320 protein-coding genes and 8 pseudogenes (1 of these 328 only partly in view) are annotated in these 358,317 nt (G+C 73.5%); 181 read left to right on the top strand and 147 right to left on the bottom strand.

What is annotated here, in order from left to right; genetic code table 11:
* On the bottom strand, positions 1 to 2,483 hold a 2,483-nt coding region (locus AB0F82_RS05880), incomplete at its 3' end, for a DEAD/DEAH box helicase (protein WP_362624369.1).
* Positions 2,484 to 2,610: 127 nt separating this feature from the next.
* Here AB0F82_RS05880 and AB0F82_RS05875 point away from each other — a divergent pair.
* Positions 2,611 to 2,793 carry a hypothetical protein gene (locus AB0F82_RS05875; protein ID WP_356815777.1) on the top strand — a complete coding sequence of 61 codons (183 nt, stop codon included), beginning with the start codon at positions 2,611 to 2,613 and terminating at the stop codon, positions 2,791 to 2,793.
* Between the two features lie 128 nt (positions 2,794 to 2,921).
* Here AB0F82_RS05875 and AB0F82_RS05870 read toward each other — a convergent pair whose 3' ends face one another.
* The 3 genes from AB0F82_RS05870 to AB0F82_RS05860 all read right to left on the bottom strand — a co-directional run bounded on the left by AB0F82_RS05870 (position 2,922) and on the right by AB0F82_RS05860 (position 5,463).
* Positions 2,922 to 3,920, bottom strand: a complete 999-nt coding sequence (locus AB0F82_RS05870; RefSeq protein ID WP_362624436.1) for a polyprenyl synthetase family protein — start codon at positions 3,918 to 3,920, stop codon at positions 2,922 to 2,924.
* Positions 3,921 to 4,111: 191 nt separating this feature from the next.
* On the bottom strand, positions 4,112 to 4,567 hold the full coding sequence (locus tag AB0F82_RS05865) for an SAM-dependent methyltransferase (RefSeq protein ID WP_362624434.1): 456 nt from the start codon (positions 4,565 to 4,567) through the stop codon (positions 4,112 to 4,114).
* Positions 4,568 to 4,680: 113 nt separating this feature from the next.
* On the bottom strand, positions 4,681 to 5,463 hold the full coding sequence (locus AB0F82_RS05860) for a hypothetical protein (RefSeq protein ID WP_362624367.1): 783 nt from the start codon (positions 5,461 to 5,463) through the stop codon (positions 4,681 to 4,683).
* Between the two features lie 135 nt (positions 5,464 to 5,598).
* Here AB0F82_RS05860 and AB0F82_RS05855 point away from each other — a divergent pair, with 135 nt between their 5' ends.
* Positions 5,599 to 6,513, top strand: a complete 915-nt coding sequence (locus AB0F82_RS05855; protein WP_362624365.1) for an oxygenase MpaB family protein — start codon at positions 5,599 to 5,601, stop codon at positions 6,511 to 6,513.
* A gap of 65 nt (positions 6,514 to 6,578) precedes the next feature.
* On the opposite strand, the gene AB0F82_RS05850 is transcribed toward AB0F82_RS05855, so the two are convergent.
* Entirely contained in the window at positions 6,579 to 7,178 is a 600-nt protein-coding gene (locus AB0F82_RS05850) for a class I SAM-dependent methyltransferase (RefSeq protein WP_362624363.1), read from the bottom strand.
* Positions 7,179 to 7,355: 177 nt separating this feature from the next.
* Here AB0F82_RS05850 and AB0F82_RS05845 point away from each other — a divergent pair, with 177 nt between their 5' ends.
* The 5 genes from AB0F82_RS05845 to AB0F82_RS05825 all read left to right on the top strand — a co-directional run bounded on the left by AB0F82_RS05845 (position 7,356) and on the right by AB0F82_RS05825 (position 12,489).
* On the top strand, positions 7,356 to 8,135 hold the full coding sequence (locus tag AB0F82_RS05845; protein WP_362624432.1) for an MHYT domain-containing protein: 780 nt from the start codon (positions 7,356 to 7,358) through the stop codon (positions 8,133 to 8,135).
* 109 nt (positions 8,136 to 8,244) lie between these two features.
* The gene (locus tag AB0F82_RS05840) at positions 8,245 to 10,908 is read left to right on the top strand and encodes a sensor histidine kinase (protein WP_362624361.1); all 2,664 of its coding nucleotides are present in this window, start codon (positions 8,245 to 8,247) and stop codon (positions 10,906 to 10,908) included.
* Complete coding sequence (locus AB0F82_RS05835; RefSeq protein ID WP_356815935.1) at positions 10,908 to 11,351, top strand: roadblock/LC7 domain-containing protein; 444 nt, start codon at positions 10,908 to 10,910, stop codon at positions 11,349 to 11,351. The genes AB0F82_RS05840 and AB0F82_RS05835 overlap by 1 nt, the downstream gene beginning before the upstream one ends.
* 17 nt (positions 11,352 to 11,368) lie before the next feature.
* Positions 11,369 to 11,752, top strand: a complete 384-nt coding sequence (locus AB0F82_RS05830) for a DUF742 domain-containing protein (RefSeq protein ID WP_362624359.1) — start codon at positions 11,369 to 11,371, stop codon at positions 11,750 to 11,752.
* Positions 11,752 to 12,489, top strand: coding sequence for a GTP-binding protein (locus AB0F82_RS05825; RefSeq protein WP_362624357.1), 738 nt, complete (start codon positions 11,752 to 11,754; stop codon positions 12,487 to 12,489). Before AB0F82_RS05830 ends, AB0F82_RS05825 begins: the two co-directional genes overlap by 1 nt.
* Before the next feature lie 23 nt (positions 12,490 to 12,512).
* On the opposite strand, the gene AB0F82_RS05820 is transcribed toward AB0F82_RS05825, so the two are convergent.
* Complete coding sequence (locus tag AB0F82_RS05820; RefSeq protein ID WP_362624355.1) at positions 12,513 to 12,950, bottom strand: PPOX class F420-dependent oxidoreductase; 438 nt, start codon at positions 12,948 to 12,950, stop codon at positions 12,513 to 12,515.
* Between the two features lie 106 nt (positions 12,951 to 13,056).
* Here AB0F82_RS05820 and AB0F82_RS05815 point away from each other — a divergent pair, with 106 nt between their 5' ends.
* Positions 13,057 to 13,455 carry a roadblock/LC7 domain-containing protein gene (locus AB0F82_RS05815; RefSeq protein WP_030657457.1) on the top strand — a complete coding sequence of 133 codons (399 nt, stop codon included), beginning with the start codon at positions 13,057 to 13,059 and terminating at the stop codon, positions 13,453 to 13,455.
* Positions 13,456 to 13,573: 118 nt separating this feature from the next.
* Positions 13,574 to 14,431 (top strand): DUF6397 family protein, encoded by an 858-nt coding sequence (locus AB0F82_RS05810; RefSeq protein WP_362624352.1) that lies wholly within the window; start codon positions 13,574 to 13,576, stop codon positions 14,429 to 14,431.
* Here the strand turns inward: AB0F82_RS05810 and AB0F82_RS05805 are convergent.
* From AB0F82_RS05805 to AB0F82_RS05795, 3 genes are read right to left on the bottom strand one after another with little or no spacing between them, the layout of a single operon-like run.
* Positions 14,395 to 14,796 carry a YchJ family protein gene (locus AB0F82_RS05805; RefSeq protein WP_356815930.1) on the bottom strand — a complete coding sequence of 134 codons (402 nt, stop codon included), beginning with the start codon at positions 14,794 to 14,796 and terminating at the stop codon, positions 14,395 to 14,397. The two genes, AB0F82_RS05810 and AB0F82_RS05805, sit on opposite strands and share 37 nt — an antisense overlap.
* A gap of 8 nt (positions 14,797 to 14,804) precedes the next feature.
* Complete coding sequence (locus AB0F82_RS05800; RefSeq protein WP_356815929.1) at positions 14,805 to 15,728, bottom strand: acyl-CoA thioesterase; 924 nt, start codon at positions 15,726 to 15,728, stop codon at positions 14,805 to 14,807.
* A 52-nt stretch (positions 15,729 to 15,780) separates the two neighbouring features.
* Positions 15,781 to 18,303 carry a DEAD/DEAH box helicase gene (locus tag AB0F82_RS05795; RefSeq protein WP_362624350.1) on the bottom strand — a complete coding sequence of 841 codons (2,523 nt, stop codon included), beginning with the start codon at positions 18,301 to 18,303 and terminating at the stop codon, positions 15,781 to 15,783.
* A gap of 142 nt (positions 18,304 to 18,445) precedes the next feature.
* Between AB0F82_RS05795 and AB0F82_RS05790 the strand changes: the two genes are divergently transcribed.
* Complete coding sequence (locus AB0F82_RS05790; RefSeq protein WP_356811401.1) at positions 18,446 to 19,237, top strand: metal-dependent hydrolase; 792 nt, start codon at positions 18,446 to 18,448, stop codon at positions 19,235 to 19,237.
* 63 nt (positions 19,238 to 19,300) lie between these two features.
* Positions 19,301 to 20,086 (top strand): hypothetical protein, encoded by a 786-nt coding sequence (locus AB0F82_RS05785; RefSeq protein ID WP_362624348.1) that lies wholly within the window; start codon positions 19,301 to 19,303, stop codon positions 20,084 to 20,086.
* 19 nt (positions 20,087 to 20,105) lie between these two features.
* Here the strand turns inward: AB0F82_RS05785 and AB0F82_RS05780 are convergent, their stop codons facing one another.
* From AB0F82_RS05780 to AB0F82_RS05765, 4 genes are all read right to left on the bottom strand, one after another.
* Positions 20,106 to 21,887, bottom strand: a complete 1,782-nt coding sequence (locus AB0F82_RS05780; protein ID WP_362624346.1) for an ABC transporter ATP-binding protein — start codon at positions 21,885 to 21,887, stop codon at positions 20,106 to 20,108.
* The gene (locus AB0F82_RS05775; protein WP_362624344.1) at positions 21,884 to 23,788 is read right to left on the bottom strand and encodes an ABC transporter ATP-binding protein; all 1,905 of its coding nucleotides are present in this window, start codon (positions 23,786 to 23,788) and stop codon (positions 21,884 to 21,886) included. Before AB0F82_RS05775 ends, AB0F82_RS05780 begins: the two co-directional genes overlap by 4 nt.
* 160 nt (positions 23,789 to 23,948) lie before the next feature.
* Positions 23,949 to 26,885 (bottom strand): FAD-binding and (Fe-S)-binding domain-containing protein, encoded by a 2,937-nt coding sequence (locus AB0F82_RS05770; protein WP_362624342.1) that lies wholly within the window; start codon positions 26,883 to 26,885, stop codon positions 23,949 to 23,951.
* Positions 26,886 to 26,925: 40 nt separating this feature from the next.
* Positions 26,926 to 27,378, bottom strand: coding sequence for a MarR family winged helix-turn-helix transcriptional regulator (locus AB0F82_RS05765; protein WP_362624340.1), 453 nt, complete (start codon positions 27,376 to 27,378; stop codon positions 26,926 to 26,928).
* A 131-nt stretch (positions 27,379 to 27,509) separates the two neighbouring features.
* Here AB0F82_RS05765 and AB0F82_RS05760 point away from each other — a divergent pair, with 131 nt between their 5' ends.
* Together AB0F82_RS05760 and mltG are read left to right on the top strand one after the other, a co-directional pair.
* A complete protein-coding gene (locus tag AB0F82_RS05760; protein WP_356811395.1) occupies positions 27,510 to 29,372 on the top strand; it encodes an ABC transporter ATP-binding protein in 1,863 nt (620 codons plus the stop codon).
* A gap of 63 nt (positions 29,373 to 29,435) precedes the next feature.
* Positions 29,436 to 30,278, top strand: a complete 843-nt coding sequence (mltG, locus tag AB0F82_RS05755; protein WP_362624338.1) for an endolytic transglycosylase MltG — start codon at positions 29,436 to 29,438, stop codon at positions 30,276 to 30,278.
* Positions 30,279 to 30,304: 26 nt separating this feature from the next.
* Here mltG and AB0F82_RS05750 read toward each other — a convergent pair whose 3' ends face one another.
* The 5 genes from AB0F82_RS05750 to AB0F82_RS05730 form a co-directional block, all read right to left on the bottom strand.
* Positions 30,305 to 31,405 carry an FAD-dependent oxidoreductase gene (locus AB0F82_RS05750; RefSeq protein ID WP_362624430.1) on the bottom strand — a complete coding sequence of 367 codons (1,101 nt, stop codon included), beginning with the start codon at positions 31,403 to 31,405 and terminating at the stop codon, positions 30,305 to 30,307.
* 65 nt (positions 31,406 to 31,470) lie between these two features.
* Positions 31,471 to 32,835 carry a cytochrome P450 gene (locus AB0F82_RS05745; protein ID WP_362624336.1) on the bottom strand — a complete coding sequence of 455 codons (1,365 nt, stop codon included), beginning with the start codon at positions 32,833 to 32,835 and terminating at the stop codon, positions 31,471 to 31,473.
* A gap of 82 nt (positions 32,836 to 32,917) precedes the next feature.
* Positions 32,918 to 33,613: an HAD family hydrolase gene (locus tag AB0F82_RS05740; protein WP_362624334.1), complete on the bottom strand. Its 696-nt coding sequence runs from the start codon at positions 33,611 to 33,613 to the stop codon at positions 32,918 to 32,920.
* Positions 33,614 to 33,658: 45 nt separating this feature from the next.
* On the bottom strand, positions 33,659 to 34,138 hold the full coding sequence (locus tag AB0F82_RS05735; protein ID WP_030657485.1) for an Lrp/AsnC family transcriptional regulator: 480 nt from the start codon (positions 34,136 to 34,138) through the stop codon (positions 33,659 to 33,661).
* A gap of 10 nt (positions 34,139 to 34,148) precedes the next feature.
* Entirely contained in the window at positions 34,149 to 34,451 is a 303-nt protein-coding gene (locus tag AB0F82_RS05730) for a hypothetical protein (RefSeq protein WP_362624332.1), read from the bottom strand.
* A 217-nt stretch (positions 34,452 to 34,668) separates the two neighbouring features.
* On the opposite strand from AB0F82_RS05730, the gene AB0F82_RS05725 reads away from it, so the two are divergent.
* Genes AB0F82_RS05725 through AB0F82_RS05710 form a run of 4 tightly spaced genes read left to right on the top strand, consistent with a single transcriptional unit; the run spans position 34,669 to position 37,821 of the window.
* Positions 34,669 to 35,262, top strand: coding sequence for a histidine phosphatase family protein (locus tag AB0F82_RS05725; protein ID WP_362624330.1), 594 nt, complete (start codon positions 34,669 to 34,671; stop codon positions 35,260 to 35,262).
* Positions 35,263 to 35,314: 52 nt separating this feature from the next.
* Positions 35,315 to 36,823 (top strand): APC family permease, encoded by a 1,509-nt coding sequence (locus AB0F82_RS05720; protein WP_362624328.1) that lies wholly within the window; start codon positions 35,315 to 35,317, stop codon positions 36,821 to 36,823.
* Between the two features lie 16 nt (positions 36,824 to 36,839).
* Entirely contained in the window at positions 36,840 to 37,268 is a 429-nt protein-coding gene (locus AB0F82_RS05715) for a universal stress protein (RefSeq protein ID WP_356811388.1), read from the top strand.
* Between the two features lie 43 nt (positions 37,269 to 37,311).
* Complete coding sequence (locus AB0F82_RS05710; protein WP_356811387.1) at positions 37,312 to 37,821, top strand: GNAT family N-acetyltransferase; 510 nt, start codon at positions 37,312 to 37,314, stop codon at positions 37,819 to 37,821.
* Between the two features lie 35 nt (positions 37,822 to 37,856).
* Here the strand turns inward: AB0F82_RS05710 and AB0F82_RS05705 are convergent, their stop codons facing one another.
* The 3 genes from AB0F82_RS05705 to AB0F82_RS05695 form a co-directional block, all read right to left on the bottom strand.
* Positions 37,857 to 39,152 (bottom strand): cation:proton antiporter domain-containing protein, encoded by a 1,296-nt coding sequence (locus AB0F82_RS05705; RefSeq protein ID WP_356811386.1) that lies wholly within the window; start codon positions 39,150 to 39,152, stop codon positions 37,857 to 37,859.
* A complete protein-coding gene (locus AB0F82_RS05700; protein ID WP_362624325.1) occupies positions 39,139 to 39,759 on the bottom strand; it encodes a flavin reductase family protein in 621 nt (206 codons plus the stop codon). Before AB0F82_RS05700 ends, AB0F82_RS05705 begins: the two co-directional genes overlap by 14 nt.
* Before the next feature lie 84 nt (positions 39,760 to 39,843).
* Positions 39,844 to 41,445 carry a tryptophan halogenase family protein gene (locus AB0F82_RS05695; protein ID WP_356811384.1) on the bottom strand — a complete coding sequence of 534 codons (1,602 nt, stop codon included), beginning with the start codon at positions 41,443 to 41,445 and terminating at the stop codon, positions 39,844 to 39,846.
* Between the two features lie 176 nt (positions 41,446 to 41,621).
* Here AB0F82_RS05695 and AB0F82_RS05690 point away from each other — a divergent pair, with 176 nt between their 5' ends.
* From AB0F82_RS05690 to AB0F82_RS05620, 15 genes are all read left to right on the top strand, one after another.
* Positions 41,622 to 42,620: an AfsR/SARP family transcriptional regulator gene (locus AB0F82_RS05690; protein ID WP_362624323.1), complete on the top strand. Its 999-nt coding sequence runs from the start codon at positions 41,622 to 41,624 to the stop codon at positions 42,618 to 42,620.
* Between the two features lie 127 nt (positions 42,621 to 42,747).
* Positions 42,748 to 44,259: an aldehyde dehydrogenase family protein gene (locus tag AB0F82_RS05685; protein ID WP_362624428.1), complete on the top strand. Its 1,512-nt coding sequence runs from the start codon at positions 42,748 to 42,750 to the stop codon at positions 44,257 to 44,259.
* Complete coding sequence (locus AB0F82_RS05680; protein ID WP_362624321.1) at positions 44,256 to 46,085, top strand: non-ribosomal peptide synthetase; 1,830 nt, start codon at positions 44,256 to 44,258, stop codon at positions 46,083 to 46,085. The genes AB0F82_RS05685 and AB0F82_RS05680 overlap by 4 nt, the downstream gene beginning before the upstream one ends.
* A 3-nt stretch (positions 46,086 to 46,088) precedes the next feature.
* Positions 46,089 to 46,835: a thioesterase II family protein gene (locus AB0F82_RS05675; protein WP_356811381.1), complete on the top strand. Its 747-nt coding sequence runs from the start codon at positions 46,089 to 46,091 to the stop codon at positions 46,833 to 46,835.
* Positions 46,836 to 46,851: 16 nt separating this feature from the next.
* Positions 46,852 to 47,055 (top strand): MbtH family protein, encoded by a 204-nt coding sequence (locus AB0F82_RS05670; RefSeq protein WP_390076834.1) that lies wholly within the window; start codon positions 46,852 to 46,854, stop codon positions 47,053 to 47,055.
* Position 47,056: 1 nt separating this feature from the next.
* Positions 47,057 to 48,271: a cytochrome P450 gene (locus AB0F82_RS05665; RefSeq protein ID WP_362624319.1), complete on the top strand. Its 1,215-nt coding sequence runs from the start codon at positions 47,057 to 47,059 to the stop codon at positions 48,269 to 48,271.
* Positions 48,272 to 48,286: 15 nt separating this feature from the next.
* On the top strand, positions 48,287 to 52,225 hold the full coding sequence (locus AB0F82_RS05660; RefSeq protein WP_362624317.1) for an amino acid adenylation domain-containing protein: 3,939 nt from the start codon (positions 48,287 to 48,289) through the stop codon (positions 52,223 to 52,225).
* Positions 52,225 to 52,869, top strand: a complete 645-nt coding sequence (locus AB0F82_RS05655; protein ID WP_362624315.1) for a 4'-phosphopantetheinyl transferase family protein — start codon at positions 52,225 to 52,227, stop codon at positions 52,867 to 52,869. Before AB0F82_RS05660 ends, AB0F82_RS05655 begins: the two co-directional genes overlap by 1 nt.
* 13 nt (positions 52,870 to 52,882) lie before the next feature.
* Positions 52,883 to 53,914, top strand: a complete 1,032-nt coding sequence (locus tag AB0F82_RS05650; RefSeq protein WP_362624313.1) for a winged helix DNA-binding domain-containing protein — start codon at positions 52,883 to 52,885, stop codon at positions 53,912 to 53,914.
* Between the two features lie 119 nt (positions 53,915 to 54,033).
* On the top strand, positions 54,034 to 55,311 hold the full coding sequence (locus AB0F82_RS05645) for an MFS transporter (protein ID WP_356811375.1): 1,278 nt from the start codon (positions 54,034 to 54,036) through the stop codon (positions 55,309 to 55,311).
* A gap of 165 nt (positions 55,312 to 55,476) precedes the next feature.
* Complete coding sequence (locus tag AB0F82_RS05640) at positions 55,477 to 59,562, top strand: non-ribosomal peptide synthetase (RefSeq protein ID WP_362624310.1); 4,086 nt, start codon at positions 55,477 to 55,479, stop codon at positions 59,560 to 59,562.
* Complete coding sequence (locus AB0F82_RS05635; protein ID WP_362624308.1) at positions 59,555 to 62,911, top strand: non-ribosomal peptide synthetase; 3,357 nt, start codon at positions 59,555 to 59,557, stop codon at positions 62,909 to 62,911. The genes AB0F82_RS05640 and AB0F82_RS05635 overlap by 8 nt, the downstream gene beginning before the upstream one ends.
* Positions 62,911 to 64,317 (top strand): condensation domain-containing protein, encoded by a 1,407-nt coding sequence (locus tag AB0F82_RS05630; RefSeq protein WP_362624306.1) that lies wholly within the window; start codon positions 62,911 to 62,913, stop codon positions 64,315 to 64,317. The genes AB0F82_RS05635 and AB0F82_RS05630 overlap by 1 nt, the downstream gene beginning before the upstream one ends.
* A 79-nt stretch (positions 64,318 to 64,396) precedes the next feature.
* Positions 64,397 to 65,587, top strand: coding sequence for an acyl-CoA dehydrogenase family protein (locus tag AB0F82_RS05625; RefSeq protein ID WP_356811371.1), 1,191 nt, complete (start codon positions 64,397 to 64,399; stop codon positions 65,585 to 65,587).
* Entirely contained in the window at positions 65,584 to 66,729 is a 1,146-nt protein-coding gene (locus AB0F82_RS05620; protein ID WP_362624303.1) for an acyl-CoA dehydrogenase family protein, read from the top strand. The genes AB0F82_RS05625 and AB0F82_RS05620 overlap by 4 nt, the downstream gene beginning before the upstream one ends.
* A gap of 75 nt (positions 66,730 to 66,804) precedes the next feature.
* Here AB0F82_RS05620 and AB0F82_RS05615 read toward each other — a convergent pair whose 3' ends face one another.
* The 6 genes from AB0F82_RS05615 to AB0F82_RS05590 all read right to left on the bottom strand — a co-directional run bounded on the left by AB0F82_RS05615 (position 66,805) and on the right by AB0F82_RS05590 (position 75,874).
* Positions 66,805 to 67,386, bottom strand: a complete 582-nt coding sequence (locus AB0F82_RS05615; protein WP_356811369.1) for a GNAT family N-acetyltransferase — start codon at positions 67,384 to 67,386, stop codon at positions 66,805 to 66,807.
* Positions 67,383 to 68,483, bottom strand: a complete 1,101-nt coding sequence (locus AB0F82_RS05610; RefSeq protein ID WP_362624301.1) for a threonine aldolase family protein — start codon at positions 68,481 to 68,483, stop codon at positions 67,383 to 67,385. The genes AB0F82_RS05615 and AB0F82_RS05610 overlap by 4 nt, the downstream gene beginning before the upstream one ends.
* A complete protein-coding gene (locus AB0F82_RS05605) occupies positions 68,480 to 69,169 on the bottom strand; it encodes a DUF2461 domain-containing protein (RefSeq protein ID WP_362624299.1) in 690 nt (229 codons plus the stop codon). Before AB0F82_RS05605 ends, AB0F82_RS05610 begins: the two co-directional genes overlap by 4 nt.
* Positions 69,166 to 70,566: a serine hydroxymethyltransferase gene (glyA, locus tag AB0F82_RS05600; RefSeq protein WP_362624298.1), complete on the bottom strand. Its 1,401-nt coding sequence runs from the start codon at positions 70,564 to 70,566 to the stop codon at positions 69,166 to 69,168. Before glyA ends, AB0F82_RS05605 begins: the two co-directional genes overlap by 4 nt.
* A gap of 54 nt (positions 70,567 to 70,620) precedes the next feature.
* Entirely contained in the window at positions 70,621 to 73,908 is a 3,288-nt protein-coding gene (locus AB0F82_RS05595; protein ID WP_362624296.1) for a non-ribosomal peptide synthetase, read from the bottom strand.
* 91 nt (positions 73,909 to 73,999) lie between these two features.
* The gene (locus AB0F82_RS05590; RefSeq protein WP_356811364.1) at positions 74,000 to 75,874 is read right to left on the bottom strand and encodes an AfsR/SARP family transcriptional regulator; all 1,875 of its coding nucleotides are present in this window, start codon (positions 75,872 to 75,874) and stop codon (positions 74,000 to 74,002) included.
* A 201-nt stretch (positions 75,875 to 76,075) separates the two neighbouring features.
* On the opposite strand from AB0F82_RS05590, the gene AB0F82_RS05585 reads away from it, so the two are divergent.
* The gene (locus tag AB0F82_RS05585; RefSeq protein WP_356811363.1) at positions 76,076 to 76,282 is read left to right on the top strand and encodes a hypothetical protein; all 207 of its coding nucleotides are present in this window, start codon (positions 76,076 to 76,078) and stop codon (positions 76,280 to 76,282) included.
* A gap of 172 nt (positions 76,283 to 76,454) precedes the next feature.
* Here AB0F82_RS05585 and AB0F82_RS05580 read toward each other — a convergent pair whose 3' ends face one another.
* Together AB0F82_RS05580 and AB0F82_RS05575 are read right to left on the bottom strand one after the other, a co-directional pair.
* Positions 76,455 to 79,505: an AfsR/SARP family transcriptional regulator gene (locus tag AB0F82_RS05580; RefSeq protein WP_362624293.1), complete on the bottom strand. Its 3,051-nt coding sequence runs from the start codon at positions 79,503 to 79,505 to the stop codon at positions 76,455 to 76,457.
* A gap of 143 nt (positions 79,506 to 79,648) precedes the next feature.
* Positions 79,649 to 80,119: a MarR family winged helix-turn-helix transcriptional regulator gene (locus tag AB0F82_RS05575; protein WP_356811361.1), complete on the bottom strand. Its 471-nt coding sequence runs from the start codon at positions 80,117 to 80,119 to the stop codon at positions 79,649 to 79,651.
* Between the two features lie 369 nt (positions 80,120 to 80,488).
* Here AB0F82_RS05575 and AB0F82_RS05570 point away from each other — a divergent pair, with 369 nt between their 5' ends.
* Positions 80,489 to 81,991, top strand: coding sequence for an FUSC family protein (locus tag AB0F82_RS05570; protein ID WP_362624291.1), 1,503 nt, complete (start codon positions 80,489 to 80,491; stop codon positions 81,989 to 81,991).
* Here AB0F82_RS05570 and AB0F82_RS05565 read toward each other — a convergent pair.
* Positions 81,981 to 84,273: pseudogene (locus AB0F82_RS05565) on the bottom strand (HelD family protein). The gene AB0F82_RS05570 and the pseudogene AB0F82_RS05565 overlap by 11 nt on opposite strands.
* 139 nt (positions 84,274 to 84,412) lie before the next feature.
* Here AB0F82_RS05565 and AB0F82_RS05560 point away from each other — a divergent pair.
* From AB0F82_RS05560 to AB0F82_RS05550, 3 genes are all read left to right on the top strand, one after another.
* Entirely contained in the window at positions 84,413 to 85,000 is a 588-nt protein-coding gene (locus tag AB0F82_RS05560) for a GNAT family N-acetyltransferase (RefSeq protein ID WP_356811358.1), read from the top strand.
* 259 nt (positions 85,001 to 85,259) lie between these two features.
* Positions 85,260 to 86,396: a nitric oxide synthase oxygenase gene (locus AB0F82_RS05555; RefSeq protein ID WP_362624289.1), complete on the top strand. Its 1,137-nt coding sequence runs from the start codon at positions 85,260 to 85,262 to the stop codon at positions 86,394 to 86,396.
* A gap of 54 nt (positions 86,397 to 86,450) precedes the next feature.
* The gene (locus AB0F82_RS05550; protein ID WP_362624287.1) at positions 86,451 to 87,515 is read left to right on the top strand and encodes a lactonase family protein; all 1,065 of its coding nucleotides are present in this window, start codon (positions 86,451 to 86,453) and stop codon (positions 87,513 to 87,515) included.
* A gap of 135 nt (positions 87,516 to 87,650) precedes the next feature.
* Here the strand turns inward: AB0F82_RS05550 and AB0F82_RS05545 are convergent, their stop codons facing one another.
* From AB0F82_RS05545 to AB0F82_RS05535, 3 genes are all read right to left on the bottom strand, one after another.
* Complete coding sequence (locus AB0F82_RS05545; RefSeq protein WP_362624285.1) at positions 87,651 to 88,565, bottom strand: sirohydrochlorin chelatase; 915 nt, start codon at positions 88,563 to 88,565, stop codon at positions 87,651 to 87,653.
* Positions 88,566 to 88,661: 96 nt separating this feature from the next.
* Positions 88,662 to 89,348: a uracil-DNA glycosylase gene (locus tag AB0F82_RS05540; protein ID WP_356811354.1), complete on the bottom strand. Its 687-nt coding sequence runs from the start codon at positions 89,346 to 89,348 to the stop codon at positions 88,662 to 88,664.
* An 11-nt stretch (positions 89,349 to 89,359) separates the two neighbouring features.
* On the bottom strand, positions 89,360 to 90,451 hold the full coding sequence (locus tag AB0F82_RS05535; RefSeq protein WP_362624283.1) for a WD40/YVTN/BNR-like repeat-containing protein: 1,092 nt from the start codon (positions 90,449 to 90,451) through the stop codon (positions 89,360 to 89,362).
* Positions 90,452 to 90,664: 213 nt separating this feature from the next.
* Here AB0F82_RS05535 and AB0F82_RS05530 point away from each other — a divergent pair, with 213 nt between their 5' ends.
* The 3 genes from AB0F82_RS05530 (at position 90,665) to AB0F82_RS05520 (ending at position 93,689) form a co-directional block, all read left to right on the top strand.
* Positions 90,665 to 92,005, top strand: coding sequence for a wax ester/triacylglycerol synthase family O-acyltransferase (locus AB0F82_RS05530; protein WP_362624281.1), 1,341 nt, complete (start codon positions 90,665 to 90,667; stop codon positions 92,003 to 92,005).
* 79 nt (positions 92,006 to 92,084) lie between these two features.
* Positions 92,085 to 93,194, top strand: coding sequence for an NADH:flavin oxidoreductase/NADH oxidase (locus tag AB0F82_RS05525; RefSeq protein WP_362624279.1), 1,110 nt, complete (start codon positions 92,085 to 92,087; stop codon positions 93,192 to 93,194).
* A 132-nt stretch (positions 93,195 to 93,326) separates the two neighbouring features.
* Positions 93,327 to 93,689, top strand: coding sequence for an ArsR/SmtB family transcription factor (locus AB0F82_RS05520; RefSeq protein ID WP_356811350.1), 363 nt, complete (start codon positions 93,327 to 93,329; stop codon positions 93,687 to 93,689).
* Positions 93,690 to 94,114: 425 nt separating this feature from the next.
* Here the strand turns inward: AB0F82_RS05520 and AB0F82_RS05515 are convergent, their stop codons facing one another.
* Both AB0F82_RS05515 and AB0F82_RS05510 read right to left on the bottom strand, forming a co-directional pair.
* Positions 94,115 to 95,500, bottom strand: coding sequence for an FAD-dependent oxidoreductase (locus AB0F82_RS05515; protein WP_362624276.1), 1,386 nt, complete (start codon positions 95,498 to 95,500; stop codon positions 94,115 to 94,117).
* Between the two features lie 52 nt (positions 95,501 to 95,552).
* Positions 95,553 to 96,260: a DUF305 domain-containing protein gene (locus tag AB0F82_RS05510; protein ID WP_436842040.1), complete on the bottom strand. Its 708-nt coding sequence runs from the start codon at positions 96,258 to 96,260 to the stop codon at positions 95,553 to 95,555.
* 63 nt (positions 96,261 to 96,323) lie between these two features.
* On the opposite strand from AB0F82_RS05510, the gene AB0F82_RS05505 reads away from it, so the two are divergent.
* Entirely contained in the window at positions 96,324 to 97,820 is a 1,497-nt protein-coding gene (locus AB0F82_RS05505) for an LVIVD repeat-containing protein (protein WP_356811348.1), read from the top strand.
* Positions 97,821 to 97,831: 11 nt separating this feature from the next.
* Here the strand turns inward: AB0F82_RS05505 and AB0F82_RS05500 are convergent, their stop codons facing one another.
* The 4 genes from AB0F82_RS05500 to AB0F82_RS05485 form a co-directional block, all read right to left on the bottom strand.
* Positions 97,832 to 98,461: a TetR/AcrR family transcriptional regulator gene (locus AB0F82_RS05500; protein ID WP_362624274.1), complete on the bottom strand. Its 630-nt coding sequence runs from the start codon at positions 98,459 to 98,461 to the stop codon at positions 97,832 to 97,834.
* A gap of 102 nt (positions 98,462 to 98,563) precedes the next feature.
* Complete coding sequence (locus AB0F82_RS05495) at positions 98,564 to 99,211, bottom strand: phosphatase PAP2 family protein (protein WP_362624272.1); 648 nt, start codon at positions 99,209 to 99,211, stop codon at positions 98,564 to 98,566.
* A 62-nt stretch (positions 99,212 to 99,273) separates the two neighbouring features.
* Positions 99,274 to 100,212, bottom strand: a complete 939-nt coding sequence (locus AB0F82_RS05490; RefSeq protein ID WP_362624270.1) for a M56 family metallopeptidase — start codon at positions 100,210 to 100,212, stop codon at positions 99,274 to 99,276.
* Positions 100,213 to 100,293: 81 nt separating this feature from the next.
* The gene (locus AB0F82_RS05485) at positions 100,294 to 100,848 is read right to left on the bottom strand and encodes a DUF5134 domain-containing protein (protein WP_362624268.1); all 555 of its coding nucleotides are present in this window, start codon (positions 100,846 to 100,848) and stop codon (positions 100,294 to 100,296) included.
* Positions 100,849 to 100,978: 130 nt separating this feature from the next.
* Between AB0F82_RS05485 and AB0F82_RS05480 the strand changes: the two genes are divergently transcribed.
* Positions 100,979 to 101,518, top strand: a complete 540-nt coding sequence (locus tag AB0F82_RS05480; RefSeq protein WP_362624266.1) for a GNAT family N-acetyltransferase — start codon at positions 100,979 to 100,981, stop codon at positions 101,516 to 101,518.
* Between the two features lie 33 nt (positions 101,519 to 101,551).
* Here the strand turns inward: AB0F82_RS05480 and AB0F82_RS05475 are convergent, their stop codons facing one another.
* Both AB0F82_RS05475 and AB0F82_RS05470 read right to left on the bottom strand, forming a co-directional pair.
* Positions 101,552 to 102,244 (bottom strand): glycerophosphodiester phosphodiesterase, encoded by a 693-nt coding sequence (locus tag AB0F82_RS05475; protein ID WP_356811342.1) that lies wholly within the window; start codon positions 102,242 to 102,244, stop codon positions 101,552 to 101,554.
* A 191-nt stretch (positions 102,245 to 102,435) separates the two neighbouring features.
* Positions 102,436 to 103,065, bottom strand: a complete 630-nt coding sequence (locus AB0F82_RS05470; RefSeq protein ID WP_362624264.1) for a PadR family transcriptional regulator — start codon at positions 103,063 to 103,065, stop codon at positions 102,436 to 102,438.
* 64 nt (positions 103,066 to 103,129) lie between these two features.
* On the opposite strand from AB0F82_RS05470, the gene AB0F82_RS05465 reads away from it, so the two are divergent.
* The 7 genes from AB0F82_RS05465 to AB0F82_RS05435 all read left to right on the top strand — a co-directional run bounded on the left by AB0F82_RS05465 (position 103,130) and on the right by AB0F82_RS05435 (position 109,941).
* Entirely contained in the window at positions 103,130 to 104,251 is a 1,122-nt protein-coding gene (locus AB0F82_RS05465) for an LLM class flavin-dependent oxidoreductase (protein ID WP_356811340.1), read from the top strand.
* Entirely contained in the window at positions 104,251 to 105,333 is a 1,083-nt protein-coding gene (locus AB0F82_RS05460) for an alpha/beta hydrolase (RefSeq protein WP_362624262.1), read from the top strand. The genes AB0F82_RS05465 and AB0F82_RS05460 overlap by 1 nt, the downstream gene beginning before the upstream one ends.
* A gap of 81 nt (positions 105,334 to 105,414) precedes the next feature.
* Positions 105,415 to 106,821: a DUF6421 family protein gene (locus AB0F82_RS05455; RefSeq protein ID WP_362624260.1), complete on the top strand. Its 1,407-nt coding sequence runs from the start codon at positions 105,415 to 105,417 to the stop codon at positions 106,819 to 106,821.
* A 26-nt stretch (positions 106,822 to 106,847) separates the two neighbouring features.
* Positions 106,848 to 107,609, top strand: a complete 762-nt coding sequence (locus tag AB0F82_RS05450; RefSeq protein WP_356811337.1) for an SDR family NAD(P)-dependent oxidoreductase — start codon at positions 106,848 to 106,850, stop codon at positions 107,607 to 107,609.
* On the top strand, positions 107,606 to 108,667 hold the full coding sequence (locus tag AB0F82_RS05445) for a threonine aldolase family protein (RefSeq protein WP_356811336.1): 1,062 nt from the start codon (positions 107,606 to 107,608) through the stop codon (positions 108,665 to 108,667). Before AB0F82_RS05450 ends, AB0F82_RS05445 begins: the two co-directional genes overlap by 4 nt.
* Before the next feature lie 95 nt (positions 108,668 to 108,762).
* Entirely contained in the window at positions 108,763 to 109,395 is a 633-nt protein-coding gene (locus tag AB0F82_RS05440) for a transglutaminase-like domain-containing protein (protein WP_362624257.1), read from the top strand.
* A 126-nt stretch (positions 109,396 to 109,521) separates the two neighbouring features.
* Positions 109,522 to 109,941: a hypothetical protein gene (locus tag AB0F82_RS05435; RefSeq protein ID WP_362624255.1), complete on the top strand. Its 420-nt coding sequence runs from the start codon at positions 109,522 to 109,524 to the stop codon at positions 109,939 to 109,941.
* A gap of 52 nt (positions 109,942 to 109,993) precedes the next feature.
* On the opposite strand, the gene AB0F82_RS05430 is transcribed toward AB0F82_RS05435, so the two are convergent.
* Entirely contained in the window at positions 109,994 to 110,716 is a 723-nt protein-coding gene (locus AB0F82_RS05430) for a lysophospholipid acyltransferase family protein (protein ID WP_356811333.1), read from the bottom strand.
* A 220-nt stretch (positions 110,717 to 110,936) separates the two neighbouring features.
* Here AB0F82_RS05430 and AB0F82_RS05425 point away from each other — a divergent pair, with 220 nt between their 5' ends.
* The 5 genes from AB0F82_RS05425 to AB0F82_RS05405 all read left to right on the top strand — a co-directional run bounded on the left by AB0F82_RS05425 (position 110,937) and on the right by AB0F82_RS05405 (position 115,655).
* On the top strand, positions 110,937 to 111,329 hold the full coding sequence (locus AB0F82_RS05425; protein ID WP_436842039.1) for a TlpA family protein disulfide reductase: 393 nt from the start codon (positions 110,937 to 110,939) through the stop codon (positions 111,327 to 111,329).
* Positions 111,330 to 111,613: 284 nt separating this feature from the next.
* Positions 111,614 to 112,153, top strand: a complete 540-nt coding sequence (locus AB0F82_RS05420; RefSeq protein WP_362624253.1) for a flavin reductase family protein — start codon at positions 111,614 to 111,616, stop codon at positions 112,151 to 112,153.
* A 200-nt stretch (positions 112,154 to 112,353) separates the two neighbouring features.
* Positions 112,354 to 113,139, top strand: coding sequence for an electron transfer flavoprotein subunit beta/FixA family protein (locus AB0F82_RS05415; RefSeq protein ID WP_030030595.1), 786 nt, complete (start codon positions 112,354 to 112,356; stop codon positions 113,137 to 113,139).
* A gap of 60 nt (positions 113,140 to 113,199) precedes the next feature.
* Positions 113,200 to 114,174 (top strand): electron transfer flavoprotein subunit alpha/FixB family protein, encoded by a 975-nt coding sequence (locus AB0F82_RS05410; protein WP_362624251.1) that lies wholly within the window; start codon positions 113,200 to 113,202, stop codon positions 114,172 to 114,174.
* 182 nt (positions 114,175 to 114,356) lie between these two features.
* Positions 114,357 to 115,655 (top strand): DUF6986 family protein, encoded by a 1,299-nt coding sequence (locus AB0F82_RS05405; protein WP_362624249.1) that lies wholly within the window; start codon positions 114,357 to 114,359, stop codon positions 115,653 to 115,655.
* 60 nt (positions 115,656 to 115,715) lie between these two features.
* Here AB0F82_RS05405 and AB0F82_RS05400 read toward each other — a convergent pair whose 3' ends face one another.
* Positions 115,716 to 116,702, bottom strand: coding sequence for a LacI family DNA-binding transcriptional regulator (locus AB0F82_RS05400; protein ID WP_362624423.1), 987 nt, complete (start codon positions 116,700 to 116,702; stop codon positions 115,716 to 115,718).
* Between the two features lie 197 nt (positions 116,703 to 116,899).
* On the opposite strand from AB0F82_RS05400, the gene AB0F82_RS05395 reads away from it, so the two are divergent.
* Entirely contained in the window at positions 116,900 to 117,937 is a 1,038-nt protein-coding gene (locus tag AB0F82_RS05395; RefSeq protein ID WP_356815866.1) for an NUDIX hydrolase, read from the top strand.
* Positions 117,938 to 118,042: 105 nt separating this feature from the next.
* Here the strand turns inward: AB0F82_RS05395 and AB0F82_RS38655 are convergent, their stop codons facing one another.
* The 3 genes and pseudogenes from AB0F82_RS38655 to AB0F82_RS05385 all read right to left on the bottom strand — a co-directional run bounded on the left by AB0F82_RS38655 (position 118,043) and on the right by AB0F82_RS05385 (position 120,231).
* Entirely contained in the window at positions 118,043 to 118,459 is a 417-nt protein-coding gene (locus AB0F82_RS38655) for an MBL fold metallo-hydrolase (protein WP_436842038.1), read from the bottom strand.
* 121 nt (positions 118,460 to 118,580) lie between these two features.
* Positions 118,581 to 118,700 (bottom strand): annotated as a pseudogene (locus AB0F82_RS38650) (MBL fold metallo-hydrolase); the annotation flags it as partial.
* 166 nt (positions 118,701 to 118,866) lie between these two features.
* Complete coding sequence (locus AB0F82_RS05385) at positions 118,867 to 120,231, bottom strand: dipeptidase (protein WP_362624247.1); 1,365 nt, start codon at positions 120,229 to 120,231, stop codon at positions 118,867 to 118,869.
* A gap of 335 nt (positions 120,232 to 120,566) precedes the next feature.
* Here AB0F82_RS05385 and AB0F82_RS05380 point away from each other — a divergent pair, with 335 nt between their 5' ends.
* Entirely contained in the window at positions 120,567 to 121,769 is a 1,203-nt protein-coding gene (locus AB0F82_RS05380; RefSeq protein ID WP_362624421.1) for a geranylgeranyl reductase family protein, read from the top strand.
* A gap of 626 nt (positions 121,770 to 122,395) precedes the next feature.
* Here the strand turns inward: AB0F82_RS05380 and AB0F82_RS05375 are convergent.
* A complete protein-coding gene (locus AB0F82_RS05375; protein ID WP_436842037.1) occupies positions 122,396 to 122,857 on the bottom strand; it encodes a nitroreductase/quinone reductase family protein in 462 nt (153 codons plus the stop codon).
* Between the two features lie 157 nt (positions 122,858 to 123,014).
* Here AB0F82_RS05375 and AB0F82_RS05370 point away from each other — a divergent pair, with 157 nt between their 5' ends.
* Together AB0F82_RS05370 and AB0F82_RS05365 are read left to right on the top strand one after the other, a co-directional pair.
* Positions 123,015 to 123,713 carry a TetR/AcrR family transcriptional regulator gene (locus AB0F82_RS05370; RefSeq protein ID WP_362624243.1) on the top strand — a complete coding sequence of 233 codons (699 nt, stop codon included), beginning with the start codon at positions 123,015 to 123,017 and terminating at the stop codon, positions 123,711 to 123,713.
* A gap of 166 nt (positions 123,714 to 123,879) precedes the next feature.
* The gene (locus tag AB0F82_RS05365) at positions 123,880 to 124,848 is read left to right on the top strand and encodes a spherulation-specific family 4 protein (RefSeq protein WP_362624241.1); all 969 of its coding nucleotides are present in this window, start codon (positions 123,880 to 123,882) and stop codon (positions 124,846 to 124,848) included.
* Here AB0F82_RS05365 and AB0F82_RS05360 read toward each other — a convergent pair.
* Positions 124,815 to 125,069: a hypothetical protein gene (locus AB0F82_RS05360; RefSeq protein WP_362624239.1), complete on the bottom strand. Its 255-nt coding sequence runs from the start codon at positions 125,067 to 125,069 to the stop codon at positions 124,815 to 124,817. The genes AB0F82_RS05365 and AB0F82_RS05360 overlap by 34 nt on opposite strands.
* A gap of 195 nt (positions 125,070 to 125,264) precedes the next feature.
* Here AB0F82_RS05360 and AB0F82_RS05355 point away from each other — a divergent pair, with 195 nt between their 5' ends.
* Positions 125,265 to 125,729: a hypothetical protein gene (locus AB0F82_RS05355; protein WP_362624237.1), complete on the top strand. Its 465-nt coding sequence runs from the start codon at positions 125,265 to 125,267 to the stop codon at positions 125,727 to 125,729.
* 97 nt (positions 125,730 to 125,826) lie between these two features.
* On the opposite strand, the gene AB0F82_RS05350 is transcribed toward AB0F82_RS05355, so the two are convergent.
* Together AB0F82_RS05350 and AB0F82_RS05345 are read right to left on the bottom strand one after the other, a co-directional pair.
* Positions 125,827 to 126,378, bottom strand: a complete 552-nt coding sequence (locus tag AB0F82_RS05350) for a hypothetical protein (RefSeq protein ID WP_362624235.1) — start codon at positions 126,376 to 126,378, stop codon at positions 125,827 to 125,829.
* 131 nt (positions 126,379 to 126,509) lie between these two features.
* On the bottom strand, positions 126,510 to 127,253 hold the full coding sequence (locus tag AB0F82_RS05345) for a maleylpyruvate isomerase family mycothiol-dependent enzyme (protein WP_362624233.1): 744 nt from the start codon (positions 127,251 to 127,253) through the stop codon (positions 126,510 to 126,512).
* 38 nt (positions 127,254 to 127,291) lie between these two features.
* On the opposite strand from AB0F82_RS05345, the gene AB0F82_RS05340 reads away from it, so the two are divergent.
* Both AB0F82_RS05340 and AB0F82_RS05335 read left to right on the top strand, forming a co-directional pair.
* On the top strand, positions 127,292 to 128,008 hold the full coding sequence (locus tag AB0F82_RS05340) for an alpha-ketoglutarate-dependent dioxygenase AlkB family protein (RefSeq protein ID WP_362624231.1): 717 nt from the start codon (positions 127,292 to 127,294) through the stop codon (positions 128,006 to 128,008).
* Positions 128,009 to 128,136: 128 nt separating this feature from the next.
* Positions 128,137 to 129,414 (top strand): ROK family protein, encoded by a 1,278-nt coding sequence (locus AB0F82_RS05335; protein WP_390076790.1) that lies wholly within the window; start codon positions 128,137 to 128,139, stop codon positions 129,412 to 129,414.
* Positions 129,415 to 129,537: 123 nt separating this feature from the next.
* Here AB0F82_RS05335 and AB0F82_RS05330 read toward each other — a convergent pair whose 3' ends face one another.
* Positions 129,538 to 130,086 carry an ATP-binding protein gene (locus AB0F82_RS05330; protein WP_356812307.1) on the bottom strand — a complete coding sequence of 183 codons (549 nt, stop codon included), beginning with the start codon at positions 130,084 to 130,086 and terminating at the stop codon, positions 129,538 to 129,540.
* Between the two features lie 198 nt (positions 130,087 to 130,284).
* Between AB0F82_RS05330 and AB0F82_RS05325 the strand changes: the two genes are divergently transcribed.
* The gene (locus AB0F82_RS05325; protein WP_362624229.1) at positions 130,285 to 131,460 is read left to right on the top strand and encodes a PLP-dependent cysteine synthase family protein; all 1,176 of its coding nucleotides are present in this window, start codon (positions 130,285 to 130,287) and stop codon (positions 131,458 to 131,460) included.
* Between the two features lie 16 nt (positions 131,461 to 131,476).
* On the opposite strand, the gene AB0F82_RS05320 is transcribed toward AB0F82_RS05325, so the two are convergent.
* Positions 131,477 to 131,863: a winged helix-turn-helix transcriptional regulator gene (locus AB0F82_RS05320; RefSeq protein ID WP_362624227.1), complete on the bottom strand. Its 387-nt coding sequence runs from the start codon at positions 131,861 to 131,863 to the stop codon at positions 131,477 to 131,479.
* Between the two features lie 59 nt (positions 131,864 to 131,922).
* Here AB0F82_RS05320 and AB0F82_RS05315 point away from each other — a divergent pair, with 59 nt between their 5' ends.
* Positions 131,923 to 132,822, top strand: coding sequence for an MBL fold metallo-hydrolase (locus AB0F82_RS05315; protein ID WP_362624225.1), 900 nt, complete (start codon positions 131,923 to 131,925; stop codon positions 132,820 to 132,822).
* Here the strand turns inward: AB0F82_RS05315 and AB0F82_RS05310 are convergent.
* Entirely contained in the window at positions 132,794 to 133,282 is a 489-nt protein-coding gene (locus tag AB0F82_RS05310) for an SRPBCC family protein (RefSeq protein WP_362624223.1), read from the bottom strand. The two genes, AB0F82_RS05315 and AB0F82_RS05310, sit on opposite strands and share 29 nt — an antisense overlap.
* 284 nt (positions 133,283 to 133,566) lie before the next feature.
* Between AB0F82_RS05310 and AB0F82_RS05305 the strand changes: the two genes are divergently transcribed.
* A complete protein-coding gene (locus AB0F82_RS05305; RefSeq protein WP_362624419.1) occupies positions 133,567 to 135,894 on the top strand; it encodes a hypothetical protein in 2,328 nt (775 codons plus the stop codon).
* Here AB0F82_RS05305 and AB0F82_RS05300 read toward each other — a convergent pair.
* The 5 genes from AB0F82_RS05300 to AB0F82_RS05280 all read right to left on the bottom strand — a co-directional run bounded on the left by AB0F82_RS05300 (position 135,845) and on the right by AB0F82_RS05280 (position 142,357).
* Positions 135,845 to 138,322 carry a right-handed parallel beta-helix repeat-containing protein gene (locus AB0F82_RS05300; RefSeq protein ID WP_362624221.1) on the bottom strand — a complete coding sequence of 826 codons (2,478 nt, stop codon included), beginning with the start codon at positions 138,320 to 138,322 and terminating at the stop codon, positions 135,845 to 135,847. The two genes, AB0F82_RS05305 and AB0F82_RS05300, sit on opposite strands and share 50 nt — an antisense overlap.
* A 146-nt stretch (positions 138,323 to 138,468) precedes the next feature.
* Entirely contained in the window at positions 138,469 to 139,080 is a 612-nt protein-coding gene (locus tag AB0F82_RS05295; protein ID WP_362624219.1) for an Rv1733c family protein, read from the bottom strand.
* Positions 139,081 to 139,535: 455 nt separating this feature from the next.
* Entirely contained in the window at positions 139,536 to 140,360 is an 825-nt protein-coding gene (locus AB0F82_RS05290; protein ID WP_362624217.1) for an MOSC domain-containing protein, read from the bottom strand.
* A gap of 52 nt (positions 140,361 to 140,412) precedes the next feature.
* A complete protein-coding gene (locus tag AB0F82_RS05285) occupies positions 140,413 to 140,919 on the bottom strand; it encodes a DUF6643 family protein (RefSeq protein WP_356812299.1) in 507 nt (168 codons plus the stop codon).
* A 247-nt stretch (positions 140,920 to 141,166) separates the two neighbouring features.
* The gene (locus tag AB0F82_RS05280; protein ID WP_362624215.1) at positions 141,167 to 142,357 is read right to left on the bottom strand and encodes a glycosyltransferase; all 1,191 of its coding nucleotides are present in this window, start codon (positions 142,355 to 142,357) and stop codon (positions 141,167 to 141,169) included.
* Between the two features lie 297 nt (positions 142,358 to 142,654).
* Between AB0F82_RS05280 and AB0F82_RS05275 the strand changes: the two genes are divergently transcribed.
* Entirely contained in the window at positions 142,655 to 143,446 is a 792-nt protein-coding gene (locus tag AB0F82_RS05275) for a glutamate racemase (protein ID WP_362624213.1), read from the top strand.
* A gap of 149 nt (positions 143,447 to 143,595) precedes the next feature.
* Here the strand turns inward: AB0F82_RS05275 and AB0F82_RS05270 are convergent, their stop codons facing one another.
* Both AB0F82_RS05270 and AB0F82_RS05265 read right to left on the bottom strand, forming a co-directional pair.
* Complete coding sequence (locus tag AB0F82_RS05270; protein ID WP_362624211.1) at positions 143,596 to 144,528, bottom strand: ADP-ribosylglycohydrolase family protein; 933 nt, start codon at positions 144,526 to 144,528, stop codon at positions 143,596 to 143,598.
* Entirely contained in the window at positions 144,525 to 145,115 is a 591-nt protein-coding gene (locus AB0F82_RS05265; protein WP_362624209.1) for a TetR/AcrR family transcriptional regulator, read from the bottom strand. The genes AB0F82_RS05270 and AB0F82_RS05265 overlap by 4 nt, the downstream gene beginning before the upstream one ends.
* Before the next feature lie 148 nt (positions 145,116 to 145,263).
* Here AB0F82_RS05265 and AB0F82_RS05260 point away from each other — a divergent pair, with 148 nt between their 5' ends.
* The 6 genes from AB0F82_RS05260 to AB0F82_RS05235 all read left to right on the top strand — a co-directional run bounded on the left by AB0F82_RS05260 (position 145,264) and on the right by AB0F82_RS05235 (position 151,101).
* The gene (locus AB0F82_RS05260; RefSeq protein WP_362624417.1) at positions 145,264 to 146,283 is read left to right on the top strand and encodes an FAD-dependent oxidoreductase; all 1,020 of its coding nucleotides are present in this window, start codon (positions 145,264 to 145,266) and stop codon (positions 146,281 to 146,283) included.
* Between the two features lie 87 nt (positions 146,284 to 146,370).
* Positions 146,371 to 146,934 (top strand): dihydrofolate reductase family protein, encoded by a 564-nt coding sequence (locus AB0F82_RS05255; RefSeq protein WP_362624207.1) that lies wholly within the window; start codon positions 146,371 to 146,373, stop codon positions 146,932 to 146,934.
* Between the two features lie 78 nt (positions 146,935 to 147,012).
* The gene (locus AB0F82_RS05250) at positions 147,013 to 147,528 is read left to right on the top strand and encodes a hypothetical protein (RefSeq protein WP_362624205.1); all 516 of its coding nucleotides are present in this window, start codon (positions 147,013 to 147,015) and stop codon (positions 147,526 to 147,528) included.
* A gap of 86 nt (positions 147,529 to 147,614) precedes the next feature.
* Positions 147,615 to 149,255 carry an apolipoprotein N-acyltransferase gene (gene lnt, locus AB0F82_RS05245; protein ID WP_362624203.1) on the top strand — a complete coding sequence of 547 codons (1,641 nt, stop codon included), beginning with the start codon at positions 147,615 to 147,617 and terminating at the stop codon, positions 149,253 to 149,255.
* 33 nt (positions 149,256 to 149,288) lie between these two features.
* The gene (locus tag AB0F82_RS05240) at positions 149,289 to 149,783 is read left to right on the top strand and encodes an NUDIX hydrolase (protein ID WP_362624201.1); all 495 of its coding nucleotides are present in this window, start codon (positions 149,289 to 149,291) and stop codon (positions 149,781 to 149,783) included.
* Between the two features lie 112 nt (positions 149,784 to 149,895).
* Positions 149,896 to 151,101 carry an acyltransferase family protein gene (locus AB0F82_RS05235; protein WP_362624199.1) on the top strand — a complete coding sequence of 402 codons (1,206 nt, stop codon included), beginning with the start codon at positions 149,896 to 149,898 and terminating at the stop codon, positions 151,099 to 151,101.
* A 104-nt stretch (positions 151,102 to 151,205) separates the two neighbouring features.
* Here AB0F82_RS05235 and AB0F82_RS05230 read toward each other — a convergent pair whose 3' ends face one another.
* Together AB0F82_RS05230 and AB0F82_RS05225 are read right to left on the bottom strand one after the other, a co-directional pair.
* Complete coding sequence (locus tag AB0F82_RS05230) at positions 151,206 to 151,982, bottom strand: trypsin-like serine peptidase (protein WP_356812286.1); 777 nt, start codon at positions 151,980 to 151,982, stop codon at positions 151,206 to 151,208.
* 162 nt (positions 151,983 to 152,144) lie between these two features.
* Positions 152,145 to 153,599: a hypothetical protein gene (locus tag AB0F82_RS05225; RefSeq protein ID WP_362624197.1), complete on the bottom strand. Its 1,455-nt coding sequence runs from the start codon at positions 153,597 to 153,599 to the stop codon at positions 152,145 to 152,147.
* A 162-nt stretch (positions 153,600 to 153,761) separates the two neighbouring features.
* On the opposite strand from AB0F82_RS05225, the gene AB0F82_RS05220 reads away from it, so the two are divergent.
* Together AB0F82_RS05220 and AB0F82_RS05215 are read left to right on the top strand one after the other, a co-directional pair.
* On the top strand, positions 153,762 to 155,045 hold the full coding sequence (locus tag AB0F82_RS05220) for an ATP-binding protein (protein WP_362624195.1): 1,284 nt from the start codon (positions 153,762 to 153,764) through the stop codon (positions 155,043 to 155,045).
* Between the two features lie 50 nt (positions 155,046 to 155,095).
* The gene (locus tag AB0F82_RS05215; protein ID WP_362624193.1) at positions 155,096 to 155,422 is read left to right on the top strand and encodes a DUF6191 domain-containing protein; all 327 of its coding nucleotides are present in this window, start codon (positions 155,096 to 155,098) and stop codon (positions 155,420 to 155,422) included.
* Here the strand turns inward: AB0F82_RS05215 and AB0F82_RS05210 are convergent.
* The 5 genes from AB0F82_RS05210 to AB0F82_RS05190 form a co-directional block, all read right to left on the bottom strand.
* Complete coding sequence (locus tag AB0F82_RS05210; protein ID WP_362624191.1) at positions 155,400 to 156,011, bottom strand: hypothetical protein; 612 nt, start codon at positions 156,009 to 156,011, stop codon at positions 155,400 to 155,402. The genes AB0F82_RS05215 and AB0F82_RS05210 overlap by 23 nt on opposite strands.
* Positions 156,008 to 157,624: a serine/threonine-protein kinase gene (locus tag AB0F82_RS05205; RefSeq protein WP_362624189.1), complete on the bottom strand. Its 1,617-nt coding sequence runs from the start codon at positions 157,622 to 157,624 to the stop codon at positions 156,008 to 156,010. Before AB0F82_RS05205 ends, AB0F82_RS05210 begins: the two co-directional genes overlap by 4 nt.
* Before the next feature lie 153 nt (positions 157,625 to 157,777).
* A complete protein-coding gene (locus AB0F82_RS05200; protein ID WP_362624187.1) occupies positions 157,778 to 159,028 on the bottom strand; it encodes a Tm-1-like ATP-binding domain-containing protein in 1,251 nt (416 codons plus the stop codon).
* 48 nt (positions 159,029 to 159,076) lie between these two features.
* On the bottom strand, positions 159,077 to 159,622 hold the full coding sequence (locus tag AB0F82_RS05195) for an NUDIX domain-containing protein (protein ID WP_362624185.1): 546 nt from the start codon (positions 159,620 to 159,622) through the stop codon (positions 159,077 to 159,079).
* Between the two features lie 30 nt (positions 159,623 to 159,652).
* Positions 159,653 to 160,666 carry a cation diffusion facilitator family transporter gene (locus AB0F82_RS05190; RefSeq protein WP_362624183.1) on the bottom strand — a complete coding sequence of 338 codons (1,014 nt, stop codon included), beginning with the start codon at positions 160,664 to 160,666 and terminating at the stop codon, positions 159,653 to 159,655.
* A gap of 179 nt (positions 160,667 to 160,845) precedes the next feature.
* Between AB0F82_RS05190 and AB0F82_RS05185 the strand changes: the two genes are divergently transcribed.
* A complete protein-coding gene (locus tag AB0F82_RS05185) occupies positions 160,846 to 163,224 on the top strand; it encodes an FHA domain-containing protein (RefSeq protein WP_362624181.1) in 2,379 nt (792 codons plus the stop codon).
* 5 nt (positions 163,225 to 163,229) lie between these two features.
* Positions 163,230 to 163,898, top strand: coding sequence for a hypothetical protein (locus AB0F82_RS05180; protein WP_362624179.1), 669 nt, complete (start codon positions 163,230 to 163,232; stop codon positions 163,896 to 163,898).
* A 50-nt stretch (positions 163,899 to 163,948) separates the two neighbouring features.
* Here the strand turns inward: AB0F82_RS05180 and AB0F82_RS05175 are convergent, their stop codons facing one another.
* Positions 163,949 to 165,241 (bottom strand): streptophobe family protein, encoded by a 1,293-nt coding sequence (locus AB0F82_RS05175; RefSeq protein ID WP_362624177.1) that lies wholly within the window; start codon positions 165,239 to 165,241, stop codon positions 163,949 to 163,951.
* 57 nt (positions 165,242 to 165,298) lie between these two features.
* On the opposite strand from AB0F82_RS05175, the pseudogene AB0F82_RS05170 reads away from it, so the two are divergent.
* The 3 genes and pseudogenes from AB0F82_RS05170 to AB0F82_RS05155 form a co-directional block, all read left to right on the top strand.
* Positions 165,299 to 166,609: pseudogene (locus AB0F82_RS05170) on the top strand (DUF6777 domain-containing protein); the annotation flags it as partial.
* Between the two features lie 727 nt (positions 166,610 to 167,336).
* Positions 167,337 to 167,528, top strand: coding sequence for a hypothetical protein (locus AB0F82_RS05160; protein WP_362624175.1), 192 nt, complete (start codon positions 167,337 to 167,339; stop codon positions 167,526 to 167,528).
* 86 nt (positions 167,529 to 167,614) lie between these two features.
* Positions 167,615 to 168,305 (top strand): annotated as a pseudogene (locus AB0F82_RS05155) (LuxR C-terminal-related transcriptional regulator).
* Between the two features lie 40 nt (positions 168,306 to 168,345).
* Here the strand turns inward: AB0F82_RS05155 and AB0F82_RS05150 are convergent.
* Entirely contained in the window at positions 168,346 to 169,065 is a 720-nt protein-coding gene (locus AB0F82_RS05150) for a DNA alkylation repair protein (protein WP_362624173.1), read from the bottom strand.
* Positions 169,066 to 169,490: 425 nt separating this feature from the next.
* Between AB0F82_RS05150 and AB0F82_RS05145 the strand changes: the two genes are divergently transcribed.
* Together AB0F82_RS05145 and AB0F82_RS05140 are read left to right on the top strand one after the other, a co-directional pair.
* Positions 169,491 to 169,766, top strand: coding sequence for a hypothetical protein (locus AB0F82_RS05145; RefSeq protein WP_362624171.1), 276 nt, complete (start codon positions 169,491 to 169,493; stop codon positions 169,764 to 169,766).
* A 119-nt stretch (positions 169,767 to 169,885) separates the two neighbouring features.
* The gene (locus AB0F82_RS05140; RefSeq protein ID WP_362624169.1) at positions 169,886 to 171,970 is read left to right on the top strand and encodes a SpoIIE family protein phosphatase; all 2,085 of its coding nucleotides are present in this window, start codon (positions 169,886 to 169,888) and stop codon (positions 171,968 to 171,970) included.
* Positions 171,971 to 172,163: 193 nt separating this feature from the next.
* On the opposite strand, the gene AB0F82_RS05135 is transcribed toward AB0F82_RS05140, so the two are convergent.
* The 3 genes from AB0F82_RS05135 to AB0F82_RS05125 all read right to left on the bottom strand — a co-directional run bounded on the left by AB0F82_RS05135 (position 172,164) and on the right by AB0F82_RS05125 (position 175,731).
* The gene (locus tag AB0F82_RS05135; RefSeq protein WP_362624415.1) at positions 172,164 to 174,044 is read right to left on the bottom strand and encodes an ABC transporter permease; all 1,881 of its coding nucleotides are present in this window, start codon (positions 174,042 to 174,044) and stop codon (positions 172,164 to 172,166) included.
* Positions 174,045 to 174,376: 332 nt separating this feature from the next.
* A complete protein-coding gene (gene modA, locus AB0F82_RS05130) occupies positions 174,377 to 175,174 on the bottom strand; it encodes a molybdate ABC transporter substrate-binding protein (RefSeq protein WP_356812272.1) in 798 nt (265 codons plus the stop codon).
* A gap of 164 nt (positions 175,175 to 175,338) precedes the next feature.
* Positions 175,339 to 175,731 (bottom strand): TOBE domain-containing protein, encoded by a 393-nt coding sequence (locus AB0F82_RS05125; RefSeq protein WP_362624167.1) that lies wholly within the window; start codon positions 175,729 to 175,731, stop codon positions 175,339 to 175,341.
* A 146-nt stretch (positions 175,732 to 175,877) separates the two neighbouring features.
* Between AB0F82_RS05125 and AB0F82_RS05120 the strand changes: the two genes are divergently transcribed.
* Entirely contained in the window at positions 175,878 to 176,267 is a 390-nt protein-coding gene (locus tag AB0F82_RS05120; RefSeq protein WP_356812270.1) for an RNA-binding S4 domain-containing protein, read from the top strand.
* Positions 176,268 to 176,325: 58 nt separating this feature from the next.
* On the opposite strand, the gene AB0F82_RS05115 is transcribed toward AB0F82_RS05120, so the two are convergent.
* Entirely contained in the window at positions 176,326 to 176,763 is a 438-nt protein-coding gene (locus tag AB0F82_RS05115) for a PTS-dependent dihydroxyacetone kinase phosphotransferase subunit DhaM (protein ID WP_362624165.1), read from the bottom strand.
* Positions 176,760 to 177,374, bottom strand: a complete 615-nt coding sequence (gene dhaL, locus AB0F82_RS05110) for a dihydroxyacetone kinase subunit DhaL (protein ID WP_356812268.1) — start codon at positions 177,372 to 177,374, stop codon at positions 176,760 to 176,762. The genes AB0F82_RS05115 and dhaL overlap by 4 nt, the downstream gene beginning before the upstream one ends.
* Positions 177,375 to 177,754: 380 nt before the next feature.
* Between dhaL and AB0F82_RS05105 the strand changes: the two genes are divergently transcribed.
* Entirely contained in the window at positions 177,755 to 179,680 is a 1,926-nt protein-coding gene (locus AB0F82_RS05105; protein ID WP_362624163.1) for a PAS domain S-box protein, read from the top strand.
* A 165-nt stretch (positions 179,681 to 179,845) separates the two neighbouring features.
* On the top strand, positions 179,846 to 180,811 hold the full coding sequence (locus AB0F82_RS05100; protein WP_362624161.1) for a CPBP family intramembrane glutamic endopeptidase: 966 nt from the start codon (positions 179,846 to 179,848) through the stop codon (positions 180,809 to 180,811).
* A gap of 264 nt (positions 180,812 to 181,075) precedes the next feature.
* Here the strand turns inward: AB0F82_RS05100 and AB0F82_RS05095 are convergent, their stop codons facing one another.
* Together AB0F82_RS05095 and AB0F82_RS05090 are read right to left on the bottom strand one after the other, a co-directional pair.
* Complete coding sequence (locus tag AB0F82_RS05095) at positions 181,076 to 181,906, bottom strand: CbtA family protein (RefSeq protein ID WP_356812265.1); 831 nt, start codon at positions 181,904 to 181,906, stop codon at positions 181,076 to 181,078.
* Between the two features lie 12 nt (positions 181,907 to 181,918).
* On the bottom strand, positions 181,919 to 182,146 hold the full coding sequence (locus AB0F82_RS05090; protein ID WP_356812264.1) for a CbtB domain-containing protein: 228 nt from the start codon (positions 182,144 to 182,146) through the stop codon (positions 181,919 to 181,921).
* Positions 182,147 to 182,588: 442 nt separating this feature from the next.
* Between AB0F82_RS05090 and AB0F82_RS05085 the strand changes: the two genes are divergently transcribed.
* Positions 182,589 to 183,782, top strand: a complete 1,194-nt coding sequence (locus AB0F82_RS05085) for an MFS transporter (RefSeq protein WP_362624159.1) — start codon at positions 182,589 to 182,591, stop codon at positions 183,780 to 183,782.
* Positions 183,783 to 183,858: 76 nt separating this feature from the next.
* Positions 183,859 to 184,494: an alpha-ketoglutarate-dependent dioxygenase AlkB gene (locus tag AB0F82_RS05080; protein ID WP_356812262.1), complete on the top strand. Its 636-nt coding sequence runs from the start codon at positions 183,859 to 183,861 to the stop codon at positions 184,492 to 184,494.
* Positions 184,495 to 184,757: 263 nt separating this feature from the next.
* Here AB0F82_RS05080 and AB0F82_RS05075 read toward each other — a convergent pair whose 3' ends face one another.
* Together AB0F82_RS05075 and AB0F82_RS05070 are read right to left on the bottom strand one after the other, a co-directional pair.
* Positions 184,758 to 185,066 carry a YkvA family protein gene (locus tag AB0F82_RS05075; RefSeq protein WP_356812261.1) on the bottom strand — a complete coding sequence of 103 codons (309 nt, stop codon included), beginning with the start codon at positions 185,064 to 185,066 and terminating at the stop codon, positions 184,758 to 184,760.
* A gap of 55 nt (positions 185,067 to 185,121) precedes the next feature.
* A complete protein-coding gene (locus AB0F82_RS05070) occupies positions 185,122 to 185,586 on the bottom strand; it encodes a MarR family winged helix-turn-helix transcriptional regulator (protein WP_356812260.1) in 465 nt (154 codons plus the stop codon).
* A 118-nt stretch (positions 185,587 to 185,704) separates the two neighbouring features.
* Here AB0F82_RS05070 and AB0F82_RS05065 point away from each other — a divergent pair, with 118 nt between their 5' ends.
* The 3 genes and pseudogenes from AB0F82_RS05065 to AB0F82_RS05055 form a co-directional block, all read left to right on the top strand.
* On the top strand, positions 185,705 to 186,268 hold the full coding sequence (locus AB0F82_RS05065; protein ID WP_362624156.1) for a DoxX family protein: 564 nt from the start codon (positions 185,705 to 185,707) through the stop codon (positions 186,266 to 186,268).
* 175 nt (positions 186,269 to 186,443) lie between these two features.
* Positions 186,444 to 188,246 (top strand): glycoside hydrolase family 15 protein, encoded by a 1,803-nt coding sequence (locus AB0F82_RS05060; RefSeq protein WP_362624154.1) that lies wholly within the window; start codon positions 186,444 to 186,446, stop codon positions 188,244 to 188,246.
* A 5-nt stretch (positions 188,247 to 188,251) separates the two neighbouring features.
* A pseudogene (locus AB0F82_RS05055) lies at positions 188,252 to 189,093 on the top strand (hypothetical protein); the annotation flags it as partial.
* 86 nt (positions 189,094 to 189,179) lie between these two features.
* On the opposite strand, the gene AB0F82_RS05050 reads toward AB0F82_RS05055, so the two are convergent.
* Together AB0F82_RS05050 and AB0F82_RS05045 are read right to left on the bottom strand one after the other, a co-directional pair.
* Complete coding sequence (locus AB0F82_RS05050; protein WP_436842046.1) at positions 189,180 to 191,294, bottom strand: SpoIIE family protein phosphatase; 2,115 nt, start codon at positions 191,292 to 191,294, stop codon at positions 189,180 to 189,182.
* Between the two features lie 46 nt (positions 191,295 to 191,340).
* Positions 191,341 to 192,906, bottom strand: coding sequence for an MFS transporter (locus AB0F82_RS05045; RefSeq protein ID WP_436842036.1), 1,566 nt, complete (start codon positions 192,904 to 192,906; stop codon positions 191,341 to 191,343).
* Between the two features lie 63 nt (positions 192,907 to 192,969).
* Here AB0F82_RS05045 and AB0F82_RS05040 point away from each other — a divergent pair, with 63 nt between their 5' ends.
* On the top strand, positions 192,970 to 193,890 hold the full coding sequence (locus AB0F82_RS05040) for a LysR family transcriptional regulator (RefSeq protein ID WP_362624150.1): 921 nt from the start codon (positions 192,970 to 192,972) through the stop codon (positions 193,888 to 193,890).
* A 248-nt stretch (positions 193,891 to 194,138) separates the two neighbouring features.
* Complete coding sequence (locus AB0F82_RS05035) at positions 194,139 to 194,876, top strand: class I SAM-dependent methyltransferase (protein WP_356813403.1); 738 nt, start codon at positions 194,139 to 194,141, stop codon at positions 194,874 to 194,876.
* A 225-nt stretch (positions 194,877 to 195,101) separates the two neighbouring features.
* On the opposite strand, the gene AB0F82_RS05030 is transcribed toward AB0F82_RS05035, so the two are convergent.
* The gene (locus AB0F82_RS05030) at positions 195,102 to 196,010 is read right to left on the bottom strand and encodes an alpha/beta hydrolase (protein ID WP_362624148.1); all 909 of its coding nucleotides are present in this window, start codon (positions 196,008 to 196,010) and stop codon (positions 195,102 to 195,104) included.
* A gap of 201 nt (positions 196,011 to 196,211) precedes the next feature.
* On the opposite strand from AB0F82_RS05030, the gene tdh reads away from it, so the two are divergent.
* The 3 genes from tdh (at position 196,212) to AB0F82_RS05015 (ending at position 199,494) form a co-directional block, all read left to right on the top strand.
* Complete coding sequence (tdh, locus tag AB0F82_RS05025) at positions 196,212 to 197,240, top strand: L-threonine 3-dehydrogenase (RefSeq protein WP_356813401.1); 1,029 nt, start codon at positions 196,212 to 196,214, stop codon at positions 197,238 to 197,240.
* A gap of 109 nt (positions 197,241 to 197,349) precedes the next feature.
* The gene (locus AB0F82_RS05020) at positions 197,350 to 198,567 is read left to right on the top strand and encodes a glycine C-acetyltransferase (protein WP_356813400.1); all 1,218 of its coding nucleotides are present in this window, start codon (positions 197,350 to 197,352) and stop codon (positions 198,565 to 198,567) included.
* A gap of 12 nt (positions 198,568 to 198,579) precedes the next feature.
* Positions 198,580 to 199,494 carry a LysR family transcriptional regulator gene (locus AB0F82_RS05015; RefSeq protein WP_356813399.1) on the top strand — a complete coding sequence of 305 codons (915 nt, stop codon included), beginning with the start codon at positions 198,580 to 198,582 and terminating at the stop codon, positions 199,492 to 199,494.
* A 21-nt stretch (positions 199,495 to 199,515) separates the two neighbouring features.
* Here the strand turns inward: AB0F82_RS05015 and AB0F82_RS05010 are convergent, their stop codons facing one another.
* On the bottom strand, positions 199,516 to 200,295 hold the full coding sequence (locus tag AB0F82_RS05010; protein ID WP_362624145.1) for a DeoR/GlpR family DNA-binding transcription regulator: 780 nt from the start codon (positions 200,293 to 200,295) through the stop codon (positions 199,516 to 199,518).
* A gap of 178 nt (positions 200,296 to 200,473) precedes the next feature.
* Between AB0F82_RS05010 and AB0F82_RS05005 the strand changes: the two genes are divergently transcribed.
* From AB0F82_RS05005 to AB0F82_RS04995, 3 genes are read left to right on the top strand one after another with little or no spacing between them, the layout of a single operon-like run.
* On the top strand, positions 200,474 to 201,376 hold the full coding sequence (locus AB0F82_RS05005; RefSeq protein WP_362624144.1) for an SIS domain-containing protein: 903 nt from the start codon (positions 200,474 to 200,476) through the stop codon (positions 201,374 to 201,376).
* The gene (locus tag AB0F82_RS05000; RefSeq protein ID WP_356813395.1) at positions 201,373 to 202,209 is read left to right on the top strand and encodes a class II fructose-bisphosphate aldolase; all 837 of its coding nucleotides are present in this window, start codon (positions 201,373 to 201,375) and stop codon (positions 202,207 to 202,209) included. Before AB0F82_RS05005 ends, AB0F82_RS05000 begins: the two co-directional genes overlap by 4 nt.
* A gap of 19 nt (positions 202,210 to 202,228) precedes the next feature.
* Entirely contained in the window at positions 202,229 to 202,762 is a 534-nt protein-coding gene (locus AB0F82_RS04995; protein WP_362624142.1) for a twin-arginine translocation signal domain-containing protein, read from the top strand.
* 38 nt (positions 202,763 to 202,800) lie between these two features.
* Here AB0F82_RS04995 and AB0F82_RS04990 read toward each other — a convergent pair whose 3' ends face one another.
* Positions 202,801 to 203,355, bottom strand: coding sequence for a DinB family protein (locus AB0F82_RS04990; protein ID WP_356813393.1), 555 nt, complete (start codon positions 203,353 to 203,355; stop codon positions 202,801 to 202,803).
* Between the two features lie 127 nt (positions 203,356 to 203,482).
* Here AB0F82_RS04990 and AB0F82_RS04985 point away from each other — a divergent pair, with 127 nt between their 5' ends.
* Together AB0F82_RS04985 and AB0F82_RS04980 are read left to right on the top strand one after the other, a co-directional pair.
* Positions 203,483 to 204,673 carry an acyl-CoA dehydrogenase family protein gene (locus AB0F82_RS04985; RefSeq protein WP_356813392.1) on the top strand — a complete coding sequence of 397 codons (1,191 nt, stop codon included), beginning with the start codon at positions 203,483 to 203,485 and terminating at the stop codon, positions 204,671 to 204,673.
* 170 nt (positions 204,674 to 204,843) lie between these two features.
* Entirely contained in the window at positions 204,844 to 205,581 is a 738-nt protein-coding gene (locus AB0F82_RS04980; RefSeq protein ID WP_362624139.1) for a VOC family protein, read from the top strand.
* Between the two features lie 37 nt (positions 205,582 to 205,618).
* On the opposite strand, the gene AB0F82_RS04975 is transcribed toward AB0F82_RS04980, so the two are convergent.
* The 3 genes from AB0F82_RS04975 to AB0F82_RS04965 form a co-directional block, all read right to left on the bottom strand.
* On the bottom strand, positions 205,619 to 206,524 hold the full coding sequence (locus tag AB0F82_RS04975; RefSeq protein ID WP_362624137.1) for an ADP-ribosylglycohydrolase family protein: 906 nt from the start codon (positions 206,522 to 206,524) through the stop codon (positions 205,619 to 205,621).
* Positions 206,525 to 206,600: 76 nt separating this feature from the next.
* Positions 206,601 to 207,305, bottom strand: a complete 705-nt coding sequence (locus AB0F82_RS04970) for a scabin-related ADP-ribosyltransferase (protein WP_362624134.1) — start codon at positions 207,303 to 207,305, stop codon at positions 206,601 to 206,603.
* 397 nt (positions 207,306 to 207,702) lie between these two features.
* Positions 207,703 to 208,422 (bottom strand): ABC transporter ATP-binding protein, encoded by a 720-nt coding sequence (locus AB0F82_RS04965; protein ID WP_356813410.1) that lies wholly within the window; start codon positions 208,420 to 208,422, stop codon positions 207,703 to 207,705.
* A 238-nt stretch (positions 208,423 to 208,660) separates the two neighbouring features.
* Here AB0F82_RS04965 and AB0F82_RS04960 point away from each other — a divergent pair, with 238 nt between their 5' ends.
* From AB0F82_RS04960 to AB0F82_RS04945, 4 genes are all read left to right on the top strand, one after another.
* Positions 208,661 to 211,951: an ABC transporter permease gene (locus AB0F82_RS04960; protein WP_362624131.1), complete on the top strand. Its 3,291-nt coding sequence runs from the start codon at positions 208,661 to 208,663 to the stop codon at positions 211,949 to 211,951.
* Positions 211,948 to 214,881, top strand: a complete 2,934-nt coding sequence (locus AB0F82_RS04955) for a hypothetical protein (RefSeq protein ID WP_362624128.1) — start codon at positions 211,948 to 211,950, stop codon at positions 214,879 to 214,881. The genes AB0F82_RS04960 and AB0F82_RS04955 overlap by 4 nt, the downstream gene beginning before the upstream one ends.
* Positions 214,878 to 215,834 carry an ABC transporter ATP-binding protein gene (locus AB0F82_RS04950; RefSeq protein ID WP_436842035.1) on the top strand — a complete coding sequence of 319 codons (957 nt, stop codon included), beginning with the start codon at positions 214,878 to 214,880 and terminating at the stop codon, positions 215,832 to 215,834. The genes AB0F82_RS04955 and AB0F82_RS04950 overlap by 4 nt, the downstream gene beginning before the upstream one ends.
* A 389-nt stretch (positions 215,835 to 216,223) precedes the next feature.
* On the top strand, positions 216,224 to 217,645 hold the full coding sequence (locus tag AB0F82_RS04945) for a virginiamycin B lyase family protein (protein WP_362624125.1): 1,422 nt from the start codon (positions 216,224 to 216,226) through the stop codon (positions 217,643 to 217,645).
* A gap of 58 nt (positions 217,646 to 217,703) precedes the next feature.
* On the opposite strand, the gene AB0F82_RS04940 is transcribed toward AB0F82_RS04945, so the two are convergent.
* Entirely contained in the window at positions 217,704 to 218,096 is a 393-nt protein-coding gene (locus AB0F82_RS04940) for a TOBE domain-containing protein (RefSeq protein WP_362624122.1), read from the bottom strand.
* Positions 218,097 to 218,214: 118 nt separating this feature from the next.
* On the opposite strand from AB0F82_RS04940, the gene AB0F82_RS04935 reads away from it, so the two are divergent.
* Both AB0F82_RS04935 and AB0F82_RS04930 read left to right on the top strand, forming a co-directional pair.
* Entirely contained in the window at positions 218,215 to 218,385 is a 171-nt protein-coding gene (locus AB0F82_RS04935; protein WP_362624120.1) for a hypothetical protein, read from the top strand.
* Positions 218,386 to 218,421: 36 nt separating this feature from the next.
* Positions 218,422 to 218,685 (top strand): GlsB/YeaQ/YmgE family stress response membrane protein, encoded by a 264-nt coding sequence (locus AB0F82_RS04930; protein ID WP_362624118.1) that lies wholly within the window; start codon positions 218,422 to 218,424, stop codon positions 218,683 to 218,685.
* Between the two features lie 67 nt (positions 218,686 to 218,752).
* On the opposite strand, the gene AB0F82_RS04925 is transcribed toward AB0F82_RS04930, so the two are convergent.
* The 8 genes from AB0F82_RS04925 to AB0F82_RS04890 are packed head-to-tail and all read right to left on the bottom strand — an operon-like array spanning position 218,753 to position 222,580.
* A complete protein-coding gene (locus AB0F82_RS04925; RefSeq protein WP_356813382.1) occupies positions 218,753 to 219,151 on the bottom strand; it encodes a gas vesicle protein K in 399 nt (132 codons plus the stop codon).
* Positions 219,148 to 219,363, bottom strand: coding sequence for a gas vesicle protein (locus AB0F82_RS04920; RefSeq protein WP_356813381.1), 216 nt, complete (start codon positions 219,361 to 219,363; stop codon positions 219,148 to 219,150). Before AB0F82_RS04920 ends, AB0F82_RS04925 begins: the two co-directional genes overlap by 4 nt.
* Positions 219,360 to 220,247 (bottom strand): GvpL/GvpF family gas vesicle protein, encoded by an 888-nt coding sequence (locus tag AB0F82_RS04915; RefSeq protein ID WP_362624115.1) that lies wholly within the window; start codon positions 220,245 to 220,247, stop codon positions 219,360 to 219,362. The genes AB0F82_RS04920 and AB0F82_RS04915 overlap by 4 nt, the downstream gene beginning before the upstream one ends.
* Positions 220,244 to 220,687 (bottom strand): gas vesicle protein, encoded by a 444-nt coding sequence (gene gvpJ, locus AB0F82_RS04910; RefSeq protein WP_362624112.1) that lies wholly within the window; start codon positions 220,685 to 220,687, stop codon positions 220,244 to 220,246. Before gvpJ ends, AB0F82_RS04915 begins: the two co-directional genes overlap by 4 nt.
* An 18-nt stretch (positions 220,688 to 220,705) precedes the next feature.
* The gene (locus AB0F82_RS04905; RefSeq protein WP_362624109.1) at positions 220,706 to 220,957 is read right to left on the bottom strand and encodes a gas vesicle protein GvpG; all 252 of its coding nucleotides are present in this window, start codon (positions 220,955 to 220,957) and stop codon (positions 220,706 to 220,708) included.
* Between the two features lie 17 nt (positions 220,958 to 220,974).
* Complete coding sequence (locus AB0F82_RS04900) at positions 220,975 to 221,685, bottom strand: GvpL/GvpF family gas vesicle protein (protein WP_362624107.1); 711 nt, start codon at positions 221,683 to 221,685, stop codon at positions 220,975 to 220,977.
* Positions 221,686 to 221,696: 11 nt separating this feature from the next.
* The gene (locus AB0F82_RS04895; RefSeq protein ID WP_362624104.1) at positions 221,697 to 222,167 is read right to left on the bottom strand and encodes a gas vesicle structural protein GvpA; all 471 of its coding nucleotides are present in this window, start codon (positions 222,165 to 222,167) and stop codon (positions 221,697 to 221,699) included.
* A 32-nt stretch (positions 222,168 to 222,199) separates the two neighbouring features.
* Entirely contained in the window at positions 222,200 to 222,580 is a 381-nt protein-coding gene (locus AB0F82_RS04890) for a gas vesicle protein (RefSeq protein WP_362624101.1), read from the bottom strand.
* A gap of 241 nt (positions 222,581 to 222,821) precedes the next feature.
* Between AB0F82_RS04890 and AB0F82_RS04885 the strand changes: the two genes are divergently transcribed.
* Both AB0F82_RS04885 and AB0F82_RS04880 read left to right on the top strand, forming a co-directional pair.
* Positions 222,822 to 224,156 carry a histone protein gene (locus AB0F82_RS04885; protein ID WP_362624098.1) on the top strand — a complete coding sequence of 445 codons (1,335 nt, stop codon included), beginning with the start codon at positions 222,822 to 222,824 and terminating at the stop codon, positions 224,154 to 224,156.
* Between the two features lie 3 nt (positions 224,157 to 224,159).
* Positions 224,160 to 225,260, top strand: coding sequence for an SRPBCC family protein (locus AB0F82_RS04880; protein ID WP_362624096.1), 1,101 nt, complete (start codon positions 224,160 to 224,162; stop codon positions 225,258 to 225,260).
* A gap of 77 nt (positions 225,261 to 225,337) precedes the next feature.
* Here AB0F82_RS04880 and AB0F82_RS04875 read toward each other — a convergent pair whose 3' ends face one another.
* From AB0F82_RS04875 to AB0F82_RS04865, 3 genes are all read right to left on the bottom strand, one after another.
* Positions 225,338 to 225,511, bottom strand: coding sequence for a CsbD family protein (locus AB0F82_RS04875; RefSeq protein WP_356813372.1), 174 nt, complete (start codon positions 225,509 to 225,511; stop codon positions 225,338 to 225,340).
* Between the two features lie 138 nt (positions 225,512 to 225,649).
* Complete coding sequence (locus tag AB0F82_RS04870; protein ID WP_436842034.1) at positions 225,650 to 226,987, bottom strand: geranylgeranyl reductase family protein; 1,338 nt, start codon at positions 226,985 to 226,987, stop codon at positions 225,650 to 225,652.
* A 92-nt stretch (positions 226,988 to 227,079) separates the two neighbouring features.
* Positions 227,080 to 227,934 carry a universal stress protein gene (locus AB0F82_RS04865; protein WP_362624093.1) on the bottom strand — a complete coding sequence of 285 codons (855 nt, stop codon included), beginning with the start codon at positions 227,932 to 227,934 and terminating at the stop codon, positions 227,080 to 227,082.
* Between the two features lie 348 nt (positions 227,935 to 228,282).
* Between AB0F82_RS04865 and AB0F82_RS04860 the strand changes: the two genes are divergently transcribed.
* The 4 genes from AB0F82_RS04860 (at position 228,283) to AB0F82_RS04845 (ending at position 234,026) form a co-directional block, all read left to right on the top strand.
* Entirely contained in the window at positions 228,283 to 229,242 is a 960-nt protein-coding gene (locus AB0F82_RS04860; RefSeq protein ID WP_362624091.1) for an oxygenase MpaB family protein, read from the top strand.
* A 26-nt stretch (positions 229,243 to 229,268) separates the two neighbouring features.
* Positions 229,269 to 231,377, top strand: coding sequence for a serine/threonine-protein kinase (locus AB0F82_RS04855; protein WP_362624088.1), 2,109 nt, complete (start codon positions 229,269 to 229,271; stop codon positions 231,375 to 231,377).
* A complete protein-coding gene (locus tag AB0F82_RS04850) occupies positions 231,374 to 232,945 on the top strand; it encodes a phytoene desaturase family protein (RefSeq protein WP_362624085.1) in 1,572 nt (523 codons plus the stop codon). Before AB0F82_RS04855 ends, AB0F82_RS04850 begins: the two co-directional genes overlap by 4 nt.
* A gap of 76 nt (positions 232,946 to 233,021) precedes the next feature.
* Entirely contained in the window at positions 233,022 to 234,026 is a 1,005-nt protein-coding gene (locus tag AB0F82_RS04845; RefSeq protein WP_362624082.1) for an alpha/beta fold hydrolase, read from the top strand.
* 32 nt (positions 234,027 to 234,058) lie between these two features.
* Here AB0F82_RS04845 and AB0F82_RS04840 read toward each other — a convergent pair whose 3' ends face one another.
* Positions 234,059 to 234,508: a nitroreductase family deazaflavin-dependent oxidoreductase gene (locus AB0F82_RS04840; protein WP_362624079.1), complete on the bottom strand. Its 450-nt coding sequence runs from the start codon at positions 234,506 to 234,508 to the stop codon at positions 234,059 to 234,061.
* Between the two features lie 38 nt (positions 234,509 to 234,546).
* Complete coding sequence (locus tag AB0F82_RS04835) at positions 234,547 to 235,758, bottom strand: FAD-dependent monooxygenase (protein ID WP_362624076.1); 1,212 nt, start codon at positions 235,756 to 235,758, stop codon at positions 234,547 to 234,549.
* 77 nt (positions 235,759 to 235,835) lie between these two features.
* On the opposite strand from AB0F82_RS04835, the gene AB0F82_RS04830 reads away from it, so the two are divergent.
* The gene (locus AB0F82_RS04830; RefSeq protein ID WP_362624073.1) at positions 235,836 to 236,468 is read left to right on the top strand and encodes a TetR/AcrR family transcriptional regulator; all 633 of its coding nucleotides are present in this window, start codon (positions 235,836 to 235,838) and stop codon (positions 236,466 to 236,468) included.
* A gap of 310 nt (positions 236,469 to 236,778) precedes the next feature.
* Positions 236,779 to 237,153, top strand: coding sequence for a VOC family protein (locus AB0F82_RS04825; RefSeq protein ID WP_362624070.1), 375 nt, complete (start codon positions 236,779 to 236,781; stop codon positions 237,151 to 237,153).
* 14 nt (positions 237,154 to 237,167) lie between these two features.
* On the opposite strand, the gene AB0F82_RS04820 is transcribed toward AB0F82_RS04825, so the two are convergent.
* The gene (locus AB0F82_RS04820) at positions 237,168 to 239,081 is read right to left on the bottom strand and encodes a serine hydrolase (protein WP_362624068.1); all 1,914 of its coding nucleotides are present in this window, start codon (positions 239,079 to 239,081) and stop codon (positions 237,168 to 237,170) included.
* A 362-nt stretch (positions 239,082 to 239,443) separates the two neighbouring features.
* Between AB0F82_RS04820 and AB0F82_RS04815 the strand changes: the two genes are divergently transcribed.
* The 3 genes from AB0F82_RS04815 to AB0F82_RS04805 all read left to right on the top strand — a co-directional run bounded on the left by AB0F82_RS04815 (position 239,444) and on the right by AB0F82_RS04805 (position 243,423).
* Positions 239,444 to 240,559 (top strand): NAD(P)H-dependent flavin oxidoreductase, encoded by a 1,116-nt coding sequence (locus tag AB0F82_RS04815; protein ID WP_362624065.1) that lies wholly within the window; start codon positions 239,444 to 239,446, stop codon positions 240,557 to 240,559.
* A 5-nt stretch (positions 240,560 to 240,564) separates the two neighbouring features.
* Positions 240,565 to 242,148: an acyl-CoA synthetase gene (locus AB0F82_RS04810; protein ID WP_362624062.1), complete on the top strand. Its 1,584-nt coding sequence runs from the start codon at positions 240,565 to 240,567 to the stop codon at positions 242,146 to 242,148.
* Between the two features lie 117 nt (positions 242,149 to 242,265).
* Entirely contained in the window at positions 242,266 to 243,423 is a 1,158-nt protein-coding gene (locus tag AB0F82_RS04805; protein ID WP_362624059.1) for a calcium:proton antiporter, read from the top strand.
* A 38-nt stretch (positions 243,424 to 243,461) separates the two neighbouring features.
* Here AB0F82_RS04805 and AB0F82_RS04800 read toward each other — a convergent pair whose 3' ends face one another.
* On the bottom strand, positions 243,462 to 245,951 hold the full coding sequence (locus AB0F82_RS04800; protein ID WP_362624056.1) for a penicillin acylase family protein: 2,490 nt from the start codon (positions 245,949 to 245,951) through the stop codon (positions 243,462 to 243,464).
* A gap of 157 nt (positions 245,952 to 246,108) precedes the next feature.
* Here AB0F82_RS04800 and AB0F82_RS38645 point away from each other — a divergent pair.
* A pseudogene (locus AB0F82_RS38645) lies at positions 246,109 to 247,446 on the top strand (AMP-binding protein).
* Between the two features lie 44 nt (positions 247,447 to 247,490).
* Here AB0F82_RS38645 and AB0F82_RS04780 read toward each other — a convergent pair.
* From AB0F82_RS04780 to paaK, 3 genes and pseudogenes are all read right to left on the bottom strand, one after another.
* Positions 247,491 to 248,345: a YhjD/YihY/BrkB family envelope integrity protein gene (locus AB0F82_RS04780; RefSeq protein WP_436842033.1), complete on the bottom strand. Its 855-nt coding sequence runs from the start codon at positions 248,343 to 248,345 to the stop codon at positions 247,491 to 247,493.
* Positions 248,346 to 248,470: 125 nt separating this feature from the next.
* Positions 248,471 to 248,590 (bottom strand): annotated as a pseudogene (locus tag AB0F82_RS04775) (cytidine deaminase); the annotation flags it as partial.
* On the bottom strand, positions 248,587 to 249,882 hold the full coding sequence (gene paaK / locus AB0F82_RS04770) for a phenylacetate--CoA ligase PaaK (protein ID WP_362624403.1): 1,296 nt from the start codon (positions 249,880 to 249,882) through the stop codon (positions 248,587 to 248,589). The gene paaK and the pseudogene AB0F82_RS04775, both read right to left, overlap by 4 nt.
* 115 nt (positions 249,883 to 249,997) lie before the next feature.
* Here paaK and AB0F82_RS04765 point away from each other — a divergent pair, with 115 nt between their 5' ends.
* Complete coding sequence (locus AB0F82_RS04765; RefSeq protein ID WP_362624053.1) at positions 249,998 to 250,846, top strand: alpha/beta fold hydrolase; 849 nt, start codon at positions 249,998 to 250,000, stop codon at positions 250,844 to 250,846.
* A gap of 81 nt (positions 250,847 to 250,927) precedes the next feature.
* Here the strand turns inward: AB0F82_RS04765 and AB0F82_RS04760 are convergent, their stop codons facing one another.
* The gene (locus tag AB0F82_RS04760) at positions 250,928 to 252,571 is read right to left on the bottom strand and encodes an acyl-CoA synthetase (protein WP_362624050.1); all 1,644 of its coding nucleotides are present in this window, start codon (positions 252,569 to 252,571) and stop codon (positions 250,928 to 250,930) included.
* Between the two features lie 187 nt (positions 252,572 to 252,758).
* Here AB0F82_RS04760 and AB0F82_RS04755 point away from each other — a divergent pair, with 187 nt between their 5' ends.
* The 10 genes from AB0F82_RS04755 (at position 252,759) to AB0F82_RS04710 (ending at position 261,998) form a co-directional block, all read left to right on the top strand.
* Positions 252,759 to 253,559, top strand: coding sequence for a crotonase/enoyl-CoA hydratase family protein (locus AB0F82_RS04755; RefSeq protein ID WP_362624047.1), 801 nt, complete (start codon positions 252,759 to 252,761; stop codon positions 253,557 to 253,559).
* 175 nt (positions 253,560 to 253,734) lie between these two features.
* Positions 253,735 to 254,697 (top strand): Zn-ribbon domain-containing OB-fold protein, encoded by a 963-nt coding sequence (locus AB0F82_RS04750; RefSeq protein WP_362624044.1) that lies wholly within the window; start codon positions 253,735 to 253,737, stop codon positions 254,695 to 254,697.
* Positions 254,697 to 255,770, top strand: a complete 1,074-nt coding sequence (locus AB0F82_RS04745; protein WP_356812811.1) for a thiolase domain-containing protein — start codon at positions 254,697 to 254,699, stop codon at positions 255,768 to 255,770. Before AB0F82_RS04750 ends, AB0F82_RS04745 begins: the two co-directional genes overlap by 1 nt.
* The gene (locus AB0F82_RS04740; RefSeq protein ID WP_362624040.1) at positions 255,767 to 256,933 is read left to right on the top strand and encodes a thiolase domain-containing protein; all 1,167 of its coding nucleotides are present in this window, start codon (positions 255,767 to 255,769) and stop codon (positions 256,931 to 256,933) included. The genes AB0F82_RS04745 and AB0F82_RS04740 overlap by 4 nt, the downstream gene beginning before the upstream one ends.
* Positions 256,934 to 257,064: 131 nt before the next feature.
* Positions 257,065 to 257,292 carry a DUF397 domain-containing protein gene (locus AB0F82_RS04735; RefSeq protein ID WP_390079354.1) on the top strand — a complete coding sequence of 76 codons (228 nt, stop codon included), beginning with the start codon at positions 257,065 to 257,067 and terminating at the stop codon, positions 257,290 to 257,292.
* 65 nt (positions 257,293 to 257,357) lie between these two features.
* Positions 257,358 to 257,789, top strand: a complete 432-nt coding sequence (locus tag AB0F82_RS04730; protein WP_362624036.1) for an ACT domain-containing protein — start codon at positions 257,358 to 257,360, stop codon at positions 257,787 to 257,789.
* Between the two features lie 123 nt (positions 257,790 to 257,912).
* Positions 257,913 to 260,768 (top strand): ATP-binding protein, encoded by a 2,856-nt coding sequence (locus AB0F82_RS04725; RefSeq protein WP_362624033.1) that lies wholly within the window; start codon positions 257,913 to 257,915, stop codon positions 260,766 to 260,768.
* A complete protein-coding gene (locus AB0F82_RS04720; RefSeq protein WP_362624030.1) occupies positions 260,765 to 261,241 on the top strand; it encodes a maleylpyruvate isomerase N-terminal domain-containing protein in 477 nt (158 codons plus the stop codon). Before AB0F82_RS04725 ends, AB0F82_RS04720 begins: the two co-directional genes overlap by 4 nt.
* A 13-nt stretch (positions 261,242 to 261,254) precedes the next feature.
* Positions 261,255 to 261,410 (top strand): hypothetical protein, encoded by a 156-nt coding sequence (locus tag AB0F82_RS04715; RefSeq protein WP_362624027.1) that lies wholly within the window; start codon positions 261,255 to 261,257, stop codon positions 261,408 to 261,410.
* A gap of 87 nt (positions 261,411 to 261,497) precedes the next feature.
* Complete coding sequence (locus tag AB0F82_RS04710; RefSeq protein ID WP_362624024.1) at positions 261,498 to 261,998, top strand: hypothetical protein; 501 nt, start codon at positions 261,498 to 261,500, stop codon at positions 261,996 to 261,998.
* A gap of 84 nt (positions 261,999 to 262,082) precedes the next feature.
* Here AB0F82_RS04710 and kstD read toward each other — a convergent pair whose 3' ends face one another.
* From kstD to AB0F82_RS04695, 3 genes are all read right to left on the bottom strand, one after another.
* Entirely contained in the window at positions 262,083 to 263,876 is a 1,794-nt protein-coding gene (gene kstD, locus AB0F82_RS04705) for a 3-oxosteroid 1-dehydrogenase (RefSeq protein ID WP_362624021.1), read from the bottom strand.
* 135 nt (positions 263,877 to 264,011) lie between these two features.
* Positions 264,012 to 264,404 carry an MmcQ/YjbR family DNA-binding protein gene (locus tag AB0F82_RS04700; RefSeq protein ID WP_362624019.1) on the bottom strand — a complete coding sequence of 131 codons (393 nt, stop codon included), beginning with the start codon at positions 264,402 to 264,404 and terminating at the stop codon, positions 264,012 to 264,014.
* A gap of 259 nt (positions 264,405 to 264,663) precedes the next feature.
* A complete protein-coding gene (locus AB0F82_RS04695; protein WP_362624016.1) occupies positions 264,664 to 265,134 on the bottom strand; it encodes a hypothetical protein in 471 nt (156 codons plus the stop codon).
* 315 nt (positions 265,135 to 265,449) lie between these two features.
* Here AB0F82_RS04695 and AB0F82_RS04690 point away from each other — a divergent pair, with 315 nt between their 5' ends.
* Positions 265,450 to 266,343, top strand: a complete 894-nt coding sequence (locus tag AB0F82_RS04690; RefSeq protein ID WP_362624013.1) for an IS982 family transposase — start codon at positions 265,450 to 265,452, stop codon at positions 266,341 to 266,343.
* Positions 266,344 to 266,461: 118 nt separating this feature from the next.
* Here AB0F82_RS04690 and AB0F82_RS04685 read toward each other — a convergent pair whose 3' ends face one another.
* Complete coding sequence (locus tag AB0F82_RS04685; protein WP_362624011.1) at positions 266,462 to 267,586, bottom strand: aminoglycoside phosphotransferase family protein; 1,125 nt, start codon at positions 267,584 to 267,586, stop codon at positions 266,462 to 266,464.
* 229 nt (positions 267,587 to 267,815) lie between these two features.
* On the opposite strand from AB0F82_RS04685, the gene AB0F82_RS04680 reads away from it, so the two are divergent.
* The gene (locus AB0F82_RS04680; protein ID WP_362624008.1) at positions 267,816 to 269,315 is read left to right on the top strand and encodes a DNA-binding protein NsdB; all 1,500 of its coding nucleotides are present in this window, start codon (positions 267,816 to 267,818) and stop codon (positions 269,313 to 269,315) included.
* Between the two features lie 234 nt (positions 269,316 to 269,549).
* Here the strand turns inward: AB0F82_RS04680 and AB0F82_RS04675 are convergent, their stop codons facing one another.
* Positions 269,550 to 270,971 carry a PP2C family protein-serine/threonine phosphatase gene (locus tag AB0F82_RS04675; protein ID WP_356812801.1) on the bottom strand — a complete coding sequence of 474 codons (1,422 nt, stop codon included), beginning with the start codon at positions 270,969 to 270,971 and terminating at the stop codon, positions 269,550 to 269,552.
* Positions 270,972 to 271,461: 490 nt separating this feature from the next.
* Between AB0F82_RS04675 and AB0F82_RS04670 the strand changes: the two genes are divergently transcribed.
* The 12 genes from AB0F82_RS04670 to AB0F82_RS04615 all read left to right on the top strand — a co-directional run bounded on the left by AB0F82_RS04670 (position 271,462) and on the right by AB0F82_RS04615 (position 284,651).
* Complete coding sequence (locus tag AB0F82_RS04670) at positions 271,462 to 273,690, top strand: xanthine dehydrogenase family protein molybdopterin-binding subunit (protein ID WP_362624006.1); 2,229 nt, start codon at positions 271,462 to 271,464, stop codon at positions 273,688 to 273,690.
* Between the two features lie 21 nt (positions 273,691 to 273,711).
* Positions 273,712 to 274,167: a (2Fe-2S)-binding protein gene (locus AB0F82_RS04665; RefSeq protein WP_362624003.1), complete on the top strand. Its 456-nt coding sequence runs from the start codon at positions 273,712 to 273,714 to the stop codon at positions 274,165 to 274,167.
* A 170-nt stretch (positions 274,168 to 274,337) separates the two neighbouring features.
* Positions 274,338 to 275,792, top strand: a complete 1,455-nt coding sequence (locus AB0F82_RS04660) for a helix-turn-helix domain-containing protein (RefSeq protein WP_362624001.1) — start codon at positions 274,338 to 274,340, stop codon at positions 275,790 to 275,792.
* 178 nt (positions 275,793 to 275,970) lie between these two features.
* Complete coding sequence (locus tag AB0F82_RS04655; RefSeq protein WP_362623998.1) at positions 275,971 to 276,144, top strand: hypothetical protein; 174 nt, start codon at positions 275,971 to 275,973, stop codon at positions 276,142 to 276,144.
* 110 nt (positions 276,145 to 276,254) lie between these two features.
* On the top strand, positions 276,255 to 276,818 hold the full coding sequence (locus AB0F82_RS04650; protein WP_362623995.1) for a TetR/AcrR family transcriptional regulator: 564 nt from the start codon (positions 276,255 to 276,257) through the stop codon (positions 276,816 to 276,818).
* A gap of 884 nt (positions 276,819 to 277,702) precedes the next feature.
* On the top strand, positions 277,703 to 277,945 hold the full coding sequence (locus AB0F82_RS04645) for a helix-turn-helix domain-containing protein (RefSeq protein ID WP_356812795.1): 243 nt from the start codon (positions 277,703 to 277,705) through the stop codon (positions 277,943 to 277,945).
* A 160-nt stretch (positions 277,946 to 278,105) separates the two neighbouring features.
* Positions 278,106 to 278,513, top strand: a complete 408-nt coding sequence (locus AB0F82_RS04640; protein WP_362623992.1) for a hypothetical protein — start codon at positions 278,106 to 278,108, stop codon at positions 278,511 to 278,513.
* The gene (locus AB0F82_RS04635; protein WP_362623989.1) at positions 278,510 to 279,301 is read left to right on the top strand and encodes a transcriptional regulator; all 792 of its coding nucleotides are present in this window, start codon (positions 278,510 to 278,512) and stop codon (positions 279,299 to 279,301) included. The genes AB0F82_RS04640 and AB0F82_RS04635 overlap by 4 nt, the downstream gene beginning before the upstream one ends.
* 71 nt (positions 279,302 to 279,372) lie before the next feature.
* Positions 279,373 to 279,792 carry a roadblock/LC7 domain-containing protein gene (locus tag AB0F82_RS04630; RefSeq protein ID WP_356812791.1) on the top strand — a complete coding sequence of 140 codons (420 nt, stop codon included), beginning with the start codon at positions 279,373 to 279,375 and terminating at the stop codon, positions 279,790 to 279,792.
* 107 nt (positions 279,793 to 279,899) lie between these two features.
* Complete coding sequence (locus AB0F82_RS04625; RefSeq protein ID WP_362623986.1) at positions 279,900 to 280,274, top strand: hypothetical protein; 375 nt, start codon at positions 279,900 to 279,902, stop codon at positions 280,272 to 280,274.
* Between the two features lie 192 nt (positions 280,275 to 280,466).
* A complete protein-coding gene (locus AB0F82_RS04620) occupies positions 280,467 to 284,042 on the top strand; it encodes a bifunctional glycosyltransferase/CDP-glycerol:glycerophosphate glycerophosphotransferase (RefSeq protein ID WP_362623984.1) in 3,576 nt (1,191 codons plus the stop codon).
* 126 nt (positions 284,043 to 284,168) lie between these two features.
* On the top strand, positions 284,169 to 284,651 hold the full coding sequence (locus tag AB0F82_RS04615; protein WP_362623981.1) for a VOC family protein: 483 nt from the start codon (positions 284,169 to 284,171) through the stop codon (positions 284,649 to 284,651).
* A 162-nt stretch (positions 284,652 to 284,813) separates the two neighbouring features.
* Here AB0F82_RS04615 and AB0F82_RS04610 read toward each other — a convergent pair whose 3' ends face one another.
* The gene (locus AB0F82_RS04610; protein WP_362623978.1) at positions 284,814 to 285,551 is read right to left on the bottom strand and encodes an SIR2 family NAD-dependent protein deacylase; all 738 of its coding nucleotides are present in this window, start codon (positions 285,549 to 285,551) and stop codon (positions 284,814 to 284,816) included.
* A 162-nt stretch (positions 285,552 to 285,713) separates the two neighbouring features.
* On the opposite strand from AB0F82_RS04610, the gene AB0F82_RS04605 reads away from it, so the two are divergent.
* The 3 genes from AB0F82_RS04605 to AB0F82_RS04595 are packed head-to-tail and all read left to right on the top strand — an operon-like array spanning position 285,714 to position 288,012.
* Entirely contained in the window at positions 285,714 to 286,157 is a 444-nt protein-coding gene (locus tag AB0F82_RS04605; RefSeq protein WP_362623975.1) for a hypothetical protein, read from the top strand.
* A gap of 44 nt (positions 286,158 to 286,201) precedes the next feature.
* Positions 286,202 to 287,161 carry an ATP-grasp domain-containing protein gene (locus AB0F82_RS04600; protein WP_362623972.1) on the top strand — a complete coding sequence of 320 codons (960 nt, stop codon included), beginning with the start codon at positions 286,202 to 286,204 and terminating at the stop codon, positions 287,159 to 287,161.
* Positions 287,158 to 288,012, top strand: a complete 855-nt coding sequence (locus tag AB0F82_RS04595) for a GNAT family N-acetyltransferase (RefSeq protein WP_362623969.1) — start codon at positions 287,158 to 287,160, stop codon at positions 288,010 to 288,012. The genes AB0F82_RS04600 and AB0F82_RS04595 overlap by 4 nt, the downstream gene beginning before the upstream one ends.
* 83 nt (positions 288,013 to 288,095) lie before the next feature.
* Here AB0F82_RS04595 and AB0F82_RS04590 read toward each other — a convergent pair whose 3' ends face one another.
* The 3 genes from AB0F82_RS04590 to AB0F82_RS04580 all read right to left on the bottom strand — a co-directional run bounded on the left by AB0F82_RS04590 (position 288,096) and on the right by AB0F82_RS04580 (position 289,861).
* Positions 288,096 to 288,539: a subtilase-type protease inhibitor gene (locus AB0F82_RS04590; protein WP_362623966.1), complete on the bottom strand. Its 444-nt coding sequence runs from the start codon at positions 288,537 to 288,539 to the stop codon at positions 288,096 to 288,098.
* Between the two features lie 423 nt (positions 288,540 to 288,962).
* The gene (locus AB0F82_RS04585) at positions 288,963 to 289,400 is read right to left on the bottom strand and encodes a Crp/Fnr family transcriptional regulator (RefSeq protein WP_362623963.1); all 438 of its coding nucleotides are present in this window, start codon (positions 289,398 to 289,400) and stop codon (positions 288,963 to 288,965) included.
* Positions 289,401 to 289,558: 158 nt separating this feature from the next.
* The gene (locus tag AB0F82_RS04580) at positions 289,559 to 289,861 is read right to left on the bottom strand and encodes a hypothetical protein (RefSeq protein WP_356812782.1); all 303 of its coding nucleotides are present in this window, start codon (positions 289,859 to 289,861) and stop codon (positions 289,559 to 289,561) included.
* Between the two features lie 310 nt (positions 289,862 to 290,171).
* Here AB0F82_RS04580 and AB0F82_RS04575 point away from each other — a divergent pair.
* Both AB0F82_RS04575 and AB0F82_RS04570 read left to right on the top strand, forming a co-directional pair.
* Positions 290,172 to 290,417, top strand: a pseudogene (locus AB0F82_RS04575) (cupin domain-containing protein); the annotation flags it as partial.
* A gap of 127 nt (positions 290,418 to 290,544) precedes the next feature.
* Positions 290,545 to 293,277, top strand: coding sequence for a LamG-like jellyroll fold domain-containing protein (locus tag AB0F82_RS04570; RefSeq protein WP_362623961.1), 2,733 nt, complete (start codon positions 290,545 to 290,547; stop codon positions 293,275 to 293,277).
* 96 nt (positions 293,278 to 293,373) lie between these two features.
* Here the strand turns inward: AB0F82_RS04570 and AB0F82_RS04565 are convergent, their stop codons facing one another.
* Entirely contained in the window at positions 293,374 to 293,784 is a 411-nt protein-coding gene (locus AB0F82_RS04565; RefSeq protein WP_356812780.1) for a DUF3224 domain-containing protein, read from the bottom strand.
* Positions 293,785 to 293,889: 105 nt separating this feature from the next.
* On the opposite strand from AB0F82_RS04565, the gene AB0F82_RS04560 reads away from it, so the two are divergent.
* Positions 293,890 to 294,855 carry a helix-turn-helix transcriptional regulator gene (locus AB0F82_RS04560; protein WP_362623957.1) on the top strand — a complete coding sequence of 322 codons (966 nt, stop codon included), beginning with the start codon at positions 293,890 to 293,892 and terminating at the stop codon, positions 294,853 to 294,855.
* A gap of 113 nt (positions 294,856 to 294,968) precedes the next feature.
* Here the strand turns inward: AB0F82_RS04560 and AB0F82_RS04555 are convergent, their stop codons facing one another.
* Positions 294,969 to 295,436 (bottom strand): hypothetical protein, encoded by a 468-nt coding sequence (locus AB0F82_RS04555; RefSeq protein WP_362623954.1) that lies wholly within the window; start codon positions 295,434 to 295,436, stop codon positions 294,969 to 294,971.
* Between the two features lie 104 nt (positions 295,437 to 295,540).
* Between AB0F82_RS04555 and AB0F82_RS04550 the strand changes: the two genes are divergently transcribed.
* The gene (locus tag AB0F82_RS04550; RefSeq protein WP_436842032.1) at positions 295,541 to 295,786 is read left to right on the top strand and encodes a hypothetical protein; all 246 of its coding nucleotides are present in this window, start codon (positions 295,541 to 295,543) and stop codon (positions 295,784 to 295,786) included.
* Between the two features lie 2 nt (positions 295,787 to 295,788).
* Here AB0F82_RS04550 and AB0F82_RS04545 read toward each other — a convergent pair whose 3' ends face one another.
* Complete coding sequence (locus AB0F82_RS04545) at positions 295,789 to 296,235, bottom strand: hypothetical protein (protein ID WP_362623951.1); 447 nt, start codon at positions 296,233 to 296,235, stop codon at positions 295,789 to 295,791.
* Positions 296,236 to 296,429: 194 nt separating this feature from the next.
* Between AB0F82_RS04545 and AB0F82_RS04540 the strand changes: the two genes are divergently transcribed.
* Entirely contained in the window at positions 296,430 to 298,097 is a 1,668-nt protein-coding gene (locus AB0F82_RS04540) for an MFS transporter (RefSeq protein WP_362623949.1), read from the top strand.
* The gene (locus AB0F82_RS04535; RefSeq protein WP_362623946.1) at positions 298,081 to 298,896 is read left to right on the top strand and encodes a peptidoglycan-binding domain-containing protein; all 816 of its coding nucleotides are present in this window, start codon (positions 298,081 to 298,083) and stop codon (positions 298,894 to 298,896) included. Before AB0F82_RS04540 ends, AB0F82_RS04535 begins: the two co-directional genes overlap by 17 nt.
* Before the next feature lie 225 nt (positions 298,897 to 299,121).
* On the opposite strand, the gene AB0F82_RS04530 is transcribed toward AB0F82_RS04535, so the two are convergent.
* A complete protein-coding gene (locus AB0F82_RS04530) occupies positions 299,122 to 299,865 on the bottom strand; it encodes an SDR family NAD(P)-dependent oxidoreductase (RefSeq protein WP_362623943.1) in 744 nt (247 codons plus the stop codon).
* 203 nt (positions 299,866 to 300,068) lie between these two features.
* Here AB0F82_RS04530 and AB0F82_RS04525 point away from each other — a divergent pair, with 203 nt between their 5' ends.
* Both AB0F82_RS04525 and AB0F82_RS04520 read left to right on the top strand, forming a co-directional pair.
* Entirely contained in the window at positions 300,069 to 301,145 is a 1,077-nt protein-coding gene (locus AB0F82_RS04525) for an RNA ligase (ATP) (protein WP_362623942.1), read from the top strand.
* 172 nt (positions 301,146 to 301,317) lie between these two features.
* Positions 301,318 to 302,235 (top strand): NADP-dependent oxidoreductase, encoded by a 918-nt coding sequence (locus tag AB0F82_RS04520; RefSeq protein WP_362624400.1) that lies wholly within the window; start codon positions 301,318 to 301,320, stop codon positions 302,233 to 302,235.
* A 134-nt stretch (positions 302,236 to 302,369) separates the two neighbouring features.
* Here the strand turns inward: AB0F82_RS04520 and AB0F82_RS04515 are convergent, their stop codons facing one another.
* Both AB0F82_RS04515 and AB0F82_RS04510 read right to left on the bottom strand, forming a co-directional pair.
* Complete coding sequence (locus AB0F82_RS04515) at positions 302,370 to 305,216, bottom strand: poly(A) polymerase (RefSeq protein WP_362623939.1); 2,847 nt, start codon at positions 305,214 to 305,216, stop codon at positions 302,370 to 302,372.
* Positions 305,203 to 307,005 (bottom strand): RNA ligase family protein, encoded by a 1,803-nt coding sequence (locus tag AB0F82_RS04510; RefSeq protein WP_362624398.1) that lies wholly within the window; start codon positions 307,003 to 307,005, stop codon positions 305,203 to 305,205. Before AB0F82_RS04510 ends, AB0F82_RS04515 begins: the two co-directional genes overlap by 14 nt.
* A gap of 797 nt (positions 307,006 to 307,802) precedes the next feature.
* Between AB0F82_RS04510 and AB0F82_RS04505 the strand changes: the two genes are divergently transcribed.
* Genes AB0F82_RS04505 through AB0F82_RS04495 form a run of 3 tightly spaced genes read left to right on the top strand, consistent with a single transcriptional unit; the run spans position 307,803 to position 311,364 of the window.
* On the top strand, positions 307,803 to 309,479 hold the full coding sequence (locus AB0F82_RS04505; protein ID WP_362623936.1) for an FAD-dependent oxidoreductase: 1,677 nt from the start codon (positions 307,803 to 307,805) through the stop codon (positions 309,477 to 309,479).
* Positions 309,476 to 311,014, top strand: a complete 1,539-nt coding sequence (locus AB0F82_RS04500; RefSeq protein WP_362623933.1) for an ATP-binding protein — start codon at positions 309,476 to 309,478, stop codon at positions 311,012 to 311,014. Before AB0F82_RS04505 ends, AB0F82_RS04500 begins: the two co-directional genes overlap by 4 nt.
* On the top strand, positions 311,011 to 311,364 hold the full coding sequence (locus AB0F82_RS04495) for a UBP-type zinc finger domain-containing protein (RefSeq protein WP_356814371.1): 354 nt from the start codon (positions 311,011 to 311,013) through the stop codon (positions 311,362 to 311,364). Before AB0F82_RS04500 ends, AB0F82_RS04495 begins: the two co-directional genes overlap by 4 nt.
* A gap of 221 nt (positions 311,365 to 311,585) precedes the next feature.
* Here the strand turns inward: AB0F82_RS04495 and AB0F82_RS04490 are convergent, their stop codons facing one another.
* Positions 311,586 to 312,614: a helix-turn-helix domain-containing protein gene (locus tag AB0F82_RS04490; RefSeq protein ID WP_362623930.1), complete on the bottom strand. Its 1,029-nt coding sequence runs from the start codon at positions 312,612 to 312,614 to the stop codon at positions 311,586 to 311,588.
* Between the two features lie 358 nt (positions 312,615 to 312,972).
* On the opposite strand from AB0F82_RS04490, the gene AB0F82_RS04485 reads away from it, so the two are divergent.
* Positions 312,973 to 314,052, top strand: coding sequence for a MerR family transcriptional regulator (locus tag AB0F82_RS04485; protein WP_362623928.1), 1,080 nt, complete (start codon positions 312,973 to 312,975; stop codon positions 314,050 to 314,052).
* A gap of 43 nt (positions 314,053 to 314,095) precedes the next feature.
* Here AB0F82_RS04485 and AB0F82_RS04480 read toward each other — a convergent pair whose 3' ends face one another.
* A complete protein-coding gene (locus AB0F82_RS04480) occupies positions 314,096 to 315,247 on the bottom strand; it encodes a DUF418 domain-containing protein (protein ID WP_362623925.1) in 1,152 nt (383 codons plus the stop codon).
* Positions 315,248 to 315,592: 345 nt separating this feature from the next.
* Between AB0F82_RS04480 and AB0F82_RS04475 the strand changes: the two genes are divergently transcribed.
* The 8 genes from AB0F82_RS04475 (at position 315,593) to AB0F82_RS04440 (ending at position 320,760) form a co-directional block, all read left to right on the top strand.
* Positions 315,593 to 316,633 (top strand): NUDIX domain-containing protein, encoded by a 1,041-nt coding sequence (locus AB0F82_RS04475; protein ID WP_362623923.1) that lies wholly within the window; start codon positions 315,593 to 315,595, stop codon positions 316,631 to 316,633.
* 78 nt (positions 316,634 to 316,711) lie between these two features.
* A complete protein-coding gene (locus tag AB0F82_RS04470; protein ID WP_356814376.1) occupies positions 316,712 to 317,251 on the top strand; it encodes an SRPBCC domain-containing protein in 540 nt (179 codons plus the stop codon).
* A 135-nt stretch (positions 317,252 to 317,386) separates the two neighbouring features.
* Entirely contained in the window at positions 317,387 to 317,896 is a 510-nt protein-coding gene (locus AB0F82_RS04465) for a hypothetical protein (RefSeq protein ID WP_362623920.1), read from the top strand.
* A gap of 4 nt (positions 317,897 to 317,900) precedes the next feature.
* Positions 317,901 to 318,545: a GNAT family N-acetyltransferase gene (locus tag AB0F82_RS04460; RefSeq protein WP_362623917.1), complete on the top strand. Its 645-nt coding sequence runs from the start codon at positions 317,901 to 317,903 to the stop codon at positions 318,543 to 318,545.
* A 145-nt stretch (positions 318,546 to 318,690) separates the two neighbouring features.
* Positions 318,691 to 318,927: a hypothetical protein gene (locus tag AB0F82_RS04455; RefSeq protein ID WP_362623916.1), complete on the top strand. Its 237-nt coding sequence runs from the start codon at positions 318,691 to 318,693 to the stop codon at positions 318,925 to 318,927.
* Positions 318,924 to 319,427 (top strand): hypothetical protein, encoded by a 504-nt coding sequence (locus AB0F82_RS04450; protein ID WP_362623914.1) that lies wholly within the window; start codon positions 318,924 to 318,926, stop codon positions 319,425 to 319,427. The genes AB0F82_RS04455 and AB0F82_RS04450 overlap by 4 nt, the downstream gene beginning before the upstream one ends.
* 155 nt (positions 319,428 to 319,582) lie before the next feature.
* The gene (locus AB0F82_RS04445) at positions 319,583 to 319,873 is read left to right on the top strand and encodes a hypothetical protein (RefSeq protein WP_362623911.1); all 291 of its coding nucleotides are present in this window, start codon (positions 319,583 to 319,585) and stop codon (positions 319,871 to 319,873) included.
* 125 nt (positions 319,874 to 319,998) lie between these two features.
* Positions 319,999 to 320,760, top strand: a complete 762-nt coding sequence (locus AB0F82_RS04440) for a GNAT family N-acetyltransferase (RefSeq protein ID WP_356814382.1) — start codon at positions 319,999 to 320,001, stop codon at positions 320,758 to 320,760.
* A gap of 56 nt (positions 320,761 to 320,816) precedes the next feature.
* Here the strand turns inward: AB0F82_RS04440 and AB0F82_RS04435 are convergent, their stop codons facing one another.
* Both AB0F82_RS04435 and AB0F82_RS04430 read right to left on the bottom strand, forming a co-directional pair.
* On the bottom strand, positions 320,817 to 322,304 hold the full coding sequence (locus tag AB0F82_RS04435; protein WP_390078723.1) for a DEAD/DEAH box helicase: 1,488 nt from the start codon (positions 322,302 to 322,304) through the stop codon (positions 320,817 to 320,819).
* Positions 322,305 to 322,347: 43 nt separating this feature from the next.
* Positions 322,348 to 322,869 carry a MarR family transcriptional regulator gene (locus AB0F82_RS04430; RefSeq protein ID WP_362623908.1) on the bottom strand — a complete coding sequence of 174 codons (522 nt, stop codon included), beginning with the start codon at positions 322,867 to 322,869 and terminating at the stop codon, positions 322,348 to 322,350.
* Positions 322,870 to 322,976: 107 nt separating this feature from the next.
* On the opposite strand from AB0F82_RS04430, the gene AB0F82_RS04425 reads away from it, so the two are divergent.
* Both AB0F82_RS04425 and AB0F82_RS04420 read left to right on the top strand, forming a co-directional pair.
* Entirely contained in the window at positions 322,977 to 323,354 is a 378-nt protein-coding gene (locus tag AB0F82_RS04425; protein ID WP_362623905.1) for an HGxxPAAW family protein, read from the top strand.
* A 162-nt stretch (positions 323,355 to 323,516) separates the two neighbouring features.
* On the top strand, positions 323,517 to 323,723 hold the full coding sequence (locus tag AB0F82_RS04420) for a cold-shock protein (RefSeq protein ID WP_356814385.1): 207 nt from the start codon (positions 323,517 to 323,519) through the stop codon (positions 323,721 to 323,723).
* Between the two features lie 105 nt (positions 323,724 to 323,828).
* On the opposite strand, the gene AB0F82_RS04415 is transcribed toward AB0F82_RS04420, so the two are convergent.
* The 3 genes from AB0F82_RS04415 to AB0F82_RS04405 form a co-directional block, all read right to left on the bottom strand.
* Positions 323,829 to 324,413 (bottom strand): TetR/AcrR family transcriptional regulator, encoded by a 585-nt coding sequence (locus AB0F82_RS04415; protein ID WP_362623902.1) that lies wholly within the window; start codon positions 324,411 to 324,413, stop codon positions 323,829 to 323,831.
* Positions 324,410 to 324,763: a DUF1304 domain-containing protein gene (locus tag AB0F82_RS04410; protein ID WP_356814387.1), complete on the bottom strand. Its 354-nt coding sequence runs from the start codon at positions 324,761 to 324,763 to the stop codon at positions 324,410 to 324,412. Before AB0F82_RS04410 ends, AB0F82_RS04415 begins: the two co-directional genes overlap by 4 nt.
* Before the next feature lie 145 nt (positions 324,764 to 324,908).
* A complete protein-coding gene (locus tag AB0F82_RS04405; protein ID WP_356814388.1) occupies positions 324,909 to 325,247 on the bottom strand; it encodes a thioredoxin family protein in 339 nt (112 codons plus the stop codon).
* Positions 325,248 to 325,362: 115 nt separating this feature from the next.
* On the opposite strand from AB0F82_RS04405, the gene AB0F82_RS04400 reads away from it, so the two are divergent.
* The 3 genes from AB0F82_RS04400 (at position 325,363) to AB0F82_RS04390 (ending at position 327,532) form a co-directional block, all read left to right on the top strand.
* Positions 325,363 to 325,632, top strand: coding sequence for a hypothetical protein (locus AB0F82_RS04400; RefSeq protein ID WP_356814389.1), 270 nt, complete (start codon positions 325,363 to 325,365; stop codon positions 325,630 to 325,632).
* A gap of 241 nt (positions 325,633 to 325,873) precedes the next feature.
* Complete coding sequence (locus AB0F82_RS04395; RefSeq protein WP_030654218.1) at positions 325,874 to 326,230, top strand: YciI family protein; 357 nt, start codon at positions 325,874 to 325,876, stop codon at positions 326,228 to 326,230.
* A gap of 81 nt (positions 326,231 to 326,311) precedes the next feature.
* A complete protein-coding gene (locus AB0F82_RS04390) occupies positions 326,312 to 327,532 on the top strand; it encodes an RNA polymerase sigma factor (protein ID WP_362624396.1) in 1,221 nt (406 codons plus the stop codon).
* Between the two features lie 21 nt (positions 327,533 to 327,553).
* Here AB0F82_RS04390 and AB0F82_RS04385 read toward each other — a convergent pair whose 3' ends face one another.
* The 4 genes from AB0F82_RS04385 to AB0F82_RS04370 all read right to left on the bottom strand — a co-directional run bounded on the left by AB0F82_RS04385 (position 327,554) and on the right by AB0F82_RS04370 (position 332,152).
* The gene (locus tag AB0F82_RS04385) at positions 327,554 to 329,035 is read right to left on the bottom strand and encodes a condensation domain-containing protein (RefSeq protein WP_362623897.1); all 1,482 of its coding nucleotides are present in this window, start codon (positions 329,033 to 329,035) and stop codon (positions 327,554 to 327,556) included.
* Between the two features lie 24 nt (positions 329,036 to 329,059).
* Positions 329,060 to 329,518: a hypothetical protein gene (locus tag AB0F82_RS04380; RefSeq protein ID WP_362623894.1), complete on the bottom strand. Its 459-nt coding sequence runs from the start codon at positions 329,516 to 329,518 to the stop codon at positions 329,060 to 329,062.
* 115 nt (positions 329,519 to 329,633) lie between these two features.
* Positions 329,634 to 331,142, bottom strand: coding sequence for a hypothetical protein (locus tag AB0F82_RS04375; protein ID WP_362623891.1), 1,509 nt, complete (start codon positions 331,140 to 331,142; stop codon positions 329,634 to 329,636).
* Positions 331,143 to 331,216: 74 nt separating this feature from the next.
* Entirely contained in the window at positions 331,217 to 332,152 is a 936-nt protein-coding gene (locus AB0F82_RS04370; protein WP_362623889.1) for a LysR family transcriptional regulator, read from the bottom strand.
* 71 nt (positions 332,153 to 332,223) lie between these two features.
* Between AB0F82_RS04370 and AB0F82_RS04365 the strand changes: the two genes are divergently transcribed.
* On the top strand, positions 332,224 to 333,165 hold the full coding sequence (locus AB0F82_RS04365) for an NAD-dependent epimerase/dehydratase family protein (protein WP_362623886.1): 942 nt from the start codon (positions 332,224 to 332,226) through the stop codon (positions 333,163 to 333,165).
* A gap of 36 nt (positions 333,166 to 333,201) precedes the next feature.
* Here AB0F82_RS04365 and AB0F82_RS04360 read toward each other — a convergent pair whose 3' ends face one another.
* Positions 333,202 to 333,651, bottom strand: coding sequence for a hypothetical protein (locus tag AB0F82_RS04360; RefSeq protein ID WP_362623883.1), 450 nt, complete (start codon positions 333,649 to 333,651; stop codon positions 333,202 to 333,204).
* A gap of 147 nt (positions 333,652 to 333,798) precedes the next feature.
* Between AB0F82_RS04360 and AB0F82_RS04355 the strand changes: the two genes are divergently transcribed.
* Complete coding sequence (locus AB0F82_RS04355) at positions 333,799 to 334,890, top strand: DUF2330 domain-containing protein (RefSeq protein ID WP_362623880.1); 1,092 nt, start codon at positions 333,799 to 333,801, stop codon at positions 334,888 to 334,890.
* Here AB0F82_RS04355 and AB0F82_RS04350 read toward each other — a convergent pair.
* Together AB0F82_RS04350 and AB0F82_RS04345 are read right to left on the bottom strand one after the other, a co-directional pair.
* Positions 334,887 to 335,627: a class I SAM-dependent methyltransferase gene (locus tag AB0F82_RS04350; RefSeq protein ID WP_362623877.1), complete on the bottom strand. Its 741-nt coding sequence runs from the start codon at positions 335,625 to 335,627 to the stop codon at positions 334,887 to 334,889. The two genes, AB0F82_RS04355 and AB0F82_RS04350, sit on opposite strands and share 4 nt — an antisense overlap.
* Positions 335,628 to 335,884: 257 nt before the next feature.
* On the bottom strand, positions 335,885 to 336,037 hold the full coding sequence (locus tag AB0F82_RS04345; protein ID WP_362623874.1) for a hypothetical protein: 153 nt from the start codon (positions 336,035 to 336,037) through the stop codon (positions 335,885 to 335,887).
* Positions 336,038 to 336,237: 200 nt separating this feature from the next.
* Here AB0F82_RS04345 and AB0F82_RS04340 point away from each other — a divergent pair, with 200 nt between their 5' ends.
* Entirely contained in the window at positions 336,238 to 336,594 is a 357-nt protein-coding gene (locus AB0F82_RS04340; protein WP_362623871.1) for a hypothetical protein, read from the top strand.
* Between the two features lie 927 nt (positions 336,595 to 337,521).
* On the opposite strand, the gene AB0F82_RS04335 is transcribed toward AB0F82_RS04340, so the two are convergent.
* The 3 genes from AB0F82_RS04335 to AB0F82_RS04325 all read right to left on the bottom strand — a co-directional run bounded on the left by AB0F82_RS04335 (position 337,522) and on the right by AB0F82_RS04325 (position 340,208).
* Entirely contained in the window at positions 337,522 to 338,376 is an 855-nt protein-coding gene (locus tag AB0F82_RS04335) for a DMT family transporter (protein WP_362623868.1), read from the bottom strand.
* A gap of 102 nt (positions 338,377 to 338,478) precedes the next feature.
* Positions 338,479 to 339,282, bottom strand: a complete 804-nt coding sequence (locus AB0F82_RS04330; protein ID WP_362623865.1) for an ATP-grasp domain-containing protein — start codon at positions 339,280 to 339,282, stop codon at positions 338,479 to 338,481.
* On the bottom strand, positions 339,279 to 340,208 hold the full coding sequence (locus tag AB0F82_RS04325) for an ATP-grasp domain-containing protein (RefSeq protein ID WP_362623862.1): 930 nt from the start codon (positions 340,206 to 340,208) through the stop codon (positions 339,279 to 339,281). The genes AB0F82_RS04330 and AB0F82_RS04325 overlap by 4 nt, the downstream gene beginning before the upstream one ends.
* Positions 340,209 to 340,454: 246 nt before the next feature.
* Here AB0F82_RS04325 and AB0F82_RS04320 point away from each other — a divergent pair, with 246 nt between their 5' ends.
* Complete coding sequence (locus AB0F82_RS04320; RefSeq protein WP_362623859.1) at positions 340,455 to 340,598, top strand: hypothetical protein; 144 nt, start codon at positions 340,455 to 340,457, stop codon at positions 340,596 to 340,598.
* On the opposite strand, the gene AB0F82_RS04315 is transcribed toward AB0F82_RS04320, so the two are convergent.
* The gene (locus tag AB0F82_RS04315) at positions 340,595 to 340,735 is read right to left on the bottom strand and encodes a hypothetical protein (RefSeq protein ID WP_362623856.1); all 141 of its coding nucleotides are present in this window, start codon (positions 340,733 to 340,735) and stop codon (positions 340,595 to 340,597) included. The two genes, AB0F82_RS04320 and AB0F82_RS04315, sit on opposite strands and share 4 nt — an antisense overlap.
* Positions 340,736 to 341,055: 320 nt before the next feature.
* Here AB0F82_RS04315 and AB0F82_RS04310 point away from each other — a divergent pair, with 320 nt between their 5' ends.
* The gene (locus AB0F82_RS04310) at positions 341,056 to 341,787 is read left to right on the top strand and encodes a DUF7873 family protein (protein WP_362623853.1); all 732 of its coding nucleotides are present in this window, start codon (positions 341,056 to 341,058) and stop codon (positions 341,785 to 341,787) included.
* Positions 341,788 to 342,242: 455 nt separating this feature from the next.
* On the opposite strand, the gene AB0F82_RS04305 is transcribed toward AB0F82_RS04310, so the two are convergent.
* The 3 genes from AB0F82_RS04305 to AB0F82_RS04295 all read right to left on the bottom strand — a co-directional run bounded on the left by AB0F82_RS04305 (position 342,243) and on the right by AB0F82_RS04295 (position 344,683).
* Positions 342,243 to 342,968 (bottom strand): zf-HC2 domain-containing protein, encoded by a 726-nt coding sequence (locus tag AB0F82_RS04305; protein ID WP_356815921.1) that lies wholly within the window; start codon positions 342,966 to 342,968, stop codon positions 342,243 to 342,245.
* Positions 342,965 to 343,576 (bottom strand): sigma-70 family RNA polymerase sigma factor, encoded by a 612-nt coding sequence (locus tag AB0F82_RS04300; protein ID WP_030654329.1) that lies wholly within the window; start codon positions 343,574 to 343,576, stop codon positions 342,965 to 342,967. The genes AB0F82_RS04305 and AB0F82_RS04300 overlap by 4 nt, the downstream gene beginning before the upstream one ends.
* 99 nt (positions 343,577 to 343,675) lie before the next feature.
* Complete coding sequence (locus AB0F82_RS04295; RefSeq protein WP_362623849.1) at positions 343,676 to 344,683, bottom strand: DUF1996 domain-containing protein; 1,008 nt, start codon at positions 344,681 to 344,683, stop codon at positions 343,676 to 343,678.
* A 202-nt stretch (positions 344,684 to 344,885) separates the two neighbouring features.
* Here AB0F82_RS04295 and AB0F82_RS04290 point away from each other — a divergent pair, with 202 nt between their 5' ends.
* The 3 genes from AB0F82_RS04290 (at position 344,886) to AB0F82_RS04280 (ending at position 350,940) form a co-directional block, all read left to right on the top strand.
* Positions 344,886 to 345,635: a DUF1838 family protein gene (locus AB0F82_RS04290; protein WP_356815964.1), complete on the top strand. Its 750-nt coding sequence runs from the start codon at positions 344,886 to 344,888 to the stop codon at positions 345,633 to 345,635.
* Positions 345,636 to 346,168: 533 nt separating this feature from the next.
* Complete coding sequence (locus tag AB0F82_RS04285; RefSeq protein WP_362624395.1) at positions 346,169 to 347,938, top strand: S8 family peptidase; 1,770 nt, start codon at positions 346,169 to 346,171, stop codon at positions 347,936 to 347,938.
* 233 nt (positions 347,939 to 348,171) lie between these two features.
* Positions 348,172 to 350,940: a helix-turn-helix transcriptional regulator gene (locus tag AB0F82_RS04280; protein WP_362623846.1), complete on the top strand. Its 2,769-nt coding sequence runs from the start codon at positions 348,172 to 348,174 to the stop codon at positions 350,938 to 350,940.
* An 18-nt stretch (positions 350,941 to 350,958) separates the two neighbouring features.
* On the opposite strand, the gene AB0F82_RS04275 is transcribed toward AB0F82_RS04280, so the two are convergent.
* The 3 genes from AB0F82_RS04275 to AB0F82_RS04265 form a co-directional block, all read right to left on the bottom strand.
* On the bottom strand, positions 350,959 to 351,876 hold the full coding sequence (locus AB0F82_RS04275; RefSeq protein ID WP_362623843.1) for a glycoside hydrolase family 19 protein: 918 nt from the start codon (positions 351,874 to 351,876) through the stop codon (positions 350,959 to 350,961).
* 141 nt (positions 351,877 to 352,017) lie between these two features.
* The gene (locus AB0F82_RS04270; RefSeq protein WP_356815899.1) at positions 352,018 to 352,431 is read right to left on the bottom strand and encodes a rodlin; all 414 of its coding nucleotides are present in this window, start codon (positions 352,429 to 352,431) and stop codon (positions 352,018 to 352,020) included.
* Positions 352,432 to 352,608: 177 nt separating this feature from the next.
* Positions 352,609 to 352,800: a DUF5302 domain-containing protein gene (locus AB0F82_RS04265; RefSeq protein ID WP_356815900.1), complete on the bottom strand. Its 192-nt coding sequence runs from the start codon at positions 352,798 to 352,800 to the stop codon at positions 352,609 to 352,611.
* Positions 352,801 to 353,017: 217 nt separating this feature from the next.
* On the opposite strand from AB0F82_RS04265, the gene AB0F82_RS04260 reads away from it, so the two are divergent.
* The 3 genes from AB0F82_RS04260 (at position 353,018) to AB0F82_RS04250 (ending at position 355,764) form a co-directional block, all read left to right on the top strand.
* Complete coding sequence (locus tag AB0F82_RS04260) at positions 353,018 to 354,379, top strand: FAD-dependent oxidoreductase (protein WP_362623837.1); 1,362 nt, start codon at positions 353,018 to 353,020, stop codon at positions 354,377 to 354,379.
* 124 nt (positions 354,380 to 354,503) lie between these two features.
* On the top strand, positions 354,504 to 355,166 hold the full coding sequence (locus AB0F82_RS04255; protein ID WP_362623832.1) for an NADPH-dependent F420 reductase: 663 nt from the start codon (positions 354,504 to 354,506) through the stop codon (positions 355,164 to 355,166).
* Positions 355,167 to 355,431: 265 nt separating this feature from the next.
* Positions 355,432 to 355,764 carry a hypothetical protein gene (locus AB0F82_RS04250; RefSeq protein ID WP_362623827.1) on the top strand — a complete coding sequence of 111 codons (333 nt, stop codon included), beginning with the start codon at positions 355,432 to 355,434 and terminating at the stop codon, positions 355,762 to 355,764.
* Here AB0F82_RS04250 and AB0F82_RS04245 read toward each other — a convergent pair.
* Positions 355,725 to 356,243: a mycothiol transferase gene (locus tag AB0F82_RS04245; RefSeq protein ID WP_362623823.1), complete on the bottom strand. Its 519-nt coding sequence runs from the start codon at positions 356,241 to 356,243 to the stop codon at positions 355,725 to 355,727. The two genes, AB0F82_RS04250 and AB0F82_RS04245, sit on opposite strands and share 40 nt — an antisense overlap.
* Positions 356,244 to 356,323: 80 nt before the next feature.
* Entirely contained in the window at positions 356,324 to 357,823 is a 1,500-nt protein-coding gene (locus AB0F82_RS04240; RefSeq protein ID WP_362623817.1) for an MFS transporter, read from the bottom strand.
* Between the two features lie 151 nt (positions 357,824 to 357,974).
* Between AB0F82_RS04240 and AB0F82_RS04235 the strand changes: the two genes are divergently transcribed.
* Positions 357,975 to 358,317 carry the 5' portion of a MarR family winged helix-turn-helix transcriptional regulator gene (locus tag AB0F82_RS04235; protein ID WP_356815832.1) on the top strand. It continues 95 nt past the right edge of the window, so the window shows 343 of its 438 coding nt (coding positions 1–343); it begins with the start codon at positions 357,975 to 357,977; its stop codon lies beyond the right edge, outside the window.

Here is a 358,317-nt window from a genome sequence, read left to right as displayed (position 1 = left end):
AGGTGCCGCTCGATGAGCCGGGCCATCGTCACGTACTGCGTGAACACGAGCACCGAACCGCCCTCGGCGACGATGGTGTCCAGCAGCTCGTCGAGGAGCTCCAGCTTGCCGGAGCGCGCGCCTCCGGTCGCGCCGCCGTCCCCCAGGTAGTGGGCCGGGTGGTTGCAGATCTGCTTGAGCGAGGTCAGCAGCTTGACCACCAGTCCGCGCCGCTCCATCCCGTGGGCCTGCGAGATCGCCGCGAGGGTCTCGCGTACGACGGCTTCGTAGAGCGCGCTCTGTTCGCGGGTGAGGGACACCGGGTGGTCGGTCTCGGTCTTCGGCGGCAGCTCGGGCGCGATGCCCGGGTCGGACTTCCTGCGCCGCAGCAGGAAGGGCCGTACGAGCGCCGCGAGCCGGGCCGCCGCCTGCGGGTCGCGGCCGCTCTCCACCGGCTCGGCGTAGCGGGCGCGGAAGGTTCCGAGGCGGCCCAGGATTCCCGGTGTCGTCCAGTCGAGGACGGCCCACAGCTCGGAGAGGTCGTTCTCCACGGGGGTGCCGGTCAGGGCCACGCGGGCCCGCGCCGGGAGGGTCCTCAGGGCCTTCGCGGTGGATGAGTGCGGGTTCTTGACGTGCTGCGCCTCGTCGGCGACGACCATGCCCCAGTCGGTGGCGGCGAGTGCGGCCGCGTCCAGGCGCATCGTGCCGTACGTGGTGAGCACGAACTCCCCGGCGCCGGGCGTGAGTCCGGCCAGGCTGCGGACCGGTCCGTGGAAGCGGCGTACCGGGGTGCCGGGCGCGAACCTCTCGATCTCCCGCTCCCAATTGCCCAGCAGCGAGGCGGGGCAGACCACCAGGGTGGGGCCGGCGGCTGGCGCACCTTGGCCGTTGCGGTGCAGGTGGAGCGCGATGAGGGTGACGGTCTTGCCCAGGCCCATGTCGTCGGCGAGGCAGGCACCGAGGCCGAGCGAGGTCATCCGGGCCAGCCAGCGCAGGCCGTGCAGTTGATAGTCGCGCAAGGTGGCCGACAGGCCGGGCGGGGCGTCGACCTCGTCGACCTCGTCGGCCTCCTGCGGGTCGCCGGTGAGGCGCGCGCGCAGGCGTTCCAGCGCACCGGCGGCCTCGACGTCGACCCGCTCGCCGTCGATCTCCGCGGACCCGGTGAGTACGGCGGCCAGCGCGTCCGCGGCGCCGACCGTACAGTCCTGGAGCGCGCGGGCCCGGCGGGCCTCGGCGGGGTCGATCAGTACCCACTGGTCGCGCAGCCGCACCAGGGGGCGGTTCGCCTCGGCGAGGCGGTCCAGCTCGACGGGGGTCAGATCGCCGTGCCCGCCGAGGGCGTGGCGCCAGCTGAAGGAAAGCAGGGCGCCGGGGGAGAGCAGACCGGAGGGCGGGGCGCTGCCTGCGGTGTCGCGGGAGCCGACGACGGCGCGGGCGGTCAGTCCGCGGACGAGCCCGCGCGGCCAGTGCACCTGCAGCCCGTCGGCGGCGAGCGCGGCGGCGGCTTCGCCGAGCAGCTCCGTGACCTCCTCGTCGGCGAGTTCGACGGCGTCCGGGACGGCCGCGCCCAGCAGCGGGGCGAGCGGGGGCCACAGCCGGGCGGCCCGGCGCAGCGCACGCAGGGCGTCCAACCGGGCGCCGGGAGGGAAGGCGCCCGCGGCGGCTCCGGAACCGGCCCAGACGTCGGCGGCGTCGGCCACCAGCGCGGCGTCGGCCGGGCTGTGCATCTGCAGGACGGCCCGGAAACCCCCGGCGGCCGTCGTGGCTTCGGCCGCCTCCGGGGCCGCGGGTGCCCGGCCGGGTTCGCGGATCAACTCGATCCGGAGGGAGAGGCGCACTCCGGCGTCGTGACCGGCGGCCACCTCGGCGGACCAGTCGCGCAGGCGGGGGCGGCGCTCGGCCGGGCGGGCGGCGAAGGCGGGCCCACCGGCGGCCGCGGGCGCGGCGGGGGAGCGCGGCAGGGTGTCGGCGACGGCGTCGAGGAAGGCGCGCAGCAGCGGCTCGGCGGCGGGCAGGCGGGGCGGCCCCTGCGGATTCAGCGGCAGGCAGCGGGCACCGGGCGGCATGGCGGCGGCCAGGGCGCGCACCTCGTCGAGGTCGGCCGGTTCCAGCGGCCCGATCCGCCAGGCGTCGTGGCCGGCGGGGTTCAGGCCCGGCAGCAGTTTCCCGTGGGCGGCGAACCGCAGCGCCAGCAGCGCGGCCGCGCCCCAGAAGGCGGTGCTACCGCTGTCGGCCGCGGCTTCGGCCCGGGCGCGGGCGCGGGTGAGCACGGGCAGGGCCTCGTCCATGGCCAGCACCAGCGCCCGCACGGTGGTGCGCCGCAGGTCGGGGGTGACGACGGTCAGCTCCTCGAAGCTGCCCGCGCCGACGCTGAGGCCGACGCCGCAGCCGACGCCCGCGTCCGGTCCGTCCGTCTGCCAGAGGGCGAGCCGGCCGCTGCGGGCCGGGTCGCCGGGAAGGAAGACAGCGGAGCGGTGGATGAGCTCGGAGATCTGGGGGAGCACGCATTCCTCAAATTTGACTACCGGAGCCGGGGTGGCCGAGGGTACCTCAACTCAGGACCCGGGAACGCGCGGTCGCGGCGGCGCGTTGAGGGGGTAGTGGTCGAGGTCACAAGGAAGGTGTCCGCAGATGTCCAACAGCGGAAAGGTCGCGGTTGCCGGAGTCGTGGCAGCCATCGTGTTGTTCTGGGCGGTGGGCTTCTGGGCGGGCCTGCTGGTTCTCATCGGGGTGCCGGCGGCGGCCTACCTCCTGCTGGACTCCTCCCAGCGGCGCCGGCTGCGGGGGGTGTCCCGGAAGCAGCTGGGCCGCTGACGGCGGCGGTAGTGCGCGGCCCGGGCTGAGGCCGCTCCGGGAGGCGGCCGGGCTCCGGCTCGGTGTGCGGAGCCCGGCGGGCACGGCCACGGGGCGGGCGTCGGGTGCGGATGCACCCAGTGGCCGGATCAGGCCGCCCCGCTCACGACGACCGGAGGGAGCTCGGCTTCGAGCAGCATCTGGGACGCGTGGTCCACGAGGTTGCGGAGCACCGGCTGGTAGGTCTCGTCGCCGCCCAGTTCGTCCAGGATCCGGTAGGCCTCGGTGCGGAACCCGTCGATGTCCGCGCGGTAGCGGTCGAGGGCGAGGGGCGTCCGCATGATGCCCGCGAGTTCCGTTCTGGCCTGATGTGACCGGCTCGCGGCGGCGCACAGGCCCAGGATGTGTTCCCGGGAAAGGGGCGACGCGTCCTCCAGGACGGAGGCGAGCAGATAGGTCACCGTGCCGTTGAGCAGGTCCTCGTCCCGGCCGGAAAGGATGTCCTCCTGGTCGTTGAAGATCTGCCACAGGATTCCGAAGACGTAGCCGAATTCACGCCACAGCTCGACCTTTTCGTCCGTGGTGCCCGAGAATATGGCGGCCATTGCCGTGATCATGCCGAAGGGGGCGCCGGATTTCCCGCGGTACGTCTCGACCACCGATTTCCGGGAAGCGCTGCGGATGTCCCCGCGCATGTCGTCTATCTGGCCGTCGACGCCGATGATCCAGCCGTTCAGGATCTCGGTTATCAGGGCGCCGTGCGCCGCCTCCGGGAGATCTTGCGCCAGGATGATCTGAATGGGCAGCGCATTTCCGGTGACGACGGAGGCGAGCAGTGCTTCGTCCTCGGTGAGATCGCCGCAGATCGACGCGCCATTGGCGTCGGCCAGGTCGTCGAGGTAGCAGGCCGAGGTCCACCACAGCAGGTGCACCGCCGAGAGCGGCACGGCCGGCCCGGGATTCCCCGTCTCTATGGCGTGCGCGAGCAAGGGAAGTACCGACAGGGGATGTCTCAGTTTGCGCTGCTCCAAGAGCTTGGCCACGGAGTTCCTGGTGGTCGCTGCGATCGGGCCGAGCCGGTCCAGCGCGGTTTCGATCTCCGCATCGATGTCCTGTGCGACCTTGCGGTGCAGGTCCAGGTACGACATGGAATTCAAGAGTGGCCTCCATCGTGGAATGAGCGTGGGGTGAGGTGCGCACCCTTCGAGCCGCGTGACTGGCCGATTCGATCATTCCGGAGGAGGGGGATCCAGAGCGATTTTCGGTCGCTGTGGCCGAATCCCTTTAGTTGACGCGTTAAACTACCGACGGTAATAAGCATTTTCAGCCATCGGGACGATCAGTAATAGCCATCCATCAAAGTCGTGGCCCACTCCGGCTGCCGGAGCTCGCCCCGTGGCCCGAATTCGGCCATGTAGGGCTTCAGGTCGAGGACCGGTGTTCCGTCGACGGCGTCGAGCCCTTCCACGTGGACCTCCAGTCCGTCCACCTTCACCACCCGGCACCGTGAGACCCCCAGCCGGTTGGGCCGGTTCTTGCCGCGCTGCGCGAAGATGCCGACCAGCGGCCAGTCCGCGTTGTTCCGCGGGTGCCGAGCACCCGTCTCGACCTTCTCCACCGGGACCCGGTCGAAGTGGTAGACGACCTCGACGTGCGAGAAGTCCTCCAGGCCGTAGAGCGCCTCCGGACCGAACCGGTCGCCGTCCAGGCGGATCACCGCCGTCTCGCGCCCCCAGTCGTCGTCCACCACGTCGGCGCGGCCACCCACGACCACGCCCACCGGCTCGACGACCACACCCACCGGCTCCGACTCCACCACCGTGTCCCCCCCCGTACCGTTGCGCGTGCGCACGCCCTTCGTCCGCACGTCGCTGTTCGTACCGACCCCCGGCCCGCTCCGGCCGGGGATCACGCCGGGCGGACCGCGACGCTGTCGAGCGCCGCCAGCAGCTCCGGCAGGTCGGGATCCCCCTCCCGGGGAACCGTGAGCACCTCGCCCGGCTCCTCGTCCAGCAGGACGAAGGCCGCCTCCCCGGTACGGGCCACCAGCGACCAGCCGGGGCCGTCCACGCGCAGGGTCCGGGCCCCTTCGCCGGCGAAGGAGGATCGCACTCGGCCGGGCGGCGGCGCGGTCCGCGTGTACTCCAGCGCCTCTTCCAGCGCACGGGCGAGCCCAGGATGCGCCGCGGCCGCGGCCCCGCCGTCCGTCGCCACGCGCTCGCTCCAGTCGGCCCATTCCCGCGCGATCTGGTCCGCGCCCAGCCGCCGCTGCACCGGGCCCCACGCCTCCGCCGAGGGCGGCGCCAGCGGCACCCGCCCCGTACCGTCCGCGCCCTGCTCCGGATCGTGCGGCTCCGGGATCCCCGGTGCGGCCACCGACAGGTCCACCGGCCAGCCCGCCAGCGAGGCCACGATGGTCCGCTCGTCGGGCGACAGGTCGTATTCCATACCGCAGTCCCACGAGGCGATGGCGGCGGCCACGAGCGAGACGTCGTCGACGACCACCGTCCAGCGGGCGCCCTCCTCGTCCTGGCCGAGTACCAGCCCGTACCCCTCCCTGCTGGGGGCCACGCCCAGCAGGGCGCAGGCCTCCGGGAAGTCGTCACCCAGGAAGCTGGGGAACTGTGCGGGGGTCAGGAGTACGGCGGTCAGCACGTACAGCGAACCGCCACCCTCGTCGTCGTCGGACACCTGGCCTCCAGCTTGCTCTCTCGTCGGCGCACCTTAACTACTCGGTAACCCGCGCGTCGAGAGCCTGCGGGCCACGATTTCCAAGGCCGCCACCTGCACGTAGAGTTGGGGACCCGCCACAGAAAGGGACACCCGGTGCAGCGTTACGACCGGCTGAAGGAGATCCTCCGGCTCGACCCGGACAAGGACTTCCTCGCCATCTACCGGCTCACCGCCACCTACGAGTTCCCCTGGGACTTCGCCCGTGCCCTGGAACTCGCGCTGTTCCGTACGTACGCCGTCCCCAGCATCGGCGGCCTGCTGGCCGACACCGCCGAGTTCACCGAGCGCACCCAGAAGCGCTACGACGACACCGCGCTGCTCCTCGACGCGGTCGTCGAGCACGGCTTCGACAGCGACACCGCGCGCACGGCGATCCGCCGCGTCAACCAGATGCACCGCAGTTACGACATCTCCAACGAGGACATGCGCTACGTGCTGTGCACGTTCGTGGTGATCCCGCCACGCTGGCTGGACGCCTACGGCTGGCGCCCGATGACCCACCACGAGCGCCGGGCGAGCGCGAACTACTACACCGCACTCGGTCGACACCTGGGCATCACGGACATCCCGGGCTCCTACGAGGAGTTCGAGGCCACCCTCGATGCCTACGAGGCGGCCCACTTCGGCTGGGACGAAGGCGCCCGCAAGGTCGCCGACGCCACCCTCGACCTGATGGCCTCCTGGTACCCGGCGCCGCTCGCGCCCGCCGTGCGCCGCGGGGGCCTCGCCCTCCTCGACGACCCGCTGATCGACGCCTTCCGCTACGAGGCCCCCAATGCCGGCCTTCGGAAGCTGGTGCAGGGCGCCCTGCGGCTGCGGGGCCGAGCGGTCCGTCTGCTGCCCCCGCGCCGGTCCCCGCACTACGCCCGCCAGAACCCGGAGATCAAGGGCTACCCCGGAGGCTACGACGTGGGCGAGCTCGGCACCTTCCCCGTGCCCGGCTCGGGCGGCTGCCCCGTGCCGCATCCACGCCGGCCCGCCGGAGCCGAGGCCCAGCCTCCGGCCTGACCCCGGGCACCTTCGCGGTCACCGGGTGCGGGGCCGACGTACGAACCAGGTGTCGTACGCGGGGGTCAGGGCCGGCGCGCGGCCAGCACCAGGAACCGGTGGTCCTCGTCGGCGTAGGAGGTCATCTCCCAGCCCGAGGCGGACAGGAGCGGGCCGAGGTTGTGCTCCGCCCGCATGTCCTGCGGGGTCAGCTCGCGGCCGTGGCGCGCGGCGAGCGCCGCTCGCCCGATCGGGTGGAAGAGCGCGAGCCGGCCGCCCGGGCGGACGACCCGCGACAGTTCGCGCAGGTTCGCCGCCGGATCGGGCAGGTGGGCGATGAGCCCGGCGGCGAACACCGCGTCCAGCGCCTCGTCGCGCAGCGGCAGCCGGGCCACGTCGGCGAGCATCAGGAAGCCCTCGGCGGCCCGCCCGGCCCGCTGCGCGGCGGCCAGCATCTGCGGGGTGAGGTCCACGCCGAGCACGGTGCCCGCGGGTCCGACGGCGGCCCGCAGTGCCCCCAGGGCCCGCCCGGTGCCGCAGCCCGCGTCGAGCACACGGTCCCCCGGCCGCAGCCCGAACTCCGCCACGGCGGTGGCGAAGGCGGGCCCGTCCTCGGGGAACTTGAGGTCCCAGCCGTCGGCCCGCGCCCCGAAGAACTCCTGCACGTGCGTGTGGTCTTCGCTCATGGGCCCATGATCCCCCACCGCCGCACAGCCGGGTGTCCGCGGACCGTGCGCAAGGTGGCGCTTGGGGTGATCGAAGGTGAACGTAGCTCTGTCATATTCCAGCACTTACAGCTGCTTTCGAAATGCGCCCCCTGTTCGCGCACTCACCCGGACTAGCGTCCGTTGGCCATGGGACACCTGGGACATCTGGACCACGCCGCCTACGGCTGGCTGACACCCGTGCTGTCATACGTGATGGCATCGATCGGCGCCGCCCTCGGGCTGCGCTGCACCGTCCGCGCGCTCGCCGCGACCGGAGCCGTCCGCCGCAACTGGCTGCTCACCGCGGCCTCCGCCATCGGAACCGGCATCTGGACCATGCACTTCGTCGCGATGCTCGGCTTCGAGGTCACCGGTACGGAGATCCACTACAACGTGCCGCTCACCATCCTGAGCCTGCTCGTCGCCATGCTGGTCGTCGGCGCCGGAGTCTTCGCGGTCGGCTACGGCAAGGCGCGCGGCCGTGCCCTCGTGCTCGGCGGCCTCACCACCGGAATCGGCGTCGCCAGCATGCACTACCTGGGCATGGCCGCCCTGCGCCTGCACGGTGACGTCTCCTACGACCCGCTCGTCGTCGGCCTCTCCGTCGTCATCGCCGTGGTCGCCGCCACGGCCGCCCTCTGGGCCGCGCTCAACATCAGGTCGCCCCTGGCCGTGGCCGCCGCCTCCCTCGTCATGGGCGCCGCCGTCAGCAGCATGCACTACACGGGGATGACGGCCGTCGCCGTCAGCGTCAGCCCCTCGGACGCGGCCCTGCCCGGGGCCACCGCGATGCAGTTCATCTTCCCGCTCGCCGTCGGGCTGGGTTCCTACCTGTTCATCACCGCCGCCTTCGTCGCGCTCTCCCCGACGGCCGACGAGCGCGCGGCCTCCGCCTCCGCCCGGCACCTGGGGGAGCGCACCGCAGCCGCGCACTGACCGCCGCCCGCCATCGCGCCCGTACGACCGCACTGCCCATCGACCGACGACCGCACCGACCGCCGACCGCACCGACCGCACCCACAGGCACCGCCCGGAACGAGGAGCCATGCGAACACCCCGCAGAAGACCGGAAGCAGCGGCGCCGCGGCTGCCCGCGCCGCCGGCACGCGGCCGCCGGGCCCATGCCGGGCCCCCGGCCGAGGAACCGGCGGGAGACCGGGCACGGCAGCAGCCGCTGCAGGCGGACGACGCCCGCCCGCGCCGCTCCGCCGAACCCGGCGAGCGCGGTCCCCGGCTGCGGCTGCGGCTGCGCCCCGCCACCGTCCGCGCGAAGATCGTCTCGCTGCTGATGGTCCCGGTCGTCTCGCTCCTCGGGCTCTGGGCCTTCGCCACCGTCAACACCGCCCAGGACATAGCCCGGCTGGCCCGGGTCCAGCAGGTCGACTCCGAGATACGAGCCCCCGTCGCCGCCGCCGTCACCGAGCTGCAGGCCGAACGGCGTGCGGCCGTCCGCCTCCTGGCCGACCCCGCCGCCGACCCGGCCGCCCTGGGCCAGCAGGCCCGCCGCACCGACAGCGCCGTCCGCGGCCTGCGGCTCGGCGACCGCCACACCGTCGCCGACTCCGGCGACTACCGCTCGGACACCGTGGTCCGCCTGGACGCGTTCGTCGCCGCCGCCGAGGCGCTGGGCTCGGCCCGCAAGGACATCACCGACCGCCGCGCCACCCCCGAGGCCGCCTTCGCGATCTACACCCGGGTCGTCGACGCCGCGTTCGCCGTGAGCGGCTCCCTGTCCGGGGCCGAGCACGCCGAACTGGGCCCCGACGCACGCGTCCTGCTCGACTTCGCCCGCGCCGCGGAACTCCTGTCCCGCGAGGACGCCCTGCTCGCCCTGCCGGGCCAGCGCAGCGCCGAAACGCTTCGGCTCCTGACCGGCGCCATCGAGTCCCGCCGCGCACTCACCGAGACCGCGGCCCGCGACCTGCCCGCCGCCCAGCGCGACGCCTGGCAGTCCCTCGCCAAGAGCGCCGCCTACGCCGACCTCACCGGCGCCGAGGACCGGGCCCTGGCCACCGGCACCTCCCGTGACGGCCGTGGGGCGCCCGGGGGATGGGAGGCCGCCCACAGCGGCATCAGCGCCTCGATGCGGGAGATCGAGGAGGCGGCGCACACCGCGGCCGCGCACCGGGCCGACCCCGTCGCCGAAGGGGCGTTCAGCCCGGCCGGAGCCGCCGTGCTCCTGGGCCTGGCGGCCGTCGCCGCCTCCCTCGTCATCTCGGTCCGGATCGGCCGCGTCCTCGTCGTCGAACTGGTCTCGCTGCGCAACACCGCGCTGGAGATCGCCCACCGAAAACTCCCCGACGCGATGGAGCGGCTGCGCGCGGGCGAGGAGATCGACGTCGCCGCCGAGACCCCGGCCGGCCCGCCCGCCGACGACGAGATCACCCAGGTCGGCGAGGCGCTGGGCACGGTCCACCGGGCCGCGCTCAGCGCCGCCGTCGAGCGGGCGGAGCTCGCCAGCGGAGTATCCGGCGTCTTCGTCAACCTCGCCCGCCGCAGCCAGGTCCTCGTGCACAAGCAGCTCACCCTGCTCGACTCGATGGAGCGGCGCGCGGACGACCCGAACGAGCTCGGCGACCTCTTCCGCCTCGACCATCTCACCACCCGGATGCGCCGGCACGCGGAGAGCCTGATCATCCTCTCGGGCGCGGCCCCCGGCCGGGCCTGGCGGATGCCGGTCCCGCTCACCAACGTCGTCCGGGCCGCCGTCTCGGAGATCGAGGACTATCCGCGCGTCGAGGTCCGCCAGCTCGCCGAGGCGGCGGTGGTCGGCGGAGCCGTCGCCGACCTCACCCACCTCCTCGCCGAACTCATCGAGAACGCGGCCCAGTTCTCCCCTCCCCACACCAAGGTCCGGGTCAGCGGAGAACCGGTGGGCACCGGCTACGTCCTGGAGGTCGAGGACCGTGGACTGGGCATGGGCCGCGAATCCCTCAACGACGCCAACCGGCGCATCGAGCAGTCCGAGGACCTCGACCTCTTCGACAGCGACCGGCTCGGCCTCTTCGTGGTCAGCCGCCTCTCGGCCCGCCACGGCGTGAAGGTGCACCTGCGTACCTCGCCCTACGGCGGCACCACCGCCGTGGTGCTGCTGCCCCATTCCATGCTCCAGGGCGCCATCACCGTCGGGGCCCCGGCCCCGGACCCGATGCCGGAGCGGGACCCGGCCGCGGCCGCGGACCACGCCGGTGCGGACCGGGGCTCCGGGCGCCGGGAGTCGCGGCCGGCCGCCGCCGGCCCCGCCCCGGCCCGGGCTGCCGTGCCGGCACGGGAGCCGGCCGCGGCAGCGCAGCAGCCGCCCGCCGTGGCCGCCGTACGGGACGAGGCGCGCGGCCCGGCCGCCGTACGGAACGACGCGCGCGCCACCCCGGCCAGGGGCGCGGACCCCAGTGCGGCCGAGGAGCCGCGCCCGGCACCGGTGGCCCCGCTCCGGCCGCGCGCCGCCGGCGGTGCGGGCACCCGTACGGAGGCGGCCGCACCCTCCTCGGCCTCCGTGACGGAACTGCCGCGCCGGGTGCGCCAGGCGAGCCTGGTCCCGCAGCTGCGGGAGGCCCCCACGCCCCAGGGGCCCACAGGCGTCCGGCTGCCCGAAGAACCGCCGGGGCGCAGCCCGGAGCAGGCCCGCGACCGGATGGCGGCCTACCGGGCCGGATGGACCCGCGGCGCCGAGGAGAACTCCCCCCACGCAGGCAGCGAAGGAGAAGTGTGATGATCGAGCACCAGAGGATCGGCCACGACGGCATCCGCAGGTCGGGCGAACTCGACTGGCTCCTGGACGACCTGGTCCACCGGGTCGTCGAGGTCCGGCACGCCGTGGTCCTCTCCAACGACGGCCTGGCGGTCGGCGCCTCCAACGCGCTCAGCCGGGAGGACGCCGAGCATCTGGCGGCGGTGGCCTCCGGCTTCCACAGCCTGGCCAAGGGGGCGGGCCGGCACTTCCACGCCGGGGGCGTGCGCCAGACGATGGTCGAGATGGACGAGGGCTTCCTCTTCGTGGCGGCGGCCGGGGACGGCTCCTGCCTGGCCGTGCTCAGCGCGGCGAGCGCCGACATCGGGCTGATCGCCTACGAGATGGCCCGGCTGGTCAAGCGGGTCGGCGAGCACCTCTACACCCCGCCGCGGTTCGCGGCGCGGCCGCCGGCCGCCGGCTGAGGGCGGCGGTCCGGCACATGAACGGCCAGTGGTACGACGCCGAAGCGGGCCCGCTCGTCCGCCCGTACGCCATGACCGGGGGGCGTACCAAGCCGGGACCGCACGGGGTCCGCTTCGACCTGATCGCCCTGGTCGCGGTGGACCCGGAGGGCGGTGCGGACGACGCGGCCGAGTTGCTGCTCGGCCCCGAACACCGGGCACTGCTGGGGCTCTGCCGGTCCGAGACCCAGTCGGTGGCGGAACTCGCCGCCGACGCCGACCTGCCCGTGGGAGTCGTACGGGTGCTCCTCGGGGACCTGCTGGAGGGCGGGCACGTCAAGGTCAGCCGCCCGGTACCGCCCGCCCAACTGCCGGACGAGCGGATTCTGCGTGAAGTCATCGAGGGATTGCGAGCGCTTTGATGGGACACCACGACAACCGACCCTCCGGGACGTCCGGCCCGGCCGGATCCGCCCAGGAACGGGACCTGGATCCGGACCTGTGTCCGGACGCGGACCCGGACCCGGACCCGGACCCGGACGCGGATCCGGGGGTGGAGGAGGACGGCGAACTGGCCGCGCTCGCCCTGAAGATCCTTGTGGCGGGCGGCTTCGGAGTGGGCAAGACCACGCTGGTCGGTGCGGTGAGCGAGATCCGGCCGCTGCGCACCGAGGAGCAGCTGAGCGAGGCGGGCGAACTGGTCGACGACACGGGGGGCGTGGCCCAGAAGACGACCACGACCGTGGCCATGGACTTCGGGCGGATCACCATCCGCTCCGGGCTGTCCCTCTACCTGTTCGGCACCCCGGGGCAGGACCGGTTCTGGTTCCTCTGGGACGAGCTGTCGCAGGGAGCGCTCGGCGCGGTGGTTCTCGCCGACACACGGCGGCTGGAGGACTGCTTCCCGGCGGTCGACTACTTCGAGCACCGGCGCATCCCCTTCGTGGTCGCCGTCAACTGCTTCAGCGAAGCCCGGCGTTACGGAGCACACGACGTCTCGCGCGCCCTGGACCTGGAGCAGGGGACTCCGGTGGTGCTGTGCGACGCACGGGACAAGGACTCGGGCAAGGAAGTGCTGATCAGGCTGGTCGAGTACGCCGGGCGGGTGCACACCGCCCGGCTGCTGGACTCGGTGGGGCCGCAGGCCGGTTCCGTGTGAGCCGGCCCGGCGGCGGGGGCGGGTCAGTCGGACACCCCGGCGACGGAGATCACCTTGTCGATCGGGACGCGGACGAGGAGCTCGCTCGGGACGGCGTTGCGGCGGCCGAAGGCCTCGGCCGCCTCCTCGCCCATGTAGCGGGCGGCGATGCGGGTTGCCCAGGTGAGCATCTCGTCCGGGTCGTCGGCGTATCCGCTGATCTCGGCGCGGCCCTGGAGGACGACGTAGGAGAACGGCGGCCGGTCGTCGTCCACGCAGAGCGCGACGCGGCCGTCCCTGGCCAGATTGCGCCCCTTGACCGTGTCCTTACCGGTGTTGAAGACGAAGGAGTCCCCGTCGAGCACGAACCAGATGGGAGCGACGTGCGGACTTCCGTCCTCGCGGACGGTGGAGAGCTTTCCGGTGCGGGTGGAACGGGAGACGAATGCCCGCCATTCCTCTTGAGTCATCTTCTTCGCCATGGGCACATCCTCCTTGCCGGAAAGGCACTGGTGGGGAAGGCTTGCGGCACGAGTACGAGGGGTGGGGCGCGGCCGAGCGGGCCGCGTCAACGGGGAGGGGCTTGGAATGGCACTGGACAAGCAACTGGACTGGCTGCTGGACGACCTGACACGCAGGGTCCCGCAGGTGCGGCACGCGGTGGTGCTGTCCAATGACGGCCTGGTGACGGGGGCGAGCGCGGGGCTGCCGAGGGAGGACGCCGAACACCTGGCGGCCGTGGCGGCCGGGCTGCAGAGTCTGGCGAAGGGGTCCGGGCGCCACTTCAGGGCCGGCGAGGTCCGCCAGACGATGGTCGAATACGACGACGGCGCCCTCTTCGTCATGGCGGCGGGGGCGGGCAGCTCCCTGTGCGTGCTGAGCGCGGCCGAGGCGGACATCGGCCAGGTCGCGTACGAGATGACGCTGCTGGTCAACCGGGTCGGCGAGCATCTGGGCGTCGCGGAACGGCGTATCACCGGCGGCTGAACGCCCGGTGGGCGGCTGCGTGGCGAGGGGGCGGAGTTGTCCACAGGCCTCGCGGGTCTTCGTAGCAACGAGTTACGGTCTTCACACAGAGTAATCGCTGCTCGTGGGGGAGACCGTGATGACGCAGATGGTGACCGCGCCGCCGAAGGACATGGCCGTGCGCGAGGGGGAGGCGGCAGCCGACCGGGCCGACCGGGCTGACGGCGCCGCCGCGGCGCTGGTCGGAAGCGCACTGGCCGCAGAAGAACTGGGCTTGACCCGCGGCGAGTTGGCCAGGGCCGTCCAGCTGGGGATCGTGCGGACCGGCCCGCCGGCGGCCGGCGGGGCCGCGCGCTTCGCGCGGGCGGAGCTGGCGAGGGTGCGGGACGCGGCCGCCGGCCCGCCCGACGCGCTGCGCCGACAGGTCGAGACGGTGGCAGGGGCCCAGGCGGCGGCCGAGGTGCTGGGAGTCGGCCCGAGCCGGTTCACGCGGCTCGCGCGCTGCGGGCACATCACCCCGGTCGGCTACCGGATCAACCGCTACCGCACCGTCGTATGGCTCTATCTGGCCGCGGAGCTGCGGGAGTTCGCCGATCGGGAGCCTCGGATGCTGCGCGGGACGGCGTCCGCCGAGGACCGGGAACTGCTGGCGGCCACGGGGGACCTGCGGCCACGCACATGGCGCGGGCGGCACGTGGGGCTCCTGCTGAGACGGACCGCCGATCCATGGGCCCGCGCGGCCGTACTGGCCTGCGTACTCCCCGAGGACGAGCTGCGCGCGGCCGTGCCCGATCCGGCGGAACGGATCGTTCTGGCCGCCCTCGCCCCGCCCCCGCCGTACGGGCATCCGCAGGTTCCCGCCGCCGCGGCGGTGGCGGAGGGGCTGCTGCGGGCCGGGCCGCCGGACGAGGTCCACTGGTACCGCACCAGCCTGGAGTTCGCCCTGGCCGGGGCCCGGGCTCAGTCGAAGTCGACGGGGGAGAGGGGACCGACGTAGACCCAGGCCCCGGCCTCACGGGAGAAGGCGCTGTGCTCGTGCAGCGATCCGGTGTGCCGGCCCTCGCGGTAGTGCGCGCGGAACTCCACCGAGCCCTCCGTCTCGAACATCCCGCCGCGGTCCGTGGCGAGGATCTCCAGCCGCTCCCAGCGCTGCCCGGGATCCAGGTCCAGGCGGGCAGGGCGCGTCGAGGGGTGCCAGGAGCGCAACAGGTAGGCGGTGTCACCGACGGCGAAGGCACTGAAGCGGGAGCGCATCAGCAGCTCGGCGGTCGGCGCCTGGCCGTCACCGGAGTGGAAGCGGCCGCAGCACTCCGGGTAGGCGGCGGGCAGCCCGCAGGGGCACGGCAGGGCGGGGGTCGGCACGGGTCTGCTCAGTTCTTCGGTGCGGAGTCGGACGGCCGGCTCGGCTGGTACGGGCGGCTCGGCTCGGCGGGGTACGGGCGGAAGAGGCCCTCCTGGACCACGGAGACCAGCAACCTGCCCTCCAGGTCGTAGATCCGGCCCCGGGCCAGACCCCGGCCGCCGTGCGCGATGGGCGACTCCTGGTCGTAGAGGAACCACTCGTCCGCCCGGAACGGCCGGTGGAACCACATGGCGTGGTCGAGCGAGGCCATGTCGAAACCGCGCATGCCCCACAGGGGTTCCACGGGGATGCGCACGGCGTCGAGGAGGGTCATGTCACTGGCGTAGGTGAGGGCGCAGGTGTGGACGAGCGGGTCGTCGCCCAGCGGGCCGACGGCGCGCATCCACACCGCGCTGCGCGGATCGGCACCCTTGAGTTCTTCCGGGGTCCAGCGGAGCCGGTTCACGTAGCGGATGTCGAAGGGCTGGCGGCGGGCCATCCGCTCCAGCGCCTCCGGCAGCGCCCCGAGGTGCTCGCGGATCTCGTCCGCGACCTTGGGGAGCGTGTCGGGATGGGGGACGTGGTGAGGAGGCAGCTGGTGCTCGATGCTGCCGTCCTCCGGATGATGGAAGGAGGCGGTGAGATTGAAGATCGTCTTGCCCTGCTGGACCGCGGTGACCCGGCGCGTGGTGAAGGACCGCCCGTCGCGCACCCGTTCCACCTGGTACACGATCGGCACCCCGGGGATGCCGGGGCGCAGGAAATACGCGTGCAACGAGTGGACGGGGCGGTCGGTCTCGACGGTGCGGCCCGCCGCCACCAGCGCCTGGCCGGCGACCTGGCCGCCGAAAACGCGCTGGAGGGACTCTTGCGGGCTGGCGCCGCGGAAGATGTTGACCTCGATCTGCTCCAGGTCGAGCAGATCGACCAGTCTCTCGGCGGGGTTCGTCATCAGAGGATCTCCACTGTCGGGTCCGGGCGGTCCGGCGGCGTGCCGGATCAGGTCACAGGGCGCCGAGCTCGCCGACCGAGGTGACCCGGACGACGGCCCGGCCCTCCTCGTCGGAGGCCGCCAGGTCGACCTCGGCGCTGATGCCCCAGCCATGGTCGCCGCTCGGGTCGGCGAAGGTCTGGCGGACGCGCCACAGACCGTGCGCCGGGTCCTCCTCGATCTGCAGCAGCTTAGGGCCGCGGGCGTCCGGGCCGGTGCCCAGGTCGTCGTACTCGTCCCAGTACGCGTCCATGGCCTCGCCCCAGGCGTCGGCGTCCCAGCCCGACTCGGCGTCCAGCTCGCCCAGCACGTTCACGTGGTCCAGGGCGGCCAGCTCCACCCGGCGGAACATCGCGTTGCGGACCAGGACGCGGAAGGCGCGCGCGTTCGCGGTGACCGGCTTGACCTGGTCGGCCTTCTCCTGGGCCTGCTCCGCCGTCTCCACCTCCGGGTTCGCCAGCTGCTCCCACTCGTCCAGCAGGCTGGAGTCGACCTGGCGGACCAGCTCGCCGAGCCACTCGATCAGGTCCTGGAGGTCCTCGGACTTGAGGTCGTCGGGAATGGTGTGGTCCAGCGCCTTGAACGCGCTCGCCAGATAGCGCAGCACGATGCCCTCGGTGCGGGCCAGCTCGTAGAAGGAGGTGAACTCGGTGAAGGTCATCGCACGTTCGTACATGTCGCGGATGATCGACTTCGGGGAGACGGGGTGGTCCCGCACCCACGGGTGGCTCTTGGCGTACACGTCGTAGGCGTGGAGGAGCAGCTCTTCGAGGGGCTTGGGATAGGTGACGTCCTGGAGACGCTCCATCCGCTCCTCGTACTCGATCCCGTCGGCCTTCATCTGGCCGACCGCCATGCCGCGTTCCTTGTTCTGCTGGGCGGCCAGGATCTGGCGCGGGTCGTCCAGCGTGGACTCCACGACGGACACCATGTCCAGCGCGTAGGAGGGGGACTCCGGGTCCAGCAGGTCGAAGGAGGCCAGCGCGAAGGTGGACAGCGGCTGGTTGAGCGCGAAGTCCTGCTGGAGGTCGACGGTGAGCCGGATCGTGCGGCCCTCCGCGTCCGGGGTGTCGAGCTTCTCGACCACACCGCCGTCCAGCAGCGAGCGGTAGATCGCGATGGCCCGCCGGATGTGCCGCAGCTGGGCCTTGCGCGGCTCGTGGTTGTCCTCCAGCAGGTGGCGCATCGCCTGGAAGGCGTCGCCCGGCCGGGCGATCACCGACAGCAGCATGATGTTGGTGACCTTGAAGCGCGAGGTCAGCGGCTCCGGGTCGGCGGCGATGAGCTTCTCGAAGGTGGTGTCCGACCAGGCGACGAAGCCCTCGGGAGCCTTCTTGCGGACCACCTTGCGGCGCTTCTTCGGGTCGTCGCCCGCCTTCGCGAGGGCCTTCTCGTTCTCGATGACGTGCTCGGGCGCCTGGGCGACCACATAACCCGCCGTGTCGAAACCGGCCCGGCCGGCGCGGCCGGCGATCTGGTGGAACTCGCGGGCACGCAGCGTGCGGACCCGGTTGCCGTCGTACTTGGTGAGCGCCGTGAACAGCACGGTGCGGATCGGGACGTTGACGCCGACCCCGAGCGTGTCCGTACCGCAGATGACCTTCAGCAGGCCGGCCTGCGCGAGCTTCTCCACCAGACGCCGGTACTTGGGCAGCATGCCGGCGTGGTGGACGCCGATGCCGTGACGGACGTAGCGGGACAGGTTCTGGCCGAACTTGGTGGTGAAGCGGAAGTTTCCGATCAGTTCCTGGATCTTGTCCTTCTCCTCGCGCGTGCACATGTTGATGCTCATGAGCGACTGCGCCCGCTCGACCGCCTGGGCCTGCGTGAAGTGCACGATGTAGACGGGGGCCTGCCGGGTCTCCAGCAGCTCGGTGATCGTGTCGGTGATCGGCGTGGTCACGTACTCGTACGACAGCGGTACGGGCCGGGTCGCGGAGCGGACCACCGAGGTGGGCCGGCCGGTGCGCCGGGTCAGGTCGTCCTCGAACCGCTTCATGTCGCCGAGGGTCGCGGACATCAGGACGAACTGTGCCTGCGGCAGCTCCAGCAGCGGAATCTGCCAGGCCCAGCCGCGGTCCGGCTCGGCATAGAAGTGGAACTCGTCCATCACGACCTGGCCGATGTCGGCGTGCTTGCCGTCGCGCAGTGCGATGGAGGCCAGCACCTCGGCGGTGCAGCAGATCACCGGCGCGTCCGCGTTCACCGAGGCGTCGCCGGTCAGCATGCCGACGTTCTCGGTGCCGAAGAGCTTGCAGAGGTCGAAGAACTTCTCCGAGACCAGCGCCTTGATCGGGGCGGTGTAGAAGGTCACCTTGTCCTGGGCCAGGGCCGTGAAGTGCGCACCGGCCGCGACCAGGCTCTTGCCGGAGCCGGTCGGGGTGGACAGGACCACGTTCGCCCCGGAGACGACCTCGATCAGCGCCTCCTCCTGAGCCGGGTACAGGGTGATGCCCTGGTCCTCCGCCCACGAGGAGAAAGCCTCGAAGAGGGCGTCGGGGTCGGCGGTCGGCGGGAGCTGATCAATGAGGGTCACGCCCCCATCTTGCCTGGCTTCCCCCCGGATCAGGGAACCGGAGGAGGCAGCGAAGATCACCGACTGTACGCTGTGCCGTCGATGCGGCCCGAACGAAGCGGTCAACAGGGCCCGATACACACCAGCGGGGCGGGGAACGACCATGATGGGTCCGGCGCACTCACTGTCCGGGGCGGCGGCCTGGCTGGGGGTGGGAGCGGCCACTGCGGCCGCCGGCCATCCCATGCCCTGGCCGGTCCTCGTCGTCGGCGCGCTGATCTGCGCCGGCGCCGCCCTCGCCCCGGACCTCGACCACAAGTCGGCGACGATCTCCCGCGCCTTCGGTCCGCTGTCCAAGGGCCTGTGCGAGGTGGTCGACAAGATCTCCTATGCCGTCTACAAGGCCACCCGCTCCACGAAGGACGCCCGCCGCTCCGGCGGCCACCGCACCCTGACGCACACCTGGCTCTGGGCGGTCCTGATCGGCGGCGGCGCCTCGGCGCTCGCCGTCACCGCCGACCGCTGGGGTGTGCTCGCGCTGCTCTTCGTGCACCTGGTGCTCGCGGTCGAGGGCCTCCTGTGGCGGGCCGCCCGCATGTCCAGCGACGTCCTGGTCTGGCTGCTCGGCGCGACCAGTGCGTGGATCATGGCCGGGGTGCTCGACCAGCCCGGAAACGGTGCGAACTGGCTGTTCACCGAGCCGGGGCAGGAATACCTCTGGCTCGGCCTGCCCATCGTGCTCGGAGCCCTGGTCCACGACATCGGCGACGCGCTGACGGTCTCCGGCTGCCCGGTCCTGTGGCCCCTGCCGATCGCCGGAAAGCGCTGGTACCCGATCGGCCCGCCGAAGCCGATGCGCTTCCGGGCCGGCAGCTGGGTGGAGCTGAAGGTCCTGATGCCGGTCTTCGTCCTGCTCGGCGGCTTCGGAGGCGCATCAGCCCTCGGCTTCATCTAGCGGCCTTGCCGATCATGCCGGCCCGGTCTCTCGACCCGAAGGGACCGCCCGTAACCTGGGCCGATGTCTGAGACGCACCGCCTCTGGCCGCAGGCTTCGTCCTCCGAGGCCGACTGGCTGGTTGAACTCTGCGGTGACGGAACGACCGGCTTCGAGCCGCCCCGGCGTCCCGATGCGGTCTGGGTGCTGAACGCCATGTACGAGCACGAGAGCGGACCCGGGGGCCACTCCCACCACGAACGGCGCCAGGCGGCCCTCGCCGCGGGCGTCATCGAGCCCGCCCGCCTGGGGAACATCGACCTCGAGTTCGGCACCGCCACCGGCGGCGGTCTCGGACGCGCCGAGCATCCGGGACCGTCCTATCGCCGGCTGCGCTGGGCCGAACTCTCCGCCCGGTGCGGGGACCCGATGGTCCCTGAAGGGAAGTACCCGTCCCTGCGGTGCTTCCCCTCCGCGCGGCTGGACGACAGCTGGCCCGTCGGCATCGAGCCGCCCACGGAGGGCAGCCTCGACCGCCCGACATGGGACCGGCTCGTCGACGTGCTCGTGGCACACAGCACGCAGGGCCCGGACACCAGGGTCTTCGCCTACTACAACCCGCTGATGCTGCCAGTGGTCGATTTCGACGACCTCCACGTCCGCACCGGCCGGCTGGGTGACGCCCATGCCCTCTACGACAACCCTGACGCCGACTTCAGCCCGTCCAACCTGTGGCCGGAGGACCGCTCGTGGATCCTGTGCACCGACTACGACCTGTGGGCCACCAAGGTCGTCGGCCCCGAGCGCCTGGCCGAAACACTGCTCCGTGACCCGGTGATCGAGGCCGTACGACTTCCCTGGACCAGCTGACGGGCCCTCCGCCGCGGGATCAGCCGTGCCAGGACCGCCACAGCGCCGCGTACGCCCCGTCCGCCGCGACCAGCTCGTCGTGCGAGCCGAGTTCGCTGATCCGACCGCCCTCGACCACCGCGATCACATCCGCGTCGTGGGCCGTGTGGAGCCGGTGGGCGATCGCGATGACCGTACGGCCGTCCAGCACCCGGGCCAGCGAGCGCTCCAGATGCCGTGCGGCCCGCGGGTCCAGCAGCGAGGTGGCCTCGTCCAGCACCAGCGTGTGCGGATCCGCCAGCACCAGCCGGGCCAGCGCCACCTGCTGGGCCTGCGCCGGGGTGAGCGGCGTACCGCCGGAGCCGACCTCGGTGTCCAGGCCGCCCTCCAGCGCCCGTGCCCAGCCGTCCGCGTCCACCGCGCCCAGCGCCGCCCACAGCTCGCCGTCCTCGGCACCCGTCCGCGCCAGACGGAGGTTGTCGCGCAGGGAACCCACGAACACGTGGTGCTCCTGGTTGACCAGGGCCACGTGCTCACGCACCCGCTCCGCCGGCATACGCGACAGCCGGGCCCCGCCGAGGGTGACCTCGCCGGTGCGGGGCTCGTAGATCCCCGCCAGCAGCCGCCCCAGGGTGGACTTGCCCGCGCCCGAGGGGCCGACGAGCGCCATCCGGGTGCCCGGCGGCACGGACATCGACACCTGGTGCAGGACGTCCACACCCTCCCGGTAGCCGAAGCGGACCTCCTGGGCCCGGACGTCCCGGCCGTCTGGCGCCACCTTCGCGTCGCCCGCGTCCGGTTCGATCTCCCGCACGCCCACCAGGCGGCCCAGCGACACCTGGGCGACCTGCAGCTCGTCGTACCAGCGCAGGATCAGGCCGATCGGATCGACCAGCATCTGCGCCAGCAGCGCGCCCGTGGTCAGCTGCCCCACCGACATCCAGCCCTGCAGCACGCAGTAGCCGCCGATCAGCAGCACCGAGCCGAGGATCGTCACGAAGGTGACGTTGATGACGGGGAAGAGGACGGTCCGCAGGAACAGCGTGTACCGCTCCCAGGCCGTCCACTCCTTGATCCGCCGCTCCGACCGGGCGATCCGCTCCGGACCCAGGCGGTGCGCCTCGACCGTGCGGCCCGCGTCCACCGTCTCGGTGAGCACGGCCGAGACCGCGGCGTAGCCCGCCGCCTCCGACCGGTAGGCCGAAGGCGCCCGCCGGAAGTACCAGCGGCAGCCGATCACCAGGACCGGCAGCGCGACGAGCGCGGCCAGCGCCAGCGGCGGCGCCGTCACCGCGAGGGCCCCGAACAGCAGCCCCGCCCACACCACGCCGATGGCCAGCTGCGGCACGGCCTCACGCATCGCGTTGGCCAGCCGGTCGATGTCAGTGGTGATCCGCGACAGCAGGTCACCGGTGCCGGCCCGTTCCAACACGCCCGGCGGCAGCCCCACCGACCGCACCAGGAAATCCTCACGCAGATCGGCGAGCATCTCCTCGCCCAGCATCGCCCCGCGCAGCCGTACCAGCCGCACGAAGAACGTCTGCACGGCGAGCGCCAGCGCGAACAGCAGCGCCATCCGCTCCAGATGCAGCTCGCGCGCCCCCGCCGCGAGATCGTCCACGACCCGGCCCAGCAGGTACGGGCCGACCATGGAGGCGATCACCGCGACCGCGTTGACGCCCACCAGCACCAGGAAGGGCCGCCGGTGGCGCCGGAACAGGTCGCGCACATAGCCCCGTACGGTCGCCGGCGTGCCCACGGGCAGGGTCGCGGCCGTTTCGGGGGCCGCCGGATCGTATTCCGGTGGCGCCACGCCGATCATGCGGATTCCTCGATCTCTGTGAGTACTTCTTCCAGCTCTGTCAGTCCGAGTCCGGCGAGCCGCTGCTCCTCGTCCGTTTCGCGGGTGACGACCGCCCGGTAGAGCGGCTCGCGGTGCAGCAGCTCGCGGTGTGTCCCCACCGCCGCCACGGTGCCGCCGTCGATGAGCACGACCCGGTCCGCGCGGTCCAGCAGCAGCGGCGAGGACGCCAGGACGACCGTGGTCCGTCCGCCGCGCAGAGCCGCGATGCCGTCCGCGATCCGTGCCTCGGTGTGCGAGTCGACCGCCGAGGTCGGCTCGTCGAGCACGAGCACCTCCGGGTCGGTGACCAGGGACCGGGCCAGCGCGAGACGCTGGCGCTGGCCGCCGGACAGGGACCGGCCGCGCTCGGTGATCCGGGCGTCCATCGGGTCGTCGACCCCGTCCGGCGCCGACTGCAGCAGCGCGTCCAGTACGTCCGCGCACTGGGCGGCCGCCAGAGCGGCGCCCGGCTCGACCGCCCCGGAGGCCGGTACGTCGAGCAGTTCCCGCAGTGTCCCGGAGAGCAGCACCGGATCCTTGTCCTGTACGAGGACCAGCCTGCGGGCGGTGTCGAGTTCGAGGTCGTCCAGGGCGACCCCGCCGAGGAGCACCGAAGGACCGTCCTCGCCGTCCCGGTCCCGGCCGCCGTCCCGGTCCCGGTCGCCGTCCCGGTTCCCCTCGCCGTTCCGGTCCCGGTCCTGTTCCTCCACGGCATGGCCGCCGAGGCGTTCGGCCAGCCGGCCCGCCAGGTCCGGGTCCCCGCAGACGACGGCGGTGAACCGGCCGGCGGGCGCCAGCAGTCCGGTCCGCGGGTCGTACATGTCCCCGCCCGCGGCCGGTTCCCCGACCGGCGGCCCGGCCTGCGCGGGGCGCTGCGCCGGGTCCGTCCGCGTCAGCGACAGCACCCGCGCCGCCCGCTTCGCGGAGGGCCGCGAGAAGGAGTACGCCATGGCGATCTCCTCGAAGTGCCGCAGCGGGTAGAGCAGTGTCGCCACCGCGCTGAACGCCGCGACGAGTTCACCCACCGCGATGCGCCCGTCCAGGGCCAGCGAGGCGCCGTACCAGACGACCGTGATCAGCAGCAGGCCCGGGAGCACCACCTGGATCGCCGAGATCAGCGCCCACATCCGGGCGCTGCGCACGGCGGCCCTGCGGACCTCCTGCGAGGCCTCGCGGTACCGGCCGAGGAACAGCTCCTCGCCGCCGATGCCGCGCAGCACGCGCAGGCCGGCGACGGTGTCGGAGGCCAGCTCGGTCGCCTTGCCCGCCTTCTCCCGCTGGACGTCGGCGCGTCGGGTGGCCCGCGGCAGCAGCGGCAGCGAGGCCAGGGCGATCAGCGGCACGCCGACGGCGACGACCACGCCGAGCTCGGGGGCGTAGAACACCAGGCCGACACAGACCAGGACGATGGCGAAGACGGCTGCGAGGAAGCGGGAGACCGCCTCGACGAACCATCCGATCTTCTCGACGTCGCCGGTGGACACCGCGACCACCTCACCCGCTGCGACCCGGCGGGTCAGGGCGGAGCCCAGCTCGGCGGTCTTGCGGGCGAGGAGTTGCTGCACCCGTGCGGCGGCGGTGATCCAGTTGGTGACGGCGGTGCGGTGGAGCATGGCATCGCCCACGGAGATGGCGACGCCGATCAGGACGAGCAGGGCGCCGACGAGCAGCAGCCGGTTCGGCTCGCGGTCGACGACGGCGTCGACGCCCAGGCCCACGGCGTACGGCAGTCCGGCCACCCCGCCGAAGTGCAGCATCCCCCAGGCCAGGCTCTTGAGCTGTCCGCCGAGCTGACCACGTCCCAGCCACAGCAGGAAACGGGGGCCGGAACGAGCGTCGGGCATCCCCGGATCCGGATACGGAAGATCGCTGATCTGCATGACGCCCCATGACTGGTCGAGTGGTCCAAACCGTGCAAGGTTCGCCTTCCGGACCGGCGTCGGGCAATCGATTTTCCGTCCGCCGGAAGCCGAGGGAAAGAGGTTTGCGCACGCCGGCTCCGGCTCGATGCCTGGTCGCGGGGGTCGCACGCACCGGCGCTCACGGGCGGGTGGCGCGCTCCAGTTCGAGCAGGGCCGAGTAGTAGCGGCGTCCGGTGGCCCGGTCCATGCCCACCTCGCACATCCGGTTCGCCGACAGGTGGGCGTCGAAGGGCCGCGCGGTCACCTCCGCGGCCTCCCGCGCCGTCGCCGCGGCCGTCAACTCCGGGTGCAGCATGCCCCGGTCGCCCGCGAAGGCACAGCAGCCCGCGTCGTCCGGGACCACCACCTCGTCGGCGCAGGCCTCGGCGACCGCCCGCAGCTGCGGCTCGTCGCCCAGGTGCCGCATCGAGCAGGTGGGGTGGAGGACGGCCGAGCCCACCCTGCGCCGGACCTCCAGGTGAGGCAGCAGCTCCTGCGCCGCCCACACGACGGAGTCGACGATCCGCAACTCCTCGTGCAGCGCCCGGTTGTCCGGCGTCAGGTACGGGACCACCTCCCGCGCGATGCCCAGGGCGCAGGAGGAGGCGTCGACGACCAGGGGCAGCCGCCCGCCGGCCGTCCAGCCCCAGGCCGCCTCGACGATCCGGTCGGCCATCAGCCGGTTCCCCTCCCCGTAGCCCTTGGAGTGCCAGATCGTCGCGCAGCAGGTGCCGGTGACGTCGCGGGGGATCCACACCGGTTTGCCCGCCCGCTCCGACACGGCCACCAGGGCCTGCGGCAGCGACGGCCCGGGCCGGCCCGCCGGGCCGCCGAAGATCCGGTTGACGCAGGCCGGGTAGTAGACGGCCGCGGCGCCCGACCGCCGTGTCACGGGCAGTTCCCTGGCGGCGGCTCCGGGGATCTGCGGCAGCCACCGCGGCACCAGGTCCGGTCGTACGGCCCTGCGCACGGCCCCGGTGACCGCTTCCAGCAGCCGGTCCCCGACCCGGTCGGGGATCCGGCCGGCGGTGGCGACGGCCATCCGGGCGGCGGCCTCGACGGTGCGGAAGTGCCGGGCGGCCAGCGCGGCGGCCGCCTCCTCGCGCGGACCGTGCCGGCGGTGGCGGAAGTCCCTCATCAGCGCCCCGGTGTCGATCCCGACCGGGCAGGCGAGCCGGCAGGTGGAATCGCCCGCGCAGGTGTCGACCGCGTCGTGGCCGTAGGCGCCGAGCAGTCCCTCCAGCAGGGGCGAGCCCGGCTGTTGCCGGACCATCTCCCGGCGCAGCACGATGCGCTGGCGCGGTGTGGTCGTCAGGTCCCCGCTGGGGCAGGTCGGTTCGCAGAACCCGCACTCGATGCAGGGGTCCGCCTCCGCCTCCACCCGCGGGATGGTCTTCAGGCCGCGCAGATGGGCCCGCGGGTCGCGGTCGAGGAGGACCCGCGGGGCGAGCACCCCGGCCGGGTCGACGAGCCGTTTGGTGCGCCACATCAGGGCGGTGGCCTCGGGGCCCCATTCCAGTTCCAGGAAGGGGGCCATGTTGCGGCCGGTGGAGTGCTCGGCCTTCAGGGAGCCGTCGAAGCGCTCCACGGTGAGCCGGCAGAAGGCCTCCATGAAGGCGCCGTACCGCTCGACGTCGGCGGGGTCCGCGGCGTCGAAGGCGAGCAGGAAGTGCAGGTTCCCGTGCGCGGCGTGACCGGCGACGGCCGCGTCGAAGCCGTGCCCCGCCTGCAGTTCGAGGAGCGCCGCGCACGCCTCGGCCAGCCGCGACGGCGGCACCGCGAAGTCCTCGGTGATCAGCGTGGTGCCGCGGGCGCGGGCGCCGCCGACGGCGGTGACGAACGCCTTGCGGGCCTTCCAGTAGCCGCTGATGGTCCGCGGGTCGCTGGTGAAGCGGTTGGTGATCGAAGGCACCGGGGCGACCAGGTCGAGGCCGTCGAGGGCCGCCGCCGCGCGGCGTGCGCAGTCGTCCCGGCCGGCCGCGTCCGGAGCCCGGAACTCCACGAGCAGGGCCGTCGTCGTCCCGGGCAGGGCGGCCCAGTCGGCGGGCACCCCCTCGACGCTGACCGAGGCCCGCAGGGTGTTCGCGTCCATCAGCTCCACGGCCAGGGCGCCCACTTCGGTGAAGCGGGGTACGGCCGCGGCCGCGGCGGGCAGCGAGGGGAAGAAGAGCAGGGCGGTGCACAGTTCGCGGTCCAGGGGGAGGGTGTCGAAGACTACCTCCGAGATGAAGCCGAGGGTGCCCTCCGATCCGACCATGAGGCCCCGCAGGATCTCGACGGGGGTGTTGCCGTCCAGGTAGGCGTCGAGCCGGTAGCCGGTGGTGTTCTTGATCTCGTACTTGGCGCGGATCCGGGCCGCCAGGGCGGCATCGGCCTCGATCTCCCGCTTGATCTCCATCAGTCCGCGGCACAGGGCCGGCTCGGCGCGCGCCAGTTCCCCGTCGGCCAGCGGATCGGCGGTGTCCACCACGGTGCCGCCGGGCAGCACGAAGGTGAGGGAGGACAGCGTGCGGTAGGAGTTGCGCGTGGTGCCCGCCGTCATCCCGGAGGCGTTGTTGGCGACGACCCCGCCGACGGTGCAGGCGATGGCGCTGGCCGGGTCGGGGCCGAGGACGCGGCCGTGGCGGGCCAGCGCGGCGTTGGCCCGCAGCACGGTGGTGCCGGGCCGGACGCGGGCCCGCCGGCCCTCCTCCAGCACCTCGACGCCGGCCCAGTGCCGGCGTACGTCGACCAGGATGTCCTCGCCCTGGGCCTGGCCGTTCAGCGAGGTCCCGGCGGCGCGAAAGACGACCTCGCGTTGCCGGCCGCGGGCGTAGGAGAGGACCGCGGAGACGTCGTCGATGTCCTCGGCGATCACCACGACCTGGGGCACGAAGCGGTAGGGGGAGGCGTCGGAGGCGTAGCGCACCAGGTCGGAGACCTTCCACAGCACCTTGTCGGCGCCCAGCAGCTCGGTCAGCTCGGTGCGCAGGGGTTCCGGTGTGCCGGCGGCGCGGTGCGCAGGGACCCGGTCGGGGGAGGGGCCGCCGGCGCCGCGCGGGCGCAGGGCCCCCGGCTCCGGTTCCAGCAGCGGCATGTGGGACCCCTCGCCTCGTCGCGGCCCGCGGGTGGCCTGTTCAGCAGGTGCGCTCCGCCGGGGCGTCCGACAGGGCGTTCAGCAGACCGCCGAGCACCTCGCGCTGGTCGGCGGTCAACGGAGCCAGGATCTCCTCCGCCGCGTCGGTCCGCGCGTCGCGCAGACGGCGCAGCGTGGCGCGTCCGCTGTCGGTGAGCTCGATCCTGATGACGCGGCGGTTCGCCGGGTCGGGCACGCGCCGCACGCACTCGGCCGCCTCCAGGCCGTCGACGAGGGTGGTCACCGCACGGGGGACGACCTCCAGGCGGGCGGCGAGGTCCGCCATCCGGGGCGGCTGCTCGCCCTCGTAATGCGAGACGAGGCGCAGCAGCCGACTCTGGGCGGGAGTGATCCCGAGCGGCACCATGTGGCGCTTCTGGATCCGGTGGAGCCTGCGCGTCAGGCGCAGGAGCTGTTCGGCGAGGAGGCGATCGGTGTCGGAGGCGGAGCTCATGCGGGAACGATATCAGGACCCCATTCATTGTGAGCATAGGTAACAATGACCTATGCTCCAATGGCGCCGGCCTCCGCGGAGCCGGCTCCGCGAAGACCCGACCCCCGTCCCCCGACCCCGAGAGGGTGCCCATGCCTCACGACGAACCGAAGTGGACCCCATCGAAAGACCCCCTGGATCCGAGCCGCCCCGCCCCGGCGGAGCAGCCGCGGGAGCTGCGCCGGATCGTCGCGCTCTTCCGGCCCTACCGCGGCCGGCTCGCCGTCGTCGGCCTGCTCGTCTGCGCCTCCTCGCTGGTCGGCGTCGCCTCGCCGTTCCTGCTCAGGGAGATCCTCGACGTCGCGATCCCGCAGGGCCGTACGGGACTGCTCAGCCTGCTCGCGCTCGGCATGATCCTCACCGCCGTCGTCACCAGTGTCTTCGGCGTGCTCCAGACGCTGATATCCACCACCGTGGGCCAGCGTGTCATGCACGACCTGCGCACCGCCGTCTACGCCCAGCTCCAGCGGATGCCGCTCGCCTTCTTCACCCGGACCCGCACCGGCGAGGTGCAGTCCCGCATCGCCAACGACATCGGCGGCATGCAGGCCACCGTCACCTCCACCGCGACCTCGCTCGTCTCGAACCTGACGGCCGTCATCGCCACCGTGGTCGCCATGCTCGCGCTCGACTGGCGGCTCACCCTGGTCTCGCTGCTCCTGCTGCCCGTGTTCGTGTGGATCAGCCGGCGGGTCGGCCACGAGCGCAAGAGGATCACGACGCAGCGGCAGAAGCAGATGGCCGCCATGGCCGCGACGGTCACCGAGTCGCTCTCGGTCAGCGGCATCCTGCTCGGCCGCACCATGGGCCGTTCGGAGTCGCTCACCGCCGCCTTCTCCGCGGAGTCCGAGAAGCTCGTCGACCTCGAGGTGCGCTCCAGCATGGCCGGGCGCTGGCGGATGTCCACCATCGGCATCGTCATGGCCGCCATGCCCGCGCTGATCTACTGGGCCGCCGGCGTCGCCCTGCAGACCGGCGCCCCCTCGCTGTCCGTCGGAACCCTCGTCGCCTTCGTCACCCTCCAGCAGGGGCTCTTCCGGCCCGCCGTGAGCCTGTTGTCGACAGGCGTTCAGATACAGACCTCGCTCGCGCTGTTCGCTCGCATCTTCGAGTACCTCGACCTGCCGGTGGACATCACCGAACGCGCCGAACCGGTCCGGCTGGAGCGGGCCAAGGGCGAGGTCGCCCTGGAGGACGTGCACTTCACCTACGACTCCGAGAACGGCCCGACCCTCTCGGGGATCGACATCACCGTCCCCGCCGGGGGTTCCCTCGCCGTGGTCGGCCCGACGGGCTCCGGCAAGAGCACCCTCAGCTACCTCGTGCCGCGGCTCTACGACGTGAGCGGCGGACGGGTCGCCATCGACGGGGTGGACGTGCGCGACCTCGACTTCGACTCGCTGGCCCGCTCCATCGGGGTGGTCTCCCAGGAGACCTACCTCTTCCACGCCTCGGTCGCGGACAACCTGCGCTTCGCCAAGCCTGACGCCACCGACGAGGAGATCGCCGAGGCGGCCCGCGCCGCCCAGATCCACGACCACATCGCGTCCCTGCCCGACGGATACGACACCCTGGTCGGCGAGCGCGGTTACCGCTTCTCCGGGGGCGAGAAGCAGCGTCTGGCCATCGCCCGCACCATCTTGAGGGACCCGCCGGTGCTCATCCTCGACGAGGCCACCAGTGCCCTCGACACGCGTACCGAGCACGCTGTCCAGCAGGCCATCGACCACCTGTCCGCGGGCCGCACCACCATCACCATCGCGCACCGCCTGTCCACCGTCCGCGACGCCGACCAGATCGTGGTCCTCGACGGCGGCCGCATAGTCGAGCGCGGCACCCACGAGGAGCTCCTGAAGGCGGACGGCCGCTACGCGGCCCTGGTCCGCCGGGACCGGAACGCCGCGCTCACACCCGAGCCGCCCGAGGATGCGCAGCTGGCTCCGGTGAACGTGTGACCATATGACCGGCGCTCGGGCTGGATATCGGAAATGTGGCGGTCTGCGGGTTAGCGTTCCGGCATGAGTCATGAGTACCGGCCGCCCCAGGCCCGATCCCGGCTCACCCGCCGGGGCCGCCTGGCGCTCTTCCTCGGCGTACTGCTCGCGATCGGAGCGGCAGTCCTGATCCCGGGCCTGCGGGGTGGGCGAGAGCCGGAGGAGCCACGCCGGCTGGTGATCCCCGAGGGCTGGCGCGCGACGCAGGTGTACTCCGCGGTCGACCGCGCACTGAACCTCCCGCCGGGATCTGCGAAGTCGGCGGTGGCCACCGCCGGACTGGCCCTGCCCGCCGAGGCCAAGGGCAACCCGGAGGGGTACCTCTTCCCCGCGACGTACCCGGTGACCTCGAAGACCACCCCGGCCGCGCTCCTCGCCCACATGGTGCGCACGGCCAACGAGAAGCTCGCCACCAAGGCGGTGGCCGACGGCGGCAAGGCCCACGGGATGACCCCGTACCAGACGGCCACGATGGCCAGCATCATCGAGGCGGAGGCCGAGACCCCGGCCGACAGGGGCAAGGTCGCCCGGGTGGTGTACAACCGGCTCGCGAAGTCGATGCCGCTCCAGATGGACTCCACCATCAACTACGCACTCAACCGCAGCACCGTCGAGACCACGCTGAGCGACACCCGGATCGACAGCCCCTTCAACACGTACGAACGCCAGGGCCTGCCTCCGACGCCGATCGACAGCCCGGGCCTGGAGGCCATGGCGGCGGCGGTCGCGCCGACGCCCGGCGACTGGCTGTACTTCGTCACCGTCAAGCCGGGGGACACCCGCTTCTCGGCGACGTACGAGGAGCACAAGAAGCACGTGGCGGAGTTCAACAAGCACCGCGCCCACGCGGGCCCGCGCGCCGGGTGAACCGGTGCGGCCCCCGCCCGGCCGGATCACGGCACGGGCGTGGCGGTTCGCTCGCGGGTCAGCAGGCGGCGGACCTGGCGGGCCGCCGCCCCGCCGGCGCGGTTGGCGCCGATGGTCGACGCCGACGGTCCGTAGCCGACCAGGTGGATCCGCTCGTCGCGCACGGCCCGGGTCCCCTCGACCCGGATACCGCCGCCCGGCTCGCGCAGTCGCAGCGGGGCCAGGTGGTCGACCGCCGCACGGAAGCCGGTGGCCCACAGGATGACGTCCGCGTCCACACGGCTGCCGTCGGCCCAGGCGGCGCCCGTGGCGGTGATCCGGTCGAAGACGGGCCGGCGGGCCAGGACGCCCGAGGCCAGGCCCGCCCGGACGGCCTCGTTCAGCGGGAGGCCCGTCACGCTGACCACGCTCTGCGGCGGCAGCCCCCGGCGCACCCGGTCGTCCACCAGGGCCACCGCGGCCCGCCCCTCGGCCTCGCCGAAGCCGCCGTCGCGGAAGACCGGCGGCCGCCGCGTCACCCAGGTGGTCTCCGCCGCCACCTCGGCGATCTCCAGCAGGTGCTGGACCGCCGACGTGCCGCCGCCGACCACGATCACCCGCGCACCCGCGAACTCCCGCGGCCCCGGGTAGTCCGCGGTGTGCAGCTGGCGGTCGCGGAACGCCTCCTGCCCGGGGTAGCGCGGCCAGAACGGCCGGTCCCAGGTCCCGGTGGCGTTGATCAGGGCCCGCGCCGACCAGACGCCGGCGGAGGTCTCCACGCGCAGCCGGCCGCCGTCACCCTCGCGGACCGCCGAGACGTCCACGGGGCGCCGTACGCGCAGGCCGAAGCGGTCCTCGTAGGCGGCGAAGTACTCCCCGACCACCTCCGACGACGGTCGCAGCGGGTCGGCGCCGGTCAGCTCCATGCCGGGCAGGGCGTGCATGCCGTGGACCTTGCCGTAGGTGAGCGAGGGCCAGCGGAACTGCCAGGCCCCTCCCGGGCGGGGTGCGTGGTCGAGGACCACGTGGTCGAGCCCTGCCCGCGTCAGGTGGTACGCGCTGGACAGTCCCGCCTGCCCGGCGCCGACGACCACCACGTCCACGGCCACGCCCCCGTCGGCGTCCGCGTCCGCACCCGTGTTCCACATCAGCTCGTTCACGGTTCTACCAACTTGCGGCGGTCGCGGGATCTTCCCGCCGTCCCCGGACCCCCTCAGCGCCGGGTGGGCCGGCGCAGTGCGGCCCGCACCGGCCGGTCCGGCTGGAGCGTGAGGCCGGGGAAGACCCCGGCGCGTTCGCTCCCGCTGTCCAGGTGGAACCGCTGTCCCAGTACGGCCAGTACGAGCGCGGCCTCCACCAGCGCGAACCGGGCGCCCAGGCAGGCCCGCGGGCCGCCGCCGAAGGGCAACCAGGCGTGCTCGGGCACCGGCTGCGGGGCGTCGGCGTCCCACCGCTCGGGCCGGAAGGCCTCCGGGTCCGGGAACCACCGCCGGTCGCGGTGCACCGACCAGGGACTGGTCCACACCGAGGTCCCCGCCGGCACCGGGCGCCCGCCGAGGGTCGCGCCCTCCGTGGCCACCGCCGAGATCAGCCAGATCGGCGGATAGATCCGCAGCGTCTCCTTGACCACCTGCCGGGTCCACGGCAGCAGCGCGTAGTCGTCGTACGTCGGCAGCCGCCCGCCGAGCACGCGGTCCAGCTCCTCCGTCAGCCGGGCCCGTGCCTCCGGCGCCCCCGACAGCAGCTGCCAGGCCCAGGTCAGAGTGGTCGAGGTGGTCTCGTGCCCGCCGATGTAGAGGGTGATCGACTCGTCCCGCAGCTCCTTTCGGGACAGCGGCCCGCCGTGCTCGTCGCGCGCCGCCAGCAGCCGGCTGAGCAGGTCGTCGCGTTCCGCACCGGCCGCCGATGCCGCCTCGTGCTCGCGGATGACGTGCTCGATCTCCCGGTCGAGGACCGCCACCGCCTCCCGCATGCGGCGCCGTCCGGGAGTGCGCACCCAGGGCGGCAGGAACAGCGTCAGCCCGCGGAACTCCGCCCCCAGTTCGCGCTGCGCCGTCGCCATCGCCGCGCTGATGGGCGCCTCCCGGCCGGCGGCGTCACTGCCGAACAGCGTGCGCACGGCGATCCGCTGGGTCAGGCGGGCCATCTCCGCGTGCACGTCGATCCGGTCGCCCTCCTGCCAGCCGCCCGCCAGTGCGTCCGCGCACTCCACCATCGTGGCGGCGTACGAGCGCACCTGCCGCGGCCGTACGGCCGGCTGGACCAGGGCGCGCTTGCGCCGCCAGTCGTCCCCGGTGGCGACCACCACCCCGTTGCCCAGCAACTGGCGGAAGGCCCAGCCCAGTTCGCTCGGCTCGAAGGTGGATTCGACGGCGCCGAGCAGTTCACCGGCGTGCTCGGGGAGGGAGACCAGCACGTTGCGCCGGGGGCCCAGGGACCAGGGCACCCAGTCCCCGTGGTCGTCGCGCAACGACTCGAAGAAGGCCAGTGGATCGCGGGCGAAGGCGGGCAGGTTCCCGAGCAGGGGCCAGCGGCGCGGGCCGCCGCCGCGGGTGCCCGGGTGCAGGGTCGCGGTCACGCAGGCATGGTGACAGCCGCGCCCGCAGGGCACCAGGGACAGGACCGACGTGCTGCCGCCCGCCCCGCCGCCCCGGCCGCCGTCAGCCGGTCCCGTGTGCCGTGCGCGCGGCGCGTGCGGTCAGCCACCCGTACGCGGCGTCCGCGCTGAACTCCCTCTGCCCGCCCCGGAAGAGGAGCCCGGCGGTCGCGAAGGCCGGGTCGTCCGCGATGTCCGGCGAGTACGGCACCACGACGCACCCCATGCCCGCGGCGCGGGCGGCCCGCGCCCCCGGCGCCGCGTCCTCCACGACCACGCAGTCGGCCGGCTCGGCGCCCAGCCGGCGGGCCGCCTCCAGGAACACGTCCGGAGCGGGCTTGCCCTGGGCGACCTCCTCGGCGGACACCACCGTGGCCAGCAGCGCGTCCAGGCCGGTGCCCGCCAGTACGGCGTCGATCGCCTCGCGCGAGGAACCGGAGGCCACGGCCATCGGCACCCCCTCGGCGTGCAGCCGTTCGAGGAGCCCCCGCATCTGCGGGAAGACCTCGGTCCGGGTGCGCGCGAGGTCGAGATAGGCGGCGTTCTGCTCGGCGAGCAGCTGCTCGACCGGCGCCCCGATCCCGTAACGGTCCCTGAGGGCCTCCAAGGTCTCCAGCGTGCCGATGCCGATGAAGCGGGAGTGCTGCTCCCACGTGAAATCGGGGACGCCGTGCCGCTCCAGCGTGCGGCGGCCGGACTCGTAGTAGTTCGGCTCGCTGTCCACGAGGGTGCCGTCGAGATCGAATATGACGGAAATCATCAGATGTGCCCGTCCTGCCTGTCGCGCCCTGTCTCGGCCATCCTGTCAGGTCTTGCGGGCGTTCCTCCCCACCGATTCGACCAACGGCAGCAGCCGGTGCGGCACCCGCTCGCGCAGTGCCACCTCCGTCCGGGTGCGGACCACGCCGGGGAGCTGGATCAGCCGCTGGATCACGTCCTCCAGATGGGCGTTGTCCCGGGCCGCCACGCGTGTCAGCAGGTCCCCGCCGCCGGTGATCGAGAAGGCCTCGATGATCTCCGGTACGGCGGCCAGCGCGTCGCCCACGTCGTCCAGATGGCCCTGGGTGACCTCGATGTGCACGAAGGCCAGCACCGGGTGCCCCAGCGCCGCGGGGGAGAGCACCGGACCGCTGCCGGTGATCACACCCGTGCGCTCCAACCGGTCCAGCCGGGCCTGCAGGGTGCCGCGCGCGACACCAAGGATCCGGGCGTACTCGCGGACGCTGGTGCGCGGCTGCTCGATCAGCAGGCGCAGGATTCTGGTGTCGAGCTCGTCCACCGCCATGCCCGGGACTTTACCAATGGCATAGTTCAGCGCGATCGTTCCCGGCCAGGGGTCTGCCCCGTGTGCAGCGCGGCCTGTCCCCGGTAGGCCAGGCCCACCACCAGCACCGCGACGGCGGTCGCAGCAGCAGCCGGCCCACCGCGCAGCCGGCCCGGATCAGCAGCGCCCCGAGCGCCCCGCCGGTGAACATGGCGAGCACGGACAGTCCGCGCAGCTTCCAGCCGGCCGTCCCGTATCCGTAGACGGCGTCGCGCCCCATGGCGGAGCCTCCGAGGAAGGCCGTCATGGACCGGGTGACCAGTGTCGTCGGCACCCCCGGCACGTTCGCCAGGCGGGCCCGAGCCCGAGCAGGCTCACCGCCTCGATCACCCCGGTCACGGCGGTCAGGGCGACCATCAGCGCCGGCATGTGCGGTGGGAGCCGCGAACCGGCCGTCGCAGCGGCCTTCCGCTTCTCGTCCATGAGCCCGACAGTGACACGCCCGCCGGGTCCTCCGGTGCCGACATGCCGGAAGGCATAGGGTCCGGAGGGTGAGTGACCTGTTGCTGGTGAGACACGGTGAGACCGCCTGGAGCGCCAACGGGCGGCACACCGGCCGCACCGACGTACCGCTGACCGCGCGCGGGGTCGAGGAGGCCATCTCCCTGGCGCCCTACTTCCAGGGCCGGCGCCCGGCCCTGGTGCTGACCAGCCCGCTGCGGAGGGCCGTCGCCACCGCCGAGCTCGCCGGACTCCCCGGCGCGGGCATCGATTCCGACCTGTACGAGTGGGACTACGGCGGCTACGAGGGCATCACCACCGTGGAGATCCACCGGACCACGCCCGACTGGTCCCTGTGGACCCACGGCGTCCCGCCCGGCGACGCGGACCACCCCGGCGAGAGCGCCGCCCAGGTGGGCGCCCGCGCGGACCGGGTCCTGGCCCGGGCCGCCCCCGCGCTGCGCGCGGACGACGGCGACGTCGTGCTCGTCGCCCACGGTCACTTCCTGCGTGTCCTGACCGCCCGCTACCTGCGCCTGGAGCCCGAGCAGGGGCGGCTCTTCCTGCTGCGCACGGGCACCGTCAGCACGCTCTCGACCGAACACGGCCTCCCGGTGATCGCGGGCTGGAACACCCGCCCCTGAGCCGCGCCCCTCTCGCCTCGCGCGCACGGGCCGCCTGCGTGAACATGCGTACATGAGCCATGACCGGGCGGGCGACGGCCCCGCGACGCCCACGCAGGAAGCGGGGCTCAAGGCCAACGCGATCGGGTTCCTCGACGCGCTCGTCATCGGCCTGAACTCGACCTCGCCCGCCTACTCCCTGGCCGCCGTCCTCGGGCCGATCGTGGCCCTGGTCGGGATCTACGCACCGGGCGTGATGCTGGCCTCCTTCGTGCCGATGCTGCTCATCGCCGCCGCCTTCTACTACCTCAACAAGGTCGACCAGGACTGCGGCACGACCTTCTCCTGGGTCACCCGGGCCATGGGCCCCTGGGCGGGCTGGCTCGGAGGCTGGGCGATCGCCATGACGGGCGTGCTGGTCATCGGCTCGCTCGCGGACGTCGCCGTCAACTTCGGGCTGCTCGCCTTCGGCCTGGACGACTGGGCCGCCAACGCCTGGATCCGGCAGGGCCTCACCGTCGCCGTGATCCTGGCCATGACCGCGATCTGCGTCATCGGCACCGAGCTGTCCGCCCACCTCCAGGACATCCTCATCCTCGCGCAGGTCTTCTTCCTCCTGGCCTTCGCGGTGGTCGCCATCTACCGCGTCTACGCCGGCACCAGCACCCTCGAGGAGATCGAGCCGTCCATCAGCTGGCTCAACCCCTTCGGTGCCGGCGGCGCCGCCCTCACCGGCGGACTGCTGCTCGGCGTGTTCATGTACTGGGGCTGGGAATCCGCGGTCAACCTCACCGAAGAGGTCGAGAACTCCGCCACCGCACCCGGCCGGGCCGGGATCTGGTCGACGGTGATCCTCCTGGTCACCTACCTGTCCGTGGGCTTCGCGGTCGTCGGCTACGCCGGCACCGTCTTCCTCGCCGAGAACGCGGGCGAGGAAGAGGCCATCTTCGCCGTGCTCGCCCACGAGGTCATGGGCGGCTGGGACTGGATGGTGCTCCTCGCCGTCTGCACCTCCGCACTCGCCTCCACGCAGACCACGATCATCCCCGCCTCCCGCACCGCCCTGTCCATGGCCCGCCGACACGCCCTGCCACCGCACCTCGCCCACATCCATCCTCGGTTCAGGACCCCGGACGTCAGCACGTGGTGGGTGGCCGGCATCGCGATCGGCTGGTACCTGATCGTCAACCAGATCAGCGAGAACGCGCTCCTGGACTCGCTCACCGCGCTGTCCCTGCTCATCGCCTTCTACTACGCGCTCACCGGCCTGGCCTGCGCCGTCTACTACCGCCGCCACCTGCTGGAGGGCCCGCACAACCTCCTGCTCATCGGCGTCGGCCCGGTGGTCGGCGCCGGCCTGCTGATCTGGTTGCTGGTCGAGTCGATCGGCGACATGTCGAACCCGGAAAACTCGGCGAGCGGCGCCTCCTGGTTCGGGCTCGGCCCGCCGCTGGTCATCGGAATCGCGATCGCCCTCGTCGGCGTGCTCGTCATGTGCTTCTGGCGGGTCCGCGACGGCCGGTTCTGGCAGGAGCGCCGGGGAGTGGTCGACCCGGCCCTCGTCCACGCCGGGAAGCGCTGAGGAGGCAGGAGGCCCGATGTCCGTGGTCCTTGGATACGACGAGTCGCCCGGCGCGGAACGCGCCCTGTCCGTCGCGCTGGAGGTGGCCACCGCCTTCGGAGAGCCGCTCGTCCTCGTCTACGGAGCCGCCGCCCCGGGCAGCACCGGCGAGGAGTACCGGGCCCACCGCGAAGCCGTCCGCCAGGCGGGCCGCAGCGCCCTCGCCCACGCCGTGGAGGAGGCCGACGCCGCCGGTGTCCCCTCGACGGTCGAGGTCGTCGACGAGAAGCCGGCCCAGGCCCTGCTCGACGCCGCCGAACGCCACAGTGCCCGGGTCATCATCGTCGGCAGCTGGGGCGACAGCCCGATGCGCGGCGCCCTGCTCGGCTCCACCCCGCACAAGCTCCTGCACCTCTCGCCGGTCCCCGTGCTCTGCGTACCGACCGAGGGTCCGCCGCCACGCTGAAACCCGCAGGCCGTGGAGGGGTCCACGCCCCTACGATGCTCCGATGACGGAACTCCAGCGGCTCCGAGCCGACCACGCCCCGGCCCTGCTCGCGTTCGAACGTGCCAACCGCGCCTACTTCGCGGAGTCGGTGCCCGACCGCACGGACGCGTACTTCGCCGACTTCGACGCCCGCCACGACGAACTCCTCGCCGGGCAGGCCGCCGGCCGTGACCACCTGCACCTGATCATCGGCGGGGACGGGGAGGTGCTGGGACGGGTGAACCTGATCGACGTCGAGGACGGCTCCGCCGAACTGGGCTTCCGCGTCGCGAAGGACGCGGCCGGCCGGGGCCTGGCCACCAGCGCCGTCCGGCAGGTCCTGGTGCTCGCGGCGGACACGTACGGGCTGCGGACCCTGCGCGCCGCCGCGACCGTCGACAACACCGGATCACGCACGGTCCTGCAGCGCACCGGGTTCCTGCCGGCGGGGGAGACCGTACTGGACGGCCGCCCGGCGGTCCGCTACGTACGGGACCTGACCGAGGAAAGGCAGCGGCCGGCGGGTACCTGAACAACCGTCAGGCATCCGCCGGCCGGGACCGGTCGTCAGGGGCGGGACAGCGCGTTCTCGGACGGGGACGGGGCCACCTCCGGCGCGGTCGCCCCGTCCTGCCCGGCCGCCTCCGTGGCGCGCAGCCGGGTCAGTGCCGGGCTGGTGATCGCCGTCGTCACCAGCGCCATCAGTACGAGCATGGTGAACAACTGTGGCCCGATCACGCCCAGTTCGAGACCGACGTTGAGCACCACCAGCTCGGTCAGCCCCCGGCAGTTCATCAGGGCGCCGATCGACAGGGCCTCCCGCCACGGTCTTCCGCTCGCGCGTGCCGCTCCCGTGGCGCCGCCCCATTTGCCGAGGAAGGCGACCGCCAGGATGGCGGCCGTCCACAGCCACAGCTCGGGCGAGGCCGTCAGGCCCCCGATGTCGGTGCGCAGCCCCGTGTGCACGAAGAACAGCGGCAGCAGCACGGGCACCGTGAAGGCGCGCAGCCGGGCCGCCGCCACCTCGATGCGCCCCCCGGCGCGCGGGGTGACCACCCCGAACAGGAACGCGCCGAACAGCGCGTGCACGCCGATCCGGTCGGTGGCCAGCGCGGACAGGCTCAGCCCGCTGAAGAGCGCCACCAGGACCATCGCGTCCCCGGCCCGGTCGGCGCGGGCCGCCCAGCGGGCCAGCAGCGGCCGCACCGCGTACAGCATGACCAGGGTGAAGGCCACGGCGAGGCCGGCCGTGGTGGCCGCCTCCATCGGGGATCCGGCCGAGGAGAGGGCCACCACCAGCGCCAGCAGGCACCACGCGACGACGTCGTCCACGGCCGCGCAGGCCATGGCGAGCGCTCCGAGCGGGGTTGCGTACAGGCCCCGGTCGATGAGTATCCGGGCCAGTACGGGGAAGGCCGTGATGCTCATGGCGACGGCCATGAACAGGGTGAACGGCATCCGGCCCACGCCGTCCGGGGCGAAACCGTCGTACATCGCGATCGCGAGGAGCGCGCCCAGGGCCAGTGGCAGGAGCATTCCGGCCTGGCTCACGGCGACCGCGACGCGGGTGTGACCGCGCAGGTTCTTCAGGTCGAGCTCCAGGCCGACCAGGAACATGAAGGCGAGCAGGCCGAGTTGGCCGAGCACCGAGGTGTACGGCAGGACGGACGCGGGGAACAGCGCGTGCTGGGCCTGGGGCCAGATCCACCCCAGCAGGGACGGGCCCAGCAGGATGCCGGTGGCGATCTCGCCCACCACCGGGGGCTGGCCCAAGCGACGGCAGACCGCGGCTCCCACCTGGCAGGCGAGGATCACCACCGGAACGGCGACCAGCAGTGCGGGCAGCGGGTCAACGGACGACACGGGTGCCTCCTTCGGGGGCGCCGGGACGCAGAGCGGCGGACGGGACGAGGTGCGGGGCCGGCGGCGGGACCGAGGCCGCCTGCGACCACTGGGCGTAGCGGCGCAGGCCGTACAGCAGGGGCTGCGGGTCCTCCCGTACGGTCACCCGGCGGACCTCGGCGAAGACGGCCGTGTGGTCGCCGAACCCGACGGTCCTGACCACGGCGCAGTCCGCCACGGCGTGCGCGTCCGCCGTCAGGTGCGGGCCGCCCGCCCCCAGCGGCAGCCGCCACTCGATCCGCTCGAAGCGGTCGGGCGCGCCCGAGGCGAACAGGTCGGAGGCACCGCGAGCCCGCTCGTGCAGCAGGTTCAGGGCGAAGGCCCCTTGCCGGAGCACCACCGCGAGCGTCGGGCTCGCCGCCCGTACGCACACCACGACCGTGGGCGGTTCGAGTGCGACGCTCGCGACGGAGCTGCAGGTCAGGCCATGGGGCCCGCTGTCCGGGTCCAGGGTGGTGACGATGGACACCCCGGTGGGGAAGGCAGCCATGAAGGGCCGGAGGTCCGCGCGGCGGTTTCTGGCCGACTCGTCCGGCGCGGCGGGATGGGGCGCGGAGCGGTGGGGCATGTCTGACTCCTGAGGTGGCTGGAAGCGACAACGGCCCGGCCGCCGGCGGAGTGCCGTGCTGCCGGGCCGCAGTCGCGGAGGGCCTTACGCGCCGTGCAGTTGGCGCAGGTAGTCGTAGGCGCTGGGGAGGGTCTCCAGCAGGTTCTGCTGCTGGCGCTTGACGGTGTCGAAGAGCGGTTCGGCGCCGGCCACCGACTCGGGCCGGTGCGCGAGGGTGGGCAGCGGGGCGTCCGGCTCCAGACCGAGGCCGGCGAAGATGCAGTAGTAGCTGCCGTTGGTCCAGAAGTTGCGGAACTCCGCCTCGAAGTTGCCGTAGTACGTGGACTCGTCGGTGATCGGGGAGTTGATGGGCAGGCCGGCCTTGTAGGCGGAGATCTTCTGCTTGATGTTGTCGGGGAGGACCAGCTTCTTGTTGGCCTGCCAGAACGGCGTGTCGTTGCGCGGCGCGTAGAAGAAGTGCGCCTGGATGAAGTCGCGGGTGTCGTCGAACATCACCTCGATCTCGTGGTTGAAGCTGTTGACCAGGCCCTCGTTGAAGGTCTTGTCCGGGAAGTGCTTGGCCAGCTGGTAGATCGCGGCCGTGATGAAGTAGATGCCGGTCGACTCCAGCGGCTCCAGGAAGCAGGACGACAGGCCGATGCTGACCACATTCTTCACCCACGCGCGGCGGTTGCGGCCGACACGGAAGCGAATGTGGTTGAACTTCGTCTCCTCCACGTCCAGGCCCCACATGTCCGCGAACTCGCGGGTGGCGGTGTCCTGGTCGGTGAACTTGCTGGAGTACACGTAGCCGGTGCCGAAGCGGCCCAGCATGGGGATCTTCCAGGCCCAGCCGGAGGACATGGCGATCGCCGAGGTGTACGGCTCCACGCCGTTCGACTCGTCGTCGTGCGGGACGGCCGTCGCGACCGCGCTGTCGCACAGCAGGTGGTCGCTCATGTCGATGAAGGGCTCCTGCATCGCCTGGTTGATCAGCAGCCCGCGGAAGCCGGAGCAGTCCACGAACAGGTCGGCGTCCAGGGCCAGTCCGCCCTTGGTGTGCAGCGTCGTCACGTACCCGCGGGAGTCCTGCTCGACCCGGACCATCTCGTCCTGGACGTGGTTCACGCCCTGCTTCTCGGTGGCGAAGCGGCGCAGGAAGTCAGCCACCAGCTGGGCGTCGAAGTGCCAGGCGTACCGGGTGGCCGGACGGCCGTCGAGCCAGCGCGGGGCCTTCATCGCGTCCATCACGGGAGGCTCGCGGAAGCAGGCGTAGTCGAACGGCTCGGTGGTGCGGCCCTCGTACTTGCGCTTGAACCAGTAGTGCGACAGCGGCGTCTGGTCGTAGTCCGGGAGGAGACCGAAGGGGTGGTAGAAGTGGTCCGGACCGCCGCCCGGCAGTTCCCGGGCGGTCGACTCGCCCTGTCCGTCGGTCCGCCAATTCACGAAGCGCACGGCCATCTTGAAGCTGGCGTTGCACTCCCGCATCCACTCGTCCTCGGCGATCCCCAGGTAGTCGAAGAAGGAACGCTGGAGATTGGGGACGGTGGCCTCGCCGACCCCGATGCGCGGGATCGTCGGCGCTTCGAGCACGGTGATGTCGACCGTTCCCTGCAGCGCCTTGCCGAGATACGCGGCCGTCATCCAGCCGGCCGTGCCGCCTCCCAGGATGACGACCTTCTGAAGCCGGGTGTCGGTGCTGGTCATGAAACAGCCCTCATTTCGGAGTCGGCGGTTCGGGTGGTCGTGCTCATCAGTGTCGAAAAGCGCCCTATCACCGCTCTACACCGAAAGGATCCAGCCGTTGTAGGCCCGTTGTAGGCCCCCCGAACACACTCGTCCCGCAGGCACAGCGGCAGGCGGACGACGACCGGGAGGACGCGATGACCACCGCAGCGACCGAGACAGCGGGGCCGGCAGTACGCGTCCGCTTCCTGGGCGATTTCGAGCTGACCGTGAACGGGACGCCCGTACGGCGCTGGAGGGCCGGCAAGGCCCGCGGCCTCTTCCAGTACCTCGTCGTCCACCGCGGCCAGATGCTCACCCGCGACCGGCTCTACGCCTCCCTGTGGCCGGGCACCGACAGCAGCGCGGGCAGCTCGCTCAAGGTCGCCGCCCACGCACTGCGCCGGGTGCTGGACGCCCACCCCGACCGCCCCGGGGACTCCGGGATCCAGCTGGTCTACCGCGACTTCGGCTACGTCCTCAACGTCACCGGACTGTGGTCCGACCTCGACCGCTTCCAGGAACTCGTACACGCCGGGCTGCGGGCAGCCACCGCCGGCGACACCGCGCTCGCCCGGACGCGGCTGCGGGCGGCGATCGCCCTCTACGGCGGCGAGTTCCTGCGCGGCGAGAGCGCCGACTGGGTCGTCGAACAGCGCGAATACCTCAGGGCGCTGGTCCTGCGGGCCCTGGGCGTGCTGCGCGCCGACGCCGAGGACCGCGAGGACTTCGTGGAGCTGATCGAACTCTGCAAGCGCACGCTGGAGATCGACCGCCACCACGAGGAGACCTACCGGGCGCTGATGGCCGCGCACGGCCGACGCGGCGAACTGGCCTGCGTACGGCGCTGGTACGAGCTGTGCGCCCGCCGGATGCGCGACGAACTTGCCGTGGCGCCCGGCCACGAGACCCAGCGGCTGCTGCGCGCCCTGATCCCGGGCGCCGCCCGCGCCGCCGCACCCGGGCCCGCGCCCGCCTCCGTCGGCGGCGCCCCCGCCGCGGTCCGCGCCCTGCGGCCCGCCGGGCGCCAGCCCGGAACACCCGCGTGGAGCGCTGAGGTCCGTACCACCGCCCTGGCCCGGCCCGTACGCAGGGCCAGGCCCGACAACCGGGCCCCGGCCGTCCTGGCCCGCACCGCCGACCCTGCGACCGCGTGACCGACACCGCTGTTCAGCGAGCCCGTGAATACCGCGACCGAGTGAGGACTCCACCGTGACCGTGCTGACCGTGCCGACCGTGCCGCAGGGCTCCAGACCGCCTGGCGACGACCCGAACGCGGCCCCCCTGCCGCCGCGTTACACCGACCAGTGGATCGGCGGCGCGTGGGTCGCCTCCGAAGCGGACGGCCGCCTCGTCGTGACCGACCCCGCCACCGAGCGCGCCCTGGCCACCGTCCCCGCCGGTACCGCCCGGGACGCCGACCTCGCGGCGCGTGCCGCAGCGGCCGCCTTCGAAGGCTGGGCCGCCACCCCGCTGCGCGAACGGACCGCCCTGCTGCGCAGGGTCGTCGAGGCCATGGAGGTACGGGCCGACCGCTTCGCCGAGATCATCACCGCCGAGGTGGGCGCGCCCGCCCGAATGGCCCGGCACACCCACGTCGGGCTCTCCCTCGGCATGGCCGCGCACTGCGTCGAGACCGCCGCCTCCTACGCCTTCGAGCAGCGGGTGGGCCACTCGCTCGTCGTGCGCGAGGCCGCCGGGGTCGCCGCCTGCATCACCCCGTGGAACACCCCGCTGCTGCTCACCGTGCAGAAGATCCTCCCGGCGCTGGCGGCCGGCTGCACCGTCGTGCACAAGCCGAGCGAGATCACCCCGCTGCACGCCCGGCTGCTCGCCGAGGCCGTCGCCGAGGCGGACCTGCCGCCCGGCGTCTTCAACATGGTCGTCGGCACCGGCGACTCCATAGGCACGGCCCTGGTCACCCACCCGCTGGTCGACGTGGTCTCCCTGACCGGTTCCACCCGGGCCGGCCGCCAGGTCTGCGCCCTCGGCGCCGACCGCCTCAAGCGCGTCCACCTCGAACTCGGCGGCAAGAACGCCGGCCTCGTCCTCGACGACGCGGACCTGGCCCCGGCCGTGGCCGCCACCGTCGACCAGATGCTCTTCAACACCGGCCAGACCTGCCTGCAGTGGAGCAGGCTGCTGGTGCCGCGCGAGCGACAGGACGAGGCCGTGGAGCTCGCCGGCCGGGCCATGGACGGCTACGTCACCGGCGACCCGCGCGATCCGGCGACCGACCTCGGCCCGCTGGTGTCCGCGGCCGCGCACGCCCGGGTCACCGCATACATCCGCCGCGGCGTCGAGGAGGGCGGCGCCCGCCTGGTCCGCGGCGGCCCCGGCCGGCCCGCCGGCCTGGACACCGGCTACTACGTCCGGCCGACGGTCTTCGCCGACGTCGACCCGCTCACCACGATCGCCCAGGAGGAGATCTTCGGACCGGTGCTGTCCGTCATCCCCTACGACGACGAGGAGCAAGCGGTCCGGATCGTCAACGGCACCCGCTACGGGCTGCACGGCGCGGTCTGGTCCGGCGACGACGCCCGCGCCCAGCGGATGGCGCGCCGCTTCCGCTCCGGCCTGGTCGACGTCAACGGCGGCCAGTTCAACCCGGCCGCGCCGTTCGGCGGGTTCAAGCAGTCCGGGATCGGGCGCGAGTGCGGCACGGCCGGACTGGAGGCCTTCCTGGAGACCAAGTCGATGCAGCTCCCGCAGGGCACGGGGGGCCAGGTGGTCGGCCCGCGGCTGCGGGCCACCGAGGCCGCCCGCCCCGCGGACACCGAGAGGAACGACGGATGACCGAGCCCCATGCCGGGGCGGCCGGGGCGAGCGCCCCGGGCGCGCTCCCGCCGCTGTTCGCCCGCCTGGAACGGTGGACCCGCGAACAGCCGAACGAGACCGCGGTCAAGGCCGCGGACGGCAACCTCACCTACGCGGCGCTGACCGCCCGCACCGCCCGGTACGCCGCCGCCCTCGCCCGCGCCGGAGTCGGCCCGGAGACCCCGGTCGCGCTCCTGCTGGGCCGGTCCCGGGAGAGCGTGCCCGCCCTGCTCGCCGTCTGGAGCCTGGGCGGGACGGCCGTACCGCTGGACCCGGGGCATCCCGTCGAGCGCCTCGGCGGGGTACTGCGCGACGCCGGCGCGGCCGTCCTGGTCGCCCCCGCAGTGCCCGCCGGCCTGGAGGCCGGCGGCATCGGCCTCCTGACCCCCCGCGAGGTCCGCCGCGGCGCCCCCGGCGCACTCGCGGTGTCCCCGCCCGCCCCCGACGGCTGCGCCTACCTCATCTACACCTCCGGAACCACCGGCCGCCCCAAGGGCGTCGAGGTCACCTACCGCGGCCTGGACACCTTCGTCGAGGCCCTCCGCGGACTCGGCCTGCCCCCCGGCGGACTCGGACTCAACGCCGTCTCGCCCGCCTTCGACGGCTGGCTCTGGTGCACCCTGCTCTACCTCGTCCACGGCCAGGGGGTGGCCCTCACCGACCTCTCCCTCGACGGACTGCGCCAGGCCGCCGCGGAGGGCCGCGAGCCGCTGCCCGCCGGACTGCGCACGGTCTCCCTCACACCATCGCTGCTCGCCGCCCACGGCGCGGGCCTCGACGCCGCCGAGGTGGTAGTCGTCGCCGGGGAGGCCTGCCCCGCCGCACTGGCCGAGCGGTTCGCCCGGGGCCGCCGGCTGCTCAACGTGTACGGGCCGACGGAGGTGACCATCGCCGCCACCTGGGCCGACAGCCGACGAGGGGACGACGTGACCAGCATCGGACGCCCGCTGCCCGGCTACCGGGCGTACGTGCTGGACGAGGAGCTGCGGCCGGTGCCCGCGGGCACCGAGGGCGAGCTCTACCTCGGCGGGCCCGCCGTCGCCCGCGGCTACCGGGGCCGCCCAGGACTCACCGCCAGCCGCTTCCTGCCCGACCCCTTCCAGGGAGGCGGCACCCGCATGTACCGCACCGGCGACGTGGTGATCCGCCGCGACGGCGGCGAACTGGAGTACCGGGGCCGCCGGGACGACCAGGTGAAGATCCGCGGCCACCGCATCGAACTCGGCGAGGTGGAGCGCGTCGCCGCCGAACTCCCCGAGGTCGTCGCCGCCGCCTGCTGCCCGCTGGCCCCCGGGCAGAACCTCGGCCTCGCCGTCGTCGCGGCACCCGGCGTGGCCGACCCGGCGGGGCTCGCCACCCGGGTCGTGGAGCGCTGCCGCAAGCAGCTGCCCGCGGCAGCGGTCCCGGGCACGGTGCGGGTACTGGACCGGATCCCGACCCTGGCGACCGGCAAGGCCGACCGCGCGGCGCTGGCCCGGGCCCTGGCGGAGCCGGAACGCGGCGACGGACCGGGCGCCGCCGGCGCCGCGGTGAGCCCGAGCGAGCGCATCGTGATGACCGTGTGGGCCGAGGTGCTCGGCAGCGAGGTCACCGGCCCCGAGGCGGACTTCTTCGATCTGGGCGGCCACTCCCTGGCCGCCGCCCGCGCGGTGTCGGAGCTGCGCCGCGCCACCGGCCTGCGCGTCGGCCTCGGTGCGCTGCTGGCCCGGCCGACGGTCGCCGACGTCGCCGCCGAGATCGACCGGCTCGCGGCCGAACAGGGCGGGGCCGACACCGACGCGGCCGACGCCGCCGAAGGGGCGTAGGCCATGGGCACCTGGATCTCCACCTGGACGGCGGACCCCGCCGACCCGGCCCTTCCCGTACTGCTGTGCCTGCCCCCCGCCGGGGCGGGATGCCAGCAGTTCCGCGCCTGGCAGCCCGCGCTGGAGGGCACCGCGCAGGTGTACGGCGTACAGCTGCCGGGCCGGGAGAACCGCTGGCGGGAGCCCATGCCGGACACCTTCGAGGAGGCCGTCGAGGCCATCGCGGCCGAACTGGTGTCCACCGTCGGGAACCGGCCGTTGATCGTCTTCGGGCACAGCTTCGGCGGCCTCCTCGGCTACGAGGTCTCGCGCCGGGTCACCCCGCGCGCCCTGGTGGTCAGCGGCTGCCGGGCGCCCGGCCACTGGACCGGAGCCGGCCGCGGCATCGTCGACGACGGGGAGGAGCTCGACAAGCTCTTCGACACCGCCGACCTCGATCCCCGACTGCTCGACGAGGACACCCGCGCCCTGATGGTCGGGATGCTTCGCAAGGACGCCCAGCTGTCCCTGAGCTACGTCCACCGGCCGGGCGTCCTGCTCTCCGTGCCCGTGCACGCCTGGGGGGCCGACGGCGACGAGACCGTCAGCACGGCCGACCTGGACGGCTGGGCGGCGGTCACCACCGCCGGCTTCTCCCGGCACACCACCACCGGCGGCCACCACGCCGTACTGCGCCGCCCCCAGCCCGTACTGGACCACCTGAGCGCCCTGTTGCGGGGCGAGGGCGCGCCCCTCTCCCCGACCGCCTGACAGCCCGCCCGCACCCATCGGCCCGAGCCCGGAGGACACCGTGCCCACCACCCACCAGGTCCTCGTGAACCACGAGGGGCAGTACGCGCTGTACCCCGCCACGCGCGAGACGCCCGACGGCTGGACGCCGGCCGGCTTCGACGGCACCGAGGACGAATGCGCCGCCTTCGTCGACGCCCACTGGCCCGACACCCGCCCGCTCAGCCTGCGAGGAGCCTGAGATGGAGATCGACCTGCTCGACCCGGGCCCCTTCGGCCGCAACGACTTCTGGCCGACCTTCACCTGGCTGCGCGCCAACTCGCCCGTCCACTGGCACCCCGAGCCCGGCAGCGAGGACGGCGGCTTCTGGGCGCTGAGCCGGCACCGCGACATCATGAAGGTCTACGCCGACAGCGACACCTTCACATCCGGCCGCGGGATGCGGCTGGGCAGCGACCCGGCCGCCGTCGCCGCGGTCGCCCAGCGCATGCTCATCGTCTCCGACGTCCCGCACCACACCCGCCTCAAGCGGGCCCTCGGACAGGCCTTCGGCCCGCAGCAGATGCCGCGCCTGGAGGCCCTCGTCGAGAAGGTCGTCGGCGAACTGGTCACCGAGGCCGCCGAACGCGACGAACTGGACTTCATCGACCTCGCCAAACAGCTGCCCAACCGGGTGGTCTGCGCGATCCTGGGCATCCCGCGCGCCGACTGGGCCTGGATCGGCGCCCTGACCACCGACGCCTTCGACTCCCCGGACGAAGCGGTGCGCAGCAGCGCCCACTCGGAGATCTTCCTCTACTTCATCGAGCTGCTCGCCGAACGCCGGGCCCGCCCCGGCGAGGACCTGGTCAGCCAGATCGCCCACGACACCCTCGTGGACGAGGGCGACGGCAGCGAACGGCCGCTCAGCGACCACGAGATCGTCTTCAACCTCAACGGCGTCCTGTCCGGGGCCAACGAGACCACCCGCTACTCGGCGGCCGGCGCGGTCCACATGTTCGCCGAGCACCCCGACCAGTGGCGGCTGCTGCGCGGCCTCGGCCAGGACGGCATCGCCCCCGCCGTCGAGGAGATCCTGCGCTGGACCACGCCCGGGGTGCACGCCCTGCGCACCGCCGCCCACGACACCGAGATCAACGGGATCCCCGTCGCAGCCGGCGCCCGCGTCACGCTGTGGAACGTCTCGGCCAACCGGGACGAGGACGTCTTCGCCGACCCGCACTCCTTCCGGGTCGACCGCCGCCCCAACCGGCACGTCGCCTTCGGGCACGGCCGCCACCTCTGCCTCGGCGCCCGCCTCGCCCGCTTCGAACTCGGCGCCCTGCTCACCGAGATGCTCGCCGTACTGGACGGGTTCGAACTGACCGGCCCGGCCACCTTCAACTCGTCCAACTTCACCTGGGGGATCAACAGTCTCCCCGTGCGGCTGCTGCGCAGCCGAGCCTTCGCGAAGTAAGAAAGGGCCCGTACTGTGACCACCGCACTCGTCGACTTCAACCGTTCGGACGCCGCGTTCCCCACGACCGGGTACCCGGAACTCCTCGCCGGACAGGCCGCCCGCACCCCCACGGCCACCGCCCTCGCGCAGGGCGGCCGCACCTGGACCTACGCCGAACTGGAGGCCGCCACCAACCGCCTGGCGCACGCCCTGATCGCCCGCGGAGCCGCGCCCGGTACCCGGATCGGGCTCTGCTACCCGCGCAGCGCCGAATACGTCCTCGGCTCCCTGGCCATCCTCAAGACCGGCGCCGCGATCGTCGCCCTCGACCCGGTCAACCCCGACGACCGGCTCGCCGCGATGATCGCCGACGCGGATCCGCTGCTCGTGCTCACCCCGGCCGAACTCGGCCGCCGGATACCCGAGGACGTCCCGCGGGACGAGGTCGCCACCGCCGGAAAGGGCATGCCGGACACGGCGCCCGCATCCGTCACCGGACCCGACACCGTCAGCCACCTCATCTACACCTCAGGCTCCACCGGCACCCCCAAGGCCGTCCTGGAACGGCACGGCGCGCTGACCAACCTCGTCCACTGGACCACCCGCGCCTACGGGGTCCGCCCCGGCGACCGCGCCTCCTGGATGTCCACCCCCGGTTTCGCCGTCCAGATCATGGAGTGGCTCGCCTACCTGCCGGCCGGCGCCGCGATCCACATCCCCGAGGCGGGCCAGGCGCAGACCCCCGAGCAGATCCGCGACTGGCTGGTCGGCGAGGGCATCACCCACACCATGCTGGTGGCGGCGCTGGCCGAGCCCGCGTGGGGCCTGGACTGGCCCGCGGACACGGCGCTGCGGATCCTGGTGACCACGGCCGAGCGCGTCCACAGCTGGCCGCCCGTCGACACCCCCTTCCGCGTGGTGATGACCTACGGCACCACCGAGACCACCAACGTCCTGTCCTGCCTCGACCTCGGCGCCGGCACCGACTTCACCAGCCAGGCCACCCCCGAGGAGATCCGCGCCACCCGCCAGGTCCCGGTCGGCGTGCCCATCGCCAACCTCCGCGTCCACCTCCTGGACGAGGACGGCCGCCCGGTCCCCGAGGGGGAGGTCGGCCGGCTGCACGTCTCCGGAGCCGGGGTCGCCGCCGGCTACCACGGCCGCCCCGAACTCACCGCAGCCAAGTTCCACCCCAACTTCCTCCCCGACGACCCGCACCCGGTGCTCTACGACACCGGAGACCTCGCCCGCCGCCGCGAGGACGGCGCCGTCGAGCTCCTCGGCCGGTCCGACTCCCAGGTCAAGATCCGCGGCTTCCGCGTCGAGCTCGGCGAGGTCGAGACGCACATCGCACGCCTCGACGGCATCGCCGAGGCCGTCGTCGCCACCCAGGAACGCGGCCCCGGCGACAAGCGGCTCATCGCCTACGTCTCCCCGGCCGGCGAGGCCGAACCCGACTCGGCCGCCGTGCGCGCCGAAGTCGCCCGCACCCTGCCCTACTACATGGTCCCCGCGGCCGTCGTCGTGCTGCCCTCCCTCCCGCGGCTGCCCAACGGCAAGGTCGACCGGCGCAGCCTGCCCGAACCCCCGGAGGGCCGCGACGGCGTCGGCGCCGGCTACGAGGCACCGCGCAACGAGGTCGAGGACGGGCTGAGCCGCCTGTGGGCCGAGGCGTTCCGCACCGACGGCGTCGGCATCCACGACAACTTCTTCGAGCTGGGCGGACACTCGCTGCTGGCCTTCCAGCTCATCGACGAGATCCGCCGCCGCTACGGCGTCGAGCTGAGCCTCTCCGACCTGTCCACCTGCCCCACCGTCGCCGAGCTCGCCACCCTGGTCACCACCGAACGCGCCGGCGGCCGCGGCTCCTTCGGCGGCCTTCCCGCGATCGTCCCCGACCCGGCCGCACGGTTCGAGCCGTTCCCGCTGACCGAGAGCCAGCAGGCGCTGTGGATCGGCCGCGGCGGACTCGTCGAACTCGGCAACGTCGGCTGCCACGGCTACTTCGAGTGGGAGAGCGAGAAGCTCGACGTACCCCGCTTCGAGAGGGCCTGGCGCCGACTGGTCGAACGCCACGACGCACTGCGCACCCGTGTCCTGCCCGACGGCACCCAGCAGGTCTTCGAGGAGATCCCGGCCTACGAGATCCCCGTCACCGACTTCGGCGGCCAGGGCGAGGAGACCCGCACGGCCGAACTGGCCGCCCTGCGCGAGCGGCTGTCCCACCAGGTCCTCGACGCCGACGCCTGGCCGCTGTTCGACGTCCGGATCAGCCTGCTCGGCGGCGGCCGGGCCCGGATCCACCTCTCGCTCGACTTCCTCGTCGCCGACGCCTGGAGCTACTTCCAGGTCCTCATCCCCGACCTGGTCACCTACTACGTGGAACCGGACGCCGAACTCGCACCGCTGGAGCTGACCTTCCGCGACTACGTGCTCGCCGTCGGCAATTCGCTGCGCGACAGCGAGATCTACCGGCGCTCCGAGTGGTACTGGCGCGACCGCCTCGCCACCCTCCCGCCCGCCCCCGAGCTGCCGCAGCGCCCGGCCGACGCCCCCGAACTGCCGGTCCGCTTCGAGCGGCGCAGCCACGTCGTCTCCCCGGAGCTGTGGACCCGGATCCAGGAGCGGGCACACGCCCGCGAGGTGACCCCCTCCGGGGTGCTGGCCGCCGCCTACGCCGAGATCCTCGGGAAGGCCTCCGGCCAGGCCCGGTTCACCATCAACTTCCCGCTCTTCAACCGGCTCCCGCTGCACCCGCAGGTCAACGCGCTGCTCGCCGACACCACCACCACCCTGCTGCTCGCCGTCGAACAGCAGGACTCCACCTTCGCCGGGCGCGCCCAGGGCGTCCAACGCCGCCTCTGGGCCGACCTGGAACACCGCTACTTCAGCGGGGTGCAGGTCCTGCGCGAGCTCACCAAGCTGCGCGGCTCCCTCGCCCCGGCCATGCCCGTGGTCATGACCAGCCTGGCCGGCCACCCGCCGCAGTACGAGGAGACCGAACTGGGCGCCCCGGTCTACGGGATCTCCCAGACCCCGCAGGTCTCCCTGGACTTCCAGGTCTTCGAGAAGCCCGAAGGACTCACCTTCAACTGGGACTTCCTGCCCGCCGTCTACCCCGACGGGCTCATCGACTCCATGTTCGAAGAGTTCACGGCGCTGCTGGAGGCCCTCGGCGAGGACGAGGTCTGGGAGCGGTACTCCCCGCCGCCCGGCGAGGAGGTCCTGGACGGGGGCCAGGCGCAGGAGCGCGACACCGGCGACGCCTGGGAGCGCTACTGGGCCGGGATCCGGCGCACCGGCCGCGGCGGCGACGTCATCTGGGACGCCGACAGCGGCGAGGAGTTCCAGTGGCTCCTCGACCAGGCGCAGCGCCACTTCCGCGCCGACCTGCCGCTCATCGACCTCGGCTGCGGCAACGGCCGCTACAGCCGGGAACTCGCCCCGCACTACCCGTCGGTCATCGGCGTCGACGTCTCCGCCAGCGCCATCGACCACGCCAAGCGCGAGGCCGAGGGCGTGGCGAACGTCGACTACCTGGCGATCGACATGACCGACGCCGAACAGGCCGCGGTCCTGGGGGAGGGGCCCTACAACATCTTCGTCCGCGGTGTCTTCCACGTCCTGGACACCGAGGCCCGGGCCCGGCTCGCCGCGGTCGCCGACCGGCTGCTGGGCGAGGAGGGAACGCTGATCGTGCACGAGCCCGACTACTCCAGCAACTCCTTCGGCTACCTGGGCTTCGTGGGCGGCAAGCGCGGCCGCGCCGAGGACCTGGTCGGCCCGCTGGAGGCGGCCGGCGTCCGTCACTCGCACCGTTTCACCCGGCCCGAACTGGCCGAGGCGTTCGGCGCCGAGGGCTGGGAGATCGTCGAGGACGAGGCGATAGAACTGCACGCCATCGACCCCCAGTCGGACTCCGACGCCCTGCGGCTGCCCGGCTACTACGCGGTGCTGCGCCGCAGGCGCTGATGGCCGGTCTCGCACTGGCCGGGCCGACCGGAGCGGTGCTGGCGGCGGCCGGCGACGTACGGGAGCTGCTGACCCGTACCGAACTGGACCGCGCCGGCGCCCTCCGGTCGGCCGGCGACCGCGACGACTTCCTGGCCGCGCACGCACTGGTCCGGCTCTGCGCCGGGCGGCTCCTGGGCCGCCCGGCGCAGGGCCTCACCGTCGTTCAGAGCTGCGGTTCGTGCGACCGGCCGCACGGCATGCCGCGGCTGGTCGAGGCGCCCGGCACCGGCGTCAGCCTCGCGCACACCCGGGGCTGGGTCGCGGCCGCCGCGGCCGACGGCCCGGTCGGCGTGGACGTGGAGGCCGTCGGCGACGGGGACGTGGACTGGCGGACGGCCTCGTCCGTCTGCACGGAGGAGGAACTGGCCGCCCTGCGGTCGGACACCCACCCGCGGCGCGCCTTCCTGCGCCAGTGGGTACGAAAGGAGTCCCTGGTCAAGGTCGGGGCGGGCACGCTCGACGAGCCCGCCCGCCTCGACGTTCCCGTGTACGGGCAGGAGCCGCCGCGCTGGCACGGCTGGCGGCTGCTGGACTGGGGCGGCGCGGAGGCCGTCGGATGTGTGGCGGCCCGCGAGGAGATGCGGCTGCGGCTGCTCGGCTGAAAGACTGGACAACGTGGAACGACGTACGACCGAACGGCTGCTCAGGGCGCGCGCACAGGCGATCGGGGGCGGGGTCCGGGAGGACTCCGTCGCCGCCGTCCTGGGCCAGGTGCTGGCCGTCCAGGCCCAGGACCTGCCCGCGGCGGAGCTCGGACTGCGGGCGCGGGCCCGCGGGCTGACGCGGGAGGCCGTGCGCCGGGCCACGGACACCGAACGCACCGCCGTGCGCGGCTGGTTCATGCGCGGCACCCTCCAGCTGGTGCCCGCCGCCGACGCCCGCTGGCTGCTGTCCCTCTTCGGGCCCGTCCACCTGGCGCTCGCCGGCCGGCGCCTGCGCGAACTGGGCCTGGACGACTCCCTGTGCGCGCGCTCGGAACAGCTCATCGCCGACGCGATCGCCGCGGAGGGCCCGCTGACCCGCGCCCGGCTCACCGACCGGCTCACCACCCTCGGGGTCGAGCCGAAGGGGCAGTCCGCCTTCCACCTCATCCGCCGCGCCGCCCTCGCCGGCCGCATCTGCCACGGACCGCAGCAGGGCGGCGAGGCCACCTTCGTCCTCCTCGACGACTGGCTGCCCGCCACCGGACCCCTGCCGTACACGGGGGAGGCGGCCGTACGGGAGCTCGCACGCCGCTACCGAGCGGCCCACGGACCCTCCGACGCCCTGGACTTCGTCCACTGGTCGGGGCTGAAGACCACGACGGGCAAGAACGCCTGGGCCGCCGTACGGGACACCGGCCCCGAAGCCCCGCCCGCCCCCGGCGAACCGGACGTACGGCTGCTGCCGGCCTACGACAACTACCTCGTCGGCTACCGCAGCCGGGACCTGTCGGTGCCCGCGGAGCACGAACGCCGCGTGTGGCCCGGCGGCGGACAGATCCGGGCCACCGTGGTCGTCGACGGCCTGGCCGTCGGCACCTGGTCGGGCGGCCGCCGCGGGACGCCGGTCAAGGTCGAACCCTTTCCCGGAACCGAGCCCCCGAGCCCGGCGGTGGCCGCCGGAATCGCCCGCGAGAGCGCCGACATCGCACGCTTCTCCAGCTGAGCTCATCGCATGTCTACAAGCGTTCTATAGTCCCGGAATTCATAACCGGGGTCTAACTCGGGGTCCATAGCGTCAGTGCCGTCCGACAATTCCGTACCCAATCAGAAAAGGGCGTCGACATGGCACTCGGTCGGCATTCCGATTTCAATCGCCTGTGGTTCGGGCAGACCGTCAGCAACTTCGGCGACAAGATCTCCCTTCTGGCACTGCCGACCCTCGCGGTCGTGGTGCTGGACGGCGGAGCCTTGGAGGTCGGCGTGCTCGGCGCGCTGCGCTTCCTCCCCTTCCTGCTGCTCGCCCCGATCGCCGGGCTGGTGGCCGACCGGGTCTCGAGGCGCACCGTCATGATCGTCGCCGACCTGGGCCGCTTCTTGGCCCTGGCCACGATTCCGCTGGCATTCGCGCTCGACTCCGTCAGCATGACCCACCTCTTCATCGTGGCCGGCGTCACCGGCTGCCTCACGACCTTCTTCGAGGTCTCGTACCAGTCGTGGCTGCCCCAGCTCATCGGCACCGAGAACCTCATCGAGGGCAACACCAAACTCCAGATCAGCCGCAGCGTCGCCGAGGCGGTCGGCGCGGGCGCCGGCGGCGCACTCATCCAGCTGCTCGGCGCCGCACGCGCCATCACCGCCGACGCGTTCACCTTCCTCATCTCGCTCATCGCCCTGCTGGTCATCCGCCACCGGGACGTGCGCGAGCGGACCGAGGAGCGGAAGGCCTCCGCGAAGGCGGAGATGAAGGAGGGCATGCGGACCCTCTTCGGCAACCCGGTCCTGCGCGGCCTGTTCACCGCCAACGTCGTGGTCAACCTCGGCGCGGCGATGGGCGACGCCCTCCTGATCGTCTACGCGTACAAGGTGCTGGACCTCAGCCCCGGCCAGGTCGGCGCGGCCTTCGCCGTCATGTCGGTCTTCGTCATCGTCGGCGCGGTGCTCTCCGAGGTCGTCTCCAAGAGCCTCTCGGTGGGCCGCCTCCTGGTCATCACCGCCGTCGTCCTCGGCGCCGGCTACATCCTGGTCCCGACGGGCGGCGCGGTCGGCGGCTTCGTCGGACTGATCGTGGTCCAGGCCGTCATCGGCTTCGTGTCCCCGATGTTCGACATCCACGTCCTCAGCCTCGTGCAGGGTGTCACCCCGAACGAGCAGATGGGACGCGTCAGCGGCACCGCGCTCTCCGCGGTGTACGGCGCCCTGTCCCTCGGCTACTTCGCCGGCGGCGCGCTCGGCGAGGCGATCGGCCTGACCGGCGGCCTCGCGGTGGCCGGAGCCGTCACCATCATCGGCGGCCTGACCCTGCTCAGCGGGCCGGTCGCCAAGATCAAGGAAATGCCCGGCGGGGACGACGCCGCCGAGGAGGGATCTCCGGCCGCGGACGAGACCAGGATCACCGCCTGACGGTCCCGCCCCACGGGAGCGGGTGCCCGCCGAACGGCACCCGCTCCCGACCCCCGCCTGCACCCGCACACGCGCACCCCGCACGCCTGCACCCGCACGCCCGCGCCGCGCTCCCGCGGCGCGCCCTGTCGTACTCCCTCTCCCGAAGACGCACGGAGGCTCAAGGTGAGCGAGTCCCTCGCCGAACGCATAGCCGCACTGCCGAAGTCCCGCAGGGCACTGTTCCAGGCCCTGACGGGCCGCACCGGCGGCCGCGCCGCCGTACGGGAGGACCCCGAGCCGGCACCCCGTGACCCCGCGGACCCACCGGTGCTCTCCTTCGCGCAGCGCCGGCTCTGGTTCATCGACCAGCTCCAGCCCGGCAGCCCCGCCTACAACGTGCCGGTGGCCACCCGCATCCGCGGCCCGCTCGACGTCCCCGCCCTGCACGCCGCCCTCCAGGACATCGTGGACCGCCACGAGGTGCTGCGCACCGTCTACACCTACCAGGAGGGCGCCTCCGAGGCCCTGCCCCGCGTGGTGGACGGCTTCCGGCTGCCCCTGCCGCTGACCGAACTGCCCGACGAGGAGGCCGTCCGGCCGTTCTACGACGCGGACGCGGGCGCCCCCTTCGACCTGGCCGGCGCCGTCCCGCTGCGGGCCCGGCTCGGCCGCCTCGGAGCCGAGGACCACGTCCTCGTCCTCAACCTCCACCACATCGTCACCGACGGCTGGTCGATGCGGATCCTCTACACCGAACTGGAGCGTGCCTACGCCGCCCGCACCGGCGCCCCCGCCGACGCGAACGCCCCGCTCGCCCTCCAGTACGCCGACTTCGCCACCTGGCAGCGCCGCCGCGTGAGCGGCGACCGGCTGGAGGGCCTGACCTCCTTCTGGCGGGAGGAGCTGGGCGGCGCCGCACCCGTGGACCTGCCCACCGACCGGCCCCGGCCCCCCGTCTTCGGGCACGAGGGAGCCTCCCGCTACATCGACCTGCCGCCCCACCTCATCGCCCGGCTCAGGGAGTTCGGCAAGTCCGAGGGCGCCACCCTCTACATGACGATGCTGGCCGGCTTCGCCGCCACGCTGCGCCGCTGGACGGGCCAGGAGGACATCGTCGTCGGCACCTCCGTCTCCGGCCGCGACCACCCGGCCTTCAGCGAACTCATCGGCTTCTTCGTCAACACCCTGCCGCTGCGCATCAGAACCGGCGGCGACCCCGGTTTCGCCGAGCTGGTCCGCGCCACCCGCCACACCACCCTGCAGGCGTACGCGCACCAGGAACTGCCCTTCGACCTCATCGTCGACACGCTCGGCCTGCCCCGCGACCCGAGCCGGCCGCCGCTCACCTCCGTGATGTTCCTCCTCGACGAGACCCCGGACACGGCCCCCGGCCTGGCGGGCCTCACCACCGAGCCCATCGACTTCTCCTCGCACGCGACCAAGTACGACCTGATGATCAGCGTCCACGACACCGGCACCGCGGTCCGTGCCCTCGTGGAGTACCCCACCGCCCTGTTCGACGCCTCGACCGTGGACCGGCTGCTCGGCCACTTCCTCACCACCCTCGAAGGCGCCGTCGACCGCCCCGACGCCCCGCTGTCCGCCCTGCCGCTGCTCACCGACGCCGAGCGGCACGCCGCCCTGGACGACTGGAACGCCACCCGCGCCCCCTTCCCCCAGGACGCCTGCCTCCACCACCTCTTCGAGCAGCACGCCGACCGCCGGCCCGGCGCGCCCGCCGTGGTCCTCGGCGGAGTCGGCGGCTGGAGCGTCACCTACCGGGAGCTGGAGGAGCGCGCCAACCGGCTCGCGCACCGGCTCGCCGAAGCCGGGGCCGGCCCCGGCCGGACCGTGGCGCTGTGCCTGCGCCGCGGCCCCGGCCTGGTCACCGCGATCCTCGCCGTCCTCAAGGCCGGCGGGGCCTACGTACCCCTCGACCCCGACTACCCCGCAGAGCGCCTCGCCCTGCTGCTGAAGGACGCCGCGCCGCCCATCGTCGTCTCCGACGCGGAGCTCATCGGCCGGCTGCCCGTCCCCGCCGGTACCGCGCAGGTGCTCCTGGACACCGACCGGGCCGCGCTCGCCGAGCTCCCCGCGACCCGGCCCGACGTCCCCGTCACCGCCCGGGACCTCGCCTACGTCATCTTCACCTCGGGCTCCACCGGCACCCCCAAGGGGATAGCCCTGGAGCACCGCGGCGTGGTCAACAACATCCTCGACCTCAACCGCTCGTACGGCATCGGCCCCGACGACTCGGTCCTCGCCCTGTCCTCGCCCAGCTTCGACATGAGCGTCTACGAAACCCTCGGCATCCTGGCGGCGGGCGGCACGCTCGTCCTGCCCGACTCGGCCGCCGCCAAGGACCCGGCCCACTGGGCCGACCTCGTCGAGCGGCACGGCGTCACCGTCTGGAACTCCGCCCCCGCCCTCCTCGGCCTCCTCGTCGACCAGCTCGAACACGCCGGCGGCCCCCGACTGCCGAAGCTGCGCACCGCGTTCCTCGGCGGCGACTGGATCCCCGTCACCCAGCCCGACCGGATCCGCGCCTTCGCGCCGGAGCTGTCCTTCGTGGCACTCGGCGGGGCGACCGAGGCGTCCATCCACTCGGTGGAGTACCGGGTCGGCCGGGTCGATCCGCAGTGGACGAAGCTCCCCTACGGCCGTCCCATGGCCAACCAGCGCACCTACGTCCTCGACCCGCACGACCGGCTCGTCCCCGTCGGCGTGCCCGGCGAACTCCACCTCGGCGGCGTCGGACTGGCCCGCGGCTACCTGAACCGGCCCGAGCTCACCGAGGAGAAGTTCGTCCACGTCGAACTGGAACCCGGCCGCACCGAACGCCTCTACCGCACCGGCGACCTGGCCCGCTACGGCACGGACGGCACCATCGAACTCCTCGGCCGCACCGACTTCCGGATCAAGCTCAACGGACTCCGCATCGAACCGGGCGAGGTGGAGAGCGCGCTGCGGGGCCGCCCCGGCGTCCGCGAAGCCGTCGCCGCCGCCCGCCGCACCACCGCCGGCTCCGACCGCCTCGTCGGATACGTCGTCCCCGAGGACGGCGCCGGCCTCGACACCGCCGCCCTGCGGACCGCGCTCGGCGCGGTCCTGCCCCCGCACTGCGTCCCCGCCGAACTGGTTCTGCTGGAGCGGCTCCCGCTCAGCCCCAACGGCAAGGTGGACCGCGGCGCCCTGCCCGACCCGCGCCCCGCCGCCCCCGCCCCCGACCGGCCCGCCGCCGCGCCGGCGGACGGCGACCCCGTCGCCCTGCGCATCGCCGCCGTCTGGGCCGAGGTGCTCGGCGTGGCCGAGGTGGCCCCCGACGAGGACTTCTTCGCCCTGGGCGGGGACTCCTTCGCCGCCGTGCGCGCCGTACGGGCCGTCGCCGCCGCCCTGCCCGACGGCGGTGCCGCCGCCCTGCGCGTGGTCGACCTCTTCAGCAACCCGACCCCGTCAGGCCTCGCCGCCCGTACCGCCGAACTCGGCGCAGCCGGCACGGGGGCGCACCGCCTGCTGCACCGGCTCACCCCCGAACGCCCGCCCGGCGCCACCGCCCTGACCCTGGTCTGCTTCCCCCACGGCGGCGGCGACGCCATCGCCTACCAGCCGCTCGCGGCCCAGCTCCCGCCGCACATCGAGCTGCTGGCCGTCTCCCCGCCCGGACACGACCCGCTGCGCCCCGGCCCGATGCTGCCGGTCCCCGAGTTCGCGGAACTCGCCGCGGAGGAGATCGCCCGCACCGTACGGGGCCCGTACGCGGTCTACGGCCACTGCGCCGGAGTCGTCACCGCGCTGGAGACCACCCACGTCCTCGAACGCCTCGGGCAGCGCCCGATCGCCCTGGACCTCGCCGCGGCCCTCCCCGAGGAGGACCCGGAGTACGCCCTGGAGATGGAACGCGTCTCCGGTGACGACGACCTCGTCGCCTACCTGACCACCATGGACGGCTTCGACGGCGTCCTCGACGAGCGCGACCTCACCGCGGTCCTGCGGATGGTGCGGCACGACATGACCGAGGCCGCCCGCTTCTTCGCCCGCACCCCTGCCGGCTACGACCGGCCCCTGGCCACCCCGCTCACCTGCATCATCGGCGACGCCGACGACGCCACCGACGGCTATGAGGACGGCTACCGCGCCTGGGGCCGCTACGCGGCCGACGTGCGGCTCGCCGTGATCCCCGGTGGCCGCCACTACTTCGCCAAGCACCTCCCCGACCGGCTCGCCGCCCTGCTCGCCGACCTGCACCGCAACGGAGGAAACCATGTCTGATCTCGCCGAACGGCTCGGCCGCCTGCCCCAGGGACAGCGCTCCCGGCTGCTGGGCAGGATGCGCAACCAGATGACGGCCGGCGTGGGCCGCCGCGTCGAACTGAAGCGCGCCGACCACGGACCGCGCTCCCGCTCCTCCTTCCAGCAGGAGCAGATGTGGTTCGTCGACAAGCTCGGCGCCGGCAAGGCGCGCAACAACATAGCCCTCTCCATAACCCTCGGCGGTCCGCTCGACCGGGCCGCCCTGCACGAGGCGCTCAACGCCGTCGTCGCCCGCCACCAGGTGCTCCACAGCAAACTGGTCGAGATCGACGGGGTCCCCTGGCAGGAACCGGTCCCCTCCTTCGTCCTCGGCGTCCAGAGCACCGACCTCTCCGGCAGCGAGGACGCCGAGCGCGAACTCGCCGAGCTGACGGCCGGTTGCGCCGCCGCCCCCTTCGACCTGGCCGCCGCCCCGCCCGTCCGCGCCCACCTCGTACGCCTCGCCGCGGACCGGCACGTCCTGCTCTGGGTCGTCCACCACATCGCCTGGGACCCGGGCTCCACCCGCATCTTCACCGAGGAGCTGACCACCAGCTACGCCGCGGCCGCCGCGGGCAAGCGCCCCGAAGCCCCGAGACTCGCCGTCGAGTACGCCGACTTCGCGGCCTGGCAGCGGGCCAAGCTGGAGAACGACGAGCACGGCCGGGCGCTCGCCGCCAAATGGCGCCAGATCCTCGCCGGCGCCGTCGCCACCGAGGTCATGCCCGACCACCCGCGCGGTCCCGAGACGAAGGGCGACGGCCGCGGCCTGAAACTGACCCTCGACCAGAAGCTGCTGGACCGGCTCACCGATCTCGCCGATGCCAACAGCACCACCGTCTTCACCACCCTGCTGGCCGCCTTCAACGCGCTGCTGCGGCACTGGACCCGCACCGAGGACGTCGTCGTCGGCACCGCCAGCGCCTCCCGCCCGCACCCGGACCTGGAACAGGTCATCGGCTGCTTCGTCCAGATGATCACCCTGCGGACCGAGGTCACCGACGGGCTCACCTTCCGCGAGCTGGTCACCCGCACCGCGGCCTCCGTGATGGACTCCTTCACCAGCAGCGAACTGCCCTTCGAGCAGGTCGTCGAGGCCGTCCGTCCGGTCCGCGACCCGCTGCGCCACCCGCTCTTCCAGATCGAGTTCACCTCGCTCGGCCGCTGGGGCACCCACCGGGCGCAGGCCGCGGACGTCGAGTTCGCCATGGACCAACTGCACGACGGCGCGGCCAAATTCGACATGAGCTTCCTCGTCGGCGAGAACGACGGCCTGGAACTCTCCCTCGAATACAACACCTCCCTCTACCGGCACGGCACGGCCAGTGCCCTCCTCGCCGCCTTCCGGCAGGTCCTGGAGCAGGTCGCCGAGAACCCCGACCTCCGGGTCGGCGACATCAGCCTGGTCGAGGAGCCGGCCGCCTCCCGGCACGCCCGCGAGCTGTCCCGCGGCGGCCCCGTCGACGAAGCGGCCTGGACCACCACCCTGGACCGCGCCTTCCGCGAGCGGGCCACCATCCACCCCGACGCCGTCGCCGTCCGGCACGGCGCCACGCGGCTGGACTACGCCGCCCTCGACCGCTGGTCCGAGGCCATCGCCCACCGGCTGCGCGACCGGGGTGTCGCGCACGGGGACCCCGTCGCCGTGTGCGTGGCCCGCGGCCCCGCCGCCGTCGCCGGCGTCCTCGGCGTCCTCAAGGCGGGCGCCCACTACATCCCGGTCGACCCGGCCGCCCCGGCCGAGCGGACCCGAACCGTCCTGGCCGACGCCAAGGTCCGCCACGCCCTCGTCGACGAGAGCGCGCAACTGCCCGTTCCCCTGGAACTCGTCAACACCGGGACCGCGGCCCCCGTCCGGGAGGTCCCCTCCCTCGCCCTCAGCTCCACCCCCGCCGACCTGGCCTACGTGCTCTACACCTCCGGCAGCAGCGGGACCCCCAAGGGCGTCATGATCGAGCACCGCTCGGTCACGCACTTCTCCCGCACGATCGCCAAGGCCTACGAGATCAAGGCCGAGGACCGGGTCCTGCAGTTCGCCCCCCTCACCTTCGACGTCTCCGTCTTCGAAATCTTCACCACCCTGCTCGCCGGCGGCTCGCTCGTCATCGCCACCGACGACGAACGCCGCGACCCCGCCCTGCTCCAGGCGCGGATGCGCGAGGAAGCCGTCACCGTCGCCGAACTCCCGCCCGCCCTCCTGCCGCTCCTGGACCAGGCGGCCCTGCCCGACCTGCGCCTGGTCTCGGTGGGCGGCGAGGCCTTCCCCGGCCGTCTCGTCGCCGAATGGACCGCGGGGGAGCGGCGGTTCGTCAACGGCTACGGTCCCACCGAGGCGACCGTCGCCGTCACGCTGATGGACTGCACCGGCAGCTACGACCGCAACCCGCCGATCGGCCGCCCCATGCCGGGCCACCAGGCCTTCGTGCTCGACGAGCGGCTGCGGCCGGTTCCGCCCGGCGTCCCCGGCGAACTCTGCGTGGCCGGCCCCGGCGTGGCCCGCGGCTACCTGGGCCGCCCCGACCTGACCACCGAACGCTTCGCGGACAACCCCTACGCCGACGGCCCCGAGACCGCCCGTCTCTACCGCACCGGCGACCTGGTCCGCTGGCTGCCCGGCGGCAACCTGGACTTCCTCGGCCGCACCGACCGCCAGCTCAAGGTGCGCGGCCACCGCATCGAGCCCGGCGAGGTCGAGGCCGTCCTGACCGGGCACCCCTCCGTGCAGCAGGCCGTCGTGGTGGCCCAGCCCGCCGCCGGCGGCGAGCGCATGCTGGCCGCCTACGTCACCGTCGAGCAGGTGGGCTCCTACGCCTCGGAGGTCGCCGACGCCGAGGGCCTGCGCGCCTACACGGCCGTCCGGCTCCCCGGCTACATGGTCCCGGTGGTCGTCGTCCTGGACGAGCTGCCGCTCACGCCGCACGGCAAGGTCGACACCGCCGCCCTGCCCCTGCCCGCGGAGCAGTCGGCGCAGGGCGGCACCCCGCCGCGCGACGCCATCGAGGAGCAGATCTGCCGCGACATCCTCACCCCGCTCCTGGAATGGCAGAACCCCGACGTCGAAGGCGACTTCTTCGCCCTGGGCGGCAGCTCCCTCCAGGCCACCATCGTGGTCTCCCGGGTCCGGGCCCTCTTCGGCATCGACATCGCCCTCGCCGACTTCTTCGGCCACCCGACCGTCTCCGGCCTCGCCGAACTCGTCCGCGCCGCGAAGGCCGAGGCCGTCGGCGAACAGGACCGGCTGCTCGCGGTCTTCGAGCAGATCGAGAACATGAGCGACGAAGAGGCCGCCGCCCTCCTCGGCTCCCTCCAGCAGCCGGAGGGACCCTGATGGCCGGACCGGCCGGGATGGAAGGAGCGCTCGCCGCGCTCCCCGAGGGCAAGCGCGAGCTCGCCCGCCTGATGCTGGCCGCCCGTCGGCCCGTACCCGCCCACCCGGCCCCGCGCTCCGGCGCGGGGCCGGTCCCGCCGACCGCCCTCCAGACCCGGCTGTGGCGCCGGGAGCGCACCCACCCGGCCGTCGCCACCGGCTCCCACGCGCTCCGGCTGACCGGCCCCCTCGACGCCCGGCGGCTGGACGGGGCCCTCACGGGGGTGCTGCGCCGCCACGAGGCGCTGCGCACCCGGCTGGCCCGGTCCACCGCCGACCAGCCGCGGCTGCACGTGGACGGGGAACCGGTCCTGCGGCTCACCCGGGCCGACCTCTCGGGCTTCACCCCGCAGGCCGCCGCCGAGCGGGTCGCCCTGCAGATCACCGAGAGCGCCTCCACCGTCCTGGACCTGGAGAGCGGCCGCACCAGCGCCTTCCGGCTGCTGAGGACCGCGCCCGACGAGCACGTCCTGATCCTCGCCTCCCACCTCGCGGTCTTCGACGGCTGGTCCTCGGGGGTCTTCCTCGCGGACCTCGCCGCCGGCTACCGAGAGGGCCCGGAGTCCCTCACCCCGCCCGAACTCCAGTTCCCCGACTACGCCGACTGGCAGCACCGCTGGCTCTCCGGACCGGACGGCACCGCAGAACTCACCCGACGCCGGGCGGTGTTCGCGACGGACCCGCCCGCACCCCGGATCCCGGGCGGCTTCGAACGCGGGCACCTGCCCGTACGGCTGGCCCGCGGTCCCGTCGGCGCCGGGCTGGAGCTGGGCGCGGCCGAAGGCGCCACCCCGTTCATGACCCTGCTCGCCGCGCTCGCCGTCGTACTGGCCCGCAGGGACGGCCGTACCTCCGTGGTGATCGGCACCCCGGCCGCCGGCCGGTTCGCCGCACCGCTCGAAGGCGCCGTCGGGCAGTACACCACCGTCGTGCCGATCCGGCTCGACCTCGCGGGCGGGCCCTCCTTCCGCGAGCTCCTGCACCGCACCCGCACCGCGGTGGCCGAAGCCCTGGCCCACCAGCGCCTGCCCGTGGACGTGCTGTTCGGCGACGGCACGCCCCCGCCGTACAACGTCCTGTTCGCCCTGCACAACTACCCGGCCGTACCGCTGGACCTGCCGGGCATCGAGGTCGGCCAGCTGCCCGGGCCGCCCGCACGCCACCTGGAGCTCTACAGCCCCGACCCGGCCGCCGCCCTCGCCTGCGTGGGCCTGGTGGAACGGGACGGCGAGATCGGCGGCACCGCCGAGTACAACCGGCACGCGGCCACGCCCGAGGACGTGCGGGGCCTGCTCACCGGGATCGAGGAGGTACTGGACCGGGCCGTCGCCGCGCCCGCCTCCCCGGTCACCACCGCCCGGCACTGAGCGGGGCCGGGGCCCGCGGGCCCCGGCCCCCTCCTCAATCCCCACCCGGACCCACCCAGACCCGCCTAGGGAGTTGCCCGTGCTCACCACCGAGTTCTACCGCGCGCCCGCGGACTGCGGGCTCGTACGGAGCGGGGCCGGCGTGCCCCGCACCCCCATGCGGGCCCTGCGCGAGGACATCCACGACATCCTGGTCTCCGCCCCCGTCGCCGAAGCCCGGCGCACCCGGGACCCCCGGCCCATCCACCGGGCCCTGGGCGAGAGGGGCCTCCTCGCACCCCAGTGGCCCGAGGAGTACGGAGGCCGCGGCGTCAGCCAGGTCGCGGCCGCCGTACTGGTCGAGGAACTCGCCATGCACGACGTCCCCGACCTGCTGCACACGCTCACCGTGCAGATCGTCGGCTCCACCCTGCTCAACGTCGCGAGCCCGCAGATGAAGGCGCGCCACCTGCCGGGTTTCGCCGACGGCACGTCCTTCGGCTGCGTGCTCTTCAGCGAACCGCAGGCCGGCTCCGATCTCAACATCCTCTCCACCCGCGCCGTCTCCGACGGCAAGGGCGGCTACAAGCTCTACGGCACCAAGGTCCACTCCCTCTTCGCCCGCTTCGCGGACTACGGGCTGTGCCTGGCCCGCGGCGAGGACGACGCCTTCAGCCTCTTCCTGGTGCCCCTGGCCCAGCCCGGCGTCACGATCCGGCAGATCCCGGGCATCGGTGACGACGCCTTCCACGAGGTCGCCCTCGACGGCGTGGCCGTCACCGCCGACGACGTCGTCGGCGGCATCGGCCAGGGCTGGGCGATCGTCGTCAAGACACTGGCCTTCGAACGCACCGGCCTCGACTACTACGTCAAGGCACTGCGCTGGTACCGGGCCGCGGTCGAACGGCTGGAGGCCCACACCGACCGGCTGGAGGCCGGCCAGCACGACCAGATCGGCCTGGCCAAGCTCAACGCCCGGCTGCTCGCGGCGGGCACCCTGGTCCGCCGCGTCCTCACCCGCCTCGACCGGGGCGAGCTCAACGAGGACGAGGCCGCCGCCGCGAAGTGGTACACCACCGAACTCGCCGCGGAGGTGGCCTGGTGGGCCGCCGAACTCGACGGCGACACCAGCATGACCCTCGACGACCCGGAGGTCGACGGGGTGGCACACCCACTCGATTCGGCGATGCGCGAAGCCCCGGGGATGCGGATATCCGGCGGCACCGCCGAAATGATGCTGGAGACGCTGGCCCGGCTGCGTCTCGACTCAGGGGCGGAGGTACGGCCATGACGACCCAGGCGGTCAACGGGAGCGGTACGGGCGGGGCGGCCGGCGCGGCGCCCGAGCGGTGGCGGGAGCGGGAGGACGAGGACTCGCTCTTCCGGCAGCTCCGGCTCACCGTGCGGCAGGGCCTGGAGGTCGACGGGGACACCCCCGAGGGCGCCTGGGAGGCGCTCACCCAGGTCGGGGCCTGGGAGTTCGCCCTCCCCATCGAGAAGGAGGGCCTCGACCTCGGCCAGGCCGTCCTCGCCATGGTCTGCGAGGAGGCCGGCAACGCGATGCAGCCCGTCCCACTGGCCGACACCCTCCTCGCGCTCGACGTGCTCTCCGGCCTCGGCCCCCTCGCCCCCGAGGGCACCGACGACCGGCTCGACCGGGTGCGCGCCGGGGAGCTCCAGCTCGCCGTCCCCGGCCGGCTGCCCGACCCGCGCGGCGCCGTACCGCCGGGCATCGCCTGGAAACCGGACGGTGACGGCGCGGGCGTCGTACTCACCGGCACGTCCGGCCCGTTCGCCGCCGGCGTCGGGCCGGACGCCCTGCTGGTGCTGGCGAGCGGCCCCGACGGCCCCTGCGTAGCCCTCGTCGACCTCCCCACGGCGGGCGTCACCGTACGCCCGCTGCGCGACCACGGCGGGGGAGCCGTCGCCGGAGCCGTCTTCGACGAGGCACGGATCCCGGACGGATCGGTGCTGCTGCGCGGTGTCGCCGCCGAACACGCCCTCGCCCGCGTCGGCCTGCGCGCCGCCGTCCACCAGGCGTCGCTGCTGGCCGGCATCACCGCGGCCGCCCTGACCGCCGTCGTCTCCCGGATCCGGGGACGGCAGCAGTTCGGCCAGGCCCTGGTCAAGCACCAGGGGCCCCGGCTGCGGGTGGCCGGGCTCCTGGCCCGGCTCGATGCCGTCCGCTGGGCCGTCGGCGACGCCGCCCGCGACCTCGACGAGGGACGGCTCACCCCGGGGGAGGCCGCCGGTCTGATCGCCCTCACGGCGGAGACCACCCTCGACGTGACACGTGACGCGGTGCACCTGCACGGCGCCTCCGGTCTCGTACGGGACGGCCTGGTGGCCGGCTGCTACCGGCGCGCGGCATGGGAGGCACTGCGCTGCGGGCGTCCCGCCCAGCTGTGGGACACCGCGGCGCACACCCCCTGAGCCGCCCGCCGACGTGGGAAGGGGCCCCCGCACTGCGGGAGCCCCTTCCCCCGGTACCGGTACCGGCGCTGACGGTCAGACCAGGTCGCGGCGCACGATCCAGCGGTGCCGCTTGTCGCTCTTCGCCTCGGTGCGCTGGATCCGGCGGAAGCCCGCCCGCTCGAACATGTCCATCGTCCCGACGTAGGCGAGGGTCGGGTTCACCCGGCCGCCCTCGGGATCCACCGGATAGCCCTCGACGGCGGGCGCGCCGTTCGCCCGCGCGTGCTCGACGGCCCCCTCCAGCAGACCCGAGGCGACCCCCTTACCGCGGAACTCCTTGCGCACGACGAAACACGTCACCGACCACACGGGCACGTCGTCCACCGGTGTGATCGTCTTCGAGGAGGTGAGCCGGTCCAGCTGGCGGCGCGGCGCCACGTTGCACCAGCCGGCCACCTCGCCGTCCAGGAACCCGAGGACCCCCGGCGGCGGGTCGGCCTTCTCCGTGAGGGTGCGAAGGTGCTCGCCCCGCTCCTGCGCGGTCATCCGCCCGTAGTCGCCGGTGGTCAGCCGCCACGCCATGCACCAGCACGTGTGCGCGCTCTTCTTCGGCTGGAGCACCCGGCGGACGTCGTCCCACAGATCCGCCGTGGCGGGCCGGACTTCTAAACTCATGCTGCTACTTCGCTCTCTTCCGCTTCTTGCGTACGTCCCGCGGGCCCGCTCTCACGCGCTCCGGCGACGACATCGGTCATAACGGCGGCCAGCACCTCGAGGGCGCGCCGACACGCCTTGCGTCCTGCGTCCAGATGGGTGACCAGCCGGACGGTGTCCGGGTCCGGGGCGGTCACCAGCACTCCTTCCTGCGCGGCCCGCACGACGACCTCGTCGGCGCCCGGCACCCCGACGAGGACGATGTTGGTCTCGGGCGGGCGCACGGGGAACCCCGCGTCCCGCAGCCCCGCCGCCAGCAGCGCGGCGTGCTCATGGTCCTCGGCGATCCGCTCCACGTGGTGGTCCAGGGCGTACAGCCCCGCAGCGGCCAGGATGCCCGACTGCCGCATGCCGCCGCCCAGCCCGTGCCGCAACTTCCTCGCCCGGGACAGGTGTTCGGCGCGGAGCAGCAGCACCGAACCGACCGGCGCCCCCAGCCCCTTCGACAGGCACACGGACAGCGAATCGGCCGTCTCCCCGTACCGCGCGGCCGGCGTCCCGGTCGCGGCCATCGCGTTCCAGATCCGGGCGCCGTCCATGTGGACCGCCACGCCCGCGCCGGCCGTCAGCTCGCGCACCGCCCGCAGCGTCCGGAGCGGATGGACCGTGCCGCCGGCCCGGGTGTGGGTCTGCTCCACCTCCACCGCGCGCGTGCCCAGGGTGTAGGCGTTCCCCCGCCGGAGCACCCCCGCCAGCACGGCCGGGGTGATCACCCCCTGCTCGGCCGTCACCGTACGGGTCTGGATCCCGCCGTAGCGGGCCGGGGAGGCCTCCTCGTGGGCCAGGACGTGCGCCTCGGCGTCGCACACCAGCTCCTCGCCGGGAGCGACGAGGAGCTGGAGTGCGATCTGGTTGGCCATCACCCCGGACGGCGTGAACAGCGCCGCCGGGAAGCCGAAGAGCCCGGCGAGGCGCTCCTCCAGGGCGCGGACGGTCGGATCCTCCCCGAAGAGGTCGTCACCGACCTCCGCGCCGGCCATCGCGGCCCGCATCCCGGGACCCGGCCGGGTCACCGTGTCGCTGCGCAGATCGGCAATGCCGCAACCACCTGTGGTCATGACGGCTCGTCAACTCCTCGTTCGCGGGGCGGTGGGGTGAGCTCACGGGCCGCCATCCAGTCCAGCAGCGGCCGTACCAGCAGCCAGGTCTCCCGTACGAGTTCCCCGGCACGCGCCGTGTGCAGGCCCTCGGCCGGACCGAAGCGTCGTCCCGCGTCGATCTTGCGGTGGCGCAGCAGGTCCAGCCGGGGATGGTCCGCGGACACTCCCCGCGGCCGGGACTTGAGCCGGTCCCCGCCGAGGACGAAGCCCGCCCGCGCCAGCCGGCCCGTGATGAGCGCCAGCTCCGTGCCGCCGTCCTCCTCCTCGACGGCGGCACGGTAGCGGGCGACCTCGGCCCCGGCGTACGGGTACCAGCGGCCGGAGGCGTACAGCCCGTCCCGGTCCAGGTGCACCCACAGGCCCAGACAGGGCAGCAGGTCCAGATAGGCGCCCTGGTAGCTCTTGTACGGGGACTTGTCGTGGGACATCCGGGTGTCCCGGACCGGGCCGAGCACCTGCACCCCGCCCGGCCCGGCCCACTCCTCGAAGAACGTGCCCAGTTCAGCGGCCAGCTCGTCCATCGGCGCACGCACGTCACGCTCGTACCGCTCGCGGTGGCGCAGCCGCCACGCCTCCTTGCTGTTGTCGGCCGCGAGGTCCTCGTACAGGCGCAGTGCCGAGGGCGGGAAGCCGCTGAAGGTCACGGCAGGTACCCCGGCAGGGGGTGGGCGGCGCACAGCTCGGACACCCGGGCGCGGACCCGGGCGCGCAGCGCGTCCGGCAGCACCCCGCCGGGCGCGGCGAGCGCCGCGAGGACGTCCGCGACCAGGTCGGCGCACTCGGCGGCCACCGTCCGGTCCATCCCGCGGGCGGCCAGCGTGTTGGTCCCCAGCCGCAAGCCCCCCGTCACCCGGACCGGTGTGGTGTCCCCGGGGACGCGGTTGCGGTTGACGACGATCCCGCAGGACTCCAGCGCCTCCTCGGCGACGTCCCCGGTGACGCCGGTGCCCCGCAGGTCGAGCAGCACCATGTGGGTGTCCGTACCGCCGGTGACCAGCCGGAAGCCCCGGTCCAGGAGCCGCTCGGCGATGGCCTGCGCGCCGTCGGCCAGCCGCTTGGCGACCTCGGCGAAGTCCGGGCTGGCCACGAAGTCCAGCGCGCGGGCCTTGGCCGCCACCGACGCCAGGTCGGGGGTGCCCTGGGTGAAGGGGAACACCGCCCGGCGCAGCGTCGCGGCCAGGGTGCCGCGCTCGGGGCCCGCCCTGCGGGCCTCGCGGCCCAGCAGGATCAGCCCGCCGCGCGGCCCGTACAGCTGCTTGTAGGTGCTGGTGGTGGTGACGTGGGCGTGGTCGACCGGGCTCTGGTGGAGGCCGGCCGCGACCAGTCCCGCGATGTGCGAGATGTCGGCCAGGAGATAGGCGTTGGCCTCGTCCGCGATCTCCCGGAACCGGGCGAAGTCGATGCTGCGGGGATACGCGCTCGCCCCGCACACGATCAGCTTCGGCCGGTGCTCCAGGGCCAGTTCGCGAATCTGGTCGTAGTCGAGCAGCCCCTCCGGCGTCACCCGGTAGCCGTGGGCGCGGTAGTACCGGCCCGTCACCGAGGCGGGGGAGCCGTGGGTGAGGTGGCCGCCGCAGTCCAGGTCGAGGCCGAGCAGGCTGTCGCCCGGGCTCAGCAGCGCCGTGATCACGGCGAGGTTCGCGGACGACCCGGAGTGCGGCTGCACGATCGCGTCCTGCGCCCCGAAGGCCGCGCAGGCCCGCTCGATCGCCAGGCGCTCGATCTCGTCGGCGACGCCGCAGCCCGCGTGGTAGCGGTTGCCGGGAAATCCCTCGGCGGTCAGGTTCCCGAGCGCACTGCCCTCGCAGGCCAGCACGGAGGGGTCCGCCACGCTGGATGCCGCGACCATCATCAGGGTGTCGCGCTGGCGCGCCGACTCCCGGGCGAGCAGGTCGTACAGGGCGGAATCGCGTTCTCTGAGGCGGGTGTTGGCGTGCGCGGCGAATTCGACCAGGTCCGGCGCGGGCGCCGGTGGGGTGCCGTCCGGAAGCCTTTCCTCGTCCAGTGGACCGGTGACGGGCGCGGGCAGGGTGAGACTCATGACTGTCCCCTCTCGGAATCGTCCGTGATGGCCGTGCTGAACCGGGCGGTGCCCTCAGCCGTTTGCATCGGCGGTGTCCGTCTCGTCGGCCTCCAGCTCGCCGAAGGCCTCCGCCGCCGCGACCGCCTGCGCGCCGTGCTGCTCGTCCGCGGCGATCTTTTCGGCCAGCTCGCGGACCACCGGGTTCTGGAACACGGTCTTGACGGGCACCGGCACCCCGAGCAGCTCCTTGAGCAGTCCCGCGAGCCGGGTCCCGCTGAGCGAATCGCCGCCCAGGGAAAAGAAGTTGTCACCGGGCGCCACCCCGTCCAGGCCGAGGATGTCGGCGATCGCCGCGCACAGCACCAGCTCCAGCGCGCTGCCCGGCCCGTCACCGCCGTCCCGCACGGCCGCGTCGTCGGCGGACTGCCGGCTTCCGGCGGAGGAGGCCAGCAGCAGCCGGTCGACCTTGCCGTTGCGGGTCAGCGGCAGCTCCTCCAGCGCGGTGATCGCGGCCGGCACCATGTAACCGGGGAGCTGGGCGGCGAGCCGCTCCAGCACCCGGTCCGCCGCGCCGGCGTCGCAGCCGGCACCGGCCACGACGAAGGCGTGCAGCCGGCGCACCCCGTGGGCGCTGGCGGGCGCCACGACCACGGCCGCCTCGACCTCGGCGTCCTGGCGCAGCACGCCCTCGATCTCGCCCAGCTCGATCCGGTGTCCCTGGATCTTCACCTGGAAGTCGTCCCGGCCCAGGATCTCGATGCTGCCGTCCGGCAGGTACCGGCCCAGGTCACCGGTCAGATAGGCGCGTTCGCCGGTCTCCGGGAGGCGTACGAAGCGGTTCGCCGTGCGCTCGGCGTCGTTCCAGTAGCCGAGCGCGAGGCCCACGTCGCTGGCCACGGCCATCTCGCCGACGACGCCGAGCGGTCGCTCGTACGCGGCCCCGTCGACGATGTAGTAGCGCTGGTTGGTGATCGGCTTGCCGTACGGGATGCTCGTCCAGGACGGGTCGACCTCGCCGATCGGCTGGAACAGCGACCAGCAGATCGTCTCGGTGGGGCCGCCCGAACCCACGACCTGGATCCGCGGACTCTGCGCCCGCAGCCGGTCCGGCAGCGTCAGCGGGATCCAGTCGCCCGAGAGCACCGACAGCCGCAGGGACTCCAGCGGCCGACCGCCCCCGCGCCGCTCGCGCACCTCGGCCTCGCCGACGAGGAGTTCCATCAGCACGGGCACGGAGTTCCACAGCGTGACCCGCTCCGCCTGCACCAGGTCCGCCCAGACGTCGGGCTCGGCGTGCTCGAACGGCGGCGGCACCACCACGGTCCCGCCCTGCGTGAGCACCCCGAAGACGTCGTAGATCGAGGCGTCGAAGTGCAGCCCCGAGATGGCCAGCAGCCGGTCCCGCGCGCCGACCTCGAAGCGCTCCGCGACGTCGCGGATCAGGTTGACCACACCGATGTGGTCGACCATCACGCCCTTGGGCTCGCCCGTCGAACCGGAGGTGAAGATCGTGTACGCGAGATCCGCCGGGGTCTGCGCGGTGTCGGGCCGGGTGGCGGGGCCGGTCTCGAAGTCCTTGTCCACGCGGTAGCGGCGGGCCGTTGGCGGCCAGCTGATCCGGGAGTCCAGCGAGGACTGTGTGAGGATCCGGTCGACCTTGGCCTCGGCGAGCAGCCGGCGCAGCCGCTCCGGCGGCACGGAGGCGTCCAGCGGCAGGTAGGCGGCGCCGGAGGCGAGGATCCCGTACACCGCGGCGTACTGCTCCCAGCCCTTCTCCATCACCACGGCGACGAGCTCGCCCGGAGCCGCCCCGTGCTCGCGCAGCGTGTGCCCGATCCGCCAGGCGTACGAGGCCAGTTCGGCGTAGCTGAGCCGCCGGCCGGAGTCCACCACGGCCTCGGCGTCGGGCGTGAGTTCGGCCTGCCGGGCGAACAGCTCGTGCAGGGTGGTGTACGGGATCTGCCCGGCGGTGTCGTTGACCTGCCGGCGCAGCTCCCGCTCGGCCGGCGGGACCAGGTCGAAGCGCGCCGTGTGCAGGCTGTCCGGGTCGTCGGTGAGCCGCGCCAGCAGGTCCACGTACACGCCGAAGGCGGCGTCGACGAACCCGGGCGCGAACGCGCCGTCGACGAAGTCCCAGATGACGCGGAGTTCGCCGGCCAGCTCGCGCAGCTGCACGTCGAGGGTCACCTGCGGGGTCTGCGAGATCGAGTACACCTCCCGGCCCAGGTCCGTGACGGGCCGGCGCACCGGGTAGTCGAGGAGGCTGGTGACGACCACGGGCATCCCGGCCTGCGCCCCCACCCCGTGCAGGCGCGTCAGCTCCCGCAGCACGCGGACACCGTTGAAGGAGCCGTGCTCCACGTCGCGGGCGAGCTGGTCGCGCAGGGCGTGCGCACGGTCCAGGAAGGTCGCCCCCGAACCGTCGGCGGCGAGCATCACCGCGTTGGTGAAGTCGCCGAGCACGCCGGTGATGTCCGGATGCACCGCCGGGCGCTGGAAGACCGGGTAGTTGATCGTGAAGTCGGACTCCTCCGACCAGGCCCGGACCACCTCGGCGAAGGCCGCCGTGAGCAGGACCGACGGGGTCAGGCCCGCCCCGCGCGCCCGCTCGGTGAACCGCTGCCAGTCCGCGGGGGAGAGGCGGTGCTCGCGCCGGTCGAAGCGCACCTCGCCGGTGTCCCCGGCGGAGCCGCCCGTGGGCAGCGACGGGGCCGGCGGCAGGGTGGGCACGCGCTGCACCCAGTAGTCGCGGGCGGCCCGGAAGGCCTCGGTGTGCGGCAGGGCGTCGGCCCGCCAGCGGGCGTACTCGGCGAAGCCGATGCCGGGCTCGGGGAGTTCCGCGTCCGGGTCCTCGTACAGGTCGACCAGCTCGGGGAAGAGCACCTGGAACGCGCTGGAGGCGTCCAGCACCTGCAGGTCGATCCCCAGGTGCACCCGGCCGAGGTTCTCCGGACCGCCCAGCCGGATGATCCGCAGGTCGAACAGCGGCCAGCTGCCGACCGGGAAGACCACGTGGCTCATCTCCTCGCGCAGCGCGGCGAGGTGCTCCCCGGCGGCGTCGGCGGACAGGTCGGTCAGGTCCACGACCGGTATCGCGAACGGCAGCGGGTCGGACGGCACCCACTGGGTGCCGTCCGTGCTGCCGATCGCGCGGAGCATGTCGTGCCGGGCGACCACCTTGCGCCAGGCGTTGGCGAACCGTTCGGGGTCGAGGTCCGCGCGCTCCCACTCGAAGTATCCGTAGCAGCCGATGCCGCCCATCTCGACGGCTTCGCCTCGCCCGATCATCAGTGCCTGCTGCGTCTCGGTCATCGGGAAGGACGCGGCACTGTCCGCGCGAGCGGGCAGGAGCTCGGTCATGGTCCAACTCCATTCGGTGTTACGGGCCGTTGGCTTGTGCGTGCTCGGGGTGGATACGGGCCGGGACGCCCTGCTGCGGGGCAGGGCGAGGCTAGGGGCGGTGAGTTAGCCGCCGGTTATGCTCCGTGCGGCCGGCCCGGTCGCCGGGCACCGGCGCCCGCCCCTCCTCCAGGGAGAGCGCGAAGAGCCGTACGAGCGGGTGGAACAGGTAGCAGGGCTGCCCCCACTCGTCCGCGCCGCTGACCTCCAGCAGGGCCGCGTCGGCGAGCGCCTCCAGCAGCCGCTCGGCCTCGGCCTCCGGCAGGTCCAGCGCCGTCGCCGCCTCGGCGGCCGGGAACGGCTCCGGGCCCAGCGCGGCCAGCGCCGGGAACACCGCCCGCACCTCGGGCTCCAGCGCGCGCCAGGACGGCAGCAGGGAGGTGTGCACGTCCATGTCGCCCGAGTGCAGCTCCCGCAGCCGGGTGACGGGGTCCGCCAGCCTGCGGGCGAGCCGGTCGGGGGTGCAGTGCGGCCGGGCCGCGATCCGGGTACCGACGATCCGCAGCGCCAGCGGCAGGCCCGCGCAGTGCTCGACGATCGCGGAGGCGGCGCGGGGAGCGCCCGCCACCCGGGCCGGGCCTGCCGCCGCGGCGAGCAGCTCCAGGGAGTCCCGCGGCTCCAGGGGCCCGAGGGCAACGGTGTGCGCTCCGGCCACGGTGGGCAGGGCCGTACGCCCGGTCACCAGCACGGCCGGCTCCGGGGTGTTGGGCAGCAGCGGACCGAGCTGGGCGGCTCCCGAGGCGTTGTCCAGCACGATGAGCAGCTGCCTGCCCCGGGTCCGCTCCCGGTAGAGGCGCACCAGCTGGTCCTGGTCGTCGGTTACCGGTACGTCGTCCATCGGGCCGAGCGCCCGCAGCAGACGGCGCAGCACCCGGGCCGGGTGCCGCGGCGTGCCGTCCGCGGCGCGCAGGTCGGCGTACAACTGGCCGTCGGGGAAGTGCCGCTGGCAGCGGTGGGCCGCGTGGACGGCCAGAGCGGTCTTGCCCAGCCCAGCCATGCCGGTGACCAGGACCCGGCGGGGCCGTCCGGCGCCCTGCCCGTCGGGGGCCAGGGCGCGGCACACCAGTTCCAGCTCCGGCCCCCGCCCCGTGAAGTCGACGGTGTCCGGGGGCAGCATGGCCGGAGTCCCGGCCGACGGTCCGGCGGCCCGCGGCCGGGCGCCCGCCCGTACGGCCGGGGCGGAGCCCGGCCACCGGTCGAGCGTCCCGTCCAGCAGCGCCCGGTAGGTGGCCCGGAGTTCCTCGCCGGGATTGACCCCGAGCTCGTCCGCGAGCACCGCCCGGCCGTGGTGGTACAGGTGGATGGCGTCCGCCTGCCGTCCGGACCGGCACAGGGCCGTCATCAGCTGGCACCGGATGCGCTCGCGCAGCGGGAACTCGGCGACGAGACCGGTCAGTTCACCGGTGATCTGCTCGTGCCGGCCGAGGGCCAGGTCCGCGGCGATGCGGTGCTCCAGGGTCACGGCCCGCGCCTCCGTCAGCCGCGGGGCCTCGGCGTCGGCGAGGTATTCCGTGGCGTTCGCGAAGGGCTGCCCGTTCCACCGGGCCAGGGCGTCGCGCAGCAGCTCACCGGCACGTGCGAAGTCCTCTTTGACCAGTGCCTCGCGGCCGCCGAGCGCCAGCTTCTCGAATTCGTTCAGGTCGACGGTCGCATTACCGATGCTCATGGCATATCCCGGCGGTCTGCGATCGATCATTACTTCGTCGCCGAGAATCTTGCGCAGGCGCGAAATATAGGTGTAGAGCTGTGCGCTGACGGTGGCCGGGGGTGCCCAGCCCCACAGCAGCCGGCACAGCCGCTCGTCCGACACGACCTCTTCGCGGGCCAGGAGGAGCGCCGCGAGCACGGTGTGCAGCTTCGCCCCGGAGAACGCGACCCGGTGGCCGTCCCGCCGTACCTCTACTGGCCCGAGCACTCGGAATTCCATGTACCGCCCCATCCGTGATTCCTGAGAAGAATCTTCGAACGAAGCTAGAGGAGTCCGTTGTCCCCTCGATATCGTGTCGATTTCGCGGGGGGCTCGGGTCACGAAATCGATGGAACACGGAAGAGAAAGGAGCCGTCCCTACTGTTCCATTCGTGCCGCAGCAAGCGGTGCAGAGATGATCCACCGAGAGGGGAATCCGAGATGCGCAGCACCCGGACGGCGAAGACGACGGCCGCTTGCCTGGTCGTTCTTGCGGGGATGTTCGTGGGCACCGGGGCCGCCTCGGCCGGCACGGCGCAGGCCGGCACCAGCGTCCAGGCGGACGACATGCCCTGGGGCGTCGTCAAGCCGCTGCACCCCTCGCACCCGGGCTCCGCCGGCACGAACGGCGACATGCCCTGGGGCTGACCGCTCGCCGGCCCCCCCACCCACGCCCCGCTCCGCTCCGCCGCACCACCGCACCACGGCAGAACGGCAGCACGGCACCACCGCACCCTTGCGGATCCGCACCACCGCACCACCGCAGCCCCGCAACGTCCGCGCATTCCGCAGCGGCGGCCCGATCCGTACCGGACGGGCGTCAGTTCGCCGGATGCGCCAGCAGCTCCGTCAGTTCCTCCGGAGTGAAGGAACGATGCGGCAGCCCTCCGGGCCCCCCACCGCCCGGTGCCTCCTCACCCCCCGCATCCTGCACGGCCGCCAGCAGCCGGCCCGCCTGCGCCCGCCAGGGCTGCGCGCCGACCTCGCCGAAGCCGGCACAGGCCCGCCGGAACCTCTCCGCCGCCTCCCCGCAGCGGCCCCCCAGCGCGTCCACGCACCCGAGGTCCGTCTCCACCCGGGCGTACAGGAACCGGTCCGCCAGCTCGTCAGTGATCTCCAGGGCCTGCCGCAGCGTGTCCCCCGCCGCCTGCAGCAGGCCCTGGCTCCACTGCGTCTGCCCGAGGCCCCGCAGCGCGTGGGCCTCACCGACCCGGTCGCCCTCTCCGCGGGTCAGCCGCAGCACCGCACCGAAGGCCTCGGCCGCCTCGCCGAGATCCCCCGCGCGCAGCCGCACCTCGGCCAGCCGGTACACGCTCTGGGCCTCCGCCCGCACCGAGCCGGTACGCCGGCTGAGCGCCACCGCCTCCTCCGCCAGCGGCAGCGCGCCGCCCACGTTGCCCCGGTCCAGCTCGATCTGCGCCTGGAAGCCCAGCAGATGGGCCTCATTCCCGATGTCCCCGGACTCGTGGAAACCGCTGAGCGCCGCCTCGCAGTACTCCAGCGCCCGCTCCCAGTCGCCCTGGAACCGCGCGCACATCGCCAGGTTCCGCTGGGCGAGCGCCGCCCCGCCCAGGTCACCGGTGTTGCGCAGCAGCCGCAGCGCGGCCATGTTCCAGCCCTCGGCCTGCTCGTAGCGCCGCTGGTAGATCGCCAGCGACCCCAGGAGCCGCAGCATCGTCGCCTCGCCCGGCTCGTCGCCGGCCCGCCGGGCCGAGGCCAGGGCCAGCTCGGCGCTGCGCTGCCAATCCTCCAGGTAGTTCTTCGTCTCGAAGTGCGGCACCGCGCTCTCGGTCAGCATCCAGGCGTAGCCGGCCCGGCCCGTCTCCGCCGCCTGCGCCACCACGTCGGTCACCGCCGTGCGCTCCGACTCGAACCAGTCCATCGGCGAGCCCAGCAGCTCGTCGGCGAGCTCGCCCAGGAAGCCGGGGGCGGGCGCGGCCGCCCGGCCCACCGGGAAGTCCCGTCCGTCGATCCGCCGGTGGGCCTCCTCGGCCAGCCAGAGCCAGGCGCCGAAGGCCCGCTCCAGCGCGCCGTCCGTCTCCCCCTCCGGCTCGTCCGACTCCGCCCGCTCCCGGGCGAACAGCCGCAGCAGGTCCTGGAAGCGGTAGCGGGCCGCCCGGCCCGGCGCCGCCTCGGCCACCTCCAGCAGCTGGGCGTCGACCAGGTGGTCGATCAGCTCCTCCGCGTGCCACACGCTGGTGTCCAGCACGGCCGCCCCCGCCCACGCGGCGAAGTCCGCCGTGCGCAGCAGCCCGAGGCGCCGGTACATCCGGGCCGCCTCCGCCGGCAGGTCCCGGTAGGTCAGCCGGAAGCCGGCGCGCACCCCGCCCTCGCCCGGGCTCAGCACGTCGAGCCGGGACCGGTGGTCGCGCAGCCGTTCCACCAGGCTGCGCACGCTCAGGTTGGGCTTGGCCGCCAGCCGAGCGCCGGCGATCCGCAGCGCCAGCGGCAGGCAGTCACACAGTGCGCCGAGCTGCTCCACCGCCACCGGGTCGCTGCCGAACCGGTCCGCCCCGGCGAGCTTGATCAGCAGGGCCGTCGCCTCGGCCGGCTCCAGCATCCGCAGCCGGATGCTGAGCGCCGTGTAGTCCCCGGTCAGGTCGCCCAGGTTCTCCCGGCTGGTGGCCAGCACCACGCTGCGTCCGCCGCCGGGCAGCAGGGGTCTGAGCTGGTGGAAGGAGCGTACGTTGTCCAGGACGATCAGCGTCTTGCGGGTGCTGAGCAGGCTCCGGAAGAGCGAGGCCCGCTCGTCGGGATCGGCCGGGACCTGGGGTGCGGCGATCCCGAGGGCGCGCAGGAAGCGGTCGAGCACGGCGGCGGGGGACACCGGCGCCTGCTCCTCGTCGTAGCCGCGCAGATCGGCGAAGAGCTGGCCGTCGGGGAACTGGTCCGCGACCTGGCTCGCCCAGTGCACCGCCAGCGCCGTCTTGCCCACGCCGCCCACGCCCACGATCGTCGCCAGCGCCGGGGTGTGGGGGCTGTACGGCTCCTTCAGCAGCCGGTCCAGCGAGGCCATCTCGCGCTGCCGCCCGGTGAACGCCATGACGCCCGCGGGTAGTTGCGCCGGGATCGTGTGCACGGCGGCCGGCGCGGGGGCGACCACGGCCGGGGGGCGGGTCAGTTCCGGCGAGTCCCGCAGGATCAGGTCGTGCAACTGCCGCAGCCCCGGACCGGGTTCGATCCCGAGCTGCTCGGTCAGTAACCGGCGGCCGGCCAGGAACACGTCGAGGGCCTCGGCCCGCTGGCCCGAGCGGTAGAGGGCCAGCATGAGGTGCTCGCGGCACTGCTCACGCAGCGGGTGCCGCGCCACCAGCTCGGTGAGTTCGCCGGTGAGTGCGCGGTGGCGGCCCAGCTGGAGCATCAGCCCCGCGCGCTCCTCGATGAGCGTGAGCCTCGTCTGTTCCAGCCGCGTCGCCTCCGCCTCCAGACGGGAGCCGGGCGTCTCGTCGAGGGCCGAGCCCCGCCAGATGCTCAGCGCCTCCTCGAACAGCGTGCACGCCTCTTCGGTGCGGCCGTGCCGGGCGGCGTCGCGGCCCTGGTCGGCCCGCTCCAGGAACTCCTGGACGTCGATGCGGTGCTCTCCCTTGGCCAGCAGGTAGCCCGGGGGAGAGGTGATCAGCAGATCGGTCACCCCGGCCTGCTTGAAGGTCTTGCGCAGGGTGGCCACGCAGATGGCGATCTGGTTCCGCGCCGTCGCGGGAGGAGAATCCGGCCAGACGGCGTCCACCAGGGTGTCCACCGAGACGACGCGGTCCGCATAGAGAACCAGCATCGCGAGGACCGTCGCCTGGCGCCGGCCGTTGATGCGCAAGGGGCCGTCATCGGCCTGGACGAGCAGCGGCCCCAGCAGTCTGAAGACAAACCGATTCAACAGGTCCCCCGGCCTTTGAAACCCCCGCGCGTCAGGCGCGAACGGTACCGCAAAGACGATTCCTCGGTGCAGTCAACTCTTGGGAAAGACGTCGGCTGTTTCAGGCCGCCTTGTCCGTGTGGCGTGAGGGCCGAGCCGGCTCCTCACGGAGAGTCGCCGGTGCCGACCGAGGACAGCGCGCCCGACAGTCCCCGAATGATCTCGGCCGTTCGCCGCACCTCCTCCTCGCCGCCCAGGCTCTCGCACAGGTGCCGGGCCGATTCGGCCAGACTGGAGTCGATCTCCCGCTTCGCGGCCGCGCCCCGCTCGGTGGCGGCGAGCAGTTTCGCCCGCCGGTGCGCCGGATTGTCCAGGTAGACCGCCAGCCCCTGCCGTACGAGCAGGTCGGCTATGCGCTGCACGCTCTGCCGGGTGGTCCCCACCCGCCGGGCCACCTCGGAAACCGACAGGGACTCGTCGGTCACCGTGCTCAGGACCTGCCAGCGCGCCGCGCTCAGACCCGACGACAGCGCCAGCCGGTCGACGGCCGCGGTGAACCGGCCGTTCAGACGGAAGACGGCCACGGCGGCCCGGCTGAACGCCTCGGCCTCCCCGGACTCCGCTGTACGCGTCAACGCCGGTCCCCTTCCGTACGTCTTCCGGGTCGCTGCACGATAACAGCGCGTGGTCACGCGCACGAGAGCCGTGCGGAGCCGGAGCGGAGGTAGCGGGCCGGGCTGGTCCGTTGGCAGTCCCGTGGCCGCCAAAACTTCCCAGTAAGTGTGCCAATGGCCCTGGTCATCGGGGTCGAGTTGAGCCAGTGGGCCCTCGGGTGCTTATCTGTGTCGTATCCATGTACTTACGGCGCCGCGCAGCGCCGGACGGCAACGAGGCCGTTTCCGGAGCGCGGCGCCTTTGCCGTGCCCGTCCGCCGCCCACCACCCCCGGGCGGTGCCGGCCCGGCGCGCACCACTCCAGGGGGGCGGCACACCGCTGTGAAGAGGATGTTCGTAGCTCCGGATCCGGGGCGTCTGAGGCTCAGGAACGCGGCCCGCGCGGTGATCGGCGTCGGCGCCGCCGTCGCCCTCGCCGAACTGTGCGGTCTCTCCCTGACCGCCTCCATCACCGGCGGACTCGCGGCCCTGCTCGCGCTCTTCACCGTCACCGATCCGACCGTGCGCCGCCAGGCCGTCACCACCGCCCTCCTGCCCGCCGCCGGATTCCCGGTCCTGGCCCTGGCCACCGCCCTGCACGGGGTGACCCCGCTCCGGGACGCCGCTTTCGTCCTCGTCGTCTTCTGCGGCGTCTACGCCCGCCGATGGGGCCCGCGCGGACACGCGCTCGGCATCTTCGCGTTCATGAACTTCTTCATCACGCAGTTCCTGCACGCACTGCCCGCCCAGCTCCCCGAGCTGTACGCCGCCGTCGGGCTGGCCCTGGCCGCGTCCGCCGCGGTGCGGTTCCTGCTCTGGCCCATCGAGCGGCGCACCCCGCCGCCCGCCGCCCCCGCGCCGCTGCCCGGCCGGGGCCTGGCCAGGCACACCACCCGCCAGGCCTTCCAGGCGACCGCCGCCTGCGCCGTCGCGCTCGCCGTCGGCCAAGTGCTCTCCGAGGACCGCTGGTACTGGGCGGTCGGCACCGCCTGGTGGATCTTCGTCAACACCGCCTCACGCGGCGAGACGCTGGTCCGCGGCTTCCGCCGGGTGCTGGGCACCGTCGTCGGGGTGGCCGCCGGCGTACTGATCGCCCTCCCGCTGGACGGTGCGCCCCTGCCCACCGCCCTCCTCGTCGCCGCCTGCGTCTTCGGGATCTTCTACACGGCCGCCGTCTCGTACAGCTGGATGATCCTGGCGGTCACCCTGATGGCCGGGCTGCTCTACGGCCTCCTCGGCGTGCTCGACCCCGGCCTGCTCGTGCTGCGCCTGGAGGAGACGGCCGTCGGCGCCGCCTGTGCCGCGCTGGCCGTCGTCCTCGTCCTGCCCGTCACCACCCACGCCACGAACGACGCCTGGATCCAGCGCGCCCTGCACTGTGTGCACGCGGCCACCGCTCAGGCCACCGCCCGCCTCGCCGGCTCCCCGACCGCCGATCCCGCCCCGCACGCCGCGCAGCTGGAGACCCTGCTGGCCCGGGTCCGGATGGCGCTCGCGCCGCTGGTCCACCCGCTCAGCCCGTTCCGCGCGCGCAAGGCCCGCGCCGGCCAGGTCATCGCCCTGCTGGACGACTGCGCCCGCGAGGTGCGCGGCCTGGTGACCGTCGCCGCCGACCCGGACGCCGGCCACGACGCCCGCCTCGCCGCCGCCTGCTGGCGCGTCGAGGCGGCGGTACAGGCGCTGACCGCGGGCGAGCGGGAACTCGAAGGACCCGCGGCGGCGGGCACCACCGCCGCGCCCGCCGGCACGGCCGAGCCCGCGCTCGCCCACCTCCAGGGCCTGGAGCGGGCCCTCACCGAACTGGCCACCCCGCTGGGCAGCGACCCGAAGGCGCCGTTCGTCATCAGCGCCTGAACAGCCCGCCCCAGGCCGCCCGCCCCGCAGGCGGCCGGCCGGGGCTGTGCACCACTCCCAGGGCCTGGGTGGCCCGGGTCAGCGCCACGTACAGGTCGCTCGGCTCGAACTCGGCCGGCTCCACCACGAGCACCGTGTCGAACTCGAGCCCCTTGGCCTGCCGCGGATCCAGCAGGACGACCTTCTGGGCCAGATCGGGCTCCGCGCCCTCCCGTGCCCCCGGCAGAACGGCCGCCAGCGCCGCGTGCCGCTCCCGCGGCGCGATCACCGCGAGCCGCCCCTCGGCCGGCCGGTCCCGCTCCACGGCCTCCGCGACCGCCCCGGCGAGGTCCGCGGCCGCCCGCGCCCACGGCCGCACCCCGGTGGCCCGGACCGACCGCGGCGGCTCGAAGCCGGGATCGCGCATCCGCAGCACGGCCGCCGCCACCTCCATGATCTCGGCCGGCGTGCGGTAGTTGACCTCGAGCCGGACCAGCTCCCAGCGCGCGCCGACGTAGGGCGACAGGATCCGCTCCCAGGACCCGCAGCCCGCCTCGTCACCGGTCTGCGCCGGATCCCCGACCAGCGTCATCGAACGGGTCGGGCAGCGGCGCATCAGCAGCCGCCACGCCATCTCCGACAGCTCCTGCGCCTCGTCCACGATGACGTGCCCGAAGGCCCAGGTGCGGTCGGCCGCGGCACGCTCGGCGGTGCTGCGGTGGTCGGCCTCCTCGTGGCGCTCCGCCATCCGCTCGGCGTCGATGATGTCGTGCGCCGCGAGGTACTCGTTCTCCTCGTCCTCGAACTCGTACGACTGCGAACCCGCGGACACGTCCAGCACCCCCTGCGCGTAGGCGATGCGCCGCTGCCGCTGCCGCTCCTCGGCGGCGCGCAGCGCGCTGTCGTCCTCGCCGAGCAGTTCGGCCGCCTCGTCCAGGAGCGGTACGTCGGCCGGGGTCCAGTCGGGCCGGGCCGAGGGCGCACGCCGGATCAGCCGGACCTCGTCCGCGGGCAGGTGCGTGGGGTCCGCCAGGAAGTCGGCGATCAGCCGCTGCGGGGTGAGGGAGGGCCACAGCGAGTCGATGGCCGCGTGCACGGCACGGCTCGTCGCGATCTCCTTGCCGAGCTGGGCGACGTCGTCCGGGCCGAGCAGGTTCGGACCGCCGTACGGATCGGCGCCGAGGCGGTCGGCGAGCTGCGCGGTGAGCGCGTCGATGATCCGGAAGGCGAAGGCCGGACGCGCCTGGTTGTGCGGCAGCCCGGTGGCCCGGGCCCGGTCCCGCGCCTCGTGGGCCATCGTGCGGTCCAGCAGCAGGGTCCCGTCCGTCGTGGTCGATCTCCAGCGCGGCCTCGGGGACGGTGTCGTACTCCTCGCCGGTGTCCGCCGGCACGTGTTCCGGCAGGCGCTGCCGGTCGGCCACGACCCGGGCGAGGACCTGCGCCATCGAGGCGCGGCCCTTCACGGCGGCGGCCCCGGGGCGGTCGGTGCCGGTGGCGTGGACCCCGGGGAACAGCTCGCCGGGGGTGGACAGCAGCACGCCCGTCTCGCCGAGCGCCGGCAGCACCCCGCCGATGTAGCCCAGGAAGGCCGGACCCGGGCCCACGATCAGCACCCCGCGCTTGGCGAGCAGCTCGCGGTGGGCGTACAGCAGGTACGCCGCGCGGTGCAGCGCGACCGCGGTCTTGCCGGTGCCGGGCCCGCCCTCGACGACCAGCACCCCGCGGTGCGTGGAACGGATGACCCGGTCCTGTTCGGCCTGGATGGTCCGCACGATGTCGTGCATGCGGCCGGTCCGGGCGGCATCGAGCGCGGCCAGCAGCACGGCGTCCGCGTCGGCGCCCTCGTGGCCGGTGCGCTCCGCGTCGGTCAGGTCGAGGATCTCGTCGTGCAGGGCCGTGACCACCCGGCCCCGGCTGCTGATGTGCCGGCGGCGGCGCAGCCCCATGGGGGTGTGCCCGGTGGCGAGGTAGAAGGGGCGGGCGGCCTCGGCCCGCCAGTCCAGGACCAGCGGGGTGCGTTCCGTGTCGTCGGCGCGGATCCCGATGCGGCCGATGTGGTGGTCGCCGCCGTCGGAGAACTCCAGACGCCCGAAACAGAGGCCGTTCTCACCGGCATTCAGGGCGGACAGCAGACCGGACTGCTCGGCCACCAGGACATCGCGCTCCAGGCGCGCCTGAAAACCGGTTCCGACGTCCCGCAACGCCCCTTCGACCGCCTGTTCGGCCTGGTCGCGCAGGTCGTCGAGGCGCCGATAGAGATCGGTGATGAATTGCTGCTCTTTCCGGAATTCCTCGGTTGACAATTGCACTCCTGCCGCGATAGAGTCTCCTCGTAATCTTTTCGCGCCTCGCTCGAAGTGAAGTCGCGAAATCATCAATATACGCCTTCTGCTCCCTCGGCAACGAATTCGGCCGGGGGATTTTTTGCGTACGGTGGATCTCATGACCACCGCACACGGCCCGGCCGACGGAATCGTCTACCGCCTCGCCCGCCCCGAGGACGCGGGCGCCATCGAGGCCCTGGACAGTTCCTTCACCACCCCCACCGTCTTCGAGGCGACCGCCTCCGGCGACGGCTGGGGCTTCCTGCTCCGCGAGGTCCCCGTGGACCCGCCCGTACGCAAGGTGTTCCCGCCGGAGGAACACGACGAGCAGGGGTTCGCCGGCGCCCGCGGCCCCGACGTGGACGCGGACGCGCGCACCTTCGTGGCCCTCGACGGCGACGAGCTGTGCGGGTTCGCCGCCGTCGGCTACGCCGCGTGGAACCGGCGGCTGACCATCGAGGACATCGAGGTCGCGCCCGGCCACCGGGGCCGCGGGATCGGCAGCGCCCTGATGGAGCGTGCCGCCGCATTCGCCCGCGAGCGGGGAGCGGAGCACCTCTGGCTGGAGGTCAGCTCGGTCAACGCCCCCGCCGTGCACGCCTACCGGCGCATGGGATTCACCTTCTGCGGCCTCGACACCGCCCTCTACGGCGGCACGCCCTCCGCGGGCGAGCAGGCGCTGTTCATGAGCCGCCCCTGCCGCTGACGCGCAGGAGCCGCGCACGCTTGCCGCGCACCCCGGGCACGGGGGCGCCCGACACTCCGTCAGTTCCCCGAACGCGCCGGATCCTACGCGTTCACGCCCCCTGCCCGCAGCCCGATCCATGATGACCACCCGGAGGAGTGTTCCGGGAGCCCATGCCGCACGCCGCTGACCTGCGGCAGGTACAACGGGTAATTGTTTACTGCACATTCATCCGGCACGTACACGGTGGATCTGGTCGGACAGGGGGTAACCCGCCGGAATGGAAATTCTTCAACAGCGCTCCACCACCGCACAGGTGTGGCAGGCGGCCGAGGAGTTCATCCGACTCTTCCACCGGGAGAACGCCGGCGCGGGTGACCCGCGCGCCCGGCTCGCCGTCGTGAGGGCGGAGCTCGCGGACACCGGTACCTACGTGCAAACGCCCGCGGAGCTGGTCCACGGAGCGCGCGTGGCCTGGCGCAACAGCAACCGCTGCATAGGCAGGCTCTACTGGAACTCGCTGCGGGTCCGCGACCGCCGAGGGCTCACCGACGCCGACGCGATCGCCGCCGAGTGCTTCGACCACCTGCGCGAGGCCACGAACGGCGGCCGCGTCAGGCCCACCATCACCGTCTTCGCCCCCGAGACCCCGGACCGGCCGGGGCCGGTGATCTGGAGCGAGCAGCTCGTCAGGTACGCCGGCTACGGCGACCACCCCTCCATAACCGTCGGCGACGCCCGCAACGCCCCGCTGACCGGGGCCCTTCTGCAGCTCGGCTGGTCCGGCGGCGCCGGTACCCCCTTCGACCTCCTTCCCCTGGTGGTCCAGGGGGTCGACGACAAGCCCCGGTGGTTCGACACCCCCGCGGACGCCGTACTGGAGGTGCCGATCGACCACCCCGACGGCGACGGTTGGGCCGACTGGCGCCTGCGCTGGCACGCCGTACCCGCCATCTCCAACATGTGCCTGGAGATCGGCGGCATCCACTATCCGGCCGCCCCCTTCAACGGCTGGTACATGGGCACCGAGATCGGCGCGCGCAACCTCGCCGACACCGACCGCTACAACCTTCTGCCCGCCGTCGCCCGCCGCCTGGGTCTGGACACCTCCAGCGACCGCTCCCTGTGGAAGGACCGCGCCCTCGTCGAGCTCAACCGGGCCGTCCTGCACTCCTTCGACCGTGCCGGGGTCACCATCGCCGACCACCACAGCGAGTCCCGGCGCTTCCTCTCCCACATGGAACGGGAGGAGCGCAAGGGGCGCGAGGTGGGCGCGGACTGGTCATGGATCGTGCCGCCGATCTCCGGCTCCGCCACCCCGGTCTTCCACCGCACCTACGAGGACCGCCCCAGCAGCACGGCCTACGTCCACCACCGCGGCGCGCAGGAACGGGCCCAGGGACGGGACTTGGTCTAGACCTTCTGTTACCGTCGGCTCCGGACGGATCCGACAGCGGTGAGAGGGTTTCCTGTGGGCGGCGCTGACAGCAAGGACCCAAGCGGCGAACACCGGGCCTACATCGGCTCCTTCACCTCGGGGGGCGGCCGCGGTGTGACCATCGCGGCCGTGGAACCGAAGACCGGGGCGCTGACCCCGCTCGCGGTCGCCACCGCCGAGGATCCGTCGTACCTCGCCCTCGCCCGGGACACCGGCGTCCTCTACGCGGTGAGCGAGACCGAGCGGGGCGAGGTCGCCGCCTTCCGGCCCACCGCCGGGGGCCTCGCCCCACTGGGCGCCCCCGTGCGCGTCGGCGGCTCCGCCCCCACCCACGTCAGCGTCGCCGGCCGCCGCCTCTTCACGGCCAACTACACCTCGGGCAGCGTCAGCAGCATCGCGCTGGCCGCCGACGGCAGCCCGGCCGGACCGGCCCGCGTCCTCCCGCACCGGGGCTCCGGCCCCGACACCGCACGGCAGGCGGGTCCGCACGCCCATCAGGTGCTGCCCGACCCGACCGGCCGCTGGGTGCTCAGCGTGGACCTCGGCACAGACTCGGTACGGGTCTGTGTGCCGGACGCGGTCACGGGCGAGCTGCGGGTGCATGCCGAGACGCCGCTGCGCGCCGGGACCGGGCCGCGCCACCTGGCCTTCCACCCGGGGGGCGGCGCCGTCTACGTCCTGCACGAGCTGGAGCCGCAGGTGACCGTCTGCCGCTGGAACGGCGCATCGGGGCACCTGCAACCGGTCAGCGAGGTTCCGGTCGCCTCCTCGGGGGCTTCAGGCCCCGTACGGGCGTACCCCTCGGCGGTCGTGGCCGCGCCCGACGGGCGGTTCGTCTGGGCGGCCGTCCGCGGGGCCGACGTGATCGTCACCCTGTCGCTCGCCGACGGCCCCGGGAAACCGCGGCTCACCGGCACCGTCGACTGCGGCGGCACATGGCCCCGGGACCTCACCGCGGACGCCGCGGGGAGCCGCCTCTACGCGGCCAACGAGCACTCGGGCGACGTCACCTGGTTCGACGTGGACCCGCTGACCGGCCAGCCCCATCGGGCGGGCTCGCTGGCCGTGCCCGCCGCCACCTGCGTGGTCCTCGGCTGACCGGACCCGGTCGGGTCCGCGAAGTCCCGCCTGCGCGGCGCGGTCCGGCACGCTCCCGAGGCCCGGACGACGCGAAGGCCCCCGCCCACCGGGGAAACCGGTGTCGGCGGGGGCCTTCGCGTCGTATCGGGCGGATCAGCGCGCAGGGGAGCCCTGCGGGATCCCCAGAGCCGCGGTGTACTGCGCGACGGCCAGCTTGCCGAGCGCCGGGTAGGCGCCGAGCACCTCGGCGGTGGCGCAGTCGGCCTCCTTGCAGGCGGTGTCCAGCAACCCGTCCGCGGCCTCCGGGCCGATCAGGTACGGGGCGAGCGCGAGCTGCGTGGAGCCCTCGCGGCGCAGCTGCTCGGCGACCGCGGCCACCGAGCCCTCCTGGTCCAGCGCGGCGGCCTGGACGGGCACGGCGAGCCGGGCGGCGAGCAGCATGCCCGTGATCCCGGCGGCCTGTACGGCCTCCTCGCCACCGGTGGTCGCCAGGACGATGCCGTCGGCGGCGGTGGTCACGGTGAAGAGGCGGGCGCGGTCGGCGCGGGCCAGGCCGGCTTCGGAGAGGCGCACGTGCAGGCCCTCGGCCAGCAGCGGGTGCGGGCCGAGGACGTCGGCCAGTTCGGCGGCGGCGGAGGAGTCCATCAGCGCCTGGCGCATCCGGCGCAGCAGGTCGCTGTCCGGACCGGCCAGCAGCGGGACGACCACCGCGTCCGGGCCGGTCTGCTCGTGCACCTCGTGGCCGGCGGCGCGCGCGAACTCCGCACGCGCGGTCCGGTCGGCCGCGACGGCGCTCAGCACGCCGGACAGGGACGGGAACTCGGAGGCGTCGTCACCCTCGAGGAAACCGATGCGGGCGTCGAGGCCCGGCAGCTCGGAGCGGCCGATGCTGATGATCTCTTCCGCCAGCCCCCGCGAGGCGGCAGAGGGCCCACCGGGCACGGCGAGCACCAGCGCGGGCGCGCCCTCGGGCGCCGCCGCGGGCTCGGGCCGGCGGTGCCGTCCGGTCGGGCGGGGTCGCGGCATTCGTACGGGCAGGCCATTTGCGGGGCCAGTGGGGGAGCTCATGGCGCCGCATGCTACTGGCTTATCGGAACAAGGTGTTCGGGCAGGGCCTTCTCGTGCCGCATCTGTCCGTATTTATCCGTTGAATTGCAGATACGCTCAACTGACGGACGGCAAGCGCCAGTCCACAGGCTGTGAACCCTGGCGCACCAGCAGCTCGTTCGTCCTGCTGAACGGCCGCGACCCGAAGAATCCGTAATCCGCCGACTTGGGGGAGGGGTGCGAGGACTCCACCACCGGCAGGTCACCGAGGAGGGGCCGCAGGTTGCGGGCCGCCCGGCCCCACAGGATGGAGACCAGCGGCTTGCCCCGGGCGGCCAGGGCCCGGATCGCCTGGTCGGTGACCGCCTCCCAGCCCTTGCCCTGGTGCGCGTTCGACCGGCGGGGCGCCGTCGTGAGCGAACGGTTGAGCAGCAGCACGCCCTGCCGGGTCCACGGGGTGAGGTCGCCGTTCGCGGGCCGGCCGGTCCCCATGTCCCGGTGCATCTCCAGGAAGATGTTGTCCAGGCTCGGCGGCACCGGCCGCACGTCGGGCGCCACCGAGAAGGACAGGCCCACCGCGTGCCCCGGGGTGGGGTACGGGTCCTGGCCGACGATGAGGACCTTGACTTCGTCGAAGGGCTGCTGGAAGGCGCGCAGCACATTGGCCCCGGCGGGGACGTACGTCCTCCCCGCCGCGATCTCGGCTCGCAGGAAGTCGCCCATCGCGGCGATCTGCGTCGCCACCGGCTCCAGAGCACGGGCCCAGCCCGGCTCGACGATCTCGTTCAACGGTCGTGCTGCCACGGTGGATCACTCTACTGGCCGATCGTCGCCGCCCGCACGCACAGGACGTCGGGCAGGTGCTCGGCGAGCAACTGCCAGCTGTCGCCGTCGTCGTGGCTGGCGTACAGCTCGCCGTTGCGGTTGCCGAAGTAGACGCCCGCCGGGTCCGCGTCGTCCGTGCAGAGCGCGTCGCGGAGCACCGTGCCGTAGTGGTCGGAGTCCGGCAGCCCGCGCGTCAGCGGCTCCCAGGTGGCGCCCGCGTCCTCGGTACGGAAGACCCGGCACCGGTGGTCGGCCGGGACCCGGTCGGAATCGGCGTTGAGCGGGAAGACGTAGGCCGTGTCCGGCCGGTGCGGATGGGCCGCCACCGCGAAGCCGAAGTCGGAGGGCAGCCCGCCGCCGATGTCGGTCCAGCGGGCCCCCGCGTCGTCGCTGCGGTAGACGCCCCAGTGGTTCTGCAGGTACAGCCGGTCCGTGTCGCCTGCGTCCCGGGCGATCTTGTGCACGCACTGGCCGAACTCGGGGTTCGGATCCGGCAGGAACACCGCCGAGACCCCCCGGTTGGACGGCTCCCAGCTGGCCCCGCCGTCCTTGGTCCGGAACACCCCGGCGGTGGAGACGGCCACGGTCACCGCGTCCGGGTCGCGGGGATCGGTGATCACCGTGTGCAGTCCCTCGCCACCGCCGCCCGGGACCCACTTGCCGCGGCTCGGGTGCTCCCACAGCGGGCGGACCAGCTCGAAGGACTCGCCCCGGTCCGTCGAACGGAACAGCGCGGCCGGTTCCGTCCCCGCGTACACCACGTCGGGAGCCTCGGCCCCGGCCGGCTGGAGCTGCCAGACCCGTTCCAGCGAGGCCCCCGTGTCCTGGGGGAACTTCACGGCCGCCCTGGCCGGTTCCCTCCAAGTCGCCCCCAGGTCGTCGGAGCTGAAGACGGACGGACCCCAGTGGGTGCTGTCCCCGCCGACCAGCAGCCGCGGGGCCGGCCCCCGCCGGTCGACGGCGACCGCGTAGACGGCCTGGGCGTTGAAGTGGGGCCCGTCGAACTCCCACGGCCCGTCGCCGCGGCGGCGGCCGATGAACAGTCCCTTGCGGGTTCCCACGAGCAGCAGTACGTCGGCCATGGCCGGCACCTCCGGACCTCGTCGCCTTCTTCGCGGAGCATCTTTCCGGCCAGTCTGCACCCGCCCACCGACAGAGGCCCGGCGGGCGCGGCGCAGCTCACATCGGATGATCTATACCGATCATTTACCACTCGGAAATGATTGCGCCTTGCATAGGGGTGTTCGCGATGGGTTGACTTCAAGCCACTGCTTGCCGCACGTGAGAGGACGTATGTGGCCACCGAGCACCTGTCTCCGCTCGACCTCGCCTTCTGGCGGATGGAAACCGCCGACCACCCCATGCACCTGGGCGCCCTCGCCGTCTTCCGCGCCGCCGGACACCCCGGCTCCGGCGACGGGCACGCCGCGGAGCGCGCTGCCGCGCTCCTGGCCGCACGCTGCGCCGCCGTGCCCGGCCTGCGCCGCCGGATCCGGGACGTACTGCTGCCACTCGGCGCGGCCGCATGGTCGCCGGACCCCGGCTTCGACCCGGCACGGCACGTCTTCCTCGTCCGCACGGACCGCACCCGCGTGCACGAGCTCGCCGGGCCGCTGATGGCCCGTCCGCTGGACCGGGAGCTGCCGCCCTGGGAGGCGCACGTGCTGGCCGGGCCGGATCCGGACACCTTCGCCGTGCTCTTCAAGTTCCACCACGCCCTCGCCGACGGCCTGGGCGCCCTCGCCCTCGCGGCGGCACTGTTCGACGAGGTCCCCGGGCCGCGGGCGCCCGTGCGCCCGGTCCCCGGACAGCGGGCCGGCTCCGTCCTGAGCCGTCTCCCCGGAGCCCTGGCCGCCCGGGTCCAGGGCGTCGGCCAGGCCCTGGAGATCGGCGCCGCCATGGCCCGCGGCGGACTGCCGCTCGGGGTCCCGGCCGCGCTGACGGCCGACCCGGCCGGCGCGGGCACCCGTACCGTCGCCGGTCTCGCCCTCGACCTGGACGAGGTCAACCTGATCCGCAAGGGGGCCGGCGGCACCGTCAACGACGTGCTGATCACCCTGGTCGCGGGCGCCCTGCGGCGCTGGCTGGCGGAACGCGGCGACCCCGAACCCCTGGGGGCCGGGCCGCGGGCCCTGATCCCCGTGTCCCGCCGCCGCGGGCCCCGGGGCGGCGCAGGCGCCGGGAACCGGCTCTCCGGCTACCTGCTCCGGCTGCCGCTGGCCGAGCCCGACGCGCTGCGCCGGCTGGACCACGTACGCGCCGGCATGGACCGCAACAAGGACGCCGGACCGGCCCGGGGCGCGGGAGCCGTCGCCCTCCTCGCCGACCACGTCCACCCCCTCGGCCACCGGCTCGGCGGCCCCCTCGTCGCCCAGGCGGCCCGGCTGCTCTACGACATCCTCGTCACCAGCGTCCCCCTGCCCGGCCTCACCTTCTCCCTCGGCGGCAGCCGGGTCCACGAGGTCTACCCGCTCGCCCCGCTGGCCCGCGGCCAGTCCCTTGCGATCGCCGTCTCCACCTACAAGGGGACCGTGCACTACGGGCTGGTCGCCGACGCGGCAGCCGTTCCGGACCTGGCGGCGCTGGCGGGCGCGCTGCGCGCGGAGCTCGACGCACTTGTACGGGAGGTCTCGTAGTACGAGAGGATTCGTAGTATGGTGATCCTCGTACTTAGCCGCCGATCCCGGCGCGCCCGGTGACCTCTGGAGAGCCCCGATGAGTGCTGCCCCCGCCGTACCCGCCGCTTTCGCCGCCCTGTTCGAGCCGTACACCCTGCGATCGGTCACCGTCCCGAACCGGGTGTGGATGGCCGCGATGTGCCAGTACAGCGCCGAGGCCTTCGGGCCGGACGCCGGTGTCGCCCACGACTGGCACTTCGCCCACTACGCCGCCCGCGCGGTCGGCGGCACCGGCCTGATCATCCAGGAGGCCACCGCGGTCTCCCCGGAGGGCCGGATCTCCCCGTACGACCTCGGCATCTGGAACGACACCCAGGTCGAGGCCCTGCGCCGGATCACCGGCTTCCTCAAGGCTCGGGGAACCGTCCCGGGCATCCAGATCGCCCACGCCGGCCGCAAGGCGTCCACCGACCGGACCTGGAAGGGAGGCGCACCCGTCGGCGCCGACGCGCACGGCTGGCAGCCGGTCGCCCCCAGCGCCGTGCCGTTCGCCGAGAGCCACCCGGTGCCGCACGAGCTGACGGCCGATGAGATCGCCGAGATCACCGGGCAGTTCGCGGCCGCGGCGGAGCGGGCGCTCGCCGCCGGCTACGAGGTCGTCGAGATCCACGGAGCCCACGGCTACCTCATCGGGGAGTTCCTCTCCCCGCACAGCAACAGGCGCACCGACGCCTACGGCGGCTCCTTCGAGAACCGGACCCGCTTCGCCCTCCAGGTCGTGGACGCCGTCCGGGCGGTGTGGCCCGAGGAGCTCCCGCTGTTCTTCCGCATCTCCGCCACCGACTGGCTGGAGGAGGAGGGCTGGACCGCCGACGAGACCGTGCGTCTGGCCCGGCTCCTGGAGGAACACGGCGTGGACCTCCTCGACGTCTCCACCGGCGGCCTCGCCCCCGGGGTGGACATCCCGCTCGGCCCCGGCTACCAGGTGCCGTTCGCCGCCCGGGTGAAGGCCGAGACGACCCTTCCCGTGGCCGCCGTCGGCCTGATCACCGAGCCGGAGCAGGCCGAGAAGATCCTGGCCAACGGCGAGGCCGACGCGGTCCTGCTGGGCCGCGAGCTGCTGCGCGACCCGTACTGGGCCCGGCGCGCGGCCGATGAGCTGGGCGCGGAGATCCGTACGCCCGAGCAGTACCACCGATCCTGGTGACGGCGCTGCGGCCGCGGCCCGGAGCCGCGGCCGCACCATGCGTTCCCGCCGATTTCCCCGAGCCCCACGTCTCCTTCGACGACTCTCGTACCATGGGGGCCCGGGACCAAGCCGAGTGAGCGGAGCAGGGACATGACGGATCGGGACACCTCCCGCACCCTGGCCCACCCGGAGGCGGCCGAGATCCGCCTGGAGGGCGTGCTGCACGCCCTCTCCGACCCGGTGCGGCTCTCCATCGTCCTGGACCTGGCCGGCTCGGCGGACGACCTGGCCTGCTCGCACTTCGACCTGCCGGTCACGAAGTCCACGACCACCCACCACTTCCGCGTCCTGCGGGAGAGCGGCGTCGTTCGCCAGGCCTACCGGGGCACCACCAAGCTCAACGCCCTGCGCCGGGACGACCTCGAGGCGCTCTTCCCCGGCCTCCTCGACAGCATCCTGACGGCGGCCGCGGCCGAGTCGTCCCGGCTCACCCGCGTGACGACCGGCGCCTGACGCCCCACCGGGGGCCGGCCAGATCCGGAAGCCGGGCCCTGGCCCGTGCCGCCCTTACTCCTGCCCGCGGAGTCCCGCCTGCCCGGCGCGCCCGCCCCTTCGGGCGGCCGGCGCCGCTTTGCGGACCCCCCCGTAAGGGGGGTGTCTCTCGCCGATCACGCCGGCCCCGCGGCGCCCGGCGTGATCCAAAGACACCCAAGGGCTGTCCCGTAGTCCCCGGCGGGCCCATGACGACAGCTACGGCACCCCGCCGCGCTGTCGGAACGCCTGGATACGCCCGGCATCAGGACGCTCCTCCGCCTTGCGGCGTACCGCATCTGACGCCGCGCGCTGGTCCACCGGAAAGTACGGGACAGCCCTTCCCTCCTCCGCCTTGCGATCGTACGCACCAGGCCCCGCCGGCCCCGCCCCTCGGGCGGCCGACGCTACTGTGACGACACTCCCCGGCCCGTGCCCCGCAGCCCGGCCGCGCCCAACAGGCCCGGCCAGTCCGGGATCTTGACCGAGCGGCGGCCCAGGGAGCGTCCCAGGTCCGCCTCGGCCGACTCGATGGCCAGCCAGCCCGGCCACTCCACCGGGCTCAGGCCCGCCGCGCGCAGGGCGTCCAGCGGGTCCCCGGGCAGCTCGCGACGGGCCAGCGCCCCCGCGTCCTGGAGCAGCGAGGACGCGGTCTCCTTCGCGCAGGGGCGGTTCGTTCCGATCACCCCGGTCGGGCCCCGCTTGATCCAGCCCGCCACGTACTCGCCGACCGAGGCACGGCCCGCGCGCAGCACCCGTCCCGCCGCGTGCGGAACCGTGCCCTTCGCCGGGTCGAAGGGCAGCCCGGGCAGGGGCACGCCCATGTACCCCACCGAGCGCAGTACCAGTTGCGCCTCGACGTCCTCGTGGACACCCGTCCCGGTCACCCCGCCGCGGCCGTCGGGGGCGGTCCGCTCGAAGCGCACCCCGGCGACCCGCCCGTCGGGCCCGCCGAGGATCTCCACGGGGCGCAGGTAGAACCGCAGCGCGATGCGGCGCGGCCCCTCGGCCGGAGCCTGCCCGGCCCAGCCGCGCAGCACCTCCAGATTGCGCCGCGCCACCGCCGGCAGCGCGGCGGCCGCGCCCGGATCGGCGTACAGGGGGTCCAGCGCCAGCTCGGCCGGGTCCGCCCAGGCGTCCACGCCCGGCAGCGTGCCCAGCTCCCGCAGCTCCTTGGTGGTGAACTTGCCCTGCGACGGCCCGCGGCGGGCCACCATCGACACCCTGCGCACCCCGCTGTCCGCGAGCGCGCCGAGCGCCGGCTGCGGCATGTCCGTCGGGGCCAGCTCGGCCGGGCCGCGGGCCAGGATCCGGGTCACGTCCACCGCGACGTTGCCCGCCCCGACCACCACAGCCGCGTCGGCCCCGGGCAGGTCGAAGACCTCGGCGGCGGCGTCCGGGTGCCCGCTGTACCAGGACACGAAAGCCGTCGCGGAGTGCACCCCGGCCAGTTCCTCACCGGGGATCCCCAGCATCCGGTCCCGCGCCGCGCCCACGCAGTACACGACCGCGTGGTACAGGTCCAGCAGCCGCTCCGCGGGCAGGGCGGGCCCGCCGACCTCGATGTTCCCGAGGAAGCGGATCCGCTCGTCCTGAAGGACGGTGCGCAGGCTGCCCTGCAGTGACTTGATCTTCTCGTGGTCCGGCGCGACCCCGTAGCGCACGAGCCCGTACGGGGCGGGGAGCCGGTCCAGTACGTCCACCCGCACACCCGGCACCTCGCGCTGCTGGACCAGCGTCTGGGCCGCGTAGACCCCGCTGGGGCCCGATCCGACGACGGCGACACGAAGCACGGCGGAACTCCTCCCGCAGGTGGTCCCAGCATGACACCGGCCCTGGCGTCAGTCAGCCCATCGCGCGCATCCGGTGGATCTCGGCGCTCTGGGTGGCCACCACCTCGTTGGCCATCTCCTCGACGGCCAGGTTGTTCCCGCCGGCCAGCGCCTCGCCCGCCATCGTCAGGGCCCCCTCGTGGTGAGCGGTCATCAGCGTGAGGAAGAGCCGGTCGAAGTCGGCGCCCCTGGCGTCGGTGAGCTCCTTGAGCTGCTGTTCGGTCGCCATGCCCGGCATCGAACCGTGGTCCTGGGCATGGCCGTGGCCGTGACCGGTGGAGGGTCCGCCGGTGCCCGCCGACGGTGCCGGGTGGCGGGCCAGCCACTTCTGCATCGCGCCGATTTCGGGCTTCTGGGCGGCCGTGATCCGCTCGGCGAGCCGCTTGACCGGATCGGCCGAGGCCCGCTCGGGTGCCAGCGCGCTCATCGTCAGCGCCTGCCGGTGGTGTTCGATCATCCGCTGCACGTAGGAGTGGTCGGCGGCGTTCGGGCTGTCGTCGGGTTTCGCCTTGGCGGCCTGTTCGGGGGTCAGGGTGCGTGACTTCTCGCCCGGCCGGCCCGGCGCGACGATCGGGGCCCGCCCGTCGTCGGCCCGGTCCGCCCCGTCGTCCTGGCAGGCGGTGAGTGTCAGCAGGAGGCCGGCGGTCGCCATCGCCGCGGCGAACCGGAGGGGCCGCACGGTCGAGGCCTCGCGGCCCCGGGGGTCTTTTGCCATGTCCATGAAGGGAAGATACTGCCGGGGTCCTGGTTCCGTTCCCCCGCGGAAGGAACCGATCGGGCTCCCATGGGAGGCACAGTGACCTCGCTACACACCAGGAGAGCGCACAAGAGGAGGGTGGGGGTGGTCGCAACAGCGGCCGGACTCCTCACGACCCTCCTGGCCGCCGGACCGGCGGCGGCCACCCCCGACCCGGGCGACTTGGCGCCCGGCCACGGCAACCACCAGAGCGCCGCCCCTTCCGACGGCGGGGAACTCGCCCCGGGCGGCATCCCCGGCCAGGACGAGATCGTGCACAGCGCCAACATCAAACCCTTGGCCAACATCCCCTCCACCGACCCCACGGTGATCAACTCGGACATCGCGTTCCAGGGCAGGTACGCCTACGCGGGCAGCTACAACGGCTTCACGATCTACGACATCGCCAACCCGCAGGCGCCGAAGAAGGTCACCGAGGTGCTCTGCCCCGGCGGGCAGAACGACATCTCCGTCGACGGCGACCTGCTCTTCCTCTCCACCGACTCCTCCCGCAGCGACGACTCCTGCAACAGCGTCTCGCAGCCGGCGACGGAGAAGTCCTCGTGGGAGGGCATCAAGATCTTCGACATCAAGGACAAGAAGAACCCCCGCTACATCAAGTCCGTCGAGACGGCCTGCGGCTCCCACACGCACACCCTGGTCCCGGGCCGCAAGGACATCTACCTCTACGTCGCCTCCTACTCCCCGAACGAGGCCTTCCCCGACTGCAAGCCGCCGCACGACGGCATCTCGGTGGTGAAGGTCCCGAAGAAGAGTCCGACGAAGGCCGCGGTCGTGGCCTTCCCGGTGCTCTTCCCCGACGGCGGCAACCCGGGCGCGCCCACCAACCCGGGCGTCTCCAAGACGACGGGCTGCCACGACATCACCGTGCTGCCGTCGAAGGACCTGGCCGCCGGCGCCTGCATGGGCGACGGCATCCTCTTCGACATCAGCAGGCCCGAGCAGCCGCGCGTCATCGACCGGGTGCAGGACAACGTGAACTTCGCGTTCTGGCACTCGGCCACCTTCAACGAGCGGGCGAACAAGGTGGTGTTCACCGACGAACTCGGCGGCGGTGGCGGCGCCACCTGCAACGAGGCCACCGGCCCCGACCGGGGCGCTGACGGGATCTACGACATCACCGGCCGCGGCGACCAGCGCAAACTCGCCTTCCGCAGCTACTTCAAGATTCCGCGCCACCAGGCCGACACCGAGAACTGCGTGGCCCACAACGGCTCGCTGGTCCCGGTCGGCGGCGGCCGCGACATCATGGTGCAGGCCTGGTACCAGGGCGGTGTCTCGGTGTGGGAGTTCACCGACTCCGACCGGCCCAGGGAGATCGCCTACTTCGAGCGCGGACCGCTGACGACGGACCGGCTCGGCCTCGGCGGATCCTGGTCGGCCTACTACTACAACGGGCACATCTACTCCAACGACATCGCCAAGGGCCTCGACGTGCTGCGGCTCGACGACCGGCGCACCGACAGCGCCAAGTGGGTCCGCATGGACCGGCTCAACGTGCAGACCCAGCCCGAATACCACTGAACCGCGTGAGGTCAGAGGTGTGAGGGAGACGTTCCGCCGGGCGGTCCGCCGTCCGGCGGGACACCCAGCTCCCAGTCCAGCCCGTAGCGCTGGAACAGTTCCGCCCGCAGCCGGACGGCCGGCATCGGGGCCCCGGGCAGCAGGACCGCCACCACCGCGCCCATCAGCAGGGCGCGCAGCAGCGGATAGTCAGCGTCCACGTCGGCCGAGCCGTACCGGCCGAGGGTGTCCCGCAGCAGTTCGGCCAGCCGCCGCTGCTCCGGGCACTGCACGAAACCGTCGGCCGCGAGGATGCCCGCCACGTGCGTCCGCATGAGCAGCGGTTCGTCCCGGGCGAGCCCCAGGACCGCGTCGACGGCGCGCGCCAGACGCTCGCGCCCGTCCTCGCTGCGGGGCTCCCGTTCCAGCGCGGCGTGCAGGGTGAGGTGCATCAACCGGTGCACGGCCCACTGCAGCAACTGCCGTTTGCCCGGGAAGTAGTACGAGACCAGGCCCCGCGCCGTGCCGGCCCGGTCCGCGATGTCGCCGAGCGTCGTGGCCTCGTAGCCGCGCTCGGCGACGAGTTCCACCGTGGACTGCAGCAGCCGCTCCCGGGAACGTCTGCGCAATTCTTCATTGACCGATGCGCTGCGCGGGGACATGCTTACTCCTGCGTTGACTGGCTCACGGCCAATGTACTCAGCGCACGGGGTCGCCTGCTCTGGGTGACACGGGGGATCATCCAGGGCAGGCGCGCCGCATCCTCAGCGCTCCGGCCGCTCGCCGTCGCGCCCGCGCCATACGCATGCCGACGTCGCCAGGACCACCAGGGCCGCGCCCAGCAGCCAGCCCGCCACCACGTCCGAGAACCAGTGGACGCCGAGGTGGAGCCGGGTGAAACCGACGCCGAGCACCGACAGTGCCGCCAAGGCCCAGGCGGCCGGGGCCCACTGCGGAGCCGGGCGGGGGATCAGCCACAGCAGCATCCCGCACACCACCGTCGCCGTCAGGGCGTGCCCGGAGGGGTAGGCCGCGTAGTGCGCCGAGTCCACCGGGTCCGACCACACCGGACGCTCCCGCCCCACCGCCGCCTTCAGCCCCTGCTGCACCACCGTCGCCGCCACCACGGCCAGCGCCACCCGCAGCGCCCTCTCCCGGTCACCCCGCCACCACAGCAGGAAGCAGGCGACCGCCGCCAGCGCCCGCATGGCCCACGGGTCCCAGACCCAGTCGGTGAGCACCCGCATGGACCGCGTGACCCCCGAGTGGACGACGGCGTGGGCGTGCAGGTCTTGCGCGACCCGGCCGTCCCAGGCCAGCAGCGGCTGCCAGCCCGCCACCACCAGGGCGGTCAACACCGCCCCGAGCAGCGCGCAGCCGATCCCCACCCACCGAAAGTGATCGTTCCGCATACGGGGATCCTTGCACCGGCGGCCGCCCGTGCGGTAGCCGGACACCCCGACGGGGTGTCCGCTCACGTCAGCGCACTCAGCCCCGGTACGAAGGCCACCAGCAGGGGGATCGCCGGCGCAAGGGTGGCCAGCGCCGTCAGCCGCAGCCGGCGGCCGGGCGAGAGCCGGGGCGCCGCCGACAGCAGCCTGCGCACCCGCTGCGGGACGTGCGCCTGGGCCGCCGAGGAGGCGGCGAACACCCCGCGGTCCTCGTTGAGTCCGACGAGCGCCAGCGCGACCGTCAGCCGCCCGAACCGCCGCGAGGCCATGTCGTCGGCGGCCAGTTCCACCAGCCGGTGCATCTCCGCCTCGAAGGCCGCGAACACCGGTACCTGCGGGAAGCCCCGGGCCAGCGCCCGCGAACAGTGCAGCAGCCAGTCGTGGCGGGCCGCCGCGTGCCCCTGCTCGTGCGCCATGACCGCGTCCAGCTGGCTGCCCTTCAACCGGCCCAGCGCCGCCGTCGTGACCACCAGCTGCGGGGCCGCTCCCGGCAGCCACCAGGCGTCCGGGCGCGGGCCCTCCAGTACGACGAGCCGTGCGCCGGCGGGGTCCTCCCCGGGCAGCAGCGGAGCCCGCTCCAGCAGCTCGCTGCCCTGCGCGCGCCGCCGGGCCCGGGCCCGCAGGACCTCCCCGGTCAGCATCGCCGCGGTCCACAGGCCGCCGCCCGCGAGGACGAGGGCGGTCCCGGCGGCCCAGGGGCCGCCGGACGCGCCCAGGGCGTAGGCGTCGACCACCCCGTGCGGGGCGACGGCGAAGAGCCGGCCCCGGACCGCCTGCCAGGCCGCGGCGGCGCTCAGCAGCATGGACAGTCCGAAGCACAGCAGCACCGCCCCGACGACGCACTGCCACACCCACAGGGCCACGACCGGTTCGCGCTCGGTCCATTGGGCCCGGGCCAGCAGACGGGGAGCGAGCACCGCGGTCAGGGCGCCGAGCATCAGGAGAGCGGCGGGGACCATCATGGCCACCAGCCTATGAGCGAGGGGCTACCTGCGGGTATGGGACGGCGGCATTGGTGACGCAGGACACGTTCCCGGACGCCGTCACATCGACAGCAGCATCGCCAACATCCCCATTCCCATGGCGAGTCGGCAGGCCCTGATCAGCTCCGTGGGCGCGGCGTGGGCGGCGTGCGTGGCCTGCGTGACGGGCCCGGGGGGCCCGGGGGCCGAACCGCCCGCGGTGATCAGCCGCGTTCCGCCGAGCACCACGTAGCCGGCGTAGTAGAGCAGCAGCGCGCCCGTCAGCAGCGGCAGCCCCGCGCCGTGCCCGTGCCCGGATCCCGCCGCGGCGGCCATGTAGACCATCGTCAGCGACCCGACCAGGTGGTGCGCGTGGTGCGCCCCGCCCCGCAGCAGCCACAGGGCGTGCAGGGCCGCCGCGCAGAAGACCGCGCCGAGCACGGACGTCCGCCACTCGCCGCCGCCCCCCAGGGGCACCGCCATCAGCGCCATGCCGAACCCCATCACCGCTTCACCGGCGGCGGCTCCACCCCACCCGCGTACCCGCCGCAGGCAGTACGCACCGCTCACCGCGCACAGGAGCACCAGCAGCCAGGAGGAGACGGAGGCGGACAGGGGCGAGGCGGATCCGTGCACGGCGGAACCTCCCGGTTCGTCGGCGTCACGGGGAGAGATGCCCTTCTCGCGCGGGGCTCACGCGGCTCCGGGATAGGCTCTCCCCGCCGTCCCAGGCATGTCATATGCCACCGCACCGAACGGAGCGCCCATGTCGACCGCCCAGTCCGCAGCCCTCAGCTTCCGCAGCGCCGTCGAGGCGGACGTACCGGAACTGGTGGCGCTCGTGGAGTCCGCCTACCGCGGGGACGCCAGCCGGGCTGGGTGGACCACCGAGGCCGACTACCTGGACGGACAGCGCACCGACCCGGACGGGGTGCGCGCCGTCATCGCCGGCCCGGACGGGGTCCTTCTCGTCGTCGAGCGCGCGGGCGAGCTCGTGGCCTGCTGCCACATCGAACACCGCGGAGACCACGCCTACTTCGGCATGTTCGCCGTCCGCCCCGGCCTCCAGGGCGGCGGCCTCGGCAAGGAGATCCTGGCCGAGGCCGAGCGCCGCGCCCGCGACATGTGGGGCGCCGACGAGATGCGGATGACGGTGGTCAACGTACGGGAGGAGCTCATCGCCTACTACGTGCGCCGGGGCTACCGGCGCACCGGCGAGCTGAGCCCCTTCCCGTACGGCGACGAGCGCTTCGGCATCCCGCTGCGCGACGACCTCGCCTTCGAACTGCTGGTCAAGCCGCTCTAGGTCCTGGACGCACGCTCTGCCCGCCCCGGCCGATCAGGCGGTGAAACGGCCCGTGCTGCGGATCTCCGGGAAGCCCGTGGTCACGCCGTCCAGTCCGAGCGCCCGTGCCAGCCGCAGCCGGTCCAGGGTGTCGACCGCCAGGCCGGTCACCCGCAGGCCCGCCGCGTGGGCCGCTTCCACGAGTTCCAGGGCGATGCGGTGGATGTCCAGGGAGATCGTCGCCGCGCCCGCGGCCCGCGCCCGGTTCACGACGGCCTCCGTGTCGCCGCCGAGGGGCTCCGCGAACAGTGCGGTCCGCACGCCCGGCACCCGCCGGGCCGCCTCGGCGAGCAGCGCCCCGTCGGCGGAGGCGATCTCCACCCGGGAGACCAGGTCGCGGCGCAGGACCAGCTCCGCGAGCGCCGTGGCCGCGGCCTGCTCCCCGACGGACACCTGGAGCGGCGTCCGGACCGCGTCCAGCACCTCCTCGAAGACCGGCACGCGCTCGCCCTGACCGGCGTCCAGCCCCCGCAGTTCGGCCAGGGTCAGGTCGGCGACGGCCCCGGAGCCGTCGGTGGTCCGGTCCACCTCGGCGTCGTGCACGGCGACGAGGACGCCGTCCTTGCTCAGCCGGAGGTCCAGGGCGATGGCGTCCATGCCGGAACGTTCCGCTCGGAGATACGACCGCAGGGTGTTCTCCGGTTCGACACCCATGACCCCGCGGTGACCGATGGTGAGGAAAGTCAAGGTTCTCTCGCTTCCGTCGACGGCGGCTCCCCGCGCGGTCGCGGTGTCCCTACCGGCCGCGCGCGATGAGGTCGCATGCTAGTGCGCCGGTCGTGGATAGGGACCGTGCGTGCACGCACCCGCGGAAGCGCCACCGACCGCTTCCCGCCAGGGTTGTGCGCCCCCGGCGGGCCTTCCGCGGCCCCGCCGCGTCACCCGGGCGTGGGCGAGTCCCCACCGCCTTGACGCCCACCCGCCGCCTCCCGCGGGGAGAGTTCCGCGAGGTCGTCCAGCAGGGCCTCGCCCAGCTCCAGTTCGGCCAGGTGCTGCCGCTCGCTCCAGCGCAGCGCGAGGGCCGGGAAGGCCCACTCCGCCACGCCGGCCGCCTGCTCCATGGCCTCCCGTACGGCGGCCAGTTCGCCCCGGGTGCGCTCCATGTGCTCGCCGACCATCGCGCGCAGCCGCGCCGGTTCGGCCAGGTGGCCGAGCCAGATCCGCAGCAGCAGCCCGTGCTTGAGCACCGGGGGGCCCGCCACCGCGGTGTCGGCGGCCCACCCGGACAGCGCCCCGCGCCCGGCTGCGGTGATGGAGTAGCGGCGCTTGGCCCGTACCTCCTCGGGCCCCGAGCGGGCGGAGGACGCGTACCCCAGTTCCTCCAGACGGCGCAGCTCCGCGTAGATCTGGCTGATGGCCGGTGACCAGTAGAAGAAGCGCAGCGAGGAGTCCGCCCACTTCTTCAGCTCGTAGCCGGTGCGCTCGCCGGGGAAGGACAGCAGGCCGAGAACGGCCCAGGCGGTCGGCGGAAGGCCCGGGCCCTGCTTCTTCTCTTGCTTCTTCGACATGTGACTACTAGTCATATTCCGAATTGAAGTAAGACCGGGCACGGGACGCAACCCTGGAGGCACCGTGAAGTTCTCCGTCATCTTCGAAGCGCAGCTGGCCGATCCGACGGTGGAGCGCGAGCACCGGCTCATCCGCGACTGCGTCGAGCAGGCGGTGCTCGCCGAACGCATGGGATTCGACCGGATCTGGGCCGTGGAGCACCACTCCCTGAAGTGGTACGCGCACATGTCGGCCCCGGAGATCTTCCTGACCTGGGTCGCGGCCAGGACGCACACCATACGCATCGGGCACGGCGTGGTGTGCATGCCCTTCAACTTCAACCACCCCGTGCGGGTCGCCGAGCGGGCCGCGATGCTCGACCTGCTCTCCGGCGGGCGCCTCGACCTCGGCGCCGGGCGCGGCGGCACCGAACAGGAGACCTCGCTGTGCGGGGTGGACAAGGAGCGGACCGCGGCGGAGGTCGAGGAGGCCCTGCGGATCATCGGCCGGGCCTGGCAGGAGGAGGAGCTGGAGTACCACGGCGAACTGATCGACATCGATCCGCACCCCATCCTGCCGCGGCCGCGGCAGACCCCGCACCCGCCGCTGTTCCTGGCGTGCAGCCGCGGCGAGACCCTGGTCCAGGCCGCCGAACTGGGCATCGGGGCGCTGGTGATGGGCTTCGCCGGACCCGGTTCGATCGCGCGGATGCGGTCCGTCTACGACGCCGCGATCGCCGGGCGGGACGGGAGCCGTTTCGTGTCCACGGTCGTGAACGACCACTTCTCCGTGCTGTGTCCGACCATCGTGCTCGACGACGGCGAACAGGCGCGGCGGACCGGCATCCGGGGCCAGCGCTTCTTCGCGCAGTCCATCGGCCACTGGTACGGCGGCGCGGGCGTCCCGGACGAGGCCGTGGTCGCGGGCGCCGACGAGGCGGGGGAGATGCGCCGGGCCGCCGAGCAGGTGGTGGCGCGGCTGCACGAGCTGGACATCCCGGTCCGGCCGACTTCGACGGCCACCTTCAACGCCGACCACGCCTACGGGACCGCCGACGACGCCATCGCCTACGTGGAGCGGCTCCGGGAGGCCGGGGCCGACGAGATCATGTGCCTGATCCAGATGGGCACGGTGGAGCAGGACGTGTGCATGGAGACCCTGCGCCAGTGGGGCGAGAAGGTCATCCCGCACTTCCGGAGCCGGTGATGGCCGCAGCCACGGGCAGGGAAGGGGACCGGGGCGGGGACCAGGACCGGAACCGGGGCGGGGACCGGGGCCGGAGCCGGGGCGGGGACCGGGGCCGGAGCCGCCTCGACCCGGCCGCCGTGCCCCACGTCGACGCCCTCGCCGCCGCGTTCCCGGACCTCGGCCGCGGCGTCACCCGCGCCGACGAGGCCCGGCGGATCCTGGCGGCCGCCTCCCGTCCGCCCGCCGGCCGGCCGCGCGTCGGGGCCACCCGGGACCGCACCGTCCCCGGTCCGCCCGGCGCCCCGCCCGTACGCGTGCGGATCTACCTGCCCGACCCGGAGCGGTGGCCGGCGCCCCGCCCGACGGTGGTGTTCTGCCACGGAGGCGGGTGGGTCCTGTGCGACCTGGACACCCACGACACCACCGCCCGCCACCTGTCGCGGGCGGCCGGCGCGGCCGTGGTCTCGGTGGACTACCGGCGGGCCCCCGAGCACCGTTTCCCGGCGGCCGTGGAGGACGCGTACGCGGCGCTGTGCTGGGCCGGCGGCCACCTCGACGAGCTGGGCGGCGATCCGGCAGCCCTGGTCGTGGCCGGGGACAGCTCCGGCGGCAACCTGGCGGCCGCCTCGCTGCTGCTCGCCCGCGAGCGCGGGGGACCGGCCGTCGCGCTCCAGGCACTGGCCTATCCCGCACTGGACGCCTCCCGGGAGCGCGGCTCGTACCGGACCGCCGCCGAGGGCTGCTTCCTGACCGCCGGGCACATGCGCTGGTTCTGGGAGCAGTACCTCGGCCCCGGCGGCGACGGCCTTCACCCGCTGGCCTCCCCGCTGCGCGCGGACCTCACCGGGCTGCCGCCCGCCCACCTGGTGGTCGCCGGGTGCGACCCGCTGCGGGACGACGGCCATGCCTACCACCGCCGGCTGACGCGGAGCGGGATCCGGTCGGTTCTGGACAGCCACCCCGGCATGTTCCACGGCTTCCTGGGACTGGCCGGGGTACTGCCACAGGCATGTGAAGCCTTGGCGCGACTGGGCGGAGCTATCAGTTCCACCCTGACGAACGGGAAGACTTTCGGTGAAGGAGGGGGTGACGCAGGATAATTTCCCGAATTGCCTCTTGAGCGGGAGAGCCTCGCACGCATACGCTGTGCGGACGTGAGGTTCTCCTGTGGAGGAAGTGACATGACGGAAACTCTTGTGCCGGGCGTCGGCGGTGCCGTGATATCCGCTGGGGCGCGGGTGGTAGACCACCCTGCGTGGCCCGAGCTCAAGGCCGCCGTGGAGGAGATCCGGCCCTGGCAGGCGGCCGACGGTTCCATCGACTTCGAGGCCGAGGGCGAGCACGCCCGCGCCACCGTCCTGGCCGCGGTCGAGCGCGTGATCGGCGCCGTCGAGGCGCTGTCCCCGCTGCTCCCGCACGCCGCCGCGTACCACCGGGCGCTCATCGGCGACCTGCGCAAGTGGGCCGCGGACGACTTCCGCGTGCCGGACTTCCTCGATTCCCTGCTGGCCTTCCACCCGGCCGCCGAGCGCGCCGACGGCCTGCAGCACCTCGTCGTCTTCCCGATGTACACGCAGAACGGCAACCCGGACCGCAACCTCGAGGCCGTCGTGCTCAAGATGGTGTGGCCCGAGTGGCTCTCCGAGCTGGAGCGCACCCGCTACGACAACCCGCTCTTCCTCGGCATCACCTTCGAGGACTTCACCCCCGGCTACGACACGCACTCCGCCGTGCTGTTCCCGGAGACCATCGCCGTGCGCGAGGCCCCGGAGCGCTTCACCTGGGGCGGCATCTTCTGCGACCGCGAGGCCGCCCGCTACCGCAAGGTGACCGCGGCGGCCGTGGACATCCTGGGCATCGACCTGCCCGAGGACATCGCGCGCATGGTCGACGACCAGGAGCGCTGCGAGAAGGCCTTCGTCCTGTGGGACATGGTCCACGACCGCACCCACAGCCACGGCGACCTGCCGTTCGACCCCTTCATGATCAAGCAGCGCCAGCCGTTCTGGATGTACGGCCTGGAGGAGCTGCGCTGCGACCTCACCGCCTTCAAGGAGGCCGTGAAGCTGGAGTCCGAGGGCAACGAGCACGGCCGTGACGTGCAGTACGCCGTCCTCTTCGACCGGATGTTCCGCTTCCCCGTCTCGGGCGACCGCAACCGCAACTACGACGGTCTCGGCGGCCAGCTGCTCTTCGCCTACCTCCACAAGCACGACGTCGTGCGCTGGACGGACAACAAGCTGAAGATCGACTGGATGCGCGCCCCGCAGGTAACCAACCAGCTGTGCGCCGAGATCGAGGACCTCTACCGGGCCGGCATCGACCGCCCGAAGCTGGTCCACTGGTTGAAGGCCTACGAGCTCGTCTCGACCTACCTCGCCCCGCACCCGGGTTCCAAGTGGGCCAAGGGCGCCGATGCGCTCGACCTGACGCAGCCGCCGCGCAAGCTGGTCGACGACGTGCTTCCGGACGAGTTTCCGCTCAGCATGTTCTTTGAGGCGCTCGCCAAGAAGCTCAAGGCGACCATCGCCTCGACCAAGGGCATCACCGCTCTGAACGCAGAGCACGCCGAGCGGGTCGCCGCGTGAGCACTCGCCCACAGGAGGCTGCACAGATGAACGGCTCCGGGAACGGCAACGGAAAGCTGCACGGAGCAGTGGTGGCGGTGGCCGGGGCCGGCGGGCCCGCAGGCCGCGCCGCACTGCTCCGCCTCGCCGAGGCGGGCGCGACCGTCGTCGCGTCCGACGCCGATCCGGCGCGCCTCGCGGAAGCCGTGGACTCGGCCCGCTACGCCCACGGCGGCGCCACGATCACCGGTGACACCGTGGACCTGCTCGACCTGGACGCCACCAAGGCCTGGGCCGAGCACACCGAGAAGGAGTTCGGGCGGATCGACGGACTGGTCCACCTCGTGGGCGGCTGGCGCGGCAGCAAGACCTTCACCGACGTCGATCTCGCCGACTGGGCCTTTCTGGAGAAGCTCCTCATCCGCACCGTCCAGCACACCTCGCTGGCGTTCCACGACGGGCTGCTGCGCAGCGACCGCGGCCGCTACGTCCTGGTGAGCCAGTCCGGTGCGCACAAGCCGGTGGCCAACAATGCCGCCTACAACGCCGGCAAGGCGGCCGCCGAGGCCTGGACCCTCGCCATGGCGGACTCCTTCCGCAAGGCGGGGGGTGACGAGGGCCCCGGCGCGGCAGCTGCGATCCTGGTCATCAAGGCACTGGTGCACGACGCGATGCGCGCCGAGCGTCCCAATGCGAAGTTCGCGGGCTTCACCGACGTGAAGGAGCTGGCCGAGGCCATCGCCGGCGTGTGGGAACGGCCCGCCATCGATGTGAACGGACAGCGTCTGTGGCTCACTCCGCAACCGTGAAGACCGATGCCCGCCGGCACCACGATCCGGCAGTGCGCGGCTTCGCCAGCGACAACTACGCGGGCGTCCATCCGGAGGTCCTGGAGGCCCTCGCCCTCGCCAACGGAGGTCACCAGATCTCCTACGGCGAGGACGAGTACACCGAACACCTGCAGAAGATCATCCGCAGCCATTTCGGACCGTACGCGGAGGCCTTCCCGGTCTTCAACGGCACCGGCGCGAACGTCACCGCCCTCCAGGCGATGACCGACCGCTGGGGCGCCGTGATCTGCGCCAAGAGCGCCCACATCAACGTGGACGAGGGCGGCGCGCCGGAGCGGATGGCCGGGCTCAAGCTGCTCGCCGTGCCCACCCCGGACGGCAAGCTCACGCCCGAGCTGATCGACCAGGAGGCCTGGGGCTTCGAGGACGAGCACCGCGCCATGCCGCAGGTCGTCTCGATCACCCAGAACACCGAGCTCGGCACGGTCTACACGCCGGACGAGATCAAGGCCATCTGCGACCACGCCCACGGGCTCGGCATGAAGGTCCACCTCGACGGCGCCCGGATAGCCAACGCCGCGGCCTCGCTCAACGTGCCGATGCGCACCTTCACGAACACGGTCGGCGTCGACGTGCTGTCCTACGGCGGCACCAAGAACGGCATGATGTTCGGCGAGGCCATCGTCGTGCTCAACCCGGACGCTGTCCGGCAGATGAAGCACATCCGCAAGATGTCGATGCAGCTCGCGTCGAAGATGCGCTTCGTGTCGGTGCAGCTCGAAGCGCTGCTCGCCAAGGACCTGTGGCTGCGCAACGCCCGCCACGCCAACGAGATGGCGCAGCGGCTCGCCGCCGGGGTCCGCGAGACCGACGGCGTGGAGATCCTCTACCCGGTGCAGGCGAACGCGGTGTTCGCGCGGCTGCCGCACGAGGTGTCGCGGCGTCTGCAGAAGCGTTACCGCTTCTACTTCTGGGACGAGGCCGCGGGCGACGTCCGCTGGATGTGCGGCTTCGACACCCAGGTGGAGGACGTGGACGGCTTCCTCCAGGCCCTCAAGGAGGAACTCGCCCGCTAGTTCCGGACGGTCGAGCCCTCCACCTAACTGCATAGGTATGCCACTCGCTGTAAATCTATTGATTGCCGGTGGGTGGCATGCCTATGCTCCGGGCCATGCAGCTGATCCAGCAAGATCCCGACCCCTTCGCGTACTTGGCCTCGGACGAGGCCATAGACCACTGGCATCCCCTCGTGCTGGAAACAGCGGAAGCCCTCTGGTCCACCACCGGCGACGCATACTCATACGCAGAGGCCGCCTTCGAGTACGTTCGCGACACCATCCCGCACTCGGCCGACTCCGGGGACCCGCGGGTCACCTGGCGGGCCTCCGACGTGCTGGGCACGCGCAACGGCATCTGCCACGCCAAGTCCCACGCCCTGGTCGCCCTGCTGCGCGCCCAGGGGATCCCGGCCGCGCTGTGCTACCAGCGCCTCGCCGACGACGACGGCTCCAACCCCCTCGTCCACGGGCTGATCGCCCTGCGGCTGCCGGGCGGTGACCGCTGGAGCCGGCTCGACCCGCGCGGCAACAAGCCCGGGGTGGACGCGCGGTTCGATCTCGCCGACGAACGCCTGGCCTTCCCCGTCCGCCCGGAGCTGGGCGAGGTCGATCACCCCGAGCTGTACGCCGCCCCCCACCCGGCCGTGCTCACGGCCCTCCGGGAGTCCGCCGACCGCCAGGAGCTGTGGCGGAAGCTGCCGACCGCGCTCCAGGGGTCCGCTGCGGGACGGGCCTCGACATGCTGACGAACCGGACCCGATAACAGGGTGGCCGGCGGCCGTCAAGCCACGGGATGCAGGGGCGTGACGCGCGGCGCGGGGCGGGGCGTACTGGAGATGTCCGTTCCGCTCTCTCGCCGGAGGAGAACCACCATGACCCACACCGTTCGAACGCGACGCCTGGCCCTCTTCGCGGCCACGACCGCTTTGGCCGCCGGAGCCGTACTGGTGCCCACGACCTCGTTCGCCGCCGCCCCCGCCCCCGCCACCGCGCACGCGGTCGTGGCGGACCGGCACGAGGACCGGCCGGGCAAGGACCACCACGGCACGTGGAAGAAGGACGGCACGTGGGGCAAGAAGCGTCCCGGCAAGGGCGGCTCCGACGGTGGGGCGCACACCCCGAAGAACCCGCAGTGGCAGTGCATCACCGCCCCGTGCGGGCCTCCCGGGAGCCCGGGGAAGGGCTCGGACCACGGGCCGCACGTCCCGAAGGAACCGAAGTGGCAGTGCGTCAAAGCCCCCTGCGGCCCTCCCGACAGCACCGGGGGCGGCGGTCGGCCCCACCAGCACTGAACGGTGGCTCCGCTCCCCTCGGGGGCGGAGCCGCACCGTGCGCGGGAGGGGCTCAGCCCGCCTCGCGCACCTGGGCCGGGGTCGGCGCCGTACCGCCCAGGTGGGCCGGCAGCCACCAGGAGTCCTCGGTACCCCGCGGCTTCTCCGGGTAGGCGCGCTGGGCCGCGTCCAGCAGCTCCTGCACGCGCTCGCGCAGCCGGCGCGTGATCGCCCCGGCGTACTGGTCCGTGGGCGCCTCGATCGGCTCGCCCACGCGCATCGTCACGGGGATGTGGCTGCGCTTGAGGTTCTTCGGACGGCCCTTGGTCCACAGCCGCTGGGTGCCCCACAGCGCCACCGGGATCAGCGGGACGCCGGCCTCCTGCGCCATGCGGGCCGCACCCGACTTGAAGCTCTTCAGGGTGAAGGACTGGGAGATCGTCGCTTCGGGGAACACCCCGATGATCTCACCGGAGCGCAGCGACTCCAACGCGTGCTGGTACGCCGTCTCGCCCTGCTTGCGGTCCACCGGGATGTGCTTCATCGCGCGCATCAGCGGGCCGGACACTTTGTGCCGGAACACCGACTCCTTCGCCATGAACCGCACCAGGCGCTTCTGCGGGCGCGCCGTCAGGCCGGCGAAGATGAAGTCGAGGTAGCCGATGTGGTTCGACACCAGGACCGCACCGCCCTTGCGGGGGATGTTCTCGGTGCCCTTCATGTCGATGCGGATGTCGAGCGCCCGGAACAGCCCGTGCGCGGCACCGATCACCGGAGGGTAGATGAACTCAGCCATGGGGAGACCCGCTTTCTGCCTGGGGAGGTGCTCCCGGCCGGAAGTTACGGAAGCGTAGGTACGCGACTCTTGGGGATGGTGCCCCAAACGCGGGCCGCTGGCCAGTCCAGACGCCCGTGCCCGGGGAGATTCTCGTCACGCCGGGAATGCCCGGGGCCCGCCGGGTGTCCATCCACGTACGAGCGTACGACGATCATGTACGTACACGAAGGCGGCAGCGGTGACGGGAGTGCGGGTGCTCGGGCGGGAACACGGACGGGACGACCGGTCCGGCGGTCGGGCCGGCAGTCGGGCCGACGGCGTGCCGGCGCTGCTGGGCGCCGCGGAACTGGGCGCGGAGCCGGGCCGGCGGGCCACCCTGGTGCAGTTCTCCAGCGCCTTCTGCCAGCCCTGCCGGGCCACGCGGCGGATCCTCGCCGAGGTGTCGTCCATGGTCGAGGGAGTCGCGCACATCGAGATCGACGCCGAGGAGCGCCTCGACCTGGTGCGGGCCCTGGGGATCGAGAAGACCCCGACCGTGCTCGTACTGGACGCCGCGGGCAGGATCGTGCGGCGGGCGGCCGGCATGCCGCGCAAGGCCGACGTGATCGCCGCGCTCGGCGCCGCGGTATGAAGGGACGGCGGGCGGTGCGGCCGGCGGAGGGCCCGCAACCGGGAGCCCGGGCGCGCCGGTGCGCGCGCCCGCACACCGCGTGACGCGCCTGACATCTGCCCGATCCCGCTTGACTGGGTCCACGGGAGATCGCCAGGCTGGCCGCATGCGGTATGAACTCCTGCTCCACGGACGGCCTCATGTGGACCTCGTCCGCCACGCGAGCGCGCGCTGTCAGGATCACTGAACGACCCGCCCGTGATCCCCACTGTGCCCGCGCGTCTGCGGCAGAAGGCAGAACCCTGATGAGTGCTCCGACGGTCCCGACGGTCCCGACGGCCGCTTCCCCCCTTTCCCGCGCCGGCCGTCCCGGCTCGCCCGACCTCCTGCGCTCCGTATTCCGGCAGCACGCCGCCGGAGTCGCCGTCATCACCTCCCAGGACGGCGGACGGCCGGTGGGTTTCACCGCCACCTCGCTGAACTCCGTCTCCGCCGACCCGCCGCTGCTCTCCTTCACGATCGGCACCGGTGCCTCCAGCTGGCCGGCGGTGCGCGACAGCGAGTACCTCGGCGTCCACATACTCGGCGAGCACCAGCGGGAGCTGGCGGGCCTGTTCGCACGGAGCGGAGCGGACCGTTTCGGGCCCGCCACCGGCTGGGCCGCCGGCCCGCACGGGGTTCCGGTGCTGGACGGCGTGCTGGCGTGGCTGGTCTGCCGGGTGGTGGCGAGGGTGCCCGCCGGTGAGCACCGTGTGATCATCGCTCAGGCGGTCGTGGGGGACCCCGCCGGAGAAGGCCGTCCCCTGCTGTACCACCAGGGGCGCTTCAACGCGCTGCGCGACTGAATCGTCCCTGTTGGGGCGGGTCGGGCGGCGTTGGGCAGATCACAGTTCGCCGACCTTGCGACTTGGTGGGACCCACGGTGTACTGACGAGTAACATTCCCATCGGGGCGCGGGCCGCCCCGATCGGGATCCGCCCGACAAGGCGCCTATGCTGCCTGCATAAGGCGGTACACGAAAAGACGATGCGGTAGGAGAGCCGGCGTGAGCCTGAGGATCGTTGTCTGTGTGAAGTACGTGCCCGACGCCACTGGCGACCGGCAGTTCACCGAGGACTTGACCGTCAACCGTGACGACGTCGACGGCCTGCTGTCGGAGCTCGACGAGTACGCCGTCGAGCAGGCGCTGCAGATCGCCGACGAGGCCGACGATGCCGAGATCACCGTTCTGACGGTTGGTCCCGAGGACGCCAAGGACGCGCTGCGCAAGGCGCTGTCGATGGGCGCCGACAAGGCCATCCACGTCGAGGACGACGACCTCCACGGCACGGACGTCATGGGCACCTCGCTGGTGCTCGCCAAGGCCATCGAGAAGGCCGGTTACGACCTGGTCATCACGGGCATGGCGTCCACCGACGGCACCATGGGCGTCCTCCCGGCGATCCTGGCCGAGCGCCTGGGCGTCCCGCAGGTCACCCTGCTCTCCGAGGTCAAGGTCGAGGACGGCACCGTGACCGGCCGCCGCGACGGCGACACCGCGAGCGAGCAGCTGGAGGCCTCCCTCCCCGCGCTCGTCTCGGTGACGGACCAGTCGGGCGAGGCCCGCTACCCGTCCTTCAAGGGCATCATGGCCGCGAAGAAGAAGCCGGTCGAGTCCTGGGACCTGGAGGACCTGGAGATCGAGGCCGACGAGGTCGGTCTGGAAGGCTCCTGGACCGCGGTGGACTCCGCGGCGCAGCGCCCGGCGCGCACCGCCGGCACGATCGTCAAGGACGAGGGCGAGGGCGGCAAGCAGCTGGCCGAGTTCCTGGCCGGCCAGAAGTTCATCTAAGAGCTTCGGCCATTCCTCTCAACGCCCCCAGACACTTCGCAATAGCAGGAGAGCAGTCCCATGGCTGAAGTTCTCGTCTACGTCGACCACGTGGACGGCGCCGTCCGCAAGCCCACCCTCGAGCTGCTGACGCTGGCCCGCCGCATCGGCGAGCCCGTCGCCGTCGCCCTGGGCGCCGGTGCCGACGCCACCGCCGCGGTGCTCGCCGAGCACGGCGCGGTCAAGGTCCTCACCGCCGACGCCCCCGAGTTCGCCGAGTACCTCGTCGTACCGAAGGTGGACGCGCTGCAGGCCGCGTACGACTCCGTGTCCGCCGCAGGCTCCCTCGCCGCCGTGCTCGTCCCCTCCTCCGCCGAGGGCAAGGAGATCGCCGCGCGCCTGGCGGTCCGCATCGGCTCCGGCATCATCACCGACGCCGTCGACCTGGAGGCGGGTGACGAGGGTCCGGTCGCGACGCAGTCGGCCTTCGCCGCCTCGTTCACCACCAAGTCCCGCGTCTCCAAGGGCACCCCGGTCATCACCGTCAAGCCGAACTCGGCCCCGGTCGAGGCCGCTCCGGCCGCCGGCGCCGTCGAGGCGCTCGCCGTCACCTTCGGCGCCCTGGCCACCGGTACCAAGGTCACCGGCCGCACCCCGCGCGAGTCGACCGGCCGCCCCGAGCTGACCGAGGCCGCGATCGTGGTCTCCGGCGGCCGTGGTGTCAACGGTGCCGAGAACTTCGGCATCATCGAGGCCCTCGCGGACTCCCTCGGTGCGGCCGTCGGCGCCTCGCGTGCCGCCGTGGACGCCGGCTGGTACCCGCACACCAACCAGGTCGGCCAGACCGGCAAGTCGGTCTCCCCGCAGCTCTACATCGCCTCCGGCATCTCGGGCGCGATCCAGCACCGGGCCGGCATGCAGACCTCGAAGACCATCGTGGCCATCAACAAGGACGCCGAGGCCCCGATCTTCGACCTCGTCGACTACGGCGTGGTCGGCGACCTCTTCACGGTCGTCCCGCAGCTGACCGACGAGATCAAGGCGCGCAAGGGCTGACCGCCTGACCTGCGCTTCTTTTCGTAGCACCGCTTCTTCGGGGCCGTGTGGTGATTCTCACCGCGCGGCCCCGAGTCGTTTGTCCGGGACGGCCGAGGGACCATTGACGGAGCGGAACCGCGTGACTAAATTCTGCTATGCGGATCTAAGCTTCCGTGAAGCGGAAAAGAGGAGAGTGCACGATGGGTCAGCAGGAGAAGGTGGCGACGAGCCTCGCAGGCGCGGTCAGCGAGGGCATCAGCGCCTCCCTCGCGCCGGTGGACGCGGAGCTCGCGCGCCACTACCCGGGCGACCCCGGCACCCGGCAGCCCATCCACACCGTCTACGTGCCGGGCGACGTCTTCGCCGCGGACACCATCCGCTCGTGGGGCGACCAGGCCCTGGCCGCGCTCGACGAGCACGCCCCGGACGCGGCCACCTTCGCCAAGGTCCTCGGCATCTCCGACGAACTGGCCGTACCGGTATACGACCGCGTCCGCGCCAAACTGCGGCGCGAGCCCATCGAGGACCTCCGCGTCGACTTCGAGGACGGCTTCGGCGTCCGCTCCGACGAGGAGGAGGACCAGGCCGCCGCCCGCGCCGCCCGCTTCGTCTCGGAAGCCTTCTCCAACGGCACGAACGCGCCGTACATGGGCATCCGCATGAAGTGCATGGAGTCCAACGTCCGCGACCGCGGCATCCGCACCACGGACGTCTTCCTCTCCGGCCTCCTGGAGCACGGCGGTCTGCCCGAGGGCCTCGTCCTCACGCTCCCCAAGGTCACGTACGCCGAGCAGGTCAGCGCCTTCGTCAAGCTGCTGGAGGCCTTCGAGGGCACCCGCGGCCTGCGCCCGGGCCGGATCGGCTTCGAGATCCAGATCGAGACCAGCCAGTCCATCCTGGCCTCCGACGGCACCGCCACCGTCGCCCGGATGATCGAGGCCTCCAAGGGCCGCGCCACCGGCCTGCACTACGGCACCTTCGACTACAGCGCCTGCGTCGGCGTGTCCGCCGCCTACCAGGCCAGCGACCACCCCGCCGCCGACCACGCGAAGGCGATCATGCAGGTCGCGGCCGCCGGCACCGGCGTACGCGTCTCCGACGGCTCCACCAACGTGCTGCCGATCGGCACCACCGAGAAGGTCCACGAGGGCTGGAAGCTCCACTACGGCCTCACCCGCCGCGCCCTGGCCCGCGCCTACTACCAGGGCTGGGACATGCACCCGGCGCACCTGCCCACCCGCTACGCGGCCGTCTTCACCTTCTACCGCGAGGGGCTGGAGGCGGCCGCCGCGCGCCTGAAGGCGTACGTGGCCAAGATCGAGGGTGACGTGATGGACGAGCCGGCGACCGCCAAGGCCCTGGCCGGATACCTGGTCCGCGGCCTCGACTGCGGAGCGGTGGGCGCCGACGAGGTCACCGCCCTGACCGGTCTGACCCGCGCCGAGCTCGACGCCTTCGCGATCCCCCGCCGCTCGGCGACCCTGACGGCGACCGCCTGACCCTGAACCCCATGGGCCCGGTCCCGTTCCACGGGGCCGGGCCGTCGGCGTGGGCGGGGGTCAGGGCGCCGGCGGGATCTCGCCCGAGCCGCGGGGGACGAGACGGGTGGGGAGTTCGGTGCGGGACGGGGGGAGCCCGGCTCCGGCCAGGCGCTGGAAGAGGCGGTCCGTGGCCACCCGGCCGAGCGCCGCCGGGTCCTGGGCGACCACCGTGACGCCCGGCCGCAGCAGGTCCGCCAGCTCGAAGTCGTCGAAGCCGACCAGGGCCACCGGGCGCTCCAGCGCGGCCAGGACCCGTACCACCGTGACCGTCACCCGGTTGTTCCCGGCGAAGACGGCGGTCACCGGCTCCGGGCCCGCGAGCATCGACCTCGCCGCCGCCGCGACCCGGTCGGGGTCCGTCGAGCCGAGCGAGATCCAGGATCCGGCCACGGCGAGGCCCGCTTCCGCCATGGCCGCGCGGTAGCCGCGCAGGCGTTCCGTCGCCGTGTGGATGCGGGGGTGGTCCCCGATGAAACCGATCCGGCGGTGGCCGCCCGCGATCAGGTGGGCGACGCCGCCGCGGGCCCCGCCGAAGTTGTCCGACAGCACCACGTCGGCGTCGATCCCGCCGGCCGGCCGGTCCACGAACACCGTGGCCACGCCCGCCCGCATCTCCGGCTCCAGGTAACGGTGGTCGTTCCCGGCCGGGATCACGATCAGGCCGTCCACCCGGCGGGCGCACAGCGCGAGCGCCAACTCCCGCTCCCGCTCCGGGTCCTCGGCGCTGGAGCCGTTGATGAGCAGTGCCCCGTGCGCGCGAGCCACCTCCTCCACGGCCCGGTTCAGCGGACCGTAGAAGGGGTCGGCGAGGTCCTCCAGGACGAGGCCGACGGTGGCGGTACGGCCCTTGCGCAGCACGCGCGCGCTGTCGTTGCGGCGGAAGCCCAGGGCCTCGATGGCCTCCAGGACCCGCTTCTCCGTCTCGGGGGTGACGCCCGGCTCGCCGTTGACCACCCGGGACACCGTCTTGAGGCCGACGGCAGCCTGGGCCGCCACGTCCTTCATGGTCGGCCGGTTGCCGTAGCGGGGGTCGGACGTGCGGCGGTTGTGGGGCACGGTCGTGAATCCTCCCTGGTACTCGGGCGAGCGTGCGGGCTCGTGACCTTGAGGATAGGCACTCGGCCGATAGTGAGGTTTTCGTGGCAGGGTGGGGCGGGCAAGCCACTGGGGGCTCCGGACGAGCCATGGGGAGAGGGGTAGACGTGATTGTCTGGATCAACGGCACGTTCAGCGCCGGGAAGACCAGCACGGCCCGTGAACTGACCGCAATCCTCCCGGACAGCACCCTGTTCGACCCGGAGTTCATCGGCGACGCCCTGCGGGTGCTGCTGCCGCCCAAACGGCTGGCGGAGGTCACCGACTACCAGGACCTGCCGAGTTGGCGGCGGCTGGTCGTGGACACGGCCGCCGCGATGCTCGCGGAAGTGGGCGGTGTGCTCGTCGTCCCGATGACGCTGCTGCGCCAGGACTACCGGGACGAGATCTTCGGCGGGCTGGCGGCGCGGCGCATTCCCGTGCGGCACGTGCTGCTCGCTCCTGAGGAAACGATCCTTCGGGAGCGGATCGCGACCCGCACCGAGCCCGGCGAGCCCGCGGACGTGGACCTGCGGGTCCGGCAGTGGGCCTACGACCACATCCCGGCCTACCAGGAGGCCCTCGGCTGGCTCACCGGCGACGCGCACGTCATCGACAACGGGGCCCTGACCGTGCGGGAGACCGCCGAGCGGATCGCCGAAGCCGTCCGCTCGGAGACCGCCCGGGTCTGCGACATCGTGCAGACCCCTGAGCCCACGCGGGAGACGGTGGCGGCCGGGGTGCTGCTCTTCGACGAGCAGGACCGGGTGCTGCTGGTGGATCCCACGTACAAGGCGGGCTGGGAGTTCCCGGGAGGCGTCGTCGAAGCCGGCGAGGCACCCGCGTGCGCCGGCGTACGAGAGGTCGCGGAGGAACTGGGCCTCGTATTGGACCGGACGCCCGGGCTCCTCGTGGTCGACTGGGAACGCCCGCAGCCCCCCGGCTTCGGAGGGCTGCGCCTGCTCTTCGACGGGGGCCGCCTCACGGAAGAGACGGCCGCCCGCCTCCGGCTGCCCGGCCCCGAACTGCGGGCCTGGCGCTTCGTGACGGAGGCCGAGGCCGCGGAACTGCTGCCGCAGCACCGCTGCGAACGCCTGCGCTGGGCCCTGCGCGCCCGGGAACGCGGCCGCCCCCTCTACCTGGAGGCGGGCGTCCCCACCGGCTGAGGGCCCGCTTCCCGGGGGCGGTGCGCCTCCGGGGCACCTTGTGCCGACTCGTGACGGCGTCGACTCGTGACGGCGTACCGCTTCGGCTCACGCGCCCGCCCGTCCTCACGCCGGGGTCTCGGCGGCGGCCTCGGCCAGGGCGGAGGCGGTGTCCGCCGTGAGGGGATCGCCGTGGCCGAAGCAGGCGACCGACGGTTCGAGGCCGGCCAGCCGCCGGCAGGACCCGACCGCCCGGACGCGGTCGACGTTGGAGGCACCCGGCATCAGCGGGCCGACGGCGGCGACGCAGTCCCCCGTGAACAGCACACCGTGGCGGGGCAGGTGGATACCGATGCTGCCGTCGGTGTGGCCCGCCGCATGGACGACGTACGCCCGGTCCCCGAAGCCCAGCGCGTCCCCGTCCTCCAGCTCGCGGTCCACCGGGGTGGGCGGGGCCTCGGGAACGGCCAGGCCGCGCGCGTACAGCGGGATCTCCCGGTCTAGGAGCACCGGTTCGGGAACGGGCCGCTCGTCGCGGATCACGGGCGCGTCCAGCCGGTGCGCCAGCAGCCGGGCCCCCAGCGTGCGGCGAGTTCACCCGCGCGCCCACGTGGTCGCGGTGGCAGTGCGTGAGCACGACCCGCTCCAGCCGCTCGGGGAGCAGCCCGAGGGAACGTGTCGCCCCTTCGATCGCCGCGGCGGATTCGGCACGGCCCGCGTCGATGAGGGTGAGCGCTCCGCCGTCCTGCCAGAGATACGCCTGGCCGATGGGGAAGCGGAGCATGGGGAGCCGGTTCGGGAGCATTCGCCAAGATCCATACGGTGAACGCACGGACGGCCCGCCGCCCGGGCGCGCGACTTCAGCCTGAGCGGAGTACGCCCAGGGCACACCGCGCCCTGGGCGAACGAAAGCGGCGGGTACCGCGGCGGCGGGTACCCGTCGGGCCGGATCAGGCGCGCTTGGACTCCGCGTAGTTGACGAGGAACAGCGCCTCGGCCACCGACAGGCGCTCCAGCTCCTCCGGCGACACGCTCTCGTTGACCGCGTGGATCTGCGCCTCGGGCTCGCTCAGCCCGATCAGAAGCATCTCCGCCCGCGGGTACAGCGACGTCAGCGTGTTGCACAGCGGGATCGACCCGCCCATGCCGCTGATCTGCATCTTCTGGCCGGGGTAGGCGGCCTCCAGGGCCGAGCGCATCGACGCGTACGCCGGGCTGTCGGTGTCCGCCTGGAACGGCTGGCCCTGGCCGACCACCTCCAGTTCGAGACGCGCCTTCCACGGCGTGTGCGCCTCCAGGTGGGCCTGGAGCAGCTTGACGGCCTCCGCGGTGTCCGCGCCCGGCGGCACGCGCAGGCTGATCAGCGCGCCGGCGCTCGCGTGCACGGACGGCGTCGCGCCGACGACCGGCGGGCAGTCGATGCCGAGCACGGTGACGGCCGGGCGGGCCCACAGGCGGTCGGCGATGGTGCCCTCGCCGATCAGCTCGACGCCCTCCAGCACCTTCGCGTCGGTGCGGAAGTCCGACTCCGGGTACTGCAGGCCCTCCCACACCCCGTCCGAGGCGAGCCCGTCGACGGTCGTGGAACCGTCCGCGGCGCGCAGCGAGTCGAGCACGCGGATCAGCGCGGCCAGCGCGTCGGGCGCGGCACCGCCGAACATGCCCGAGTGCAGGTTGCCGCCCAGCGTGTCGATCTTCACCTTGAGCAGGCACATGCCGCGCAGGGTGGCGGTCACCGTCGGCAGGCCGAGACGGAAGTTGCCCGCGTCGCCGATGACGATGGTGTCGGCGGTCAGCAGCTCCGGGTGCGCCTCCGCGTACTGCTGGAGGCCGCCCGTGCCCTGCTCCTCCGAGCCCTCGACGATCACCTTCACGCTCACCGGCACACCGCCGTTGGCCTTCAGGGCGCGCAGCGCCAGCAGGTGCATGATGAACCCGCCCTTGCAGTCGGCCGCGCCGCGCCCGTACCAGCGGCCGTCGCGCTCGGTCAGTTCGAAGGCCGGGGAGATCCAGGCGTCGTCGTCCAGCGGCGGCTGCACGTCGTAGTGCGCGTACAGCAGTACGGTCGGCGCGCCCTCGGGGCCGGGCAGGAAGCCGTACACGGACTGCGTGCCGTCGGGGGTGTCGAGCAGCGCCACGTCCTGGAAGCCCTCGACGCGCAGGGCATCGGCCACCCAGTTCGCCGCGGCCTCGCTCTCGCTGCGCGGGAACTGCGCCCAGTCCGCCACCGACTGGAAGGCCACCAGCTCGGTCAGCTCCTGCTTGGCGCGGGGCATCAGCGAGGCGATGGTCTCGGCGATCGGATTCTGGGACATGGGCACGCTCCTTTTGGGTGCGACGTTGTATCCGTGTACGCGGCCCGCGCATGCGCGGGACGGGCGTATGCCGGGTGCGGCGGAAGGACGGTCCGATCTTCGCACAGCAGGGTGGGGCGGCGTCTCGCCGTAGGATTTCCCCGGCATCGGAGCAACCGGGTGATCAGGAGCAGCAACACATCGTGAGCAGCGACGACGACGTACGCGACGCAGGTGCGGATGCAGGCGAAGGCGCGGGGCTCGACGCCGCGGCCGGAGCGGACGCAGGCATGGGCCCGGGCGCGGGCCCGGCCGGGCAGGGGGCGGGCGACGAGGGGGCCGGGGGAGCCGGCGAGGTGTGGGACGTGGTCGTGGTCGGAGCCGGACCGGCCGGATCCTCGGCCGCGCACGCGGCGGCCACGGCGGGACGGCGCGTCCTGCTGCTGGAGAAGGCCGAACTGCCCCGGTACAAGACGTGTGGCGGCGGCATCATCGGGCCCTCGCGCGACGCCCTCCCGCCGGGCTTCGTCCTGCCCCTCAAGGACCGCATCCACGCGGTCACCTTCTCCATGGACGGCAGGCTGACCCGTACCCGCCGCTCGAAGCACATGCTGTTCGGGCTCATCAACCGGCCCGAGTTCGACGCCGGCCTGGTCGCGGAGGCGGAGAAGGCGGGCGCCACCGTCCGCACGGGAACGGCGGTGGCCCGCGTGGAGCAGCACGGGGCGGCCGTGCCCGACCGGCGCACCGTCGCCGTGGTGCTGGCCGACGGGGAGACCGTCCTGGCGCGCGCGGTGGTCGGCGCGGACGGCAGTGCGAGCCGGATCGGCGCGCACGTGGGCGTCGAGATGGACCAGGTGGACCTCGGCCTGGAGGCGGAGATCCCCGTCCCCGTGACGGTGGCGGAGGACTGGAAGGGGCGGGTGCTGATCGACTGGGGGCCGCTGCCCGGCAGTTACGGCTGGGTCTTCCCCAAGGGTGACACCCTCACGGTCGGGGTGATCTCGGCCAAGGGCGAGGGGGCCGCGACCAAGCGGTACCTGGACGACTTCATCGCCCGGCTCGGACTCGCCGGCTTCGAGCCGGCCGTCTCCTCCGGGCACCTCACGCGGTGCCGCAAGCCCGACTCGCCGCTCTCGCGCGGCCGGGTCCTGGTCGCGGGCGACGCGGCCGGACTGCTGGAGCCGTGGACCCGCGAGGGCATCTCCTTCGCGCTGCGCTCGGGGCGGCTCGCGGGGGAGTGGGCGGTGAAGATCGCCGAGGCGCAGGACGCGGTGGACGCGCGCCGCCAGGCCCTCAACTACGCCTTCGCGGTGAAGGCCGGGCTGGGCGTGGAGATGGGCGTCGGCAAGCGGATGCTGACCGTCTTCCAGGCCAGGCCGGGGCTGCTGCACGCGGCGATCACCGGGTTCCGTCCGGCGTGGCGGGCCTTCGCCCGCATCACGCGGGGCGCGACGACCCTGGCCGACATGGTGCGCACGTACCCGCTGGCGCGCAGGGCACTGCACGCGCTGGACGCCCGGCAGGCGGCGGCGGCCCGGAACGGCGACCGGGCGTAGGTCCGGTCGGCAGGGTCACGCCCGGCCTGCGGCGCCCGGCACCGCGCCGCCTCGCCGCGGCAGGGTCACGCCCGGCCTGCGGCGCCCGGCACCGCCGCCTCGCTGCATCGTCGGGCGCTCGCGTGCGTCTCGTACTCGGGTGCCCGGTCCGCCGTGCGGTGTTTCCCTTCGGCTCTGAGAGCCTGAGAGTCGGGGAAGGCCCAATGGCGGCGAACGCCGCGGGCCGGGCCGGGGACCGAGCTCGACCGCCCGGACAGACCCCCGAGGCGGGCCGGCCGGGCGGGGCCTCGGCGCCTGCGCGCGCAGCGCCGCCGGTGGCCGGGGCGGTGGTGACCGCGCTGACGCCCGACCCCCTATCAGGCGGTGTAGCCGGTGGCGGCGAGGGGGCGCCGGGGGCGCGGGCCGGACGGGGGAGGTCCGCAGCCAGGGGGCGCCGCGCGGCGAACGCCGCGGGCCCACCGGGCGGGGGAGCTGCGCTGTCCGGAGCTGCCCTGCGGCTGGCTGCCCCGCGCGGCAGCCAGCCGCGGACACGTGCCCCGCTTTCGTGGCGCACCCGCTTGCGGGCACGGCGGCAGCCGCGCCTGCGCCCCGGCCGGCCCCGCGTCTGCGGAGCGGCCCGCGCGGTGTCACCTCGACGCCGGGACGATCCGGAAGACGGGGTGGTCGCCGGCGATGGCCTGGATTTCCGCGTCCGAGGCCTTCGCGTCGACGCCCCGGAAGAACTGGTTGACCTCCCAGCCCCACTTCTCCAGGTAGGTGCGCAGGATCGCGGCCTTCTCGACCGGGTCGGTGACCTCGACGACGGTGAACGCGCGCACCTTCCGCCCCACGCGCAGCTCGCCGCCGCCCGCCACCCGCATGTTGCGGACCCACTGGGAGTGGCCGCGGGCCGAGACGAGGTACTCCGCGCCCTCGAACGTGTGCGGATTGACCGGGATGCGCTGCATCTGGCCGGACGTGCGGCCGCGCACAGAGAGCTCCGCGCTGCCGGCCAGGCTGATGCCGAAGCGGGCCAGCTTTCCGAAGAACGAGTTGAAGCGGGTGACGAGCGGGCCGGCCTGGACGTAATACGGGGTGGGGGCGTTCACGAGGACCTCCGGGCCGTCATCTGCATTGGGAGAGCAGTGCTCTCGCTTGAGATCAGTGTGCATCGGATCGGTGCACCAAAGCAAGAGCAGTGCTCTCGAAAAGGATCGGGGATCCACTTTCCGGGCAGTGCTCCGCCCGCGTGGCAGACTGGCCCGCATGAACACCGTGCGAGGGGCCAGGGAACGGGCCCGCATTGAGGTCACCGCCGCCATCAAGGACGAGGCCCGCCGCCGGCTCGCCGCCGAGGGCGCCGCCAAACTCTCCCTGCGCGCCGTCGCCCGCGAGCTGGGCATGGTCTCCTCGGCCCTCTACCGCTACTTCCCGAGCCGCGACGAGCTGCTGACCGCGCTCATCATCGATGCCTACGACAGCCTCGGCGCCGCCGCCGAGCAGGCCGACGCCCGCGCCCTCGCCGCCGGCGCCCCGCCCCGCGACCGCTGGATCGCCGTCTGCGAGGCCGTCCGCACGTGGGCGCTGGAGCACCCGCACGAATACGCCCTCGTCTACGGCTCCCCGGTCCCCGGCTACAGCGCCCCCGCCGACACCGTCGGCCCCGCCTCCCGGGTCGGCAACGTCCTCATCGGCATCGCCCGCGGCGCGTACGAGGGGCGCGGCCTCGCCCTTCCGCCGCTCCCGCCCGCCCTGGGCCCCGAGGCCGGCCGGATGGCCGCCGAGTTCGCCGAGGGCCTGCCGCCTGCGGTCGTCGCAGCCCTCGTCGCCGCCTGGGCGCAGCTCGCCGGGCTCGTTTCCTTCGAACTGTTCGGCCAGTTCAAGGGGGTCGTCGAGGAGCGCTCCGCCTTCTTCACCCACGCGGCGGGGCAACTGGCGCACGGGGTCGGACTGCCCGCCGTATGACAGAAGGGCGGGGCAGGGGGGCGTCCCCGGGGGAATTCACGTGATGGGGCGATGGTTCGCTCTGCTGTTCCTCAGGTCAATACAAGAGGTTCAGCCTTGAACGACGGGCCGTCCGTCTAGTGTTCCTCGGGTCCCCCAGCCCCGCCTCCATCGGAGGAAACGTTTCATGCCTCGCGCCGAGAAGGCCTTGTACGCGGTCCTGGCGACCGTCCTACTGGCCGCGCCGGCGCCGTCCGCCGCCCCGCAGCAGCGCGAAGCGTCCACCGGGTCCGCTCCTGCCGCCGCCCCGGCGCCCGCCCCGCCCCCCACCCCCCGGATGCCCGGCGTACGGGGCCTGGAGATCGGCGTCCCCGCCTACGTGATGGCGGACGACCGGATGCTGACCGACCTCACGAAGGCCGGCCCGGCGCCCTCTGTGGTCGTGCTGAACCCGGGCAACGGCGACGCCCCCTTCGACACCCCCTGGCGGGCCCGCGCCGACGCGCTCCGCGCCCGCACGACCTCCACCGGCGAGCGCACCAAGGTGCTCGGCTACGTGCACACCGACCACGGCAACCGCGACATCGCCGCCGTCAGGGCATCCGTCGACAACTACCTCAAGACCCCCGACGGCCGCCTCCACGTCGACGGCATCTTCTTCGACGTCGTCAGCCGCGACTGCGGCCCCGCCAACGCCACCCGCGACCACTACGCCGAGCTGCGCCGCTACGTCCAGGACACCATGAACGCAGCCGACCCCGCCGTCCCCGACCTCGTCGTCAACAACCCCGGCACCGCCATAGCCGACTGCTACCTGGAGCCCGGCCGCCGGACCGCGGACGTCTTCGTCACCTACGAGGACACGTACGCCGCGTACACCGGCGCCGGCTGGCTCGGCGGCAACGTCTTCGACCACGACTCCGGCTACCGCCCCGGCACCGAACTCGACCCGAGCGGAACGGCCTTCTGGCACCTGGTCCACGACGTCCCCGGCGACGAGGCGATGCGCGCCACCCTCCGCACCGCCTTCGGCCGGGGCGCGGGCTACGCGTACGCCACGGACACGGTCATGCCCAACCCGTGGAACACGGGCCCGACATGGAAGTACACCTCCCAGACCGCCTACGCGGCCACGATCGGCCAGGACGTGTCCTGAGCCTCGTACGACCGTTGCCGTGCCGGTGTCGGGTGCGTCTGCCCCAAGGGCTGTTCGGCGCTGCCGGGTGCGGAGAACTCGGCGGGCGAGGTGACGCCGGCCGTGACCCGGGCGAAGGCGTCCACGGCCGGTCCGCTCCGGGAGACCGCGGCGAGCAGCCGGCCCAGTCCCGACGGCGGATCCGGCGCGGCCGGCCCGGCGGTGAACTCGTACATCGTCATGACCTGTTCGTCCCCGGCCGCTCCTTCACGGCCTGTCGAAGCTCCGCCGGCCGGTGAAGGTCTCGTCGAGCGCCCGTACGCACAACTCCGCGTCGCGGAAGGCGTTTTTGGACCGCGACTGCGGAGCCGGGTTCCTACCCCCGTTCTCCCAGCCCCGCCCCCGTCTCGCGGCCGGTCCTCTGATTGCATGACCCCATGAACGCCATGGCCACGAGCCTCATCGCCGTGCTCGGTACGCTGCTGGGCTCGGTGGTGACCCATGCGTTCCAGCAGCGCGCCGCGCGGCGTACGGAGCAGAACGCCCTGGAGGCGCAGCGGCGTCAGGAGCGGCTCGACGCCTACGGCGCGTACGCGGGCCTGCTCGTGGAGTTCCGCCAGGCCATGCTGCACCACTGGTTCTGCGTGCACCAGGGTCGCGACGGTGAGGACGAAGCCGCCCTGCGCAGACGGTCGTTCGAGACGCGCGCCAACACGCAGCAGGCACTCTTCCGGCTCCAGCTGATCACCGACGACCCCGATCTCGGCGCCGCAGCGGTCGAGGCCTTCACCGCGGTCGGTGCCATCGACCGCGCGCAGGACCTCGCCGCACTCGTCACCCGGCGGGATACGACCCGCGAGCTGATCGACACCTTCGTGACGACCGCCCGCCGCTGCGTCTAGGCCGCGAGTCGGTATCGGCGTCGGTCATGCGGCCAGCATCCCAGCCGCGACGATCACCCGCGCGGGCCTTTCGCGGAGCGGGTACGCCCGGTCCGGGTCAGCGGTAGTCGTCCGGGTGGCCCTGCATCCAGGTGTTGATCTTGTCGCGGGTGCCGATCAACAGGCTCTGGTGCTCCTTCAGGTTCTTGAAGCCACGGTCCCCGCCCAGCTCCGCGTCGAGCTTCGCGACCAGCGCGATCGGTTCCGGGAAGTGCCCGGGCCCCTTCGGATCCGCCTTCATCGCCGCGTCCAGGCCGTGGAGTTCGTCGTAGACCCGGCCGAGGAAGTAGGCGCATTCGGCGGGGGTGCACGAACCGTCCAGCGTCGCCTGCAGCCCCGCGAAGGCGTCCCGGACCTTCTCCGGCGCGGCGCCGGGCTGGGCCGGGGAGGACGGCCCGCGGGATGCCGAGGGCCCGCCCGGGCCCGCCTCCGACGGCCCCGGCAGCGAGGACGCGGACGGCGTGGAGGGAGCCGAAGGAGCGGAGGACGCGGACGCGGAGGACGCCGAGGATGCGGCGGCCGGCGTGGCCGGACCCGAATCGCAGGAGACCGCGAACCCCGCAAGAACCACCGCGGCCACCGCCGCGCCGCGCACCGTGGAACCGAACATCTGCCACCCCCGTGATCGTTGAGGAGGCGACCATAACCGCTGGTCCGCGCAGGTATCCGGCCGGGGGTGGGTGGCGGGCGCCGGCGGCGGCGCCCCACGACGTCCGACGGCGCCCGCTCCCACCCGAAGGGTCAGATTCCGGCCGTCTCCCTCCACAGCGCCGCCAACGACAGGTCGCCCGTCACCCCGGGGCCCGCCAGCGGCTGCCGGTTCCACAGCGCCGCGTAGAGCCAGGCCGCCTCACCGGTCACCTCGCAGTCGACCGCGTCGCCCAAGTCGCCCAGGACCGTGTGCGGCGGCGCAGGCGACAGGTGCACGGTCCACACCGCACCCGTGTCGGCGGCCCGGATCCGCATCGTCCGCGGCTCCGTGGTCCGCACCCGGCTGCGCGGGCGCGCGTGGAAGCCGGTGAGGAGCTCGTCCACCCCGTCCTCCGCGAACTCCGCCGCCACCGGCGAGAAGACGACGCCCAGCGCCGTCTCCGCGTCCATCCGGTGCACGGTGGTCTCGTGGGCCTGCCGCCGGGCCCAGAACGCGACCGCCGACGGCGGGGCCGTCGGGAGGAAGGTCCAGCACTGCACGTCGTCCGGCGCCTCCGTCAGCGTCCGCACCAGATCCGCGTGGCCCTCCCGGAACCACGTCAGGAGCTCGCCGCCGACCAGTTCCGGCGCCTCCGGGAAGCCCGTCGGCTCCAGCCGCCCCTCCGCGACGTAGGCGGCGGCCCAGCGGTGCACCGACCCGGTGTGCCGCAGCAGGTCGGTGACGTGCCAGCCCGGGCAGGACGGGACGAAGGCGTCCGTACCGGCTCGTTCTGCCACGTCGGCGAGCAGTTCGCCCTCCCGGGCGAGGGTCTTCACGTACTCGGTGATCTCCATACCGGGAGTCTTGCAGCCCCGGCGGCGACAATGGAGGGATGGACGGGGAACTCTTCCCGCGCGAGCGGACCCTGATCGCCCCCGGGGCGGTGCACGTGCCCGACTGGCTCGGGGAGCGCCGGCAGGCCGAGTTGCTGGAGGCCTGCCGCGAGTGGGCCCGCCCGCCGGCCGGCCTGCGCACCGTACGCACCCCGGGCGGCGGGGTGATGACCGCCCGGCAGGTGTGCCTGGGCCTGCACTGGTACCCGTACGGCTACGCCCGCACCGCGGTCGACGGGGACGGGGAGCCGGTCAAGCCGATGCCGGACTGGCTCGCCGAGCTGGGCCGGGAAGCGGTCGCCGCCGCCTACGGGGTGCCGCCGGAGCCCGGCGCGGCCGCTTACGACATCGCACTGATCAACTTCTACGACGGGGACTCCCGCATGGGCATGCACCGCGACGCGGAGGAGAAGTCCCCGGCGCCGGTGGTCTCGCTCAGCCTCGGCGACAGCTGCCTCTTCCGCTTCGGGAACACCGTCTCGCGCGGACGCCCCTACCGGGACGTCGAGCTGCGCAGCGGGGACCTCTTCGTCTTCGGCGGCCCCAGCCGGCAGGCGTACCACGGGGTGCCGAAGGTGCTGCCGGGCACCGGTCCGCGGGCGCTCGGGCTGACCGGGCGGCTCAACATCACACTCAGGGTCGCCGGACTGGGCCGGGGAGTGTCGTCGACGCGGCGCCGGCCGCCGGAGGACCCCGCCGGCCGGACGAGACCTTGACGACACGAAGCGGGCGTCTCGTGTGGATCAGGGCGGATGAGGACGCCGCGAGCCCCGGCATCATCCACTGGACGCGGCCTGGGGCGGGACGGCGTCCGGCGCCCTCCGATCATGCGAGGATCGATGCCATGAACGGCAACGGGGCCCCACCGCGGATGGGGGATGCGACCACGGCACCGGTCTCGAGCACCGGCACGCGGACCAAACTGGAACGCGGCCGCGGCGCGCTCGGGCCGGCGCTGGAGCTCGTCCACACCGGCCGCGCGCCGACCCGTGCGGTGCTGACGGCCGAGCTGGGGGTCACCCGTGCCACCGCCGGGGCCGTCGCGGCCGAGCTGGAGGCGCTCGGACTGATCCGGGTCGACTCCCGCCCCGGTGCCTCGGGCGGCACCGGAGGCACCGGCGGGGCCCAGGGCCGCCCCTCGCACCGCCTCTCGGTGGCCGAGGACGGGCCGGTGGCGCTCGCGGCCCAGGTGCACTCGGACGGCTTCCGGGCCGCCCTCGTAGGGCTCGGCGGCCGGATCGTGGCCACCGCCCCCGGCAAGGTCACCGTCTCAGCGGACCCGGCACAGGTGCTCGGCGCGGTCGTGCGGGCGGGTGCGGAGCTGCTCGCGGACAGCGGCCGCCGCTGCGTCGGCGCCGGCCTCGCGGTCCCCTCGGCGGTCGCCGAGCCGGACGGCACGGCCCTGAACCCGCTGCACCTGGCCTGGCCTGCGGGCTCTCCCGTACGGGACATCTTCGCGGAGTGCGTGAAGGCCGCCGGCATCGACGGACCGGCCCTGACCGGGAACGACGTCAACCTCGCGGCGCTCGCCGAGCACCGGCACGGCGCGGGCCGCAGCGCGCAGCACCTGCTGTGCGTCGCCACGGGGCACCGCGGGGTCGGTGGGGCCCTGGTGCTGGACGGCCGTCTGCACAGCGGCAGTTCCGGCCTGGCCCTGGAGGTCGGCCACCTCACCGTGAACCCCGAGGGGCGGGCCTGCCACTGCGGCGGCCGCGGCTGCCTGGACGTGGAAGCGGACCCGCTGGCCTTCCTCACCGCGGCGGGCCGCAGCCCCGGCCCCGAGGTGTCGCTGCTCCAGCAGGCCCGTGACCTGCTGCGCGAGGAGCCCGAGGAGCCGGCGGTAAGGGCGGCCACGGAAGAGCTGATCGACCGGCTCGGCCTGGGCCTGGCGGGCCTGGTCAACATCCTGAACCCGGACCGGATCATCCTGGGCGGTCTGCACCGGGAACTGCTCCACGCCGACCCGGAGCGGCTCCGGGCGGTCGTCGCGGACCGCAGCCTGTGGGGCCGCAGCGGAGGCGTGCCCATCCTTCCGTGCACCCTGGACCACAACAGCCTGGTCGGTGCGGCGGAACTGGCCTGGCAACCGGTGCTCGACGACCCGCTGGGCGCCCTCGCCTAGGGAGTGCCGTCAAAGTCCCGCCTGGCCGGCGCTACTTTGACGACCCTCCCTAGGGCACGGCTTTCGCATCTTGCCGGGCCCGCGCTGCCCGGCAAGGCTGAGGCCGGGCAGCGCGGCCCGGGGTCAGCCGGGGCGGACGGCGACCGGGGAGGGCAGGGGCAGCGCCGCCGGGACGGTGGCCGGGTCGACGGCCACCACCACCGTGCGCGCGGGTTCCCGCGCGGGCCTGGCCACGATCGAGACCGGGAGCATCGGCGTCACCGGCGCGGGCGCAGCCGTCAGGGAGAACCAGACCACCTTGCCAGGCCCGTCGGGCCGTTCACGCACCCCCCAGGCCTCGCTGAGCGCCTCCACGAGGGCGAGCCCGCGACCGCAGGTCTCCAGCGGCCCGGCCGGCGCCGGGCGCAGCACCGGAAGCCGCGGATCGCTGTCGATGACCGAGACCGTCAGCCGCCCGAGCCGGAGCTCGATCTCGACGACGCAGGTCTTGTCCGGCTGTGCATGGCGGTGGACGTTGCTCAGCAGCTCCGTCACCCCGAGCGCGGCCCGGTCAATGAGCGGATCGAGCTGCCAGTGGCGCAGTTGGGCCGAGACGATTCTGCGGATTTGGCCGATCCGCGACGGCAAGGCCTGCAGTTCGACGACGCAGTGCCTGCGGGAATGACTGATCACGGCTGCGACTCCCCGACATGAGTGTTACGGGTGCTGCACCCTCGGTAATGCTCCACCAGGGTCACCCACGGTGCCGCGCTGTGCAACCGAACGCGATCGAAAGCGATCCGCATAGATACCCAAAGCGACTGTTTGTGCAGGTGGGAGAGGTACATTGCGAAAGGAGGGGCGAAGTAGACCCATGAAGGAGCGCGGCGCATGAGCACTACCGGCACCACCGGCACCAGCGGCACCGGAACGACCACCGGAACGACCACCGGTACGACCGCCACGACCATCGACGTCGACCGCAGCGACGCGGACTACCGCGCCTGGCTGAAAGAGGCCGTGCGCAAGGTCCAGGCCGACGCGAACCGCTCCGCGGACACCCACCTGCTGAAGTTCCCGCTCCCCGACGCCTGGGGCATCGACCTCTACCTCAAGGACGAGTCCACGCACCCGACGGGCTCCCTCAAGCACCGCCTCGCCCGCTCGCTGTTCCTCTACGCCCTCTGCAACGGCTGGGTCCGGCCGGGCCGCCCCGTCATCGAGGCCTCGTCCGGCTCGACCGCGGTCTCCGAGGCGTACTTCGCCAAGCTGATCGGTGTCCCGTTCATCGCCGTCATGCCGCGCACGACCAGCCCGGAGAAGTGCCGCCTCATCGAATTCCACGGCGGCGCATGCCACTTCGTGGACGACCCGATGAAGATGTACGAGGAGTCGGCGCAACTCGCCGCCCGCACCGGCGGGCACTACATGGACCAGTTCACGTACGCGGAGCGCGCCACGGACTGGCGCGGCAACAACAACATCGCCGAATCGATGTACCAGCAGCTCAAGCTGGAACGTTTCCCCGAGCCCGCCTGGATCGTGGCGACCGCCGGCACCGGTGGCACCTCGGCCACCATCGCGCGGTACGTGCACTACATGCAGCACGACACCCGCATCTGCGTCCCGGACCCGGAGAACTCCTGCTTCTTCGAGGGCTGGACCCGCAACGACCCCGACGCGAGCAGCGATTGCGGCTCGCGCATCGAGGGCATCGGCCGCCCGCGGATGGAGCCGAGCTTCGTGCCCGGCGCCATCGACCGGATGATGAAGGTCCCGGACGCGGCGAGCGTCGCCGCCTGCCGCGCCCTGGAGACCGCCATAGGGCGCAAGGCGGGCGGCTCGACCGGCACCGGCCTGTGGAGCGCCCTGAAGATCGTCTCGGAGATGGTGGCGGAGGGCCGCACCGGCAGCGTCGTCACGCTGCTGTGCGACCCGGGCGACCGCTACCTGGACAAGTACTACTCCGACGAGTGGGTGGCGGCGCAGGGCCTCGACATCGCCCCCTACACGAAGACCCTCGACACGCTGCTGACGACCGGCGTCTGGCGCGAACCGACCGCCTGAGCCGGCCGGTCGTCCGTCAGGCGCGGCCCCATTCCCACATGCTGCGCACGACCGGTTCCAGTGCGCGGCCCCGACCGGTCAGGACGTAGCGGACCCGGGGAGGCCACCCGGGAGTGCGGTGGCGTTCGACGACGCCCGCCCGGGTCAACTGGGTCAGCCGGTCCGAGAGGACCTTGTCGGACAGGGCGGGCAGGGCCGCGGACAGCTCGGAGTAGGTGGCCTGGCCGCGGCGGAGGAACTCCCGCAGGACCAGCGGTGTCCACCGGCCGCCCAGCGCGGTGAGGGTGATGTCGACCGGGCAGTGCGGTTCGGGGGCCGGCGGGACGAGCGCGCCGTCCGGGCAGTCCGCCAGCGGACCGTCCGGGGCACCCGCCGCCGCGTGTCCAACCGTTTGGTGAGTCACGAAAGCCCGTCCTAACGTCCGTTGCGAACAGCCCGCCCGCATACCTCCAGGGGGTCTTTGTGCGCATCCATCATCTCAACTGCGGTTCGCTCCGGACGATCGCACCGCTCGGCACGACACCCACGGCAGGAGCCGGACGCCGCGAACTGGCCGCCGTCTGCCACTGCCTGCTCATCGAGACGGACGCGGACGGCCCCGTCCTGGTCGACACCGGCCTCGGCACCGCGGACCTGCGAGAGCCCGACCGGACGCTGGGCGCGGACTGGGTGGCTCACGCCCAGCCCGTGCCGGACCCGGCGCAGAGCGCGCTGCGCCGGCTCGTCCGCCTCGGGTACGCACCACAGGACGTGCGGCACATCGTCCTCACCCACCTGCACCGGGACCACACGGGAGGGCTGGCGGACTTCCCGCACGCGCGGGTCCACGTGCACCCCGACGAGTACCGGGCCGTCACCGACCCCTCGGCCGCGCACCACCGGCACAGCCTCGACGGCTTCATGCCGGCGCACCGGGCGCACGGCCCGCTGCTGGCACCGGCGAGCACCGACGGGCAGGAGACGTGGTTCGGCTTCCCCGGCGTCGCACGGCCGCAGGGGCTCGGGTGCGAGCTCCTGCTGGTGCCGCTGCCCGGCCACTCCGCCGGCCACGCGGGCGTCGCAGTGCGCGACGACGACGGCCGGTGGCTGCTGCACGCGGGCGACGCGTACATGTATCACGGCGAGCTCGAGGACACCCCGCCCCTCGACCACCCGGTCCTCGATCCGGTCCAGCAGGGAGCCCAGACCGACGCCACGGCACGCACCGCGACCCGCGACCGCTTGCGCGACCTCGTCCGCGACCACGGGGACGAGGTCACCGTCTTCAGCGCGCACGACCCGTGGGAGTACGCCCGCCTCACCGCTCCCGCCACTGCCACCGCATCCACCACGCTCAGCGGTGGGGGCCGCTGGCGCCCGTGAGGCGGGCGTCCAGGGTGCGGACCGCCGTGCGGAAGGAGTGGCCCAGGCCCGGGCGGGCGACGGCCAGGGCCAGACGGAACGCGGCCGGGCCGTCCGCGGCGAACGTCCAGCGGACGTGCGTCCCCGAGCCGGCCGGGGTCAGCCTCCACTCCTCCAGCAGGGCCCGGACGCCCGGCGCGTTGGTCGTGTCGACCCGGTACGCGTAACGCCGTTCGGGATCCGCGGCCATGATCGTCTCCTGCATGTGCACCCCGCCCAGCAGCTTGACCTCGCGGCCCGCACCGCCGTACGTCGGTCGGGCCAGTGTCACGGCCCTGAACCAGCGCGGCCAGCCCTCCACTTCATCGGCGAGCGCCCGGTACACGTCCTCGGGGGGCGCCGACGCCTCTGCGGCGAACACCAGCCGGACGGGCGCGTCGTCGATGAAGTCCAGCCCCACCGGGCGGAGTCGGCGAGCCATGGCGGTACCTCCTGAGGCGATGTTCCGGCGGACGTGCCGCGCCACCATAGCCGTGCTCCCCCGAGAAGTCCGCTGTGACCGCTGTGATCTCCCCACGGCTTCCGCGTCGGGACTCCCACGGCCGAGGCTCCCTTTCCGTCCCCGAGCCGCCCGCCGATTCCCCCGGACGGGGCCTGGGCAGCGTCCCCGCCGCGCGGGATCCTGGAGCAGCGCCGATCCCCCCGCGAGCGGAGGCCTCCGTGCCCGACCGCCCCTCCACCGATTCTCCCCTCGCCCTCGAACTCATGGTCCACGGAGTCGCCGGAGCCTCTCCCGCCGAGCTGCTGGGCGACCCGCGCACCGTGCGCGTCACCGGTGACTCCACCGCAGCCGTGTTCCGCCGCACAGACGACGCCGACGCCGAAGCCCACCCCGAGCGGTACGCGGGCCTGCCCGTCCCCGAGGCATACTGCTGGTCCCGGCTCACCTCGGGCAACGGCGCCCGCGCCCTGTGGCTTCTGCTCCTGCCCTTCATGGTGGCCAACCTGGCCCACTGGGCCCGGCCGGCCGCCCCCACCGGGCCCGGCGCCGACCCCGCGCCGCGCGCGGTGCGCACGTACGGGGTCCTCGTACGCGTCCTCGCGCTCAGCCTGACCGTCCTGCTGATCGCCGCCGCCTGCGAGGTCGCGCTCGACCTCGCTGTCTGGCAGTGCGCGGGCTCCGCGACCTGCACCGCCACCGGCTCCCGCCTCGGATTCCTCGCCCCCGATGGCGGCGGCTGGTGGTCCCAGCCCGGACGCCGCCTCGCCCTCGGCGCGCTGGTCCCCACCGCGTTGACCGGGCTGCTCTGGTTCCTGTCGAACCGCACCTGGAGCGCCTACGAATCCCAGCCGCCGCCCGCCGGCTCCGCCGACCCGGACACCGCCTCCGACACCGCACCCGCGCTCGGCCGTCCCGGATTCTGGTACGGGCGCCGCATCGTGGCCCGGCTGCGAGCCGCACACACCGCGGCCGGCCTGCTCACCGTCGCGGTGGCCGTCTCCGCGCCCACCGCCGCCCACGACCGCCGGACCACGGCCGCCCCCGCCCTCGAAACCCTCGGCTGGATCACCCAGGCCCTCCTCGCCGTCGGGGCCGTCACCGTCGCCTGGGTCGTCTGCCGGCGCGGCCGCAGCGAGGACCGCCCCGACCACCGCCTCGACCGGGGCGCGGTCAGCCTGCTGCCCGGAGCCGCCCTCGCCCTGCTCGCCGCCGTCCTCCTGCACGCCTGCTGGTCGCGACCGGGCTGGACCTCCACCGGACGCCTCCCCGGGGACTTCGCCTTCGGGGTGCTCATGCTCGGGCAGGGCCTCTGCGTACTGGCCCTCGCAGCCGTCGCCCGGTACCTGTACCGCAGGGCCCCCGATCCCGCGTCCGCCCTGCGCGGCCTCGGCGGCCCCGCCGTCGCCATGCTCGGCTGCGCCCTCGGCGGGGTCATGTCCGGCGGGGTCGCCCAGCGCGTCGCCGACTGGCTGGACGGCGCAGCCACCCCCGGCATGGCGGGCGCACCGCTGCCCGGGCCGCCCGTCCTGCTGTCCTGGCAGGCCGCCGTACTGCCGCCGCTGCTCCTCGTACTGGCACTGCTCGCCGCCTGGTTCGCGGTGCGTGCGGCCCGGGCCCGGCGCGGCCTCGCGGCGGCCGTCGCGGCCGAATACCCGGGAGAGATCCCCGATACGGCGCGCAGCCGCCGTATCGCCGGGGCGCGGACGGCCGCCGCGCTCACCGACTCCGCGCCCTGGTTCGTCGCGGCCGTCTCCGGCATCACCCTGGTGCTCGGGGCCGGCGCACTCGCCGGAGCCTGGCTCAGCGGCCAGGTCCCGGGCGAGGCCGCCCGCGGCGGCCCGCCGCTCCTGGAGAGCGCCGCCCGCGCCGCCCAGGACGCCGGTTCCTGGCTGATCGGCCTCGGCATCGCCCTCTTCGCCGCCTGGGGCCGCCGCGCCTACCGGGACCCGGCAGCCCGGCGGACCATAGGGATCCTCTGGGACGTCGGCACCTTCTGGCCGCGCGCCGCCCACCCCTTCGCCCCGCCCTGCTATGCCGAGCGCGCCGTCCCCGACCTGACCTGGCGGATGGCCGGCTGGACCGGCCGCACCGGCGGCCGACTGGTGATCTCCGGCCACTCGCAGGGCAGCGTGCTCGCCGCGGCCGCCGTCTGGCAGCTGCCGCCGCCCGTCCGCCGCCGCGTCGCGCTGCTCACGTACGGATCCCCCCTCGCCCGCCTCTACGGCCGCTGGTTCCCCGCCTACTTCGGTCCCGGACCGCTCACCGCCCTGCACCGCGACGTCGACTGCTGGCGCAACCTCTGGCGGGCCACCGACCCCATCGGCGGCCTCGCGCTTCCCGGCCCCGCCTCACCGGAGGTGGACCGCGGCCCGCTCGCCGACCCCCTCGCCTACGGGCGCAGCGCCCGCCACCCGCTGCCCGCGCCGATCCTCGGCCACGCCGACTACCAGGCGGACCCCGCCTTCGCAGCCGAACGCGCCGCTCTCCTCGCCCGGCTGGAGACGGCGGCCCGGGCCGAGGTACCCGCTCAGCGCCCCGGCGTCAGCAAGGAGCCGGCAGCGTCGGCAGATCCGCCGGGAACAGCAGGGTGAGCTCGTCCGTGCTGGGCTCCGACAGCTGGGCCACCCGCCCCGCGTGCCGCTCCACCATCGACTCGAAGGTCTGGCGCGCGGTGCGGCCGTTGCCGAAGGCGGGCCCCTTGGGCAGCTCCGTGAAGTACGTCAGCAGGGCCTCGGCGGTGCCCTCCCCGAGGCGGTACTCGTGCTCCTCCGCCTGCTGTTCCACGATCCGCAGCAGTTCCCCCGGCCCGTAGTCGCCGAAGGCGATCGTCCGGGAGAACCGCGAGGCCACACCAGGGTTGACGGTCAGGAAGCGGTCCATCTCCGCCGTGTAGCCGGCGACGATCACCACCACCGCGTCCCGGTGGTCCTCCATCAGCTTCACCAGCGTGTCGATCGCCTCGCGCCCGAAGTCCCGGCCCGAGTCCTCCGGAGCCAGCGCGTACGCCTCGTCGATGAACAGCACCCCGCCGCGCGCCCGCTCGAAGGCCTCCTGCGTGCGGATCGCCGTGGAGCCGATGTGCTCGCCCACCAGGTCCACGCGCGACACCTCGACCAGGTGCCCCCGCTCCAGCACGCCGAGGGAGGCGAGGATCTCGCCGTACAGCCGGGCGACCGTGGTCTTCCCGGTGCCGGGGGAGCCGGTGAAGACCAGGTGCCGGCGCACCGAGGCGGCCTTGAGGCCAGCCTGCTGCCGCCGACGGCCCACCTCGATCATGTCGGTGAGGGCACGCACCTCGCGTTTGACGCTGTCCAGGCCCACCAGCGCGTCGAGATGCCCCAGCACCGCTCCGGGCGCCCGCGCGCCCGCCGCGGCCCCGGCCGGCTCCGGATGCGCGGGCCGCGGGACGGAGCCGGCCGGGGCCGCCGGAGACGGCTGCGCCACGGGGCTCCGCGCCGCGGTGACCGTACGCACCCCGCTCTGCGCCCCGGCGAAGCCGCCGCCGGGCGCCGACTGGGCCGCGGCCGCGGCCGCCGACGCCGACCGCGGGCCCGACCCGTCGCCGGTGCACTCCTCGGCGACGGGCCCGTCCTCCGCGAACTCGTAGCCGCCGCGCGCGCAGCGCTCCGTGTGGCAGCGCGTCAGCGTGGTGCGGCAGCCGTCGAGGACGTGGAAGCCGAAACCGGAACTGTCCGTCACCCGGCAGGCCTTGAAAGTGCCGCGGCCGCCCGCCGACACGTAGAAACCCGCCTCGGCGGGTGAGGTGACCGTACAGCGTTCGAGGGTCGGGTCGGCGCCCTTGGTGACGATCACACCGGTCTGCACGGCGTCGATGGTGCAGCCCGCGAGGGTGCCGCCGCTGCCGTGGTCGCGGAACCAGGCCCCGGTGGCCGCTTCGCGGATGCGGCAGTCGTCGAGCTGCGCCGAGGCCCCGTCGCTGACCGAGACCGCGGTGTTGCGGACCTGGGACAGGTCGCTGTCGGTGACCTCGACGCTCGACCCGCGGTCCAGGACGAAGAGCGCGTCCGGCACGTCGTGGACCCGGCAGGAGTCCAGGGAGGCGGTGGCCCCGTCGCTGACCCACACCGCCGGATAGTCGCCGGTGCTGTCGTGGATCTCGCAGGACTCGGCGTCGACCCGGGTGCCCGGGTCCCACACCGACAGGCCGTTGCGCCCGAACCGGCGTACCGACGTGCGGCTGAGAGTGAGCACCGAACGCGACCGGAGGTCGACGGCGTTCTCCGGGATGTCGTGGATGTCGCACCCGGCCAGGGTGAGGACGGCGTCGGTGTCGAGCGTGACCCCGTCGGCCGAGGTGCGGTGCACGGCGCAGTCGGTGAGGCGGGCGGCGGCGCGCGCGGCGATCTGCACTCCGGCGCCCCTGACCTCGTACACCTCGCAGCCCAGGGCTTCCAGGCCCGAGCCCTCGCCGGTGACGGAGATGCCCGCGCCGGTGGAGTGGTGGATGCGGCACCGCTCCAGGCGCGGCCGGCCGCCGCCGCGGACCGAGAACCCGGTCTGACCCGAGGCGACGACCTCGCACTCCTCGAAAACCCCGCCGCCGCCGTCCAGTACGGCGATTCCGATGCCGGCCGGGTTCTCCACGGTGCAGCGGCGCACCAGGGGCCGGGCCCCGGGGCCGCGCACCTCGATGCCGGCCGCCGAGTGGGTGCTCACGCGCAGGTCGGTCAGCTCGGGGGAGCCGTCCTCCACCAGCAGCGCCGGGGCCGCCCGGTCCTGGCCCTCCAGGTACAGGTCCTGCACCACGGCCGAGGCGCGCAGGGTCAGCGCGACCCCGTCGAGCGGCGCGATCCGCACCGAACCCGACCCGTCCTCGGGCCCGCGCAGGGTGACGGCGTGGTGCAGTACCAGGTTCTCCCGGTAGGTGCCCGGGGCGATGGACAGCACGTCCCCGTCGCCCGCGGCGGCGAGCGCGGCGGTCAGCGTCGGATATTCACCGGAGCGGCGCCGCCACCGCGAAGAGCCGCCGTGCGTCACCTGGACCGTGCCCTGAACCATGGTGCTGTCGTGCCCCCACCCTCGTGCTCGCGCTGCCGATGCGGCCGGAGCCGCTGATGTCCGAGGCCACTCGGGTGGCTGCTGCCACGGGAGAGACCGGTCCGGCCGCTCCACCGTAGCGCGCGCCGGGCCGATGAGCCGCCAGGTCAGCCACCGGCGCCCGCCCGGCCCCAGTCCGGTCCGGCGGCCGCCCACGCCCGGTCCAGACGTAAGTACCGACGGTGCATGAGCCGACGTACGACCAGGCGGCGGACGGTCACGGCCAATACGGCCACTCCGGCAGCGGCGGCCAGACCCGCCGTCCCCGCGTGGAAGGAGGCGGCCGACGGGTCCAGCGGCTGCCCCACCAGCCGGCCCTGGTCGTCGGTCCATATGCGGAACCGGTCGCCGGGGAGCGGTGGTTCCTCCGCGGCCGGCACCGTGCCCTCGTGGCTGCTGCCGTCGGGCGCCGTCCACGAGGCCACGATCTGCGTACGCCGAGGCGCCGTCCGCTGCGCCGACGGGTCGGCGGACACCGCCTCGTCCGCGGTCGGGGCGGGCCGGACCACCACGGCCGGGACGAGATGACGCTCCTGCCGCTGCTCGTACGCGGCCTGTTGAAGCGTGCCGTCCACGCGCAGGCCCGCGACCCAGCCGACGGCCGGGGCCACCACCACGACGCACACCAGCGCCGCGAACGCCACCCACGCCTCGAAGAGATCGGTCGGCCGGCGCAGCGGATTGCGCCGCCAGCGCCACACACCCATTGCCGTCCGCACGGTCCGGCTCCCCCTGCCAGGGGGCGTCTTGCCGGTCATGCCGGGCTCGCGGCGCCCGGCACCGCGCCTCGCCGCGTCGTCCTCGCTCGACGACGCTCCGCGTCGCCTCCCCCGTCCGCCTTGCGATGCTTCCCCTCGGCCCTGCGGGCCCGGGGAGGCCCCATGGCGCCATGCGCCGCTCCCTGATCCGGCCTGATCGACAAGACACCCCCTAGCGCCAGTCTCCGTCTGTCTGCGCGCCCACGCCTTCCGCATGCCCCGGGGGACGCGTTCCGGGACGCACGAGACATGTGCCACCCGATTCCGGAACCGGTCGTCCGGTGTCACGGCCCGTGCGGGTACCCACCTGTTCTGACTGATCCAACGGCCTGGTCACGCCGGTTGGTTCCAGCTCGGGGGCGGAGCCCCTCGAAGGTGTCATTCCTGTGGTCCGGTCGCCACCCGGACGCGGCCCGTCATGCGAGGATGCGGACCTCGTCGCCGACGTGCAGGGTGCCCGGCCGCAGCGGCACCAGCAGTCGCCCGAAGGCCAGCGACTTGCCGATCCGCCGGTGCCTGGCCAGCGTCTTCAGCGGTTCCCTGCCCCGCTCCGCCGTTCGCTGGTCGGTCGTGGTGACGACGCACCGGCCGCATTCGCGCGCGCCGCGGAAGAGGGCGTCGCCGATCGCGAGGCGCTGCCAGTGGTCCTCCGCCCAGGCCTCGGCCCCCGAGACCACGACGTTCGGGCGGAAACGGTTCATGGGCAGCGGGCCCTCCTCGGGATGGTCCCCCGCCGCGATCAGAGAGTTGAGGGCGTCCAGTGAGGCGAGCGTGGTGAGCAGCAGCGGATAGCCGTCGGCCAGGCTCACCGTCTCGCCCGGCAGGGCGTAGTCAGGGTCCACGGGACGGCGTACGGCCGGGTCGTCCAAATGCACCAGCCGGACCGGAACCCCGAGGAACGCGCTGAACCAGTCGGCCGCGGCCCTCGCCGCGACCACGGTCTCGACCTTCTTCCCGAACAGCGACACCGGCTCCAGCGGACCGGGCCCGGGCACCTCCACGACCAGCTCCGCCATGTCCGGAGCGGTCACCGCGATCCGGTCGCCGCCCACCGGACGCGCGGACGCCAAGGCCAGCCGGGGATGGCGGCGTTGGGTGACGACCGTCCCCTCGGGGTCGATCAGTGCCCACCGCCGGTCCCCGGACAGCCCCCAGGGCTCCACCGCCACCTCGTCGGGAGCGGTCCCCGCTACCGATTTGACGGGGTGGACGTGGAGCGCCTGGACGTGCAACTTCGACATGGGGGCATACTGCCAGCCCGCTCCGCCGTCCCGGCGCGCGTGAGGGGCCCGGTCAGTAGCCGCGCCCCTGGTAGGGGCGGCCGTACGGATCCTCGTACGAGGCGCCCGCGACCGGAGCCGGCACCTGCATGGGGCGCGGCGCGGCCGGACGCATCGCCTCGTAGCCGGTGGCCATGGCCGCCGGGCGCGGCTGCTGCGGCTGGGGCTGCGGCATGTACCCGGCGCGGGCGGCCACCGGCTGCTGCTGCGGAATGTAGGGCGCGGGCGCGTTCTGCAGCGGCATCGGCTGCGGAGCGACCTGCTGCTGGTACGGGTACCCGTACGCCGGTGCCTGCTGCTGAGGGGCGGCAGGGGGCAGTGCGGGCAGGGCCGACGGGAGGGCCGGCAGGTACCCACCGCTCGAATAACCCGCGCTCGGGGACTCGTAGGCGGCCGGGACGCGGATCGGAGCGATCTGCGGAGTGCCGCGTTCGGCGACGAGGGAGTCGTAGATGGGGGTGTCCGGGAAGGAGGGCGCGGAGTAGTAACCGCCGCCATAAGTGGAGCGGGGGGAGGTCATGAGACATAAGTTAAGCCCACGAATTCACCGGGTCCATAGCAAGGTGCCGTCAACACCGCGCTGACCTGCATATTCGCAGGTCAGAGCCACGCCTTTCACTTGGCGTTCACGTGCACGATTTCGTCACTTCCATCCCACCTTGCTCCAACTCGTACCTACCGGTTGTGCGTTGCACCGACTTTCTGCTGACACAGCGTCACAACGCGGTGACCTCGGATGACGCGGGTCCGGACAGGGGTCCGCCGTTTCAGGCATCGCTCGGACTGGCATAGGTGCGGCCCTTCCACGATGCCCCGCGTCCGCGGTAGTGCTGAACGGCCGAGTCGACGGTCATCAGGAGGTACAGCAGCGCCGTGAGCGGAAGCAGCGGGGCGAGCGCGGCGGGCTGGCGGTAGTAGCGGATCATCGGCAGGTAGGTGCCGGCCATCAGCAGCCAGGCGAGGCCCCCGGCCCACGCCACGGAGGTCCGTCCGGTGGCGAGGCCCGCCAGGAGGGCGGCCGGGGGCACCAGGTAGACGAGCGCCAGCCCGGCGACCGTCCCGGCGAGCAGCAGGGGCTGGTGGCGCAGTTGCGCGTAGGCGCTGCGCGAGACCATCCGCCACAGGTCCGCGAGCGCGGGATAGGGGCGCACGCTGTCCACCCGCTCCGCGAGCCCCAGCCAGATCCGGCCGCCGGAGTCCTGCACCGCCCGGGCGAGGGAGACGTCGTCGATGACGGCCTGGCGGATGCCGTCGGGCACGTCCGCCCGTACGGCGGCCGCGGTGCGCAGCAGGACGCAGCCGCCCGCGGCCGCGGCGGTGCGGGCGCCGGGCCGGTTGATCCGGCGGAAGGGGTAGAGCTGGGCGAAGAAGTAGACGAAGGCCGGGACCACGAGGCGTTCCCACAGGCCGACCACGCGCAGGCGGGCCATCTGCGAGACGAGGTCGAGGTCGGCGGAGGTCGCGGCGCAGACCAGTTCGCGCAGACTGTCGGGTTCGTGCGCGATGTCGGCGTCGGTGAGCAGCAGGAAGTCGGGCTCGGTGGCGTGCGCGGTGCGGGCCAGCGAGATGCCGTGGCGCAGCGCCCAGAGCTTGCCCGTCCAGCCGGGGGCGGGCTCGCCGGGGGAGACGACGGTGAGCGGAAGGCCCGGCTGTCCGGAGGCGATCCGGAGCGCGAGACCGCCGGTGCCGTCCGTGCTGCCGTCGTCGACGAGGATGATTTCGGCCTCCCCGGGATAGTCCTGGGCGATGAGCGAGGGCAGGCTGAGCGGCAGCACCCCGGCCTCGTCCCGGGCGGGCACGACGATCGCGACGGACGGCCAGCGGGCGGGGGCGGTGCGCGGCGGGAGGCGGACGTCGGTGCGCCAGAACATGCCCTGGGCGAGGGTGAGCCAGAGCCATGCGGCGAGGGAGGCGTAGGACGCGGCGGTGGCGACGGCGGCGCCGGTGAGGAGGCCCATGGCGGCAGTGTGCCGGGCCGGCGGGGGCCTGTCGCGCATCCGGCCGTCCCGGTGCGGCGCCCCTGGCGGGGCAGGCGGATGCGGCGTCGCGGTGGCCCCGCGGCGGTCCGGGCGGGCGCGGGGTGCGGGGGCCGGGGCTGCGGGCGGGCAGGTGGTGCCCGGCTGCTCCGGTGCGGGCCGGGTGCGGTGGTCCGCTGCGGTGCGCCCGGCGGGCGGTGCGCCCGGCGGGCGGCGCGCGGGGGCGGGATCCGGCCGGAGCCGGGTCGGGCCGGACCCGGTGTCGACTAAAGTGGCCGGGTGAAGATCGCGCTCATGGACTCCGGAATCGGCCTCCTCGCGGCGGCCGCGGCGGTGCGGCGGCTGCGGCCGGACGCGGATCTCGTCCTGTCCTCCGACCCGGACGGAATGCCCTGGGGTCCGCGGACCCCCGAAGACCTCACCGGTCGGGCCCTCGCAGTGGCCCGGGCCGCCGCCGCGCACCGCCCCGACGCGCTCATCGTGGCCTGCAACACCGCCACCGTGCACGCCCTGGACGCCGTGCGGGCGGAGCTGGAGCCGGACATCCCGGTCATCGGAACCGTACCCGCGATCAAGCCCGCCGCGGCGACCGGCGGCCGGGTGGCCATCTGGGCCACCCCCGCCACCACCGGCAGCCCCTACCAGCGCGGGCTGATCCGCGACTTCGCCACCGGCGCCCGCGTCACGGAGGTGCCCTGCCCCGGACTGGCGGACGCCGTGGAGGCGGCCGACGAAGCGGCGGTGACCGCGGCCGTCGCCGCGGCGGCCGCGCTGACCCCGGCCGACGTCACCGACGTGGTGCTCGGATGCACCCACTACGAGCTGACCGAGAGCCCCATCCGCGCCGCCCTCGCCGTGCGGACCGGGGGAGCGGGGCTGGTCTACTACGGTTCCGCCGAGCCCGTCGCCACCCAGGCGCTGCGCCGTATCGGCGCCGTCGCCGAGCCCGGCCTGCCCCGCACGGGCGGCCTGACCGTCCTGCACAGCGGCCGCGAAGCGCTGCTGCCCGCCGCGGTGTTCGCGTACGCCGAGGGACGGCTCCTGGCGGGCCAGGGCGCGCCCGTAGGCTGACGCTGCCGGGGCGTTGCCCGAACCGCCGCGTGCACTGCGGCGGGGGTCGGGGCGATGACGGCCGTCGGGTCCGGTCACCGCGGGACCCTCGTGGTGGTCACGCACGACCGGCGGCTGCGCGCCGGCTTCCGCGGCCGCCGCTTGGAACTTCAGGGGGAGCCGGCCGCCACGAGCCGCTGAGCCAGCGTCCGCAGGTCGTCCGCGTACAGGACCCGCTCGCCGAACCCGGGCAGGGGTACGTGCAACCGCGCCGCCCAGTGCGCGGGAACCGCCCCCTGCCCGTACCGCGCGCCGGCCAGCGCACCCGTCACCGCGGCCACCGTGTCCGTGTCCCCGCCGAGGTCCACGGCGGCGCGTACGGCCTCCGCGAACCCGGTGGTGGTCCGCAGCGCCCACACCGCCGAGCCCAGGCAGGGCCACACCGCCCCGTTGAACTCGGTGGCCAGGCGCGGGTGCCAGTCGGGGGCGAGCACCCGGGCGTACCGTTCGCGGTGGTCCGGGTGCACGTGGTCGAGCGTGGCCGGCAGGACCGCGAGGGGATCGGCGCCGTCCAGGGCGACGCGGACGAGTTCGTGCAGGATCGCGGTCCCCTCCCAGGCGGCCCGGTCGCCGTGGGTCAGCGCCGCGATCCGCCGCGCGGCGTCCATGGTCGCCTCCCGTCCGGCGGCGGAGAAGTACACGGCCGAGCCGGAGGCCCGCATCAGGGAACCGTTGCCGGCCGCCCGGGCGTTGATCTGGAAGTGCAGGGCCGCTGCGAGGTCCCAGGGCTCGCCGTTGGTGAGCACGTCCTCCGTCTGCAGCCCGATGTCCTTCGGGTGCCCGGCCGCCCACCGCTGGAACCGGCTGAAGACGTCGGGGAGTTCGAGGCCGCCCCGTTCCAGGAGCGACTCGGCGACCAGGACGGCCATCTGGGTGTCGTCCGTCGCCTCGCCCGGGTCCCAGCCGCCGCCCCCGCACATCTCCTCACCCCGCTTGCTCAACTGCCCCGCCGGCCCGAACTCGTACGGGGCGCCGAGTGCGTCACCCGCGGCGGACCCGAGCACGGCTCCCACGGCCCGGTCGAGCCGGGTGGGCGCGGTCACCGGTCCTCCTCGGGGCGTACGGCGGCCAGCAGTCCGCGGGCGAAGCGGTCCAGGTCGTCCAGACCGGCGGCGGCCAGGGTGGCCGGGGCGCCGGTCAGCAGATGGGGAACGGCGCCGTGCAGGGCGAGGGTCAGGGCCCTGGCCCGTTCGGCCCCGGCCGGCAGTCCGGCCGCGCGCAGCAGGTTCGCGTGCGCTGCGAAGTCCGCCGCGGCGATCGGGTCCAGCAGTGCGGCCAGCCACGGCCTGCGCGTCCCCTCGGTCTGGAGTTCCAGATAGGCGAGCACGCGGGGCCGCCCGGGCCCCGCCACGTCCCGCAGCAGCCCGGCGAGCATCGCCGCGAGCCCGTCCGCGTCGGCCGGCCCCGGCCCGTCCCCCGCCAGGGACGCGGCCAGCGCCCGGTACTGCTCCAGGCAGCGTTCCGCCACCGCCCGCAGCAGCGCGTCGCGCGTGGGGAAGTAGTTCTTCGCCGTGCCCGTCGGCACGTCGGCTGCCGCGTCGACGGCCCGGTGGGTCAGCCCGCGCCCGCCCGACTCCGCCAGTACGGCGACGGCCGCGTCCCGCAGCCGGTCCCTCCGGTCCTGATTCACGTTGCCAGCATAACCACAGCCGTGGTACCACAGATGTAGTACCACGGCTGTGGTGGTCATGGCCGTTGAGGACGGAGGGGGAGCCGTGAGCAGCGGGACCGGGGACGGAACCAGTACCTTGAGCGGCCGCGGGGCGGGAACGGCCGTGGTGGTCGGCGCCGGGGTCGGCGGGCTCGCGACCGCCATCGGCCTGCGCCGCGCCGGCTGGACGGTGACCGTCCTGGAACGGCGGGCCGCGCTCGAACGCTACGGAACCGCCTTCGGCACCCACCCGACCGCGCAGACCGCGCTCGACCGCCTCGGCCTCGGCGACGCGCTGCGGGTGCGCACCGTGCCGTACCGGAACGCCCGCATCCGACGCCCCGACGGCAAGGTCCTCGCCGCCCTCCCGCTGGAGCGGATCGAACGCAGGTGGGGCCGTCCCGAACTGCTCATGTCCCGGCCCCACCTGATCGACGCCCTGCTGGCCGAGCTCGACCGGCTCGGCGGCACGCGGATCGAGTACGCGCGGCCCCTGACCGACCCGGGCGCGCTCGTCGCCGACCTGGTCGTGGGCGCGGACGGCATCAACAGCGCGGTGCGGACGGCGTACTTCGGCACCCGCAGTAGCCCCCGCCCGATCGGCACGGTCGCCTGGATCGGCATCGCCGGATTCGAGACCGGCCTGTACGGCGAGACCTGGGGCGAGGGCCGCTTCTTCGGCATGACCCCCGTCGAGCCCGGCCGCACCAACTGGTACGCCACGGTGCCCGCGGCCACCAGCGCACGAGAGTTGCGGGAGGCCTTCACCGGCTGGCACGACCCGATCCCGCGCGTGCTGGCCGAGACCGATCCGGCGACCTGGGTCCGGTACGAGATGCGCCACCTGTACCCCGCGCTCCGCGCCTTCGTCGCCGACGGCCGGGTCGCCCTCGTCGGCGACGCCGCCCACGCCATGACGCCCAACCTCGGCCAGGGCGCCTGCACCGCCCTGCTCGACGCCGAGGCCCTGACCCGCGCCGTCGCCGCCGCCGGGCCGGACGGGCTGCCCGGCGCCCTGGACGCGTACGACGCCGAGCGCCGCCGCAGCGCCCAGCGCGTCGCCTTCGGCTCCCGTACCCTGCACCGGTTCATGACCGCCCGCCGCCCGGCCCTGCGCGACGCCCTCCTGCGCATGCTCCCCGGCTGACGCCCCGCCCGGCGTTCGCGCGCGTCGCGGCGGGCTCCGCGGCGACCGGCGGCCGTAGGGTCGAGCCCTCACCGAGGAGGACTCCTGATGCGACGCGTGACCTATGCGATGGGCGTCTCGCTCGACGGCTACATCGTCGGGCCGGACGGAGACTTCGACTGGACGGAGCCCGACGAGGAGGTCTTCCGGTTCTGGATCGACGAGACCCGCGAGCTCGGCGTCCACCTGTTGGGGCGGCGGCTCTACGAGACGATGCTGTACTGGGAGACCGCCGACCAGGACCCGTCGCTCGACGCCGCGTCACGCGCATGGATCGAGGTCTGGAACCCGCTCCCGAAGGTGGTGTTCTCCAGCACCCTGTCAGCGGTGCAGGGCAACGCCCGCCTGGCCTCCGGCGGCCTGGCGGAGGAGATCGAGCGGCTGCGGGCCGAGCCGGAGGACGGCGACATCGCGATCGGCGGCGCGACGCTCGCCGCCGAGGCGGCCGCGCTCGGCCTCATCGACGAGTACCGGGTCATGGTCCACCCGGTACTGGTCGGCGGTGGCATTCCGTTCTTTCCCCAGGAAGGGCGCCGGATCGATCTCGAACTCGTCGAGACCCGCACCTTCGGCTCGAAGGTCGTCCACCTCCGCTACCGCGTGGCGCGCTAGGCCGTGTCTTCCGCATCTCGCCGGGCGTTCGGGCGCGCGCCGGTGGTGCCGTAGCTGAACGTGGGTACGCTGCTACGTATGACGGGTCACCCTCCTGGTCCGCTCTGGACGGGCCGGGCCTCCAACCCCCTGCAGTGGCTGCTCGCGGTCGCCGGTGCGGCCTGCGTGGCGCTCGGCGTCGAGCTGGCCGTCGACAACGCGTGGACCTCTGGCTTCGTCCCGCTGCTCATGGCAGTGACCGGCTGCCTCGCCGCCGGACTGCTCATGGTGTACGGCACGGTCGCCTTCGTGCACGTCGCCGTCACCATCGACGCAGAGGCCCTCCTGGTGCGCTGCGGGCACGTCGGGTTGCCGCGCCGCAGGATCGAGCTCACCGACGTGGCCTCGGTCGCGTACCTCTCCTGGATCACCCCGCAGCACTGGGGCGGATGGGGCTACCGCTGGCGCCCCGAGAAGGGCACCGCCGTGATCGTCCGGCGCGGCGAGGGCTTGGAACTGACACTGGACGACGGCAAGCTCTTCACGGTGACCGTCGACGACGCCGAGAACGCGGTCCGCGTCATCCGCGCCCACCTGCGCACCCTCGCCGGCTGACCCCCCCCACCCGCCGGCGCCCCGTCCGCGCCGCACGGGCCGAGCGCTTACGGGATCCGAGGGCGCGGGGACGTACACTCCGCCAGATGAGCAGCAGTGTGACGCGCGAGGCCGCCTGGAGCGAGGAGCCCCAGCGGCCCGCCGACGGCCCCGCCGAGCCCAGGACGCCCTCCGTGACGCCCCCCGACGGCCCCGCCGCGCCCCCGCGGCGGCGGGGAGCCCTGCTGCTCCGGTGCGTGCCGGCCGCACTGTCGGGCGTGCTGCTCTACCTCAGCTTCCCGCCCCGCCCCCTGTGGTGGCTGGCCCCGCTGGCCCTCGCCCTGCTCGCCGGCTGCCTGTACGGCCGCCGTCCGCGCGCGGGCTTCGGGCTCGCCACCCTCGCCGGCCTCGGCTACCTGCTGCCGCTCCTCGTGTGGACCGGCGAGGAGGTCGGCCCGGTGCCCTGGCTGGCGCTGGCCTCCCTCGAAGCCCTCTTCATCGGCCTCACCGGACTCGGCATCGCCCTCGTCAGCCGCCTCCCGGCCTGGCCGGTTCTGGCCGCCGCCGTATGGGTCGCGGGCGAGGCCCTGCGCGCCCGGGCGCCCTTCGGCGGGTTCCCCTGGGGCAAGGTCGCCTTCGGACAGGCCGACGGCGTCTTCACCCCGCTCGCCGCCCTCGGCGGCACGCCGCTGCTCTCCTTCGGCGTGGCCCTCTGCGGATTCGGCCTGTACGAGGCCCTGCGCATCGCGCGCCGCCACCCCGGCCGCACCACCGCCGCGCTGACCGCGCTCACCGTCGCCGCCCCGATCGGCGCCGCCCTCGCCGCCCGCCCGCTCGTCTCCGACGCCGCCGAGGACGGCACCGTCGTGGCCGCCGTCATCCAGGGCAACGTGCCCCGCCTCGGCCTCGACTTCAACTCCCAGCGCCGGGCCGTCCTCGACAACCACGTCAAGCGCACCATCCAGCTCGCCGAGGACGTCAAGGCCGGCAAGGCCCCCGAGCCCGACTTCGTCGTCTGGCCCGAGAACTCCTCCGACCTCGACCCGTACGCCGAACCCGACGCGCGCGCCGTCATCGACGAAGCGGTCAAGGCCATCGGCGTGCCCGTCGCGATCGGCGCGGTCGTCGCCCCGGAGACGGGCCCGCTGCGCAACACGATGATCCTCTGGGACCCGGTCGCGGGCCCCACCGCGACCTACGACAAGCGCAAGATCCAGCCCTTCGGCGAGCGCATCCCGATGCGCTCCTTCGTCCGGCTCTTCAGCTCCGACGTGGACCGGGTGCGCCGCGACTTCGGCCCCGGCAAGGACCCCGGTGTCTTCGACATGGCCGGCAGCGGCGTCGGCATGGTCACCTGCTTCGAGGCCGCCTTCGACGACGCCGTCCGCTCGACCGTCCAGCACGGTGCCCAGGTGATCGCCGTACCGAGCAACAACGCCACCTTCGGCCGCACCCAGATGACCTACCAGCAGCTCGCCATGGACCGGGTCCGCGCGGTCGAGCACAGCCGCACCGTCCTCGTCCCCGTCACCAGCGGGGTCAGCGCCGTCATCCGCCCGGACGGCCGGATCGTCTCGCAGACGAGGATGTTCACCGCGGACGCGCTCGTCGCCGAGATCCCGCTGCGCTCCGGCCGTACCCCGGCCACCGTCCTCGGACCGCTCCCCGAGTACGCCCTGCTGCTGCTCGCCGCGGGAGGGTTCGGCGTACTCGCCGCCCGCCGGATCCGGGGCCGCCGCGCCGCCTGAGGCGGAGCCGATCCGGCCTCGTAGGGTCGGGGGATGACCACACCTGATTTCATCCGGCGGATCCGTGAGTCCGCCGGGCACCAGCTGCTCCTGCTGCCCGGGGTCACGGCCATCGTCCTCGACGACCGGGGCAGGGTGCTGCTCGGTCGGCGCACCGACACCGGACGGTGGTCCGTGGTCGGCGGCATCGCCGAGCCGGGCGAGCAGCCCGCCGAGACCGCCGTGCGCGAGGTGTACGAGGAGACGGCCGTGCACTGTGTGCCCGAGCGCGTGGTCCTCGTCCAGATGCTCGAACCGATCACCTACCCCAACGGCGACGTATGCCAGTTCCAGGACATCACCTTCCGCTGCCGGGCCACCGGCGGCGAGGCGCGGGCCAACGACCACGAGTCCCTCGATGTGGCCTGGTTCGACGTGGACGCGCTGCCACCGCTGCAGTCCTTCGCCCTGGAGAGGATCCACCGCGCCCTGCGGGACGAGCCCACCTGGTTCGAGGTCCCCGCCGTGATCGCGGACACCCCCCGGTGACCGTCCTGCCGGTCAGGGTGGACGTCGGCCGGACCCGCCGGGAGTGCGCTGTAAGGTTCCGCAGATCCGACGGGTCCGCCAGGGACCGTCACACAGTCACGGGGGCCAAGGAATGAGCGCAGGTGGAAAGGCCGGCATACCGAGGACGGGCGGGCGTCCGGACGGCGCTCCGCGCGCCGGAGCGCCGGGCCCGCGCCTCGCGGCACTCGACGCCGTCCGGGTCCTCGCCGCGCTGTCCGTCCTCTTCTACCACTACGCGGCCCTCGACAGCGCCTGGGGCGAGCCGGCCGAGGGGGTCTTCCCGTCCGCGCACGCACTGGCCGTATACGGCTGGCTCGGCGTGGAGATCTTCTTCCTGGTAAGCGGCTTCGTGATCTGCATGAGCGCCTGGGGCCGCACCGTGGGAGACTTCGCGGTCTCCCGGGTCTCCCGGCTCTTCCCCGCCTACTGGGCGGCCGTGGTCTTCACCTCACTCGTGCTGTTCAACTGGCCCGAGGTGCGCAAGGTCGCGTCGTTCAGCGACGTCGTGGTGAACCTCTCGATGCTCCAGGCAGGGGTCGGGGTCCCCCATGTCGACGACGCGTACTGGACGCTCTTCGTCGAGCTCAAGTTCTACGTGCTGTTCGCGCTGGTCGTCATGCGCGGCGTGACCTACCGCAACTGCGTCCTCTTCTGCGGGGCCTGGACCCTCGCCGGCGTCGTGGCGCCGACCGTCGACAGCGGCGTGCTGTCCTTCTTCGCGGTGCCGTCGGCGTCCCCGTACTTCATCGCCGGCATCGCCTTCTACCTGATGCGCCGCTTCCGGCCGAACGCCGTCCTGTGGGCCGTGGTCGGCGTGCAGTTCCTCCTCGCGCAGCACCACGTGCACGCCCGCATGATCTCCAGCCTCGGCCGGAGCGCCACCCAGCAGACGCCCGCCTGGCCGGCCCACCTGGTCGTCGTGCTCGGATTCACCGTCATGGCGGCCATCGCCCTCGGGGCCCTCGACCGCGTCCAGTGGCGCTGGCTCCCGCACGCCGGAGCGGTCACCTACCCGCTCTACCTGATCCACATGATGGCCGGGCTGACCGCCATCCACCACTTCCGCGGCGACCTCGCGCCCGTCCCGCTGGCGATCGGGGTGACCGCCGCCATGGTGGCCCTCGCCTGGCTCGTCCACCGGCTCGTCGAACGCCCGCTGGGCCGCCTGCTGCGCGACAGCCTGCGGCGCGGGGTGCAGGACATCCGCTCGGGCACCCCGTGTGCGGCGACGCTCGGCCGGCTTCCCGCGCAGCCCTCCGCGCCCGAGGCGGAACGGATCCCGGCCGTCCGCTCCTGAGGGCCTGCCGGCACCGCCGACAGCGGACACCAGACGCCGACAGCGGACACCAGACGCCGGACACCAGACGCCGGACACCAGACGCCGGCCGCCGGCATCGGCCGTCAGCCGTCGACGGCGGCCTCCCGGTACAGCTCCTCAGCCCGGTCTCCCATCACCGCGCTGTACGAGATCTCCGGCACGGTCCCGCCGCCCTCGAAACCCCCGAGCACCCCGGCCAGCGCGCCGTCCACCAGCCATGGGCTGCCGCTGGTGCCGCCGCTGAGGTCGGGGCAGCCGATGCGGCGCTGGGTCGGGGAGAGCAGGTCCGTGCCGTTGGCGCAGCGCAGCGGGGCATCCATCGTCCTCGGGTAGCCGATGACCGTCACCCTGGCCCCGGCGGGCTGCTCGGCGGCGACGGGGAAGCCGCCCACGAGGTCCTCGACGCGGCGGGTCTGCCCGCCGTCCGCCGGGGCCACCGTCGCGAAGGCGATGTCGGCGTCCGGGTCCTGCCCGGCGGTCCACGCGGGCGCCACGAACACGCCGGTGATCTTCCACAGCCCGTACGGGGCGTCCCCGTCCCGGTATCCCGGCGCGAAGACGGTGGTGTCCGTTTCCTCCAGGCAGTGGGCCGCAGTGGCGATCACGTCGCGGTCGTCGCTGCGCACCACCGCGGCGGTGCAGAAGTGCCCGCCGTCAAGGCCGTCCGCGAAGAGCGCGCCCACCCGGTCGGCCTCGGCGCCGGGCCGGGCCCACGCGGTGACGCCGAGCGGCGGACCGGAGGCGGCATCGGGCAGGTCCACGCCCATCAGCGCGGCCATCGCGGTCAGCGCGAGCAGGATCCGTGATGCCCGCCGCGCACGGGAGCGCCGGGCCGTTCGGGGGAGCACGTCGGGGATCATGATTTCCACCCTGCCCGCCGAACCTATGACCGGAGGGCGGAGTTCCGTATGAATCCCCTGTGAATCCAGTGAACACGCCGTGAAACCCGGGCCATGACCGGACGAGACGGTTCCGAACGGCACAGCCCCGGATGAGACGCCCTGCCGCGCACCGCCGGGGGATCAGTCGCGGCGCTCGTACACCGTCACGCGCCGCCCCCGCACCTGCCGGTCCTCGACCACGGCGAACCGCTCCCGCAGCACGGCCGCCTTCGCCTTGTCCCGCTCCGCCGACGGTACCTTCGCGACCTTCGCCGAGTCCGTCACCAGCAGCACCCGCCGCTGCTCAAGCAGCGCTTCCCGGATCCGCGCCGGCTGCGCCTCCTCGCCCTTGAGCGTGGCCGAGGCCACCGGGCTCTCGGCCAGAGCCAGGTCCGTCAGGCCCGTGAAGGCGTCCGGGGAGACCAGCGCCGTGTCCCGGCGCGCGGCCGGCACGAACAGCACGGCGTCCCCGTCCCGCTTCAGCGCGGCCACCTCGCCGGCCACCGCCAGCACGTCGTCGACCCGGCTGGCCGGTGCCCGCTTGCCCAGCTGCACCGGCAGCAGGGCCAGCACCGAGACCCCGACCACCCCCGGCACCAGCAGGGCCGACGCCTTCGGGAACCGGGGCGCGCAGGCCCGTACGGCAGCACCCAGGGCCGCGCCGATCAGCAGGGCCAGACCCACCATGCTGAACAGCACGTACCGGTCCAGGAACAGCGGCTGGACGAGCGACAGCCCGACCAGGCCGAGCTGAGGCACCGCCAGCAGCGGCAGCCCCACCGCCGCCGCCGAGAGCCGCGACCGGTCCGGCCGGTCCGCCCACGCCCCGAGCGCGCCGATCGCCAGCAGGATCCCCGGCCCGATCAGCATGTGCCAGGTGAGCGGCGGTATCCAGGCCACCTGGTCGGACTGGCCCCGGCTGAACAGGACCAGCGGCAGTGCCCCCGCGACCGCCGCGGAGCCGTACGCCGCCCAGCGCAGCCACACACCGCGGCCCGCCCGCACCCACCACAGGGTCGCCGCGTGCGCGGGCAGCATCAGCAGCGACAGCCAGTTCAGCAGCGCGCACACCAGCACGACCGCCCCGTACGCCGTCCAGCGCGGCCACGCCCGCCGGCCGGGCCGGCCGCCCAGGAGCGACACCAGCAGCAGGGCCGACAGCCCGGCCCCCGCCGCGACCAGCGCGTACGGCCGGCCCTCTTGGAGGTAGAACTGCACGGCCGGCAGCAACCCGAGCGCCAGGCCGCCGCCGAGCCCCGCCCAGAAGCCGGCCAGACGCCGCCCGATCACCGCCACGCACACCGCGGCGGCCGCGATCGCCAGCACGGACGGCAGCCGCAGCGTCGTCGTACTCGCACCGAAGACCTCGAACAGGCCGTGCATCAGCAGGTAGTAGAGGCCGTGGACGGCGTCGACGTTCCCGAGCATCCGCCAGATCTCGCCCGCCGGCCGGCCGGCCACCTGCCAGGTCGCCGCCTCGTCCCGCCACACGCTGTCCTGCCGGGAGAGCCCCCACAGACCGAACGCCAGGGTCCAGAGGAAGGGGATCAGGCAGAGGAGGGGCCCGCGTCGGGCCGCGGGTATGTGGCAACGCATGAAGGTGCTGGGATCCTCGCTCGGGCGTTCGGGCGGAAGCTACCAGTCTATGGACGCCACGGAGGGTTTACGGACGGCCTGTTGTGCATCGCGGAGCGAGAGCGCCGGGCCCGCCCGCCCCTAGCCTCGGCCGCAAGGAGCACGAACGAGGGGCGGTACCCGGTGAACTGGCTCATCCACGACTACCGCGAGAGCGATCTCGCAGCGGTGGTCCACCTGATCGACACCACGGCCGAACTCGGCCAGGAGTCCGTCTTCTCGCTCGCCGAGTGCATCAGCGCACTGACCGGCCGGCAGCCCTGCGTGGTCGCCGTCCACCAGGGCGTCCCCATCGGCGCGGCCCTCGCCTGCGTCACCGGGGAGCGCGCCTGGGTCATGCGCATCGCCATCGCCGCCGGCTGGCGCGGCCGGGGCCTGGCCAGCGCCCTGCTCGTCGAGCTGGAACGGCGGCTCATCGCAGCCCGCGTCGGACGCATCGCCTACGTCCTGCCCGAGGAGGACCTGCTCGGCGAAGGCCTCCTCAACGCCGGCTACACCCGCCAGCCCGCCGTCGCCTACTTCGAGAAGACCGAGCCGCTCCACGGACCGGCCGCCGGCCTCCTCGACGACCTCGGCGGCCGCTTCCTGCCGAACGACCTGTGGTCCAAGGTCGCCGGCATGGAGAAGGAGAAGGACCTCATCGAGCGGCGCGTGGTGCTGCCGCTCGCCGAGCCCGAACGGGCTGCTTCGCACGGAGTCCGCCCGCCGCGCGCCATCACCCTCTTCGGCCCGCCCGGCACCGGCAAGACCACCTTCGCGCGGGCCATCGCCTCCCGGCTCGGCTGGCCCTTCGTCGAACTGCTGCCCTCGCGCCTCGCCGACGAAGGCAACCTGGCCGCCGCCCTGCGCGACGCCTTCGCCCGGATCGCGGAACTGGAGCGCGTACTCGTCTTCATCGACGAGGTGGAGGAGATCGCGCCGGTGCGGACCGAGCCCGCACAGCCCGGCGGGATCCACGGCGTGACGAACGAGCTGCTCAAACTGATACCGGGCTTCCGGGAGGGCGACGAACGGCTCCTCGTCTGCGCCACCAACTCCATCCGCTCCCTCGACCCGGCCTTCCTGCGCCCGGGGCGCTTCGACTACCTCATCCCGATCGGCACCCCGGACGCCGGGGCGCGCGCCGCGATCTGGGCCCGCTACACGGCGGGGCGCGCCGACGTCAGCGCCCTGGTCGAGGCGACGGAGCTGTTCACGCCCGCCGACATCGAGCACGCGGCGCGGATCGCGGCGCAGGTGTCCTTCGAACGGGACCTGGAGGCGGTGGGCGCGCGCGGCGCGGCGGCCGCACAGCTCGGCGCGACCACCGGCGACTACCTGGAGGCCGTCCGGCAGTGCCGGCCGACCGTGACCCCGGCGATGACGGGCGAGTTCGAGGCCGACATCACCGCGCACGCCCGGTTCTGAACCCCGTGCAGGCATGGCCCCCGACCGGACCGGTCGGTTACGGTCACGCCATGGGCTTCGTCGTCTTCATGACCCTTCCGGGGCTGGCCATCCTGCTCACCGCGATGGCCTTCCTCGACCTCGCTCTGGTGCGGGCCGGGCGGGCCGGCCTGCTCCCCTGGCGGTGGAACGGGCGTCAGGGGCAGATCTCCTCCACGGGCTTCGAGCAGCTGCACGCCAGTTTCTCGCCGGGCAAGCAGAACGAACTGAAGGAGCGCCAGAGCGCCCTCGTCCTGCGCGACGACGAGGAGGACGGCGCGCCGCCGCACTCCCGCGTGGACCTCGACGGCGGTCTCGCCGTCATCCGGATGCCCGCTACGGGGTACAGCGGTACGTGAACTCCACCGCGGCCGTGCGCTGTCCGGGCGACAGCAGCTGGAGCTCCGCCTTCGCCGAGTAGCTCCCCGTGCCCTGGAAGGTCCACAGCAGGTGCAGCCGGGCCTCGCGCTGCCCGCGCGGCACCCGCTCGGTCAGCTCCTCGGACTTCGTGCCGTCGCTGCGGACCCAGCGGTAGGTGAGCGTCCCGGGCCGCCCGTTGGTGCCCACGACGGCCACCACGTCGGCCGTCGCGTCGCACGCGGGCCCGGCCGGATCGGTGGTCACGGCCACGTCGCGGACCTCGATCCCGGGCCCGAACCGCTGCCATCCGAGGTAGGCGAGGACCGCCGCCAGCACGACCGCGGCGAGCGTGTACCGGCGCAGCCCGGCGCCCCGCCGCCGCCGGGGCGCGGCGGCCACGGCCACGGCCGCGTCCAGCGGGAACGGCGCCGGCATGGCGGCGGTGACGCCGGGGCCGAACCGGAGCACGGACCCCTCGACGCGGTCGGGTGCCACCGCCGGCGCCGGCGCGGGCGGTCCGCTGAACCAGTGGCTCCCGAGGACGGTCGCGCTGTAGTCGTCGCCCTCGGGGGCGCGGGAATCGGTCATCGTGGTACCTCCACGCAGCGCGGCAGGTACTGCGAGGCCGACGCGGACTTGTTGCCGGCGGCGGGCTTGGTGGTCACCCGGACGCCGCCGTAGCAGCCGCGGTCACGGCTGAAGGTGTGCACCCTGTTCGTGGTGACGGTCGAACCGGCCTGGACCGTGAACGAATCAGTGCCGTCGGGGACGGACAACGAGCCCTGCGCTCCGCCCAGGAACCACTCCACCACCACGGTCACCGGCCCGGTGCCCTGGGAGGAGACGGTGACGGACGCGTCCCCCCGGTACACGCCGGTCTTGAGGGACACCGCGACGTTCGTGACCCGCAGGGCCGGCGTGGGCGTCGGAGTGGGTGTCGGCGTCGCAGCCCCGCTCACCGTCGGACTCGGGGTGGGGCTCGGCGACAGCGACGGCCAGGCCGACGCCGAAGCCGAGGCGGACGCGGACGGCGTGGGGCTCGGCGAGGCCGAGGCGCTCGGGCTCGCCGACGGCGAAGCGGAAGCCGACGCACCGGGAGTCGGGGACGCCGGCCCGGGAGGGGCCGCGCTCGTCGTGGCGAAGGCGCTGAGCGCCGAGGCCCCGCCCGGGGCCGCCCCGATGGCGTCCGTCGTGAACACCAGCACCGCCCCCAGGACCAGCGCCGCCCCCGCCGCGATCCAGCCGCGCTTGCCGGGAGCCCAGCCCGACCCGCCGTCCAGCTTCGTCGCCGCCACCGCGGTGGTGCCCGCCGCGGGCGCCCCCGCAGAGGGGAACAGCAGCGGCAGCAGCGCGGCCAGCGCCGCCAGCTTGCGCTGCCCGCGCTCCTCCCACTCGGGGCCGTACGCGGCCAGCGCCACGTCCTCCAGCTCGGCCACGAACGCCTCGGCGTTCTCGGGCCGCTGCTCGGGTGCCTTGGCGAGGCCGCGCCGGATCAGCGGACGCACGGGTTCCGGGGCCTCGGTCTCCGGCACCGGCGCCTCGATGTGCTGCACCGCGAGTTCGGCGAAGTTCTCCCCGTCGTACGGCTTGCGCCCGGTGAGGCACTCGAAGAAGGTCGCCGTCGCCGCGTACACGTCGGCGGCGGGCGACGCCGGCCGGCCCTGCCACTGCTCGGGCGCCATGTAGGCGGGCGTGCCGGCGACACCGGGCGTGGAGCCGCGGTTCGCCGCGATCCCGAAGTCCACGAGCTTTGACGAGCCGTCGGCCGCGACCAGTACGTTCTCCGGCTTGTAGTCCCGGTGGACGACGCCCGCCCGGTGCGCCGACGCCAGCCCGAGCAGCGACCCCTTGAGGACCACCAGCGCCGCCTCGGCGTCCGCCCGCCCGGACTGCTTCAGCAGCGAGCGCAGGGAGATGCCGTCCACCAGCTCCATCACGATGGCCGCGCCGCCGGGCGCCTCCACGTACTCGTACAGGCGCACCACGTAGGGGGACTCCAGCCCGCCCAGGAGCCTGGCCTCGGCCCGGAACTCCCCGACGAAGGCCGGGTCCTCGCGCAGACGGTCGCTGAGGTACTTCACCGCGACCGCCGTGCCCGTGGCGTCGTGGACGGCGAGCACCACCCGGCCACTGCCGCCCGAGCCGAGCTCGCGGACCTCCGTGTAACCGGGGACCGACCATGCCGCCCGAGTGTCGTTCATCGTTCCTGCCCCCTGCCTGCTGCCTGCCGTGTAGCGCCGAACCGCCCATGTCAGCGGCCGGTGCGGGACCGGCTGCTCACCGGCCCGCCCCGTACCGGACTCCCCATGGGACGTGGTTCGAGCCACGGCCGGTTCCCGACCGCGGCCGGTGTCTCAGGCCGCGGCCGACACCGTGCCGATCATGGCGTGCAGCCGGTCGGCGGCCGCCCGCCCGAAGGCCGGGTCGTTGATGTGCGTGTCGTAGTCGTAGAGCCGCGCGGCGCTGCCCCGCAGGCCCTCGCGCAGCGCCGAGAACAGCGCCCGGTCCGCGCGGGGGTCATGGTACGGGCCGCCCGGCGCGCCCAGTGTGGACAGTCCGCGGAGCGGGACGCAGACGGCCGTGGGCCCGGTCGCCGCACGGAGCTTGGCGGCCACCCGGCGGCCGAGTTCCGCGCACTCGGCCCGGCTCGTGCGGATCACCGTGATCGACGGGTTGTGGACGTGGACGCCCCGGTCCAGGACCCGCTGGGGCAGGGACTCCAGCGGGCCGAACTTCACCATGTCCAGCGCGCCCAGGCTCACCACCTGCGGCACACCGGCCCGCCCGGCCGCGCTGAGCCGGTCGGGCCCCGCGGTCAGGATCCCCCCGCACAGGTCGTCGGCCAGCTCGCTGAGGGTGAGGTCGAGGACCCCTGCGAACACGCCCTCGCCGGCCAGCGTCTCCAGGGTCCGGCCACCGGTGCCGCTGACGTGGAAGACCAGCACCTCATAGCCCAGCTCGGTCAGCCGCTCACGCGCCGCGTCCACGCCGGACGTGGTCACGCCCGCCATGCTCGCCGCCACCAGCGGACGGGGGCCCGCCCCCAGCCGGGGCGGGTGGTCCGCCCCGGCGCGGGCGAAGGATGCGGCCATCCCGGCGACGGCCGCCACGGCGTTGGCCAGGATCGGCGCGGAGACGCTGTTGATCCCCGCGATGTCCACCACGCTGTACATCATCGTGATGTCCGAGGAGCCCACGTACGGGGCGGTGTCCCCGGACGCCATGGACGAGACCATCAGTTTTGGGACGCCCAACGGCAGGGCGCGCATGGCTCGGGTGGCGATGGAGGTGCCGCCGCTGCCGCCGATCGCGAGCACCCCGTGCAGCCGGCCCTCGGCGTGCAGGCGCAACAGGGTCGCCTCGGCGCCCCGGGCCATCGTGGCCACGGCCGCGCCCCGGTCGGCGGCCGATCGCAGGAGGGACAGTTCGGTTCCCGCGGCCCGGGCCACCGCGGCGCGCGGCACGTCCGCGGCCACCCGGGGTTCGCCCATGATTCCTGTGTCGACCAGTACCACTTCGACTGCGGCCCGCAGCAGCCTCTCGCGCAGCCAGCCGTACTCCACACCCTTGGTGTCCAGGGTTCCCACCAGCACGACGTTCGTCATATGTGCAATGTCCAGGCACGTGGGGGTGTTGGCAAGTACGAGCTCTGGTCAAGCCTTCAGCAGCACCAACAGTCGCTCCAGGAAGGGGAGTTGCGAGGGAATCAGCATGCTCTGGGCCATCTCCGGAGTGCACCAGGCCACCTGGTCCAGCTCCGGGAACTCCTGCACGTTCCCGGAGTGCGGGGGCCACTCCATGGTGAAGGTCCCCGGCACCATGAGCGCCGGATCGAGGTCCGCCTCCACCGCCCAGACGGTCACCAGCTTCCCGCTGGACAGCCGCACCTCGCCCAGCGGGAGGTACTCGCCGTCCGGCGGCGGCAGCCCGATCTCCTCGGTGAACTCCCGGCGGGCCGCGTCGCGCGGGGTCTCCTGCGGCCCGTACTCGCCCTTGGGGATGGCCCAGTCACCGGACGTCCGCCCCGACCACAACGGGCCGCCCATGTGCCCGAGCAGGACCTCGACCCCGACCTCGACCTCGACCCCGACCTCGGTCCCGACCTCGGCCACGTCCCCGTCACCGTCCCCGGGCTCCGGCCGCGAGCCGGTCCCCGTCCGCCGGAAGAGGAGCAGTCCGGCGCTGCGCTTGTACGTCATGGGCCCATACATGCCCCGTACCGGCGCCGGTCAGTGATCGTGCGGGCCCTGGCGGTGGACCGGACCGTGCGCGTCCGCGCAGTGCGGGTCGTACGAGGCCTCGCCCCGCCGGCCGACCGAGAGGAGGGAGTCCTGCGCGTGGTCCACCTGGAGGGTGGTGTGCGTGATGCCGTACTCCTTGTCCAGCAGCCGCTCCAGCTCCCGGCGTACGGCGTGGCAGTCGCCCGCCGGCTCGACGAGCACGTGCGCGGACAGCGCCGCCTGCCCCGAGGTGATCGTCCAGATGTGCAGGTCGTGGACCTCGGTGACCGGGGGATGCCCGACGAGCCGGTCGCCGACCGCGTCCGGGTCCACGTGGGCGGGCGCGGCCTCCAGGAAGATCCGGCCGGAGTCGCGGACGAGCCCGTAGCCGGCCTTCACCATCAAGGCCACGACCACCAGTGTGGCGATCGCGTCGGCCTGCCGGAACCCGGTCGTCATGACGATCAGGCCGGCGACGGCCGTCCCGATGAAGGCGAACAGGTCGTTGAGGACGTGCTGGTAGGCGCCCTCGACCGCCAGCGAGGACCGGTTCGCCCGCGAGATGCACCAGGCCGCGGCCACGTTGACGACGATGCCCGCGAGCGCCGTCACCAGGACCAGCCCGCCCTCCACCGGCGGCGGGTCCATCAGCCGGCGCACCGCCTCGTACGCCAGCCAGGCGGCCAGCAGGAGCAGCGTCAGACCGTTGGCCTGGGCGGAGAGTATCTCCGCCCGCTTGAGGCCGTACGTGAAACCGCCGCGGGCGGGCCGGGCCGCCAGCCGCATCGCGATCAGCGCGAGGACGATCGAGACGGCGTCCGTGAGCATGTGGGCGGCGTCGGAGATCAGGGCCAGGGAGTGGGCCATGACGCCGATGACCACCTCGATGGCCATGAAGCCGCCGATCAGGCCGAGCGCGATGGCCAGCCAGCGGCGGTCGGCGTCGGCGGTCACGCCGTGGTTGTGGCCCCCCGGTCCATGGCCGTGGCCGTGGTCGTCGTGCCCGTGGTCGTGCCCGCTCATGACATCCCCCGTCTCGTCGCGGCACCCGTTCGTCCGGGTCCGTCGCGTGAAGTGAAGCGCACCCCGGCGAGATGGGCAAAGGCTGCAACGGGGACCGTTGTCATTACGTATAAGAGGCCTCTGACCTGCGGTTCTGTCGGGCCGCTGCCGGAGCGCCGCGATCGTGGGAAAATCTGCTCATGGTCCAGCGTCCCGGTGTGCCGACCGCGCCCGAGCTCGTCCTGGAAACCGACACGGGCTCCACACAGCTGAGCCCGGGCCGGACCTACAACGTGGGCAGGGACCCGCTCTGCGAGATCTGCTTCGAGGACGCCCGCGTCTCCTGGCACCACGCGGTCCTGCGCCCCGACGGCGACCACTGGACGGTCGAGGACGAGGACAGCACCAACGGCACGTGGGCCGACGGCCACCGCGTCCACGAGTGGATCGTCGGCGCCGGCAGCGAACTGCGCTTCGGCGACGAGCAGGACGGCCCCCGGGCCGTCCTCAACGCTGCCCGGCCCGGGCCGAGCAGCCCCGGCGCCGGGCCGGGGCCGGCCCGGGTCTCCAACCCGTCGATGACCACCACCTTCCGGCGGCCCAGCGCCGTACTGCCGCTGCCCGCCCGTACCGCCGTGCGCATCGGCCGCGCCACCGACAACGACCTCGTCATCGACGAGCTCGACGTGTCGCGCCGGCACGCCGAGCTGCGGGCCCTCGCCGACGGCAGCTACGAGATCGCCGACCTCGGCAGCCACAACGGCACCTACCTCAACGGCGCCCCCGTCACCGGCGCGGTCCCCCTCGCCGAGGGCGACATCGTCGGCATCGGCCACGTGGCCTTCTGCCTCGTCGGCGACCGCCTCCAGGAGTACGAGGACACGGGCGAGGTCACCCTCGACGTACAGGGCCTCACCGTCGCCGTCGACCGCGGCCGCAAGACCCTCCTCGACGAGGTGTCCTTCCCGGTGGGCGCCAAATGCCTCCTCGCCGTCATCGGCCCCAGCGGAGCCGGAAAGTCCACCCTGCTCGGCGCCCTCACCGGCCTGCGCCCTGCCGACCGCGGCACCGTCCTCTACGACGGCCGCGACCTCTACCGCGACTACGCCGAACTGCGCAGCCGCATCGGCCTCGTACCGCAGGACGACATCCTGCACTCCCAGCTCACCGTCCGGCGCGCCCTCACCTACGCCGCCGAACTGCGCTTCCCCCAGGACACCGCGAAGGCCGAACGCCAGGCCCGGGTGGACGAGGTGATCGGCGAACTCGGCCTCCGCGAGCGCGCCGCGCAGCCCATCCACAGCCTCTCCGGCGGCCAGCGCAAACGGGTGTCCGTCGCTCTCGAGCTGCTCACCAAACCCTCCCTGCTCTTCCTGGACGAGCCCACCTCCGGCCTCGACCCGGGAATGGACCGCTCGGTGATGCACATGCTGCGCGAGCTCGCCGACGACGGCCGCACGGTCATCGTCGTCACCCACAGCGTCCTCAGCCTCGATGTCTGCGACCGGCTGCTGGTCCTCGCCCCGGGCGGTCGCATCGCCTACTACGGACCGCCCGGGGAGACCCTCGGCTACTTCGGCGCCGCCCAGTGGCCGGAGGCCTTCGAAGCCTTCGAGAACCAGCCGGGCCGCGACTGGGCGGGGGAGTACACCGCCTCGGCGGCCCACCGCACCTACGTCCTGGGCGCCGCCCGCCAGCCGTGGCACGGTGGTGACCGCCGGGCCGCGGCCACTCCGGCCGCGTACGCCGCCCCGCCGCCCAAGGCACAGAGCTGGGGCTCCCAGCTGTCCACCCTCGTCCGGCGCTACGCGGCCGCGCTCTCCGCGGACCGGACCTTCCTCGCCATCATGATCGCGCTGCCCTTCGTCATGGGCGCCATGGCCCGCGCCCTGGCCGGCAGCAGGCTCACCCAGGAAACCGCGATCAACGCCCTGCTCATCCTGTCCGTCGGCGCCGTCCTCACCGGAGCGGCGAACGCCGTGCGCGAACTGGTCAAGGACCGGGTCATCTACCGGCGGGAGCGGGCCGTGGGGCTGTCCCGCTCCGCCTACCTGATGTCGAAGGTCGTGGTGCTGGGCGCCGTCACCGTCGCCCAGGCCGTGGTGCTGACCCTGGTGGCCCTCTACGGCGTGGACCTGAGCGCCCCGGGCGGCCACGGCGTGATCACGGGACCCCTCGTCGAGATCACGATCGCGGTGGCACTGCTCGCGTTCACCGCCATGATGCTGGGCCTGCTGATCTCCGCACTGGTCCACAAGGAGGAGGTCACCATGCCGCTGCTGGTCCTCCTCGCCATCGTGCAGGTGGTCTTCTGCGGCGCGCTGCTGCAGCTGGACGGCATCCCGGTGATCGAGCAGCTGGCCTGGCTGGTCCCCTCGCGCTGGGCCCTCGGCGCCATGGCGGGCACCATCGACCTCGGCGCGATCGTGCCCGGCCCCCTCACGGACGACCCGCTGTTCGCGCACACCCCCGCGGTGTGGCTCTTGAACCTGGGCATGCTGGTGGTCCTGTCCGTCCTCTTCGGGGTGCTGGTCGCGAGGCTGCTGCGGCGGCACGAGCCCGTGATCATGCGGAAGTAGGCCTCATGGGCAGCTCGATGGATCCCGGGATCGCCGTGGCCGACTTCCAGCCCACCCATGTGGTGCCGCCTCCCGGGCTGTCCGCCTGGGAGGCCCCCGACGTCTCCCGGCCGACCGCCGCCCTGGACGCCTTCCTGCCCGTCCAGCTGCTGTCCCGGCGGGGGGAGTGGGGGGAGATCCTCTGCGCCAACGGATGGAGCGCCTGGGTCGACGGGCGGCTGCTCATCGCGGTGCCGCAGCCGCCGCCGACCACGGGGGAGCGGCAGTCGGTACGCGCCGAGGACCCGAGGCCGCTGCTGGAGCGCGGCGCCGACGCCCTCGAACGCTACCGGCACGCCGTGGACGAACTCGCCTCCGGCCGGGCCGACAGCGACGCCTTCCGGCGGTCCCTGCGCGGGCTGCGGGCGGGCGTCGTCGTCGACGGCGAGTCGGTCTGGCTCTACGACGAGACCTCGGGGCGGTGGATGTACGGCGACGGGACCCGCCTGGCGACCTACGCCGTGACCGAAGGGCCGGGGAGCCCCCACGGGCCCCAGCCGGGGCCGGCCGGACCGGACGGCGGCGGGGCCGGTGCGGGGCCCGCCGCACCCCCCGTCGGCCCGGAGGCGGGCGGACACGACCGGCAGGCCGGCCCGACCCGGATCGTGGACACGCACGACCCTGAAGCGGAGTGAAGGGCGACGGAAGGGGCGGAAGGTGGGCGACACCCGCCGAGGGACGCGGGTCACCCGTGGGTCTGAGTCGAGGCGGGCGCGTCCACCCGCCCGCGGCGGTGCAGCCGGCGGGCCAGGACGCCGCCGAGGAAGCCCGCCACTGCACCCCAGAGCAGGCCGAGGCCGACCGTCCGCCACAGCACGGGGTCCAGTAGGAGCTCCCCGCCGAGGGCGTCCACCTCGCCGATGCCCAGGAGGGACAGCCCGTACGCGGCCTCGATCCGGCACAGCAGGCAGACCGCGAGGGTGGCCAGGGCGAAGGCCGCGCCGAGATGGAGCGCGTGCTGCCAGGGCCGGACGTGCGCGGGGGACCGCACGGCCGCCAGTACACCCGTGCCCAGCAGCAGGACGGCGGCCACCACCACCAGCCACCACGCCCGCGGGTCGCGCGCCGCCAACGACGCCACGTCGACGGGGGCCCCGTCGGCATCGCGCAGCACCTCGTCCAGCAGCTGGGGCATCGGCAGCCCGAAGGCCCCTTCGACCAGGGCCTCCCAGGATCCGCCGAAGCCCAGGGTGAGCGCGATCCAGACGAGGTTCGGCAAACCGAGCAGGACCACGGCGAGCGTTCGGCCGGCGTTGCCCTGGGCCGCGGCCACCACCAGCCCGACGACGACGCCGATGACGACGTACGTGAAGAGCAGCAGGGTCGTGGCGAAAGCGGCCGGACGCACCGCCGTGTGGAAGCGGACCAGTCCGGCCGGGAGCGGTGCCCGACGCGACACCAGCAGGGCGATCACCATCAGGCCCAGGATCCACAGCAGTCCGAACAGGAGCGTGGCGGGCACGTCGGCGCGGAAGCCCACCGTCGGTGCGGAGTCCAGGAGTTCACCGATCACCGCGACGGCGGGGTCGCCGGTGGAGATGCCGAAGTCCTGCCGGGACAGGAGCGCGGCACCGACCAGCGCGAGCAGCCACAGCACGACCAACGGGACGGCCCGGCCGACGAGTTCGCGGGGGCCGGCCACGGCCCGGTTGCGCAGCGGGCGCAGGAAGCAGTAGCCGGCCACGAGGGCGCCCGCCAGGCTCACCGAGAGCGGGAGCACCGCCAGGTTCGCGTCCACGCCGCCCAGCAGACCGGCGTCACCGGACATCTCCACGCTACCGCCGGCCGCCATCACGACGACCGCGCCGAGCACGTGCGGGAACGCCCCTTCCGGAAGGTCGCCGATGCCCGCGCACGCCAGCCCGGCCGCGGCGACCGCGGTCATCGCCGCGAAGCCCGCGACGACGGTGACGAGGGCGTCGCGCCAAGCCCTCGCGGAGCCCCCGGTCGATGCTGGTCTCGGCGTCTGGCTCACCATGCAACCGTGGCACTCCCGGCTTGCGGGCACCACCCGGACGGCGCACACAATGGTCCGATGGGAACTCCCTCCTCCTGGGAAGAAGAGCCCGTGAGCACACATCCCTCCGGCTGGCAGCCGTCGTCAGAGCGACCCACCGGGCCGCCTTCCGGGCCGCTGTCGGGCGGGCGGCAAGGACCGCCGCCCCCGCCGCCGACCGGGCCGCCCGGCGGTCCGGCCGGTCCCGCCGGTCCCGCCGGTTCCGCCGGTCCCGGCGGTCCGGGACCGGACAAGGGTCCCTGGTGGCGGTCCGTTCCACGGCTCGCCACCGCGCTCGTCGCGGTGGTCGCGGTCGTGGCCCTGGCGGTCGTGCTGACCCGGCCCAGCGGTGCCCCCAGCGCCGGGGGCGAGGTGTTCCTCCAGCCGGCCGCCGCCGCGGGCCCCGATCCCTTCACCGAGTCCACCGTGGTGAAGGAGGACGCACCGCCACCGGAGAGCCCGCCACCGCAGAGCCCGGTGCCGTCCCCCAGCGGGACCGGCGCCGCTCCGACCAGCCAGGGCACCGCCACGGGCACCAGGAGCGTCAGCGGTGCCGCCCCGGGCGTGTACGGGGGCATCCAGGACGTGGCGAGCTGCGACGTCGAGAAGCAGATCAAGGTGCTGGCCGCGGAGCCCGCCAAGAACGCGGCCTTCGCCGCGACGCTCGGCATCCAGCAGGCGGCGGTTCCGGCTTACCTGCGCTCGCTCACTCCGGTGCAGCTGCGGATGGACACCCGGGTCACGAACCACGGTTTCCAGAACGGCAAGGTCACCGGCTACCAGGCCGTCCTGCAGGCCGGAACGGCCGTGCTCGTCGACGACCGGGGCGTGCCGCGGGTGCGGTGCGCGTGCGGGAACCCGCTCGGTCCGCCGGTGCCGCTCAAGGCCTCCCCCAAGCGCTACGGGCAGACCTGGCCCTCGTACCAGCCGGCGAAGGTCGTGGTCATCGCACCGGCGGTGCAGCCCGTGAAGAAGATCGTGATCTACGACCACCAGAATCGGCACTGGTTCGAGCGTGACAAGGGTCACCACCCGGAGCGGCGGCCCGACCGGCCGATCCCGCCGCCCGTGATCCCGACGCCGCCGACCACGCCGAGCCCGTGGATCACGCCGACGCAGACCGGGCCGAAGCCGCCGGGACCGCCGTCGAAGTCACCTTCGCACACCGGCTCGAAGCCGCCGTCCAAGTCGCCGTCGAAGTCCCCGTCCGGGAAGCCTTCCGGCTCCGAATCGCCGTCGAAGTCGCCGTCGAAGTCGCCGTCGAAGTCACCGTCCAAGTCGCCGTCGAAGTCCCCGTCCGGGAAGCCTTCCGGCTCCGAATCGCCGTCGAAGTCGCCGTCGAAGTCGCCCTCGGGTTCCCAGTCCCCGTCGGCGTCGCCCTCGGGATCCCCGTCGGTCTCGCCGAGGCCCTCGCCGACGCCCTCGCCGACGGTGGCCCCCTCGGGTTCGCCGACGCCGTCGGCGTCGCCTTCTCCGTCGAAGCAGCCCTCGGGGTCCCCGTCGGAACCTCCGTCGCCGTCGGGCTCCCCCTCGGGGTCCCCGGCGGCATCGCCCTCGCCCAGGCCCTCGCCATCACCCTCTGAGGCGCGTTCGCCCCAGCCGACCGACCGCACCCCCTCGCTGCCGTCGCGGACGCCGCCGCCGACCGACCGCACGCCTTCCCTGCCGACCAGGTCTGCGGCTCCGCAGTCACCGGTCGCGCCGCAGCCGGAACCGGAACCGGAACCGGCCCGTACGGCCATCGAGCCGCCGGCGGACCGGCCCCGCGAGGACGGGGGCGGGAACGGCGGTGACGGCGGGAACGGCGGGAACGGCGGTGACGGCGGGAACCGGTAAACGGTCGCAGAGCACCGGTCAGGTCCGGGCGCGGCGGGTCAGCGAGTCTCCCGCCGCGTCCGCTGCCACGCCGAGGACGAAGCGGAGCAGCCCCGTCACGGCTGCCGGCGGGGACTTCGGGTTGGTGTGGAGGCCATGGTCCGACCGGAGGGGCGGCGCTTAGGGCGGCGGATCGGTCCGAAGGCTGCGTCCGGCGCGGCCGTCGCCGTGCGGTGGCCGGCGGCCCGGGGGAGGGCTGACGGTGGACGTCCGAAACTCCCGGCCGCCCGCCCAGCACGCCGCACCCGTGGTCGGCGGTACGGGCCCGGGCCCCGGCGGCGGGCAGGGGCTGACCGGGCCGGCGGAGCACGCCCGGCTGGCGGGTGGGGAACTCACCGCCCTCCCCGCGGACGGCGGTTTCCGGATGCGCCCCTGGCTACTCCGACAGACCTGACCGGGACGGGTGAGGGGGAAGAGGACAGGGTGATCCGGGTACTGCTGGTCGACGACGACGCCATCGTCCGTGCCCGGCTGCGGCTGATGCTGGGCGGCGCCCCGGACATCGAACTCGTCGCCGAGGCCGCGGACCGCTCCGAGGTGGCGGGGCTGGTCGCGGCACGGACCCGACCTGGTGCTGATGGACATCCGGATGCCCTGTGTCGCCGCCACCGAGGCGCTCCGGGCGCGGCCGCAAGCCCCGGAAGTAGCCGTCCTGACCCCCTTCCACACCGGCGAGCACGTCCTGCGGGGCGCTGCGCGTCGGCGCGGCCGGGTTGCACCTCAAGGACACCCCGCCGCAGGAGATCGTGACGGTGAACCGTACGGTGGCCGCGGGCGGTCCGGTGCTCTCCCCGGCCGTCACCCGCCGCCTCATCGACCAGGTGGCCGCCGGAACCGGTGACGACTCCCGGGCGGCCACCGCCCGCGCCCGGCCCGCACTGCTGCCCGAACGCGAGCGGGAGGTGGCGGCGGCGGTCGGGCGGGGCCTGTCCAACGCGCAGATCGCCCGGGAACTCCACTGGCACTGCCGACGGTGAAGACCCACGTGTCCCGGGCCCTGACCCGCCTCGACCTCAACAAACGCGTCCAGATCGCCCTGCTGGTCCACGACGCGACGAACCGGCCTGAGCGCTCCGACTCGGCCTCCGCGAGGGCCGGTTGCAGGTGCCACCTCTTTCCCGCGGCATCGAGGGAGATTGCCGAAGTGCGGGAAGTGAACTCCCTTGACTGACGGGCCGGTCACGCCGTGCGGAACGGCGACGTTCCCGGTCTCACGCCACCGGCGGAGCCGATTGGCGGCGGACCATCTCGGCGATCCAGGCCGGGGCGAACGGGGACGTGCAACCGGGGGGCGTCCGGTAGCCCTTGAGTACCTCCAGGCGCTCGCCGATGGCGATCGCGCGGGCGCGGTGCTCCGGATGCTCGATGCCGATCTGCGCCAGGCAGTGGTTCATCGCCCACTGCAGGCGGTCCGGGGCGTCCTTCATCTCCGCATCGATGACGTCGAGCAGCCCCGACAGGTCCAGACCCTCCGGCCCTTTCGCCACGCGCTCCGTGGTCAGCGCCCAGCCGGCGCTCGCGACCACCGGATCCGGGTCGGCGAGCCAGGCCAGGCGCAGCTCCCGCGCGTGCGGGTTCTTCTTCACCACGTAGTTCACGAGCCAGTCGTGCACCTTGGGCGTGCGCGCCCCGCGGAGCATGGAGTCCAACTCGTCACGCCCGAACGCCTTCGGGCGGCAGATCAGGAGCGCCAGCAGCCTCGCCGCGGTGTCCTGCGTGCTCCAGAGCTCGCGAGCCAGTTCCTGCTGCGTCTTCAGCCGTTTCGCCACCGCGCGCAGCTTGCCGAGGTTCACACCGTGGTCGTCACCGTGCTTCTCGTTCACGGCGCGTGCCTTCGGGTCCTCCAGTGCGGCCAGTTCGGCCATCACATCGGCCAGCGCCGTCCCGGTCACCTCTGCCACCTCGGCCTCCTTCTCCCTTGCGCCCCCCATGTGCGCAACCGAGCCTAGGGGCTGTCCCGCAATCCCCGGCCAGCGCACGACGACAGTTCCCTTGGTCCGTTGCGGTGACGGGGCGGGCACCCCGAATATTTGGCCCATGCACCGGAATTGCGGCGGAATGCGGGCGGACTCCGTACCTGCCCGAGATGCCGATCGGCGGGGCGGTGACTAATATCATCCGTAGGTAACTGTGGCCATTGCGGGATCACACCCTACCCGCGGTGACATGCCGGAGTGAGCGCGAGGCGTGCGACATATCGCACCGGCCCCGAAGGTCCGTGGCCCGATGAGGCCGCGTTGACGGGGGATACGCGCATTCACGAAATCTGTACGGCCACAGGTGCAGCCATGAACATCCCCTGCGTGAGGAGGAAGAACGAATTTTCGTGCCGTAGCAACGAGAAGGGTTCTCAACCATGCGAGCAACGAGAGTCAAGCGCCTCTTCGCGGTGTCCGCCATCGGCGTTCTTATGGCAGGCGGCGCCCTGGGAGCCGCGGGTACCGCCTCGGCGGCGACCCCCACACAGTCCGTCACCTACGTGAGCGGCGGCGGCTGGGACCACCACAGGGGCGGCGGCTCGGACCATCACAAGGGCGGCGGCTGGAACCATGACAAGGGCGGCCACCACCACGGCTGGTACGACGATGACGACGACAACCGTGGCGGAGGCCACGGTAAGCACGGCTGCTGACACCGCAGCACACTGTGCGGCCCGGGCGACGGGCCGCACAGCGCCGTGTCCGTGCAGCACCCCACCACCCTCGGCCGCCCCACGGGGACACCGGCGGGCGACGGTGAGACCCTGGCTGCATGGCCCCCAGGGGAGACGTTCCCGAGGTCGACTGGCCCGCGCGGCCGGACACGAGCCTTGCGCTCAACCGCATGGGCACCTTCGACTGGGACCTCGACAGCGGACGGATGCACCTGGATCCCACCGCCCTCGAGGTCCTCGACCTGCGCCCGGACGAGTACAGCGGCACCCCCGCCGGGCTCCGCGCGCGCATCGCACCCGCCGAGGAGGCCCGGCTCGACTCCCGGGTCGCCCAGGCCATCAAGGACGGCCGGAGCCACTACGGCGCCTACGTGCGCAGCCGCCGCCGCGACGGGACACCGGCCTGGACCCACATCCAGGGGCACATCCTGCGGGACCCGGGCGGCCGCCCCTACCGCGTCATCGGCATCCTCCGCGACGCCGCCCACGACCCGGGCGAGCCCGGTGCCGCCAGTGAGCAGGACGAGGGGCGCCGGCGGATGACCGGCGTCGTCGAGCGGACGACCGCCATCCTCGCCCACGCCCGCACTGTCAACGACGTGACCGACGTCCTCAAGGATCCCCAGGCCCTCGGCCATCTCGGCGCGGTCAGCGTGATGCTGGGCGTCGTCGACGGGGGCCGCATCCACCTGGTCGCGGAGGGGCAGCTCGGCACGTACGTCCCCGAGATCGAGTACACGCGGATCGACGCGCCGTTCCCGATGAGCGTGGCCGTACGCACCATGCAGCCCGTCTTCATCGTCTCGCGGGAGGAGTTCCAGGAGAACTACCCGGAACTGTGGCCGTACATAGAGCCGCTGGCCGTCCGCAGCGGGGTCTACCTGCCGCTGATCGCCCAGGGCCGGTCCGTCGGCGCCCTGGGGCTGCTCTACACACGCGACGGCGACTTCACCGCCGAGGAACGCAACCTGCTGATGGCGCTCGGCAGCGGCGTCGCCCAGAGCCTCCAGCGCGCCATGCTGCTGGAACAGGAGCATGACCTGGCCGAGGGCCTCCAGCGGGCCATGCTGCCCCGCCGGATCCCCGCGGTGCCGGGCGCGCTGATCGCCGTACGCTACCGCTCCGCCCGGATGGGGCGGGACATCGGCGGCGACTGGTACGACGTGGTGCCGCTCGGCAGCGGCCGGATCGGCGTGATGATCGGTGACGTCGAGGGCCACGACACGGACGCGGCCGCCGTCATGGGGCAACTGCGCATCGTGATGCGCGCGTACGTGGTCGAAGGGCACACACCGGGCGCGGCGTTGGCCCGCGCCTCCGCCTTCCTGCGCGAACTGGAGACGGAGCGCTTCGCCACCTGCACGTACGCCGAGGCCGAACTCACCAGCGGGATGCTCCAGATCGTCCGCGCCGGCCACCTCGACCCGGTCGTGCGGCGCGGCGACGGCAGCTGCCACCGGATTCAGGTGGCGGGCGGACTGCCGCTCGGGCTGCCGCCCCCCGAACCGTCCGTGGCGGCGGCGGGCTCCGGCTACCCCGTCACCAGCCTGGAACTGCACCCCGGAGACACCCTGGTGCTGTGCACGGACGGCCTGATCGAGCGACCCGGCGCGGACCCCGACACCGGCATGCGCGAGCTGATGGCGGCGCTCCACAGCGGCCCCGCGGACGTCGAGGAGCTCGCCGACGTGCTGTGCGACCTCGTCGGTGACTCGGGTGGCGGGGACGACATGGCCCTGCTCGTCCTTCGCCGCCGCGGTACGCCCACCGGGCGGGGCGGCGGCCCGCTGCGCCAGCGCCTGGAGCCCGGGGACGCCGAGGCCCCGGCCCTGGCCCGGCACCTCATCAGGGCGGCGGTGGCCGCCTGGGGCGCGCGGGACCGGGCCGACGAGATCGAGCTGGCGGCGGACGAGCTGATGACCAACGCGCTGGTCCACACGGACGGCGGCGGCCACATCAACATGCGGATCACGCCCCAGGGGCGGATCCGGATCGAGGTCGAGGACTCCAGCAGCCAACTGCCGCGACGGCGCGAGGCGGGGGACTGGGCGGTCTCGGGACGCGGACTGATGCTGGTGGAACAACTCGCGGACGCGTGGGGCGTGGAACCGCGGGGCGGCGGCAAGTGCGTCTGGTGCGAGTTCGCCCTGCCCCCGCCGCAGCATCTCGACACCCCCGCCTAGGCGGCCCAGCGGGCCGCCCGGCCGACCGTGGCGAACAGTCGGAAGGGTCCGTCCGCCTCCGCCCGGCCGGACGAGGGCCCGAGTCGGCGGTCGTCAGCCGCTGCGCGCGGTGGCACCGTGGACGGCCGTCTCCCGGCAGGAGCGGACGGGCGTTTCGCCGATCAGCGCCACCGACACGGCTACCGGCGGGAAGCTACAGGCGGACCAGCGTGACCTCGGTTGCCTTCACGCTCGTCCACACCTCGGATCCGTCGGCCAGGCCCAGTTCGGCCGCCGCGTCCGGGGTGATCTCGGCGACCAGGTCGGGTGCCTCGGGCGACGCGATCAGCACGCGCAGGCGGCTGCCCACCGCGGTGATCTCCCGGACGGTGCCCCGCCAGACGTTTCGGGGGCTGCCGCCCGGGCGCTCCCGGTGGACCGACACCGCCTCCGGGGCGATGATGGCCAGGGCCTGGGCCCCTTCGGGCAGGGCCTCGGCGACCACGAGACGGCCGCCCGCCGCGAGGGCGAGGCCGTCGGTGGAGGCGATGCCCGGCCAGGCGTTGCGACCCAGCATGCGGGCCACCCACGGGGAGCGCGGGTGCCGGGAGACCTCGGCGGGCGGCGCGTCCTGCAGGGTCCGGCCGTCGGCCAGTACGAGGACCCGGTCGGCCAGCGACACCGCCTCGACGGGGTCGTGGGTGACGATGAGGCAGACCCCGCCGAAGCCGGCCAGGTGCGTGCGCAGGGTGTGCCGGACGCGGGCCCGCGTGGTCTGGTCGAGGGCGGCGAGGGGCTCGTCCAGCAGCAGGAGCCGCGGGCGGGCCGCCAGGGCGCGCGCGAGCGCGACCCGCTGGGCCTGGCCGCCGGAGAGCTGGGACGGCCTGCGCTGCGCGAGGTGCCCCACGCCCAGCCGATTCAGCCAGGCCTGCGCCTCGCGGCGGGCGTCGGCGCGCGGCACGCGGCGGGCGCGCAGCCCGTACGCGGTGTTCGCCAGCGCGCTCAGGTGCGGGAACAGCGCGCCGTCCTGCGGGACCCAGGCCACCTGCCGCTTGTGCGGGGGCAGGGCGGTGACGTCGGCGTCGCCGAGCCGCAGGTCGGCGTGGGCGCGCGGGGAGAGGCCGAGCAGGGCGCGCAGCAGGGTGGTCTTGCCCGCCCCGTTCTCGCCGACGACGGCGATGGTGGTGCCCGGTTCGGCTTCGAGGGTGAGGCGGTTGAAGCCGGTGACCGTGGCGTGCAGCGGCCAGTGCCCCGTCTCGGCGGACTGCGGTGGAGCGGCGCCGGCCGCGCCCGGCTCCTCGTCCGGCCCCGGGGCCGGGGCGGTCGCTGGTCCCTCCTCCGGAGCGGGCTGCGGCGTCGTGACCGACCCGCGGTCGACCGGGGTGCCCGTCCAGCGGCCGCGCAGTGCGATCAGTACGGCCATGGCGATCGCGAGCAGCAGCAGGGAGACCGAGGTGGCCGCCTCGGGCTGGTCCTGGAGCAGCAGGTACACCTGGAGCGGCAGGGTCTGGGTGGTGCCGGGCAGGTTCCCGGCGAAGGTGATGGTCGCGCCGAACTCTCCCAGCGCGCGGGCCCAGGTGAGGGCGGCGCCGGCGACGAGACCGGGCGCCACCATGGGCAGGGTCACGGTGAAGAACACCCGGACCGGCGACGCGCCGAGCGAGGCCGCCGTCTCCTCGTAACTGTGCTTGAGACCGCCGAGGGCCCCTTCCAGGCTGATGACCAGGAACGGCATGGCGACGAAGGTCGCCGCGACGACGGCCCCCGAGGTGTGGAACGGCAGGGTGATTCCGAAGGAGTCCTCCAGCCACGGCCCCAGCAGTCCGCGCCGGCCGAAGCCGAGGAGCAGGGCGACACCGCCCACGGTCGGCGGCAGCACCATGGGGAGCAGCACCAGCGAGCGGACCAGGGCCTTGCCCTTGAACTCCACACGGGCCAGCAGCCAGGCCAGTGGCACACCGAGGACGAGCGAGAGGCCCAGCGCCCACAGCGACACCAGGAGGGAGAGCTTCAGGGCCTCGACCACGCCGGGGCTGCCGAGGTGCTCTCCGAGCTCGCCCCACGGAGTACGGGCGAGGATCCCGATCAGCGGCATCAGCAGGAACGCGACGGCGAGCAGCGCGGGGAGCGCCAGGGCCACCGGGGGCCGGGTGCGGGTACGGAGTCTGCTCACGGTACTTCCTGGCTGGGGCGGCGTGGCCGGACGGGACGGGGGCGGGGGCGGGGCGCCGGGGTGCAGCGTATGCGGGGGCGGCCCGCTCCACCCCGTACCGACGGGCCGGCCCGCCCGGGCGCCGCACCGGCAGGACGGCGGGACGGCGGGGCGGCGGGGCGGCGGTGCGGACGGTCCCCGGGCACGCCGTAAGGGGCTGCCCGTCCCCCCGGACCGGACAGCCCCCGGGTCACTTCGGGGGAGCGGCGCGCCGGCTACGGCTGCTGGAAGCCCGCGTCCTGGAGGATCTTCTGCGCCTCGGGGGTGCTCAGCCACGCCACGAACGCGGCCGCGGCCTCGGTGTTCTCGGACTGCTTCAGCGTGGCGGCCGGGTAGGAGGCCACGGCGTTCTGCTCGTCCGGGATCTCCACGGTGACGACCTTGTCGCCCGACTTGGCGGAGTCCGTCTTGTAGACGAGGCCCGCGTCGGCCTCACCCATCTCGACCTTGCCCAGGACGGCACGGACGTTGGGCTCCTGGGAGACCGGCTTCACCTCGACCTTCTGGGCGTCGAGGATCTGCTTGCTGTAGCGGCCGACCGGCACCTCGGGCGCGGCGAGCACCACCTTGACCTTGGTGTCGGCGAGGTCCTTCAGCTCGTCGATCTTGAACGGGTTGCCCTTGCCGGCCGCGATGACCAGGCGGTTCTTGGCGATGATCGCGGGGTCGCCGGTCTCGGCCTTCAGCCCGTCCATGGTCTTCGTGTCGGCGGTGACCAGCGCGTCGGCCGGGGCGCCCTGCTTGACCTGCGCCGCGAGCTCCTGCGAACCGGCGAAGGAGAAGGTGACCCTCGTGCCGGGGTGGGCCTTCTCGTACGCCGCACCCGCGGTCTTGAAGACGTCGGCGAGGGAGGAAGCGGCGAGGACGGTGAGGTTCGCCTGCGGCGCGGCGGAGCCGGTGCCGGAGGCGGCGGGCTCGTCCACGCCGCTGCCGCAGGCGGTCAGCCCGGCGAGCAGGGCGGCGGACAGGGCGGCCGCGGCGACGGTGCGGCGGCGGTTTCGGGTCGGGTACATCAGCGCAGGCTCCTCGCTCGGGTCGGCGGCCGGCCGGGTGCCGGATCCGCGCGGTGGTGACCCGCGCCGGTGACGGGCGGAGCGGGTGGGGACGGTTCGTCGCTGCCGGGCGGCGGTGGGGGACCGCGGGCGGGCCGCGGCGGACGTCGGGCGGCGGCTGTGGCTCAGGCGCGGTCGATGTGCACGCCGGTGGACTTCACGCGGGCGGTGGCCCGCATGCCGACCTCCGGCCCGAGTTCTTCGACGGCCTCGCGGGTGAGCAGGCGGACCAGGCGGTGGGGACCCGCCTGGATGCCGACCTGGGCGGACACGTCGCCGAGCCGGACGGCGGTGACGATGCCGGGAAAGGCGTTGCGCGCCGAGGTGTACGGCTCCCCGTCCTCGGTGTGGGCGCCCTGGCCCACCTCCATGGAGAAGGCGGCCGGGTCCCGGCCGTTGATCAGCCGCCGGCCGACCTGGTCGCGATGGGTCACGACCCGGTCGGCGTCGGCCCAGCGCCCCGCGGTGTCCGGGCCGCCCAGCAGTCGCGCGGCCTGTCCGATGGTGTAGGACTGCATGTGCGACAAGGTTGGCGCATGCATGGCGCATTTGCAATTCTCTTGGGCGAATCGCCATGGTAGGTGCCGCGATTATTGGTGCATCCGCCAAAAGCCACGGAAAAAGTCGTTCCGTCCTCTCCTGCCCGGCTCGCTAGAGTCGGGGCATGGCTGATGAGGTATCGGGAACGGAATCGGGCACGGCGCGGGTCGATGCGTGGATCTGGTCCGTGCGCCTGACCAAGACCCGCTCGATCGCGGCGACGGCCTGCCGGGCGGGCCATGTGAGGGTCAACGGGGAACGCGCCAAGCCGGCGCAGCCGATCCGCGCGGGCGACGAGGTGCGGCTCTTCCACGCGGGGCGCGAGCGGATCGTCGTCGTCAAGCGGCCCGTGTCCAAGCGGGTGGGCGCGCCCGTCGCCGCCGAGTGCCTGATCGACAAGAGTCCGCCGCCGCCGACCCCCGTGGAGGCAGCGGTCGTCGGTATCCGCGACCGGGGCACGGGCCGCCCCACCAAGCGCGACCGCCGCGAGATCCAGTCGCTGCGCGGACGCTGACACCGGCCGCGACCGCGAGGCCCGGGGCGGGACGGCTGTCGCCGCCCGCCCCGGGCCCTCAGACCTTGCGGTACGCGTACGCCTCGGCGGCGGCCTCCGCGACCTGTGCCAGCGGGGCACCCGCCGATGCGGCGACCACCGCCGCCACCGCGCCCTCGACGAACGGGGCGTCCACCAAACGTGAACCGGGCGGCAGTTCGTCCTCCAGCAGCAGCGCCTTCACCGTCAGCACCGAGCTGCCCAGGTCCACCAGCAGCGCGACGCCGGCACCGCGGTCCACCTCCCGGGCGGCCGCGACGACCAGCTCCGCGCTCGTGCCGAGCCCGCCGGCGGACGTACCGCCCGCCGCGGCCACCGGCGCCACCGGACCGCCCGCCGCCAGGCCCCGCGCCAGCTCCGCCACCGACTCGGCGACCGGAGCGCTGTGCGAGACCAGGACGATCCCGACCAGGGCCGGCTGCGCAGCGGCGTCCCCGTCGCCCCGTCCGGCCGTCACCGCGCGCCCTCCGCCCGCTCCGCCACGTCCGCGAGCGCCCCCAGCAGCAGCGCCGACGAGGTCGCGCCCGGATCCTGGTGCCCGATGCTCCGCTCGCCCAGGTAGCTGGCCCGCCCCTTGCGCGCCTGCATCGGCACCGTGGCGAGGGCCCCGTTCTCCGCCGCCTGGGCCGCCGCCCGGTACGAGGTGCCCAGCGCGGCCACGCCCGGCAGCAGCGCGTCCAGCATGGTCTTGTCGCCGGGCGCGGCCCCGCCCAGCTGCGCCACCGCGCCGACCCCCTTGTCCAGGGCCTCGCGCAGGTCGGCGTCGGACACCTCGGACGCCTCCCCGAGCTCCTTGCCGGTCCGCCGCAGCAGCATCCCGTACAGCGGTCCGGAGGCGCCGCCGACCGTTGAGATCAACGTCCGTCCGGCCAGCTGGAGCACCGCGCCCGGCGCCGCCGGGGTCTCCGTGTCCAAGGCGGCGCGCACCGCCGTGAAACCCCGCAGCAGATTGCTCCCGTGGTCGGCGTCCCCGATGGGGGAGTCGAGCTCGGTGAGCCGGTCCGCCTCACGCTCCACGGCAGCCGCGGTGGCCGCCATCCAGCTCCGGAAGAACTCTGCGTCACGCACCGGGTCTCCTCGCCTCGCGTCCGCCCTGGCCGGTCCTCCAGCCACCATAGATCAGCGCGGCCGCCAGGGGGTGTCTTGCCGATCATGCCCGGATCGCGGCGTCTGCCGCCGTGCCTCGCCGCGTGTCCGCGCTCGACGGCGCTGCGCGTCGCCCCCTCCTCCGCCTTGCGATCCACGACGACAAGAGACCCCCTGGGCCGTCCAGCCCTTGGGGCTCCGCCGTCCGTACGGGTCCGACCGTGCCGACCCCGCGCGGCCCCAGGGGCGCCCGGCACGCAGAATCGGTCAATTGCCGCCGCATGCGGTCAACCGGAAGCGCGAGATTCAGCCACGTGGTCGGATGTCTGCTTCTGCGGGATTCGACGAGTGCGAGGCGCAGCGTGGCAGCGACGACTGAAGAGCCCTTCAGGGCTCTGCTGGAAGCGGCACCGGACGCGATGGTGATCGTGGACGACGCCGGGGTGATCCGGCTGGTGAACGCGCAGACCGAGGCCCTGTTCGGCCACCCCCGTCGGGAACTCCTGGGCCGGCACATCGAGGTCCTCGTCCCCGAGCGGTTCCGCGGCCAGCACCCGGGCCACCGGCTCGGCTATGCGGCCAGCCGCCAGGTCCGCCCGATGGGCGCGGGCCTGGTGCTCTACGGCCTGCGCCGGGACGGGCGCGAATTCCCCGTGGAGATCAGCCTGAGTCCGCTGGAGACCCCGGATGGCCTGCTGATCTCGGCGGCCGTACGCGACGTGAGCGAGCGCAGGGCCGCCGAGGAACGCTTCCGGGCGCTGCTGGAGGCTGCGCCGGACGCGATGGTGATCGTCGACGAGCGGGGCGCGATCCAGCTCGTCAACGCGCAGACCGAGGCCGTTTTCGGGTACGCCCGCGAGGACCTGCTGGGAAGACCGGTCGAGGTGCTCGTCCCGGAACGGTTCCGCGGGCACCACTCCGGCTTCCGGCACGGCTACTTCGTCAACCGCAAGGCCCGCCCCATGGGCGCGGGCCTGGAGCTGTACGGCCTGCACCGCGACGGCGGCGAGTTCCCGGTCGAGATCAGCCTGAGCCCGCTGGAGACCCCCGACGGCACCCTGGTCTCCGCGGCCATCCGCGACGTCACCGAGCGCAAGTCCGCCGAGGAGATGCTCGCGAAGCTCTACGAGCAGCAGCGCCACGTCGCGCTCACCCTCCAGCGCAGCCTCATGGGATCCCCGCCCGACGTACCGGGAATGCCCACGGCGAGCCGGTACTTCCCGGCCCGGCAGGGGGCCGGGGTGGGCGGTGACTGGTTCGACCTCATCCCGCTGGGGGGCGGACGCGTCGGCGGGATGGTCGGCGACGTGATGGGGCGCGGCCTGGACGCCGCCGCCGTCATGGGCCAGCTCCGATCCGCCTCCCACGCACTGGCCAAGACCGGGATGCCGCCCTGGCAGCTCATGCGCGCCCTGGACGCGGTCGTCAGCGAACTGCCGGACCAGTTCGTCACCTGCTGCTACCTGGTCATCGACGCCGATGCGGCCGAGATCACCATGTGCTCCGCCGGACACCTGCCGGTCCTCCTCGTCGCCCCGGGCGGCGAGGTCGGCCGGCTGCCCGTCGAGGTGAGCGTGCCGCTGGGGGTGGGGGAAGTGCCCCACCACGAGACCCGGCACACCGTGGAGCCCGGCTCGGTCCTCGCGCTCTACACGGACGGCCTGGTCGAGACGCCCGACAGCGACATCGAGGGCCAGGTGGACGGGCTGGCGGCGGCGTTGGAGAAGGCCGTCGCGACGACGGACGGCCTGGAGGCGGCCGCGGACCGGCTGCTGGCCGAACTGCTGCCCGACGCCGACGACAACCCCGACGACGTCACCCTCCTGCTCGTCCGCATCCCCGACACACCGGTGACCTCGCAGAGCATGCTCCTCGCCGCGGAACCGAGCAGCGTCGGTGCCGGGCGGAGGTTCCTGCGCTCCACCCTGGCCCAGTGGGGCAGGGACGACGAACAACTCCGCGACACCGCCTGCCTGCTCACCTCCGAGCTGCTCTCCAACGCGGTGAACCACAGCCGCGGCCCCGTCCGCCTCCGACTGCGCCAGGCCGGCCGTGAACTCAGCGTCGAGGTGTGCGACGGCAGCCCGGTCCTGCCGCAGGCCCGCTTCGCCGAACCCGACGCGGAATCCGGCCGCGGCCTGCTCCTCGTCGACTCCCTCGCCGCCTCCTGGGGGACCCTCCCGACGGCCGAGGGCAAGGCCGTCTGGTTCTCCCTGCCCCTGCCCGCCCGGCCGGGCCCCGGTGCAACCCCACACGGAATCCGGCTGAGCCGCAGGGCGATCACGTGATCGAATGGGCGGGTGATCGGCCGTGACGGAAAGGGTCCCGCAGTGTCAGATACGCCCCCGCCGAACGTCTGGGCCGCGCCGGCCGGAAGCGCTCCGCAATGGCCCGCGCCGGCGCAAGGGTGGCCGCCCACCCCCCAGGGCGGTCCGCCGTTCGGTGCACCCGCCGTGCGGCAGCCGCGCACGGAGGCCGCGCCGGGCGGAAGCGCCTACCACGAGCAGGCCCGCAACGGCCGCCAGAAGGCCCCGCAGCGCGTCGGGGAGTTCCTCCTCGTCTTCGTCGGCAACCTGGCCGCACCGCTGCTGGTGATCGCGTTCGGCGCCCTCGTCTGGTACGTGCTGGGCCTCGACTTCGCCCCCGGGGACGGCGACCGCATCCTGGCGGATCCGCTCGCCGACGAGGCGCTCGCCCTGCTTTCCATAGCCACGGGCATACCGGTCGTGATGCTCGCGGTCCGCTGGTGCGGCAGCCGCCCCGCCGGCACCGTGGCCTCCGTCCTCGGGAGGTTGCGCTGGGGCTGGCTGGCCCGCTGCTCGGCGGTCGCCTTCCCCCTGATCGTGCTCCAGATGGGCGGGCTGGCCCTGTGGGGCTACCTCACCGACGGCGAGGAGAGCCTCGCGGGCGACTTCCCCGGCTGGTCCGAGTTCGCACTCGGACTCGTCGTGCTGTGGGCGCTGATCCCGTTCCAGGCCGCCGCCGAGGAGTTCGTCTTCCGGGGCTGGATCACCCAGTTCTTCGGCGGCTTCCTCAAGTCCCCCTGGACCGGCATCGTCCTCGCGTCCGCCCTCTTCGCCGTCGCCCACGGCTTCGGCGAGGTGTCGGGGTTCGCCCTGCTCTTCTACTCCGCCCTGTGGTGGGGATGGCTGACCGTCCGCACGGGGGGCCTCGAAGCCGCCATCGCGGTGCACGTCGCGAACAACGTCACCGCCTACGGCATCACCGTCGCCCTGGGGCAGCTGGCGGAGTCGGGCAACGCCGCGGACGCCCCGTGGGAGGCACTCGTCCTCGAGCTCGTCGCGGCACCGGCGTACTGCCTGCTGATCGCCAGGCTCGCCACCACCCACGGCGTACGACGCCTCAGCACGGCGGAGCCCGCTGCCGCCGCCCGAGCGGACCAGCCGGCGGCGGCCTGACCCCGCAGGTGGCCCGGGGCGTGCCCACCGTGCGGTGGCTCGGGGCCACCCGTCACCTCCGCTCGACCGTCCCGTAGGGCTGGTTGCGCTCGCGCATCTGCCACATGTTCCGGTGCTCACGCATGATCGCGGGCCGGTCGGCGGGCTGGGTGTCCCGCATGGCGACGTGGGCCGAAGCGTGCGCGCGAGCGCACACATGCGGACGCGCACGGGCCCCGGCGCCCCCGAGGGGTCGCGGGGCCCGTGCGCGGACGTGGCGGTCGATCAACCGAGGGCGGGCGCCTGCTGCCGGGCCGTCACTTCCGCGCCGCCGGTGCGCGAGGCCAGGAGCCGCTGGGCCAGGACGCCGAAGACGACGGCGAACACCGTCCACAAAACGAGCTGGACGGCCAGCGAAGCGATCCGGAACTCCCACAGCAGGGCGGCGGGGAACCCGGGCTGGACCGCGTCGCTGTTGTCCGGCAGGAACACGAACGCCAGGGCGGTGGCGGTGACGAAGCCGCCGGCCGCGGTCAGCGACGCGTTCCAGTTGCCCAGGCGCGGTGCCAGCCGTCGCCCGAGGATGATCGCGCCGACGCCGAGCAGCACGCTCAGCAGGATCATCAGGAAGAACAGCGTGGTGCGCTGCCCGATCGTGTCCGGGTTGCCGACCGCCGGCGGGGTGGCCGGGTACTTGAGGAACGGCACCAGGTAGACCAGGCCGAACGCGCCCGCACCGGTGAGCGCGGCCGTCGCCCGCGGGCTGAACCCGCCGACGCGGCCGAGGGCGAACGAGAACGCGAGGGAGGCGATGCCGCCCAGCGCGACCCCGTAGACCAGCACGCCGGTGGCCAGGCCGACGGTCGACTGGACCGGCCGGCTGACGAGTTCTTCCTCCTCCTCGGCGGCCCCGCCCGACGCGGCGTCACCACCGTGCCCGGCGTGGCCGCTCGGGGCGCTCGCTGCGTCCTGGGCGGCGGCGGCCTCCTCCACCGCGATGGAACCCCGAACCGGCGGCTCACCCACCACGTAGGCGACCGCGAAGGCGAAGAGTCCGGCTATCAGGCCCGCGAGCATGCCGCGGACCAGCAGACCTCTGACAGTAGAGGCGTACATGGGCGCGGCCTCTCAGTGGCAGGGGAAGCCGAGCAGGTGGCGACCGTCGTGCACCCACTCGTGCACGCCCTCGCCGGCGAACACGGCGGTGGCGCCCTGCTCGGCTCCGACGAAGTAGAGGGCCACCAGCATCAGGAGGCCGACGAAGACCGCCCAGGGCAGGACGGCGCGCACGGGCAGCGGAGCCGACGGCGAAACGGCGGGGGTGGATACGGCAGCGGAAGCGAAAGCCTCGGCCATGATGGAACCTCCTTGGGGAACAACGCGTCCCATACGGTGGTGCAGGACGACGGTCCTCGGGTCTGACTCGCCGCGACGACCCCCGGGGGGAGGTCACCGCAGCACACAGTGGCGCGACCATGCCGGATTCACACCGGTCTTCCGTCTCGCCGTCGTCGCTATGTGGAAATGTCGCCGTGACGCTACCGTGCGGCGGGCCCGCGGCCAAGACCGTGAGTCCCTGATCACACAGTTACGCTGTAGTAATGCCGTTTCGGGGCGGTTCGGGGAACCGTGATGCGCCGCGAACGGCCCGGGAGTCCTGCTAGAATTAAGGGCGTTGGCCTTCGGCGTGCGTGCCCCGTGCATGCGTCCGGAGGCTTTTTTCATGCCTTCAAACCCTACTTCCCGGTCCGCTTCCCCCTCAGATCCGAGGCCTTCCTCCGGCCGCGCCGCGGCCCCCGTGCCCGACCCGCTCCCCACCTCCACCGGCTATCTCGGCCTGCTGCGCAACAGGGAGTTCACCGGCCTGTACGCCGGCTTGACCCTGACGGTCGCGGCGAGCACCCTCTCGGGCTTCGCGCTCGGCACGCTCGTCGACGAGCAGACCGGTTCGCCCTTCCTGACGGCCGTGAGCATGTACGGCGCCACCTTCGCGACCGTCCTCGGCGCGCTGACGCTGATGTCGATCGCGGACGGCGGGCGACCGCGCCGGACCGTCGTCCTGCTCCAACTCGCCTCGCTGGCCGGGGTCGCCGCGCAGGCGCTCCCGGGACTGCCGCTGGCCGTTCGGTTCGCCCTGCTGCTGCTCCTCGGCTTCTTCCAGTCCCTGGGAACGGGCGCCCGGCTCGGGCTGCTGTCCGAGGTCGTGCCGGTGTCCGCCTACGCGCCGGCCCGTTCCCTGATGAACATCACCTCGGGCGGTACGGCGATCCTCGGCTACGCCGTCGGCGCCGTACTGCTGCGGTACGCGAGCCCGCGGGACGTCTTCGTCATCGCCGCCTGCCTGACCGCCCTCGGTGCGGCCGTGGTCGCGGCCACCGTCCGCGAGCACTCGGTCCGGCCAACCCGCCGACCGGGCCTGCGGCAGACCTGGCGGACGAACGCCGAGCTGTTCTCCCACCCCCGCCGGCGGGCGCTGCTGCTGGCCCTGTGGGTTCCCAACGGCCTGATCGTCGGCTGCGAGGCCCTCTTCATCTCCTACGACCCCGGCCACGCCGGGACCTTCCTGGCCGCCGGATCCGCCGGCATGCTCCTCGGCGACCTGGCCGTCGGCAGGCTGCTCACCGCCGCGGGCCGCCGCCGCCACGCCTCCACCCTGCGGCTGCTGCTCGCCGCTCCCTTCCTGCTCTTCGCGGCCCACCCGCCCGCTCCCGTCCTGGCGGTCGCGGTGTTCCTCGCCAGTGCAGGATTCGCAGCCACCCTGCCCCTCCAGGAACAGCTCCTGGAACTCACCCCCGAAGCGATCCGCGGGCAGGTGCAGGGGGTCGAGTCGGCGGGGCGGATGACCTGGCAGGGTCTGGGCGCCGCGATCGCCGGCGGCCTGGCCCAGTGCCTCGGCCCCGGTACGGCGATCGCCCTCGCCGCCGCGGCCTCGCTCGCCGTCACGCTCCTCACCCGGCCGTCCCGCCGTACGCGCCGCGACCGGCCGCTCTGACGGCCGGGGCGGGGGAGACCCGGGACGCACACACGGAATTCGTGCACCTGTTCGGTTATGGGTCTAGGCTGGGGGCATGCACGTAGTCCAGGGCCTCCAGGGTTCCCTCTTCGACCAGGGAGACGAGATCGGTCTCGGCCCCCTCGACGGTCTGCGCCGGACCGAGCTCGGCGCCGGGGCCTGGGTGGACCAGCTGCCCGGCTGGCTGCGCGGTGCCGACGAGCTCTTCGAGCGGCTGGCCGCCGACGTGCCCTGGCGCGCCGAGCGGCGGCAGATGTACGAGCGGGAGGTGGAGGTGCCCCGGCTGCTCGCCTTCTACGGCGAGGACGACGACCTGCCACACCCCTCGCTCGTGGAGGCCCGTGATGCGCTGGGCGCCCACTACGCCGCCGAGCTGGGCGAACCGTTCACCACCGCCGGGCTGTGCCTGTACCGCGACGGCCGGGACAGCGTCGCCTGGCACGGCGACCGGACCGGCCGTTCCTCCACCGAGGACACCATGGTCGCCATCGTCTCCGTCGGCGACCCGCGCGACCTGGCCATCCGTCCCCGCGACGGCGGGGCCACCCTGCTGCGGCTACCGCTCGGCCACGGCGACCTCGTGGTCATGGGCGGTTCCTGCCAGCGGACGATGGAACACGCCGTACCGAAGTCCGCGCGGGCCGTCGGGCCCCGCATCAGCATCCAGTTCCGGACCCGGGGCGTGCGCTGACCGCAGGGCGGAGCCCGCGTGACCCAGGGCGGAGCCCCGACGCCGTCGCGGTTGCGACCCTGGCACGGCCTCCGCGGCCTCCGTCGGCTCCTTCACGGACGTGCGGGAACTTCAGAGGCAGCTGAAGGTGCGCGGCCTGGAGTTCCCGAGTTCCTGACGCAGGCCGACGATTCCGGATCGGGGCCCGGCAGCTTCCTCGTCCTCGACCCGGACGGCAACCCGGTCCTGGTCGACCAGCACGTTCTGAGCGGGCGGAAACCGGGTCAGACGCGGGACCGGACGTCGACGCCCGGCTCCTTCGACGGGCGTGCGGCCGCTGCCGCCGCGTGCAGGGAGCGCAGCGCCAGCATCAGGATCCCGATGTCATCCAGGTACACCGGGTCCGGAATCAGGTCCACGGGCGAGACGGTGTAGATCAGGGCGGCCCAGAACAGGGCCTTGTCCTGCAGCGGGATGCCCGCGTCGGTCAGCAGCCGCCGCGCCCTGAGCACGCGTACGAACAGCACGGCCGCGGCGATGGCGACCCCCACCGTGAGGACCGTGCCGACAATGAGCCAGACCTTTCCGTCCATGGCGCCCCTATACCCCGATTTCGGGTGGTGATACCTGCCCGGCGGCCGGGGCCGCTCAGGCGCCCTGCCCGCGCAGGCGGCGTCCGACCTCGCCCAGCCCCTCGGCGAGCGCGTCGAGCTGCTCCGGGGTCAGAACGTCGACCAGGACCTCCCGGACCGCGGCCACGTGGCCCGGCGCGGCCTCCTCCAACTTCGCGCTGCCGGCGTCGGTGAGCACGGCGAAGACCCCGCGCACGTCCGAGGGGCAGCTGCGGCGGCGGACCAGCCCGGCCTTTTCCATCTGGGTGACCTGGTACGTCAGCCCGCTCTTGGAATTGAGCAGGCCGTTGGCGAGCTCGGTCATCCGCAGCTCCCGCCCGGGGGCCGCGGCGAGCCGCACGAGGATCTCGTACTGCGGGTGCGAGAGCCCCGCCTCGTCCTTGAGCTGCTGGTCGAGGCGCCGGTTGACCAGGGCCGAGGCGGCCAGGAAGCCGTTCCAGGCGCGCATCTCGCGCTCGTCCAGCCATCTCGGTTCAGCCATGGCCCCACCCTACACGGGTTGTTCGAATTTGAATCACCGGTTAGGGTCCAGGTCAGCGGTTCGAATTTGAACAACTTTCGCCTGTCTCCCCGGGCCGCACGACCGGAAGGACCCCACGATGACCAGCCCCTCCACCACCGCCGCGAAGCCGCAGGCCGCCGCGGACGCCGCACCGTCCCGGCCCGCCGCCCCCTCCACCCGCGGCCAGGACACCGGCCTGCTGCTCCTGCGCCTCGTCCTCGGCCTCACCATGGCCGGACACGGCGCCCAGAAGCTCTTCGGCTGGTTCGGCGGCGGCGGCATCAGCGGCACCGGCCAGTTCTTCACCGCGAGCGGCTACCCCGCCGGTGACGCCATGGCCGTCCTCGCCGGCCTGACCGAGACCCTCGGCGGCCTCGGCCTCACCGCGGGCCTCCTCACCCCGCTCGCCGGCGCCGCGGTCGTCGGTACCCTGATCAACGCCATCGCCGTCCACGGCACGGGCGCCTTCTTCGCCCCCGCAGGCATCGAGTACGAACTCCTGCTGACCGCGGGCGCCGCGGCCCTCGCCCTCACCGGCCCCGGCCGGTACGCTGTCGACGGCTTCCTCCCGGTCCTGCGCGCCCACCGCCTCGCCCACGGAGCCCTCGCCCTCGCCCTCGGTGTCGTCCTCGCCGCCGTCATGCTCCTCGTACGCAACTGAGGCGCGTCTTTCGCGTCTTGCAGGGCCGACAAGATCCGAAAGACACACCCCCGTCATGCTCCTCGTGCGGAACCGGCGGTCTCACCGGTCAGGCCGGACACCCCCTGGAGCTGCGCCCGGGGGTGTCCCGGGCTCGAGCTGATTGGCCCCTGACATTCAGGGGAAGAGCGCTCAAATGACACAACCCATCGAGGACTACGCACTCATCGGCGACCTCATGACCAGCGGGCTCGTCGGTCGCGACGGGTCCATCGACTGGCTGTGCCTGCCGCGCTTCGACTCGGCGGCCTGCTTCGCCAAGCTCCTCGGTGACGAGGAGAACGGCCACTGGCGCATCGCCCCCCTCGGCGCCGCCGACGGCGAGCGCTGCACCCGCCGCGCCTACGTCGACGGCTCACTGGTCCTGGAGTCGTACTGGGAGACCGAGACCGGCACCGTCAAGGTCATCGACTTCATGCCACAGCGCGACGTCGCCCCCGACGTCGTCCGCATCGTCGAAGGCATCAGCGGCACCGTCAGGATGCTCAGCACCCTGCGCCTGCGCTTCGACTACGGCCACGTCGTGCCCTGGGTACGCCGCAGCGACGGCGACCGGGTCGCCGTCGCCGGACCCGACTCCGCCTGGTTCCGCAGCGAGCCCCCCGTCCGCACCTGGGGCGAGGCCAACAGCACCCGCTCCCAGTTCCCCGTCACCGCCGGCCGCCGCGTCGCCTTCGTCCTGACCTGGCACCCGTCGCACGACCCGCGCCCCGAACCCATCGACCCCTTCGAGGCCCTGGAGTGCAGCCTCTCCGACTGGCGCGAGTGGGCCTCCCAGTGCCGCTACGACGGCCCCTTCAAGGAAGCGGTCACCCGCTCCCTGATCACCCTCAAAGCCCTCACCTACGCCCCGACCGGCGGCATCGTCGCCGCCGCCACCACCTCCCTGCCCGAGGAGCTCGGCGGCGTCCGCAACTGGGACTACCGCTACTGCTGGCTGCGCGACGCCACCCTCACCCTCGGCTCCCTCCTCAACACCGGCTTCCTCGACGAGGCCCGCGCCTGGCGCGAATGGCTCCTGCGCGCGGTCGCCGGCGCCCCCGCCGACCTCCAGATCATGTACGGGATCGGGGGCGAGCGGCGGATCCCCGAGAGCGAACTGCCCTGGCTGCGCGGCTACGCCTCCTCCGCACCCGTCCGTGTCGGCAACGCGGCCGTCGACCAGCTCCAGCTCGACGTGTACGGGGAGGTCATCGACTCCCTGCACATGGCCAGATCCGCCGGGCTGCCCGCCGAAGCCCACTCCTGGCGGATCCAGCTCGCGCTCCTCGACTTCCTGGAGAAGAACTGGCGCCGGCCCGACGAAGGCCTCTGGGAGGTGCGCGGCCCCCGCCGGCACTTCGTGCACTCCAAGGTGATGGCCTGGGTGGCCGCGGACCGGGCCGTACGGACCCTGGAGAGCGACCCCTCGCTGCCCGGAGAGGTGGACCGCTGGCGCGCCATGCGCGACGCCGTCCACCGCGACGTGTGCGACAAGGGGTTCGACCCCGAGCGGGGCACCTTCACCCAGTACTACGGCTCCCGCGAACTCGACGCGGCGACCCTGCTCATCCCCCGGGTCGGATTCCTCCCGCCCGACGACCCCCGCGTCACCGGCACCGTCGACGCCGTCCGCGCGGAACTGGGCCGCAGCGGACTGGTCCGCCGCTACAGCACCGCCGACACCGACGACGGGCTGCCCGGCGACGAAGGCGCCTTCCTCGCCTGCTCGTTCTGGCTGGCCGACGCCCTGCACCTGACGGGCCGGGAGGGCGAGGCCCGCGCCCTCTTCGAACGGCTGCTGTCGGTGTGCAACGACGTCGGACTGCTCGCCGAGGAGTACGACCCCGTCTCCGGGCGCCAACTCGGCAACTTCCCGCAGGCGTTCAGCCACGTCGGCCTGGTCAACACCGCACTGACCCTGGCCGGCATCGAAAAGCGGACGACCGAGGCGGGCTGAGGACCGTGGAACTGCCCCAGCAGCGCGCCGAAGGCGCGGGCCCCTTCACCACCCGGCTCACCTGGCAGCGCCCCGGAGGACAGACGGTGGTGTGGGAGTCGCGGCCCGCCCGCAGACGCGGAACGCTCGCGGTCCGCAGCCCGGGCGAGACGGCCGTCAGGACGCCGACGGCCGATGCCGAGACCCTCGGCCGCATGCGGCGGCTCAACGCCGTCGCCTCCACCGCGTTCGTCATCGGCGGAGCCCTCTTCGCCCTCGGCGCCGCCGTGGCCCAGTTCGGCTGGGGCGACACGGCCGAGAGCGCCGCGATCTACTTCGCGGAGGACTGTTCTTCAACACCGGCGGCTACGTCTCGCTCCTCCAGGTGCTGAACGGGCCCCGCCACACCCCGGAGGGCGGCGGCCGACTGGTCACCGCCGGCTGGAAGTGGTGGGGGTACGAGCCGTTGCGTCTGGACTGGCTGAGCACGTTCGTCCTGTTCGTCGGGACGCTCGTGTTCGGCGTCAACCTCCTGGACTCCTTCCTCCAGGGACTCACCGCACAGCAGACCAACCGGCTGGTCTGGACCCCCGACGTGATCGGATGCCTGCTCTTCCTGCTCTCGGGACACCTGGCCTTCGTCGAGATCTGCCACCGCCCGTGGCCCTGCCTGCGCTCGCGCAGCCTCGGCTGGTGGGTCGTCGCGGTCAACCAGTTCGGATCGGTGCTGTTCATGGTCTCGGCCCTGGCCGCCTTCACCCGGCCCGCCACCGGAGGCCTGGTCGACGCCGGAGTCGCCAACTGGGGCACGCTGTGCGGCGCCCTGTGCTTCTCTATCGGCGGGATCCTCCAAGCCTTCGAACGTCCTTGGGGAGTGTCGTCAAAGTGGCGTCGGCCGCCCGAAGGGCGGGGTCGGCGGGACTTTGACGACACCCCCTGGGGGCGTCTCGTCGCTCAGCGCGGTGCGGGCTGTTCGCAGCCGCCCGTGAGGGACGCCAGCAGCAGGGCGATGTCGTCCGGCCGGTCGGCGGCGTTGCCGATCAGCCGGTCGGCGGTCTCGGTCAGCGGACCCGGCAGTCCCGACGCCAGCGCCAGCCGCAGCCGCTCCACCCCCTCGTCGATGTCGACGCCGGGCAGCTCCACCAGCCCGTCCGTGTACAGGGCGAACACCGCGCCCGGCGCCAGCCGGAGCTCCGTGACCGGGTACGTGGCCTCCGGGTCGACACCGAGCACCACCCCGCCCGCCAGGTCCAGCACCTCCGTCCGGCCGTCGGGACGGCGCAGCAGCGGCTGCGGGTGCCCGGCCCGCACCGCCTGGGCGGAGCCCGACGCCGGGTCGAGCACCACGTAGCAGCAGCTCGCGAACTGCCCCGGATCGAGGTCGATGAGCAGCCGGTTGGTGCCGCGCACCACCTGCTCCGGCGTGCTGCCGGCGAGCGCGAAGGCCCGTACCGCGCTCCGGAGCTGCCCCATGGTCGCGGCGGCGGCCACCCCGTGGCCCTGGACGTCGCCGATGACCAGGGCCAGCCGGCCCGATCCGGTCTCCACGACGTCGTACCAGTCGCCGCCGACGTCCATGCCGGCGGAGCCGGGCAGATAGCGGCCGACGGTGTCCACGTGCGGCCGCACCGGCAGCCGGTGCGGCAGCAGCGCCGCCTGGAGCCCGTGGGCGAGCGCCGCCTCGCTGTCGTAGCGCCGGGCCCGCGCCAGTGCCTGCGCGATCAGCCCGGCCAGCGCGGTCAGCACCGTACGCTCCTCCGGGCTGAAGCCGCGCGGCGAGTCGAAGCCGAGGATGCACGAGCCGACCGGACGGCCGGACGCGATCAGCGGCAGGAAGGCCCGCGCGCCGACGTCGGCGTCCAGCGGAATGCCCGGATAGGCGGCGGCCAGCCGCTGCATCGACTCGAAGAACAGCGGCCGGCCCGTGGTCAGCGTCTCCACACCCGGCAGCCGGACGTCGAGCGCGACCCCGTCGAATCGGTTCAGGAACCCCCGCGGGAAGCCGGTCTCCCAGGCCAGGTGCAGATGCCGCTCGTCGAGCAGGTAGATCGCGAGCTGGCGGCCACCGAAGGCCGGCAGGAGCTCATCGGTGACCACCGCCGACACCTGCCGGGCCGTGACCGCCTCCGTCAGGGCGATGGCCAGGGCCACCGGCCGGTAGAGCGCGGACGCCTGGTCGGCCGGCGCGTCCACGCCCCCGCCCGGGTCGGCCCCCGCCGTGGACGGGTAGGCGGGCGGGTCGCCCGTGCCGATCGTCACGGTCACGCCGTCCGACGCCGGGTAGAGGCCCACCGACAGCCACTCGCCCGGCGGATGCCGGCCGCGCCGGGCGGAGAAGTGCGCCGGCTCCGAGGACATGAAGACGGCCCGGAAATGGTCGTCGTGCGAGGGGTGCCCGAGCCACGGCACCGCCTCCCACAGCAGCCGCCCGTGCAGCTGCCCGGCGCCCACACCCAGCAGGTGCTCCGCCGCGGAGTTGACGAAGCCGATCCGGCCCTGCCGGTCCAGGGAGAGCACCGCCTGCGCGAGCCGGTCCACGGCGCGGCGGGCGCCCGCCGCGCCGGCCTCGGCCTCGGGCGGCAGAGCCGGCACGGCCACCGGGTCCCCTTCCCACACCACCGGCTCCCCGGCCGCCGACAGGGCCGACAGCTCGCGTGCCAGCCCCTCCGCGGCCTCCCGGAGCCGCCTGCGGTCCCTGGCCCCGACGGGCACACCGGGGGTGGCCGGACGCAGTACCAGCAGCACGCCGAAACGCTCCGTGCCCGCGGTCACCGGCTCGTACAGCGAGGCGAAGGGGAAGGGCAGCCCGGCGATCAGCTGGGGGAAGCGGCTCATGGCCGACGCGGCGTCGGGGAGGTGTACGGCCTGACCCGAGCGGTAGGCCTCGGCGACCGGAAAGGGCCGGTTGACCTGCATCCGCCACCACGGCCGGAACAGCGGCAGCGGCAGCCCCGTGAACAGGGCCAGCTGCAGGAGCTCGCCGGAGCTCGAGCGCAGGTACACCCCGCCCGCGTACCCGCCCACGGCCTCCACGGCGCTCACGGCGGCCCGGGCGAGCGCCTGGACCATGGCGTCGGTGGCCGCGCCGACGCTGCCCGCTCTCGCCATCACACAGTCAGGATGCGCCTTCGGGGGCGGCATCGGCATCCCGGCGGCGAGGCGGTACGTCCTGCTCCCGCGGGCCTCGTCCGGAGCCGCGCCGGCCCGTTCCGCGGAGCCCCGCCACCACCGCGGCCGACGCGAGGAGCAGCACCACGGCCACCGTGCGCAGCGCCGTGCCCATCGCCTCGGTGAAGGCGGCGACTTCGGCCGGATCCTGCGGGTTCCCGTGGAACCGGGAGGCCAGCACCGTGCCCACCACGGCCACGCCGAGGGCGGCGCCGACCTCCCGGGCCGCCGTGTTCAGACCGGAGCCGAGCCCGGCCTGGTGAGCGGGCAGCGCACCGACCACCGTCAGGGTCAGCGAGGGCGCGGACAGGCCCGCGCCGGCCGACAGGACCAGCAGGTAGAGCGCGTACACGGGATACGGGGTGCCCGCGTCTGCCGTGGAGACCAGCAGCAGGCCCGCCCCGATCAGGCCGAGCCCGGTGCCCACCGGCAGGCTGGGCCCGGTGCGCTCCGCCAGTCGCGCGCCGAACCGGGGCAGCAGAGCCATCCCGACGGTCAGCGGGACGATCGCGAGACCGGCCTCGGCCGGGGAGAACCCCTTCGCGTACTGCAGGTACTGCGCGTTGACGAAGAAGAGCGCGAACATCCCGAAGAAGCCGGCCCCGATGCCCAGCGTCCCGGCGCGCAGCCGCCGTGAGGCGAAGATGCGCGGGTCCAGCAGCGGGCGGGCGGCGCGCAGCGCGTGTCCGGTGAAAGCGGCGAGGAGGCCCGCGCCCGCGGCGAAGGCGACCAGCACACGGGCCGAGGCCCAGCCGTGCCCGGGCCCCTCGATGATCCCGTAGACCACCGCTACCAGTGCCCCGGTGAGCAGCACCGTGCCCAGGGGGTCGACGGCGGCGTCGGGCCGCGAGGGAGTACGGGGGACCGTACGGGCGACGGCGAGGGCGAGCAGCGCGCCGAGCGGGACGACGGTCCAGAACAGGGCCCGCCAGGTCAGGTACGCGCCGGCCAGGCCGCCGCCGACGTTGCCCGTGAGCCCGCCGAGGCCCACGGCGAGCGTCCAGGTCGCCAGGGCCCGGCCGCGGGCCTCCGGCGGACTCAGGTGGATCAGGACCGACATCGTGGCGGGCATGATCAGGGCCGCGCCGGCGCCGCACAGGCCGCGCCCGGCGATCAGGACGGCCGGGACGGTGGCGAGCGCGCTGACGGCCGCGCCCGCGGCGAAGAGGCCGAGCCCGGCGAGCAGGGCGCCCTTGCGGCCGTGGCGGTCTCCGAGCGCTCCGGCGGGGATCAGCAGGGCGGCGAAGACGACGACGTAGGCGTCCACCGACCACAGCAGCTCGCCGGGGTCCGGGCGCAGCTCGGAGGCGGCGAGCTGCGGGATCAGCAGGTTGACGGCGGCGACCAGGGCCTGGGCGGTCAGCACGCAGGCGCACAGGACGAGCAGGGCGGGCCGGGAGAGGGACGCCGCGGGCGGGCCGGCGGTCGGGTCCCGCGGGACGGCATGGCGGAGCACGGCTCCTCCTGGGAGTCGGAATCGAGAGGGAGTCGGGACAGGACGGGCGGTGCCCATCCCCCTTGATTCACCGTAGAGTTGGCCTGATCTGCTTTCCAGTGCAAGTTCTGCAAGGGATCCATGCGTGTGACGCAATCCGGACTGGACCTGAATCTCCTCGTCGCCCTCGATGTGCTCCTGGAGGAGTCGAGCGTGAGCCGGGCGGCGGCGCGCCTGCACCTGTCCGAGCCCGCCATGAGCCGCACCCTCGGCCGGATCCGCAAGGCCCTCGGCGATCCGGTCCTGGTCCGGGCCGGGCGGGTCATGGTGCCCACCCCGCACGCACTCGCCGTGCGGGGCGAGGTCCACTCGGTCGTGGAACGGGCCCGGGCCCTCTTCCTGAGCGGCGGCCAGGTGGACCTGCCCACCCTCACCCGCACCTTCACCGTGCTGGCCAACGACGCCTTCACCGCCGTCACCGGCGCCGCGCTCTTCAGGCGCGTGACCAGCGAGGCGCCCGGCGTGCGGCTGCGGTTCCTCGCCGAGAGCCACGTGGAGGTGCCGGCGCTGCGCGAAGGCGTCGCCGACCTGGAACTCGGCGTCATCGACACCCGCTCGCCGGAGGTCCGCGTCGAGCACCTCTACGACGAGCGGATGGTGGCCGTCGTACGCCCGGGCCACCCGCTGCTGCGCGGCCGCCCCACGGCGCGCCGCTTCGCCGCGGCCGACCACCTCATCGCCTCCCGGCGCGGCCGCCTGGAAGGCCCGGTGGACGCCGCCCTCGGCGAACAGGGGCTGTCCCGGCGGGTGGTGGGCAGCGTGGGCAGCTTCCCCACCTCCCTGTTCGTCCTGCGCGAGAGCGACCTCGTGGGGCTGCTGACCGCCCGGGCCGTGCCGCTCGCCGCCGCGCTGGGTCTGGAGACCTTCGAGATCCCCCTCGACCTGCCCGCGCTGCCCTTCGGCATGGCCTGGCACCCGCGCCACGACGCCGACCCGGCCCACGCCTGGCTGCGCGGCCGCGCCCGTGAACTCATGACGACACGGTCGCAGCCGCACCCGTAAGGGCTGTCCCGCGCCGATCCACCGGGGATGACGGGACAGCCCTCAGGTCGTGTCGTCAAAGTCCCGCCTGGCCGGGCTTCGGGCGGCCGACGCCACTTTGACGACACTCCCCACCGGTCCGGGCCGCCGCGATAGGCCGACCGCTTCCCTCGTCCGGGGGACGTACGGGGTGCGGGCGGCCACCCGCCCCTGCCGCGGGGCACGATACGCACGCGTCCCACCCCCGGCAGGCCCCCGGAAGGCAGAGCATGCGGTTCCAGTACGACACCATCGGCGAGCGTTACGCGGAGTCCAAGAGCACGGCGGCCTTCTCCGCGGCCGACACCTACACCCTCCACGGGGCCCTCGACGCGCTCGGCGGACTGCGCGGCCTTGACGCCCTCGACCTGGCCTGCGGATACGGCTACAACACCCGGCTGCTGGCCCGCGGCGGGGCCCGGCGCACGGTCGGCGTGGACGTCTCGGAGGAGATGATCCGCCTGGCCCGCGAACACGAGGCGACGAAGGACCGCCCCGACGTCGAATACGTCGTCGCCGACGCGGCCGGCCTGCCCGACCTCGGCCCCTTCGACCTCGCCACCGCCGCGTACGTGTTCAGCTACGCGCCCGACCGCCGGACCCTGCACGCGATGTTCCGGTCCGTCCGCGCCAACCTGCGCGCCGGCGGCCGACTGCTCGCCATCGTGCCCAACGCCGGGGCGTTCCCGCGGGTGGACTGGTCGCCGTACGGGGTCCGCATCCTCGACCGGGTCCGCGACGGCGACGCGCCGCTGCTGAAGGCGCACTTCCTGACCGAGCCGCCCGTGCCGTTCGAGTTCCGCGAATGGGCCCACGCCGACCTCGCCGAGGCGGCCGTCGAGGCGGGCTTCGTCACCGTCGGCTGGCAGCCGAACCGGACGCCGCCCGCCGACCCCGTACGCGACGACGCCTACTGGACGGCCTACCGCGCCTGGCCGATCAGCTCGTTGATGACCTGTACGGCCTAAGGGCGGTCCCGTGATGCCCGGCGGGCGCACGACGACAGCCACGGCACCGCGCCGCGTTGGCGGAACGCCCGGATACGGCCCGGTATCAGGACGCTGCTCCGCCGTGCGGTGCACCGCATCCGACGCCGCGCGCCGATCCACCGGGGATGACGGGACAGCCCTCAGGGGGTGTCTGCCGATCATGCCGGGCTCGGCCCGATCGACAGGACACCCCCTGGCCCCGCATCACAGCTCCGCCGCGGACCTGACCAGCTCCACGATCCTGTCCCGCGCCGCCCGCCCCTCCGGCACCGGCAGCAGCGGGTACACGTGCGGAAGCCCCACCGCCTCGTGGAACTCCACCTCGGCCCCCTCCGCACGGGCCCGGCGCACCAGCTCCCGGCTGTCCGTCGTGAGCAGGTCCCGGGTCCCGCTGAAGACCGTCAGCGGCGCGAGCCCCCCGAACGTCCCGTGCAGCGGGCTCACCAGGGGGTCCTCGGGGGCGAGCGTCCCCGCGTACAGCCGCCCGGCCTCGACCAGCCCCGCACGGGCCAGCACAGGATCCGCCACCTCGATCGCCGCCTGGTCCGGATGGCTCATCGTCACGTCCAGCCACGGCGAGACCAGCACGATCCGTGAAGGCTGCTCGCCGTCCCGGTCGCGCAGGCGCTGCGCGGCCGCCAGCGCCAGCCCGGCCCCGGCCGAGTCGCCGATGAGCACCGTCCCGCCGTCACCGCCGCCCGCGATCAGCCCGCTCAGCAGGTCGGTGGCCACCGGGACGGTCCGATCCGCGGTTCCACGCGGAGCCAGGATGTACGCGGGTACGACGACACGCGCCCGGGCCCGCGTCACCAGGGTCCGCACCAGCTCCCAGTGCGGCCGCTCCAGCTCGCCCACGTAGCCGCCGCCGTGCACGTACAGCACCTGCACCGACGGCTCGGCCCCCAGCGGGGACACGTCGTACACCGGCCAGGCGCCGACGAAGGTCCGGGAGATGTCCGCGACCCGGCCCAGCCGGCGCGGCGGCAGATGCGACGCGGGCCGGCGGGCCGCCGACGCCACCCGGGCCCGTACCGCCTCGGCGCTCGCGAACCGTCTTCGCCGCCCCGCCGCGACCATGGCGACCGAAAGCGCCCTGCTGCGCAGACTCGGCACGCCCCTCACCTCCCCTTTTCCCTGCCCCGTCAAGGGAGGAGCATAGGCGTGGAGACACGCTCGTGAAGCTGCGCTGTCGGCCCGTTTAAGAAAGTCTAGATGGACTGATCACCACGGAGATCGGCAGATTGGTGCCGTTCACCGCCGCCGCCCGAGCCCCGCACGCTCACGGCGCCCCCTTCCGCATGCCTGGAGCCACCCATGAAGGCACTCGTCAAGCACAAAGCCGAGCCCGGCCTGTGGCTCATGGACGTCCCGGAGCCCGAGTACGGGCCCGGCGACGTGCTGATCAAGGTGCTGCGCACCGGCATCTGCGGAACCGACCTGCACATCCGCTCCTGGGACGGCTGGGCGCAGGGCGCGGTCAAGACCCCCCTCGTCCTCGGCCACGAGTTCGTCGGCGAGGTCGCGGCGGTCGGCTCGGACGTCGCGGACATCGAGCTCGGCGCGCTGGTCAGCGGCGAGGGCCACCTGGTGTGCGGCAAGTGCCGCAACTGCCTCGCCGGCCGCCGCCACCTGTGCCGCAGCACGATCGGCCTCGGTGTGGGACGGGACGGCGCCTTCGCCGAGTACGTGGTCCTGCCCGCGCAGAACGTGTGGGTGCACCGCACGGCCGTGGACCTGGACGTCGCCGCGATCTTCGACCCCTTCGGCAACGCCGTGCACACTGCGCTGTCCTTCCCGCTGGTCGGCGAGGACGTGCTGATCACCGGCGCCGGCCCGATCGGCATCATGGCGGCCGCCGTCGCCAAGCACGCCGGCGCGCGCAACGTCGTCATCACCGACGTGAGCCCCGAGCGGCTGGAGATCGCCCGCAAGGCGGGCGCCACGCTCGCCGTGAACGTCGCCGAGTCCTCGATCGCCGCGGCGCAGGCACAGCTCGGCCTGCGCGAGGGCTTCGACATCGGCCTGGAGATGTCCGGGCGCGGCGAGGCCATGCGCGACATGATCGACAACATGACGCACGGCGGCCGGATCGCCATGCTGGGCCTGCCCGCCACGGACTTCCCCGTCGACTGGGCGAAGGTCGTCACCTCGATGATCACGATCAAGGGCATCTACGGCCGTGAGATGTTCGAGACCTGGTACGCGATGACGGTGCTCCTGGAGGGCGGGCTCGACCTCAGCCCCGTCATCACCGGCCGCTACTCCCACCGCGACTTCGAGGCCGCCTTCGACGAGGCGTCGACCGCCCGCAGCGGCAAGATCATCCTGGACTGGACCGCGTAACCGCGTAACCGTCCCCTTCCCCCACGAACCATCTCCCTCCGGCCGGGCCCCGCAAACCCTCCCCCCTCCGCGGGGCCCGGCCCCCACCGCCGCACAAGGAGAACGCAGCATGTTCGAGACCGTCCGTGACGACCTCCGCACCACGCTCGACGAGATCCGCTCCGCCGGTCTGCACAAGCCCGAGCGCGTCATCGGCACCCCGCAGAGCGCGGCCGTGGCCGTGACCTCGGCAGGCGCCGGCAGTGCCGCCGGTGAGGTGCTCAACTTCTGCGCCAACAACTACCTGGGGCTGGCCGACCACCCCGAGGTCGTCGCCGCCGCGAAGGACGCACTGGACCGCTGGGGCTACGGCATGGCCTCCGTCCGTTTCATCTGCGGCACCCAGGAGGTGCACAAGGAGCTGGAGGCGCGGCTCTCGGCCTTCCTCGGCCAGGAGGACACCATCCTCTACTCCTCCTGCTTCGACGCCAACGGCGGCGTCTTCGAGACCCTCCTCGGCGCCGAGGACGCGGTCATCTCCGACGCCCTCAACCACGCCTCCATCATCGACGGCATCCGCCTCTCCAAGGCCCGCCGCTTCCGCTACGCCAACCGCGACATGGCCGAGCTGGAGACGCGCCTGAAGGAGGCCACCGAAGGCGGCGCCCGCCGCAAGCTGATCGTCACCGACGGCGTCTTCTCCATGGACGGCTACGTCGCCCCCCTGCAGGAGATCTGCGACCTGGCCGAGCGCTACGACGCCATGGTCATGGTCGACGACTCCCACGCGGTCGGCTTCGTCGGCCCCGGTGGCCGCGGTACCCCCGAGCTGCACGGCGTCATGGACCGCGTCGACATCATCACCGGCACCCTGGGCAAGGCCCTCGGCGGCGCCTCCGGCGGCTACGTCGCCGCGCGCGCCGAGATCGTCGAGCTGCTGCGCCAGCGCTCGCGCCCGTACCTCTTCTCCAACTCCCTCGCCCCGGTCATCGCGGCAGCCTCCCTCAAGGTCCTCGACCTGCTGGAATCGGCCGGTGACCTGCGCGAACGCCTCGCCGCCAACACCGCGCTCTTCCGCACCGAGATGACCGAGGCCGGCTTCGAGATCCTGCCCGGCGACCACGCCATCGCCCCCGTGATGATCGGCGACGCGGCGGAGGCCGGCCGGATGGCCGAGCTGCTCCTGGAGCGCGGCGTCTACGTGATCGGCTTCTCCTACCCGGTGGTGCCGATGGGTGCGGCGCGCATCCGCGTCCAGCTCTCCGCGGCCCACTCCACGGCCGACGTGGAGCGCGCGGTGGCCGCCTTCGTCGACGCCCGTGCGGCGCTTTCCGCTGCTCAGGGCTGACATCATGGAGGGGTGATCGACCCCCGCCGGCTGCGCATCCTGCGGGCCGTGGCGGACCACCGTACGGTGACCGCCGCGGCCGCAGCCCTCTACCTCACCCCCTCCGCCGTCTCCCAGCAGCTCGCTGCGCTGGAACAGGAGACGGGCCACGTGCTGCTCACCCGCAGCGGCCGCGGTGTACGGCTGACCGCGGCCGGCGAGATCCTGCTCGGCCACGCGCACGAGGTGTTCGCGCAGCTGGAGCGGGCGGAGGCCGAACTCGCGGCGTACGCGGAGGGGGCCGGCGGCGAGGTCACCGTCGCCGCCTTCGCGACGGGCATCGCCGAGGTCCTCGCACCGGCGATCGCCCGGCTCGCGCTCGACCACCCGGGGATCCGGCTGCGGGTGCGTGACGCGGAGGGCGACCAGAGCCTGCCGCTGCTCCTGGACGGCGAGGCGGACCTCGCGCTCGCGGTCGAGTACCGGGGCGCGCCGGGCGCCGACGACGGCCGACTCTCCGTCGTCCCGCTCTACGCGGAACCCTTCGACGCGGTACTGCCCGCGGGGCACCCGCTGGCCGACCTGCCCGCGGTGTCGCTGGCGGACCTGTCCGACTCGGACTGGGTGGGCCAGTACCCCGGCAACCCGTGCCACGACGTGACCCTGCTCGCGTGCGAACTGGCCGGGTTCCAGCCGCGGTTCGCGCACTCCTCCGACGACTTCCGCGCCGTGACGGCGCTCGTGGGAGCCGGAGCCGGGGTGGCCCTCGTACCGCGCTCCGCGCTGCGCGGCATGGACCTCAAGGAAGTGCAGGTCCGCCCGGTCACCGGGCCGGCCGCCACCCGCCGGGTCTTCGCGGCGACCCGCCGCGGCGCCGAGACCCACCCGCTGATCGCCCCCGTACTGGCGGCGCTGGTCCGGGAGTCGGAGCGCCTGCCGGCCCACTGAGGTGGCGGTCCTGCCGCCCGCTCAGACCGTGACCACGTCGACCCCCGCCGCGGTGAAGGCGCGGCCCACCGCCGGGGCGAGGCCGGTGTCCGTCACCAGGACGTGCACGGACGACGTCGCGCAGATACGGGCGAAGGCGCGGACGCCCAGCTTGCTGGAGTCCGCCGCCACGACCACCCGGCGCGCGCGTTCGCACAGGAGGCGGTTGACCGAGGCCTCGTCCTCGTGCCGGGTCGCCGCACCGTCCTGCGGGTCGAAGCCGTCCACGCCGAGCACCGCCGTGTCCACCGCGAGCTGCCCGAGGACCTGTTCGGCGAGCGGCCCCGTCAGCTCGTACGACTGCGGCCGTGCGACACCGCCCGTCAGCACGATCTTGAACTGCGGCCGGATCACCAGTTCGCCCGCGATGTTGAGGGCGTTGGTGACCACGGTGAGCGCCGGCGAGCCCTGGGCCAGGTCCGGACGCCCGGCCAGGGCCCGCGCCACCTCCGTGGTCGTGGTGCCGCCCGTCAGGCCGATCACCTCGCCCGGGGTGATCAGCGCCGCGACGGCCCCGCTGATCCGGCTCTTCTCGGCCGCGCGCCGTGACGTCCGGTAGCGCAGGGGCAGTTCGTAACTGACGCCGTGCACCACCGCCCCGCCGCGCGTGCGGACCAGCAGCTGCTGCTCGGCGAGCTGGTCGAGGTCGCGGCGGATGGTCGCGGCGGACACCCCGAGGGCCTCGGCCGCCGGCTCCACCTCCAGCTCGCCCCGCTCCACCAGCAGGTCCAGCAGTGTCTGCCAGCGCTCCTTGCGCGTCATCGGCCGCCCCCTCCCGTACTCGTCCCGTGGCCTCCGTCGGGCTACCCGGCGACACTAACTCAGCAGATCACCCCGTGGTTGCTTGAAGTTGCGCGAAAGTGCCCGCTACCTTGCAGGAAAACGCACGATGCACCCCGCACAACGCATTCAGATCCGTCTGCCGCACGAGGGAGCCCGTATGAGTCACGTCGCGTACGAGTTGGGCACGCAGCCCGCATGCTGGGAGCGGGCCGCCGAACTGGCCCCCGCCCGCCGGGCGGTGCTGCCGCAGCCGGGGGAGCGTACCGCGATCGTCGGGTGCGGAACCTCGTACCACATGGCCCAGGCGGCCGCCGTGTTGCGGGAGGGGGCAGGGCAGGGGGAGACCGACGCCTTCCCCGCGTCCGAGTTCCCGCGCCACCGCCGCTACGACCGTGTCGTCGCCCTCACCCGCTCCGGCACCACCACCGAGGTCCTGGACCTGCTGGCCGCACTGCGCGACGCGGGCGTGCCCACCACCGCCGTCATCGGCGATCCGGCGACCCCGGTGATGTCACTGGCTGACGAACTCGTCGTCCTCGACTTCGCGGACGAACGGTCCGTCGTGCAGACCCGCTTCGCGACCACCGCCCTGACCCTGCTGCGCGCGCACGTCGGGCTGCACAGCGCCGCGGCCGTCGCCGACGCCCGTACGGCCCTCGACGAACCGCTCCCGGAGGAGCTGGCCGGCCGGGGCCAGTTCACCTTCCTCGGCCGCGGCTGGAGCGTCGGGCTCGCCCACGAGGCGGCCCTGAAGATGCGGGAGGCCTCGCTGTCCTGGGCCGAGTCCTATCCGGCGATGGAGTACCGGCACGGGCCGGTCAGTGTCTCCGGGCCGGGCACCGTCACCTGGTCGCTCGATACGGCCCCCGACGGGCTCGCCGAACAGGTCCGCCGCACGGGCGGCCAATGGGTGGCCGGGCGGCTCGACCCGCTCGCCGAACTGGTCCGAGTGCACCGCCTCGCCCTCGCCGTCGCGGCCCGGCGCGGACTGGACCCGGACGCCCCCCGCAACCTGACCCGCTCGGTGATCCTCTCCACCGGCGAGGAGGCGGTCCGATGACCCTCGTCTGCGCGGGCGCGCTCGTCCGGGAGGCCTCCGGGGCCGGCCGCGCCGTCGCCGCCTTCAACATCATCACGCTGGAGCACGCCGAAGCCGTCGTCGCCGGCGCCGAGGCGGCCGGGCTGCCGGTCATCCTCCAACTGAGCGAGAACGCCGTGAAGTTCCGTGAGGGTCGCCTGCTGCCGATCTCCCGGGCCGCCGCCGCCTGTGCGGAGGCGGCGGCGGTCCCGGTCGGCCTGCACCTCGACCACGTAAAGAGCCCCGAGCTGCTGCGGCAGGCGTGCGACGCGGGATACAGCTCGGTGATGTACGACGCGGCGCAGCTGCCGTACGCCGAGAACCTGGAGGCCACCCGCTCGGCCGCCGACTGGGCGCACGCCAACGGGCTGTGGATCGAGGCCGAACTGGGCGAGGTCGGCGGCAAGAACGGCGCCGCCCCGCCGGACCCGCACGCGCCCGGCGCCCGTACGGACCCCGACGAGGCGCGGCGGTTCGTCGCCGACTCCGGAGTCGACGCACTGGCCGTCGCCATCGGCAGCAGCCACGCCATGACCAGCCGGACCGCCGCCCTCGACCACGCACTGCTGGCACGGCTCGCCAAGGCGGTGGACGTACCGCTCGTCCTGCACGGCTCGTCCGGACTGCCGGACTCCGAGCTCGCGGCGGCCGTCGCGGGAGGCATCCGCAAGGTCAACATCGGTACCGCGCTGAACCTGGCCATGACGGAGGCCATCCGTGCACACCTCACCCCGGCGGACCCCCGGCCGTACCTGACGGCGGCCCGCACGGCGATGACGGCGACGGCCACGGCTATGATCGGCGCCCTGAACTGAAGGGAACCGGGGGGCGGACGTGGAAGCACGGCGGGGACGCACCGACCGCAGGCGCTTCCTGCTGCTCGCCGGGATCACGCTGCTGACCGCCGGCGCGGGTACGGCGTACGCCGTGTGGCCGGGGCCGGCCGAGCCCGGGCCGCAGGTGCGGACCGACCTGGAACCGCTGAACGCGCGCTTCGGGCCGTACGTGGGGACCCTGGCCGAGGCGCACTGGCTCGGCTACGACATCGACGAGCCCCCCGGCGGCAGCCGCACCGTCCCCGGCCCCGACTCCAGGATCCGCCTGGTCGGCATCGCACGCCTGACGGCCGGCGGGGCGGCGGCGGTCACGGGGAAGGCGGAGTACGCCTTCACGCCGGGGGGCGCCACGCCGTCCGCCCTGCCCGCCGAGCTGGAGCCGTACGCGCCGGGCGGCGCGACCTGGCAGCACAGCCCGCGGTTCGACGCGTACGCGAACCACGAGGGGGCCGAGGGGCACCCGTCGGGGGAGTACCTCTTCGACGCGGCCAGGGACCTCGTCCGCTTCGACCTCCTGTACCTCTACACCTGACGGGCCGTGGCTGCGGCGCCGACCGGCGGTGTCGGACGTCAGATGCCCACGGCCCCGTCTATCCGCTCGCGGAGCAGGTCGGCGTGCCCGTTGTGGCGGGCGTACTCCTCGACCATGTGGATCAGCACCCAGCGCAGGGACACCCTGCCGCGCCACGCGTCGTCGGCCTCGACGTCCAGGTCCGGCGCTTCGGCGACGAACCGTTCGGCGAAGGCCACTTCGTCGCGCCAGGCCTCCCACGCCGCCTCGACGGCGGCGGGGTCATCGGGCAGGGCGCCGTCGAAGTCACCGTCGGGATCGTCCTCGGAGGAGAAGCGGGGCGGGGCGTCCTGACCCGCCAGGACCTTCCGGAACCAGCGGCGCTCCACGTCCGCCATGTGCCGCACCAGCCCGAGCAGCGAGAGCGTCGACGGTTCCACCGACCGCCGCGCCAACTCGGAGCCCAGGCCCGCACACTTCAGCTCCAGCGTCGCCCGGTGGTCGGCCAGGAAGGCGGTCAACATGGGCCGTTCGCCGCCGGTCGCGGGGCCGCCGAAGCGGGCCTCGCGTTCGGGGTCGACGAAGAACTCCGCTCTGCTCCTTGGGCTCGTCATGGCCGAAGTATCGCCGCCGGAGCCGAACGGCTGACGCCCGGGTCCTTCCGAATTCTTGCAACAGGTTCTAGTCTGACCGCCGCCATCCCAGCGAACCGGCTGTGACCGCGAGATTCCCGGAGGGGCCGTGCACCTCGAATACACGCCTGAGCAGCAGCAGTTGCGCACCGAGCTGCGCGCCTACTTCGCCGAGCTGGTCCCCGAGGACGTCTACGCCCGCTACGAGGACCCGGCCGCCCAGAAGCGGTTCTACCGCGAGACCATCCGCAGGCTCGGCGCCGACGGCTGGCTCGGCGTCGGCTGGCCGAAGGAGTACGGCGGCCGCGGGATGACCCCGATGGACCAGTTCATCTTCTTCGACGAGGCGGCGCAGGCGGTCGTACCGCTTCCCCTGATGGCGCTCAACACCGTCGGGCCGACCATCATGCAGTTCGGCACCGACGAGCAGAAGGCCTACTTCCTGCCCGGGATCCTCTCCGGGGAGATCGACTTCGCCATCGGCTACAGCGAGCCCGACGCCGGCACCGACCTCGCCGCACTCAAGTGCAAGGCGGTCCGCGAGGGCGACGAGGAGACCGGCACCTACGTCGTCAACGGGCAGAAGATCTGGACCACCAACGGCGACACCGCCGACTGGGTCTGGCTCGCCGTGCGCACCGACCCGGACGCCCCCGCGCACAAGGGCATCACCATGCTCCTCGTCCCGACCTCGGACCCCGGCTACTCCTGCACCCTCATCAACACCCTGGCCTCCCACGACACAACGGCCAGCTACTACGAGGACATCCGCGTCCCCGCCGCGCGCCGCGTCGGCCAGGAGAACAAGGGCTGGCGCCTGATCACCAACCAGCTCAACCACGAGCGGGTCACCCTGGCCGCGCACGGCACGATGGCCATCCGCGCCCTCCACGACGTCCAGCGCTGGGCCGCGTCGACGAAACTCGCCGACGGCCGCCGGGTCGTCGACCTGTCCTGGGTCCGGGGCAGGCTCGCCCGCACCCACGTCCGCCTCGACGCGATGAAGCTGCTCAACTGGCAGATGGTCAACGCGGTCGAGGCCGGCACCCTCACCCCGCAGGACGCCTCCGCGGTCAAGGTGTACGGCTCCGAGGCGCGCCGCGACGCGTACGCCTGGCTGATGGAGATCGTCGGCGCGGCCGGCCCCCTCAAGGACGGCTCCGCCGGCGCCGTCCTGCACGGTGAACTCGAACGCGGCTACCGCAGCGCGGTCATCTTCACCTTCGGCGGCGGCAACAACGAGATCCAGCGCGAGATCATCTCCTGGACAGGCCTGGGCATGCCCCGCGTCCGCCGCTGATCCTTGCGGGCGGGCGCGGACGCGACGGCGCCGCAAGTTGCCCAGCTGTGCGGCCCGTTGGGGCTCGACCACGCGGGAGACGGCCGGTGTGGAGCGGTAGAGACCATGGCCGCGTCGATGAGCGGCCTCGGCCAGGCGGGACTTTGACGACACGACCTAGGATCTGCGGCATGGCTACGAGACTCGTGCAGATCAACATGAAGGCCCAGGACGACTCCGCGCTCGGACGGTTCTGGGCGGAGGCGCTCGGCTGGGGTGTCGACAGCGAGGGACCCGGCGTGACCAACCTCGAACCCGTGGGCTTCTCCTACCCCGACCCCGTGGCCGTCTGCATCGACATCATCGCCCGCCCGGAACCCAAGACGGTGAAGAACCGGGTGCACCTCGATCTGGCCACCACCTCGACCGCCCACCAGGCGGAGTTGGTGGCGCGCCTGAAGGACCTCGGCGCCGGCCTCGCCGACGTGGGCCAGGGCGACGTCCCCTGGACAGTCATGGCCGACCCGGAGGGCAACGAGTTCTGCGTCCTGGAACCCCGTCCGATCTACCGGGACACCGGGCCGATCGCCGCGGTGGTGGTCGACTGCGCCGACCCGCGGGGGATGGCCCGGTTCTGGGGCCGGGCGATGGACTGGACGGTGCACGCGGCCACCGACGACCAGGCGTCCATGCGGTCCGCCCAGGGCGTCGGCCCCTACCTGGAGTTCATCCGCACCCCCGACACCAAGAGCGTGTGGAACCGCGTCCACCTCGACGTCCGCCCCTACCCCGGGGACGACCTCGCAGCGGAAGAGGCCCGACTGCGCGCCCTGGGTGCCACCGACCCCGGTATCGACCAGTCGGAAATCTCCTGGACGATTCTGGCCGATCCGGAAGGCAACGAGTTCTGCCTCCTCACCCCGGCCTGATCCCCGGGGACGGCGGCCCGTGAGCCGCTGCCCCGGCTCAGCCGAGCGGGGGCAGCGGCTCACGGGCCGCGTGCCAGGCGGGCGGGAGGGCCGTGACGCCCGTGCGGGCGGCGATCACGCCGCCCGCGATGGCGCAGGTGGTGTCGATGTCGCCGCGTCCGTCGACGGTGGACCACAGGCCCTCGTGCAGGTCGTCGAGGTGTCCCGCCGCGCACCAGAGGGCGTAGGGGACGGTGTCGGGCCCGGACATCCGGTAGCCGGAGCCCAGGACCTCCGCGGCGTGCCGGACCGAGGCGCGGGCCGGCATCCGGGCCGCGACCCGCACCCCCGACCGCACGTCGCTGTCGGGAAGGCGTGCGGCGATCGCCCGGAGGAAGTCCGGGCGGTCGGGCGCGGGCCCGCCGCGGCTGCGGGTGGCCAGGGCGGCGGCGACGGCGACCGCCACCGCACCGGCCACCGCCTCCGCGTGGTGGTGCGAGACCGCGCTCTGCGCGGCTGCCTGCTCGGCGACGGCGTCGAGGTCGGCGGCGTGCCAGGCGCCGAGCGGGGCGACCCGCATGGCCGCGCCGTTGCCCCAGGAGCCCTGGCCGCCGAACTGCCCGGCCACCACCTCCCGCCAGGGCTCTCCCGTGCCGATCCGGCGGAGGACGTCGTGCATCGAGGCTCCGTAGCCGCGGTGTGTGTCGTCGGCGTAGGCCTCGGCGAGGCGCAGGGCCAGGCGGTCCTGGTCGACCGTGCCGCCGCCCTCGGCGAGTTCCCGTACGAGGACGAGGGCCTGGGCGGTGTCGTCGCTCCACTGCCACAGCGGCTCCGGGGGCACGGTCCGCGCCTCCAGGGCCGCCGGGCCTTCACGGCGCAGGATCCCGAACCAGCGGTCCCCGAAGGCATCACCGAAGGCGAGCCCGGACAGCGAATCCATGGCGGCGGCAGGCATGTTGATCATCGGAGCAGTATCGCAAGGCGGCCGCGCCCCCGGCACTGCGATTCCGGCGGGGCCGTGATCCCGCCGTCGGTTTCGTTCAGTGTGCGAGAGCGGCGGCCGGGACGGTCCGGTAGGGGGCGAAGTCGGCGTTGTCCTTGCAGCCGAGCTGCTCCCAGGTCTTGTCGTTGGTGACCGGGTCGCTGCCCGTCAGCCGGTACTTGCACGCGCCCTTGATGAAGTTGCCCTGCACGCCGCCGGGGAAGTCGATCTCCTTGTTCCACAGGTACGGCGACTGGTAGTTGTTCACGCGGGCCGTCGCGTTGACGTCGATGCCGCCGGGCGCGTAGATCTCGTACACCCAGCCGGTCTTCTCCGCGCCGTAGGTCGCGAACCGCTTGGCCACCGACTGGTCGCAGCTGGTGCTGAGGTGGGCGCTGAGCTGCCCGCCTCCCTTGACGATGTACTCGGCGAGGGGGATGAGCTGGTCGCCGCGAGGGGTGAAGCCGCTCCGGAAGATCTCCTCGACGTTCTCCCTCGTGTCGCCGCGCCACAGCGTGTTGACGTCCTCGCGCCACTGCCAGCGCTCGCTGGAGGCGGTGGCGGCGACCGTGGGGGCGATGTGCGGGGCGGTCGTGGTGCGCCACCAGTCGGCGGCCCGGTACTCGACGACCGGCCCACAGGGGGCGGTCGTGTCGTCCGCCGCCGCCGGCGCCGCAGTGGCGGTCGGGGTGACGACGACGGAGAGGAGGAAGGTGGCGGCAAGGACCCGCAGAGCGGCCTTCAGCATGATATGGCGACCCATCAGTCGAGGCGTGGGGGAGAAGAGAGCACCCCGTTTATAGGGGTGCCGCCCGACTGCCGGGCCGCGAGCCGCAGGACGGGCCACCCGTGCGGAGGGATCAGTCGTACTGGGAAAAGGATTCACCGGACGGGGGCCGGAGGCCGGGGCGGGGTGCCCCTCGGGGCCGCCGGTTCGGGTCCCTGACCTCCGGCAGCGGCTGCCCGGGCCGGCCGGCTGGCCGGCCGCGCCGCCGCCGCAGGGGGGCGCGCTGCATGACCAGGCGTTCGGCGTGCTGCGCTCCGACTGGAAGTTCAGCCAGGAGCGGGGCGAGGGATTGGAACGGCCCGGCCGCTGCTTCCGGCCGGTCGCGGCGTCAAGGGCGCGGTCGCAGCGTCCAGGGCGCGGTCGGCGCGGCCGGTCACGCCTCCGCGGCGGTCGTGGCGGCCTCGACGATGCGGCCGTCGCGCAGTTCCACGACCCGGTCGGCGAGTTCGATCAGGTTGGGGTCGTGGGTGGCGACGAGGATGGTGACCGACTCGCTGCGCACCACCGCGCGCAGCAGCTCCATGATCGACCGGCCGGTCTCCGAGTCGAGCTGGCCCGTCGGCTCGTCCGCGATGATCAGGTCGGGGTCGTTGGCCAGGGCGCGGGCCACCGCCACGCGCTGCTGCTGGCCGCCGGAGAGCTCGCCGGGGCGCTGCTCGGCGTGGTCCGCGAGGCCGACCAGGGCGAGCAGCGTCCGGGCGCGCTCCTCCCGCTCCCTGGCGGGGACACGGCGCAGCCGCATCGGTACGCCGACGTTCTCGGCGGCGGTGAGGACGGGTATCAGGCCGAAGGACTGGAAGACGAAGCCGATGCGGTCGCGGCGCAGGGCGAGCAGGTCCGGCTCGTCCAAGGTCGCCAGGTCGGTGCCGTCGACGCTGATCCTGCCGCTCGTCGGGGTGTCGAGGCCGCCGACGAGGTTCAGCAGGGTGGTCTTGCCGGAGCCGGACCGGCCCTTGAGGGCGGTCAGTTCGCCCCGGCGGACCTCGAAGGAGACGCCGCGCAGGGCGTGGACGGCCTGCGCCCCGCTGCCGAAGCTGTGGCGCACGTCGTCCACGGCCACGATCGGTGTGCCGTCGGCCTGCCGCGCCACCATGGTCGTAGCGGTGGCCGTTTCCTGGTGGTCCGTCATCGCCTGTGCCCCCCGTTGGGTCGTCCGTGCGGAGCGTCCGGCTCCGTATCTCGCGGCCCGCTCACGCTGCCGCTGCAGCTTTCTGATCGCATTTGCGCATCTGTCGCACCAATCACGCAAGCCCCTTCCGTACGTGGCTCGAATCTGACAGCATCGTCCGCTATCCGGTACCCGGGGTCCGGATGGGGGAGGAACTCAACACGTGCTCGGCTTCGTCGTGCGCCGGCTGCGCGGGCGTTGGCCGCTCGCCCTCGCCGTGCTGCTCACCGTACTGATCAGCGCGACCGCTCTGACCGCCCTGACGGCATTCACCCGTGGCGTGGGCGAGGAGGGGCTACGGCGCGCCCTGACGGGTCCGGAACAGCCCCGGACCACCGTCGTGATCACCAGCGGACATCCCGCCACCGAACGCGCCAAGGACGACGAGTCCGTCCGGGCCTTCACGGACCAGGTCTTCGGGCGGCTTCCCGTAGCCGCCGAGAGCGTGGCCCGCAGCCGCTCGTACGGACTCCCCGGCGCCGCCGCCTCGGGCCAGGACGCCGACCTGACCCTGCTCGCCGCCCTCGGCCGGGACCACGTGCAGCTGATCGCCGGCCAGTGGCCCGGGCCGGTGGCCGCCGCCACCCCCGCCACCGGGACCGGCGCCGCCGCATCGGCGCCGACACAGGTCGCCGTGCCGCGCGCCGCGCTCGCCCGGCTCGGCCTCGCCGAGTCCGCACTGCCGGCCCCGGTCCGGCTCGACGACCGGTTCGGCGGACCCCGGCTGACCGTACTCGTCACCGGCGTGTACCGCGCAGCCGATCCGGACGCCGCCTACTGGCGGCTCGACCCGCTCGGCGGCCGCGAGGTCCAGTCCAGCACCCTGGCCACCTACGGTCCGCTGCTCGTGGACGACAGCGCCTTCACGACCGGCGCCCTCCTGCAGAACTACCGCCTCACCCTCCTCACCCCGGACCTGCGCACGATCCGCGCGGCCGAGGCCGAAACCCTCCGCGCCGCGACCGACCCGGCCGCGGCCGACCTCGAACACACCACCTCCCTGCGGGCGGCCACCGATCTGCCGAAGGTCCTCACCGAGCTGGACTCCGGCACGCGCGTCGCCCGCTCGACCCTGATGACGGGCGCGCTCCAGCTCATCGTCCTGTCGACCGCCGCACTGCTCCTCGTCTCCCACATCGTGACGGCCCGCCAGGAGCCGGAGCGCGTCCTGCTCACCGCGCGCGGCGCCTCACGCAGGCGCCTCGGCGCCCTGAGCGCGGCCGAGTCCCTGCTGCTGGCCCTGCCCGCCGCCGTCCTGGCGCCCCTGCTGACACCGCCCCTGCTGCGCCTTTTCAGCCGGTTCGGACCGCTCGAACGGGTCCACCTGGAGATCCCGGACACCTTGCTGGTCTGGCCCGTCGCGGCCGGCTGCGCCCTGGCCTGCGTCCTGCTGACGACCCTGCCCTCCGTCCTGCGCGGTGCCTCCGCCGCCGTGCTGCGCCGTGTGGGCGGCCGGCAGGCCGTGGTGGCCGGCGCCGCCCGCTCGGGCCTGGACCTGGCCGTGGTGGCCCTCGCCGTCCTCGGCTACCAGCAGCTGTCGCAGTACGGCGGTACCGACGCCCCGCCGCCCGCCACCGGCTCCGGCGGCGGACTCGGCGTGGACCCCGTCCTGGTCGCCGCCCCCGCCCTCGCCCTGTGCGGAGGCACACTGCTCGTCCTGCGCCTGCTGCCGTTCGCGGCGCGCGCCGGGGGACGGCTGGCCGCACGCGGCCGGAGCCTGGCCCCGGCCCTGTTCGGCTGGCAGCTCGCCCGACGCCCCGGGCGGGCCACCGGGCCGGTGCTGCTCCTCGTACTCGCCGTCTCCAGCGGGATCCTGGCCCTCGGCCAGGACTCCGCCTGGTCCGCCTCCCAGCGCGACCAGGCCGACTTCGCGACCGCCGGCGGCCTGCGGATCTCCGCGAGCAACATGACCGCGATGGGCCAGGGCGGACGCTACGGGGCGCTGCCGGGCGGCGGCCGCCTCAACCCGGTGGCCCGCCGGGAGCAGCAACTGCCCGGCGGGGCCGTCGCCGACGTCCTCGCGCTGGACGCCGTCAAAGCGGGCGACCAGGTACCGCTCCGCGCCGACCTGCGCGGCGGCCGCGACATGCGTGAACTGTTCACCCCGCTCGCCGACACCGGCGCACAGGCTCCCGGTGTCGCCCTGCCCGGCAACCCCCGCCGGATCGACCTCGACGTGACGGTACGGTCCACCGGCACGGGCTGGGCCGCCGTGAGCGTGCTGCTGCGCGACCGGTTCGGGTCGGTCCACGGCACACAGTCCGTGACCCTGCCCGCGGGCGGCGACGCCACCCTCGCCTTTCCGCTGGACACCCTGACCGGTGCCCCGGTCGGGTCGGCCGCGACGCCGCTGGCCCTGGCGGGCATACGTCTCTCCTACGCCGGGGACGGCAGCCCCCCGGGCGACGGCAGCGAGCTGGCCCTGCGCCGGATCGGCGCCTCCGACACCGTGGACGGCGCCGCGGCGGCGGTCCCCGTACCCGCCCCCACCGGCCCGGGCGGCTGGCGCCCCTCGCCCTCCGGGGAGCAGCGCATCCAGCGGGCTCCCGAAGCGTCCCCGGCCCCGGCCGGCTCCACGGACCTGACGCGGCTGCACTACTGGGGCGGGTTCGGCACCGAGCGGGGTGTCACCACCGTGCTGTTCCCGGCGCCCGCCGCTCCGGCCGCCGCCGCGGTCCCGGCGGTCGCCACGACCGGCTACCTCCGCAGCGTGGGCGCCTTGGTCGGAGACACGGTCCCGGTCCCGGTCGACGGAGCGACCGTCCCCATGCGGATCACCGCCGCCGTGGACTCCCTCCCCGTCGCCGGACGCACGGCGATCGCCGCCGACCTGCGCGCACTCGGCCGCTTCCTCGTGGAGTCCTCCGGTCGGCAGCCTCCCGCGCCCACCGAGTGGTGGCTGCCCGCCACCTCGGCCGCCGACCCGGTCCCGGCCCGCGCGGCCGCCGAACTGCGCGCGGGCGCCAGGACCGAGCGCGTCCAACTCCGCGAGGAGATCACCGACCGCCTGCTGGACGACCCGCTGAGCGCCGGCCCGCAGAGCGCGCTGGCCGCCCTCGCCGCCGCCTGCGCGGTCCTGGCCGCCATCGGCTTCGCGACCTCCACGGCCGCCGAACGAAGGGTTCGGGGACGGGAGTTCTCCGTCCTGCTCGCGCTCGGCACACCACGCCGGTCCCTGGCCCTGGCGGCCGCCGCCGAGGGCGGGGTGCTGATCGTCATCGGCACCGCCGTCGGAACCGGTCTCGGCCTCGCCCTCGTCCATCTGATGGCGCCGCTGGTCGTGTTGACCCCCTCGGCCGGCCGGCCGTTCCCGCCCGTACAGGTGGACATGTCCTCCTGGCAGATCCTGCTGACGGCCGCCGCCATCGCCGCCGTTCCCCTGCTGTCGGCCGTCTTCGGCGGCCCCCGGGGCCGCGACATCGCCGCCCGGCTGCGCCCCGTGGAGGAGATGTGACCACCCCGCCGCCGACCACCCCGCGGCCGCCGATCACCCCGTCGCCGACCACTCCGCGGCCGCCGACCACCCCTCGCCCGCCCGCCGCCCCGAAGTCCGGGCCGCGGCCCGCGCCGTGGGTGCGGACCCGGCTGCGCGCGGCTCCGCTCGGCACCCTGCTCGCCGCCGCGCTGGCGTTCGTCGCCGTCCTGCTCGCCGCCGCACTGCCGCGTGCCCAGGACCGGGGTGCCGACCAGGCCCTGCGGTCCTTCCTGGAGCACAGCGGGTCGACCCGCACCAGCCTTCAGGTGACCGCGCCGGCACCGGCGTCCGGGCAGAGTGCCCAGGCCCTGGACCGGACGCTGGAGAGCCTCCTCGCCCGTACCGGGAACACCTTCCACGTCGATGCCGACACGGTCGTCCACGGCACGCGGACCAACAAGCGGCAGCCGCTGCTGAATCCGGAACTGTCCCGCCCGCACCGCCTCCCGCCCGAGATGTCCCTGCTGTACGTCCAGCAGGCGCAGGACCACGTGAGGCTGGTGGAGGGGCGCTGGCCGAGCGACGCCCCCCGGAGCGCCGGAGCAGCCGCGTACGAACCGCCCCTCCAGGTCGTCCTGTCGCGGGAGGCCGCCGCCACCATCGGCGCCCGCGTGGGCTCCGTCCTCAAGAGCGCGCCCCTGATCGACGGCACGCCGTCCGTGGAAGTCGTGGGCCTCTTCTCCGTCCCGAACGAGACCGACGGCTTCTGGGTGAACCTGGACTGCCTCCCGCGCGCCTGCAAGAAGGCCGTCGGGGAGAGCTACCTGTGGGAGGCCGACGCCTTCATCGGGGCCGGCGACCTCGACCGGATGGACCTGTGGGGCCACGACGCCCATGACTTCTGGCGCCTGCCGGTGGAGGTCGGCCGGCTGCGGGCCGACCGGCTCGACGCCACGAAGGAGGAGATCGCCTCCTACGTGGCCGGCCCCACGGCCGCCGCCATCGCCTTCGAGACCCGCCGCGAGCGGATACGGACCACCTCGTGGCTGCCCGAACTGTTCGAGCAGGCCCACGACCGCAGACAGGCGGCAGTGCCCCTCGCGCTGATCGGGCCCGCCGGGGTCGGCGGGGTCGCCTTCGTCGTCCTCTGCCTCGCCGGCGCGCTCGCCGCGGACCGACGGGACGCCGAACTGCGGCTGCTGCTGGCCCGTGGCGGCTCCCGCTCCGCCATCGTCGGCCGGCTCCTCGGGGAAGGCGCCGTCACGGTCCTCCCGGCCGCCGCGGCCGCCACCGCGCTCGCCGTACTCCTGCTGCCCACACCACGGTCGGCCCCCGCGCTCATCTCGGCTGCGACGGTCGCGCTGCTCGCGCTGCTGGCCTTCCCCGTACGGGCGGCCGTGCTGCTGACCCCGCGCCGCCCAGCCGGGCGCCGGCGGCGGCCCGTGGCCGAGCTGCTCGTACTCGCCGTCACGGCCGCCGCCGTGCTGGAGGTCCGCCGCAGCGGGGTCGCCCCGGCCGGCAGCGACCCGGACCCGCTTCTCATCGCGTCCCCGCTGCTGCTCGCACTGTGCGGGGCACTGCTGCTGGCCCGGGTCCAGCCGGTGGTGACCGGATGGTTCGCCCGGGCGGCCGCCCGCCGGTCCGGACTGGTCGGCTTCCTCGGACTGGCCCGGGCCGCGCGCGGTTGCGGGGCCCGGGGCGCCGGCCGCTCCGGCCCCTCCGTCCTGCCGATGGCCGCCCTGCTCCTCGCCATCACCACCGGGGGGTTCGGAGCCGCCGTCCTGCAGTCCGTGGACTCCAACCGGCTCGGTGTCGCCCGGCTGACCGTCGGGGGCGACGCGGCGATCTCCGCCTTCGGCAAGGCGGAGCTCCCGGAGGGCCTCGCGAAGGCCGCGGGCGAACTGCCGGGCGTACGGACGTCCGTGCCGCTGTGGATCGACCACGACTCCGCACTCGTCGGCACCGTCCAGCGCTCCAGCCAGGTCAACCTGATCGTCGTCGAGCCGGGAGCGTACGCGGAACTGTCCCGTGTCCTCGGCTGCGGACCCTTCGACCCCGCCCTGCTCGCCACGGCCGCCGGCGAGCCCGCGGACGCCCCGGTGCCCGCGCTGTTCAGCTCCGGCCTGGCACGGCTGGGCGGCTCGGGCCCCTTCACGCTCCAGCCCGGCAACGGCGGTGAAGTGCGGGTCCGGGGCGCCGCCGTGATCGACTGCACCCCGGCTGTTCCGGCCGCCGACGCCGCGACGCTCGTCCTGCCCGCGAGCCGCGCGGCGGCCCTCATCGGCGGCGCCGACCGGCCGAACCGGTGGTTCGGCCTCGGGTCCGTCGACGGCGACCGACTGCGCGCGCTGGTCCGCTCCGCTCTCCCGGCGGCGTCCGCTTCCCCGCCGGCGCCGGCGTCGTCCCCTTCGCCCGCGGCCCCCGCACCGGCCGGAGACCAGGAGCCGGCCCCGGCTCCGGGGACGCAGCCGGCCGACGAGGTGTATCCCGTGCGCACCAGCGCCGACGCCGTCGCCGAGCTGGGCTCCGATCCGCTGCAGCGGTCCGCGGAACGCCTCTTCTGGGCCTCCGTGGCCGGAGCGGCCGGCTTCGCGCTGCTGGCCGTACTGCTGACGCTCATGCGCAGCGTCCCCGAACGCGCGGCGCTGCTGGCCCGGCTGCGCACGATGGGTCTGCGCCGCAGGCAGGGCGTCGCGCTGATCCTCGCCGAGACACTGCCGCAGACCTTGGCGGCGGCGCTGGGCGGGGCCCTGGTCGCGGCCGCCGCGGTGGTGCTGCTGGGTCCGGCGATGGACCTGTCCACCCTGGTCGGCGCGAGCGTGCCGAACGGCGTACGGCTCACCGCGGGCCCCGTACTGACCCAGGCCCTGGGCCTGGCCGCCCTGATTGCCGCGGCCGTGCTCGTCGAGGCGGCGACCTCCGGACGACGGCAGATCACCACCGAGTTGAGAGCGGGAGACCAGCGTTGAACAGCGACCAGCCGACGTACGAGGAGCTGCGCCGCCGGGCGACGGCCGCCGCGGAGCCCCGCACCCGGGCGGCGGACGCCGCGATCGCCTGCGACCGCCTCGTCCGGATCTTCAGCACGGACGGCATCGAGGTGCAGGCCCTCCAAGGGCTGGAGCTGACGGTCGAGCAGGGCGACCTGGTGGCCCTCGTGGGTGCCTCGGGCAGCGGGAAGTCCACCCTCCTGAACATCCTGGCGGGACTGGACGTCCCGACGGCGGGCAGCGCAGCGGTCGCCGGCTACGACCTGCTGGAACTGACGGCGCGGGACCGGCTGCGCTACCGGCGCGAAGCGGTCGGGTTCGTCTTCCAGCAGACGGCCCGCAACCTGCTGCCGTTCCTGACGGCCGCCCAGAACGTGGCCCTGCCCATGCAGTTGCGCGGTGGCGGCTCGCGGCGCGGCGCGGGCGCACGCCGCTCTGCCCGGGTGGCGGAGATCCTGGACGCCCTCGGGATCGGCGACCTGGCTCACCGGCACCCGGCGGAGCTGTCGGGCGGACAGCAGCAGCGGGTCGCGATCGCGGTGGCGATGGCCAACGACCCCAAGGTGCTGCTGGCCGACGAACCCACCGGCGAGCTCGACTCGGAGACGGCCGCGGCCGTCTTCGAGGCCTTCCGCACGGTCAACGAGGAACTCGGCGTGACGGTGGTCATCGTGACGCACGACCCCATGGTGGCGGGCGAGGTCCGCCGCACGGTCGCGATCCGCGACGGCCGCACCAGCAGCGAGGTCCTGCGCCGCCTGGTCACCGACGAGCACGGCGAGGAATCGATCAGCGAACGCGAGTACGTCGTCCTCGACCGCTCGGGACGCGTGCAGCTGCCTGCGAAGTTCCTGGAGGCCCTGGGCATGGAGCACCGCGTGGCGGTCGACCTGGCACCGGACCACATCGAACTCCGCCCCGACCGCGTATAGGGGATGTGCGGCAGGAGCGCTCCCATGGGTGTCAGCCCCTTGGCCCACAGCGGCCTGACACGCCGTCATCCGGCACCCCAAGGGCTGTCCCGTAATCCCCGGCGGGCGCACGACGACAGCCACGGCACCTCGCCGCGTGGTCGGAAACGCCTGATACGCCCGGTATCAGCACGGTCCTCCGCCTTGCGATGCACCGCGTCTGACGCCGCGCGCTGATCCACCGGGGATTACGGGACAGCCCTTAGGCTGCAGTGCGCGTATGCCTCCGGCGTGCCGGAGCGCGCCGCTGTCGCGACCTCACGCGCCGCCCGACAGTGCCCGGACCCGTCGGCGAGGTCTCGCCCCATGACGGGCCCGCCCCCGAACCCCGGCCGAAAGGTCTGCCGCCGATGACCCCCCGCACCCTGGGCGGGCCCCCGCCCGCCACGGCCCGACGCCGCCGCGCCCGCTGGGCCCTCCTGCTGGCCGCCGCCTGCCTCCTCGGGCCGGCCGGTACGCCCGCGACGTCGGCCGCCGCCCCGGCCCCGGTACCCGCTCCCGTCGGTGCCGAGGCCGGGGAGATCACCGAGTACCCCCTTCCCACACCCGGGAGCGCTCCGAGCGGCATCACCACGGGATCGGACGGCAACCTCTGGTTCAGCGAGAACGGCACGAGGAAGATCGGCCGGATCACCCCCGCCGGGACACTGACCGAGTTCCGGCTGCCCGGTGCCACCGGCGACGCGCTCGGAATCACCGCGGGACCCGACGGCCATCTGTGGTTCACGGACGTCAGCGGCCGCATCGGGAAGATCACCACGGCCGGCGCCGTCACCGAGTACGACCTGCCGGGCCCGGGCGGGCGCCAGCCGTTCGCCATCACGACCGGCCCGGACGGCAACCTGTGGTTCACCGAGGATCCCGGCAACCGGATCGGGAAGATCACCACCGCGGGTGTCGTCACCGAGTACGACCTGCCCCACCCGGACAGCGGCCCGGAGAGCATCGTGACCGGGCCCGACGGCAACCTGTGGTTCACCGAGATCCTCGGCAACCGGATCGGGCGGATCACCACCGGCGGAGTCGTCACCGAGTACGACCTGCCGCACCCCGACAGCGGACCGGACGTCATCACCGCCGGTCCCGACGGCGCGTTGTGGTTCACGGAGCTCTTCGGCAACCGGATCGGGAAGATCACCACCGACGGGACGGTCACCGAGTACGACGTGCCCGTCGCGGACAGCGCCCCGGACGGGATCGCCGCCGGGCCCGACGGGAACCTGTGGTTCACCGAGCAGGTCGGAAACGGCATCGGCCGGATCACGCCCGAGGGGGACTTCGCGCACTACCCCCTGCCCGGCGCGGCCGCCTTCCCGACCCGTATCACCGCCGGACCGGACGGCGGCATGTGGTTCACCGAGATCGCCGGCGACCGGGTCGGACGCATCGAGGTCGGCGCAGGCCGGCCCAGGGCCGACCTGGCGGTTCGTCTGAGCGCGCCGGCCACCGTACGGGAGGGGGAGCAGTACACCTACACCGTGACGGTGACCAACGACGGGCCGTTCAGTGCGGCGGACGCTGTGGTCACCCTGAACCTGCCGCGCGGCGCGCAGGTCACGGGCGCGGCTCCCGCCGCCGACGGCGGCGGCTCCGACCGGGTGAGCCGGCGGATCGAGGCTCTGGGGGCCGGACAGCTGCGGGTCTTCCACGTCACGGTGCGGGTCGCCCAGCGGCCCGTCGTCATCGCCACCGCCGGGGTCCACTCCCGTACGCCGGACCGGAAGCGGAACAACAACACCGACAGGGCCGTGACCCGGGTGGCGCGCCGCTGACCGCCTGGCAACCGGACCGTGAGCACACTGACCTCCCGACCCCGCTGCGGCCGGGAGGTCAGTCGACGTCGATGTGGACGCTGGTGGACTTGACGCGGGCCACGGCCCGCACGCCGACGGCGAGTCCGAGCTCCTCGACCGCCTCGCGCGTCAGCAGGGAGACCACCCGGTGGGGCCCCGCCTGGATCTCGACCTGGGCGGCGACCTCGCCGAGCGTCACCGCGGTCACGATCCCGGGCAGCGCGTTCCGGGCGGACGTCGTGGTCTCGCCGTCGTCCTCGGCGGGCTCCCGGGCGAGTTCCACGCAAAAGGCGGCCAGGTCCTCGCCCTCCACCATTCGCCTCGTGCCGTCCCGCCGGGTCGGGAAGCGCCCGGCATCGGCCCAGCGGCGGGCGGTGTCGGTGCTGACACGGAGGAGGTGGGCGGCCTCGCCGATGGTGTAGAGCTGCACCCCGCAACTCTATGCCGCCGCCGCCCGGGCGGCGGCCCGGCCTGAATACCACGCTAATTTGTTTTGGAGTCAAATGCAGGGATATATGCGTAATGGCTGGACTGTGAAGGGGAGCGACATGGGCGTGGGTGAGAAGGCGAAAGCCGAGATGGAACAGGTCACTGGTAAGGCTGTGCGAAAAGCAGCTCATGCAATGGGCAAGGAAACCCTGGCCGCCAAGGGGGCGGCTCTGGAAGCCCGGGGCAAGGCGCGGCGTGTCAAGGAGAAGGGAAAGGACGCAGTGCGCTGATCGGCATGTGGAAGGTTCTGAAAGCGAGAAGGAAGCATGGGCGTACTTGCTTGGATCCTGCTCGGTCTGCTCGCGGGCATCTTCGCGAAGATGCTGATGCCCGGTAAGGACCCGGGCGGCATCATCATCACCATACTGATCGGCATCGCGGGTGCTCTGCTCGGCGGATGGCTGGGCAAGGTGATCTTCGGCGTGGACTCCGTCGACGGCTTCTTCGAGCTTTCGACCTGGATCGCCGCCATCGTCGGCTCCCTCGTCCTCCTGATCATCTTCCGATTGTTCCGTCGCGCGGCGCGATAGCCGAACATCGAGGAACGAAGCGGCTTTCCCTCCCCTGCGAGGGCGAAGCCGCTTTCCTCGTTCAGGCTCAGGGCGGAAGGAGGGGCCCCAGCGGCCCCAGGTCGAGATTGAGGTCCTCCAACGCGTAACCGTGCTCCGCGCACAGCTCGGTCATGCGGTCGTGGAGGGCGAGGAGCGTGGCACCCAGTTCCTCCTCCTGCTCGTCGGTGAGATCGCCCGCGTCGACGCGGCGCAGGGCCTGGCGTTCGATGAGTTGGCGCAGGAGCTCCACGAGCGTGAGGACGAGTTTCAGGAGGTCCTCGCCGACGGTGTCGGGGTCGGTGTGCAGGCGGCGAGCCGGCCGTGGCGGGTCGCTTCCGGGCGCGGTGGGGGGTGCTTGGAGGAGGCGGAAGGCGTTCGCCATCGTGTCGCCGACGGCGCTGAGGTCCGGTGCGGGGGGCCGCCTGGCGGGGCCGTCACCGTTCACGGCCGTTCGCCGCCGGTGTGGGAAGGCGGGTCGGGGCCACCGGCCACCGAGGTGATGAGGGCGCGCAGCGAGATCCGTACCAGGTCGATGTCCGCGATGGACAGGACGACGTCCCCGGTGATCACGACGCCGCCGGCCAGGAGCCGGTCGAGGAGGTCGACGAGGGCGACCTGCCGGCCAGGCAGGGATGCGTCACGCGGGGTGATCGTCATGTCGGTCCACCGGGGGTGTGGAGGGCGGTGTCGGCGCCGGTGCCCGTGGTCGGTGGGGCCGGCATGGCGAACGAGTAGGGGGCCCAGGGGCCGGTGACGTCGACACGTACGCCGGGCAGGTCCTCACCCGCCTGCTGAACGGCCCTGCGGAAGGCTTCGACCTGGTCGTCGGGAACGAGGTACGCGTCGTTGAGGACGTTCTCGCCGTCCTCGCCGGCTCCGCCGCGGGTCAGGGGGCCCGACTGGGTCGGGTGCCGCACCGCGTGGGTCGCGTGCGCGGCCGCGGCGGCGGCGATGCGTTCCGCCGCCCGTGCTGCCTGCTCGTAGCGGTCCTCACGGGCGTGGTGCTGCCTCTTGCGGGCCTGGAGGTACGCCTTGCCGGGACTGCTGGGGGCGGGCGTGGCGGCCGCGGTCGCCGAGTCGGGCTCGCCGGCGCCGCCGACGCCGCCCGCGTCGGGGCGTACGTAGACCTTTACGCCGTACTCGGCCTGGTGGGCCAGGAGGGCCAGGCGGTCGGCGAAAGCGGGCCGCTGCTCGCGCAGCGCCGCCAGCGCCCGCTCCTGGTCCTGGTAGAGCGTCGCCATCCGCAGGGGCAGGACGGTGGCCCGGTCGCTGAGGGCCTGGATGACATGGTGGTGGGCCCGGGCGGTGCTCTCCAGCCAGTCGAGGTCCTCGAAGTGCGCCCGGAGCACCTCTTCGCGCCAATCGGCGTGGGGGACCTGGCTGGTGACGAACGCGGGCGCCGCCGGACCGGCGTGGCCGGGGGGCGGCAGGAGGGACAGCGCGGCATCGGCCACACCCCGCAAGGAGGCCACGATGCGGTCGAGTTCCGGCGTGGGTACGGCGACGGCGTACACGTAGGTGAGGGTCGGCTCCTGGTTCATGGGGCGGGCCTGTTCCTCGTCGGGGCCCTGCGCGCCGGGCGGTCCTCTTCCCCCGCGAGGTCGCCCTCCGCGCTCTCCGGGGCGGGCTCTGCGGGACCCAGGCGTTCGCGCCGCAGTGCCTCCACCTCGGCCCGCAGGCGGCGGTTCTCCTCCGCCAGCGGGTCGCCGCTGTGGCGGGAGGAGAGGGACGGGTCGTACTCCCACCAGTCGATGCCCATCTCCTTGGCCTTGTCCACCGAGGCGATCAGTATCCGCAGCTTGATGGTCAGCAACTCGATGTCGAGGAGGTTGATGCGGATGTCGCCGGCAATGACGATGCCCTTGTCCAGGACGCGTTCGAGGATGTCGGCCAGGCTGGCGGAAGAAGAGCTGGGGGGATAGGACATCGGCGTCGCGCGGGACGGCAAGGGGCCCAGCCGGTTGGCGAGCGGGTCAGTCACGGTCCCCGACCTCCCAGGTCACGGCAGACCCTGCTGCCGGTATCTCGTGATCTCGTCGAGCCGGTCGAGGAGTTCGTCCTCCATGACCTCGAAGGTGTCGGGGTCGATCTCACCCCGCTGGAGCCGGCCCTCGAGGTCGGCGAGCGCCGCCCAGACGGGGGCGGGATCGTAGTACTCCTCGGTCGCCTTGTCGGCGACGCGCTGTGCCACCCACACCACGGCGCGCATGGGCGCCAGCGGTGAGGTCAGCAGTCCGGTCAGCAGCCCCATGGCTCCTCCTGAGCGCCCTAGACGAAGCTGTACGGCGGCAGCGGTCCGCCGAAGCGGAAGTCGACACCTTCGACCTGCTCGGCGAGGCCGGCCTCGGCGTCGAGGAACTCGTCCTTCTGGTCGCTGTGGACCAGGAGCGAGAGGTTGAGCACGTCGCCGTCGACGGGGGCGCGGACGGCATGCTCGCGCGCGAATCCGACCAGGGCCTGGACGAGGCCGGCGGCGAGCGTCTCCTGCCGGCCGCGCACCTCCGTGGCGACGAGTTCTCCCAGCTGGAGGGGGAGTCGGGGGTCGGTGTCGCCTCCCCGGATCCGGTCGTTGAGCTTCCGCGCTTCCGGGAACTCGTCGAGGATCTCGCGCAGGAGTGCCTCCTCGTCCTGCGACGCCTTGATGTTGTACTCGGCGCAGCCTTGGACCCGCTCCAAGGATTCGAGGTAGGACGCCGTGCGTTGCAGGAGGGCCTCCCGGACCGTCTGCTCGTCGGGGGCGATGTACCCGAACTGCAGGGGCAGGACCGCGCCGTCCGCCATCAGGCTCGTCTGGACCTCCTGGTGGGCGGTCAGGTCGCGGCGCTTGGGACGGATCTCCTCGTCCACGTCACTGACGACCGCGGACAGCTGTTCCGTGGTGACGGCGCGGAGCGCCCCGGGCTGCGCCCCTACGCCGGTCAGCCCGTCCAGACGGCAAGGGTGCTCGGCCCCGATGATCGCATACACGTACACAGCCATCGCGCGCTCCCTCACTCCTTCTCACGGCGGACCGGGCGGCGTGCGGGCCGGCGGCGCCGCGGGGCCTCTTCCTCCTCGGGCTCCTCCTCCTCCCGCTCGTCCTCTGTCCCGGACTTGCCGGACTTGCCGGTCAGGGACTGCGTCACGGCGTCCACCGCCCCGCTGAGCGCGCCCTTGGACTTGCCCTGCGCGCCGCTCTCGACCATGCCGCCGACGACGTCCGTCAGCTGCGCGGGCGCCTTGCGGCCCGCTTCGAGGTCGAGCCGGTTGCAGGCCTCGGCGAAGCGCAGGTAGGTGTCGACGCTGGCCACGACGATCCTCGCGTCGATCTTCAGGATCTCGATCCCGACCAGGGAGACACGGACGAAGACGTCGATGACCAGCCCGCGGTCAAGGATCAGTTCCAGGACGTCGTAGAGGCTGCTGGTGCCGCCGCCCCCGCCTCTGCTGACGCTGCTTCCACCTTGCGGCATCACTGTCATGGCCGCTTCCCTTCACCGGTGGCCGGTGACCCTCACGCCGGCCGGTCGATCATTCCCCTGCTGTACCGCCGTGTCCTCTCGTAGGAGATGAGCTCCCCTTCTTCGTCCATCGTGACCTTGTAGCTGGCCAGGACGCTGGTCGTGTCGGGGATGCGTTCCAGCTCCACGACCTCGACCTGGGCCTCCCAGCCGTCCTCCGTGGGCTTCAGGGCCGACACCGACTCGGGCGGACGCCCGAGCAGCTCCGAAAGCTGCCGGGCCGCCAGGCGCATTGCGGCGGCCGCCCCCGGAGTGCCACGGCGCGCGACCGGCTTGCGGGGCGGGGCGTTGCGGCCGGGCCTGCTCGTCTCTGCGCCGTCGTCACCGCCGTCCGACGGAGAGCGCCGGCGGCGCGCGGGCTCTGCTGGGGCCATGGCCCACTCCCCTCGCGAACTGCCCCTAGGGCTGCCCGCTGGCATGAAGATCAAACGCCTGAGATCAGAACAAAAACCAGATTTTCACATCATACGAGGCATATCTGGCATCAGCGGGGCAGCCACTTAGTAACCGAGCGATCAGCGCGTCCCGTCACCCCGGCGTGCATCCGCGGCAGCGGGAGCACGTGGAGTGCAAAGGCGGTGGCCACCGGGCGCACGTGGTGAAGGGAAAGGGCTCATGGACGACACGACCAAGATCGCCCTGGGGGCCGCCATTGTCGGTGGCTATGTGCTGGGGCGGGCTAAAAAGGGTCGCATGGCCCTCAGCCTGGCGACGTTCGTCGCCGGCCGCCGCCTCGGCCTGGACCCCCGGGAGCTTGCGACACAAGGCCTGAAGAAGCTGAGTGAGATGCCTCAGGTCTCCGAGCTCGGCGAGCAGATCCGGGGCGAGGCGCTGGACGCCGGCCGCAAGGCGCTGACGGCCGCTGCCAACCGTCAGCTGTCCCAGCTCGCCGACTCGCTCCACCAGCGGACGCTCGCCGTCGGCCGCCGTGACGAGGAAGACGCGGACGAGGAAGACGCGGACGAGGAGGAGTACGAGGACGAGGACGAGGGTGGGGAGCAGGACGCGGCCTACGAGGAGGAGCCCTACCAGGGGTCCGAAGGCGACGAGGAAGAGCAGGAACCGGAGGACGAGGAGTACGAGTACGAGGACGAGCAGGACGAGGAAGAGCCTGGGGAAGAGGTCGAGGAGGAGCCCGAGGAGGAGCCCGCCCCCCGTCGGCGGTCGGCCCGCCGCCGCTCGGCGTCCGCCCGGAAGCCGGAGGCGCCGGAGGACGAGGAGGAGGCTGAGCAGGAGCCCGAGGAGGAGGCTGAGCAGGAGCCCGAGGAGGAGCCCGAGGAGGAGCCTGAGGAGGAGCCTGAGGAGGAGCCTGAGGAGGAGGCCGAGGAGGAGGCCGAGGAGGAGCCCGAGGAGGAGCCCGAGGAGGAGCCCGAGGAGGAGCCCGAGGAGGAGCCCGAGGAGGAGCCCGAGGAAGAGCCCGAGGAAGAGGAAGGGGAGGACGAGGAAGAGCCCGCGGCACGCCGACGTCCGGCCCGCCGTCGCCCCACCTCCGGCCGTACGACCAAGGCGGAACAGCGCAGCGCACCCGCGGGTAGGAGCGCACCCGGGAAGGCCGCTCCGGCGAAGAAGTCAGCTCCCGCCAAGAAGGCGGCTCCGGCGAAGAAGTCGGCTCCCGCAAAGAAGTCAGCTCCGGCGAAGAAGTCAGCTCCGGCCAAGAAGTCGGCTCCGGCGAAGAAGGCCGCCCCCGCCAAGAAGGCCGCTCCGGCGAAGAAGTCCGCTCCGGCGAAGAAGGCGACCACCAAGAAGTCGGCGAGCGGACGCTCAGCGCCCAAGGCACCGGCCAAGAAGGCGGCGGCGAAGACGTCAGCGAGCAGACCCGCCGCGAAGAAGGCCCCCGCCAAGAAGAGCGCGGCGAAGAAGCCCCCCGGCCGCCAGGCCGCGTCCAAGAGTGCCGCCAAGACCACCGCGGCCAAGAAAACGGCCCGCCGCAAGCCGACGGCGCGGAGGTGAACCATGGCAACCACACAGCAGGGCTCCAAGAACGGCTCCAAGGACGGGCAGTCCGGTTTCGACAAGCTGCTCGGTGAACTCGGCAACTACGTCTCCGCCCAGGCCGAAGGCCTGGCGGACAAGGCCGTGGACAAGGTGGGAGACCTTACCGACCGCCTCTCCGACGTCGCGGAGAACGGAGGCTCCCTCGCCGGCATCGGAGGCAGACTCCTCCAAGGGGACTCACCGGCGAAAGCCGTGCTCGGGCAGACGTTCAGCGGGCTGAAGGACAAGATCAGCGACACGGCCGGCAGCCTCTTCGGAGGCAAGGGCAAGGGCAAGGGGCGCAAGGGCGGCACCAAGGCGATGCACATCATGGAAACCTTGGATGTGGGACTGCCGTTGCGCACCGTCTACGACCACTGGACCCAGTACGAGAACTTCAGCGGTTTCACGAAGGGTGTGCGCAGCGTCTCGAAGAACGACGACACGACCTCGGACTGGAAGGTCAAGGTCGGGCCCTCCACACGCAGCTGGAAGGCCACGGTCCAGGAACAAGTGCCGGACGACAGGATCGTCTGGTCCTCGGAGGGCGCCAAAGGAACCACGCGCGGCTGCGTGAGTTTCCATGAGCTGGCCCCGTCGCTCACCCGGATCGTCCTCGTCGTCGAGTACTACCCCGCCGGCTTCTTCGAGAAGACGGGAAACATCTGGCGTGCCCAGGGCCGGCGCATGCGGCTCGACCTGAAGAACTTCAACCGCTTCGTCAGCCTCTCCAACGATGAGCCGGAGGGCTGGCGCGGAGAGATCCGGGACGGCGAGGTCGTCGTCACGCACGAAGAGGCCCTGGAAGAGGAAGAGGCGGCGGCCGAGGAGCCGGAAGAGGGCGAAGAGGACGAAGAGGGCGCCGCCGAGGAGGACGCCTACCCCGAGGGCGAGGAGGAAGCCGACCAGGAAGCCGACGAGGACGAGGGCGAATACGCGGACGAGGAGGAGTACGAGGGCGAAGAGGACGAAGAGGGGGACGAGCCCGACGACGGCGGCGAGGAATACGAGGACGAGGACGAGGCCGAGGAAGAGGACGAGGAGGAAGAAGCGCCGCCCCGGCGGTCTCGCCGGCGCTGAAGGGCGCGGGCGGGCGCGACGGACACGCGCAGAGGCCGGCGGCTCGGCCGCCGGCCTCTGCGCGTCCGTCATGGTCGTCAGTGCTTGAGAGCGTCCTTCGCCTTCTGAGCGGCCTGCTTCGCATCACCTGCGGCCTGCTCGGCACGGCCCTTCGTCTCCAGGCTCTCGTTGCCGACGGCCTTGCCGGTGACCTCCTTCGCCTTTCCCTTGACGGACTTGCCGACGTTCTTGGCCTTCTTGCCTGCGGCCATCCTCGACACCTCCAAAACCTGCACGAAAAGCACGGGTGAGTCGTACCCCGCCACCCAGCGGGTGCCCGTTCCGACGGCGCGTACACCCGTTTCGGCTTGATGCGCCGAAGCCGAACGGTCCGAGGCCCGGCGGCGGCGTCATCGCCGCGGAGTCGGCACGAGGCGCAGGAGCGTGTGCAGGACGGCGTCGACGGTGTCGCGGCCCGGTTCGGCGCTCACGTCGGTGAGCAGGCGGGCCAGGGTGCGCACGAGCACGGGCGAGGCCATGACGCGAGGGTGGAGGAGCGCCCGGAAACCGTAGCGGGAGAAGACGAGATCACTGGCGAGGTTGCCCAGCCGGTAGTAGCGCCCCCAGCGGCGCCGGATCTCCACGGGGTACTGCTCCAGCGCGTGCTCGCGCCTCGGCCCGGGCGGCCTGGCCAGGGCCAGGGCGATGGTCTCCGCCGCGACCTCCGAGGCTTCCATGGCCTGGCCGATGCCCTCACCGCTCCACGGACTGACCATGCCCGCGCTGTCGCCGACCAGCAGCAGACCCCGCCGGTACTGAGGCCGGCGGTTCAATCCCATCGGCAGGGGCGCGCTGCGCAGGGGCGAGTCGGCGCTGTCCTCCCGCACGCCCCAGCCCGGCGGGAGGCGGGGGAGCCAGTGCTCCATGGCGGCTCGAAGGTCCACGGGCCGGCTGCGCCGCTGCGGCAGGCCGCCGAGGCCGATGTTGACGCGCCCGTCACCGAGAGGGAACACCCAGCCGTACCCGGGGAGGTCCAGCCCCGTGTGCGGACAGCGCAGATCCGCCCAGAGTTCGAGGTAGGGGTCGTGGGTACGGGCCTCGCTGCGGTAGTAGCGGCGGGCCGCCGCGGCGACCGGGCGGCCCGCGTCGCGAGCCAGGCCGAGGGCCACCGCGATCCGTGCGGAGGCGCCGTCGGCGGCGACGACCAGTGGCGCCCGGTAGCTGACCGGTTGCTTGTCCGGACCGTGCGTGGCGGTCACCCCGGTGATGCGCCCGGAGCGGTCGGTCAGGGGGGCCGTCACCTTCACCTGGGTCCGCAGGCGGGCTCCGGCGGCCCGGGCGTGAGCGGCGAGGAGACCGTCGAAGTCGTGGCGGCTGCGGGTCAGCCCGAAATCGGGGAGGCTGCCCAGACGCGGCCAGTCCAGCTCCACCTGATTGCCCTCGCACACCCACCGCATGCCCTTGTTGCGCATCCAGCCGGGAGCGTTGACGTCGATGCCGAGCCGTACGAGCTGGTGAACGGCCCGCGGTGTCAGGCCGTCGCCGCAGACCTTCTCCCGCGGGAAGCCGCTCTTCTCCAGCAGCAGCACGTCCAGGCCCGCTCGGGCCAGGTTCACCGCCGCGGCGGAACCGGCCGGTCCGGCGCCCACCACGATGACTTGCGCCTCTTCGTCCCCTCCGCCCCCCGGCTCCGGGGAACGGGTGCCAGGGGTGCTGCCGCCGCCTGCGTCGTCGTGTTCGGTGGTCACCCCACCACTATGCCGCTCGCCCCCCGTCCCGGGCCGTGCGGCGGCCCACGGCGCGGGGCGTGTCGCACGGCGCGCCCGTGGGGCGGGCGTCCTCAGGCCAGGGGGACCACGGCGACCGGGGCCGTGCTGTGGTTGATCACGGCATGCGTGACATGGCCGAGGTGCGGCCCCAGCGGCAGCCGCCTCCGACGCCGGCCGATGGCCAGGAGCCCCGCTCCCCGCGCCGCCTGCGAGAGTCCGGCCACGGGAGAGCCGAAGACGGCCTCGGGGATCACGCGTACACCCGGATACCTCCGCCGCCACGGTCGCAGCAGCTCGGTCATGCGCTCCACCGCGCGCCGCCCCCGCTCGTCGTCGCCGGGGTCCGCCGTACCCGAGGACACGGAGGCCGCGGACGGACCCCAGCAGTGCAGGACGCGCAGCCCACCGCCCCTGCGATCGGCCTCGGCGAAGACGAAGCCGAGCAGTGCCTCGCCGCGGTCCGACAGCCCGAGGCCGGCGACGACCGCCGTGCGCGCGGCGGTGTCCGCGCAGTCCGCCCGCACCAGCACCACCGGTCGCCCGGCCGTCCCGGCGACGGCCTGCGACACCGAGCCGAGCAGGAAGCCGGCGATCTCACCGAGTGCACGCGATCCGACGACCATCAGGTCTGCCTCGTCCGCCGCCCCGCGCAGCGTCTCGGCGACGCGCCCCAGGTAGCAACGGGTGGCCACCCGCAGCTGCGGCCGGCCCCGGCGTGCCCGGTCCGCAGCGTCGCGCAACACGGCTCGTGAACGCGAGGCCGCGGCGAAGGCGACCTGCCCGTGGACCCGCTGCGTCCGCATCGGCTCCTCCACGTGCAGCAGGCACAACGGGACGTGGCGCAGCGCCGCCTCGTGCGCGGCCCACTCCACTGCCGCGAGACTCTCGGGTGAGCCGTCCACGCCCACGAGTACCTGTGCCGTCATGGCGGCCTCGTCACACGGCCGTGAGGCCGGGCAGCACGGCGCACCATGCGCCGGAGTGCCTTGCGCGCTCCCCACATCGCGAGGCGCAGACTCCACACCGCCAGCCGCCTGCCGATCCGGATGAGGACGGCTCGGGGCAGCCAACGGGCGAGCGCTCGCCGACGACGCCACTTGCGTCCGCGCCGCCGAGGGATGAGCTTCACGCCAGGCACCTGCCCGTTCCGCGGCGACGGACACCCGTGCGGGCACCGGTCCGAACCGTCCCTGCGGATCGCCCACGGCCGCCCGCCCCCAGCCTCCCGCTCGGTAGGCTGGAACCACCGGGCGCCTGCGACGGGGAGGTACGGGATGGGGAACACCGCGACCGGACCCGGGCCCCGGCCCGGAAGCGAACCCGAGCACGGACCCGAGCCCGCGGCGGGGACGGGATCCGGCGCCGACCCGGGGCTCTACGGCCCCGCGTCCGTCACCTGGCAGTGCCACGGCGACCCGATGATGTGGATCGCCGGGGTCCGCGCCCTCTACCTCCAGGCCCTCCACCCGCGCGCCGTCCGCGGGGTCACGGAGAACTCCGACTTCCGCCGCGACGCCTGGGGCCGACTGATGCGCACCGCCGACTTCGTCGGCACCCTCACCTACGGCACCACCGAGGCCGCCGAGCGCGCCGGCAGCCGCGTCCGCGCCATCCATCGCAGGCTGTCCGCCACAGATCCGGCCACCGGCCGCACCTTCCCCGTCGACGACCCCGGGCTGCTGCTGTGGATCCACTGCGCGCAGATCGACAGCTTCCTGCACGTCCTGCGCCGGTCCGGCATCACGCTCACCCCCGCCCAGGCCGACCGCTACGTCGACGAGAACCGCGTCAACGCACGCCTCGTCGGCCTCGATCCGGCCGGCGTCCCCGCCGACACCGCCCAGCTCGCCGCCTACTTCGACGAGGTCCGCCCCGAACTCGCCGCCGGCCCCGACGCCCTCGCCGTGGACGACTTCCTGCGCGGCCCGCCCGTCCATCCCCTTCTGGTGCCTGGCCGAAACCTGCTGTGGCGCCCGCTCGCCGGCCTCGCGTACGGCTCCCTCCCCGACTGGGCGCACCAGCTGTACGGGCGGCCCGCTCCCGCCCCGCGCAGCGTCACCCGGCGCCTGCGCCTCACGGGACGCGTGCTGCGCAGCATTCCCGCAGGTCTGCGCTGGAAGCTGCCCCCAGGTCACATCTTGAAAGCGATGCGCCGCATGGGCCCCGCGAGCCGCCCCTCCCCGTACACACTGCGTACATCAGCGGCCATACTGGACCGGCCGGGGAGGGCGTAGCGCGACGACGGGGGCGACTTCAAGACATGGCGGAGTCCAGGCTGATCCAGGGCCGGTACCGGTCGCTCGATCTGATCGGGCGCGGCGGCATGGGCGAGGTATGGCGCGCCCGGGACGAATCGCTGGGCCGGCATGTCGCCGTGAAGTGCCTCAAGCCGATCGGCGCCGAACAGGACGCCCACTTCACGCAGGTGCTGCGCGAGCGCTTCAGGCGTGAGGCGCGCGTGGCAGCGTCCCTCCAGCACCGCGGGGTCACCGTCGTCCACGACTTCGGCGACGACAGCGCCGCCGGCGGCCCCCTCTACCTCGTCATGGAGCTGCTCGAAGGCCGCAACCTCAGCCAGCTCATGGAGGACAACGAGACCCGGCCGCTGCCCGTGGACGTGGTCGTCGACATCGCGGAGCAGATGGCCGCCGCCCTCGGTTACACGCATGACCAGGGCGTCGTCCACCGCGACCTGAAGCCGGCCAACATCATGCGGCTCGTCGACGGCACGGTGAAGATCTGTGACTTCGGCATCGCCCGCCTCGCGCACGACATCGGCTTCACCGCCAAACTCACCGGCGGCGGCATGGCCATGGGCACCCCGCACTACATGTCGCCCGAGCAGATCGCGGGCGGCGAGGTCGACCACCGCAGCGACCTCTACTCCCTCGGCTGCGTCCTGTACGAGATCGCCACCGGCGCCCCGCCCTTCGACCTCGGCGATTCCTGGTCGGTGCTCATCGGCCACCGCGACACTCCGCCCGTACCGCTGCGCGAGCACCGCCCCGAGCTGCCCGGCTACTTCGAGCAGGTCGTCCTGGACCTGCTCGCCAAGTGCCCCGACGACCGTCCTCAGGACGCCCGCGACGTGCACCGCAGCCTCGTCGAGTCCCGGCTGGGTCCGGGCGCCCTGCCCGGCGCCCCCGCCCCGCTCCCGGCCTGGGCTCACGGCATGACCGCCGGCCGCAAGGCCGGCATCGAGGCGCGTCCCGCGAGCGGCGAATGGGCCGTGCTCACCGGCTCCTGGACGGCCGTGCGCTCCAGCGGTGAACAGCCCGTCCCGGGCCCGGACGGGGAGCGGCACGCGGTCCGCCCCGGCGGCACCATCGTGCGCCCCGCCCCCGCCGAGGACCCCCGCCTCACCGCGGCGTACGGCTTCCCGCGTCCCGCCGGCCCGCGCGAGAACGGCTCCGACGCCCTCGCCGCCGGCCACGCCCGCGCCTACGCCCTCAGCCGCGCGGGCCGCTCCGAGGAGGCCTTGTCCGTATACGCGGCAGTGGCCGACGGGCGCGCCCGGGTCCTCGGCCCGGACCACGCCGACACCCTCGCCGCGCGCCAGGAGGCGGCGTACGAGATGGGCCGGCTCGGCCGCCACCAGGAGGCCCACGACGTCTACCGCGCGGTGCTCGTCGCCCGCGAGCGGACCATGGGACAGCTCCACCCCGACACGCTGCGCTGCCGCCACAACCTGGCCTGTGCACTACGGGCGCTGGGCCGGTACGCGGAGGCCCACGCCACGGCCGTCGCGGTCGCCGCGGACCGGGCGGCCGTCCTCGGCGCCGAGCACGCCGACACCCTGCTGACCCGGTACGAGGCGGCGTACGTGCTCGGTCGCCTCGATCGCTGGCAGGAGGCGCTGGCCGGCTTCCGAGAGGTCGCCGCCGCACGCGAACGGGTCCTCGGCCACGACCACCCCGACACCCTGGCCGCCCGCTACGAGGTCGGCATCGCCCTCGGCCGCACCGGCAGCAGCGCTCAGGCCCTCGACCTCTTCCGGGCCCTGGTCCGCGACCGCACCCGCGCCTACGGGGCGGCCGACCCCGAGACGCTGCGCGCCCGGCACGTCCTCGGCGTCAACCTGGGCCGCCTGGACCGGTGGGAGGAGGCGGTGGCCGAGGCCCGGCAGGTGGCCGCCGCGCGCGCCGCGGCGCTCGGCGCCGAACACGCGGACACCCTGGTCAGCCGCCGCGAACTGGCCGTCGGCCTGGGCAGGCTGGGCCGCTGGGACGAGGCCCTGCCGATCTACCGGGACCTGTCCGGCATCCGCGAACGGTCACTGGGCGACGACCATCCCGAGACGGTGCTGGCCCACGCCGACGAGGCCCACTGTCTGGAGCGGCTCGGCCAGGTGTGCTACCAAGAGCCATGACGACCTTCGGGCGGGACGTGTACGACGACGTGATCGTGGGCGGCGGGCACAACGGGCTGGTGGCCGCCGCGTACCTGGCCCGGGCCGGCCGCTCGGTGCTGGTCCTGGAGCGGCTCGGCAACACCGGCGGGGCGGCGATCTCCAGCAGACCCTTCGCGGGCGTCGACGCCCGCCTCTCCCGCTACTCGTACCTGGTCTCCCTGCTGCCCGAGAAGATCGTGCGCGACCTGGAACTGCGCTTCGCCGTACGCCGGCGCACCGTCTCCTCGTACACGCCGACCGAGCGCGACGGCCGGCCCGGCGGACTGCTCGTGGGCGGGGGAGAGGAGCGCACCCGGGAGTCCTTCGCCCGGCTGACCGGTTCGGCCCGGGAGTACGAGAGCTGGCGAGCCTTCTACGCGACCACAGGGCAGGTGGCCCGCAAGGTGTTCCCGACCCTGACCGAGCCGCTGCCCACCCGGGCGGAGCTGCGGGCCAGGGTCGACGACGAGGCCGCGTGGCGGATGCTGTTCGAGGAGCCGCTGGGGCAGGCGGTGGAACGGCACTTCAGCGACGACCTGGTCCGCGGAGTGGTCCTGACCGACGGCCTCATCGGCACCTTCGCGGATGCGCACGACCCCTCACTCGCCCAGAACCGGTGCTTCCTCTACCACGTCATCGGCGGCGGGACCGGCGACTGGGACGTGCCGGTCGGAGGCATGGGCGCCCTGACGGACGCCCTCGCCGCGGCCGCGACCAAGGCCGGGGCGGAGATCGCCACCGGCCACGAGGTGCTGCGGATCGACACGGACGGGGTCGCTCCGGCCGAGGTGGTGTTCCGTACGGCGACCGGCGAGGGCCGGGTCGTCGGCCGCACGGTGCTGGTCAACGCATCGCCGCGGGCGCTGGCCGAACTGCTCGGCGAGAGCGCGCCCGAGGACCCGGCGGCGGCACCCGAGGGCGCTCAGCTCAAGGTCAACATGCTGCTGCGCAGGCTGCCACGGCTGCGGGACACCACCGTCGACCCGCGCGAGGCCTTCGGCGGAACCTTCCACATCGCCGAGGGGTACTCGGAGCTCGCCCGGGCCTACGCGGAGGCCGCTGCCGGGGAACTGCCGTCCGTACCGCCCTCGGAGATCTACTGCCACTCGCTGGCCGACCCGACGATCCTGGGACCCGAACTGGTCGAGCAGGGCTACCAGACGCTCACCCTCTTCGGCCTGCACACCCCGGCCAGGCTGTTCGGGCACGACAACCAGCAGGCCCGCGAGGTGCTGCTGACCGCCACCCTCGCGCAGCTCGACGCTCACCTGGCCGAGCCGCTCACCGACTGCCTGGCCTTCGACGCGGACGGCCGCCCGTGCATCGAGGCGAAGACCCCGCTGGACCTGGAACGCGAACTGCGGCTGCCCGGCGGCCACATCTTCCACCGCGACCTGTCCTGGCCTTACGGGGACCCGGACGCAGGGCGGTGGGGCGTGGAGACGGCCCGTCCCAACGTCCTGCTGTGCGGCGCGGGCGCGGTCCGCGGCGGCGGCGTCAGCGGGGTCCCCGGCCACAACGCGGCGATGGCGGTGCTGGGGCACTGAGCCGGGCCGCCGGGCGCCCCGTGCCGCCTGGCCGAAAGCAGCCGGTCATGTGGGGGCCGGCTCTAGAGTGTTACTCATGAGTAACGCGAGTGGTGTGAGTGACAACAGTGGCGCCGAGCGTGCCGGCGGGCGGTCACGGCGCGGCGTACTGAAGGCGGCCGTGGCCGGGGCCGGTGCGGCCGCGGCGGTGGGGGCGGGGGCCTCCGCCGCGCGCGCGGACACGCGAAGGCGGGGCGCGCCCGTCTTCGTCCTCGTCCACGGCTCCGGAAGCAACTCCTACGGCTGGGCGCCGGCCCTGCGGGAGCTGGGCGTGCGCGGCCACCGGGCGATCGCGGTGGACCTGCCCGGACACGGGCCCGACGCCTACTTCCCCGTCTCCTACCAGGCCCCGCAGGATCTGGAGCGGCTGGCCACGGAACCGTCGCCGCTCGGCGCGGTGACGCCGGCGGACTTCACGGCCCACGTGGTCGAGGCCGTGCGCGCCGCGCACCGCAACGGTCCCGTCGTCCTGGTCGGCCAGAGCCTCGGCGGGGTCACGCTGAACGCGGTCGCCAACCAAGTGCCCGAGCTGATCTCCCACTTGGTGTACGCGTCCGCGTTCTGCCCGACGAAGCACCGCTCGGTGCTGGAGCTGATGACGACCCCCGAGGCCGCCTCCAGCGCCCTGTTCCGGATCCCCGGCGTCAAGACCCCGCCGGAGCTGGGCGTCAACCGGGTCAACTGGCGCTCCTCTGACCCCGTCTTCTTCGCGGCGGTCAAGGAGGCGCTGGCGGCCGACTGGTCCGACGCGCAGGTGCGGACCCTGCTGAACATCCTCGAACCGGACGAGTCCGCGGCGATCGGGGCCGCCGACGCCCGCGGCCTGCCCGACCGGTGGGGGCGCGTGCCGCGCACGTTCCTGCGGTTCGGCGAGGACCGGGCCATCCCGCCCGCCCTCCAGGACCTGATGATCCGCGAGGCGGACGAGACGACCCCGCGCAACCGCTTCCACGTACGGTCGCTGGCCGCGCCGCACGTCGGTCCGCAGGACGCCGGCGTGTGGGCGGACGAGCTGGAGCGCGTGGCGCGTACCTGCCGCTGAGGGCTGTCCCGGGTGGGGGCCCGCCGACGCGCCTACGCGGCGGGCTCGATCACCACGATCGGGATCTCGCGGTCCGTCTTGGCCCGGTACTCGTCGTAGGCGGGCCAGTGCTTCACCATCACCGGCCAGTACGCGGCGCGCTCCTCGGCGTTCGCGGTGCGCGCCGTGCCCTGGATGATCCGCGTCCCGACCTGGATGCGTACCTCGGGGTGCGCGCGCAGGTTGCGGAACCACAGGGGGTGCTCGTCGGCGCCGCCCTTGGAGGCGACGAGCAGGTAGCGGCCGTCGGCCTCACCGTAGATGAGGGGGGTGCGCACGGGGTTGCCGGAGACCCGGCCGACGGTGGTGAGCAGGAGTGTTTGCGTGCCGTTCCAGTACTGGCCCTCGGTGCCGCCGGAGCCCACGTACTGTTTGACGTGCTCCAGCTGCCAGCTCCCGGCCCGCGGGTCGGTCGGGTGGTCCCAGTCGATTCCGGTGGTCATGGGTTTCCCCTGCCTTCGTGTCGAACGGTCGACGAACCTCACCAACGAGTGCCAACGCCCGTGGGTGCGCCGCCCATTCCGGCCGGAAGGGTGAACCCGTCGAAGATGTCGTCCAGCGCCCGGTGTGCGGCACGGGCCGGGGTGGCGCGGACGGCGAGGTCGCGCAGGGCCACGGCCAGGGGATGGGTGAGGGCGGCGACCCGGCCCGCGCGCCGGGCCCGGACGCGGATGGCGTCGGTGCGGGCGCAGCGGGCCGCGCTGTAGGCGGCCAGGGCCGCCGGAACCCCCGCGGACCCGGTCCCGTCCAGCAGGTGGGCGAGGACCACCGCGTCCTCGACGGCCTGGCAGCCGCCCTGCCCCAGGTTGGGTGTCATGGCGTGGGCGGCGTCGCCGAGCCAGGCCAGGCGGCCGTGGTGGAAGCGGGGGAGCGGGGCCGCCAGGTCGTACAGGTCGTGCTGGAGCACGGCCGCCGGGTCGATCCGCTCCAGCAGGGCCGGGATCGGGTCGTGCCAGGTGCCGTACCGGCGAAGGAGTTCGGCGCGGACGTCGGCGGGGCGGTGTCCCTCGGGGGCGACGGCGGTGGCGTAGACGTAGGTCCTTCCGTCGGCGAGCGGGACCACGCCGAAGCGCTCGCCGCGGCCCCAGGTCTCGGCGGTCGACGCCCCGGCCGGGCTCGCGGCGGCCGGCAGGACGGTGCGCCAGGCGGTCTCCCCGCTGTGGTGCAGGCCCGGGTGGTCCGGGAAGTACCGGCGGCGCAGCGCGCTGTGGATGCCGTCCGCGGCGACCACGAGATCGGCGGAGCCGTCGAGGTCGCCGGCCGAGGTGCGGACGACGGGGAAGCCGTCGGCGCCGTCCACGGAGGTGACCGCGACGCCGTAGCGGATCGCCCCCTCGGGGAGCGCGGCGGCCAGGGCGTCGGCGAGGGCCGAGCGGTGCACGGCGAGCGGCGGGCCGCCGTAGCGGGCGGACAGGGCCGCGGTGTCGGCGCGGCTCAGCCAGCGGCCGTCGGGGCGGCGCAGGCCCATGGCGGCCGGAAGGGTACGTCCCGCCGCGCGGGTGATGTCGAAGCCGATGGTGTCGAAGGCGCGCAGGGCGTTGGGGGCGAGGACGATCCCGGCGCCGACGGCGGCCGGGCCGGGCGCCCGCTCGCACACGGTCACCCGCCAGCCCTTGCGGTGCAGGGCCAGGGCCGCGGTGAGTCCGCCGATCCCCGCGCCTGCGACCACCGCGTGACCCTGAACTGCCGACATGACGGATCCCTGCCTTCCTCCGGGCCTCTACATCTGTAGAGGGTGACGGCTTCACTCTACAGCTGTAGAGTGACCTGATGTCCACCCCTCCCTCCGCCCCCTCCGCCGATCGCAGAACGCTGATCGCCGACACCGCGATCGGCCTCGTGGCCGCCGCCGGACTGCGGGGCCTGACCCACCGCGCGGTCGACGCGGCCGCGGGACTGCCCGCGGGCAGCACCTCGTACTACTTCCGTACGAGGACGGCCCTGATCGGAGCCTGCTACCAGCGGCTGGCCGAGTTGGACCTCGCCGACGTGGACGACGGGAGTCCGCCCGGAACCGCCGTACCGGCCCTCCCGGGGGCGGCGCCGGACCGGGAGGCGGTCGCGGCCGCGATGGCCGGGCTGCTGCACCGCTGGCTGACGGTGGGGCGCGAGCGCCAGCTGGCCCGCTTCGAACTCAGCCTGGAGGCCGCCCGCAACCCGGATCTGGAGGCGGACCTCCACCGGGCGGGGCAGGGGGCCCGGGCCCGGGCGGCGGGCATCGTCGCCGCGCTCGGCTCCGCACGGCCGGAAGAGGCCGCCGAACTGCTCGTCGCCTGGACGGAAGGGCTCCTCTACGACCGGCTGGCCGGCGCCCTGGCCCGCTCACGCCCGGCACCGGATCTCGCCGAACTGACCGCGGTGGCCCGCCGGATGCTCGCCGCGGTGCTGACCGACCCGGCGTGAGGGCCCTGGCGGATCCGGTCCGACGGGTCCGGTCCGACGGGTCCGGCCGGCCGGACCCGGTCCGACGCAGAAGAGCCCCGCCGCACCGGGGGATGTGGCGGCGGGGCTCTTCCATCGGTACGCGCCGACCGGTGCAAGGCGGGAGGGCCGGCGCGTTCCTCCTGGTGGAGTGCGCTCACGCTACGCCCGGCATGGCTGAAAATACACCCCTCCGCATGGCTTGATTCGTGCGGTCGAGGGAGTCACGATTTCCTGTTGGGCCCTGTCGCAGACGGGAGTTCGAGGACAGGGCACCCTCTAGGATCCGGACATGATCGCTGAACTGCAGTGCGTGGTCCTGGACTGTCCCGAGCCGCGGGTGCTCGCCGATTTCTACCGGTCGCTGCTGGGCGGCAACGTCGACCAGCCGGACCGGCGTTGGTCGCTCGACGAGGACTGGGCGACGCTGCACACGCCGACGGGCCTGGTCCTCGCCTTCCAGCGCGCCCCGGACCATGTCCCACCGAACTGGCCCGACCCCAGCCGGCCGCAGCAGTTCCACCTCGACCTCGGCGTCCGGGACCTGGATCGCGCGCAGGAGGAGGTGCTCGCGGCCGGCGGGGCCCTGCTGGACGGGGCGGACGGGCGCGGCTGGCGGGTCTACGCGGATCCGGCGGGTCACCCGTTCTGCCTGGTGCGCGACTGACCCCGCCGGGCGGTTCAGTCCGCGGACCGGGTCCAGCCGACGGCCTCGACGAGGGCCGCGTCGTCGGGCCGGTCCTCCGCGAACAGCAGCCGGGCCGGCTCCGCCACCCGTACGACGTCCACGTAGACCCCGCGGCCGACGTAGCGCCCGGTGGCGGTGTGGCGGAACCGCAGCCGTACCTCGCGGCCCGCCCAGGCAGCCGTGAGGGGAGCCTCCAGGCGGTGCCAGATGCGCCCGGACCAGCCGCCGACCGAGCCCCGCGGCCACTCCTCGGGGACGCCGCCGGTGGACCGCAGCGTGGTGAACGGCAGCGGCGCCCAGTCCGCGCCGTCCGCCGAGGCCTCCAGGTGCAGGGCGCCTTCGCCGGGCACGGTGTCCCACCACACGGCACAGCGCAGCCGGGCGGCGGCGGTGGCCGGGGTGAGCGGGGGCAGGGTGAGGGTGCCCGAGCCGCCGGGGTCGGTCCCGGAGAACCAGGCCGCGCCGCCGTGCCGCGTACGGACCGGGACGGCGCGGGCGAAGCGGTTGCCCACGGCGACCCGCGGAGCGCTGCCGGCCCGCCAGGTGCGCACGGGGTGCACGGAGTTGCCCAGCAGGACCAGGAAGGAGTCGGTGGAGGGGTCGAGGACGAGGGAGGTGCCGGTGAACCCGGTGTGGCCGGCCGAGTGCGGGGTGGCCATGGCGCCCATGTACCAGTGCTGGTAGAGCTCGAAGCCGAGGCCGTGGTCGTCGCCCGGGAAGGCCGTGTTGTAGTCGGTGAAGAGCAGTTCCACCGAGGCGGGGCGCAGGATGCGGCGGCCCGCGTAGGCCCCGCCGTCAAGGAGGGTTCGGGCCAGGACGGCCAGGTCCCAGGCGGTGCCGAAGACCCCGGCGTGCCCGGCCACCCCGCCGAGCGCGTACGCGTTCTCGTCGTGGACCTCGCCCCACACCAGGCCGCGGTCCAGGCCGGACCATGGCGGTCGCTGCACCTCGGTGGCGGCGGTGACGCGGCGCCACGAGAGCGGCGGGTTGTAACGAGTGCGGTGCATCCCGAGCGGAGCGGTGATCTCGTCGTGGAGCAGGACGTCCAGAGTGCGACCGGTGATCCGTTCCAGGAGCAGCTGCAGCGCGATGAGGTTGAGGTCGGAGTAGCGGTAGACGGATCCGGGGGTCTCCTGCGGCCTGACCGACCACAGCAGCCGCAGCCGCCCCTCGCGCGTCGACTCTTGGTAGAAGGGTGCCCATGAGCGCAGGCCCGAGGTGTGCGTGAGCAGCTGGCGGACCGTGATGATCTCCTTGCCGCCGCCGGTGAACTCCGGGAGGTAGCGGCGTACCTGGGCCTCCAGCTCCAGGCGCCCCCGCTCCATCTGCTGCACGGCCAGGATCGAAGTGAACAGTTTAGTCAGTGAGGCCAGGTCGAAGACGGTGTCCTCGGCCATGGCGATCCGCTCGGCCGCCGGGAACTCCCGGACCCGGTCGGTCCGTCCGTCGTAGTCCGCGTACCGGACGGCGTGGCCCATGGCCCGGTGCAGGGCGACGGTGCGGCCCCGCCCGGCGAGGACCACCGCCCCCGCGTAGTAAGGGTGTTCGGGCGACGGGCCCAGGAACCGCCGGGCCTCGTCCGCCACCGCCTCCAGGTGCCTCTCCAGCAGTCCGGCCCGGCGCGCGGAGCCGTACCGCAGGCGCAGCCCCTGCAGGGCGCGCCGTTCGGCCGGGTTGCCCGCGCCCGCCGCCCCCGCCGCCCCGGGCAGCGCGGCGTGCAGGACGAGCACCCCGCCGAGCGCCAGCAGCCGCGCCCCGAGCCGCCGCCGGCTCAGCCCCCGCCGGGGGTCACGCACTCCATCGCGCTCCTGCTCCTGCTCCGGCCGCTGTCCGCGGTCGCGGCCGGTGCCGTCCGCCCGTTCCGTGCGGACTTCCGCCACCGCTTCGACCCCCGTGTGCACCGCCATGTCCGGCCCTCCTCGTCCGCAACCCGCAACCCGCAACCCGCGCCCCGCAACCCGCGCCCCGCAATCCGCCACCCGCAACACGCGCCCCGCCGGGTGTGCGTCGCCCCGCACCCGCACCGCTCGGGGTCGGCCCCGGCACCCGCCGGGCGCACCGCAGGCGAACGGGCCCGGGCCTCCCGAATCCGCCGGGCGCACCGCAGGCGAACGGGCCCCGGGCCTCCCGAATCCGCCGGGCGTGCCGCAGGCTAATGGGTATCTGCCCGCCCCTCGGTCACCCTCCCCACCGACCGGGCCGTAAAGAATCTGACACTGCATCAGAAAATCTCTTCCCTCGCTCGCCGGGCTGCGGCATCCTGCCGCCCATGGAGACGGAGCTGAGCAAGAAACTGGGAGTCGAGCACGCCATCTTCGGCTTCACCCCCTTCCCGGCGGTCGCCGCCGCGATCACCCGGGCGGGTGGTTTCGGCGTCCTCGGCGCGGTCCGCTACACCGCGCCCGGCGACCTCAAGCGCGACCTCGACTGGATGCAGGCGCACACCGACGGCAAGCCCTACGGCCTGGACGTCGTCATGCCCGCCAAGAAGGCCGTCGACGGCATCAGCGAGGCCGACATCGAGGCGATGATCCCGGCCGGGCACCGCGCCTTCGTCCGCGACACCCTCGCCGAACACCACGTGCCCGAGCTCGCCGAGGGCGAGGCCTCCGGCTGGCGCATCACCGGCTGGATGGAGCAGGTCGCCCGCGACCAGCTCGACGTCGCCTTCGACTACCCGATCAAACTCCTGGCGAACGCCCTCGGTTCCCCGCCCGCCGACGTCATCGCCCGCGCCCACGACCACGGCGTCCTCGTCGCCGCCCTCGCCGGCAGCGCCAAACACGCCCGCCGCCACGCCGAGGCCGGCATCGACGTCGTCGTCGCCCAGGGCTACGAGGCCGGCGGCCACACCGGCGACATCGCCACCATGGTCCTGGTCCCGGAGATCGCCGAAGCCGTCGCACCGCTCCCGGTCCTCGCCGCCGGCGGCATCGGCAGCGGCGAGCAGATAGCCGCCGGCCTCGCCCTCGGCGCCCAGGGCGCCTGGCTCGGCTCGCTCTGGCTCACCACCACCGAGGCCGACCTCCACTCGCGCGCCCTCACCGAGAAGCTCCTCGCCGCCGGCTCGGGCGACACCGTCCGCTCCCGCGCCCTCACCGGCAAGCCCGCACGCCAGCTGCGCACCAAGTGGACCGACGCCTGGGACGACCCGGAGGGCCCGGGCGCGCTGCCCATGCCGCTCCAGGGCCTCCTCGTCGCCGACGCCGTCTCCCGCATCCAGAAGTACGAGGTCCGGGCGCTGCTCGGTACGCCCGTCGGGCAGATCGTCGGCCGGATGAACAGCGAACGCAGCGTGCAGGCCGTCTTCGACGAGCTCACCAGCGGCTTCGAGAAGGCGATCGACCGCATCAACCGCATCGCCGGCCGAGTCCGAGAGGCGTGACCGCCATGACCGCCACCACGTCCCCCGCACAGCCGGCCGGCCAGCAGCCCCCCAACGGCTTCTGGGCCCAGGCCGCCGCCGACCCCGGACGCACCGTCCTGACCGCCCCCGGCGGCCAGGAGTGGAGCGCCGGCCGGCTGCACGCCGATGTCAACCGGCTCGTCCACGGGCTGCGCGCCGCCGGGCTGGAGGAGGGCGACGTCTTCGCCGTCGTCCTCCCCAACGGCGTCGAGTTCCTGACCGCCTACCTCGCCGCCTCACAGGCCGGCTTCTACCTCGTCCCCGTCAACCACCACCTCGTGGGCCCCGAGATCGCCTGGATCGTCTCCGACTCCGGTGCCAAGGTCCTGATCGTCCACGAGCGCTTCGCCGATGCCGCCACCGCCGCGGCCGACGAGGCCGCCCTGCCCGCGAGCCGCCGCTACGCGGTCGGAGCGGTCCCGGGCTTCCGGGCGTACGGCGAACTCCTCGACGGGCAGCCCGCCACAGCCCCGGCGGAGCGCACCCTCGGCTGGGTCATGAACTACACCTCCGGCACCACCGGCCGGCCGCGCGGCATCCGCCGCCCCCTGCCCGGCAAGCTCCCGGAGGAGACGTACCTCGGCGGCTTCCTCGGCATCTTCGGGATCCGGCCCTTCGACGGCAACGTCCACCTGGTCTGCTCACCGCTCTACCACACGGCCGTCCTGCAGTTCGCGGGCGCCGCCCTGCACATCGGACACCCGCTCGTCCTCATGGACAAGTGGAGCCCGCAGGAGATGCTGCGCCTGATCGACGGTCACGGCTGCACCCACACCCACATGGTGCCGACCCAGTTCCACCGGCTGCTCGCCCTCCCGCAGGAGACGAAGGACGCCTACGACGTCTCCTCGATGCGGCACGCCATCCACGGCGCCGCGCCCTGCCCCGACCACGTCAAGCGGGCGATGATCGACTGGTGGGGCGGGTGCGTGGAGGAGTACTACGCGGCGAGCGAGGGCGGCGGCGCCTTCGCGACCGCCGAGGACTGGCTGAAGAAGCCGGGAACCGTCGGCAAGGCCTGGCCGATCAGCGAGCTGGCCGTCTTCGACGACGACGGCAACCGGCTGCCCCCGGGCGAACTGGGCACCGTCTACATGAAGATGAACACCGGCGGCTTCAGCTACCACAAGGACGAGGGCAAGACGAAGAAGAACCGCATCGGGGACTTCTTCACCGTCGGCGACCTCGGCCTGATGGACGAGGAGGGCTACCTCTTCCTCCGCGACCGCAAGATCGACATGATCATCTCCGGCGGGGTCAACGTCTACCCCGCCGAGATCGAGTCGGCACTGCTCACCCACCCGGCCGTCGCGGACGCCGCGGCCTTCGGCATCCCGCACGCCGACTGGGGCGAGGAGGTCAAGGCGGTCATCGAACCGGCGGAGGGCTTCGTGGCCGGCGACGCCCTGGCCGCGGAGATCCTGCACCACTGCGAGCGGCAGCTCGCCGGGTACAAGCGGCCCAAGACCGTCGACTTCATCGAGACGATGCCGCGCGACCCGAACGGCAAGCTGTACAAGCGGCGGCTGCGCGACCCGTACTGGGAGGGCCACGAGCGCGCGATGTGAGCCCCGGAGGGTCGCACGGACCGCCACGCCGCGCGGATCCGTGGGAGATGCCACGCCGAGCGGGTGGAGGCGCGCCGTGCGACGCACCAGGGGGACATATCTGGCAAGTTGGAAGATATGGGTACGACGAAGCGCAGATCCCCCCTGACCGACTGGACCGTCCTGGTCCCCGTGGTGGCGCTGGTCGCGCTGGTGTTCAGCTGGGGGCGGGACCTACCCGGCCTCGCGGTGGTGCTCGTCGCCCTGTGTCTGGCGGGCGCGGTCCTGGCGGCCGTCCACCACGCCGAGGTCGTCGCCCACCGGGTCGGGGAACCCTTCGGCTCCCTCATCCTCGCCGTCGCCGTCACGGTCATCGAAGTCGCCCTCATCGTCACCCTGATGGCCGACGGCGGGGACAAGAGCGCCTCCCTGGCCCGGGACACCGTCTTCGCCGCCGTCATGATCACCTGCAACGGCATCGTCGGCGTGTCCCTGCTCGTCGGCGCCCTGCGCAACAGGGTCGCCGTCTTCAACCCCGAGGGGTCCGGTGCCGCGCTCGCCACCGTCGCCACCCTCGCCACCCTCAGCCTGGTCCTGCCGACCTTCACCACGAGCAAGCCCGGCCCGGAATTCTCCACCGCGCAGCTGACCTTCGCCGCCGTCGCCTCGCTCGCCCTCTACGGGCTGTTCATCGCCGTCCAGACGGTCCGCCACCGCGACTACTTCCTGCCCGTGGACACCGGCCGGGGCGCCGACCAGCGGGGCGACCGGCAGGACGACCAACAGGGTGACCGACAGGGTGACCGACAGGGCCGGGGTGACCATGCGGTGCCGCCCACCGCCCGCGCCGCCCTGCTCAGCCTCGGCCTGCTGCTCGTCGCGCTCGTCGCGGTGGTCGGCGACGCCAAGGCCGTCTCGCCGACCATCGAGACGGCGGTGGCCAAGGCCGGCCTGCCCCAGGCGGTCGTCGGTGTGATCATCGCCCTGCTCGTGCTGCTGCCCGAGACCCTCGCCGCCGTTCGCGCCGCCCGCCGCGACCGTGTGCAGACCAGCCTCAACCTCGCCTACGGATCCGCCATCGCCAGTATCGGGCTGACCATCCCGGCGATCGCGCTGGCCTCGATCTGGCTCTCCGGCCCGCTCCTGCTCGGCCTCGGCGCGGTCCACATGGTGCTGCTCGCCCTGACCGTGGTGGTCAGCGCGCTCACCCTCGCCCCCGGCCGCGCCACGCTGCTGCAGGGCGGAGTGCACATCGTGGTGCTGGCCGCGTACCTCTTCCTGGCCGTCAGCCCGTGACGGGCGGGGCGGGGCCGGGAAGAGGCCGTGACAGCCGGTCAGCGCCGCTCGCGGACCAGTACCACCTTCAGCTGCGGCGAGGTGAGGACGTCCCACTCGCAGAACCGCGCCCGGACCCAGCGCTCCTGGGAGAACAGCCGGGTCTGGTCCGCGTGGTAAGGCGATACCGGATTCGAGGACTGCCCGTACGTCAGCAGGGTGCGCGCCACCGGGCAGGAGCTGCCGTCCCAGCCGACCGCCTGGATGTGGCTGGACCCGTTCGCGACGTCCGGGTAGCCGCCGGCCGGCGCGTTCCACCGCGCCTCGATCTTGTTCCAGACCCCGAGCGCCTCCGTACCGCCGCCGACCGGCAGCTTCCGGCCGTCCCGGACCACGAACTGGTGCTCGCCCAGCGGGGCGTCCAGCCCGATGCCGGCCGCTCGTAACTCCGCCACGGTGTCCGCGAGCGCCCGTCCGATGCCGGGCGCGGCCCGGTTGAGCGTACGCGGCGTACGGACCGGGTCGGCGGCCGAGAATGGGACCAGCCACAGGTCCGCGGGCGGGGTCGACGCCGTCACCCTGCGCCAGAACCGGTCGAAGAGCAGCGCGCCGCGGCTGGTGCCGTCCGTCGTGCGGTCCCAACGCGCCAGCACCGGGCAGGCCGCGGAGACGTCCACCACCGAGCCGTCGCTCGCCGTCGCCGTGCCGCCGGGGAGGGCCGAGCAGGCCTTCGCGGCGTCCGCCGCCGCCAGGTCCCCGGCCGGCGCCCGGTTCGCGAACTGCTGCTTCTGCAGGTCGGCCACGGTCAGCCGGCCCTTCGCGGCCATCGCCGACACGTCCTCGACCGCTCCGCGCGTCCGCATCGAGCGCGGGGTGGCGACATTGCCCCAGATCCGCTCGTAGCCGGTGATCGGCCGGTCGGCATTGGCCAGCCAGGCGCTGTCGTTGGAGTTCTCGGCGTACGGGGCGTCGCGCAGCGTCGGCGCCCTGCCCGGGCCGAACACGCCCGGCTGCACCGCGTCGGCGTCCGAGCCGAGCGCGCAGTCGCCTCGCGCACCGTCCAGCACCGCCAGCCCCGAGGCCGGGTACGTGGCCCTGCCCAGCGGGGTGGAGCAGCGGGCGGCGAGGTCGTCGGTGATCCGGGGGAGCACCTGCGTCTGGGTGAAGAGCGTGCCGCCCGCCGAGTCGGCGGCCACCGTGTTGACCCAGGGCAGGCCCTGGGTACGCGCCAGGGCGTCCTGGACCCCGGCCACCGAGCGGGCCCTGCCCAGGGCGAGGGCGGTGTCGGAGCCGCGCAGGTTCGACGCGTTGGGGTCGTTCAGCGCGTACGCCGACCGGCTGGTCCAGGGCAGCGGCAGGCCGGCGCCGAGGCTCGTCACCACCGGGCCGTAGCGGGTCCACCACTGGGTGCGGGTGACCGGATCACCGCCCGCCACGGGTACGGTGACGGTCCGCCGGGTCATCTTCTGCGGGACGCCGTCGACCAGGTAGGCGGTCGGATCCGCGGGGTCGAGGGTGAGTTCGTGCAGGTTGACCGGGGTGCCGGTCGCCACCGTGTGGCTCCAGGCCACCTTCTCATTGAAACCGATGCTGACCGCGGGCATGCCCAGCAGCGAGCCGCCGGAGACGTTCAGCTCGCCCGGGATGGTCTGCTGCGACTGCCAGAAGCGGCGCCCGCCCTGCCACGGATAGTGCGGGTTGCCGAGCAGCAGACCGCGGCCGTTCGCCGTCGTGGACCCGGCGAAGGCCACCGCGTTGGAGCCCATATCGTACCGGCTCGTGTCGAAGAACTCCCGTGCCGCCGCCGCGGCGGCGGCCGGATCGGCCTCCTGCGGGGCGGCCGTACCGGCGCCGCCGGCCGGGGGCGAGGTCGGGGCCGGAGGTGGGGCAGGTGCCGGCGGCTGGGCGGCCGTGACCCCGTCGATGCCGCGTCCCTCACCGCCGAGGACCGCGATCGCGAAGCCGCGGGCGGCCACGTCGGCCGTGGTGACCGGGCGAAGCCAGCCCGCACCCTCGCAGACCGGGTCGGTGACCTTGTTCTGGACGAGCCAGGCGTTGTAGCCCGCGGCCCAGCCCCGCATCAGCTCCTTGAGGTCCTTGCTCGGGCCGGCGGGGGCGGGCGTCGCCAGCAGCTTCTCAATGCTGCCCGACTCACGGACGCCCTTGAAGTACAGGTCGCTGGAGAGGTTGCGGGTGACGGAGGAGAGCGACCCGTCGGTCGAGGCGTCCTGCCCGAACCAGCGCGAGCGCTCGCCCGACACCGTCACGAACCCGTCCGCGAGGACGCAGACCTGGTCCGCCGCCTGCGCCCAGCCGGTACCGAAGCCGATCTGCGCGTAGTCGCGGCCCAGGATGTGCGGGATGCCGTGCTCGGTGTAGCGGATGACGGCGGACAGGCCGCCGCCGGCCGGTATCCGCTCGTCCGGCGACGCCGCCCGGGCGGGGGCGCGGGCCTGGGCGTGGGCCGGCGGGACCACGGCCGTCGCGGCGAGCAGGGCCGCCCCGGCGAGGGCGGCGCGACGGAGCGTCGAACGCGTACTGCGGTGCAACGTACCTCCCAAGTGTCTTGAGAACGACCGTGGTTGCCCGATGGGGACAGGCGGCCTGGCGTGCCCCCACACTCATTCAGGTGTACTGATGGCCTGTCAACATCACGCTGGGCACGGGGTCATTGACCTCGGCCCGCCCGGCGGCGAGGATCACGCCATGACGTCAGCGCGAGCGGGGCAGGCAGGGCCGGCGGCCGGTGCGGTGCGGGACAAGACGGTCGACGGGCTGGTCCACGACAGCGCACGGCGGGTCCCCGACCGCCTCGCCGTCCGCTACGCCGGGCGCAGCTGGACGTACGCGGAACTCGACGCGGCCGTCAGCACCGGGGCGGCCGTGCTGAGGGAGCGGTACGGGCTGGCCGCCGGCGACCGGTCGCCACCTTCGCCCACAACTCCGACGCCTACCTGCTGGCCTTCCTCGCCTGCGCCCGGGCCGGGCTCACCCACGTCCCGGTCAACCAGAACCTCACCGGCGAGGACCTCGCGTACATCCTGGACGACTCCGGGAGCACCCTCGTCCTGGCCGACCCCGGCCTGGCCGGGCGGATTCCCGACGGGTACCCCGTACGGCCCTTGCGGGACGCCCCCGGCTCCTTCCTCGACGGGCTGGCCGAGCCGCTCCCCTTCGAGCCCGGCCGCGACCCGGGCAGCCTGGCGCAGCTCCTCTACACCTCGGGGACCACCGCTCTGCCCAAGGGCGCGATGATGACCCACCGGGCCCTCGCCCACGAGTACGAGAGCGCGATCGAGGCGCTGGACCTGGCCGAGGAGGACCGGCCGGTGCATTCGCTGCCGCTGTACCACTCCGCGCAGATGCACGTCTTCCTGCTGCCGTACCGGGCGGTGGGGGCCCGCAACACCGTTAGTACGCCTTGCGCAGCCCGCCCAGCTCGCGCTCGGCGAACTGCGGATGGTCGGCGAGGCCGATCCACACCGTCGGCGGGGCGAACAGGCTGTCCGCCTCCCCCGCCTCGACGAGGTCGAAGACCTGCTCGGCGACGGGTGCGTCGACGACGTACCGGACGGCACCGCGGGCGAGGTCGTGTACCGCTCGCCGCAGCTCTGCCTGGGCTACTGGAACGACCCCGGGGCGACGGAGAGGGCCTTCCGGGACGGCTGGTTCCGATCGGGTGACCTCGCGGTCCGGGACGCCGAGGGCTATTTCACGGTCGTGGACCGGGTGAAGGACGTCATCAACTCGGGCGGGGTGCTGGTCGCCTCGCGGCAGGTGGAGGACGTGCTCTACACCCATCCGGGCGTGGCCGAGGCGGCAGTGGTCGGGCTGCCCGACGAGCGGTGGATCGAGGCGGTGACGGCGGTGGTGGTGCCGCGCGGGCAGGTGGCGGAGGCCGAGCTGATGGCCTACGCCCGGGAGAAGCTCGCCCACTTCAAGGCCCCGAAGCGGGTCCTGTTCGTGGACGCGCTCCCGCGCAACGCCAGCGGCAAGATCCTCAAGCGGGAGCTGCGGGACCGCTTCGGGGCGCCGGGTCGCTGAGGGTCCGGCCCGGTCGGCCCGTCGCTCCGGTCGCTTCGGTGCCGTCACTCCGGTCCCGGAGGGTGGCGGGCCTCGTCCTCACCAGGGAGGAGACCGCTTCGCCGCAGGCGCCGCAGGGTGAGGTGCTCGTGCACGAGGCGGCCGACGAGCGCGCCGCCGTAGACCACGAAGCCGACGCCGACGAGCCAGGACTGGACGACCAGCAGCGTCCCGAAGGGCCCGTAGGTCACGGCGTTGGACGCGATGAGCGGCGAGAACACCAGCTGCGAGAAGAGCCGCAGCCCGAGCAGCCCGATGCTGGTGGCGACCGCTCCCGGTACCAGGGCCCGCCAGCGCACCCGGCCGCCGAGCAGCAGACGCTGCGAGCCCACGAAGAACAGGCAGGTGCCGAAGAGGTCCCCGAGCGTGCCGAGGGTCGCGCCGAAGGTGTCGTCCGACGGCGCGGGAATCTCCACGAGCAGCGCGAGGTAGCAGACCAGCAGGGCGAGCCAGACCACGTGCCGCCACATGGTGTGCCAGCGGGCGGTCGGCAGGTCCCACACCTTCTCGTAGCCGGTCTGCACGGCCGAGCCGAAGGTCAGGCCGAACACGGTGAGGGCGGCCAGACCGAAGGCCGTGGTCCGCTGCAGCGCCAGGTCCGCCGCGCCGAAGACCATCTCGATCCTGGTCCCCGAGGACTCCGTCACCCCGAGGGCCTGGCCGAGCCAGCGACCGAAGCCGGAGCCGCTCCCGGGCACCGCGGCCGCCACGACCACCAGCAGCGGCACCAGGGTGAGGAACCCGAGGGCCGCGAAGCCCATCGCCCGGTGCATCAGCTCCATCTCCCGGCCGCGGCTCCAGGCCAGCCCGACGTAGGAGCCCTGGAGCCGGAGGTGCAGCCACCGGAGGGTCGAGGTCACGCCTCATGCACTACCCGGACGGGCCCGCCGGCTCCCGGGAGCCGGACCGAATTGGGCCCGAAGGGGTGGTTTCGTCCCTCCGCTCCGGTTCCGGCGTCACACCCGGCTCGCGGGCGCCGCGTCCCGCCGTCCTGCGCGCGGGCGGCGGCCGCCATGGTGTGGTTGCCGCCCCGGCAGCGGGTGCGGGCGACGTCGGCCGCCGCCTCGATGAGTTCGTGGTCGACGTGGCGGTTCGGGGTGGTCACCTTCGCAGGTCGACCAGTCTTTTGATCTTGCCAACCGAGCGCTCCAGGGTCTCCGGGTCGACCACCTCGACCCGGACGGAAACGCCGACGCCCGCCTTGACCGCCTGGACCACATCGGCCGCCGCCGCCTCCCGCAGGGCGGCGTCCGAATCCCGGCGGGCCTCCACCCGGACCGTGAGGGTGTCCATCCGGCCCTCCCGGGCCAGCCTCAGCTGGAAGTGCGGTGCCAGCCCCGGTGTCCGCAGCAGGATCTCCTCGATCTGGGTCGGGTAAAGGTTCACCCCGCGCAGGATGATCATGTCGTCACTGCGGCCCGTGATCTTCTCCATCCGCCGGAAGGCCGGCCGGGCCGTGCCGGGGAGCAGCCGCGTCAGGTCCCGGGTGCGGTAGCGGACGACCGGCATGGCCTCCTTGGTGAGGGAGGTGAACACCAGCTCCCCCAGCTCGCCCTCCGGCAGCACCGCGCCCGTCAGTGGATCGACCACCTCGGGATAGAAGTGGTCCTCCCAGATGTGCAGGCCGTCCTTGGTCTCGACGCATTCCTGCGCCACGCCGGGCCCGATGACCTCGGACAGGCCGTAGATGTCCACCGCGTCCATGTCGAGGCGCTCCTCGATCTCCCGGCGCATCTCCTCGGTCCACGGCTCCGCACCGAAGATCCCCGTCCGCAGCGAGGTGGTGCGCGGGTCGATGCCCTGGCGCTCCATCTCGTCCAGCAGGGTCAGCATGTAGGAGGGCGTCACCATGATGACCTCCGGCCGGAAGTCCTCGATGAGCCGGACCTGGCGGTCCGTCATCCCGCCCGAGGCGGGCACGACCGTGCAGCCGAGGCGCTCGGCGCCGTAGTGCGCGCCGAGGCCGCCCGTGAACAGGCCGTAGCCGTAGGCGATGTGGACGATCTGGCCGGGTCTGCCTCCGGCCGCGCGTATCGAACGGGCCATGACGTCGGACCAGGTGGAGAGGTCCCCGTCGGTGTAACCGACGACGGTCGGACGGCCGGTGGTGCCACTGGAGGCGTGGATGCGGCGCACCTCGGAACGCGGCACCGCGAACATGCCGAAGGGGTACTGGTCGCGCAGATCGGCCTTGGTCGTGAGGGGGAACAGCGAGAGGTCGGCCAGGGAGCGGCAGTCGTCCGGATGCACACCCGCCTTGTCGAAGGCCTGCCGGTAGAACGGCACCCGCTCGTACGCACGGTGAAGGGCCGCCCGCAGCCGGATGAGCTGCAGGGCTGCCAGCTCGTCGCGGCTCAGCCGCTCGCCTTCGTCGCGGAATCCCGCCTGCGCCGCCATGCCGTCACCCCATCGTGAGTAGGCCAAGGTCCCGACCGATCATTCGGTAGATTGCCAGGACTCCGCAGGTTAAATCAATGACTCGAACGAGTGATCGTCTGATCTCATGGCCTCCATGCCGATCTTCTCCGCCTACGACGGGACCGAACTCGCCTACCGAACCCTGGGGGAAGGGCCGCCGCTGGTCTGCCTCCCCGGCGGGGCCATGCGCGCCTCGCGCTACCTGGGGGACCTCGGGGGACTGGCCGCCGGCCGCACTCTGATCCTCCTCGACCTGCGCGGCACCGGCGACTCCGCGGTGCCGGCCGACGAGTCGACGTACCGCGTGGACCACCAGGTCGCCGACGTGGAGGCGCTCCGCGCCCACCTGTACCTCGAGCGCATGGACCTCCTGGCCCACTCCGCCGCCGGCAACCTGGCCCTGCTGTACGCGGCCGCGCACCCGCAGCGGCTGGGCCGGACGGTCCTCGTCACCCCCACCGCCTGGGTACTGGACCTCGCGAGCACCGCGGAGGACCGGCTGGCGGCGGCCCGCCTCAGGGCGGGGACCGAGCCGTACGACACGGCCCTCGAGGCCTACGGGCGCATCCTCGGCGGCGCCGACACGGACGAGAACTGGGACCGTGCGGCGCCCCTCTTCTACGGCCGCTGGGACGGGACCGCCCGGGCCCACTACGCCGCGGGTGAGCACGAGCAGAACGAGAAGGCGGCCGCGGCCTTCGCCGGCCCCGGCGCCTGCGACCCGCCCGCCACCCGCGCGGCCCTGCGCCGGTTCGCGGGGGAGACGCTGGTGCTGGCGGGCGAACTCGACGGCAACCCGCCCCCCGGGCTCGCGGAGCGGATCGCGCAGACGTTGCCCGCCGGGCTCCTCGACGTCCAGCCCGCCGCCGCGCACTTCCCGTGGCTGGACGACCCCGCCCGCTTCACGGCGCGCGTCGAGCGCTTCCTGGCGGCCGGAACCTGAACGGCGGGCGGGCAGAGGCAGCGGGCGGGCCCGGATCGAGGCCGCGCCGTGCGCGGCGCCGATCCGGACCCGCCCGCGGTCTCAGCGCGCCGTTCCCGTGCCGGTGTCCGCCTCCGTCGCCACCGCCTTCGCCCACCGGTAGTCCGCTTTGCCGCTCGGGGAACGCTGTACGGCAGGGGTGATGACCAGCTGCCGCGGGATCTTGTAACCCGCCAGCCGGGTGCGGCAGTGGCTCTGGATCGCGTCCAGCGTCGGCGCCTCGGCTCCCGGCCTCACCTGCACCACCGCCGCCACGTGGCTGCCCCAGGTCGGGTCCGGGACCCCGGCCACCAGGGCGTCGTACACGTCGGGATGCGACTTCAGCGCCTGCTCGACCTCTTCCGGATAGACCTTCTCGCCGCCCGTGTTGATGCACTGCGAGCCGCGGCCGAGCACGGTGACGATGCCCTGCTCGTCGACCGTCGCCATGTCACCGAGGAGCACCCAGCGCTCCCCGCCCTTCCGGAAGAAGGTGTCGGCGGTCTTCTCCGGGTCGTTGTAGTAGCCGAGCGGCACGTGGCCGCGCTGTGCGAGGCGCCCCGGCTCGCCGACCGCCACCGGCTCGTGCGTCACCGGGTCCACCACCTGCGTACGGTCGTTGACCTCCAGTCGGAAGCCCTTCTCCGGGCCGGAGTCGTCCGTGGCCCGGCCGTTGGACCCGGATTCCGAGGAACCGAAGTTGTTCAGGAGCAGGACGTTCGGCACCAGCCTCTGGAATTCGGCGCGCACCGTCTCGGACATGATCGCCCCGGACGAGGAGACGCTGAAGAGCGACGACAGGTCGGTCCCCCGCAGCGGACCGTTCAGGGCGTCGATGAGCGGCCGCAGCATCGCGTCGCCGACCAGCGACACGCTCGACACCTTCTCCTTCTCGATCGTGCGCAGCACCTCCTCGGGAGCGTACTTGCGGTGGATGACCACCCGCTGGCCGTAGTTGAAGGCGATGAACGAGGTCAGCGTCGACGTCCCGTGCATCAGGGGGGGAGCCGGGAAGAAGGTGAGCCCGGCGCCGCGCGCCGCCACCCGTTCCGCCAGCTCCTCCGGCCGCTTCACCGGCTCGCCCGAGGGCTCGCCGCCGAAGAGGCCCGCGAAGAAGAGGTCCTCGGCCCGCCACATGACGCCCTTGGGCAAGCCCGTGGTGCCGCCGGTGTAGATGATGAACAGGTCGTCGGCGCTGCGCGCCGGGAACCCGCGCCCGGGCGACCCCGCCGCCTCCGCGTCCGCGTAGGCGACCGGTGTGATCGACGGCTCCGGGGCCCCCTCGGGCACCTCGCCGACCCGGATGAGGTGGCGCAGCTTCGGGGTCTTGGGCAGCGCGGCCGCCACCCGCCCGGTGAACTCGCCCTCGAAGACGAGCGCGGCGAGATCGGCGTCGTTGTAGAGGTAGACCAACTCCTCCTCGACGTACCGGTAATTGACGTTCACCGGGACCAGCCGGGCCTTCAGGCAGGCCAGGACGGTCTGGAGGTACTCGATCCCGTTGTAGAGGTGCAGGCCCAGGTGCTCACCGGCCGCCAGGCCGCTGTCCAGCAGGTGGTGTGCGATCCGGTTCGCCGCCGTGTCCAGCTCCGCGTACGTGAGGCGGCGCTCGGCGCCCGTACCGGGGTGGTCCACGTACACGAGGGCCTCACGGTCCGGGACCACGTCCACGACCGACTCGAACAGGTCGGCAAGGTTGTACTCCACCGTTCCTCCTGACCCCGTTGTTCCCGATGACTGGCCCCGTGGCCCGCTGCTCGGCGGTTATTAGAGCGCCGAGGCCGGCAACTGGGAAGGGGCGCCGCCCAAGAAATCTGACTGGGTGTCAGAAAACTATTGAACTGCACCCTCCCCTACTGCAACCTGTTCTAGGTCTTGAGACGGGAGGACGGCAATGGGTGGGACGGAACACCTGACCGTGGAACGCCGCGGCGCCACGCTGGTGCTCACCATGAACAGGCCCGAGGCGAAGAACGCGCTCTCGCTGCCGCTGCTGGTGGGACTGTACGACGGCTGGCTGGAGGCGGACGCCGACCACGGGATCCGCTCCGTGGTCCTGACCGGCGCGGGCGGCGACTTCTGCGCCGGCATGGACCTCAAGGCCCTGGCTGGCAAGGGCATGGCGGGGGACCGGTACCGGGACCGCCTCAAGGCCGACCCCGACCTGCACTGGAAGGCGATGCTCCGCCACCACCGGCCGCGCAAGCCGGTGATCGCGGCGGTGGAGGGCTACTGCGTGGCCGGCGGCACCGAGATCCTCCAGGGCACCGACATCCGGGTGGCGGCCCAGGGCGCCACCTTCGGGCTCTTCGAGGTCAAGCGCGGTCTCTTCCCGATCGGCGGCTCCACGGTGCGGCTGCCCCGGCAGATCCCGCGCACGCACGCCCTGGAGATGCTGCTGACCGGACGCCCGTACTCCGCCGAGGAGGCCGCGCGGATCGGGCTCGTCGGGCGGGTCGTCCCGGACGGGACGGCGCTCGACGCCGCACTGGAGATCGCCGAGCAGGTCAACGCGTGCGGGCCGCTCGCGGTGGAGGCGGTCAAGGCGTCGGTCTATGAGACCGCGGGGCTGACGGAACGGGAGGGGTTGGCGTCGGAACTCCTGCGCGGGTGGCCGGTCTTCGACACGGCCGATGCGAAGGAGGGGGCGCGGGCCTTCGCGGAGAAGCGGCCCGCGGTGTACCGGCGCGAGTAGTCCGGCCGGGCCGGGCCCGAACCCGTGGCCGCGCCTCGCCCGTGCCCGGGTGCGGCGCCGCTGCCGGGGGCGCCGCCCCGGACCCCCGCGCCTCAAACGCCCGCGGAGCTGGAAGAGCACGCTTCAGCGCCGCCCGGGCTGACATCACCGGAACCAACCGCATCGGAGAGCCACCATGACAGCTGCCTCCCCGCCGGAGGTGCTCCGCGCGCCTCTCGTCGTCGAGTTCCCCTTCACCCGGTCCCTCGGGCCCGTCCAGAGCGCCTTCTTCAGCGGTCTGCGCGACAGCGTCGTCCTCGGCGTGAAAACCGCGGACGGCAGGGTGGTGGTCCCGCCCGTCGAGTACGACCCCGTCACCTCCGAGGAGATCCGCGAGCTCGTCGAGGTCGCCGCCACCGGCACGGTCACCACCTGGGCCTGGAACGACCGGCCGCGCCCCCACCAGCCCCTGGACACGCCCTTCGCCTGGGTCCTGGTCAAGCTCGACGGCGCCGACACCGCCCTCCTGCACGCCCTCGACGCCCCCGGCCCCGAAGCGGTGCGCACCGGTATGCGCGTCCGTGTCCGCTGGGCCGCCGAACGTACCGGCGCCATCACCGACATCGCCTGCTTCGAGCCGTACGACGGGCCCTCCCCCGAAGCCGGGCCCGCCCCGCACGGCGGCGTCTTCGAGAACCCCGTCACCGGCATCGTCGCCGAGGCCCGCCTGGACTACGTCTACAGCCCCGGCCGCGCCCAGACCGCCTACATCAACGCCCTCTCCGAACAGCGGACCGTCGGCGAGCGCTGCCCCTCCTGCCACAAGGTGTACGTCCCGCCCCGCGGCGCCTGCCCCACCTGCGGGGTCGCCACCACCGACCACGTCGAGGTCGGCCCGGCCGGCACCGTCACCACCTTCTGCATCGTCAACATCAAAGCCAAGAACCTTGACATCGAAGTCCCCTACGTCTACGCCCACATCGCCCTCGACGGCGCCGGCCTCGCCCTCCACGGCCGGATCGGCGGCATCCCGTACGACCAGGTCCGCATGGGCCTGCGCGTCGAGCCCGTCTGGACCGAAGGCGGCCGCCACCCCGACCACTACCGCCCCACCGGCGAGCCGGACGCGGACTACGACGCGTACAAGGAGCTCATCTGATGGCCGAGCCCCGGACGAGCAGGTACGCACGCGACGTGGCCGTCGTCGCCTTCGCGCAGAGCGACCACCTGCGCCGCACCGACGAGCTCAGCGAAGTCGAGATGGTCATGCCGGTCCTCCACCAGGTGCTGGCCGCCACCGGACTGAAGGCCGGCGAGATCGGCTTCACCTGCTCCGGCTCCAGCGACTACCTGGCGGGCCGCGCCTTCTCCTTCACCATGACCCTCGACGGGGTCGGCGCCTGGCCGCCGATATCCGAGTCCCACGTCGAGATGGACGGCGCGTGGGCCCTCTACGAGGCCTGGGTCAAGATCCAGACCGGCGAGGCCGACACCGCCCTGGTCTACTCGTACGGGAAGTCCTCGCCCGGATCCGTACGCGACGTCCTCACCCGCCAGCTCGACCCGTACTACCTCGCCCCGCTCTGGCCCGACTCGGTGGCCCTCGCCGCCCTCCAGGCCCAGGCGCTCGTCGACGCGGGCGAGACCGACGAGCCCGCCCTGGCAGCCATCGCGGCGCGCAGCCGGACCGACGCCGGGGCCAACCCGCACGCCCAGCTGCGCGGCGCCGTCCCACAGGGCGACTACCAGGTCCGGCCGCTGCGTACCGGCGACTGCCCGCCCGTCGGCGACGGCGTGGCCGCGGTGGTCCTGGCCGCCGGAGACCTCGCGCGGCAGCTGTGCGAACGCCCTGCCTGGATCACCGGCATCGACCACCGCATCGAAGCCCACGGCCTGGGCCTGCGCGACCTCACCGACTCCCCGTCCACCCGGATCGCGGCGCAGCACGCCGGACTCTTCGACGCCCCCGTGGACACGGCGGAACTGCACGCGCCGTTCTCCTCCCAGGAGGTGGTGCTCCGCAAGGCCCTCGGGCTCGGAGACACCGTCGCCGTCAACCCCTCCGGCGGGGCACTCGCCGCCAACCCGATGATGGCCGCCGGCCTCATCCGCATCGGCGAGGCGGCCGCACGCATCCACCGCGGCGCATCCGACCGGGCCGTCGCCCACGCCACCTCCGGCCCCTGCCTCCAGCAGAACCTGGTCGCCGTCCTGGAAGGGGACGCAAGGTGAGTAAAGAGCCCGTGGCCGTCGTCGGTATCGGCCAGACCAAGCACGTGGCCGCCCGCCACGACGTGTCCATCGCCGGACTCGTACGCGAGGCCGCCACGCGCGCCCTCGCCGACGCCGAACTGACCTGGGCCGACGTCGACGCGGTCGTCATCGGCAAGGCCCCCGACTTCTTCGAGGGGGTGATGATGCCGGAGCTGTACCTGGCGGACGCGCTCGGCGCCGTCGGCAAGCCGATGCTGCGCGTGCACACGGCCGGCTCGGTCGGCGGATCCACCGCGCTCGTCGCCGCCAACCTCGTCTCGGCCCGCGTCCACCGCACCGTCCTCACCCTCGCCTTCGAGAAGCAGTCCGAATCGAACGCCATGTGGGGGCTCTCCCTTCCCGTCCCCTTCCAGCAGCCGCTGCTCGCCGGCGCCGGCGGCTTCTTCGCCCCGCACGTGCGCGCGTACATGCGGCGCACCGGCGCGCCGGACGGGGTCGGCTCGCTGGTGGCGTACAAGGACCGGCGCAACGCGCTGAAGAATCCCTACGCGCACCTGCACGAGCACGACATCACGCTGGAGAAGGTCCAGGCCTCGCCGATGCTGTGGGACCCGATCCGCTACTCCGAGACCTGCCCGTCCTCCGACGGCGCGTGCGCGATGGTCCTCACCGACCGGGCGGGCGGGGCCCGTTCGCCGAAGCCGCCCGCCTGGGTGCACGGCGGGGCGATGCGCAGCGAACCCACCCTCTTCGCCGGCAAGGACTTCGTCTCCCCGCAGGCCGGCAAGGATTGCGCCGCCGACGTCTACCGGCAGGCCGGGATCACCGACCCGCGCCGGGAGATCGACGCCGTCGAGATGTACGTGCCGTTCTCCTGGTACGAGCCGATGTGGCTGGAGAACCTGGGCTTCGCCGAGGAGGGCGAGGGCTGGAAGCTCACCGAGGCCGGAGTCACCGAGATCGACGGGGACCTTCCGGTCAACCCGTCGGGCGGCGTGCTGTCCACCAACCCGATCGGCGCGTCCGGAATGATCCGCTTCGCCGAGGCGGCCCTCCAAGTCCGCGGCCAGGCCGGGGAACACCAGGTTCCGGGAGCCCGCCGGGCACTGGGGCACGCCTACGGCGGCGGCGCGCAGTTCTTCGCCATGTGGCTGGTGGGGGCGCAGGAGCCCGCCACCTGAACGCGGCCGTCGCCCCCGCCGGGTGCCGGACCGGTCACGAGTGACTCACCGTGGCCTGTGCGGCACCCGCCGCGATGGTTAACCTGGCCCCCGGACGACGTACCGGGAGGAGCACGCACGTGGCCGAGAGCATGACTTCACAGCCCCTCGCTGGCTGGGGGAAGCCGGACCTCGATCTCACCGAGGCGGATTGGCGGTCGAGCAGCCGGGGAGCGGGCGACGTCCAGATCGCCTTCGTCGAGGGCTTCATCGCGATGCGCAACAGCGAGCGCCCCGAAAGCCCCTCCCTGATCTTCTCACCGGACGAATGGCACAAGTTCGTGCTGAACGCCCGGGGCGGGGAGTTCGACCTCACCTGACCGCCCGCCACCGCCCCGCCCGCCCCGCCGGGGAGGGCGGGGCCGGCTGCCCGGCGGGGGAGCCGATGTGTGATCGGTGGGGTTGCCGCACGAGTGGAGCGAGCGAGCTGCGGAAACCGCTGAGCGGGATGCGACCCGAGCTGAACGACGGCGTGTACGTGTTCTGCACCGTCCCCGGGGCCGCCGTTCCCGCCGGGACCGCCCCCGTCGCCACCGTCCCGGAACCCGAGGGCCTCACCCTCGTCCTGCGCCAGGAGGACGCCGGCGCCGCCGGTCTCGCCCACGACTGCACCGCCGGGTGGATCACCTTGCGGATCCACTCCGCGCTCGACGCCGTCGGCATCACCGCGGCCTTCGCCGCCGAACTCGGCTCCCACGGCCTGAGCTGCAACGTCATCGCCGGATACCACCACGACCACCTCTTCGTGGCGGCCGACCGGGCCGCCGAGGCCGTGGCCGTCCTCGAAGGCCTCGCGACACGTTCCGGGCAGGACTGATCGCCCTCGGCCCCTTCCCGGAACCCCGTCGGAAAAGAAGATCGGATTCTTTCCGACAGTGACCCACCCCGCGATGTGCGCGGGCGTACGCTGATCTCCCAGAACGCCTGGGGGGTACCAGCCATGACGGACCACAGGACGCGCATGCGGCGCACCATGGTCGAACGCGATGCCGAACTCGCGATCGTCGACGAGGCCCTGGACCAGCTCACCGGTCCCGGGCCGGAGGCCGGCGGCACGCTGCTGGCCTTCTCCGGTCCCGCCGGCCTCGGCAAGACCACCGTGCTCGCCGAACTGCGCCGACGCGCCCACGCCCGCTCCTGCACCGTCCTCGCCGCACGCGGCGGCGAACAGGAGCAGAGCCAGCCCTTCCACGTCGCCCGCCAGCTCATCCAGCCCCAGCTGGCCGGCACCTCCGAGCAGGAACTGCGCGCCGCCCTCGGGAGCTGGTACTCCATCGTCGGCCCCGCCCTCGGACTCTGCGCCCCCGAACAGGGCGCCCCGCCCGACCCCCAGGGCCTGCGAGACGGCCTCGACTGGGTCCTCACCCACCTCGTCGTCAAACGCGCCCCCGTCACCCTCGTCCTCGACGACGCGCACTGGGCCGACCCCGAGTCCCTGAGCTGGCTCGCCGCCTTCGCCCCGCGCGCCGAACACCTCCCGCTGCTCCTCGTCGTCGCCTACCGGCCCGACGAACTGCCCGCGCACGCCGACGCCTTCCGTACGCTGCCCGGCCGGGCGGGACAGGCCCCGCTGCCGCTCGCCCCGCTCACCCCGGCCGCCGTCGCCGCCCTGGTCCGCGAGGCCCTCGGCGACCACGCCGACGACGCGTTCTGCAAGGAAGCCTGGGCCGTCACCACCGGCAACCCCTTCGAAGCCGTCGAGCTCACCGCCAAGGTCCGCGGCAGGGGACTGCGGCCCGTCGAGGAGAACGCCCCGCAGCTGGCCGACCTCGCCGCCGCCCAGCGCGGCAGCGGCCTCGTCGCCCGACTCGAACGCCTCGGCCCCTCCACCGTCCGCTTCGCCTGGGCCTGCGCCGTCCTCGGCACCGCCATCCCGCAGGACATCGCCGCCCGGGTCGCCGCCCTCGGCACCGAGGAGGCCGCGGGCGCCACCGCACGCCTGCGCGACGCCCGCATCCTGTCCGCCGCCGGGTCCCCGTCCGACCACGAACCCGAGACCGGGCTGGAGTTCGTCCACCCCCTCATCGCCACCGCCATCTACCGTGCCATCCCCGACGCACTGCGCGTCGCCCTGCACGGGAAGGCCGCGGCGGCCGTCGTCGACGCGGGCCTCGGCTCCTCCGCCGCCGCCCGCCACCTGCTGGAGACCCACCCCGAGAACGACCCCTGGGTGGTGCGCACCCTGCGCGAGGCCGCCGGGGAGAACCTCCGCGCCGGAGCCCCCGACGCCGCCCGCCGCCAGCTCGCCCGCGCCCTGCGCGAGCCGCCCGACTTCGACGAACGAGCCGCCGTACTGTACGAACTGGGCTGCGCCTCACTGCTGACCGAGCCCGCCAACACCGTCAACCACCTGCGGGCGGCCCTCGCCGAGCCCATCGACGACCCGGCCCTGCGCCAGGGCATCGTCATCCGGCTCGCCCAGGTCCTCGCGCACAGCGACCGCCTCGCCGAGGCCTCCGAATCGCTCGCCCGCGAGATCGCCCGGACCCCGGACGTACGCGCCCGCCTGCGGCTGCAGTCCGAGCAGTTCATGTGGGACGCCTTCAACGCCGCGGAGACCGACTCCCCGGCCCGCTCCCGGCGCCTCGCCCGGCTCGCCGACCGCCTCACGGGCCGCGACCTCACCGAGCGGTACGTGATCGCACTGCGCGCCTGGGACGCCTGCCTGCGGGGCGAACCGGTGGACGTGGTGCTGCACCACGCCGGCCGGGTCCTGGAGCGCCCCTTCAGCTGGGCCCACGAGGACCGCGGCTTCGAGGCCCCGGTGCTCGCCGCCATGGTCCACATGTACGCCGACCGCCCCGGCCGGGCGGAGGAGCTGTTCGAGGCGGGCACCGCCGAGTTCGAGCGCCAGGGCTGGCGCGGTGCGCACCTGTCCTTCGCGTACAGCCTGCGCGCCTACATCCGCTACCGGCGCGGCCGACTCGTGGAGGCCGAGGAACTCGCCCGCTCCGGACTGCGCCTCGCCGAACGCGTGGGCCGGCGCACCCCCGTGCACTGGTACGCCATAGCGATCCTCCTCACGACCCTGCTCGCCCGGGGCCGCGTCGACGAGGCCTGGGAGCTCGCACAGGAGCACGAGTTCGGCGCCCCCTTCCCGGCCGCCGTGGTCTTCCCCGACTCGCAGACCGTCTACGCCGAACTGCTGCTCGCCCGTGGCGAGATGCGCGCGGCCGTCGTCGAACTGGAGTCGGTGGACGGGCGGCTGACGCCGCGCGGGATCCAGAACCCGGCCTGGTGCCCGTGGCAGCTGCACCTCGCGCGGGCCGTCGCCGCGGACGATCCGCAGCGGGCCCGCGCCCTCGCGGCCGACGCCGTCCGACGGGCCAGGGCCTTCGGTGCCTCCTCCGCCATCGGCCAGGCCCTGAGGGTGGCGGCGGAGGTCGCCGCGCCACAGGACCGCACCGAACTCCTCCGAGAGGCGGTCACCCTGCTTTCGGCGTCACCCGCCGGCTATGAACTCGCCCGCGCCCTGGCCGCCCTGGGCTTCGGGCTGCGCGACCCGGACCTGCTGACGGCGGCCGTGGTCACGGCCCGGGAGTGCGGTGCCGACCGGCTGGTGGAGGAGGCGACCGAGATCCTCACGGGCATGGGCGGCACCCTGCCCGCCGCGCCGCCCCGAGCGGACTGGGTCACCGAGGAGGAGATCCGGGCCGCCGACCTGGCCGTGCGGTCCGAGAAGGACCCCGGGCCGGCGTCCCCGGACTGGGCGCTGTCGGCCGCCTGCCGCAAACTCGGCACCGACCGGTCCGGGCTGCGCGCCGCACTGGAGGCGTTCGCCCGTAGCTCAACGTGATCGCAGCCCCCGCCCGGCGGCCAGGACGCACCCCATGGATCACATCGACAGAGTCCCCCTGCTCCGAACGGCTGACGACCCCGCCGGACCCCGCCGGACTCACACCCCCCGGGATCCCCGACGACCCGGACGCGCTGACCCACTGGTTCGCCCAATGCGCGCGGGAGCCGGCGGAGCTCCTGCGCGAGCTGGGGCCGGACACCCCCGTATGGACCCGGTCGACCGAGCAGACCTCGGGTTTCCGGCTGCGGATGCAGCTCATCGAGCCGGCCGTCCACCGGTGGGACGCCGAATCCGCGACCGGAACCCCCGGCCCCCTCGCCCCGGACGTCGCCGCGGACGCCGTGACCCACACGATCGAGGTGATGGCTCCGGTGCCGCGGCCGGCGGCAGGCACCGCCGGGCGCGGGGGAGACGTACCGCTTCCGGCGTACCGACGGTCCGCAATGCTGGACGGTCCTCTTCTCGGGTGACGATGCCCGCACGGTGCCCGGTCTCACCGCACCGGCGGACGTCGAGGCCGCGGGCACGGCCTGCGACCTCGCCCTGCTCCTCCGGGGCCGCGTTCCGCCCGCGGCCCTGCGCGTCGAAGGCGACGCCGGCCTGCTCACGTACTGGTTCACCCTGGTCCCACCGGTATGACGACCCGGGCGTCCCGGCCCGGCCCGGCAGGCCCCCGGATGCGGACCCCCGGGCCGGAAAACCCGCGCGGCCACGTACCATGGCCGCATGTCCTTCCTCCGCCGCCACCGCGCCGCCACACCCGCCGGCCCGGACTTCGATGTCCTGGCCATGGACCCGGGGGACTGGCCGGGCAATCTCGGGGCCGGGCTGCTGCCCGCGCCCGACGGCAGCTGCCAGGGGGTCTTCCTCCGCTACGACCTGTTCGGCGGACGCGGCCCCGCGATGATCATCGGAAACCTCCCCGAGGGATCCCCGGCCCGGGACCTCACCGACGACCAGGTCCCCTTCGAGGTGGCCCAGCTCCTCGACGCGCTGGAGAACGACGAGGACGTCGAGGTCACGGGCGTCGAGGACTGCCCCGTCATGCAGGGCGACAACCTCCTCATCGTCCGGAAGATCAAGCTGTCGGAGTCCCGCATCTCCTGCGTGCAGTTCGACCGCAGCGACAACGTGCTGGTCACCATCGCCAGCTGGGACCGCCCGATCACCGATGACCTCTACGCCCTCCTGAAGCCGCTCCCCGCCGAGCTCTTCCAGCAGGGCTGACGCCCTCGGCCAAGGCCGACCGGCCCCCTCCGCCCCCCAGGCCGGGCCCCGGGCCGAGCGCTGCCCGGCCCCGAGCCCGTCACGTCACGCGTCCGCGATGTCGTTGGCCGCCACGTAGCCGAACGTCATCGCGGGGCCGATCGTCGACCCGGCCCCCGCGTAGCTGTGGCCCATCACCGCGGCGCTGGCGTTGCCCGCCGCGTACAGGCCGCGGATCACCGACCCGTCCGCCCGAAGCGCCCGGGCCCGCGCGTCCGTGACGATGCCGCCCTTCGTACCGAGATCCCCCGGCACGATCTTGAACGCGTAGAACGGCGGCACCCAGACCGGCGCCAGGCACGAGTTCGGCAGCACGTTCGGGTCCGTGTAGTAGTGGTCGTACGCGGTGTCGCCCCGGTGGAAGTCGGAATCGGTGCCGCTCCACGCCTGCGCGTTGAACCTGCCCAGCGTCGCCCGCAGCGCACCCGCCGGTACGCCGATCTGGCCCGCCAGCGCGTCCCACGTCCACGCCTTCTTCGCCGCGCCCGCCTGGTACCACGAGTCCGGGAAGGGCAGCGTCGGCAGGATGTCCTTGAACAGGTACTTGTTGCGGTAGTTCTGATCCACGATCAGCCACGCCGGAATGTGCGAGCCGACCGCGCCCCGGTCCTTCTCGTACATCACGTGCACCACGTCGCTGTACGGCGCCGCCTCGTTGACGAACCGCGTGCCGTTCGCATTCACGATCAGCCCGCCCGGCAGGGTCCGTTCGGCCAGACAGAAGTACGGCTCCCCGGGCAGCGGGATCGACGGACCCCACCAGGCGTCTTCCATGAGGGCCAGCGAAGCCCCGGCCCGCCGGCCCGCCAGGATGCCGTCGCCCGTGTTCTCCTTCGCGCCAACCGACCACTGCGTGCCGATCGGCTGCTGCTGGTACTGGGCCCGCATCGCCGCGTTGTGCTCGAAGCCGCCCGAGCCGACGACCACCCCCTTGCGGGCCCGTACGACACCCCGCACACCCTCCTTGTCGACCACCACCCCGGTGACGGCGCCGCCCTCCTGGACCAGATCCACCAAGGGGCTGTTCAGCCAGAGCGGCACCCCGGCCCGCTGGAGTCCCGCCCGCAGTCCGGCCGCCAGGGCCTGGCCCATCGTCAGCGGCTTCTCACCGCGCAGCGCGGCCTTCGTACCGCGCGCCAGGCACTCGGTGGACACGGCCAGGCCCCTGGCGCTCACCGCCGCGAGGTTCAGCCACTTGTAATCCTGGCTGAAGACCACCATTCCGGCCGGCACCGGCATGTACGCCGGGTTCAGGCGGGCCAGTTCCCCTCCGAGGACGTTCCCGTCGATCTGGTCCGGCTCGATCGACCGGCCGTTCGCCAGCCCGCCGGGCAGGTTCGGGTAGTAGTCGCTGTACCCCTCCATGAAGCGGAACCTCAGCGGGCTGTTGGCCATCACGAAGTCCAGCATGCGGGGTCCGTGGGCGAGGAAGGCGGCCTGGCGGTCGGCCGGCACCTCGGGCCCCACGACGGCCGCGAGGTACGCCGCCGCCTTCTGCGGGGTGTCCGGCACCCCCGCGGCCAGGATCACCGCATTGTTCGGCAGCCAGATACCGGCTCCGGAGCGGGCGGCCGAACCGCCGAAGGTCGGGGCCTTCTCGACCACCAGCACGCTCAGCCCGCGCTTCGCGGCGGTGAGCGCGGCCGTCATCCCGGCTGCCCCGGAACCGACCACCACCACGTCGTACTCGCCGAACTGCGCCCCGGCCTGGACGCCGTCGGCCCGCGCCGCGCCGGACGGCAGCACGGTGGCGGCGAGCACCCCGGCCCCCGTACCGGCGAGGACGGCGCGTCTGGACGGGAGGGGGGCGGGGGACGTGCGTGAAGCGCTTGCGGACATGGGCAGGCTCCAGCGGTGTGGGGGAGGAGAGGGTGACTCCAACATGTCTGATGCTGAGTCAGAAAAGGTGTTCGCGGGATCATGTGATGTCAAGCCATCCGGCGCACCCGCGGCCCCGAGCACGGGACCGATCGCTCAGCCCTCCGCCCCGATTCGCGCGTCCAGCTCCTTCACGTGCCGCTTGAGGGCCACCGTCCGGTAGCTCTCCTCCACCCACTCGCAGAGCACCTGCACGGAGGGCGCCCCCTTCTCCGCCAGCGGCACGGAAACCCAGCCGGACCGGCCCAGACCGTACCCGGTGGGCTCCGCCCCCGGCGCCGTCATCGCGTGTCCGTGCAGCGCCTCGTCCTTGAGCTTGACCGACAGCCCGGGCTGCCCCGGGCCGTCGGTGTTGCCGAGGAAGACGAAGATCTTCTTGTTCACCTTGACCACACAGTCCTCGGGGCCCCACGGATGGTCCTCGAAGGCCTCCGGAAGGCCGAGGGCGAACTCCCGTACCGCCTGCCACTTGCGCACTCCGGACTTCATTCAGCGCCTCCCGTCGATCGTCCGCTCCCACGCTAGACGAGTCATTCCGAAGTGATCGTGCTCAGCTTGCCGATGGGCCAAGGGGCCATTCGATGGCGTGCTGCTGGCCCGTGGACATGCATGCTGCCTGCGCCAAGGCGGGCTTTGCGTCCCTCGAGAAGCCGGCGAAGTAGATGACGCTCGCCGCACAATGGAGGCCGGAGCTGGTGCTGCTTGTCCCGGGCCGCTCACGGCAGCTGCCGAATCCCTCCCCGGGGTTTCAACTCAGCTGGTCGCGCACGAGATCAAGGAATGCCTGTCGGCTCGGACGAATGTGCGCCCAGACTTTCTCGTCCTGTGGCTCTCCCGGGTCTTCGGGGCCCTTCCTGATCACCTCCTGTACTGCCCACGCGAGGCTGCGTGCCGCTTCGCTGACCTCGGACGTGCACAGCACGTGGATCGTCTTCTGCGTCACCCACACCCTGTCAAGGACCTGCCTTGCCCGGGCCTGCCACTGCTCGTCAGCCAGGTTGTGGTGATGCCGATCCACCGCGACTCGTTCTGCTTCCTGCACCGCAGACAGAAATTCGATGAGGTGAGTGAGACGCTCGTTGCGGCGCGCCTCGGCAAGTTCACGAACACTGCGGCGCGCCTCGCCGCGTTCCAAGGCGCGTCCTGCCGAGCGCTGGGCCAGCATCGACATGAGCCCGCCGAGCAGGACGCCGATGAGCGGCGCAAGCGTTGTCCACACAACGTCCGATTATGACATCGATGGCATGAACACGGCACGGGGTTCGGGCAATATCGGGCCGGGACCGGGACGCGCAGACGGCCAGGTTGTCGCAGCCTTCGACAACGGCGGGCAGCAGACGGCGGAAGATCTGAGATCTTCGCGCTGCCCTGGGCGCTCTTGGCCACAGCGCGGACCGGGAGGTCCGGCACGGGCGGCCATGGCGGTGGCGTCCGGTCTCCCGAAGCTTGTCGGCCTGCTCAAGCGTGAAGCCGGGCAATCGGGCGGCCCCCTGCCGGCGGCCGGAGAGACAGACAGGGCGGCCAAGATCGTTCTGTGACGAATGACCTGGACGCCCTGCTCACCGCACTGTATGTGAAGATCGACGACGAGATCACGGACACCCGGTGGCTGGGACGCCCTCCCCGGCTGACCGATTCCGAGCTCGTCTGCCTCGCCGTCGCCCAGGCGATGCTGGGCTTCACCTCGGAGTCCAGGTGGCTGCGGTTCGTCGGCTCCCGCCTCGGCGAGATGTTCCCCTTCGTGCCGAGGCAGCCGGGCTGGAACGAGCGGCTGCGGGCTGCGCTGCCGCTGGTCAAGCGGGCTGTACGGCTCCTTGCGACGGACACCGACTTCTGGTTCGACAACCACTGGATCATCGACTCCACCCCGGTCGAGTGCGGCCGGTCACGCCTCACGGTGAAGCGGTCGGACCTGGCAGGCTGGGCCGGATACGGGTACTGCGCCAGCCATTCCCGATTCTTCTGGGGCCTGCGGCTATACCTGGTGTGCACCCCGACCGGTATGCCGATCTTGTGGTCCCTTGCGAACCCGAAGCTGGACGAGCGCGAGGTGCTGACGGCGATGTTGGATCGTGAGTTGGACACAGTCACCGACCGCCCCGGCCTGCTGGTGATCACGGACAAGGGCTTCGCCTCCAAGGAATTCGAGACCGATCTGGCCATGCGCGGGGCAGAGCTGCTGCGGCCCTCGTTCAAGCGGGAGAAGCGCCGCAAGGGCGAGTCACTGCTGAAATCGGTGCGGCAACTGATCGAGTCGGTGAACGACACCCTCAAAGGCCAGCTCGACCTGGAACAACACGGCGGCCGGACCTTTGAGGGCGTCGCCGTCCGCGTCGCCCAACGCGTCCTCGCGCTGGCCGCAGCAATCTGGCACAACCACAAGACCGGACAGCCAATCACACGGTCCCTGATCGCCTACGACCACTGATCACTTCGGAATGACTCATCTAGCGGAGCCCGGTGCCGCGCTTGACGGACGCGAACGAGCGAAGTCCCGTGGCGGTGGGCGCCACGGGACTTCGCGTCAGGGGGCGGAGCGGGGCGGATCAGCGCGTGCCGACCGCCGCGCGCACCGCCCGGCGGGCCATTCCCGCATCGTCGTGCAGGCGGCGGAGCAGCAGCCGCTGCTCCTCCCCGGAGGACAGGGCGCCCACCGCCGGCGGCTGGGCCGGGGCGTTGGCCAGCATCGAGCGCTGCACCGCCGTCTCGGACATCCGGATCTCCCGCGTCAGCACCAGCATCAGGTTGATCAGGAAGGCGTCCCGGGCCACCGGACCGGCAGACTGCGCGAGCCGGCTGATCTGGGCGCGGGCGGCGGGGGCGTCACCGAGCACCGTCCACAGGGTGGCGAGGTCGTAGCCCGGCAGGTACCAGCCCGCGTGCTCCCAGTCGAGCAGCACCGGACCGGCGGGGGACAGCAGCAGGTTCGACAGCAGCGCGTCGCCGTGGTTGAACTGGAGCGCCGCCCCCGACACCTTGACCCCGTGCAGCAGCTTCTGCAGGTCGCCGAGGTCCCGGTCGGTGAGCAGGCCCAACTCGTAGTCGCGGGCGATCCGCCGGGCGTAGTTCATCGGGGTGCCGAACAGCTCCGCCGGCGGCTGCCACTGGTTGACCCGGCACACCGCGCCCAGGGCCGCACGGAGGTCCACCCGCGGCGGCGGCTCCACCGGGTGCCGCTGGAGCGCCGCGACCCGGCCCGCCATCCGCTCCACCACCAGCGTGCAGTTCTCCGGGTCGGCGGCGATCAGCCGCGGCACCCGGACCGGCGGGCGGTGCCGGACGAACGCCCGGTATGCCGCTATTTCGTGCCGGTAGCGCTCGCGCCATTCCGGCGAGTGGTCCAGTAAAACCTTCGCGACGGCGGTCAAGCGTCCGGTGGTGCCCACCAGGAGGACCGAGCGGCCGCTGCGCCGCAGCACCTGCACCGGCGCGAACTCCGGACAGATCCGCTGCACCGAGGCTAGTGCGGTGCGCAGTTGCGCGCCCTGCGGCCCCGAGAGGTCGATTCTTCCACTGACGGGCTGAGACCCGGCGCTCGGCATCCGCCGCGCCCGGACTGCGCCCTGCACCGCGGCCGACGCGCGGCCCGGTTCGAGGTAGGGGCCGCCGCCCGCCGGGAGCGTGCGGTGCGACCGGACCGGTGCGGACACGGAGGACGTTGCTGCGTACATGGTGATACGGATCCCTTCGTGCGCCGACGAGTTGCGAACGCCGCCCCGCCGATCCCGTGCTTCACCCTGGGGAGTTCCGCCGGTGACCGGGGCGGGGAGGCGCATTCCTACCTGACACCCGGCGCAAGGTGGCGAACCATCGGGCGTGCCCTGGCGAAGCCTGGCGAATAGTCGCTGGGCATCTGACGGGGGGCTACTGTCAACTCAGCCGAGAACCTGGGGGCTTGACGTGAGCAAAGGTCCAAACACCCGCTTGAACGACCTGTTCGGCCTGGCCGGCTGGTCGAAGGGCGAACTGGCGAGGATGGTGAACCGGCAGGCGGCGGCCATGGGCCACCCCCAGCTGGCCACCGACACCTCGCGGGTGCGGCGCTGGATCGACATGGGGGAGAGCCCCCGCGAACCGGTGCCCACGGTACTGGCAGCACTGTTCACCGAGCGGCTCGGTCGTGTCGTGACCATCGAGGACCTCGGGTTCGTACGGCAGCGGCGCACCTCGAGACGGCAGCCGGAAGGGGCTCGCGAGAACCCCGACGGCATGCCCTGGGCGCCCGAACGCACAGCCGCGGTCCTCACCGAATTCACGGGAATGGACCTCATGCTCAACCGTCGCGGTCTGATGGGCGCGGGCGCCGTGCTCACCGCCGGCTCCGCCCTCAGCAACGCCATGTACGACTGGCTGCACACCGACCCCGTCCTGGCGAAGACGAGCCCCGGCCGCTTCGGGGACTCCTTCCAGGCCGACCCAGCGGGATACGACCGCTACGAGGCCGCCCCGATCGGCTCCCAGGAGATCGAGGCGCTGGAGCGCTCCGTCGATGTGTTCCGCGCCTGGGACGCCTCCAGAGGCGGCGGACTGCAGCGCAAGGCCGTCGTCGGGCAGCTCAACGAGGTCGGTGGGATGCTCGCCTACCACCACCCCGACCACCTCCAGCGGCGGCTCTGGGGGGTGGCGGCCAACCTGGCGGTCCTCGCGGGCTGGATGTCGCACGACGTGGGCCTCGAACCCACCGCGCAGAAGTACTTCGTCATCGCCGCGCACGCGGCCCGCGAGGGCGGCGACCGCCCGCGCGCGGGTGAGGCGCTGTCCCGCGCCGCCCGCCAGATGGTCCACCTCGGCAAGCCGAACGAGGCCCTGGACCTGATGAAGCTCGCCCAGTCCGGCTCCGGCGAGCAGACCCTCCCGCGCACCCGCGCCATGCTGCACACCATCGAGGCGTGGGCGCAGGCCGCCCTGGGCAAGGGCCAGGCCATGCGCCGCACCCTGGGCGAGGCGGAGGAGCTGTTCGTCTCCGACAAGGGCGACGTACCGCCGCCGAGTTGGATGCAGCACTTCGACGAGGCCGACCTGCACGGCATGCAGGCGCTCGCCTACCGGACCCTCGCCGACCACGACGCCACGGCGGCGCCGATCGCGGCGCGCCACGCCAAGGAAGCCCTGCGGCTGCGCGGCGACGGCTACCAGCGCTCGCAGATCTTCGACTACATCTCCATGGCCTCCGCCTGCTTCATCGCCGACGAGCCGGAACAGGCCGACCGCTACGCGCGCCTGGCCCTCGTCTCGATGCACGAGACCTCCTCGCACCGGACCTGGGACCGGCTGCGCGAGATGTACCGGCTCACAGCCCAGTACGCCGGGTACGGCCGCATCGAGGACCTGCGCCAGGAGATCAAGCTGGCCCTCCCCGACACCCCGGCGCCGAGCGGCCGGCCGGCCACGGGGGTGTAGTCCCCGGCCGGCCCCCGCGCGCCCCACGGGTCCCGCATGCCCTCCACGCCCCCGACGGCCGGTACGAGGACGGGGCCGGGTACGCGAGACCGCACGCCGAAACCCGGTCGTCGACGTGTCGACGGAGGCTGCGCGGATACGGGAGTGCAGACGCAAGAACACAGACGAGCGAGGCCGCGCCCTCCGGCGCGGCCCTGAAGTCCGTGCGGCCGGCCGCGCGGTCGGCCCGGTGCCCTATCCGCCGACCCGGGCGACGAGCACGCAGGCGTCGTCCTCCCGCTCGACCTCGCCGAACTCCTCGACCACGAGCCGTACGCAGTCCTGCGCCGACCGCGCCGCCGAGAGCCGGGGCGCGAGTGCCAGCAGCCGCTCGGTACCGTCCGCCCGGCTGAACTCGATGCTGCGCGGCGTCAGGCCGTCCGTGTGCAGGACCAGCAGGTCGCCCACCTCAAGTCGTTCCTCGGCCTGCCCGTACGAGGCCCCGGAGGTCGCGCCCAGCAGGATGCCCTCCGGCGGGGCCAGTGCGCGGCCCGAGCCGCGGCGGAACAGCAGGGGGGCCGGGTGGCCCGCCTGGGCCCAGGTCAGCACCCGGCGCGCGGGGTCGTAGCTGCAGCACACGGCCGAACCGAGGGCGGGCTGGACGGAGGTCTCCAGGAGTTGGTTGAGCCAGCCCATCAGCGGGCCCGGAGCGATCCCGGCCATGGCCATGCCGCGCAGGGCGCCCAGCATCATCGCCATGCCGGAGGTGGCGGTCACGCCGTGCCCGGTCAGGTCACCGACCGTCAGCATCGACGAGCCGTCGGGCAGTTTGAGCGCGTCGTACCAGTCGCCGCCGATCAGCGCGCTGGTCGCGGAGGGCAGGTAGTGCGCTGCCACGTCCAGGGAGCCGGCGTCACTGTGCGGGAACCGCAGGGAGCCGCGCCACGGGGGGAGTACGGCTTCCTGCAGCTCGACCGCCAGCCGGTGCTCGGTCTGCGCGATCTCCCGCTGGCGCTGCAGCGAGTCACGGGACTCGCGCACCGCCCGCTGGCTCCGGCGCAGTTCGCTCACGTCCCGCAGTACGGCCCACATGGAGGCCGCGCAGCCGTCGGAGTCGAGCACCGGCTCGCCCCTCATGTGCAGCGTCCGGACCCGGCCGTCGGCCCGGACGATGCGGAACTCGCCGTCAATGGGCTTGCCGTCCACCAGACAGGCGGTGACCCATGCGGTGAGCAGCGGCTGGTCCTCGGAGAACAGGGTGGAGCCCAGTTCGTCGAGGGGGAGGGCGCCCGCCTCGGGGGAGCGGCCGAAGATCTGGAACAGCTCGTCGGACCAACTCACCTCGTCCGTCAGCAGGTTCCACTCGGCGCTGCCGACGCGCGCCTGGGCCTCGGGCGCGGCTTCGGGAGCCGCCTGCGGGAACGCCTCGGGCTCGGGGACCGGAGGCAGACCCTCCTTGAGCTGGCCGAGGTGCTCGCGGAGGTCGTCGAGGTGGTGCACGGCGAGATCGCACAGTGCGCGCTGCCAGCGGCCCTGGGCGTCGTCGTCGTCCACGACGGTGTCGCGGCGGACCGCGTCCACTTCCCCCCGGAGGCGCCGGGTCTGAGAGATCAGTGCGTCCACCGACCCCGGCTCGGGCGGCTGCGCGGGACGGTCCGCGAACAGGTGGGACGGCATGAGAACTCCGATACAGGCGCGGCACGGCCAAGTCTGAAGGAAGGACCGGTAACGACTGTTGCACAGGCAGCGACACTGTGTAAGGCGTTTGGCAACATCCGCTACGTCCTTGCTTTTGGTATATGCCTCAGGCCTGACAGCCCCGCCGTCGCGTACGAACGAATCCGGTCAGCGAGAATGTGGGGCCATGGTGCGCGTGCCTGCCGGTGGGACGTGAAGCACGTCGGGAGCGACGGCCGGAAATCGGCCAGCCGCCTCCCGGGGCTCGATCAAACGCCCGATGCGTACGAGGAGTTCGGCCCGCCCCGACCGCGCCGGGCCCGGTTCAGGACGTGCATCGCAATACCCCCGAACGGATGACCTCCGCGCCCGGTACGGCGGCGGAATCGGGGCTTCCCAGCCGGTGCCCGGGCCGCTACCCTACGTGCCGGTAACAAACCGGGGGAGGTCCGCGCGGGCGGGCCCGCGCAGCGCTGGGGACAGGACGACATTGAGCGGGCAGCACGACGCCACCGGCCGGAGCCGGCGTTCCTTCCTCACCTACCTCGTGGCGGCGCCGACGCTCGCCCTGGTCACCCGCGCCGGTGTCGACGGGCTGGCCCCGCAGGCCGCCCACGCCGTCGTGCCGTCCCTGCCGGCCGTCGCCGACGTGGTCGACCTCGGCGACCTCTTCATCCTCGCCGGAGCGCCCACCTCCGCCCTGCTCGCCCTCGCGGTCGAGGCGGACGGCACCGTCCGCTTCCGGCTGCCGCCCGAGGAGGTCGGGCAGGGCCTCACCACCGCCGTGGCCATGCTGGTCGCCGAGGAACTCGACGCGCCCCTGGCCGACGTACGCGTGGAGCTGGACGACGCGCGGCCCGAGCTGCTGTTCAACCAGCTCACCGGCTCCTCCAACTCCATCCGCTCCCTCTACGGGCCGGTCCGCCAGTGCGCGGCCACCGCGCGGGCCCGCCTCGTCGCGGCCGCCGCCCAGCGCTGGAGCCTCGCCCCGGCGTCGCTGACCACCGCGGACGGCGCCGTCCGGGCCCCCGACGGACGGACCGCCCGCTACGGCGAACTCGCCGCGGCCGCGGCCGCCCCCGGCCTCGTCGTCCTCGGCGCCACCCCTAAGAAGGCCGCGCGGCACACCCTCGTCGGCCGGCCGACGAGCCGCATCGACGCCCGCGCCATGGTCACCGGAGCCCAGCGGTACACCCTCGACCTCGACGTGCCCGGGGCCAAGCCCTGCGTGGTGCGCCGCCCGCCCACCTTCGGCGGCACCGTCCGGGGCATCACCAACCTCGCCGGCGTCCGGGCCATGCCAGGCGTGCTGAACGTGGTCACCGTCCCCACCGGGGTCGCCGTCGTCGCCGAGACCTTCGGACAGGCCATCACCGCCAAGTCGGCCCTCCAGGTCACCTGGGGACCGGGCCCCGCCGACCAGCTCTCCGACGCGCAGATCCGCACCAGGCTGCGCGCGGCCACCCCGCCGCTGCTGGTGCCGCCGCTCCTCACCCCCTCCGTGGACGCCGAGTTCGACTTCGCCTTCGTCAGCCACGCCCCGATGGAGACCAACTGCGCCGTGGCCGACGTGCGCGACGACCGGGCCGAGATCTGGTCCGGCCTCAAATCCCCCATCGTGGCCCGCCAGACCATCGCGGCCGACCTCGGCCTGCCCCCGGACAAGGTGGCGGTGCACGTAGTCCAGGCCGGCGGGTCCTTCGGCCGGCGGCTCTTCTTCGACGCCGCGCTGGAGGCCGCCCGTGTCTCCAAGGCCTGCCGCCGCCCGGTCAAGCTGATGTGGACCCGCGTCGACGACACGCGCCACGGCCGGATGCGCCCCGCCACCCACCACAAGATCCGCGCCACGCACCTGCTGGGCGAGGTCCTCAGCTTCGAGCACCGCGTCGCCGCCGCCGAGACCGACTTCCGGCACGGGCTGGGCGAGATCATCACCGCGACCGCGGCGCACCTGCCGCTCGGCATCGGCAACGCCACCCTCGCCCAGACGCTGTTCCTGACCACGGTGAAGTCCCCGTACCACTTCGGTCTCACCACCCAGGCCCTCACCGAGGTGCCGACCGGGATCCCCACGGCCTCGTGGCGCTCGGTGTACTCCGCCAACACGCGTGGAGCCGAGGAGATCATGGTCGACGAACTGGCGGCGGCCACCGGCAAGGACCCGTACCGCTTCCGGCGCACCTTCCTGAAGACCGACGCCCAGCGCGCCGTACTGGACAAGGTCGCGACCGAGGGGAACTGGGGGCGGGCCATGGAGCCCGGCCGCGCCCAGGGCATCGCCTTCCACGAGGAGTACAAGTCCCGTACCGCCTGCCTCGTGGAGATCGACGTCCGCGATCCGCAGCGCGCCCGCGTCACCAAGGCCGTCATCGCTGTGGACGTGGGCCTGCCGGTCAACCCGCGCGGACTGGAGGCCCAGATGATCGGCGGCCTCACCGACGCGATCTCCACCACCCTGCGCGCCGGGCTCCACATCGACAAGGGGCTCCCGCTCGAAGGGAGTTACAGCCAGTTCCACTGGGCGCAGCAGCGCGACACCCCGCGCGACGTACGGATCTTCGTGCTCCCGGCCACCGGTACGGAGCCGGGCGGCGCGGGCGAGCTCGGCGTGCCCGCCGCGGTCGGCGCCATCGCCAACGCCTGGGCCCGGGCCACCGGTTCGAAGCCGCGCAGCTTCCCCCTCGACTTCGACGTCGACTTCACCCCTTACCCGCGCTAGCCGCCGAGCCAGGAGTACGCCGTGCCCTCGCACACCTTCACCGTCAACGGGCAGAGCGTCACCGTGGACGCGCCAGACGACCTGCCCCTGCTGTGGGTGCTCCGCGACATGCTGGGCGTCCACGGCCCCAAGTACGGCTGCGGGGTGGACGTCTGCAAAGCCTGCACCAGCCACCTCGACGGGGTGGACGTCCGCCCGTGCGTGGTCCCCGTATCGGCGTGCGCGGGACGTGCGGTGACCACGATCGAGGGTCTCGCCGACGGGGACGACCTGCACCCCGTGCAGGAGGCCTGGCTCGAACAGGACGTCGCCCAGTGCGGTTTCTGCCAGCCCGGCCAGATCATGGCGGCCGTCGCCCTGCTCCGGCGCACCAGCGAGCCCACGGACGAGGACATCGACGCCATCGCCAACATCTGCCGGTGCGGCACCTACTTCCGCATCCGGGAGGCCATCCGCAGCGCGGCCGCCAGGATGTGAGCGGCGGATCCCGGTGCCTCCCCCGTGTTCGTACTCATGGGCGCCGGGATCCGTCCGCTCGTGGACAAACCTATGCGGGCGGGCGGCGGTCCGCAGGGTTCGCACTGCCCAGTGACCGGGCGAGACCGGTTTCACAGCGCACAGTGTGCGGCGGGTGGTTGAATGCGCCGGTGTCACGGTCCGACGACGTACTCAAGGTCCACCGGCTCGCCCACACCGGGGGGTCGGCCGCGCTGCTGGAGTGGCTCGCCGCCCGGCTCGGCGGATGGACCGGAGTGGTCCGCGCGGGCGATCCCGGCGCTCGCCAGGCGGATCGCGAGCAGGCCGGGGAAGCGCCTGAGGCCGCCGTCCGGGGCGCCGCCGAGATGAGCGCCCGCGGCGTACGGTCAGCCGTCCTGCACGGCGACGCTTCCGCCACCTTGCTGTTCGCGCTGGACACCGGGCGGGCCCTGGCCGCCGTACTGCCGCTGCCGCACCCGCCCGACGCGCCCGTGCTGCTGGCGGACGCGGCCGTACCGCTGGCCCTCGTGCTGCGCGCCGAGGAGGCCGAACGGCGGGAGGAAAGGGCCGAGATCGCCGAGGCGCGTGCCCGCGAGGCCGTGCTCCACCTGCTGATGAACGGCCGGCTCTCCACCGCCCACCAGATCGCCGAGGCGCTGCGCCCCCCGCTGCCCGACCCGATGCGGATGTACGTCGCCGAGTGCCGCACCGGCCGGCGCGCCGAAGTGGCCCGGCTGTGCCAGGAGCTGACCGGCGGCCGGGCCTGGGTCGTGCGCTGCCCCGTCTACGTGCGCCACCTCATCATCCTGGTCCCGGCCGACGCGACAGCGGTCTTCGCCGACCACGACCCCCTGGCCGGGGCGCTGACGGCGATCGCCCCGGACTGCGCGGTCGGGGTCAGCGGGGAACTCGCCCTGGGACAGGCCCCCACCGCCTACACCCAGGCCTTCCACGCCCTGGCCGTCGCCCGCGGCCGCGGCGAACGGCACGCCCGGTTCGGCCCCGGCCCGGAGCTGGCGCTCGCGGCCCACGAGGCCGGGGCCGACTGGGCCGGGGCCCTGCTCGCCCCCCTCCACTCGTACGAACCCCGGCGCCCCCAGGACCCCGGCGGGCAGGAACTGCGGGCCACCGCCCACGCCTGGCTGAACTTCGGCCCGCACGCCACCCGGCTGCTGAAGGTCCACCGCAACACCCTGACCGCCAGGGTCCGACTGGTCGAGACGCTGCTCGGACTGGACCTCGGCCGCCTCGGCGACCAGGCGGCGCTCTCCCTGGCGCTCCGGCTCACCCCGGGTGCGGGGCGGGGGAGCGGCACCGCGGCCCCGGCGACCGCCCCCGAACTCGACACGGTCCTGCGCGACCCGCGGCTGACCGAGTGGGCCCGGGCCCACCTGAGCCGGCTCACCGACCCGGACGCCCCGGCCGGCGCCCGGACCACGGTCCGCACCTGGCTGGAGCACGACGCCCGGCTCGCACCGGCCGCCGCCGCGCTCGGGGTCTCCGTCCCCGGTGCCCGCAAGCGGCTGGCCCGGATCGAGGCCCTGCTGGAGCGGTCGCTGCTGCAGTCCCCGAGCGTCCGGTACGACCTGTGGCTGGCGCACCGGGCCGAAGAACTCGCCGGGTGACGTCACCCCGCGTGAGGAGCGCGTCCACATCCACCGCCGGCTCGGGCCGCCGCCACGACGACCACGTCGCCCGGCAGGTCGGCGTCGCCCCCGACGCCACACCGCGCAGGCCGGCCCACCACCACGTGGTCGTCCTGGTCGCCGCCGACGAGGCGGAGGCGGCCCGGCTGCGCGAGGCGTGGTCGGCCCGATCCTGGCGCACGTCGAGGAACTGGCCGCCGAACCGGCGACGGACATGCTGTCCGTGGTGATCCCGGAGTACGTCGTGGGGCACTGGTGGGAGCAGCCCCTGCACCACCGCAACGCCCTCCGGCTCACGGCGCGCCTGCTGTCACGCCGGGGGTCGCGGTGATCGACGTGCCGTACCTGCTGGAGGCCGGAGCCCGGAGCGGGGACGTCCGCTACGGTGGGCAAAGCACTGTGCTTGCAGTGCTCACCGATCCGATGACTCAGGGACCCGCCATGCGCCAGAATCCGCAGCGCCGCGCCGCGCTGCTCGACGCCGCCATCGAAGTCCTGGCACGCGAGGGCTCGCGCGGCCTGACCCTGCGGGCGGTGGACGCGGAGGCGGGAGTGCCCACCGGCACCGCCACCAACTACTTCGCCAACCGGGCCCAACTGCTCGTGCAGATCCTCCACCGCACCCGGGAGCGGCTGGTGCCGGATCCGGCCGACCTGACCGGCCCGCTCGACACGAAGGTGCTGCTCGGCCGGCTCCTGGAGCGCATGCGGCGCGAGCGCAGCGTCCACATCGCGATGCTGGAGCTCCGGCTGGAAGGCCTGCGGCGCCCGGAGCTCCAGGCCGAGCTGGCCGCTTTCCAGGGCGCGGAGCTGGAGGCGAACATCGACTGGCACCTGGGGGCCGGCCTGCCAGGCGACCGGCAGGGCGTGGTCCTGCTCTACCTGGCGATGCTGGGGCTGATCGTCGACGACCTGACCGTGCCGGCGCTACTGGAGGCGCACCCGGTGGAGGGGCTGATCGAGACGATGGTCGAGCGCCTCCTCCCCCAGGAGTCGGCGGACTGACTGTCGTGCCGGTGGGGGAAGCACCGGCGTCGCGGGAAAGACCGTGGGGAGCGGAGATGGCCGACACCGCCGAGGGCCGGACCTGCGGGATCCAGTGGCCGGCGGACTCGGGTGAATGGTTCGCCGGCCTCACCTTCGCACGGGGCACAACCCCCGACGAACTTGCCGCACGGCTCGGCGCGGTCCCGGGCGTCCGTCCCGGACCGCTGGGGGCACCGGCCGCCTGGAGCATGGTCACCGAGACCGCCGACGGCGAAGGCGTGGCCCGCGTCGGCAGCTGGGGCGGCTGGTCCTTCGCCGTCGAGCACGGCCTGCCGGCCGGCGCGGAACGCCTCGCCGAGGTCTCCCGGGCCGGTCTCGAGGCCATCCACCTCGACCCGCGGCCCGACCACCCGCCCAGCAGTTCGCGTACGCCCGTGACGGCGAGCCGGTGTGCTGCTTCGGCCCCGGCGAGGAATGCCGGCGCGGGGGCCCCGGCCGGACTTCCTGCTCCCCGAGCTGGTCGCGGCGGGCGTCCTCGGACCGGACGGCGCGAACGCGGGACCGGACGACGAGCCGGACGAGGACCGCGAGCGGCGCACCCTCGCCGTCCTGGAACACCGCTTCGCACTGGCCCTGCCGCGGCACCTGATCGCGGACGCCCCGCTCCCCGCGTACGTCACCTGCACCCGCCAGGGAGTGTCGTCAAAGCAGCGACGGCCTGACCGCCGCCGACTCGACCGGCCGGCGATGCTCTGCCACGCTCTGGTGCGCATGTCCAGCCGGTCGCGCCGCCCCGGGTCCGGTGATCTTATGCTCGGGTTTACGCGAGTCCGCTGGTTTTGGGGGCGGCGAGCGACTTTGATGGGTCTGCCAGGCCTCGTACCGGAGCAGGGGGACCATTCATGGGAACCGACCGCATCCAGAAGGACAGCACACCCACCCTGATCGGTTCCGTGCAGCGCGCGCTGCGGCTCGTGGAAGCGATGTACGCGGAAGGCGGTGCGACCGCCAAACGGCTCGCGCGGGTCACCGGGATCCCCCTGCCCACCGTCTACCACCTGCTCCGCACCCTCAGCCACGAGGGCTACGTCGAGCGGGAAGGCGGGTCGTTCCGTCTCGCGGACGATCTTCCGCTGGCTTCGTGATCAGATTCCGACGCGTTCCGGCCAACCTCTTACACCCTGAATGGCATGTTCCCGCGGAAAATGCCAGAACGCCCTTTCGCCCTGCGGAACTTGAGTAAGTTCCCTCCTGTCGCGCCGCACTACCGTGCACACCGCACGTCCGGCCGGGAGGGGAGCCCGCGTGCCCGGGATCGACGAATGCCTGCTCGAAGCCATGGCCCTGCCTGGTGCGCGGGGGGCCGCGCTGGTCGACTGGAGCAGCGGTCTGGCTCTCGGCACCATCGGGGAATCGCCCGTGGGGGACCACGAGACCACCGCCGCCGAGACCGCCGAGCTGGCCCGTGCGGCCGCGGAGTACGAGTCCTTCGCCCGCGCGGAGGAGGGCCCCGGTGACGGCGCGGTCCCCGCCGGCCCGCCCGTCGAGGACCTGATCGTCACCACCCGCAGCGGCTTCCACGTCCTGCGGTTCGTCGAGACGAGCTTCGACAGCAGCGTCTTCCTGCACGTCTGGCTCGACCGGGCCGACGGAAACCTCGCCCTCGCCCGCCTCAGACTCAGGGCCCTGGCCGAGGGGCTGGTGCTCAGATGACCGTCCCGGCAACGGCTCCGAACGCCTTCGCGGCCGTCTCCCCCCTCCTCACCCGGCTCGCCGCGGAGCGGGCCACCGGAGCCCTGCTCCGCGACCGCGGCACCCTCTTCCTGGAGGACGGACGAATAGTCCACGCGGAGAGCCCCGCCACCCCCGGCCTCGACGTCCTCCTCACCACCGGCGGCGGCCTCGCCCCCGAACGGTGGCGCGAGGCGGTGGACCGGGCCGGGGCCCGCCGGCAGGTCGCCCGCTTCCTCGTGGACAGCGGCGGGCTCGCCGGCGGAGAGCTGGAGATATGCCACCTCGCCGCCATCTTCGACGCCGCCTTCTTCGCACTGTCCCCGGGCAGCGGACCCTCCCGCTTCCGCCGCGGGGCCACCCACTGGATCGGCTCCGTCCGCTCCGTTCCGGCCGCCGCCGTCGAACGCGAGACCCGGCGCCGCCGCGAACTCCTGGACGCGGTCTGGCCGTACCCGCTGCTCGACACCGCCCCCGTGGTGCCCCGCGCGGCCGCGCCGGGCCAGACCGTCACCGCCCGGCAGCGGACGCTGCTGGACCGGGCCGACGGCGTACGCACCCCGGCGGACCTGGCCTGGGTACTGGGCCGGCCCGCCTTCCACACACTGCTCGACGTACGCCGCCTCGCGGCTGCCGGACTGGTCGAAACGCCGCACAGCCCGGCTCCCCCGCCGGTCGAGGTACCCCTGCCCGACTGGATGACCCAGGCCCAATCCCCGGACGTGGCGCTGCTCCGCCGGTTACGCGACGCACTGGAGGCAAGCCTGTGAGGCTCCCGCTGCGACCGGCCCTGCGCGCCGACCGCTCCGAGCGTAGGCAGCCCGAAAGGAGAAAGGCCGACATGAGTACGGTGCCCCCCGAGGCGGAGGCCGAGATACTCGCCGAGCTCCGCAGGCTGCGGGCCCGCGTACCCCAGCTCACCGGCGCCCTCGCCGCGAGCGCCGACGGCTTCGTCCTCGCCCAGGACAGCGCCGCCGCCGAGGCCGAGGCCGTCGCCGCCCTGACCGCCGCCGCCCTCGGCGTGGCCCAGCGGCTCAGCGACAGCACCGGCCAGGGTGCGTTCCGCGAACTGCTCGTGCGAGGCGCCGACGGATACGTCGCGACCTACGCGGCGGGCGTGGCGGCCGTCCTCACCCTGACCGCCGAGCCGCGCGTCAACGTCGGGCGCCTCCATCTGGAGGCCCGGCGTTCGAGCCTGCGCATAGCCGAACTCATCGAACACACCCTCGCGCGCAGGGGCTCCGGCACCGCGCCCGCCTGATCCGCGCACGGGCCCGCCGCAGGACGGACCCGTCGCCTTCAGGACAACTACAGCCAGTCACGCAAAACAACAACCAGCTACACCGAAACGGGAAAGAGGTACCTCTCATGGTCAACGTGGAGACCGCGCTCAAGGAAGCCACCACCGTCATCGAGGGCGCGATCGGCGCGGCGCTGGTCGACTACGGCAGCGGCATGGCCCTGGGCACCATCGGCGGCGGCAAGGACCTCGACCTCGCGGTCGCCGCGGCGGGCAACACGGACGTGGTGCGCGCCAAGGTCCGCACGATGGAGCTCCTCGGCCTCAAGGACGAGATCGAGGACATCCTGATCACCCTCGGTAGCCAGTACCACCTGATCCGGCTCATGAAGGGCCGGGGCTCCGTGGGCTTCTTCCTCTATCTGGCCCTCGACAAGAAGCGGGCCAACCTCGCCATGGCGCGCCATCAGCTCAAGAAGATCGAAACGGAACTGGAGATCTGAACGGGTCGCCGGCCGGGACGGGCCGCGTCCCATCCGCAGCGTCGAAGTGGCGGACGGCTGAATTCTTTGCCGTCCGCCCCGACGATCAGCGCCCTATGCCCCATATGGGTGGAGTTTATGGCTCTGTTACAGAGTAAGATGCTGTGAGCTGATCATCGATAAAGCAAAAAAACGCTGGAGAAACCGCCACCCATGCCCCCGCGCCTGAGCATCGTCGTCCCCGTCTACAACGTCGAGCTCTACCTCGACGAGTGCCTGGAATCCATCGCCGCTCAGACCTTCGGCGACTTCGAGGCCATTCTCGTGGACGACGGCTCCACGGACACCAGCGCCGTCATAGCCAAGGCCTTCGCAGCGCGTGACAAGCGCTTCCGCGTCGTCATGCAGGAGAACGCCGGCCTCGGCGCCGCCCGCAACGCCGGCGCCCGCCACATCCACCCGGACAGCGAGTACCTGGCCTTCGTCGACAGCGACGACACCATGCCGGACTACGCCTACCAGCGGCTGATCGAAGCCCTCGACGAGACGGGCTCGGACTTCGCCGGCGGCAACGTCAAGCGCTTCCGCTCGGTCGGCATGAACCAGTCGTGGGGCCACCGGGCCGCCTTCGCCAAGACGCAGCTCAAGACCCACATCTCCAAGTTCCCGGCGCTGGTCACCGACCGCACCGCCTGGAACAAGGTCTACCGGCGCACCTTCTGGGACGAGCACGGCTTCCAGTACCCGGAGGGCATCCTCTACGAGGACGCCCCGGTCAGCATCCCCGCGCACTACTTCGCCTCCAGCGTCGACATCCTCAGCGACTGCGTCTACCACTGGCGCGTCCGCGAGACCGGTGAGCGCTCCATCACCCAGCGCTCCACCGACCCGGTCTCCCTCATCGACCGCGTGAAGTCCGTCCGCCTGGTCCGCGAGTCCCTCCAGGCCAAGCAGGGCCCCAAGTACGTCCGCTACCTGCGCGACTACGACTACAACGTGCTGAGCGAGGAACTGCCGCTCATCTACAAGTACGTCGCCGAGGGCGGCCCCGACTTCCGCGCCGCGTTCGTCAAGGAGGTGGGCGGCCTCGTCCGCGAGATCGGCACCGGCCCCTGGCCCGATCTGACCGTCGCGGACCGCCTCAAGGCCTACCTCGCCGGCGAAGGCCGCGTCGAGGACTTCATCGCGCTCCTGAACCACCAGCGCGACTACCACTACAGCGTGCCGGTCAAGGGCCTCGCCCGCCCGCAGGCCGACTACCCCTTCCTGCAGGGCCGCCCGCCGGTCCCCGCGAAGATCCTCACCCTCGGCACGCGCGAGCGCCGCGTCGTCAGCCGCCTGGAGCAGGCGGCCTGGTCCGACGGCAAGCTGCTGCTGCGCGGCTACGCCCTGCCCGGCCACCTCGGTGCGGAGAGCCGCCTCGGCTCCCGCAAGATGCTGATCTTCCGCGAGGGTGGCAAGCGCCGCCGCTCCGTCGTCAGCACCCGTACGGTCGCCTCCCCGATGGCCACCGTGAAGTCTCCGCACCTCGCGCTGCGGCACGCCGACTGGGCCGGCTTCACCGCCGTCGTCGACCCCTCGATCTTCCAGTCGGGCGGCAAGTGGAACGACGGGATATGGACGACGTCCATCGCCGTCACCGGAGCCGGCGGCCTGCACCGCGCCCGCCTCCGCGGCGGCGAGCACGACACCGGCCAGAACCCGCCCCCGTTCTGGGTCGCCCCCGACGTCCGGATCGTGCCGGCCGTCTCCGGCGCCCTCACCATCCAGGTCGAGGTCGCCCGTGCCCGCGCCCTGGACGCCCGGCCCGCCGGCGGGGACGCCGTCGAGATCGTCGGCGAGCTCTCCGCCGGGGTCGACGCCACCCGCCTCAAGGCCGTCCACGTCTCCACCGGCGCCACCGTCGACTTCCCGCTGGAGAAGGGCGCCGCCACCGCCGGCCGCACTCCCTTCACCGCCCGCGTCACGCTGGCCGACCTGGCAGCCGTACCGGACGCCGCGTGCGAGCCCGGCGAATGGACCCCCGAGCCGTGGAGCCTCTCCGTGGTCGGTGCCGACGGGACCGAGCACCGCCTGGCCCACGACGAACGCGGCGGCTTCAACGGCCTGGTCGTGCCCCTGCCCGGCGAGACCGTGGGCCGCGCCCTGTTCGTCAAGCGCGGCAACACCGGTCACCTCACCCTCTCCGTGCAGCCCTCTCCGCCCCTCGTCGACGCCGTCGAGGTCGGGGACGGCGCCCTGACCCTGCGGGGCCGCTTCGTCGCGCCCACCGACGAGCCCTACGAGCTCGTCCTGCACAACGCGCACGGCATGGAGTTCAGCTACCCCGTCACCCGCGACGGAGACGGCTTCGAGACGACCTTCCAGCCCGTGCTCCCCGAGCCCTTCGCAGGCCGCACCACGCTCCCCGAGGGCCGCTGGTGGCCCACGCTGCGCCCGGCGGCCCAGGGCGGCACCACCGCCGGCCTGCTCGGTGTGGACCGCGGGGCCCCGGTCCAGATGTCCCCCGGCCTCCTCTTCGCCGGCCCGCACCCCATCACCGCGCAGGGCCGCCGGATGCGGATCGAGACCCGCTTCCACGACCGCATGGCGCTCGTCGCCGACCCGCTGCTGAGCCCGCACGACCGCTCCCGCTACGCCCAGCGCGTCGCCCGCTTCGAGACGTACCCGGCGCAGCGCGCCCTGCCGGTCAAGGACATCGTCGTCTACGACACCTTCCAGGGGCACGGCGCCGGCGACGCACCCCGCGCCATCCACGAGGAACTGCTGCGCCGCGGCGAGAAGCTGGAACACATCTGGCTGGTCCGCGACGGCCGCGCCGAGGTCCCCGCGACCGCCCGCGCCGTGCAGTACGGCAGCGTGGAGTCCTGGGAGGTCCTCGCCCGTGCCCGCTACTTCGTGACAAACGACAGCGTGCCGGCCCTGTTCCAGCGCCGTCCCGGCCAGGTCGTCGTCCAGACCTGGCACGGTACGCCGATCAAGCAGATCGGCCACGACTTCGTGCACGACTACTACACGAGCCCGGAGATCCTGGAGGGCCTCGCGCACGACAGCGCCCAGTGGACCCTGCTCGCCTCCCCGAGCTCCTACGCGACGCCCCTGCTCAAGCGCGCCCTCGGCTACGAGGGTGAGGTCATCGAGGCCGGCAGCCCGCGCACCGACGCGCTGGTGCGGCCCGACGCGAAGCGGATCGCCGAGGTCCGGCGCCGGCTCGGCCTGCCCGAGGGCAAGAAGGTCGTCCTCTACATGCCCACCTGGCGTGAGAACTGCGAGGGCTGGACCGGTGGTTACAAGCTCGACCAGCGGATCGACCTGGACCGGGCCCGCCGCGAGCTGGGCGAGGACCACGTCCTGCTGATCCGCGGCCACCACCACGTCACCGAGCAGGTCCGCGAGGGCGTCCGCGACGGTTTCGTCGTCGACGTGTCCCGCTGGCCCGACGCCGCCGACCTGCTGCTCGTCGCCGACGTGCTGATCTCGGACTACTCCTCCGCGATCTTCGACTTCGCGCTCACCGACCGGCCGATCCTCCTCTTCACGTACGACCTGGAGCACTACCGCAACACGCTGCGCGGCTTCAACTTCGACCTGGAGGAGAAGGCGCCCGGACCGCTGCTGGCCGACTCGGAGAGCCTGATCGAGGCCGTGCGCAACGCGGACGCGGTCGGAGCCGAGTACGCCGCGGCGCGGGCGGCCTTCCGCGAGGAGTTCTGCGACCTCGACAAGGGCGACGCAGCCGAGCGCGTCGTCGACCGGATGCTCGCCATGGGCGCGGAGCCCGCGAAGTAGGCCGTACGGTCGAATTCCCGGCCGAATGAGGACCGGCCCCGGGCCCACCGATGAATTTCGGGCCCGGGGCCGGTCTGTATGTGCGGAGGCGGTATCCACCGTCCACGCACCGGCCTGGAGGCAGAGATGAGCGGCAATGGTTTCACCACGTGTCTGTGGTTCGACGGCGACGCCGAAGCGGCGGCCGACTACTACCTGTCCGTCTTCAAGGACGGCAGGATCGGGCGGATCGCGCGCTACACGCAGGCCAACCCGGAGCTGGAGGGCTCGGTCATGACCGTCGAGTTCGAGATCAACGGGCAGCGGTTCGTCGGCCTCAACGGCGGACCGCAGTTCCCCTTCACCGAGGCGATCTCCTTCCAGATCGACTGCGTCGACGAGTCCGAGGCGGACTACTACTACGACGCGCTGACCAAGGACGGCGGGCAGGAGTCCGCCTGCGGCTGGGTCAAGGACAAGTTCGGGGTGTCCTGGCAGGTCATCCCGCCGGGTGCCGTCGAGCTCGTGAGCGACCCCGACCAGGGGCGTGCCTCCCGCGCCATGGCCGCGATGATGAAGATGAAGAAGCTGGACGTGGCGGAGATGCGCCGCGCCGCCGACGCGGGCTAGGGGATGCCTTTCGGATCTTGTCGGCCGGGCCCGCGTCGACCGGTGCCTTGGGGCCTCCCCGGGCCGTCAGGGCCCAGGGGCAGCTTCGCAAGGCGCAGGAGCTCCCGCGTACCGGACGCACTCGGGAGCCCCACCGGCCGGGCGGGACTTTGACGACACGATCTAGACCCCGCCGCCCGCGGCGATCCTGGACAGCAGGGCCGGGAGGGCGGTGCCGATCGGTTCGCGGACGACCTCGTCGGCGAGGGCGTCGTACGGGGTCTCCTCCGCGTTAACGATGATCAGCCGGGCCCCGGCCTCCGCGGCCATACCGGCCAGCGAGGCGGCCGGCTGCACCTGCAGCGTCGACCCGACGGCGACGAAGACCTGGCATCCCTTGGCCACGGCCATCGCCTGCCCCAGCACCACGGGGTCGAGCCGCTGGCCGAACATCACTGTCGCCGCCTTCAGGATCCCGCCGCACGCCAGGCAGGCGGGATCCGGTTCCCCGGCGGCGACCCGGGCCAGCGCCTCGTCCATGTCCGACCGCGCGTGACACGCCGTGCACACCACGGACCGGGCGGTGCCGTGCAGCTCCAACACCTTGCGCGCGGGCATCCCTGCGAGCTGGTGCAGTCCGTCGACGTTCTGGGTGATGACCCGGACCGGGGTACCGCCGCGCTCCAGCTCTGCCACGGCCACGTGTGCGGCGTTCGGCCGCGCTCCGAGCGCGCCGATCTCCGCCCGCATCAGCCAGGACCGCCGCCGGATCTCCGGATCGGCCATGTAGTACTCGTAGGTCACGAGCTTCTCGGCATCCGGCTCACGGCGCCACAGGCCCTGTGGCCCCCGGTAGTCCGGAATTCCGGAGTCGGTGGACATCCCGGCCCCACTGAACACTGCGACGAGCGGCTTTCCCATGCGCCGACCCTACGTAGGACCGCCGCCCGCCCGCGACCCCATTACCGCGCGCCGACCGCGCGGGGGAGGCAGGGGCGCTTCTGCGGTGAATCCCGACCCCCACAGGAGTGAGATCCGGGCCAGGCGTTCCCGGTGGACCGCCCGGGCGGGTACAAACCGGGCATGATGCTGAAGCCCTACAGCCTTGGTGCCCTCCTGCTGCTGACCCTGTCGGCCCTGCCGGTCATGGCTCCCTCCGCCGTCGCCGTGCCCGCCGCCGCGGCCGTAGCGCCCGCGGCCTCCCCGGAAGGGCACACCGCGGATCAGATCGGCCGCTTCCTCGCCCGCTTCTACGGGAAGCACGGGCCGTCCGCGCACGACCGCCGCCACCACGTCTCGCAGGTGCTCCTGGAAAGACAGACGACCACCCAGTCCGACGTCCTGCTCTGCGCGCAGAACGAACCGCAGGACATCGGCATCGGCCCGGTCACCGTCGCCCAGGCGGCCGGGATCGGCTGGGCCACCGTCACCACTCACTGGGCCGCGGACGAGACCGACACCTTCACCGTGTACGTACGCCTCGACTCCAAACCGATCCGGGTCGACGACGTGATCTGCGCGGGCTGAGCCCGCCCTTCGGCGATCCGCGCCGCCCTCCGTAGGGTGGGCGCATGCCCACCACGACCGAGGACGCGACCGCCACCGTCCTGTACTGCATCGACCCGCTGAACGACCGCCGGGTCGATGCCCATTTCGCGGCGGAGGCCCGGCAGTTGCGCGCCGCCGGGGGCAGGGTCCTGCTCGTGGATTACGACGCGCTGCTCGCCGGGGACGCCGAGCGGGCCCTCGCCCGGGTGCCCGACGGCGCGGGGGCGGTCTGGTACCGGGGCTGGATGGTTCCCGCGGACCGGTACGGCGTACTGGACGCCGCCCTCCGCCGCCGCGGCGGCCGGCTCGCCGTCACCGCGCAGGAGTACCGCCGGGCGCACGAACTCCCCGGCTGGTACGGGATCTTCGCCGGCCTCACCCCGGCCAGCGCCTGGCTGCCTGCTGAGCCGGGGCGGACGCCGGATCCGCTGCGGCTCACGGCCCTCGCCGCGGGCCTGCCGTCCGGTGCCGCCGTGGTCAAGGACTACGTGAAGTCCCGCAAGCACGAGTGGGACGAGGCTTGTTACGTGCCCGACCTCGGCGACGCGGACGCCCTGCGCCGGGTGGTCGGCCGGTTCGTCGCTCTCCAGGAGGAGTTCCTGGCGGGCGGTGTGGTCCTGAGGGCCTTCGAGGACTTCGTCGCGCCGCTGACGGAGGCGGGCACGGCGGCCGCCGCGGAGGTGCGCGTGTGGTGGCGGGACGCGTCGCCGAAGCTGGTGACCGCGCATCCCGACAGCCCGGTCGCCGAGGTCGTGACCCCCGACCTCGCACCGGTCCGCGCGGCTGTCGAGGCCCTCGGCTGCCCCTTCGTGACCACCGATCTGGCCCTGCGCGCCGACGGCGTCTGGCGGGTCGTCGAAGTGGGTGACGGACAGGTCAGCGACCTCCGCCACGGGGCCGATCTTGACGCCTTCGTCCGGATTCTGGCGGCCGGTCAGGCACCCCTGCGCACACCGTCGGCATCTGGTACAACACCGCCATGACGGGATTCGAGATCACCGGGGCGAGCGCCGCCGACATGGAGATGATCCGCGGCTGGGCCGACGAGGAGGGCTGGAACCCGGGGGACTCGGACCGCTTCGCCTTCGCCGTGGCCGACCCCGGCGGCTTCCTCGTCGGCCGGCTCGACGGTGAACCGGTGGCCTGCATCTCCGCCGTCCGCTACGGAGCCGGCTTCGGCTTCATCGGCCTCTACATCGCCCGCCCCGCCTTCCGCGGCCGCGGCTACGGCATCCGGCTCTGGCGCGCCGGGATGGAACGCCTCGACGGTCGGCTCGTCGGTCTGGACGGGGTGGTCGAGCAGCAGGACAACTACCGCAAGTCCGGCTTCCGTTCCGCCTGGAACAACATCCGCGTCGAAGGTGTGCCCCGGGGCGGCGACGCCGCGGACGACGGCGGCGACATCGAGATCGTCGACGCCGCCACCCTCCCCTTCGGCCTGCTCGCCGCCTACGACCGGCGGTTCTTCCCCGCGCCGCGGGACGCCTTCCTGTCCGCCTGGACCGGGCTGCCCGGACGGACTGCCCTGGCGGCCGTACGCGGCGGCCGGATCGAGGGCCTGGGCGTGATCCGTCCGTGCAGCGCCGCCCACCGGATCGGCCCCCTGTACGCGGTCACGCCCGCGGTGGCGGCGGCCCTGCTGCGGCGGCTGGCGCGGCACGCGCCCGGCGGGCTGGTGTCCTTGGACGTCCCGGACGCCAACCCGGAGGCGACCGCGCTCGCCAAGGGCCTGGGCATGGTCCCGACCTTCGAGACCGCCCGGATGTACACCGGCCCGGTCCCGGACCTCGCCCTGGCCGAGCTGTTCGGCGTGACCAGCCTCGAACTGGGCTGAGAACACAGGCCGCTGAGGGGACCGACCGCTGCGGGCCGGGCGGCGGTCGCACGGCGCCGCCCGGTCCGTCGCGTCACGCGGTATCAGAAGCCGAAGAGCGCGCCCGCGGTGTTCCGCAGGCCGCACGGATTGGCGAAGGTGTACGTGTAGCTGAGCCGGTGGCCCTGCCAGACCCCGTCGGCCGTCACCGTCATCGGGTTCCACTCCCTGGTACAGACGGCGTCGGCGGCGGGTGCCGCCAGCGGGTCGAGCTGCGAACCGGCCGCGCGTAACTCACGGCACGCGGCCGACGGGTTGGGGTGGGTCCCGCCGGGCCGGGGCGCACAGACGAGCGTCACCGCCCGCAGCACCGTGCCGGTGTCTGCGTCCGGGCCGGCCGTCACGCTGAGGACCAGCGCGGACGGCGCGTACGGACTCTGCGCGCCGGCCGGCGCCGCGCCGGCCGTCCCGGGCCAGGCCAGCGCGGTGAGCGCGGTGAGCGCCATGGCGGCGGAACCGAGTCCGAGACCCCTTGCGATGGACCGCATTTCGAACACTCCCTTGGGTTGGTGTTTCGGATAGCGGACAGAGTCTTGCCGACGGGAGCCGCGAACGCCCGTTCGGACCTCTATTTTCCGTCACTGATCGTGTGCGGATGAGTGCAGACCGCAGCCGTGGCGGAGGTGTGACCTGTGCGGCTGCGAGCGGCCGAATCGGCCGAACACCGACCCGGAGACCTCCCCGAAACATGCGGAGGCCCGCCGTCATCCGCCCGAAACGGAGCTGCCGGGGCGCATCTCGCCAGCCCCCCGTCCGGCACCCCGCCACGTTCAACGAGGCCGAGGCCGGCGGCCGAGGCCGGCAGATCCGGCAGCGGACCACCGCTGCCCTCCTGATCACGTGCGGGCGCGTGAGCGCGGCGCCATGGCCGCCGGCGCCCCCGGGTGGGCATGGCCTCCGGCGGGCCAAGGTCAGCCGGTCGCGCCCAGGCGCGGGGCGTACAGGTCCAGCAGCCGGGTACGCGTCTGCTGGAGCCGCGCCGCGAGCACGCGACCGACCCAGTGCCCGACCGCGGACCCGAAGGCGGGATCGGCGTCCATCAGCATCCGTACGGCCGCCGCGTCGAACTCGTACGCGCGCACCGGCGTCATCGCCTCCGCGCCCAGCTGCCACACGTACGGAGGGAACAGCCAGGACCAGCCGACCAGCTCGCCGGGGCCCAGGTTCTCCACCTGCGCGGGCCGGCGGCCGGCCACCGGCACCTCCAGGGTCACCGTGCCCGAGCGCACGATCCAGAAGGACTTCGCCCGGTGGCCCTCGTCGAAGATCCGCGCGTTCTCCGGGAAATTCACCTCACGGGCCTGCGCCATCAGCCGTCCACGGTGCTCCGTGGACAACACTGCGGCCATTCGGATGGGGGAAGGTGTGCTCACGACGGCCTCCGATCGGACCCCCCGCGACGCTCCTGCTGCTCCCAGTGTCGCCGACGCGGCCCGATCCGGATCGGCCCGCGACGCCCCTTTCTTCGCCGCCGGGACCGCGCACGCGGTCCGCCGCCAGTCCGCCGCTAGTCCTCCGCGTTCGCCTCCATGCACGCCAGCTCCATCGCGTCCAGTACGGCCTCGTGGCTGCGGCCGCTCAGTTCGGCGACGTTCTCGATCTGGGCCGTGGCCCAGGCCGCCAGCGTCATCACCAGGACCCGTAGCCCGTCGGTGCCGTACTCGGCCAGGATCGCGTCGGCAACGACCATGGCCTCCTCCGGGACCTGCTCGGGCGGCTCCAGGCCCGCGAGGCCGCGCAGCATGACGAGGGTGCGGCGGGAGACCTCCGGCGTCATCCCCGCCAGCCGCATGTCCTCTTCCTCGTTCATCCGCCCCGCCCTCCGCTGCCGAGCCCCGTCCCTCAGGGCACGGTAGAGGGGCGCGGCGCCGCGCGGGGCCGTTTCCGCAGGGTGACCTTGCGTGAGCGGGTGCGGGCGGCCGGATCCGGTGGGTCCGGCCGGGCCACGGCAGTGGCGGAGACGGAGTACGCGGCGGGCATCGCCTTCACGACCCGGGTCGCCTCTCGCCCGTCCCCGGCCGCGCTGCTGTGCCGCCCCCTGCCGGGTCCAGGGGCGGGGTGAGTACCGTCCTGTGCGCGCGTGCCGTCCTGCGGGCGGTGCCGGACCGGGTGCCGCCGCGCGCACGCACGAGGGCGACGAGTGGCTGTACGTGCTGGACGGTCGGCTGCGGCTCGGCCTCGCCGAGCACGACCTGGTCCTCGGCCCCGGGGAGGTGGCCGAGTTCGACACCCGGCTGCCGCACTGGTTCACCAGCGCCGACGGGCGCCCCGTGGAGATCCTGAGCCTGTTCGGGCGCCGGGGGGAGCGCATGCACGTCCGCGCCAAGCCCCGTCAGGTTGGGCATCCAATGCGTCAAGAGGGGTGAACCGATCGCCGATTCGCTCTAGGGTGCGCCGTAAGCATGGGCGTGGCCGTATGTATGTACGGCGGTTTCCGGCCATGACCCGCCGACCGTGCCCCACGGTCGCACCGCACACCGAACTGGGGGGTTCATGCGCAGATCCCGTGGGCTGGCGGTTACTCTCGCCCTGTCCCTGACCGGAACCGGAGCAGGGCTGGGCCTCGTCCTCGCCCCGCAGGCGGCGGCACTCACCCCGCCCGTGGCCTTCACCGCCGACGCACTGTCCACCTGGCAGCCCAACGGCGTCGTATGGGCCCTCGCCGCGGCCGGCGGGCAGGTCTTCGCCGGCGGCACCTTCTCCACCGTGCGCCCGCCCGCGGGCGGCGCCGGCAGCGAGCAGCAGGCCGTGAACTTCGTGGCGCTGGACGCCGCCACGGGCGCGCCGACCTCCTGCCAACTGTCCTTCACCATCGCGTCCGGCACCGCGACGGTCCGGGCGCTGGCCCTCTCACCGGACAAGTCGACCCTCTACGCCGGCGGGTACTTCGGCGCGGTCAACGGCACCGCGGTCTCCAGCCTCGCCGCCATCGACGTGGCGAGCTGCACCGTGAAGACGGCCTTCCGGCCGGCCTTCGCGGCCACCGTCCGCGCCCTCGCCGTCACCGGCGACACGGTCTACGCCGGCGGCGACTTCCTCACCGTCGCCGGGCAGCCGCGCCAGCGGTTCGCCGCCGTCGGCGCCACCGACGGGGCGCTCAAGCCCTTCACCGCCGACGCCGACGAGCCCGGACGCGCCGTAGAGGTCACCCCCGACGGCGAGAAGGTGGTCCTCGGCGGGGACTTCTTCACCGTCAACGGCACGAACAGCCACGCCCTGGCCGTCGTCGACGCCACGAGCGGCGCGCTCACCAAGTCCTACCCCGGCTTCATCGACACCAACTCCGTCGTCAAAGACATCGCCACCGACGCGACCGGCTTCTACACCGCCAACGAGGGCACCGGCGGCGGCGTCTTCGACGGCCGGATCGCGCTCGACCTCCCCGGCTTCGGCCAGCGCTGGCGCGACACCTGCCTGGGCGCCACCCAGGCCGTGCTGCCGTACGGCAACGTCCTCTACAGCGCCTCGCACGCGCACGACTGCTCCGGTGTGGGGGAGTTCCCCGACGGCCAGCGCCACCACCTGCTCGCCCAGCCCACCAGCGGCACCGGCAAGCTCGGCTGGGCCCCCGACACCAACGACGGCATCGGCGAGGGCATCGGCCCGCGCACGATGGCGGTCGGTTCGAAGAGCGGGGTCGAATACCTGTGGGTCGGCGGTGAGTTCACCACCGTCAACGGCGCGGCGCAGCAGAGCCTGACACGGTTCGCCTCCACCGGGGACACGGGCGCACCCACCGTGCCCGTGGTGAGCGCGGCAGGCTTCAAGCCGGGCGAGGTCCAGGTGCGCTGGCGCACCAGCCTCGACCTCGACGACAGCGCGCTGACCTACCGCGTCTACCGCAACGGCGCGGCCACGCCGATCGCCACGATCGCGGCGGACTCGCTCTTCTTCAAGCGCCCGCAGGCCTCCTGGACCGACACCACCGTCACCGCGGGCCAGTCGTACACCTACCGGGTGACGGCCACCGACGCGGCCGGCAACACCAGCGCCCTGTCCGCCACGGCCGCTGTCACGGTCCCGACCGGCACCGAAAGCTATCCCAGCCGGGTCCGCGCCGACGGAGCCCAGCTGTACTGGCGCTACGACGACCCGGTCCTGCCCTACGTGGCGGACTCCTCGGCCGGCGGCAACCAGAACGGCGTGCACCTGAACGCCCCCGCCCTGCGGCAGACCCCGGGCGCCGTCTCCGGCGCGAGCACGGCGATCGGCTTCAACGGCACGGACTCACGGATCCACGCGGACAAGCGGCAGACGGTCGGCAGCGCCTACACCGTCGAGACGTGGTTCAGGACGAACACCACCCGCGGCGGCAAGCTCTTCGGCTTCGGCAGCAACCAGGACCGCGGCAGCAACCAGTACGACAAGCACCTGTACATGACCAATGACGGCCGGCTGGTCTTCGGTGTGTACACCGGCGCCACCCGCACCCTCACCACCAGCGGCGCGTACAACGACAACCAGTGGCACCACGCCGTCGCGACCCAGGGCCCCGGCGGGATGACCCTCTACGTGGACGGCGTCCAGCGCGGCACCCTCGCCGTCACCGGCCACGAGAACTACTCCGGCTACTGGCACGCGGGCGGCGACAGCCTCGGAGGCTGGCCCGACCGCCCGACCAGCGAGATGTGGGCGGGACAGCTCGACGAGAGCGCCGTCTACCCGACCGTGCTGAGCGCGGCACAGGTGCACAACCACTACGCCCTGGCCACCGCCCCCGCCGACTCGGTGGTCCAGGTCACCGCCGCGGAGGACACCTACGCCAACGCGGGAGCTCCCGGGACCACCTACGGCACCTCGTCCTCGCTCGCCGTGCGCGGCACCTCGTTCTACGCGAGCTACCTGCGCTTCGACCTGCCGGCGGCGCCCGCGGGCACGGTGCTGAAGTTGGCGACCCTCAGCGTGAAGACGAGCACGATGAGCGGCGCCGGGACGACGGACACCGTCTCCGTCGTCCCGGTCACCGGCTCGTGGAGCGAAGGCGCGACGACGTACAACAACCGCCCCGCGCTGGGCGGTCCGGCCCTCGGCGCCTACCCGGGCCTCCCGGACGGCTCGGCCGTGCACACCGCCACGCTGACGACGGGATCCGTCGCGGCGGCGCTCGGCGGCAGCCTCGGCCTGGCACTGAGCAGCTCCGGCACGGACGCCCTGTGGCTGTGGTCCTCCGAGGCGCAGGCCAACGACGGCACGCCGCAGCTGGCCCTCACCTTCGGCGCGCCGTGACCTGAGGCGCGTCCGGACGCAGGGGGCGCGGACCACAACGGTCCGCGCCCCCTGGCATGTCCGGGACGGGCGGCGGCGGTGCGCCGGCGCGGGCTCTCAGGCCAGGGCGTACGTGAAGGCGTACTCGACGGACGTGTCTCCGTGGCGGTGGGTGAAGCCGCCGGAGCCCGTCAGGCCCACGAGGTCCCCGGTGCCGGAACCGGGCACCACCTCGAAGCGGCAGACGGTGCCGCCCGCGTCGAAGGAGCCGCGCTCCTCCAGCACGAAGCTGCCCTTGCGGCCGTCGACGCTGCCCGACAGCACCTCCATACCGCTGTAACGCCCGGTGTTCTCCCCGGTGTAGGCGATCGTGTAGTCACAGCTGGTGCCGGCCGCCTCGACGCCACCGGTGAAGGTGTTGGTGACGTGGGCGTGGGCGAGCCGAGGGGTCACTGCCGACGGTCCGACGGGATTCTCCTCCCAGTCGGCGAAGGTGAAGCGGCCACGGGTTTCTACGGGCGTGGGCATGACGGTCCTCTCGGCCGGCCGGACGGTCCCTCCGCCCGGCGTTGCGCGACCCAGGCTGGCAGCCGTACCTGACACCTTCTGTCAGGTACGGCGAGAATGGTTCCCATGCGCGCCGACCGGCTCCTCTCCCTGCTCCTGCTGCTCCAGAACCGCGGCCGGATGACCGCCCCCGAACTCGCCGCCGAGCTGGAGGTGTCCGTGCGCACCGTCTACCGCGACATCGACGCGCTCGGCGCCTCGGGCGTCCCCGTCCTCGCCGACCGCGGCCCGGCGGGCGGCTACCGGCTCGCCGACGGCTACCGCACCCGCCTCACCGGCCTCACCGACACCCAGGCCGGCTCGCTCTTCCTGGCCGGCGCCCCAGGACCCGCGCAGGACCTCGGGCTCGGCGCCGACCTGGCCGCCGCCCAGCTGAAGCTCCAGGCCGCGCTCCCCGCCCAGCTCGCCGGCCGGGCCCGGCAGATCCAGGACCGCTTCCACCTCGACGCCACCGCGTGGTTCCGGGACGCCGACCCCGTCCCGCACCTCGCGCGGATCGCCCAGGCCGTCTGGGACCAGCGGGTCCTGCACGCCCACTACCGCCGCTGGCGCGGCGAGGTGCGACGCCGGCTCCACCCGCTGGGCCTCGTCCTCAAGGGCGGCATCTGGTATCTGGTCGCCGGGGTCGAGGAGGATGCCGTACGGACCTACCGCGTCGCCCGGTTCCTCGCGGTGGACACCGCCGAGGAGGGCTTCGAACGGCCCGCCGGCTTCGAACTCGCCGCGTACTGGCAGGAGTCCACCAGGCGCCTGGACGCCGCCCTCCACCGGCAGACCGCGCAGCTGCGCCTCTCCCCGCGCGGCCGGCTGCTGCTGCCGATGCAGTTCGGGGCGGCCGGCACCCGGGCCCTCGCCGACGCCGGCCCACCGGACGCGGACGGCTGGGTCCTGGTCGCCATCGCGGTCGAGTCCGAGGCCGTCGCCGTCGGCGACCTCCTGCGCCTGGGCACGGAGGCCGAGGTACTCGGCCCTCCCGAGCTGCGCCGCGCCCTCGCCGAAACGGTGACCGCCCTCGCCGACCGCTACGCGTGAGCGCCGGCCAGGACGCCGGAGGACTGCCGCCTGCGCTTCGCGCATGCCCGTCGCGCCCGCCTCGCCGTGCGCCCGGGTCCCGGGCCACCGGATCACGTCGCGGACCGACGAGGTCAGCGCGGGGGCTCCACCTCCAGGAACCGGCGCCGGCGGGGGCCCCGGTACAGCAGGCACACCCAGCCCAGCTCCTCCAACACGGCCGCGCAGGCCGTCAGCCGCTCCTGCTCCTCTTCCGCCGCGCCACTACCCGGCGGGCCGGCCCAGGTCACCTCCACCGGCCCCGCCCCCGCCGCGGGCCCGGACCCGGCGGCCCTCACGCGGTAGCCCGTGCGCGTACGGCGCCCCTCCCCGTCCAGCGCCGACGGCGGGATCCCCGCCGCCTCCAGGACGAGGGCCACCGCGCGCTGAAGCTGCCGCACCTCCCACGGTGCGGGAACCGCCGCGCCCGCCGGGCCGTTCACCAGACGGCGGATCTGCAGCAGCCCCTCGTACGCGGTGCGCAGCTCGGCCTCCCGCCGCCCGGACGGCGCCTCGGCACCGTCGCCGGTCGCCGGTTCGAAGCCCCGCCCCGGATCCGTCATCACCCCACCACCCGCCCGTCTGAGTACCTCACGCCCAACGGCCTGAGTATCCGCCCCGATTCCCCGCAGCGCCGACGCTGGTCGAATGGGGTTCGGCCCTTGCCGTGGCCCTGGTCCCGCTCGTGGTCGGCGTCCTGTTCGCCAAGGCGATGGCCGCCGACCCGATGACCCCCGTCAACGCCCTCATCGCGGGCGGCGGCCAGCGGGCCGCCCTGCCGCGCGGCGAGTGGAAGCGGCGCGGGCACACCACCCTGCACCGGCTGCGCACCGCACGCCGCGACACGGCCCGCCGCTGCGCCCGCGCCTGCGGCTCCCGGACACGTCCCCTGGGGCGTGTCCACGGCGGCTGAGGTCAGCGGTCGTACTGCCGCAGGCACAGGTCGACGATGGACGGCGGTACGACCCCGTCGGCGGCCGCGCACAGCTCGTCCAGGCGCGGCGGCGCCGCTCGCCGGCGCGGGTGGGCGGTCACGGACCCGGGCAGCCGTGTCCGCCGGGGCGGGGCCGCCTGCTTCGCGTGCGCCCGCCCACGGGGTGAGGCCGGGGCCGTAGCCCGGTCCGGATCCGCGGCCGGTCCCCGTCCGGCGTCCGGGGCAGGCTCGGGCGGGGCGGCCGCGGGCAGTTCCCCCAGGGGCAGACCCGGCCGCGCGGGCCGCACGGGTGCGCCGGCCGGCGGCACGGATCCCCGTACGGGGGGCGGAGCCGCAGCCGGAGCCGGGTCCTGCGCGCCGACGGAGACACAGCCGGCGCTCGCGAGGAGCGCGACGAGGGAGAGGGGCAGGGCCCGGCGTAACTGCATCCGACCACCTTGCCGTACGGCCCGGCGCGTTCCGCTCCCCGCCTCACGCGTCCGGGTGACACCGGGCGCCGGCGGGAACGGCCGCGGCGTGTGGGAGATTGGCCCGCACGTACGGGCGGCGGGGGAGGCGCGACCTCCGGCGCCCCGTGCGGCCGAGTCCTGCCCGCCGATCGACCCGTACGGAGTACCGATCCATGACAGCAGACGCCGCGCCCGGCAGCCCCGCGCCGTCCCCCGAGTCCGCAAGCTCCCGCGAATCCGCGCCTCCCCCTTCCGCGGGAGCCGTACCCGGCCGGCCGGGAGCCGGACCGGGCAGCGGAACCGCCCCCGCGCCTGCGCCCGCGCCTGCGCCTGCGCCCACCCCCACCCCCGCCCCGTGGAAGGCCTGGGCGGCCGTGTGCGCGGTCGCCCTCGGCATCTTCTGCCTCATCACCTCCGAGCTGCTGCCCGTCGGCCTGCTGACCCCGGTCGGAGCCGACCTCGGGGTGTCCGACGGGACCGCCGGGCTGATGGTCACCGTCCCGGGCCTGGTCGCCGGGTTCTGCGCGCCGCTGGTCACCGTCGGAGCCGGGCGCCTCGACCGGCGACTCGTACTGTGCGTGCTCATCGCGCTGACGGCCGCCGCCAACCTCGCCGCCGCCGTCGCCCCCAGCTTCGCGGTCGTACTGGCGGCGCGCCTGCTCGTCGGCGTCGGCGTCGGCGGGTTCTGGGCCGTCGCCGGCGGACTCGCCGTCCGGCTCGTCCCCGAGCGCCACGTCGGCCGGGCCACCGCGCTCGTCTTCGGGGGCGTGCCCACCGCCTCCGTGCTCGGCGTTCCCGCAGGAACCCTGCTCGGCGAACACGGAGGCTGGCGCACCGCCTTCGCCGCGGTCGGCGCACTCGGCCTCGTCACGCTGACCGCCCTGGTCCTGCTGCTGCCCCCGCTGCCGCCGTCCCGGCACATCACCTTCCCCGAACTGCCCGCGCTGCTCCGCGAGAACCGTGCCGTCCGCGCCGGGGTGGCCGTCACCTTCCTCGTGGTGACCGGGCAGTTCGCCGCCTACACGTTCGTACGGCCGATCCTCCAGGACGTCTCCGGCATCGACTCCGGCCTCGTCAGCACCCTGCTGCTCGGCTACGGCGTCGCGGGCGTCGCGGGCAACTTCCTGGCCGGGGCGCGCGACGCGTACCGGACGCTGCTCGTCATCAGCGTCGCCCTCGCCGTGATCCTCGCGCTCATCGCGGTGCTGCCCGGGCCGGTCGCGGGGACGACGCTGCTGCTCGCCTGGGGACTCGCCTACGGAGGGGTCTCGGTGAGCGTGCAGGGCTGGATGATCAAAGCCGCCCCGGCCGCGACGGAGGCGGCCACCTCGCTCATGGTGGCCGTGTTCAACCTCGCGATAGCGGCCGGAGCGCTCTTCGGCGGCCTCGCGGTCGACGGCATCTCCGCCCCGGCCGCCCCGCTCGGCGGAGCCGCCCTGATGCTCCTGTCCGCCCTTCACCGTCCGGGCCACGGCGATCCGCCGCCGGCCCGGCCGCCTCGGCTGACGGATCGCACCCGACAGACCGGGTGGACCGGAGCAGATCGGACATCCGGCTTGACCCGGCCCGGGCCGGACGGCGAGAGTGCGCCCGATCAAGAACCACAGTTCGAGCCGCACCCCGGAGATGCCTCACATGTCGATACCGGTTCGCTCACCGCTCGCCCCACCCGCGATCGGCGGTTCTCCGGCACTCGGCACGCCCGGCGCCCCCGGCGCCGGCGCGGCCCAGGCTCCCGCCGCCCGGCGGCGGAGAGCCTGACCGGCCGGGCGGGGGCCGGCACCGCACCGCCGCGCCGGCCCCCGTCCCCGCCGGGAGACCGCCATGTCCCAGCATCCTGATGAGAGCGGGCTCGTCGCCCCCGACGACGCCCTGTTCGTACGCCCGTACGTCGCCCCCTCGGGCCCGCCGCCCCGAGCGGCTGCTTCGCCCTGGCCGCAGAGCGGGCCCTTCGCCTTCCCCGGCCCGGCGCACGGCCCGGCGCACGGCCCGGCGCACGGCCCGGCGCACGGCCCTGAGCACGGCCCGGTGCACGGCCTGGCGCACGGCCCGGACGCCAGAGCTGCCACACCGGCGACCGTGCCCGCCTCGGCTCCTGCGGCCGCCACTCGCCGAGCCAGGCATTCCGGCGGTGCCCGCCGCCGCAGCCGGCTCCCGCTGACCGTGGTCACCGTGCTCGGGCTCGCGGGCGTCGGCGCCCTCGTGCTCCTGCTGAACGGGCCCGATCCGCAGCCGCCCCGGGCCGAGCCGCCGGCCAACCTGTCCGTGCCGGCGCTTCCGGCCCGCGGCGGGGACGCCGGCACCGAATCATCCCGTCCCACGCCGTCCGTCCGGTCCGCCGACCCGTCGGCCCGGGCCTCGGCCACCGACGCGACGACGAGCCCGGCCGCGAAACCGGACCCGAGCACGTCGGCCCCGCGGCCGTCGAAGGCGTACGTGACCCTGCGCATGGGCGACAGAGGGCCCGAGGTGCGCGCCCTGCAGGAGATGCTCTACGGTCAGGGGTTCACGTACGTCTCCGTCACCGGCGTCTACGACGGCCAGACCAAGCGCGGTGTCGGCCAGCTCCAGCGCGACCGGTCCATCCAGGGCGACCCCCAGGGCGTCTACGGGCCGAACACCCAGGCGGCCATGGGCTGAGAACTGTCCCGCAATCCCCGGCGGGCGCACGACGGCAGAGTCCAGTACACGGCGAACTCCTCCGCCCTGCGAGGCACGGCACCGGACAACGCGGGCGCGGCCGACAAGATCCGAAAGAGGAACGGCCTACGGCCGTGTCCGCAAAACCCGCCGACGCGGCGGCCCTCCGGGCGGCCGACGCCACTTTGCGGACACTCCCCAGGGCCGCACCCCGCGCCCCGCGGTTCAGCGGCCGCCCGCGACCCGCAGCACGGTCCCCGTCGTGTACGAGGCGTCCGGGGACAGCAACCAGGAGATCGCCCCGGCGATCTCCTCGGGCCGGCCGGGCCGCCGCAGCGGGGTCTCGGCCCCGATGCGCGCCGGTCGGTCGGGGTCGCCCATGGCGGCGTGCATGTCGGTCTCGATGGTGCCGGGCGCCACGGCGTTCACCCGGATCCCGTGCGGACCGAGCTCCTTGGAGAGCCCCATGGTCAGCGCGTCGGTGGCCGCCTTGGTCGCCGCGTAGTGCACGTACTCCCCGGGACTGCCCAGGGTGGTGGCCGCCGACGAGACGTTCACGATCGCCCCGCCCCCCGACTCCGCCATGTCGCGGGCGGCCCGGCGGCAGCACAGCAGGTACCCGAGGAGGTTCACCTCGACCACCCGGCGCAGGTCCTCGGTCCGGGCGTCGGCGAGCGGACCCAGCGGACCCGTCACCCCGGCGTTGTTGACCAGGCCCGTCACCGTGCCGATTTCTGCGCCGGCGATGTCGAAGAGCCGCTCGACCGCGCACTCCTCGGCGGTGTCGACCCGCACGGTCGCACACTGGGCCCCGGCAGCCCGCACCCGCCCGGCGACGGCGTCCGCCGACGCCTCGTCGCGGACGTAACCCAGCACCAGATCGTGCCCGTCGGCGGCCAGCCGCAGACAGGTCGCCGCGCCGATGCCCCTGCTGCCGCCGGTGACGACGGTGACCGGACGACGTGACATGTGGACCTCCCGTGGGACGCGGAACGTGGAGCGGGCGCGTGCGGGCGCCCCTCGCGTCGCACGGTGCGGCAGGCTAACACCGGGATAATCACTGGACCAGCGGAAATGCCCGGACGGACAGTGGAGTCACCGATGCGCCGCACGACTTGGCGGCCGCAAGTGCGCGTACCGGTACCGTTCATGACGACCCGTTGGAGCACACCATGTCGACCTTGCGCGTCACAGCCGAAGAGCTGACCGTCCACGAGCACCCGAACGCCGACGCTCTGGAACTGGCCCAGGTGGGCCTCTACCGCGCCGTGATCGCCAAAGGTGCCTACCGCAGCGGCGACTTCGCGCTCTACATACCCGAACAGGCCGTGCTGCCGCCCGGGCTGATCGAGGAACTGGGCCTCACCGGGCGGCTCGCGGGCGGCTCCGCCGACCGGGTCAAGGCGGTCCGGCTGCGCGGCGAACTCTCGCAGGGCCTGGTGTGCCGGCCCCGCGCGCTGGCCGGCGTCGACCTCGTACAGGCGGCCAAGGAGGGCACGGACTTCGCCGAGCTGCTCGGCATCACCAAATGGGCCCCGCCCATCCCCACCACCATGAGCGGCGACGTCGAGGCCGCCGCCGACCTGATGCCGTGGGTGGACATCGAGAACCTCCAGCGCTATCCGCACATCTTCGAGCCCGGCGAGCCCGTCGTCCTCACCGAGAAGCTGCACGGAACGGCCAGCCTGTACACCTACGTCGTCGAGGGCGGACGCTCCATCGTCTCCTCCAAGGGCTTCGGCGCGAAGGGACTCGCCCTCAAGGAGGACGAGCGCAACCTCTACTGGCGCGCGGTGCGCGGCCACGGTGTAGCGGCCGTCGCCGAGGCTCTGGCCGAGCGCCTCGGCGCGACGCGGATCGGGATCTTCGCCGAGGTGTACGGCGCGGGCGTCCAGGACCTGGCCTACGGCACCGACGTACGCACCGCCGACACCCCGCCCGGGTACGCCGTCTTCGACGTCTCCGCCGAGATCGACGGACAGGTCCGCTGGTTGGACCCGTCCACCGTCCTGCCGGACGGCGAACTCCCGCTGGTGCCGAGGCTGTACGAGGGCCCGTACGACCTGGACACGGTGCTGGAGCACGCGAGCGGCCGCGAGACGGTGTCCGGGCGCGCCGTGCACCTGCGGGAGGGCGTGGTCATCCGCCCGGCGTCCGAGCGGTACAGCCCGGTCGTGGGCGGCCGCGCCATCGCCAAGGCGGTCAGCCCCGCCTACCTGACCCGCAAGGGCGGCACCGAGTACGAGTGACCATCCCCTTGCGGCCCCTGCGGGGCGACACAGGGTGACGGTCGCGGCCCGGCCGGTCGTGTCCGACCGGCCGGGGCGCCGTGTGCGTGGTGGGATGGAGGGCAGGTGGATTCCATCAGCACACGGAGAGGTCGGGGACATGTCCGAGTCGGGCCGGGGCAGCCAGGAAACCATGCGGGCGATGGCGTACGAGACGTACGGCGGGACGGAGGTGCTCTCCGAGACGCGGCTGCCGCTGCCCAAGGTCGGCCCCGGCGAGGTCCTCGTGCGAGTCAAGTGCGCCGCCGTCAATCCCGTGGACTGGAAGATCATGGCGGGTGGGCTCGACCCCCTGATGGACGTCGTCTACCCCGTCGTCCCCGGCTGGGACGTCTCCGGCACGGTCGAGAAGGTCGGCATCGACGTTCCCGAGTACGCCGAGGGCGACGAGGTCATCGCCTATGCCCGCAAGGACTACGTGCACGGCGGGACCTTCGCCGAGTTCGTGACCGTGCCCGTACGCGCCCTCGCGCACAAGCCCGCGTCGCTGAGCTGGGCCGAGGCCGCCGGGCTCCCGCTCGCCGGGCTCACTGCCTACCAGCTGCTCACCCGCCTGGGCACCGGCAAGGACGACACCGTCCTCATCCACGGCGCCGCCGGCGGCGTCGGCTCCCTCGGCGTGCAGATCGCCCGCACGCTGGGTGCCCGCGTCATCGGCACGGCGTCCCCCCGCAACCACGACCGGGTGCGTGAACTCGGCGCCGAACCCGTCGAATACGGCGACGGGCTCGCCGAACGCGTCCGCGCCCTCGTGCCCGACGGGCCCACCGTCGTCGCGGACTTCGTCGGCGGGGTCGGCGGCGTCACCCGCGAGGTCCTCCACGACGACGGCCGGCACGCGTCCATCGCCGACCCCAGCGTCCTCGGCTCCGGCGGTGAGTGGATCTGGGTCCGCCCCGTCGGCAGCGACCTTGCCGAGCTGGGCCGGCTCGCCGACAGCGGACAGTTGAAGGTGCCCGTCGCCAAGACCTTCCCGCTGGCCGAGCTGGCGGCCGCTTTCGAGCTCAGCCAGGGCGGCCACACCGCAGGAAAGATCATCATCGAGGTCTGACCCCCTGGGGAGCGTCCGCGAAGCAGCGTCGGCCGCCCGGGGGCCGTGCGTGCCGCCCCGCCCCGCCACGCCGGCGGGACGTGGCCGACACGCCCTGGATCAGCGCCTGAACCGCCCGCCCCCCGGCCGGCGGTTCAGGCGCCCAGGTCCGGTACCTCACCGCCCGCCGCCCAGGACACCTCGACCCCGTGCAGGCCCGCCCCCCAGGGGGCGGCCGCCTCGGCCAGCCGCGCCGCGTCCGGCGGCGCGGCCCCCAGGCCGATCGCGTACCGGGCGAGGCCCGGCGCGGACTCGAACGGGCGGGGCCAGGCGTGCGCGTCGGTGACACCGGCCTCCTCCAGCGCGCCGAGCAGCGCCCGCAGCCGCCCGCGCACCCGGCCCCGTACCTCCTCGAACTCCTCCTCGGCCGTCCGTACGGTCACCACCGCCCAGGCGGCGTGCCGCCGGTGCGGGGCGGGCGCGGCCGCAGCCGCGGCCAGGACGTCCCTCGCCGCCCCCGACTCCAGCAGCTCCCAGGCCCCGTACAGCTCCTGCACCAGGAGGTCCCGCAGGCCCGGTGTCACCTGGGCGGTGCAACTGCGCACCGGCTCCGACGGGGTGAGGACCGTGACCGGGTCCGGCCCCGGGGCCGGCGGGTCCGCCGGCGCGACCGGCTCGCGCCAGTCCCAGGCGGCCCACCGCCCGAAGAACTCCCGCACCAGGGCGTCGGGCGGCAGCGCCCCCGCCTCCCGGACCGTGCGCGCCGCGAGGACCGCCCAGGCCAGCCCCGGCAGGCCCCCGAACGGCGCCGAGTCCAGCCCCCTGGCCCGCGCCCACGCCTTCACCCGCCGTGCGAGCCCCGCGAAGGCGGCATGCTCCGCACCCACCGCCTCCCGTACGGCGTCGGCGTCGCTCACCGCGCTCAGCGCGACGGCGGCCGCCTCACCCAGCTCCGCCCGCCGTTCCACCGCCCGCGCCGGATCCAGCTCGCCGGTCGAGACCACCACCAGGTCCACGGACAGGGCACCGACACGGAAGCGCAGGCCCGGCACCCGGGCCCCCGGCACCTCGCGCAACCCCCGGGCGAGCGGCAGCGCGGCCGCCACCCGGTCGCGGACCCGGGCGACATCCACCGGGCCCGGGACCGCCGCCACCAGGTCCAGGTCGGCCCCCGGCAGCTCGCAGCCCATCCGGCGCGAGCCGGCCACGTGCACCCGCGCGCCGGGCAGCGCGGCGCCGATCCGCGCCGTGACCGACTCGGCGTGCTCGTCCCCGGTCCCCGCAAGGGCTTCGGGCAGGGGTTCAGGCGCCCAGCGCACCTCGCCCGTGCCCAGTGCCACCCTCGCACGGACCCGCATCGGTCCGTCCCCGCGCCGCGACAGCACGGCGAGTTCCCCGACCCGCGCGGGCACCGCCCCGCCGAGGCGCGCCGCGAACTCCCGGGCCGCCCGCTGCGGGTCGCCGCTGCGCCCGAGCGTCAGATGCGGGGTGTAGCCCCGGTACTCGCCGGAACGCCCGCGGCATCCGGGGAACCGCTCCGCCAGCGCGCCCCGCAGCTCCTGCCACGGCGCCTCACCGGCCGCCGCCGGGTCCAGCCAGAGCGTGGCGTCCTCACGGTGCCCGAAGCTGTGCACGCCCTCCAGCCGGGCCTCGAACGGCGCGGTCCCGGCGGCCGCTTCGGCCAGCAGCGGGACGGCCTCGGCGAAGGAGGACTCCGGCACGAAGCCGAAGAGCAGGTTCACGTGCGCGGGCCAGCGCCCGTGCGCCGGGTCGTGGGCGCGGCGCAGTTCCCGTACCGCGTCCGGCAGACGCGGCGGCAGCCACGCCACCGCCGTCCGCACCGTCGCCGGCACGTCGAGCCGCGCCGGTCCCGCACCCGGCGCTGCGAACTCCACCGTCGCCTCCACCCCGAAGTGGTCGGAGAGGAACAGACCGTCGGCAGCAGGGGAGTCGCCGCGCAGCGCCGCCCGCGTCACCCGGGCCGGGGTGGAACCCAGCAGGATCCGGTCCAGCCGGGCGGAGCGCCCCGTCAGCGAACCCACAGCGGCCAGCGGATTGGCCACCGGGTCGAAGGTCGGCGTGGCGTCCGCCGCCCCGTGCACCTCGCACCAGGCGTCCCGCATACCGAGTGCGGGGGCGGGCCCCTCGGCCCCGTGCCGGCCGTCGTTGAAGTCGCCCAGCAGGGCCACACCGGCTTCGACGCCGCCCAGGCCCTCCGCGAGCCGGGCCAGTTCGGCCTCCCGCCGCTGGTGCCCGTTCTCGGTGTGGTCGCTGGTCAGGTGAGTGGCGGCGACGACCAGCGGTCCGGCCGCCGTGTCCACCGTCACGGCGGTGACCGCCTTGTGCGCGCGGAACACGTGCAGGCCCGCCTCCCGCACCGGCAGCCGGCTCAGCACCAGCAGCCCGCACTCGGCCACGTCCGGGCCGCCGGGATCCGTGCCCAGGGTGTACCCGGCCCGCACCCACGGCGCCGCCAGCAGCAGGCCGAGCAGCTCCGGCTCGACCTCCTGCAGCGCGATGACGTCGGCGTCCGCGACGGCCAGGTCGTCCAGCAGGCGCGGCCTGCGCCGGGCGGTAGCGATGAGCGGGGCGTCGTAGCGGTCCCAGAGCGTGTTCCAGGTCAGCAGCCGCACCGTGGACGGTGCGGCCGCCGTGTCCACGGGCTCGGCCTGCGCGGGACACCATCCACCGCCGCCCGAGGGATCCCACGCGTACGGGGTCCGCGCGGTGAAGAAGGGGGCCCGCAGCAGGCGCGGATCACGGACCCGGCCCGAGGCCGTCACGTCGATCAGGTCCACGCCGGTGGCCCGGTCCCACACCAGCTCGCCGTCGGCCTCGACGAACAGCACCCGGTGCCAGGGGATGTCCCCGCCAGGCACGAAGGAAGGCAGCGGCACCCGCTTGGGCGCCGCCCCGCGCTGGAGCAGGCCGAGGACGAACCGCGCCGGATCGAACCGGGGGTCCCAGAGGACCTGGTGGTAGAGCTGCTCACTGGTGCGCATCGCCGCCGCCTCCGCCTGCCGTCGCCGTGCCGGGCGCGAGGGCGCCCGCCGTGTCCTCCACGTGCCCGCCCGCGCCGACGTACCACGTACGGTGCGCCTGGCCCGCGTACGGCGGGCTGAACCGGTGCAGCTGCGAGGTCAGCACCTGCGGCGGCACCGGATGCGGGCGCACGCCGTTGCGGCGCACCAGCTCCGCCTCCTCGACCAGTACCACGGCGTGCGTGACCAGGGCGTCACGGCGGCGCGCCACCGAACCGGCCAGCCCGCGCTGCTGGTCGGTGAGCGAGGTGGCGTCCCACACCACCGTCCCGCCGCGGGCCAGGGCGGCGTCGAGCCGCTCCAGGCCCTCGCCCAGCACCTCCGCGTTGGCCCGCTGGTCCGTACGCGAACCCCGGGCGGTGCGCAGGTCGTCGAGACCGATGTACGTGTCGACACCGGGCAGCCCACGGCCGAAGGTGCTCTTCCCGCTGCCCGAGGGGCCGCACAGCTGCACCAGCCGCGGAAACGATCCGTCGCGCCACTGCCACGTGGCCGCCACCGCTTCCTCCACCGAGGATCCCGAGATCCGGCCGTGCGCGAACGCGCGCCGGGCCTCCGCCCAGCAGCGGTCGGCCGCGGCCGGGTCCAGCCCGGCGAGGGGCTCGCGCAGCGCGGCGCGCAGTGACCGAAGCGGATCGGCGCCGCCGAGCAGCCCCGCCTCCTCGGCCCACAGCGCGGACCACTCGACGTACTCCCGCGCCCCAGGGCCGTCGGCCAGCGCCCCGGCGAGCGCGTGCAGCACTCCCAGATCCGCCGCTGCGGCCATCCGTACGAGGCCGGCCCGCCGGTCCGCGTCGGGGAACGGCCGCTGCAGGTACGGGTACAGCCCCAGCAGGTCACCGACCCGCCGCGCGAGCCCCATCCCGGCCGGCCCCGCCGCGAGCCGCGCGGCGACCCGGGCACGCGGTGCGCGGCGCAGCACGGCGGCGAGCACCCCGGCCAGCCGGTCGTCGCCGGTCCGCCCCGACGCGTCGATCCGGGCGGCGGCCTCGGCGACCGCGTCCCTGTCCCTGTCCCCGTCCCCGTCCGCGTTCCCGTCCGGGTCGGTGTCCGCGGTCGCGTCCGCGCCCACGGCGGCCGACAGGGCCGCGGCATCCGGCTCGGCCCCCGAGCGGACCGCCCACAACGGGGCCGCCGGACCGAGTCCGTTGGGCACGACCTCCGCGTACATCCAGTGGGTGTCGGTCTGCACGTGGCCGCCCCGCACCCACTTGGCCACGCACCGCCCGAAGTCCGCACGGGAGAAGCCCGCGGCCGTACGCACGACGTAGCCCTCCTGCCGGGCGGTGTCGAGCTTCAGCTTGCGCAGCGCGCGCTCGTCGAAGGTGCCGCGCCACAGCACACGCGGGGCGGGCACCCCCAGCCCCCGCAGGAACGGTACGGTCCGGTCCCAGTCGAGGCAGTGCTCCCCGTCCCACACCGAGAACCCGTAGAACCAGCTCTCCAGGTCCTCGTACGGGATCGAGTGCCGGGCGTAGAGGTTCTCCCCGCACACCCGCCACCCGGCCGGAATGCCGGGCCCGATCCGCCCCTGGAGGCCCTTGACCCAGGCCCGAGAGGGGTGGTGCCCGGAGTCGAGCGAGCGGGCGTGCAGCCCGTCCGCGTACAGCGTGGTGTTCTCCCCGTCGAGCTTCTCGGTGACCACGACCTCGCGTCCGGTCAGCCCGGTCAGTCCGACGGCCCGCACGTCGTCCGCCGATGCCCCGGGCGACCAGGGCAGGTGAGGCGTACGGGGATAGTGGGTGCGCATGATCCGCTCCGGCTCGATGACGGGGTCAGCCGTCACTGTAGGTATCGGGGAGCGGGCGGATCCACCCAATTCAGCGGCAAAGGGCCACGATGGCCGGCGACACCGTGCCCTTGGCGGCCTCGCACAGGGGAGCCATGTCGTACGAACGCCCCGGTGCGGGGCGGGACTTCGCCGGTGCCCCCGCTTGCCGGCGGGCCTTCGTCCGGGGCGCGGGCTTCGCCTGTTTCCCCGTTTTCGCGGCCCTGGGTGGTGCGGCCCTGCGCGGCGGGAGCGCCGGCCGGTGCGGTGGTGCGCCGGCAGCCGCCCGGCGGGGCGCCGACGCCGGTACGGCCGCGGGACCGGTCGCCTCCGGCGCCGCTTCCGCGGCCCCCACCGCCGGCAGCCGCACCAACGGCCCGGCGGCAGCGGCGGGTTCTCGCGGCTGCCCGGGCTCCTCGGCCGGCGCGGGCGCCGGCCGGGGAGCGTCCGTCGCGGGGGCGGGATGCACCGTCACGCACCCGGAGGACATGACGAGCGCGGCAAGTGTCAGGGGCAGGGCCCGGCGCAGCTGCATCCGACCACCCTGCCGCACCGGCGCCGCGCGGGCCGCGCCGATCACACGGTCGGGTGATTGCGGCCCTCCGCCCCGGAACCCTGCGGCGGCCGCCGGGGCGATCCGGCGGGCGGGCGCTCGGCGTGCACCGGGGCGCACGCTCCGTGGCGAACCGGAGCGGATCCGGTCGATCGAACATACGATGGGCGGGAACCGGCGCGTACGGCTCGCCGCGCCGCCGGACCGGGCCGCTCGTGGGAGACGCATGGCACAGCCCGCCGAACCAGCGCGGACCGTCATCCTGACCGTGGACGACGATCCCGGGGTCTCCCGCGCCGTAGCCCGTGATCTGCGGCGCCACTACGGGGCCGGGTACCGGATCGTACGCGCCGAGTCCGGCGAGTCCGCGCTCGAGGCACTGCGCGAGCTGAAGCTGCGGGGCGACCTGGTGGCGGTGATCCTGGCCGACTACCGCATGCCGCAGATGAACGGCATCGAGTTCCTCGAACAGGCCCTGCACCTGTACCCGGGCGCCCGGCGCGTGCTGCTGACCGCCTACGCCGACACCGGCGCGGCGATCGACGCGATCAATGTCGTCGACCTCGACCACTACCTGCTCAAGCCCTGGGACCCACCCGAGGAGAAGCTCTACCCGGTCGTGGACGACCTGCTCACGGCCTGGCGGTCCAGCGACTACCGGCCGGTCCCCGCCACCAAGGTCGTCGGGCACCGCTGGTCGGCGCGCTCCTCGCAGGTACGGGAGTTCCTGGCCCGCAACCAGGTCCCGTACCGCTGGTACTCCTCCGACGAGCCCGAGGGGCGGCGGCTGCTGGAGGCCGCCGGGGCCGACGGACGGCGGCTTCCCCTGGTCGTCACCCCCGAGTGCACCGTGCTGATCGAGCCCGAGGCGGCCGACCTCGCCGCCCACGTCGGGCTCGCCACGACACCGGCCGCAGACTTCTACGACCTCGTCGTGATCGGCGGCGGTCCGGCCGGGCTCGGCGCGGCCGTGTACGGGGCCTCCGAGGGACTGCGCACGGTCCTGGTCGAGCGGTCGGCGACCGGTGGACAGGCCGGGCAGAGCTCCCGCATCGAGAACTACCTCGGCTTCCCCGACGGCGTGTCCGGTGCCCAGCTCACCGAACGCGCCCGCCGACAGGCCGGCCGGTTCGGCGCCGAGATCCTCACCGCGCGCGAGGTCACGGGACTGGAGGCCAACGGCCCCGCCCGGGTCGTCCGCTTCTCCGACGGCTCGTCCGTCGCCGCGCACAGCGTCATCCTGGCGACGGGGGTGTCCTACCGGCAGCTCCTGGCGCCGGGCTGCGACGACCTGACCGGCCGCGGCGTGTACTACGGCTCCTCGCTCACCGAAGCCGCCTCCTGCCAGGGCCAGGACGTGTACATCGTGGGCGGCGCCAACTCCGCCGGGCAGGCGGCCATGTACCTCTCCCGGGGCGCCAAGTCGGTGACGCTGCTGGTACGAGGGGAGTCCCTGCGGGCCTCGATGTCGTACTACCTGATCCAGCAGATCGAGGAGGCGCCGAACATCTCGGTGCGGACCCGGACCGTTGTCGAGTCGGCCCACGGCGAGGAGCACCTGGAGCGGCTGGCCCTGCGGGACGTCGACAGCGGCGCGACGGAACTCGTCGACGCGCAGTGGATGTTCGCCTTCATCGGCGCGGCCCCGCTGACCGACTGGCTGGACGGCACGGTCCTGCGCGACGACCGCGGCTTCATCCTGGCCGGCCCCGACCTCACGCCCGACGGGCGGCCGCCCGCCGAGTGGCCCCTGGAGCGGCCTCCCTACCACCTGGAGACCAACATCCCCGGCGTGTTCGTCGCGGGCGACGCGCGCGCCCAGTCCGCGAAGCGCGTCGCCTCCGCGGTCGGCGAGGGAGCCATGGCCGTGATGCTCGTCCACCGCTACCTGGAGCAGTCATGAGCGGAACGTACGTGCACTGCGACCCGCAGGAGATCGCCTCGCTGTTCCTGTTCGAGAAGCTCACCCCGCAGCAGCTGGGGCAGCTGTGCGCCGAGGGCCGGGTGGAACGCTTCGAAGCGGGTCCGGTGTACACCGAGGGCGACCCGGCGTCCTGCTTCTACGTGATGATCGAGGGCACCGTCGTGCTGTCCCGCCGGGTCGGCGGCGACGACGTCGAAGTGAGCCGGACCTCGCAGCGCGGGGTCTACGCCGGGGCCATGCAGGCCTACCTGGGCGACCGGGTGCCCCAGACGTACACCAACTCGATGCGGGTGACCGAGCCGACCCGGTTCTTCGTGCTGCCCGGGCAGGCGTTCTCGGACTTCATGCAGGAGTGGTTCCCGATGGCCGCGCACCTGCTGGAGGGGCTCTTCTTCGGCGCGAAGAACACCCAGCGGGCCATCGGGCAGCGCGAACGGCTGCTGGCCCTCGGCTCGTTGTCCGCCGGCCTCACCCACGAGCTGAACAACCCGGCCGCGGCGGCCGTCCGCGCCACCGCGACCCTGCGCGAACGCGTCGGCAAGATGCGGCACAAGCTGGCCGTCATCGCCCAGGGCGACTACTCCCGCGAGGCGATCGCCGACCTCATCGATGTCCAGGAACGCACGGTGGAACGCGTCGCGAAAGCGACGGTGCTCAGCCCGCTGGAGGCCTCCGACCGGGAGGACGAGCTCGCCGACTGGCTCGACGACCACGGCATCGCCGAGGGCTGGCGGATCGCACCGACCTTCGTCCAGGCGGGACTGGACGTGGACTGGCTGGACCAGGTCGCGGCGGCCGTCGCCGACGACATCCTCCCGGGAGCCATCGGCTGGCTCAACTACACCGTTGAGACAGAGCTGTTGTTGGACGAGATCGACGACTCCACCACCCGCATCTCCCACCTCGTCGATGCCGCCAAGCAGTACTCGCAGCTCGACCGGGCCCCCAACCGGGTCGTCGACGTCCACGAACTCCTCGACAGCACGCTGCTGATGCTGTCCGGCAAGATCGGCCCCCGGGTGCGGGTGGTCAAGGACTACGACCGCTCCCTGCCGGACGTGCCCGCCTACCCGGCGGAGCTCAACCAGGTGTGGACCAACCTCATCGACAACGCCGTCTTCGCCATGGGGAGCACCGGCGGCGACGGCACCCTGACCGTGCGCACGGCACGGGAGGGGGAGCGGCTGCTGGTGGAGTTCCGCGACACCGGGCCCGGCATCCCGGCCGACATCCGCGGCCGCATCTTCGATCCCTTCTTCACGACCAAGCCGGTCGGCGAGGGCACCGGCCTGGGCCTGGACATCTCCTGGCGGATCGTGGTCAACAAGCACCACGGCAGCCTCCAGGTCGAGTCCGCCCCCGGCGACACCCGCTTCCAGGTCCTGCTGCCGCTGACCGCACCGGAACCTGAAAACGCCGAAAGCACCGAAAGCACCGAAAGCACCGAAAACGCCGAAAGCGCCGGCAACGCCCGGAGCGCGCCCGGAACCGAGACAGCCGAGGAGCCCGCATGACCGACATCAAGGGGATCGACCCGAGCGTCCCGCCGACCGGTACCGGCTGCGCCGACTGCGACGCGGTGGGCGGCTGGTGGTTCCACTTGCGCCGCTGCGCCCAGTGCGGCCACGTCGGCTGCTGCGACTCCTCGCCCGCCCAGCACGCCACCGCCCACTGGAAGGCCACCGGACACCCGCTGGTGCAGAGCTTCGAGCCGGGCGAGCAGTGGTTCTGGGACTACGACGGCAACGAGATGTACGAGTCCGGGCCCCAACTGGCCCCGCCGGGAGACCACCCCGCGGACCAGCCTGCCCCGGGACCGGCCGACCGGGTGCCGGAGGACTGGACGCGCCGCTTGAACCGCTGACCAGGTGGTCCCTTTCGGATCTTGCCCGGCCGACAAGATCCGAAGGAGACGACCCGGCTAAGGGCTGTCCCGTAATCCCCGGTGGATCAGCGCGCGGCGTCAGACGCGGTGCATCGCAAGGCGGAGTGGCGTGCTGATACTGGGCGTATCCGGGCGTTCCGACAACGCGGCGAGGTGCCGTGGCTGTCGTCGTGCGCCCGCCGGGGATTACGGGACAGCCCTTAGGGGGCACGGCGCAGGGCCGCGGGTGTGGTCCCGTACCAGCGCTGGACCGCCCGGCGCAGGGCGCGGGCGTCGGCGTAGCCGCTGCGGGCGGCGATCGCCTCGATGCTCAGATCGGTGGTGTGCAGCAGCCGCGAGATGTGGTCCCGCCGTACCGTCTCGACCTCCGTGCTCCACGTGGTGCCGTGTTCGTCGAGGCGGCGCTGGAGGGTCCGCGGGCTGACGGCCATCCGCCGCGCCACGGTGGCCAGGGCCGGGGCGGCTTCGTCCTGGACGGAGGTCAGGGCGCTGCGGAACAGGTCCAGCCAGTCGCGCAGCGGTACCGCCGTGGCGAGGGTCTGGTCGGCGTGCCGCCGCAGCACGGCCGACAGGCCGGGCTGGGCGTGCGGCGCCGGTGCGGTCAGATCGGCGGTGCGGAAGGTGAGGGAGCTGACCGGGGCCTCGAACTCGATGTTGCGGGTGCCGTAGAGCTCGATCAGCGCGTCGTGCCGCCGGGGTGCCTCGGCGGCCAGCGCCACGTGGAGGGGAACGAGACGCCGCTGCGCGGCTTCGCCCAGGCGGCGCAGGTACAGGCCGAGCGCGCAGGCGCGGACGGCGCAGGCCGCCTCGTGGGCCAGATCGGCCCGGTTGAGGTGGCTGAGGGTGACACGGTCCCCGTCCTCGGCGATCCGCAGGTCGTCCGTGCTGGTGTCGAGGACGGTGGCGAGGTAGACCCCCGCGTCCCGGATCCCTTCGAGGGGAGTGGGCGCGGAGGTGATCAGGTAGTCCCAGACCCCGAGGCTCCCGACGGCCGACTGCTGCGCCATCAGCAGGGACACCTCGGTCCAGTGAGCCTGGGCGGTCGCCAGTTCCGCGATGCGGATGCTCGTGACGACGGGGGGCCGGCACAGGTCGTCGTTGAGGTGCTCGGGTGCCATGCCCAGCAGGTGCGCGTACCCGGTCGGGGGTATGCCGAGCAGGCGTGCGGCATTGACGTTCAGGCGGGTGAGGGCGGAGGACGTTGTCCCCGGGTGCGCATGCGAGACCACAGGGGGTGAGCATAGACGCAGCGCGCAATGCCAGCCGGTCGGCGCAGTTTGGGTCCCGATGTCCCCAATACGGCGTGGAGGGTCCCCCCGTGGCGCGTTCGGTCCCCTTGCTGACGTCTGCTGCCATGGGTCGAGCAGGCCGTCCGGCCCTAGCGTTGTGATCGTCCTCGCAGGGTGCCCCGGCACCCGGAGGCGCACGGGAGGTCCCGTCCGGATCGGAGCCCCCCCACGGGGGTGGGGGGCTCGGGATCCCCGGCCGCGGGATCACCGCCCGCGCCCTCTCACAGGCCCCACGTCCGGACCGCCGTTTGACCCTCGACCTGGTGGAGGGCGCAGAGTTCCGGGTGTGGAGAACGAAATGCGCAGCATCGGCGAGATGGCCAGGGACAGCGGACTGGGCGTGAGTGCTCTCCGGTTCTACGACGGTGCCGGCGTGCTGGTCCCGGCCCGGGTGGATCCGGCCAGTGGCTACCGCTGGTACGGCCCCGAACAGCTCGACGAGTCACGGGTGCTGGCCCGGCTGCGCCGGGCGGGCATGCCGTTGGCGGACATCCGCCTGGTGCTGGCCGGCTGGTCCGGTGCGGACACCGATCTGGTGCGGGGCCTGCTCCAGGCGCATCTGCGCCGTCTCGAAACGGGGCTGGCGAATGCCCGCGACGAGTTCTCCGCGGTCCGAGCACTACTCGAACGCAGGGAGAACCGCATGACTTCGCTCCGCACCGCCACCGTCGGGCTCACCGCCCGCGCACCAGAGCTCGCAGAGGCGCTGGACGCCGTGCGTTTCGCCGCCTGCACCGACCCGGAACTGCCGGTGCTCGGCGGTGTCCTGTTCGACATCGACGGCGAGGAGCTCCGGGTCGTGGCCACCGACCGGTACCGGATGGCCGTCGCACGGGTCGTGACCGCCGGATACGGGGGACCCCGTGTCCAGGTCGTCGTGCCGTCCCGGCTCACGGACGCGATGCGGGCCCTGCTCGGTGACGACGCCGCCGTCCGGCTCACCGTGGACGGCGACCGCGTGGCCCTGCGGACGGAGGGCCACGAAGCGGCCGGCCACTGCCTCGACCACGACTTCCCCGACTACCGCCGCCTCGTGCGCCTGCCCGCGGGGCGCCGTGCCCGCGTCGACGTCCCGGCGTTCCGGCACGCGGTGGAAACCGGCCCCGTCCGCGAGAGCGAGGTGCGCGAGCCGGACGGCGCGCCTTGCGACATCAGCGTGCTCGAGGTGGTCGACGGCGTGGTGACCGTCTGCGAGGACGGCCGTGACGGCCCGGACCAGGTCGCCGTCAACCGCACGTTCCTGCTGCAGGCCCTCGCCGCAGCCGGCCGCGAAGAGCTGGTCGTCGAGGCCGGGGCCCCCACGGCGCCGCTGGCGATCCGCCGGACCGACACCGAGCAGGCCTTCTCGATCCTGATGCCCGTCCGCCTGCACGACTGACGGGCACGACCGACGCGCACGGCTACGGACGCCGCGCCCGGCGCTATGCCCGGCCGCCGACCTGCGTGGCCAGCCGCAGGGCGTGCTCCACCGGGCCGCGGCGCAGCGGGCTGTCCGCCCAGATCCGCTGCCAGACCCAGGTCAGCGCCAGCGCCGCGCCGCTGAAGACGATCCACGCCGACCAGGACGCGGCGCCGTGCGCCGGGCCGGCCAGGACCAGCGCGTGGACGACGTACGCGCTCAGCGCCATCGCCCCCAGCACCGTGAGCGGCCGCAGCAGGCGGGCGCCGGCCGCGTGCCGCGCGGCGAGTGCGCACAGGCCGACGAGGGCGCACCCCACGCCCGCGTTGCCCAACGTCTCCAGCGGGGTCTGGCTGTAGGGGTCGGCCAGCAGCAGCCAGTCCCACGAGGTGCTGGGCACGGCGCCGAACTGGCTGCTCAGCACCTCCCGTACGGGGTCGGCGGTGGCCATTGCCTCCGGGTGGTGGACCGCTATCGCCTCCAGCAGCCGCTGCCGGGTCCCGAAAACGTGGCCGGCCAGCCAGGCGGAGCCGTACCCGGCGACCGCGGCCGCCGTGCCCCACACGGCCATCCGCCGGGCCGTCACCCGCTCCCGCACGTCGCACAGGCGGGCGAGGGCCATCCCGGCCAGGACGTACGGGAAGTACGTGGCCAGCGGATACGCCCCCGTCAGCAGCAGCTCGCACACCACCGCCCCCAGCCCCGGCCAGCTGGTCAGATCCCCGGCCTCGGGGACCAGGCCGCGCCCGGACGACCCGTACCCGAACAGCGGACCCAGCAGGAACGACAGCAGCGGCCCCACCACGACCGACGCACCCGCAACGGCGGTGAGCACCGGCGTGGAGAGCCGGGTGAAGGGCTCGGCGGCCAGGAAGTACACGGCGAAGAAGGCCAGGATCACCAGGATCCCGGGCCACAACGAGGCAAGGTACAGGCCGAGTACGGCCAGGACGGCGCAGCGGATCAGCAGGGGACGCCACCGCGCCGCCCAGCCCTCGGGGCGCCGCGCGGGGTCCGTGCCGCGCTGCGCGAGGACCAGGGAGAAGCCCGCGAGGAGGGTGAAGAGGGCCGGGGCGCGGCCGTCGGCGGCGACGAGCAGGTAGCCGGCGCCCTCGGGCTGCGGGCTGGGGCCCACGTGCACGGCGAACATGCCGAGGACGGCGATGCCGCGCACGGCGTCCACCCCGGCCAGCCGCCCGGAGCCGCCGCCGGTCCGGCTGCCCGCCGTCGCCCCCGTCCCGGCACCTGCCCCCGTTCCTGCCCCAGCCCCAGCCCCTGTTCCCACCGCTGTCCCCGCCACTGCCGTTCCCGCTCTGAAGTTGGTCGGACCGGCGGTGTTCATGCCGCCAGTCCGCTCCGGCACGGTACCAACGGCGACATAACCAAGTAATAAGGAGGTATAGCGGTGGCAAAGCGGGTCCTCGCCCCCGGCTGTACGGCCCGCCGTAACCCGCGGGCCGTGCCCGCTGTTGCACAGGCGGCGGGTCCATACGGGTCCACCCAGGTGAACGGAGCCCCGATGCCGCAGCTGACCGACGACAGCGCGACCGACGACAGCGCGACCGACGACCGTGAGTGCGGCGCCGGCACCTGGATGACCCCGGAGGAGTACGGCGCCTCCCGGGCCGCGGTCTGGACCGCGGCCGTCGTCCTCGTCACCGACACCGACGGCCGGATCCTCCTCCAGAGCGTCGACTACCGCGCCGACCGGATGCTCCCCGGCGGGGCGATCGACGCCGGCGAGGCGCCGTCCGCGGCGGCCGCCCGGGAGCTGCGCGAGGAGCTCGGCGTCGACGGCCGCTACCCGCGCGGTCTGGCCGTGGACTGGATCCCCGCCGACACCCCCGGCTTCCCCCCGGAGATGCGGTTCCCCGGCGAGATCCTGCACGTCTACGACGGCGGGACCTGGACACCGGACCGGATCGACGCCGTCCGGCTCCCGGCGCAGGAGATCACCGGCATCCACTTCGCCGAGCCGGCCGACCTGCCCGCCCTGATGGACCCCGGCGACGCCCGCCGTGCCCTGTCCGCGCTGCGCGCCCGCATCAACGGCTCCGGCGCCGCCCTCCTGGAGGACGGCCGCCCCACCGCACCGACCGCCCTCGACCGGCTCGGTGTGCTCCGCGCGCGCCGGATCCCGCAGCGCGGTGCCTGGCAGGGCGGCCCGGTCCCCGCGCAGCGGCCCGTGCACGACCTCTCCGGCTGGCTGTTCGCCCCCGACGGCCGGGTCCTGCTCCTGATCGCCCGGGCCACCGGCGCCGCCCACCTCCCGCCCCCGGCCGCCGCGACCGCCACGGGATCCGCCCCGCTCGGCTACCGCCACGGCGAGGAGGGCGCGCACGCCCGCGTCGCGGCTCGCCTCACCGGCCTCCCGCCGGCCACGGATCCGGCGTACGCCCGCCTGCTGGCCACCCCGGAGCAGGTCCGCGAACTGAGCGACTGGGGCCCGGCGGGCGAGGACGAGCTCACCGCCGTCCACGCGGCCCGCACCCGTCTGGGCCTGCCCGCACCGGCCCGCACCCCGCTCACCGAACTCCCCCAGGAGGGCCTGCGCTGGTGACCGGCCGAAGGGACCGCCCGCCACCGCCGTGACCGTGAAATCCGTCGTCCGCGGTCCGCGGTCCCGCAGCATGGGGCCATGAGCGACAGCGCGATCACCTACACCCTCTACATCCAGGCCGATCCCTCCCGGGTCTGGCAGGCCCTCACCGACCCCGCCTTCACCCGCCGGTACTGGGGGCTCAGCTTCGAGACCGACTGGTCGGTGGGCTCGCCGATGGACTGGATCGAGCGGGGGAATCGCACCAGCGACCCCGGCCAGCTCGTCCTCGGCTGCGTCCCCGACCGCCTGCTGTCCTACACCTGGCACACCTTCAGCCCGCAGTGGGCCGCCGCGGTCGGGATCGACGAGGAGCTCCGGTCCGAGCTGGCGAAGGAGCCCCGCACGAAGGTGACGTACGAGATCGAGCCGGTCGGCGACACCCTCGCACGGCTGACCATCCTCCACGAGGGCTTCCAGCCGGGTGGCACCCTGATCGGCATGTGCGGGCGGGCCTGGCCGATGCTCGCGTCGAGCCTCAAGACCCTGCTGGAGACCGGCGCGCCACTGCCCGAGCCGCAGCACGAGACCAGCCAGGGGGCCGGCGGGTACGAGGCGCACGAGACCCGCGAGGGCTGATCCGCGGCACGGAGAGCCGGCGGGCGCGGGCGGTCGCCCGGAGCCCGGCCCTCCGTACTGCTCGTCCGCCCCACCCGAACTGCCGCGTACCGCACCTGAGATCATGTGTACGGACCACGAATCAGGAGCGCAGACTTGGCACTCGCACACCACCGCGTCGTCGTCACCGCCACCGGACACGTCCGCGACGGGATCATGGCGCAGGGCCACGACGCCGACCGCGTCCACGCCTGCGCCTACGCCTCCGCACACGCCTGCGACCTCACCGACCCGGCCCCCGTGAGGGAGTTCGCAGCCGCGGAGGCCGCCGGCACGGACGTGGTCGACGTACTCGTCCGCAACGGCTCCCGCTACCAGCACGGCACCGACCTGCTGTCCGCCTCCGACGAGGACGGCGTCGACGCCCTCGCCCCCGGCGCCGCGGGCACCGTACTGGCCACCAAGGCGTTCCTGCCGCACCTGCAGCAGTCGGCCGAGCCGGACACCCTCGCCCTGGTGTCCGGCTGCGGAGGGGCCGGCCACGACCGGTCCGACGCCCACGACGCCCACGACGTCCACGATGCCTTCTACGCCGCCAGGAGCGCGCAGGCCGGCCGGCGGTCCCGCGACTGCTTCATCAAGTCCTTCCGCTTCGAGGAGGTCTGACGGCATGGGCAGTACGCTGACCCAGATCTTGGACGCGGCGGCCGAAGGCCGGTTCCCGCCACCCGATGGCGGCACGACCGTGGTTCCGCAGGAACACCGCCGCGACGCGGGCGTCCTCGCCTTCACCGCGCATTCCGTCGTGTTCACCGACGAGGACCCGGAGTGGGTCCTGGCCACCCTCGCCGCCCTGGACTGCGACGCACTGGCCGCCACCATGAACCCCCGCTTCCTGGCCGCGCTGCTGGACCGCACCGGACGCCGGACCGACACCATCGACCTGCTCACCGTCGCCGGCCCGCTGCCCGGCCGGCCCGCGCTGGAGCTCCGGGAGACGACGGACCCCGACCATCCGCGCGTACGCAGGGCCCTGCGCCGCCGTCACGACGTACGGGTCTGGTCGGCCGACGGGGGAGTCCTCGTCCTCGGCCGCGGCGTCGCGGGCCGCTGGGAGGCGGCCATCGAGGTCGACGAGGACGTCCGGCACCGCGGGCTGGGAAGGGAACTGGCCCGCGCCGCCCGCCACCTCGTCCCCGGCGGACAGCCGGTCTGGTCCCAGCAGGCCGCCGGCAACGCGCGCAGCATCCGCGCCTTCCAGGCGGCCGGCTACCGGCCGGTCGGCGCGGAGGCCCTGATGGCGCTCCCCTCCTGACGGCGCCCTGCGAAGTCCAGGCCCAGCAGGTACCGGACGAGAGTGCCGAATGCGATCCGGCACCCTGACCACCGGCCCTCTACGGCGGTCGTGTGGAATGGGTGCCATGCGGAGAGGCAAGAAGCAACGGCGACCCGCCATAGGCATGCCGACGGGGGTTCTGGTCCTGCCGGTGGTGGGGGGCTGGGCGATGTCGATCACGGGTGTCGGCTGCGGTCGGCCCGACCCGTCCGTCGTCGACGCCGCACAGGCCAAGGACATCGCCGCCGCGACCGTGGCCGGCATCGCACGCCGCCATCACGGGCGGACCGTGCGGACCGACTGGGAGCCGCTCGCAGACGGCGGCTGGGCGGGACACGTCCGCGAGGACGTCGCCCCATGAGCCTCCCCGCCCCCGACTCCGACACGCCCCCCGAGCACTGGCGCTACGCCCGCCACCTCGAAGCGCTGGCCGCGACGCCCGGCGAGACCGTCGAGGCGGAGGTCGTGGCCGCCGTCCTGCGCGACCCCGACCGCGTGATGGCCGAGAGCGCGGTCGTCACCCACCTCGACCGCCGGGCGGCGGGCCTGCTCGCCGACGAAGGGTTCACCGCCTGGGCGCGGGCCATGTCCGGCGTGCTCGCCGACCGCGCCTTCCCCGAGCGCCGGCTGCGGGAGTGGAGCCTGCTCAAGGCGGTCAGCTGCGGCGAGCCCTGGGCCGCCGCCGAGCTGACCGGCGCGTCCGACTGGTGCCAGCGCACCGCGGTCCGGCTGCTCGGCTCGTACGAGGCCCTGGAGCTGCTCGCCGCGGACGCCCGTACCCGCCGCGTCCGCAACGCCGCCGCCGAGCGCCTGCGCAGACGGCCCGTCGTCCCACGATTCGAACTGAAGGACGCCCCCTGAAAGAGCGCTCTGTCCTGACAAGGTCCTTTGATGGCTCGTGGTCTCAAACGTGTGAGGATCGTGCTGTGTGCGCCTGCATCTTGAGCAGTGGCGCGCATGACGGCGCAAGGTCGAGTGGGGGTTCTGGAGTGTTCGCGGGGAGAACGGCGCGGCTGGTGGTCGGCAACGACGGCGAGGACCTGCTGGAGCTGACCGTGGAGCCCTGGGCGGACATCCACCGGATCCAGCCGAAGGAGACCTGCATCCTGGTCACCCACTCGCCCGCGGGAGAAGGTACTTGGGGTGGGACGTTCTCTGGCAACGAGCCGTTCGAGGTCGAGCATCGGCCCGATTCGATCACGGTGTGGGCCTACGGCCACTGCTTCCACCTCAGCGACAGGGAGGGTAATCCGATCTGCGCGAACGAGTACGGGGGCGGTTGCCCTGCCCAGAACCCGGCCGCCTGAAGGGTGCTTCGGGAGTCGTTGGCCGGCTCGCGGTGCTGCGTTGTCATGTGCTCAGGTGTCGCGTCACGCTGACCCGCGCGTCCTCGCCCCTCCGGGGATTACGGGACAGCCGTTAGGCTGCCCGGATGACCAGCGCGCACCTCTCCCGCATCAACCGCTTCATGGCGGCCTTCGCCCGCCGCCAGGCGGCCCGTACCGTCGGGCTGCCCGGAGGGTTCGCCGCCTACGACGACGCCTTCGCGCAGTCCCGCGCGAACAACCAGGTCGTCATCGACGCGGACGTCGACCCCGAGGCGCTCCCCGCCATCGCTGAGGAGGCCCTCGGCCACCTGCCGCACCGCCTGGTCTCCGTGCTCGACGACGAGACCGCGCGGGCGTGCGCCGGACCGCTGGTCCACGCCGGCTACACCCACTCCACCTATCTGGTGATGCTCCACACCGGCCAGGTGCCGGCCAGGGCGGCCGCTCAGGAGGTGGGCCTCGACGCCCTGCGCGGCCCGCTGACCACCCGCTGGCGCGGCATCCTCCCGGACGTCGACGGCGAGGTCGTGCGCCAGCTCGTCGACCGGCGCGAGGCGCGCCTGCGCGGCGCCGACGACGTCCGCTTCATCGGCTCCCGCACGGAGGGCGGCGAGGTCGCCTCCTGGGCCGACCTCTACCTCGATCCCGCCGCCGGTACGGCCCAGATCGAGGACCTGATGACCTCGGAAGCCCACTGCCGCCGCGGCCACGCGGGCGCTGTCGTGGACACCGCCCTGCACCTGGCCGCGGAGGCGGGCTGCGAGACCCGCTTCCTGACCGCCGACGCGACGGACTGGCCGCGCCACTGGTACGAGCGCCGCGGCTTCCACGTCATCGGCCACTCCCACGCCTTCGAACGCGGCTGACCCGCCGGCCGGGGCCGACCGCAGGCCTGTAGCGGCGCGGCGGGCCCGCCGGGGGCTCAGATGCCGCGGCGGACCCTCGCCGCGCGGCGGGCCTCGGCCTGCTGACGGGCCTCCAGCGTCTTGCGGGACTCCTTGCCCTTCCCGGGCCGCCCCGGCCGGGTGCCGATGCCGCGGAAACCGAGCTCCGTACCCGACGGCCTGCCCGTGGCGTCGGTCGGCGCGGAGCCGGCCAGCGGCACCCCGGAGGGGGCCTTCGCGCCCGTGATCCGGCTGAGCGCCGCCTCGCCGGAGCGCACCTGCGTGATCGTGGGCCGGATCCGTGCGTCGGACAGCAGGCGGACCATGTCCCGGCGCTGGTTCGGGGTGACGAGGGTGACGACCCGGCCGGACTCGCCGGCCCGGGCGGTGCGGCCGCCGCGGTGCAGGTAGTCCTTGTGGTCGGCCGGCGGATCGACGTTGACGACGAGGTCGAGGTCGTCGATGTGGATGCCGCGCGCCGCGACGTTCGTCGCGACCAGCACGGTGACGGCCCCGGCCTTGAACTGGGCCAGGGTCCGGGTGCGCTGCGGCTGCGACTTGCCGCTGTGCAGCCCCTCGGCCCGTACGCCCATCGCGCGCAGGTGCTTCACGAACTGGTCGACCCCGTGCTTGGTGTCGAGGAACATCAGCACCCGGTTGTCACGGGCCGCGATCTCGGTCGCCGCCGAGACCTTGTCGGCCGCGTGGATGTGCAGCACGTGGTGGTCCATCGTCGTCACCGCACCCGCCTGCGGGTCGACGGACGAGGAGACCGGGTCCTTCAGGTACCTGCGGACCAGCTGGTCGACGTTGCGGTCCAGGGTCGCCGAGAACAGCATCCGCTGGCCCGCGTGGTGCACCTGGTCCAGGATCTCCGTGACCTGCGGCATGAAGCCCATGTCGCACATCTGGTCGGCCTCGTCGAGCACGGTGATCCGCACCCGCTCCAGGTGCACGTCGCGCCGTCCGACCAGGTCGCTGAGCCGCCCCGGGGTGGCCACGACGACCTCGGCCCCGGCCCGCAGGGCGCTCACCTGCCGGCCGATGGACAGCCCGCCGACCACCGTGGCCATCCGCAGCCGCAGGGCCGCCGCGTACGGCTCCAGCGCCTCGGTCACCTGCTGCGCCAGCTCGCGCGTGGGTACGAGGACCAGCGCCAGCGGGCGCTTCGGATCGGCCTGCCGGCCCGCCGTCCGCGCGAGCAGCGCCAGGCCGAAGGCGAGGGTCTTGCCGGAGCCTGTCCGGCCGCGCCCGAGGACGTCACGCCCGGCGAGGGCGTTGGGGAGCGTCGCGGCCTGGATCGGGAACGGCTGCGTCACCGACAGGGAGGCCATGGTCTCCGCCAGCTCCACGGGCAGGTCGAGCTCGGAGAACGACTCCACCGGCGCCAGCGCCGGCGACTTCGGCTCGGGCATCGCGAACTCACCCTGCGGCCCGAGGCTCCGGGGGGCCTTGGCGGCGGTCTTGGAACCGGCCTTGGCACCGCCCTTCACACCGAAGCGCCCATGAGCTGACGGGTTCCTCATGCAGGACCTTTCGAAGTACGGAGAGAAGAAGGAAAGGAGATGGTCAACCGCCCATGGTACCAGCGGGGTGCGGACCCGCCGGGGCGTCCAGTTCGCCGGAGCGCACCTGGGCGCAGTGGGCGCGGACCTCGGTCGCCGCACGCTCGAACCAGTCGGCGATCACGGCGATCTCATCGGGGGTGTAGTCGGCGAACAGCGCCCCCAGCCGGTCGTAGAACGGCTGGTAGACGGCGAAGACCCGGGCGGCCGCGGCAGGCTCCGCCACCACCCGCACCCGGCGCCGGTCGGCGGGGTCGGGCATGCGCCGCGCGTATCCGGCCTTTTCGAGGCGGTTGAGCACGCCCGTGACGGCGCCGGTGGTCAGGTCCACCAGTTCGGCCAGGTCACCGGCGGCCAGGGGGGTCTCCCCGGCGCCCAGGACGTGCCCGAGGCAGGTCAGGTCGGTGACGTTGAGGCCCAGCCGCTGCGCCACCTCCTGCTGGCCGACGATGCCGAGGGCGACGAACTGGTCCATGCGCGAAAGCGCCTCCGCGGCCGTGGCCGCGGGGCGGGGCTTGCCCTGCACGCAAATACTCCTTAGCATCTAAGTTACTTAGCGAGTGAGATACTTACCTTGCGAAATAAGCATCTCCCCTTCTGAGCCTACTGCTGCCCCTCCGACCAGGGAGAACCATGAGCGCGCACGGTCACGTCGACCTCGGCCACACGGTGGCCGGCTGGACCGGCACCACTTTGGCCCTACTGGGCTTCGCCGGAGCGGGAGCCGCTCTGTGCGCGGGGTGGGCTCCCGGGATCCTGATCGGCCTAGGGGTCGTGGTCCTGGCCGGGCTCGTCACCTGGCTGCTGCACCTCGCCGGGTGGGGCAAGCCGAGCGGCCCCCGCCCGGAAGCCGAATGGGACTGGCGCGTCCGGGACCCCGCGGCCCGCACCGGGCACGCCGACTGCCTGGGCTGCCGCGTCGCCGGACCCCGCCGGGCCGTTCCGGCCGCCGCCGGATCCCGCTCTCCGGCGGTGCTGCCGGTCGCGGAAGAGGGGGCGCTGACCCCGTAGGAGCGGGGCGGGCCCCCGTATCGCGGACAGGGCGGCCGCAAGTTCGAATATGCGACGCGCCCCCGGTTGGCCGCGTCCGGCGTGTGCTGTGGGGGAGCTTTGGGCAGGATCGAGACGGCCGCGTGTGCGGCCCGCAGTGGACCGTTGTGAAGGATCAGCAAGATGGCAACAGGTGTCGTGAAGTGGTTCAACTCGGAGAAGGGGTTCGGCTTCATCCAGCAGGACGACGGCGGTCCTGATGTGTTCGTGCACTTCTCCGCGATCCAGGCCACGGGCTTCAAGTCGCTGGAGGAGAACGCGCGGGTCGACTACACCGTCACCCAGGGCCCCAAGGGTCCCCAGGCCGACAACGTGGTCCCCATCGGGTAGCCGCCACCACGAGCCGTGCCGCTAAACGGAACCCCGCCGGTCCACCGGCGGGGTTCTCCGCGTCCCGCGTCTGTCGCGTGCGGGGCCGGTCGCGTCCGCGGCCTGTCACCTGCCGGACTGTCCCGGCCCGACGGCCCGGTGCAGGGCAAGGAGCAGCCGCCACAGGGCGTCGGCCAGCGCTGCCGGATCCGACGGGATCCCACCGTGCAGCCAGTCCGCGAGCACCCCGGTGAAGGCCGCGGCGACCGCCGAGGCGGCGAGCTCGGGCTGAGGGGCGCCCACCGCCGCGCGTTCGGCGCGCGCGCGGGCGCGCAGCTCCCGGTGCAGGCGGTCGCCGAGCGGGCCGCCGCCGCCGGGGAGCAGCAGGGTCCGGTAGAGCGGCGCCCGCTCCGCCGCCCCCGCCAGGAACTCGGCCAGTGCCGCCGGAGGGCGGGCCGGGGGGAGGGGTGAGGGGCCGGGCTGCCAGGCGTGCAGGGCGTCGACCGCCGCGTGCACGACGTCCGCGCACGCGTCGACGGCGAGCGCCGTGAGGTCCTCGTAATGCAAGTAGAACGTGGCGCGGCCGACGCCCGCCCGGCGGACCACCGCCGAGACGCTGACCTCGGCGAGCGGCCGGTCGGCGCACTCGGCCAGCAGGCTCTCGCGCAGCCGCGCCTTCGTCCGGGCCGTGCGCGGATCCTCCGGGCTCATGCGGCCAGCAGCGCGGCGCCGAGCGCGAGGCCCCCCGGTACGGCCTGGGCGATCAGGATCCGGCGGTTGGCGGTCGCGGCCCCGAACACGCCGGCCACGACCACGCACACGAGGAAGAAGACCTGCGTGGCGAGCGAGCCGATGACCAGCCCCCAGACCAGGCCGGCGGCGAGGAAGCCGTTGTAGAGGCCCTGGTTGGCGGCGAGCGGCGCGGTCAGCCGGGCGGTGTCCGCGTCGAACCCCGACAGCGCCCGGCCCGGTGGCCGCTGCCACAGGAACATCTCCAGGACCAGGAAGTACGCGTGCAGCGCGGCCACGAGGCCGATCAGGATCTGAGCGACCGTCTGCATGGCCGTCTCCACTTCGGGCGTAGGGGACAGGGGAAGCAGTTTCCTGGACAACTGTACAGGAAGTCCCGTGGCCGGCCCCGTCGCTCCGCGCGGGGGCAGACCCGCGACCCCGCTCCGAGCCGCCCGGCCGGCACGCTCCCCGGAGTCAGAGGTGGGAGTCGAGGAACGCCCGGAACTCCTCGCGGCTCATCGGGCCCGCCTGGCTGGCGACCGCCTCGCCCTCCTCGATGAGCACGGCGGTCGGCGCACCGGTCACGCCGTAGCGCCTCGTCGCCCCGGGGCAGCGGGTCATGTCGGTGCGGACGGCGGTGAACCGCGTCCCGTACTCCCGTGCCAGCTCGCCGACGACCGCGTCCATCGCACGGCAGGCCTCCACCGCCTTGGGCCAGGTGCCGCAGAAGTAGGCGAGGACGGGTCCCGTCGTCATCGACAGGACGAAGTCGAACTCCTCGTCCTCCTGTGGCCGGTGCACCCCATGTGCCATGCGTGACGCTCCTCGCTCGTGCGCCCCTCCGCCGGGAGCGCGGCACCCATCATCGCCGCCGTCCGGGCGGGCGGCCGCCGGGCCGTTGTCAGTGCCGCCTGTGAAGCTGATCAGCATGGACGACAGGATGCTCCGGCGCCGGGTCTACGGCGCCGACCACGACGACCCCGACCCCGGCCCGCGCTCCGGCCACGTCTACGGCGAACTCGTCGGCGGCCCGCTCGACGGGCTGCTCCTGGACATCACGGGCTGGAGCGCGCGCCGGCTCGACGAGGAGGCCCGCCTCCCCACGGAGATAGGACGCTACGGCGCAGGCGGCCGGGCCCACTACCGCCGCAGGGCGGGGGACCCGGGGCACTGGGACTGGACCGGCGACAGCCGCTGACCGGCCCCGTCGCAGGCCCCGCGCACCGCCCGCACCGCGCGCCCCGCGTCCGCCGCACCGCCCGCCGGGCGTCCTCGCACCGCCCGCCGGACGTCCGTCGCACCGCCTGCCGGAGTCCCCCGGTGGCCACCGCGAAAAATTCCTCGAAGTATTTCCGGACAGCTGTCGATCCGGGCGCCTCCCGTTCGACGCAAGGGTGAGAGGCGGGGAAGGACCCCGCCCCCGCGACCGAGGAGTCACCATGCCGCGCTTCCTGACGATGATCCGCATCAACGAGCAGGACCTTCCCCCCAACGAGTTCCCGCCGGAGTTCGAGCAGCGCATGGGCGCCCTGCTGGAGGAGATCACCAAGGCCGGTGTCATGCTCGACACCGCGGGACTGCTCCCCACCTCCGAAGCGACCCGTCTCAGCTGGTCCGGCGGGAAGATCAGCTACACGGACGGCCCCTTCACCGAGACCAAGGAGGTCGTCGGCGGCTACTCCCTCAGCCAGTGCAAGGACAAGGCGGAGGCCATCGAGTGGACCAGGCGGTTCCTGGAGATCCACCCGGCGGAATGGAACGTCAGCGCCGAGGTCAGGGAGATCCAGGAGATGTGATCCGGGGAGGGGGGTCCCGCCCGCTCGTGCCGCGTTTGCCCTGCCTCGTCACGGCTGCTCTGATGGGTGGCCGTGACGGCAGTGGATACGGCCCGGGCGGTCGAAGCGGTGTTCAGGATCGAGTCGGCGCGGATCATCGCCGGCGTCACCCGCATCGTGCGGGACGTCGGCATCGCCGAGGAGATCGCACAGGACGCCCTCGTCGCCGCCCTCGAGCAATGGCCCGAGTCGGGTGTCCCGGACCGTCCGGGCGCCTGGCTCATGGCGACGGCCAAGCACCGCGCGATCGACCTCGTCCGCCGCAAGGAGACGTACGCGCGCAAGCTCGCCGAGGTCGGCCGGACCCTGGAGGACGAACCGCCGCCCCCGGAACCGGCCGAACCCGACGACATCGACGACGACCTGCTGCGCCTGGTCTTCACCGCCTGCCACCCCGTCCTCGCGACCGAAGCCCGCATCGCGCTCACCCTGCGCCTGATCGGCGGACTGACGACCCAGGAGATCGCCCGCGCCTTCCTCGCCTCCGAGAGCACGGTCGCCCAGCGCATCGTGCGCGCGAAGCGGACCCTGGCCAAGGCCGCGGTGCCCTTCGAAGTCCCCTCCGGGGCCGACCGCGAGGCACGGCTCTCCTCGGTCCTGGAGGTCATCTACCTGGTCTTCAACGAGGGCTACTCGGCCACCTCCGGGGACGACCTGGTCCGGCCCGCCCTCTGCGAGGACGCCCTGCGCCTGGCCCGCGTGCTGGCGGCCCTCATGCCCGAGGAGGGCGAGGTTCACGGCCTCGCCGCGCTGCTGGAGTTCCAGGCGTCCCGCATCGCCACCCGAACCGGGCCCGACGGCGAACCGGTGCTGCTCGCCGACCAGAACCGGGCGAGGTGGAACCGCCTGCTCATCGCCAGGGGCGCCCGGGCGATGAGCCGGGCCGGCAGCGGCCCGTACGCCCTCCAGGCCGCCATCGCCGGCTGCCACGCGGCCGCCGTCCGCTACGAGGACACGGACTGGGCCGCGATCGCCACCCTCTACGGGCGGCTGGTCCAGCTGACCCCCTCACCGGTGGTGGAGCTCAACCGGGCGGTGGCGGTCTCGATGGCCGAGGGACCGGCGGCCGCCCTGCCGCTCGTCGACGCCCTGGCACAGGAACCGGCCCTGAACGCCTACCACTTGCTGCCGAGCGTACGGGGCGACCTGCTGGAGCGCCTCGGCCGGCCGCGCGAGGCCCGGGCCGAGTTCGAGCGCGCGGCCTCGCTCACCCGCAACGAGCGGGAACGCACCCTGCTCCTGCGGCGCGCGGCCCGCCTCTGAGCCGCGCTCAGGAGCTCCGGCTCAGCCGCGCCGCGCGAACGCGGCCACGTCCAGCGGCGTCCCCCGTACCGGCCGGCGCTGCGGCGTCAGGGCGACGGGCCTGCGGAAACCGCCGGAACGGGCAACCTCCTGGACCGTCAGCCGGAGCGCCTCCTGGAAGTCGCTCATCGTCCGGCGGGCCGCGGGGGTGTCGACGTAGATGGAGTTCATGTGCAGGCCGTCCGTGTCGCGTTGGAACCACGAGCAGGCACCGTTGGCCCGCGCCGACCACACGTGGGTGGTGGGCCGCCACTCGTCGTGGCGCTCGGCGCCCGGGCACTTGCGCATGTCGATGTACGAGAAGAAGTTCACCGGGTACGGCCACGAGCGGGCGGCGAACTCCTCGGGCGCCAGCAACTCCCACGCCCGGACGAACGGCACGTCGAGATGGCTCATCATCTCGGTGAACCCGGCCCGGACGGAGGCCATCACCTGGGTGAAGTCCCGACCGGGCGAGGCGTCGAATTCGATCGGCAGGGTGTTGACGAACCAGCCCACCGAATTCGTCCAGGTGCTCCGGCCGCGTTCGCTGACCGGCATGAAGCCCCGGTAGACGCCCGGCCCGCCGGCGTCGCGCAGACACACGGCCACCGAGCCGAGCACGCCCATGAACGGCTTGCCGCCGACCGACAGGCAGGTCTTCTCGAAGACCTCGGCCTCACCGGCGTCCAGCAGCATCGACGCCTCGTTGACGATGGGGTACATACGGCCCGTCTCCACGCCGAGATCGAGGGGGAAGCGCGGGAAGAACTCGCCGGCGGGCCCCATGAAGGCCTTCCAGTAGTCCAGACGGCCGTCGCGGGCGTCGATGGCCAGGTAGCGGCGGCGCTGCTCCTCGGCGAAGTCGAGATAGCTGGGCGCGGGCGGCAGTTCGACGGCCTCGCCGCGGCACAGGCCCTCGTAGGCGGTCAGGACCTCGCGGGCGACGATGGGCATCGACATGCCGTCGCAGACGATGTGGTCGAAGGCCAGGTAGACGGTAGCCGAGTCCTCGCGGACCACCGCTCCCATGATGAACAGCGGCCAGGACAGGGTGTCGATGCTCCGCTTGAACCGTTCGACGAGGAAGTCGCTCAGCACGCCCGCCTCCTCGAAGGTGCCCACGTGCTCGGGGTCGAGGGTGAGCGTGGCGGGGGCGAAGGGCTCGCAGGCCACCTCACCGGCCAGCCGCCGGAACGCGCAGCGCAGGACCTCGTGCCGCTGGACGAAGGAGAGCAGGGCCTGGGCCAGGGCCCGTTCGTCCATCGGACCGGTCACCTCGAAGGTGACCGCGACCCAGGACGCGACGGGGTCGTCGGCGGCCCGGCTCTCCTCGGCGACGGTGAAGTGCTTGTCCTGGTTGAAGGACGCTTTCCGGCTCGCCGGATCGCCCGGCCCGTCGACTTCCGCCGCGGTGGACCTGAGCCGCCACTCGACCACCCTGCCGGGTGCCACGTGGTGCATCTCCAGAGGAAACTGCCGCATACCGCCATCCCTTCGCCCCCCGAGTCAACCCCCAGGCCCTAACGACCCCCGGCCCGGGGAGGTGACGGAATCACCCTGCGGGGCGGGAGGGCGAGAGGAGTCGGCCGTGCGCCTGCGCAGTACGGCCTCGAAGAGGGTCCAGCCGTCGATCTCCATGCCCGACGGGCCGTCGGGACGCCACCCGAGGGCCCGGGCCTCCTCCATCAGGGCCCGGACGGTACCGGGTTCGTGCAGGTACAGGGACTCGCTCGTGGTGAAGGACACCTCCCCGGAGACCATCGGGTAGCCGGTCGGGACCAGCCTGCCGGGGCCCTCCCGGAAGACGATTCGCAAGTGCCCCCGAGCCCCTGTCAGGTGGACGGTGAGCGTCTCGCAGCAGTCGCGGTCGGGGCCGCCCGGTCTGCTGTGGGAGTGGCGCACCGACCGCGTGTAGGCGTCCCCGTCCACGACGATGCGCCGGGCCTTGCGGGGATTGCGTGGCATCCGCGGCTCCTTCCTGGGATGTCCGGGTGACCCGAGGCCGAGATCCTCGTGTGATCACGTACCGGGGGGCAGCCTACGAAGCCCCGGTCACCGGCCACATCCGCAATTGCGGCGCCTATTCGGTGTGAAGGGCCACGGCGATCGTCATCCGTCGCGCCATCACGGCGGGCGGCAGTGAGGGGTTGCCGGCTGCCGCCTCCACCACCTCCCGCTCCGGATCGTCGAGCAGTTCGACGACGACCGCCGCCGGGAGCGCCGGGTGGGCGGCGGCGCGCACCCGCGACTTCCCGTCGGCCAGGCAGGGCAGCAGCGCCTCGGCGGTCGCGTTCGGGTGCGAGGCGATCTCCCGCAGCGCCCGCCGTACCGGCGGCTCGTGCCGGGCCAGCTCCGCCAGTAGGTCCGCGGGCGCGTCCGGGTTGGCCGCGACCCCCGCGAGGACCTGTGCACCGTGCAACGCCACCATGGCTCGCAGCCGGCCCGGCGACAGCCCCGGGTGCGGGGCCACGGCCTTGGCCACCGAGGCGTCCGGATCGGCTGAAAGCGCGTCGCGCAACTCCGGCGGCAGGTCGTGCCGCTGCCCCACGAGCCTGCGTACGCGCCCGTGCGCCGATGCGGCCGCCTCCTTGAGCTCCTCCCCGCTGGCGGCGGAGATCCGCGGCAGCGGATGCGGGCCCAGGCGGGTCGTGGGGGTCAGCTGCGCCAGCAGGTCGAACGGCACCCGGGGATGCTGCGCCACGGCCCGCCGTACCTCGACGTCGGGGTCGGCGGCCAGGAGGCGGCTCACCTTGGGGCCGGTCCCCGGGTTCCGCGCGACCGAGGCCCGTACCCCGGGCACGGGGTCCTCGGCGAGGCGCGCGTAGACGTGTCCGGGCAGACCGGGGTGTTCGGCGACGGCCCACCTCAGGAGCGTCGAGGGATGTTCCGCGAAGGCGGCCGCGGCTGCCGGGGGAGTGGCGGGGTTGGACAGGGCGCGTTGCCACGTCTCCTGGAGGGTCGAGCCGTGCGACCCGTCGCATTCGGCGCCGGGCAGCAGGTCGCAGTCGGTGTTGGGGCAGTAGGGGTGGTGGGTGAAGGGTGTCTCCCGGCTGTCGCAGACCAGGCAGGACCGGGCGGGCTCCAGGCCGTCGCCGGTGAGCAGGGCGGCCAGCGCGGCGGGAGGTACGGTCTCGTTGCAGGCCACCGCCCGTCGGACCTCGGCGTGCGGGTGCCGTGCGAGGCGGGCCGCCACCGGTGCGGACGTCGTCCGCAGCGCGAGTTCGGCGGCCACACCGGGGTCGGGGTCGGCCGCCAGGGCGTCCTCGACCTCCGGGGGCAGCCCGGGGCAGGAGGCGAGCCGCCAGCGCAGCGACGGGTCCGGGGCCGCGGCGAACCGGCGGGCCCACTGCGGAAGGCCCCGGCCCTCGTCGAGGAGCGCGAGGGCAGCGAGGGGCCACAGGGCGGGGTCCACGTCGGCGGCGTTCAGAAGGCCGTCGCGGGCGCGCCGCGTGACGGTGTCCTCGTCGCGCGAGGCCAGGGCCGCCACTTGGGCGGGGTCGAGGTCGGTGCGCTCGGCCAGGTGCCAGAGCAGCACGTCGACGAAGTGGCCGGAGGGGTCGAAGCGGTCGGACGGTTCGGGTGTCGCCACGGCCAGCGTGATCAGCCGGTCGACCAGCTCGGGCGGCAGGGCGGGATTGGCGGCGAGGCCGCACAGGAGGGGGTTCAGGAACGGGCTCCGGTCTGCGGGGCGGTGGCTGTGGTGGCTGTGGCGGCGGCGGACGCCAGGGCTTCGGCCAGTGCCTCGGTGCGGGGGTTCGCGCGACGCCGGCGCGGCAGGACCAGGCCGATGTGCCGGGCGGGACGCGGGGGTTCGACACGGACCGCGACCGACTCCGGGGCGCCGGCCAGCGCGACCTGGGGCACGAGCGACACGCCGACCCCCGCCGCGACGAGTGTCTGGGCGAAGAAGTAGTCGGTGGTGGAGGCCCCCACGCGCAGGTCGAAACCGGCGAGCTCCGCGTATCGGCGCAGGAACGCCTCCGTCTTGAGGCAGCCCAACACCCACCGGTCGGCGGACAGCTCGCCCAGGTCCACCGAGGACCGGTCGGCCAGGCGGTGGCCGCGCGGCAGCACCACCCACAGCGGGTCCTCCGTCAGCGGCCGCCAGTCGAGGTCCCGGCGCCCACCGGGCCCCACCGGCGGCGGCCCGTCGAAGTGGTAGGCCAGAGCGAGATCCGCAGCGCCGCCGCGCACCATCGGCACGGCGTCCTCCGGTTCGCTCTCCAGCACCGTCAGCTCCACCTCCGGATGTGCTTTCACGAACCGGGAGAGCGCCCCCGGCAGCAGATGCCGGCCGCCACTGGTGAACGTGGCGACGGTGAGCCGCGGCCGCTCCTGCGTCAGCCGGTCGATCGCACGGCGCACCTGGTCCAGCTCGGCGGTGATCGTCTCCGCCGCCTCGACGAGCAGCCGGCCCGGCTCCGTGAGCGTGACACCGCGGGTGCTGCGGAGCGCCACCGGATGGCCGAGGGTGCGTTCCAGCGCCGCGATGTGCTGGGAGACGGCCGACGGGGTCAGCAGCAGGGCTCCGGCCGCCTTGTTGAAGCTGCCGTGTTCGGCCACCGCACGCAGGACGCGCAACCGCTGCACATCGATCATCAGTTTTCCTTACGACCCGTTCAGCAGCTGGTCGGTTCCGCTGGGGACGATACAACGCCAGAGTGGGACGCATGAAGCGGATTCTTGTCATCGGTGGAAGCCGGTACTTCGGGAAGTCCCTGGTCACGCGGTTGCGCGACGCGGGGAACCTGGTCACGGTCCTCAACCGGGGCGCCGGCGCCCCACCCCCCGCCGGCGTCACCCGGCTCCTCGCCGACCGCGACGACGAAGCCGGGCTGCGGGAGGCCCTGGGCGGACGCGACTTCGACGTGGTCGTCGACCAGGTCTGCTACACACCGCTCCAGGCCGCCGTCGCCCGCCGGGTGTTCGCCGCCCGGACCGGGCGCTACGTGATGACCTCGACAATGGAGGTGTACGACCCGGCCACCCTCCCCGCCGGCTCCGCGCCGCACACCGCGCCCGTGACCGAGGAGGCCCTGGACCCCACGCGCCAGCCGCTCACGCCGCCCCTTCCCGGCCGCCAGCCGCCCGGCCCCGCGCACACCGACGCCTACGCGTACGCGGAGGGGAAGCGGCGGGCCGAGGCCGTCTTCCTGCGCGAGCCTGCCTTCCCCTACGTCTGCGTGCGGACCGCGCACGTCCTCGGGGGCGGCCGGGCGGAGTTCACCGGGCGCCTCGCCCACTACGTCGAGCGGATCGGCGCCGCGAGGCCGGTCGACGTTCACGAAGCCCCGTACGGGACCTCCTTCATCCACCACCTGGAGATGGCCGAGTTCCTCGACTGGGCCTCGCGGCAGACCTTCACCGGGCCCGTCAACGCCGCCTCTCACGGCGCCCCGGACGTCCTCGAGCTCTGTGCGACCGTCGCGGAACGGCTCGGACGGCGGCCCAGGTACCGGGTCGTCGAGGCGGGTGCCGACGCCTCACCCTTCTCCTTCGACCGCGCCTACGCCATGGACAACGGCCGGGCCGGGAACCTGGGCTTCACCTTCGGCCGGGTCGCCGACTGGCTGCCCGGAGCGGTCGCCGAGACCGTACGCGCCACGGCGTGACGGCGTGACGGCGGGACCTCGTAGCGGGGTGGGGCGTCAGGACGCCGGCAGGCCGAGGATCTGCAGGATCCCCTCCGCGTACGCCGCTGTACCCGAACCGGGGACGGCGGCCAGTTCGAGGCGGAAACCGTCCACACCGGTACGGATGAAGGCGGCGCACTGCCCGTGCAGCCCGGCCTCGTGGGTGCCGCCGTCGTCCACCGTGCACAGCAGGGCCAGCAGGGTCCACAGCAGCGCCTCGCGGGTCGCCCGCCGGGGCGGCCGCGCCGACCACACCGCCATCAGCACGGCGCACACCGCCGGAGCCGGCGGCTTCAGCTGCTGCCCGAAGAAGACATGGCCCTCCAGCGCGTGGAACGCGGCGGGATGACCCTCCGCGGCGTCGCGCACGGCGTCCACGAGATGGCCCGCGGAACGGCCGCAGCCGCACTCCATGCCCTCCCAGTCGTGCCGTGCGATCTCCGCCACCACTGAGTCCGGAACCATCGGGCTGCGCGGTAGCGCGCTCTGGCGCCGCAGAGCATGCGGCTGCTTCTCACTCCCCCTCATGCGCCACAGTATGAGCCAGGCCGGATCGCGCAGCGACAGGGGGCGGAACCGGATCACACGATCGGCCGTCTGAGACCCGTGTGGATGAAACGAAGGATCCTTTTTCTGCTGTTCGCCCTGCTCGCGACCCAGGTGGGCTCGCTCGTCAGCCCCGCCTACGCCTGCGGATGCGGGGCGATGATCCCCGACGGCAAGACCGCCATCGGCGTCGACCGGGAGACCTCCGTAGTGCGCTGGGACGGCCGTACGGAACAGATCGTCATGCGCTTCACCGTCGGCGGGAACGCTCAGCGGGCCGCCTGGATCATGCCGGTGCCGGGACGTGCCACGGTGGAGCTGGGCGACGGCGACATGTTCGACGAACTGCGCCAGCTGACCCGGCCCGAGCGCAAGACCCGCACCTACTTCTGGCCGCGGAACGGCGACTGGCCCTTCTCCCGCGTCACCGGCGACAGCGCGGGCGCCCCGGCGCCGGGCGCCGCACCGCCCGTCGGGGTCGTCGGCCGCGAGCAGCTCGGCGACTTCGACGTGGCCCGGCTGACCGCCACCGACCCCGAAGCCCTCAAGAACTGGCTGGAGAGCAACGGCTTCAAGCTGCCCGACCGACTCACCACCGAGGTCAAGCCGTACGTCGACCAGCAATGGGAGTACGTGGCGATACGCCTCGCGCCGCGCGACGCCGGAAAGGGCAAGGTGCTCCGCGGCGACCTGGACCCGCTGAAGATCCGCTTCGACAGCGACCGGCTGGTCTACCCGATGCGGCTCTCCCGCATGGCCAAGACGCCGCAGTCACTCGGCCTGTACGTACTGGCGGACCACCGCATGGAGCCCGCCACCACCATCGGCGGCTCCGCACCCAAGGTGACCTTCGCGGGCACCATCGAGCCGAAGGACGGCCCGCTGGCCGCGCTCACCGACGGAAAGCCGCTGTTCCTCACGGCGATCGACCAGGAGTTCCCGGATCCCGGCCGCATCGACGCCGACCACGAACTGCGTGCGACGGCGAAGGACACCCCGTACCGCCGGGCCGTCTACCGCAACGAGCTGCTCACGGTGGGGGACGGCATCCCGGTCTGGCTGCTGACGGTCTCCGCGGCCGCCGTGGCCCTCGCCGCCACCGCCTCCGTCCTGACCCGCCGCCGTCGTCGTAGTCGCCGCAGTCCGGCCGCCGCCTAGGGCATGTCGGAGGGGCGGCGGAGGAGGGCGGTCCAGAGGAAGGGCTCGCCGAAGAGGGGGGACGCGGCGGGCTCGTCGTTCATGCGGCGCAGTTCGACTTCGGTCAGGTCGGCGAAGATCCCGCGCAGGGACTCCGGGGTGTAGGCGAGACCGCCCTGGAGGCCGGCCTCGCGGTAGAACGCCTCGTCCGGGAGCTCGGAGCCCATCGCACCGGACGCGAAGCAGGTGAGTGCGAGGTGCCCGCCGGGGGCCAGTGACCGGTCGAGGAGGGCGAGGTAGCTGACGCGGCGGTGGGGCGGCAGGTGGTGGAAGCAGCCCGAGTCGTAGATCAGGTCGTACGGGCCGCTGAGCGCGCTGGAGGCGAGCGTGAAGGCGTCCCCGCAGTGGAAGCGGATGTCCGCCCCCGCCTCACGGGCGCGTTCCTCGGCCCACGAGACGGCTTCCGGCGACAGGTCGACCGCGTCCACCTCGAAGCCCTGGGAGGCGAGGTGGAGGGCATTGCGCCCGGGGCCGCAGCCCAGGTCGAGGGCGCGCCCCGGGGCGATCAGGCCGCGGTCGAGGTACGAGACGAGGTTCTCGTCCGGCTTCGCCACGAAGAAAGGCACCGGCTTCGAGCGGTCCGCGTAGAAGCCGTCCCACCACGACGCGCCGTCGGCGGTCCAGCGGTCGGCCTCCGGTGCGAACAGGCCGTCCATGAGCCGCAGTACGTCTTCCATGGTGCGAATGTGCCGGTCCATCCGGTCCCCCTTCCCGAGACCAAGATCCTATAGGGGGACGGGAGTCCTGCTCAGAGCGGGCGGGCCGGCTGGGTCCGCCAGAAGGCGCACCGGTGGTCGGCCCCGGACGACGTGGTCGTCCGCGTCGCCGACGGGTGGAGGGTGAGCACGGTACCGGTACCTGTGCCCGTCGGCGGCCACACGGCCGGGTCCGGCACGACCGGGGTGCCGAAGCGCGCGAACGCACCCCAGTACCGTTTCATCCGGTTCCCGGGGTGTTACGGGCGCAGGCCTGCGATGAGGGCGGAAGTGACGGCCTGATCGGCCGGACCGGTGTTCCAGTCGCCGTTCATCGGGCTGACGGCGATCCGGCCGGCGCTGACGGCCTGGATGTCGCCGCCCCGGGCGGCGGGCCGGAGGACCACCTTCACGGTCGTCTTCCACGTGCCGTCGCCCGCGTCCGTGAAGTCCGGCTCCAGGACGGCCCTCGGTGCCGGCTGGCTGCGGCTCGACGTCGCCGACCGGGGGGCCGGCCTGCCGCGGCTGCCGGCCCCCCGCACGCAGGTCGACCCGGAGTCCGAGAGTGGCCGCGGGCTGCTGATCGTCCAGCTGACGACGTCCGAACTGGGCGGTGAACTCCCGGGTCGACGTACTCGGCTACGCCTGCCTGGTCGCCATCATGAGCATGGGCCTCGGCTACCACCGCACCTCCGAGCGGCGCCTGCACGTGCGGACCGCCGAGAACGGCGCCCCCGCCCCCGTCGTCACCAGCGCCGGAGCCCTCGTCCACGGGCTGCACACCATCGGCGCCCGCAAGATCGCCCTGCTGGCGCCCTACATGCGGCCGCTCACGCGGACCGTCGTGGACCACCTCACCCACGAGGGCATCGACGTAGTCGACTACGAAGCCCTGGAGATCCGGGACAACCTCGACGTCGTCGCCCACGACCCGGCCCGCCTGCCGGGCCTCGCACGGGCGCTGGAGTAGTCCGACGCGGACGCGATCGTGCTCTCGGCGTGCGTGCAGATGCCGTCCCTGGGCGCGACACCGGAGGACGAACGCGGGGCCCGTCCCACGGCCGGCCGGCGCCGCTCTCCGGACGGGAGGGCCCGTCTGTCACCGCATGGGCGGCGGCACCGTGTAGTTCGGGATCGAGGGGTCCTTCGGGTCGAACGGCGTCGGCTTCCACGTGGGCAGCGGCGGCCGGTCCGGCGCCGGCGGCGGGTTCGGGCCCCGGTTGGGATTCTGCGGGACGGCCGACGAACCCGCCGGGGTCCGCCTCGGCGCCGGCCCGCCGGTGGCCGAAGGCCTCGGCTCCGCGGCCGGCGTCGAGGCGGCGGCGGACGGCTGCCGGGTCTCCGGCTCCGAGGGGGAGGGAGCCGGCGGGGCCGTCGCGGGCGTCGAGGCGGGAGCCGGCGAGGCCGGCTTCGCCCCAGTCTGCTCGCCCGAACAGCCGCCCAGCGTCAGGGCCGCGGCCAGCGCCCCGGCGACGGCACCCAGAACTCTGCCCCTGGTACCCACACCCACCACCCACCCTCCCCGCACGGCCCGTCCGTCCGAGGGGGCGATCCTACGGGCCGCCCGGCCGCCTCCGGCACGACGCCGGTGCCCGGCGCCGCCGAGCCGCCGGCAGCGGGCCCCGCGCCGCGACCGCGTGGGCAGGGCCTCGGCATCCGACGCGGCGCGCGCCACCGAACTCCGCACCCGTCCCAACGGCGCCGGCGCCCTGGTTCGCCGCAGCCGTACAGGCGGGCGCAGCACCCCGCGTTCGCTTCGGCACGGTAGGGGACCACGTACACGGTCAAGGGGCCCGGGCGTCGCCGGCCGGCGGCCCGGCCACCGGGACACGCCGCCGTCCGTCCGCCTGCGGCGGCCCCCACGACCGGCTCGCGGCCCCCCTGCGGGCCAATACACCTAGGGCGCGCCCTCGCCCGCCCGGGCCAGGGCGAACACCCCGGCGCAGACGAGGGCCACGCCCAGCAGCTCGGGGAGCAACCACCAGCCCGACCGAAGGTGTTCCTCGTACAGCACCACCCCCAGCGCGATGCTGATGCCCGCGTCGCCGAGGGTCAGCGCGGGCTGCGAGGCGACCAGCGGGCCGCCCTGCATGGCGTGTTCGAGCAGCAGCAGGGCGCAGATGCCGCTCGCGCCGAAGGCGTACGTCTCCCAGGTGGTCAGGAACACGCCGATGCCGTGGTCGTCGAGGACGTGCACGGAGGACTTCATCAGGGCGGCCGTGAGCGCGTAGCAGACGGCGGTGGCCGCGCCGAGGCAGCCGGCCCGCGAACGGCCGGGCTGGCGTCGCAGACCGGCGACGGCGAGCAGTGCGACGATCACCGCGCAGGCCGGCAGCGCCACCACCCACCGCTCGGCCGGCACGTCGGTGCGGTTGCCCGCGGGCGAGGCGGCCACCATCGCGACCCCGAGCCCCGCCACCACCCCCGCCACGGCCAGCCACAGCGCCCCCGGCAGCCGTTGCCGCGTCAGCAGGGACGCGATCAGCAGGGCCAGTGGCAGCTCCAGTACGAACAAAGGCTGTACGAGGGCCAGCGCGCCCGTGGCCAGCGCCGCGGCCTGCCCGGCCCCGGCCGCGATCACCGCCAGGATGCCCGCGACCCACACGGGCCGGCGCAGCAGGTCCAGGACCAGACCGAAGCGGAAGCCCTCGCTCTGCGGCACGGTGAGCGCCGCCCGCCGCTGGAGCACGGTGGCCAGCGCGTTGCTGAAGGCCGCGAACAGCGCGAAGAGGACCGGTAGGACGACGCCCATGCCCCGATCCTCACCGCGCCCGCCGCCCGGCCGCGCCGCGACACCGGGCCGCGGGCGTCGCGGCGCCCGCATTCCCCCGTCCGGATCTGCCGGAGAGCCGCCTCAGGGGCACGCCGAGGCCGTTGCCCGGCGCAGCGCCAGGGCGGCCAGGGCTTCCGGCGCGCCGGACTGGCCGCGGATGCCGGGGAAGGCGTTGACGTCGACGATCAGCGGCGCCCCGCCGCCGGTGTCGATGATGTCCACGCCGTAGACGTCCAGCGCGAACACCGTTCCGACCCGGCGCACCAGGTCGGCCCACCCGGCGGGCAGTTCCTCCGGGTCCAGCGGGTGGGTGGGGCCGCGCCCACCGGGGGAGAGCTCGGAGCGGCGCAGTGCCGAGAAGACCCGGTCGCCGATGGCCCACAGCTTGTGGTCCCAGCCGTTGTTGGGCGCGTACTCCTGCACCACGACGGGTTCCTGTGGCCAGAGCCGGGCCAACTCCCGCAGTCGGACGGTGTCGTCGACGCGGGCGACCAGGTCGCCGCGCCGGCTGAGCCGGCTCTTGACCACCAGGGGCGCCGACGGCCGCGCCTGCCGCGCCCACACCCCCAGGGCGCCGACCGTACGGGTCGCGGCGAAGGGCAGCCCGGCCCGCAGGGCGAGTGCGGCCATCTCCGTCCGGTCCTGGCACAGGGCCGTGGCCGCCGCCGTGTTGATCACCGGGGCCCCGCGCCGCTCCAGATCACGTGCGAGTCCCAGCGCACTCGGCGTCCGCGACTTCAGCAGGTACACATCGGCCAAGGGCAGGGGTACGTCCCCGAGGGCGCCCGGATCGAGCGCTTCCACCTCGTGCTCCGCAGTGAGCAGGGCGGTGGTGTCCGCGAGCAGCGGATGCCCCGGTTCCGGGGTGATCAGGCCGATCCTCATACGGCGTCACCCGCACCGGCGGCGATCGGCGCCTGCGCCAGCGCCTGCGCCTGTGAGGGGATCGACAGGGGGAGGGAGTACGGGAGCGCCACGGGCGCCGCCACCGCCGCGGGGCCCCCGGCCCGGGCCAGCCCCAGTACGGCGCGGGCCACCCGCGCCGCCGCGTCCGGGACTTGGCGGAAGCTGGGGAAGTCGTTGACGTCGACGACCACCGGCCCGTCGGGACCCAGCAGCACGTCCACCCCGTACAGGTCCAGCCCGTAGACAGCGCCCACCTGGGCGGCGATCGCCGCCACCTCCGCCGACAGCGGCACCCGGCGCTCGCGCACCGAGGGGTCCGGGTGCAGCGGGGAGCATCGCTCGGTCGCGAACAGCTCCCCGCCGACCGCGTACACCTTGATGTCCGTACCCGAGTTGGGCACGTACGGCTGGGCGATGAGCATGCCCTCGCCCGCGAGCGCGGGCAGCAGCGTCTCCAGGCACCCGGGCGAGGACACCAGGTGCACGGCCCGCCCTGAGCTGCCGTCGGCGGGCTTGACGACGAGGGGGTACTCGCCCGCCGGTACCTCCCTGAGCAGCTCGGGGCGGGCGACCGCGTACGTGGGCGGCAGCGGGAGTCCGCGCCCGCGGCCGATGGCCGCGGCCAGCGCCTTGTCCCGTACGCCCCGGATCGAGCGGGCGTCGTTGACGGTGGTCAGCCCGGCCGCGGCGGCGGCTTCGAGGAGGGGCAGCCCCGGGCCGCCCGACACCGTCTTGAGCACCCAGGCGTCGTGGGCACCCGCTTCGACCGCCTCGGTCATGCGCAGCAGCGAGCCGCCCGGCCGCACGACGTCGACGCGGTGCCCCCACGCGGTCAGCTGTCCGATCACCTCGTTCGGCATACCGTCGTGGCGGTAGTGCTCCTCCACCAGGAAGCAGAGCCTCATCGACCTTCCCCAAAATCCCGGACGTCCGCCGAATCCGCCCGGCGAGTTGTGACGCCACAGGATGTCATGGACCGCAATGTGATGATCGGTCCGCCTGTGGGCTTCCTTGTCAGGCTTCCCGTTTCGGCGCGGCGGGGGAGAACGGGACATGGATGACCGGCGGACGGGGCCGCTGCGTGCACTGGCAACAACACGGCGGCACCGGCGGACGTGCTGCTGCGTCTGCTCGGCCACGAAGACGAGCGCGTGCGGCGAGAGGTTGCGCGGCGCGCCGTTCTGCCGCAGGAGGTTATCGAGGCCGTTCTGGTCCACCCGGACCGCCGCGTCCGGATGGCCTTCGCGGAGAACGGCGACGCCGACCCCGAGCAGCGGGCCCGACTGGTCAGCTAGCGGGAGACGAGGATTTCGCCGCACGCCTGCTGCTCGCGGAGTCCCACCCGGCGCCGCCGCCGGAGCTGCTCCTCGACCTCCACCTGAACGGCACCCACCGCGCCGTCGGCATGCTGGTCACCCGGCCCGGCTTCCACGTGGCCGGGCTCGCCGCCCGCTTCGGCGACTCCCCGGATCCCCCTCCGCAGGAACCTGGCCCTGCGCGACCCCGGTCTGGAACCCGCACTCCCCGACCGCCTCACCCGGGACGCGGGGACGCGGAGCGCCGCCGTACGCGACCCCCGGCTCCCCGTGGCGCGGATCCGTGGAACTGCTCGACGATCCGGACCCGGGGACCGCAGCGGCCGCGGCCGCCAACTCCTCTCTCCCGCCAGGCGACATGCGCCGACTGCCGGACCGGGCTCAGGTGCCGGAAATCCGGGTGAATGATCGGACAAGCGGCTGCTAGGTTGATCGCGTGCCGAAGCTGAATCAGATCATCGCAGTCGAAAAGGGCGTCAAGTCCAAGTCCCTCCAGGAGCTGACCCAGGCTCACCACGACGTGCAGAAGCCCGCCCTGCTGGCCGGCATCTCGCGGACGTACCAGCCCAAGGACGAGGAGGGCGAGCAGCTGCCGCCCGAGTCCACGCGGGTGCAGGTCAAGGCGGAGGACGTGCTGCGCGCGACGGCGGGAACGCTCACGCGGCTCTTCGACGTGACGGCCACCAAGGACTACGCGAACCGCAGCGCGGCCGCGGACGTGGTCGTGGACGGCAACGTCCTGCTGGCCCAGGTGCCCGTGCCGTACCTGCTGTTCCTCGAGAAGCAGCTCACCGACCTGCACACCTTCGTGCGGAAGCTGCCGGTGCTGGACGCCTCGGAGTCCTGGAACCTGGACCCGTCGACGGACTCCTGGAAGACGGAACCGGTGCGCACGATCCGCACCAAGAAGGTGCCGCGCAACCACGTCAAGGCGGAGGCCACCGAGAAGCACCCGGCCCAGGTCGAGGTGTACTACGAGGACGTGCCGGTCGGGTACTGGACGACCGTGAAGTTCTCCGGCGCGCTGCCCGCCCGCCGGGTGAACGAGCTGCTCGACCGCGTGGAGAAGCTCCAGCAGGCCGTCAAGTTCGCCCGCGAGGAGGCCAACAGCGCCGAGGTCACCGACCAGCGGGTCGGGGACGCGGTGTTCGGCTACCTGTTCAGGTAGCCCACAAAAACCCCTCCTGTATGTCTGCAGGAGGTGCGCGAGAGCGCAAGCTGAAACTGATGTTGAAGCTGAACAGGGGTGTCAGTTGGGGGTTCGAATCCCTCCCCCGGCATGTGCGTGCCGGGGTGGCCCAAGCCGGTAGAGGCGGCCCCGTGAATCTCAGATTCTCGCTCCAGTCTCAGTATTCGCCGCCGAACACCGGATCGACCGAGCGTGGACGACCATCGATGGATGGGGGTTCAAGTCCCCTCTGCGCCTCTCCTCGTGGCGCGGTAGTTCAAAGGCAGAACACGTCGATCTAAGAATGATCCGCGACTCTTAAACGTGCCGGTGTGCGCAATTGGGTGGCAAACAGGAGCCCGGGAGCTGGATATGCTCCCGGGCTCCGTCACGTTCGCCACGAGGTCACCCGGGCACGGTGCGCCCGGGCACGGTGCGCCCGGGGACCGTCACTGTCACACGGGCACGGACACGAACGTCCGGCCTGCCTCGTTCTCGACCACGACGGCCTTGACGTCCGCCCGGTCGACGGCCGCCGAACCGTCCAGCCCGGCGCCCTTGGCCTCGCCGTTCTCCTGGCTTCCCACCACCCAGCTACCCGCTGTCGTGCGCTTGCCGTCCTTGGAGACCACGATCAGGCGGCAGCGCTCGCCCGGCGGCACTCCGGTGACGGCCGCCCGCAACCGCACCCACTTGGTGGCCGGCGTCATCTGCACCGTCATCCGCGCACCCGTGCCCGCGTCGGTCGCGGAGTGGAGCGTGGTCCCCTTGGGCGGGGGAGAGGGGTCCGCCGAAGAGGTCGGCGACGGGGGCACGGGCAGTGCGACGGGGTCGGGAGCGCCCGCGCCCAGCTGCGTGCCGGCCCAGAACACGGCGGCCAGCGAGGCCGCGACGGCCAGCCCGGTGAGCCCCGCCCGCCTGCGCGCGGCGCCGGCACGCTCGCCCCGCATCTGCCGCAGGGTGCGCTGAAGCAGCAGGTCACCTCCCTGCGGCGGTCCGTCGAGGAACGCCTCTTCCGGCACCTCGCCCAGTGCCGCCTCCATCTCGCGCAACGCGGCCACCTCCTCCCGGCACTGCACGCACCCGCTCATGTGTCCCTCGACCCGGCGGACCTCCTCGGCATCCAGGACACCGAGCACGTACGGGCCGAGCAGTTCCTCCTCGTGCCGCTGCCGGTTCATGCCACCACCTCACGCAGTCCGGCCGGCTGCTGGGGCGGCCTGCCCGATCGTTTTCCGTCTCTTGTGCCGCTCTCCCGGAAGCCGTCGTCCCTGAAGACGTCGCGCAGGGCCTTGAGCGCGTAGTGCGAGCGCGACTTGACCGTACCCGCCGGGATGCCGAGCGTGTCGGCGGCCTCCGCCACGCTGAGCTGCCGGTAGTACAACTCCTTCAACACGTCCCGGTGTTCCGGGGACAGCCGGTCGAGGGCGCCCAGCACCGTCATGCTGTCCACCACGGAGTCGGCGTGGTCCGCCTCCACCGGGGGAGCGGCCGACGAACCGGAGACCTCCGGCGGCCGGGCGGCCCTGGCCCGGTACCGGTCGGTGATGATGTTCCGGGCCACGGTGAGCAGCCAACCGCGCACCGAACCCTTTCCGTTGACCAGGACCTCGGAGTGCCGCCAGGCACGTATCAGCGTCTCCTGTACGACGTCCTCGGCGGTGGCCCGGTCCCCGGTCAGCCGGGTGGCGTACGCGAGCAGGGCGTGGCCGTGCTCCTCGTACACCGACTTGATCAGTGCCTCATCGGTCGACCCCCGCCGAGTGCGGGGCCACAGTGGTCCGGCCATCTCACCCTCTCCGTCTTCCTCGCTTGCGTGGTGCGGTCGGAACACGCCGGCGGGGCCGATCCGGTTCATGTGACCTGCGTCACGTGAGCCGGTGGGTGCTCAAGTCCGGCAGGCGCGGCCCTTGTTGAGGCAGTCGACGACCGCGGCCATCTGGCGCTCGCTCATCGCGTTCACGAACATCGCGTGGTCCGTCCTGGGGCTGTGCCGCTGCTCGGGGAAGGAGTCGATCGCGACGGTCACCCCGGCGGGGACCTCGTAGGCGAGCCGGACGCGCAGTTCGGGTACGGGGAAGGTGTTCGTGGGGCAGACGCCGTTGCCGCCGGGGAACAGCAGGTGCGAGCGGTGCCCGGCGCTCGTGGTGTCGAGGCCGTTCCAGCAGCTGGGGAAGACCAGGCTGCGGGTGACGCGGTCGCCCTCGGGGCAGCGCGGGTAGCTGGTGGTGGAGCGGTCGGGGGAGCCGGAGCACCCCCAGCGGGCCCGGACGTGGGCGTCGCCGCCCGCGGTGAGGGCGACCGCGTCGCCCGTCATCGCGTGCAGGAAGGGCGGCATCGCCACGACCTTGCTGACCGGGTTGCCCCGGAACTCCACCCGGACCGAGGCCTCGGGCACGATCTCGCCCGTGTTCCCGTGCCCCGCGGACGTCTCGTGCGGACGCGTGCCCCGCCGGTCCATACGGCGCAGGACGGGCCAGTAGTACGTCGACCGGTCGCCGCCCGCGCAGCTCGTGGCGGCTGCGGCCAGCGAGGCTTCGGTGGACATGGCGTCCGCGGACAGGTTGCCCACGTAGGAGTGCGTGTGGTGCGCGCCGGCCCGCAGGCCGGGCGAGACCACGAGGTTGTCCTCGTTGTAGTGCCGTTCCTCGTTGCGTCCGCAATCCACCGCCATCGAACCCGGCGATCCGTCGCCCGCCTCGGCGGGCCGGGCCGGAATGAGGGCGGGGGCGGGTGGGACGTCGCGTATGTCCACGTAGTCGGACGGCTCCGGGGTGCCGGCCGCCGCCCCCGCGTGCGGGCCGGCGGCGCGCGTGGCGCCCAGCACCGCGGCGGTCAGCCCACCGCCCAGGACCAGGCAGATGACCAGAGTGAGCAGTCGGCGTTCTTTCCCCATGGCGGTCACGGTTACCGGTGGCGACCCCGCCGTCAACCTGGCATCCGCATGACGGTCGCCGCACGCGTTCGTAGGTCCGGACGGGGCCGGCCGGAGGGAGCGGTCACCAGCGCCGACCGGGTGGTACAACCGGCCGTGAAGCGGCCCGGGTTGTCCGTGGAACCGCTTGTCCGGCCGGGCGGCGACCGGACACAGTGGGTGTATGACACCCGTCGAGCTCCTGCACGCGTTCGCCCGCACCCGCGCCCGACTCGACGGCGGCGAGGTCACCTACTGGTGGACCGGCGACGTCCACTCCTGGGCACCGGGCGAGCCCTACCGGCGGGTCTTCGGCTTCGAAGGGCTCAACGTCGCCCGCCTCGTGGCGGACGAGGAGGGCGGCGGCTACCAGCTGCTGTCCCGGGAGGCCGCGTTCTACCTGGACCCGGTCACCCGGGAGATCATGGAGACCTGGCAGGACAAGCCCGTGGTCCACGTCTGGAACGACCCGGCCAATCAGAAGTGGCGCCCCTTCCCGGTCCCCGTGACCGAACTGGGCGACCAGATCTGCTTCAGTCTGGAGATCCCGCTCGCCTACCCCTCGCCGCTGCCGGTCGAGGAGTACCCGGACAACTCGGCCGACGACACCTATCGGGCGCTGGAACTCTTCCAGTTCTTCGCACCCGCGACCGCACTGAGCACCGACGGGGTGAGCGTCCCGGCGACGATGTCCTGGACCCGTATGTCCCCGTGGCTGCCGTGGATGGAACAGGGTGCGCGCCCCGGTGGCCTCACGTTCCACTGCCGCGGCCGCAAGCTCGACGCCTACGAGCAGGTCCCCGAACGCACCCGCGCGTACATCGCCGACCACCACCCCGCGTTCGCCCACGCACCGGAGAAGTGGAGCGAACCGAACGAGACGAGCTGGACGTACTTCCGCAGGCTCTTCCCGCCGGACCGCGGCGAGTCCTGAGCGCCGGGCCGTGCACGCAGAGTCCTGAGCGGCAGATACCCGGGCGCGGTCCCCTGAGCGCGCCGGGGGGCGCCCGGGCGGCACCCCCGCCCCTCGGGCCGCCCCCGCGCCGGCCGATGTCCGGCGCCCGCAGGAAAAATGCTGGTCACACCCACTGCTGAGGGACCCCCCGGGGGGAGCCGCAGGGGTGGACAAGGGTTTTCCCCGTATCCAGTTCATCCCCGCGTTGCCTACTGTCTGCCCACCGGCGATCTTCTCCAGGCCGGGCGGTTCACACGCCAACCCCACATGGCGTGTAGGCCGACCGGCCGGGGAAGCGCGCCGGGACCGCCGTTGCCCCTGCCTCGCCGTTGCGGCCGGGACAACGTGGCGTGCGGCGGCAGCCGGGGCGAGACCGACCAACTCGCTCCCGGCCCCGCGGCCGCCGGAACCACCCCCACACTGCACCGACCGGCCGCTCCGGTCTGCCCGGAACGGCCCTCGAAAGGGAACACGTGCACGCAACGAGACGCAGGCTCATATCCGTCGTGGCCATGTCCGTCACCCTGCTCGCCGGCACCGCCACGGCCACCGCCTCCGTGGCCGTGGCCGCCGAGGGCCCCGCCTCGGCCCCGGCCGCAGCGCTCGCCCCGACGGCGCCCGTCGAGAACCTCATCGTCGGCTACAAGCCGTCCGCCACCGAGGCCAGCTCCAACACCGCGGCCGCCGACGACGCCACCGCCAAGGGCAAGAAGGCCGGCAAGAAGGCGAAGTTCGACCGCCGCCTGGGCACCGGTGCCGCGCTGGTCAACCTCGGCGGAACCGTCGCTCCCGCCGAGGCCGCCGACGTGATGGCCCAGTTCCGTGCCGACCCGGACGTCGCCTACGTCGAGCCCGACACCCGTGCCTACGCCACGGCCGTGGCCCCGAACGACACCGAGTACGCCAAGCAGTGGGACCTCTTCGAGTCCACCGCGGGCATGAACGTCCCGGCCGCCTGGGACAAGACCACCGGCTCCGGCGTCACCGTCGCCGTGATCGACACCGGCTACGTCGCCCACTCGGACCTCGCGGCGAACACCGTCGCCGGCTACGACTTCATCAGCAGCGCCGCCTACGCCCGTGACGGCGGCGGCCGCGACGCCAACCCCGCCGACGAGGGCGACTGGAACGCCACCGACGGCGAGTGCGGCGTCGGCTCCAAGGCCGGCAACTCGTCCTGGCACGGCACCCACGTCGCGGGCACCATCGCCGCGGCCACGAACAACTCCAAGGGCGTCGCCGGCATCGCCTACGGCGCGAAGATCCAGCACGTCCGCGTGCTCGGCAAGTGCGGCGGTTCCACCTCGGACATCGTCGACGCCATCACCTGGGCCTCCGGCGGCTCCGTCGCCGGCGTGCCGGCCAACGCCACCCCCGCCAAGGTCATCAACATGAGCCTCGGCGGCCCGGGCGCGTGCGGCACCAGCTACCAGAACGCGATCAACGCGGCCGTCGCCCGCGGCACGACCGTCGTCGTCGCCGCCGGCAACAGCAACGCCGACGCGGCCGGCTACTCGCCCGCCAGCTGCAACAACGTGATCAACGTCGCCGCCAGCAACCGCGCCGGCGACCGCTCGTACTACTCCAACTACGGCGCGATCATCGATGTCGCCGCCCCGGGCGGTGAGACCCGCCGCGCCACCGACACGCCCGGCACCGTCACCACCCCCGAGAACGCGATCCTCTCGACCCTGAACGCCGGTACCACCACCCCGGGCGCCGAGATCTACAAGCCCTACCAGGGCACCAGCATGGCCGCCCCGCACGTCGCGGGTCTCGCCGCCCTGCTGAAGTCGGCGAACTCCGCGCTGACCCCGGCCCAGATCGAGTCGGCGATCAAGAACAACGCCCGTCCGCTCGCCGGCACCTGCACCGGCGGCTGCGGCACCGGCCTCGCCGACGCCGCCGCGACCGTCGCCGCCGTGACCTCGACGCCGTCCACCCCGGCCCTGGAGAACACCACGGACTTCACCATCGGTGACAACACCACCGTGGAGAGCCCGATCACCGTCACCGGGAAGACCGGCAACGCCCCGGCCACCCTCAAGGTCGGCGTGAACATCGTCCACACCTACATCGGTGACCTGAAGGTCGACCTGGTCGCCCCGGACGGCTCCGTCTACACGCTGCACAACCGCTCCGGCGGCAGCACCGACAACATCAACCAGGTCTACACCGTCAACGCCTCCTCCGAGGTCGCGGGCGGCACCTGGAAGCTCCGGGTCAACGACAACGCCGGCGGCGACACCGGCAAGATCGACTCCTGGAATCTCACCTTCTGAGACGGTTCCCGCCGACTCGGGGTCCGCGCCAACTCCTCCTGACGGAGCGATAGTACGGACCAATGAATCCCCGGGCCTGCCGATACTCCGGGTATCGGCAGGTCCGCCGGGTTTTCCGCGTCCTGTGACTGAATTCTGCGTCACAATGCGGGTCCACCAGCCGTCCGACCTCGTATTCTCGCCTCTCACAGGAAGGGCACAGAAGCTGGGGACCGGAAGGCTGGTGGCTGTGCGTGGTGGCGGCGACGGGGCACGCTGACACAGGTGTCGGACACGGAGAACTGATCAAGGCGGTCGACCGCGCGCTGGCCGCGCACGGCCGGGCGCTCCTGACCGGACCCGCCGGCGCGGGCAAGACCGAGGTGGTCCGCGCCGTCGCGGCCGCGGCCGAATCCCGCCGCGAGAGCGTACTGTGCCTCGCTCCCGAGGCCGCCGACCAATGGATACCCGAGGCCTCCGCCGCCGCCCTCCTCGCCTCCGTGCCCGTGGCCGCCCTGGAACAGCTCTCCGGCCCCCAGCGCACCGCCATCGCCCTCCTGCGCCGCGAGGCCGACGCCCCCCGCGCCGGCCGCGACCACGTCGCGCTGCGCCTGGCCGTCGTCGAGGTGCTCCGTACCCTCGCCGCCCGCCAGCCCGTCCTCCTCGTCATCGACAACGCCCAGTGGCTCGACGCAGAGAGCACCGACCTGCTCCGCTTCGCCCTGCGCCTCACCCCGCCCCGGGTACGGGTGCTGGCCGCCGAACGCGTCCAAGGCGGAGCACCGGTCGGCGAACCCCTCTGCGGCCCCGGCGTCCCCGCCGTACGGGTGCCCCCGCTCGGCGCCGACGAGGTCGCCGAACTCCTCCTGCGCCACGGGCTGCCCGCCCGCCTCGCCGGCCGCATCCACCAGGCCAGCGGCGGAAACCCGCGCCTCGCCCTCGCCCTCGGCCACTCCCTCGCAGAAGCCGCCGAGGCCCGCGACTGCAACGCCCACCACGCCGACCCCCTGCCCGTCTCCGGGCAGGCGCGCGAGGTCGCCCGCCGCCTCCTCGCCGGGGCCCCCGCCCAGGCCCGGCGCACCCTGCTGCTCGCCGCCCTCGCCTCCCGCCCCACCATCTCCCTGCTGCGGCGGGCCGGCCGCCCCGACGCCGAGGCCGAGCTGGCCGAGGCGGAACGGGCCGCGCTGGTCCGGGTCGGCGAGGACGGCACCGTCGAGTTCACCGCCGGCGCCCTGCCCACCGCGCTCGCCGCCGACGCCGGCTGGCCCGAACGCGCCGCCGGGCACGCGGCACTGGCCGCCGCCGTCGACGACCCCGTCCAGGCCGTGCGCCACCGGGCGCTGGCCGTCGACACCCCCGACCAGTGGCTCGCCGCGGAGATCACCGAGGCCGCCGCGGTCTGCCGCAGCCGCGGCCAGCGGGCCCTCGCCGCCGAACTGGGCCTGCTCGCCGCCGAACGCACACCGTCCTCGCTGGCCGACGAGGAGCTGGCCCGCCTCGTCACCGCCGCCGAGGACGCCGGCTGGGCCGGCCGCGCAGACCTCGCCCGCCGCGCCACCCGGGCCGTCCTGGCCCGCGACGCCTCGCCCGCCGACCGGGTGCGGGCCCGGCTCGCCGTCATCGACGCCGCCGGCCAGGCCCTCGGAGCCCTCGACGAGACCTTCGCGTACGCCATGGACGACGCCGCCGGGGACCCCGCGCTGCAGGCCGCCGTCCAGCTCCGGGTCGCCTGGAAGCACAACCTCAGCGACGGCGACCCCGTGCGCTCCCGGGACGCCGCGGCCGAGGCCGGCACCCTCGCGGCACTCGGCGGCGACCAGACCGCCGAAGCCATGGCCCTGACCGTACGGGCCCGCATGGGCCGCATCCTCGGAGACGCGGGCGCCGAGGAAATCCTGGCCGAGGCGCTCGCCCTGCCCGCGCCCGCGGTGCCGCTGGGCATGCGCAACGCGCCGCAGTACCTCGCCGTCCGGCACGCCCTCTTCGACGACCGCCTCGACGACGCACGCCGCCAGCTGATGGTGCTGCTGCCGGCCGTCCAACGCACCGGTTCCGCCGAGGACGTCTTCGAGGTCCTGCGCAGCCTCACCGAGGTGGAACTGCGCAGCGGCCGGTGCGAATCCGCCTCGGCCCACGCCCGCCGCGCCCTGGAACTGACCATCGAGGCGGGGCTCTCGCCCGGCCCCGCCTGGTACGTCGCGGCGACGGCCGAGACCATGGGCGGCAGCTTCGCGCGCGCCGAGGGCTACGCACGTCGCGGCATCCAGGCCTCCCAGGAGGAACAGGACCAGGTCTTCCTCTCCCGCAGCCTGCACGCCCTGGGACTCGTCGAACTGGCCACGGGGGAGGCGGCGAAGGCGGTCGCCACCCTGCGCCGCGTCGCCGAACTGGAGGCCGCCCAGCAGGTGGTGGACCCGTCGATCCTGCGCTGGCACGGGGAACTCGCCGAGGCCCTGATCGCCGCCGACGCGCCCGGCGAGGCGGCCGACCTGATCGGGCCCGTCCGTGCGGTCGCCCTCGGGCTCGGCCGTACCGGTGTCGTCGCCGCCCTCGACCGGGCCGGCGCGCTGTGCCTGTCCGCCCAGGGTGACGCGGACGCCGCCGTCCGCCTCCTGCAGGACACGGCGGAACGCTTCGAAGCCCTGCGGCTGCCGCTGGAACGGGGCCGTACGCTGCTCGCCCTCGCCCGGGTGGAGCGCCGCCGCCGGCGCCGGGCACCGGCCCGTGCGGCGCTCCGGGCCGCCGCCGAGGTGTTCGAGCGGGCCGGAGCCGGCCCCTGGATCGAACTGGCGCGGGAGCCGGCACCCGGTGACGGGGCCGGCGCCCTGGCCCCCGCGGCCGCGGCGCTGACGGACGCCGAGACCCGCCTCGCGCTGCTCGTCAGCCAGGGTGCCAGCAACCAGGAGGCCGCGGCCAAGCTGTTCCTCAGCGTCAAGACCGTCGAGGCCCGGCTGACCCGCATCTACCAGAAGCTCGACGTACGGTCACGGGCCCAACTGGCCACCGCGCTGCGCACGCGGTGACCGCGGCCGTGCCGCCCGTCAGCAGCTCAGGTTGTTGCCGGGGGTCACTCCGAGGAGCTGGGTGAAGCTCTGGTACTTCGAGATCCGGCTCTGGACCTGGGCGGGGTTGCCGCCGTTGCACTCCAGGGAGCCGTTGATGGAGCGGATGGTCTCGCCGAAGCCGGCGCCGTTCACCATGGCGGCGTGGGCGGTCATCGTGCCCGGGCCGTTCTGGGTGTTCCAGTACCAGAGCGCCGTCTTCATGGCGACGGCCGGATCCTGCTCCACGAGGTAGGGATTGGCGAGGAGGTTGATGCCGAGGGCGTCACCTGCCGCCTTGTAGTTGAAGTTCCAGCTGAGCTGGATGGGGCCGCGGCCGTAGTAGGCGGCCTGCCCGGCCGGACAGCCGTACGGCTGGGTCGCGTCGCAGTAGTGCGGGTAGTTGGCGGTGTTCTGCTCCACGATGTGGACGAGGCCGCCGGTCTCGTGGGAGACGTTCGCGAGGAAGGCGGCCGCCTCCCGCCGCTTCACGGTGTCGTCGCCCGTCTTGGCGAAGCCGGGGTACGCGGACAGTGCCGCGACCAGGCCGTTGTAGGTGTAGAAGGGGTTCCGGTTCGGGAACATCTGGTTGAACTGGGCCTCGGAGACCACGAATCCGGACGGGTGGGGATCCGGGTCCGGCTCCTGGCCCCCGCCGCCGCAGACGCCCTGGTCCGACCAGACGCCCCACTGCCCGGTGGTGCCGGGGGTCTCGCCCTGGGTCCACCACTTGGCCTGCCAGTTGCGGCCGCCGTACGAGGCGCTCATGCCGTTCGTGTAGACCCCTGAGGAGGCCCAGGGGGAGGCGCAGGGGGCCGCCGCGGCGGCGGGGGAGGAGGGGAGGGCGATGGCGAGACCGGCTGTGACGGCTGCGGCGGCGACCAGGCTGAGGGCGCGGCGGCGAAGCGCACGTATCACGTAACTGCTCCTTCAGTGGGGGGAGTTGCCGTGGGGGCAATGACGCCCACTGAAACGGAATGGTCTGAACCTGTCAAGGTCTAGACCAAAGGAAAGCGCCGGTGGCGCGCGTTGCGCGTGACACCGGCGCGGGAGATCCGGTCAGCTGCCGGCGGAGAGGTTGCCGGAGAGGACCGGGATGTTGCTGGCGATGTGCGAGAGGGACTCGTCACCCTTGGCCTGGGTGGAGTTCTCGGCGCACTGCTGGTTCTGCGGGTTGGACAGGACGTTGACGTCCTGGACGCCGATGTTGGCGATGAGCGCGAACAGGGACTGGGCGTTGACCTTGGCCGGCAGGCCGACGCAGAGCTTGTTGAGGGAGCCCTGGATCGGAGCGAGCTGCGGGCTCATCTTGCCGTGGGTCTCCTGGTTGCCGTAGATCTGCGCCGCATCGTTGCCGTTCACGGTGTTGACGCCGTTGTCGTTGCCGATCGCCATCGCGGGCGAGGCGACGGCGGCACCCGCGCCGAGCACGGCGGCGGTGGCGGCGGCGGTGGCCATGAACTTCTTCAGCATCTGGGGGATCCCTCGGTCGCACTGTCGCATGAGATAGCTGCCCACGGCGGGACGCGCTGATCAACTGCTGACGGTGTCCGGGGTTGTGCCCCCTCACCCGAGTGGCCCAACGATCCGCCGGGTCGGACCCGGCCGGCCGCCGCGGGCGGCCGGGCCGTGCTCCCGGCGCGCGAGAGGTCAGCCGCTCTTGCGGCGGACCTTCTTGTTCTTGCCGCTCGCGGCGCTGCTCGAGCCCTGGACCTTGGCGCGGTTCTGGTGGGCCTGCTGCGAGTGCGCCTTCGCGGCGTTGCGCTCCAGGGCCTCCCGGAACCGGCGCTTGGCCGCTTCGGCCGGGGACTCGTCCTGCGGGGTGTCTGCTGCGTCAGCCATTCGTCCTCCTGGAGTGATCAAGCCGTCCCAGTCTGTCAGTCTCGGTACGCGCTGACCAGCGAGTTCCCAGATACTCCAAGGACGGCTTGGGGAGGTCATAAGATTTCATTATGGGGGCATAAGGTGACACCGGGTGCTGACTTAGGCTTACCTTCGTTTAGGGTTCCCTTTGATCCACCTTGATCCACCTTGCCGTCGCTCGAAGGGAACCCCTGCCATGCCTCGCCCTCTGCGGGTAGCAATCGTCGGAGCCGGCCCGGCCGGCATCTACGCCGCCGACGCGCTGCTGAAGTCCGAGGCCGCCGTCGAGCCCGGTGTGTCCATAGACATCTTCGAGCGCATGCCCGCCCCCTTCGGCCTGATCCGCTACGGCGTCGCCCCCGACCACCCGCGCATCAAGGGCATCATCACCGCCCTGCACCAGGTGCTCGACAAGCCGCAGGTCCGCCTCTTCGGCAACGTCGACTACCCGGGCGACATCAGCCTCGACGAGCTGCGGTCCTTCTACGACGCCGTGATCTTCTCCACCGGCGCCACGGCCGACCGTGCGCTCGACATCCCCGGCGTCGACCTCGACGGCTCCTACGGCGCCGCCGACTTCGTCTCCTGGTACGACGGCCACCCGGACGTGCCGCGCACCTGGCCGCTGGACGCCGAGAAGGTCGCCGTGCTCGGCGTCGGCAACGTCGCCCTGGACGTCGCGCGCATCCTCGCGAAGACGGCCGACGAGCTGCTGCCCACCGAGATCCCGGCCAACGTCTACGACGGCCTCAAGGCCAACAAGGCCCTCGAGGTGCACGTCTTCGGCCGTCGAGGCCCGGCGCAGGCCAAGTTCAGCCCCATGGAGCTGCGCGAGCTGGACCACTCGCCCAACATCGAGGTCATCGTCAACCCCGAGGACATCGACTACGACGACGGCTCGATCGCCGAGCGGCGCGGGAACAAGCAGACCGACATGGTCGCCAAGACCCTGGAGAACTGGGCGATCCGCGACATCGGCGACCGGCCCCACAAGCTGTTCCTGCACTTCTTCGAGTCGCCGTCCGAGATCCTCGGCGAGGACGGCAGGGTCGTGGGTCTGCGGACCGAGCGCACCGAACTGGACGGCACCGGCAACGTCAAGGGCACCGGCCGGTTCACCGACTGGGACGTGCAGTCCGTGTACCGCGCGGTCGGCTACCTCTCCGACGAGCTGCCCAAGCTCCCCTGGGACGTCGCGACCGGCACCGTCCCGGACGAGGGCGGCCGCGTGATCGACGCCGGCGGCCCCATGCAGTCGACGTACGTCACCGGCTGGATCCGGCGCGGCCCGATCGGCCTGATCGGCCACACCAAGGGCGACGCGAACGAGACCGTCGCCAACCTGCTCGCCGACCACGCGGAGGGCCGCCTGGGCACGCCGGCCTCGCCCGAGCCGGCGGCGGTGGAGGCCTTCCTCGCCGAGCGCAGCGTGCGCTACACGACGTGGGAGGGCTGGTACCGGCTGGACGCGGCCGAGAAGGCCCTCGGTGAGCCCCAGGGCCGTGCGCGCGTGAAGATCGTGGAGCGCGAGGAGATGCTCGACGCGAGCGGAGCCTGAGCACGAGGGGGCGGGCATCCCGATCGGGTGACCGCCCCCTTCGGGCCCTCCGGGGCGGAATGCCGCACCGCCGACGGGAGTTGGACAGGAGCACGACACCGGCCCCGCAGGCACTGGAGAGCTCATGAAGATCGGCATCATCGGCGCAGGCAACATCGGCGGCAACCTCACCCGCCGGCTCACCGCCCTCGGACACGAGGTCGCGGTGGCCAACTCACGGGGGCCCGAGACCCTGACCGCCCTCGCGGAGGAGACCGGCGCCACCCCCGTCCCCGTGGCCGGGGCGGCGCGCGGGGCCGAGATCGTCGTGGTGGCCGTCCCGTTCAAGAACGTGCCGGACCTGCCCGCCGGCCTCTTCGACGGGGCCGCCCCGGGCTTCGTGGTCATCGACACCGGTAACTACTACCCGCGCCGGCGCGACGGCCGGATCGCCGGGGTGGAGGACGAGGGCCTGACCGAGAGCCGGTGGACCGAGCGGCAGCTCGGACATCCCGTGGTCAAGGCCTTCAACGGCACCTACGCCCAGGACATCCTCGACCGGCACCGCCCGGGCGGCGCCCCGGACCGGGTCGCGCTGCCCGTCGCGGGCGACGACGAGACCGCGAAGAAGGGCGTACGGAACCTCATCGAGGAACTCGGCTTCGACACCGTCGACGCGGGCGGCCTCGACGATTCCTGGCGGCAGCAGCCCGGCACCCCCGTCTACGGCCTCCGCGACAGCGTCGAAGGCGTCACCCGGGCCCTCGCCGAGGCCTCCCCGGTCCGTACCGAGGAATTCCGCGGCTGAGCCGCCCCTGCCGGGCCACCCCCTTCGACGCTCCCCGCGCACGCTGTCCGGGCAACGGGACGGTCGCGGGCCGGGCGCAGGACGGCCGCCCGCAATGCGGCGCCTGCGCGGGGTACGCAGAAGCCGGTGGTCCTGGCGGTGGGACTGCCGCTGCGCGGGGCCGTGATCGTCATGGCGGTCGTGTTCACCGGCACCGGTGTTGTGGGGCGCAGCCCGCTGCACCGGGCGGTGGACCAGTACCCCGAAGCGGTGGGCGGCGGCGGACGTGCGCCGCGCGCCGGACCGGGAAGCGGATGCCCGGGCGGCGCCCCCGACCCCGCCGACGGACGTCCTGCACGGCATCGCGCCCCGCTTCGGGCACCACATCGTGTCGTCCACCAGGAGCGGCGACAGCGCGGCCGTCGACGTGGACCTCTCCCCGACCGGCGGCCACCCGGTCGCGGTGGTCCTGGAGCTGCGTCGCTCCGGGGACCGCTGGGACGTCTGCACGGCCTCCACGGGCCGAATGGCGATCGCACCCGCTCTGAGTCCCGACGGGCGGGACCGGCCCTGCGCGGCTCAGGATCCCCGGCCCCGCTCCAGCACGCCGCGTACGTAGGCCGCCTGACCGGCATGCTGCAGGTCGTCGGCGAGCACGCTGACCAGGCGCACCCCGAGGGTGACCGGAGGGTCCCAGCGTTCGTCGACCACCCGGTCCAGGTCGGCGGCCGCGAGCCCGCGGACGAAGCCCAGGGTCTGCTGGTGCACCCCGTCGAAGTAGCCCAGGAGCAGGTCGCCCGAGTCGACCCGGACGGTGCCCGCCTGCCGCGCGGAATGACCGTAGCCGGTGGCCGTGGCGGGCAGCGGCAGGCTGAACCGGTCCGCCCAGCCCCCCGTCAGCCACACCTGTTCCAAGCCCGCGGCGGCCGCGATGTGGTCGTCCTGGATCCGGGTCAGGTGCCAGACCAGCCAGGTGATCGAGTTCGCCTCCGGGTCTACGCGGGCGTCCAAGAGCTCCGCCGGCAGCCCCTCCACCGCCTCGTGCACGACCTCCCGGATCCGACCGAACCCGTCCGCGATGACGTCCGTAGCCTTCATGCACCCACCATGCAAGGCCCGGCGGCCCGCCCGGCGCGAACGACACGCGGGGGCGGGCCGCCGGGCCGGCGGCCACGGGGTCAGCCGACGGCGTCGGCCTTCACGGGCTCGGCGGTCGCGGCGGGCCGCTCGACGGCCGCGCCGACCGGCTTGTGTCCGGCGCGCAGGCCGAGCCGGCCGATCACCCCGACCAGGGCGAAGGCGACGGCCCCGATCCCGAAGGTGAGGGTGAAGCCCGACTCGGCGGGCAGCGGGGGAACCCCCGCGGGCAGGTGCTCGATGGTCTTGGAGGCCAGGATCGTGGTCACGACGGCACTGCCGATCGCACTGCCCGTCGAGCGGGAGATCGAGTTGATGCCGTTGGCGATGCCGCTCTGGTGCGGCGGGACGCTCGACATGATCACGGCGGGCATGGCGGCGTAGCCGAAGCTGACGGCCGCCCCGACGACCAGGCCGGAGCCGATCACCGAGAAGGCGTGCTGGTGGTCCACGACGAGCCAGGCGAAGCCGACCGCGCCCAGCGTGGCGGCCAGACCCAGGGCCGTGCGCGGCCCGCGGTGGCGCACGATCCGGCCGCCGACGGGCGAGGCGAGCAGCGAGACGATCGCGCTGGGCAGCAGGAATTCCACGGAGGCGCGCAGGATCGACGCGTCGAAGCCGTAGCCGGTGAGGGCCTCGGGCATCTGCACGAAGTAGGAGACGCCGAGGAAGCTCGCGAACATGCCGAAGCCGACGAGGAGGCCGGACAGGTTGGCCATGAGGACCGGGCGGTGCACGAACATCTTCATGTCGACCAGGGGCTCGCGGACCTTGAGCTCGGTGACGACCCACACGGCGGCCATGACGGCGGCGCCGGCGAAGCTGCCGAGGGTACGGCCGGAGGTCCAGCCCCACTCGTGCCCCTGCGAGATCGCCAGCAGGAGCAGCAGCAGCGCGGCACCGAGGGTCAGGGCGCCGAGGACGTCGGTGCGCCCGCCCGTCTTGGTGCGGGTGGCGGGAACCAGCACGACCACGGCGAGCAGGGCGAGGACCGCGAGGCCGGTCGCCATCCAGAAGGCGTTGCGGTAGTCCGCGTCGGGTCCGGAGGTGAGCAGTCCGGTGGCGACGAGCGCGAGGCCGCTGCCGAACGCGAGCGTGCCGCTCACCAGTGCCATCGCGCCGGGCAGCTTCTGCGGGCGGATCTCCTCGCGCAGCACCGAGAGCGCGAGCGGGAAGATCGCGGTGGCGGCGCCCTGGAGGACGCGGCCCACGATCAGCAGCGGGAGCGAGGAGGCCAGCGCCGTGAGGACGGAGCCGGCGACCATCACGCCGAGGACGGCCACCAGCGTGGGCTTCTTGCCGTGCTGGTCACCGAACCGGCCGAGGAGCGGTGTGAAGACGGCCGCCGACAGCAGGGTGGCGGTGGTCACCCAGCTCACGTCCGCGGTCGAGGTGCCCAGATCGTCGCGGATCAGGCCGAGGATCGGGACCGGCAGGGTCTGCATCATCGACACGACCATCGCGGCGAGGCTCAGGGCGAGGACGATGACCGTCTCGTTCCGCTGCCCGGAGACCGGGCCGGCGGGGGATGGGGTGCTCATGGCTGCGGGACCTTCTTCGTGTTTCGGAGCTGGGAAGCTTCGGAACCAGATGTTTGATGTCATCAAGTAACTCGATCGAAGGTAGAGGTCGATATTTGAGGTAGTCAAGTAAACAATTGATAATGTCAAGCATTCTGAGTAGGCTCGGGGCATGAGCGAGACCGCCACACACGCCCCCACGAAGGTCCAGCTGCTGGAGCTGCTCGCCGCCATCGGCACCGCCCAGTGGCGCGAGTTCGCCGCGGCCGCGGCCCAGCACGGCCTCACCCCCACCCAGGCCCGGGTGCTCGCCCAGCTGGACGGCCCGGTGCCCATGCGGGGCCTCGCTGTCCTGCTGGTCTGCGATGCGTCCAACGTGACGGGCATCGTGGACCGGCTGGAGGCCCGCGAGCTGGTGCGCCGGGAGCCCGATCCTGCGGACCGGCGCGTCAAGAACGTGGTGGCGACGGAGGCGGGCCGACAGGTCATCCGCCGTGTACGGGAGGAGATGCAGG

Source organism: Streptomyces virginiae, assembly GCF_040638905.1.
GTDB classification, from domain to species: domain Bacteria; phylum Actinomycetota; class Actinomycetes; order Streptomycetales; family Streptomycetaceae; genus Streptomyces; species Streptomyces virginiae_B.
This window is presented reverse-complemented; position numbering and strand designations above follow the sequence as displayed.

Excerpts from the sequence above, each read along its gene's own strand:
- AB0F82_RS05875 (WP_356815777.1), top strand. The coding sequence starts at position 2,611 with ATGTCCAACAGCGGAAAGGTCGCGGTTGCCGGAGTCGTGGCAGCCATC.
- AB0F82_RS05870 (WP_362624436.1), bottom strand. The coding sequence starts at position 3,920 with ATGTCGTACCTGGACCTGCACCGCAAGGTCGCACAGGACATCGATGCG.
- AB0F82_RS05850 (WP_362624363.1), bottom strand. The coding sequence starts at position 7,178 with ATGAGCGAAGACCACACGCACGTGCAGGAGTTCTTCGGGGCGCGGGCC.
- AB0F82_RS05840 (WP_362624361.1), top strand. The coding sequence starts at position 8,245 with ATGCGAACACCCCGCAGAAGACCGGAAGCAGCGGCGCCGCGGCTGCCC.
- AB0F82_RS05835 (WP_356815935.1), top strand. The coding sequence starts at position 10,908 with ATGATCGAGCACCAGAGGATCGGCCACGACGGCATCCGCAGGTCGGGC.
- AB0F82_RS05830 (WP_362624359.1), top strand. The coding sequence starts at position 11,369 with ATGAACGGCCAGTGGTACGACGCCGAAGCGGGCCCGCTCGTCCGCCCG.
- AB0F82_RS05825 (WP_362624357.1), top strand. The coding sequence starts at position 11,752 with ATGGGACACCACGACAACCGACCCTCCGGGACGTCCGGCCCGGCCGGA.
- AB0F82_RS05820 (WP_362624355.1), bottom strand. The coding sequence starts at position 12,950 with ATGGCGAAGAAGATGACTCAAGAGGAATGGCGGGCATTCGTCTCCCGT.
- AB0F82_RS05815 (WP_030657457.1), top strand. The coding sequence starts at position 13,057 with ATGGCACTGGACAAGCAACTGGACTGGCTGCTGGACGACCTGACACGC.
- AB0F82_RS05810 (WP_362624352.1), top strand. The coding sequence starts at position 13,574 with ATGACGCAGATGGTGACCGCGCCGCCGAAGGACATGGCCGTGCGCGAG.
- AB0F82_RS05800 (WP_356815929.1), bottom strand. The coding sequence starts at position 15,728 with ATGACGAACCCCGCCGAGAGACTGGTCGATCTGCTCGACCTGGAGCAG.
- AB0F82_RS05790 (WP_356811401.1), top strand. The coding sequence starts at position 18,446 with ATGATGGGTCCGGCGCACTCACTGTCCGGGGCGGCGGCCTGGCTGGGG.
- AB0F82_RS05785 (WP_362624348.1), top strand. The coding sequence starts at position 19,301 with ATGTCTGAGACGCACCGCCTCTGGCCGCAGGCTTCGTCCTCCGAGGCC.
- AB0F82_RS05780 (WP_362624346.1), bottom strand. The coding sequence starts at position 21,887 with ATGATCGGCGTGGCGCCACCGGAATACGATCCGGCGGCCCCCGAAACG.
- AB0F82_RS05775 (WP_362624344.1), bottom strand. The coding sequence starts at position 23,788 with ATGCAGATCAGCGATCTTCCGTATCCGGATCCGGGGATGCCCGACGCT.
- AB0F82_RS05770 (WP_362624342.1), bottom strand. The coding sequence starts at position 26,885 with ATGCCGCTGCTGGAACCGGAGCCGGGGGCCCTGCGCCCGCGCGGCGCC.
- AB0F82_RS05765 (WP_362624340.1), bottom strand. The coding sequence starts at position 27,378 with ATGAGCTCCGCCTCCGACACCGATCGCCTCCTCGCCGAACAGCTCCTG.
- AB0F82_RS05760 (WP_356811395.1), top strand. The coding sequence starts at position 27,510 with ATGCCTCACGACGAACCGAAGTGGACCCCATCGAAAGACCCCCTGGAT.
- mltG (WP_362624338.1), top strand. The coding sequence starts at position 29,436 with ATGAGTCATGAGTACCGGCCGCCCCAGGCCCGATCCCGGCTCACCCGC.
- AB0F82_RS05750 (WP_362624430.1), bottom strand. The coding sequence starts at position 31,405 with ATGTGGAACACGGGTGCGGACGCGGACGCCGACGGGGGCGTGGCCGTG.
- AB0F82_RS05740 (WP_362624334.1), bottom strand. The coding sequence starts at position 33,613 with ATGATTTCCGTCATATTCGATCTCGACGGCACCCTCGTGGACAGCGAG.
- AB0F82_RS05735 (WP_030657485.1), bottom strand. The coding sequence starts at position 34,138 with ATGGCGGTGGACGAGCTCGACACCAGAATCCTGCGCCTGCTGATCGAG.
- AB0F82_RS05720 (WP_362624328.1), top strand. The coding sequence starts at position 35,315 with ATGAGCCATGACCGGGCGGGCGACGGCCCCGCGACGCCCACGCAGGAA.
- AB0F82_RS05715 (WP_356811388.1), top strand. The coding sequence starts at position 36,840 with ATGTCCGTGGTCCTTGGATACGACGAGTCGCCCGGCGCGGAACGCGCC.
- AB0F82_RS05710 (WP_356811387.1), top strand. The coding sequence starts at position 37,312 with ATGACGGAACTCCAGCGGCTCCGAGCCGACCACGCCCCGGCCCTGCTC.
- AB0F82_RS05700 (WP_362624325.1), bottom strand. The coding sequence starts at position 39,759 with ATGCCCCACCGCTCCGCGCCCCATCCCGCCGCGCCGGACGAGTCGGCC.
- AB0F82_RS05695 (WP_356811384.1), bottom strand. The coding sequence starts at position 41,445 with ATGACCAGCACCGACACCCGGCTTCAGAAGGTCGTCATCCTGGGAGGC.
- AB0F82_RS05690 (WP_362624323.1), top strand. The coding sequence starts at position 41,622 with ATGACCACCGCAGCGACCGAGACAGCGGGGCCGGCAGTACGCGTCCGC.
- AB0F82_RS05680 (WP_362624321.1), top strand. The coding sequence starts at position 44,256 with ATGACCGAGCCCCATGCCGGGGCGGCCGGGGCGAGCGCCCCGGGCGCG.
- AB0F82_RS05675 (WP_356811381.1), top strand. The coding sequence starts at position 46,089 with ATGGGCACCTGGATCTCCACCTGGACGGCGGACCCCGCCGACCCGGCC.
- AB0F82_RS05665 (WP_362624319.1), top strand. The coding sequence starts at position 47,057 with ATGGAGATCGACCTGCTCGACCCGGGCCCCTTCGGCCGCAACGACTTC.
- AB0F82_RS05655 (WP_362624315.1), top strand. The coding sequence starts at position 52,225 with ATGGCCGGTCTCGCACTGGCCGGGCCGACCGGAGCGGTGCTGGCGGCG.
- AB0F82_RS05645 (WP_356811375.1), top strand. The coding sequence starts at position 54,034 with ATGGCACTCGGTCGGCATTCCGATTTCAATCGCCTGTGGTTCGGGCAG.
- AB0F82_RS05635 (WP_362624308.1), top strand. The coding sequence starts at position 59,555 with ATGTCTGATCTCGCCGAACGGCTCGGCCGCCTGCCCCAGGGACAGCGC.
- AB0F82_RS05630 (WP_362624306.1), top strand. The coding sequence starts at position 62,911 with ATGGCCGGACCGGCCGGGATGGAAGGAGCGCTCGCCGCGCTCCCCGAG.
- AB0F82_RS05620 (WP_362624303.1), top strand. The coding sequence starts at position 65,584 with ATGACGACCCAGGCGGTCAACGGGAGCGGTACGGGCGGGGCGGCCGGC.
- AB0F82_RS05615 (WP_356811369.1), bottom strand. The coding sequence starts at position 67,386 with ATGAGTTTAGAAGTCCGGCCCGCCACGGCGGATCTGTGGGACGACGTC.
- AB0F82_RS05610 (WP_362624301.1), bottom strand. The coding sequence starts at position 68,483 with ATGACCACAGGTGGTTGCGGCATTGCCGATCTGCGCAGCGACACGGTG.
- glyA (WP_362624298.1), bottom strand. The coding sequence starts at position 70,566 with ATGAGTCTCACCCTGCCCGCGCCCGTCACCGGTCCACTGGACGAGGAA.
- AB0F82_RS05595 (WP_362624296.1), bottom strand. The coding sequence starts at position 73,908 with ATGACCGAGCTCCTGCCCGCTCGCGCGGACAGTGCCGCGTCCTTCCCG.
- AB0F82_RS05590 (WP_356811364.1), bottom strand. The coding sequence starts at position 75,874 with ATGGAATTCCGAGTGCTCGGGCCAGTAGAGGTACGGCGGGACGGCCAC.
- AB0F82_RS05585 (WP_356811363.1), top strand. The coding sequence starts at position 76,076 with ATGCGCAGCACCCGGACGGCGAAGACGACGGCCGCTTGCCTGGTCGTT.
- AB0F82_RS05570 (WP_362624291.1), top strand. The coding sequence starts at position 80,489 with ATGTTCGTAGCTCCGGATCCGGGGCGTCTGAGGCTCAGGAACGCGGCC.
- AB0F82_RS05560 (WP_356811358.1), top strand. The coding sequence starts at position 84,413 with ATGACCACCGCACACGGCCCGGCCGACGGAATCGTCTACCGCCTCGCC.
- AB0F82_RS05555 (WP_362624289.1), top strand. The coding sequence starts at position 85,260 with ATGGAAATTCTTCAACAGCGCTCCACCACCGCACAGGTGTGGCAGGCG.
- AB0F82_RS05545 (WP_362624285.1), bottom strand. The coding sequence starts at position 88,565 with ATGAGCTCCCCCACTGGCCCCGCAAATGGCCTGCCCGTACGAATGCCG.
- AB0F82_RS05535 (WP_362624283.1), bottom strand. The coding sequence starts at position 90,451 with ATGGCCGACGTACTGCTGCTCGTGGGAACCCGCAAGGGACTGTTCATC.
- AB0F82_RS05525 (WP_362624279.1), top strand. The coding sequence starts at position 92,085 with ATGAGTGCTGCCCCCGCCGTACCCGCCGCTTTCGCCGCCCTGTTCGAG.
- AB0F82_RS05520 (WP_356811350.1), top strand. The coding sequence starts at position 93,327 with ATGACGGATCGGGACACCTCCCGCACCCTGGCCCACCCGGAGGCGGCC.
- AB0F82_RS05510 (WP_436842040.1), bottom strand. The coding sequence starts at position 96,260 with ATGGACATGGCAAAAGACCCCCGGGGCCGCGAGGCCTCGACCGTGCGG.
- AB0F82_RS05505 (WP_356811348.1), top strand. The coding sequence starts at position 96,324 with ATGGGAGGCACAGTGACCTCGCTACACACCAGGAGAGCGCACAAGAGG.
- AB0F82_RS05500 (WP_362624274.1), bottom strand. The coding sequence starts at position 98,461 with ATGTCCCCGCGCAGCGCATCGGTCAATGAAGAATTGCGCAGACGTTCC.
- AB0F82_RS05495 (WP_362624272.1), bottom strand. The coding sequence starts at position 99,211 with ATGCGGAACGATCACTTTCGGTGGGTGGGGATCGGCTGCGCGCTGCTC.
- AB0F82_RS05490 (WP_362624270.1), bottom strand. The coding sequence starts at position 100,212 with ATGATGGTCCCCGCCGCTCTCCTGATGCTCGGCGCCCTGACCGCGGTG.
- AB0F82_RS05480 (WP_362624266.1), top strand. The coding sequence starts at position 100,979 with ATGTCGACCGCCCAGTCCGCAGCCCTCAGCTTCCGCAGCGCCGTCGAG.
- AB0F82_RS05470 (WP_362624264.1), bottom strand. The coding sequence starts at position 103,065 with ATGTCGAAGAAGCAAGAGAAGAAGCAGGGCCCGGGCCTTCCGCCGACC.
- AB0F82_RS05460 (WP_362624262.1), top strand. The coding sequence starts at position 104,251 with ATGGCCGCAGCCACGGGCAGGGAAGGGGACCGGGGCGGGGACCAGGAC.
- AB0F82_RS05455 (WP_362624260.1), top strand. The coding sequence starts at position 105,415 with ATGACGGAAACTCTTGTGCCGGGCGTCGGCGGTGCCGTGATATCCGCT.
- AB0F82_RS05450 (WP_356811337.1), top strand. The coding sequence starts at position 106,848 with ATGAACGGCTCCGGGAACGGCAACGGAAAGCTGCACGGAGCAGTGGTG.
- AB0F82_RS05440 (WP_362624257.1), top strand. The coding sequence starts at position 108,763 with ATGCAGCTGATCCAGCAAGATCCCGACCCCTTCGCGTACTTGGCCTCG.
- AB0F82_RS05435 (WP_362624255.1), top strand. The coding sequence starts at position 109,522 with ATGACCCACACCGTTCGAACGCGACGCCTGGCCCTCTTCGCGGCCACG.
- AB0F82_RS05430 (WP_356811333.1), bottom strand. The coding sequence starts at position 110,716 with ATGGCTGAGTTCATCTACCCTCCGGTGATCGGTGCCGCGCACGGGCTG.
- AB0F82_RS05420 (WP_362624253.1), top strand. The coding sequence starts at position 111,614 with ATGAGTGCTCCGACGGTCCCGACGGTCCCGACGGCCGCTTCCCCCCTT.
- AB0F82_RS05410 (WP_362624251.1), top strand. The coding sequence starts at position 113,200 with ATGGCTGAAGTTCTCGTCTACGTCGACCACGTGGACGGCGCCGTCCGC.
- AB0F82_RS05405 (WP_362624249.1), top strand. The coding sequence starts at position 114,357 with ATGGGTCAGCAGGAGAAGGTGGCGACGAGCCTCGCAGGCGCGGTCAGC.
- AB0F82_RS05400 (WP_362624423.1), bottom strand. The coding sequence starts at position 116,702 with ATGAAGGACGTGGCGGCCCAGGCTGCCGTCGGCCTCAAGACGGTGTCC.
- AB0F82_RS05385 (WP_362624247.1), bottom strand. The coding sequence starts at position 120,231 with ATGTCCCAGAATCCGATCGCCGAGACCATCGCCTCGCTGATGCCCCGC.
- AB0F82_RS05370 (WP_362624243.1), top strand. The coding sequence starts at position 123,015 with ATGAACACCGTGCGAGGGGCCAGGGAACGGGCCCGCATTGAGGTCACC.
- AB0F82_RS05365 (WP_362624241.1), top strand. The coding sequence starts at position 123,880 with ATGCCTCGCGCCGAGAAGGCCTTGTACGCGGTCCTGGCGACCGTCCTA.
- AB0F82_RS05360 (WP_362624239.1), bottom strand. The coding sequence starts at position 125,069 with ATGACGATGTACGAGTTCACCGCCGGGCCGGCCGCGCCGGATCCGCCG.
- AB0F82_RS05355 (WP_362624237.1), top strand. The coding sequence starts at position 125,265 with ATGAACGCCATGGCCACGAGCCTCATCGCCGTGCTCGGTACGCTGCTG.
- AB0F82_RS05350 (WP_362624235.1), bottom strand. The coding sequence starts at position 126,378 with ATGTTCGGTTCCACGGTGCGCGGCGCGGCGGTGGCCGCGGTGGTTCTT.
- AB0F82_RS05345 (WP_362624233.1), bottom strand. The coding sequence starts at position 127,253 with ATGGAGATCACCGAGTACGTGAAGACCCTCGCCCGGGAGGGCGAACTG.
- AB0F82_RS05340 (WP_362624231.1), top strand. The coding sequence starts at position 127,292 with ATGGACGGGGAACTCTTCCCGCGCGAGCGGACCCTGATCGCCCCCGGG.
- AB0F82_RS05335 (WP_390076790.1), top strand. The coding sequence starts at position 128,137 with ATGAACGGCAACGGGGCCCCACCGCGGATGGGGGATGCGACCACGGCA.
- AB0F82_RS05325 (WP_362624229.1), top strand. The coding sequence starts at position 130,285 with ATGAGCACTACCGGCACCACCGGCACCAGCGGCACCGGAACGACCACC.
- AB0F82_RS05310 (WP_362624223.1), bottom strand. The coding sequence starts at position 133,282 with ATGGCTCGCCGACTCCGCCCGGTGGGGCTGGACTTCATCGACGACGCG.
- AB0F82_RS05305 (WP_362624419.1), top strand. The coding sequence starts at position 133,567 with ATGGTCCACGGAGTCGCCGGAGCCTCTCCCGCCGAGCTGCTGGGCGAC.
- AB0F82_RS05300 (WP_362624221.1), bottom strand. The coding sequence starts at position 138,322 with ATGGTTCAGGGCACGGTCCAGGTGACGCACGGCGGCTCTTCGCGGTGG.
- AB0F82_RS05290 (WP_362624217.1), bottom strand. The coding sequence starts at position 140,360 with ATGTCGAAGTTGCACGTCCAGGCGCTCCACGTCCACCCCGTCAAATCG.
- AB0F82_RS05285 (WP_356812299.1), bottom strand. The coding sequence starts at position 140,919 with ATGACCTCCCCCCGCTCCACTTATGGCGGCGGTTACTACTCCGCGCCC.
- AB0F82_RS05280 (WP_362624215.1), bottom strand. The coding sequence starts at position 142,357 with ATGGGCCTCCTCACCGGCGCCGCCGTCGCCACCGCCGCGTCCTACGCC.
- AB0F82_RS05255 (WP_362624207.1), top strand. The coding sequence starts at position 146,371 with ATGCGACGCGTGACCTATGCGATGGGCGTCTCGCTCGACGGCTACATC.
- AB0F82_RS05250 (WP_362624205.1), top strand. The coding sequence starts at position 147,013 with ATGACGGGTCACCCTCCTGGTCCGCTCTGGACGGGCCGGGCCTCCAAC.
- lnt (WP_362624203.1), top strand. The coding sequence starts at position 147,615 with ATGAGCAGCAGTGTGACGCGCGAGGCCGCCTGGAGCGAGGAGCCCCAG.
- AB0F82_RS05240 (WP_362624201.1), top strand. The coding sequence starts at position 149,289 with ATGACCACACCTGATTTCATCCGGCGGATCCGTGAGTCCGCCGGGCAC.
- AB0F82_RS05235 (WP_362624199.1), top strand. The coding sequence starts at position 149,896 with ATGAGCGCAGGTGGAAAGGCCGGCATACCGAGGACGGGCGGGCGTCCG.
- AB0F82_RS05230 (WP_356812286.1), bottom strand. The coding sequence starts at position 151,982 with ATGATCCCCGACGTGCTCCCCCGAACGGCCCGGCGCTCCCGTGCGCGG.
- AB0F82_RS05225 (WP_362624197.1), bottom strand. The coding sequence starts at position 153,599 with ATGCGTTGCCACATACCCGCGGCCCGACGCGGGCCCCTCCTCTGCCTG.
- AB0F82_RS05215 (WP_362624193.1), top strand. The coding sequence starts at position 155,096 with ATGGGCTTCGTCGTCTTCATGACCCTTCCGGGGCTGGCCATCCTGCTC.
- AB0F82_RS05210 (WP_362624191.1), bottom strand. The coding sequence starts at position 156,011 with ATGACCGATTCCCGCGCCCCCGAGGGCGACGACTACAGCGCGACCGTC.
- AB0F82_RS05205 (WP_362624189.1), bottom strand. The coding sequence starts at position 157,624 with ATGAACGACACTCGGGCGGCATGGTCGGTCCCCGGTTACACGGAGGTC.
- AB0F82_RS05200 (WP_362624187.1), bottom strand. The coding sequence starts at position 159,028 with ATGACGAACGTCGTGCTGGTGGGAACCCTGGACACCAAGGGTGTGGAG.
- AB0F82_RS05195 (WP_362624185.1), bottom strand. The coding sequence starts at position 159,622 with ATGACGTACAAGCGCAGCGCCGGACTGCTCCTCTTCCGGCGGACGGGG.
- AB0F82_RS05190 (WP_362624183.1), bottom strand. The coding sequence starts at position 160,666 with ATGAGCGGGCACGACCACGGGCACGACGACCACGGCCACGGCCATGGA.
- AB0F82_RS05185 (WP_362624181.1), top strand. The coding sequence starts at position 160,846 with ATGGTCCAGCGTCCCGGTGTGCCGACCGCGCCCGAGCTCGTCCTGGAA.
- AB0F82_RS05180 (WP_362624179.1), top strand. The coding sequence starts at position 163,230 with ATGGGCAGCTCGATGGATCCCGGGATCGCCGTGGCCGACTTCCAGCCC.
- AB0F82_RS05175 (WP_362624177.1), bottom strand. The coding sequence starts at position 165,241 with ATGGTGAGCCAGACGCCGAGACCAGCATCGACCGGGGGCTCCGCGAGG.
- AB0F82_RS05150 (WP_362624173.1), bottom strand. The coding sequence starts at position 169,065 with ATGGGGGGCGCAAGGGAGAAGGAGGCCGAGGTGGCAGAGGTGACCGGG.
- AB0F82_RS05145 (WP_362624171.1), top strand. The coding sequence starts at position 169,491 with ATGCGAGCAACGAGAGTCAAGCGCCTCTTCGCGGTGTCCGCCATCGGC.
- AB0F82_RS05140 (WP_362624169.1), top strand. The coding sequence starts at position 169,886 with ATGGCCCCCAGGGGAGACGTTCCCGAGGTCGACTGGCCCGCGCGGCCG.
- AB0F82_RS05135 (WP_362624415.1), bottom strand. The coding sequence starts at position 174,044 with ATGCCGCTGATCGGGATCCTCGCCCGTACTCCGTGGGGCGAGCTCGGA.
- modA (WP_356812272.1), bottom strand. The coding sequence starts at position 175,174 with ATGTACCCGACCCGAAACCGCCGCCGCACCGTCGCCGCGGCCGCCCTG.
- AB0F82_RS05125 (WP_362624167.1), bottom strand. The coding sequence starts at position 175,731 with ATGCAGTCCTACACCATCGGACAGGCCGCGCGACTGCTGGGCGGCCCG.
- AB0F82_RS05120 (WP_356812270.1), top strand. The coding sequence starts at position 175,878 with ATGGCTGATGAGGTATCGGGAACGGAATCGGGCACGGCGCGGGTCGAT.
- AB0F82_RS05095 (WP_356812265.1), bottom strand. The coding sequence starts at position 181,906 with ATGTACGCCTCTACTGTCAGAGGTCTGCTGGTCCGCGGCATGCTCGCG.
- AB0F82_RS05090 (WP_356812264.1), bottom strand. The coding sequence starts at position 182,146 with ATGGCCGAGGCTTTCGCTTCCGCTGCCGTATCCACCCCCGCCGTTTCG.
- AB0F82_RS05080 (WP_356812262.1), top strand. The coding sequence starts at position 183,859 with ATGCACGTAGTCCAGGGCCTCCAGGGTTCCCTCTTCGACCAGGGAGAC.
- AB0F82_RS05075 (WP_356812261.1), bottom strand. The coding sequence starts at position 185,066 with ATGGACGGAAAGGTCTGGCTCATTGTCGGCACGGTCCTCACGGTGGGG.
- AB0F82_RS05070 (WP_356812260.1), bottom strand. The coding sequence starts at position 185,586 with ATGGCTGAACCGAGATGGCTGGACGAGCGCGAGATGCGCGCCTGGAAC.
- AB0F82_RS05065 (WP_362624156.1), top strand. The coding sequence starts at position 185,705 with ATGACCAGCCCCTCCACCACCGCCGCGAAGCCGCAGGCCGCCGCGGAC.
- AB0F82_RS05060 (WP_362624154.1), top strand. The coding sequence starts at position 186,444 with ATGACACAACCCATCGAGGACTACGCACTCATCGGCGACCTCATGACC.
- AB0F82_RS05050 (WP_436842046.1), bottom strand. The coding sequence starts at position 191,294 with ATGGTCCAGGCGCTCGCCCGGGCCGCCGTGAGCGCCGTGGAGGCCGTG.
- AB0F82_RS05045 (WP_436842036.1), bottom strand. The coding sequence starts at position 192,906 with ATGGGCACCGCCCGTCCTGTCCCGACTCCCTCTCGATTCCGACTCCCA.
- AB0F82_RS05040 (WP_362624150.1), top strand. The coding sequence starts at position 192,970 with ATGCGTGTGACGCAATCCGGACTGGACCTGAATCTCCTCGTCGCCCTC.
- AB0F82_RS05035 (WP_356813403.1), top strand. The coding sequence starts at position 194,139 with ATGCGGTTCCAGTACGACACCATCGGCGAGCGTTACGCGGAGTCCAAG.
- tdh (WP_356813401.1), top strand. The coding sequence starts at position 196,212 with ATGAAGGCACTCGTCAAGCACAAAGCCGAGCCCGGCCTGTGGCTCATG.
- AB0F82_RS05020 (WP_356813400.1), top strand. The coding sequence starts at position 197,350 with ATGTTCGAGACCGTCCGTGACGACCTCCGCACCACGCTCGACGAGATC.
- AB0F82_RS05010 (WP_362624145.1), bottom strand. The coding sequence starts at position 200,295 with ATGACGCGCAAGGAGCGCTGGCAGACACTGCTGGACCTGCTGGTGGAG.
- AB0F82_RS05005 (WP_362624144.1), top strand. The coding sequence starts at position 200,474 with ATGAGTCACGTCGCGTACGAGTTGGGCACGCAGCCCGCATGCTGGGAG.
- AB0F82_RS05000 (WP_356813395.1), top strand. The coding sequence starts at position 201,373 with ATGACCCTCGTCTGCGCGGGCGCGCTCGTCCGGGAGGCCTCCGGGGCC.
- AB0F82_RS04990 (WP_356813393.1), bottom strand. The coding sequence starts at position 203,355 with ATGACGAGCCCAAGGAGCAGAGCGGAGTTCTTCGTCGACCCCGAACGC.
- AB0F82_RS04980 (WP_362624139.1), top strand. The coding sequence starts at position 204,844 with ATGGCTACGAGACTCGTGCAGATCAACATGAAGGCCCAGGACGACTCC.
- AB0F82_RS04975 (WP_362624137.1), bottom strand. The coding sequence starts at position 206,524 with ATGATCAACATGCCTGCCGCCGCCATGGATTCGCTGTCCGGGCTCGCC.
- AB0F82_RS04970 (WP_362624134.1), bottom strand. The coding sequence starts at position 207,305 with ATGGGTCGCCATATCATGCTGAAGGCCGCTCTGCGGGTCCTTGCCGCC.
- AB0F82_RS04965 (WP_356813410.1), bottom strand. The coding sequence starts at position 208,422 with ATGGTGGCGCGGCAGGCCGACGGCACACCGATCGTGGCCGTGGACGAC.
- AB0F82_RS04945 (WP_362624125.1), top strand. The coding sequence starts at position 216,224 with ATGACCCCCCGCACCCTGGGCGGGCCCCCGCCCGCCACGGCCCGACGC.
- AB0F82_RS04935 (WP_362624120.1), top strand. The coding sequence starts at position 218,215 with ATGGGCGTGGGTGAGAAGGCGAAAGCCGAGATGGAACAGGTCACTGGT.
- AB0F82_RS04930 (WP_362624118.1), top strand. The coding sequence starts at position 218,422 with ATGGGCGTACTTGCTTGGATCCTGCTCGGTCTGCTCGCGGGCATCTTC.
- AB0F82_RS04920 (WP_356813381.1), bottom strand. The coding sequence starts at position 219,363 with ATGACGATCACCCCGCGTGACGCATCCCTGCCTGGCCGGCAGGTCGCC.
- AB0F82_RS04915 (WP_362624115.1), bottom strand. The coding sequence starts at position 220,247 with ATGAACCAGGAGCCGACCCTCACCTACGTGTACGCCGTCGCCGTACCC.
- AB0F82_RS04905 (WP_362624109.1), bottom strand. The coding sequence starts at position 220,957 with ATGGGGCTGCTGACCGGACTGCTGACCTCACCGCTGGCGCCCATGCGC.
- AB0F82_RS04900 (WP_362624107.1), bottom strand. The coding sequence starts at position 221,685 with ATGGCTGTGTACGTGTATGCGATCATCGGGGCCGAGCACCCTTGCCGT.
- AB0F82_RS04895 (WP_362624104.1), bottom strand. The coding sequence starts at position 222,167 with ATGACAGTGATGCCGCAAGGTGGAAGCAGCGTCAGCAGAGGCGGGGGC.
- AB0F82_RS04890 (WP_362624101.1), bottom strand. The coding sequence starts at position 222,580 with ATGGCCCCAGCAGAGCCCGCGCGCCGCCGGCGCTCTCCGTCGGACGGC.
- AB0F82_RS04885 (WP_362624098.1), top strand. The coding sequence starts at position 222,822 with ATGGACGACACGACCAAGATCGCCCTGGGGGCCGCCATTGTCGGTGGC.
- AB0F82_RS04880 (WP_362624096.1), top strand. The coding sequence starts at position 224,160 with ATGGCAACCACACAGCAGGGCTCCAAGAACGGCTCCAAGGACGGGCAG.
- AB0F82_RS04875 (WP_356813372.1), bottom strand. The coding sequence starts at position 225,511 with ATGGCCGCAGGCAAGAAGGCCAAGAACGTCGGCAAGTCCGTCAAGGGA.
- AB0F82_RS04865 (WP_362624093.1), bottom strand. The coding sequence starts at position 227,934 with ATGACGGCACAGGTACTCGTGGGCGTGGACGGCTCACCCGAGAGTCTC.
- AB0F82_RS04860 (WP_362624091.1), top strand. The coding sequence starts at position 228,283 with ATGGGGAACACCGCGACCGGACCCGGGCCCCGGCCCGGAAGCGAACCC.
- AB0F82_RS04855 (WP_362624088.1), top strand. The coding sequence starts at position 229,269 with ATGGCGGAGTCCAGGCTGATCCAGGGCCGGTACCGGTCGCTCGATCTG.
- AB0F82_RS04850 (WP_362624085.1), top strand. The coding sequence starts at position 231,374 with ATGACGACCTTCGGGCGGGACGTGTACGACGACGTGATCGTGGGCGGC.
- AB0F82_RS04845 (WP_362624082.1), top strand. The coding sequence starts at position 233,022 with ATGAGTAACGCGAGTGGTGTGAGTGACAACAGTGGCGCCGAGCGTGCC.
- AB0F82_RS04840 (WP_362624079.1), bottom strand. The coding sequence starts at position 234,508 with ATGACCACCGGAATCGACTGGGACCACCCGACCGACCCGCGGGCCGGG.
- AB0F82_RS04835 (WP_362624076.1), bottom strand. The coding sequence starts at position 235,758 with ATGTCGGCAGTTCAGGGTCACGCGGTGGTCGCAGGCGCGGGGATCGGC.
- AB0F82_RS04830 (WP_362624073.1), top strand. The coding sequence starts at position 235,836 with ATGTCCACCCCTCCCTCCGCCCCCTCCGCCGATCGCAGAACGCTGATC.
- AB0F82_RS04825 (WP_362624070.1), top strand. The coding sequence starts at position 236,779 with ATGATCGCTGAACTGCAGTGCGTGGTCCTGGACTGTCCCGAGCCGCGG.
- AB0F82_RS04820 (WP_362624068.1), bottom strand. The coding sequence starts at position 239,081 with ATGGCGGTGCACACGGGGGTCGAAGCGGTGGCGGAAGTCCGCACGGAA.
- AB0F82_RS04815 (WP_362624065.1), top strand. The coding sequence starts at position 239,444 with ATGGAGACGGAGCTGAGCAAGAAACTGGGAGTCGAGCACGCCATCTTC.
- AB0F82_RS04810 (WP_362624062.1), top strand. The coding sequence starts at position 240,565 with ATGACCGCCACCACGTCCCCCGCACAGCCGGCCGGCCAGCAGCCCCCC.
- AB0F82_RS04805 (WP_362624059.1), top strand. The coding sequence starts at position 242,266 with ATGGGTACGACGAAGCGCAGATCCCCCCTGACCGACTGGACCGTCCTG.
- paaK (WP_362624403.1), bottom strand. The coding sequence starts at position 249,882 with ATGGCGGCGCAGGCGGGATTCCGCGACGAAGGCGAGCGGCTGAGCCGC.
- AB0F82_RS04765 (WP_362624053.1), top strand. The coding sequence starts at position 249,998 with ATGCCGATCTTCTCCGCCTACGACGGGACCGAACTCGCCTACCGAACC.
- AB0F82_RS04755 (WP_362624047.1), top strand. The coding sequence starts at position 252,759 with ATGGGTGGGACGGAACACCTGACCGTGGAACGCCGCGGCGCCACGCTG.
- AB0F82_RS04750 (WP_362624044.1), top strand. The coding sequence starts at position 253,735 with ATGACAGCTGCCTCCCCGCCGGAGGTGCTCCGCGCGCCTCTCGTCGTC.
- AB0F82_RS04745 (WP_356812811.1), top strand. The coding sequence starts at position 254,697 with ATGGCCGAGCCCCGGACGAGCAGGTACGCACGCGACGTGGCCGTCGTC.
- AB0F82_RS04735 (WP_390079354.1), top strand. The coding sequence starts at position 257,065 with ATGACTTCACAGCCCCTCGCTGGCTGGGGGAAGCCGGACCTCGATCTC.
- AB0F82_RS04730 (WP_362624036.1), top strand. The coding sequence starts at position 257,358 with ATGTGTGATCGGTGGGGTTGCCGCACGAGTGGAGCGAGCGAGCTGCGG.
- AB0F82_RS04725 (WP_362624033.1), top strand. The coding sequence starts at position 257,913 with ATGACGGACCACAGGACGCGCATGCGGCGCACCATGGTCGAACGCGAT.
- AB0F82_RS04710 (WP_362624024.1), top strand. The coding sequence starts at position 261,498 with ATGTCCTTCCTCCGCCGCCACCGCGCCGCCACACCCGCCGGCCCGGAC.
- kstD (WP_362624021.1), bottom strand. The coding sequence starts at position 263,876 with ATGTCCGCAAGCGCTTCACGCACGTCCCCCGCCCCCCTCCCGTCCAGA.
- AB0F82_RS04700 (WP_362624019.1), bottom strand. The coding sequence starts at position 264,404 with ATGAAGTCCGGAGTGCGCAAGTGGCAGGCGGTACGGGAGTTCGCCCTC.
- AB0F82_RS04685 (WP_362624011.1), bottom strand. The coding sequence starts at position 267,586 with ATGTACGCAGCAACGTCCTCCGTGTCCGCACCGGTCCGGTCGCACCGC.
- AB0F82_RS04675 (WP_356812801.1), bottom strand. The coding sequence starts at position 270,971 with ATGCCGTCCCACCTGTTCGCGGACCGTCCCGCGCAGCCGCCCGAGCCG.
- AB0F82_RS04650 (WP_362623995.1), top strand. The coding sequence starts at position 276,255 with ATGCGCCAGAATCCGCAGCGCCGCGCCGCGCTGCTCGACGCCGCCATC.
- AB0F82_RS04645 (WP_356812795.1), top strand. The coding sequence starts at position 277,703 with ATGGGAACCGACCGCATCCAGAAGGACAGCACACCCACCCTGATCGGT.
- AB0F82_RS04635 (WP_362623989.1), top strand. The coding sequence starts at position 278,510 with ATGACCGTCCCGGCAACGGCTCCGAACGCCTTCGCGGCCGTCTCCCCC.
- AB0F82_RS04630 (WP_356812791.1), top strand. The coding sequence starts at position 279,373 with ATGAGTACGGTGCCCCCCGAGGCGGAGGCCGAGATACTCGCCGAGCTC.
- AB0F82_RS04625 (WP_362623986.1), top strand. The coding sequence starts at position 279,900 with ATGGTCAACGTGGAGACCGCGCTCAAGGAAGCCACCACCGTCATCGAG.
- AB0F82_RS04620 (WP_362623984.1), top strand. The coding sequence starts at position 280,467 with ATGCCCCCGCGCCTGAGCATCGTCGTCCCCGTCTACAACGTCGAGCTC.
- AB0F82_RS04615 (WP_362623981.1), top strand. The coding sequence starts at position 284,169 with ATGAGCGGCAATGGTTTCACCACGTGTCTGTGGTTCGACGGCGACGCC.
- AB0F82_RS04610 (WP_362623978.1), bottom strand. The coding sequence starts at position 285,551 with ATGGGAAAGCCGCTCGTCGCAGTGTTCAGTGGGGCCGGGATGTCCACC.
- AB0F82_RS04605 (WP_362623975.1), top strand. The coding sequence starts at position 285,714 with ATGATGCTGAAGCCCTACAGCCTTGGTGCCCTCCTGCTGCTGACCCTG.
- AB0F82_RS04600 (WP_362623972.1), top strand. The coding sequence starts at position 286,202 with ATGCCCACCACGACCGAGGACGCGACCGCCACCGTCCTGTACTGCATC.
- AB0F82_RS04595 (WP_362623969.1), top strand. The coding sequence starts at position 287,158 with ATGACGGGATTCGAGATCACCGGGGCGAGCGCCGCCGACATGGAGATG.
- AB0F82_RS04590 (WP_362623966.1), bottom strand. The coding sequence starts at position 288,539 with ATGCGGTCCATCGCAAGGGGTCTCGGACTCGGTTCCGCCGCCATGGCG.
- AB0F82_RS04585 (WP_362623963.1), bottom strand. The coding sequence starts at position 289,400 with ATGGCCGCAGTGTTGTCCACGGAGCACCGTGGACGGCTGATGGCGCAG.
- AB0F82_RS04580 (WP_356812782.1), bottom strand. The coding sequence starts at position 289,861 with ATGAACGAGGAAGAGGACATGCGGCTGGCGGGGATGACGCCGGAGGTC.
- AB0F82_RS04570 (WP_362623961.1), top strand. The coding sequence starts at position 290,545 with ATGCGCAGATCCCGTGGGCTGGCGGTTACTCTCGCCCTGTCCCTGACC.
- AB0F82_RS04565 (WP_356812780.1), bottom strand. The coding sequence starts at position 293,784 with ATGCCCACGCCCGTAGAAACCCGTGGCCGCTTCACCTTCGCCGACTGG.
- AB0F82_RS04560 (WP_362623957.1), top strand. The coding sequence starts at position 293,890 with ATGCGCGCCGACCGGCTCCTCTCCCTGCTCCTGCTGCTCCAGAACCGC.
- AB0F82_RS04555 (WP_362623954.1), bottom strand. The coding sequence starts at position 295,436 with ATGACGGATCCGGGGCGGGGCTTCGAACCGGCGACCGGCGACGGTGCC.
- AB0F82_RS04545 (WP_362623951.1), bottom strand. The coding sequence starts at position 296,235 with ATGCAGTTACGCCGGGCCCTGCCCCTCTCCCTCGTCGCGCTCCTCGCG.
- AB0F82_RS04540 (WP_362623949.1), top strand. The coding sequence starts at position 296,430 with ATGACAGCAGACGCCGCGCCCGGCAGCCCCGCGCCGTCCCCCGAGTCC.
- AB0F82_RS04535 (WP_362623946.1), top strand. The coding sequence starts at position 298,081 with ATGTCCCAGCATCCTGATGAGAGCGGGCTCGTCGCCCCCGACGACGCC.
- AB0F82_RS04530 (WP_362623943.1), bottom strand. The coding sequence starts at position 299,865 with ATGTCACGTCGTCCGGTCACCGTCGTCACCGGCGGCAGCAGGGGCATC.
- AB0F82_RS04525 (WP_362623942.1), top strand. The coding sequence starts at position 300,069 with ATGTCGACCTTGCGCGTCACAGCCGAAGAGCTGACCGTCCACGAGCAC.
- AB0F82_RS04520 (WP_362624400.1), top strand. The coding sequence starts at position 301,318 with ATGCGGGCGATGGCGTACGAGACGTACGGCGGGACGGAGGTGCTCTCC.
- AB0F82_RS04515 (WP_362623939.1), bottom strand. The coding sequence starts at position 305,216 with ATGCGCACCAGTGAGCAGCTCTACCACCAGGTCCTCTGGGACCCCCGG.
- AB0F82_RS04510 (WP_362624398.1), bottom strand. The coding sequence starts at position 307,005 with ATGCGCACCCACTATCCCCGTACGCCTCACCTGCCCTGGTCGCCCGGG.
- AB0F82_RS04505 (WP_362623936.1), top strand. The coding sequence starts at position 307,803 with ATGGCACAGCCCGCCGAACCAGCGCGGACCGTCATCCTGACCGTGGAC.
- AB0F82_RS04500 (WP_362623933.1), top strand. The coding sequence starts at position 309,476 with ATGAGCGGAACGTACGTGCACTGCGACCCGCAGGAGATCGCCTCGCTG.
- AB0F82_RS04495 (WP_356814371.1), top strand. The coding sequence starts at position 311,011 with ATGACCGACATCAAGGGGATCGACCCGAGCGTCCCGCCGACCGGTACC.
- AB0F82_RS04485 (WP_362623928.1), top strand. The coding sequence starts at position 312,973 with ATGCGCAGCATCGGCGAGATGGCCAGGGACAGCGGACTGGGCGTGAGT.
- AB0F82_RS04475 (WP_362623923.1), top strand. The coding sequence starts at position 315,593 with ATGCCGCAGCTGACCGACGACAGCGCGACCGACGACAGCGCGACCGAC.
- AB0F82_RS04470 (WP_356814376.1), top strand. The coding sequence starts at position 316,712 with ATGAGCGACAGCGCGATCACCTACACCCTCTACATCCAGGCCGATCCC.
- AB0F82_RS04460 (WP_362623917.1), top strand. The coding sequence starts at position 317,901 with ATGGGCAGTACGCTGACCCAGATCTTGGACGCGGCGGCCGAAGGCCGG.
- AB0F82_RS04455 (WP_362623916.1), top strand. The coding sequence starts at position 318,691 with ATGCCGACGGGGGTTCTGGTCCTGCCGGTGGTGGGGGGCTGGGCGATG.
- AB0F82_RS04450 (WP_362623914.1), top strand. The coding sequence starts at position 318,924 with ATGAGCCTCCCCGCCCCCGACTCCGACACGCCCCCCGAGCACTGGCGC.
- AB0F82_RS04440 (WP_356814382.1), top strand. The coding sequence starts at position 319,999 with ATGACCAGCGCGCACCTCTCCCGCATCAACCGCTTCATGGCGGCCTTC.
- AB0F82_RS04435 (WP_390078723.1), bottom strand. The coding sequence starts at position 322,304 with ATGAGGAACCCGTCAGCTCATGGGCGCTTCGGTGTGAAGGGCGGTGCC.
- AB0F82_RS04425 (WP_362623905.1), top strand. The coding sequence starts at position 322,977 with ATGAGCGCGCACGGTCACGTCGACCTCGGCCACACGGTGGCCGGCTGG.
- AB0F82_RS04420 (WP_356814385.1), top strand. The coding sequence starts at position 323,517 with ATGGCAACAGGTGTCGTGAAGTGGTTCAACTCGGAGAAGGGGTTCGGC.
- AB0F82_RS04415 (WP_362623902.1), bottom strand. The coding sequence starts at position 324,413 with ATGAGCCCGGAGGATCCGCGCACGGCCCGGACGAAGGCGCGGCTGCGC.
- AB0F82_RS04410 (WP_356814387.1), bottom strand. The coding sequence starts at position 324,763 with ATGCAGACGGTCGCTCAGATCCTGATCGGCCTCGTGGCCGCGCTGCAC.
- AB0F82_RS04405 (WP_356814388.1), bottom strand. The coding sequence starts at position 325,247 with ATGGCACATGGGGTGCACCGGCCACAGGAGGACGAGGAGTTCGACTTC.
- AB0F82_RS04400 (WP_356814389.1), top strand. The coding sequence starts at position 325,363 with ATGGACGACAGGATGCTCCGGCGCCGGGTCTACGGCGCCGACCACGAC.
- AB0F82_RS04395 (WP_030654218.1), top strand. The coding sequence starts at position 325,874 with ATGCCGCGCTTCCTGACGATGATCCGCATCAACGAGCAGGACCTTCCC.
- AB0F82_RS04385 (WP_362623897.1), bottom strand. The coding sequence starts at position 329,035 with ATGCGGCAGTTTCCTCTGGAGATGCACCACGTGGCACCCGGCAGGGTG.
- AB0F82_RS04380 (WP_362623894.1), bottom strand. The coding sequence starts at position 329,518 with ATGCCACGCAATCCCCGCAAGGCCCGGCGCATCGTCGTGGACGGGGAC.
- AB0F82_RS04370 (WP_362623889.1), bottom strand. The coding sequence starts at position 332,152 with ATGATCGATGTGCAGCGGTTGCGCGTCCTGCGTGCGGTGGCCGAACAC.
- AB0F82_RS04365 (WP_362623886.1), top strand. The coding sequence starts at position 332,224 with ATGAAGCGGATTCTTGTCATCGGTGGAAGCCGGTACTTCGGGAAGTCC.
- AB0F82_RS04360 (WP_362623883.1), bottom strand. The coding sequence starts at position 333,651 with ATGGTTCCGGACTCAGTGGTGGCGGAGATCGCACGGCACGACTGGGAG.
- AB0F82_RS04355 (WP_362623880.1), top strand. The coding sequence starts at position 333,799 with ATGAAACGAAGGATCCTTTTTCTGCTGTTCGCCCTGCTCGCGACCCAG.
- AB0F82_RS04350 (WP_362623877.1), bottom strand. The coding sequence starts at position 335,627 with ATGGACCGGCACATTCGCACCATGGAAGACGTACTGCGGCTCATGGAC.
- AB0F82_RS04335 (WP_362623868.1), bottom strand. The coding sequence starts at position 338,376 with ATGGGCGTCGTCCTACCGGTCCTCTTCGCGCTGTTCGCGGCCTTCAGC.
- AB0F82_RS04330 (WP_362623865.1), bottom strand. The coding sequence starts at position 339,282 with ATGAGGATCGGCCTGATCACCCCGGAACCGGGGCATCCGCTGCTCGCG.
- AB0F82_RS04325 (WP_362623862.1), bottom strand. The coding sequence starts at position 340,208 with ATGAGGCTCTGCTTCCTGGTGGAGGAGCACTACCGCCACGACGGTATG.
- AB0F82_RS04305 (WP_356815921.1), bottom strand. The coding sequence starts at position 342,968 with ATGAACCGGCAGCGGCACGAGGAGGAACTGCTCGGCCCGTACGTGCTC.
- AB0F82_RS04300 (WP_030654329.1), bottom strand. The coding sequence starts at position 343,576 with ATGGCCGGACCACTGTGGCCCCGCACTCGGCGGGGGTCGACCGATGAG.
- AB0F82_RS04295 (WP_362623849.1), bottom strand. The coding sequence starts at position 344,683 with ATGGGGAAAGAACGCCGACTGCTCACTCTGGTCATCTGCCTGGTCCTG.
- AB0F82_RS04290 (WP_356815964.1), top strand. The coding sequence starts at position 344,886 with ATGACACCCGTCGAGCTCCTGCACGCGTTCGCCCGCACCCGCGCCCGA.
- AB0F82_RS04285 (WP_362624395.1), top strand. The coding sequence starts at position 346,169 with ATGTCCGTCACCCTGCTCGCCGGCACCGCCACGGCCACCGCCTCCGTG.
- AB0F82_RS04270 (WP_356815899.1), bottom strand. The coding sequence starts at position 352,431 with ATGCTGAAGAAGTTCATGGCCACCGCCGCCGCCACCGCCGCCGTGCTC.
- AB0F82_RS04265 (WP_356815900.1), bottom strand. The coding sequence starts at position 352,800 with ATGGCTGACGCAGCAGACACCCCGCAGGACGAGTCCCCGGCCGAAGCG.
- AB0F82_RS04260 (WP_362623837.1), top strand. The coding sequence starts at position 353,018 with ATGCCTCGCCCTCTGCGGGTAGCAATCGTCGGAGCCGGCCCGGCCGGC.
- AB0F82_RS04255 (WP_362623832.1), top strand. The coding sequence starts at position 354,504 with ATGAAGATCGGCATCATCGGCGCAGGCAACATCGGCGGCAACCTCACC.
- AB0F82_RS04245 (WP_362623823.1), bottom strand. The coding sequence starts at position 356,243 with ATGAAGGCTACGGACGTCATCGCGGACGGGTTCGGTCGGATCCGGGAG.
- AB0F82_RS04240 (WP_362623817.1), bottom strand. The coding sequence starts at position 357,823 with ATGAGCACCCCATCCCCCGCCGGCCCGGTCTCCGGGCAGCGGAACGAG.